422 protein-coding genes, 3 tRNA genes, 1 other RNA gene and 2 pseudogenes (1 of these 428 cut by a window edge) are annotated in these 447,377 nt (G+C 64.4%); 210 read left to right on the top strand and 218 right to left on the bottom strand.

The window, feature by feature from the left end:
- Positions 1-84, top strand: partial view of a hypothetical protein gene (locus C3Y92_RS03565; protein WP_129349561.1) — the end only. It extends 363 nt beyond the left edge of the window; only the last 84 of its 447 coding nucleotides appear in the window; its start codon lies off the left edge, out of view; its stop codon occupies positions 82-84.
- A 556-nt stretch (positions 85-640) separates the two neighbouring features.
- On the opposite strand, the gene C3Y92_RS03560 is transcribed toward C3Y92_RS03565, so the two are convergent.
- Positions 641-1,483 carry a ribonuclease H-like domain-containing protein gene (locus C3Y92_RS03560; protein WP_129349559.1) on the bottom strand — a complete coding sequence of 281 codons (843 nt, stop codon included), beginning with the start codon at positions 1,481-1,483 and terminating at the stop codon, positions 641-643.
- Between the two features lie 134 nt (positions 1,484-1,617).
- Here C3Y92_RS03560 and C3Y92_RS03555 point away from each other — a divergent pair, with 134 nt between their 5' ends.
- A complete protein-coding gene (locus C3Y92_RS03555) occupies positions 1,618-2,604 on the top strand; it encodes an SAM-dependent methyltransferase (RefSeq protein ID WP_235669601.1) in 987 nt (328 codons plus the stop codon).
- Positions 2,605-2,818: 214 nt separating this feature from the next.
- Here the strand turns inward: C3Y92_RS03555 and C3Y92_RS03550 are convergent, their stop codons facing one another.
- The 5 genes from C3Y92_RS03550 to C3Y92_RS03530 form a co-directional block, all read right to left on the bottom strand.
- Complete coding sequence (locus tag C3Y92_RS03550) at positions 2,819-3,205, bottom strand: PspC domain-containing protein (protein WP_129349557.1); 387 nt, start codon at positions 3,203-3,205, stop codon at positions 2,819-2,821.
- A complete protein-coding gene (locus C3Y92_RS03545) occupies positions 3,193-3,447 on the bottom strand; it encodes a hypothetical protein (protein WP_129349556.1) in 255 nt (84 codons plus the stop codon). Before C3Y92_RS03545 ends, C3Y92_RS03550 begins: the two co-directional genes overlap by 13 nt.
- 204 nt (positions 3,448-3,651) lie before the next feature.
- The gene (locus C3Y92_RS03540; RefSeq protein ID WP_129349554.1) at positions 3,652-4,020 is read right to left on the bottom strand and encodes a PspC domain-containing protein; all 369 of its coding nucleotides are present in this window, start codon (positions 4,018-4,020) and stop codon (positions 3,652-3,654) included.
- Entirely contained in the window at positions 4,007-4,258 is a 252-nt protein-coding gene (locus C3Y92_RS03535) for a hypothetical protein (protein ID WP_129349552.1), read from the bottom strand. Before C3Y92_RS03535 ends, C3Y92_RS03540 begins: the two co-directional genes overlap by 14 nt.
- Positions 4,259-4,387: 129 nt before the next feature.
- The gene (locus C3Y92_RS03530) at positions 4,388-5,068 is read right to left on the bottom strand and encodes a PspA/IM30 family protein (RefSeq protein WP_129349550.1); all 681 of its coding nucleotides are present in this window, start codon (positions 5,066-5,068) and stop codon (positions 4,388-4,390) included.
- A 166-nt stretch (positions 5,069-5,234) separates the two neighbouring features.
- Between C3Y92_RS03530 and C3Y92_RS03525 the strand changes: the two genes are divergently transcribed.
- The 6 genes from C3Y92_RS03525 to argB all read left to right on the top strand — a co-directional run bounded on the left by C3Y92_RS03525 (position 5,235) and on the right by argB (position 11,451).
- Positions 5,235-6,356: a sigma 54-interacting transcriptional regulator gene (locus tag C3Y92_RS03525; RefSeq protein WP_129349548.1), complete on the top strand. Its 1,122-nt coding sequence runs from the start codon at positions 5,235-5,237 to the stop codon at positions 6,354-6,356.
- A 9-nt stretch (positions 6,357-6,365) separates the two neighbouring features.
- The gene (locus tag C3Y92_RS03520) at positions 6,366-7,625 is read left to right on the top strand and encodes a M16 family metallopeptidase (protein WP_129349546.1); all 1,260 of its coding nucleotides are present in this window, start codon (positions 6,366-6,368) and stop codon (positions 7,623-7,625) included.
- Positions 7,626-7,723: 98 nt separating this feature from the next.
- On the top strand, positions 7,724-8,293 hold the full coding sequence (locus C3Y92_RS03515; protein ID WP_129349544.1) for a macro domain-containing protein: 570 nt from the start codon (positions 7,724-7,726) through the stop codon (positions 8,291-8,293).
- A gap of 239 nt (positions 8,294-8,532) precedes the next feature.
- On the top strand, positions 8,533-9,078 hold the full coding sequence (gene hslV / locus C3Y92_RS03510) for an ATP-dependent protease subunit HslV (protein WP_015862468.1): 546 nt from the start codon (positions 8,533-8,535) through the stop codon (positions 9,076-9,078).
- Positions 9,079-9,166: 88 nt separating this feature from the next.
- Positions 9,167-10,540, top strand: coding sequence for an ATP-dependent protease ATPase subunit HslU (hslU, locus tag C3Y92_RS03505; protein ID WP_129349542.1), 1,374 nt, complete (start codon positions 9,167-9,169; stop codon positions 10,538-10,540).
- A gap of 17 nt (positions 10,541-10,557) precedes the next feature.
- Entirely contained in the window at positions 10,558-11,451 is an 894-nt protein-coding gene (argB, locus tag C3Y92_RS03500) for an acetylglutamate kinase (RefSeq protein ID WP_129349540.1), read from the top strand.
- A 194-nt stretch (positions 11,452-11,645) separates the two neighbouring features.
- On the opposite strand, the gene C3Y92_RS03495 is transcribed toward argB, so the two are convergent.
- Both C3Y92_RS03495 and pyrR read right to left on the bottom strand, forming a co-directional pair.
- Positions 11,646-12,299 carry a flavodoxin family protein gene (locus C3Y92_RS03495; RefSeq protein ID WP_129349538.1) on the bottom strand — a complete coding sequence of 218 codons (654 nt, stop codon included), beginning with the start codon at positions 12,297-12,299 and terminating at the stop codon, positions 11,646-11,648.
- Between the two features lie 126 nt (positions 12,300-12,425).
- Positions 12,426-12,962 (bottom strand): bifunctional pyr operon transcriptional regulator/uracil phosphoribosyltransferase PyrR, encoded by a 537-nt coding sequence (pyrR, locus tag C3Y92_RS03490; protein WP_268932628.1) that lies wholly within the window; start codon positions 12,960-12,962, stop codon positions 12,426-12,428.
- Between the two features lie 146 nt (positions 12,963-13,108).
- Between pyrR and C3Y92_RS21355 the strand changes: the two genes are divergently transcribed.
- The 6 genes from C3Y92_RS21355 to C3Y92_RS03465 all read left to right on the top strand — a co-directional run bounded on the left by C3Y92_RS21355 (position 13,109) and on the right by C3Y92_RS03465 (position 17,772).
- Entirely contained in the window at positions 13,109-13,429 is a 321-nt protein-coding gene (locus C3Y92_RS21355; RefSeq protein ID WP_232502828.1) for an IscA/HesB family protein, read from the top strand.
- A 235-nt stretch (positions 13,430-13,664) separates the two neighbouring features.
- Positions 13,665-14,003, top strand: a complete 339-nt coding sequence (locus tag C3Y92_RS03485; RefSeq protein WP_129349536.1) for an IscA/HesB family protein — start codon at positions 13,665-13,667, stop codon at positions 14,001-14,003.
- Positions 14,004-14,116: 113 nt separating this feature from the next.
- Positions 14,117-14,452, top strand: coding sequence for a hypothetical protein (locus tag C3Y92_RS03480; protein WP_129349534.1), 336 nt, complete (start codon positions 14,117-14,119; stop codon positions 14,450-14,452).
- Positions 14,453-14,573: 121 nt separating this feature from the next.
- Positions 14,574-14,960: a response regulator transcription factor gene (locus tag C3Y92_RS03475; protein ID WP_015862477.1), complete on the top strand. Its 387-nt coding sequence runs from the start codon at positions 14,574-14,576 to the stop codon at positions 14,958-14,960.
- A gap of 22 nt (positions 14,961-14,982) precedes the next feature.
- Complete coding sequence (locus tag C3Y92_RS03470) at positions 14,983-16,701, top strand: HD domain-containing phosphohydrolase (protein ID WP_129349532.1); 1,719 nt, start codon at positions 14,983-14,985, stop codon at positions 16,699-16,701.
- Between the two features lie 297 nt (positions 16,702-16,998).
- Positions 16,999-17,772 carry a LuxR family transcriptional regulator gene (locus C3Y92_RS03465; protein ID WP_129349530.1) on the top strand — a complete coding sequence of 258 codons (774 nt, stop codon included), beginning with the start codon at positions 16,999-17,001 and terminating at the stop codon, positions 17,770-17,772.
- Here C3Y92_RS03465 and C3Y92_RS03460 read toward each other — a convergent pair.
- A complete protein-coding gene (locus tag C3Y92_RS03460) occupies positions 17,693-18,436 on the bottom strand; it encodes an acyl-homoserine-lactone synthase (protein WP_129349528.1) in 744 nt (247 codons plus the stop codon). The genes C3Y92_RS03465 and C3Y92_RS03460 overlap by 80 nt on opposite strands.
- Before the next feature lie 363 nt (positions 18,437-18,799).
- Between C3Y92_RS03460 and C3Y92_RS03455 the strand changes: the two genes are divergently transcribed.
- Positions 18,800-19,003 carry a hypothetical protein gene (locus C3Y92_RS03455; protein ID WP_129349526.1) on the top strand — a complete coding sequence of 68 codons (204 nt, stop codon included), beginning with the start codon at positions 18,800-18,802 and terminating at the stop codon, positions 19,001-19,003.
- Between the two features lie 636 nt (positions 19,004-19,639).
- Here the strand turns inward: C3Y92_RS03455 and C3Y92_RS21070 are convergent.
- The 4 genes from C3Y92_RS21070 to C3Y92_RS03435 form a co-directional block, all read right to left on the bottom strand.
- A complete protein-coding gene (locus C3Y92_RS21070) occupies positions 19,640-19,810 on the bottom strand; it encodes a hypothetical protein (RefSeq protein ID WP_165352060.1) in 171 nt (56 codons plus the stop codon).
- A 283-nt stretch (positions 19,811-20,093) separates the two neighbouring features.
- Positions 20,094-20,336, bottom strand: a complete 243-nt coding sequence (locus tag C3Y92_RS03450) for a hypothetical protein (protein WP_129349524.1) — start codon at positions 20,334-20,336, stop codon at positions 20,094-20,096.
- Between the two features lie 277 nt (positions 20,337-20,613).
- On the bottom strand, positions 20,614-21,021 hold the full coding sequence (locus C3Y92_RS03440; protein ID WP_129349520.1) for a bacteriohemerythrin: 408 nt from the start codon (positions 21,019-21,021) through the stop codon (positions 20,614-20,616).
- Positions 21,022-21,261: 240 nt separating this feature from the next.
- Positions 21,262-21,337 (bottom strand) — tRNA-Asn (locus C3Y92_RS03435).
- 185 nt (positions 21,338-21,522) lie between these two features.
- Here C3Y92_RS03435 and lysS point away from each other — a divergent pair.
- The 6 genes from lysS to fabZ all read left to right on the top strand — a co-directional run bounded on the left by lysS (position 21,523) and on the right by fabZ (position 28,841).
- Positions 21,523-23,133 (top strand): lysine--tRNA ligase, encoded by a 1,611-nt coding sequence (gene lysS / locus C3Y92_RS03430; protein ID WP_235669600.1) that lies wholly within the window; start codon positions 21,523-21,525, stop codon positions 23,131-23,133.
- Positions 23,130-24,359: a lipoprotein-releasing ABC transporter permease subunit gene (locus C3Y92_RS03425; protein WP_129349518.1), complete on the top strand. Its 1,230-nt coding sequence runs from the start codon at positions 23,130-23,132 to the stop codon at positions 24,357-24,359. Before lysS ends, C3Y92_RS03425 begins: the two co-directional genes overlap by 4 nt.
- Entirely contained in the window at positions 24,352-25,053 is a 702-nt protein-coding gene (locus C3Y92_RS03420) for an ABC transporter ATP-binding protein (RefSeq protein WP_129349516.1), read from the top strand. Before C3Y92_RS03425 ends, C3Y92_RS03420 begins: the two co-directional genes overlap by 8 nt.
- Positions 25,025-27,685, top strand: coding sequence for an outer membrane protein assembly factor BamA (gene bamA / locus C3Y92_RS03415; protein ID WP_129349514.1), 2,661 nt, complete (start codon positions 25,025-25,027; stop codon positions 27,683-27,685). Before C3Y92_RS03420 ends, bamA begins: the two co-directional genes overlap by 29 nt.
- Before the next feature lie 110 nt (positions 27,686-27,795).
- Positions 27,796-28,302, top strand: coding sequence for an OmpH family outer membrane protein (locus tag C3Y92_RS03410; RefSeq protein ID WP_015862486.1), 507 nt, complete (start codon positions 27,796-27,798; stop codon positions 28,300-28,302).
- Between the two features lie 71 nt (positions 28,303-28,373).
- The gene (gene fabZ, locus C3Y92_RS03405; RefSeq protein WP_129349512.1) at positions 28,374-28,841 is read left to right on the top strand and encodes a 3-hydroxyacyl-ACP dehydratase FabZ; all 468 of its coding nucleotides are present in this window, start codon (positions 28,374-28,376) and stop codon (positions 28,839-28,841) included.
- A 233-nt stretch (positions 28,842-29,074) separates the two neighbouring features.
- On the opposite strand, the gene C3Y92_RS03400 is transcribed toward fabZ, so the two are convergent.
- From C3Y92_RS03400 to C3Y92_RS03385, 5 genes are all read right to left on the bottom strand, one after another.
- The gene (locus C3Y92_RS03400; RefSeq protein ID WP_129349510.1) at positions 29,075-29,635 is read right to left on the bottom strand and encodes a hypothetical protein; all 561 of its coding nucleotides are present in this window, start codon (positions 29,633-29,635) and stop codon (positions 29,075-29,077) included.
- Positions 29,636-29,909: 274 nt separating this feature from the next.
- Complete coding sequence (locus C3Y92_RS21790; RefSeq protein ID WP_165352059.1) at positions 29,910-30,146, bottom strand: DUF5320 family protein; 237 nt, start codon at positions 30,144-30,146, stop codon at positions 29,910-29,912.
- Between the two features lie 33 nt (positions 30,147-30,179).
- Positions 30,180-30,890 (bottom strand): DUF134 domain-containing protein, encoded by a 711-nt coding sequence (locus C3Y92_RS03395; RefSeq protein ID WP_129349508.1) that lies wholly within the window; start codon positions 30,888-30,890, stop codon positions 30,180-30,182.
- A 153-nt stretch (positions 30,891-31,043) separates the two neighbouring features.
- Positions 31,044-31,412: a DsrE family protein gene (locus C3Y92_RS03390; RefSeq protein WP_129349506.1), complete on the bottom strand. Its 369-nt coding sequence runs from the start codon at positions 31,410-31,412 to the stop codon at positions 31,044-31,046.
- Between the two features lie 35 nt (positions 31,413-31,447).
- On the bottom strand, positions 31,448-32,215 hold the full coding sequence (locus C3Y92_RS03385; protein WP_129349504.1) for a hypothetical protein: 768 nt from the start codon (positions 32,213-32,215) through the stop codon (positions 31,448-31,450).
- 146 nt (positions 32,216-32,361) lie between these two features.
- On the opposite strand from C3Y92_RS03385, the gene C3Y92_RS03380 reads away from it, so the two are divergent.
- A complete protein-coding gene (locus C3Y92_RS03380; RefSeq protein ID WP_129349502.1) occupies positions 32,362-33,693 on the top strand; it encodes a sigma-54 interaction domain-containing protein in 1,332 nt (443 codons plus the stop codon).
- 299 nt (positions 33,694-33,992) lie between these two features.
- Here the strand turns inward: C3Y92_RS03380 and C3Y92_RS03375 are convergent, their stop codons facing one another.
- Positions 33,993-34,448 carry a hypothetical protein gene (locus C3Y92_RS03375; protein ID WP_129349500.1) on the bottom strand — a complete coding sequence of 152 codons (456 nt, stop codon included), beginning with the start codon at positions 34,446-34,448 and terminating at the stop codon, positions 33,993-33,995.
- A complete protein-coding gene (locus C3Y92_RS03370) occupies positions 34,441-35,406 on the bottom strand; it encodes a 4Fe-4S dicluster domain-containing protein (RefSeq protein ID WP_129349498.1) in 966 nt (321 codons plus the stop codon). Before C3Y92_RS03370 ends, C3Y92_RS03375 begins: the two co-directional genes overlap by 8 nt.
- Positions 35,407-35,557: 151 nt before the next feature.
- Between C3Y92_RS03370 and C3Y92_RS03365 the strand changes: the two genes are divergently transcribed.
- Together C3Y92_RS03365 and C3Y92_RS03360 are read left to right on the top strand one after the other, a co-directional pair.
- Positions 35,558-36,310 (top strand): Crp/Fnr family transcriptional regulator, encoded by a 753-nt coding sequence (locus C3Y92_RS03365; RefSeq protein WP_129349496.1) that lies wholly within the window; start codon positions 35,558-35,560, stop codon positions 36,308-36,310.
- A gap of 89 nt (positions 36,311-36,399) precedes the next feature.
- Positions 36,400-37,014, top strand: coding sequence for a Crp/Fnr family transcriptional regulator (locus C3Y92_RS03360; RefSeq protein ID WP_129349494.1), 615 nt, complete (start codon positions 36,400-36,402; stop codon positions 37,012-37,014).
- Positions 37,015-37,056: 42 nt separating this feature from the next.
- Here the strand turns inward: C3Y92_RS03360 and C3Y92_RS03355 are convergent, their stop codons facing one another.
- The gene (locus tag C3Y92_RS03355) at positions 37,057-38,025 is read right to left on the bottom strand and encodes a hypothetical protein (protein ID WP_235669599.1); all 969 of its coding nucleotides are present in this window, start codon (positions 38,023-38,025) and stop codon (positions 37,057-37,059) included.
- Between the two features lie 613 nt (positions 38,026-38,638).
- Between C3Y92_RS03355 and C3Y92_RS03350 the strand changes: the two genes are divergently transcribed.
- The 11 genes from C3Y92_RS03350 (at position 38,639) to C3Y92_RS03300 (ending at position 51,073) form a co-directional block, all read left to right on the top strand.
- Positions 38,639-39,799, top strand: coding sequence for a sulfite exporter TauE/SafE family protein (locus C3Y92_RS03350; RefSeq protein WP_129349490.1), 1,161 nt, complete (start codon positions 38,639-38,641; stop codon positions 39,797-39,799).
- A gap of 67 nt (positions 39,800-39,866) precedes the next feature.
- On the top strand, positions 39,867-40,382 hold the full coding sequence (locus tag C3Y92_RS03345) for a hypothetical protein (protein WP_129349488.1): 516 nt from the start codon (positions 39,867-39,869) through the stop codon (positions 40,380-40,382).
- A gap of 58 nt (positions 40,383-40,440) precedes the next feature.
- Positions 40,441-41,376 carry a phosphate/phosphite/phosphonate ABC transporter substrate-binding protein gene (locus tag C3Y92_RS03340; RefSeq protein WP_129349486.1) on the top strand — a complete coding sequence of 312 codons (936 nt, stop codon included), beginning with the start codon at positions 40,441-40,443 and terminating at the stop codon, positions 41,374-41,376.
- Entirely contained in the window at positions 41,373-43,424 is a 2,052-nt protein-coding gene (locus C3Y92_RS03335) for a PAS domain S-box protein (RefSeq protein WP_129349484.1), read from the top strand. Before C3Y92_RS03340 ends, C3Y92_RS03335 begins: the two co-directional genes overlap by 4 nt.
- Positions 43,425-43,429: 5 nt before the next feature.
- Positions 43,430-43,792, top strand: a complete 363-nt coding sequence (locus tag C3Y92_RS03330; RefSeq protein ID WP_129349482.1) for a response regulator — start codon at positions 43,430-43,432, stop codon at positions 43,790-43,792.
- A 9-nt stretch (positions 43,793-43,801) separates the two neighbouring features.
- Positions 43,802-46,273 (top strand): PEP/pyruvate-binding domain-containing protein, encoded by a 2,472-nt coding sequence (locus tag C3Y92_RS03325; RefSeq protein WP_129349480.1) that lies wholly within the window; start codon positions 43,802-43,804, stop codon positions 46,271-46,273.
- Positions 46,274-46,425: 152 nt separating this feature from the next.
- Positions 46,426-47,475: a protein-tyrosine phosphatase family protein gene (locus C3Y92_RS03320; RefSeq protein WP_129349478.1), complete on the top strand. Its 1,050-nt coding sequence runs from the start codon at positions 46,426-46,428 to the stop codon at positions 47,473-47,475.
- A gap of 57 nt (positions 47,476-47,532) precedes the next feature.
- The gene (locus C3Y92_RS03315) at positions 47,533-47,907 is read left to right on the top strand and encodes a hypothetical protein (RefSeq protein ID WP_129349476.1); all 375 of its coding nucleotides are present in this window, start codon (positions 47,533-47,535) and stop codon (positions 47,905-47,907) included.
- Positions 47,908-48,172: 265 nt separating this feature from the next.
- Positions 48,173-48,493, top strand: coding sequence for a DsrE family protein (locus C3Y92_RS03310; RefSeq protein ID WP_235669598.1), 321 nt, complete (start codon positions 48,173-48,175; stop codon positions 48,491-48,493).
- Between the two features lie 137 nt (positions 48,494-48,630).
- Positions 48,631-49,815, top strand: coding sequence for an MltA domain-containing protein (locus tag C3Y92_RS03305; RefSeq protein ID WP_235669597.1), 1,185 nt, complete (start codon positions 48,631-48,633; stop codon positions 49,813-49,815).
- 115 nt (positions 49,816-49,930) lie between these two features.
- The gene (locus tag C3Y92_RS03300) at positions 49,931-51,073 is read left to right on the top strand and encodes a PP2C family protein-serine/threonine phosphatase (RefSeq protein ID WP_129349472.1); all 1,143 of its coding nucleotides are present in this window, start codon (positions 49,931-49,933) and stop codon (positions 51,071-51,073) included.
- A gap of 110 nt (positions 51,074-51,183) precedes the next feature.
- Here the strand turns inward: C3Y92_RS03300 and C3Y92_RS03295 are convergent, their stop codons facing one another.
- From C3Y92_RS03295 to C3Y92_RS03280, 4 genes are all read right to left on the bottom strand, one after another.
- Positions 51,184-51,525, bottom strand: coding sequence for an STAS domain-containing protein (locus tag C3Y92_RS03295; RefSeq protein WP_129349470.1), 342 nt, complete (start codon positions 51,523-51,525; stop codon positions 51,184-51,186).
- Between the two features lie 176 nt (positions 51,526-51,701).
- Positions 51,702-52,922 (bottom strand): response regulator, encoded by a 1,221-nt coding sequence (locus C3Y92_RS03290; protein ID WP_129349468.1) that lies wholly within the window; start codon positions 52,920-52,922, stop codon positions 51,702-51,704.
- Entirely contained in the window at positions 52,919-54,886 is a 1,968-nt protein-coding gene (locus C3Y92_RS03285) for a PAS domain S-box protein (protein WP_235669596.1), read from the bottom strand. The genes C3Y92_RS03290 and C3Y92_RS03285 overlap by 4 nt, the downstream gene beginning before the upstream one ends.
- Before the next feature lie 76 nt (positions 54,887-54,962).
- Positions 54,963-55,409 (bottom strand): RrF2 family transcriptional regulator, encoded by a 447-nt coding sequence (locus tag C3Y92_RS03280; protein ID WP_129349464.1) that lies wholly within the window; start codon positions 55,407-55,409, stop codon positions 54,963-54,965.
- 326 nt (positions 55,410-55,735) lie between these two features.
- Here C3Y92_RS03280 and C3Y92_RS03275 point away from each other — a divergent pair, with 326 nt between their 5' ends.
- From C3Y92_RS03275 to C3Y92_RS03260, 4 genes are all read left to right on the top strand, one after another.
- A complete protein-coding gene (locus tag C3Y92_RS03275; protein ID WP_129349462.1) occupies positions 55,736-56,971 on the top strand; it encodes a response regulator in 1,236 nt (411 codons plus the stop codon).
- 173 nt (positions 56,972-57,144) lie between these two features.
- The gene (gene nhaB / locus C3Y92_RS03270) at positions 57,145-58,755 is read left to right on the top strand and encodes a sodium/proton antiporter NhaB (RefSeq protein ID WP_129349460.1); all 1,611 of its coding nucleotides are present in this window, start codon (positions 57,145-57,147) and stop codon (positions 58,753-58,755) included.
- 125 nt (positions 58,756-58,880) lie between these two features.
- Positions 58,881-62,411 (top strand): PAS domain S-box protein, encoded by a 3,531-nt coding sequence (locus tag C3Y92_RS03265; protein ID WP_129349458.1) that lies wholly within the window; start codon positions 58,881-58,883, stop codon positions 62,409-62,411.
- Positions 62,412-62,583: 172 nt separating this feature from the next.
- Positions 62,584-62,916: a hypothetical protein gene (locus C3Y92_RS03260; RefSeq protein WP_165352058.1), complete on the top strand. Its 333-nt coding sequence runs from the start codon at positions 62,584-62,586 to the stop codon at positions 62,914-62,916.
- A 72-nt stretch (positions 62,917-62,988) separates the two neighbouring features.
- Here the strand turns inward: C3Y92_RS03260 and C3Y92_RS03255 are convergent, their stop codons facing one another.
- From C3Y92_RS03255 to C3Y92_RS03240, 4 genes are all read right to left on the bottom strand, one after another.
- Positions 62,989-64,197, bottom strand: coding sequence for a PhoH family protein (locus C3Y92_RS03255; RefSeq protein ID WP_129349456.1), 1,209 nt, complete (start codon positions 64,195-64,197; stop codon positions 62,989-62,991).
- A 270-nt stretch (positions 64,198-64,467) separates the two neighbouring features.
- Positions 64,468-65,346 (bottom strand): phosphate ABC transporter permease PstA, encoded by an 879-nt coding sequence (gene pstA / locus C3Y92_RS03250; protein WP_129349454.1) that lies wholly within the window; start codon positions 65,344-65,346, stop codon positions 64,468-64,470.
- Between the two features lie 18 nt (positions 65,347-65,364).
- Complete coding sequence (gene pstC, locus C3Y92_RS03245) at positions 65,365-66,258, bottom strand: phosphate ABC transporter permease subunit PstC (RefSeq protein WP_129349452.1); 894 nt, start codon at positions 66,256-66,258, stop codon at positions 65,365-65,367.
- 82 nt (positions 66,259-66,340) lie between these two features.
- A complete protein-coding gene (locus C3Y92_RS03240; RefSeq protein ID WP_129349450.1) occupies positions 66,341-67,144 on the bottom strand; it encodes a PstS family phosphate ABC transporter substrate-binding protein in 804 nt (267 codons plus the stop codon).
- Positions 67,145-67,436: 292 nt separating this feature from the next.
- On the opposite strand from C3Y92_RS03240, the gene rpe reads away from it, so the two are divergent.
- From rpe to fcl, 4 genes are all read left to right on the top strand, one after another.
- The gene (rpe, locus tag C3Y92_RS03235; RefSeq protein WP_129349448.1) at positions 67,437-68,111 is read left to right on the top strand and encodes a ribulose-phosphate 3-epimerase; all 675 of its coding nucleotides are present in this window, start codon (positions 67,437-67,439) and stop codon (positions 68,109-68,111) included.
- Between the two features lie 28 nt (positions 68,112-68,139).
- Positions 68,140-70,083, top strand: coding sequence for a PAS domain-containing hybrid sensor histidine kinase/response regulator (locus tag C3Y92_RS03230; protein ID WP_235669595.1), 1,944 nt, complete (start codon positions 68,140-68,142; stop codon positions 70,081-70,083).
- Positions 70,083-70,409: an Hpt domain-containing protein gene (locus C3Y92_RS03225; RefSeq protein ID WP_129349444.1), complete on the top strand. Its 327-nt coding sequence runs from the start codon at positions 70,083-70,085 to the stop codon at positions 70,407-70,409. The genes C3Y92_RS03230 and C3Y92_RS03225 overlap by 1 nt, the downstream gene beginning before the upstream one ends.
- 66 nt (positions 70,410-70,475) lie before the next feature.
- Complete coding sequence (gene fcl, locus C3Y92_RS03220) at positions 70,476-71,432, top strand: GDP-L-fucose synthase (RefSeq protein WP_129349442.1); 957 nt, start codon at positions 70,476-70,478, stop codon at positions 71,430-71,432.
- A gap of 317 nt (positions 71,433-71,749) precedes the next feature.
- On the opposite strand, the gene C3Y92_RS21060 is transcribed toward fcl, so the two are convergent.
- On the bottom strand, positions 71,750-71,899 hold the full coding sequence (locus C3Y92_RS21060; RefSeq protein WP_165352057.1) for a hypothetical protein: 150 nt from the start codon (positions 71,897-71,899) through the stop codon (positions 71,750-71,752).
- 236 nt (positions 71,900-72,135) lie between these two features.
- Between C3Y92_RS21060 and C3Y92_RS03215 the strand changes: the two genes are divergently transcribed.
- Positions 72,136-74,658, top strand: coding sequence for a hybrid sensor histidine kinase/response regulator (locus C3Y92_RS03215; RefSeq protein ID WP_235669594.1), 2,523 nt, complete (start codon positions 72,136-72,138; stop codon positions 74,656-74,658).
- Here C3Y92_RS03215 and C3Y92_RS21350 read toward each other — a convergent pair.
- From C3Y92_RS21350 to C3Y92_RS03200, 3 genes are all read right to left on the bottom strand, one after another.
- Positions 74,655-74,885, bottom strand: a complete 231-nt coding sequence (locus tag C3Y92_RS21350) for a hypothetical protein (protein WP_235669593.1) — start codon at positions 74,883-74,885, stop codon at positions 74,655-74,657. The genes C3Y92_RS03215 and C3Y92_RS21350 overlap by 4 nt on opposite strands.
- A gap of 313 nt (positions 74,886-75,198) precedes the next feature.
- The gene (locus C3Y92_RS03205) at positions 75,199-76,524 is read right to left on the bottom strand and encodes an AAA family ATPase (RefSeq protein WP_129349436.1); all 1,326 of its coding nucleotides are present in this window, start codon (positions 76,522-76,524) and stop codon (positions 75,199-75,201) included.
- A gap of 44 nt (positions 76,525-76,568) precedes the next feature.
- Positions 76,569-78,104, bottom strand: a complete 1,536-nt coding sequence (locus C3Y92_RS03200) for a YifB family Mg chelatase-like AAA ATPase (RefSeq protein WP_129349434.1) — start codon at positions 78,102-78,104, stop codon at positions 76,569-76,571.
- A gap of 147 nt (positions 78,105-78,251) precedes the next feature.
- Here C3Y92_RS03200 and C3Y92_RS03195 point away from each other — a divergent pair, with 147 nt between their 5' ends.
- Positions 78,252-80,204 carry a sensor histidine kinase gene (locus C3Y92_RS03195; RefSeq protein ID WP_129349432.1) on the top strand — a complete coding sequence of 651 codons (1,953 nt, stop codon included), beginning with the start codon at positions 78,252-78,254 and terminating at the stop codon, positions 80,202-80,204.
- 107 nt (positions 80,205-80,311) lie between these two features.
- Here the strand turns inward: C3Y92_RS03195 and C3Y92_RS03190 are convergent, their stop codons facing one another.
- Both C3Y92_RS03190 and C3Y92_RS03185 read right to left on the bottom strand, forming a co-directional pair.
- A complete protein-coding gene (locus C3Y92_RS03190) occupies positions 80,312-81,055 on the bottom strand; it encodes a YceI family protein (protein WP_129349430.1) in 744 nt (247 codons plus the stop codon).
- 13 nt (positions 81,056-81,068) lie between these two features.
- A complete protein-coding gene (locus C3Y92_RS03185; protein WP_129349428.1) occupies positions 81,069-81,707 on the bottom strand; it encodes a nitroreductase family protein in 639 nt (212 codons plus the stop codon).
- 163 nt (positions 81,708-81,870) lie between these two features.
- Here C3Y92_RS03185 and C3Y92_RS03180 point away from each other — a divergent pair, with 163 nt between their 5' ends.
- Both C3Y92_RS03180 and C3Y92_RS03175 read left to right on the top strand, forming a co-directional pair.
- Entirely contained in the window at positions 81,871-83,793 is a 1,923-nt protein-coding gene (locus C3Y92_RS03180) for an aconitate hydratase (protein ID WP_129349426.1), read from the top strand.
- 29 nt (positions 83,794-83,822) lie between these two features.
- The gene (locus tag C3Y92_RS03175) at positions 83,823-85,775 is read left to right on the top strand and encodes a SurA N-terminal domain-containing protein (RefSeq protein WP_129349424.1); all 1,953 of its coding nucleotides are present in this window, start codon (positions 83,823-83,825) and stop codon (positions 85,773-85,775) included.
- A gap of 591 nt (positions 85,776-86,366) precedes the next feature.
- Here C3Y92_RS03175 and C3Y92_RS03170 read toward each other — a convergent pair.
- Positions 86,367-88,520: a LysM peptidoglycan-binding domain-containing protein gene (locus tag C3Y92_RS03170; protein ID WP_129349422.1), complete on the bottom strand. Its 2,154-nt coding sequence runs from the start codon at positions 88,518-88,520 to the stop codon at positions 86,367-86,369.
- Positions 88,521-88,700: 180 nt separating this feature from the next.
- Between C3Y92_RS03170 and C3Y92_RS21755 the strand changes: the two genes are divergently transcribed.
- Positions 88,701-90,089: a TrmH family RNA methyltransferase gene (locus C3Y92_RS21755; protein WP_328591063.1), complete on the top strand. Its 1,389-nt coding sequence runs from the start codon at positions 88,701-88,703 to the stop codon at positions 90,087-90,089.
- A gap of 220 nt (positions 90,090-90,309) precedes the next feature.
- Here the strand turns inward: C3Y92_RS21755 and C3Y92_RS03160 are convergent, their stop codons facing one another.
- The 5 genes from C3Y92_RS03160 to C3Y92_RS03140 all read right to left on the bottom strand — a co-directional run bounded on the left by C3Y92_RS03160 (position 90,310) and on the right by C3Y92_RS03140 (position 96,313).
- On the bottom strand, positions 90,310-91,329 hold the full coding sequence (locus tag C3Y92_RS03160) for an RluA family pseudouridine synthase (protein WP_129349420.1): 1,020 nt from the start codon (positions 91,327-91,329) through the stop codon (positions 90,310-90,312).
- 153 nt (positions 91,330-91,482) lie between these two features.
- On the bottom strand, positions 91,483-92,652 hold the full coding sequence (locus C3Y92_RS03155) for an ABC transporter substrate-binding protein (RefSeq protein WP_129349418.1): 1,170 nt from the start codon (positions 92,650-92,652) through the stop codon (positions 91,483-91,485).
- A 127-nt stretch (positions 92,653-92,779) separates the two neighbouring features.
- On the bottom strand, positions 92,780-93,685 hold the full coding sequence (locus tag C3Y92_RS03150) for a branched-chain amino acid ABC transporter permease (RefSeq protein ID WP_129349416.1): 906 nt from the start codon (positions 93,683-93,685) through the stop codon (positions 92,780-92,782).
- A gap of 4 nt (positions 93,686-93,689) precedes the next feature.
- Positions 93,690-94,556, bottom strand: coding sequence for a branched-chain amino acid ABC transporter permease (locus C3Y92_RS03145; protein ID WP_129349414.1), 867 nt, complete (start codon positions 94,554-94,556; stop codon positions 93,690-93,692).
- Between the two features lie 89 nt (positions 94,557-94,645).
- Entirely contained in the window at positions 94,646-96,313 is a 1,668-nt protein-coding gene (locus tag C3Y92_RS03140) for an FG-GAP repeat domain-containing protein (protein ID WP_129349412.1), read from the bottom strand.
- Between the two features lie 307 nt (positions 96,314-96,620).
- Between C3Y92_RS03140 and C3Y92_RS03135 the strand changes: the two genes are divergently transcribed.
- Positions 96,621-98,162 carry an alpha-L-arabinofuranosidase gene (locus C3Y92_RS03135; RefSeq protein ID WP_235669592.1) on the top strand — a complete coding sequence of 514 codons (1,542 nt, stop codon included), beginning with the start codon at positions 96,621-96,623 and terminating at the stop codon, positions 98,160-98,162.
- Positions 98,163-98,241: 79 nt separating this feature from the next.
- On the opposite strand, the gene C3Y92_RS03130 is transcribed toward C3Y92_RS03135, so the two are convergent.
- Positions 98,242-99,462 carry a methyltransferase domain-containing protein gene (locus tag C3Y92_RS03130; RefSeq protein ID WP_129349408.1) on the bottom strand — a complete coding sequence of 407 codons (1,221 nt, stop codon included), beginning with the start codon at positions 99,460-99,462 and terminating at the stop codon, positions 98,242-98,244.
- Between the two features lie 92 nt (positions 99,463-99,554).
- Between C3Y92_RS03130 and C3Y92_RS03125 the strand changes: the two genes are divergently transcribed.
- Together C3Y92_RS03125 and C3Y92_RS03120 are read left to right on the top strand one after the other, a co-directional pair.
- Entirely contained in the window at positions 99,555-100,127 is a 573-nt protein-coding gene (locus C3Y92_RS03125; protein WP_129349406.1) for a hypothetical protein, read from the top strand.
- 102 nt (positions 100,128-100,229) lie between these two features.
- Positions 100,230-100,538: a hypothetical protein gene (locus C3Y92_RS03120; protein WP_006919412.1), complete on the top strand. Its 309-nt coding sequence runs from the start codon at positions 100,230-100,232 to the stop codon at positions 100,536-100,538.
- 299 nt (positions 100,539-100,837) lie between these two features.
- Here the strand turns inward: C3Y92_RS03120 and C3Y92_RS03115 are convergent, their stop codons facing one another.
- The 3 genes from C3Y92_RS03115 to rfbA all read right to left on the bottom strand — a co-directional run bounded on the left by C3Y92_RS03115 (position 100,838) and on the right by rfbA (position 102,685).
- Positions 100,838-101,299, bottom strand: a complete 462-nt coding sequence (locus tag C3Y92_RS03115) for a hypothetical protein (RefSeq protein ID WP_129349404.1) — start codon at positions 101,297-101,299, stop codon at positions 100,838-100,840.
- A gap of 13 nt (positions 101,300-101,312) precedes the next feature.
- The gene (locus C3Y92_RS03110) at positions 101,313-101,654 is read right to left on the bottom strand and encodes a DsrE family protein (protein WP_129349402.1); all 342 of its coding nucleotides are present in this window, start codon (positions 101,652-101,654) and stop codon (positions 101,313-101,315) included.
- A 161-nt stretch (positions 101,655-101,815) separates the two neighbouring features.
- Positions 101,816-102,685, bottom strand: coding sequence for a glucose-1-phosphate thymidylyltransferase RfbA (gene rfbA, locus C3Y92_RS03105; RefSeq protein ID WP_129349400.1), 870 nt, complete (start codon positions 102,683-102,685; stop codon positions 101,816-101,818).
- A gap of 99 nt (positions 102,686-102,784) precedes the next feature.
- Between rfbA and C3Y92_RS03100 the strand changes: the two genes are divergently transcribed.
- Positions 102,785-103,573 carry a MogA/MoaB family molybdenum cofactor biosynthesis protein gene (locus tag C3Y92_RS03100; RefSeq protein WP_129349398.1) on the top strand — a complete coding sequence of 263 codons (789 nt, stop codon included), beginning with the start codon at positions 102,785-102,787 and terminating at the stop codon, positions 103,571-103,573.
- Between the two features lie 217 nt (positions 103,574-103,790).
- Here C3Y92_RS03100 and C3Y92_RS03095 read toward each other — a convergent pair whose 3' ends face one another.
- Positions 103,791-104,573 (bottom strand): tetratricopeptide repeat protein, encoded by a 783-nt coding sequence (locus C3Y92_RS03095; protein WP_129349396.1) that lies wholly within the window; start codon positions 104,571-104,573, stop codon positions 103,791-103,793.
- Between the two features lie 301 nt (positions 104,574-104,874).
- Between C3Y92_RS03095 and C3Y92_RS03090 the strand changes: the two genes are divergently transcribed.
- Positions 104,875-108,189: a PAS domain S-box protein gene (locus C3Y92_RS03090; RefSeq protein ID WP_235669591.1), complete on the top strand. Its 3,315-nt coding sequence runs from the start codon at positions 104,875-104,877 to the stop codon at positions 108,187-108,189.
- Positions 108,186-109,478: a diguanylate cyclase gene (locus C3Y92_RS03085; protein WP_129349392.1), complete on the top strand. Its 1,293-nt coding sequence runs from the start codon at positions 108,186-108,188 to the stop codon at positions 109,476-109,478. The genes C3Y92_RS03090 and C3Y92_RS03085 overlap by 4 nt, the downstream gene beginning before the upstream one ends.
- 187 nt (positions 109,479-109,665) lie before the next feature.
- On the opposite strand, the gene C3Y92_RS03080 is transcribed toward C3Y92_RS03085, so the two are convergent.
- Positions 109,666-110,379 (bottom strand): methyltransferase domain-containing protein, encoded by a 714-nt coding sequence (locus tag C3Y92_RS03080; RefSeq protein ID WP_129349390.1) that lies wholly within the window; start codon positions 110,377-110,379, stop codon positions 109,666-109,668.
- Positions 110,380-110,581: 202 nt separating this feature from the next.
- On the opposite strand from C3Y92_RS03080, the gene C3Y92_RS03075 reads away from it, so the two are divergent.
- The gene (locus tag C3Y92_RS03075; protein WP_235669590.1) at positions 110,582-112,012 is read left to right on the top strand and encodes an MBOAT family O-acyltransferase; all 1,431 of its coding nucleotides are present in this window, start codon (positions 110,582-110,584) and stop codon (positions 112,010-112,012) included.
- Between the two features lie 203 nt (positions 112,013-112,215).
- The gene (locus C3Y92_RS03070) at positions 112,216-113,400 is read left to right on the top strand and encodes an alginate O-acetyltransferase AlgX-related protein (RefSeq protein WP_129349386.1); all 1,185 of its coding nucleotides are present in this window, start codon (positions 112,216-112,218) and stop codon (positions 113,398-113,400) included.
- A gap of 10 nt (positions 113,401-113,410) precedes the next feature.
- On the opposite strand, the gene corA is transcribed toward C3Y92_RS03070, so the two are convergent.
- The 4 genes from corA to C3Y92_RS03050 form a co-directional block, all read right to left on the bottom strand.
- Entirely contained in the window at positions 113,411-114,511 is a 1,101-nt protein-coding gene (corA, locus tag C3Y92_RS03065) for a magnesium/cobalt transporter CorA (RefSeq protein WP_129349384.1), read from the bottom strand.
- 24 nt (positions 114,512-114,535) lie between these two features.
- Complete coding sequence (cmk, locus tag C3Y92_RS03060) at positions 114,536-115,225, bottom strand: (d)CMP kinase (RefSeq protein WP_129349382.1); 690 nt, start codon at positions 115,223-115,225, stop codon at positions 114,536-114,538.
- A 68-nt stretch (positions 115,226-115,293) separates the two neighbouring features.
- On the bottom strand, positions 115,294-116,403 hold the full coding sequence (gene hisC / locus C3Y92_RS03055) for a histidinol-phosphate transaminase (RefSeq protein WP_129349380.1): 1,110 nt from the start codon (positions 116,401-116,403) through the stop codon (positions 115,294-115,296).
- 243 nt (positions 116,404-116,646) lie between these two features.
- Positions 116,647-117,096: a universal stress protein gene (locus tag C3Y92_RS03050; protein ID WP_015862556.1), complete on the bottom strand. Its 450-nt coding sequence runs from the start codon at positions 117,094-117,096 to the stop codon at positions 116,647-116,649.
- A 281-nt stretch (positions 117,097-117,377) separates the two neighbouring features.
- Between C3Y92_RS03050 and C3Y92_RS03045 the strand changes: the two genes are divergently transcribed.
- Entirely contained in the window at positions 117,378-117,869 is a 492-nt protein-coding gene (locus tag C3Y92_RS03045) for a hypothetical protein (protein WP_129349378.1), read from the top strand.
- 298 nt (positions 117,870-118,167) lie between these two features.
- Here the strand turns inward: C3Y92_RS03045 and thpR are convergent, their stop codons facing one another.
- The gene (gene thpR / locus C3Y92_RS03040; protein ID WP_129349376.1) at positions 118,168-118,728 is read right to left on the bottom strand and encodes an RNA 2',3'-cyclic phosphodiesterase; all 561 of its coding nucleotides are present in this window, start codon (positions 118,726-118,728) and stop codon (positions 118,168-118,170) included.
- A 191-nt stretch (positions 118,729-118,919) separates the two neighbouring features.
- Positions 118,920-121,034: a methyl-accepting chemotaxis protein gene (locus C3Y92_RS03035; RefSeq protein WP_129349374.1), complete on the bottom strand. Its 2,115-nt coding sequence runs from the start codon at positions 121,032-121,034 to the stop codon at positions 118,920-118,922.
- A 655-nt stretch (positions 121,035-121,689) separates the two neighbouring features.
- Between C3Y92_RS03035 and C3Y92_RS03030 the strand changes: the two genes are divergently transcribed.
- A complete protein-coding gene (locus C3Y92_RS03030; protein WP_129349372.1) occupies positions 121,690-123,741 on the top strand; it encodes a cache domain-containing protein in 2,052 nt (683 codons plus the stop codon).
- A 156-nt stretch (positions 123,742-123,897) separates the two neighbouring features.
- Here C3Y92_RS03030 and C3Y92_RS03025 read toward each other — a convergent pair whose 3' ends face one another.
- The 4 genes from C3Y92_RS03025 to C3Y92_RS03010 are packed head-to-tail and all read right to left on the bottom strand — an operon-like array spanning position 123,898 to position 126,805.
- Complete coding sequence (locus C3Y92_RS03025; RefSeq protein WP_129349370.1) at positions 123,898-124,368, bottom strand: metallophosphoesterase family protein; 471 nt, start codon at positions 124,366-124,368, stop codon at positions 123,898-123,900.
- 2 nt (positions 124,369-124,370) lie between these two features.
- A complete protein-coding gene (locus C3Y92_RS03020) occupies positions 124,371-125,006 on the bottom strand; it encodes an HD domain-containing protein (protein ID WP_129349368.1) in 636 nt (211 codons plus the stop codon).
- Between the two features lie 56 nt (positions 125,007-125,062).
- A complete protein-coding gene (argJ, locus tag C3Y92_RS03015; protein ID WP_129349366.1) occupies positions 125,063-126,265 on the bottom strand; it encodes a bifunctional glutamate N-acetyltransferase/amino-acid acetyltransferase ArgJ in 1,203 nt (400 codons plus the stop codon).
- Between the two features lie 54 nt (positions 126,266-126,319).
- Positions 126,320-126,805: an EF-hand domain-containing protein gene (locus tag C3Y92_RS03010; protein WP_129349364.1), complete on the bottom strand. Its 486-nt coding sequence runs from the start codon at positions 126,803-126,805 to the stop codon at positions 126,320-126,322.
- Between the two features lie 122 nt (positions 126,806-126,927).
- Here C3Y92_RS03010 and C3Y92_RS03005 point away from each other — a divergent pair, with 122 nt between their 5' ends.
- On the top strand, positions 126,928-128,031 hold the full coding sequence (locus tag C3Y92_RS03005; RefSeq protein WP_129349362.1) for a tetratricopeptide repeat protein: 1,104 nt from the start codon (positions 126,928-126,930) through the stop codon (positions 128,029-128,031).
- 85 nt (positions 128,032-128,116) lie between these two features.
- The gene (locus C3Y92_RS03000; RefSeq protein ID WP_129349360.1) at positions 128,117-128,425 is read left to right on the top strand and encodes a hypothetical protein; all 309 of its coding nucleotides are present in this window, start codon (positions 128,117-128,119) and stop codon (positions 128,423-128,425) included.
- Between the two features lie 655 nt (positions 128,426-129,080).
- Here the strand turns inward: C3Y92_RS03000 and C3Y92_RS02995 are convergent.
- From C3Y92_RS02995 to C3Y92_RS02985, 3 genes are all read right to left on the bottom strand, one after another.
- Positions 129,081-129,329, bottom strand: a complete 249-nt coding sequence (locus C3Y92_RS02995; RefSeq protein ID WP_129349358.1) for a hypothetical protein — start codon at positions 129,327-129,329, stop codon at positions 129,081-129,083.
- A complete protein-coding gene (locus C3Y92_RS02990) occupies positions 129,326-130,693 on the bottom strand; it encodes an aldehyde dehydrogenase family protein (RefSeq protein ID WP_129349356.1) in 1,368 nt (455 codons plus the stop codon). The genes C3Y92_RS02995 and C3Y92_RS02990 overlap by 4 nt, the downstream gene beginning before the upstream one ends.
- A 209-nt stretch (positions 130,694-130,902) precedes the next feature.
- Positions 130,903-131,655 carry a sulfite exporter TauE/SafE family protein gene (locus C3Y92_RS02985; protein ID WP_129349354.1) on the bottom strand — a complete coding sequence of 251 codons (753 nt, stop codon included), beginning with the start codon at positions 131,653-131,655 and terminating at the stop codon, positions 130,903-130,905.
- A 123-nt stretch (positions 131,656-131,778) separates the two neighbouring features.
- Between C3Y92_RS02985 and C3Y92_RS02980 the strand changes: the two genes are divergently transcribed.
- The gene (locus C3Y92_RS02980; RefSeq protein WP_129349352.1) at positions 131,779-132,702 is read left to right on the top strand and encodes a LysR family transcriptional regulator; all 924 of its coding nucleotides are present in this window, start codon (positions 131,779-131,781) and stop codon (positions 132,700-132,702) included.
- A 44-nt stretch (positions 132,703-132,746) separates the two neighbouring features.
- Here the strand turns inward: C3Y92_RS02980 and C3Y92_RS02975 are convergent, their stop codons facing one another.
- From C3Y92_RS02975 to lepA, 3 genes are all read right to left on the bottom strand, one after another.
- Positions 132,747-133,832, bottom strand: coding sequence for an AbrB family transcriptional regulator (locus tag C3Y92_RS02975; RefSeq protein WP_129349350.1), 1,086 nt, complete (start codon positions 133,830-133,832; stop codon positions 132,747-132,749).
- A 109-nt stretch (positions 133,833-133,941) separates the two neighbouring features.
- A complete protein-coding gene (lepB, locus tag C3Y92_RS02970) occupies positions 133,942-134,541 on the bottom strand; it encodes a signal peptidase I (protein WP_129349348.1) in 600 nt (199 codons plus the stop codon).
- Positions 134,542-134,613: 72 nt separating this feature from the next.
- Positions 134,614-136,416, bottom strand: a complete 1,803-nt coding sequence (gene lepA / locus C3Y92_RS02965; protein ID WP_129349346.1) for a translation elongation factor 4 — start codon at positions 136,414-136,416, stop codon at positions 134,614-134,616.
- 300 nt (positions 136,417-136,716) lie between these two features.
- Here lepA and sat point away from each other — a divergent pair, with 300 nt between their 5' ends.
- Positions 136,717-138,009, top strand: coding sequence for a sulfate adenylyltransferase (sat, locus tag C3Y92_RS02960; RefSeq protein WP_129349344.1), 1,293 nt, complete (start codon positions 136,717-136,719; stop codon positions 138,007-138,009).
- A 134-nt stretch (positions 138,010-138,143) separates the two neighbouring features.
- A complete protein-coding gene (locus tag C3Y92_RS02955) occupies positions 138,144-141,311 on the top strand; it encodes a UvrD-helicase domain-containing protein (protein ID WP_129349343.1) in 3,168 nt (1,055 codons plus the stop codon).
- Positions 141,312-141,314: 3 nt separating this feature from the next.
- Here the strand turns inward: C3Y92_RS02955 and C3Y92_RS21055 are convergent, their stop codons facing one another.
- Entirely contained in the window at positions 141,315-141,458 is a 144-nt protein-coding gene (locus tag C3Y92_RS21055; protein ID WP_165352056.1) for a hypothetical protein, read from the bottom strand.
- A 128-nt stretch (positions 141,459-141,586) separates the two neighbouring features.
- Between C3Y92_RS21055 and cbiR the strand changes: the two genes are divergently transcribed.
- From cbiR to C3Y92_RS02940, 3 genes are read left to right on the top strand one after another with little or no spacing between them, the layout of a single operon-like run.
- Entirely contained in the window at positions 141,587-142,366 is a 780-nt protein-coding gene (gene cbiR, locus C3Y92_RS02950) for a cobamide remodeling phosphodiesterase CbiR (RefSeq protein WP_129349341.1), read from the top strand.
- Positions 142,363-142,881 (top strand): bifunctional adenosylcobinamide kinase/adenosylcobinamide-phosphate guanylyltransferase, encoded by a 519-nt coding sequence (locus C3Y92_RS02945; RefSeq protein WP_129349339.1) that lies wholly within the window; start codon positions 142,363-142,365, stop codon positions 142,879-142,881. Before cbiR ends, C3Y92_RS02945 begins: the two co-directional genes overlap by 4 nt.
- Positions 142,878-143,957, top strand: a complete 1,080-nt coding sequence (locus C3Y92_RS02940; RefSeq protein WP_129349337.1) for a DHH family phosphoesterase — start codon at positions 142,878-142,880, stop codon at positions 143,955-143,957. The genes C3Y92_RS02945 and C3Y92_RS02940 overlap by 4 nt, the downstream gene beginning before the upstream one ends.
- Here the strand turns inward: C3Y92_RS02940 and C3Y92_RS02935 are convergent.
- Complete coding sequence (locus C3Y92_RS02935) at positions 143,897-145,243, bottom strand: protein kinase domain-containing protein (RefSeq protein WP_129349335.1); 1,347 nt, start codon at positions 145,241-145,243, stop codon at positions 143,897-143,899. The genes C3Y92_RS02940 and C3Y92_RS02935 overlap by 61 nt on opposite strands.
- 153 nt (positions 145,244-145,396) lie before the next feature.
- Positions 145,397-146,341 (bottom strand): glycosyltransferase family 2 protein, encoded by a 945-nt coding sequence (locus C3Y92_RS02930; RefSeq protein WP_129349333.1) that lies wholly within the window; start codon positions 146,339-146,341, stop codon positions 145,397-145,399.
- A gap of 373 nt (positions 146,342-146,714) precedes the next feature.
- On the opposite strand from C3Y92_RS02930, the gene C3Y92_RS02925 reads away from it, so the two are divergent.
- From C3Y92_RS02925 to C3Y92_RS02905, 5 genes are all read left to right on the top strand, one after another.
- On the top strand, positions 146,715-146,903 hold the full coding sequence (locus C3Y92_RS02925) for a ferredoxin (RefSeq protein WP_006919264.1): 189 nt from the start codon (positions 146,715-146,717) through the stop codon (positions 146,901-146,903).
- Between the two features lie 137 nt (positions 146,904-147,040).
- Entirely contained in the window at positions 147,041-147,895 is an 855-nt protein-coding gene (locus tag C3Y92_RS02920; RefSeq protein ID WP_129349331.1) for a YkgJ family cysteine cluster protein, read from the top strand.
- 102 nt (positions 147,896-147,997) lie between these two features.
- Positions 147,998-148,357 carry a hypothetical protein gene (locus C3Y92_RS02915; protein ID WP_129349329.1) on the top strand — a complete coding sequence of 120 codons (360 nt, stop codon included), beginning with the start codon at positions 147,998-148,000 and terminating at the stop codon, positions 148,355-148,357.
- Positions 148,358-148,375: 18 nt separating this feature from the next.
- Complete coding sequence (locus C3Y92_RS02910; protein WP_129349327.1) at positions 148,376-149,005, top strand: tetratricopeptide repeat protein; 630 nt, start codon at positions 148,376-148,378, stop codon at positions 149,003-149,005.
- Positions 149,006-149,166: 161 nt separating this feature from the next.
- Complete coding sequence (locus tag C3Y92_RS02905; protein ID WP_129349318.1) at positions 149,167-149,871, top strand: DVU0298 family protein; 705 nt, start codon at positions 149,167-149,169, stop codon at positions 149,869-149,871.
- 143 nt (positions 149,872-150,014) lie between these two features.
- On the opposite strand, the gene C3Y92_RS02900 is transcribed toward C3Y92_RS02905, so the two are convergent.
- Positions 150,015-151,649, bottom strand: coding sequence for a transporter substrate-binding domain-containing protein (locus C3Y92_RS02900; RefSeq protein ID WP_129349316.1), 1,635 nt, complete (start codon positions 151,647-151,649; stop codon positions 150,015-150,017).
- 419 nt (positions 151,650-152,068) lie between these two features.
- Here C3Y92_RS02900 and C3Y92_RS02895 point away from each other — a divergent pair, with 419 nt between their 5' ends.
- Together C3Y92_RS02895 and C3Y92_RS02890 are read left to right on the top strand one after the other, a co-directional pair.
- Positions 152,069-152,413 (top strand): DVU0772 family protein, encoded by a 345-nt coding sequence (locus C3Y92_RS02895; protein ID WP_129349314.1) that lies wholly within the window; start codon positions 152,069-152,071, stop codon positions 152,411-152,413.
- Positions 152,414-152,569: 156 nt separating this feature from the next.
- On the top strand, positions 152,570-153,295 hold the full coding sequence (locus C3Y92_RS02890; RefSeq protein ID WP_129355770.1) for a metallophosphoesterase family protein: 726 nt from the start codon (positions 152,570-152,572) through the stop codon (positions 153,293-153,295).
- Between the two features lie 6 nt (positions 153,296-153,301).
- Here the strand turns inward: C3Y92_RS02890 and C3Y92_RS02885 are convergent, their stop codons facing one another.
- From C3Y92_RS02885 to C3Y92_RS02870, 4 genes are read right to left on the bottom strand one after another with little or no spacing between them, the layout of a single operon-like run.
- A complete protein-coding gene (locus tag C3Y92_RS02885; protein ID WP_129349312.1) occupies positions 153,302-153,748 on the bottom strand; it encodes an NUDIX hydrolase in 447 nt (148 codons plus the stop codon).
- 22 nt (positions 153,749-153,770) lie between these two features.
- On the bottom strand, positions 153,771-155,132 hold the full coding sequence (locus C3Y92_RS02880) for a trypsin-like peptidase domain-containing protein (RefSeq protein ID WP_129349310.1): 1,362 nt from the start codon (positions 155,130-155,132) through the stop codon (positions 153,771-153,773).
- A 38-nt stretch (positions 155,133-155,170) separates the two neighbouring features.
- Positions 155,171-155,602, bottom strand: a complete 432-nt coding sequence (locus C3Y92_RS02875; protein ID WP_129349308.1) for an Hsp20/alpha crystallin family protein — start codon at positions 155,600-155,602, stop codon at positions 155,171-155,173.
- A 38-nt stretch (positions 155,603-155,640) separates the two neighbouring features.
- Complete coding sequence (locus C3Y92_RS02870; protein ID WP_129349306.1) at positions 155,641-155,856, bottom strand: Trm112 family protein; 216 nt, start codon at positions 155,854-155,856, stop codon at positions 155,641-155,643.
- Between the two features lie 99 nt (positions 155,857-155,955).
- Between C3Y92_RS02870 and C3Y92_RS02865 the strand changes: the two genes are divergently transcribed.
- The 5 genes from C3Y92_RS02865 to motA all read left to right on the top strand — a co-directional run bounded on the left by C3Y92_RS02865 (position 155,956) and on the right by motA (position 159,643).
- Positions 155,956-156,858 carry a PHP domain-containing protein gene (locus C3Y92_RS02865; protein ID WP_129349304.1) on the top strand — a complete coding sequence of 301 codons (903 nt, stop codon included), beginning with the start codon at positions 155,956-155,958 and terminating at the stop codon, positions 156,856-156,858.
- A gap of 32 nt (positions 156,859-156,890) precedes the next feature.
- Complete coding sequence (gene rplU, locus C3Y92_RS02860; RefSeq protein WP_006919251.1) at positions 156,891-157,199, top strand: 50S ribosomal protein L21; 309 nt, start codon at positions 156,891-156,893, stop codon at positions 157,197-157,199.
- A gap of 25 nt (positions 157,200-157,224) precedes the next feature.
- The gene (gene rpmA / locus C3Y92_RS02855; RefSeq protein WP_129349302.1) at positions 157,225-157,506 is read left to right on the top strand and encodes a 50S ribosomal protein L27; all 282 of its coding nucleotides are present in this window, start codon (positions 157,225-157,227) and stop codon (positions 157,504-157,506) included.
- A gap of 214 nt (positions 157,507-157,720) precedes the next feature.
- Positions 157,721-158,749 carry a flagellar motor protein MotB gene (locus tag C3Y92_RS02850; protein ID WP_129349300.1) on the top strand — a complete coding sequence of 343 codons (1,029 nt, stop codon included), beginning with the start codon at positions 157,721-157,723 and terminating at the stop codon, positions 158,747-158,749.
- A gap of 27 nt (positions 158,750-158,776) precedes the next feature.
- Complete coding sequence (gene motA / locus C3Y92_RS02845; RefSeq protein ID WP_129349298.1) at positions 158,777-159,643, top strand: flagellar motor stator protein MotA; 867 nt, start codon at positions 158,777-158,779, stop codon at positions 159,641-159,643.
- 88 nt (positions 159,644-159,731) lie between these two features.
- On the opposite strand, the gene C3Y92_RS02840 is transcribed toward motA, so the two are convergent.
- Positions 159,732-160,205 (bottom strand): hypothetical protein, encoded by a 474-nt coding sequence (locus C3Y92_RS02840; RefSeq protein WP_235669589.1) that lies wholly within the window; start codon positions 160,203-160,205, stop codon positions 159,732-159,734.
- Positions 160,206-160,344: 139 nt separating this feature from the next.
- Between C3Y92_RS02840 and C3Y92_RS02835 the strand changes: the two genes are divergently transcribed.
- The 5 genes from C3Y92_RS02835 (at position 160,345) to C3Y92_RS02815 (ending at position 163,149) form a co-directional block, all read left to right on the top strand.
- A complete protein-coding gene (locus C3Y92_RS02835; protein ID WP_129349296.1) occupies positions 160,345-161,157 on the top strand; it encodes a transporter substrate-binding domain-containing protein in 813 nt (270 codons plus the stop codon).
- Between the two features lie 122 nt (positions 161,158-161,279).
- Positions 161,280-161,678 carry a hypothetical protein gene (locus C3Y92_RS02830; RefSeq protein WP_129349294.1) on the top strand — a complete coding sequence of 133 codons (399 nt, stop codon included), beginning with the start codon at positions 161,280-161,282 and terminating at the stop codon, positions 161,676-161,678.
- A gap of 93 nt (positions 161,679-161,771) precedes the next feature.
- Entirely contained in the window at positions 161,772-162,521 is a 750-nt protein-coding gene (locus C3Y92_RS02825; protein WP_129349292.1) for an amino acid ABC transporter permease, read from the top strand.
- A gap of 24 nt (positions 162,522-162,545) precedes the next feature.
- Complete coding sequence (locus C3Y92_RS02820; RefSeq protein ID WP_129349290.1) at positions 162,546-162,806, top strand: glutaredoxin family protein; 261 nt, start codon at positions 162,546-162,548, stop codon at positions 162,804-162,806.
- Between the two features lies 1 nt (position 162,807).
- Complete coding sequence (locus C3Y92_RS02815) at positions 162,808-163,149, top strand: ferredoxin-thioredoxin reductase catalytic domain-containing protein (RefSeq protein ID WP_129349288.1); 342 nt, start codon at positions 162,808-162,810, stop codon at positions 163,147-163,149.
- Between the two features lie 95 nt (positions 163,150-163,244).
- Here the strand turns inward: C3Y92_RS02815 and tmk are convergent, their stop codons facing one another.
- Together tmk and C3Y92_RS02805 are read right to left on the bottom strand one after the other, a co-directional pair.
- Positions 163,245-163,874, bottom strand: coding sequence for a dTMP kinase (gene tmk / locus C3Y92_RS02810; RefSeq protein WP_129349286.1), 630 nt, complete (start codon positions 163,872-163,874; stop codon positions 163,245-163,247).
- Positions 163,850-164,881, bottom strand: a complete 1,032-nt coding sequence (locus tag C3Y92_RS02805) for a 3'-5' exoribonuclease YhaM family protein (protein ID WP_235669588.1) — start codon at positions 164,879-164,881, stop codon at positions 163,850-163,852. The genes tmk and C3Y92_RS02805 overlap by 25 nt, the downstream gene beginning before the upstream one ends.
- Positions 164,882-165,029: 148 nt before the next feature.
- On the opposite strand from C3Y92_RS02805, the gene surE reads away from it, so the two are divergent.
- The gene (surE, locus tag C3Y92_RS02800) at positions 165,030-165,797 is read left to right on the top strand and encodes a 5'/3'-nucleotidase SurE (protein ID WP_129349284.1); all 768 of its coding nucleotides are present in this window, start codon (positions 165,030-165,032) and stop codon (positions 165,795-165,797) included.
- A gap of 150 nt (positions 165,798-165,947) precedes the next feature.
- A complete protein-coding gene (locus C3Y92_RS02795; protein ID WP_129349282.1) occupies positions 165,948-166,913 on the top strand; it encodes a diguanylate cyclase in 966 nt (321 codons plus the stop codon).
- A 143-nt stretch (positions 166,914-167,056) separates the two neighbouring features.
- On the opposite strand, the gene C3Y92_RS02790 is transcribed toward C3Y92_RS02795, so the two are convergent.
- The gene (locus C3Y92_RS02790) at positions 167,057-168,568 is read right to left on the bottom strand and encodes a DUF4405 domain-containing protein (RefSeq protein WP_129349280.1); all 1,512 of its coding nucleotides are present in this window, start codon (positions 168,566-168,568) and stop codon (positions 167,057-167,059) included.
- A 238-nt stretch (positions 168,569-168,806) separates the two neighbouring features.
- On the opposite strand from C3Y92_RS02790, the gene gltX reads away from it, so the two are divergent.
- The 4 genes from gltX to C3Y92_RS02770 all read left to right on the top strand — a co-directional run bounded on the left by gltX (position 168,807) and on the right by C3Y92_RS02770 (position 172,402).
- Positions 168,807-170,201, top strand: coding sequence for a glutamate--tRNA ligase (gene gltX / locus C3Y92_RS02785; RefSeq protein ID WP_129349278.1), 1,395 nt, complete (start codon positions 168,807-168,809; stop codon positions 170,199-170,201).
- A 150-nt stretch (positions 170,202-170,351) separates the two neighbouring features.
- On the top strand, positions 170,352-170,594 hold the full coding sequence (locus C3Y92_RS02780; RefSeq protein WP_129349276.1) for a type II toxin-antitoxin system Phd/YefM family antitoxin: 243 nt from the start codon (positions 170,352-170,354) through the stop codon (positions 170,592-170,594).
- The gene (locus tag C3Y92_RS02775; RefSeq protein ID WP_165352055.1) at positions 170,591-170,986 is read left to right on the top strand and encodes a type II toxin-antitoxin system VapC family toxin; all 396 of its coding nucleotides are present in this window, start codon (positions 170,591-170,593) and stop codon (positions 170,984-170,986) included. The genes C3Y92_RS02780 and C3Y92_RS02775 overlap by 4 nt, the downstream gene beginning before the upstream one ends.
- A gap of 99 nt (positions 170,987-171,085) precedes the next feature.
- Entirely contained in the window at positions 171,086-172,402 is a 1,317-nt protein-coding gene (locus C3Y92_RS02770) for a hemolysin family protein (RefSeq protein ID WP_129349274.1), read from the top strand.
- A 94-nt stretch (positions 172,403-172,496) separates the two neighbouring features.
- Here the strand turns inward: C3Y92_RS02770 and rpmB are convergent, their stop codons facing one another.
- A complete protein-coding gene (rpmB, locus tag C3Y92_RS02765) occupies positions 172,497-172,703 on the bottom strand; it encodes a 50S ribosomal protein L28 (RefSeq protein WP_006917954.1) in 207 nt (68 codons plus the stop codon).
- A gap of 185 nt (positions 172,704-172,888) precedes the next feature.
- Between rpmB and C3Y92_RS02760 the strand changes: the two genes are divergently transcribed.
- The 8 genes from C3Y92_RS02760 (at position 172,889) to glyA (ending at position 179,640) form a co-directional block, all read left to right on the top strand.
- On the top strand, positions 172,889-173,431 hold the full coding sequence (locus tag C3Y92_RS02760) for a YceD family protein (protein WP_129349272.1): 543 nt from the start codon (positions 172,889-172,891) through the stop codon (positions 173,429-173,431).
- A 69-nt stretch (positions 173,432-173,500) separates the two neighbouring features.
- Positions 173,501-173,683 (top strand): 50S ribosomal protein L32, encoded by a 183-nt coding sequence (rpmF, locus tag C3Y92_RS02755; RefSeq protein WP_006917956.1) that lies wholly within the window; start codon positions 173,501-173,503, stop codon positions 173,681-173,683.
- Positions 173,673-174,722 carry a phosphate acyltransferase PlsX gene (gene plsX / locus C3Y92_RS02750; protein WP_129349270.1) on the top strand — a complete coding sequence of 350 codons (1,050 nt, stop codon included), beginning with the start codon at positions 173,673-173,675 and terminating at the stop codon, positions 174,720-174,722. Before rpmF ends, plsX begins: the two co-directional genes overlap by 11 nt.
- 16 nt (positions 174,723-174,738) lie before the next feature.
- Positions 174,739-175,731: a beta-ketoacyl-ACP synthase III gene (locus C3Y92_RS02745; protein ID WP_129349268.1), complete on the top strand. Its 993-nt coding sequence runs from the start codon at positions 174,739-174,741 to the stop codon at positions 175,729-175,731.
- Between the two features lie 263 nt (positions 175,732-175,994).
- The gene (gene fabG / locus C3Y92_RS02740) at positions 175,995-176,723 is read left to right on the top strand and encodes a 3-oxoacyl-[acyl-carrier-protein] reductase (protein ID WP_129349266.1); all 729 of its coding nucleotides are present in this window, start codon (positions 175,995-175,997) and stop codon (positions 176,721-176,723) included.
- Between the two features lie 30 nt (positions 176,724-176,753).
- Positions 176,754-176,990 (top strand): acyl carrier protein, encoded by a 237-nt coding sequence (locus C3Y92_RS02735; RefSeq protein ID WP_006917960.1) that lies wholly within the window; start codon positions 176,754-176,756, stop codon positions 176,988-176,990.
- 72 nt (positions 176,991-177,062) lie between these two features.
- Entirely contained in the window at positions 177,063-178,307 is a 1,245-nt protein-coding gene (gene fabF / locus C3Y92_RS02730) for a beta-ketoacyl-ACP synthase II (protein ID WP_129349264.1), read from the top strand.
- Positions 178,308-178,401: 94 nt separating this feature from the next.
- Entirely contained in the window at positions 178,402-179,640 is a 1,239-nt protein-coding gene (glyA, locus tag C3Y92_RS02725) for a serine hydroxymethyltransferase (RefSeq protein ID WP_129349262.1), read from the top strand.
- A 134-nt stretch (positions 179,641-179,774) separates the two neighbouring features.
- On the opposite strand, the gene C3Y92_RS02720 is transcribed toward glyA, so the two are convergent.
- The 3 genes from C3Y92_RS02720 to C3Y92_RS02710 all read right to left on the bottom strand — a co-directional run bounded on the left by C3Y92_RS02720 (position 179,775) and on the right by C3Y92_RS02710 (position 180,817).
- Positions 179,775-180,101 carry a type II toxin-antitoxin system PemK/MazF family toxin gene (locus tag C3Y92_RS02720; protein WP_129349260.1) on the bottom strand — a complete coding sequence of 109 codons (327 nt, stop codon included), beginning with the start codon at positions 180,099-180,101 and terminating at the stop codon, positions 179,775-179,777.
- Positions 180,098-180,310: an antitoxin MazE family protein gene (locus tag C3Y92_RS02715; RefSeq protein ID WP_129349258.1), complete on the bottom strand. Its 213-nt coding sequence runs from the start codon at positions 180,308-180,310 to the stop codon at positions 180,098-180,100. The genes C3Y92_RS02720 and C3Y92_RS02715 overlap by 4 nt, the downstream gene beginning before the upstream one ends.
- 93 nt (positions 180,311-180,403) lie before the next feature.
- Entirely contained in the window at positions 180,404-180,817 is a 414-nt protein-coding gene (locus tag C3Y92_RS02710) for a winged helix-turn-helix transcriptional regulator (protein WP_129349256.1), read from the bottom strand.
- A gap of 101 nt (positions 180,818-180,918) precedes the next feature.
- On the opposite strand from C3Y92_RS02710, the gene C3Y92_RS02705 reads away from it, so the two are divergent.
- Complete coding sequence (locus tag C3Y92_RS02705; protein ID WP_129349254.1) at positions 180,919-181,773, top strand: SDR family oxidoreductase; 855 nt, start codon at positions 180,919-180,921, stop codon at positions 181,771-181,773.
- A 139-nt stretch (positions 181,774-181,912) separates the two neighbouring features.
- Here the strand turns inward: C3Y92_RS02705 and C3Y92_RS02700 are convergent, their stop codons facing one another.
- The 10 genes from C3Y92_RS02700 to C3Y92_RS02655 form a co-directional block, all read right to left on the bottom strand.
- The gene (locus tag C3Y92_RS02700) at positions 181,913-182,191 is read right to left on the bottom strand and encodes a hypothetical protein (protein WP_235669587.1); all 279 of its coding nucleotides are present in this window, start codon (positions 182,189-182,191) and stop codon (positions 181,913-181,915) included.
- A gap of 264 nt (positions 182,192-182,455) precedes the next feature.
- Positions 182,456-183,541, bottom strand: a complete 1,086-nt coding sequence (locus C3Y92_RS02695; RefSeq protein WP_129349250.1) for a sensor histidine kinase — start codon at positions 183,539-183,541, stop codon at positions 182,456-182,458.
- 81 nt (positions 183,542-183,622) lie between these two features.
- Entirely contained in the window at positions 183,623-184,075 is a 453-nt protein-coding gene (locus C3Y92_RS02690; protein WP_015862628.1) for a response regulator, read from the bottom strand.
- Between the two features lie 12 nt (positions 184,076-184,087).
- Positions 184,088-184,807 carry a hypothetical protein gene (locus C3Y92_RS02685; RefSeq protein ID WP_129349248.1) on the bottom strand — a complete coding sequence of 240 codons (720 nt, stop codon included), beginning with the start codon at positions 184,805-184,807 and terminating at the stop codon, positions 184,088-184,090.
- Positions 184,807-185,190 carry a response regulator gene (locus C3Y92_RS02680; RefSeq protein WP_015862630.1) on the bottom strand — a complete coding sequence of 128 codons (384 nt, stop codon included), beginning with the start codon at positions 185,188-185,190 and terminating at the stop codon, positions 184,807-184,809. The genes C3Y92_RS02685 and C3Y92_RS02680 overlap by 1 nt, the downstream gene beginning before the upstream one ends.
- 5 nt (positions 185,191-185,195) lie before the next feature.
- Positions 185,196-186,908 (bottom strand): sensor histidine kinase, encoded by a 1,713-nt coding sequence (locus C3Y92_RS02675; RefSeq protein ID WP_015862631.1) that lies wholly within the window; start codon positions 186,906-186,908, stop codon positions 185,196-185,198.
- Positions 186,909-186,911: 3 nt separating this feature from the next.
- Entirely contained in the window at positions 186,912-187,262 is a 351-nt protein-coding gene (locus C3Y92_RS02670) for a NifB/NifX family molybdenum-iron cluster-binding protein (protein WP_129349246.1), read from the bottom strand.
- Positions 187,259-188,530 carry a sigma 54-interacting transcriptional regulator gene (locus C3Y92_RS02665; RefSeq protein WP_129349244.1) on the bottom strand — a complete coding sequence of 424 codons (1,272 nt, stop codon included), beginning with the start codon at positions 188,528-188,530 and terminating at the stop codon, positions 187,259-187,261. The genes C3Y92_RS02670 and C3Y92_RS02665 overlap by 4 nt, the downstream gene beginning before the upstream one ends.
- Positions 188,531-188,617: 87 nt before the next feature.
- Entirely contained in the window at positions 188,618-189,037 is a 420-nt protein-coding gene (locus C3Y92_RS02660; RefSeq protein ID WP_129349242.1) for a DUF1634 domain-containing protein, read from the bottom strand.
- A 64-nt stretch (positions 189,038-189,101) separates the two neighbouring features.
- Positions 189,102-190,073, bottom strand: a complete 972-nt coding sequence (locus C3Y92_RS02655; protein WP_129349240.1) for a sulfite exporter TauE/SafE family protein — start codon at positions 190,071-190,073, stop codon at positions 189,102-189,104.
- 302 nt (positions 190,074-190,375) lie between these two features.
- On the opposite strand from C3Y92_RS02655, the gene C3Y92_RS02650 reads away from it, so the two are divergent.
- Complete coding sequence (locus C3Y92_RS02650; protein WP_129349238.1) at positions 190,376-191,413, top strand: sigma-54 interaction domain-containing protein; 1,038 nt, start codon at positions 190,376-190,378, stop codon at positions 191,411-191,413.
- 135 nt (positions 191,414-191,548) lie between these two features.
- Here C3Y92_RS02650 and C3Y92_RS02645 read toward each other — a convergent pair whose 3' ends face one another.
- The gene (locus C3Y92_RS02645; protein WP_165352054.1) at positions 191,549-192,367 is read right to left on the bottom strand and encodes a GNAT family N-acetyltransferase; all 819 of its coding nucleotides are present in this window, start codon (positions 192,365-192,367) and stop codon (positions 191,549-191,551) included.
- A gap of 266 nt (positions 192,368-192,633) precedes the next feature.
- Here C3Y92_RS02645 and C3Y92_RS02640 point away from each other — a divergent pair, with 266 nt between their 5' ends.
- The 8 genes from C3Y92_RS02640 to C3Y92_RS02605 all read left to right on the top strand — a co-directional run bounded on the left by C3Y92_RS02640 (position 192,634) and on the right by C3Y92_RS02605 (position 201,858).
- Positions 192,634-193,569, top strand: a complete 936-nt coding sequence (locus C3Y92_RS02640) for a FecR family protein (protein WP_129349234.1) — start codon at positions 192,634-192,636, stop codon at positions 193,567-193,569.
- Positions 193,570-194,262: 693 nt separating this feature from the next.
- On the top strand, positions 194,263-194,904 hold the full coding sequence (locus C3Y92_RS02635) for a hypothetical protein (RefSeq protein WP_129349232.1): 642 nt from the start codon (positions 194,263-194,265) through the stop codon (positions 194,902-194,904).
- A 56-nt stretch (positions 194,905-194,960) separates the two neighbouring features.
- Positions 194,961-196,364: a hypothetical protein gene (locus C3Y92_RS02630; protein ID WP_235669586.1), complete on the top strand. Its 1,404-nt coding sequence runs from the start codon at positions 194,961-194,963 to the stop codon at positions 196,362-196,364.
- 66 nt (positions 196,365-196,430) lie between these two features.
- Positions 196,431-197,186: a hypothetical protein gene (locus C3Y92_RS02625; protein WP_015862642.1), complete on the top strand. Its 756-nt coding sequence runs from the start codon at positions 196,431-196,433 to the stop codon at positions 197,184-197,186.
- 28 nt (positions 197,187-197,214) lie between these two features.
- On the top strand, positions 197,215-197,856 hold the full coding sequence (locus C3Y92_RS02620; RefSeq protein WP_015862643.1) for a tetratricopeptide repeat protein: 642 nt from the start codon (positions 197,215-197,217) through the stop codon (positions 197,854-197,856).
- 92 nt (positions 197,857-197,948) lie between these two features.
- On the top strand, positions 197,949-198,512 hold the full coding sequence (locus C3Y92_RS02615; protein ID WP_129349228.1) for a hypothetical protein: 564 nt from the start codon (positions 197,949-197,951) through the stop codon (positions 198,510-198,512).
- Between the two features lie 190 nt (positions 198,513-198,702).
- Positions 198,703-199,530, top strand: a complete 828-nt coding sequence (locus C3Y92_RS02610) for a hypothetical protein (protein ID WP_129349226.1) — start codon at positions 198,703-198,705, stop codon at positions 199,528-199,530.
- Between the two features lie 9 nt (positions 199,531-199,539).
- The gene (locus C3Y92_RS02605; RefSeq protein ID WP_129349224.1) at positions 199,540-201,858 is read left to right on the top strand and encodes a CHASE2 domain-containing protein; all 2,319 of its coding nucleotides are present in this window, start codon (positions 199,540-199,542) and stop codon (positions 201,856-201,858) included.
- A gap of 83 nt (positions 201,859-201,941) precedes the next feature.
- On the opposite strand, the gene C3Y92_RS02600 is transcribed toward C3Y92_RS02605, so the two are convergent.
- Entirely contained in the window at positions 201,942-203,978 is a 2,037-nt protein-coding gene (locus C3Y92_RS02600; protein ID WP_235669686.1) for a methyl-accepting chemotaxis protein, read from the bottom strand.
- 339 nt (positions 203,979-204,317) lie between these two features.
- Here C3Y92_RS02600 and C3Y92_RS02595 point away from each other — a divergent pair, with 339 nt between their 5' ends.
- Positions 204,318-205,622: an MFS transporter gene (locus C3Y92_RS02595; RefSeq protein WP_129349220.1), complete on the top strand. Its 1,305-nt coding sequence runs from the start codon at positions 204,318-204,320 to the stop codon at positions 205,620-205,622.
- A gap of 168 nt (positions 205,623-205,790) precedes the next feature.
- Positions 205,791-206,411, top strand: coding sequence for a hypothetical protein (locus C3Y92_RS02590; protein WP_129349218.1), 621 nt, complete (start codon positions 205,791-205,793; stop codon positions 206,409-206,411).
- 66 nt (positions 206,412-206,477) lie between these two features.
- Here C3Y92_RS02590 and C3Y92_RS02585 read toward each other — a convergent pair whose 3' ends face one another.
- Positions 206,478-206,909: a phage regulatory CII family protein gene (locus tag C3Y92_RS02585; RefSeq protein WP_129349216.1), complete on the bottom strand. Its 432-nt coding sequence runs from the start codon at positions 206,907-206,909 to the stop codon at positions 206,478-206,480.
- A 294-nt stretch (positions 206,910-207,203) separates the two neighbouring features.
- Between C3Y92_RS02585 and treS the strand changes: the two genes are divergently transcribed.
- From treS to C3Y92_RS02565, 4 genes are all read left to right on the top strand, one after another.
- Entirely contained in the window at positions 207,204-210,407 is a 3,204-nt protein-coding gene (gene treS, locus C3Y92_RS02580; protein ID WP_129349214.1) for a maltose alpha-D-glucosyltransferase, read from the top strand.
- Positions 210,404-211,240, top strand: coding sequence for a trehalose-phosphatase (gene otsB / locus C3Y92_RS02575; protein ID WP_129349212.1), 837 nt, complete (start codon positions 210,404-210,406; stop codon positions 211,238-211,240). Before treS ends, otsB begins: the two co-directional genes overlap by 4 nt.
- Positions 211,230-212,759: an alpha,alpha-trehalose-phosphate synthase (UDP-forming) gene (locus C3Y92_RS02570; RefSeq protein WP_129349210.1), complete on the top strand. Its 1,530-nt coding sequence runs from the start codon at positions 211,230-211,232 to the stop codon at positions 212,757-212,759. Before otsB ends, C3Y92_RS02570 begins: the two co-directional genes overlap by 11 nt.
- Before the next feature lie 156 nt (positions 212,760-212,915).
- On the top strand, positions 212,916-214,493 hold the full coding sequence (locus C3Y92_RS02565; protein ID WP_129349208.1) for a cation:proton antiporter family protein: 1,578 nt from the start codon (positions 212,916-212,918) through the stop codon (positions 214,491-214,493).
- A gap of 160 nt (positions 214,494-214,653) precedes the next feature.
- On the opposite strand, the gene C3Y92_RS02560 is transcribed toward C3Y92_RS02565, so the two are convergent.
- The 5 genes from C3Y92_RS02560 to C3Y92_RS21345 all read right to left on the bottom strand — a co-directional run bounded on the left by C3Y92_RS02560 (position 214,654) and on the right by C3Y92_RS21345 (position 219,429).
- A complete protein-coding gene (locus C3Y92_RS02560; protein WP_129349206.1) occupies positions 214,654-216,357 on the bottom strand; it encodes a potassium channel family protein in 1,704 nt (567 codons plus the stop codon).
- A 217-nt stretch (positions 216,358-216,574) separates the two neighbouring features.
- On the bottom strand, positions 216,575-217,060 hold the full coding sequence (locus tag C3Y92_RS02555; RefSeq protein ID WP_129349204.1) for a DUF3124 domain-containing protein: 486 nt from the start codon (positions 217,058-217,060) through the stop codon (positions 216,575-216,577).
- Positions 217,061-217,087: 27 nt separating this feature from the next.
- Entirely contained in the window at positions 217,088-218,047 is a 960-nt protein-coding gene (locus C3Y92_RS02550; protein WP_129349202.1) for a YcjF family protein, read from the bottom strand.
- 87 nt (positions 218,048-218,134) lie between these two features.
- A complete protein-coding gene (locus C3Y92_RS02545) occupies positions 218,135-218,389 on the bottom strand; it encodes a hypothetical protein (protein WP_129349200.1) in 255 nt (84 codons plus the stop codon).
- Between the two features lie 449 nt (positions 218,390-218,838).
- A complete protein-coding gene (locus tag C3Y92_RS21345) occupies positions 218,839-219,429 on the bottom strand; it encodes a hypothetical protein (RefSeq protein ID WP_235669585.1) in 591 nt (196 codons plus the stop codon).
- A 225-nt stretch (positions 219,430-219,654) separates the two neighbouring features.
- Here C3Y92_RS21345 and C3Y92_RS02535 point away from each other — a divergent pair, with 225 nt between their 5' ends.
- From C3Y92_RS02535 to C3Y92_RS02525, 3 genes are all read left to right on the top strand, one after another.
- The gene (locus C3Y92_RS02535) at positions 219,655-220,779 is read left to right on the top strand and encodes a tyrosine-type recombinase/integrase (protein WP_235669584.1); all 1,125 of its coding nucleotides are present in this window, start codon (positions 219,655-219,657) and stop codon (positions 220,777-220,779) included.
- A 63-nt stretch (positions 220,780-220,842) separates the two neighbouring features.
- Positions 220,843-221,043 (top strand): hypothetical protein, encoded by a 201-nt coding sequence (locus C3Y92_RS02530; RefSeq protein WP_129349196.1) that lies wholly within the window; start codon positions 220,843-220,845, stop codon positions 221,041-221,043.
- A 5-nt stretch (positions 221,044-221,048) separates the two neighbouring features.
- Entirely contained in the window at positions 221,049-221,303 is a 255-nt protein-coding gene (locus tag C3Y92_RS02525; protein WP_129349194.1) for a type II toxin-antitoxin system RelE family toxin, read from the top strand.
- A 147-nt stretch (positions 221,304-221,450) separates the two neighbouring features.
- Here the strand turns inward: C3Y92_RS02525 and tnpA are convergent, their stop codons facing one another.
- Complete coding sequence (tnpA, locus tag C3Y92_RS02520) at positions 221,451-221,879, bottom strand: IS200/IS605 family transposase (RefSeq protein ID WP_129349192.1); 429 nt, start codon at positions 221,877-221,879, stop codon at positions 221,451-221,453.
- 141 nt (positions 221,880-222,020) lie between these two features.
- Here tnpA and C3Y92_RS02515 point away from each other — a divergent pair, with 141 nt between their 5' ends.
- Positions 222,021-222,497 (top strand): hypothetical protein, encoded by a 477-nt coding sequence (locus C3Y92_RS02515; protein ID WP_129349190.1) that lies wholly within the window; start codon positions 222,021-222,023, stop codon positions 222,495-222,497.
- Between the two features lie 34 nt (positions 222,498-222,531).
- Here C3Y92_RS02515 and C3Y92_RS02510 read toward each other — a convergent pair whose 3' ends face one another.
- Complete coding sequence (locus C3Y92_RS02510; protein ID WP_165352052.1) at positions 222,532-223,596, bottom strand: glycosyltransferase family 4 protein; 1,065 nt, start codon at positions 223,594-223,596, stop codon at positions 222,532-222,534.
- A gap of 46 nt (positions 223,597-223,642) precedes the next feature.
- Between C3Y92_RS02510 and C3Y92_RS02505 the strand changes: the two genes are divergently transcribed.
- Genes C3Y92_RS02505 through C3Y92_RS02495 form a run of 3 tightly spaced genes read left to right on the top strand, consistent with a single transcriptional unit; the run spans position 223,643 to position 226,601 of the window.
- Positions 223,643-224,812: a glycosyltransferase gene (locus C3Y92_RS02505; RefSeq protein WP_165352051.1), complete on the top strand. Its 1,170-nt coding sequence runs from the start codon at positions 223,643-223,645 to the stop codon at positions 224,810-224,812.
- Positions 224,806-225,603 (top strand): class I SAM-dependent methyltransferase, encoded by a 798-nt coding sequence (locus C3Y92_RS02500; protein ID WP_129349184.1) that lies wholly within the window; start codon positions 224,806-224,808, stop codon positions 225,601-225,603. Before C3Y92_RS02505 ends, C3Y92_RS02500 begins: the two co-directional genes overlap by 7 nt.
- Positions 225,600-226,601 carry a GSCFA domain-containing protein gene (locus tag C3Y92_RS02495; protein WP_129349182.1) on the top strand — a complete coding sequence of 334 codons (1,002 nt, stop codon included), beginning with the start codon at positions 225,600-225,602 and terminating at the stop codon, positions 226,599-226,601. Before C3Y92_RS02500 ends, C3Y92_RS02495 begins: the two co-directional genes overlap by 4 nt.
- Here the strand turns inward: C3Y92_RS02495 and C3Y92_RS02490 are convergent.
- Complete coding sequence (locus C3Y92_RS02490) at positions 226,525-228,720, bottom strand: alginate lyase family protein (protein ID WP_129349180.1); 2,196 nt, start codon at positions 228,718-228,720, stop codon at positions 226,525-226,527. The two genes, C3Y92_RS02495 and C3Y92_RS02490, sit on opposite strands and share 77 nt — an antisense overlap.
- A gap of 156 nt (positions 228,721-228,876) precedes the next feature.
- On the opposite strand from C3Y92_RS02490, the gene C3Y92_RS02485 reads away from it, so the two are divergent.
- Positions 228,877-229,464 (top strand): histidine phosphatase family protein, encoded by a 588-nt coding sequence (locus tag C3Y92_RS02485; protein WP_165352050.1) that lies wholly within the window; start codon positions 228,877-228,879, stop codon positions 229,462-229,464.
- Complete coding sequence (locus C3Y92_RS02480) at positions 229,461-230,864, top strand: B12-binding domain-containing radical SAM protein (RefSeq protein WP_165352049.1); 1,404 nt, start codon at positions 229,461-229,463, stop codon at positions 230,862-230,864. Before C3Y92_RS02485 ends, C3Y92_RS02480 begins: the two co-directional genes overlap by 4 nt.
- 66 nt (positions 230,865-230,930) lie before the next feature.
- Here C3Y92_RS02480 and C3Y92_RS02475 read toward each other — a convergent pair whose 3' ends face one another.
- On the bottom strand, positions 230,931-232,148 hold the full coding sequence (locus C3Y92_RS02475) for a glycosyltransferase (RefSeq protein ID WP_165352048.1): 1,218 nt from the start codon (positions 232,146-232,148) through the stop codon (positions 230,931-230,933).
- 99 nt (positions 232,149-232,247) lie between these two features.
- On the opposite strand from C3Y92_RS02475, the gene C3Y92_RS02470 reads away from it, so the two are divergent.
- Positions 232,248-234,926 carry a cyclic nucleotide-binding domain-containing protein gene (locus tag C3Y92_RS02470; RefSeq protein WP_165352047.1) on the top strand — a complete coding sequence of 893 codons (2,679 nt, stop codon included), beginning with the start codon at positions 232,248-232,250 and terminating at the stop codon, positions 234,924-234,926.
- An 869-nt stretch (positions 234,927-235,795) separates the two neighbouring features.
- On the opposite strand, the gene C3Y92_RS02465 is transcribed toward C3Y92_RS02470, so the two are convergent.
- From C3Y92_RS02465 to C3Y92_RS02440, 6 genes are all read right to left on the bottom strand, one after another.
- A complete protein-coding gene (locus C3Y92_RS02465; protein WP_129349172.1) occupies positions 235,796-237,367 on the bottom strand; it encodes an MFS transporter in 1,572 nt (523 codons plus the stop codon).
- A 247-nt stretch (positions 237,368-237,614) separates the two neighbouring features.
- Entirely contained in the window at positions 237,615-239,792 is a 2,178-nt protein-coding gene (gene recD2, locus C3Y92_RS02460) for an SF1B family DNA helicase RecD2 (protein WP_129349170.1), read from the bottom strand.
- A gap of 252 nt (positions 239,793-240,044) precedes the next feature.
- Positions 240,045-241,067, bottom strand: coding sequence for a TerC family protein (locus C3Y92_RS02455; protein ID WP_268932627.1), 1,023 nt, complete (start codon positions 241,065-241,067; stop codon positions 240,045-240,047).
- A 94-nt stretch (positions 241,068-241,161) separates the two neighbouring features.
- Positions 241,162-241,647 carry a hypothetical protein gene (locus C3Y92_RS02450; protein WP_129349168.1) on the bottom strand — a complete coding sequence of 162 codons (486 nt, stop codon included), beginning with the start codon at positions 241,645-241,647 and terminating at the stop codon, positions 241,162-241,164.
- A gap of 162 nt (positions 241,648-241,809) precedes the next feature.
- On the bottom strand, positions 241,810-242,130 hold the full coding sequence (locus C3Y92_RS02445; RefSeq protein WP_129349166.1) for a hypothetical protein: 321 nt from the start codon (positions 242,128-242,130) through the stop codon (positions 241,810-241,812).
- Between the two features lie 77 nt (positions 242,131-242,207).
- The gene (locus C3Y92_RS02440) at positions 242,208-243,233 is read right to left on the bottom strand and encodes a Tim44 domain-containing protein (RefSeq protein ID WP_129349164.1); all 1,026 of its coding nucleotides are present in this window, start codon (positions 243,231-243,233) and stop codon (positions 242,208-242,210) included.
- Between the two features lie 293 nt (positions 243,234-243,526).
- Between C3Y92_RS02440 and C3Y92_RS02435 the strand changes: the two genes are divergently transcribed.
- Complete coding sequence (locus C3Y92_RS02435) at positions 243,527-243,925, top strand: IS66 family transposase (RefSeq protein ID WP_408021675.1); 399 nt, start codon at positions 243,527-243,529, stop codon at positions 243,923-243,925.
- Between the two features lie 138 nt (positions 243,926-244,063).
- On the opposite strand, the gene nhaR is transcribed toward C3Y92_RS02435, so the two are convergent.
- The gene (nhaR, locus tag C3Y92_RS02430) at positions 244,064-244,993 is read right to left on the bottom strand and encodes a transcriptional activator NhaR (protein ID WP_235669583.1); all 930 of its coding nucleotides are present in this window, start codon (positions 244,991-244,993) and stop codon (positions 244,064-244,066) included.
- Between the two features lie 76 nt (positions 244,994-245,069).
- Between nhaR and C3Y92_RS21050 the strand changes: the two genes are divergently transcribed.
- The 8 genes and pseudogenes from C3Y92_RS21050 to C3Y92_RS02390 all read left to right on the top strand — a co-directional run bounded on the left by C3Y92_RS21050 (position 245,070) and on the right by C3Y92_RS02390 (position 254,778).
- On the top strand, positions 245,070-245,219 hold the full coding sequence (locus C3Y92_RS21050; RefSeq protein WP_165352046.1) for a hypothetical protein: 150 nt from the start codon (positions 245,070-245,072) through the stop codon (positions 245,217-245,219).
- 5 nt (positions 245,220-245,224) lie between these two features.
- Positions 245,225-245,740, top strand: coding sequence for a 5-(carboxyamino)imidazole ribonucleotide mutase (gene purE, locus C3Y92_RS02425; RefSeq protein ID WP_129349162.1), 516 nt, complete (start codon positions 245,225-245,227; stop codon positions 245,738-245,740).
- Positions 245,737-246,846, top strand: coding sequence for a 5-(carboxyamino)imidazole ribonucleotide synthase (locus C3Y92_RS02420; RefSeq protein ID WP_235669582.1), 1,110 nt, complete (start codon positions 245,737-245,739; stop codon positions 246,844-246,846). Before purE ends, C3Y92_RS02420 begins: the two co-directional genes overlap by 4 nt.
- A 145-nt stretch (positions 246,847-246,991) precedes the next feature.
- On the top strand, positions 246,992-248,854 hold the full coding sequence (iorA, locus tag C3Y92_RS02415) for an indolepyruvate ferredoxin oxidoreductase subunit alpha (protein ID WP_129349160.1): 1,863 nt from the start codon (positions 246,992-246,994) through the stop codon (positions 248,852-248,854).
- Positions 248,851-249,465, top strand: coding sequence for an indolepyruvate oxidoreductase subunit beta (locus C3Y92_RS02410; protein WP_129349158.1), 615 nt, complete (start codon positions 248,851-248,853; stop codon positions 249,463-249,465). Before iorA ends, C3Y92_RS02410 begins: the two co-directional genes overlap by 4 nt.
- Before the next feature lie 76 nt (positions 249,466-249,541).
- A pseudogene (locus C3Y92_RS21785) lies at positions 249,542-249,958 on the top strand (Sua5/YciO/YrdC/YwlC family protein).
- A gap of 367 nt (positions 249,959-250,325) precedes the next feature.
- A complete protein-coding gene (gene nifJ / locus C3Y92_RS02395; protein WP_129349154.1) occupies positions 250,326-253,850 on the top strand; it encodes a pyruvate:ferredoxin (flavodoxin) oxidoreductase in 3,525 nt (1,174 codons plus the stop codon).
- A gap of 280 nt (positions 253,851-254,130) precedes the next feature.
- On the top strand, positions 254,131-254,778 hold the full coding sequence (locus tag C3Y92_RS02390) for a carbonic anhydrase (RefSeq protein WP_129349152.1): 648 nt from the start codon (positions 254,131-254,133) through the stop codon (positions 254,776-254,778).
- A 186-nt stretch (positions 254,779-254,964) separates the two neighbouring features.
- On the opposite strand, the gene C3Y92_RS02385 is transcribed toward C3Y92_RS02390, so the two are convergent.
- On the bottom strand, positions 254,965-255,165 hold the full coding sequence (locus C3Y92_RS02385) for a hypothetical protein (protein WP_235669581.1): 201 nt from the start codon (positions 255,163-255,165) through the stop codon (positions 254,965-254,967).
- A gap of 315 nt (positions 255,166-255,480) precedes the next feature.
- Between C3Y92_RS02385 and C3Y92_RS02380 the strand changes: the two genes are divergently transcribed.
- The gene (locus C3Y92_RS02380) at positions 255,481-256,383 is read left to right on the top strand and encodes a tyrosine-type recombinase/integrase (protein ID WP_129349150.1); all 903 of its coding nucleotides are present in this window, start codon (positions 255,481-255,483) and stop codon (positions 256,381-256,383) included.
- 78 nt (positions 256,384-256,461) lie between these two features.
- On the opposite strand, the gene C3Y92_RS02375 is transcribed toward C3Y92_RS02380, so the two are convergent.
- Positions 256,462-256,947 (bottom strand): hypothetical protein, encoded by a 486-nt coding sequence (locus tag C3Y92_RS02375; RefSeq protein WP_129349148.1) that lies wholly within the window; start codon positions 256,945-256,947, stop codon positions 256,462-256,464.
- 358 nt (positions 256,948-257,305) lie between these two features.
- Here C3Y92_RS02375 and C3Y92_RS02370 point away from each other — a divergent pair, with 358 nt between their 5' ends.
- The 10 genes from C3Y92_RS02370 (at position 257,306) to C3Y92_RS02325 (ending at position 264,160) form a co-directional block, all read left to right on the top strand.
- Positions 257,306-257,635, top strand: a complete 330-nt coding sequence (locus tag C3Y92_RS02370; protein WP_129349146.1) for a plasmid mobilization protein — start codon at positions 257,306-257,308, stop codon at positions 257,633-257,635.
- 18 nt (positions 257,636-257,653) lie between these two features.
- The gene (traI, locus tag C3Y92_RS02365; protein ID WP_129349144.1) at positions 257,654-259,279 is read left to right on the top strand and encodes a TraI/MobA(P) family conjugative relaxase; all 1,626 of its coding nucleotides are present in this window, start codon (positions 257,654-257,656) and stop codon (positions 259,277-259,279) included.
- A 122-nt stretch (positions 259,280-259,401) separates the two neighbouring features.
- Positions 259,402-260,190 carry a DUF4942 domain-containing protein gene (locus tag C3Y92_RS02360; RefSeq protein WP_129349142.1) on the top strand — a complete coding sequence of 263 codons (789 nt, stop codon included), beginning with the start codon at positions 259,402-259,404 and terminating at the stop codon, positions 260,188-260,190.
- Positions 260,191-260,395: 205 nt separating this feature from the next.
- The gene (locus tag C3Y92_RS02355) at positions 260,396-261,214 is read left to right on the top strand and encodes a hypothetical protein (protein ID WP_129349140.1); all 819 of its coding nucleotides are present in this window, start codon (positions 260,396-260,398) and stop codon (positions 261,212-261,214) included.
- Positions 261,215-261,248: 34 nt separating this feature from the next.
- Complete coding sequence (locus C3Y92_RS02350; protein WP_129349138.1) at positions 261,249-261,803, top strand: recombinase family protein; 555 nt, start codon at positions 261,249-261,251, stop codon at positions 261,801-261,803.
- A 343-nt stretch (positions 261,804-262,146) separates the two neighbouring features.
- Positions 262,147-262,359 carry a hypothetical protein gene (locus tag C3Y92_RS02345; protein WP_129349136.1) on the top strand — a complete coding sequence of 71 codons (213 nt, stop codon included), beginning with the start codon at positions 262,147-262,149 and terminating at the stop codon, positions 262,357-262,359.
- A gap of 13 nt (positions 262,360-262,372) precedes the next feature.
- On the top strand, positions 262,373-263,008 hold the full coding sequence (locus C3Y92_RS02340) for a ParA family protein (protein WP_129349134.1): 636 nt from the start codon (positions 262,373-262,375) through the stop codon (positions 263,006-263,008).
- A gap of 15 nt (positions 263,009-263,023) precedes the next feature.
- Positions 263,024-263,290 carry a hypothetical protein gene (locus C3Y92_RS02335; RefSeq protein WP_129349132.1) on the top strand — a complete coding sequence of 89 codons (267 nt, stop codon included), beginning with the start codon at positions 263,024-263,026 and terminating at the stop codon, positions 263,288-263,290.
- Positions 263,291-263,318: 28 nt separating this feature from the next.
- Positions 263,319-263,564: a hypothetical protein gene (locus tag C3Y92_RS02330; protein WP_129349130.1), complete on the top strand. Its 246-nt coding sequence runs from the start codon at positions 263,319-263,321 to the stop codon at positions 263,562-263,564.
- Positions 263,561-264,160 carry a zeta toxin family protein gene (locus C3Y92_RS02325; protein ID WP_129349128.1) on the top strand — a complete coding sequence of 200 codons (600 nt, stop codon included), beginning with the start codon at positions 263,561-263,563 and terminating at the stop codon, positions 264,158-264,160. Before C3Y92_RS02330 ends, C3Y92_RS02325 begins: the two co-directional genes overlap by 4 nt.
- Before the next feature lie 110 nt (positions 264,161-264,270).
- Here C3Y92_RS02325 and C3Y92_RS21045 read toward each other — a convergent pair whose 3' ends face one another.
- Positions 264,271-264,432, bottom strand: a complete 162-nt coding sequence (locus C3Y92_RS21045; protein ID WP_165352045.1) for a hypothetical protein — start codon at positions 264,430-264,432, stop codon at positions 264,271-264,273.
- A 73-nt stretch (positions 264,433-264,505) separates the two neighbouring features.
- On the opposite strand from C3Y92_RS21045, the gene C3Y92_RS02320 reads away from it, so the two are divergent.
- Positions 264,506-268,111 (top strand): AAA domain-containing protein, encoded by a 3,606-nt coding sequence (locus tag C3Y92_RS02320; protein ID WP_165352044.1) that lies wholly within the window; start codon positions 264,506-264,508, stop codon positions 268,109-268,111.
- Positions 268,112-268,266: 155 nt separating this feature from the next.
- On the opposite strand, the gene C3Y92_RS02315 is transcribed toward C3Y92_RS02320, so the two are convergent.
- The 21 genes from C3Y92_RS02315 to C3Y92_RS02215 form a co-directional block, all read right to left on the bottom strand.
- Positions 268,267-268,689: a MucR family transcriptional regulator gene (locus C3Y92_RS02315; protein ID WP_129349124.1), complete on the bottom strand. Its 423-nt coding sequence runs from the start codon at positions 268,687-268,689 to the stop codon at positions 268,267-268,269.
- A 48-nt stretch (positions 268,690-268,737) separates the two neighbouring features.
- The gene (locus C3Y92_RS02310) at positions 268,738-269,430 is read right to left on the bottom strand and encodes a phage tail protein (RefSeq protein WP_129349122.1); all 693 of its coding nucleotides are present in this window, start codon (positions 269,428-269,430) and stop codon (positions 268,738-268,740) included.
- Positions 269,427-271,436: a type I DNA topoisomerase gene (gene topA, locus C3Y92_RS02305; protein ID WP_129349120.1), complete on the bottom strand. Its 2,010-nt coding sequence runs from the start codon at positions 271,434-271,436 to the stop codon at positions 269,427-269,429. Before topA ends, C3Y92_RS02310 begins: the two co-directional genes overlap by 4 nt.
- An 8-nt stretch (positions 271,437-271,444) precedes the next feature.
- A complete protein-coding gene (locus C3Y92_RS02300; protein ID WP_129349118.1) occupies positions 271,445-272,059 on the bottom strand; it encodes a lytic transglycosylase domain-containing protein in 615 nt (204 codons plus the stop codon).
- Positions 272,056-274,314 carry a zincin-like metallopeptidase domain-containing protein gene (locus C3Y92_RS02295; RefSeq protein WP_129349116.1) on the bottom strand — a complete coding sequence of 753 codons (2,259 nt, stop codon included), beginning with the start codon at positions 274,312-274,314 and terminating at the stop codon, positions 272,056-272,058. Before C3Y92_RS02295 ends, C3Y92_RS02300 begins: the two co-directional genes overlap by 4 nt.
- Positions 274,304-274,486 carry a hypothetical protein gene (locus tag C3Y92_RS02290; protein ID WP_129349114.1) on the bottom strand — a complete coding sequence of 61 codons (183 nt, stop codon included), beginning with the start codon at positions 274,484-274,486 and terminating at the stop codon, positions 274,304-274,306. Before C3Y92_RS02290 ends, C3Y92_RS02295 begins: the two co-directional genes overlap by 11 nt.
- Complete coding sequence (traF, locus tag C3Y92_RS02285; protein ID WP_129349112.1) at positions 274,487-275,023, bottom strand: conjugative transfer signal peptidase TraF; 537 nt, start codon at positions 275,021-275,023, stop codon at positions 274,487-274,489.
- The gene (locus tag C3Y92_RS02280; protein WP_129349110.1) at positions 275,020-277,038 is read right to left on the bottom strand and encodes a type IV secretory system conjugative DNA transfer family protein; all 2,019 of its coding nucleotides are present in this window, start codon (positions 277,036-277,038) and stop codon (positions 275,020-275,022) included. The genes traF and C3Y92_RS02280 overlap by 4 nt, the downstream gene beginning before the upstream one ends.
- The gene (locus tag C3Y92_RS02275; protein WP_207214022.1) at positions 277,028-278,236 is read right to left on the bottom strand and encodes a TrbI/VirB10 family protein; all 1,209 of its coding nucleotides are present in this window, start codon (positions 278,234-278,236) and stop codon (positions 277,028-277,030) included. Before C3Y92_RS02275 ends, C3Y92_RS02280 begins: the two co-directional genes overlap by 11 nt.
- 2 nt (positions 278,237-278,238) lie before the next feature.
- Positions 278,239-279,351, bottom strand: a complete 1,113-nt coding sequence (gene pilV / locus C3Y92_RS02270; RefSeq protein WP_129349106.1) for a shufflon system plasmid conjugative transfer pilus tip adhesin PilV — start codon at positions 279,349-279,351, stop codon at positions 278,239-278,241.
- A 5-nt stretch (positions 279,352-279,356) separates the two neighbouring features.
- Positions 279,357-279,785: a type IV pilus biogenesis protein PilM gene (gene pilM / locus C3Y92_RS02265; RefSeq protein ID WP_129349104.1), complete on the bottom strand. Its 429-nt coding sequence runs from the start codon at positions 279,783-279,785 to the stop codon at positions 279,357-279,359.
- Positions 279,782-280,804 carry an ATPase, T2SS/T4P/T4SS family gene (locus tag C3Y92_RS02260; RefSeq protein WP_129349102.1) on the bottom strand — a complete coding sequence of 341 codons (1,023 nt, stop codon included), beginning with the start codon at positions 280,802-280,804 and terminating at the stop codon, positions 279,782-279,784. The genes pilM and C3Y92_RS02260 overlap by 4 nt, the downstream gene beginning before the upstream one ends.
- 2 nt (positions 280,805-280,806) lie before the next feature.
- Positions 280,807-281,286, bottom strand: a complete 480-nt coding sequence (locus C3Y92_RS02255) for a type 4 pilus major pilin (RefSeq protein WP_129349100.1) — start codon at positions 281,284-281,286, stop codon at positions 280,807-280,809.
- A gap of 1 nt (position 281,287) precedes the next feature.
- Entirely contained in the window at positions 281,288-282,355 is a 1,068-nt protein-coding gene (locus C3Y92_RS02250; protein ID WP_129349098.1) for a type II secretion system F family protein, read from the bottom strand.
- A complete protein-coding gene (locus C3Y92_RS02245) occupies positions 282,355-283,890 on the bottom strand; it encodes an ATPase, T2SS/T4P/T4SS family (RefSeq protein ID WP_129349096.1) in 1,536 nt (511 codons plus the stop codon). The genes C3Y92_RS02250 and C3Y92_RS02245 overlap by 1 nt, the downstream gene beginning before the upstream one ends.
- A gap of 7 nt (positions 283,891-283,897) precedes the next feature.
- Positions 283,898-284,242 carry a type IV pilus biogenesis protein PilP gene (gene pilP, locus C3Y92_RS21040; protein WP_235669685.1) on the bottom strand — a complete coding sequence of 115 codons (345 nt, stop codon included), beginning with the start codon at positions 284,240-284,242 and terminating at the stop codon, positions 283,898-283,900.
- A 283-nt stretch (positions 284,243-284,525) separates the two neighbouring features.
- On the bottom strand, positions 284,526-285,782 hold the full coding sequence (gene pilO2, locus C3Y92_RS02235; protein WP_129349092.1) for a type 4b pilus protein PilO2: 1,257 nt from the start codon (positions 285,780-285,782) through the stop codon (positions 284,526-284,528).
- A gap of 2 nt (positions 285,783-285,784) precedes the next feature.
- Entirely contained in the window at positions 285,785-287,425 is a 1,641-nt protein-coding gene (locus tag C3Y92_RS02230) for a pilus assembly protein (protein ID WP_129349090.1), read from the bottom strand.
- A 1-nt stretch (position 287,426) separates the two neighbouring features.
- Positions 287,427-288,884, bottom strand: a complete 1,458-nt coding sequence (locus C3Y92_RS02225; protein ID WP_129349088.1) for a toxin co-regulated pilus biosynthesis Q family protein — start codon at positions 288,882-288,884, stop codon at positions 287,427-287,429.
- Between the two features lie 8 nt (positions 288,885-288,892).
- Positions 288,893-289,813: a P-type conjugative transfer protein TrbG gene (gene trbG / locus C3Y92_RS02220; RefSeq protein ID WP_235669579.1), complete on the bottom strand. Its 921-nt coding sequence runs from the start codon at positions 289,811-289,813 to the stop codon at positions 288,893-288,895.
- Positions 289,814-289,834: 21 nt separating this feature from the next.
- Complete coding sequence (locus tag C3Y92_RS02215; protein ID WP_129349084.1) at positions 289,835-290,554, bottom strand: type IV secretion system protein; 720 nt, start codon at positions 290,552-290,554, stop codon at positions 289,835-289,837.
- Between the two features lie 128 nt (positions 290,555-290,682).
- On the opposite strand from C3Y92_RS02215, the gene C3Y92_RS02210 reads away from it, so the two are divergent.
- Positions 290,683-290,928 carry a type II toxin-antitoxin system RelE family toxin gene (locus C3Y92_RS02210; RefSeq protein WP_129349082.1) on the top strand — a complete coding sequence of 82 codons (246 nt, stop codon included), beginning with the start codon at positions 290,683-290,685 and terminating at the stop codon, positions 290,926-290,928.
- On the top strand, positions 290,912-291,247 hold the full coding sequence (locus C3Y92_RS02205; protein ID WP_129349080.1) for a helix-turn-helix domain-containing protein: 336 nt from the start codon (positions 290,912-290,914) through the stop codon (positions 291,245-291,247). Before C3Y92_RS02210 ends, C3Y92_RS02205 begins: the two co-directional genes overlap by 17 nt.
- 7 nt (positions 291,248-291,254) lie before the next feature.
- Here C3Y92_RS02205 and C3Y92_RS02200 read toward each other — a convergent pair whose 3' ends face one another.
- Positions 291,255-291,692: a hypothetical protein gene (locus C3Y92_RS02200; protein ID WP_129349078.1), complete on the bottom strand. Its 438-nt coding sequence runs from the start codon at positions 291,690-291,692 to the stop codon at positions 291,255-291,257.
- On the bottom strand, positions 291,692-292,867 hold the full coding sequence (trbL, locus tag C3Y92_RS02195) for a P-type conjugative transfer protein TrbL (protein ID WP_165352041.1): 1,176 nt from the start codon (positions 292,865-292,867) through the stop codon (positions 291,692-291,694). Before trbL ends, C3Y92_RS02200 begins: the two co-directional genes overlap by 1 nt.
- On the opposite strand from trbL, the gene C3Y92_RS02190 reads away from it, so the two are divergent.
- Positions 292,851-293,078 (top strand): hypothetical protein, encoded by a 228-nt coding sequence (locus tag C3Y92_RS02190; protein WP_165352040.1) that lies wholly within the window; start codon positions 292,851-292,853, stop codon positions 293,076-293,078. The genes trbL and C3Y92_RS02190 overlap by 17 nt on opposite strands.
- Here C3Y92_RS02190 and trbJ read toward each other — a convergent pair.
- The 18 genes from trbJ to panC form a co-directional block, all read right to left on the bottom strand.
- Positions 293,075-293,893 (bottom strand): P-type conjugative transfer protein TrbJ, encoded by an 819-nt coding sequence (gene trbJ, locus C3Y92_RS02185; RefSeq protein ID WP_129349072.1) that lies wholly within the window; start codon positions 293,891-293,893, stop codon positions 293,075-293,077. The two genes, C3Y92_RS02190 and trbJ, sit on opposite strands and share 4 nt — an antisense overlap.
- 10 nt (positions 293,894-293,903) lie before the next feature.
- Positions 293,904-296,324, bottom strand: coding sequence for a TraG/VirB4 family ATPase (locus C3Y92_RS02180; protein WP_129349070.1), 2,421 nt, complete (start codon positions 296,322-296,324; stop codon positions 293,904-293,906).
- Positions 296,324-296,602 carry a conjugal transfer protein TrbD gene (trbD, locus tag C3Y92_RS02175; RefSeq protein WP_075353450.1) on the bottom strand — a complete coding sequence of 93 codons (279 nt, stop codon included), beginning with the start codon at positions 296,600-296,602 and terminating at the stop codon, positions 296,324-296,326. The genes C3Y92_RS02180 and trbD overlap by 1 nt, the downstream gene beginning before the upstream one ends.
- 1 nt (position 296,603) lies before the next feature.
- On the bottom strand, positions 296,604-296,918 hold the full coding sequence (locus C3Y92_RS02170; protein WP_129349068.1) for a TrbC/VirB2 family protein: 315 nt from the start codon (positions 296,916-296,918) through the stop codon (positions 296,604-296,606).
- Complete coding sequence (gene trbB, locus C3Y92_RS02165; protein ID WP_328591060.1) at positions 296,911-297,984, bottom strand: P-type conjugative transfer ATPase TrbB; 1,074 nt, start codon at positions 297,982-297,984, stop codon at positions 296,911-296,913. Before trbB ends, C3Y92_RS02170 begins: the two co-directional genes overlap by 8 nt.
- Positions 297,912-298,334 carry a hypothetical protein gene (locus tag C3Y92_RS02160; RefSeq protein WP_129349066.1) on the bottom strand — a complete coding sequence of 141 codons (423 nt, stop codon included), beginning with the start codon at positions 298,332-298,334 and terminating at the stop codon, positions 297,912-297,914. The genes trbB and C3Y92_RS02160 overlap by 73 nt, the downstream gene beginning before the upstream one ends.
- A complete protein-coding gene (locus tag C3Y92_RS02155; RefSeq protein WP_129349064.1) occupies positions 298,334-299,074 on the bottom strand; it encodes a nucleotide-binding protein in 741 nt (246 codons plus the stop codon). The genes C3Y92_RS02160 and C3Y92_RS02155 overlap by 1 nt, the downstream gene beginning before the upstream one ends.
- Before the next feature lie 21 nt (positions 299,075-299,095).
- On the bottom strand, positions 299,096-299,980 hold the full coding sequence (locus tag C3Y92_RS02150; RefSeq protein WP_129349062.1) for a Rha family transcriptional regulator: 885 nt from the start codon (positions 299,978-299,980) through the stop codon (positions 299,096-299,098).
- The gene (locus C3Y92_RS02145; protein WP_129349060.1) at positions 299,981-300,415 is read right to left on the bottom strand and encodes a hypothetical protein; all 435 of its coding nucleotides are present in this window, start codon (positions 300,413-300,415) and stop codon (positions 299,981-299,983) included. It abuts the gene before it with no gap.
- The gene (locus C3Y92_RS02140; protein WP_129349058.1) at positions 300,345-301,448 is read right to left on the bottom strand and encodes a helix-turn-helix domain-containing protein; all 1,104 of its coding nucleotides are present in this window, start codon (positions 301,446-301,448) and stop codon (positions 300,345-300,347) included. The genes C3Y92_RS02145 and C3Y92_RS02140 overlap by 71 nt, the downstream gene beginning before the upstream one ends.
- Positions 301,449-301,668: 220 nt before the next feature.
- Positions 301,669-301,737, bottom strand: an RNA gene (locus C3Y92_RS02135) — hammerhead ribozyme type II.
- A 48-nt stretch (positions 301,738-301,785) separates the two neighbouring features.
- Positions 301,786-302,082, bottom strand: coding sequence for a hypothetical protein (locus tag C3Y92_RS02130; RefSeq protein ID WP_129349056.1), 297 nt, complete (start codon positions 302,080-302,082; stop codon positions 301,786-301,788).
- A 390-nt stretch (positions 302,083-302,472) separates the two neighbouring features.
- A tRNA-Glu gene (locus tag C3Y92_RS02125) sits at positions 302,473-302,550 on the bottom strand.
- A gap of 12 nt (positions 302,551-302,562) precedes the next feature.
- Positions 302,563-302,636: transfer RNA gene (locus tag C3Y92_RS02120), tRNA-Gln, on the bottom strand.
- Between the two features lie 74 nt (positions 302,637-302,710).
- A complete protein-coding gene (locus C3Y92_RS02115) occupies positions 302,711-303,055 on the bottom strand; it encodes a hypothetical protein (protein WP_129349054.1) in 345 nt (114 codons plus the stop codon).
- Positions 303,056-303,096: 41 nt separating this feature from the next.
- Positions 303,097-303,594 carry a DUF721 domain-containing protein gene (locus C3Y92_RS02110; protein WP_129349052.1) on the bottom strand — a complete coding sequence of 166 codons (498 nt, stop codon included), beginning with the start codon at positions 303,592-303,594 and terminating at the stop codon, positions 303,097-303,099.
- 56 nt (positions 303,595-303,650) lie between these two features.
- On the bottom strand, positions 303,651-304,820 hold the full coding sequence (gene metK, locus C3Y92_RS02105; protein WP_015862821.1) for a methionine adenosyltransferase: 1,170 nt from the start codon (positions 304,818-304,820) through the stop codon (positions 303,651-303,653).
- A gap of 136 nt (positions 304,821-304,956) precedes the next feature.
- On the bottom strand, positions 304,957-305,814 hold the full coding sequence (panC, locus tag C3Y92_RS02100; protein WP_129349050.1) for a pantoate--beta-alanine ligase: 858 nt from the start codon (positions 305,812-305,814) through the stop codon (positions 304,957-304,959).
- Between the two features lie 121 nt (positions 305,815-305,935).
- Here panC and C3Y92_RS02095 point away from each other — a divergent pair, with 121 nt between their 5' ends.
- A complete protein-coding gene (locus tag C3Y92_RS02095) occupies positions 305,936-307,171 on the top strand; it encodes a hypothetical protein (RefSeq protein WP_165352039.1) in 1,236 nt (411 codons plus the stop codon).
- 212 nt (positions 307,172-307,383) lie between these two features.
- On the opposite strand, the gene truA is transcribed toward C3Y92_RS02095, so the two are convergent.
- The 6 genes from truA to C3Y92_RS02065 all read right to left on the bottom strand — a co-directional run bounded on the left by truA (position 307,384) and on the right by C3Y92_RS02065 (position 312,102).
- Positions 307,384-308,190: a tRNA pseudouridine(38-40) synthase TruA gene (gene truA / locus C3Y92_RS02090; RefSeq protein ID WP_129349046.1), complete on the bottom strand. Its 807-nt coding sequence runs from the start codon at positions 308,188-308,190 to the stop codon at positions 307,384-307,386.
- Positions 308,191-308,192: 2 nt separating this feature from the next.
- Positions 308,193-308,867 (bottom strand): MotE family protein, encoded by a 675-nt coding sequence (locus tag C3Y92_RS02085; RefSeq protein ID WP_129349044.1) that lies wholly within the window; start codon positions 308,865-308,867, stop codon positions 308,193-308,195.
- A 1-nt stretch (position 308,868) separates the two neighbouring features.
- Positions 308,869-309,312 (bottom strand): flagellar export protein FliJ, encoded by a 444-nt coding sequence (gene fliJ, locus C3Y92_RS02080; RefSeq protein ID WP_129349042.1) that lies wholly within the window; start codon positions 309,310-309,312, stop codon positions 308,869-308,871.
- Positions 309,313-309,371: 59 nt separating this feature from the next.
- A complete protein-coding gene (locus C3Y92_RS02075; protein WP_235669683.1) occupies positions 309,372-310,091 on the bottom strand; it encodes an adenosylcobinamide-GDP ribazoletransferase in 720 nt (239 codons plus the stop codon).
- Positions 310,092-310,093: 2 nt separating this feature from the next.
- On the bottom strand, positions 310,094-310,888 hold the full coding sequence (locus tag C3Y92_RS02070; protein WP_129349038.1) for an SAM hydrolase/SAM-dependent halogenase family protein: 795 nt from the start codon (positions 310,886-310,888) through the stop codon (positions 310,094-310,096).
- Between the two features lie 797 nt (positions 310,889-311,685).
- Positions 311,686-312,102: a hypothetical protein gene (locus C3Y92_RS02065; protein WP_129349036.1), complete on the bottom strand. Its 417-nt coding sequence runs from the start codon at positions 312,100-312,102 to the stop codon at positions 311,686-311,688.
- 247 nt (positions 312,103-312,349) lie between these two features.
- On the opposite strand from C3Y92_RS02065, the gene C3Y92_RS02060 reads away from it, so the two are divergent.
- The 7 genes from C3Y92_RS02060 to C3Y92_RS02030 all read left to right on the top strand — a co-directional run bounded on the left by C3Y92_RS02060 (position 312,350) and on the right by C3Y92_RS02030 (position 316,041).
- Positions 312,350-312,622, top strand: a complete 273-nt coding sequence (locus tag C3Y92_RS02060) for an AtpZ/AtpI family protein (protein ID WP_129349034.1) — start codon at positions 312,350-312,352, stop codon at positions 312,620-312,622.
- Positions 312,597-313,058 carry an ATP synthase subunit I gene (locus tag C3Y92_RS02055; RefSeq protein WP_129349032.1) on the top strand — a complete coding sequence of 154 codons (462 nt, stop codon included), beginning with the start codon at positions 312,597-312,599 and terminating at the stop codon, positions 313,056-313,058. Before C3Y92_RS02060 ends, C3Y92_RS02055 begins: the two co-directional genes overlap by 26 nt.
- 3 nt (positions 313,059-313,061) lie before the next feature.
- On the top strand, positions 313,062-313,778 hold the full coding sequence (gene atpB, locus C3Y92_RS02050) for a F0F1 ATP synthase subunit A (RefSeq protein ID WP_129349030.1): 717 nt from the start codon (positions 313,062-313,064) through the stop codon (positions 313,776-313,778).
- 61 nt (positions 313,779-313,839) lie between these two features.
- Positions 313,840-314,181, top strand: coding sequence for an ATP synthase F0 subunit C (gene atpE / locus C3Y92_RS02045; protein ID WP_006920014.1), 342 nt, complete (start codon positions 313,840-313,842; stop codon positions 314,179-314,181).
- 82 nt (positions 314,182-314,263) lie between these two features.
- Positions 314,264-314,932 carry a redox-sensing transcriptional repressor Rex gene (locus C3Y92_RS02040; protein ID WP_006920013.1) on the top strand — a complete coding sequence of 223 codons (669 nt, stop codon included), beginning with the start codon at positions 314,264-314,266 and terminating at the stop codon, positions 314,930-314,932.
- A gap of 90 nt (positions 314,933-315,022) precedes the next feature.
- Positions 315,023-315,739 carry an AzlC family ABC transporter permease gene (locus tag C3Y92_RS02035; protein ID WP_129349028.1) on the top strand — a complete coding sequence of 239 codons (717 nt, stop codon included), beginning with the start codon at positions 315,023-315,025 and terminating at the stop codon, positions 315,737-315,739.
- Positions 315,715-316,041 carry an AzlD domain-containing protein gene (locus C3Y92_RS02030; RefSeq protein WP_129349026.1) on the top strand — a complete coding sequence of 109 codons (327 nt, stop codon included), beginning with the start codon at positions 315,715-315,717 and terminating at the stop codon, positions 316,039-316,041. The genes C3Y92_RS02035 and C3Y92_RS02030 overlap by 25 nt, the downstream gene beginning before the upstream one ends.
- 75 nt (positions 316,042-316,116) lie before the next feature.
- On the opposite strand, the gene C3Y92_RS02025 is transcribed toward C3Y92_RS02030, so the two are convergent.
- A complete protein-coding gene (locus tag C3Y92_RS02025) occupies positions 316,117-318,609 on the bottom strand; it encodes a sigma 54-interacting transcriptional regulator (protein WP_129349024.1) in 2,493 nt (830 codons plus the stop codon).
- A gap of 221 nt (positions 318,610-318,830) precedes the next feature.
- Here C3Y92_RS02025 and C3Y92_RS02020 point away from each other — a divergent pair, with 221 nt between their 5' ends.
- The 6 genes from C3Y92_RS02020 (at position 318,831) to C3Y92_RS01995 (ending at position 322,450) form a co-directional block, all read left to right on the top strand.
- A complete protein-coding gene (locus C3Y92_RS02020) occupies positions 318,831-319,247 on the top strand; it encodes a universal stress protein (protein WP_129349022.1) in 417 nt (138 codons plus the stop codon).
- A 20-nt stretch (positions 319,248-319,267) separates the two neighbouring features.
- Positions 319,268-319,564: a DVU0150 family protein gene (locus C3Y92_RS02015; RefSeq protein WP_129349020.1), complete on the top strand. Its 297-nt coding sequence runs from the start codon at positions 319,268-319,270 to the stop codon at positions 319,562-319,564.
- 33 nt (positions 319,565-319,597) lie between these two features.
- Positions 319,598-320,653: a sulfite exporter TauE/SafE family protein gene (locus C3Y92_RS02010; protein ID WP_129349018.1), complete on the top strand. Its 1,056-nt coding sequence runs from the start codon at positions 319,598-319,600 to the stop codon at positions 320,651-320,653.
- Between the two features lie 32 nt (positions 320,654-320,685).
- Entirely contained in the window at positions 320,686-321,294 is a 609-nt protein-coding gene (locus C3Y92_RS02005; RefSeq protein ID WP_129349016.1) for a DUF4881 domain-containing protein, read from the top strand.
- Between the two features lie 80 nt (positions 321,295-321,374).
- On the top strand, positions 321,375-321,632 hold the full coding sequence (locus C3Y92_RS02000) for a hypothetical protein (RefSeq protein WP_129349014.1): 258 nt from the start codon (positions 321,375-321,377) through the stop codon (positions 321,630-321,632).
- Positions 321,629-322,450 carry a hypothetical protein gene (locus C3Y92_RS01995; protein ID WP_129349012.1) on the top strand — a complete coding sequence of 274 codons (822 nt, stop codon included), beginning with the start codon at positions 321,629-321,631 and terminating at the stop codon, positions 322,448-322,450. Before C3Y92_RS02000 ends, C3Y92_RS01995 begins: the two co-directional genes overlap by 4 nt.
- Before the next feature lie 80 nt (positions 322,451-322,530).
- Here C3Y92_RS01995 and C3Y92_RS01990 read toward each other — a convergent pair whose 3' ends face one another.
- The 6 genes from C3Y92_RS01990 to C3Y92_RS01965 all read right to left on the bottom strand — a co-directional run bounded on the left by C3Y92_RS01990 (position 322,531) and on the right by C3Y92_RS01965 (position 327,169).
- A complete protein-coding gene (locus C3Y92_RS01990; protein WP_129349010.1) occupies positions 322,531-323,232 on the bottom strand; it encodes a superoxide dismutase in 702 nt (233 codons plus the stop codon).
- Between the two features lie 133 nt (positions 323,233-323,365).
- Positions 323,366-324,145 carry a hypothetical protein gene (locus C3Y92_RS01985; protein WP_129349008.1) on the bottom strand — a complete coding sequence of 260 codons (780 nt, stop codon included), beginning with the start codon at positions 324,143-324,145 and terminating at the stop codon, positions 323,366-323,368.
- Between the two features lie 9 nt (positions 324,146-324,154).
- The gene (locus C3Y92_RS01980) at positions 324,155-324,766 is read right to left on the bottom strand and encodes a hypothetical protein (protein WP_129349006.1); all 612 of its coding nucleotides are present in this window, start codon (positions 324,764-324,766) and stop codon (positions 324,155-324,157) included.
- 13 nt (positions 324,767-324,779) lie between these two features.
- Positions 324,780-325,370, bottom strand: coding sequence for an RNA polymerase sigma factor (locus C3Y92_RS01975; protein ID WP_129349004.1), 591 nt, complete (start codon positions 325,368-325,370; stop codon positions 324,780-324,782).
- 13 nt (positions 325,371-325,383) lie between these two features.
- Positions 325,384-325,884, bottom strand: coding sequence for a periplasmic heavy metal sensor (locus tag C3Y92_RS01970; RefSeq protein WP_129349002.1), 501 nt, complete (start codon positions 325,882-325,884; stop codon positions 325,384-325,386).
- A gap of 232 nt (positions 325,885-326,116) precedes the next feature.
- Positions 326,117-327,169, bottom strand: a complete 1,053-nt coding sequence (locus C3Y92_RS01965) for a class I fructose-bisphosphate aldolase (RefSeq protein WP_129349000.1) — start codon at positions 327,167-327,169, stop codon at positions 326,117-326,119.
- A 222-nt stretch (positions 327,170-327,391) separates the two neighbouring features.
- Here C3Y92_RS01965 and C3Y92_RS01960 point away from each other — a divergent pair, with 222 nt between their 5' ends.
- Together C3Y92_RS01960 and C3Y92_RS01955 are read left to right on the top strand one after the other, a co-directional pair.
- Positions 327,392-327,868: a C40 family peptidase gene (locus C3Y92_RS01960; protein ID WP_129348998.1), complete on the top strand. Its 477-nt coding sequence runs from the start codon at positions 327,392-327,394 to the stop codon at positions 327,866-327,868.
- A 139-nt stretch (positions 327,869-328,007) separates the two neighbouring features.
- Positions 328,008-331,220 carry an ATP-binding protein gene (locus C3Y92_RS01955; RefSeq protein WP_129348996.1) on the top strand — a complete coding sequence of 1,071 codons (3,213 nt, stop codon included), beginning with the start codon at positions 328,008-328,010 and terminating at the stop codon, positions 331,218-331,220.
- A 21-nt stretch (positions 331,221-331,241) separates the two neighbouring features.
- On the opposite strand, the gene C3Y92_RS01950 is transcribed toward C3Y92_RS01955, so the two are convergent.
- Positions 331,242-332,453 (bottom strand): zinc-dependent alcohol dehydrogenase, encoded by a 1,212-nt coding sequence (locus tag C3Y92_RS01950; protein ID WP_129348994.1) that lies wholly within the window; start codon positions 332,451-332,453, stop codon positions 331,242-331,244.
- 154 nt (positions 332,454-332,607) lie between these two features.
- Here C3Y92_RS01950 and C3Y92_RS01945 point away from each other — a divergent pair, with 154 nt between their 5' ends.
- The 3 genes from C3Y92_RS01945 (at position 332,608) to C3Y92_RS01935 (ending at position 334,156) form a co-directional block, all read left to right on the top strand.
- Positions 332,608-333,270 (top strand): CBS and ACT domain-containing protein, encoded by a 663-nt coding sequence (locus C3Y92_RS01945; RefSeq protein WP_129348992.1) that lies wholly within the window; start codon positions 332,608-332,610, stop codon positions 333,268-333,270.
- Between the two features lie 131 nt (positions 333,271-333,401).
- Positions 333,402-333,638, top strand: coding sequence for a hypothetical protein (locus tag C3Y92_RS01940; RefSeq protein WP_129348990.1), 237 nt, complete (start codon positions 333,402-333,404; stop codon positions 333,636-333,638).
- Between the two features lie 155 nt (positions 333,639-333,793).
- Entirely contained in the window at positions 333,794-334,156 is a 363-nt protein-coding gene (locus tag C3Y92_RS01935) for an STAS domain-containing protein (protein WP_129348988.1), read from the top strand.
- A 186-nt stretch (positions 334,157-334,342) separates the two neighbouring features.
- Here C3Y92_RS01935 and C3Y92_RS01930 read toward each other — a convergent pair whose 3' ends face one another.
- A complete protein-coding gene (locus C3Y92_RS01930) occupies positions 334,343-335,086 on the bottom strand; it encodes a hypothetical protein (protein ID WP_129348986.1) in 744 nt (247 codons plus the stop codon).
- Positions 335,087-335,225: 139 nt separating this feature from the next.
- On the opposite strand from C3Y92_RS01930, the gene C3Y92_RS01925 reads away from it, so the two are divergent.
- Positions 335,226-336,245, top strand: a complete 1,020-nt coding sequence (locus tag C3Y92_RS01925) for a sensor domain-containing diguanylate cyclase (protein ID WP_129348984.1) — start codon at positions 335,226-335,228, stop codon at positions 336,243-336,245.
- A 151-nt stretch (positions 336,246-336,396) separates the two neighbouring features.
- Positions 336,397-339,054, top strand: a complete 2,658-nt coding sequence (locus C3Y92_RS01920; RefSeq protein WP_129348982.1) for a PEP/pyruvate-binding domain-containing protein — start codon at positions 336,397-336,399, stop codon at positions 339,052-339,054.
- On the opposite strand, the gene C3Y92_RS01915 is transcribed toward C3Y92_RS01920, so the two are convergent.
- The 8 genes from C3Y92_RS01915 to tmcD all read right to left on the bottom strand — a co-directional run bounded on the left by C3Y92_RS01915 (position 338,984) and on the right by tmcD (position 347,889).
- The gene (locus tag C3Y92_RS01915) at positions 338,984-340,153 is read right to left on the bottom strand and encodes an NAD(P)/FAD-dependent oxidoreductase (protein WP_129348980.1); all 1,170 of its coding nucleotides are present in this window, start codon (positions 340,151-340,153) and stop codon (positions 338,984-338,986) included. The genes C3Y92_RS01920 and C3Y92_RS01915 overlap by 71 nt on opposite strands.
- 111 nt (positions 340,154-340,264) lie before the next feature.
- Entirely contained in the window at positions 340,265-342,502 is a 2,238-nt protein-coding gene (locus tag C3Y92_RS01910; protein WP_129348978.1) for an ATP-binding protein, read from the bottom strand.
- A gap of 210 nt (positions 342,503-342,712) precedes the next feature.
- Positions 342,713-343,120, bottom strand: a complete 408-nt coding sequence (locus C3Y92_RS01905; RefSeq protein WP_129348976.1) for a response regulator — start codon at positions 343,118-343,120, stop codon at positions 342,713-342,715.
- Between the two features lie 96 nt (positions 343,121-343,216).
- Positions 343,217-344,086 (bottom strand): hypothetical protein, encoded by an 870-nt coding sequence (locus tag C3Y92_RS01900; RefSeq protein WP_129348974.1) that lies wholly within the window; start codon positions 344,084-344,086, stop codon positions 343,217-343,219.
- A gap of 116 nt (positions 344,087-344,202) precedes the next feature.
- On the bottom strand, positions 344,203-344,598 hold the full coding sequence (tmcA, locus tag C3Y92_RS01895; protein WP_129348972.1) for an acidic tetraheme cytochrome c3 TmcA: 396 nt from the start codon (positions 344,596-344,598) through the stop codon (positions 344,203-344,205).
- A 23-nt stretch (positions 344,599-344,621) separates the two neighbouring features.
- On the bottom strand, positions 344,622-345,935 hold the full coding sequence (tmcB, locus tag C3Y92_RS01890) for an electron transfer complex ferredoxin TmcB (protein WP_129348970.1): 1,314 nt from the start codon (positions 345,933-345,935) through the stop codon (positions 344,622-344,624).
- 15 nt (positions 345,936-345,950) lie between these two features.
- Positions 345,951-346,610 (bottom strand): TmcC family electron transfer complex membrane anchor subunit, encoded by a 660-nt coding sequence (tmcC, locus tag C3Y92_RS01885; RefSeq protein ID WP_129348968.1) that lies wholly within the window; start codon positions 346,608-346,610, stop codon positions 345,951-345,953.
- A gap of 10 nt (positions 346,611-346,620) precedes the next feature.
- Positions 346,621-347,889 (bottom strand): electron transfer complex subunit TmcD, encoded by a 1,269-nt coding sequence (gene tmcD / locus C3Y92_RS01880; protein WP_129348966.1) that lies wholly within the window; start codon positions 347,887-347,889, stop codon positions 346,621-346,623.
- Positions 347,890-348,077: 188 nt separating this feature from the next.
- Here tmcD and C3Y92_RS01875 point away from each other — a divergent pair, with 188 nt between their 5' ends.
- The 3 genes from C3Y92_RS01875 (at position 348,078) to C3Y92_RS01865 (ending at position 352,124) form a co-directional block, all read left to right on the top strand.
- Positions 348,078-350,345 (top strand): lytic transglycosylase domain-containing protein, encoded by a 2,268-nt coding sequence (locus C3Y92_RS01875; RefSeq protein ID WP_129348964.1) that lies wholly within the window; start codon positions 348,078-348,080, stop codon positions 350,343-350,345.
- Positions 350,346-350,560: 215 nt separating this feature from the next.
- The gene (locus C3Y92_RS01870; RefSeq protein ID WP_129348962.1) at positions 350,561-350,764 is read left to right on the top strand and encodes a DUF397 domain-containing protein; all 204 of its coding nucleotides are present in this window, start codon (positions 350,561-350,563) and stop codon (positions 350,762-350,764) included.
- A gap of 121 nt (positions 350,765-350,885) precedes the next feature.
- Positions 350,886-352,124 (top strand): hypothetical protein, encoded by a 1,239-nt coding sequence (locus C3Y92_RS01865; RefSeq protein ID WP_129348960.1) that lies wholly within the window; start codon positions 350,886-350,888, stop codon positions 352,122-352,124.
- Position 352,125: 1 nt separating this feature from the next.
- Here C3Y92_RS01865 and C3Y92_RS01860 read toward each other — a convergent pair whose 3' ends face one another.
- Positions 352,126-352,593, bottom strand: a complete 468-nt coding sequence (locus tag C3Y92_RS01860; protein WP_129348958.1) for a chemotaxis protein CheW — start codon at positions 352,591-352,593, stop codon at positions 352,126-352,128.
- Positions 352,594-352,909: 316 nt separating this feature from the next.
- On the opposite strand from C3Y92_RS01860, the gene C3Y92_RS21035 reads away from it, so the two are divergent.
- The 3 genes from C3Y92_RS21035 to C3Y92_RS01850 all read left to right on the top strand — a co-directional run bounded on the left by C3Y92_RS21035 (position 352,910) and on the right by C3Y92_RS01850 (position 355,862).
- Positions 352,910-353,080, top strand: a complete 171-nt coding sequence (locus tag C3Y92_RS21035) for a hypothetical protein (protein WP_158304266.1) — start codon at positions 352,910-352,912, stop codon at positions 353,078-353,080.
- Between the two features lie 229 nt (positions 353,081-353,309).
- A complete protein-coding gene (locus tag C3Y92_RS01855; RefSeq protein ID WP_129348956.1) occupies positions 353,310-354,569 on the top strand; it encodes a magnesium transporter MgtE N-terminal domain-containing protein in 1,260 nt (419 codons plus the stop codon).
- A 15-nt stretch (positions 354,570-354,584) separates the two neighbouring features.
- Positions 354,585-355,862 (top strand): Nramp family divalent metal transporter, encoded by a 1,278-nt coding sequence (locus C3Y92_RS01850; protein WP_129348954.1) that lies wholly within the window; start codon positions 354,585-354,587, stop codon positions 355,860-355,862.
- Positions 355,863-355,970: 108 nt separating this feature from the next.
- On the opposite strand, the gene C3Y92_RS01845 is transcribed toward C3Y92_RS01850, so the two are convergent.
- The 3 genes from C3Y92_RS01845 to C3Y92_RS01835 form a co-directional block, all read right to left on the bottom strand.
- Positions 355,971-357,158 (bottom strand): MFS transporter, encoded by a 1,188-nt coding sequence (locus C3Y92_RS01845; protein WP_129348952.1) that lies wholly within the window; start codon positions 357,156-357,158, stop codon positions 355,971-355,973.
- A 447-nt stretch (positions 357,159-357,605) separates the two neighbouring features.
- Positions 357,606-358,730, bottom strand: coding sequence for a linear amide C-N hydrolase (locus tag C3Y92_RS01840; RefSeq protein WP_129348950.1), 1,125 nt, complete (start codon positions 358,728-358,730; stop codon positions 357,606-357,608).
- Between the two features lie 350 nt (positions 358,731-359,080).
- On the bottom strand, positions 359,081-360,400 hold the full coding sequence (locus C3Y92_RS01835; RefSeq protein WP_129348948.1) for an IS1380 family transposase: 1,320 nt from the start codon (positions 360,398-360,400) through the stop codon (positions 359,081-359,083).
- 287 nt (positions 360,401-360,687) lie between these two features.
- Here C3Y92_RS01835 and C3Y92_RS01830 point away from each other — a divergent pair, with 287 nt between their 5' ends.
- The 9 genes from C3Y92_RS01830 to C3Y92_RS01790 all read left to right on the top strand — a co-directional run bounded on the left by C3Y92_RS01830 (position 360,688) and on the right by C3Y92_RS01790 (position 366,238).
- Positions 360,688-361,347, top strand: a complete 660-nt coding sequence (locus C3Y92_RS01830; RefSeq protein ID WP_129348946.1) for a hypothetical protein — start codon at positions 360,688-360,690, stop codon at positions 361,345-361,347.
- Positions 361,328-362,056: a class I SAM-dependent methyltransferase gene (locus C3Y92_RS01825; protein ID WP_129348944.1), complete on the top strand. Its 729-nt coding sequence runs from the start codon at positions 361,328-361,330 to the stop codon at positions 362,054-362,056. Before C3Y92_RS01830 ends, C3Y92_RS01825 begins: the two co-directional genes overlap by 20 nt.
- Entirely contained in the window at positions 362,046-362,342 is a 297-nt protein-coding gene (locus C3Y92_RS01820) for a MazG-like family protein (protein ID WP_129348942.1), read from the top strand. Before C3Y92_RS01825 ends, C3Y92_RS01820 begins: the two co-directional genes overlap by 11 nt.
- Before the next feature lie 185 nt (positions 362,343-362,527).
- Positions 362,528-362,767, top strand: coding sequence for a hypothetical protein (locus C3Y92_RS01815; RefSeq protein ID WP_129348940.1), 240 nt, complete (start codon positions 362,528-362,530; stop codon positions 362,765-362,767).
- Positions 362,764-363,294 carry an acyl-CoA thioesterase gene (locus C3Y92_RS01810; protein WP_129348938.1) on the top strand — a complete coding sequence of 177 codons (531 nt, stop codon included), beginning with the start codon at positions 362,764-362,766 and terminating at the stop codon, positions 363,292-363,294. The genes C3Y92_RS01815 and C3Y92_RS01810 overlap by 4 nt, the downstream gene beginning before the upstream one ends.
- A 13-nt stretch (positions 363,295-363,307) precedes the next feature.
- Positions 363,308-363,607 carry a hypothetical protein gene (locus C3Y92_RS01805; protein WP_006920327.1) on the top strand — a complete coding sequence of 100 codons (300 nt, stop codon included), beginning with the start codon at positions 363,308-363,310 and terminating at the stop codon, positions 363,605-363,607.
- Entirely contained in the window at positions 363,604-363,834 is a 231-nt protein-coding gene (locus tag C3Y92_RS01800) for a MoaD/ThiS family protein (protein ID WP_235669577.1), read from the top strand. The genes C3Y92_RS01805 and C3Y92_RS01800 overlap by 4 nt, the downstream gene beginning before the upstream one ends.
- Before the next feature lie 151 nt (positions 363,835-363,985).
- A complete protein-coding gene (locus tag C3Y92_RS01795; RefSeq protein ID WP_235669576.1) occupies positions 363,986-364,879 on the top strand; it encodes a HesA/MoeB/ThiF family protein in 894 nt (297 codons plus the stop codon).
- A 75-nt stretch (positions 364,880-364,954) separates the two neighbouring features.
- Complete coding sequence (locus tag C3Y92_RS01790; RefSeq protein WP_129348934.1) at positions 364,955-366,238, top strand: histidine kinase; 1,284 nt, start codon at positions 364,955-364,957, stop codon at positions 366,236-366,238.
- A gap of 8 nt (positions 366,239-366,246) precedes the next feature.
- Here the strand turns inward: C3Y92_RS01790 and C3Y92_RS01785 are convergent, their stop codons facing one another.
- On the bottom strand, positions 366,247-367,359 hold the full coding sequence (locus tag C3Y92_RS01785) for a DUF342 domain-containing protein (RefSeq protein ID WP_235669575.1): 1,113 nt from the start codon (positions 367,357-367,359) through the stop codon (positions 366,247-366,249).
- Between the two features lie 249 nt (positions 367,360-367,608).
- Here C3Y92_RS01785 and C3Y92_RS01780 point away from each other — a divergent pair, with 249 nt between their 5' ends.
- From C3Y92_RS01780 to C3Y92_RS01765, 4 genes are all read left to right on the top strand, one after another.
- Positions 367,609-369,657 carry an acyl-CoA dehydrogenase family protein gene (locus C3Y92_RS01780; protein ID WP_129348930.1) on the top strand — a complete coding sequence of 683 codons (2,049 nt, stop codon included), beginning with the start codon at positions 367,609-367,611 and terminating at the stop codon, positions 369,655-369,657.
- 220 nt (positions 369,658-369,877) lie between these two features.
- Entirely contained in the window at positions 369,878-371,734 is a 1,857-nt protein-coding gene (locus C3Y92_RS01775) for a 4Fe-4S ferredoxin (RefSeq protein WP_129348928.1), read from the top strand.
- Positions 371,735-372,011: 277 nt separating this feature from the next.
- Positions 372,012-372,812: an electron transfer flavoprotein subunit beta/FixA family protein gene (locus C3Y92_RS01770; protein ID WP_129348926.1), complete on the top strand. Its 801-nt coding sequence runs from the start codon at positions 372,012-372,014 to the stop codon at positions 372,810-372,812.
- Between the two features lie 10 nt (positions 372,813-372,822).
- Positions 372,823-373,842: an electron transfer flavoprotein subunit alpha/FixB family protein gene (locus C3Y92_RS01765; protein ID WP_129348924.1), complete on the top strand. Its 1,020-nt coding sequence runs from the start codon at positions 372,823-372,825 to the stop codon at positions 373,840-373,842.
- Positions 373,843-374,018: 176 nt separating this feature from the next.
- Here the strand turns inward: C3Y92_RS01765 and asnB (C3Y92_RS01760) are convergent, their stop codons facing one another.
- From asnB (C3Y92_RS01760) to C3Y92_RS01690, 15 genes are all read right to left on the bottom strand, one after another.
- A complete protein-coding gene (gene asnB / locus C3Y92_RS01760) occupies positions 374,019-375,923 on the bottom strand; it encodes an asparagine synthase (glutamine-hydrolyzing) (protein WP_129348922.1) in 1,905 nt (634 codons plus the stop codon).
- A 101-nt stretch (positions 375,924-376,024) separates the two neighbouring features.
- A complete protein-coding gene (locus tag C3Y92_RS01755) occupies positions 376,025-377,272 on the bottom strand; it encodes a glycosyltransferase family 4 protein (RefSeq protein WP_129348920.1) in 1,248 nt (415 codons plus the stop codon).
- The gene (locus C3Y92_RS01750; RefSeq protein ID WP_129348918.1) at positions 377,269-378,147 is read right to left on the bottom strand and encodes a class I SAM-dependent methyltransferase; all 879 of its coding nucleotides are present in this window, start codon (positions 378,145-378,147) and stop codon (positions 377,269-377,271) included. Before C3Y92_RS01750 ends, C3Y92_RS01755 begins: the two co-directional genes overlap by 4 nt.
- Positions 378,137-380,011 carry an asparagine synthase (glutamine-hydrolyzing) gene (asnB, locus tag C3Y92_RS01745; RefSeq protein WP_129348916.1) on the bottom strand — a complete coding sequence of 625 codons (1,875 nt, stop codon included), beginning with the start codon at positions 380,009-380,011 and terminating at the stop codon, positions 378,137-378,139. The genes C3Y92_RS01750 and asnB (C3Y92_RS01745) overlap by 11 nt, the downstream gene beginning before the upstream one ends.
- An 8-nt stretch (positions 380,012-380,019) precedes the next feature.
- The gene (locus C3Y92_RS01740) at positions 380,020-380,973 is read right to left on the bottom strand and encodes a glycosyltransferase family 2 protein (protein ID WP_129348914.1); all 954 of its coding nucleotides are present in this window, start codon (positions 380,971-380,973) and stop codon (positions 380,020-380,022) included.
- 27 nt (positions 380,974-381,000) lie between these two features.
- On the bottom strand, positions 381,001-382,629 hold the full coding sequence (locus tag C3Y92_RS01735; RefSeq protein WP_235669681.1) for a hypothetical protein: 1,629 nt from the start codon (positions 382,627-382,629) through the stop codon (positions 381,001-381,003).
- A gap of 129 nt (positions 382,630-382,758) precedes the next feature.
- A complete protein-coding gene (locus C3Y92_RS01730; protein ID WP_129348909.1) occupies positions 382,759-383,898 on the bottom strand; it encodes a hypothetical protein in 1,140 nt (379 codons plus the stop codon).
- Positions 383,899-383,904: 6 nt separating this feature from the next.
- Positions 383,905-384,843 carry an efflux RND transporter periplasmic adaptor subunit gene (locus tag C3Y92_RS01725; protein ID WP_129348907.1) on the bottom strand — a complete coding sequence of 313 codons (939 nt, stop codon included), beginning with the start codon at positions 384,841-384,843 and terminating at the stop codon, positions 383,905-383,907.
- Positions 384,844-384,943: 100 nt separating this feature from the next.
- The gene (locus C3Y92_RS01720; RefSeq protein ID WP_235669573.1) at positions 384,944-386,533 is read right to left on the bottom strand and encodes a TolC family protein; all 1,590 of its coding nucleotides are present in this window, start codon (positions 386,531-386,533) and stop codon (positions 384,944-384,946) included.
- Positions 386,534-386,628: 95 nt separating this feature from the next.
- The gene (locus C3Y92_RS01715) at positions 386,629-387,333 is read right to left on the bottom strand and encodes an ABC transporter ATP-binding protein (protein ID WP_129348903.1); all 705 of its coding nucleotides are present in this window, start codon (positions 387,331-387,333) and stop codon (positions 386,629-386,631) included.
- Positions 387,326-388,579 (bottom strand): ABC transporter permease, encoded by a 1,254-nt coding sequence (locus tag C3Y92_RS01710; RefSeq protein WP_129348901.1) that lies wholly within the window; start codon positions 388,577-388,579, stop codon positions 387,326-387,328. Before C3Y92_RS01710 ends, C3Y92_RS01715 begins: the two co-directional genes overlap by 8 nt.
- A 45-nt stretch (positions 388,580-388,624) precedes the next feature.
- On the bottom strand, positions 388,625-389,905 hold the full coding sequence (locus C3Y92_RS01705) for an aminotransferase class I/II-fold pyridoxal phosphate-dependent enzyme (protein ID WP_129348899.1): 1,281 nt from the start codon (positions 389,903-389,905) through the stop codon (positions 388,625-388,627).
- 188 nt (positions 389,906-390,093) lie between these two features.
- Positions 390,094-390,588 carry a hypothetical protein gene (locus tag C3Y92_RS01700; RefSeq protein WP_129348897.1) on the bottom strand — a complete coding sequence of 165 codons (495 nt, stop codon included), beginning with the start codon at positions 390,586-390,588 and terminating at the stop codon, positions 390,094-390,096.
- Positions 390,585-391,025, bottom strand: a complete 441-nt coding sequence (locus C3Y92_RS01695) for a hypothetical protein (RefSeq protein ID WP_129348895.1) — start codon at positions 391,023-391,025, stop codon at positions 390,585-390,587. The genes C3Y92_RS01700 and C3Y92_RS01695 overlap by 4 nt, the downstream gene beginning before the upstream one ends.
- Complete coding sequence (locus C3Y92_RS01690; RefSeq protein WP_129348893.1) at positions 391,022-392,680, bottom strand: ArnT family glycosyltransferase; 1,659 nt, start codon at positions 392,678-392,680, stop codon at positions 391,022-391,024. The genes C3Y92_RS01695 and C3Y92_RS01690 overlap by 4 nt, the downstream gene beginning before the upstream one ends.
- A gap of 214 nt (positions 392,681-392,894) precedes the next feature.
- Between C3Y92_RS01690 and C3Y92_RS01685 the strand changes: the two genes are divergently transcribed.
- Entirely contained in the window at positions 392,895-393,707 is an 813-nt protein-coding gene (locus tag C3Y92_RS01685; protein WP_129348891.1) for a glycosyltransferase family 2 protein, read from the top strand.
- Here the strand turns inward: C3Y92_RS01685 and C3Y92_RS01680 are convergent.
- Positions 393,649-394,653: a polysaccharide deacetylase family protein gene (locus C3Y92_RS01680; RefSeq protein WP_129348890.1), complete on the bottom strand. Its 1,005-nt coding sequence runs from the start codon at positions 394,651-394,653 to the stop codon at positions 393,649-393,651. The genes C3Y92_RS01685 and C3Y92_RS01680 overlap by 59 nt on opposite strands.
- A 120-nt stretch (positions 394,654-394,773) precedes the next feature.
- On the opposite strand from C3Y92_RS01680, the gene C3Y92_RS01675 reads away from it, so the two are divergent.
- Positions 394,774-396,093 (top strand): HDOD domain-containing protein, encoded by a 1,320-nt coding sequence (locus C3Y92_RS01675; protein WP_129348888.1) that lies wholly within the window; start codon positions 394,774-394,776, stop codon positions 396,091-396,093.
- 125 nt (positions 396,094-396,218) lie between these two features.
- Here C3Y92_RS01675 and C3Y92_RS01670 read toward each other — a convergent pair whose 3' ends face one another.
- Positions 396,219-396,683, bottom strand: coding sequence for a hypothetical protein (locus C3Y92_RS01670; RefSeq protein ID WP_129348886.1), 465 nt, complete (start codon positions 396,681-396,683; stop codon positions 396,219-396,221).
- A gap of 181 nt (positions 396,684-396,864) precedes the next feature.
- Here C3Y92_RS01670 and C3Y92_RS01665 point away from each other — a divergent pair, with 181 nt between their 5' ends.
- The 5 genes from C3Y92_RS01665 (at position 396,865) to C3Y92_RS01645 (ending at position 402,866) form a co-directional block, all read left to right on the top strand.
- Positions 396,865-398,013, top strand: a complete 1,149-nt coding sequence (locus C3Y92_RS01665) for a PP2C family protein-serine/threonine phosphatase (RefSeq protein WP_129348884.1) — start codon at positions 396,865-396,867, stop codon at positions 398,011-398,013.
- Positions 398,014-398,018: 5 nt separating this feature from the next.
- Positions 398,019-398,798, top strand: a complete 780-nt coding sequence (locus tag C3Y92_RS01660; RefSeq protein ID WP_129348882.1) for an ATP-binding protein — start codon at positions 398,019-398,021, stop codon at positions 398,796-398,798.
- A 16-nt stretch (positions 398,799-398,814) separates the two neighbouring features.
- Positions 398,815-399,978, top strand: coding sequence for an Hpt domain-containing protein (locus tag C3Y92_RS01655; RefSeq protein ID WP_129348880.1), 1,164 nt, complete (start codon positions 398,815-398,817; stop codon positions 399,976-399,978).
- 115 nt (positions 399,979-400,093) lie between these two features.
- A complete protein-coding gene (locus C3Y92_RS01650) occupies positions 400,094-402,247 on the top strand; it encodes a chemotaxis protein CheA (protein ID WP_129348878.1) in 2,154 nt (717 codons plus the stop codon).
- 178 nt (positions 402,248-402,425) lie between these two features.
- Entirely contained in the window at positions 402,426-402,866 is a 441-nt protein-coding gene (locus C3Y92_RS01645; protein ID WP_129348876.1) for a Fur family transcriptional regulator, read from the top strand.
- 80 nt (positions 402,867-402,946) lie between these two features.
- Here the strand turns inward: C3Y92_RS01645 and C3Y92_RS01640 are convergent, their stop codons facing one another.
- Together C3Y92_RS01640 and C3Y92_RS01635 are read right to left on the bottom strand one after the other, a co-directional pair.
- Positions 402,947-404,881, bottom strand: coding sequence for a SulP family inorganic anion transporter (locus C3Y92_RS01640; RefSeq protein ID WP_129348874.1), 1,935 nt, complete (start codon positions 404,879-404,881; stop codon positions 402,947-402,949).
- Between the two features lie 19 nt (positions 404,882-404,900).
- Complete coding sequence (locus C3Y92_RS01635) at positions 404,901-405,863, bottom strand: ROK family protein (protein ID WP_129348872.1); 963 nt, start codon at positions 405,861-405,863, stop codon at positions 404,901-404,903.
- 194 nt (positions 405,864-406,057) lie between these two features.
- Between C3Y92_RS01635 and C3Y92_RS01630 the strand changes: the two genes are divergently transcribed.
- Together C3Y92_RS01630 and C3Y92_RS01625 are read left to right on the top strand one after the other, a co-directional pair.
- Positions 406,058-407,071, top strand: a complete 1,014-nt coding sequence (locus C3Y92_RS01630; protein WP_129348870.1) for a glycosyltransferase — start codon at positions 406,058-406,060, stop codon at positions 407,069-407,071.
- 199 nt (positions 407,072-407,270) lie between these two features.
- Positions 407,271-407,645, top strand: coding sequence for a hypothetical protein (locus C3Y92_RS01625; RefSeq protein ID WP_129348868.1), 375 nt, complete (start codon positions 407,271-407,273; stop codon positions 407,643-407,645).
- 92 nt (positions 407,646-407,737) lie between these two features.
- Here the strand turns inward: C3Y92_RS01625 and C3Y92_RS01620 are convergent, their stop codons facing one another.
- Entirely contained in the window at positions 407,738-408,220 is a 483-nt protein-coding gene (locus C3Y92_RS01620) for a methyltransferase family protein (protein ID WP_129348866.1), read from the bottom strand.
- Between the two features lie 104 nt (positions 408,221-408,324).
- On the opposite strand from C3Y92_RS01620, the gene C3Y92_RS21340 reads away from it, so the two are divergent.
- On the top strand, positions 408,325-408,795 hold the full coding sequence (locus C3Y92_RS21340) for a hypothetical protein (protein ID WP_165352034.1): 471 nt from the start codon (positions 408,325-408,327) through the stop codon (positions 408,793-408,795).
- Positions 408,796-408,813: 18 nt separating this feature from the next.
- Positions 408,814-409,173 (top strand): annotated as a pseudogene (locus C3Y92_RS01615) (DUF169 domain-containing protein); the annotation flags it as partial.
- A 384-nt stretch (positions 409,174-409,557) separates the two neighbouring features.
- Here the strand turns inward: C3Y92_RS01615 and ltrA (C3Y92_RS01610) are convergent.
- From ltrA (C3Y92_RS01610) to C3Y92_RS01595, 4 genes are all read right to left on the bottom strand, one after another.
- On the bottom strand, positions 409,558-410,829 hold the full coding sequence (gene ltrA / locus C3Y92_RS01610) for a group II intron reverse transcriptase/maturase (RefSeq protein ID WP_207213993.1): 1,272 nt from the start codon (positions 410,827-410,829) through the stop codon (positions 409,558-409,560).
- A gap of 586 nt (positions 410,830-411,415) precedes the next feature.
- Positions 411,416-412,687, bottom strand: a complete 1,272-nt coding sequence (gene ltrA / locus C3Y92_RS01605; protein WP_207213993.1) for a group II intron reverse transcriptase/maturase — start codon at positions 412,685-412,687, stop codon at positions 411,416-411,418.
- A 556-nt stretch (positions 412,688-413,243) separates the two neighbouring features.
- On the bottom strand, positions 413,244-414,164 hold the full coding sequence (locus C3Y92_RS01600) for a LysM peptidoglycan-binding domain-containing protein (RefSeq protein ID WP_129348862.1): 921 nt from the start codon (positions 414,162-414,164) through the stop codon (positions 413,244-413,246).
- A 70-nt stretch (positions 414,165-414,234) separates the two neighbouring features.
- Positions 414,235-415,272 carry an OmpA family protein gene (locus tag C3Y92_RS01595; RefSeq protein ID WP_129348860.1) on the bottom strand — a complete coding sequence of 346 codons (1,038 nt, stop codon included), beginning with the start codon at positions 415,270-415,272 and terminating at the stop codon, positions 414,235-414,237.
- 340 nt (positions 415,273-415,612) lie between these two features.
- Between C3Y92_RS01595 and C3Y92_RS01590 the strand changes: the two genes are divergently transcribed.
- Complete coding sequence (locus C3Y92_RS01590; protein WP_129348858.1) at positions 415,613-418,525, top strand: insulinase family protein; 2,913 nt, start codon at positions 415,613-415,615, stop codon at positions 418,523-418,525.
- 86 nt (positions 418,526-418,611) lie between these two features.
- On the opposite strand, the gene C3Y92_RS01585 is transcribed toward C3Y92_RS01590, so the two are convergent.
- Positions 418,612-418,917 (bottom strand): SH3 domain-containing protein, encoded by a 306-nt coding sequence (locus C3Y92_RS01585; protein WP_043602067.1) that lies wholly within the window; start codon positions 418,915-418,917, stop codon positions 418,612-418,614.
- Between the two features lie 103 nt (positions 418,918-419,020).
- Here C3Y92_RS01585 and C3Y92_RS01580 point away from each other — a divergent pair, with 103 nt between their 5' ends.
- The 4 genes from C3Y92_RS01580 to C3Y92_RS01565 all read left to right on the top strand — a co-directional run bounded on the left by C3Y92_RS01580 (position 419,021) and on the right by C3Y92_RS01565 (position 424,048).
- A complete protein-coding gene (locus C3Y92_RS01580) occupies positions 419,021-419,860 on the top strand; it encodes an MBL fold metallo-hydrolase (protein ID WP_129348856.1) in 840 nt (279 codons plus the stop codon).
- A gap of 94 nt (positions 419,861-419,954) precedes the next feature.
- Positions 419,955-421,877, top strand: coding sequence for a 1,4-alpha-glucan branching protein GlgB (glgB, locus tag C3Y92_RS01575; protein WP_129348854.1), 1,923 nt, complete (start codon positions 419,955-419,957; stop codon positions 421,875-421,877).
- A 303-nt stretch (positions 421,878-422,180) separates the two neighbouring features.
- Positions 422,181-423,686, top strand: coding sequence for a 4-alpha-glucanotransferase (gene malQ / locus C3Y92_RS01570; protein WP_129348853.1), 1,506 nt, complete (start codon positions 422,181-422,183; stop codon positions 423,684-423,686).
- A 113-nt stretch (positions 423,687-423,799) separates the two neighbouring features.
- Complete coding sequence (locus C3Y92_RS01565) at positions 423,800-424,048, top strand: hypothetical protein (protein ID WP_129348851.1); 249 nt, start codon at positions 423,800-423,802, stop codon at positions 424,046-424,048.
- 9 nt (positions 424,049-424,057) lie between these two features.
- Here C3Y92_RS01565 and C3Y92_RS01560 read toward each other — a convergent pair whose 3' ends face one another.
- From C3Y92_RS01560 to rimO, 5 genes are all read right to left on the bottom strand, one after another.
- Positions 424,058-424,933 (bottom strand): proline iminopeptidase-family hydrolase, encoded by an 876-nt coding sequence (locus C3Y92_RS01560; protein WP_129348849.1) that lies wholly within the window; start codon positions 424,931-424,933, stop codon positions 424,058-424,060.
- Positions 424,934-425,059: 126 nt separating this feature from the next.
- Positions 425,060-425,935 (bottom strand): fumarylacetoacetate hydrolase family protein, encoded by an 876-nt coding sequence (locus tag C3Y92_RS01555; RefSeq protein WP_129348847.1) that lies wholly within the window; start codon positions 425,933-425,935, stop codon positions 425,060-425,062.
- Positions 425,936-426,092: 157 nt separating this feature from the next.
- Complete coding sequence (gene sppA, locus C3Y92_RS01550; protein ID WP_129348845.1) at positions 426,093-427,031, bottom strand: signal peptide peptidase SppA; 939 nt, start codon at positions 427,029-427,031, stop codon at positions 426,093-426,095.
- Entirely contained in the window at positions 427,018-428,748 is a 1,731-nt protein-coding gene (locus tag C3Y92_RS01545) for a 30S ribosomal protein S1 (RefSeq protein ID WP_129348843.1), read from the bottom strand. The genes sppA and C3Y92_RS01545 overlap by 14 nt, the downstream gene beginning before the upstream one ends.
- Before the next feature lie 96 nt (positions 428,749-428,844).
- Positions 428,845-430,143 (bottom strand): 30S ribosomal protein S12 methylthiotransferase RimO, encoded by a 1,299-nt coding sequence (rimO, locus tag C3Y92_RS01540; protein ID WP_129348841.1) that lies wholly within the window; start codon positions 430,141-430,143, stop codon positions 428,845-428,847.
- Positions 430,144-430,244: 101 nt separating this feature from the next.
- Here rimO and C3Y92_RS01535 point away from each other — a divergent pair, with 101 nt between their 5' ends.
- A complete protein-coding gene (locus tag C3Y92_RS01535) occupies positions 430,245-430,871 on the top strand; it encodes an XTP/dITP diphosphatase (RefSeq protein WP_129348839.1) in 627 nt (208 codons plus the stop codon).
- Between the two features lie 203 nt (positions 430,872-431,074).
- Here C3Y92_RS01535 and C3Y92_RS01530 read toward each other — a convergent pair whose 3' ends face one another.
- Both C3Y92_RS01530 and C3Y92_RS01525 read right to left on the bottom strand, forming a co-directional pair.
- Entirely contained in the window at positions 431,075-431,797 is a 723-nt protein-coding gene (locus tag C3Y92_RS01530; RefSeq protein ID WP_235669572.1) for a YybH family protein, read from the bottom strand.
- 155 nt (positions 431,798-431,952) lie between these two features.
- Positions 431,953-432,615 (bottom strand): HAD family hydrolase, encoded by a 663-nt coding sequence (locus tag C3Y92_RS01525; RefSeq protein WP_129348835.1) that lies wholly within the window; start codon positions 432,613-432,615, stop codon positions 431,953-431,955.
- A 140-nt stretch (positions 432,616-432,755) separates the two neighbouring features.
- On the opposite strand from C3Y92_RS01525, the gene C3Y92_RS01520 reads away from it, so the two are divergent.
- Positions 432,756-433,931 (top strand): geranylgeranyl reductase family protein, encoded by a 1,176-nt coding sequence (locus C3Y92_RS01520; RefSeq protein ID WP_129348833.1) that lies wholly within the window; start codon positions 432,756-432,758, stop codon positions 433,929-433,931.
- 194 nt (positions 433,932-434,125) lie between these two features.
- On the opposite strand, the gene C3Y92_RS01515 is transcribed toward C3Y92_RS01520, so the two are convergent.
- Entirely contained in the window at positions 434,126-435,193 is a 1,068-nt protein-coding gene (locus C3Y92_RS01515; RefSeq protein WP_129348831.1) for an adenine nucleotide alpha hydrolase family protein, read from the bottom strand.
- Positions 435,194-435,372: 179 nt separating this feature from the next.
- On the opposite strand from C3Y92_RS01515, the gene C3Y92_RS01510 reads away from it, so the two are divergent.
- From C3Y92_RS01510 to C3Y92_RS01495, 4 genes are all read left to right on the top strand, one after another.
- Positions 435,373-435,696 carry a hypothetical protein gene (locus tag C3Y92_RS01510; RefSeq protein WP_129348829.1) on the top strand — a complete coding sequence of 108 codons (324 nt, stop codon included), beginning with the start codon at positions 435,373-435,375 and terminating at the stop codon, positions 435,694-435,696.
- Between the two features lie 223 nt (positions 435,697-435,919).
- Positions 435,920-436,987 carry a recombinase RecA gene (recA, locus tag C3Y92_RS01505; protein WP_129348827.1) on the top strand — a complete coding sequence of 356 codons (1,068 nt, stop codon included), beginning with the start codon at positions 435,920-435,922 and terminating at the stop codon, positions 436,985-436,987.
- A 360-nt stretch (positions 436,988-437,347) separates the two neighbouring features.
- Positions 437,348-439,990 carry an alanine--tRNA ligase gene (gene alaS, locus C3Y92_RS01500; RefSeq protein ID WP_129348825.1) on the top strand — a complete coding sequence of 881 codons (2,643 nt, stop codon included), beginning with the start codon at positions 437,348-437,350 and terminating at the stop codon, positions 439,988-439,990.
- A gap of 214 nt (positions 439,991-440,204) precedes the next feature.
- Positions 440,205-440,879 carry a CatA-like O-acetyltransferase gene (locus C3Y92_RS01495; RefSeq protein WP_129348823.1) on the top strand — a complete coding sequence of 225 codons (675 nt, stop codon included), beginning with the start codon at positions 440,205-440,207 and terminating at the stop codon, positions 440,877-440,879.
- 133 nt (positions 440,880-441,012) lie between these two features.
- Here C3Y92_RS01495 and C3Y92_RS01490 read toward each other — a convergent pair whose 3' ends face one another.
- The 5 genes from C3Y92_RS01490 to glmS form a co-directional block, all read right to left on the bottom strand.
- Entirely contained in the window at positions 441,013-441,372 is a 360-nt protein-coding gene (locus C3Y92_RS01490; RefSeq protein ID WP_129348821.1) for a type II toxin-antitoxin system HicB family antitoxin, read from the bottom strand.
- A complete protein-coding gene (locus C3Y92_RS01485) occupies positions 441,372-441,584 on the bottom strand; it encodes a type II toxin-antitoxin system HicA family toxin (protein WP_207214020.1) in 213 nt (70 codons plus the stop codon). The genes C3Y92_RS01490 and C3Y92_RS01485 overlap by 1 nt, the downstream gene beginning before the upstream one ends.
- A 215-nt stretch (positions 441,585-441,799) precedes the next feature.
- A complete protein-coding gene (pyrF, locus tag C3Y92_RS01480; protein ID WP_129348817.1) occupies positions 441,800-442,486 on the bottom strand; it encodes an orotidine-5'-phosphate decarboxylase in 687 nt (228 codons plus the stop codon).
- 17 nt (positions 442,487-442,503) lie between these two features.
- Complete coding sequence (locus C3Y92_RS01475) at positions 442,504-444,414, bottom strand: N-acetylmuramoyl-L-alanine amidase (protein WP_129348815.1); 1,911 nt, start codon at positions 444,412-444,414, stop codon at positions 442,504-442,506.
- Between the two features lie 8 nt (positions 444,415-444,422).
- A complete protein-coding gene (glmS, locus tag C3Y92_RS01470) occupies positions 444,423-446,246 on the bottom strand; it encodes a glutamine--fructose-6-phosphate transaminase (isomerizing) (RefSeq protein WP_129348813.1) in 1,824 nt (607 codons plus the stop codon).
- Positions 446,247-446,848: 602 nt separating this feature from the next.
- Here glmS and C3Y92_RS01465 point away from each other — a divergent pair.
- Positions 446,849-447,343, top strand: a complete 495-nt coding sequence (locus tag C3Y92_RS01465) for an AmiS/UreI family transporter (RefSeq protein ID WP_129348811.1) — start codon at positions 446,849-446,851, stop codon at positions 447,341-447,343.
- Positions 447,344-447,377 lie beyond the last annotated feature (34 nt).

Here is a 447,377-nt window from a genome sequence, read left to right as displayed (position 1 = left end):
TCCATCCTCGACGACATCAAAGCGAAAAACAAAGCCAAGCGCAGCGCGTTTGCCGAGTTTGAGAAGTTTGATAGATTTAAGTAGGTTGCTGGGAGGAGAGTAAGAAAAGATGCCTCCGGCGGCCGGGGGGCTCAGCCCCCCGGACCCCTGACATGGGGGACCGTCGACGGGTGAGGCGTTGGTCGGCGGGCGGTTGGCCCGAGAGAAAATGGGGGCCGGAATTTGGGGTTGTCCCCCGGACGGAAGCCGTCCGGGGGACAACCCCAAATTCCGGCCCCCAACTCGCCAGCGAAAAGGGCTGTTTTGGGCGCGATCAAAGCCTCGCGCCCAAAACAGCCCTTTTCGCATTGCTGGAGCAAGAGCAACAGGATCAGTAGCTTGGGCGAGACATGCTGAGCATCAACTCTCCCGTGCCGGGCAACCCCGGGCGAACCGGGTCGTTGGACTTTCCGGGGCGCAGCCGCCACGCTCCCGCGCCTGTCCCGCCTGCTTGTAGCCCTCCCGCCCGCCACAGACGATCAGGGGGTCCGGGGGGATTATCCCCCCGGCGGGTCACGGGCAGCGCCCGTGCGGGTCCAGGGCAGAGCCCTGGCGGGTCCAGGGCAGAGCCCTGGCGGGTCCAGGGCAGCGCCCTGGCTGGTTATGAACGGTGGTGGTAGCGTTCGTGCCAGACGCGGCGCAGGACGGCGGGGTCGGGGGTATGGGGGTTTTGGCCTGGGCTGGGGATGTCCTGGCCGTAGGCGTCGCCGAAGGGGGTGTCTTCCAGCAGCCTATTGATGGCGTGGGCCAGCAGCACGGGCAGGGCCAGGACGTCGGCGGCATTGTAGGCGAGCAGCGTTTCCAGGACGGCGGGATCGCCGTGGCGGGAGTATTCGCGCCACAGCAGCACGGCCATGTAGCCGTCGGCTCCGGCCAGGTCGCCCCGGTCGATGCCGAAGTGTTCCTCGCTTTTCTTGAGTCCGCCTTTGATGCCGATGCCGCACAGGACGTTTCGCAGGTCGATATGGGCCTTGGGGAGCTTCGCGCCGAGGTGCGAGGCGAGCACCGGGGCGTCGAAGCAGCGGCCGTTGTAGGTGACCAGCACCTTGCTGGCCAGGATGTCGTCGGTGAAGTCGTGGAGGTTTTGGCCGTGGGCGTAGGTGCGGGCGGCGCTTATGCCGTCGTAGAGGGCCACGGCGGTGACTTCGTTTTGGGGCGTGCCGTCGGTTTCGATATCGACGCAGGCCAGGCTGTCCTTGAAGTCGAAGAACAGTCGCCAGGCTTCGGCGGGCGGCAGGCGATGGGCGAACCAGTCGGCGTCGCCGGCGGCCAGGCGGTCTTTTGATTCGAGAAGTTCGTTGCGCCACATGGGGGCCTTGGCCGAGGCCAGGGGCGGGGTGTCGGCGTCGAGAAAGGTGTCCCAGTCGCGGATGCCTGCGGCCCAGAGGCGGCGTTCGGTGGACGGCCCAAGGCCAGGCAGATGCAGGAAGGTATTTTGCAGCACGGCTGGTCGTGTACCTGTTTTGCCGGCCGATCTCAACCAGTTGGGTGAACGGCGACGGCATCAATTCTGCATGGGTTACGCCGACTCGGCGATTTTTTCCGCCGGATTGGACCGCTAATCCAAGGAAGGAACTCATGATGCGACCAAACGACGCCGCTTCCGCCACACCTCGGCGGCAGACGCCGGCCGCGATCCGTCGGGAAACCGTCATCGCCGCCGACGTTTACCGTTCCGGGACGTTGCGCAATGACTTCGAGCGGCTGGCAAGCCCGGCAACGCCCATGGCCGAAGCCGACATTTTGAGCCTTGTGCTCAAGTATTTCCATGCCTGTCTGTATCCCGGCTCCCAGGAGCACCCCATTGCGCTTAAGGAGATCAGCGGACTTTTGGGACAGTTTTACGAGTTGTGGTCCGAGGGATCGCCGGAGAAGGTGTTGCCCCTGGCCGGGGACTACAGCGCCTACCCGCTGCGGATGCTGACGGATTTGCCGCGCACGGCCCATATTTTCCGCTCCATCGCCAACCGGCCGTTGCCGCCGGACATGGTGCACGACCCGTTTTTAGGCCTGGACATCGGCACGGGCAGCGGCATTTTGCTGGCCGCGGCCTGGTTCCAGGCCAGGCGCAACGGGGTGAGGGAGACCCGGCTGTACGGCTTCGAGCTGGATTCGGAAATCAGCGAGCGCACCGACGCCTTGCTGCGCTCCCTGGGCGTGGGGCAGGTGATGGCGGCCGACGCGCGCGATCCGGGCGTGTACGCCATGCTGCCGGACGGACCGGTGGCCTTTGTGGCCAACGAGAACGTGGCCGCGCCCACGGCCCGGCATACGGCCGAACCGTTCAGCCAGATCCATGCCGCGTTGTTCGAGGCCATGTCCCAGCGGCTGAAGCGCACGGTCTTTTTTCCGGAGGCGTTGGTGGTGCGCGACCGGGACGCCGAGTTGGACGTGGTGCTGTCAAAAAACAATCGCTTTCAGATTCCGCGCCATTACCGGTCGCTGCGGCCCCGGCCGCGCTCCATCGTCATCGAGGGACGGCTGACCAAGCTGTGGCAGGTGGGCAAGGATTTCCGGGCGATTATTCCAGAGGCCTGGCAGTCGATCATGCCCGGGCGCTGGTAGCCCGGGAAGACAGGAAACGCTTCGGGCGCGGGGACAGGGTTCCCGCGCCCTTTTTTTGCGGCATCCAAAGGTTTCCAATGCCGCGGACCTGGGCCTGACCGTCTGCGGTTCGTCTTGGCCACGAGCCTCGAAAAGGGGCTTTTTCCCTCGCAAGAAGCTTCCGAGCACCGCGTGAGGCCCTGGAAATACTGTTGTATTTTCCAGGGGCGCGGGGTCAGGGCCGTGACAGGCGGCGGTCGAAGTCGAATTCCCGGGAGGTGATGTGGTCTTCCAGGCGGCGCACCCGCCGCTCCAGGCGCTCGGCCCGGTCGCGCAGCCGGGCCAGGACGGCTTTGCGGTCGGCCTGATAGGCGTTGCAGGCGTCGCTTTCGGCCTCGGAGTCCGGGGGCAGGGCCGGCTCCAGCTTGAGGCAGAAACCGGCGATGACGTAGGCGGCGACCACGGGCCACACGCCGGCGGAAAGGGTCAGCAGGACGACGCCGGCGCGAACGGCGGCCACGGGCACGTCGAGAAAGGCGGCCAGCCCCTTGCACACGCCAAGGACGGCCCCGGTACGCGAGCGGTAAAGCCGCCGCCAGTCGAGTTCGCTTAGGTGTCGCATGAGCCGCGCCCCTTGGCCCGGGCGTCCAGCACCACGGTTTCGAGGGTGTCGACCCGGGATTCCAGGCGCTCCAGGCTGCGGTGGATCTCCTGGAGCAGCCGGACCTCGTCGGCGTCGCCGCCGGGCGCGGCCCGGCCTGCCGGGCGCATGAGGCGCACGCCGATGAGAAACACCACGCCAAGAATCACCAGACCGACCAGGGTCGCCCCGGCCACCACCAGAGAAGAAAGCAGTCCCATCATAAATGCGGCTCCGGGCCGGATCAGGCGAGGTTTTGCGGTTTGCGCCGCATTCATTGGCGGCCGTGATGCCGGCGATTCAAAAAGCTTGGACCAGCGGCCGGGCCACGGCGACACGAGGGGGCATCGCCGGCCATGCCGGGGTCGATTGCAGCCTAGCCCAGGAACCGACCGCCGCACAAGGGCCTTCCAGGCCCGGTTTGCGCCTTATGACCGTCCGAGCCGGCGGTCGAAATCATACTCCCGTGAGGTCACATGGGACTCCAGGCGCGAAAGCCGGGCGTCCAAGTCCTTGAAACGGCGGGACACGTCGGCTGCCGCCCGGCCGAGCCGGCCCGTGTCGATGTCTTCGGCCCCCCCCGTTTCGGGAGCCAGGGGCACGAAGAAGGCCGCGGCGAAGTAGAGAATCGCCGCCGTGAAGCCGGTGGACACGAACAGCACGATCACAAAGGCCCGCACCACCCAGCACGGCAAGCCGAGATAGTCGGCCAGCCCCCGGCACACGCCCAGGGCCAGGCCGTTTCGGGAGCGGTAGAGCTTGCGGCGTCCGGGAAAATCGTCGTTACGGCTTCTCATGTCCGCCTCGTTTGCCGGAAGCTTCCGGCAGCAGGGTTTCCAGGTTGTCCAGGCGTTCTTCCAGGCGGGCCAGACCGGCGCGCACCTCGTCCACCACGGCCATGGCCGCTTCCTCGTCGCGGCCGCGCGTCCGGTCGTCGCGGCGGCGCAACTGGCGCAGCACGAGGATGGCCGCGACCACGAGAAGGATTTTGACCACCAGCGGCACGTGGCCGATATAAACTGTATGTTCCAGCACTGCTTGTCCTTTTGCAACAGCGTATCCGTCTCGGGGCCGCGACGTTTCCCTTTTCTCCAGGTGGGGGGTCTGGGGGCCTCAGGCCCCCAGCCGCCGGAGGCCTCCCCCTCCGTCTCCTCCCTCTCCGCCCTACTGGGCGCGGCGGGATTTGATCTGGGCCAGTTCGCGTTCCACGTCTTCGTCGGCGGCCAGGCGGTCGAAGCGGGCGTCAAGGCTTTGGTCTTCGGTCGGTCGGCGTCGCGAGGCGGTTGTGCCGCTCAGTTCGGCTTCGGCTTCCAGGCGGTCGATGCGGGCTTCGAAGGCCTCGAAGCGTTGCAGGGCTTCGCTGGAGTCGGCGCGGGAGACGTCTTCGCGCATGCGCTTGCGGCCGGTGGCGCGCATATGGCGGGCCAGCAGCGTGCGCTGGCGTTCCTTGGCCGAGGCGAGCTTTTCCTCAAGGGTGGCGATGTCTTCACGGCAGGCTTCGATCAGGCCTTCCACGGCGGCCAGTTCACCGGCCACGACGTTTGCCCGGGCTTCGAGGTCGCGCTTTTCCAGCAGCGCCTCCCGGGCCATATCCTCGCGGCCCTTGTCCACGGCCAGCTCGGCCTTTTCGCCCCAGCGGCCGGCGGCGGCGGCGAGCATGTCGTGTTCGCGGGCGATGCGGGCGGCCTGGGCCATGGTGCGGGCGCAGTCGGCCTTGAGTTCCACCAGTGTTTCTTCCATCTCCTGGATCATGAGGCGGATGAGCTTTTCGGGCTCCTCGGCCTTGTCGAGCATGGCGTTGATGTTGGAGTGGATGATGTCGCGGAAGCGGCTGAAAATACCCATGGCGTTCCTCCTGGCGCGGCTGCGCCGTGATGCCTGCCGTAAAGCAGGGAGCGTGCCAGATATTTCCTGTCGTACTTTCAGGATGTTGACCGAGATGGCGAAATAGGGCCGTTGCAGTTCTCGCCAAACATTGGTATTTTTCGCCACAAAACTGGAGAAAACCGCCATGACGCCCGACGCCCCCTGGCTGGCCGAGGCCCTGGGCCAGTCCGACGCCTTTCTGGCCTGCATGGAGGCCGTGGCCCAGGCCGCCAGCATCGACCGTCCGGCGCTTATCGTCGGCGAACGCGGCACGGGCAAGGAACTGGCCGCCGCCCGGCTGCACTACCATTCCCCGCGTTGGGACCGGGCGTATGTGCCGGTCAATCTGGCCGCCCTGCCCAGAACGCTGATTGAATCCGAGCTGTTCGGCCACGAGGCCGGGGCTTTTACCGGCGCTTCCCGGCGTCGGGTCGGGCGTTTCGAGGCAGCCGACGGGGGCACGCTGTTTCTGGACGAGCTCCACGCCGCGCCCCTGGCCGTCCAAGCCAAGCTGCTGCGGGCCGTGGAATACGGGCATATCGAACGCATCGGATCGAGCCAGCCCGTGGCCGTGGACGTGCGCATCGTGGCCGCCGTCAACGTCGATCCGCGCCGGCTCGTGGCCAAGGGCCGGCTTTTGCCCGATCTCCTGGACCGGCTGGCCTTTTGCGTGCTGGTGATGCCGCCCCTGCGCGAGCGCCATGGCGACATCCCGTATCTGGCCGAACGGTTCGCCGCCCGGTTCGCGGCCCAGCTTGGCCGGCCCGAGCCGCCGGTCTTTTCCCGGGCCGCCATAACCGCTCTTGCCGCCCACCCCTGGCCCGGCAACATCCGCGAACTCAAGACCGTGGTCGAACGCGTCGTGCTGGCTTGCCCCTCCTCACGCATCGACGCCATACAAATAGACCCCTTCGCCGCCCTGTCCCCCGCCCGGGAGGTCCAGGAGGGGGTGCCCCCCTCCTGGCCGCCGGAGGCCTCTTCTATTTTATCCTCCCTTTCCCACCATCCAGGGGGTTCGGGGGGGATGATCCCCCCCGACGGGTCCAGGGCAGCGCCCTGGCCGCCGGAGGCATCCCTATCTTCTCCCCTCCCCAACTTTACCGAAGCCGTGGCGTCCCTGGAAATCGCGCTGCTCGGCCGCGCCTTGGCGCGTTCGGGCGGCAACCAGCGCCGGGCGGCCGGGCTTCTCGGGCTTGGCTATCACCAGTTCCGGGGGCTGTACCGCAAGTATGCCGGCGCTCTTGACGCCGCGTCCAAAGCCCCGTAGCCCCAGGCGATGCGCCAAATCACCGAATCCGACAGCCGCATCCGCGCCGACAGGCTGCCCAACGGCGTCCGTATCGTCACCGAACACATGCCCGTTTCCAAAACCGCCAGTCTCGGCATCTGGATCGAGGCCGGCTCGCGCCACGAGGCCCCGGGCCAGGAAGGCATGGCCCATTTGATGGAGCACATGGCTTTCAAGGGCACGGCCAGGCGCGACGCCCTGACCATCGCCAAGGAACTCGACACGTTGGGCGGGCTTTCCAACGCGTTTACTTCCCGCGAGGCCACCTGTTTCCACGTGCGCGTCATGGACGCCCACTTGGCCCGGGCGTTTGACATTTTAAGCGACATCGTCTTGCGTCCGCTCCTCGACCCCGAGGAGCTGGCCCGGGAGCAGGCCGTCATCCTTCAGGAAATCTCCATGGTGGAGGAGACGCCCGAGGAAAAGATCCACGAGGACTTCTGGGCCGCCGCCTGGGCCGATCCAGGACTGGCCCATCCCATCACCGGCACGCCCCAGTCCGTGGGCGCGGTCACGGCCGAGGCCCTGGCGAAGTGGCGGCGCGCCGCCTACCATCCCGAGGCCATCACCGTGGTCGCCGCCGGGGCGCTTGATCACGACGCCCTGGCCGAAATGGCCGAAGCCGCCTTCGGCTCGCTGCGAAAAGTCCAGACCGCGCCCGCGCCGGCCGCCGGGGCCTACACGCCGCCGCGACTGGCCGCCCGGCGCGACTGGGAACAAAACCACGTCATCCTGTCCTACCCCTCGGTCGGCAACATCAGCGCCGACCGCTTCGCCCATACCCTTTTGGCCACGCTGCTTGGCGGCAACATGTCCTCGCGGCTTTTTCAGGAAGTGCGCGAAAAACGCGGGCTGGCCTATTCCATCTACGCCGGCGTCAACGGCCTGGCCGACGTGGGGCTGCTGGAAATCCAGGCCGCCGTGGACCCGGACCGCACGGCCGAGCTGCTCTCGGTGGTCAACGCCGAACTGGCCGCCGTGGCCGACAGCGCGGTGACGGCCGAGGAACTCGACCACACCCGCGAACATTTGAAGGGCCTACTCTACCTCGGCGCGGAATCCACCGAGAACCGCATGATGCGCCTGGCCCGCAACATCCTGCTGTTCAACCGCTCCATCCCCCTTGAGGAAACCGCCGCCTGCCTCGACGCCGTAACCCCTGACGACATCGCCCGCACCGCCAAGGCGGCCTTTGCGCCGGGCAGCGCCGGATTGGCCGTCATGGGGCCGACCGCCGCCTTGCCCTAAACCCGGCGACGCTTCGAAAACACGCCGGTCTTCTTGCAGCGTTCGGTATCACAACAGGAAACCGCCCGTCCCAAGACCACGCCCCGGAGGTGTTCCCCATGCCCGGACACGCCGCCTACGCCATCGGCCAAGGGAGCCTTCGCCTCATCGAAGGCGACATCACCGTTGACGACGCCGACGCCATCGTCAACGCCGCCAACTCGGCCCTGGCCGGCGGCGGCGGCGTGGACGGGGCCATCCACCGCGCCGCCGGCCCGAAACTGCCCGCCGCCTGCCGCGACATCATCGCCCGCATCGGCAGCCTGCCGGCCGGCGGCGCGGTCATCACCCCCGGCTTCGAGTTGGCCGCGCGCCACATCATCCACACCGTCGGCCCCATCTGGCGCGGCGGCGAGATGGGCGAACCCGAAGCCCTGCGCTCGGCCTACGCCGAGTCCATCAACCGCGCCGTGGAAAACGGCCTCGCCACCATAGCCTTCCCGGCCGTGTCCACCGGCGTCTACGGCTACCCCGTCCACTTGGCCTCGCCCATCGCCCTTGGCGTTATGGCCGAGGCGCTAAGGGGCGGAAGACTGCGGGAAGCACGCATGTACCTGCACGGCCAGGCGGCTTTTGGGGTCTGGCGTTCGGCGGCGGATGCGTTATTTGGCGGGAACGCGGAAGAGTAGGATGCCTCCGGCGGGCGGGGGGCTCAGCCCCCCGGACTCCCGACCTGGGGACGGTCGTGCGGAGGGGGGATGGTCGGCGGGCGGCAGGCCCGAGAGAAGATTTTCGGCTGATACGACCCATAGTTGGTGAAAAGTACACCCCCCCATTGAAAGTTTTTGGGGAGGATGGGGGTCTGGGGGAAGGAACCCTTTTTTTCAAAAAAGGGTTCCTTCCCCCAGCCGCCGGAGGCAAACTCACGATGCAACTACGTGGAACGACGATTGTGGCGGTGCGGACCGAGGCCGGCGTGGCCGTGGCCGGCGACGGCCAAGTGACGTTGGGCCAGGCCATTGCCGTCAAACATACCGCGCGCAAGGTGCGCCGGATGTACAAGGACAAGGTCGTCATCGGCTTTGCCGGGGCCACGGCCGATGCCTTCACCCTTTTTGAGCGTTTCGAGGCCAAGCTGGAGGAATTCGGCGGCAATCTCGTGCGCGCCTCGGTGGAGCTGGCCAAGGATTGGCGCAAAGACAAGTATTTACGGCGTCTGGAGGCCATGATGATCGTGGCCGACGCCGGCAATGTGCTGATTTTGTCCGGCACAGGCGACGTCATCGAGCCGGACGACGGCGTGGCGGCCATTGGTTCCGGCGGCCCCTACGCCATGGCCGCGGCCCGGGCGCTGTTGCGCAACACCGAACTGTCGGCCCGGGAGATCGTGGAAAAATCCATGGCCATCGCCGCCGAAATGTGCGTCTACACCAACGACCAGTTGGTGGTGGAGACGCTGGAAAAGCCTGCGTAATCGCGTATAGTAGAAGAAGAATGGTTTTCGTGACTTACCGGCGAAAGCGCCAAGGCGCTTTTCGCGGACGCCGCACCAAGGAGCACCCATGCACGCCAGCCTGACGCCGCGTGAAATCGTTTCGGAACTCGACAAATACATCATCGGTCAGCGCGACGCCAAGCGCATGGTGGCCATCGCCATGCGCAACCGCTGGCGTCGCCAACAGATCGAGCCGGTCTTGCGCGACGAGATCGCGCCCAAAAACATCATCATGATCGGTCCCACCGGCGTGGGCAAGACCGAGATCGCCCGGCGGCTGGCCCGGCTGGCCGGGTCGCCCTTTTTCAAGGTCGAGGCCACCAAGTTCACCGAGGTCGGCTATGTCGGCCGCGACGTGGAATCCATGGTCCGCGACCTCATGGAAATCGGCGTCAATCTCGTGCGCCAGGAGGAGCTGGAGCGGGTGCGGGTCAAAGCCGAGAAGGCCGCCGAGGAGCGTTTGCTCGATCTGCTGCTGCCCGAATCCCAGCGTCCGTCCCACGGCCCCATCCCCATGCCGGCCGCCATCGAGGCCCCGGCCGAACCGGCCGGCGAACAAGGCCTGACCACCCGCGACAAGCTGCGCAAGCTGTGGCGCGAGGGCAAGCTCGACGACCGCATGGTGCCCGTGGAAGTGTCCATGCCCTCGCCCCAGGTGGAGATCATGTCCATGCCGGGCATGGAAGAGATGGGCAGCCAGTTCAAGGACCTGTTCTCCAAAGCTTTTCCCCAGCGCAAGAAGACCAAGACCATGCGGGTGCGCGAGGCCTACGACGTGCTTCTGCAGGAAGAGTCCGACCGGCTGGTGGACATGGACAAGGTTTCCGAGACGGCCAGGGAACGCGTGGAACAGACCGGCATCATCTTTATCGACGAGATCGACAAGATCTGCGGCCGGCAGGGCGGCGGCCAGGGGCCGGACGTGTCCCGCGAGGGCGTGCAGCGCGACCTCTTGCCCGTGGTCGAAGGCTGCGTGGTCAACACCAAGTACGGCATGGTGAAGACCGACCATATCCTTTTTATTGCCGCCGGCGCGTTCCACTTCTCCAAGCCGTCCGATCTCGTGCCGGAGCTGCAGGGCCGGTTTCCCCTGCGCGTGGAATTGCGGGCGCTGACGGCCGAGGATTTCCACCGCATCCTCACCGAGCCGCAAAACGCGCTCACCGTGCAGTACAAGGCGCTTTTAGCCACCGAGAACGTGACCCTGGAATTCACCGACGAGGCGCTGCGGGAAGTGGCCCAGTTCGCCCAGCGCATCAACGCGGACACCGAGAATATCGGAGCCAGGCGGCTTTACACCATCATGGAAAAGATTCTATCCGACCTGTCCTTTGCCGCCTCGGACCAGGGCGGCCAAACCGTGGTCGTGGACCCGGCCTACGTGCGCGAAAAGCTCGCCGACGTGGCCGAGGACCGGGATTTGTCCCGGTACATTCTCTAATCTCCCAGGGAGCGACAATGAACCGCGAACACGCCAAGGCGCATCTGCTGCTGGAAGCCCTGCCCTACATCCGCAATTTCTACGGCCAGACCGTGGTCATCAAATACGGCGGCCACGCCATGGTCGATGAACAGCTCCAGGAAAGCTTCGCCCTCAACGTCATCCTGCTCAAATACATCGGCATCAATCCCGTCATCGTCCACGGCGGCGGCCCGCAGATTGGCCGGATGCTGAAGCTGCTGAACATCGAAAGCCAGTTCAAGCAGGGCCTTCGCGTCACCGACGACGCCACCATGGACGTGGTCGAGATGGTGCTCGTGGGCAAGGTCAACAAGAACATCGTCAACCTCATCAACCTCAAGGGCGGCTCGGCCGTGGGCCTGTCCGGCAAGGACGGCCGGCTCATCACCGCCCGCAAGCTCGAAATGGTGCTGGAACGCGGCGACGCGCCGCCGGAAATCATCGACCTCGGCAAGGTCGGCGAAGTGACCGGCATCAACACCCAGCTCATCACCACGCTCCTTGCCCAGGGATTCATCCCGGTCATCGCGCCGGTGGGCGTCGACGAAGACGGCGAGACCTACAACATCAACGCCGACACCGTGGCCGGAGCCGTGGCCGCCGCCCTCGGGGCCAAGCGGCTGGTGCTTCTCACCGACGTCTCCGGCGTCCTGGACAAGGACAAGACGCTGATCTCGTCCCTGGACATCAAGGAAGCCTCCCAGGCCATGGCTGAGGGCGTGCTGGTCGGCGGCATGATCCCCAAGGTCAGCTGCTGCATGGAAGCCGTGGACGCAGGCGTGGAAAAAGCCCACATCCTCGACGGCCGCGTCGAGAACTGCATCATCCTGGAACTGTTCACCCGCTCCGGCATCGGCACCGAGATTATTTGCAAGCGGTGCCAGGCTTAGGGGAGAGGAAGAAAAAGAGGCCTCCGGCGGCCGGGGGGGATAATCCCCCCCGGACCCCCTTGATAGGCGAGAGTTAACGGGGGTGACGTTGCACCGTCACCCCCGTTTCGCCTTCAGGAGGGATTCCAAAGGGGTCACCCCTTTGGCCGCCGGAGGCTTCTTCTTCTTATTCCGACCTGTTATAGTCCATCGTCCTACTCTTTAAACCCCGCCGCCAATCTCTCACCCAAAGCAAACGCTTTCGCCAAGTCCTGCGGGAACACGTCCTTGCGGCGTTTGGCCTTGGCTTCGGCGTCCCAGACGGTGCAGAGGTATTTGGAATAGTCGTCGAACTGGTAGGTGTCGTTGACGGTGAGCACTTCGCAGGCGCCGAAGGTACGGCTCATAAATCCTTGAGCCAGGCCGGTCATGTGGCCGTAGTTGCGCTCTTCCATGACCGATTCGGGCACGTTCATGGTATAGACCATGGCCGTGGGGATCTTGCGCGGGAAGATGGCGGCGTAGCCCGGGGTGTAGGTCAGGTAGGGGAACAGCAGCCGTTCGATGAACGAGCGGGTTTCGCCGGTTTCGGCCCCGAAGTAGACGGGCGTGCCGATGACCAGGGCGTCAGCTTCGGCGGCTTCAGCCAGAAGCGGGGTCAGGCCGTCCTTGACGGCGCAGCGGCCGTAGTTCTTGCCGCCGATGCGCTTGCATTCAAAGCAGCTGATGCAGCCCTTGAAGTCGTAGTCGTAGAGATGAACAAGCTTGGTGGCCGCGCCGGCCTTTGATGCGCCGTCAAGGACGCTTTGCAGGACCTGGGCGGTGTTCCATTTCTTGCGCGGGCTGCCGTTAATGGCGAGTATCGTCATGGCGGTTTTCTCCTCAGGAAGATATGACCGCCGGATACGTCTTTTGCGGAAGCGTGGCAATGGCTTCCCGAAACGGTACAGAGGCTCCGCCGGGGTACTGCGTTCCCGAAAAGTGCCCTACTCCATCTACTCCATGAGCAGCACGCCGTCCTCGCCGTCGAGCTCGGCCACGGCCACGTCCACCTGTTCGCCGGGTTCGGTGTGCACGCGCTTGCCCACGTAATCGGCCTGGATGGGCAGTTCGCGGTGGCCGCGTCGGTCGATGAGCACGAGCAGTTCCACGCGCTTGGGGCGGCCGTAGTCGAGCAGCGCTTCCAGGGCGGCCCGGATGGTGCGGCCGGAGAACAGTACGTCGTCAACGAGAATGACGTTTTTTTCGGCCAGGGAGAAGGCGATCTCCGACGGCCCGACTTGGGGCTGCACCTCGCGGGTGGTCCAGTCGTCGCGGTAGAGGTTGATGTCGAGCTTGCCCAGCGGCACGTCGCACTGGCCCCGGGCGTCGATGAGGGCCTTAAGCCGCGTGGCCAGCTCGGCCCCGCGCCGTTGGATGCCGACGATGGCCAGATGGCAGCTCGGATCGTGGCGTTCGATGATTTCGAAAGCGAGGCGCTCCAGGGTGCGGCGCACCTCGCCGGCGGTCATGATTTTTTTGTGCTTGCTCACGCGATACTCCCGTCCGGCTTTGCATCCGTCTAGCCTAAAAGAGGAAACCCTGGCAATCGGCCCGACGGCCCGGCGGCGGCTCCTATTTGACTTTCTGATCGGTCATGCTTAGTTGCATTGAACGAGCTTGTCCTATGGAGGTTCCCATGGTTGAGTTGACGGAATCGGCAAAGACCCAGCTGGATGGGTATTTCGCCGACAAGGAAAAGACCCCGGTCCGTATTTACCTGTCGTCTGGCGGCTGAGCGGGTCCGAGACTGGCGCTGGCTCTGGATGAGCCGCGCGAAGCGGACGAGGTGCTCGACGTTTCCGGATACACCTTTGTCATCGAGAAGGAGCTTTACGAGAAGGCTTCCCCGCTGAAGGTCGACATGACCTACATGGGCTTTTCGGTGACTTCCAGCCTGGAACTGGGCGGCGGCAGCGGCTGCGGCTCGTCCTGTTCCGGCGGTTCCTGCTCGGTCTAACCGCCGAGGTTGATGTGCTTTCCCGGGCCGGCTGGCGACAGCCGGCCTTTTTTATGGGCCTGATGGTTGCGCCAACGCGGGTGACGGCCTTGGCCGCCGGGACACGGCAGCCCTGGCCGCGCCGGCCAAGCCATTACGTTTTTCTTTCGAACAGCCAAAATTCCATCGGCCAGGCGTATTTGACAATGGCCTGGGGCGTGATTACCCGTTAACCATCTCTCGCCTGGAGGTATCCATGGTTTCTTTGAGCGATTCGGCCCGGACCGAACTGGACAACTACTTTGCCGACAAACAAAAAACGCCCATCCGCGTCTATCTCAACAAGGGCGGTTGCTGCGGTCCGTCCCTGACCCTGGCCCTGGACGAGCCCCGGGACAACGACGACGTCTTTGATTTAAACGGTTACACCTTTGTCGTGGACAAGGAACTGGCGGCCATGGCCAGCCCCATCGACATCGACATGACCGACTACGGATTCACCGTGAAATCAAGCCTGCAGCTTGGCGGCGGCTCCTGCGGCTCCGGGGGTTGCGGCGGCGGTTCCGGCGGCTGCGGCGGCGGCTCCTGTTCCTGATCGTCGCGCTCCTCCCCCAAAAAACCGTGTTTGCAGGCCGGCTCCAGCCGGCCTTTTTTCTTCAATTTCCCTGGCCGGTTGACAGCTGTCGTCGCGAAACGTAAGTCACGGTCATGGAGTCTGCCGCCGATTCTCCCATTCGCCTGACCCTGGCCGCCCGCCAGGCCCTGGATGGCCTTTTCCCGGGCGCGTCCCGGCCGCAACTCCGCATCTTTTTGTCTTTCATGCACGCCTCCGGCCCCCGGCTCGACCTTGCCCCGGATTCGGCCACGGACGCCGACGTCGTCGTGGAGGCGGCCGGCCATGCCCTGTGCATGGCCCGGCTGCTGTGCGACCAGGCCGCGCCGGTCACCGTGGACTGCGGTCCGCAAGGTTTCGCCATCCATTCGCGCCTTGATTTTTCCGGGGCAGGCGGCAACTGCGGCGGGGACTGCGGCTCCCATCACTGACGCCTGGCCCGAACCCTTCGCCGTTTTCGGTTTTTTGCGCGCAAATGCCCGTGTGTCCTTGCCTTCGGCTTGGGCATTGACTACCATTCGGGTTGGTTGGCGCCACCCAAAGGAGACGGTCATGCCCGGAACGATTCTCATCGTCGATGATGAGGTCCATATCCGTATGCTCCTGGAGCAGACGCTGGAAGAGCTGGAAGAGGATTATGGCGTGGAGATTCTTTCCGCCCAAAACGGCGAGGAAGGTCTGGGACTCATCAAGTCCCGCAAGCCCGACGTCGTGTTCCTCGACATCATGATGCCCAAGCTCAACGGCTATGAGGTCTGCCAACGCGTCAAGGAAGACCCCGAAGCCACCGGCATCGGCATCGTGCTGCTGACCGCCAAGGGCCAGGAGGTCGACCGCCGCCAAGGCCTGGAACTCGGGGCCAGCCGCTACATGACCAAGCCTTTCGATCCCGACGAAGTGCTCAAGGTGGCCAAGGAACTGCTCGGACTCGACCCCTGAGCGGCCCGGGGAATCTGCCGACATGGTGCCGCTGCGGCGACTGCTCAAAAAAAGGGCCCTGGCCCCCCTGCTCGACCGGGCCAGCCGCATGTTGGGCCCGGGTTGGGCCGCCACGGTCATCGACGCCGCCGATCCCATCCCGGCAAACGTCCATCGGCTCGACCCCCTGCGCCAGGACGGCCTGATCCTGGGCTATCTGGCCTGCACGCCGCCAGGAGGCGCGCCCCCGGACCCGGCCGGCGAGGCCGCCCTGGCCGCAACGGCCCGGTTCGCCGCCGACTGCCTGGAAACCATCATCGACGGCGAGGCCCTGCGCCGGACTCTGGCCGCCGAAACCCTGGTCAAATACCGCGAAGTCTCCCTGCTCCACCGGGCCACCACCGGCTTAAACACCTCCCTGCGGCCCCGCGAAGTCGCCCTGGCGCTTTTGGACGAATGCCGCCGCGGCGAACTGCCGGCCGACTGCGGCATGGTGTTTTTGCGCGAAGCCGCCGACGCCCCTTTCGCGCCGGCCGTGAGCTTTGGCCAGACCATTGCCTGCCGGCTGGACAACATCGCCGCCTCGGCCCTTTTTGCCGCCATCATCGCCAGCCGCAAGGGCGAAATCATAAACGACCTGGCCGCCGACAAACGCTGGGCCGGCGAGGCCGACGTGGCCTCCCTGCTGGTCTATCCCCTTTCGGCTTCGGACAAGTGCGTGGGCATGCTGGTCCTGGCCGGGCCGGCCCCCATGCTGTTCGAGGCCAGCCACCTCCAGCACGTCGGCACCCTGGCCGCCGTGGCCGGCATCGCCCTGGACAACGCCCTGCATTTCAAGTCCGTCCAGACCCTGATCAATTCCCTTATGCAGGCCCTGGCCACGGCCATTGACGCCCGGGACCCCTTCACCTCGGGCCATTCCCAGCGGGTGGCCCGCCTCGGCGTGGCCCTGGCCCGGGCCGTGCACCGCGACGAAGGCGCCTTTGCCGGCGTGGCCTTCACCCCAAGCGACCTTGAGGAACTGCTCTACGCCGGGCTGCTCCACGACGTGGGCAAGATCGGCATCCGCGAGGAAGTGCTCACCAAGGCCACCCGCCTGTCCGCCGGGACCATGGCCGTCATCGGCCAGCGCCTGGCCCTGCTCGGCCAGCTCCAGGGACGAGATTACGGGCCTGAGGCGGAACACCTGGCCCGGATCAACGCCGCCGACGCCGTCACTGACGAAGACCTCGCCCTGCTGGACAGCATCAGCCAGCTGCGCCTGGACACCGCCCACGGGGCCCTGCCCGTGCTCGAACCGGACGAAACCGCCTGCCTGCGCATCGCCCGGGGCAACCTGACCCCCGAGGAACGCAAGGAAATCGAGCGCCATCCCGAGGAAAGCCGGCGCATCCTCCAACACATCCCCTTCCCCGAGAACATGGCCCGACTGCTCGCCATCATCTCCCAGCACCACGAACGTCTGGACGGCTCGGGCTACCCCGACGGCCTGCGCGGCCAGGCCATCTTGCTGCAAAGCCGCATCATCGCCATTGTCGATATCTACGACGCCATCACCATGGCCCGTCATTACAAGCCGGCCCTGTCCCGGCAGCGGGCGCTGTCGATTCTTGGCGACGAGGCCGCCCGGGGCCGCATCGACGGCGAGCTGGTGGCTCTGCTGGCGGCCAACATCGAGGCCGTGGAGCGCGACAGCGCCCGTCTGGAAACCGGCTTCGACCTCGGCGAGCTGCTGTTGGCCCCGTTCCCCGACCTTTCCTGATCCCACCCGCCCGCAAAGGCCACGCGAAAAGCGTTTGCGGCACAGGCTCTCTTCTACAGACTTGTCAACAGACCCAGGTCCGGGTACGCCAAGCTGAAGGCCCTGGCCTCTCCGGGCATCCCACTCCCAGGGCACGCCCGCCCCCGGCAGGCCGCTGCGTTTTGCCGCGCGGTTTGCCTGTCCAATGCGCAAACGCCACGGCTCGACGGCGTGGCCGGCCCATGAACGCCAAGCCTTGCAACAGGGAAACCGTCTCGATCCAACCGGCAACGAAGCTTCAACCACACGGCGCCGCACATGTCTCAAAACGATGGCCCAAGAAAACTGCCGCGACTGTCCAAACTTGACGCGCTTACCCTGCTCGACATCACGGTCAAATGTCTGGAGTGCAGCACGGAAGCCGACTACAAGCAGATATTTGCCCTTTTAAACACCATCGTGCCCTTCGACCAGTCCACTTCGGGCCTGGCCAAGCTGAGCCCGGACGGCGCGGTCGAGTCCTACGAACTGGCCAACATCAACTATCCCGTCGAGTGGCTCCAGACCTACAAAGAAAAGAACTTCAGCGGCATCGACGTCATCGTCAAACGCAACTTCACGTCTTTTACCCCGCAATACTGGGACCAGACCTACAAAGCGCACAAGCCGGCCCGCGAGTTCATCACCCTGGCCTCGGACTTCAACCTGGTCCATGGCTACACTTACGGCGCCAGACCGTTCGGTTTTTGCAAACAGGCCAGCTTGTTTTCCTTTTCCGGAAATTTCAAGAAATATGACCCGATCGTCATTGCCATTTTGCAGACCATCGTCCCCCATCTGCACCTGGCCTCTTCGAGAATCATCGAGTCGCGCCTGATCCAGCACAATCGCAAATTGCTCTCCGGCCGCGAGCGGGAAGTCCTCAGCTGGCTCAAGCACGGCAAAAGCTCCTGGGATATTTCAGCCATACTTCAGATAAGCGAATGTACCGTCAATTATCATATCTACAACATCATAAAGAAACTTGACGTTCAGAATAGGCCACAGGCGGTGGCGGTAGCAACCCACCTCGGTATTCTGGATCCTGATTGAACCAGTCCAGCAGTTCGGGCCGCGAGAGCAGGTTTTTCGCCTCGAATTCCCGCCAGTCCATGATCGCCGCCGCCGCCACCACGCCGTCGGGCATCCGCGTCGGCTCACCGACCAGCACGCAGGGAAAGCCGAACATCTTGAGTAGCCGCAGCACCTTGTATTCGACCACCAGATACAGGTAGCGGACCTTGTTGGGGATGCACCATTGGTAGACCTGTCGATAGAGCATCATAGACACACCTATCGAGCCGATGGATGTCCGCACCTTCGTGCCGCGCTCGTCGAAACTGACGCACAAGCGGGAGACTTCGCGAGTGTCCGGGGCCTTGCGAATGTCGTGGTCCGGCGAGACCAGGGCGCGAAATTCCTTTTCCAGCATGTAGCGATGCTCCGGCGACACCAGGCGCAGGTAAGACAGAATCTTCCGATCCCGAAACACGCCAAAATGCTTGGCCTGGACGTCATAGACATCATGCTCCAGGCCGTCGTCGGCAAGCGGCACCCACCGCAACTCCTTGGCGAACACCTCATGCCGCAACCGATAGGCGGCCTCGACGTCCTGCGTCCGCAACACCCTGGCCGTGACGTCCTGGGCGGCTTCATACGGCAAGCCCAACGAGACGCCGCCGTTCAGACGCTCTCGTGGATTGTATTCGATCTGCATGCGCGACCTCCTTGTTCGCACATGCATATCGAAGCATGAATAACGTATAAACTGTCATTAATGCTAGTTGTTATTGATTTGCTTGTTTATTATAATAAAAAATTTTTGCATTGTTACTAGATAGTTCCGCACTCGTTTAACAGGCCTCCCAACCCCGCCATTTACCCTCAAGCGTTGCAACCGGCTAACAGCCCGGGGCATTTGCAGCGAAATTATGCACATCTGACAGATACTACATTGCTATACAAGATATTAGATACAACGCAACACCCTGTCCCCCTAATTATTTAGAGTAGCCCGCGGATTCGCTTTGGAGCTATCTGTCGATTTGACGGAGCACCCCACTGCGCTTGGAGAATCACCATGGCCAGCCACACCGCCCAAAATGCTTTTATCTCAGTTTTTTACGAACCCATCTACTCGCACAAGGAACAGAAAGCCCTGCTTCGCTACGAACGCGAGGACGGGAGCAAAGGCGTCATCGGCTTGCGGCATGAATCGCTGTCGACCCTGCAAGAAGCCATCAACGCCATTGCCGGCGGCAATGCGTCTGAGGAAAACGCCTAAGCGGGAAACGGTGTTTCCCGCCCCTTCGGCGTAACTGCGGCAGGTTGCGCGGCGGCTGACGTTAGGCTGCCCCATGGCGTTTGTCGTGGCGGGCGTTCGGACATGGTTCCGGCAGCGCTACGGCAGTGCTTGCGGCGTGATGGAGCTGTGCCGTGGGGCAACCGGCCTACGATGTCAGGCAGGCTCCTTCCGCCCGCGCCGGCTCGCCAATGATCCGCACACCGGCCCAGGCAGCGGCCCTGTCCGGCTGTCCTCTGGCGCCGCGCCATCGCCTGGCGATTTCGCGCCGGCGCTTATCCGAACACCCCAGAAAAGGCAGAAACGCCAGACCTGCCGTGATGCTGGCGGCGTCAAAATGAAAAAGGCTTTCTGGGAACCACCCAAAAAGCCTTTTTTGAAAATCGTCCTTCGAAGGAAGGTTGTTTCATCTTTCGCAGGGGTCGCGCCAAATGGCACGCTGAACGCCCGAGACATTTTCAATGAAAATCAAGCTAGTTACACCTACAGCTTGATCCCGCGCCCAGGGCCATTCCTCCTCGATTTGGACAGCATGCAATATCCATCCGGCAACGAACGCCAAGGTGCGGCGAAAATGTGTCCCCGGTCCGGGTCGGCAGGAGCGCCGCACCATGGGCATCACCATTTGGTCTTGTCGAACAACCCGCGTTTGGAAAGTTCCTGGGACTTGTATTTATCAAAGTCAATAAATCCTGGGCCCGTCGCACCATCATTGTTATTGGCGGCTATGGCGAAGATAGCGACCAAGGCAATGAGTCCTACGGCGAGGCTTATAAAGATCCATTCCATGATCCTCAATAACAGGGGCCGGGGTCCATGTCATTAAGCAATATTAGCGAGGCCCGCTGCCCTTCCCTGCTGCGTTCTGGCGAGTTGTCTGGAATAGGCCTTGGGCGGGGTTGGCGTCGATCCCGGGGACGAGAGGGGGGGGGCGATAAGCCGCCGTCAGCGGACGTGGTCTTGATCGCCCCCAATCCGTCCTCCCAGAGGCCGCCAAGCAGCCTACAGCCGAGGTGCGCCCAATCCCAACGCTTCGGGATTTTCTAACAGGAGAGCCCAGCGGCCCTTCGATCTATTTGGTGGCCTCTTGGATGATCTTCATGGCCTCTGCCTTGCGCGACTCCAGGATAAGCAGGAAAACATCCAAGCCCTTTTGCCGGCGGTCCCACCATTCGGGATCGGCAAGGGCGAGAATCGCGTCGGCGACAGTGTCCCGTTTTTCGCGTGGCACGGATCGAAGGCGGGCCATGCACAGGTCCTTTGCCTCGGCCATCTTGTCTGCCAGGGTTGCCCGCTTCGCATCGCCAATTTTCATGAAAGTCCTTTAAGTCTCTCTTGTTTCGAACATCTTTAGCTATGCCCTCGCTGTGACAGTTCGCCTTCCTTGTACCTATCGAAGTCGAACCGGCCGGGCGCACTGCCGGCATCGTGGCATTTGGTCCTCAAGACGAAATCCGCCACCAGGGCAAGAAAGCCCACGGCAAGGCCTGCAGTGATGCTCCATTCCATGAGATGACGGCAGCAGGCGGGGCCGGGCTTGTCATCCTGCCGAGGCATGCCTCCCGACCAGTGCGGTGGGCTGTTGCCGTGGCTCACTTCTGAGCGTCACGAAAAAGGCACTGTCCGAGCATTTTATCTTTGATCGATATGTGGGTCACAAGCCACGACGAAAGCCAATTGAGGATTTCAATATCGAGGACTGATGCATCTTCTCGCGCTTTAAGAGCAAGGGCGTCGAGGGTCGAAACAAACTTCTCGTGCTCGCGCCTATGGTCATCGTAATAGAGAAAATTGTTAATTCGCATCAACACTTCTTCTTCATCGAAGTGAAAGAGAGTATACTTGTACAGATCAAGAAGCAACAGCTTTACGTTTGCCTTGTCTTCACTGCCAACGGCGATGCCGTAAAGTTTTGCAGTCAATTCAAAAAGTCGTTTATGTTGCGTGTCAATCAACTCGTGCCCGATGCAAAGATCGTTGTCCCATTGGATGACCGACATAATTTCTCCATGCCCATGCACTTTGCTCTGTTCAGGGGCAATTTTCATCCGTGCATAGCATGGGAGGGGTTTTGGCGTCCATGGTCTAAAAACGGGAGAGGTGGCGCGAGACGCTCCGAGCAAGGGCAATCTTCACCCCGTTTCATCCTCTGTAATCCGAAAAGGCGGGGAGAGCGCGGGAGAGGATTCGCCGCCCAAAGAAAAAGGGAGCCGGTGGTTAAACCGACTCCCTGAATCTGCTGGCTCCCCGGGACGGACTCGAACCGCCAACCTAGTGGTTAACAGCCACCCGCTCTGCCAATTGAGCTACCGGGGATCGTTGAGGCGAGAAAGGTGTTTATACTTGCCCCGCCGACCCGTCAAGGGGAAATTCTCCCGAAGCGAAAAAACCCTTCGCCGCAGAGCCCAAGGCGCGGCGGGCCGGCCGGCCCATTCTTGACGGGGCACGCTAATTCTCGTAGGCAAATGCGCTTGTCCGGTCGTATCGGCCGGGGCAACGACATGCAGCAACGGAGAACCGCCGTGGGCAGCGACGCGCCACGTAAGAAAGAATACAAGCTCCCGGTCAAGTCCAAGCGGGTGGAGGATTTCCGTCCCCTGCTCGAAAGCCTGGACGCCCGCGACGAACTCAACGAGGTCTTCAAGAACCGCATCGCCAAGGCCGTTCAACTTCTGGACGACGGCGTGGCGCTCTACCCCAACGACTTTGCCAAAGGCGACGACATCGGCCCGGTGGCCGAGGCCCACGAGCCCCTGACCGAGGAAGCCCTGGCCGAACTGGGCCGCATCTTCCGCCTGGCCGGCCGCATCGTGTCCCTGCGTTCCTTTGGCAAGGTGGCCTTTTTCACCATCCAGGACGCCTCGGGCCGCATCCAGGTCTTTGCCGAGCGCGAGACGCTGGGCCAGGAAGCCTACGCGGTCTTCAAGAAATTCGACATCGGCGACATCGTCGGCGTCACGGGCCGGCTGTTTCGCACCAAGACCGGGGAACTGACGCTGCATGCCGACACGCTCTCCCTGGTCACCAAGTCCATGCGGCCCCTGCCCGAGAAGTACCACGGCTTAAAGGACGTGGAGACCCGCTACCGCCAGCGCTACGTGGACCTCATCGTCACCCCGCGCTCGGTGGAGATCTTCAAGGCCCGCACCACCATCATCCGGGAACTGCGCGCCTTCCTCGACTCATCGGGCTTCATGGAAGTGGAAACGCCCATGATGCAGGCCATCCCCGGCGGGGCCACGGCCCGGCCGTTCGTGACGCACCACAACGCCCTGGACATGGGCCTGTACATGCGCATCGCCCCGGAACTGTACCTCAAGCGCCTGCTGGTGGGCGGCTTTGAGAAAGTCTACGAGGTCGGGCGCAACTTCCGCAACGAAGGCGTGTCCACCCGGCACAATCCCGAATTCACCATGTGCGAGTTCTACTGGGCCTATGCCCGGTACACCGACCTCATGGACCTGACCGAGCGGCTGTTTGCCCGCCTGGCCAAGGCCGTCACCGGGTCGGAGACGGTCAGCTACCAGGGTCAGGAGATCAACCTCGCCCCGGGCTGGGCGCGGCTGTCCTTCCACGAGTCCATCGAAAAGGTGGGCGGCATCGATCCCGAGATCATCCGCGACTACGACAAGGCCAAGGCCCTGGTCGAAAAAAGCGGCGAAAAGGTGCTCAAGGGCGACAAGCTCGGCAAGGTCCAGGCCAAGCTCTTCGACATCTTCGTCGAGCCCAAGCTCATCCAACCCCACTTCATCTACCATTACCCCACGGAAATCTCGCCGCTGTCGCGCCGCAACACCGAGAACCCGGAGATCACCGACCGCTTCGAGCTGTTTATCGCCGGGCGCGAAATGGCCAACGCCTTTTCCGAGCTCAACGATCCCGTGGACCAGCGCCAGCGCTTCGAGGATCAGGTGCGCGAGAAAGAGGCCGGCGACGACGAGGCCCACCGCATGGACGAGGACTACGTCCGGGCCCTGGAGTACGGCATGCCGCCGGCGGCCGGCGAAGGCATCGGCATAGACCGTCTGGTCATGCTGCTCACCGATCAGGCGTCCATCCGCGAGGTCATTCTCTTTCCGCTGCTGCGCCCCGAGGGCCAGCCGGGGTCATGAGTTTCGAACTCTTCGTCGCCAGGCGCTACCTGACGGCCCGCCAAAAGCAGGCGTTTATTTCCGTCATCTCGCTCATCTCGGTGCTCGGGGTGGGCCTTGGCGTGGCCTCGCTTATTGTCGTGGTCGGGGTGATGCACGGCTTTTCCACGGAGCTGCGCGACAAGATCCTGGGCATCAACGCCCACATGGTGGCGGCCGTGGCCGGCGGAGCCATGCACGACTACCGCGAGCTCATGGGCAAGGCCGAGGCCGTGCCCGGAGTCCTTGGCGCCACGCCCTTTGTCTATACCGAAGTCATGCTGTCCAGTGCGCGCGGGGTCAAGGGAGTGGTCCTTCGCGGCGTGGACCCGGCTTCGGCCGGCAAGGTGCTGGCCCTGCCCAAGGAAATGATCGTCGGCAGCCTGGACGACCTGGAAATTCCGGGACCGTTTCCGGGCATCGTGCTGGGGCGCGAGCTGGCCGACCGGCTGGGCCTGATCGTCGGCGAGACGGTCAACCTCATGTCCCCGGCCGGCAAGGAAAGCGCCGCCGGATTCTCGCCCAAGGTCAAGACCTTCGTGCTGCGCGGGCTTTTCAAATCCGGCATGTACGAATACGACTCGACCCTGGCCTACGTCACCATCCCGGCCGCCCAGGAACTTCTGGGATTTAAGCGCGACATCGCCACCGGCCTGGAGCTCAAGGTCGCCGACGTGGACGCCGTGGACGCGCTGGCCCCCAAGGTCCGGGCGGCGCTGGGCGGACCGCCGCTTTTCGTGCGCACCTGGATCGACATGAACGGCAACCTGTTCAAGGCGCTGCATCTCGAAAAAACGGCCATGTTCGTGATTCTCGTCATGATCGTGGTGGTGGGCTGCTTTTCCATCATCACCACGCTGATCATGCTCGTCATGGAAAAAACCCGCGACATCGCCATCCTCATGTCCATGGGGGCCACGCCGGCCGCCATCCGCAAGATCTTCATGCTTCAGGGCATCATCATCGGGGTCGTGGGAACCGCCCTGGGCTATGCCCTTGGCCTGGGCGTGGCCCTGGCCCTGGAAAAATACCAGTTCATCAAGATTCCCGGCGACGTCTACCCCATGGACCACTTGCCGGTGCGTCTGGATTGGTCGGACATGGTCATCATCGGCGTCACGGCCCTGGCCCTGTGTTTCCTGGCCACCATGTATCCGGCCCGCCAGGCGGCGCGCCTGAGTCCCGTGGAGGCCCTGCGCCATGACTGAGCCGCTGCTCTACGAACTGCGCCAGCTGCGCAAGGTCTACCAGGGCCCGGCCGAGGAAGTGACGGTGCTCTCGGGTCTCGATTTCGTCATTGCCAAGGGCGATTCGCTGGCGATTTTAGGGTCTTCCGGCTCGGGCAAGTCCACCTTGCTGCATCTTTTGGGGGCCTTGGACCGGCCGACGTCGGGGCAGATCCTGTTTAACGGCCGGGACTTGGCCGGGCTGGGGCCGGTGGAGGCGGCGGCGCTGCGCAACCGGGACATCGGTTTCGTGTTCCAGTTCCACCACCTGCTGCCGGAATTCACCGCCCTGGAAAACGTGGCCATGCCGGCGCTCATTGCCGGCATGGAAAGAAAAGAAGCTTTTGCGCGGGCCAGGGCATCTTTGTCGCTCGTGGGACTTGATGAAAGGGTGGAACACAGGGTAACAACCCTTTCCGGGGGAGAGAGGCAGAGGGCGGCTATCGCCCGTGCTGTCTTGTTGCGGCCATCCGTTCTGTTGGCCGATGAACCCACCGGCAATCTTGACGAAGCCACAGGCGGCCGGGTCGGCGATATGCTCGCCCGCCTCAACGCCGATCTGGGCATGACGTTGGTTGTGGTTACCCACAACCATAACCTGGCCGCTCTCATGGGCCGGAGACTGGAGCTGCAGGGTGGAGAACTCTATGCGCGGAATGAAACGAATCGGTCTTAAAGGGCTTTTGCTCGCCGCACTCTTGTTGGCGGCGGCGGGGCAGGCCCTGGCCCAGTCCGGCAAAGTGCTGGTCGTGCCTTTCGCGGTCAACGCTGCCGACGCCCTGCATTCCGTACAGGGAAGCCTGCCTCCGATTCTGGCTGAAAAGCTCAAGGCCCTGGGCGTCACCGCCCAGGCCGAGGGCGGCAAGGCCGCCCCGGACGCCGCAGCCGCCCGCAAGCTGGCCGGCGCGGCCCGGGCCGAATACGTCGTTTTCGGCAGCATTTCCAAGGTCGGCGAGGGGCTGAGCCTCGACGCCCGGGTGGCCAAGGTCGGGGGTGGGGAGCCCCAGGCCGTGTTCGCCTCGGCGGCGACGGTGATGGGCCTGGACGCCGCGGCCGCCCAGCTGGCCGACAAGATCAAGCCCCTGGTGGCCGTGTCCACGGCTGCGGGCGGCGGCTCGGACCGCATTGTCGAAGTGGACGTCGAAGGCAATTCCATTCTCGACAAGGAAGTGGTCATCCTCAAGGTCAAAAGCCAGGTCAACCAGGCCTATGATCCCAAGACCGTCAACGACGACGTCAAAAAGCTCTTCGACATGGGCTATTTCGACGACGTCCAGGTGCGTCTGGACAACGTGGCCGGCGGCAAGCGCCTGACCTTTGTGGTCAAGGAAAAGCCGCGCATCCAGGCCATCGGCGTCACCGGCAACGGCGACGTGAAAAAAGACGACATCCTGGAAGCCATGAGCACCAAGGCCGGCGGCGTGCTCAACCTCAAGGTCCTGGCCGACGACCTCGGCAAGATCCGCGAGCTCTACAGCAAAAAAGGCTACTACAAGACCGAAGTCACCTACGAGTTGGAACAGACCGATCCCCGCATCGCCCGGCTCAACATCGTGATCAAGGAGCCCAAAAAGCTCTATATCAAGGAAGTCAAGATCGAAGGGGCCAAGCAGATCAGCGCTGGCGATCTCCAGGACGAGCTGGCCACTTCCACCCGCCACTTCTGGTCCTGGGTGACCGGCTCGGGCGTGCTCAAGGAAGAAATGCTGGAGCGCGACGCCGCCGCCCTGGAATCCTATTACGCCAACCGCGGCTTCGTTGACGCCCGGGTCGGCCAGCCCGAGGTCATCTACGGCGACGACGGCATCACCGTCATCTTCCGGGTTGAGGAAGGCGACCGCTACAAGGTCGGTTCCGTGGCCTTCTCCGGCGACCTGCTGTTTGACCAGCCCAAGCTCATGGACCGGGTCAAGCTCGACGAGCTCTCCGGCAAGGGCGAATACTTCAACCGGTCGGTGGTGCGCGACGATTTGAACGCCTTGGCCGAACTCTACGCCGACGACGGTTACGCCTTTGCCGAAGCCGACGTCGACATGCAAAAGCACGCCGACACCAAGACCATCGACATCACCTACATGATCGCCAAGGGCCGCAAGGTCTATGTGCGCCGGGTGACCATCGAGGGCAACGACAAGACCCGCGACAACGTCATCCGCCGCGAGGTCAAGCTGGCCGACGGCGACATGTTCTCGGGCTCCAAGCTGCGCCGCTCCAACGAGCGCCTGGACAAGCTCGAATACTTCGAAAAGATCGACATCGAGACCGTGCCCACCGACAACCCGGGCGAAGTGGACATCAAAGTCAAGGTGAAGGACAAGAACACCGGCTCCATCAGCCTCGGCGCCGGCTATTCCACCTCCGACAGCGTGTTCTTCGGCGGCTCCGTCGAGGAGAAAAACCTCTTCGGCAAGGGCTACCACGCCAAGTTCCAGGGCATGTTCAGCGGCAAGTCCAGCCGCGGCATCCTGTCGTTCACCAACCCCTACGTCTACGACACCAACCTGTCCGTGGGCGCCGACATCTACCAGGTCTACCGCGCCTACGACGACTTCAAGAAATCGACCTCCGGCGCCAAGCTGCGCTTTGCCTACCCCTTGGGCGAATACACGATCCTGTCGTGGGACTACCGCCTGGACCACTACCACATCTACCACACCAACCCCTGGGCTTCGAGCGTCATCACCGAGTCCGCCGGCTGGCACTGGTCGAGTTCGGTCTTCGCCTCCATCGACCGCGACACCGTGGACAGCGCCACCAAGCCCACCAAGGGCACCAAGAACACCCTGTCGCTGGAATACGCCGGCGGCGTGGTCGGCGGCGACGACGCCTTCGTCAAGCCCATGTTCACCTCCAACTTCTTCTACCCGCTGCCCCTGGATCTCGTCTTCCACTGGCGCGGCCAGGCCGGCGTGCTCCTGCCCAACGCCGGCGGCGACATCCCGGTCTACGAACGCTTCTACCTCGGCGGCATCAACAACGTCCGCGGCTACGAGCTGGACAAGATCTCGCCCAAGGACCCCTGGACCGGCGAGCGCATCGGCGGCAAGGCGGAGTTTTTCACCAACTTCGAAACCATCTTCCCCATCAGCAAGTCCAACGGCCTGTTCGGCGTGGCCTTCTTCGACGCCGGCAACTCCTGGCGCGAATACGACCAGGTCTGCTGGGACTTCTACCGGGCCGTGGGCGCCGGCGTGCGCTGGTACTCGCCCCTGGGCCTGATCCGGGTGGAATACGGCTACGGTCTCGACGCCGACAAACACAATCTGCAGCCGTCCCAGATCGGCTTCTCCATGGGACAGACCTTCTAGGCAGTCCGCGACGTGGGCGAAGGCCGGAACACGTTTCCGGCCCTTTCGGAATACAGACCAACGGGGGGCCAACGCCCCCCGCAAACGTGAATGGATCAAGGAGCGAAATAATGGGCGTTATGGTTCGGGTTTTCTTTATCATGGCCGTGTTGGCGATGCCGGTTGCGGCGTTTGCCCAGGGAAAAATCGGCATCATCAACCTCGATGACGCCCTGTCCAACTCCAGCGCCGGCAAATCTGCCCTTGGCAGCCTCAAGTCGAAGTTCGAAGCTCGGGAAAAGTCTTTGGCCGCCCAGGGCGACGAGCTCAAGAAAATGCAGGACGAGCTGCAAAAGAAAAGCGTGGCCCTGTCCCAGGACGCCATGAAGGCCAAGGCCGCCGACTTTGAAGCCAAGGCCCGCAAGTACATGGAAGACCGCAACAAGCTGCAGCAGGAAGAACAGCAGTCCCAGCAGACCGTGCTGCAGCCCCTGCTGACCCGCCTGCAGAAGGTCGTCAGCGATTACGCCGCGAAAAACGGCTTCTCCGTCATCCTGGAGTCCCGTTCCGTGCCCTACTTCGATCCCAAGCTCGACGTCACCGCCGCCATCCAGGCCGAATTCGACAAGAGCAAATAAGGGACCCCATCCAGCCAATCCAGGGCCGGGACGCTGCCGCGTCCCGGCCCTTTTCTCATGAGGAGACCGCCATGGCCGAGACGAACAATACGGTGATCGGCATCACCGAAATCCAGAAGCTGTTGCCCCACCGCTACCCCTTCCTGCTGGTGGATCGGGTGGTGGAGCATGTCCCGGGACAGTCCATCACGGCGATCAAAAACGTCACCATCAACGAACCGTTTTTTCAGGGGCATTTCCCGGGGCTGCCGGTGATGCCCGGGATGCTCATTCTGGAAGCCCTGGCCCAGGCCGGCGGCGTGTTGGTGTCGAAATCCCTGGAAGGCCCCTTGGGCGAGCGCATCTTCATGTTCACGGGCGTGGAAAAAGCCAAGTTCCGCAAGCCGGTCGTGCCGGGCGATCAACTTGTTTTGCGCTGTTTTGACCTCAAGCGCCGCATGACCTTGTGCAAGATGCGGGCGGAAGCTTCCGTGGCCGGCGTCGTGGTGGCCGAAGCCGAACTGAGCGCTGCCGTGGTCGATGGGGCGAATCTGGGCTAGTGGTCTTTGGCTGACGCGCCCAACGGAGCCCTTGCAAGGGACGCTGCTCGACGGAAGATCAAACAATCAAGGGACAAGACCCCCGCGGACAAACGGCCCGGGAGCATCACTCCCGGGCCATTTTGCATTGCTGATTATCGTGGACGCTCACACCCAAACAGCAGGGCTGGAAGTTGAGCGACTGTCACCGTTGCGCCAAAATACACATCCCATGGCCCCGCTCCACAGGCTGGCTAAACAGCCTTGGGGCGATTCATGCCGAGGCTGTTGAGATAATTTCTGGCTTCGACGCAACCCAAAAAGGCTGCCTTTTCAATGTAGGGCAGGGCCAATTGCCCCTTGCCTTGCATCAGCAGGCTCGTACCTACGCCGAAACAAGCCGTGCCATTGGTGTGGTTGTGCCGCAAGACCGCCAGGAATTTGCGGCAGGAAAGCTTGTAGTCGCCGCTCTCAGCCGCTTGGACTGCTTCAAGAATCAGTGAATTTTCCGCATCCGCCGTGTCATCCCGGGCTTTTCGGTTGGCAAGAGCGAGGCATAGGTCATCCAAAGCATAACGTACGGCAAAGCCAACAATAAGGTAGGAAAAAAAAACGATGGTATACGGATTGAATACCGCATCATAATCGTAGACGGAGACGAAGCACATGGCTAATTCGGCAATAACGGGAAGGGCCAGGCCGGCGATAGCCCAGGCTTGCCCTTGGTGCTCATAGATATAGTAGACAGTATAACCATGTATGGCGGCCGCCAATAAGATATTGACCACCAAAGCCAATCTTCTGAAATACTTCACAACGACTCCGATCGGACAAAAAACCTCAACGTTCCTTCCTCGATCCGTCGTTCTTCAAAAGCCGCGCAGGCAACAAAGAGCTACGGGGTAAATTTTCCACAATGATTTCCGTGTTAGCAGACTTTTTCCATGAACGCCAGTCAGGCTTGGTTGCATTCCAACCGCAACTGCGGTGCGGGCAGCCTCACCGGATACAAACAAACCGGCCGGTCGGCATGTGCTCGCAGCACGTGCCGACCGGCCGGTCTGTTGTCCAGGCTCGGGACGCCTGACGTCACTCGGCGGCAGCGTCGCAGCCAGAGCCGCCCAAAGGCTTGATGCCGCCAGCGCAACGTCCGCGCCTATGCCGCAGTCCCTGCCCCTGCCTGCCGGCATTGCCGCCTCGGCAGCCATGCCGGCCATTTCCCTGGTTCGCACGGTCCTGAACCTGTTGCCCGCCGCCGCAATATCCACGTCCGCGCCCTGTACGGCTTCCCTGGCCCAAAGGCCCCGTACCGTCATGACCTGCCATAGGTTTGCTCCTTATCGTAGAGTGATGTTGCTGTTAGGCGTCCATGGCCGCGCCGCAGCCCGGGCAAAACGCGCCAGTGGAAGACGCGCCGCAGGCCGGGCACAGTCGCTCCAGGGACTTCTGCCCAATCGGCTCCTCGCCGGCCGCCGTCTCCGGTGTCGAGGCAAAGGCCGCCGCCTGTCCACGTCCGCGACCGGTTCCACGCCCCTGCCCTTGGCCCAAGCCACGGCCCCGGCCCGGCCCGCCCTGGCCGCCTTGTCCCTGGCCGCCTTGTCCCTGGCCGCCTTGTCCCTGGCCGCCACGTCCGCCCAACCCGCTGCGTCCCTGGCCGCCCCGGCCGCAACGGCCGCCTTGTCCTTGTCCTTGCATGTCCGTGTCCTCCTCGACGGGGCCGTCTACGCCGTAACCGGCCGGTCCCGTCCGTTCGTTTTCAGGGTTGCGCGGGCCATCTCCAGCCAAACGGTAACTGCCGCCCTCGATGCGAAGGGCCAGCCCGCCGACCAGGGCCGTGGCCGCGGCGCGACGCGCCTGGGCCAACACCCGCCCAAATGTATGTCGCGAAACACCCATGGCTTCGGCCGCCGTCTCGGCGCACAGGCCTTCCAGATCGGCCAGGCGCAGGGCTTCCAGCCCTTCCACCGGCAACACCACCTCTTCGGTTTCCCGAAGGGATGCGCCCTGGGGCTTGAAAAACGTGGCCGTCGGCACGGCCGCCACCCGACGATGTTGGCGATGACGGGGCATGTTCGTCTCCTTTGTAATGCTCATATGAGCAAAATAAGCGTTCTTCGCAGCGGGTCAAGGCCTGACGGCCTTAATTTGCTCAATCGCGCAAAAAAAAGGAGCCGGACCAAACCGGCTCCAAAAGACAAGTAACAATCCAAGGTGTTGGCAACGCTAAAAAGACAAGCAGCTCACCCCGTCCTGGACCAGGAGGTCCATGGCCTGACCGCCCGTGCCCAGAACCCACATGGGGTCAAGCTCCTCGGCCGCAAGGCCCCGGGCGTGGCAGCACGGCGTGCAGACGTAAAACGGCAGGCCCTTGGCCTTCTCGCGCAGCCAGCCGGCATGGTCGGCCAGGCTGTCGCCGGTGACGGCCCGCACCCGTTCGGCAATCTCGGGCTTGGCCAGATAAACCGCGTCGTCCACGAGCAACATGCCGGCCAGCGCGCCGCGTTCGGCCGCCAGCTTGGCGAACTGAAAGGCCCTGGTGGCCTTGGATTGCTCGTCGGGTCCGCACGACACCAGGAAAAACACCTTCTGCATGGCAGCTCCTCCTTGAAGCCTCGGATGTTGTCGCCCTACTCCTCGCCCCCAGCGCCCAGATGCGTCAGAAAAGCCGTGAAGTTGCCCGTAAACTCAAACGACCCGACATGGGTGAACACGCTGTGCACATCGGCGAAAATCTCGCCGCCCATGTCGGTCCACCGTTTGCAAAAGGCATAATCCTCAGGCAGATACTCCCGGTTTTCCACATCAATGGCCGTGTCGAAAAAGGCCACGTTGTTGATGTTGTCGTCGTTGGTATGGGAATAATCATAGCCAAGCTCGGGATAATGCGCGGCCATGCGTTCCAGGGTCTCGCGCTTGATCATCATGAAGCCTGTGGCGCCGTACTCCACCGGCAAAAGCCCCGTCACCGGCTCGGGCCGCCCGCCCGGCTTGAGCTTGACCGCATAGTGCATGGACGCGCCGGCCGCCACCCGGGACAGCACCTTGTTGTCGATGCAGCGCAGCTTGTCGATGTCCAGGTACTTGACCGGGTAGATGCCGCAGACCACGTCCTTGTCGGCTTCGAGGTACTTCAGCGGCAGTTCCGGCGAAAAGCCGATGTCCGCGTCGATAAACAGCAAGTGGGTATATTCCTTGAGCCGCAAAAACTCGTTGGCGATCAGGTTGCGCGCCCGGGGAATGAGGCTCTCCTGGGACGGGGTCAACATCCCCGTCTTGATGCCCTGGCTGTCCAGAAAGCCGATGCACGACACCACCGCCCGCAAATACGCCACCGTCACCTGGCCGCTGTAGGCCGGCGTGCCGATCATCAGCATGGGCTTTTTGCCACCCTCCATCGCGTCTCCTCCCCAGGCCGCCCGTCAGGGTCGGCCGCTTTCCCGCTCTATCCGGCCAGGACGAAATAAAGTCAATTGCTTTTAGGCCCTTGGACAGCAACGACGACCTCGGTTACATTCCCTGGACCAGCAACAAGGCGGCAAGCATGGCGCTCCCTCGCGACATTTTATGCGAATCCATCATGGAATCCCTGGCCGACGGCGTCTTCACCGTGGACGCCGACTTCACCATCACGTCGTTTAACCGCGCCGCCGGAGCCATCGCCGGCATCGCCCCCGAGCAGGCCCTGGGGCGCAAATGCTGGGAGGTCTTCCATTCCAGCCTGTGCGACGGGGCCTGCGCCCTGGGCCACTGCATCGACAACGACGACACCCTGCAAAACCAGTCCATCTTCATCGTGCGCCCCGACGGCGTCAAAGTGCCGGTCAGCATCAGCGCCGCGCCCCTGCGCGACGCAGCCGGCCGCATCGTCGGCGGCGTTGAGAGCTTCCGCGACATTTCGGATTTAAGCCGGTTGCGCAAGGAACTCGAAGGCGTGCGCACGGTTGAGGACATCCTCACCAAAAACAAGGCCTTGGCCCACACCCTCGATCTGCTGCCGCCCATCGCCGAATCCGGCGCGGCCGTCCTTGTGCTCGGCGAATCCGGCGTCGGCAAGGAACTCTTCGCCCGGGCCATACACAACCTGAGCCCTGCCGCCAAAGGCCCCTTCGTGGCCGTCAACTGCGGGGCCATCCCCGGCCAATTGCTGGAATCGGAACTCTTCGGCCATGTGCGCGGCGCGTTCACCGACGCCAAGACCGACCGCAAAGGCCGCTTTGCCATGGCCCAGGGCGGCACGCTGTTCCTCGACGAAATCGGCGAGCTGCCCTTGCCCCTGCAAGTCAAGCTCCTGCGCGTGCTCCAGGAACACGCCTACGAACCGCTGGGATCCGACACGTCCACCACCACCAACGCCCGCATCGTCGCCGCCACCAACCGCGACCTCGAAGCCATGATCGCCGAAGGAACCTTCCGGCGCGACCTTTTCTACCGCCTAAGCGTCGCCCGCATGGCCCTGCCGCCCCTGCGCTCCCGGCCCGAAGACATCCCGCTGCTGGCCCACGCCTTTATCGAACGCCAAAACCTCATCGGCCAAAAAGCCGTCACCGGCCTGTCCGACACCGCCACCCGGACGCTTTTGCGCCACGACTACCCCGGCAATGTCCGCGAGCTTCAAAACATCATCGAATACGCCTGCATCCTGTGCTCCGCCGGCCGCATCACTCCCGAACATCTGCCCGACTATCTGCTGCCCAAAGCCAACACTCCCGCCGCGTCTTCCGCCAACGCTCCAACCACCCTGCGGGCCGCCAAATACCACGCCGCCAAGGCCGCGATGGCCCGGCACAACGGCAAAACCATGGCCGCCTGCCGCGAACTCGACATCACCAAGGACACCCTGCGCCGCATCCTGCAAGCCGGCCCCGGCGACTAACCCAGAACGCCGCCCCCTCCCCGCTGACAGCTGGTTGGTTCAAGCGCAGTCCCCATCTCTCCCGTGCCGGGTAGCCCCTGGCGAACCGGGTCGTTGGAATTTCGCGGGCTTCGAGCACCCGGCGACAGCCGGGCGCATCGAAGCCCGCGAAATTCCAACGACCCACGCGGCGCAGCCGCCAAGCGCGTCAGCGCTCAAAGCGCTTCAGGCACCTCCGCTCGCCGCTGCGGCCCCTTCCCTTACCATCCCCATTCGGGGTTTCCAAAGGGGGTCACCCCCTTTGGCCGCCGGAGGCACGCTTACCTCCTGGCAGCCACCGCCCCCTTACGGCCCGCCGCCATGGCGAACACCAGCAGTCCCATGGCCAGCGCCAGATGCAGCCAATCCAAATAGCGCACGTTCATGGGTCCGACCATGGCCCAGGACCCGTTTTGCAGCACTCGCACGACGCCGGTCAGCGCCACCGCGCCGTAAAGCGCCACGCGCCATTTGCCGGCCGTGGTCAGCGTGGGTCGGGCTGCGCCGGCGGCCAGCCACGAGGCGGCGTAGCTGGTCAGGAGAAAAACCAGCGCCGCGCCCAGGGCGAGGTGCAGGGCGGCGGTGATCTGGTAGTTGCCGAGCCAGCCCAGGCCCGGCAGATCGGCGATGTAGTAGCGTGAGAAGATGGGCATTTGGCCCATGCCGGTCAGCGCCAATCCAAGAGCGGCGATAAGGGTCAGGCGTTTTTGCCAGACCGGGAACAACGGCTTAGGCATGATCGTCCTCCTTGGCGGCCTTTCTGGCCCGGTTGGCCACCCGCAGGATGCCGGCGGCGATGCCGGCCAAGGGAGCCAGCAGCACGGCCGTGGCCAGATTTTTCTCTTTGCCCATGACGTCGGCGGCGGCCTGCAAGCCGGGATTGCCCGGGCTGGGTTGCAGGGCGGCGTGGAGTTCTTCGAAGGGAATGGGCGAGACGTAGAGGGTGTTGGTGCCGCCGTTTTCGGTTTCGCCGTAGAGGAAACCGCCGGTCTGGCGGGCCAGGTCATGGGCAGCGGCGATGATTTCACGGCGCGGCCCGATGGTCTGAACATCGTTGGGACAGGCCTCGATGCAGGCGGGCTTGCCGCCGGCGGCCACGCGCCCATGGCAGCGGTCGCACTTGTACATGACGCCGTTGCCGGCAAAGGCCGGCAGGAGGTCGAGGTACAGCCCCACGCCCGTCTGGCGTTGGGGGATATGCCAGGGACAGACGTCGCGGCACTTGGCCCCGCCCAGGCAGATGTTGGCGTCGATGGCCACCGCGCCGTCGTCGTGGCGCACAGCCGAACCCCAGGGGCACAGCTCGGCGCAGGGCGGATGCACGCAGTGCATGCAGCGCCGGGGGATGTTGAGGCTTATGGCCTTGCCGTTTCGCGTCACCGTGACGGTCTGGATGAACAGCCAGTTGTACGGCGTCAGACGGTCGTCGACGTCGCGCTTGTCCGAGAAATCCTCGACCTTGGCGCGCTCCGGGTACATTTTGGGGAACGGCTTTTGGGGATTGGGGTAATCGGCGGCATGGGCGGCGCGGCAGGCGGCCACGCAGGCCCCGCAGCCGATGCATTTGGAGAGGTCGAAAAGCGTGGCCAACTGTTCGCCCGAGGCGGCGGCGGCGTCGCGGGCCAGAAGCGGCGCGGCCACGGGGGCGGCGGCCATGGCCGTGCCCAGGGATTTGAGGAAGGCGCGTCTGTTCATGGGATGGTGCTCCTTTCCGGCGGACCGGACGCCTTGAGGCTTAGCCCATGGACGGAGCCGGGCGCATTGATGTGGATCAACGCGGCGCGATTTTGCGGCTTGACGCGAGCCTGCGCTCACCGCCACTGTGGCGGTTGAACAGGGGAAAATAATGGAGCAGGTCGAGCGGATGGTGTTGTTGCGGTCGCTGCCGTTTTTCGGCGGCATGCCCGAGGAAAGGCTGGCCCGGATGGCAGCCGGGGCCATGGTCTCGCGCCACGGGCCTGGAGAGCTCATCGCCGCCCGATCCGACGCCGGCGAAGCTTTTTATCTGGTGGCCTCGGGCCGGGCCAAGCTCTACCAGATCGGCCCGGACGGCCGGGAGCAGACGCTCTATATTTTAGGTCCCGGCGAACCGTTCTGCCTGTGTTCGCTGGTGGAAGCCGGCGAGTTCCCGGCCTTTGCCGCCGCCCTGGACGACACGCGGGTGCTGGCCTTTCCGGCCCGGACCCTGGCGGCGGCGGCCAGGGAAGACCCGGAAGTGCTTTTTGATCTGCTGCGGCTCATGTGCCGCCGCCTCAAGCAGACCCAGGCCATGGTCGAAGCGTTGGCGCTTTTGCCGCTCACCGGCCGGCTGGCCGGCTTTCTGCTCCACGAAGCGGACCGCTCCCCGGGCACAGGCCCCATCCGCCTGGCCATCAGCCACCGCGAACTGGCCAAGATCGTCGGAGCCACGCCCGAGGCGCTCTCCCGCGCCTTCCGCAGACTGGCCGAGGCGGGCCTGGTCACCGTCAACGGCCGCGACGTGGCCCTCCACGACCGCCCCGCCCTGGCCGCCGAGGCCGGCCGGGCGGAGGTGGAGGAGGAGAAGAATGCCTCCGGCGGCCGGGGGCCTGAGGCCCCCGGACCCCCCAAATGGGATTAAAGGGACGGGCGGCGCGGCGGTGGTGAAGCGAGAGTATGAAGGACTGATTTTTCACGGCGTTGCCGTGACGGCAACAACAAGGACAAAACGTGCAGCGTATTGAGCCGGCCGACGCAGGGGCGCTTTTGGGGCTGATGCGCAAACTGCCCCTGTGGGCGGATTTCGCGGACGAGGACCTCGATCTGCTGTTGCGGGTCGGGGCGGTGCGGCTGGCCCGCTTTGCCTCGGGCGAAGCCATTGTCGAGGAAGGCAATTACGAAAAGACGTTTTTCGTGTTGCTGCGCGGCCAGGTGGCCGTGGTCCGGGCCGGAAAACACGTCGCCGACCTCGATGCGGCCGGTACGATATTTGGCGAGATGAGCTTTGTTCTTGGCAAGGGCCGCACGGCCACGGTGACAGCGCAAACGCCCTGCGACTGCCTGGTGGTGGACATGGGCTATGTGGATTTTCTGCAAAGCCCCGAGCGCGAGGATTTCCTCATCCGCATCTTCCGCCGCCTGGCCGAGGTGGTCCGGCAGCGGCTAGGCTCGGCCAACGCCCGCAAGGCGACGCTCCTCACCGCCATCCGGGAACGGCGCGAGGCCCTGGCCGCCCATATCGCCGTGGAGCGGGCGGCTCTGGCCGGGCTCAAACAGGAGCTGGCCGGCCTGGACACCGCCGACGACGAGGAAGTGCTGCGCCAGCTGCTTGACCGGCGGTTCTAGCCCGCCGTTGCCGCCCCCGACCGGCCCGCGTCATTTATTCGATCAAGCGCGCTTCGAGGCTTTCTTCGACTTCTTGCCGCCCGCGAACGGCGCGTCGGCCAGCATATCCGCCACCGATACCAGACGGCCGGCGGTCTGGACGCCGGCGGGGGCTTGGGGCGCGTCCGGGGAAGCCGGTTCCTGGGTCGCGGCTGCGGCTGCGGGCGACGAGGCAACCGCCCCGCTGAACGCCTGGGCGGCGGCAAGCGGATTATCGCCCTCGGCCGGCTCTGCGACGGCCAAGGCCTCTTCGGCCATGTCCGCATCGGCCTGGGCGGCGGCGGACCGCTTTTGGGCCTCGGCCTCTTTGGCGATGTCCGCGCGAGCCCTGGCCACGAGTCGGGCCAGGGCCGCCGAAACGTCTTCCTCGTCGCCGGCCTCGGTTTCGCCGGCGGTACCGACGCCTGCCGCCGGGGCCGGCGTTTGGGCCGCTTCGGCCGCCTGGGGCGAAGGCGTCTCATCGGCGGCAGCGACGGCAGCCGGTTCCCCGGTCGGCTCGCCGGCCGCGCTTTCGGCCTCCGGCGCAACCGTAACGGCGGCCTTGGCGGCCTTTTTCACTTTGCCGCCCCCGGCCAGGATCTCCAGCGTGTGCTGGGCCGCGGCCAAAAGCGCCGGCACGAACTTGCCCTTGCCCGGATAGGCCATGGCCCCGAGAAAGGCCCGCACCGCCTCGAAATCGGCGCACACATGGGCGTATTCCTGGCGGCCGGCGATGTCCTCGGTTTCGGGGTAGGTGACGATGTAGTAGCAGAAAAACCGGCCGGCCTGGGTGCGGATGACGGCGAAAAGCTCCACCCGCCCGCCTGACGGCGGCATGAGCCCGTCGGGCAGCACGTCGCGGCGATAATACGCCAGCAGCGTTCCCGTGACGGCCACGGCCGACCCGTTGCGGGCCAGCCGGTATTTTTTCTGTTTCCCGACGAGCTTATCGCCGATATCCTTGTCATTTTTGGGACGGAAAAAAGGCAGCATGGGACCAGGCCTCCGCAGGCGACGACATGCCCCGGCGTTGTCGCCGAAGCTGGCCGCATATAGCGCCAAGCCTTGTCCGGGTCAAAGGGTAGCAGACCGTGTTTCGGACCTGTTCGGGCCGCCGTGATTCGGCCTTGCCAGGGCCGACGAAAAGGTGCATGAAGATGGCGACGGGCTCTGGCCCGGCGCCAAGGGCGCGCCGATTCCGGCGACGCCCTTTTTTACGGCCTGACTTTGTGAAAATTATCACAAAGTTTCCTCTCCGGCCGGCCCCCTGCATCGCCCTTTTCGCTCTTCATTGTGAAAAACAGTATAATAGCAGGAGTTTCTTGACATGACGAGGCTGTAATGGTCTATGCTGCGACAAAAGCCTCGCGGCCCGGCAACGGGCCGGCAAGGCTTGGCCCAATGCTGATGCGGCCTTGCCGCGACACGTCCGATGCAGCCCTCCTGAACCGCATGGCGTGTCGCGGCGAAGCCGTCAGCATTCCGGCCAGCGGTGCGGCGGCAGGCTTCGCGTCTCCCCGCCAGCGGCAACAAGGCTTATGCGGCCACCCGGCCGCCGTATTTCACCCCGCGACGCAGTTCGCCGCCAACGACAAGGAGGCCCGACGTGAAAAACTGGAAATGGACCCTGCCTGTGGGGCTTTTGGCCATCGTGGCCATCGCCCTGTGGTTCGAGCCGGCTTTCGCCGACAAACTCTCCGACGCCATCGCCAAAGCCCCCATCGGCGACCAGCCCGGTCAGATTCCGGCCGATCCTAACGCCCCCAAAGGGTTCCTGGGCATTCCCGGCTCCCCGGTGGTCAACCCCATCCTGGCTTTCTGTTGGGCCGTGTGGGTCGGCTGGATCTTCTCCACCGTGGGCGCCTTTGGCGGCGTCATGGCCGGCGTCGGGCACATGAGCGTCTTCGGCTTCGGCGCCTATGCCGGCAGCTTCAAGAAAACCGCGCCGGACCTCGGCAAGATCATCACCGACTCCATCAAGGCCTCCAACCAGTTCCTGGTCGGTCTTTCCGCCGCCATCAGCTCGTTTAACTACCTCAAGATGAAGCGCCTGGTCGTGCCCCTGGCCGTCACCTTGGGCCTGGGTTCGCTCATCGGCGCCTGGCTGGCCCAGGAACTTTCGGCCGGTAAGCTCGATTTCAAGTCCTACCAGGGCTACTTTGGCCTCTTTGTCCTGCTGCTGGGCGGCTGGCTCCTCTACGAGACCACCCCGGCCGGCCAGGCCAAGAAGCAGACCGCCAAAAAGGCCGCCAAGGCCTTTGAGGACGCCGCCAAGAAGCAGGCCTCGGGCGAATCCGTTGACCCCAAAAACGTCGGCCTGCACATCAACCACTTCTCCATCTCCAAGTGCGCCTTTACCTTCTACGGCGTGCCCTTCCAGTTCAACCCGCTGATCCCGTTCCTGGGCGGCATCGTCATCTCGGCCGTGGCCGCCTTCCTCGGCGTCGGCGGCGGCTTCCTGCTGGTGCCCTTCCTCACCAGCGTCACCCAGCTGCCCATGTACCTGGCCGCCGGCACCTCGGCCCTGGCCGTTTTGGTCAGCATGGTCACGAGCATCATCACCCTGCTCATGAAGGGCACCCCCATCGAGTGGCACTTCATCGGCCTGGAAATGCTCGGCATCGCCGTGGGTTCCTTTGTCGGCCCCATGACCTCCAAGTACTTCTCCGACGTGTGGCTCAAGCGCCTGTTCATCGTGCTGTCCGTCTACGTCGGCGTGGGCTACCTGCTGGCCGGCTTCTTCAACTACAAGATTCCGGGCGTGTAGAAATCTCTCGGATTCCCTGGACACGGCTCCCCGTCCCGGCTACCTGGGGCGGGGAGCTTTTTTGCCTATGAACGACTTTTTCCTGCATGCCTTTCTCGCCCTCGACGCCGTCTTGATCGCCCCGTTCCGGCTGGTGGACGACGCCCGGGCCGGCTTTGCCTGCGGAATCCTGGCCACGGCCCTGGGCGCGGCGCTTCTCGGCCGGGCCTGCGCCGCCGCCGTGGACCGGGTCCAGCGGGCCAAGCGCAACCGCCAGGAAGCGGAAATCAAACGCCACCAGGAGCTTTCCATTTCGGCCCTGGCCGTCAAGGACCGCGAAACCTACCTGGCCGCCAACCATCTGGCCCAGGAGGCCTACGGCAACGCCATGGCCCTGGCCGCCGGCCGGGCCGCCGCGCTCATTTGGCCGGCGCTCATGGTCCTGGCCTGGTCCACCTGGCGCTTTTCCGGCGTCCCCCTGCCCCTGGTCGGCGAGTCCGCCGGACCGGCCGTCTTTTTCATCCCCGCCTACCTGGCCGCCCAATGGGGCCTAGGACGCCTCAAACGCGCCCGCGCCGTCCGCCGCGGCCGGACCGGGGCGTAACGACCCGCTTTCCTCCCGGCCCGAACTGACGTATCCTCCCTGCCCGGGAGGGAAATGGATGCGGCGACGCGACGTTTTGCTGGCGGGACTTTGCCTGCCGTTTCTCGCCGCCTGCGGCCGGGACGAGGACGCCGTGCGCGTGGACCTTACCCGTCGCGAGGAGCCCGTGTTGCGCCAGCTCCCCCGGGCCGTCACCTACGCCTACCTCCCGCAGTACGCCCACACCGTCTCCTACGAACGCCACCGTCTGCTGCTCGACTACATCGGCCGGGCCACCGCCGTCCCCCTGCGACAGGTCTTCCCCGACACCTTCGAGGAACACGTGCGCATGGTCGAGCGCGGCGAAATCGACATTTCTTTTTCCAATCCCTTCGCCTACATCCGTATGGCCGCCGCCGGAGCCTGGGCCTTTGCCCGCATCATCGAACCCTCGGGCAAACCCGATTTCAGAAGCCAGATCATCTGCCGCCGCGACAACAAGGCCATCAACACCCTGGCCGACTGCCGGGGCAAGCGCTGGATGGCCGTGGACCAGTCCTCGGCCGGCGGCTACATCTACGCCCTGGGCGAGTTTTTCGACAACGGCATCCGCCGTTCGGACTTCGCCGAGATCACCTTTGCCCCGGGGCCGGGCGGCAAACAGGAAAAAGTCGTGCTGGCCGTTTTCGCCGGAGCCTGCGACATCGGCTCGGTGCGCGACGGCACCCTGGAGATCCTGCGCGGCCGCATCGACCTGAGCCAGATTCGCATCCTGGCCGAAAGCAAGTCCTATCCCGGCTGGGTCTACTGCGCCCGGGCCGGGTTTTCGCCCGAAATCGTCGAGAAGATCGCCCGGGCCATGTTTGCCCTGCGCTACGACCGGCCCGACGACGCCGCCATCCTGTCCGCCGCCGGCATGCGCGGCATCATTCCCGCCGTGGACGCTGACTACGATTCCGTGCGCCGGCTGGCCGAAAAACTCGGCCTCGACGCCCTGCCCGGAGGCGAGGAATGATCCCGCGCCTGTCGGCCCTTAGCTTTCGCACGAAAATCAACTGCGGCATCGTGCTCATCGTCGGGCTCATCGCCATCCCCCTGGCCTACCTCACCTGGCGGGCCGCCGCCGAATCCCTGCAAACCGAAACCCGCAAGCGCGGGTTGGTCCTGTCCGACAACCTGGCCATGCGGGTCTCCGACGCCATGCTCTCCATGGACCTGTTGCGCATGAAGAACATGGTCGATGAGCTCAAAAAGGTCGACGACATCAGCTACGCCTTCATCCTCGACCGCCAGGGCAGCGTCCTGGTCCACACCTTCAGCGGCGGCTTTCCCGTGGAGCTGGCCGAGGTCAACGCCCCGGACGGCCCCAAGCCCCACATCCGGCTCCTGGACACCGGCAGGGAGTTCATCGACGACTTCGCCGCGCCCGTGACCATCGTCGGCACGCCCTTCGGCACGGCCCGCATCGGGCTGTCGCGCACCAAGGCCGAGGCCGCCGCCGACCGACTGGCGCTCATGATCGTCTTTTATTCCGCCGCCGCCATGGTGGCCGCCCTGGCTCCGTCCACGCTGTTCGCCCGGCGCGTCACCGAGCGCATCAACCGTCTCAAGCGCCACGCCGAAGAAGTGGTGCGCGGCAACCTCGACCCCAGGGCCGGCCCGGACGCGGCCCGCTCCTGCTCGGTCATGCTCGACTGCGACAAGACCCGCTGCCCCGCCTACGGCGACAACCGTCGGCGCTGCTGGCTCACCGCCTCCCCGGACCAGCGCGGCGAGGGCCCCGAGTCCTGCCGGGACTGCCCGGTCTACCGTGAGCAGAAAGGCGACGAGATCCAGGATCTGGCCGAAACCTTCGACGTCATGGCCGTGTCGCTGAAAACCCACCTCGACGAACTGCGCCGGGCCGAGCGCGTGCTGTCGCGCCAGGAGCGGCTGCTGCGCACCATCCTCGACGCCACCCCGGACCTCGTCTGCCTGGTTGACGAAAACGCCCGCTATCTGGCCGTCAACCGGGCTTTCGCCAATTTCCTGGGCCTGACCAGCGAAGAAATCGTGGGGACCAGCGACCGCGACGTCTTCCCCGAGGACGAGGGCCAAGCCATGCACGAGGAAAACAGCCGCGTGCTGGCCGCTGGCCGGCCCAGCGACCGCGAGGTGCGCCTGCGCCGGGGCGGCTCGCCGGTCTGGTTCCACGTGGTGCGCGTGCCTGTGGTCGACGGCTCAGGCCGGGTCATCGGGCTTTTGCGCACCGCCCGCGACGTCACCCAGCTCAAGCAGTTCCAGGAGCAGCTCATCCAGTCCCAGAAGATGGAATCCCTGGGCAAACTGGCCGGCGGCGTGGCCCACGAAATAAACACCCCCCTGGGCGTGATTCTCGGCTACTCCCAGCTCCTGCAGGAAGACGTGCCCGGCGGCAGCCAGATCCAGGCCGATTTGCAAACCATCGAGAAGCAGGCCAAGGTCTGCCGCAAGATCGTGGCCGACTTGCTCGGGTTTTCGCGCCAGGCCGAAAGCGCCAAGATCGAAATGTGCTTCAACAATTCCCTCATGGAAGCCATTACGCTTGTGCGCCACGCCCTGTCCCTGGAAAAGGTCGTCATCGCCACCGACCTCGACGAACGCATGCCCATCATCTACGGCGACCCCGAAAAGCTCAAACAGGTCTGGATCAACCTGCTTTCCAACGCCAGCGACGCCCTGGAGGGCCGGGGCGGCACCTTGCTTGTGCGTTCGCGCCTTTTCGCCCACGAGCAAAAAGTCACGGCCTGGTTCGCCGACGACGGCCCGGGCATCAGCCCCGACAACCTCGGGCGCGTCTTCGATCCCTTTTTCACCACCAAGCCCGTGGGCCAGGGCACGGGCCTGGGGCTTTCCGTGTCCTTTGGCATCATCAAGGACCACGGCGGCTCCATCCGGGTCGAAACCCCGGCCCCGGAAGGCTTTTTCGACGCCCTCGACGACCCGGGCAATGATCGCCCCGGCACGGTCTTCGTCATCGACCTGCCCCTTGACCACGAGGAAACCATCGGCGGCGGGCATCCCGCCCACGCTACGGAGGCATAACGTCCATGGCCGACATCATCGTTCTCGACGACGTCATCGACGCCGGCGTCGTCATCAAGCGCATCCTGGAACGCAAGGGCCACCGCGTGGCCGTTTTCACCGAGGAAGAAGACGCCTTGGCCCATGTGGCCAAGAAGCATCCCGACCTGGCCATCCTCGACATGAAGCTCAAAAAACTCAGCGGCGTGGAAGTGCTGGAGGAGATCCGCAAGCGTTCCCCGGAAACCCGGGTCATCATGTTGACCGGCTACCCCACCCTGGAGACCGCCCGGGAATCCGTGCGTCTGGGGGCCTGCGAATACTGCGTCAAGCCCATCGACAAGGACGAACTGGAGCGCAAGGTGGCCGAGGCACTGGCCGCCGGTTAGGGAGAAGGCGTGTTTTCCAAGGAACTTTTCCGCCGTTGGACCTATCAGGTCTTTGCCCCGGGCGTGCTGCTGCGCGAGAAGTACAACGCCTTCCGGGAGCTTTTGCGTTACGACGACGCCTGCCTGGAGCTCATCGCCGCCCTGGAGGACGTCCACTACGGCGGCGCGGCCGTGGACTGGACAAGGGTGGTCCATCTGACCCGGCGGCTGCGCACCTCGGTGGGTGAGCTGGTGGAGCGCCTGGCCCGCCTGGCCCCGGCTCGCCATCTCGATCTGCCCGAATACGCCCGCAAGGTGGATTTCTACGTCCAGATGGCCCTGGACCTGCCGTCCGGCGACATGTCGCCGCCCTTTGTCCTGCCCCTGGCCGAGCTGGCCGGCGACGTGGCCCGGGCCGGCGGCAAGGCCGCCAACCTGGCCCGGGCCGTGGCCGAGGCCCGGGTTCCGGCCCCGGAGGGCTTCGTGGCCACCACCGGGGCCTTCCGCTACCTGCTGGAAGCCTGCGAACTGCGCCCGGCCATCGACCGCATCCTGCGCCGGGTGGACCTGGCCCGGCCGGCCGAGGTGGCCGAGGCCGCCGCCGCCGCCCGGGAGCTCATTATCCGCGCCCGCGTACCCGAGGAAGTGGCCGTGCCCCTGGCCGAGGCGGCCCGGCGGCTGGGGCGCGGCCCGGGCGGCCAGCCCATGCTCTTGGCCCTTCGCAGCTCGGCCGTGGCCGAGGACGGCCGGGCCTCGTTCGCCGGCCAGTACGAGAGCCTGCTTGGCGTGGAGCCGGAAGACGCCGTGGCCGCCTACCTGAAGGTCCTGGCCAGCAAATATACGGCCAAGGCCATCACCTACCGGGTGCTCACCGGCTACGCCGACGAGGAAACGCCCATGGCCGTGCTCATGCTGCCCATGGTGCCGGCCGCCGCCTCGGGCGTGCTCTACACCCGCGACAGCGCCGACCCAGAGGCCCCCATGGCCGTTTACGCCGTGCCCGGCCTGGGCGGGGCTCTGGTCGAAGGCACGGCCAGCCCGGAACGCCTGGCCCTGTCCCACGATCCGCCCCATTTTCTCCTCGACCGCCAGACCCTGGACGCCGAGGTGCTCTCCGAGGAAGCGGCCGGCCGGCTGGCCGCCCTGGCCCTGCGTCTGGAAAAGACCTTTGGCGCGCCCCAGGACGTGGAGTGGGCCATCGACCAGGACGGCGCGCCCTTTATTCTCCAGACCCGGCCCATGGCCGTGGAAGCCCAGGCCGACAGCCTGCCCGAGGCCTCCCCGAGAACCCGGCCGGCCGGCGCGCCAACGCCCCTTTTGTGCAGCGGCATGCGCGCCTCGGGCGGCTGCGCCGCCGGCATGGTCCGGCTCGCCTCAGCTGTCCTGGACATCGACGACATCGCGCCGGGCACGGTGCTTATTACCCACACCCTGCCCACGGTCCTGGCCCGGGCCGTGGACCGGCTGGCCGCCGTGGTCGCCGTTTCGGGCAGCCGGGCCGGCCATTTCGCCTCGGTGGCCCGGGAGTTCGGCCTGCCGGTCATCACCGGCATGGCCGAGGCCTTCGAAGCCCTGCCCGAGGGCCTGGAGGTCACCGTGGACGCCGACGCCGGCTGCGTCTATCCCGGCCGCGTGCCGGCCCTGCTCGACCGGCCGGCCGCGCCCCGGGCAGCCGACGGTTCGCCCGTGGCCGAGCGCCTAGCCCGGCTGATCCCGCTGGTGGCCGGACTGACGCTGACCGACCCTTCCTCGCCGGATTTCGCCCCGGCCAAGGTGCGCTCGCTGCACGACATCGTGCGCTTTGCCCACGAAAAAGCCGTCACCGAGATGTTCTCCCTGGTCGGCGATTCCGGCCGGGGGCTGGCCTCGGCCAGACGGCTGCGCAGCCATCTGCCCCTGACCATGTACGTCCTGGACCTCGGCGGCGGCGTGTTCGAGTCGGCGGCCGGGGACAAGGAAATCCGCCCCGACCAGATCAAGTGCGCCCCCATGTGGGCTCTGTGGTCGGGCCTGGCCGCCGACGACGCCCCCTGGCCGGCCGGACCGCCCATCACCGACGACGAAGCCTTCGACCGCACCAGCGCCGGCATCTTTTTCAACGACTCCAAGCACCTGGCCAGCTACGCCGTCATCTCCGACGCCTATGCCCACGTCATGCTGCGCTTTGGTTACCATTTCACCGTGGTGGACGCCCTGTGCGGCCCGGACGACAGCCAGAACTACGTCAATTTCCGCTTCAAGGGCGGCGGCGCGGGCTTTGACCAGCGCTCCCTGCGCCTGTCCTGCGTGCGCCGGGCCTTGACGCACTTCGGCTTCACCGTGCGGGCCGCCGGCGACTTGCTTGACGCCTCGCTGGCGCGCCTGCCCGAGCACGTGGTCCAAAAACGGCTGGCCATGCTCGGTTGCCTGCTGGCCGCCACCCGGATGCTCGACATGCGCCTGGCCACCGAGGCCGACGCCGACGCCTGGGTGGCCGACTTTCTGGAACGGACTGACAGGTAGCGCGGCAACCCTTAACAAATACGCATGTATTTTTTAAGAAACACAGTGGTTTTCTCGTCTCGCCAGCCAAACGCCACCGGCTCTTGCGAAGACGCGACGCAAGGCCCGTGGCCTCTGACGCGGACACGCCAGACTGACGAAAAGGGTGCTTCATGGCCAACGTTCCCGCCTATCCCCTGACCTGGGTCACCGACCATCTGGCCGTGGGCGGCGCGCCCATGTCCCACGCCCAGCTCGATTCCCTGCGCGCCCAGGGCGTGACCGCCATCCTCAACCTGTGCGCGGAATTCTGCGACCTCCACGAAATCGAGGCCGCCGCCGGCTTCGAGGTGCGCTACCTGCCCATTCCCGACGAATGCGCCCCGGACCTTCCCGCCCTGGAAGACGCCCTGGGCTGGCTCGACGAGGCCGTTTATCTGGGCAAAAAAGTGCTCATCCACTGCCGCCACGGCATCGGCCGCACCGGCACGGTCTTAAACGCCTATCTGCTGCGCCGGGGCCTGGGCCACATGGGCGCGGCCCGGGTGCTGCGGCCGCTGCGGGCCAAGCCGGCCAATTTCAACCAATGGTGGACCATTCGCCGCTACGGCAAGGCGGCCGGCAAGCTCACCGTGCGCGAACCGCGCCTGGAAGCCGGCAAACCCGTGGATCTGGGGCCGTTTCTGGCCGATTACGCCGGGCTGGCCGCCATGGCCCAGGAGGCCGCCGGGGATATCCCGGCCTGCGGCCGCGACAACGACGCCTGCTGCCGCCGGCCGCTGTGGCTGTCGCTGATTGAGGCCGTGGCCCTGGCCCGGACCATCGACGTGGGCCTGACGAGCCAAGTGCGCCAATCCGTCATTGAGGACGCGGCCGGCGCGGCCCGGGAAATGGACGAGCTGACCCAGCGCTACGGCGGCTCCCATGAACTGTGCGTGTCGGGCTGGTCGCGGCGCTGTCCGCTGTCCCGCGACGGCGTCTGTCTCGTGTTCGACTCCCGGCCGGTGGCCTGCCGGATTTTTGGCGCGCCGGCCGTGGCCCAGGCCGCGCTGTGGGACAAGACCCTGGAGCCGGCCCTGGGCGAACTGTCGCGCCAGGTGTTCGTGGCCCTGGCCGGCACGGCCGTGGGCGAGGCCCTGCCCCATTTCGCCCTGCCCGACGTGGCCTCGGGTCGCTACGTCTCGGCGGTCTTCAACTATCTGCTGGCCCTGTCCCGGCGTTGACCCGGGCCGGGCGGGCGGGCTAGAAGACCTGTCCACATCTAGAAAGGAGAACCGCCCATGGCCGAAGACTTCAGAACGCTTCTTATGGAATCGGACCGCCTGGAAGACGGCGACCGCTGGTTCGGCGACATCCAGATCGGCGGCTGGTTCTATTTCTCGGCCCAGGCCGGCCCGTTCCACGCCTCCCGGCCCCAGGTCCTGCACGAAAATCCCATGGCCTACGAATCCTTCGACCTGCGCCTGCAAACCGTCCAGGGCGTCATCAGCTACGGCCGCTACGGGGCCTGGGAAGATCTGAAAACCAAACCCTGGGCCGCCCTTTTCAGCGAGGAACGCCCCACCGTGCTGCACGCCCCGGACGTGCCCGTGGCCACCTGCCAGCAGATCTACGAAGACCTCCTCGCCTACGCCCGCAAGAATCCCGTGCCCTAACTGGGAGGCCTCCGGCGGCTGGGGGCCTGAGGCCCCCAGACCCCCCAACTGGAAGAAAAGGGGAAAGGGGCGTTCAGCGGGAGCGGTCCTCTGTTGGCCGAACGCCAAGCGCTCGTTCACCGTGATTGACGGCACCACCGGCTTCCGCACCCCGTCTGTTGGACAAATCATCGGCCGGCCACGCCCCTCCGGGCGCGGCCGGCCTTTTTCACGGCTTGCTCCTGCCATCGATTTTATCTATCGATTTTGCCAGGAGGCATCAGTCATGCAAATACTTATCGTGCTTTCCAGCCCCGATCCCGAGATCAAATGGAACGCCGTGCGCTTTGGGAATTTCCTGCTTAACGAAGGCGAGGACGTCACCATCTTCTTAAATGGCCCGGCCGTGGACCTGACCGCTGGCGACAGCCCGACCTTCCCCATCGCCGAGCAGGCCAAGCTCTTTGGCTTAAGCGAAGGCGTGCTCGCCGCCTGAGGCAAGTGCCTGGGCCTCCACGGCGTGGAGGCGAAAGCGCCGGTGACCCTGTCCAACATGCCTTTCCTCTACGCGGCCATGAAGGCCGCCGACCGCATCCTCAATTTCTAGCGCCGCGTCCACGAAAAGCGCCGCCGGCGTTTCGCGGGCAACAGGCTGGAACCATTATTGTTCAGGAGCGAGACCATCGCGCCCCGGCGGGCCGGCCCCTTCCCCTGGGCCGCCCGCCGCGTTATATGGAAAAGATGATGTGCCCAACCACGCCCCCCGCCCGCCTGTCGGCCCTGGCCCTGTGTCTTGCCGCCCTGCTCTGTCTGACCGCCTGCGCCGGCGTGGAGGACGTGCCGCCGGCCGCGCCTGCCAGAGGACCGGCCCAGGCCGCGCCGGGAACAGCCCCGGCCGGCGCGCCGCCCCAGATGCGCGCCCCGGTCGCGCCGGCTCCGACCACGCCCTGGAACACCCGCATCAGCCCGGCCAGCCAGCAGATCCCGAGCTTCGCCTCCCTGGCCCCGGCCGTGGACCGCTCCATCGCCTTTGTGGCCCGCAAGCCGGCCGGAAACGTCGCCATCGACCAGCCCGGCGTGCGCCTGACCTGGGGCCAGCTCCACCAGGGACTGACCACCTTCCGCCGCATCCTGCCCGAACTGGACCGAGACCCGTCGGTGCTGTCCAAATACTTCACCTGGGTTCCGCTCTCCACCGATACCCTGCTCACCGGCTACTACGAACCCACCATCGAGGTTTCGCGCACCAAACAAGGCCCCTACGTCTGGGGCATCTACCGCAACCCCGGCGGGGCCGGCAAACACCACAGCCGCGACGCCATCGACTACGCCGGCGCGCTGTCCGGCAAAGGCCTGGAACTGGGCTTTGCCAAGGACCCCATCGCAGTGTTTTTCCTGCATGTCCAAGGCTCGGGCAAGCTGCGCTACATCGAGGACGGCTCCACGGTCTACGCCCTCTACGACGGTAAAAACGCCCACCGCTATGTGGGCGTGGGGCGCGTCATGGTGGAACGAGGCTGCTTCCCCGAAGAAGAGATGAGCATGCAGCGCATCCGCCGCTACCTGGAAGAAAACCCGACCCAGGTGCGCGAATATCTGACCAAGAATCCGAGCTACATCTTTTTCAAGGCCTCCCAGTCCACGCCGGTGGGGGCCATGGGCGTGCCCGTCACCCCCCACGCCAGCGTGGCCGTGGACCCGGGATTCATGCCCTACGGTTCGCTTCTGGCCGTGGACGGCGACCTGCCCGGCTACCCGCCCGGCACAGGCCCCGGCGTCGAACGCTTCACCGGCTTCGTCATGGCCCAGGACACCGGCTGCATGCGGGGCAACCACTTCGACCTCTACCTCGGCCCCGGCGAAAAAGCCGCCCATCAAGCCGGCCTCATGAAGGGCACGGCCAAGGCCTACGTGTTGGTTCCTAAGTAGTTGGAGAGCAGGAGGAAGATGCCTCCGGCGGCCGGAGGCCTGAGGCCCCCGGCCCCCCAAATGGGGGAAGGGGCGTGGTTGGATTGGACGTTTTGGAGCAATAAAAGGCGAAGCCATGACGCAGGTGCTCATCGCCGACGACAACGCGATCTTCCGGGAAGTGCTCAAACGGCATGTGGCCTCGCTGTTCGGCTATGACGTCCTTGAGGCCGCCACGGGCCTGGATGCCGTCGCCCTGGCCGAAACCCGCCATCCCGACCTGATCCTGCTTGATCTGGTTATGCCGGGCCTGGACGGCATCGAGGTCATCCGCCGCATCCGGGCCAATCCGCGCCTGGCCGACGTGCCCATCATTTTCCTGTCCGCCGAGACCGACCGGCGCGTCTGGGCCGAGGCCCTGTCGGCCGGGGCCAACGACTTCATGCCCAAGCCCTATCACCGCTCGGAACTGGCCGCCCGCATCAACCTGCACCTCAAGCTCGCCAGCCTCGGTCAGGAACTGCGTCGCCAAAACGACCTGCTCACCCGGGAACGCTATCTGGCCGGCTGCGTCCAGCGCCAGCTGTTGCCCCGGGATCTCGAATTTCCGGGCCTGGAATCGGCGGCGGTCTATCAGGCCCAGGAACAGGTGGGCGGCGATTTCTACGACGCCTGGGACGACGGCGCGGCCGTGTACGTGCTCATGGCCGACATCTCCGGCCACGGGGCCTCGGCGGCCATGCTCATGGCCGCCTGCAAGGGCTATCTGGTTTCCCTGCGCCAGGCCGGGCTGGGGCCGGTGGAACTGGTGGCTTCGCTTAACGCCATGCTGTGCGACCTGCTGCTGGGCGGCGATCTCGACAACATGTTCATGACCATGGCCCTGTGCCGTATCGACCGGGCCGCCCCGCTTTTGACGGTGGTCTCGGCCGGCCACGTGCCGGTCTATGTCCTGGGGCGCTCGGGGCTGACCGAGCTGCCGTCCCAAGGGCCGGCGCTGGGCATCCTGCCGGACTGCGCCTGGACGCCGCAAACCACGACCTTCGCGCCTGGGGACACGCTGTTTCTCTACACCGACGGCCTAACCGAGCTGCGGTCGCCGGAAGGGGAATTTTTCGGGGAGGAGCGGGTGCTGGGGAAGCTGCGGCCGGGCACGGCCCCGCGCGACCTCATCGGCGAGATCATCGAAACGGCCCTGCCCTTTTGCATGGGCATTCTCCACGACGACCTGGCCATGGTGGCCGTGCGCCGCCTGGCTCCGGGCGACCGCCAAGTCTAATGGGGCGAGAGCCTCAGCCGCCGGTCAAAACCCCTTGGAACCTTTCCCCGGCTGGGGGGTCTGGGGGCCTCAGGCCCCCAGCCGCCGGAGCATCTTCCCGTCTTCCTTCCTCACCGATACTGGGCCAGGCCCTGGCCGGCGTCGGCGAAGACGTCGAAGATCGCGCCGAGGGTAACCACGCGCACGATCTTGGCGACGTGGGGGTGCAGGCCGCACAGTCCCATGCGCCCGTCCTTGGCGGCCACGGCTTTGCGCACCGACACCATGGCGCCGATGGCCTTGCTGTCCATGAAGGCCACCTGGGTCAGGTCCAAGAGCAGATCGACGGCCCCGGCGCGCTCGTAGCGGGACAACAGCGCGTCGCGGAAGTCGTCGCTGACGGTATGGTCCACTTCGGATACGCCGACCGTCGCCACCAGGCAGGTTCCAGACAGTTGCGCGGACAGTTCCATGGCTCCCCCGCCGCCTGGCCGGCTACGGCCGCAGCGTGGTTTCAGGTTTTTGGCAGCGCGCCCCGCAGAAAGGCGCACGTCACACCCCCCTTTCCCCCTTTATTCGGGGGGGCTGGGGGCCTCAGGCCCCCAGCCGCCGGAGGCATCTTCCTCTTTTCTCTTCTCTATACTTCCGCTCAGTCGTCATCCCGGCCGGGCTGGTCCAGGACGGCCTGGCAGGCGGCGCGCCATTCGGTCAGCCGGGCGTCGAGGCCCGAGGCCGTGAGGTAGAGTTCGTCCAGGGGATTGATGGCGTAGTCGGGGCTGAAGATCACCATTTCGTGTTGCAGGCGGTTGGCCACGTGCACGGCGGCCAGGGCCGAAAAGCCGGCCCGGCGGTCGCGGCCCGGCTCGTGGTGCAGGTAGACCGCCCGCACCACCTCGTCCTCCACGCCCCAAAGCCCGAGCAGGTAAGCCCCGACCTCGGCGTGGGAGGCGCCGAAAATGTGGTGTTCCATGTCGAGGATGGTGCCTTCGCCGGCCTGGCAGGCCCGGATGACTTCTTGGTAGCGCTCGGGGAAGTTGGTGGCCATGACGAGCTTGCCGACGTCGTGCAGCAGCCCGGCGATGTAGCAGTGTTCGCGCACGGCGGCCGGGGCGTCCTCGGTTTCGGCGATGGCCCGGGCGAAGCGGGCCGTGCCCAGGCAGTGGCTCCAGAGTTTTTCCAGATCGAAGTCGCGAAAGGCCTCCTTGTCGAAGCGGTCGAAAAGCCCGATGCCCAGCACCAGGGCCTTGACCACTTCCAGGCCCAGCAGATTGACGGCGTGGGCCGGGCTGGAGACGTGGATGCGCAGCCCGAAAAAGGCCGAGTTGACGAGCTTGAGCACGCCGGCCGACATGCCCACGTCCTGGGCGATGAGCCCGGACACCTCGCGCATGGACGGGTCCTCCTTGGAGAGCACGTCCAGGAGCGCGGCATAGAGGCGCGGCACGGTGGGCAGCCGGTCCAGGCGGGCCACCACGTTTTTGACCCGGTCGTCGAGAAAGACTTCGCGAAGCGACAGGCCCCGGGCGATGACGGCCTTGAGTTCGGCCGGCTGACAGGGCTTTTGCAGGAACTGGTGGGCCGGGCGCACGGTCTGCAGGATCATGTCCCGGTCGGAGTGGCCCGACAGCACGATGCGGATGGCCCCGGGGTTGTGGACCTGGGCTTCGCGCAGGAACATGGCCCCATCCATGCCGGGCATGCGCATGTCGGCCACCACCACGTCGTAGGGCTGTTCGGCGATCATGGCCAGCCCGGACGGGCCGTCCGAGGCGAAATCCATCTCCCACTCCCCGCGCATGTCGTGGAACATGCGGCGCAGGGCAGACAGGACGTTGGGCTCGTCGTCAACGAAAAGGATGCGGGTTTTCACGACAATTCCCCTGGCGCGCTTCGGGCGGGCGGCGGCGAGCCGAAGGGCACGCGCACGACAAAGGTGGAGCCCTTGCCCGGCTCGGATTCGAAATCGATGGAACCGCCGTGTTTGGTCACCACGATGTTGTGGGTGATGGCCAATCCTTGGCCCGTGCCCTTGCCCACCTCCTTGGTGGTGAAGAAGGGATCGAAGATCTTTCGGCGGTTCTCGGCCGAAATGCCGATGCCGGAATCGGCCACGGACAGCTTGAAGGCGGCGCCGTCGGCCTCGGTGCGGATGACGATGCGGCCCTTGTCGGTGGTGCCCTTGACCTTTTCCGCCACGGCGTGGGCGGCGTTGACCAGGATGTTGAGGATGACCTGATTGAAATCGCCGGGGTGGCAGTAGACCGGGGGCAGGGTCCGGTCCAGTTCGAGGATCACGTCGCTGGTATACTTCCACTCGTTTTTGGCCACGGTGACGGTGTTTTCCACGGCCGCGTTGAGGTCCACGGCGGTTTTTTCCTCGCCGCCGGGATGGGAGAACTTCTTCATGGCCGAGACGATGGCCGTGACCCGGGCCACGCCTTCCACGGACTGTTCCAGGGCGCGGGGGGCCTCGTCGAGAAGGAAATCCACGTCGGCCTCGACCCGGGCGGCCTCAATGGCGGCCAACGCGGCGGCGGCGCCGCCCCCTTCGGCCAGCCGGCGGGCCACGGCCTCGACCTTGGCCAGGGCTTTGCTCACGCCGTCAAAGGCGGTGGAGAGAAAATGCAGGTTGTCGCCGATGTACTGGGTGGGGGTGTTGATTTCGTGGGCGATGCCGGCGGCCAGTTCGCCGATGGATTCGAGCTTCTGGGCCACGGCCAGCTGGCGTTCCAGGGCCTTGCGTTCGCTGACGTCGAAGACGATCTCGAAAAGCCGCAGATCGCCCCGGCGCTTGGCCGTGACCACGGTCTTGATGACCGGCAGGATGCGGCCGTCGGGGCGGGTGAGGCGCATTTCCTCGTTTAAGATGTTGCGCTCGGCCAGCACCGAGCAGGTAGGCAGGGGCCGGCCTTCGGGATCGGTCCAGACGATGTCGCCGCAGCGTTTGCCGACGAGTTCCTCCCGGGCGCGGCCGCACAGTTCCTCGGCCATGGGATTGACGTCCTCAACCACCTGGGTGCGCGGGTCGATGATGAAGATGCCGGCCCGGATGCCGGCCAGGATGCGGCGCAGCACTTCCTGCTCGTCGCGCAGATCCTTTTCCACCCGCTTGCTGTCGGTGACGTCGGTGGCCACGCCGACGATGCCCTGGGGGATGCCTCCGGCGTCCTCGAACCGGGCCCGGTGGAAGACCAGATGGCGCTCCCGGCCCGAAGCGTCTTCCAGGGCCACCTCGAACTGCTGCACCCCGCCCTGGGCCAGGATCTCCTGGTCGCGCTCGGCCAGATAGTCGCCGACCTCGTCGGAAAAGATCGCCGCGGCCGTCAGCCCCTGGGCGCTTTCGATGGTGACGCCGAGAAAGGCGGCAAAGGCGCGGTTGACGCCGATGTAGTGGCCGGCGGTGTCTTGGACGTAGATGGGATTGACGGCGGCGTCCATGAGGCTTTTGAGCACGGCCAGCCGCTCGCCCACGTCCTCGCCGCATTGGCTGGCGGCCCCGTCCAGGGCCACGGCCAGGACCGGGCGGGACACGGGCAGGGTGAGCAGGGCGGCGGGCCGCAAGTCGGCCAGGGCGGACAAAAAGGCCGCGTCGCCGCCCTCGGCCAGACACACGGCGGCCAGCCCGCGCAAACGCCAGTCGCGCAGGATGCCTTCGGCCGCCTCCAAGCCGCCCGGGGCCGCCGCCAACACCCCGGCCACGGGCCGGGCCGGGGGAGCCTCCAGGGAACCGACGGCATGGCCCAAGGCCGCGAGCTCCCCGGCCAGCCCGTCCGGAACCCGGGTCCCGGCCGCCGCCAGCAGCACGCCCGCGCCGTCGTCGTTTCCGCCGTTCATGCCTCGCATCGCCTCACGGGTTGGGTCTTTGGGACACTTCCCGATACTAGGTCACAACGGCGGCTTCGTTCAAGCGTTATATGGCGACCGGCTCCGCGTTCGCGCCCAGGGCGCAGCCCGTGGCCCCGGCCACCAGATCGGCCAGGGTGATGGAATCGAGTTTTTCATGCATGGCCCGGGCCGCCTCCATCCACACGCCGCGCGTGAGGCAGTCGGCTTGGCGCGGGCAGGGGCCGGCCTCGTCGGCGCACTCGACCAGCGACAGGTCGCCTTCCAGGGCCCGCACGATGGCGCCCACGGAAATGGCGTCCAGGGGCTTGTCGAGTTCGTGGCCGCCGCGCGGCCCGCGCCGGCTGCGCACGAAACCGGCCTCCTTGAGGTCGCGCACGAGTTTCTCCAGGTATTTCACGGACACGCCCTGGCGGGCGGCGATGTCCTTGATGCGCACCGGACCGTTTTGCCCGTGCAGGGCCATGTCGAGGATCATGCGCGTGCCGTAGCGGCTTCGCGTGGTGAGTTTCATGGGGTAAGGCCTCCTGCGGTGTTGCGGCCAAAGCGCCGCAGGCATGGAGCGGCATCCATACGTAGATGGTAGACAAACGGCGCGCAGGCGTCAACGCAAAGGCCATCGGTCGAGACAACGGCTCCCAAAATCGGTCCATGCTCTTGGCCCTCGACGCGCGAACCGCGCAAACGGCCCGGAGCGCTTACTGCCGCCGGTCTTGACAACGCGGACCGCCGGGTGAAGGAATCAGCCCCCGGCGGCCCATGCCGCCCAGGTCCGCTCCCGCAAGCGGGACGCTGTTGTCGTTTGGCCCCCGGCCGCCGGGCGGCCGTCAAGGAGTCGCCATGCCCGTTGTTTCCCTGTTTCACGGCGCGTTTTGCCAGGAAAAAGCCGTGGCCGACGCCCTGGCGGCGGCCGCGAACCTGACCGTCGTCACAGATGATGCCTGCATCCGCCAGGCCGGGGAGCGCTCGGGCCTGGGGCCGGCCGCCGTGGCCCGGGCCTTTGCCGCCAAGGTCTCGGTTTTTGACCGCTTCACCCACGAAACCAACCAGGCTCTGGCCTGGCTGCGTCTGGTTCTGGCCGAACGGCTGGCCGAAAACGACGCGCTGCTTTTGGTCGGCGGCTGCGCCCTGCTGCCGCCGCGCGCCATCGGCCACATCCTGCGGGCCTGCCTGATCGCCGACGCCCCGGCCAGACGCCGTCTGGCCGCCGAGGCCGGCCACGACGCCCAGAGCGCGCGCAAACTTTTGGCCGCAGCCGACGCCGACCGGGTCGCCTTGGCCGCCCGGGCCACGGGGTCGGCCGATCCCTGGGACCCCATGCTCTTCGACATGGTCCTGCCCATGGACAAGCTGCCCCTGGCGGCCGCCGTGGACTGCCTCGTCGGGCATCTGGGCGACGCCGCCGTGCAGCCCACCGAGGCCACCCGGGCCGCCGCGGCCGATTTTCTCCTGGCCGCCAAGGTCCAGACCGCCCTGGCCGCCAAGGGCCACGACGTGCGCGTGGCCGCCCACGACGGGCTGGTGAGCCTCACCATCGAACGCAAGGTGCTGCTGTTGTCGAGCCTGGAGCGGGAGCTGCGGGCCATCGCCGCCGCCGTGCCCGGCGTGGCCGACGTGCTGGTCAAGGTGGGCAAGGGCTTCTACCAGTCCGACATTTATCGGCGGGCGGATTTCGACATGCCGTCCCGGGTGCTGCTGGTGGATGATGAGCGGGATTTCGTCCAGACGCTGTCCGACCGCCTGAGCCTGCGCCAGATCGGGGTCCATGCCGTGTTCGACGGCGAGACGGCTCTGGCCGCCGTGGCCGGGGAGGCCCCGGACGTGCTGGTGCTGGACCTGCGGCTGCCGGGCATAAACGGCCTCGAAGCCCTGCGCCGGGCCAAGGCCGCCCGGCCCGACCTGGAAGTGGTGGTGCTTTCGGGAGCGGCCGGCCCGGCAGAACGCCAGGCCTGCCTGGCCCTTGGCGCCTTCGCCGTGCTGGACAAGCCGGCCGACGTCGATGCCCTGGCCGAGGTTCTGCGCCAGGCTGGGAAGAAGGCCAGAGCCAATCAATCGGCGGCCGCAACCGGGGCGTGAGAAAACAAGTTTCCCGTTCTAACCGCCCCGACTTGAAGGAAAGAAAAAAAATCACGTCGGGGCAGCGTGTTGGCAAAGCTGTCCCCAAGTTCGAGCGCCTTGGACTTGGCGGCGGCCTGGGCTAGGATGCGGCGGTTTTTCCCCGCCACCGCCAACGCCAAGGAGTCTCGCCCATGCCGCGGACATTGCCCCGGGCCCTTCTCGCCAACGTGCTCGGCAACTCGCCGGACTGGTACAAGCTGACCATCCTCGCCTTTTTGGTTGTAAACCCCATCCTGCTGGCTGTAGTCGGCCCCTTTGTGACGGGCTGGCTGCTCATTGGCGAGTTCATCTTCACCCTGGCCATGGCCCTGTCCTGCTATCCGCTGCCGGCCGGGGGCCTGCTGGCCCTGGAGGCCGTGCTCATGGGGCTGACAACGCCCCAGGCCCTCTACAACGAGACGGCCCACAATTTTCCGGTGATCCTGCTTTTGATCTTCATGGTGGCCGGCATCTACTTCATGAAGGATATGCTTCAGTACGTGTTCACCAAGATCCTCATGAAGGTGCGGGGAAAAATCGCCCTGTCGCTGCTTTTTTGCTTCGCCGGGGCCTTTCTCTCGGCCTTCCTCGACGCGCTCACCGTCACCGCCGTCATCATTGCCGTGGCTTACGGCTTTTACGAGGTTTACCACCGCCACGCCTCGGCCGGGAAATGCCGGTTGGGCGAAGACGTCGGCATGGGCGACGCCTGTCGCCGGGATCTGGCCCAGTTTCGCGGCTTTTTACGCAACCTCATGATGCACGGCGCGGTGGGCACGGCCCTTGGCGGCGTGTGCACCCTGGTCGGCGAACCGCAGAATCTGCTTATCGCCCATGAAATGGGCTGGCATTTCGGGGAGTTCTTTCTCAAGGTCGCGCCGGTGTCCATGCCGGTGCTGGTCGTGGGCCTGGCCACCACCGTCCTTGTCGAGCGGTTTTCCCTTTTCGGCTACGGCTTCAAGCTGCCGGCCGAAGTGCGCCGGGTGCTGGCCGCCGAGGACGCCCGGCGCGACGCGGCCATGACCCAGCGCCAGCGGGCCAACCTCTACGTCCAGGGCGCGGCCGCCGTCTATCTCGTGGCCGCCCTGGCCCTGCACCTGGCCGAAGTCGGGGTCATCGGCCTGTCCATCATCATCCTGCTCACCGCCTTTTGCGGCGTCACCGAAGAGCACCGCATCGGCCACGCCTTTGTCGAAGCCCTGCCCTTTACCGCCCTGCTCGTGGTCTTTTTCGCCATCGTGGCCGTCATCCACGACCAGCACCTGTTCGCCCCGGTGACGAACTTCGTGCTGTCGCTTTCCGGCCGCACCCAGACCGCCGCCTACTACCTGGCCAATGGCCTGCTCTCCATGATCAGCGACAACGTGTTCGTGGCCACGGTCTACATCACCGAGACCAAGGCCCATTTCGTGAAGCTCCTGGACGCCGTGCCCGGCCTGGGTCTGTCCGGCTCCGAACTCCTGGCCCGGCTGGCCGATCCGGCCAACAGCCGCGACACGGTGCTGGCCGGACTGCCCGAGGCCGCCCGGCCGGCCGTGATCGCCACCCTGACCCATTTCGACCGGCTGGCCGTGGCCATCAACACCGGCACCAACATCCCCAGCGTGGCCACGCCCAACGGTCAGGCCGCGTTCCTGTTTCTTCTGACCTCGGCCCTGGCCCCGCTGATTCGCCTGTCCTACGGCGAAATGGTCAAGCAAGCCCTGCCCTACACCATCACCATGAGCCTGTCGGGCCTGGCCGCCGTCTGGCTCTTTTTGTAGAGCAAGGCACGTTCGCTCAATCCCTCTTGCCACGCCCTGGCCGCCGGGGCTATGCTCTTCATGCTGCGGGGTCCGGGCCGCCCGGGTCGGACCCCGTTTCACGGCAGTGAGGAGACGTTTTCCGCATGGTCAAGGCCCGCCTCAGGACGGTGATCTGCGCCGCCATCGCCCTTGCGGGCGCGGCCCTGGCCACGCTGCCGGCCGGTCTGCTCATCTACGGGGCCCAAGCCGACCGTTACGCCGCCGAGAAGCGCGCCGAAGCGAGTCTGCTGTTGTCCGAAACCCGGCTCACCCTGGACGCCGCCCTGGCCGGCCGCCTGGTCATCCTGCGCGCCCTGGCCGCCCTGGCCGCCACCCGGCCGGAGGTGGACGAAAAGGATTTTTCCGTCTTTGCCTCGGGATTGGCCGCCGGCCTGCCCGACGTGCGCTCCCTGCAGCTCGCCCGCGACCTCACCGTTTCCCACCTCTACCCGACCATCAACAACGGCGGCATCCTGGGCCTGCGTCTGGCCGACAGCCTGCCCAGGGTCCAGATGCTGGCCCTGCGCCGGGCCATCGACAACAATACCCCGGTCCTCGACGGTCCCGTGCCCCTGCTCCAGGGCGGCACGGGCCTCATTTTGCGCCTGCCGGTCCAACTTCCCGGCGAAAACGGCGGGCCGCCCAGGTTGTGGGGCCTGGCCACGGTCATTCTCGACGCCAAGGAATTTTTCCAGCTGGCCGCGACCCCCGCCTCGGGACTGCGGCTGGCCGTGCGGGCCACCGATGCCGACACCGGAACCGCTCGCCTCTTGGCCGGCGACCAGACCGTCTTTGGCGACGCTCCGGTCCTGGCCCATCTGGACACGCCGGGCGGGACCTGGGAACTGGCCACCATGCCGGCCGGCGGTTGGACCCGGCTGCCCGTGCCGCCGCCGCTTCTGGCAGGCGGCTTCGCCTCGTGGGTCGTGCTGTCGGCGGCGCTGTTTCTGCTTTTGTCCTGGCCGGCCCGGCTGGCCGAGGCGGTGGCCCGGGCCACGGCCGCCCTGGACGCCGCCAAGGAAGACCTGGAGCGCACCGTGGCCGAGCGCACCATGGCCCTGACCACGGCCAACGAGGCCCTGCGCGCCAGTGACGCCCGCTATCAGGCCTTTATCGACGCCACCAGCGGCATGGCCTTTTTCAAGGACGAAAACCTGCGTTATCTGGTGGTCAACCGCAATCTGTGCCAATTCTACGGATTGCCCCCCGAGGCCGTCATCGGCCGCGACGACGCCGCCGTCATGCCGCCGGAGCTGCTCGCCGAATGCCGCCGCTCGGATCTGGCCGCCCAGCAGGGGGCGGCCATGCTCACGGCCTTGGAAACCCTGGGCGACCGGGTGTTCGAGGTGCGCAAGTTTCCCGTGCCCCTGCCCGGCGGGCTGACCGGGGTCGGCGGCTACGTCTACGACGTCACCGACCGCCTGGCCGCCGAAAACGCCCTGCGCCAAAGCGAGAAGGCCCTGCGCGATCTCTACGACAACGCGCCGGTGGGCATCTTCACTTCCCTGCCCACGGGACGCTACCTCACGGTCAATGCCTTCATGGCCCGCATGTACGGCTACGCCGACCCCGAGGACATGCTGCGCCAGGTGAAGGACATCGAAAGCCAGATGTACGTCGACCCCGCCGACCGCCACAGATTGATGGCCTTGCTGGAACAACGCGGCTCCCTGTCCGGCCACGAGACCCGCCGCCGCACCCGGGACGGCCGCGTCATCTGGGTGTCGCTGCACGCCCGGGCCGTGCGCGACGCCGCCGGCAAGACCTTGCGCGTGGAAGGCTTTTGCACCGACGTCACCAGCCGCAATCAGGCCGAGGAGGCCCTGGCCGAGCAGGAAAACACCCTGCGCATCATTTTCGACAACTCGCCCCTGGGACTCGTAGCCTTCGCCCCGAACGGGGCCATCCTCAAATGCAACGCCCGGTTCCTGGAAATCGTCGGCACGACCGAAGATGTGGCCTGCGGAGCCAACGTCCTGTCTCAAATGCCCGAGGCCGCCCGCCAGGCCCTGACCACCGCCCTGGCCGGAACCGCGACCCGGATGGAAGGCTCCTACACCTCGGTCCTGGGCGGGCGCACGCGCGTGCTGCGGGCCATGTTCAACCCGGTGGCCGCCGGCCAGGACCCCACCCCGGTCATCGCCTCGGTGGAAGACGTGACCCTGCAGCACGAACAGGAACGCAGCCTGCGCCTGCTGCGCGCCGCCGTGGAGCAGTCCCCGGCCTCCATCGTCATCACCGACGCCGAGGGCGCCATCGAATACGTCAATCCCTTCTTCACGGCCCTGACCGGCTACAGCGCCGAGGAAGCCCTGGGCAAGACCCCCCGTGTGCTCAGCAGCGGCGTCCACGACCGGGCCTTTTTCCAGGCCATGTGGGACACCCTCCAGACCGGCGGCATCTGGCGCGGGGAGCTGTGCAACCGCAAGCGCAACGGCGAGCTGTACTGGGAAGATTCGTCGATCTCCCCCATCCGCGACGAGCAGGGAGTCGTCACCCACTACGTGGCGGTCAAGGAGGACATCACCGAACAAAAGGCGCGGGAAGAGCGTCTGGCCCGGCTCATGTCCGAGCTGGAGGCCATCTTCAACGCCTCGTCGGTGGGCATCGTGCACCTGGGCCACGAGGGGCGGGTGATCCGGGCCAACGCCCGGTTCGGGGCGCTGTTCGCCCTGGACCCGGCCACCCTGGCCGGCCGCCCCCTGGAAGCCGTCCACGAACACGAACAGCGCCGGGCCGCCCTGCGGCAGGAGATTCTGGCCGCCGTGGCCGCCGGCCAGGAAGCCTCGGTGGAGGAACGCTTCCGCAACCCCGACGGCCGCACGCTGTGGTGCGCCGTTCACGGCCGCCTCATCGATCCGGCCGCCCCCCAAGCCGGCTCCATCTGGATTTTCGACGACATCACCGCGCGAAAGGAACTGGAGAGCGTGCGCGAGGACGTGGAACGCATCATGCGCCACGACCTCAAGGCGCCCCTTGGCAGCATCGTCAACCTGCCCGAACTGGTGGCCGCCCTGGGCGAGGTCAACGAGGAGCAACGCGACATCCTGGCCGAGATCGAACAAGCCGGCCGGTTCATGCTCGAACAGATCGACCTGTCCCTGGACCTCTATAAAATGGAAACCGGGACCTTCCAGCCCGACCTGCAGCGCATTGATCTGGCCCACATCGTGGCCACGGCGGTGGACATGCTCGCCCCCCTGGCCCGGACCCGGGGCGTGCCCGTCGCCTTCCCGCCGGACCAGCCGCCGGTCTTTGCCCTGGGCAATGCGCTGCTCGTCCAGACCACGGCCGGCAACCTGCTCAAAAACGCCCTGGAAGCCGAATCGGCCGGGGCCACGGTTGTGGTGGGCTTTTTCGCCGCCGGCGACCAGGCCGGCTTCGCCATCGCCAACCCCAGCCCCCCACCGGCCGAGATCCTCCCGATCTTTTTTGAGAAATACGCCACGGCCGGCAAAACCAAGGGCAATGGCCTGGGCACCTACTCGGCCCGGCTCATGACCGAATGCCAGGGCGGGACCATCCGCCTCGACGTGTCGGAATCCGCTGGCACCACCGTCAGCGTATCCCTCCCCCGGGAGCACGAAGAGACGCCGCCGGACGACCACGAGACGCTTGGGCCGTATCGTTCCTGACCACCCCGTATGAATTCTGTACGTTCCTAGAACGTGGCGCGCTCCAACGACGCAACGTAACGTCCTAATATAACTCTTTTTTCCCATCCTCGGCCCATGGCCCGCATCTTGCTCAACATCAGGGCAACCGCAACCTCAGCCAGGACCTTGTCCTGGCGCAAAGGAGCACCTGATGAAACGGACCATGGGCATTGTTGCGTTCCTGGCCATGACGCTTCTTGCCGGAAGCGTGTACGCTGGCGGCATGGGAAACGGCAGAGGCTCCGGCATGGGCGGCTGGACCTCGACCGACGCCTCGTCCAGCGTCTGCCCCGGCTACGGCAACGCCGCCTACGGCGAACGCGGCCAGGGCCGGCGCATGGCCGCCTGGAACAACAATCAGGCCGCCCGGGGCCGCCAGGGCATGGGCGGCTGGATGCAGGCCGGACCGGCCAATCAGGGAGGCGGCCAAGGCCGCATGGGCCCGGGCATGGGACAAGGCATGGGACAGAGAATGGGACGCTGATAGCCCCTCACTTCCGCATCATACGCGCCGGCCCGTCCTCCTGGATGGGCCGGCGCGAAGCCGCCAAGGACGCTAGAGCTTGGATCGAAGCACCATATCGGTAATAGGCCCGCGCGAGCGTTCGCCCTTGAGCACGATGTGGGCGTAATTGGGGAACCCCTTGAACTTGCGCACGATCCAGTTGAGCCCGTTGTTGGCCTCGTTGAGATAGGGGTTGTCCACCTGGGAGGTGTCGCCAAGGACCACGCATTTGACGCCTTCGCCCATGCGGGTCAGAAGCGCCCGGACTTCCGAGCGGGCCAGGTTCTGAGCCTCGTCGATGACCACGAAGGCGTTTTCGATGTTCATGCCGCGCACGTAGGCCAGGGGCAGGATCTCGAACTTCTTGGGATTGACCCGCAGCATCTCATCGTTGGGGTTGAGGAAGACCTTGTTGGCCGCCCGGCAACGGTGGAGCTTGACCAGCAGATCGAAGACGTATTTCACGTAGGGTTCCATCTTCTCCGACACGTCGCCGGGCAGGTAGCCCATCTTGGCCCCGATCTCGATGGTGGGCTTTAAGACGAAAATCTTGTCGAACTGCTTTTTCTCCTGCACGGCGTAGAGGGCGGCGGCCAGGGCCAGGAAGGTCTTGCCGTAGCCGGCCTCGCTTTGGATGGAGACGAGGTCGATGTGAGGCGCCATGATGAGTTCCAGAGCCAGGTTCTGGTAGACCGTGCGCGGGCGCACGTTCCAGACGTCGCAGGTGTGGCTGATGACCCGCTCGCCGTCCGGGGCGTGGAGCACGGGTTTGCCCTCGCGCCAACTGAAGCAGTTGGGCACGATGTCCTCGCCCTCTTCCACGAAGCCGGTGTAGCGCTGGGATTCCGACTCGAAGGGCTTGGAGTCGCGCAGCTCCTCGCTTTTGATGCCGCGCAGTTCGGCCTGGAGCTTGAGGATTCGGTCGTTGGTGACCAGCACCGGGTCATCGATGGTGGAGGCCTGGATTTCGTCGAGGATGTGGTTGTCGACGATGTCGGTGAAAGCGGAATGGCTCTTGTCGTTTTGGATGAAGTGGATGTGGTCGCGGTTATCGCTTAAAACGCCGATGACGTTGGCCACGATATGGCGCAGCTTGGGCGTTTTTTTGAGCGCCTCCAGCTCCATGAGCACGTGGTAGGGAATGTGGATGGCGTTTTCCACGCCGTTTCGCAGCTTGAGCACGCATTGCGGATTTTCGATGAGCACGTTGGTGTCCAGGACGTAGTTCTTGCGTCCCGTCGCGTCGCCGCCGTCGGTCATGCGAAGCCTCCCTGGTTCGCCGGGCCGGGCCGGCGTTTGCGGACAAGTCCCGGCCCGGAGTCCCGGGCCAAACAAAAAGCGGCGGGACGCCTTACGCGTCCACGCCGCCTTTTTTCATCTTTTCCGGCTCGTTGCCGTGCCGGTTCGGACCAACCTACCGTCCAAACGCACCCTCCTGCCTCCCCCTTATCCCCTTTCTTCAACTGGGGGGTCCGGGGGCCTCAGGCCCCCGGCCGCCGGAGGCATCTTTTCTTGCTTTCTCTTCGCGTACTACCGCTTCTTTTGCAGCTTGGCCCGGTAGAGGATGGCCCCGAGGTTCATGCCGAGGACCAGAACGATGAGCACCAGCGCCGTGCCGTATTGCAGGGGCCGGGTCTGGTCGATGTCAGTCCCAGCCGTGGCCAGGACGTAGATGTGGTACGGCAGGGCCATGACCGAATCGGTGATGTTTGTGGGCAGGTAGGGCGTGAAAAAGACCGAGGCCGTGAACATGATGGCCGCGGTTTCGCCGGCCACCCGGGAAAGGCCCAGGATCGCGCCGGTGAGCATGCCGGGCATGGCCGCCGGCAGGACCACCAGCCGGATGGTCTGCCACTTGGTGGCCCCAAGGCCCAGCGAGGCTTCGCGGTAGGTCTGGGGCACGGACTTGAGCGCCTCTTCGGCGGTGCCGATGATGACCGGCAACACGAGGATGGACAGGGTCAGGATGCCCGACAAAAGGCTCACGCCCAGGCCGAAGAAGGTGACGAAAAAGGCCAGGCCGAACAGGCCGAAGACCACCGAGGGCACGCCGGCCAGGTTGTTGATGCCCAGGCGGATCAGCCGCAGGGTGCGGCCGGGCCGGGCGTATTCGTTGAGATAGATGGCCGAGGCCACGCCCAGGGGAAAGGCCACGCACATGGTGCCCAGGCTTAAATAGAGGGTGCCCAGGATGCAGGGCAGGATGCCGCCGGCGGTCATGGAGTCGCGGGGCATTTCGGTCAAAAACGACCAGCTGATGGCCGGCAAGCCTTTGACGAGCAAAAAGCCGCAGATAAGCACCAAGGCGGCCATGTTGATGAGCGAGGAGGCCCCGAAAACGCCCCACATGATTTTTTGGGTGCGGTGGCGGCGGGCCAGCCCGGCATGGGTGAGGGCGGTCTGGTTCATGATGTCGCTCCTGGTCGCTTACAGGGTGGCCGCGCCGACCTGCTTGTGCTTTTCGGCCACATGGCTGGCGATGAGATTAAAGGCCAGGGTGAAAAGGAACAGCACGATGCCGATGGCGAAAAGCGCCCGGTAGTGGTCGCCGCGGAAGGACGCCTCGGCCATTTCGGCGGCGATGCTCGACGGCATGGGCCGCACCGGGGAGAAAATCGAGGTGGGGATCATGGCCGCGCCGCCGGCCACCATCAACACGACCATGGTCTCGCCTATGGCCCGGGACATGCCGAGCATGACGGCGGTGGAGATGCCCGACAGCGAGGCCGGCAGTACCACTTTGGCGATGGTCTCGAAGTGGGTGGCCCCCAGGGCCAGGGAGGCTTCCTTGAGTTCCCGGGGCACGGCGTAGATGGCGTCCTCGGACACCGAGCAAATGGTGGGCACGGACATGAACGCCAGCATCATGGCGGCGTTAAAAAGGTTGAGCCCGGTGGCCAGATCAAAGGTTTCCTGGATAAACGGCGCGACCACCACCATGCCGAAAAAGCCGATGACCACGGAAGGCAGGGCGGCCAGCAGCTCCACGATGGGCTTGAAGATGTCGCGGGTGCGGCGGCTGGCGATTTCGGCCAGGTAGATGGCGGTCATGACGCCCAGGGGGATGGCGATGGCCGAGGACAGGGCCGTGACGGCCAGCGAGGCTACGATGAGCGGAAAGATGCCGAACTCATGGGGTTCGGAAGTGGGATACCAGTAGTGGCCGAAAAGGAAGTCCGTCACCGAGACGATCTTGAAGATCGGCAGGCCCTCGATGAAGAGGTAGAGCATAATAAGGGCCAGGGCCACGATGGAGCTTAAGGCCGTGAGGAAAAAGGCGTTGCGGATCAGGTTGTCCTTGGACTGGCGCGACATGGCCATGGCGTCTCTCCCGGGAGCGCGCCCCGGGCCGCTTCAAGCGGCGGCCCGGGGCGCGAAGGGTTCTTCGTGGGGCGGGCGGGGCTTAGTTGATCGAGACGAAGCCGGCTTCCTTGACGAGCTTCTGGCCTTCGGCGCCAAGCAGGAAGTCGATCAAGCCCTTGACCGCGCCGGCGGGCTCGCCGTTGGTGTAGATGTAGAGGTCGCGGGAGACGGGGAACTTCTTGGCCTTGGCGTTTTCGGCCGTGGGCTCGACGCCGTTGACCTTCAGGGCCTTGGTGGAGGCGTCGAGATAGCCTATGCCGATGTAGCCCAGGGCGTTCTTGTTCTTGCTCACGGCCTGAACCACGGCGCCGCTGGAAGCCTGCATGAGGGCGCCCGGGAACACGCGCTCCTTCTTCATGACCAGCTCTTCCCAGCTCTCGTAGGTGCCCGAAGAGGTGTCGCGGGAGATGACGACCACCGGGCCTTCGCCGCCCAGGTCCTTCCAGGAGGTGATCTTGCCCATGTAGAGGTCTTTGAGCTGGTCGGTGGTGATCTCGGTCAGCTTGTTGGCCGGGTTGACCACGGGCACGATGGCGTCGACGGCGCACACGATCTGCTTGGGCGCGATGTTTTTGGTCTTGGCCAGGTCGAGTTCCTTGGGCTGCATGGCGCGGGAGGCCATGGCAACATCGGTGGCGCCGTCGATGAGCGCCTTGATGCCGTTGCCCGAGCCGCCGCCGGAAACCGAGATCTTCACGTCGGGGTGCGCCTTCATGTAGGCCTCGACGACCTTCTGCATGATGGGCAGAACGGTGGTGGAACCGTCGACCTTGATGGTGGTGTCGGCCAGAGCGGTAGAGGCCATCATCAGAAACGCGGCCACGATGCCAATAAGCTTTTTCATGAGAATCCTCCGTAGAAAAGTGATGGTCGCGCAAGGTTGGCGCGAATTGCCCCAGGTGACGTGGTGAAGGTAGGAAGGCTCCGTTACGGTCCGGTGACGCGGGGGACAAGAACGCGTGACGTCGGTTACGCCGTCCGTTTCCGGGCCATTTCCGGCATACGCCTCGGGCGGATTTGTGACAACGGTCCCGAACGGCCCGCCGCCGCCTTGCCTGCCTTGACCCGGGGCGGCCGCCGGTCTATCCATGGGATCAAGACGCCGTGCGCGTCACAATCCTTCAGCCGGAGCCGCCATGACGCCGCCGTTTATTTTGTCGCCCTCGCTTCTGTCCTCGGATTTCGCCCGGCTGGCCGACGAATTGGCCGCCCTGGAAGCGGCCGGATTATCCTGGGTCCACCTTGACGTCATGGACGGGCAGTTCGTGCCCAACATCACGTTCGGGCCGCCGCTTATCGCCGCCATGCGCAAAACGAGCCGGCTGTATTTCGACACCCACCTCATGATTGAGCGGCCCGAACGCTATCTGGCCGAATTCCGGGCGGCCGGCTCGGACCTCATCTGCGTCCATGCCGAGGCCACCGTCCACCTGGAACGGGCCGTGGCCGAGATCGCCCGTCTGGGCGCGGCCCCGGCCGTGGCGCTCAATCCGGCCACGCCGCTTTCGGCCGTGGAATGGCTGCTGCCCCAGTTGGACATGGTACTCATCATGACCGTCAACCCGGGCTTTGGCGGCCAGTCCTTCATCCCCTTCTGCCTGGACAAGATCCGGGCCTTAAGCGCCCTGCGCCGGGAGCGGGGACTTTCCTTCCGCATCCAGGTCGATGGCGGCGTGACCCCGGACAACACGGCCGCCCTGCTGGCCGCCGGAGCCGACGTCCTGGTTTCGGGCTCGGCCTTTTTCGGACACCCCCCCTACAAGGAACGCCTCGATGTCTTTCACGCGGCGGCCGTCTCCAAACCGGCCTAGCCGTCCCAGTCGCCGTCGCGCGGCTTCTTTGTCCGCCGCGCGCCCGGTCCGGGCCGGGCAAAACGGCACGTCCGACAAACGCCTGGCCCGGCTCACCTCCATCATCGCCGCCCTGGACCAGGCCATTGCCTTTGTCGCCCCTTCGGGCGTCATCGCCGAAATAAACGACCGCTATCTGGCCTGGCTTGGCCGCTCCCGAGACGCGGTGCTCGGCGCGAACCTCGAAGTCCTGGGCCTGGAAACCGAAGATTACCAAGCCGCCGCCTTTCTCGATCTCTTCCGCCGGGGCGTGGCTTCCACCCCGGTCTCCTTCGAAAACCGGATCGGCGAGCGTGACGTCACGGTCAAGCTCCAGCCGGTCATCGAGGACGGCGCGTTCGCCGGACTTATCGTCTCGCTCATCGACGTCACGCCGCTGGTCGAGGCGCGCCTTGGCGTGGAACGCGAAAAGCGCTTCCTCGAACAGGTCATCACCATCGCCGGCGCCGCCATCTGCATCGTCAACCGCGACGACGTGGTGGTGACGATCAACGACGAATTCACGGCCATCACCGGCTTTAGCCGCGACCAGGCCCTGGGCCGCCCCCGATCCCAGCTCCTGCGGGAATCGCCGCCGTCGCCCTGCCCGGCCCGCCCCGCCGACGCGGCCGTGCAAAAACGCCAATCCACCATTGCCGCCCGGGGCGGCAAACGCCTCACCATCCTCAAAAACGCCGCTCCCATCCTCGACGCCGGCGGCCGATCCACCGGCGGCATCGAATCCTTCGTGGACGTCTCCGACATCATCCGGGCCCAGGTTCAGGCCGAGGAAGCCAGCCGCATGAAATCGGCCTTCCTGGCCAACATGAGCCATGAAATCCGCACGCCGCTCAATGCCATCATGGGCCTGTCCCAATTGCTGCTCGGGGCCAACCTGCCGCCGCAACAGCGGGAATGCGTCGAAACCATGCGCGCCGCCGGCGAAGGCCTGCTCGTCATCTTAAACGACATCCTGGATTTTTCCCGCATCGAGATGGGGCGTTTAGAAATCCGGCCCGCGCCCATGGACATCGACCGGCTTCTGGAGGAAGTCCGCCGGGTCATGGCCCAGGCCGCCGACCAGCAGGGGCTGACCCTGGCCATCGAACGCGACCCGTCCCTGCCCCGGGTGGTGCTGTGCGATCCGGTGCGCCTGAAGCAGATTTTGCTCAACCTGTTGTCCAACGCCATCAAGTTCACGCCCAGCGGCCGCGTGACCCTTTCGGCCAGGCGCGCCACGGCCAACCTGGGCCACGACGCCCCCCCGCGCGTCACCTTCGCCGTGCGCGACACCGGCCCCGGCATCACTCCCGAGGTCCGGGAACGCATCTTCGAGCCCTTTGTCCAGACCGAGGACGCCGTGGCCCGCAACCCCGGCGGCACGGGCCTGGGGCTGTCCATTTCCAACCGGCTGGTGGAGCTGCTCGGCGGATCGGGCCTGGAACTGGACACGAGTCCCGGGCGCGGCAGCGTCTTCTCCTTCACCCTGTCCCTGCCCGAGCCCCAGGCCGCCCACCCCCGGCCGGACCTGCCCCTGCCCTCGGCCGCCGACTTCGGGGGACTGCGCGCCCTGGTGGCCGAGGACAACCCCTACAACCGCTTTTTGCTGCAAAAAATCCTGCAAAAACTCGGCGTGGGCCAAGCCGACTTCGCCAGCGACGGCCAGGAAGCCGTGCGTCTGGTGCTGGCCGCCCGGGATGCCGACGCGCCCTACCATGTCGTGTTCATGGACGTGCGCATGCCCATCCTCGACGGCCTGGAAGCCTCCCGCCGGCTGCGGGAGCACGGCGTGACGACGCCCATCATCGCCCTGACCGCCCAGGCCACCGAAGACGACGACACCCAGTGCCGCCAGGCCGGGATGAACGCCTATTTCTCCAAGCCCTACCGCATAAACGACCTTGAGGCCGTGTTGGCCGAGATCGCCACCGCGCCCAACCGGACCTGGACATAATGCACGATCCCAGACGCCGTGCCCTGGTTTTCCTGCTTGGGGAACACGAGCTGCTCGCGGCCGAGGCCGAAGAAGCCCTGGCCGTGGCCGGACCGGTCCTGGCCGAAGCCCTGGCCCGCCTGGACCAGGCCGCGGCCGGCCACAACCTCGCCGCCTGCGCCGAGGCCGCCCACGGCCTCAAGGGCAATCTGTTGAATCTCGGCCTGGCCGAGCTGGCCCAGACCGCCGAGCACGCCTGCGCCGCCGCCCGCCAAGGCGAAATTGCCCCGGCCAGACGCGCCGCCGCGACCTTGCGCCAGACGCTGGCCACGCTGCTGCCCGGCTGATCCGGCGACACTTTTCCCGCCCGACGGTCTAGGCAGCCCGGCCCGGTCGTGCTACCTGTCGCGTCCATGAACATGCCCCATGAAGCCGCCGCCGGCCCCATTTTCGTCGCCGGCCACCGGGGCCTTGTCGGCTCCGCCATCGCCAAGGTTCTCGCCGCCAAAGGCCACGACGTCCTCAGCCGCACCCATCGGGAACTCGACCTGACCAGCCAGGCCGAGGTCAGCGCCTTTTTCGCGGCCGCCAAGCCGGCCGCCGTGTTCCTGGCCGCGGCCAAGGTCGGCGGCATCCACGCCAACAGCGCCTATCCGGCCGATTTCATCCGCGACAACCTGCTCATCCAGACCAACGTCATTGACGCGGCCTATAAAAGCGGCGTGAAAAAACTCGTGTTCCTGGGGTCCTCCTGCATCTACCCCAAATTCGCCCCGCAACCCATGCCGGAATCGGCGCTTTTGACCGGCCCCCTGGAAGAAACCAACCAGTGGTACGCCATCGCCAAGATCGCCGGCATCAAGATGTGCCAGGCCTACCGCCGCCAATACGGCTTTGACGCCATAAGCCTCATGCCGACCAATCTTTACGGCCCCGGCGACAACTTCACGCCAGTCAATTCCCACGTCATTCCCGCGCTCATGCGCCGCTTCCACGAAGCCAGGACGCGCGGCGACGCGGCGGTCACGGTCTGGGGCACGGGCAAGGCGCTGCGCGAATTTCTCCATGTACGCGACATGGCCGAGGCGGCCGTAGCCTGTTTCGAGCGCTACGACGACGAGGAGATCATCAACATCGGCACCGGCCAGGAGCTCGCCATCGCCGAGCTGGCCCGGCTCATGGCCAAGGTCACCGGGTTTGCCGGCGACATCGTTTTCGACCCGTCCCGCCCCGACGGCACGCCCCGCAAACTCGTGGACATAAGCCGCCTCAAGGCCCTGGGCTGGACCCCCACCATCAGCCTGGAGACGGGGTTGGCCGAAACCTACCAGTGGTTCCTCGACAACATCGAATCCGCCCGCCTGGATTAACAATCAATTCTCTTCACGCCATCTGATCGTTCTCTCTCTGCTCTCGTGCCGCGCCCGCCAACGCCGCCACCGCCCGACCGACCGCCTCCCATACCAGGGGTCCGGCCCCGGACCCCTGGTATGGGAGAAAGGGTAAAGGGGGGCGCGTTGCCGACGACTGGCAGGGGTTTGGGGAGAGCGAGGGCAGCCAGGATTGCCGTCCGCCCGGACTGTCGTTCCCACGCCCCACAAAAGGGGCGACCGAACGCCAAAAAGGCCGCTTCCCGGGGGGAGCGGCCTTGGAACATCGGGTTGGACCGGCGGTCGCCGGGCGCGGCCTAGTGGTGGTCTTCTTTCATGAACTGGCGGATGCGGATAAACGCGGTGGTGACGATGATGGCCATGTACACGTAGATGGCCGTGACCCCGAAGAAGCCTTGCTCGGTGGAATGGCCCATGTTCGTGATCAGTTCCGAAACCATGCTCATATCCTTACTCCTTCGGGTCGATCGTGAAATTGGTGACGATGTTCATACGCCGTCCCGGGCGTTTTCGTCAACTGTCGCATGGCGTTTGTTCGCCCTTGGGGGCGTTCGCCAATTTGGCGGGATGGCGGCCGGGCCGCTTCCGTTTTTCCCTCGGGCAGTGTAGGCGTTACTTTGGTGAGGTAAGCGTGGAGCAGCCCAGTCCCACCCCCCCTGCAAAGGTTTTTTGGATCGCCCCCATGGCCGGCGCGGCCACGGCGGGGGTGCTTGCCGTGGCCATGGTGCTGGCGGCCGGCTGGTACCGCGAGCACCTGTGGCTGGTCTGGGAGCCCGGCGACTTGCGGCTGTTTTACGCGGTATTGGCGCTTTGCGTCGGGTTGCCGGCGGTTTTGGTGGGGTTTTGCACCGACCGCCAGCTCCGGTTGCGTCAGGCCCTGGCCGGCCGCGAGGCCGAGGCGGCCCGCATCAGCGAAACACTGGCCCGCACCCAACGGGGGCTGGTGGCCCTGGGCGCGGTCAGCCATGAATTGCTCCGGGCCACCGACCGCAGCAGCCTCATCCAGAACATTTGCACCATCCTGGTGGAGCATGCCGGCTACAGTCTGGCCTGGGTGGGCCTGGTCGAACCCGGACCGGACAAACGGGTGCGGGTGGCGGCCTGGGCCGGACAGGACGGCAGCTGGCTTGACGTCCTGGGCCTGCGCTACGACGAATCGATTCAGGGCCAGGGCCCCACGGGCACGGCCATCCGTCTGGGGCAACCGGTCATTGTCGCCGACATGCACGAAGAGGCGTTTTTCCGCGACTGGCCGGCCCGTCCCGAGGCCTTGGGCCGTTATCGCAGCGCCTTTTCCTTTCCCCTGCGCCAGGCCGGTCGCGTGGCCGGGGCGCTGACCATCTTTGAAGTCTCGCGGCGGGATTTCGGCGACGAGGAACTCCGCCTGCTCACCCGCATGGCCGAAGACGCTTCCCACGGCCTGGAGCTGTTGCGCCTGTCCCAAAGCCGGGACCGGACCACGACCCTGTTGCGCCAGGCCTTGCGCATGGGCGCGGCCATGTCGCGCACGGCCCTGGATCTGGCCGGCGGCGGCCAGGACCTGCGCGAGCTGGCGGCCCGGACCCTGCGCCACGCCCTGTGGCTGACCGGCAGTCCCATCGGGGCCATCGGCATGTCCTCCCGGCCCACCGGACGTCTGGACTGGCTGGCCGTGGCCACGGCCGACGGGGCCATCGGCTCGGTGCCGCCCGAGGACTGCACCCTTTTTCCCGATGACGCCGGCCGGTTCGCCGGCCCCTTTGCCGAGGCCATAAACGCCGGCAAGCCGGTAGTGGTCGATCATGCCGCCGATCTCGACGGCTACGGCCCGCCGGATGCGGCGTTTTTGCAGGTGTCGCGGTTTCTGGCCATGCCGCTGCGGCGCGAGCAGCGCGTGGTCGGCGTGCTGCTGTTGGCCGACGCGCCCAGGCCCTACGCCGAACGGGACATTCGCGGCACGGCCCGGCTGGCGGTGCTCTACAGCATGGCGGCGGCCCGGCGGCGCATCGAGAAGGACTTGATCGCGGCCCGGCGGCGGGCCGAGGCGGCCAGCGAGGCCAAGACCCAGTTTCTCGCCAACATCAGCCACGAGCTGCGCACCCCCATCAACGGCATCCTGGGCATGGCCCAGCTGGCCGTGCTGGAGGGCGGCACGGCCGGCCAGGACGAATACTGGCAGACCGTGCGCGACGCCACCGACAAGCTCATCGAAATCGTGGACAATCTGCTGGAGCTGGCCAACGTCGAGTCCGGCTCGCTGTCGCCCATGCTGCGCGAATTCAGCCTGCGCCGGCTGGCGGAATCGCTTCGCGGCTCGTTTTCGGTGCGCTCTGGACTGGCCGGCCTGTCGTTTAGCTTCGACCTCGACGGCGCCTTGCCGGACAAGCTTTTGGGCGACCCGTTCCGGCTGCGCCAGATCCTTTCCAACCTCATCGACAACGCCATCCGCTTCACCCCGTCGGGCAGCGTGACGGTGCGGGTGCGCCGGTTGGAGCCGCTGGCGGCCATGGCCCAGCGCCGGGTGCTGGTGGCGGCGGATTTCAGCGGCCTGTGCCTGGAGTTCGCCATAACCGACACCGGCATCGGCATCCCCTTGGCCAAGCAGGCGGCCATCTTCGAGACGTTCGTCCTGGCTGAGGAGCCGCTGACCAAGCGCTACGGCGGCTCGGGCATGGGACTGTCCATCGCCCGGCGGCTGGCCGAGCTCCTTGGCGGCAGCATCCGGGTGGAGAGCCGGCCGGAATACGGCAGCACGTTCTATCTGGCCGTGCCGCTGTGGCTGGCCAGTCCGCCTGCGGACGACGACGAGGGCGATAGCCGCGAGCCGGTTCGGCTGCCGCGGCTGCGCATCATGGTTGTCGAGGACGAGGCGGTGAACCGCCTGGCCCTGGCGCGCGGGCTGCGCAAGCTCGGCCACGACGTCATCGAGGCGGGCAACGGCGAGGACGCCTTGCGGCGGCTGTCCATGGAGCCGGTGGACGTGGTGGTGATGGACATCCAGATGCCGGTGATGGACGGGCTGACCGCCGTGGCCCACATCCGCAACGGCGAGGTGCCGGGCACGAACCGGCGCTTGCCGGTGGTGGCGCTGACGGCCTACGCCCTGGAAGGCGACCGCGAACGGTTCCTGGCCGCCGGCATGGACGAGTTCGTGACCAAGCCTTGCGACATGGACGTGCTGCTGCGGGCCGTGGCCAAGGTGGTCAAGGACAAGCCGGCGGCCTAGGGGGTCGTTTTCGGGGGCGACGGCGCGTAGTGCTTGAGCAGCCGGCAGTCCTCGCACGGCGCGCCCTGGCGCAGCCAAGCCAGCGGCGTTTCAGCCGCGAATTTCGGATTGACCCAAGCGATGTCGCCCACCGGCGGATGCAGGTGCAGGCAGGTTTTGAGGCTGGCTCGCACCCGGTCGTCGCAGGAAGCCACCCGCTTGTCGGTGCAAAGCGCCGCATCGACCAAGTGAAGGTCTTCGCTAATCCTGCGATAATCAGAGTCCGGACAACCTTCTCCGCCAAATGCAGACCACAACTCTCGGTCTTTGGCTTCAGGCAAGCTCTTCAGACGTCCCGTTCGGACCATCGCAAAAAACCAGCTTTTGCTATAACTCGACGCATGCTTGCGCCATTCGGCGAGCAAATTCTGGTTTGCCGCGAAGTCGATGCGACATTCCCTCAAGGTTTCCAAAAAATTGCGGCACATGCTCGAAACGGGATGCTCCGCCTCGCCAGCCGAATGGGCGATGCAAGCATCCACGACAATGGCACAGAGCGGACTACTTCGCATTGCGGAACAGGCGTTCTTCCACGGCGTCCAGATAGGCTTTTTCCGTCAGCAGCGTGGTGGTGTCGAAGTCTTGGGGCCAATCGCCAAAAGAGCCGTTCTCGTCGAGTTCGGCGCAGGTGACGGTGGTGGAGCCGTCCTCGGGGCTGCGGGAGAACCAGTGGAGCTTGACGATGTTCGGGTCAAGCTCGCCTTTGGCGACCAGGGTTTGCACGCCGCGTATGAGGATGTCGGAGTGAGTTTCGATGACCACCAGCACCCCGCGCTTGCTGGCCTCGGCGATGACGGCGGCGAGCTTGTATTGGGCCAGCGGGTGCAAGTGGATTTCGGGCTGTTCGATGTAGACGATCTGCCCGGGTTCGGCGGCCAAGAGCGCCACCAGCACGGGCAAGGTTTGGGAGACGCCCACGCCCACGTCGGCGATGTTGACAAGATCGGCGTCGGTCGCGCCGGGCAGCCGGCCGACTTTGATTTCGACCTGTGTGGCGTCCAGGGCCGTGGCCGAGACTTTGGACGTCAGGCCGATATGTTCGAGATGGCGGCAGAGGGAATGGAGGTTGTCGGGGTGTTGTTGTTGCCAGTAATTAATAATACTAGCAACATAATTCTCAAAAGTTCCAGAGAACTTCGTGCCAACGCCGGATGTTTTGTATGCTCTTTCAGGGTTGCCTCGAAGCCCAGGAAGATGGATTATATCAGTCACAACATCTTCTAGATCAAACCATCGTAAAGGCAAAAATACTGATCCCGGAGACTTCTTAGAAAAAGGAGAGAGATCAATATACGACATACACCTATCTACAAAAACATACACACCAATCTCATTTGATTGAAAAGCATCTTCTCCCATCTGAAGTTCTTTTCGCAAAAAATTGGCAATACTCTCTCTGTCAATATACTCAGGACCAAAAGTGAGTTCTCCAGAAAGAGTTTTTATAGTGACTCTATAAACATCAAAACTATATGCATTGTTTTCTTTATAACACAGGAAAACAGAGCCGCTATCCGTTGAAAAACTCGTACAAAAAACTCCATCACCAAGCGCACTATCATTTGAAAGTATCTGATTTGAATTTGTAAATCGAACATTCGGCCCATCAAGCAAAAAAACGCCTGGGTCATATGGCGCTTCTATTGTCTGCTTCATAAGCAGCAATGGCTGCATCATACTCGATTTTCCCGAGCTGTTCGCCCCGGCAAGAATTGTCAATGGGGCAAAATGAAGCGTCTGCTCACGAGCAATGGATTTGAACCCCGCCACGGAAATGGCCGTGAGCGGTTCATCCTGTCTTGCGGCTAGATTGAGATCAATAACCATACCCTACCCCTACCTCAAACCCCGCTCCAGGAAAACCCCTCTCCTTACACTGCCCGCTGCCGGTCCAGGCCCCGCAGATTGACCGCTTCGGCCAGGTGCTCCACTCGAAGCCCGGCTTCGCCGTCGAGGTCGGCGATGGTGCGCGCGATGCGCAGCACCCGGGTATGCGACCGGGCCGACAACCCCAGACGCCGCACCGCGCCCTCCATGAAGCCGTGCCCCTCTTCCGACAGCCGGCAATGGACCGAGAGATGCCGCCCGGACAGCCGGCCGTTGACCGTAAAGGGCAACCCGGCGTAGCGCGCCGACTGCACCTCGCGGGCGGCCAGCACCCGCTCCCGCATGGTGGCCGAGGTCGTGGGCGAGGCCTCGGCCCGCAGCTCCTTGTACGGCACCGCCGGCACTTCCACCTGCAAATCGATGCGATCCAAAAGCGGCCCGGACAGCCGCGACCGGTAGCGCCGCACCTCGGCCTCGCCGCAGGTGCAGGCATGGCGCTCGTCGCCCAGATAGCCGCAGGGGCAAGGATTCATGGCACACACCAGCATCACGTCGGCCGGGTAGGACAGCGACACCGCCGCCCGGGCGATGGTCACCTTGCCGTCTTCCAGGGGCTGGCGCAGCACTTCCAGCACCGACTTCTTGAATTCCGGCAGCTCATCCAGAAACAGCACCCCCCGGTGGGCCATGGACACCTCGCCGGGCCGGGGGTAGGAGCCGCCGCCAATGAGCCCGGCGTCGGAAATGGTATGGTGGGGGCTGCGAAACGGGCGCAGGGTCAAAAGCCCCTCGCCGTCCAGGCGACCGGACACCGAATAGATGGTCGTGACCTCCAGGGCCTCCTCGAAGGACAGCGGCGGCAGCACCGTGGGCAGGCGCTTGGCCAGCATGGTCTTGCCCGAGCCGGGCGGGCCGATAAAGAGCAGGTTGTGGCCGCCGGCCGCCGCAATCTCCACCGCCCGCTTGGCATGGTCCTGGCCCTTGACCTCGCTGAAATCCAGCAGCCCCTCCAGGCCGGGCGCGGCCGGGGCAAACGGCTTGGGAGCCACTGGCGACAGGTTCTCCTCGCCAGTGAAAAAATGCAGGGCTTCCAGAAGCGTGGCCGGGGCAAAGACGTCCAGGCCCTCCACCACCGCCGCCTCGGCGGCGTTGGCCGCCGGCGCGATAAGCCCCCGCGCCCCCAGCCGACGGGCCAGGGCGGCCAGGGGCAACACCCCGGGCACGGGCCGCAGTTCGCCGGTCAGCGACAGCTCGCCGGCCATGAAATAGCCGGCCGTGGCCTCCGGGGAAAACGCGCCGGTTGCGGCCAGAAGCGCCATGGCCAGGGGCAGGTCGTAGGCCGAACCTTCCTTGCGCATATCGGCCGGGGCCAGGTTGACCGTGATGCGGGCCGGCGGGAGTTTGAGTCCGGCGTTTCGCAGCGCGGCCAGCACCCGCTCCTTGCTCTCGCGCACCGCGCCCTCGGCCAGGCCGACCATGGAAAACGACGGCATCCCCTGGCGCGACAGATCGACTTCCAGGGACACGGGGTAGGCCTCGACGCCAAGCAGCGCGGCCGTGCGGATAGAGGAAAGGCTCATAAGCGTTGGAAAACCGATACCGCGCCCAGACGTTCCAGGCAAGGTTTTCGCCGGCCCGGGCTTTTCATTTCATACCGGCGATGCTACCCATTTGACCGAGACAGTGAATTGTTCTGTAAGCCACGGGACGACAAACGGCCAACGACAATGAAACTTCCCCGGTACTTCCAGACCCGCTCTGTGGGCGGCGCGGTGCTCATGACGCTGGTATGCGTCAACACGCTGCTGTTGGCCGTCTTCGGCTGCATCGACTATTATGGGGAAAGACAGCGGCTGGAAGACGAATTACGTTACGATCTCCGGGTCGTTGCCGAACAATTGTCGGCCAACATGGCCGAACCCCTGTGGTTCCTGGAGTCTGGCAACCTCGCCCGGCTGTTGGACGCGGCCATGAAAAACGACCGGTTGGCCGCCGTGGTGGTCTATGAAGCGGACGACGGCGATTTTCTGGCCGGGCGCAGCCGCGACCGGGGCTGGCGCAACTCGGCCGTGACGGCCAGGCCGGCCCTGGACAACGTCATCATCGACAGCCGGCCGATCTATTTCGGCGACGCCTTGGTCGGCGCCGTCGAGGTCCAGATGACCCGGCGCTATATGGATGACGCCCTCAAGCAGACGCTTTGGCGTGTGATCCTGCGCATCCTGGCCTTAAACGCCGCCCTGGCCGCCGCCCTGGTCTTGGTGCTGCGCCGCCAGATCATCCGCCCCCTGGCCCGTCTGGAACGCTACGCCGCCGAAGCCGCCCGGCGCGGCGAGACGGCCGTGCGCCCCGAGGGGCTTCGCGGCGAACTCGGCAGCCTGTCCGCCGCCATGCAGGACATGGTCCGCCAACTCACCGCCGCCCAGGACAAGTACCGGGACATCTTTGAAAACGCCACCGAAGGCATCTTCCAGACCACCTTTGACGGCCGGCTCCTGGCCGCCAACGCCGCCCTGGCCCGCATGATCGGCTACGCCACGCCCCAGGAGGCCATGGCCTCGATCACCGATCTTTCCCGGGAGCTGTACCAGGACCCCAATGACCGCGCCCGGCTCCTTGAGCAACTCCTGGCCGAAGGCGCGGTGGCCGGTTTCCAAACGCGGTTCATGCGCCGCGACAAGCAGACCATCTGGGTGCTGGTCAACATCAGGCTGGTGCGCGACGCCGACGGGCAGCCGCTGTATAATGAAGGCACGGTGGTGGACGTCACGGCCCGGGTGCGGGCCGAGCGGCGGTTGGAAATCCTCAATCGCCATCTGCGCGAGGCCGTCAAGGAACGCACCGGACGTCTGGCCGTCAAGGCCGCCGAACTGGAAGCGGCCAACGAGCGTCTGCAAGAGCTCGACCGGCTCAAATCCGGCTTCCTGGCCACGGTCTCCCACGACCTGCGCACCCCGCTGACCTCGATCATGGGCTTCGCCAAGCTCATTTCCAGGGATTTCAACAAATTCTTCGCCCCCTTCGCCCCGGGCCACGAGCGACTGACCCGGCAGGCCGAGCGCATCACCGCCAATCTCGGCATCATCGAAAACGAAGGCGAACGCCTCACGCGGCTTATTAATGACTTCCTCGACCTGTCCAAGATCGAGTCCGGCCGCGCCCAGTGGCGCGACGCCGAAGTGGACGTCTCGGCCGCCCTGTCCCGGGCGGCCAATGCCGTGAGCGCCGATTTCGCGGCCAAGCCCGAGGTGCGCTTCACCATGGCCCTCGAAGGCGGCTTGCCGCCGCTTTTCATCGACCCCGACCGGCTGACCCAGGTGCTGGTGAACCTGCTTGGCAACGCGGCCAAGTTCACCGACCAGGGCGAGGTCAAGCTTGCCGCCTCCGCCGCAGACGGCCTGTTGCGGGTGGTGGTCACGGACACGGGACATGGCATCCCCAGGGAGTCGCTGGAAAAGATCTTCGACAAATTCCATCAAGCGCAACTCGGCGACACCGTGGAGGAACACGGCCGCCGCCAGGGTACGGGCCTGGGGCTGGCCATCTGCCGCCAGATCGTCGAGCACTACAAGGGCCGGGTCTGGGCCGAATCCGAGCTTGGGCGCGGCAGCACGTTTATTTTGGAACTGCCCTTGGCCGGACCGCCAGCCGCCGAGGACGGCCAGGACCAGCCGGCCTGAACCGCCCAGCGCTGCACGCCGCCCCGGTCGTTCCACGGCCGGACAACAAGAAACCGCCGCCGCCCCTGTCCGGGACGGCGGCGGTCGTCGTTTTACGAAGGGACAGGTTACTCGTCGGTCTTGGCCGGCTGGACGCAGCCCGGCCGGGCGGCCAGGGTCTCGCCGGCGATGCGGATGTCCGTGGCGTCCCCCACCGCGCCCATCTTGAAGAACTTGCCCGTGCCCACATGATACTCCAGACGGTTGATGGCGAACTGGGCCTCGTAGCCGGTGACGTCCACGCAGGGCATCATGGGGTGGGGCTTGGTCCCGAGCAGGCGCACCGGAATGGTCACCTCCCTGGTCACGTCCTTGATGGTCAGCTTGCCCGTGACCCGGGCCAGCCGCGTGCCGGCCGAGACAATGCGGCTGCTTTCAAACCGCATTTCCGGGTAAACGGCCGTATCCAGGAAATCCGCCGTGCGCAGATGCTTGTCCCGGGCGGCCACGCCCGTGTCCACGCTGTCGGTCTTGACGGTAAAAGCGACGCGCCCGTCGCCCGGCTTGCGCGGCGGGATGGCGACGACGCCGGACACGGCGTCAAACCGGCCGGCCACCGGGGCCACGATGTGGCGTATCCAGAAGGTGGCCGAGGTGTGGGCGCTGTCCAGGGTCGCGCCGTCCACCACCGGCCCGGCTTCGGGTTTGGCTTCGGGCTTGGCCGGGGCGGCTGGCGCGTCGGTCGGGGCCGGAGCCTCGGCAGCGGCCAGCAACAGGAAGTCGGCGGCCGTGCCGGCCTGGGCCGAGGCAGGCATGGCCGTCAGCGCCAGGACGGCCAGGGCAAAGGCAACGATGGTGCGACAATACGACATGAAAGCGCCTCCTTTAGGTTTCCGGGAGCGTGAAAAGGATATCCTGGGCCGCAAACCGCCACTTGGGCGGGGCCACGGCGACGCCGGGGCGCAGCCGGCCCACGGCCATGATGAGCGGAATCCAAAACTGGTCAGGCACGCCGAAGGCCGCCTTGACCGCGTCGTGATCGAAGCCGTCCATGGGATGGGTGGCATAACCGGCGTCGGCGGCGGCGTACATGAAGGACATGGCGAAAAAGGCCGTGTTCTTGACGGCAAAGGCCAGGGTCTTGTCCGGCGTCGCGCCGTAGAGGCTTTCCGTGGCCCCGGCGAATTCGCCGCGCTGCTCGGGCGTGTAGGCCCCGGACTGCATCAGGTACGAGAACTGGCGCTCGAAGGACGGCGAATACATCTTCCAGGCCTCCCGGTCGGCCAGAAAGAGCAAGATGACCGGGGCTTCGGTGACCTTGGGCTGGTCCCAGGCCAGGGCGCGCAGCTTGGCTTTCTGGGCAGGATCGCGCAGCACGGCCACCCGCCAGGGCTGGAGATTGAAGCTCGACGGCGAGCGGGCGGCGGTTTCCAGCAGCGCGTCCAGGGTATCCTTGGGCACGTCGGCCTTGGTGTCGAAGAAATTGATGGCCCGGCGGGCCGTCATGACGTCTTTAAAATCCATGTCTCCCTCCTTTTTCGGGATGCTGCCTATGTGCGCCGGGAAAGCGCCCGCGTCAAGGCCGCAAGCGGACTGACGCTACCGCGCGCGCCACTTGACTAATGCGGCGGGGGGAGGCATGCAGGGCGGACTTTTCTCTTTTCCCCCAGACAAAAAGGACTCCTCCATGGCCCTCAACGTGACCCAGAAGATCATCAAGGACCACCTTGTTTCCGGCGAGATGATCCCGGGCGGCGAGATCGCGCTGCGCATCGACCAGACGCTGACCCAGGACGCCACCGGCACCATGGCCTATCTCCAGTTCGAGGCCATCGGGCTGCCCCGGGTGCGCACCGAACTGTCCGTGAGCTATGTGGACCACAACACCCTGCAAATGGGTTTCCGCAACCCCGACGACCACGCCTACCTGCGCACCGTGGCCGCCAAGTACGGCATCACCTTCTCCCCGGCCGGCACCGGCATCTGCCACCAGCTGCACCTGGAGAATTTCGCCAAACCGGGCAAGACCCTGGTCGGCTCCGACTCCCACACCCCCACGGCCGGCGGCGTCGGGTCCATGGCCATGGGCGCCGGCGGCCTGTCGGTTGCCCTGGCCATGGCCGGCGAACCCTACGTCATCGCCATGCCCAAGGTGGTCAAGATCCACCTGACCGGCAAACTTCCGGGCTGGGCCACGGGCAAGGACGTCATCCTGCATCTTTTGGGCAAGCTCACCGTCAAGGGCGGCGTGGGCAAGGTCATGGAATACGCCGGGCCTGGCGTGGCCACCCTGTCCGTGCCCGAACGCGCCGTCATCACCAACATGGGCGCGGAACTCGGGGCCACCACCTCGATCTTCCCGTCCGACGAAGTCACCAAGGCCTTTTTCACGGCCATGGGCCGGCCCGAGGACTACGCGCCGCTCACCGCCGACCCCGACGCCGCCTATGACGAAGTGGTGGAGATCGACCTGTCCGCCCTGGAGCCCCTGGCCGCCGCGCCCCACATGCCCGACCGCATGGTGCGCATCGCCGACCTCGACGGCATGAAGGTCGATCAGGTCTGCATCGGCTCGTGCACCAACTCCTCCTACGCCGACCTCAAGGCCGTGGCCCAGATCCTGGCCGGCAAGCGCATTGATCCGACCACGGACCTGCTCATCTCCCCGGGCTCCAAGCAGGTGCTCAAGATGCTGGCCGCCGAGGGCCTCATTGATCCGCTGCTGGACGCCGGCGCGCGCTTGCTCGAGTGTTCCTGCGGTCCGTGCATCGGCATGGGCGGCTCGCCCACTTCGGCCGGCGTCTCGGCCCGCACCTTTAACCGCAACTTCGAAGGCCGCTCCGGCACCCAGGACGGCCAGGTCTATCTGGTCAGCCCGCAAACGGCGGCCATGGCCGCCCTGCGCGGGGCCTTCACCGACCCGGCCACCTGGGGCGAGGCCCCGCAAAAGGCCGAGTTCCCGGCCGAGGTCCCCAGCATCCGCCACCTGTTCCTGACGCCTCCGGCCGACGGCGCGGACGTGGCCATCCAGCGCGGCCCCAACATCGCCCCGCTGCCGCCCTTTGGGGCGCTGCCGGCCACCATCGAGGCTCCCGTGGCCCTCAAGGTCGGCGACGACATCACCACCGACCACATCCTGCCGGCCGGGGCCCAGATCACGGCCCTGCGCTCCAACATCCCGGCCATCAGCGAATACATCTTCAGCCGGGTGGACGCCGACTTCGTGTCGCGCATCAAAAAGCTCGGCAAGGGCGTGATCCTTGGCGGCGAGAACTACGGCCAGGGCTCCAGCCGCGAACACGCCGCCCTTGGCCCCCGCTACCTGGGCGTGGCCGCCGTGGTGGCCAAATCCCTGGCCCGCATCCACCGGGCCAACCTGGTCAACTTCGGCATCCTGCCGCTTCTGCTCGTGGACAAGGCCGACTACGACCGCATCCCGGCCGGAGCCGACATCCGCCTCGAAACCGCCGCCATCGCCCCGGGCCAGCCCTGTCCCATGACCGTGGCCGGCGTGGGCGAAGTCATGGTCGTTAACGACCTGACCGCCAAGGAACTCGACATCATCAAAGCCGGCGGCCTGCTCAACCAGGCGCGCAAGGCCCAAGCTTAACGCGCGGGCCCCCGAGCCAAGGAGAATCCATGCTTGATCCCATGCGGAAATATGCCCAATCCTGGGGCATCAAGATCGTCTTCGGTCTTATCATCATTGTCTTCGTCTTTTGGGGCGTGGGCAATTTCAACGGCGACAGGGCCACGGTCCTGGCCACGGTGAACGACCAGCCGATCCTGATCAAGGACTACGAAAAGCAGTACCAGGAGAATTTACGCCTGGTCAAAAACAAGAATCCCAACGTCACGGACAAGGATTTGCAGGACGGCGGCTTCCGCTGGCAGGTATTCACCAACATGGTGACCACCAAGCTGCTGGAAGACCAGGCCAAGACCCTGGGCATCGCCGTGACCGCCGACGAACTGCGCGCCGAGATCGCCAAGATTCCGGCCTTCCAAAACGAGTCCAAGCAGTTCGACGCCAAGCGCTACGAGAATCTGCTCAAGGCCAACGACGTCAGCCCCGGCGAGTTCGAGGCCGATTTCCGCCAGCAGCTGCTGCTGGAAAAGCTGGCCGCCTTTGTCGGCCTGCCGGCCCAGGTGGCCGAGTCCGAGGCCCGGTCCATCTTCGACTTCATGCGCGAACAGGCCATCATCAAGTACATTCCCTTTGCCGCCGCCGACTTCGCCAAGGGCGTGACCATCTCCGACGAGCAGATCGCCAAGTATTACGAGGCGCGCAAGGACGAGTTCGCCACCCCGGCCCAGGTCAAGATCGACTTTGTGGAATTTACGCCCAAGGCCATGGCCAAGCCGGCCGAGATCAGCGACACCGACATCGAGGCCGACTACAAGGCCAACCAGAAGAAGTACGAGCGCCCCGAACAAGTGCGCGTGCGCCACATCCTCATGATGCTGCCCCCCGACGCTCCCCAGGAAGTGGTGGACGCGGCCGAGAAGCGCCTGAAGGCCATGGCCGACGACGTGCGCAAGGGCAAGGACTTCGCCACGCTCATTCCCAAGGACCCGACCAATTCCGACGGCATCATCGGCGAGGACTGGGCCTGGTTGCCCAAGGGCAGCCTGCCCAAGGAGTTCGCGCCCTTCGAGGAAAAGGCCTTTGCGCTCAAAAAGGATGAAGTCAGCGACCCGGTGCGTACGAGCCTGGGCCTGCACCTCATCCAGGGCGGCGAGAAGCAGGCCTCCGGCCAGCGCGCCCTGGCCGAGGTCAAGGACGAAATCCGGGCCGATCTGGCCGAGCAGCGCGCCGCCGACAAGCTGACCAAGTCCCTGGACGTGATCCAGGAAAAGCTGTCCTCGGGCGAACCCCTGGAGGCCGCCGTGGCCGCCGAGAAGCTGGCCGTCAAGACCTCGGCCTTCTTCGCCAAGGACGCCCCCCCGGCTGAGCTGGGCCTGTCCGAGCCGGCCGTGGAAGCTATCTTCGCCCTCAAGAAAGGCCAGACCGCCGACGCGCCCCTGTCCACCCAGGACGGCTTCGTGGTGGTGCGGGCCGCCGAGGTCAAGGAGCCTGGGTTCGAGCCACTGGACGCCGTCAAGGACGTCATCAAGGGCCGCCTGATCGATGAAGAGGCCCTGAAGCTGGCCAAGGCCAAGGCCGAGGAAACGGCCAAGGCCATGGAGACCGAGGACGGCCTCAAAAAGGTCCTGGCCGACTACAAGGACAAAATCCAGACCTCCGCGCCGTTCACCCGCCAGGGCTTCATCCCCGGCCTTGGCATGTCGCCGGTGCTGGCCCAGACGGCCTTCGAGGCCAAGGGGCCGGGCTGGTTCAAGACGGCCTTTGGCGTGTCCGGGGCCTATGTCGTCGCCGGCCTGGACAAGACCGTGCCGGCCGACCTTTCACTTTGGGACAAGGAAAAGGAACGCTGGCTGGCCACGCTGACCCAATCCAAACAGACCGAGCTCTTCCGCGCCTACCTGCAGACCCTGCAGGAAGCCGCCCGGGTGGAGATCGTCAACGACGCCATCCTGGGGCCGCGTCCGGCCCAGGGCGGCGGCGGCAAGACCGTCCAGCTCCAGTAGCGTCTGTTTCTCTCGACCAGACCGAGGGCGCGTCCGCAAGGACGCGCCCTTTTTTTCGCCATGTCAAGGCACGGCAGTCTCCCCCGCCAAGGGCATTTCCCGCGGCCGGCGTCCGCCTCCTCATTGACTGCCATAGCGAACCCGACGCCAAGAAAACCGCCACGCGCCGGCATTTGCCGGTCGTCAGACAGCTTGCCGCGCGATTTCGGCCTTTTCCATCCTGAGGAAACACGATGGACAAAGGACGCGAACCAGTGGCCAGAGCCAGGAACACGACGTGGGCATGCCGAAAATCAGGCAGGAAAGCGGCAACCGTTGGGAGCCAATCTCGTAAAACCTGGAATGCCCGGACGAGCCGGTGAAGGGATCGGGAAGGCGGCAGGTCGCTGCCGTTTTTGGGCAGGGGGGACGCGGCGGAAGGGCTGTCCTGGGACGGGGCACAGAGGATTTAGGCGCAGAGACATGACCAGGGCAGGGGCAAGGCCATGCGACCGGCGTGCGGCCAAAATGGGGCCGGAATTGGGACAGGGCGCGGACAGGGCGGCCCTGGTCGCCAGGGCCGCCGGAACAGCGAGATGTCGTCGTGGCGGGCTACTGGCTGTGGATGGTCAACTGCGAGCCGGCCTGGAGCGCGCCGCTGCTTTTGATGTTGTTCCAGGCCATGAGCGAGGACGGGTCCACGTTGAATTTCTTGGCGATGCCCCACAGCGTGTCGCCGGGACCGACCTTGTAGTTGACGGATTTGCCGGCGGGCTTGGTTTGTTTTTCGGCGGCCTGCTGTTTGGCGGCAGGTACGGCGGCTGGCGGCGGGGGCGCGGACAGGGCGAAGGCTTTGGAGGCGGCCGGGGCCGGGGCGGGTTGGCCGAAGGTTTTGGCGGCGACGGGTTGGGGCGTGCCTTTGGCGGATGGAGTATGGGGCGCGGCCGCGATCTGGAACGGGGCCGGGGCGGCCGTCTTGCCGGGCAGGGCGAGTTTGTCGCCGGGGCGCAGTCTGTCCTTGCCGCCGTTGGCGGCCATGACCTGTTTGGGATCGAGGCCGTTTGCCCGGGCGATGGCGTGCAGGGTGTCGCCGGCTTTGACGGTGTAGCTGGCCGAGGCCGCAGCCGGGACGGGCTGAGGCAGGGCGGCGGCGAGCTGGACTGCCCCCGGGGCGGCCTTGGCCGCCTTGCCGGGCACGGTGAGGCGCTTGCCCACGAGAAGCTCCTTGGCCGAGCGCATGTTGTTGGCGGCCATGAGTTCCTGGGCCGAAACGCCGTACTTGGCGGCGATGGAGCCGAAGGTCTCGCCCTTGGCCACGGTGTGGGTGGCGCTGGGGGCGGCCTCGGCCAGGGCCGGGGCGGGCTTGCCGCCGGGAGATGCCGGAGCAGGCGCGCCGGGCACCACGATCCAGGAGCCCAGCGTCAGGCGGCCGGCGCGTTTCATTTTGTTGGCGGCGAGCAGGTCCTTGGTGGAGACGCCGTATTTGCGGGCCACGCTGTCCACGGAATCGCCCTTGGAGACGCGGTGTTTGATGGGCTTGGACGAGGCGGCGGCCACGGGTTTGGGGGCGCAGGCGTCGGGGCCTTCGGCCAGGGCGGAGTTGTCGGCTCCCGAGGCGCTAAGGGCAACGCGCACGGGCTGTCCGGGCGGCAGGGTTTCGGGCAGGGAGGCGTTCAGCTGGCGCAGTTCGGCCACGGGCATGCCCGACCGGCGGGCGATGGCCCACCAGGTGTCGCCGGCCTGGGCGGTCAGGGTTTGCGCGCCGGAGGACGGGTAGTTGCCGGGATTTTGCAGGAAGGCCAGGGCGACTTGTTCCTTGGCCACGGGCACGTAGACGTTGACGGTCATGTCCGGCGGGCTGATCTGGCGGCGAAAGCCGGGGTTGTATTCGCGGAACTGTTCCCAGGGCATGTTGCAGGCCTGGGCCAGGGCGGCCAGATCGGTGCCGCCCGGGGCCGGCACTTCCTTGAGGTTGGGGCCGGCTTGCCAGTTGACCTTTTTAAAGCCCAGTGTCTCCAGGTTCTGGAAAATCTTGAGCACGGCCAAAAACTTGGGCACGTAGTGCCGGGTTTCTTCTTTCAACAGCTTGGGGTCTTTGGCGATGTCGAAGAAGTCGCACTGGCCGCTGGCGGCCATGACCCGGGAAATTTTGCCTTCGCCGGCGTTGTAGGCGGCCAGGGCCAGATTCCAGTCGCCGAACATCTGGTAGAGCTTGGTTAGGTACTTGGCGGCGGCCACGGTGGATTTGTAGGGGTCGCGGCGTTCGTCCACCCACCAGTCCACGGTGAGGCCAAAGCGCCGGCCGGTGTAGGGCATGAACTGCCACATGCCGCCGGCCCCGACCGGGGAATAGGCCATGGTGTTGTAGCCGGATTCGATAAACGGCAGGGCAATGAGGTCGGGCGGCAGGTTGTAGCTGGCCAGCACGGCGCGCACATAGGGCAGGTGGGGTTCGGCCCGGCGCAGCCAGGTGTCCATGGAGCCGCGTTTGTCGATGGAGAAGTACTGGAGGAAGACTTGCACTTCCTCGTTTTCCTTCACGTCGAGGTCGAACTGGATGGCCCCGCGCGAGGCCAGGGCCTTTTTCTCCTGTTCGGTGAGCGGTCGGCCACGGTGGAGATTATTGAGAATTTGCGAGGTGTCCCAGAGCTCGGGCTCCAGGTTGGCTTTCATATCGGCGTTGGATTTGTCGTATTGCTTGTCGGCGCAGCCGGCCGACAGCAAAAAGGCAGGCAGGAGAACGAAAAGCAGGAGGTATCGGCCCATGCACCTTACTCCAAAAGGAAAAAAGACCGGCGGGCGGACGCGACCGGCCCTGTATAAGGATCGACGAAGGTCGTAACAATCCAAAAAGACTAACAATTCCAGACTATTTAGTCCAAAGTGGACGAAAATGCAAGGAAAAAAAAGCCTTGTGGTCCCGGCCGGTTTGAGCCATTTTGCGGCATGACCAAAAATGAAACCTCCCGCCGGCCGTCCACAGACCGCCGGTCTTTTGCCGATGTCCTGTCCACCCCCTCCGGGGAACGCGGCCAACGCCGCCCCGCTGCTCTTGCCGGCTCCAAGGGCGGCTCCGGCCGACCCAGCGGACCGCGCCCCGCCGGTCGTCCCGGCCAAGGCGGCCAGGGCGGCCAGGGCGGCCAGGGTCGTCCCCGCCGCGACGACGACCGCTCGGGTTCGGGCGGCCAGGGGCGTCCGCGCCGCGATGACGACCGCTCCCAGGGCGGCCAGGGGCGCCCGCGCCGCAACGACGACCGGCCCGGCCAGGGCGGTCAAGGCGGCCAGGGGCGTCCCCGCCGCGATGATGACCGCTCGGGTTCGGGCGGCCAGGGCCGTCCGCGTCGCGACGACGACCGGTCCGGCCGTCCGTCCGGGCCGCGCGGCCAGGGGCGGCCGCCCCGTTCCGATGACCGCCGCTCCGGCCAGGATCGGCCCCAAGGCCCGGGCAAGCCCCGCTTCGACCGCGACGACGACCGCCGCCCGCCGCGCCAGGACCGGTTCGAAAACGACCGCCGGCCGCCGCGCCCCGAACGCTTCGAGGACGACCGGCCCGCGCCGCGTTCGGTCGCGCCGACGGCCCCGGTCGAACTGCCCGAGGACATCCTGCCCGGCCGCAAACCCGTGCGCGAACTCGTCGAGCAAAGCCCCAAGTCCGTGGACGACGTGCTCCTGCGCCAGGGCCTTCGCGGCGTGGACGTGGACGCCATCGTGCGGGCCTGCGAAGCGGCCGGCGTGCGCTACCGCTTCATGCCCGGCCTGGACATGGACCGCCTCTATCCCGGCAACCACCAGGGCGTCATGGCCCGGTTGGCCGCCGGCCCCCTGGTCAGCCTGGAAGACGTGCTGGCCGCCGGCCTGGACGCGCCGCTGCAAGTGATCCTCGTGCTTGACCGGGTCCAGGACCCGGGCAACGTCGGGGCCCTGGCCCGCACCCTCTACGCCCTGGGCGGCGGCGGCATCCTCGTGCCCAAACACGAAGGCGCGCGCCTGGGACCGGGCGCGGCCAAAGCCTCGGCCGGAACCCTCACCCGGTTGCCCCTGGCCAAGGTCACCAACCTCTCCCAGGCCCTGGATGCGGCCAAGGAGGCCGGCTACACCATCATCGGCGCGGCCGGCGAGGAAGGGGCGCAAAACGTCCACCTGGCGCAGCCGCCGTTCCCCGTGGCCCTGGTGCTGGGCAGCGAAGAAGAAGGCATCCGCCCGGGCATCCGCAAACGCTGCGACGCCCTGTGGCGCATCCCCCAGGCCCGGCCCATCGATTCCCTCAACGTCGCCCAGGCCGGCGCGATCATGCTGGGGCGCATGGCCGCGTTTTTGGGAATGGGAGAGGGGTAAGACGGGGGGAGTGCCTCCGGCGGCCAGGAGAGGCGCTGCCTCTCCTGGACCTCTCCGCTGGGGGCCTGAGGCCCCCAGACCCCCCACATGAGGAAAGGGTTTAAGGGGGCTTACGTCGCTGGGGAGTCGTCCCGGGATTGAGTCAGGAAAGACGGCGGGCGTGCCTAGCCGCGCTGTAACTTTGTGAAATGCCGGCGGCCGTGGCCGCTCGGCGCAGCCGTCAGTCGTCGCCGCACTCGGCCAGAGAGGCGGCGCGGCGCGGGCGTTGGACCGTCCAGGGCGCTTCCCAGTCCGGCGGCACGCAGTACGCTTCCCCGGGCAGGATGATCCGCCAGGCGTGGAGCCGCAGCGGCGTGGGACCGCCGCCGTACTTGGCGTCGCCGACAAGGGGATAGCCCCGGGAGGCCAGCTGGGCGCGAATCTGATGGGTGCGCCCGGTCTCCAGCCGCACTTCGACGAGGCTTGCCGTGGGCGCGCGGCTGATCAGCCGCACCTTGGCCACTGCCTCCTTGCCGTCCTCCCCGGCCGTGACGCGCTCCCGGCCCGGCCCGCCCGACTTGGCCAGGGCGTCGCGCATGGTCACCCACTCGTTTTCCTCGCCAAGTAGCCACTTGCCCCAGACCCAGGCGAAATAGTCCTTGCGCAGGGTGCCGTCCTGCATGGCCTCGTGCAGGGCGCGCAGCCGGCGGTAGGATTTGGCGACAAGCAGCAGCCCGGTGGTGTCGCGGTCCAGACGATGGGCCGGCGTGGGCTTAAACGGCGCATCCGGGGCGTGGGCGTGAAGCAGGGTGGTCAGGGCGAAGGTGTGCCCCGAGCCGGGATGCACGGGCAGGCCGGCCGGCTTGACGACCACGAGCAGTTCGTCGTCTTCGTGCAGGATTTCGAGGGCCGGCATGGCGCGGCCGGCGGTCCGGCGGTCTGTCGGCGGGGACGTCTTGGCCGGCCCGGGTCCGGGCTTTGGCCGGCCGGTCGGCACGGTGGCCAGCTTGGGCGCGCCCAGAGCGCCGACGGCCGGGGCGGCCTCGTCCAGCTCGAAGGGCGGCACACGCACGATCTGCCCCTCGGCCACCCGGTCAAAGGGTTTGCAGCGTTTGCCGTCCAGGCGCACCTGTCCGGTGCGGATGCATTTCTGGAGCGCGGCCAGGGGCAGGCCAGGACCAAGACGCCGGGCCAGATACTGGAGCAGCTTCTGGCCGGCCTCGGCGGCGGTGACGGTGATGTGCTGGACGGGTGTTTTCATGCAAGCGCGCCGCCGACACGACCACGGCGCAATCCTTCCGGCTTAACGCATCTCCCCCTTGGAAAGTTTTTAGGGAGGAGAGCGCGAGAGGAACCCCTTTTTTCAAAAAGGGGTTCCTCTCGCATCTTCACTCTTCGTCTTCTGCTCTTATCCCTAAGGCGCAAGCTTGTAGCGGTTGCTGTCCACGATGAGCATGACCATGGAGTCCGGCCCCAGGCCGTTATGGTCCTGGGAGGACATGGTGTAGACGCCGGAGACGCCGACCACGCGCTCAAGCTTTTCCAGGGCCGCCCGCAGCGCCTCGGGCTCGGCCTTGCCGGCCTTTTCCAGGCCGGCCCGCAGCAGGGTCAGGGCGTCGTAGGCGTAGCCCGAGTGGGTGTTGAGCGGGAACTTCTCCTGGATGCCGTTATCCTTGTAGGCCTTGATGAAGGCCTCGATGACGATTTTCTGCGGGTCTTCGTCGGGCAGGGATTCCGGGGCCATGAGCTTGGTGCCGGGCATGACCGTGCCGCCGGCGGCCTCGCCGGCCAGTTCCAGGTAGGTGGGGCCGGGCTGGCCGTGGCACTGCACCAGAAGCGGCCGTTCGCCAGGCAGGGCGGCGAAGTTCTTGGCGGCAATCGACCCCGCCGGTCCGATGGTCCAGACCACGGCGGCTTGCGGCTTGGCGGCTTGCAGCTTGAAGGCCTGGGCCGAGAAATCCGTGCCCTTGGGATCGAAGGTTTCCTCGGCGATGATCTCGATGCCGTATTTGGCGGCGTTGTCCTTGAGTTCCGTCAGGCCGTCCTGGCCGAAGGCGTCCTTGGAGCTTAACACCGCGATTTTCGAGATGTTCTTGCCCTTGAGGTAGTCATAAATTTTGGCCACGGCCGTGGCCGTGCGCTGGGGAGCCTTGAAGGTCCAGTCGTAGGGGCCGAACTTGCCGCCGGCCACCACGGCGTCGCCGCCCACGGTCATGATGACCGGGACGTGCTTTTCCTCGGTGTACTTTTTGACGGCCAAGCCTTCGCCCGTGGAGGTGGGGCCGATGATGGCCAGCACCTTGTCGCCCTCGACGAGTTGGCGGGCCTGGCGCAGGGCCACGTCCGGGGAGGATTCGGTGTCGTAGGCGACGAGCTTCACGGGCCGGCCGAGGATGCCGCCCATGTCGTTGATCTGTTTGACGGTCATTTCGGCCACGAGCTTGCTCGGGGTGCCGACCACGGCGGCCGGCCCGGATTGGGCGAAAAGTCCGCCGACAACGATGGGTTCGCCGGCGGGCGCGGCGGCGTGGACGGCCGCCGGGCAAAGGAGCAGGGCAGCGACGAGCAGGAGAAATTTGGCCATGGGGAAGCCTCCGGTGCGGTCTGGTCTGGTCGAGAGCGGCAGGGAATTTTTACCGCATCGGGGGCTGTTGTAAATGATTTTTCGGCAAGGTCTGGGCCGGCGGCCCTGTGGGGGGGGGCGAAAAAACTTAGCGCGAGGCGCGCCAGTAGCCGGCGAGCAGCGCCGCGCCCAAAAGCAGCCCGTTGACCAGGGTGCGGGCGTCGCCCAGGACCGACAGCCAGCTCATGGCTGTCTCCAGGACCAGGGCGGCCAGGATGGGCCGCAGGAGATTGCCCGGGCCGCCGATGACGAGAAACAGCAAGGCCTTGAGCGAGAGTTCCAGATGGTACTGCTCGGGGCTGATAAAGCCGGTGTAGTGGCCGTGGATCACCCCGGCGGCGGCCGACAGCCCTCCCCCCAGGCCGAATGACAGGGAGCGCACGGCCGAGCGGTCCACGCCCAGGCTTGACGCCGCCTGGGCATCGCCCCGGCAGGCGGCCAGGGCCCGGCCGAGCCGGCTGTCGCGCAGGGTCAGGAAGACGTAGGAACCCAGGGCCAGCAGGCCGGCGAAGCAAAAAAACGTGGCCTGGTCGCCGGAAAGAGCGCCCAAAAGCGGCAGGGTCAGACGGGCGTTGGCCATGTGGCCGGCCGAACCGCCGGTAACGCTTTCCAGGGTCAGCACGAGGTTGGTGAAAACCAGGGACACGCACAAGGTGGCCATGGCCAGGAAGCCTTCGCCCAGGCGTTCCATGGGGCGGCTTAACATGGCGGCCAAAAGGCCCGTGCCCAGCACCACGGCCGGGACGATAACCAGGGTCGCCTCGGGGAAGCGGTCGTGGAGCAGCACCGAGCCGAACGCCCCCAGGCCGGCGAAGGCGGCCTGGGCCAGGGAGATCTGGCCGCCAAGACCCAGGCAGAAATTGAGCGCCAGGACGTTGACCGCCAAAAACAGGTGCTGGTTGACGGCCAGGAGCTGGAACCCGGGCGTGACCAGGCCGACCACGGCCAGGGCGGCGAAAAACAGGCCAAGGGAGAGATTTCTGGGCACGGTCATGGCGTCAGGGGCGTTCGTCGTGTTCTCGCGGCGCGGCCACGAGGAGGATGGTGATAAGCACGTAAATGGCGGTTTCCTTGAATTCGCCCGAGACGGTCAGCACCATGGCCGCCTCGGCCAACCCCAGGGCAATGCCGCCGGCAAACACCCGGCCCAGGGAGGTGTAGCCGCCGATGGTGGCCGCGGCGAAGCCCTTGAGGCCAAGCCCCAGGCCCATGTCGTAGCGCAGCCCGGTCTGGGGCCCCACGGCCAGGGCGGCCAGGGAGGCCAACGCTCCGGCCAGGGCAAAGGACAGGGCATGGCAAAAGACCGTGTCCACGCCTTGGAGCCTGGCGGCCACGGCGCTTTGGGAAGTGGCCCGAAGCGCCCGGCCCAGGCGCGTGCGGCCCAGAAACAGCCCCAGCACGATCACGGCGGCCACGGCCAGGGTCAGGGCGGTGACAGTGTCGCGGCCGAGAAAAAACAGGCCCAGCCGCAGGTCGGGCAGAGGCAGCAGGCGCGGCGGCATGAGGGGATTTTTGCCCCAGCACAGGATGGCCACGCCCTGGAAGACGAGGCTTGCCGCCACGGTGAGCATGAGTTGGCGCAGGGGCGTGGCCCCCAGGGTCAGCCCCAGGGTGGTGGAGAAAAGCGTGCGTCCCAGGAGAAAGCCGGCCACGGCGGCGGCCAGGAGGGCGGCGGCCGGAGGCAGCTGCATGACGCCGGCCAGGCTCATGATGGTCAATCCGCCCAGGAGCAAAAGCTCTCCCTGGGCGAAGTTGATCAGCCGGCTGGCCGAAAAGATCAGCGAAAAGCCCAGGGCCATGACGCCGTAGACGGCCCCCAGGGCCAGTCCCGAATTGACGATCTGGGCCAGATACAAGGCGAGCAAGGCAACCTCGAAAACCAGGGGTGGACGAAAAAAAACGGGGGAACCGCCGCACAATGCGGTTCCCCCGTCGTGACGTCAAGTGGATAGGGCTATTCGCCGGCTTCCTTGTCGATGCCGAACTCACCCGGCTGGCTCATGCCCGAGGCGTCGAGCTTGTAGGCCAGCACGATGGTGCGACGGGCGTAGACGCCGGCCGCGCCCGGCCAGGTGTTGAGGCACACCACCATTTCCTTCTGGCCGTCGTTGTCGATGTCGGCCAGGGCGTAGCCCGTGACCGTGCCCTTGATGCGGCGGGTCTTCCACAGCAGGTTCATGCCCACGCCGTCCCAGTACAGGGCGTGGATTTCGCCCTGGGAGAAGGTGCGGAAGGTCTCGAAGAACTGGGCGGCCAGGGAGATGTTCTTGCTGACCAGCACTTCGTAGCGGTCGTCCTTGTCGAGGTTGGCCACGATCATGGGCAGCGGGATGTAGTAGTAGGTCCAGAGGTGGTCGGTCTTGGGCTTTTCCATGGGCGCCATGAGCGGGTCGTATTCCAGCCCGATGGCCGAGCCGCAGTACTGCTCCTCGGTGGCGGCGATGCGTTCGCCCTTGGCCGTGTAGACCACGATGCGGTCCTGGTCGTCGTTGATGAGGACCTTGTAGCCGCTTTTTTCCGGCAGATAGGCGAAGTTGAAGGGGTTGGCCTTGGTGGGCAGGGGCAGGCGGGTGGACAGCTGGGGCTGGCCGCCGGCGAAGATGACGTTATGCACGCCGGGAACGAACAGTTCCTTGGTTTCGCCCTTGGAGCCCACGAGCTGGCGGTTGAAGTCCGGGGCCACGGCGGCCACGTTGAGGTAGAGTTTGATGTCTTTGTAGAGTTCCGTCAGCTTGTTGCCTTCCAAGGACAGGATAAACGAGCGCGGTTCCTTGAAGTAGCTGGTGGAGACGATGATCTCGGCCTTGCCGTCGCCATTGATGTCCATGGCGCTGACGTTGAGCAGATTGAGGTTCGGCGAGGTCGCGTACTTGGCGATGGGCATGAGCTGGCGGTCTTTGTAGTTGAAGACCTCCACGGAATTCTGGGCCAGGATGGCCACTTCCTGCTGCCCGTCGCCGTTGAAGTCGGCGATGGCGATGCCGCGCGAGACCAGCGGCATGGACTGGCTGCGCCACACGCCGGCGGTTTCGGTGGGGCCGGCGTAGCGGAAGCTCGGGTTGAGATAGGCCTTCTGGCCGTCGGCCCCGGTCTGGTTGACCACGAAGTCCGAGTTGAGCTGGCTGCCTGGCGCGCCGCCCTGGGAGCCGGAGGCGGCCTGGGACGGGCGCTGGAAAATCTCGTTGTTGAGCGCTTGGGCCGTGCGCTCCATGGCCGGGATCAGGTCGGCGATCTTGGCGGACAGGGACTTGGGCCATTTCTTGCCGTCGCGCCCCACCACCATGATGTCCACGCTGGCCTGTTCGCCGGAGATGGTCACCGAGCCGTAAGCCAGAAAGTCCACGCCGAGTTCGGCGGCGGTCTTTTTCGCCTCGGCCTCCGAGGCCGGAGCCTTGGCCAGCTTGGCGCCGGCCTTGGCCTTGTCCATGGGGGCCAGATGGCCCGGCCAGTTCATCCGGGATTCGAGCATGCTCTGCACGCCCTGGCTCAGATACTGGTACTTCTCGGGGCCGTGCACCGTAAACGGAGCCACGGCAAAGGTCTTGACCTCAGCGGCCAGGGCAGTCGCCGACAGGCACGTCAAGGCCGCGACCAGCAGGACAAGGCGACGAAAAAGCGTCATAAGGTTTCCTCCAGGTCCGCTTGGGACCATGTTGTCCGGGGATGCGGCTGCGGCCGGGACAGGCCGGTACGCCGCGAGGCCTGCAATACTATCATGCCGCTGGCCTTGCAAGGGCTGGCGGCGCTGTTTCCCGGGTCCGGCTTCCGTGCAGTCGCCGCCGGCCGTCTTCGGTTACACCGCTAGGCGTCGTTGGCGAAGGCTTTTGGTTACATGGCTTGGAGCGTCACAAAAATGTCGCGCCAAGCCTCTTGCCTCGGGCCGCGTTGCGGGCTACCCCGGCGTCGCCCCCCGGAGGTTGCCCGTCCCTATGTCCTGTTTCCCGCCTTCCCTTGCCGCCTTTGCGCTCCTGACCCTGCTCCTTTTCGCCCCGGTTCCGACGCCGGCCGCCGACCTGCCGGCTCCGGCCGAGACCGTCACCGTGGCCGCCGACCAGACCCTGCGCACAACCGACCGCCGCCTGCTGGGCATCAATCTCGACTATTTCATCGACCACGACGCCAACCGCCCCCAGGGCGCGCGGCCCTTGGCCAAGGCCCTGGCCGATCTCGGCGTGGGCTCCCTGCGCTACCCCGGCGGAGCCAAGTCCGACGTCACCCTTTGGGCCGCGCCGCCCTACCGCAAACCCCACCCGACCCTGGCCCGCCTGGGGCCCGACGAATGGCCGGCCAGCGACCGCCGCGTCTACAACCTGGCCGAGCATCGCTTTACCACCACGCCGCTGGATTTCGACGCCTTCATGGCCCTTTGCCGCCAGACCGGAGCCGAACCCGTGGTGGTCATCCCCCACGACGCCATGTACAAGCCCCCCGCGCCCGGCTCCGTGGCCCCGGACATGGCCACGCTGCTGCAAAACGCCGTGTCGCTGGTGCGTTACGCCAACATCGAGCGCGGCTACGGCGTCAAATATTTCGAAATCGGCAATGAGTCCTATTTCTACGTCTATGACGGCGGTTCGCGGGCCAAGGACTACGCCCGGAACCTCAACCTGTTCGCCGCCGCCATGAAGGGCGTCGATCCCTCCATTCTCATCGGGGCCAACGGTCCGGTGGGGGCAAACGACGTCGGCAGCCTGGACAACATGATGGGCGACCCCACCGTCTGGTGGCAGGCCGTTTTTGCTCAGGCCGGCCAGAATATCGACTTCGTCTCGGTTCACGAATACCCCTGCTACGAATGGGGCGGCTACGATCCCTACCGCACCCAGGCCGCGCCCATGCTGGGAGTGGGGGAAATCGACAAGGCCGCCCGGGCCTGGGGGCCGCCCGGACTGGCCAACCGGCTGCGCTACCTGCTCACCGAAATCAACTCCGCCGACTGGTCCGGCCACCCGCAAAACCTCGGCTGGAAGCATGAAAATACCCTCGGCCACGCCCTGGTGCTCACCGACATGCTGGCCCAGGCCCTCAGCGACCCCCGGGTCGTCACCGCCCAGATATGGGCCACCCGCTGGCTGAACAACAATCAAGCCCCCGAACTCTGGGACGCCCTGGACAGCCGCAACAACCCCCTGCCCACCGGCACGGCCCTCAAGCTCCTGGCCGAGCGTCTGGGAACCCGCGTCGTGGCCGCAACCGACGCCCCGGGCGTTCGGGCCTTTGCCACCCGCGACGACAAACGCAAGACCCTCTCCGTCTTTCTTATCAATAAAGACACGGCCCGAACCGTCGCCGTGCGCGTCGCCGGAGCCAAGCCCGGCAAGGCCGCCGCCCACGCCGTGTGGAGCGGCGCAGGGCCGGACGACAAAGCGCCGCGCCTGGTCTGGCGCAACGCCGCGCCCGTGGCCGGCAACGAAGTGACCGTGGCCCTGCCGGCGGTGTCGTTGACGATTTTGACGGTGCCGGTGTCGTAGCGGGGAGCTTTGGTACGGGGTTTGACGGGGAGGAAGAGGCCTCCAGCGGCCGGAGGCATGTCCCTTCCCGCGCACGCCTCTAAGGCGCGACGCGCCGGGCCGTGACGGCGTAGAGCGGGTCGCTTTGCTGGTGCAGCGGCCAGAACCGGTCCCGGGCGTCGGCCGGGCGGGGCCAGCCGCGTTCGGCCAGGGTTTCGATCTCGCCGAAGCCCGGCGTGGCTTCGAGCAGCCCGGCCACGAAGCCCAGGCGCTCGAATTCGTGGAGTTCGCTCCACAGCCGCACGGCCTTTTGGGGGAACCAGCGGTTGGAGAAGCTGATGGCGAGCACGCCCCCCGGGGCCAGCACCCGGGCCGTCTCGGCCAATACGGCGGCCGGGGCGGCGAGATATTCCACGGACATGGCGCAGATGACGGCCGTGAAGGCGGCGTCGGGAAACGGCAGGGTCGGGTCGGCGTTGAGGTCGGCCACGACCCGTTCGGCCAGGGCCGGGTTGGCGGCGAGTTCCCCGGCGTTGAGCCCAAGACCGGTGACCGGCCCCAGGGGAAACTCCGGCGGCAGATGGGAGAGATGGGAGGCCATGAGGTCCAGGACCGCGGCGCCGGGCGAAAGGCGCGTGGCGTAGAGGGCGGCCAGGCGTTCCCGGGCCTTGGCGTCGATATGGGGAACCAGGCGCGGGGCGGCGTAAAAGGCCGTGTCCGCCCCTTCGTCGGGCCGCGACAGATCGCCGGGCTCGGCGACAAACCGCACGGCCTGTCCGGTGAGGCCCATTTCGATGCCCGGGCCGTCGAGGAGTTCTTCCAGCCAGACATGCAGCGAGCCGCCGGTTTCGCAGAGCTTTTCGCGCACGTCCAGGACCGTGGCCGTTAGCTGCGCCTCGATGCCGGCCAGGGGGTGGTTGCAGTCGCAGACCAGGGACGCCCCGTCGTCGGCGAGCAGGCGAAACGGGGTGCGGGTGGAGGGGTAGACCCCGGCCAGCCCTTCGAGCACGCCCTGGGGATAAAACCGGCCCGGGACCGGGGGCAGGCGGCGGCCGTCCACCGGACGCGGGGCGAAGCGGCGGCGCTCCAGGGTCAGCAGCTTGGCCGGGTCGCGGGCGGGCAGGTCGCGTCCGGGGACGAGGCTGACTTCGACGGACTGGCCGGTTGTCAGCCCCAGGAGGCGCTGGCCGAGGTCGGCCGGGAAGATGTCGCGCCAGAAGTTGGCTTTGCGCCCGAACTGTCGGACCGTGTGGCGACGGCCGGCGGCTTCGTAGCACAGTTCAAAGAGCAGGTCGGCGTTGCAGTCGCGGTCGATGCGCATGGGTTTTCTCCTTGCAATAGCCCGGAGATAGGCATGGGGGCGGGGCGCGGCAAGGGGTTGCGCCCCGGGCGGCCTTGGGCCATGTTGGGCAGATGCAAATACGCGCTTGGGGGATCGGCCGGCGGCTGGCCTGGGGTCTGTGTCTGGCGGCAAGCCTGGCCGGGGCGTCGCCGGCCCTGGCCGCTTCCCGCATGTCGGTTGGGCCGGCCCCCGGGCCGCGACCGGCCGCGTCCGGGGCGGGAGCGGCCGCCCAGCCATCGGCTCCGGCCCAGGACCCGGGCCGCGAGGTCATGCTGCAAACCATCGGCATGTTGGCCGGCCAGGGGCTGTGGCTTGGCCGCGAGGCCCTGGCCGGGCTGGCCGAGCGGGCGGAAAAGCGGCTCATTGATCGGGAACAGGCCGGGCGTGCCCTGGCCGACATGACCCGCTACATCGACGTGACCCTGGCCGTGTTCAAGGACCGGCTCATGGGACGGCTGGCCCCCGAGGAACGGCGCGACCTGACGCTGCTCATCGGCTACTACGAAACCTTCCGGGAAGCGGCCGCGTCCCTGGCCGCCTATCTCGGCGGCGAAGCCGGCGGCCGGGCGGCCTACGAGGCGGCCATGGAACGCCTTGGCGCGGCCCTCAATCAAATCAGCCTGGGCGGCCGGCCGGCTCCATAAGCCCGTAAATCGCCCATCTTGCCAAGGCCTCTGGAGTGTGCCACAAGCCAGATTCGGAGGCTTGGCCGCGTCTTGCGGCCTGCCCCAAGCCAGGAGATGGTTATGCGAAAACTGCTCTGTCTGTGCCTGCTGGCCGGCTTCATGGCCGCGGCCGTGGTCGCGGCGAGCGAGGCCGAGGCCCGCCCGCCCTGTCCGCCGGGCTACTTCTGGGACGGCCCCCGGGGCTGCATGCCCTACCCCGTGGCCGTGCCGCCCCCGCCGCCGCCGGGCTACTACCCCTACCCCTATCCGTACCCGTACGTGCCGGCCTGCCCGCCGGGCACCTACTGGCGCGGCGGGGCCTGCCGCCCCGTGCCGCCGCCGGCCCCGGGCATCCAGCTCAACCTGCCGCCCATCTACATCGGGCCTTAGGCTCGTGCCGGCGTCCTGCCAGGGACGCCGGCCCCAAGGGCTTTGCCCGAACGACGGCCGTCGGCTGTCCGCCTGTGTCGCGGACGGCCGGCGGCCGTTGCCGTTTGTAGACGTGGAGGGGGAGGAAAAGAGGGAATGCCGGCGGCCAGGGCTTTGCCCTGGACCCACCGGGGGGATGATCCCCCCGGACCCCTCGACGGGAGAAAGGGTTAAGGGGGGCGGCGGGGGCGTTATTGGCAGGGAAGCGGAAAACACTGTCGCTGCCCCTGGCGGGGACTGACCAGCGGCAAAGGGAACTGTCAGGGCGCATCGGCGGCGTCCGGCAGCTCGGCCAGCAGGCGGGTCAGGGGACGGGCGTCGCAGCACAGCTTGTGGACCGGCGGCGGCGGCAGGTCGGCGGCGGCTTGCTGCCGATCCGGGATGCCCGGGCGGCCGGTCAGGCGGCAGCCCAGGCCAAAGGGCGGCAGGTAGTCGAGCAGCTCGGGATGGTTCGCCGGGACGGCCAGACCGGCCAGCCGGGCGCAAGCCGGACAGGCGGTCGCCGGATCGTCCAGTTCCAGGATGAGCCAGCCGTCCGGGTCCCGGGCCAGGGCTTCCAGCAACGCGACGGCCCGGGCCTTTTGGGCCTCGAAAAAATCCATGAAGGCGTCGAGTTGGCCCTCGCCGGCCCCGGCTTCCTCGGCCAGATTCCACACGACCTGACCGCTGAGTTTGCTGAAGAGCTTGTGCTTTTGGAGCATCTGAGCGGGAGTGGCGTGCATGTCGAAGGGCCTTCTAAGGCTTGACGTAGGCAAATCCCTGGCGCTGCAGATCGACCAGCTCCACCACGCCGGCCGGCACGATGCGGCAGCAGGGGCACAGCTCGGCCGGGGCGATGCCGAAATGGGTCAGGGCGTTGTTGCACACCCGCACATCCAACCCTTGTTCGCAAAGCGCCGTCAGTTTGGCGCAGTTGTCGGCGTCCTTGACCATGAGCGTGATGGCCGGACCGTTGACCAGCAGCACGGCGGTGAACTGTTCATCAGCCAAGGCCTTGAGGTAATTGGCGATGTTGCTCAGCGCAATGTTCAGCTCGTCCTGACCCTTATCGAGATGAAACACGATGTCGTAGTGCATGGCGTCCTCGTTGCTCGCTGTCGCGCCGGCCAAAGCCTGGGCGCACGGGATGCGGCGCTAGTGTCGCGTCCACGAAAAGCGCATAAGGCATTTCGTAGGCAACGTAGCTAAACCATGATAGTTTCTAAAAATTACTCTCGCATTTCTTAAGGGACGCTACACTAGGCTTCGTGGATCATGTCCATCAAATACTGGCCGTAGTCGTTTTTGAGCATGTCCTTGGCCAGCCGTTCCACCTGGGCGGCGTCGATGTAGCCCATGCGGTAGGCGATCTCTTCCAGACAGGCCACCAGCACCCCCTGGCGTTCCTGGATGGCCTGGACAAAGCTTGAGGCGTGCAGCAGCGACTCGTGGGTGCCGGTGTCGAGCCAGGCGTAGCCGCGCCCCAAAAATTCCACCTTGAGCTTGCCCCGTTTCAGATAGACGTTGTTGAGATCGGTGATCTCCAACTCGCCCCGCGCCGAAGGCGTCAGGCCCTCGGCCACCGAAACCACGTCGTTGTCGTAGAAATACAACCCGGTCACGGCGTACTTCGACTTGGGCTCCTCGGGCTTTTCCTCGATGCTGATCACCTGCTTGTCGGCGCTGAATTCCACCACGCCGTAGCGCTTGGGGTCGCGCACCTTGTAGCCGAAAACCACGCCGCCCTCGGTGAGTTTGGCGCAGCGCTGCAGCACCGTGGCCAGGCCCTGGCCGTAGAAGATGTTGTCGCCAAGGACCAAACAGACCGAGTCGGAGCCGATGAATTCCTTGCCAAGCAAAAAAGCCTGGGCCAGCCCTTCGGGCTTGGGCTGCACCTTGTAGGAAAACGACATGCCAAGGCTCTGGCCGTCGCCAAGCATCTCCTTGAAACGCGGCAAATCCGTCGGCGTCGAGATGATGAGCACTTCCCGGATGCCGGCCAGCATCAGCACCGACAACGGGTAGTAGATCATGGGCTTGTCATAGATGGGCAAAAGCTGTTTGCTCACCACCCGGGTGATGGGGTAGAGCCGCGTGCCGGACCCGCCGGCCAAGATGATGCCTTTCATCCGGTTTCCTCGCTTGATAAGCCGTCCATGCCGGACGTATCGTTGCCACGCTTTTGACCCAACCACCCAAAAACCGCAAGGCCCGTAAAGGATGCCGCCATGGAAGCCTCCCTCCTCGTTGCCGCTCCCCTGCCCCTCGCCGCCGGCCAGCGCGTCGCCGTCCTTACCGCCGACAATGCGCTGTTCACCCCGCGCCTGGTCGCCGCCGGCCGTCTGCCGCGCCTGGCCGTGGGCATGACCCTGACCCCGCCGGCCGGACCGGCCCTCATGATCGTCGGCGTCGCCTCGGTCCCGGGGCAGGACGAAATCCCGGCCGGCCGGCTCTACACCGCCAAAGCCCTGGAAGCCGGCGTCCTCCCGGCCGGCCAAACCCCCTTTGCCGTCACGAAAAAGGGGCTGGCCCTGGCCTGGGTGACGCTCAGCGACAAGGGCAGCCAGGGGCTGCGGGCCGACGCCGCCGGCCCGGCCATCGCCGAAACCTGCGCCGCCTCCCTGCCCCTCGCCCTGGCCCAGGGGCATCTCATCCCCGACGAACCGGCCGAGCTGCGCGCCCTGCTCCTCGACCTGGCCGTCACCCAGGGCTTTGACCTGATCGTCACCACCGGCGGCACCGGGCTTTCGCCCCGGGACACCACCCCCGAAGCCACCCTGGGCGTCATTGAAAAACGCCTGCCCGGCTTCGAGACGGCCATGCTCCTGGCTTCCCTGGCCAAGACGCCCCACGCCATGCTCTCCCGGGCCACGGCCGGAACCGTGGGCCGGGCCATCGTGATAAACGTGCCGGGCTCGCCCAAGGCCGTGCGCGAAACCCTGGCCGCCGTCATGGCCGCCATCCCCCACGGCCTGGATAAACTGCGCGGCGACCCGTCGGACTGCGGCCAAGGGTGAGAAAAAAGAGGAAGAGGCCTCCGGCGGCCGGAGGCCTGAGGCCCCCGGACCCCCCACATAAAGACTAAGGTTAAAGGGGGATGGGCTGGGGCGGCGAGGGGCGGTCGTGGGTCGGGGCTTGCTGTTGGCGGGCTTGGTCAGGGCCGCCGTCTGGAGACCGCAGCCCCCAAATCCCGAAGAGAAAAATCCCCGGCCGGAGGTTCCGACCGGGGATTCGTTATTGCGGACTGGCCGGCGCGGCCGGAGCGGGCGAGGCGGCCGGGACCGGCGAGCTTGTTGCCTTCTTCGGCCCGGTCGGGGCCACGGGAACGGTTGGGGCTGGCTGCGGCCCGGTAGCGGCCGGCGCGTTGGCGTCCGGTTTTTTCGCCGCCGCCGCCGGGACCGCCGGCTTCTTCGGCGCGGTCCCAGGCGGCGGCACGGCCGGGCGCGCCGACTTGGCGCAGGCCGCCGCCGCCGCCCGGTATTCCTTGAAAGCGTCGCCGAAAGCCGGGTCCTTGACCATGGACAAGCGGTAATAATCCAGGGCCTGGGCGCACTGCCCGGCCTGCATGGCGATGTTGCCCAGATAATAGTAGGTCTGGGGATTGGCCGACTTGAGGTCGGCCGCCCTGCCCAGGGCTTCCCTGGCCTCGGGCCGGCGTCCCTGGCCGTAGCGCAGGATGCCCAGCGCCTCCAGGGGACGCGGATTGCCCGGCTCCAGGGACGACGCCTTGGCCAGGGCCGCTTCGGCCCGCTCGGGCTCGCCCTGTTTGGCCCGACAAAGCCCGAGCAGCAAAAACGTCTCCCCGGACTGGGGCAGCTCCCGGGTCAGGGCTTCCAGCTCCGGCAAGGCCCGGGCGCAATCCCCGGCCAGCACGGTCTGGCGGGCCGCGTCCAGGCGTTGGCCGGCTGTGGGCGCGGGCGCGAGCGGCGGCGGGCTTGGCTGTTTCTGACAGGCCGTCGCAAGCCCCAGGCACAGGGCCAGGCAGGCGACGGTCAGACGGCGGACGTGGCGCGACATGGCTAAACTCCCCTGCGGCGGCCCGCCCCCTGGCGTCCGCCCATTTCCTTGTGCATCAGGCCAATCCTCTGATGATATGCACCGGCCGTTAAACCTGTCAACTTTTCGTGGATTGACTGAAAAGGCCGCCTTGACGCCTATTTCCTACCAACGTAAACCATAAAAGATCGCATCAATCTCGGGAAGTTCAGTCTACGGAGCCAGCCAGCATGTCCAGGTCGTCGCAAAAGGACTCGCGCGGATGCGCTCCAGGTCCCCTGTACAGCCTTCGCCAACCCGTTGCCCAGGCGAGACGGCTTTCATGACCATGACGTCGCCACCGACCGCCTTGCCCCCCGAGCCGGCTTTTCCCCTGCGCGCCGATCTGCTGCTCCTGGCCGCCGTGCTGACCGTGCTGGCCGGCCTGGGCTGGGCAAACCGCCAACTGCTGACGGTGCTGGCCGACCTTTGCTGCGCCGTGGCCGGCATGGCCACGTTTCTGGTCATCTGGAACGCCCGGCGGCAGGTGGAGCAGGGATTTTTCCTGGTTCTCGGCATGGCCTTCCTGGCGGCGGCCGCCCTGGACGGCGCTCGCCTGGCCCTGGCCGCCATGCCGGAACTGTACCTGGGCGATTTCAGCGCCGGTTTGCACGCCGTAAGCCAGCTCACCCTGGCCGCCGGCCTGGCCGGCGGCGCCTGGCTCCCCCGGAAGCGGACGTTGTCCGTAGCGGCGGCCGGAGCCTGTCTGGCCGGGCTCACGGCCAGCCTGACCCTGGCGCTTTTGGCCTTGGGCTACCTCGACGCCTGGGGCCTGTCCAACGCCGCCGAAGCCGGCGGGCGCGAAGTCCTGGCCGCCTTCGCCCATGGGGTGGCGGCAGCGTTTTTTCTGACGGCCGGCGCGGGCATCTGGCGCGACCGCCAGGCCATGCCATCGACGCTGGCCTGGCTGTTGGCGGCGGCCATGACCGCCCTGGCCGCCGCCGGCGCGGCCGAGGCGCTGGGCGGGTGCGACCTCATGGCCGCCCGGCTGCTTCAGGTGCTGGGCTACGGCCTGGGTTGCCAGGCCATCGTGGTGGTCGGCATCAACCGGCCTTCCCAGCTCCTTTTCCAGGAGATCAACCGCCGCGAGCAGGAACTCACCGGCCGCATGGTGCGCCTTGGAGCCCAGGCCCGGGCGATTTTCGATCTCAGCGGCGCGCCTTCCCTGGAAAGCGGCCAATTCGAGCCCTTTGCCGCCGCCCTGCTCCGCCGGGCCATGGCCGTCCTGGGCATCTCCCGGGCCGGCATCTGGCGTTTCACCCCGGCCCACGACCGTCTCGTCTGCCAGATCGGCCAGGGCACGGCCCGGGCCGACGAAGGGCTGGAACTGGTGTGCGCCGCCTACCCGGACTATTTCGCGGCCGTGCTCCACGAGCGGGTCATCGTGGCCGACAATGCCGCCGTGGCCCCGCTGACCCGGGCCTTTCACCAGGGGTATCTCAAAAGCCGCGACATCGGCGCGCTGCTGGACGCGCCGTTTCGGTTCGCCGGCCGCACCACCGGGGTGTTGTGCCTGGAACATCTGAACCAGCCCCGCCGCTGGTCCGACGACGAAATTGCCTTTGCCGGCTCGCTCTCCGACATGCTGAGCCTGGCCCTGGAAAGCGCCGAACGCCGCCGGGCCGCCCGGGAACTGGCCGAAAGCGAACAGCGCCTGCGAACGCTGCTCGACGCCATGCCCGATCCGGTCTGCTTCAAGGACGCCGCCGGCCGCTGGATCGTGGCCAACCAGGCCCAGATCGAGGCCTACAGCCTGGCCGGGCTGGAGTGGCAGGGGCGCACAGACCAGGAATTGGCCGCGATTCCGGGCCTTGACCCCGACGTTTTTGCCACCGGGGCAGAAACCGACGCCCGGGCCTGGGCCAGCCGTTCGGTGACGGTCTACGGCTTTTCCATGGCCGCCGCGGCCGGCAACATGCGCCATTTCGACGTGACCAAGGCCCCGCTTTTTCACGTTGACGGCACGCCCCGGGGACTGGTCGCCCTGTCCCGGGACATCACCGCCTACCGCGACGCCCTGGCCCGGCTGCGCGAGACCAACGCCGAACTGGAAGCCATCTACAACGAAACCTCCGATGGCCTGATCATCGCCGACGCCGCCGCCCGGACCATGGTGCGGGTCAATGCCGCCGCCTGCCGCATGTTCGGCTACACCGCCCCGGAAATGGCCGGCCTGGAACCCTGCGCGCTGCATCCGCCAGAAGAGCGCGAGGCGGCCCGGCGGCGCTTTGCCGCCATCGCCGCCGGCAGCCGCCAGCTTCAGGAAAACGTCCCCTGCCTGCGACGCAGCGGCGAGGTCTTCCACGCCGACATCTCGGCCCAGCCCGTCACCTACGGCGGGCGCTCGGCCATCCTGGCCTTTTTCCGCGACATCTCCGAGCGCCGGGCCGGCGAGGAACGCCTGCGCCTGTCCGAAGACCGTTTTCGCAAAGTCTTCAACAGCACCTACGACGCCATCTTCCTCCACGATCAGGACGGGGCCGTCATCGACGTCAACGACAAGGCCCTGGAGCTTTTCGACCTGCGCCGCGACGAACTGCCGGCCCTTCGCATCGATCGCGACCTGTCCGCGCCGGAAATGCCCCAACCCTGGCTGACCGCCGCCTGGCGCGAGGCCCTGGCCGGGGCGGAACGCTTTTTCGAATGGAAGGCCAGGCGTCCCCACGACGACAGCCTCATCGACGTCGAGATCTACCTGCGCCGCATCCTGGTCGGGTCCGGCCACCAGATCCTGGCCAATATCCGCGACGTCACCGAGAGAAAGCGCGTCACCGCCGCCCTGGCCGCCCGCCAGGAGGAGATCTCGGCGCTCAACCGCGACCTGGCCCGGCGCGTGCGCGAGGAAACCGAGAAAAACCGGCAAAAGGACATCCTGCTCTTAAACCGCACCCGCCTGGCCGCCATGGGCGAAATGATCGGCAACATCGCCCACCAGTGGCGGCAACCCTTAAACGCCCTGAGCATCCTTTTGGCCAACCTGCGCTTCGAATACGAATCCGTGTGCCAGGACACCGCCGCCCTGGACGCCGCCCATCGCCAAGCCTACGACATCCTGCGCCGCATGTCGGCCACCATCGACGACTTCCGCAACTTCTTCAAACCCGCCCGGGATCCCGAACCATTCCGGGTGGTCGCGGCCATCAGCGACGCCTTGCTCCTTATCGACGCAAGCCTCGCCCAGCACGGCATCCAGGTCCGTTTCACCGCCCGACACGACCCGGTGGTCCACGGCCCGCGCGGCGAGTTCGCCCAGGTCATCCTCAATCTCCTGGGCAACGCCAAGGACGCCATCCTGGCCCGAAAGCCCGTCCGGGGACGCATCGACATCCGGGTCATGCAGCGCCTGGGCCGGGCCGTGGTGGCCGTGGCCGACAACGGCGGCGGCATTGCCTCGGACATTCTCGACCGGATCTTCGACCCTTATTACACCACCAAGGACAGCCAGGACGGCACCGGCCTTGGCCTGTACATGTCGCGCATCATCGTCGCCGACCACCTGGGCGGCGTGTTGACCGTGGACAACCGGACCGAAGGCGCCCGGTTCGTGGCCGCCCTGCCGCTCTCTCCCACCAGCCCCCGTTTCGGAGACGCCCCATGACCCAACGCAAGATTTTGCCTCAGGGCCTTCGCGGCCTGCGTTCCCTGCACATCCTCGTGGCGGAGGACGACCGGTTCGCCCGGGAGCAGCTGAGCCTTTTGCTGTCGCGCTTCGCCGGCCGCGTCACCACCGCCGCCGACGGCATGGAGGGCCTTGACGCCTTCAAATACGACCGCCCCGACATCGTCATCACCGACATCAACATGCCCCGGCTTTCCGGCCTGGACATGGCCCAGGCCATCAAGGCCATGGACCCGTCCGTGCCCGTCATCCTGGTCACGGCCCACAGCGACGCCCAATTCTTCCTGCGCTCCATCGATATCGGCATCGACGGCTACGTGATCAAACCCCTGGACGCCGACAGTCTGCTCACCCTGCTCGCCAAACAGGCCGCCGTCCTGCTCGAAGCCCGGGCCGCCGAGGCCCGGGCCGGCATGTTCCGCTTCATCCTGGACATCAACCCCAACTTCATCCTGACCCTTGGCGGCGAAAGCCTGGACTACGTCAACCGCACCTTCCTCGATTTCCTGGGCGCGACCGACCTGGCCGCCCTGCGCGGCGGCCGCCACGCCGGGCGCGTGCTGGAACTCGACGGCCGGGCCTTTGATCCGGCCGATCTGGCCTGGACCAAGCTCCTGGACCAGCGCGAAGGCCGCACCCACCAGGCCGTCTTCGCCCCGCCCCCGGCCAGCGGAGAGCGCGAACGCACGTTTCTGGTCTCGGCCGTGGGCTTCCCCGAACTCGACCGCACCATCATCACCTTCACCGACATCACGCCCCTGGCCGAGGAACGGCGCATCCTGCGCATCCGGGCGGCCACCGACGCGCTGACCGGCATCGCCAACCGGGCCGGCCTGGCCGAGGCCCTGGAGCGGGAATTCCACCGCAGCCAGCGCCACGGCGTGTCCTTAAGCATCATCATCTTCGACATCGACCACTTTAAAAACGTCAACGACGTCTACGGCCACCCGGCCGGCGACGCCGTGCTGGCCGAGCTGACCCGGCTTGTGGCGACCCACGTGCGCGACCACGACACCTTCGGCCGCTACGGCGGCGAGGAATTCCTCATCATCGCCCCAGGAACCGACGTCGCCGAAGCGGCCAAGCTGGCCGAGCGCCTACGCGGCGACGTGGCCCGCCATGGCTTTCCGGCCGTGGGGAGCCTGACCTGCAGCTTCGGCGTCGCCGTCGCCGGCCCGGACGACACGCCCGACAGCCTCGTCGCCCGGGCCGACACGGCCCTGTACGACGCCAAACAAAGCGGCCGCGACCGCGTCGTGGCACGCTAAAGAATACCCGCAAGCGCCTCCCCCTCCAGCCACGCCCGCCGCGCCTGCCTCACCCGCTTGTCGCCCCACCGCCCGCCACAGACGGCCAGGGGGTCCGGGGGGATTATCCCCCCGGCGGGTGCAGGGCAGCGTCCTGCCGGGTCGCGGGCAGCGCCCGCGCGGGTGCAGGGCAGCGCCCTGCCGGGGATCAGTCGGGAATTTTGGTGAACAGCAAAGCGGCCTTGAAGCGGCGCTGGGTGGGCGAGACGGCGAAGGAGCCGTTTGGCAGGCAGGCGAGGGACCACCGGGGCCCGAGTTCGTGGGCCACGAATTCGGCCAGATAGAAGGCGTCGTCATGGACGAAGCCGGGGTAGAGGCTTTCGAGGGTTTCCCGGGAAACGGGGAGATCGTCCAGGGCGTAGACCGGGCGCAGGGTGAAAAAGATCTCGCGGCTGGCCCAGTTCCTGGCGGCGGCGACCACGGCCTTGACCCGGCCTTTGGCGATGATCTGGCGGCCGATGAAGTCGATGAGCATGGCCAGATCGCAGGGGGTCTCGGGGACGACGCGCAGGAAATCGCAGGCCGTAAACGCGACGTCCGGGGCGTCGTGGAGCCTGGCGATGGCGCTGGCCACCCGGATGACGTCGGGGTCGATGTCCAGGCCCAAGGTTTTGCGTGCGCCCCGGCGTTTGGCCAGGAAGGCGAAGTAGCCGAGATTGCAGCCGAGGTCGGCCACGGTTTTGCCGTTCAGGTCGAGGTTGCCGATGTAGGCGTCGAGTTCGGGAATTTCGCGGCCGTCGCCGGCGGCGGCGATGCGTGTTCCATCGGGTCCCAGCACGGGCCGCCAGATGCTGGCGGGCTCGAGTTCGGCAAGCAGGCGGCGGATGTCGTCGATGGTCGGCTGGCGATTTTGGGAGGACATGGCGCTTGGTAGCTGGAAAATGCCGGTCTGCCAAGGCCGGGAGTTGTCAAAGCGCAAGTCCTTGAGTAAGACCGATCACCCGCGAGAGACGCCGGGCAAGGCCTCCCGACAAAAGGCCTCCAGGTCGGCGCGCGCCCAGGCGCGGCGTCGGGCAACCCCTACCCCCCCACCCAAACGTATGGTATTTAGCTCCGCATCCTTTTTGTTCTATTTCCTGCCCATCGTCTTGGCCCTGTATTTTGCCAGCGTACGGTGGCCGCATCTGCGCAACTGGGTGCTTTTGGCAGCCAGCCTGTTTTTCTACACCTGGGGCGAGGGCGAATACGTCGTCGTCATGCTGCTGTCCATCGTGGCCAACTACCTGTTTGGCATCTGGATCTACAAGGCCCACGAGCGCAGCAACGCCAAGGTGGAGATGGGCGTGGCCATCGCGTTCAATCTGCTGTTGCTCATCATTTTCAAATATACGAATTTCCTCGTCGCCAACATGAATCTGGTGCTTGGCGGCATCGGGCTGCCGACCATGACGGTGGGGCAGGTGCATCTGCCCATCGGCATCTCCTTTTTCACCTTCCACTGCATTTCCTACCTCATGGACATCTACCGCCGGCAGACGCCGCCCCAGATGTCGCTGCCGTGCACGGCCCTGTACATCTCGCTTTTCCCGCAGCTCGTGGCCGGCCCCATCATCCGCTACAAGGACATCGCGGCCCAGCTGCTGCACCGCACCGTGGGCATCGAACGCTTCTCCAAGGGCATCAACCGCTTCATTATCGGCCTTGGCAAGAAAGTGCTCATCGCCAATGTGGTGGCCCTGCCGGCGGACAAGATTTTCGCCATCCCGGCCGAGCATCTGACCACACCCGTGGCCTGGCTTGGCATCGTGTGCTACACCTTGCAGATCTATTTCGACTTTTCGGGATATTCGGACATGGCCATCGGCCTTGGCCACATGTTCGGCTTCAAATTCATGGAGAACTTCAACTACCCCTACATCTCCAAGTCGATCCAGGAATTCTGGCGTCGCTGGCATATCTCGCTGTCCACCTGGTTTCGCGACTACCTGTACATTCCGCTGGGCGGCAACCGGGACGGCCAGGCCAAGATGTACCGCAATCTGGTGGCCATCTTCTTTCTGTGCGGCCTGTGGCACGGGGCCAGCTGGAATTTCGTCATCTGGGGCCTTTTTCACGGCTTTTTCTCGGTGCTGGAGCGCTTCCCCCTGGGCAAGCGCCTGACCCAGGGCAACGCGGTCATCGCCCATGCCTACACCATGGTTGTGGTCATGGTGGCCTGGGTGTTCTTCCGGGCCGAAACCCTGCCTCAGGCCCTGTCTTTCATCCAGGCCATGGCTGGTTTTGCCCAAGGATCGGGCGTCGTGTGGCACCTGGGGCTGTTCCTCAACCCCAAGGTGGTCATCGTGTTGTGTCTGGCCGTGATCGGCGTCACGCCCATCGTGCCCTGGGTGTTGCGGTGGCGGGAGGAGCGCCTGGCGGCGCGGCCGGCCGGAGCGGCGGTCAACCTGGGCCTGGAGGCCCTGGCCAGCCTGATCGTGTTGCCGGCGGTGTTTGTGCTGTGCGCCATGTCCCTGGCCAGCGGCACCCACAACCCGTTCATCTACTTCCAGTTCTAACAGCGCCTTCCGAAAGCCATGATGTTTTTGCGCGCAACAACCCCCTGGGACCATCTTTGTCCGCAAGAGACAAGATGGTCCCTGGCCAATGCCGCACGAGATCGGGACAACGTGAACTTACAGCTTTCATTGAGGAACCGCGGCCTACTGGGCGTACGCCGGGAGTTTTTGGCCATGCCTGGACCAGAGGATGCAACAACGGCATGACAACGGCCCAGATTTCAAGCCGCTGGCGCAAGGCCACGGCCACGGCGACGGCGCTCATTTTTCTTGTGTTCATTACCCTGCCGGCCCTGGACGGCGTTTTTCATATCGCCCCGCCGGTGGATCTCATGGAAAACGACCCGACCCCGCTGCCGGAAATTTCCTTCTCCGAGCTCTTTAAGGCCTTCAACGTGCTGCAGCGGGGATTTCTGGACAAGACCTACGGGTTTCGCAAGAACCTCGTGCGCCTGCAAAATCTCCTCGATCTGGACATCCTGCAAGCGAGTTCCCATTACCACACCGTGATCCGGGGCAAGGACAACTGGCTTTTCCTGGCCCAGGAGAATCCCGAACTCAACGTGGTGGAAGACTACCGGGCCAGCCGGCTGTACAGCCCGGGCGACCTGGCCCGCTGGGTGGACGTCTACCGCGGGCGCCAGGACTGGCTGGCCGCCCGGGGCATCCACTATCTGCTGGTGGTGGCGCCCAACAAGCACACGGTCTATCCCGAGCATCTGCCGGCCCAGTTTAATAAGACAAGCCCCCGGGATCGCACCGACCAGCTCGTGGACGCCCTGGCGTCGGCCGGCGTCAATATCCTGGATCTGCGACCGGCCATGCGCACGGTCAAGGAAAAGGCCCTGGCCTACTACCGCACCGACACCCACTGGACGACCTACGGCGCGTTCGCCGGCTATATCGAGATCATGCTGCGTCTGGCCCGGTGGCGGCCGGAATTCGCGCCCACCATCCGGGGCGATTACGAGATCAACATCACCCCGGGCCTGACCGGCGGTCTGGCCAGCATGCTGGCCTTAAGCGACCGTTTCCCAGAGGAGCGGGTGACCTTTGTATCCAAAACCCCGCGCAAAGCCGTGGAAGTGCCCAATCCCCAGGTTCCCAAGGCGCTTTTCCAGCCCACGGTGACCATGAGCACCGGCGACCCCTCGCTGCCTTCGGCCGTGGTCTTTCGCGACTCGTTCGCCCACGAGCTCATGCCTTTTCTGTCCGAGCACTTCCGCCAGGCGGTCTACGTCTGGCCCTACCCTTCCACGCCGCGCGAGATGCGGGTCTTTGACAAGGCCGTGGTTGAGGCCGAAAAGCCCGACCTCGTCATCGACGAATTCGTGGAGCGCTACTTCACGGAGTTTCCGCCCTCGCCGAAGCTGCCGCCGGCCGAATAAGGGGACGGCCCTAACGGCCCTCCCCCGACGAGGCCCCGGCCAGCCAGTGCTTGCGGTAGAAATAGGCCGTCATGCCGAGCACGGTCAGGCCCATCAGCCCCATCAGGGCGTAAACGCCCCATTCCTCGGCCTTAAACGGCAGGTTGTCGAAGTTCATGCCGTAAAAGCCGACCAGGAAGTTAAGCGGCAAAAAGATCGTGGCCACCAGGGTCAGATACTGGCCCACGGCGTTCATGCGCAGCTCGGCCTTGGTCATGGACAGCCCCACCATCTCCGAGAGCATCTCGCGCAAGGTCTCCACGGCGTCGAGGACCTGGTAGACGTCCTGCTGGATGTCGTTCCACAGGACCGCCGAAGCCGGATCGGAAGCGATGGCCTCGTCCTTGACGAAGCGGCCAAGGACTTCACGCAAGGGCCACAAGGACCGGTGCAGGAACAGCACCTCGCGCTTCTGGTGATAGATGCGGGCCAGGACGTTGTCGCCCGAGCCGGACAACAGTTCCTGCTCGAACCCCTCGATCTCTTCGGCCAGCTGCCCAAGCGTCAGGATGTATTCGTCGAGGATGGCCGAAACCAGGGCATGGGTCAGATGGGGCTGGCCCCGTTTGGCCAGTTTGCCGCCGCCTTTTTCCAGGCGCAAGGCCACGTCGTCCCAAAGATTGGTCTCGCGTTCCTGAAAGGTGAGGACAAAGCCCTCGCCGGCGGCCAGACTCACCTGCTCGGCCAGGACCCGATGCTCGGCCTTGTCGTAGGCCAAAAGGCGCAGCAGGATGAAGATGTGCTCGTCATAGTCCTCGATGACCGGCCGGCGTCCGGTGTCCAGGATGTCCTCGACCAGCAGGGCGTGGAGGCAAAAGCGCCGGGCCACGGCCCGCACCAGGTCGGGGTCGTGGACGCCGACGACCCGCACCCAGGAGACGCAGCCCTCGGGCAGGACCGGTTCGCCTTCGCCCTCGTCCAGGCCGTCGTAGCGGCGGATGGTCACCCCGTCGCCGCCCAGGGCGTAGACCATGACGTAGGGCGTAAAGGCCGGCTGTTCCGGAAACGGGGATTTGGCCTCGGGCGCGAACCCCTTGCCCTGGCGCAGGCGTTTCTTGAACCGGTCGAGCATGGCTTCTCCTTGGGGGACGGCGGGTTACGGCGCGACGGCCCGGGCGGCGGCGGTCACGGCGGCCAGAACCTCGTCTTCCGTCAGGCCGGAGGTGTCGATGACCACGGCGTCGGCGGCGGCGGCCAGGGGCGACTCGGCCCGGGTGCGGTCCTGATGGTCGCGGGCTTCGATGGCGGCCAGGATTTCCCCATAGTCGGCCGGAGCGCCCAGGGCTTCGAGCTGGCGCACCCGGCGGGCGGCCCGGACCTCGGCGGCGGCGTCCAGGAAAATCTTGCAGGCCGCCTGGGGAAACACGGCCGTGCCCATGTCCCGGCCTTCGGCCAAAAGGTCGGCGCGGCGGCCCAGGGACTGTTGCACGGCCCGCAGGCCGGCGCGCACCACGGGCAGGGCGGCCAGCTTGGAGGCCATGGCCCCCACGGTCTCGGTGCGGGCGGCCTCGGGCAGGGGCGCGCCATCGATAAGCAGTTGCGTGTCGGCTCCGCAGCCGGCCAGGTCAAAGGCCATGGCCCCAAGGGCCCCTTCGATGGCGCGCTCCGGCAGTTCGTGGCCGCCCGGCCCCAGGCGCAGGGCCAGGGCCCGGAACATGGCCCCGGTGTCGAGATAGGGCAGGCCCAGGGCTCCGGCCGCCCGGCGCGACACGCTGGTCTTGCCGGCCCCGGCCGGGCCGTCGATGGTGATGATGCGCCGCGCGGCGGCGTGGTCGGCTGTGTTCATGGAGGTCCGTGGAGAACCGATGTCGCCATCGGTTGCTTGGCAAATCAGGTCTGGGGATGCAACGCCTTCTAGAAGCCGCTGCCGACAATGTCTTTCATGGCCGCCAGGAAGGCCTCGTTTTCCTCGTCGTTGCCGATGCTGACGCGCAGCATGTGGGGCAGGCCGTAGCTTCTCAGCGCCCGGGCGATGATGCCGCGTTTGAGCAGCCCCTCGAAGACGTCGGCGGCCGGCAGCGGCGGCGTGAACATGAGGAAATTGGCCTGGGATGGGAACACCTTGCAGCCCAGGGCGGCCAGCTTTTCGGCCAAAAGCGCCCGGCCCCGGCCCACGGCCTCCAGGCTCGCGGCCACGAAATCCACGTCTTCCAGGGCGGCCAGGCCGGCGGCCTCGGCCAGGAGGTTGACGCTAAAGGGCAGACGCACCCGCAGCAGATAGTTGGCGATGTCCGGCGGCAGCACGCCAAAGCCCAGGCGCAGGCCGGCCAGGCCGTAGAGCTTGGAAAAGGTGCGCAGCACCACCACGTTGTCGGTCTCGTTAAACCGGGCCATGGTGGAATAGACGGCCTCGGGCTCGGCGAATTCGGCGTAGGCCTCGTCCACCACGAGAAGCGCCCGTTTGGGGATGGCCCGGGATAGGGCCAGGACGTCGTCGGCCGGCACGGCGTAGCCCGAGGGGTTGTCGGGGTTGGTCAAAAACACCAGGGCGGTGTCGTCGTCGCAGGCTGCGGCCAGGGCGTCCAGGTCAAAGGCGAAATCGTCGCCGAGCCTAGCCTGGCGCAGGGTCACGCCGCAAAGCCGCGTCTGCTGGACGTAGATGGAAAAGCACGGATCAAACGCCACCACGTTGTCCCGGCCCGGGCGGCAGGTGACGCGCACGAGCAGGTCGATGATCTCATCCGACCCGTTGCCGGCCACGACGCACTGGCGCGGCACGCCGTGGCGGGCGGCCAGGGCGGCGGTCAAGGCCGGATTGCCGGCCCGGGGGTAGCGAAAGACGGTGTCGGCCTTGCGGGCCAGCACCCGCTTGACCAGGGGCGAAGCGCCCAGCGGGTTTTCGTTGCTGGCCAGCTTGATGACCCGGGACAGGCCGTATTTTTCCTTGATCTCTTCCATGGAAAGGCCGGGGGCGTAGGGCGTGAAACCGCGCACTTCTTCCCGGACCCGGTCGCTGGGCTGCATGGGGCTGCTCCAAAAAATGTCTGCCCGGCGGCGGGCAGGCGGCAAGGTGACGGGGACGGCCGCGACGCGGCCGTCCCCGAAGGGGGCTCCCGATTGCACTGCCGACGTGCCGCCGGAAGGCATGCTCTCACGACAATATCTCACCTATCTGGGGGGTCCGGGGGCCTCAGGCCCCCGGCCGCCGGCATCTTTTCTCTTCTCTCATCCCCCCCCAGCAAGCACCATGGCCCCAACCGTAGAGCCTTAGGCTTCCTCGCGGGGCTTGACGGTCAGCACCGGGCAGCGGGCCGACTTGACCACCTTCTCGGCCACGGAGCCGAAGATGATGCGGTCGATGCCGGTGCGGCCGTGGGTGCCCATGACGATGAGATCGGCCTGCTGCTCCTCGGCGGCGGCCAGGATTTCCTCGGCCGGATAACCGGCCAGGACCAGGCCCTTGGCCGGCAGGCCGGCGAAATGCTCGGCCACGAAGGCGTCCATGGTCTGCCCGGCCGAGGAGACGACGTCGCCGACGAAGCTGTCCAGGGCCGCCTGGGGCACGTTGAAGCCGACGTATTCGGCCAGGGACGGGGCAATGTAGACGCACACGAGCCTTGCACCGGTGGCCTTGGCCAGGGTGGCGGCATATTCAGCCACCCTGGGGGAGCCTTCAGAGAAATCCACGGCGCACACGATAGTGTTGACGCTGGCCATAGGGCGCTCCTTTTTTCCGGGCGTGGGCCATTCCCGCGCTCAAGTTCAGGCCGGATCGGCCGAAAAGACCGGCACGATCCGTCTTGCGCCAGGATGCCAAAGTGGCCGCCAATAGACAAGGCGTTTGCGGTGTCTTATGAAATGGGGGCGGGCGGAGCGAAGAGGCAAAAAATGCCGCCCGTAAAATTTACTTTGACTGAAAATCCGATGCGTTAGCCAAAAAGACCTGTCTGGCAAGTTTTTTGCTTGTAACTGGCAAACGTCAACGGGGGGGAAGGCCGATGAAGATCCAGACCGACCAACTGACCGCCCTGCGGCAGACCACGGAACAGTCCACGGGGACCCGGGAGAGTTCGGACGCCTTCGCCGCCATCCTGGCCAAGGAAACCGGCTCGGCCGGCGGGACGCAGTCCACGGGACTGGCTGCGCCGCCGCTGTCGAGCCTGGCCGGAATCGACCTCGCCAGCCTTCAGGGCGTCGAAGAAACCGACGCCGTGGCGGACATCACCGAACAAGAGCGCGCGGTTATGAACAACATGGACACCTTGCTGGCCAAGTGGGAGGATTACGCCGACACGCTGGCCGCCCACAGCGGCGGCGATTCCCTCAAGCAGGCGTACGGCGTCCTGGAAAACATCGAAAACGGCGTCCGGCGGCTCAAGGAAGATCTGCCCGACGGCCTAAGCCCCGGCCTCGGTTCCCTGGTCAACGAAATGGAAGTCATGACCGTTACCGAGAAGTTCAAATTCAATCGGGGCGACTACCTCGTGTAGCCGTTCCGGTCCGGACGCGCCCGGCGTCCGAAGGACTGTTCCGAAACCGCCCGCGGCGTCCCGCGCGGGCGGTTTTTTTGTGCGGTCTGCTGCCCCAGGTGAGGGACCGTCTGATTCCTGGTCAGAGCGAAAGACAACAAGCGAGGACAAAGATCACGACGAGGGCGGCTTATGCCTATTATCAAACATAACGACAGTTATGTTTGTTAAATAGACAATCATGGCGACACGCCTTTTGCCATGTCGTTTCGCTTGAGCAACAGCATTGGAAGAGAGGCCGGCCGTCGGACAGAACTGCTCAGGATTGGCCGGGAAAGCGGGCCAACGCGACATAGCGCGGCCCCTGGGGACCAAGGGTCGATTCGTAGAGCGTCAACGCCTCCACCATCGCCGGCGGCCAGACGGTTTCGCCCAGCACGGCCAGCATGCCCCGGACATCGCCCCCGCGCGAAGGGTCGCGCAGCCGCCCCAGGGTCAGATGGGCGGCAAAAGGCCGGGCCTCGGCGGCAAAGCCGATCCGGGCCAGGGTCGCGTCCACGGCGGCGGCCAGGGCCCGGCAAGGGCCGGCCCCTTCGGCCAGCCCGGCCCAGACCACCCGTGGCCGGGCCGGGGACGGGAAAAAACCGCCGCCAGCCACCACCAGGGGAAACGGCGCAAAGGCGACGCCGCCCAGGGCCAGGGTGATGTCCGGCAGCCGGGCGGCATCGGTCTCGCCCAGGAACTTGAGCGTCAGATGGGCATTGTCCGGCCGGGTCCAAGTGGCCGGCCCCAAGGCCAGCGGCCGCAGGCGGGCGACGAGTCCGGCAACAACGGCCTGATGGGCTTCAGGCAAACCGATGCCGACAAAAAGCCGGGCCATACGCCCTCCTCCCCGGCTGTCGCGGCCGTCCCCGCCAAGGCCGGCGGCCGAAGGCCACAAGCCCCCGGCCGCCGGCAGCGCGCCGTTTGTTCCCAGGCCGCGTCCACGAAAACGGGCACCCGTTTCGTGGACAACAGGCCCGACCTGCACGCTTTTTACAACAAGTTCCCGTATGGCGTCAGGAACGCCGTCTAGGCCGGCAGTTGCCGGGCCGCCGCACTTTGGGACTCCAGGGAATCGATGAGTTCCTTAAGCACCACGGCCTGTTCGGCCAGCTCGGCCACGGCCCGGGCCGCCTCGCGCATGGCCCCCACCGTTTCGGAAGCGATGCCGTTTATTTCCTCGATGTGCCGGTTGATCTCCTCGGTGGCCGAGGACTGCTCTTCGGCCGCCGTGGCGATGGCCCGCACCTGGTCCGAGGACTGGGCGAACTGGTCGAGCATGGCGGCCAGGGCCTTGGCCGCCTCGTCGGCCCGGCCAAGGGACTGCTCGGTGATCTGGCGCGCCTTGTCCATGCCCGAAAGCGTGCCGCCCACGCCCCGCTGGATGCCGGCCACGGCCTCGCCCACTTCCTTGGTGGCGGTCATGGTCTTTTCGGCCAGCTTTCGCACCTCGTCGGCCACCACGGCAAAGCCGCGTCCGGCGTCGCCGGCCCGGGCCGCCTCGATGGCGGCGTTAAGGGCCAGGAGGTTGGTCTGGTCGGCGATGTCCTCGATGGTCTGGGCGATGGAGCCGATGCCGTCGGCCTTGCGGCTCAAATCCGACACCGAATCGTAGACTTCCTGAAAGCCCGTGCTGATGCCGTGGACGTCGGCCTTGACCTGCTCCATCTTCCGGCCGCCATCCGAGGCCGCCGTCTTGGACTGTTCGGCCAGTCGGGCCGTGATTTCGGCGTTGCGGGCGATCTCCAGCACCGAAGCGGTCATTTCCTCCACGGCCGTGGCCGTTTCGTTGATGCGCCCGGACTGGTGCTCGGCCCCGGAGGTCGATTCGCCGATCTGGGCCGACAGCTCGGCCGAGGCGGCGGACACGATGCCGACCACGCCCTTGAGGCTCTCGGCGGCGTGCAGCATGCCTTCCACCCGGGCGGCTTCGGCCCGGGCCGTGGCGTCCTCGGCCCGCTTGGCGGCTTCCTCGGCTTGCCGGGCTTTTTGCTCGGCCTCGGCGGTCTTGGCCTGAATCTCGGCCATGTTGGCCGAGAGGGTGGCCGAGGTCTGGTTAAGGGCCTCGTAGACCTGGCCCACCTCGTCGCGCCGGGTCACCGTGAGCCGGGTCGCGTAATTGCCCTGGGCGATTTCCTTGAGATGGCCGATCATGCGCCCCAGCGCCCGGAAGATGGCGCTGTTGAGGAAAAAGAGCAGCAGGCCGCAGATGATCGCCAGGATCAGGACGAAACCCGCTGCCGACTTCCACATGAGGCTCTTCATGGGGCCGACGAGTTCCTCGTACTCCACGAAAGTCAAAAACTTCCAGCCAAGGCCCGGGGCCGTGGACGTCTGGACCAGAAAGCGCTTGCCGCCCATGTCGAGGAGCTGGTGGCCGTCGGGCGCGGCAAAGGCTTTTTCCATGGCCGGCACGCCGATCTCAGCGAGCTTCTTGAAATTGCGCTTATCGTCGCTGGGGTCGGAAATGACCACGCCGTCGCCCTGGACAAAGACCACGTAGCCGGTTTTGGCGATGCGGATGTCCTTGACGATCTTGGTCAGCACCCCAAGGGAGATGTCGACGCCCACGGCCCCGACGAGCTTGCCCTTGTCCGAAACCACCTTGGTGACGCTGACCACGGCCTCGCCGGTGGTGGACATGTAGGCCTTGGAAATAATGGTCCGATCCGGCGTCTGCATGGCCTCCTGATACCAGGGCCGCTTGCGCGGATCGTAGCCGGCCGGCATCTCGCCGGCCACGCTGGAAACGAAGCCGCCGTCGGCGGAACCGAAAAACACTTCCACATAGGCCGGATGGGTGGCCTGGACCCGGGCGAAAAGGGCCGTGATGTCCTGGCCCAGGCGGTCGTCGGGCCGGGGCACGGATTTGGTCTTGACCGTGGTGGCGGCGTAGGAGGTCAGCGTGGCGTCGGATTGCGGCAGCAAGGGGTCGCCGGCCAGGAACGTCACGTTTTGCTTGGACTGCTCCATGAAAATGCTCATGGCGTTTTCCAGCTGCCCGATCTCCTTGCGAATGGACGCGACGTGCAGGGCCACCGTGTCGTCATAGATCGTATTGAAAATGATTCCCAACACAATGGTTGTGGGGATGGAAATGACCAGAACCAGCTGCAACATAATCTTGAATTTTATGGACCGCATACTCCCACCCCTTGTTCCGACTCAGGTTCCGATCGATCGCCTTGACGCCTTTTCCGCTTCTCCGCTACTGCATTACCGACAATACGTCGCCTACCGAGGGCGCAGACATTCAACAAGGCTTATATCAACATATACCTTGTGACGATTCCGTTGCAATTCAAAAATCGGCGCTCACAACATCCGTGCGCCAGACGGAAAATAAACGCCGCAACGCCTCCGCATCCTCCGTCCGACGGCGAGGACGCAGTGCGTTTTGTTGTGCAAGCATAACTGCTGCAACCGCAACAGATCACTTTAGGGCAGCCGCCAAGGGCTTCCACCGCAGACGTTGACTTTCTTGTCGAGAGGTGGTTTTTAGGCCCCGTCGAGGGTAAAAAAGCCATTTTTTCGGTTGCGGGAGCGGCAAACGAGGCTTTTTTAACACCCCGACCCCTTCCTCTGCGTATTGCGTACCTCAAATTCGGACGGTTCTCAACGCAGCTTTCCATGGCGCGTCGGCCGTCGCAAATACGGTTTTTTCACAAAACCGGAATTCACTTGTCAGGCTCGTTCCTGCCCGGACATGGTTGTATCGTGCCGGGCCGGACAGCCTCCGTCGCCCGCCCGAAGACGTTTGGGCCGGCGGGTGACGGTCACCGCGCCCAGGGAGGTTGTCATGGACAGGGAACTCGTTACGCGCCACGAACAGACCCTGCTTCGGGCCATGGCCTCGGTCGGCGACTGCCAAAACGTGCTGGGACGCCTCGACCGCCAGTGGACCCGGGCCACCTTGACCGGCAAGATCAATTGCAGCCGCATCGCCCAGACCCTTATCGACTTCATCATCACCACCCAGGACAATTTTGCCGCCTTGCAAAAAAATCTGGTGGACACCTTGGTGCTGGAAAACACCCAAAAGGTGGTCCTGGAAATCGCGGCCGTGGCCCAGGTGGCCATCGACATCCTCAAGCGAAACCTCTTTGAGCGCACCGCCGACGTCGGGTTTCTGGCCACCGACGACGACCTCGTGCGTTTCCTTCTGGCCGGCGACTTCTCCCGCGACGCCGTCGCAATCATCGAGGAGCGCCTGCTCGAATACCGCAACAAATACACCGTCTACTGGGAGATCGTGGTCATGGACGCGGACGGCGTCGTGCGCGCCCACCTCGATCGGGACAATCCCCTGACCCGCAGCGCCGACCCCTTGTTGGCCGAGGCCATGGGCTGCCGGGAGTACGTGGAAACCTACCGGGAAACCGACCTGGCCCCGGGGCGCGGCGAGGTGCTGGCCTATTCCCAGGCCATCCGCCAGCCCGACACCGGCGCGCCCTTGGGCGTGCTCACGCTTCTTTTCGACTTCGCCGGCGAGATGGCCGGCATCTTCGAGAGCTTGAAGCGCTCCTCCGACGACATGATCATCGAAATCCTGGGCGGCGACGGCCGGTCCATCGCCACCAGCGACCCGGTTCGCGCCCCGGCCGGCCGGGCCTATCCCCTGGCCCTTGGCGACGATTTCCACATGACCCAGCTCGGCGGCGAACCCTATCTGGCCAAAACCCTGCCCACCAAGGGCTACCAGGGCTTTTTCGGCCTGCCCTGGTACGGCCACGTGCAAAAGCGGGTGGCCACGGCCTTTCGCAACGGCGTGAACGGCCACCGGTTCGACGAGGCGGCCATCCGCCAAAACGCCATCTTCTCCGGCCGGCTGGTGCAGGTGGAGGAGGCTTCGGAAAACGTCCTGTCCGACCTGGAACTGGTGGTGCAAAACGGCGAGATCATGGCCGCGAAAAAATCCGTCCAGGCCGATCCGTCCGAGCGCGTTGAGGCCCAAGCCCTGCCCCATGTCTTAAACGAGGTCAAAAAGATCGGCGACCAGGTGCAGCACGTCTTCCAGGAATCCACCGGCGGGCTGTTAAAGCTCGTCACGGCCTCGCGCCTGCACGACGTGCAGTTCCTGGCCGCCCTGGCCATCGACATCATGGACCGCAACCTCTACGAGCGGGCCAACGACTGCCGCTGGTGGGCGCTGACCTCGGATTTCCGCCGCTTCCTCGACAAGCCCCGCCTGGCCGAGGCCGACCGAGGGCGGATGCGCGAGATCCTGGCCTACATCAACAGCCTCTACACCGTGTACACCAACCTCTTCGTCTACGACCGCGAGGGCCGGATACTGGCCTGTTCCAACCCCGACGAGCACCGCCAGGAAGGCCGCGTCGTCTCGGCCCGCTACGTGGCCGAAACGCTCGCCATCGCCGATTCCCAGCTCTACCGCGTCTCGGATTTCGAGGCCACCGACCTCTACGAAGCCGACGGCCAGCCCCGCTCGACCTACATCTACAGCGCCCCCATCACCTCGCTGACCAGCCCCGGCGCGACCATCGGCGGCATCGGCATCGTCTTTGACAGCGAACCGCAGTTTCTGTCGATGTTAAACGACTGCCTGCCCCGTGACGGCTCGGGCAGCATTCTGCAAGGGTCGGAGGGGATGTTCGTGGAGCCCGGCGGGCGCATCGTGGCCTCGACCAACCCGGAGCACGCCCCGGGCGAGGTGGTCGATCTGGCCGGGGTGTTCTGCGATCTGGCCTGCGGCCAGCTGGCCTCCCATTTGGCGGCCGAGGGCGACCGGCTCTACGCCGTGGGCTGCGCCCATGCCTGCGGCTACCGCGAGTACAAACGCGGCGACGGCTACGTCAACGACCTGCTGGCCGTCATCAAAGTGCGGATATAATGCCTGCTACAAAACATAACGACAGTTATGCCTTGCAAATATACAATTGCATAACTATTTAGTTTGCTTGGAATAAACCGGCAAGTTCGGTCAAACAACGAAACGGCGGGGCGTCCGGCAACGGACGCCCCGCCGTTTGGCGTTGCGGCAGCGGGGCTACAACGACACGAATTCCACCCGAACCCCGCCATCGTCAAAATCCACCAAAGCCAGCGAGCCGCCAGGGGTCAGCGCGCCGGGATTTATCAGGCGCGTGTCGCCGTAGCGCGTATCCTCGGCGGCGTGGGAATGGCCGAAGAAGATGACGTCGAAGCGGCCGGCCAGGGCCTCGGCGATGCGGGCCGAGAGGCCCGGGCGCGGCCCCCAGCCGTGGACCGCCGCCACGCGCACGCCTTCCAGCGCCAGCTCGACCAGGGGCGGCGGGTCGCCGCCCAAGGCAAAGCCGTCGCAGTTGCCGGCAACCGAGATATGCCCCGGATGCTGGATGAGGTAGCTCCACAGGGATTGGCCGGTGTGGTCGCCGCAGTGAATCACGTAATCGGCCGGGGCGAGATACGCGGCATAGACGGCCTCGAAAAAGGCGTTTGGCCGCGACAGGTGGCTGTCGGAGATGACGGCGGCGCGCATGGTCAGTCCTTGGGGCCGTGGCCGTTCTTGCGGCTCCACCATTGCCGGTTGGGGCCGTTGAACCACCATTCGGCGTGATCGGTCTCGGCCAACGTCTTGGCCAGGGCGCGGCCGGCGTCGGTGCGCAGCCGGGCCATGGCTGCCTCAATCCAGGCGGCGGCATAGCGGTTGCCCAGGTCGAGTTCTTCCTTCAAATTGGCGATGAGGTCGATCTGGTCGGCGTCCTGGGCAAGTTGCGCTTCCAGGGTCTGGGCCGCTTCCAGCTCGTCATGCAGCGGCATGACCGTGGCGGTGAGTCCCGTGCCGGCCAGGGCGTCGGCCAGGGCGCGCCGGGAATCGCAGGCGTTATAGAGCTTGTTGACGTAATTGAAGTCGCCGGTGCGGGCCTCGTGCAGGTCATGGAACAGGCACATGGCCATGGTGCGGTAGGGGTCGGCCCCGGCCTGGCCGGCCAGCATGAAGCCGATCATGGCCGTGCGGCAGCTGTGCTCGGCCACGTTTTCCGAGCCGGTGCCGAGAAACTGGTAGCCGGTGCGCGGGGTCTTGCGCAGCATCCCGGCCTCGAAGACCAGGTCGGCCAGGCGCGTGGCCCGCTCCCGGTCGCTCATGTCCACTGTGGCGTGGTCGTCCGTCGTCATGGGCGCTTCTCGTGAAACGCCCGCCCCGCCTTGGCGCGGGGCGGGCGGCAAGGCGGCTACGTGCGGTAGTCGGCGTTGATCTTGATGTAGTCGTAGGTCAGGTCCGAAGCCAACAGCAGATAGCGGCCCGGGCCGGCCCCCAGTTCGATGTCCACGGGAATCTCGCCCCGGCGCATGTGGGGAGCAAGCAGGGCGTCGAGGTCGTCGGCCACGGGCATGCCGTTTTCAAAGACCGGCACCCCGCCGATGCGCACGGCCACGTCGTCGGGATCAAACACCGCGCCCGAACGGCCGATGGCGCAGACGATGCGCCCCCAGTTGGCGTCGCGGCCGAAAAAGGCGGTCTTGACCAGGGGCGAATTGCCCACGGCCCGGGCGGCCAGTTCGGCCTCGGCCGGGGAGGCCGCGCCCGTGACTTTGATGCGCAGCACCTTGGTGCCGCCCTCGGCGTCCTGCACGAGCATGGCCGCCAACGTCTGGCAGACCTCGGCCATGACGGCGAGCAGGGCCTGCCGGCCCTCGGCCGAGTCGATGACCACTTCCGACGCGCCGTTGGCCAGCCCCAGGACGCAGTCGTTGGTGGAGGTGTCGCCGTCCACGGTGACGCTATTAAAGCTGCGGTCGGCGGCGGCGGCCACGGCTTCCTGCCACCACAGCGAACCGACCTTGGCGTCGCACAAAAGCACCCCGATCATGGTGGCCATGTTGGGGGCGATCATGCCGGCCCCCTTGGCCATGCCGAGCACGCGCACCTCACCGGCCTCGGTGGTGAGCGTCCCCCAGGCGATCTTGGGGAAGCTGTCCGTGGTCATGATGGCCTTGGCCGCGGCCATGGCCGGGGTCTGGCCGAGATTTTCGGCCAGGGTGGGGACCACGGCCTTCCATTTGTCCATTTTGAGCCGCGCCCCGATGACGCCGGTGGAGGCCGGCAGGATCTCTTCCGGCGAGAGGTCCGTGGCCTTGGCCACCAGGGACAGGGTCTCGCGGCAGTCGGCGATGCCGGCCGCGCCGGTGCAGGCGTTGGCCTGACCGGCGTTAATAAGGATGGCCCGGGCATGGCCGCCGGAGGCGGCCAGCTGGGCCTTGGCCACGGTGACCGGCGCGGCCTGGAAGAGGTTTTGGGTAAAAACACCGGCGGCGGCGGCCGGGGACTCGCTGACGATCAGCGCCAGGTCGTCGCGGCCGGTGGTGTACTTGAAGGCGGCCGAGGCCGTGGCAAAGGAAAATCCCTTGGGAACGGGAATCACGGGCGATGGCATGGCGGCGCTCCTTGGGTGGTTTAATGATGATAAGGGGAGACGGCAGGCGGCCGGTCAGGGCGCGGGTCGGGCCGTGGCAGTCCGGGAGGGGCTTGGCGCGGCCATTTCCTCGCGGCTGATGACGCCGTCGTTGTTGCGGTCCAGGCGGCGGAACTCGCGTTCCTGAAAATTTCGCCATTCCTCCAGGGTAATGCGGCCGTTGCCGTCGGCGTCGATGGCCGAGAGGGCGGCCGGACTGGCCGGGACAGCGGCCGGAGCCTGTGGCGCGACCGGAGCCGGGGCGGCGGTCGGGGACGCCGTGGGCGGCGGCCCGGCCGGCCGGGCCACCGGCGCGGCCAGGGGACGTTCGGCCAGGGGCGGCGCGCCCGCGGCCGACGGCTGCGACGCGGCCGGTCCGGCCGCGCCTTGGGCCGGCGGAAAATCCGGCGACGGATAGGACGTGGCCACGGGCTGACGCGGCGCTTCCTGGCGCGCGCAGCCCGCCCCGGCCAGGGCGGCGGCCAGGACGAGCCCGGCGACGGCAAAAAGCTTTTGCGGCATGGCAATCCTCATGCGGCCCGGCCCATGAGGCGGGGCAACGCGGTTTCGTCCTCTACACCAAACCGCCCCGGCCGGCCATACCCGGTCTTGACAGGCAGCCGAGGCTTTGCCAAGCCCCGCACATGCGCTTTCTGCCCACGCTGGCCCTGGCGGCCGCCCTGAGCCTTGCCCCGGCAGGCCTGGGCGCGTTTACGGGAAACGACCGGCTGTTTCTGGGAACCGAGGCCCTCATACGCGGCCGCTACGAACTGGCGGCCCAGACCTTTGCCGCCATCCTGGCCGCCGATCCCGACAATCCCTACGCCCGCACCCGGCTGGCCCTGGCCCTGGCCGGAGGCGGCGACGTCCGGGCCGCCCGGGCCGAACTGGAAAAGGCCCTGGCCGCCCGGGCCGACGACCTGTTCGCCCTGTGGAGCCTGGGCAACCTCGACCTGCTGGCCGGCCGGCCCGAAGCAGCCCAGGGACGGTTCACGGCCATGATCCAGGCCGATCCCGGCAATCTGCGCGGCCGGCTGGGGCTGGCCCTTTGCGCCTTGCAGGCCGGACGCACGGCCGAGGGACTGGCCGCCCTGGCCCAGGTGCAGCAGGCCGAATCGGCCGACGTCCTGGTGCGGGTGCTTTGCGGACTGGTCTATTGGCACCTCGATGCCCCGGCCAACGCCCGGCTGGAGCTGGAGGCGGCCCTGGAGCTGGAACCGCGCAACACGGCCGCCCTGGAACTTCTGGGGCTGGTCTACCGCCGCCAGGGCAAGGCCGATCTGGCCGCCAGCGCCTGGGGGCAGGCCCTTGGCCTGGACCCAGGCGCGGCCGGAGCGCGGTTTTTCCTGTCGCGCCTGGCCGAGGACGAAGGCCTGGCCGCCGCCCTGGCGGATAAGCCGGCCGAGGCCAAGCGGGCCTACGAACGCGCCCTGTCCATTGATCCCGGCAACGCCGCCGCGGCCAAGGCCCTGGGCCTGGGCGTGGCCCAGCCGGCCAGGCCGGCCGGAAGCGAGGCGCCCGGCCGGCGACCAGGAGCGGACAAAGCGGCCCGCCCCACCAGCGACGACGGCCACCGGCCCGGAACGGCAACGCCGTCTGGCGATGCCCCGCCGCCAACGCCGGCTTCCGAACCCGCGCCGCCGGCCAAACCCAAGCCCGCCAAACGGCCGGCCAAGCCGGCTCCCCCGATCGAGTCCGCGCAACCGGCGGCGTCAATTCCGGCGACCACGACGCCAGCGATCCCTTGAGGGACGCCGCCCGGTCCTCCCCCGTTTGGTTGACGCGCCTGCCCGTTTGGGCCAAGCTCGGCCCACTGCAACAAGGAGAGACCGGATGATTCGCTTGTTTTCGGCTGTTATCCTCATGCTGTTGACGGCTTTGCCGGCGGCGGCCCAATCGTTTGCTCCCAAAAACTATCCCGACTGCGCCATGCTCTACGCCAAAAAAGCCCTCTCCCAGGACGGCGGCATGATCATGCGCCGGGCCTGCAAATGCCGCTACCAGGACCCCAAGGCGTCGGAGTGCAAGGACTTCACCCAGGCCGCCCTGGACTGCATCATCGCCAACACCGGCGCGGCCGAGCGCGACGAACAGGCCTGGGGCGTGGAACGCGCCTGCCGCAACAAGTTCCCGGCCAAATAGCCGCTCTGCCCCGGCCCACAAAAAAACGCCGCCCCAAGCCGGGACGGCGTTTTTTGTTGCCCAAGCCGCCCAACGACTCGGCCCCAAAAATGAGAGCGGCTCCAGGTCGCCATCCCGGAGCCGCTCTCAGAAATGTCCTTTTCGGAGGAAGGATGATTCTCTATTAGCAACAGCCGTGCCAACGCCTAAACAAAATCATCTTCTCCAATAAAATCAGTCTATGCGAAAAATTCATCCCGGCAGTTCAGCCCGCAACAGGCCGTTTTGGGGCTCTGATCGGTGCAAAAACTTTTACCCCGGCCGCCAAGCCCCGGATAAACGGGCCAGGAATTTGTACCCGGCCGACCAGTTGTCAAAAAACTATGTAAAATCGGGATATTATCCAAGACTCTTTCGGCTTCTGAAGGCAAGTGGCGGCCCAGAGACGGCCATGGCCGGGGCCGCGCCTCATGGGGCGGTACAAATCCTTGTCCCGGTCCCCTCTCCGCCCTTTGCCCTTTCCGGGCGAGGGCCGGCGGTGGAGTCCGGGGCGGCCGCGCCGATCCGGCCTACGGCGAAGCCCGGACGTGCTGCCGCCACAACACGCCGCTTTGCCGGCTTTGGCTTCTTGACTGGTGTTTGAAAGCCCGGACCCGGCTGCCGCGACAACGCGCCGCTACTGGGGCATGAGCAGGCGGTTCTTCTTGCGCCGGGCGATCTCCCACTCGGTGTCGAGCATGAGCTTTTCCTGCTTGGCCGCGAAAATCTCCTGGGCATGGCTCACGCCGGCCTTGTGGTCCTCGGCGGCCATGAAATCCCGGGCGCGCTTTTCCGCCGCCGCCTTGCGCTCCAGCAACTCGGCCATCTCGGCCTCAATGGCCGCCACCTGGGCCTCGATGTCCTGGGGGACAACCTCTTCGCTCATGAATCCTCCACCACGATGGTCTTGATGTTGGCAAATTCCAAAAGCCCGTGCCGGGCCAATTCCCGGCCGTAGCCCGAACGCTTGATCCCGCCAAAGGGCAGCCGGAAATCCGAACGCGGCACGGCGTTGACCGTGGCCATGCCCACCTCCAGCCGCCGGGCCAGGGCCAGCCCCCGGGCCACGTCGGCCGTCCAGACGCTGCCGGCCAGGCCGTAGGGCGAGGCATTGGCCAGAGCCAGGGCGTCCTCGGCGTCATCGGCCGCGATCAGGGCCGCCACAGGGCCGAAAAGTTCCTCGTCAAAGGCCGGCATCCCCGGCCGCACGTCGGCCAAAAGTGTTGGCGCGTAGAAATAGCCCGGCCGGTCCAGACGATGGCCGCCGGCCACCAGCCGCGCCCCGGCGGCCAAGCTCTCGCGCACCTGCCGGTCGAGATTTTCCAGCAAATCCAGCCGGGCCAGGGGACCGACCGTGGCCGCCGGGTCGTCCGGGTCGCCCGCCCGGTGGGCGGCGAGGCGCTCGGCCAGCCGCCGGGTGAACGCGTCATAGAGCGGGCGCTCGACTATGAAACGCTTGGCCGCGATGCAGGCCTGGCCGCACACCCGCATCCGGGCCGTCTCGGCCGCCGAACAGCAGTCGTCCAGCCCGGCGTCGGCCAGGACAATAAACGCGTCGGCCCCGCCCAGCTCCATCACAGCCTTTTTCACCGCCGCCCCGGCCAAGGCCCCCACGGCCGCGCCGGCCGCCGCCGAGCCGGTGAGCGTCACCCCGGCCACGGCCGGATGGGCAATGGCCTGGCCCACCAGCCCCTCGGGCAGGCGCAGCACCCGCACCAGATCGGCCGGGAAACCAGCCTCGGGGAAAAGCGCCTCCAGGGCCAGGGCCGAGCCCATGACGTTGGGCGCGGGCTTGATGGCCGCCGCGTTGCCCACGGCCAAAAGCGGAGCCACGGCCCGGATCGCCTGCCAATAGGGGAAATTCCAGGGCATGACGGCCAGGATCGTGCCCAGCGGGTCATAGACGATGAAGCGCCGCCCGGTCTCGGACGGCACGGCCTCGTCGGCCAGCCAGCGCGGAGCCATCTTGGCGTAGAACCGGCAGGCCCGGGCGCAGCGCCGCACCTCGGCCTCGGCCTCGGGCATGAGCTTGCCCATCTCCCGACTGGCCAGCCGGGCCAGCTTCGGAACCCGGGCCTCGAAAAGATCGGCCAGACGCAAAAGCGCCCGACAACGCTGGGCCAACGGCACGTCGCGCCACAGCTGCCAGGCGGCCCGGCCGGCGTCAAGAATCGCGGCCATGGCGGCGGCGTCATGGGCCTCATGGGAGGCAAAAGGCTGGCTGGTGGCCGGATTTATGCTGACGAACATGGATGTTGGACTACACGGCCGAAACGGCCAAAGGGTTACGCGATTACAGGCGGCCTTCAGGCAAGCCAAAGGCGCGTACCCTAGCGGTTTTGCCCAGCCAAGCCAAGGGGGGAAGGAAGAGTGCCTCCGGCGGCCGGGGGCCTGAGGCCCCCGGACCCCCCACATGGGTAAAAGTGAATGGAGGGAGGGGCCAGGAGGGCGTAAGTATGTCAACGGCCGAGGAGGCCGGCAAGGCCCTGGGCCAGGAGCGTGACGGCGTTGAAGGCCAGAATGGCCAGGATGATGCGGCGGAAAGCCGCCTCGCTTACCCGGCCGCACAGCTTCATGCCGGCAAAAATGCCGGCGGCCAAGGCCGGCAAGGCCAACCCGGTGCGGCCAAGCACCGCCCCGGTCACCAGCCCCGCCCCGGCCTGGGAGGCCACCACGCCGCAGCCGGCCAGGAAGAAATAGGACACCAGCGTGGCCCGCAAGGCGTCGCGGGGAAGCCCCAGCCGGCTCATCCAGGCCACGATGGGCGGACCGTTGATGCCGATGGCCCCACCCATGCCGCCGGCCACCAGTCCGGCCAGCACGCCCCAGCCCCGGCCCCGGCCGGCCGTGGACGCCTGCGCCCCGGGCCGGCCCTGCATGATCACGAAGACGAGAATCGCCGCAGCCAACACAAGCTTCAGCCAATCGCCGGAAACGACCCGCAAAATGTACGCCCCAAACGGCATGGCCGGCAGGGACGAGGCGATGAGCAGCAGGAGCAGGCCGCGCCGCACATGACCGAGTAGCCGGACGATCATGACGAGGTTGAGCATCACGGCCAGGGTGGTGCACACCGGCACCGCCACCTTGAGGTCCAGGACAAGGGCCAGAAGTGGCAAGGCCACCAGGGTCGAGCCGAAGCCGGCCAAACCCTGGGTGAAACCGCCGGCAAAGGCGGCCAGCCACAAGAGCGCAAGGTGAGACAAGGCCATGATCCGTTTCCGCTCCTGTTCACGACTGGAGCCGTGTTGCAAATTCCCAAACGTTGCCCGCCAGCCTAATCCGGTCTATTTCTCCTGGCAAACGCCTATTTCGGCACGCGAGGTTGCAAAAACATGCACATGCTCGACCCCTGGCAGCTCAAGGCCTTTCTGGCTGCGGCCTCGGCCGGGTCCCTGCGCCGGGCGGCCGAAGAGCTATCCCTGTCGCCTTCGGCCATAACAGCCCGCATCAAGGCCCTGGAACAGGCTGTGGGCGTGCCGCTTTTTTCGCGCACCGGCAACCGGGTCGGCCTGACCGAGCACGGCCGGCGGCTTGTCGGCTACGCCAGACGGCTGCTGGACCTCGAAGCCGAGGCCCGGCAGCGGCTGGCGGACGGCGGCGAGGACGGACCGCAGCTCACGGTGCGGCTGTCGGAAAGCCTGGGGCTGGCCGTGCTGCCGGCCGTCCTGGCCGCGTTTCGGGCGCGCCATCCCGGGGTGCGGTTGATCCTGGCCCAGCGTTCGGCGGCCGGATTGGCCCGGGACCTGCGCCACGGGGTGGTGGATTGCGGCGTCATCCTCGGCCAGCCCTACGCCGCCGAGGGCATCGCGGCCACGGTCATTCACCGTGAACCGCTGGTCGCCATCATGCCGCCGTGGGGCGGGCTGGCCGGCCGGGAAGCCCTCGGGCCGGCCGATCTGCACGGGCGCGCCCTGCTCGTCACGCGCCAGGTCTGGGGACTTCGGGAACGGCTGGAGCAGGGATTGGACCGGGCCGGGGCCGTGCCGGCCTCGGTGACGGAATGCGGCAGTCTGGCGCTTGTGGCGCGCTGCGTGGCCGCCGGGCTGGGGGTGGGGCTGGCTCCGAGGCTGGCGGCGGCGGCCTTGTCGCCCGGCGGCGAACTGGCGCTTGTTCCCTGGGCCGAGCCGGGGTTCACGGCGGCGGTGACGGTGATGCGGCTGGCCGGCCGCGATCCCGGTCCGGCCGAAACGGCCTTTCTCGATTGCCTCGGCGCGGCCATCGCCGCAGCTTCCCCCAAAACACCACCGCCCCCTTAATCCCTGTCCCCTTAACCTTTTCCCATATGGGGGGGCCGGGGGCCTCAGGCCCCCGGCCGCCGGAGGCACTCTTCCCTCTTCGCCTTCTCCCCCCGCGCCTCGGCGCGGCCGGCCAGAAATCTGGCCATTGGCGGGGCCAGGAGCACCACCAGGAAGAAGCGCATGGTCTGCATGGTCATGACCACAGCGAAGTCCACGCCCGGCGAGCTGGCGGCGATGACGGCCACGGAGTCCATGCCGCCGGGGCTGGCGGCCAGGTAGGCGGTGAGCGGGTCCATGCCGGTGGTCTTGGCCAGCAGCCAGGAGAGCGCGCCGCAAAAGGCGATCAGCGTCAGGATGCCGGCGAGGATGGCCGGCACGGCCCGGGCGGCGTAGAGGGCGACCTTCTTGGTGAACCCCAGGCCCACCCGCCAGCCGATGGCGGCGTAGGCGGCGGCGAGAAGCCAGGGCGGCAGGTCGATTTCGACGAGTCCGGTCAAGCGCAGGGCCGCGCCCAGGAACATGGGGACGAGCATGGCTCCGCCGGACAGGCGCGTGCCAAGGCCGGTGAGCGCGCCAAGGCCGATGAGTCCCAGGGCCGGGGCGACGCCGGCGGTCAGCGGCGGCAGCCAGACCATGGCCTGGTGCTGCGGGGCGCTGCCGCCGGCCGCCCGGGCGACCACGGTGGCGGCCAGGGCCACGCACAGCACGCGCAGGTATTGCATGAAGGCGACAAGGCGGGCGTCGGCGCCGCAGGCGTCGGCCATGACGACCATGGCGGCGGCCCCGCCCGGGGAGGCGCCCCAGATGGCCGTGGTTCCGGGCATGACGCGCAGCCGGCACAGGACGAGCCCCATGGCGGCGCTGGCCACGATGCCGGCCAGGATGACCAGGGAAAACAGATGCCAGTGGGCCAGGAATTCGGGCAGCACGGCCGGCGAGGCGGCCCGGGCGATGAGGCAGCCGACGACGGCCTGGGCCAGGACGAAGGGGGTGTCGGGCAGGCGGATGGACGCGCCGCCAAGGGCCACGGCGATGCCGGCGACCATGGGGCCGAGCAGCAGCGCGGCCGGCAGCTCCAGGGCGGCGAAGCCGGCGGCCAGCAAAACGGTCAAGGCCAGCAGCCCAAGCCACTGGCCCTTTTTTCTCATGGATTGCGTCCCAGGCGTGTTGCCCAAGGTCACCCCTCCCCCCTTTTCCCCATGTGGGGGGTCCGGGGGCCTCAGGCCCCCGGCCGCCGGAGGCATTCTTATTCTCGTACTACTTCACCATACGGCCAATGCGGTCGAAGCGGATTTCGGAGGGGCCGTCCCAGGACCAGTAGATGACCCAGGCCTTGCCGCGGATTTTTTCCTTGTCGACAAAGCCCCAGAAGCGGGAGTCGTAGGATTCGTCGCGGTTGTCGCCAAGGACGAAGTATTTGCCGGCCGGCACGGTGATGGGGCCGAAGTTGTCGCGGCGTTGCTGGGCGTTCGGGTCGGTGTGCTTGATGTAGGGCTCGACGAGTTTTTCGCCGTTGCGGTAAAGCGCCTTGTCCTTCATTTCCACCACGTCGCCGGGCACGCCGATGATGCGTTTGATGAAGTCCTTGGAGGTGTCTTCGGGGAACTCGAAGACGATGACGTCGCCGCGTTGCGGGTCTTCCAGCGGCATGATCACCTTGTCGGTGAAGGGGATGCGGGTGCCGTAGAGGAATTTGTTGACGAGCAGGTGGTCGCCGATGAGCAGGGTGTCGAGCATGGAGCCCGACGGGATCTTGAAGGCCTGGACCACGAAGGTGCGGATGACGAAGGCCAGGATCAGGGCGACAGCCAGGGCTTCCAGGTATTCCAAGAGCACTTTTTGCCATCTCGGATTCATGGGCGCGGTTCCTTTTTGGTGGTGTTGGGGCGCGTCGCGAGGGCGCGCGCGGAAAAGGCGGACGGGCCGGGACTAGTCGTCCCCGGCCCGCAGCGCGGCGAGAAAGGCTTCCTGGGGCAGTTCGACGTTGCCCATGCGCTTCATGCGCTTCTTGCCTTCTTTCTGTTTTTCCAAGAGTTTGCGTTTGCGGGTGATGTCGCCGCCGTAGCATTTGGCGATGACGTTCTTGCCGACCGGGGCGTTGCGCTCGCGGGCGATGATCTTGGTGCCGATGGCGGCCTGGATGATGACCTCGAAGAGCTGGCGGGGGATGACCCGCTTGAGCCGAAGGGCCAGGGCCCGGCCGTAATGGTAGGCGTTTTCGCGGTGGACGATGACGGCCAGGGCGTCCACGGGATCGCCGTTGATCATGATGTCGAGCTTGACCAGGTCGGAGGCCCGATAGTCCACGATTTCGTAGTCGAGGGAAGCGTAGCCGCGGGTGGCGGATTTGAGGCGGTCGAAGAAATCGTAGACGATCTCGGCAAAGGGCAGTTCGTAGGTGATGATGACGCGGGTGGCGGTCAGATAGCGCACGTCTTTTTGGATGCCGCGCTTTTCCTCGCACAGCTTGAAGACCCCGCCCACGTACTCGTTGGGGGTGTGGATCTCCAGGCGGGCGAAGGGTTCGTAGAGGGCGGCGATTTCCTGGGTCTTGGGCAGCTTGCTCGGGTTGTCCACGGGGATGACCGTGCCGGAGAGCGTCTCGACCTTGTAGACGACGGATGGGGCGGTGGCGATGAGGTTGGCCCCGAACTCGCGCTCGAGCCGTTCCTGGATGATCTCCATGTGGAGCAGCCCCAGAAATCCGCAGCGGAAGCCAAAGCCCAGGGCCTGGGAGGTCTCGGGCTCGTAGGTGAAGGCGGCGTCGTTTAGGCGCAGCTTTTCCAGTGCGCCCTTCAAGACTTCGTACTCGGCGGCGTCCACGGGGTAGAGGCCGCAGAACACCATGGGCTTGACCTCTTTGAATCCCGGCAGCGCCTCGGTGGCGGGATTTTCGGCCAGGGTCACGGTGTCGCCCACCCGGGCGTCGGTCAGCGTCTTGATGTTGGCGCACAAAAATCCGGCCTCGCCCGGACCAAAGGACGGGATGTCGACCGGGCCGGGGGAAAACGCGCCCAGGCGGATGACCTCGAAGTCGGCCCCGGTGGACATCATGCGGATGCGCTGGCCCAGGCGGACGGAGCCTTCCATGACGCGAAAAAGCACCACCACGCCCTGGTAGGAGTCGTACCAGGAATCGACGACGAGCGCCCGAAACGGCGCGTCGGCCTGGCCCTTGGGCGGCGGGATGCGAGCGATGATCTGTTCGAGCACGGCCCCGACGTTGACCCCGGTCTTGGCCGAGACGGACACGGCGTCGGCGCAGGGGATGCCGATGGCCTCCTCGATGTCCTTTTTGACGGCCTCGGGGTCGGCGCTGGGCAGATCGATTTTATTAAGGACCGGGATGATTTCCAGGTCGTTGTCCAGGGCGAGGAACACGTTGGCCAGCGTCTGGGCCTCGACGCCCTGGGTGGCGTCGACGACGAGCAGCGCGCCTTCGCAGGCGGCCAGGCTGCGGGAGACCTCGTAGGAGAAATCGACGTGGCCCGGGGTGTCGATGAGGTTTAAAATGTAGTCCTTGCCGTCGGCCGCTTTATAAGGAATGCGGACGGTCTGGGCCTTGATGGTGATGCCGCGTTCGCGCTCGAGGTCCATGCGGTCGAGGTATTGCTCGCGCATTTCCCGAGCGGTGATGACGCCGGTGATTTCGAGGATGCGGTCGGCCAGGGTGGATTTCCCATGGTCGATGTGGGCAATGATGCTGAAATTTCGGATGCGGGACGTGTCCATGCGGGGGGTGCCTTTGAGAGAAGCGCGCGATTGATCGAACCGCGTCATAATGGAAGCCGTGTCCAAGGTCAATGCGGCGCGGGAAACGCGTCCCGGGAACGGCCCGGGCCGGACAAAAAATCCGCCTGCCGGCGAGTGGCAGTGGGACATTTTCGTGGCCTTTGACACATTTTTCACTTGGTATTCCCTGGGGGCTGGTGTATGAAGGAACCCACTCATGGGGACAACCGGTTCCGGAAAATCGCCGGCCCCCGTTGAAACGCGGAAACTTTAACAAAATCACCGGTAAGGAGGCTTTACATGTCCAAATTGGTTCCGCCGCATGGAGGCAAAGGCCTGGTCATCCGTCTGATGGAAGGCGCTGCCAAGGAAGCCGAACTGAAGAAGGCCGCCGGCCTCAAGAAAGTGCAGATCACCGCCCAGGAAAAGGGCGACCTGATCATGATCGGCATCGGCGGCTTCTCGCCGCTGGAAGGCTTCATGACCAAGGCCGACTGGAAGAGCTCCGTTGAGAAGATGACCCTGGCCGACGGCACCTTCTGGCCCGTCCCGGTCGTCCTGGCGGTGACCAAGGAAGAAGCCGCCGGCATCAAAGAGGGCGAGGAAATCACCCTCGAGCGCAACGGCGAAATCTACGCCACCATGAAGGTCACCGAGAAGTACGAGCTGACCGAAGCCGACAAGAAGTGGGAATCCGAGCTGGTCTACAAGGGCGCCGGCGACGACTCCGCCGACGACAAGTTCTGGAAGATCGCTCTTGACGACCATCCGGGCGTCAAGATGGTCATGGAGCGCAAGGACGTTTGCCTGGCCGGCCCGGTCAACGTGCTGTCCGAAGGCGAATACCCGACCAAGTACAAGGGCGTTTACCTGCGTCCGGCCGAAACCCGCGCCATGTTCGACGAGCGCGGATGGGCCACCGTCGCCGCTCTGCAGCTGCGCAACCCCATGCACCGCTCCCACGAGTACCTGTGCAAGATCGCCATCGAAGTTTGCGACGGCGTCATCATCCACTCGCTGATCGGCAACCTGAAGCCCGGCGACATCCCGGCCGAAGTCCGCGTGAAGTGCATTGACACCCTGTGCAAGTACTACTTCGTGGAGAAAAACGTCATCCAGGGCGGCTACCCCCTGGACATGCGTTACGCCGGTCCCCGCGAAGGCCTGCTCCACGCCACCTTCCGCCAGAACTACGGCGTCAACAAGATGATCATCGGCCGTGACCACGCCGGCGTCGGCGACTTCTACGGCATGTTTGAAGCCCAGGAAATCTTCGACCGCATCCCCTACGCCGACGGCAAGGGTGCCAAGCCCGGCCAGGCGCTGCTGTGCGAGCCCCTGAAGATCGACTGGACCTTCTACTGCTACAAGTGCGACGGCATGGCCTCCCTGCGCACCTGCCCCCACACCAAGGAAGACCGCGTCATCCTGTCCGGCACCAAGCTGCGCAAGATGCTGTCCGAGGGCGGCGAGATCCCCGACCACTTCGGCCGTGACGAAGTCCTCGTGATCCTGCGCGAGTACTACGAAGGTCTGACCGAGAAGGTCGAGATCAAGATGCACGGCGCTGCTTCCGGCGACTCCGCCAAATAAGCAGTCCGCGCAATCGATCCGATTGCTCCGGGGGGACGCGCAAGCGTCCCCCCGTTTTTTTATGGCGCGCGACATTCCTGTTTCCGCCCCCGCCGCCCCTTGCCGCAGGCCGCTGATCCTTGTACCTTTGCCCCATGTCCTTTCTCGCCGATCTGCACATCCACTCCCGCCATTCCCGGGCCACCAGCAAAGGCCTCACCCCCCGCTGCCTGGCCGCCTGGGGCGAAGTCAAAGGCCTGGATGTGGTCGCCACCGGCGACTTCACCCACCCCGGCTGGCTGGAGGAATTAAAAGCGTCACTCACCCCCGGCGACGACGGGCTGCTGCATCTCACCGACCCGGCCGGGCTGTCCAAGGAAATCCCCTGGCTGCCCGAGACGCGCTTTGCCGGCTCGACAAGGTTTCTGCTCTCGGCCGAGATCAGCTCCATCTACAAACGCGGCGGCAAGGTCCGCAAAGTCCACAACCTGCTCTACGCGCCAAGCTTCGAGGCGGCCGAACGCTTAAACGCCAAGCTGGCCAAGGTCGGCAACCTGACCTCCGACGGCCGGCCCATCCTGGGCCTGGACAGCCGCCATCTGCTGGAACTGACGCTGGAAACCGACCCTTTGTGTTTCCTCGTGCCAGCCCATATCTGGACGCCCTGGTTTTCGCTTTTCGGCTCCAAGTCCGGCTTCGATTCCATCGAGGAATGCTTCGGCTCGCTGTCGCGGGAAATATTTGCCATGGAAACGGGCCTGTCCTCGGACCCGGACATGAACTGGACGCTCTCGGCCCTGGACCGCATCCGGCTCATCTCCAACTCCGACGCCCATTCCGGCGAAAAGCTCGGCCGGGAATGCAATCTCTTCACCGGCCCGGCCTCCTACACCGGCATCTTCGACGCGCTGCGGGGCAAGGCCGGCGAGACGGCCTTTGCCGGCACGGTGGAATTTTTCCCCGAGGAAGGCAAATACCACCTCGACGGCCACCGCGACTGCGGCGTGGCCCTGGAGCCGGCCCAGGCCAAGGCCCTGGGCTGCCTGTGCCCCAAGTGCGGCAAGCCGCTGACCCTGGGCGTGCTGCACCGCGTCCTGGAGCTGGCCGACCGGGAAACGCCGGTGCGCCCGGACGGCGCGCCGGGCTTCACTTCGCTTATACCCCTGGACGAAGTGGCCGGCGAGGTGCTGGGCGTGGGACCCAAGACCGGCAAGGTCAAAAATCTCCTGACCACCCTTTTCGCCCGCTTCGGCACGGAAATCGCCGTCCTTCGCGACGCGCCCGTGGAAGACCTGCGCCGGGTCCACCCGGCCCTGGGCGAGGCCGTGCGCCGGATGCGCCAGGGACAGGTGTCGCGCCAGGCCGGCTACGACGGCCAGTACGGCCGCATCACCGTGTTTTCCGACGAGGAGCGCCGGGAGCTCAAGGCCGGCCGCTTCCGGGCCGGCGCGCCCATGGCCCGGCCGGCCGCCCGTGAGGCCGACGCCGCCGGCCCCGACGGCGACGCCCCGGCCGAACCTCCCCCTGCCCCGTCCCTGGCCCGCGCCGCCGCCCCCGCCGCGCCGCTGCCGCGCGGCCTTACCCCGGACCAAAAACGCGCTGCCGAAACCGCCGCCCGCCACGTGCTGACCGTGGCCGGCCCGGGCACCGGCAAGACCCACACGCTTTTAGCCCGCATCCGCGAACTGCTGGCCCACGGCGTGGCCGCCGACAAGATCCTGGCCGTCACCTTCACCCGCCGGGCCGCCGCCCAACTGCGCGAACGACTCGCCCGCGACGACGCCGGCGGCGACATCCCCCGGGCCGACACCCTCCACGCCCTGGCCCTGGCCGCCCTGGCCGAGACTGGCGGCAGCGAACCCGTGGTGCTCTCGGAAGATTCCGCCCGGCGGCTTTTCGACCTGGCCAATCCCGAACTGCCCCGGTCCCGGGCCAAGAGCGCCTGGCAGGAACTGTCGCTGGCCCGGGAGAAAATGGCCCCGCCCGTGCTCACGCCCCAGGGCATGGCCGGCCCGGGCCTCTACGCCGCCCGCTACGCCGAGGCCAAGCGCCAGGCGAGGCTGTCCGATTTCACCGATCTGCTGGAAGGCTGGCTGGCCGCCATCGCCTCGGGCCGCTCGCGTCCGGCCTGGACCCATGTGCTGGTGGACGAGGTCCAGGACCTCACCCCCTTGCAACTGGCGCTTATCGCCGCTGTGTGCGGCCGCGACCGGGCCAGCCTTTTCGCCATCGGCGACCCGGACCAGTCCATCTACGGTTTTCGCGGCGCAACCGGCGGGGTGCGGCAGGCCCTGCGGGACTTTTGGCCCGACCTCACGGAGATCGCGCTATCCGACAACTTCCGCTCGGCCGCGCCCTTGCTGACCCTCTCCGCCGGGGTGTTCCGGGGCCGCGCGGCCCTGGCCTCCCGGGCCGGACCGGAGGTGCAGGCCCATTGCCGCATTGAGCTTTACGAAGCGCCCACGGCGGCGGCCGAGGCGGACTGGGTGGCCCAGCGCCTGTCCGGGCTCGTCGGCGGCTCGTCCCTGACCCAAAGTCGCGACTTTTCGGCCAAACACCTCTCCCCGGGCGACATCGCCGTGCTGGTGCGCTTTTCCGGGCTCATCGGCCCCCTGCGCCAGGCCCTGTCCCGGGTGGGGCTGCCGGTGTCCGTGCCCGAGGCCGAGGCCTTTTTCAACGAACCCCGGGTGCGCCTGCTGCTCGCCGCCGCCGGCCTGCCCTATGGCATCCCGGCTCCGGAAACGGCCGGCACGCCGCCGGAGATTCCCGAGCGGCTGCTGGATAAAGGCCCGGCCGGACTGGCCGCTTTTTTGGAAGGCATCCCGCCCTTTGACCCGCTGTTCTGGCAAGCAGCCCCGTTTCGCGAGCTGTGCCGGGCCTACGAGGCCCACGGCGGCTGGCAGGGGCTTTTGGCTTACGTGGCCGCCCAAAACGAACTGGAGCTGGTGGGGGCAAGGGCCGAGAAGGTGCGGATCATGTCCATCCACGCGGCCAAGGGGCTGGAATTCGGGGCGGTGTTCCTGCCGGCCCTGGAAGACGGGCTTTTGCCCTTTGCCGGCTCGGATTTTTTAAGCGGCAAGCCCGGCCATCCGGCCGGACGCATGGACGAAGACGAAGAACGGCGGCTCTTTTACGTGGGGCTGACCCGGGCCAAGAGCCGGCTCTACCTGTCCCACGCCCTGCGCCGGGAACTTTACGGCCGCAAGCTCAGGCTCAAGCGGTCGCGGTTCCTGGACGCCCTGCCCCTGGGCGGGGTGCGCCAACTGGCCCTGCGGGCCCACACCGTGCGGGAAGCCAAACAGCTTGGACTTTTCGGGAAGTAAGGCCTACCAGATGTGTCGCCACAGCAGGCGCTCGTAGGCCCGGGTGAAACGGTGGGCCGCCGGCGCCTTGACGCCCAAGTCCTTGAGCCTGCAGTAGACATGCAGCGGGTTGAAAAAATGCTGCACAAAATCACGAAGTTGTCGCATACTACACTCACTTCGGGAACCTGGCCGGACAGGCAGGGAAGCCTCGTTCCGGCAACCCGCATTCCATACTCCGGGCGAACAAAACCCTCAAGCCTTAACCTGTAACTTTTATATCCTAGAATTTCCAAATGTTCGCAAAAAGCAAGTCTCCTTTTTCCTGGCGCATCGCCGCGCCGAGCTGCGTGTGGCCCGAAACCGCCCTGGTCAATTGCCGCCGCCTGGCCCGCACCGTGCCCGAGGTCGGCCTGTATCTGCTGGAGCTCCACGCCTGTCTGGCCTATGGTCCGCAGGACCTCCCCCAGAAGCCCTACGGCCTTGTCTACCACCTCCACCTGCCCCTGGACCTGCCCTGGAGCTTGGGCGGCGAAACCGCTTTTGCCGTCATGGAGCGGCTGCTGGCCATGACCGCCCACCTGTCGCCCTGGGCCTACGTGCTCCATCCGCCCACCGACCCGGCCAAGCTGGCCGATTTCGTCGCGGCCTACGTCGCCGCCGGCTTTGATCCGGCCGCCTTGCTCCTGGAGAACACCGACGCCGTGTCCCCGACCGAAACCCTGGCCCTGGCCAAGGCCAACGGCTGCGGCCTGTGCCTGGACCTGGGCCACATGCTGGCCATGGGCCACGAGCTGCCCAAGGACGACCCGGAACTGGCCACGCGCGCCCGGATGCTCCACATCTATTCGCCCTTTGGCCCCGAAGGGCCGCCCAAGGGCCGCAGCCACCTGCACCGCACGCTGACCTGCCTGTCCCCTGAAGGCCGCGACGAGCTGGTCTGGATGTTCGGCAATCTTTCGCCCCAGACCGTGGTGCTGGAAATCTTCGCGCCCATGCATCTGGTCGAAGGGCTGGCCTGCGTCGAAGCCATCGCCTCGGGCGTGACCCCTCCAACCTGCGGCGGCGCGGCGTGATACAACTCGTGTTGGGCGGCGTGCGCTCGGGAAAATCGGCCCTGGGCGAACGGCTTTTGGCCCAGGGCCCGGCCCCGCGCCGGGTGGTGGTCACGGGCAAGGCCCTGGACGTCGCTTTCCGGGAACGCATCCTGGCCCACAAGCGCGCCCGCGACCCGGGTCTGGCCGTCATCGAGGCCGGGGCCGAGGCCATGGACGTCCTGGCCCGGGAAGCGGCCCACGGCGGCACGGTGTTGCTGGACAGCCTGGACTTTTGGCTTTTTGCCTGTCATGGCGAAGATGCGGACCCCAGTGATCAACTGGCCCGGGGCCTGGCCCCCTACGCCGACGCAGGCGGCCCGCAACTTGTCGTGGTCAGCAGCGAGACGGGCCTTGGCCCCATCGCCGCCGACCCGGCCACGCGCCGGTTTGTCGATGCCCTGGGCGCGCTCAACCAGGCCGTGGCCGCCGCCGCCCATGACGTGCGTCTGGTCGCCGCAGGACTCTCCATCCAGCTCAAGGGAAACGCCGCATGAGCCCATTTCGCAAGATGTCCCAGGCAGGAGCCGACCTCAATCAGGCCATCGGCCGGGGCGATCGCTGGCTGATCCTTATTAACGCCGACCCCGACGCCCTGGCTTCGGCCATGGCCCTGCGGCGCATCATGGCCTACCGGGCCGAGACCGTGGGCATCGCCCACGTCAACGAGGTCAAGCGGCCCGACAACCTGGCCATGATGCGTTTTTTGCGCATCCCCTCAGTCCCCTTTGCCCCGGGCCTGTGCGCCGCCTACAACCGCTTCGCCATGGTGGATTCCCAGCCCCACCACCATCCCGCTTTCGCCGGGCGGCACTATTCCATCGTCATCGACCACCATCCCCTTTTGTCCGACCACCCCTGCGACGCCGAGTATTGCGACATCCGGCCGGACTACGGCTCGGTGAGCTCGATCATGGCCGAATATCTGCGGGGACTGCGCATCCGGCCGGGCAAGCTCCTGGCCACGGCGCTGGTTTACGGCATCAAGACCGACACCCAGAGCTTCGAGCGCCACTTCATCGAAGCCGACGTGCGGGCCTTTAGCGCGCTGACCAAGCACGCCGACATGGTGCTTGTGCGCAAGATCATCTCCAGCGAATACCATCGCCGCTGGCTGAAATTTTTCTCCAAGGCGTTTCGCAAGATGCGCTTCGTGGGCGTGCGCGGGCTTTTCGTCTACATGGACGTCCTGGAGAGTCCGGACATCCTGGTCATGCTGGCGGATTTCTTCACCCGGGTCCACGGCCTGTCGTGGAACATGCTGGCGGCGGTGGTCAAGGGCACGGTGGTGGTGGTCTTTCGCGGCGACGGCATCGGCCGCAACATGGGCCACATGGCGGCCAAACTTTTCGGCGACATCGGCTCAGCCGGCGGCCACCGGGGCGCGGCCCGGGCCGAGATTCCGCTGGATAAGCTCGGCGGCAAGCCGGTGGAGGAATTCCTCTACAAGCGCCTCACCGGCCATCGGCTGCCGACCAAGGAGCAGTGCCCGGTGGAGTTTCCGGCTCCGGCTCAAAGCCCCCGCACGGCCCGGACCGCCGCCGGACAGCAGAAGTCCGCCTTGGCCAAGTAGCCCAGCTCCACGTCGGCCACCCAGGCCGAAACATAGTTGGCCCGATCAGCGCTCCAGACCCGGCGCACGGGCTGGGACAGCGCCGCCGGCTGGCAATAGCCCTCGCCCACGGGTTCTGGGGACAACAGCGTCATGAGCTCGGGGACGGTGGGCAGCCGCCAGTCGGCAAAGCCGCCGAATCGGGCGGCGTTGAGCCCCTCCACATAGGCCGCCGCCGCCGGCCAGGTCAGGGCGTAGGGCGCGGCCTGGCGCGCCCAGCAAAGCCCCGTGGCCCCGTCCAGCACCATCCCGCTTCCCGTGTCCGCAAGCCGCCCCGGCCAGTAGGCCAGGGGCCGCCAGAGTTCGTCCAGGCCGAAGGCGGCCCGGGCCGCCCGGGCATCGACCATGGCCGGCTCGCTACGGGGCGCGGCCGCGCCGTCCGGCACGCAGCGCGGACACAGCGACTCCGGCGCGGCGGCGCACACCCCGTCCATGCGCCGCCGCCAGGCGGCCAAAGCCGCGTCCAGGGCCTCGGCCATGGACCGGGCGTCGGCAAAGCGGCCGGCCGGGTTCTCGGCCAGGGCGCAGGCCAATAGTCCGTCGAAATCGTCGCCCAGCTCCGGCACGCGCCGCGAGGCGGCCCACTCGCCCCATTCGGGCAGGCAACCGGTGAGCATCCGAAAAAGCGTCACGCCCACGGCGTAGAGGTCGGCGCGGGCGTCGGCCCGTTCGGGATCGTCCTCCTGCTCCGGGGCGGCATAGTACGGCGAGCCGACCTTGACGTTGGACGGACCGCCGAACGCCTCGCCGCGCACCTTGGATAGCCCAAGGTCGGTGATTTTGAGCACGTCGCCTTCGCTGACCAGCAGGTTGAAAGGCTTGACGTCGCGGTGGACGATGCCGGCGTAGTGCAGCCGGGCCAGGCCTTCCAGGAGCTGGGCGGCATAACAGCAGGCCCGGGGCACGGGCAGGCGGCGGCTTTTGGCCTCCACCCGGTAGGTTTCGCCGATGATGGAGCCCAGGGATTCGCCGTAATATTCCATGACGAAAAAGGGCCACGGCCCGGATTCGTCATAGTCGAAGACGTCAACGAGGTTTTTGTGGCGCAGCCCGCCAAGCAGGGCCGCCTCGTCGCGGAAAAGCCGCCGCACCCGCGCCTCGCCCCACAGGCCCAGGGTCAGTTCGTTGGGGCGCAGGAGCTTGAGCGCCGCCATGCGGCCGATGACCGGCATGGAGGCCCGAAACACCGCGCCCATGCCGCCGCGTCCGAGAACCCCGTGAATCGCGTACTTCCCGATAGACCGCATCCGTCCCGCCCTTGGTGGTCGTGCAAACGACAAAACGCGCCCGACGCCGGGACCATTCCCGCGCCGCGCGCGTTTGCAAACCATACTGTTTCAAGGCTTGTCCGGCAACTCCTGCCGGTGAAAACCGCTTTCCCTCCCCGGGCCGAGGCCAGATCAGCCGCCCACCTTGAGGAGCTTAAGCTCGCCGGGCACGACCGGCCAGCGGCGGCGCGGCGCGACCACCGGCGCGTCGGGCAGGCCCTGCATGAACCGCCACACCCGCTCAAGCGGCATGTGAGAGCGCAGGTAGTCCTCGCACTTGGAGAAGCTGTAGTGATGGGCCAGGCTGCGTCCCAGGACGGCCACCTTCATGTGGCCGGCGGCAAGGGCCAGGTTAAGGGCCTTTTCGTCGGTGGTGGTCTGGCCGGCCACCTTGGTGGTGGGGAAGGGCAGCACCAGCCGCATCATACGCTGGTCAAAAATCACGCAGTTGATGGTGAGGTAGCCCACGTAGGCATACTTGGGCGGCGCGTCGCGCAGGTAGACCTCGGCCAGATTCTCGTGGACGAGCTTTTCCCACATCCAGCGGTGGTAGACCCAGTTTTCCTCGATGGGCGGTCCGACGAACATGTGGCGTTCGGAGGGGTAGGACAGGCGCAGGAAGCGGTTGAGGACGTGGCGCCCGGGCGGGCTTATGGGCACAAGCGGCATGACCAGCGGCACGTCAGGACGTTCGGCGTGGTCGAGGTAGCCGTCGATGAGGTGTTCGAGCCAGTGCGGGGTGACGAACAGGTCTTCGTCGATCTTGATGATGACGTCGTCGATGTGGGCGGCGTAGATCTCGTTTTGGGCCTCCAGCACGGCCGGAACCAGGCCGCGCGGCCCGCGCTCCAGGAGCACGGCGTTGGCGTGGCGGGCCACGAAGCCCTTGGCCATGGCCAAGTGCTCCGGGGTCAAGGCGTTGGCCACGATGTAAATGCGCTTGAACCGGGAACAGTCGGTGTAGCGCTCCAGACAACGGATGCAGACGAGGAAGCAATCGAGCCTGTGCGAGGTGAGCAGCACCAGAACCGGCTGGATATCGCCGCGTCGCGGTCGAAGATAGGTTAGCTTGCCCATGGCCTTCCCTGGCTTTCAGGCATCCCTGCGTCAAAAGGTTAAACTTCGGCTTCATCACGCTTTTCGGCATTTCCCAACAGGAACTTTAGCCCTTTTTTAATAAAAAAACCCTCTTATTTTCAGCATGATACCAAGACGAATCCAGGGCGTGCCGGTTACGCCCCACGACAGAACTCCGGCAGGAGTCCCCAAAATACAGAAAAAAAAGTTCCGGCAGCCCCGCTGCCGGGACCGGCCGGTTCGCGCCGCCTTGACACGGGACGGACGCGACGGTAAGCCTGCCTGATCCTTCTGGTTCGTTTCTGCCATGTCTGACTAACCCTTCGTCATGACAACAAATTTTTTTCATACGAAGTGGGAAGCGGAGGTGTTTATGGGATATCGCGTCATTGTTGACACGCAAAAATGCATTGGCGACGGCGAATGCGTGGACGTGTGTCCGGTGGAAGTTTATGAGATGCGCGACGGCAAGGCCGTGGCCGTCAACATGGAAGAATGCCTGGGCTGCGAATCCTGCGTCGAGGTGTGCGACCAGAAAGCCATCATCGTCGAAGAGCAGTAGCAAAGCATAGCAATATCAACCGGCAACGGGAGCGGGCGAAAGTCCCGCTCCCGTTGCCGTCTTGAGCCCGGGCCGCCCGACCCTCCGCCGGACACCAGGGCGGGGGCGGTGCTGGCCCAGGCCGCCGGAGTCCGCCGATGCAGTTGGATTTTTCCCCCGCCTTTGCCCGCTATGAAGCCATTGCCGCCGAAGCCGACGCCGCCTTCGCCAAGGTCGCGTCCCTGTGCCCGGACATGGTCAGCTGCGGCGAAGGGTGCAGCGATTGCTGCCATGCCCTGTTCGACCTGACCTTTATCGAGGCCCTGTACCTCAACCGCAAATTCAACGAAGCCTTTCCGCCCGGCCCGGCCCGCGACGCCGTGCTGGAGCGGGCCAACGCCGCCGACCGCGACGCCGCCAAGCTCAAGCGCAAGGCCTTCCGGGCCGACGAACAGGGCGTGTCCACCCGCGAGATCCTCGAAAGCATCGCCCGCGAGCGCATCCGCTGCCCGCTTCTGGGCGACGACGACCGTTGCATCCTCTACAAAAGCCGCCCCCTCACCTGCCGGCTCTACGGCGTGCCCCTGGAGATTTCCGGCGAGGCCCGCACCTGCGGCAATACCGGCTTCGCCCCGGGCGGCCGCTATCCCACGGTCAAGATCGAAAAGCTCCAGGACAAGCTCGTGGCCCTGTCCCAGGAACTGGTGGCCTCCATCCCCACCAAGCTGCCGCTGATGGCCGAAATGCTCGTGCCGGTGTCCTTTGCCCTGGTCACGGATTTCGACGACGAGTTCCTGGGCCTTTTGACCGAGGAAGAAATGGTCAAGCTGCACGAGCAGGAAGCCAAGTGGGCGGCCGCGGCCGATCCCTTCGCCCCGGCCGGCGGCCCGGCCGGCTCGGCCTGTGGCTCCTGCGGCGAACAGGCCGGCTCGCCCGCCTGTTCCTCCTGCACCGGGGGCACGTCCTGGGTCCTGCCCGGCCCGGACGGCGAGTCCGGCGGCAAGGCGGATTAGCGTCGCGCCCACGGGGCGCGCCTCCGGCATCTTGCCGGCAACACGCCACAACTATGACTTTTCTTGAAAATACGTTCGTATTTTAAGAAACGAGAGAGACGCATGGCCCACAGTCCCGAAGAGCTGGCCGAACTCAAGCGCGCCATCTACGACAAGGTCAAACCCCGTCGCCGCAAGTTCATCGACAAGATCGGCTACGACAACTGGGACCCCTTCCAGGAACCCATGGACCCGCTGGACCTGCGCGAGGACGCCTCGCGCCGCACCAGCCAGCAGCTCGTGGCCGAATTTTTGACCACCGTGCCCGGGGCCTCGGAAGAGTTCGCCAAAGGGGCCTGGGAGCTGTGCGTCGGGGTCATGTCCGGCTCCGAACGCCACCGGGGCATGTACAGCTTTTGCAAATGGTACAAGGAACTGCTGGTCCGCGAAGGCCTTGACGCCGAGCTGGGGCCAACCAAATAACGCCGAGAAGGATCATCCATGGATTACACCGCCCGCACTCCCGACGAATTCATCGACGAGCTTAAAAAACGCCTGTCCCAGAACCCCGGCTGCGGCGTGTCCCACTACAACCTGGGCACGGCCTACGTGGCCAAGGGACGCCTGATCGAGGCCGAGGCGGAATTCCACCAGGCCGTGGAGTGTTCGCCGAGCCTGGCCGAGGGCTATGTGCAGCTCGGCGGCCTGGCCATGAACAAGGGCGACCTCGACGGCTGTCTGGAATGGAACGAAAAGGCCTGCCGGGCCCGGCCCCTTTTCGCCGTGCCCTACGGCAACATCGGCTTTGTCCATCTCCAGCGCGGCGACATCGAAAAGGCCGAAAAGGCCCTGCGCCGGGCGATTAAGATCGACGAGAAGTACGTCCAGGCCCTGGCCACCCTGGGCAGCGCCCTTTTTATGCAGGGCAAGCTGGACGCGGCCGAGAACTTCAGCCAGAAGGCCCTGGCCATCGAACCCCAGTTCGGGCCGGCCATCAACAATCTGGCCCTGGTGGCCATGGAGCGCGGCGATTTCGCCAAGGCCCAGGAGCTGGTCGCCCAGGCCCGGGCCACCGGCTTCGAGCCCCATCCCGACATGGTGCGCGAGATCGAAGCCGCCCTGAAGGCCTAACGCCGCGCCCTTGAAAGCTGCCGTGGCCGTGTTGCACGAACAGGCCATGGTTTCGGTGAGTTGACAGCAAAACGCCGCCCGCTTCCGGCGACGATTCGACACGGGTCACTTGCCGCCTCGCCGACGCCATGGCGTCGGCGAGGCGTTTTTGGAGCGCCGCCATGCCCTCCCGCCGCCGCCTCATGACCGACGTTCGCGAGGCTCTTGCGTTGCCGACCGCCGAGGCCGCCCTGGCCGCCCTGGCCCCCATCGCGCCCATCAACCGCCAGGGACCGCTTTTTTCCCTGCTCCTCAGTCCCGAGGCCGTCATCGGCTGGCGGGCCGTGGTGGCCTTTGGCGCGTCCATGGCCGACATGGCCGCCACGCGCCTGGAAGACGCCCGGGAGGTTTGGCGCAACCTCATGTGGCGGGTCAACGAGGAGTCGGGCAACATCGCCTGGGGCATCCCCCAGTGCATGGGCGAAACGCTCGCCCGCACGCCGACGCTTGCCGCCGACTACCACCGCATTCTTATTTCCTACGTCCAGGACATGGAGGGCGACTGCACCTTCATCGACCACGCGCCCTTGCGCCTGGGGGCCTGGTGGGCCATCGCCCGGCTGGCCCAGGCCGCGCCCCAGCTGGCCGCCCGGGCCTTGCCGGAACTGACCGCCGCTCTGGACGACTGCTCCCCCGAAGCCCGGGGGCTGGCCGCCCTGGCCATCGAGCGTATCAAGCCCTCTCCCGCCAAGACCTTGCTGGCCGCCCTGTCCCGGGCCGCCGCCGATCCGGCTACGTTCACGCGCTTTGACGGCTGGGATCTCGTGCCCGACACCGTGGCCGCCCGGGGCCAGGCCGCCCTGGCCGCCTGCCGGCTGTGCGGCTAGTTTCGGGTCCGCGCAAAGCGCCCATGGCGCCTTGCGGACAAGAAACTAAAATCATTAATTTTTCAAAAAATACTATCGTATTTTTTAAGGGATGCGGCGGCTAGGGTCGCACGCCTGGAAGCGTCCGGGGGCGTTTTCCGCCCTCAACGCGCCGCTGTAAGGCCCGGCAGCAAGACCCGCACCGTGACCTGATCGGGTTCGCCGAGGTCCAGGACCGCGTCGCCGCCGTGGGCCCGGGCGATGAGCCGGGCCGAATAGGTTCCAAGGCCGGTCCCGAAGGTCTTGCCCCGGGTGACGTATTTCTCGAAAAACGTGTCCACGATGTCCGGCGGCACTTGGCCTTGGTTGCGCACGGCGACCGTCCCGTCGGGAAGCCGGATGTCGATCGCGACTTCCCCGCCTTGGGGCGAGGCCTCAGCCGCGTTTTTGAGCAGATTCTCGAACAGGTTGCCCAGCAGATTGGCGTCCCCCCGGGCCAGGGCGCGGTCCACGGCCCCGGCCGGCCGCCCGTCCAGGGACACGGCAAAGGCAAGTCCCTTGAGGGCGAAAAGCTTGTCCAGATTGACCCGCGCCGCCCGGATGATCCCGAGCACGTCGCAATCGGCCTTGGCGACGTGATAGGTTCCTTTCTCCATCCGGGCCAGATCGCCGGCCAGGCGAATGGTGGCCAACATGCGCCGGCCGGAGGTGGCGGCATGGCGCAAGAGCTCCCGTTGCTGGGGCGTCAGGTTTTCCTCGGTTTCCAGCAGCTCCGGAATGCCGATGATCCCGGACAGGGGCGTGACCAGATCGTGGCGGATGATCTGCTCCACGTCCTCGCGCATCCGCTCAAGCTCCTCCCGGCGCTCGATCTCCCGGCGCAGCGCCGTGTTGAGCCGCTTGACCTTGATCGCCCATACCCCGCCCAGGGCGGCCAAGGCCAGGACCGCGCCCAGCACCTTGGCCAAGGCTCCGTAATCCGTCACGGTCTGGACGTTGATGGACACGTGCCGGTTCTCGATGGCCGCCCGCTCGGCCGTGGTAATGGTGTCGATGCCCTTGTTGAGGATATCGACCAGCGTCCGGTCGTCGCCGACAACGCCCAGGCCCAGGTTGTTGGCATAGTACGGGAGCTGGCCGGCGATTTTGAGATTGAACAGCCCGCGCTTCTTGATGGTGTAGGCGGCGACGATGAGCGAGCGCATGGTCATGTCCGCCTGGCGGTCGGACACCATGGCGATGGCCTCGTCCTCGCTGGCCGTGGTGAGGATGTTGAGGTTGGGGTAGTCTCGGCGGATCAGTTCTTCCATGGCCGTGCCCGAGGGAAAGACGATGGTCTCGCCGTCTAGCCGGCCCGGGTCGGCGATGAAGGCATGCTCCTCGCGGGTGATAAAGACGTTGACGTCGCTTAAAAGCGGTCGGGTGAACAGCAGCCACTGCTCGCGTTGGGGCGTCCGGTTGAGGAAGCTGAGCGCCCGGCAGCGGCCCTGGCGCGCCGCTTCAAGGCTTTCGTCCCAGGAGGCGGTGGGCACAAGCGTAAAGCGCAGGCCAGTGCGTTCGGCCACAAGCCCGAGCAGGTCGGCGGCGATGCCGACGTGGCGGCCGGCGGCGTCGATGGTCTCAAACGGCGGCCAGTCCGGGTCCACGCACAGGGTGACCACACCCCGTTCAGCCACGTAGCGGGCTTCGGGCGGCGAGAGTTCCACGGCCAGGACCGCCGCCGGAGCCAGAACCATCCAAGCCAGACACAGCCCCCCAAGGAGCCGGGCCAGAACCGTTGCCCACGGCCGCGGCCGCAACGCCGTCCGGCCGGCCTCTCCACCCAACGCCCCACGCCTCGCCGCCAGCCCCTTGCCCGCCCTCGGTCTCGGATGCGTCACGCCTCACCCTCCCCCGACGCGGCAGTCCCGCTTCGGTCCGCCAGTTCGCCGTTGCCGCGATCTCGCCAGCCCCCCTTGGCGGACAGCCAACGCCTGTCCCCTCCAGCCCAAGGCCGAACAAATGCGGACTCAATCGCCATACGCCGGCACGATAGACCGATTGGCGCTGCCCTGAAAGCAAGATTTTTCATAAATAAATTCCAATAAATATGATTTATCGGCGGTTCTTCTTCCAGCTTTTTGCCATTTCCTGCTTGACCAGAGGACAAAATGGATTAGATTTGTCTCATATCGGTTGCAGACAACGAAACGCGAAACCCGCGCCATGGAGGATACGCATGCAGACGCAGCACGACCTGTCCGGCCTTGTCATCGATTGGGACATGACCCCGGAAGACGCCGTGACCTTGTATCTCGAATGGGGAAACAACTCCTGGCATGCCCAGCATAAGCCCGTAACCTCGAAGAACGATTTTTCCACGTATTTCGTGATCAACACCTGGACCGGTGAACCCAAGCTGTCGCTGGTGCGGCGCAACTCCGAGGACTGCGTGGAACTGGCCTCGTTTGAGATCCCCGAGGATCTGGCCGAGGATTTCATGGCCGAGGTGGGATTTAATAAGGGCGTCTACGCCCCCACCGGCGCCATCAAGCAGTGGCTGCAAAACAAGTATTTCAACTAAGGCACACAAATCTCCCAAACGTCTCCTCCGCATAACCCCCCGCATCATCCCTCCAAGTACATGACGCGCTCCCGGGTGGATAGGCCCCGGGGGCGCGTCCGTCTTTTTGGCGGGGCTGCCCTTGCCGGCCGCCCGGCGACGTGCCACACTTTGCCCATGTTTCTGGCCCTGCTCGCCGACATCCACGGCAATCTCGAAGCCCTGACCGCCGTCCTGGCCGACCTGGACGCCCGCCGCCCCGGCATCGCCGTCAGCCTGGGCGACAACATCGGCTACGGCCCCGATCCCGAGGGCGTGCTGGAGATATTGGCGGCTCGCGCCATCCCCAGCGTACGCGGCAACCACGAATGGGCGGCCGTGGACCCGTCCCGGCGGCGGGGACTCAACGACCAGGCCCGGGAAGCGCTCACGCGCACGTGTGAACTCCTCTCCCCGGCCGCCCTGGCCCGCATCGCCAACTACCCGGCCTCCATGACCGTGGCCGGCTGCCGGCTGGTCCACGGGCTGCCACCCAACGACACCACGAGCTATCTGTTCGAGGCCGGCGAGACGACCCTGCGCCGGGCCTTTTTGCGCACGCCCGAGCGCGTGTCCTTCGTCGGCCACACCCACATGCTGGAGGGCGCGAGCCTGCGCGGCCGCGAGGTGGACCGTTTCGAGCTGTCGGTGGGGGACAATCCGCTGGAGGCGGCCGCGCGCCATATCGTCAACGTGGGGTCGGTGGGCCAGCCGCGCGACGGTGACAACCGGGCCAAGTACGGGCTCTACGACACCGAGTCGGGCGTGCTGGAAATCCGGGCCGTGGCCTACGATGTCGAGGCCACGGCCCGCAAGATCATTGAGCGGGGATTGCCGGAGCGCTATGCCCGGCGGCTGCGCTGAAAGGCGCTAACGCGCCTGGGCGGCGAGCAGCGTGCGGACCAGTGGCAGGACGGCATCCCGCGTGAGCGGAGCCAGGGGCAAGTCGCCCAGGGCAAAGGGGTCCACCCAGACGGCCTCCTCGATCTCGGCCCGGGGGGCCAGCGCCCCGCCTGCGGACACATGATAAACCTCGGCTTCCACCAGACAGCCGGATTCGTTGGCCGCCGGGGCCGTGAACCGACCCATGTGCCGCGATGCCTCCATATCGAATGTCAGATCAAGTTCCTCGCGCAACTCCCGGCGCAGCGCGGCCGTCGGAGCCTCGCCGGCCTCGATTTTCCCCCCGGCCTGCATAAAGGCCGTGGTTCCGCGTTTGCGGACGAGCAGCGTGCGCTGGGCGGCGTCCAGAATGACCGCCGCCGCGATGCGGATGACCGGGCAGTCCGGCGAGGCGTTTTCCGTCGCGTTATCCATGTGTTCGCTCCTGAGCGCCGGGCTATTCCACGCCCATCTTGGCGTAATAGCCCCGGCCGCCCCGCTCGATCATGACGAGGATGGTGCGGTTTAAGCGATTGACGTAAACCGCCCGGGTGAAATCGGCCTGGCTGCCGAGCTTTTCGCCGCCGATCTGCACCAGCACGTCGCCCGGGGCCAGGCCCAGGCGGGCCGCCGGCGACCCCGGGCGCACGCTGGACACGCTCACTGCGCGGCCAAACGACACGCTGATGCCCCAACGCGACGCAGCCAGCCCGGCCGCCTCGCGCTCGCCAAAGGCGGCCGGCGCGACCGAAATCTTCTGCTCCTGCTCGCCCCGGCGCACCGTCAGCGTCAGGGCCTCGCCCACGGTGGAGGTGGCCAGCGCCCCCCGGTACTGCCCCTTGTCGTCGAGTTCCGCCCCGCCCACGGCCAGGATCAGGTCCCCGGGCTTGATGCCGGCCTTGTCGGCCGGCGAACCCTGGGCCACTTCGGTCACCAGCATCCCCTTGGGACGCCGCAAGCCAAAGTACCTCGCCGCCCGGACGTCCACGTCCTGGCCGGAAAGCCCGAGCCAGGCCGGGGTCACCCGGCCGCCTTCGACGAGTTGGGCCACCACCCGCCGGGCCTTGTTGATGGGAATGGCGAACCCGATGCCCTCGGCCCCGGCCTGGATGGCCATGTCGATGCCGATGACCTCGCCGGCCAGATTGACCAGCGGGCCGCCGCTGTTGCCGGGATTGATGGCCGCGTCGGTCTGGATGAGGTCGGCGTAGGCTCCGCCTTCGTGCTTGAGCGAGCGTCCCACGGCCGAGACCACGCCCGTGGTCACGGTGTGGGCGTAGCCAAAGGGATTGCCGATGGCGATGACCGTCTCGCCGATCATGATGTCGCCGGAATCGCCCATGGCCGCCTGGGGCAGGTTGCCGCCGCCGGACAGGCGCAACACAGCCACGTCAAAGTCGGCGTCCGCGCCGACCAGGGCGGCGTCGAGCTCCCGGCCGTCCTGGAGCCGGGCCTTGATGACGGCCCCGCCGGCAATGACGTGGGCGTTTGTCAGCACCAGCCCCGCCTTGCCGTCGATGATCACGCCCGAGCCCAGGCTCTCCTGGGTCTCCTGGCGCGGCACGCCGCCCGGTCCCATGAACTGGCGGAAGAATTCCTCATCGAAAAATGGCCCCATGTTCGGCCGGCGCTGGACGGTCTTGGCCGCCGTGATGTTGACCACGGCCGGAGCCACGGCGGCCACGGCCGTGACCACGGGCGTGATGCGGGCCGCTTTATTGGAAGCGGCCCGGGCGCTGACCGACGGCGCGGCCAGCGCCAGAAAACAGGCGAGAAGCAAAAGGGAAAAAGACTTCGTGCACGGGACGAGGCGACCCATGGCAAGCCTCCTTGGCGGAGCGGTTTGGCGGTCTGGCGTCAGCTGATGGGGATGCGGCGGCGCAGGCGTTCGGGGCCGAGCTTGGGCAGGCGCACGTCGAGCAGCCCGTCCTTCATCACGGCCGTCACGTCGGCCCGGGACACCCCTTTGGGCAGTTCAAAAACCCGGGCAAAGGGGCCGTAGGAACGTTCCAGGGCGTGGTAGACCTCGCCCCGGCAGTCTTTCTCGAAGCGGCGCAGGCCCTGGATGACCAATTCCCGGCCGCGCACCTCCACGGCCACGTCCTCCCGGGCCACGCCTGGAAGCTCCAAGGTGACGCGGAAGGCGTCCTCGGTCTCGACCAGATCGGCGGCAGGCTGCCAGACCGGGGCGCAGTCACGGCTGCCCTGGGCGATCTGGTCCAGGCCGCATTCGGTGCGGCCCTCGATCTCGGCCAGGGCCATCCACGGGGTCCAGTGCAGTTTGGCCATAGCGCTCCCTGTCCGGGGAGGAGGTCCCCGGAACGTGGTTACTTGGCGGCGTCGTCCTTGGCCGAACGCTTGCCGGCGTCCCAGTCGGCCTTGGCCACGGCTTCTTCCACCAACATGATGGGGATGTCGTCGCGAACCGGAAACACGATGTCGCAGGTCGGGCAGAAAAGGCCGGCCTCGTTGTCCACAACGGTAAGCGGCCCCTTGCATTTGGGGCAGGCCAGGATGGTCAGCAGATCGGGATGGATGCTCACAGGCGGTCTCCTTGTGCAAACGTGCCCTGGTTCATAGCCAAATCGCGTCCCCGGCGCAATGGAGGTTCACAAGGCCAGCCAACCGGGCTAGGGTCTTCCATGGCGTTTATTGATCTGCATACCCACACCACCGCTTCCGACGGCACGGCCGCTCCCGCCGAGCTGGTGGCCATGGCCGCGTCCAAGGGGCTGGCCGCCGTGGCCATAACCGATCACGACACCCTGGCCGGGCTGCCCGAAGCCCGGGCCGCCGGAGCCGAGCACGGCGTGGAGGTCATCGCCGGAGTCGAGCTGTCCGTGGCCGACGAACGCGGCAGCATCCATCTGGTCGGGCTTTTTCTGCCCGACGCCCCCGGCCCCCTGGCCAAGCGCCTGGACTGGCTGCGGGAGCGCCGCCACGACCGCAACAAGCGCATCCTCGAAAAGCTCGCCGCCCTGGGCGTGCCTCTTCAATATGCGTCCGTCACGGCCCTGGCGCAAGGGGCGGTGGGTCGGCCGCACATCGCCCAGGCCCTTTTGGCCATGGGCGCGGTGACCAGTTTCAAGGAAGCTTTCACCCGTTTTCTGGGCGCTTACGGCAAGGCCTATGTGCCCAAGGACAAATTGCCGCTGCCCGAAGCCATCGAACTCATCCACGCCGAAGGCGGACTGGCCGTGCTGGCCCATCCGTATCTGCTGGGGCTTTCCGGCCCGGCCCTGGCCGAGACCGTGGCCCGCTACCGCGAGGCGGGCCTGGACGCCATCGAGGCCTTTTACACCGAACACTCCCAATATCAGACGCTGGAATACCTGGCCCTGGCCCGCAAGCTGGGACTGGCCGTGTCTGGCGGCTCGGACTACCACGGCGCGGCCAAGCCCGGGGTGGAGCTCGGGCGCGGGCGGGGGAGCCTGCGCATCGACATTGCCGTATTGGACGTTTTGCGAGCCCGACGGGAGCGGCTTTTGGCCACCGGGTCGTCGCTGCCGCAAAAAGGACTTGACGACGCGGCGGCGCAGCGGTAAAGGGACCGTCTTCCCCATCGGAGGTCGATATTATGTACGCAATCGTTATGGCTGGCGGCAAGCAGTATAAGGTCCAGGAAGGGGCCACCATCACCGTGGATCTTTTGGCTGCCGAGGCCGGCTCGGAATACGTGCTGGACAAGGTGCTCATGATCGGCGGCGGCGAAGCCAAGATCGGCGCGCCTTACGTCGCCGGCGCGGCCGTCACCTGCCAGGTGGCCGGGCACGTCAAGGGCAAGAAGATCGTGGTTTTCCACAAGCGTCGCCGCAAGGATTCGCACAAGAAGCAGGGCCATCGCCAGGGCTACACCCAGCTCAAGGTGACGGGCATCCAGGCCTAGCCTCATATTTTGAAGGAGTCGCGACATGGCACATAAAAAAGCAGGCGGCAGCTCCAGAAACGGCCGCGACAGCGCCGGTCAACGGCGTGGCGTCAAGCGTTTCGGCGGCCAGTCGGTTCTGGCCGGCAACATCCTGGTGCGCCAGCTCGGCACCAAGTTCCACCCCGGCACGGGCGTGGGCATGGGCCGGGACTACACGCTGTTTGCGCTGATCGACGGTGTGGTGAAGTTCGAGAAGTACACCCGCAACAACAAGGTCAAGACCCGCATCCACGTGCTGCCGGTCGAGACCGCCGCGGCCGCCTAGGCGTTCGCAGCAACCAAGCTTTCCAGGGCGGAGGGATTGTTCCCTTCGCCCTTTTTGGCGTTTTCGGGAGCCCCGCCCTTCGCGCGCCGACTCGCCCCCCCCTTTCCGCAAAGCCCGGTTGCCCTTTCCCCCGCTCCTGCGTAACAAACGGCCCTAGACAACCGTCCCCTAACGGTTTTGCCCGCGCGGCCGATAGGATGGCGACGGAGGGGTCATGGCCGAGGCCGAACACAAAAAAAACATCATCTTCAAGAAGGTCAAAAAGATCTCGGCCGGCGCCCATGGCGGCTCGTGGAAAGTCGCCTATGCCGACTTGGTCACGGCCATGATGGCGTTTTTCCTGCTCATGTGGCTTTTAAGCAGCGCGCCGCAGGAAAAAAAGGAAGAGATCGCCCAGTATTTCAACGAGTTCAGCTTGTTCAACAACCCCGGCCCATCGGCCACCCTGCTCGACGTCGGCGGCGTGGGGCCGCCGGCTGCCGTGGTCGGCACCGGCGAGGAACGCCCTGACGTGGCCATCGACCGGGGCGGCAAGGAACCCACCGGCGGCCAGGGACAAAATGCCGGCGACATGGCCGGCGGCAAGCACGAAGCGCCCAAGACCAAGGCCGAGGCCGACGCCCTGGCCAAGAGTGAAGCACAGGCTGAAGCGCAGGCGACCGCCCTTGAAAATCAGATCGAACAGGCCTTGGAAAAGGTCTTGCCGGAACTGGCCGGGCAGGTGTCCGTCACCCACGACCGGGACAAGGTGCGCGTCGAGATCATGGACAAGGCTGATCGGCCGCTCTACGATCTCGGCGGCGTGGCCTTACTACCCGACGCCCAGCGCATCCTGACCGCCGTCACCGACGTCATCCGCAAGGAAGGCGTCAAGGTGGCCATCGAGGGCCACACCGACGCCTACCGCTATTCCGGGGCCTATTCCAACTGGGATCTGTCGGCCGGCCGAGCCCTGGCCGCCCGGCGCTTCATGGTCGGCGCGGGGCTTAACCCCGACGCCGTGGCCGAAGTCACGGGCTATTCCGACACCAGGCCCTACGTGGCCGGCAACCCCTACGACCCGAAAAACCGGCGCATCAGTCTGCTGCTGTTCCGCCCGCCCAGGGAAGGCGAACGCGGCGCGGGCGGCGCAGGCGCCGCCGCACCGGCCAAGCCCGCCCCGCCGCGCACGCCGGACGTGGGCGAAGTGCTGGAAAAAAAGATCAACACCATCTACGACAAGTCCACCGAGGGCCAGTTCTAACGGCCGGGCACAAAACAGGATCAACCTATGTTCGTCATACTCGGCACCATCATCCTTCTTGTCTGTGTTACTACCGGATTTGTCTTGGCAAAGGGCAACTTCGATCTGATCCTTGCGGCGCTCCCTCTGGAAATGCTCATGATCGGCGGCGGCGCGCTGGGAGCCTTCGTCATCAGCTCCCCCAAAGATATCCTCTCCCACACCATGAAAAGTGTGTTCACCATTTTTGGCGGCATGGTGACGAGCAAGGCCTACTACACCACCCTGCTCGTCACTCTGTCCGGGCTGTACATGAAAATCCGCCGCGAAGGCCTGGTCGCCATTGAAAAGGACGTGGAAAGACCGGCGGAAAGTCCAATTTTCAGCGAATTTGCCAAAAACAAGAAAAACCACGAAGTGCTGCTTTTCATCTGCGACACCATGCGGATTTTCTCCACGGTCAACATCGAAGCCCATGAGTTCGACAACATCATGGAAGCCGATATCGAATCCACAGTACACGAACTGCTCATCCCCTCCCACGGAGTCAGCAAAATCGCCGACGCGCTGCCGGCCCTGGGCATCGTGGCCTGCGTTTTGGGCGTCGTCATCACCATGGGCAAACTCAACGAACCGCCCGAGGTGCTGGGCTACAGCATCGGCAAGGCTTTGGTCGGCACGTTCCTGGGCGTTTTGCTGGCTTATGGTTTCGCCTCCCCTATAGCCACCAACCTGGAGTATCGGGCCAAAGAGATCGAGCATATTTTGCTTGTGGCCAAAGCGTCGCTGGGGTCGTTCGTCGGCGGCAACCCGCCGCCCGTGGCCCTGGAAGCCGGCCGCCGGGCCATCCCCATCCACTACCGCCCGACCTTCGAGCAGCTCGAGGAAGCCATCAAGGCCAGCAAGGGCAAGTAGCCCGGGTCCTTTCCGAAAACTAAAACGGGCCGGCAACGCTGCACGCGCGTTGCCGGCCCGTTTTCTTGGCGTCTGGGCTCCCGCTCCCTCACGATCCCTTGGGCAAGGCCAGGGCCGCGCAGGGCAGCACCGTTGCCCGGGCCACCAGATCGGCGATGACGCCGATGTCCAGCGGCGTCGATTGCCAGGCTCCCGAGGCGGCGTAGCCCCGGGCCTCGGCGTAGGCAAAGTCCACCTGCCCGGCCGGGGTCACCGTCAGCCCGAGGACGAGAAACCCCCGGGCCGCCGTTTCCTGGCCGGCCGGCGGCGCGGGACAGGCCCCGGCCAGGCGCGGCACGGCGTATTCCGCCGTCAGCCGCACCTCCGTTGCGCCGCCTGGGCCGTCAAAGGACTCCCAGGTGGTGGCCGCGATGCCCGGCGACAGGGCCAGGAGTTGGGACAGGGTGCGCCCGCCCGGCCCGTCGGGCCGCCAATTGCGGGCTTCCGTCTCGGCCCTGGGCGCGAAACAGCCGGCCAAGGTCGCCGCCATCGCCAAAGTCAGCCACAGCATCCGTCCAGGCATGTCCCTTCCTCCTTGCCCCTTGTTCCGGGCCGTCTTACTCTTGTCCCGCCAACAGGTTTCTTTTCGCCGTTTTTCTGCTAGGCATTCCTGTATGGCGGGCTTCCCGCCCAAGCCCAACCCTTTACCCCGGAGAAACGCCATGATCCGCTTCATACGCGTCGTGTGCCTTGCCTTCGTGGCCCTGACCATGTGCTGCGGCACAGCCCTGGCCATAACCCCCTACGACATCTACGAAGGCAGCGCCCTGCGCCAGATCGTCAAGCGCGGCAAACTCGTCGTCGGCATGGAACTCAAATTCTGGCCCTTCGAGTACGTGGACGAGAAGGGCAAGCCCGTGGGCTTTGACGTGGACATCGCCAGAACCCTGGCCGAACGCCTGGGCGTGGAACTCGAAATCAAGGACATGGAGTGGACCGGGCTTATCCCGGCGCTCACCTCGGGCAAGATCGACCTGATCATTTCCGGCATCACCGGCACCCTGGAGCGGGCCAAGACCATCACCTTCTCCTCGCCCTATTTCACCACCGGCCTGTGCATCCTGGCAAGCGTCCAGAAAGCTCCGGACCTGGCCGACGCCGCCGGCCTGGACAAGCCCGGGCGGGTCATCGCCGTCAAGACCGGCACCACCGCCGACATCGTGGCCGCCAAGCGGTTCCCCAAGGCCACCATCAACCGCTACCAGGAAGAGACCGCCTGCGCCGCCGACGTGGCCGCCGGCCGGGCCGACGCCTTCATCTACGACCAGATTTCCATCGCCAAGCACCACAAACAGCATCCCGAGACCACCAAGGCCCTGCTCACGCCCTTTACCTACGAGCCGTTCTGCATCGCCATGCAAAAAGGCGACTTCGACCTGTGGCAGTATGTCGAGATGTATATCGCCTCCATCAAGGCCGACGGCACCCTTGAGACCTTGCGCGCCAAGCATTTCAAGGACATCCTCGGCAAATGACGCCGCGCCGCCCCAACCCTGCCGGCCCTGTCCCGCCTGTGCGCGGCGACAGGGCCGGCGTGCTCCCCAGCATCCGGGCTGTCCCGACCGGACGCCCCAACCGCCGCCTGTCTGGAGACGCCATGCCCCTTGTTCGCCGCTTCCTGACCGCCCTGCTGCTGCTGGGCCTGCTCGCCGCCCGGCCGCTGCCGGCGGCAGCCGACACCGAACAGGTGTTCGCCCACCTCTTCGTCGTGCCGGCCGCCCTGGCCGACGGCTCAAGCGCCCTGGCCGCCGCCGCCGCCCTGGAGGCCTGGCTGGCCGAAACCTACGGCGGCTTCACCCGCCTGGGGGGCGGAGTCGGCGGCTGGAAAAACGAAACCGGCCAGGTCGAGACCGAGGCCAACGCCGTCTATCTGACCACGGCCCCGCGCGACGTGTCCAAGGACATCGCCGCCCGGCTGGCCGGGGATTTCGGCGTGCGCGTGCCTTACGTGCTGGTGTTGCCGGCCGGGGCGTTCACGGCCCCCAAGGGCCGATGATCGGACGGCCATTGAAGACCTCCCGCCGCCCCCTGCGACCCGGTGGACACCTGCCCGCCGCTGCCCCGCGCCTTTTCCCGGAGTGTTGCTGACATGGCCCGTCTTGCCGTGCGTTTCGCCATCCTGGCCGTTCTGGCCGGCCTGTCCTGGCTGGTGCTGTCGCGTCTGCGCTACCATTGGGACTGGTCGGCGGTCTGGGCCTACCGGTCGATCTTCGTCGACGGTCTGGGCCTGACCCTGGCCGTGTCCGTGGTGGCCATCACCCTTGGCCTGTGCTTCGGGCTGCTTTCGGGCTTGGCCTCGGTGTCGGGCAACCTCGTGCTTTCGGAGTTGGCCGCCCTGTATGTGGGAGCCTTTCGCGGCACGCCGCTTCTGGTCCAGATCCTTATTTTCTACTTCTGCGTCGGCGTGGTGGTGCGGGTGGACAGCCCCTTTGTCATCGGCACGTTCACCCTGTCGCTTTTCTCCGGGGCCTATATCTCGGAGATGGTGCGGGCCGGGGTGGAGTCCGTGGACCATGGGCAATGGGAAGCGGCCATGTCCTCGGGCATGACCCGGGGCCAGGCCCTGCTTTACGTCGTGCTGCCCCAGGCGGCCCGGCGCATCGTGGCTCCGGTGACCGGCCAGTTCGTGTCGTGCATCAAGGATTCCTCGCTGCTGTCGGTCATCAGCCTGCGCGAGCTGACCAAGGCGGCCGAGGTCATAAACGCCTCAACCTACCGCACCTTCGAGACCTATCTGCCCCTGGCCTTGCTCTATCTGCTGCTGACCTGGCCCCTTTCGCACTTGACCCGGCGGCTGGAAAGGGGAATAGGGAACGGAATGCGAGAAACGCCGCGCTAACGCCGCCAGATCAAGGAGTTTGCCATGTCTGCCGACATCAAGGTCTATGCCCTGAGCACCTGCGTGCACTGCAAGCACGCCAAGGAATTCCTTGAGGAGAAGCACATCCCCTACGACTGCGTCCACGTTGACTTCCTGAGCGGGGAGGAACGGACCAAGATCATGGACATCGTGCGCAAGCTCAACCCCGCCCTGTCCTTCCCCACCATCGTCATCGGCGACAAGGTCATCGTGGGATTCCGGCGCGACGAGCTGCTCACCATGCTGGAAAGCTGCGGCAAATAGCATGGACGCCAAGGAACTTTTCGAAAAGCTCGCGCCCTTGCAAGCGGCCAAGGGGTTTCACTTCAACCCCGACACGGCCATGGTCCTCGACCTCATGGCCGGGCTTTTGACCAACAAGGAACGCTACGGCTACATGGCCTGTCCGTGCCGGCTGGCTTCGGGGAAGTTCGAGCTGGACCGCGACGTGGTGTGTCCGTGCGAGTACCGCGCCCCGGACGTGACCGAATACGGGGCCTGTTTCTGCGGTCTGTACGTGTCCGAGGCGGTGCGCGACGGCAGGCAGCCGCTGCCCGTGGTCCCGGAGCGCCGGCCGGTGGAAAAGACCCTGGCCGCCCTGGGCTAGGGACCCCCACGATAAAGCCCCCTTCTCCCTTTTGGGGGGGCCGGGGGCATCAGGCCCCGGCCGCCGGAGCCATCTTCTCTTTTCTTCCCTCTTCTCTACAGCAGCTTACCCACCACGCCCCAGACCGCCTCGGCCACGGCGTCCGGGGAAGGCGCGGCGTCGATGACGGCAAATCGCGCCGGCTCGGCGGCGGCCAGGGCGCGATAGCCCGCCCGCACCCGCTGGTGGAACTCCAGGCGCTCGGCCTCGAAGCGGCCTTCGGCTTCGGCCGTGCCGGCGGCGGCGTTACGCGAGGTGGCCCGGGTCAGGCCAATGGCCGGATCGAGATCAAGCAGCACGGTCAGGTCCGGGACGACGCCGGCGGCGGCCACGGCATTGAGATTTTGCAGCAAGGCGACGTCGAGTCCCCGGCCGTAGCCCTGGTAGGCCACGGTGGAGTCGGTGTAGCGGTCGCACACCACCACCTGTCCGGCGGCCAGGGCCGGCCGGATCACCTCGGCCACGTGCTGGGCCCGGTCGGCCAGATAGAGGAACAGCTCGGCCCGATCATCAAGGCCGGCGGTCTTTTGGGAGAGCAAAATGGCCCGCAGGGTCTGGCCCAGGGAGCAGCCGCCGGGCTGGCGAGTGCGGCAAACGGTCCGGCCGGCCGCTTCCAGGGCGGCGCAAAGCCGCGTCATCTGGGTGGACTTGCCCGAGCCTTCTACGCCTTCAAAGGTAACAAACACTGGTGGACGTCCTTTTCCTTGGGCTTGGCCGGCCGGGGCGCTTCCGGGCGCGGCGCGCGCGGCGGGTTGTAGAGGTAGCGCTCCAGGGTGCGCACATAGGGCGACCAGCCCCCGGCCTCTTCCTCGTCGCCGAAGACCCCGAAAATCTGGTTCATCTTGGCGTCGATGTTGTCGGCGAAATGCAGGGCAAAGGCCTCGGCGGTCTTGGGCCGACGCGGCGAACCGAACTCGTATTCGCCGTGGTGGGCCAAAAGGATGTGCTTGAAATGCAGGGCCAGTTCCGGCTCCACGCCGCTTTTTTTGAGGATCGGCTCAAGTAGTTCCATGGCGATGACGATGTGGCCCAAAAGCCGTCCGGCGTCGGTGTAGTCCCGGCCCGGGCCGGAGGTCAGCTCCCAGGCCTTGCCCAGGTCGTGGCAGACGGCGGCGGCGAGAAGCGTGTCGCGGTCCAGGGCCGGATAGCGGTCACAGATGGAAAGGGCCAGCCGGGCCACGGCCAGGGTGTGCTCCAGCAGGCCGCCCCGGTAGGAATGGTGGACGCTCTTGGCCCCGGGGGCCTCGATGAGGCGCTCCCGGAATTCGGCATGGCCGAGCACCTTGGCCGTGAACTTGCGCCAGGGCGCGTGGGCGATCTCGGCCCGGCACAGTTCCATGAGCTTTTCCAGCAGCACCTCGGGCGGCTCGGCGCTGGTGGGCACAAAAAGCGAGAGGTCCGGGACGTCGTCCTCGGGAGAGAGCACGGCCAGCCGCTCGATGTTGACTTGCGGCCGGTCGCGGTAGGCCCCGACCTGGCCTTCCACCCGCACGAACTGGCCCGGGGCCAGATCGGCATAGAGGCTGGCGGCCGGACTCCAGATCTTGGCCTCGATCTGGCCGGTGACGTCTTCCAAGACAAGCGTCCAGAACGGCCCGTTTTTCGCTTGGCCCAGCCGCGCGCCGCCGAGGCAGAACACCTCGGCCACGCCCTGGCCGGCGACAAGATCCTTGACGAAGATGTTTTTTTCCATGTGGGTAGGCGCGCGCCGGGTCATCGCGGGCATTGTCGCCCGGTTGGGGCATCTTGGCCGGCGACGTTGCCCGGCCGGCCGGCGGTTGTCAACCGCCGCCGCCTTGGGCATAGTGCCTCGGCCGGAAATCCCGCCGGCAGGAGGCCTCATGCGCATTCTGCTCACCAATGACGACGGCATCCAGGCCGTCGGCATCCGCCATCTCTATAAAGGGCTTATCGACGCCGGCCACGACGTGCTGGTGGCCGCGCCCATTTCCGAACAATCGGCCGTGGGCCACGCCATCACCATCGCTTCGCCGCTGCGGGTCAAGGAATTCGTGGAAAACGGCTTTCGGGGCCTTGGCGTGTCCGGCACCCCGGCCGACTGCGTCAAGCTCGCGCTCACCACGCTCATGCAGGACAAGCCCGACCTCGTGGTCTCGGGCATCAACGCCGGAGCCAACGTCGGCGTGGACATCCTCTATTCCGGCACGGTCTCGGCCGCCACCGAAGGGGCGCTCATGGGCTATCCGGCCGTGGCCGTCTCGGCCGACGACTTCGCCCCGGTCGATCTGCGGGAGCAAGGGGCCTACGTGGCCGACTTCATCGCCGGCCGGCCCTGGGAGGCGCTCGCCCCGCGCACCGTGCTCAACCTCAATTTCCCCAAGCGCCCCATCGCCGAAACCCTGCCCCTGGCCCTGTGCCCGCCCACCCAGGCCGTGTACAACGACTGGTACGTCACCAGGCAAGACCCGCGCGGCCGCGACTACCACTGGCTCACCGGCGTCATCCCCCCCGAGGCGCTCACCCCGGACAGCGACCGGGCGCTTCTCACCAAGGGCCACATCACCCTGACGCCGCTGCGTTTTGAACTGGCCGACGCAGCCTCCATGGAAATCCTGGCCGCCCGACTGGGCGTGCAAGCCCATGGTTGACGGTTGCATTTTTCCGCCAATCCGGCATATCAGCATCGTAAGAAATAACGTCCCAGACGCGGGCCACACTTGATCAGCAGCACCGACCACACCGCCGTCGTCTTCGGGCACACTGCGCCACGCAAAGCGCACCGCCTTTCCGGAACCGGCATGAACATCCTCATCGTCGATGACTCCGACTCCTCACGGCTGCTGCTGTCCACCATCCTCAAGGGAGCCGGATACGTCGATCCCCTGTGCGCCGGTTCGGCCGGCGAAGCGCTCACCCTGCTCGACGAGCGCTGCCAGCGCGGCGAAGCCCCGGACATCGACCTCATCCTCATGGACGTGGTGATGCCCGACATGGACGGCATCGACGCCACGCGCCTGATCAAAGCCGACCCCAGGCTGCGCGACATCCCCATCATCATCGTCACGGTCAAGGACGAAGCGGCCAGCCTGGAGCGCGCCTTCGAGGCCGGGGCCATGGACTTTTTGGCCAAGCCCGTCAACAGCATGGAACTGCGCGCCCGGGTGCGCTCGGCCCTTCGCCTCAAGGAGGAGATGGACCAGCGCAAGGCCCGCGAGCGCGAACTCGAAGCGCTCACCCGCAAATTCGAACAGCTCTCCAACCAGGACGGGCTGACCGGCGTGCCCAACCGCCGCTGCTTCGAGGACGCCTTCCGCAAGGAATGGCTGCGCTCGCGCCGCGACGGCACGCCGCTTTCGGCGCTGATGATCGACATCGACTGTTTCAAGCTCTACAACGACACCTACGGACACCTGCAAGGCGACCTGTGCCTGCGCCGGGTGGCCGAAGCCATCGTCGAAGCCCTCAAGCGCCCCGGCGACTTCGCCGCCCGCTACGGCGGCGAGGAATTCGTGGCCTTGCTGCCCGGCACCGATCTGGCCGGAGCCCTGTCCATCGCCGGCATCATCCGGGGCAACGTCCGGGCCGCCAACATCGAACACGCCAGCTCCCCCGTCGCTGACATCGTCACCGTCAGCATCGGCATCTCCGGCGTGGTCCCCAACATGGACCTGGAACCCGAAACCCTGCTCGCCGCCTCGGACGCCGCCCTCTACCAAGCCAAATCCGCCGGCCGCAACCGCGTCGAAGTGCGGCCGCCGTTGTAAGTAAGTAAGTAAGTAAGTAAGAAAGAGAAGAATGCCTCCGGCGGCCGGGGGCCTGAGGCCCCCGGACCCCCCATATGGGCCCAATGCGAAACGGCCGTCCCGAAGGGGACGGCCGTTTCGCGTTGCGCCGGGGTGAGCGCCAGCTAGGGCGTCGTCACCAGCCGCATGATGTCAGCCGGAGTGCGGTTGTTTTCCAGCGCCAGCTCCTCGAAACTCATGTCGCCAAAGGCCGTGATGCGATGCCGGCCCAGACGCTGCACGGCCACGGACAGCGGAATGTCGTATTCCCGGCAAAAGCTTTGCAGCATCATCTTTTCCAGGCCCGGCGGCGGCGTCACGGGTGCGGCCGGGGCGGCATGGGCCGGCGGTTGGGCCGGGGCGTAGCCGGGCTGGCTCCCCGGGGCCGACGGCGCATAGCCCGGCGTTGCAGGCGCATGCCCCGGCGTCGCCGTCGCGCCGCTCGGAGGCATCGGCGCATAGCCCGGCGGCTGGTAGCCCGGCGTTGCAGGCGCATGGCCCGTGGCCGGCGGCTGGTAGCCCGGAGCGGCCAACGGCGGAGAGCCGGCGGCAGGCGGTTGCTGAGTCGGCGCGTAGCCGGGAACCGGCTGGCCCGACGGCTGGGCTGTCGCGGCCGGCTGGGGCTGATAGACCGGTTGCGGCGACACAGGGGCCTGGCCCGGCTGGCCCGCTTGGGCCGGCGCGGCCGGAGCCGCCTGGACAGCCGGCTGGGCCGGAGCAGCGGCCGATGGCGCGGCGGCCGGAGCCGCCGGCGCGGACGCGGCCGGCTCAGCCGGGGTCGCCACTTCCACGGCCACCGAAGCAGGGGCTTTTTCGGCGCGCAGCGCATCGTAGACGGCAATGGGCAACACGTTGCTGGCCTTGGCGATCTCGGCCAGGGTCCAGGCCGGCTGGGCCTTGAACCCGGACGTGGACAACCGGCCCAGCACCTGGGCCAGATCCAGGCCGTATTCCTCGCAGATGTCCGACAGCTTGCGCCGCCCCAGCCCCGGCGGCGGCTCCTTGGGCAGGCCGGTGATGGTGGTCGTGCCGCCCGACGGCTCCATGACCATCTTGAGCGCCTCGAACACGCCGCCCGGAGCCACCCGGTTTTGCCGGGCGATCTCGGCCAGGGTCAGGTCGCCGCTGTCGGCCTTGATGTTTTTCAGCCGCAACAGCGCCAGCGCCTTTTCCGTGTCCATGCCCATGCGCCGGGCGAAATCGGCCAGGGTCGAGCGCTCGGCCAGGGCATAAGGCGGCTCGCCGTACGTCTCGGCGGCCCGTTCCTGGAGATGGTCGCCCAGTCGCGCCAGTTGAGCCATGGGCGGCGCGCCGGCCAGGGCGGCGGCGAACAGGCCGACCACGACGATCAGACCGGCAAAAAAAGGCTTGGTGAAAACGATCACCATGCCGTCGTCGTCGCGCAGGTGGTCGAGGAAGGCGTCCACATGCAGCATGGCGTGGACCAGGCCGGCGGCGACCACCAGCACACCCATGGCCAGGTGCGCCCCTTCCCAGGCCTGGCGCGACAGGCCAAGAAAGCCCCAGTCCGCCCAGGAGGCCACCCGGGCCGGCGGCGCGGTGAACATCACCAGCCCCGAGACCAGGACGAAAAACAGGCCAAAGAACAAAACCAGGGTGACGGTTTTTTTGAGCATTCAGAAACTCCGTGGCCCGGCCGTGAGCCGGTCCCGTCGTGTTGCCGGCCATCTAGCACGGCTTGGCCGCTTTGCCCATCCCTGCCGCGCCGACCTCCCGGCCGCCCTTCTGTTGACGGGACCTTGCGCATACGCTACCTCCCGGCCCACCCGGCAACAGCTCACGCCTGGCCCGGGTCCCCAAGACACCACGCCACACGCCGGCCGGGGCCTCCCCGCCCGGGCGTTCGGAGCCCCCATGAGCACCATCGTCACCCGCTTCGCCCCAAGCCCCACCGGCTACCTGCATATCGGCGGCGCGCGCACGGCCATCTTCAACTGGCTCTTGGCCCGCCACTTCGGCGGCACCTTTCTTTTGCGCATCGAGGACACCGATCTCCAGCGCTCCCAGTCCGACATGACCCAATCGATCCTGGACGCCATGGAGTGGCTGGGCCTGGACCACGACGGCGAGATCACCTACCAGAGCCAGCGCTTCGACCTCTATAACGAGCACATCGACAAGATGCTGGAGACCGGCCACGCCTACTGGTGCTCGTGCTCGCCCGAGGAAGTCGAGGCCATGCGCGAACAGGCTCGGCAAAAGGGGCTTAAGCCCAAGTATTCCGGCCGCTGCCGCGAAGCCGGCCTTGGCCCCGGCCCGGGCCGGGTGGTGCGGCTCAAGGCGCCGGTCACCGGGGCCACCCTGGTTGACGACATGGTCAAGGGTCCGGTGTCCATCGACAACGCCGAACTCGACGACATGGTGCTGCGCCGGGGCGACGGCTCGCCCACCTACAACCTGGCCGTGGTGGTGGACGACGCCACCATGGGCGTCACCCACATCATCCGGGGCGACGATCATCTCAACAACACCCCGCGCCAGATCCTCATCTACAAGGCCCTGGGCTTCGATCTGCCCCGCTTCGGCCACGTGCCCATGATCCTCGGGCCGGACAAGAAAAAGCTCTCCAAGCGCCACGGGGCCACGGCCGTCATGGAATACGAGGTCGAGGGCTTTTTGCCCGAGGCCATGTTAAACGGTCTGGTGCGCCTGGGCTGGGCCCACGGCGACCAGGAGATCTTTTCCCGCGAGGAGCTGGTATCGCTTTTCACCGCCGACAACCTCGGCTCCTCGGCCGCCGTCTTCGACAAGGCCAAGCTGTTGTGGCTCAACGCCCATTATATCAAGGAAAGCCCGGCCTCGCGCCTGGCCGTGCTGTTAAACGCCTTCCTGGAGCGCCGGGGCTTTGACAACCTCGACCTGGACTATCTGGCCCGCATCGTTCCCCTGCTCCAGCCCCGGGCCCAGACCATGGCCGAGATGGCCGAGAAGGCCGAATGCTTCGTCGTGGCCGACGAGGCGCTTTCCTACGACATGGCGGCGGTCAAGAAATTCTTCACCGACGAGGTGCGGGGCCATCTGGCCCATCTGCGCGAACTGTTGGCCGGGCTGTGCTGCTTCAACCATGCCTCCATGGAAGCGGCGGTGGCCGGCTATCTGGAAGAGCGCGAACTGAAGTTCAAGCTGGTGGCCCAGCCCCTGCGCGTGGCCGTCACCGGCGTCACGGCCAGCCCCGGCCTGTTCGAGACCATCGAGGTGCTGGGCCGCGAGCGCGCCCTGGCCCGCCTGGACCGGGCGCTGTCGCTGTAGGCTGCGGCTAATCCGACCATGTAAAGCCCCTGCCGCGCCCCCGCGCGGCAGGGGCTTTTTTCTGGCGTCCCGGGGAAAGGCGCGGCGGCCGGTCTTGACTCCACCTGGGGATGTACATAGCTAAGATGGGTGTACGCCAAGGAGCCGGCCATGATCGTCACCGCCACCGAACTGCGCAAAAACCTTTTCACCATCTTCGATCAGGTGTCCCAGGGCGAAACCGTGCTGGTCACGCGCGGCGGCCGGCCCGTGGCCCGGGTCTGCCCGGCCGGCGAGGGCCCCCCCCAGGCCCCGGCCGATTGGCGCGCCGCCATGACCCGCCGGCCGCGCCTGACCGCGCCGGCCGAGGAAGCCTTCGCCCCCATGGACGACCTGTGGGCGGACAAGGCGTGAAGCGCTATCTCCTGGACACCCACGCCTTGGTGTTCTGGAGCCTGGGCGAAGGCCTGTCGCCGCGTTTCGCCACCCGCCTCGACCGGCTGTGCCGGGCGGGACGGCTGGCCGTGTCGGCGGTGTCCTTTTGGGAAACGGCGCTTCTGGCCCAAAAGGGGCGCATCGAACTGCCCGACGTGGCCGGATGGAAAGACGAACTGGTGCGCGCCTCGGGCCTGGCCGTCCTGACCCCGGACGCCGACGTGATGATCGCCTCGGCCCTGCTCCCGCCCCTGCACAAGGACCCCATGGACCGCCTCATCGTGGCCCATGCCCTGGCCAAGGGCGCGGTGCTGGTCAGCCGCGACGCCCTGGTGCGCCGCTACCCCGTCCCCACCCTCTGGCTGGACTGAGCCTCGCCCATGTCCACCGCGCCATTGCCTCGCGCCGCCGCGCGGGGTAGGCTCGTCATACCCGCCCCATCCGGGCAATCCCTCCCCTTTGGAGTCCCCATGTCTTCCGTTGCCTTCGAACTCGCGGCCGTTTTGGCCCTTATCCTGGCCAACGGCTTTTTCGCCATGGCCGAGATGGCCCTGGTCGCCTCGCGCAAGGCCCGGCTGGACGCCCTGGCCGAGGCCGGCAGCCGCCGGGCCAAGGCCTGCCTGCTCCTTCTGGCCCAGCCCGAGGCCTTTCTCTCCACCGTGCAAATCGGCATCACCCTGGCCGGAGTGCTGGGCAGCGCCTACGGCGGCGCGACCCTGGCCCCGGCCCTGGCCACGGCCCTGGCCGCCATACCGATGCTTGCCCCCTACGCCGAAACCCTGTCCCTGGCCTGCGTGGTGGTCCCCATCGCCTTTTTGACCCTCATTCTCGGCGAACTCGTGCCCAAGCGCCTGGCCCTGACCCGGCCCGAAACCCTGGCCCTGGCCGCCGCGCCGGTCATGAACGGCCTGCTCGTCCTGTGCCGCCCGGCGGTCTGGCTGCTCGGAGTCGCCACCCGGGGCGTGCTGCGCTTGCTCGGCCTTGGCGGCGAGGCCGGGCCGTCGGTGACCGAAGAGGACATCCGGGGGCTGCTTCTGGAAGGCCGCCGCCACGGCGTCATCGAGGACGCCGAACACGACATCATGGAGCGCCTGCTGCGTCTGGCCGACCGGCCGCTGGGCGTCATCATGACCCACCGTTCCCGGGCCGACTGGCTGGACGTCGCCCAGGACGAGGAAGCGCTTTTGGACAAGCTCCTGACCAGCCCCCACACCCGCTTTCCGGTCTGCCGGGGCGATTTTTCCGACGTGCTCGGGGTGGTGCGGGCCAAGGACGTGCTGGCCGGACGCATCCGCGACGGCCGGCTTGACGTGGCCGGCCACACGGCCCCGGCCCACTTCCTGCCTGAAACCATGCGGGGGCTGGACCTCTTGGCCGCTTTTCGCGACACCCCGGGACTCAAGCTTGCTTTGGTGGTGGACGAATACGGCGACGTGGTGGGGGTGGTGGCGGCGGCGGACGTGTTCGCCGACATGGTGGGGGAGCTGGCCGGCGTGGGCGGGCCGGCCGAGGCGGCCATCGCCCGGCGCGCCGACGGCTCGCTGCTGGTGGACGCGGCCACGCCCATGGACGAGGTGGCGGCGGCGTTGGGTTTGCCGCGCCCCTGGCCCGAGGAGTTTTCCTCAGGCACCCTGGCCGGCTTCGTGCTGGAGCACCTGGGCCACATCCCGGCCATGGGTGAAAGTTTCAGCGCCCACGAAGCCGTCTTCGAGGTGGTGGACATGGACGGCCGGCGCATCGACCGGGTGCTGGTCGTGCCGCCGTCCGAGGAAGAGGAAGGGGCCTAGCGCAACCGCCAGCCGGCATGGGAAGCGCCACGCAAAAAAAGGGCGATCCGCCCGGCGGACCGCCCTTGAAAAAAGGCAGGGGTCGGCGAAAGCCCTAGGCGTGCTTGGCCACGGGCTTGACCACCGCGCCGGAACGCAGGCAGCGGGTGCACACGGTGACGGTCTTCACCTCGCCCGAGGGCAGCTGGGCGCGCACGCTGACGAGATTGGGCTCGAAACGGCGCTTGCTTTTGTTGTTGGCGTGGCTGACGTTGTTGCCGGACTGGGGCTTTTTGCCGCAATGATCGCAAATCTTGGCCATGATGGGTTCCTCCGGAAATCGATTCGCGCGGCGGCGCGACCCCTTTTGGGGCCTAGGCCAAGGCGCGTTTTTTCACAGTGACGCAAAGAATTTTGTGAGGTACATGGGAAGGAAGACCTTGGCAAGCTTTTTCTTGACAAGACGACGGCCAGGGACTAGCACACTCTTCTTCGCGAGGGAAACTCATGTCCGAATTATGGCTCGATATCACCGACGTCCCGGCAAGTGGCCGGGAATTTTCATTTTCCGACCAGAGCCTGTGGACCGGCCCCATCGCGGAATTCGCCCTGCCCTACCGTCTGGACCTCCCGGGAACCGGCCTTGCCGCCACGTTCACCGTGACGCCCCAGGGTCGGGGCGTGCTCGTGGCCGGAACGCTGTCCGGCAAGACGGTCACCCCGTGCGACCGCTGCGCCGAGGACGTGACCCTGGACGTCGCCACGCGCTTCGACCTGTTCGAGGACGCGCCCCTTGAGGGCGAGAAATCCCTCGAACCGGGGCTTCTGCGCCGCCGGGGCAAGGTGCTGGAACTCGACGCCGGCAGCTTGCTGTGGGAACAGTTCCTGCTGTCCCTGCCGGTCAAGCCCCTTTGCGACGAAAACTGCCAGGGGCTTTGTCCCAGCTGCGGCAAACGCCTGGCCGACGGCCCCTGCGGCTGCCAGGCCGAAACCGGCGATCCCAGGCTCGCCGTGCTGCGCAATTTGAAGGTTCCGCGCGGCTCCAACTAGGCAATGTCGCCTGGTTGTCGCGCGTTTTTGACCTGATATGACCAAAATAAAGGATGCGAGGTAATCGCCATGGCCGTCCCCAATAGAAAAATCTCCAAGTCCCGCAAAGGTATGCGCCGCGCCCACGACCACGTTCCGGTTCCGTCCGTGGTGCTGTGCTCCTGCGGCGAGCCGACCCTGCCCCACCGCATCTGCCCGAGCTGCGGCACCTACCGCGGCCGCCAGATGCTGCGGAAGGACGATGCCGAATAACAAGCCGCGTATCGCCGTGGACGCCATGGGCGGGGACTTCGGTCCCCGCATGGTCGTCCCCGGCGCGCTGCACGCCGCCAAGGCCGGCCAGGCGGAAGTCATTCTCGTCGGCGACCAGGACGCCATCGCGGCGGAACTGTCGCGTCGCGACGTGAAAGGGCTTCCGATTTCCGTGGTCCACGCCTCCCAGGTGGTGGAGATGGACGAAAAACCTTCCGAGGCCATGCGCCGCAAGAAGGACTCCTCCATCCAGGTGGCCTGCAACCTCGTGCGCGACGGCGCGGCCGACGGTCTCATCTCCGCCGGCCATTCCGGCGCGACCCTGGCCTGCGCCATGTTCACCATCGGCCGGGTGCCCGGCGTGGAACGGCCGGCCATCGCCACGTTTCTGCCGTCTGAACGCTCCCACACCGTCATCGCCGACGTGGGGGCCAACGTGGACTGCAAGCCCTTCCACCTGCTCCAGTTCGGCGTCATGGCCTCGGTTCTGGCCAAGACCATGCTCGGCCGGGAAAACCCGGTGGTGGCGCTTTTGTCCAACGGCGAGGAAAAGGGCAAGGGCAACCAGCTGGCCAAGGAGACCTTTGATCTCCTGCGGGCCAGTTCGCTCAATTTCGTCGGCAACATCGAGGGCCGCGACCTGTTTGCCGGCAACGTGGACGTCGTCGTGTGCGACGGATTCGTCGGCAACGTGGTCATCAAGGAAGCCGAAGGCTTGGCCTCGTCCATGGGACGGGTGCTCAAGGGCGAGCTGCGCCGGGGCTTTTTCGGCCAGATCGGCACCATGCTGGCCCTAAACGCCCTCAAACGCTTCGCCCGGCTCATGGACTACACCGAATACGGCGGCGCGCCGCTCATGGGCCTTAAGGGCAGCTGCCTCATCTGCCACGGCGCTTCCAACGCCAAGGCCATGGCCAGCGCCGTGCGCATGGCCGCCCGGTTCGTGGCCATGGAAGCCAACTCCCACCTCTCCGAGGCCGTGGCCGCCAACATCGACCTGACCGGTCCCCGCCGCCAGGCCGCCAACGAACAACGCTGAGACGGTTCCCCCCACCATGACGCATACCGCCCGCATCCGAGGCATGGGTTATTACGCGCCCGAAAAGGTGCTTACCAACGCCGACCTTGAAAAAATCGTCGAGACCTCCGACGAGTGGATCACCACCCGCACCGGCATCAAGGAACGCCACATCGCCGCCCCCGGCGAGACGGTCAGCGACATGGGGGCCAAGGCCGCCCAGGCCGCCCTGGCCGACGCCGGCATGGACGCCAATGAGCTCACCCACATTTTTCTCTACACCGTCACCCCGGACTTCTACACCCCCTCCGCCGCCTGCCTGATGCAGGAAAAGCTCGGTATAAGGGGCAAGGTGGCCCAGGACGTCAACGCCGCCTGCTGCGGCTACATCTACGGACTGGAGATGGCCCGGGCGGTCATCGCCCTGCGCCCCGAGTCCAAGGTGCTGGTGGCCGCCGCCGAGGTGCTGACCTCGCGCACCAACTGGGCCGACCGGCGCACCTGCGTGCTTTTCGGCGACGCCGCCGCCGCCTGCGTGGTCACGGCCGACGCCCCGCCCCTGGGCAAGGCCGCCGTGATCGACGCCCTGCTGTCCAGCGACGGGTCGCTGGGACATCTGCTCACCATCAAGGGCGGCGGATCGGGCCATCCCTACAAGCTCGGCGACGCCATTGACGAAGATTTCTTCCTGCAGATGAACGGCCCCGAGGTCTTCAAGCACGCCGTGCGCTCCATGGCGAACGTCGGCCGGGACCTCATGGCCGCCCACGGCCTGACCCGCGACGACATCGACCTTTTTATTCCGCACCAGGCCAACCTGCGCATCATGGAAGCCGTGGCCAAAAAGCTCCAGTTCGGGCCGGAACAGGTCATGTCCACCGTGGCCCGCTTCGGCAACACCTCGGCCTCCACCATCGGCATCGCCCTGGTCGAAGCCAGGCAGGCCGGACGCATCCCGGTCGGCGGTAAGGTGCTGCTCGGCGCGTTTGGCGGCGGCTTCACCTGGGGAGCGGCCCTGCTCCAGTTCTAACCAGGCGGCCCGACACGACGTTTTGGCGTCGCGCCGGAACAAGCACGCCGGGAAACGGCCGGCCGCCGAGGCCGGCCGCTCGATAGCCGCGCCAGCCCCGGGCAACGGCGCGCAAAGGCATTTGCCCAGGCCGGGCGTTTCGGCTACGTTGCGCCCTGTCTGCAGCGGCCCGGCTCGGGCCGGCCGGGACGTCACGCCCCGGAACTCTCGCAACCATCGCGTCGCGCGCCCGCTGGCTTTTGGCGCGCCAAGGAGCACCGTCCATGTCCACGGCTCTCGTCACCGGAGGTTCCCGAGGCATCGGCGCGGCCGTGGCCAAGCGCCTGGCCGCCGACGGCTTTGACGTCGTCATCACCTATGTGAGCAAACCCGAGGCCGCCGCCGCCGTGGTCGCGGACATCGCCGCCGCCGGAGGCAAGGCTTCGGCCCTGGCCCTGGACACCGGCGACGCCGCCGCCGTGACCGCCTTTTTCGCTGAACATTTCAAAGGCGTCGATCTCCATGTGCTGGTCAACAATGCCGGCATCACCCGCGACGGCCTGATCATGCGCATGAAGGACGAGGATTTCGCCGACGTCATCCGCGTCAACCTTGTCGGCGCGTTCACCTGCCTGCGCGAGGCGGCCAAGATCATGATCAAGCGCCGGGCCGGACGCATCATCAACATCACCTCGGTGGTGGGCCAATCCGGCAACGCCAGCCAGGCCAACTACGCCTCGGCCAAGGCCGGGCTCATCGGCCTGACCAAGGCCGCCGCCCTGGAGCTTGCCGCCCGCAACATCACGGTCAACGCCGTGGCCCCGGGCTTTGTGGAAACCGACATGACCGCTGTTTTGCCGGACGCCGTCAAGACGTCCTTTGCCGAACGCATCCCCTTAAAGCGCGCCTGCGCCCCCGGGGAAATCGCCGCTGCCGTCAGCTACCTGGCCAGCGACGACGCCGGATACGTCACCGGCCAGGTGCTCGGCATAAACGGCGGCATGTACATGTAACAAAAAATACGGCCTTGCTTGGAGGAAACCATGTCTGTCGCTGAAAAAGTCAAAGAGATCATCGTGGATCAGCTCGGCGTCGATGCCGCTGAAGTCAACCCGGACGCCAAGTTCGTGGACGACCTGGGCGCCGACTCCCTGGATCTGACCGAGCTTATCATGGCCATGGAAGAGGAGTTCGGCGTCGAGATCTCCGACGAGGACGCCCAGCAGATCCAGAAAGTCCAGGACGCCATCTCCTTTATCGAAAAGAAAAAGGGCGAGTAAGCCCCAAACGCCCAGTCGGGCCGGGGCGGGACACGCGTTGTCCGCCCGCCCCGGTTCGCGGACGGATGCGCCATGACCTTAAATCGGGTAGTCGTCACCGGCCTTTCGGCCATCACCCCCATCGGCAATGACCTGGCCACGAGCTGGGCCAATCTTGTCGCCGGCGTCTCGGGCGCGGCCCCCATCACGCGCTTTGACGCCTCGGCCTTTGACACGCGTTTTGGCTGCGAAGTCAAAAACTTCGACGAAAAGCCGTATATCGCGGCCAAGCTGGCCAAGCGCCTGGACCGTTTCACCATTTACGCCCTGTCCGCCGCCATGATGCTCATGGAGGACGCGGGCTGGAAGATCCCCGCCGATGAAGCGGAGCTCGTCTCCGTCATCGTCGGCTGCGGCATGGGCGGCATCGAGACCCTCGAAGCCACCCACTCCAAGCTCCTGGAACAGGGGCCGTCGCGCATTTCGCCCTTTTTCATCCCGACCATGATCGCCAACATGGCCGCCGGCCAGATCTCCATCGCCACCGGCGCGCGCGGCTCCAACGTCTGCACCACCTCGGCCTGCGCCTCGGGACTGCACGGCATCGGCTACGCCTATTCCGACATCAAGCTCGGACGGGCCGTGGCCGCCATCTGCGGCGGCGTCGAATCCACCATCACGCCCCTGGCCGTGGGCGGATTCAACGCCCTCAAGGCCCTGTCCACCCGCAACGACGATCCCACCAAGGCCTCGCGTCCCTTCGACGCCGGCCGCGACGGCTTCGTCATCGGCGAGGGCTGCGGCCTGCTGCTGCTGGAATCCCTGGAGCATGCCCAGGCTCGCGGGGCGCGCATCCTGGCCGAAGTGGCCGGGTTTGGCGCGTCAGGCGACGCCTACCACATGACCGCCCCGCCCGAGGACGGCTCCGGCATGGCGCTCGCCATGAAGGCCGCCCTGCGCGAGGCCGGCATGGCCCCGACCGAAATCGCCCACATCAATGCCCATGGCACCTCCACGTCGCTCAACGACGCCTGCGAGACCACGGCCATCAAGTCGTTGATGGGCGACCACGCCTACAAGGTGCCCATCACCTCCAACAAGTCCATGATCGGGCATTGCCTGGGCGCGGCCGGCGGCATCGAGTCGGTCGTCAGCGTCAAGACCATCGTGGAGGGCGTCATCCCGCCCACCATCAATTACGAGACGGCCGATCCGGCCTGCGACCTGGACTGCACGCCCAACGTGGCGCGCAAGCAGGCCGTGGCCAACGTGTTGTGCAATTCCTTCGGGTTTGGCGGCACCAACGCCAGCCTGCTCTTCAAGGCCTTCGCCCAATAGCCCCGGACCGGGCCGGCCCGGTCCCAGTAGCCGCCGACGGGGGGACGCTCGCACGCCGGGCCTCCCCCCGAACGCGTTCAAAGGAGGACGCTCCATGGAAGAACTGCTCATCGCCGACCCCGAAGTCGGCCGGGCCGTGTGCCTGGAAATCGACCGCCAGACCGGCAAGCTCGAAATGATCGCCTCGGAGAACTTCGTCTCCGTGGCCGTGCGCCAGGCCCAGGGCAGCGTGCTCACCCACAAGTACGCCGAAGGCTACCCGGGCAAGCGCTACTACGGCGGCTGCGAATACGTGGACATCGCCGAGGATCTGGCCCGGGACCGGGCCAAGACGCTGTTTGGGGCCGAGTACGCCAACGTCCAGCCCCATTCCGGCTCCCAGGCCAACATGGCCGTCTATTTCGCGGCCATGCAGCCCGGCGACACCCTGCTCGGCATGGACCTGTCCCACGGCGGGCACCTCACCCACGGCTCGCCCGTGAACTTTTCCGGCAAGCTCTTCAACATCGTGTTCTACCACGTGAAGAAGGAAACCGGCACCATCGACTACGACGAGGTCGAGCGTCTGGCCAAGGAGCACAAGCCCAAGGTCATCGTGGCCGGGGCCAGCGCCTATCCGCGCATCATCGACTTCGCCCGCTTCCGGGCCATCGCCGACGAGGTCGGGGCCAAGCTCGTGGTGGACATGGCCCACATCGCCGGCCTGGTCGCCGCCGGCTGCCATCCCTCGCCCATTCCCCACGCCCACTACACCACCTCGACCACCCACAAGACCCTGCGCGGCCCGCGCGGCGGCCTGATCCTGTCCAGCGAGGACAACGGGAAGACGCTCAATTCCCAGATCTTCCCCGGCATCCAGGGCGGCCCGCTCATGCACGTCATCGCGGCCAAGGCCGTGGCCTTTGGCGAGGCCCTGAAGCCCTCGTTCAAGCTCTACCAGCAGCAGGTGGTGAAGAACTGCCAGGCCCTGGCCAAGGGGCTTATCGCCCACGGCTTCGATCTGGTGTCCGGCGGCACGGACAACCACCTCGTGCTGGTCGATCTGACCAACAAGGACGTCACCGGCAAGGACGCCGAACACGCCCTGGATCTGGCCGGCATCACGGTCAACAAGAACACCGTGCCCTTCGAGACCCGCTCGCCCTTTGTCACCTCGGGCGTGCGCATCGGCACGGCGGCCCTGACCACGCGCGGCTTCACCGAAGCCGACATGGAAAAAGTCGTGACCTGGATCGACGCGGCCATCAAGGCCGTGGGCAACGAGACGCGCCTGGACGAAATCCGCAAGGAAGTCGAGCCGTTCGCCAAGAGCTTCCCGCTTTTCGCCTATTAGCGTTACGCGCTTCAAGCGGCCTTGGGCCGCAAAAAACGCCGGGAGGGCTGCCTTCCCGGCGTTTTTCTTTTGAGGGATGCCTCCGGCGGCCGGGGGGATGATCCCCCCGGACCCCTGCAACGGGAAAAAGGGCCTCAGGCGATCCCCAATAAGACTGAAAGCGCCCGGGTGATTTCCAGCATCAGCCCGTCATCCAGGCGGCCAAAGGGCGCGCCAACCTTGTCGCGCGGCACGGTATGGGCCTTGTCGATCATGACTTGGGAGGGTTTGCGCAGTCCGTTCGCCGCGTTTGCGGCAACGTCAAAACGCAGCAAGGGCGCGCCGTCCACCCGGTGGCTGGTAATGGGCAACAGCGTCACCGAAGCGTGTTCGGCAAACAGATCGGACTGGATGACCAGGGCCGGGCGCGGCTTCCCGTAGTCGCCGGCCAGGGAAACGGTCACCACGTCGCCGCGTTTCATTCCCACCCTTCGATGGTCGCGGCGGCCTGGGCGGCAAAATCCAGATGCTCCGCTTCGTGGGGATCACTGCTCACAAGCTGGGACTGCCGCCGGCACTCGGCGGCGAAACCGGGCCGGCGCGTGTCGGGAACCCATATCTGCAGCGGCCGCAGTCCCTGCTCGCGCAGTCTGGCTCTGTACCGCTCCTGCTTGGTGGTTGAGGCTTGCATGGCGTGGCTCCTTTTGGGAAAAGGTAACATGCGACCCGACAAAGTCAACCTGGGGCGGGGGCGCCGGGGCAACGCGGCGGCCGGTGGCGAAGTTCAGCTCGCCACTGCCTCACCATGCTGTTTGCGGCTCGCCAATACGCGGTCCAGATTGGTCTCGATCCAGTCCTTGAGGGCAGCCACTCGCTGCGCGACTTCATGGCCCATGGGGGTGAGGCTGTACTCCACGAACGGGGGCACCACGGGGTAAGACACGCGCCGAACAAAACCATCCTCCACCAAGGCCTTGAGGCTCTGCGCCAACATCTTCTCGCTGACTCCGCCCATTCTGCGCCGCAGTTCGCTGAACCGGTGCGTCCCGTCGAGCAACGATACCAGGATGAGCACGCCCCACCGACTGCTCACATGGGTGAGAATTTCCCTGGAAGGGCATGGCGTTGCAAAGACGTCCCCCCTAAGCGGCCGAGCGCTTTGGGCCTCCGTGCCGAGGGGAAATGGCAGGGTTTTCATGATGTTCCTTACTTACTTTTTTGTGTGTACTTCCTTCTCTGCAGCAACGTGTATAGAGGGTTTGCATCGTGATTTGCAACACCAACGCCTGGAGAAATACCATGATCGCCATTACTGGAGCCACCGGCCAACTCGGCCGCCTCGTCATCTCGATATTGTTGGAGTCCGTGCCCGCAAACGAACTCGTCGCCGTGGTGCGAACCCCGGACAAAGCGGTTGATCTGGCCGCCCTTGGCGTGCAGGTGCGCCGAGGCGACTACACCCTGCCCGACACCCTTGCGGACGCCTTGGCGGGAGTGGACAAGCTTTTGCTCATTTCCTCCAGCGAGATCGGGCAGCGTGTGGCGCAACACGCCAACGCCATCGCTGCAGCCAAGTCCGCAGGGGTGCAGCTGCTGGCCTACACCAGCATTCTCCATGCGGACTCGACGCCTCTGGGGCTTGGCGACGAACATCGCCAGACCGAAGCCCTCCTTGCCCAGTCCGGCCTGCCGTTCGTGCTGCTGCGCAATGGTTGGTACACGGAGAATTATGCTGCAAGCATCCCGGCCGCCCTGCAATACGGCGTGCTGCTGGGCTGCGCCAGCGAGGGACGCATCGCGTCCGCCGCAAGGGCTGATTACGGCGCTGCCGCGGCAGCCGTGCTGCTCTCGCAAGGACAGGCTGGCAAGATCTACGAACTGGCCGGCGATGCCTCGTACACGCTTAGCGACTTTGCGGCGGAAATCGCCAAGCAGTCCGGCAAGCCCGTGGCCTATCAGGACATGCCCCCTGCTGACTTCGCTGCCGCCCTTAAACATGCCGGCCTGCCCGAAGGGTTGGCCGATCTGCTGGCCGATTCCGACGCGGGCGCGTCCCGGGGAGGCCTTTTCGACGACAGCCGCACCCTGTCCACGCTCATAGGCCGTCCAACCACGCCCATGGCCGAAGTGATCAGGAAGGCTCTGGCGGTCTAACCGGCCCAAATCCGACACACCGCCGGGAGTTGTCTCCGGTGGTTGAGGGATTGCGCAGCGGTCCCCAAACACCAAACGCCGCCGCGCCGTGGGAGGACTCACCACGGCGCGGCGGCGCAAGCGTTTATCGGCGCGAAAACTACTTCGTCCAGGGGCTGCCGAAACCCGTGCCGTTTTGGGGCATGGGCATGGTGCCGTCGCCATAGCCCAGGCCCAGGCCAAGCCCCAGGCCCGTAGCTCCCTGCCCCGGGCCGCCCGCGCCGCCAAGGCAGGTGCCGCAGGCCAGGCCGCCGAGACCGGGCGCGTCGGCCTCGCCGTCCATCCACCAGGAACCGGTCCCGTCGCCTAAAGCCGCCATGGCCTGCCCACCGCAGAAGAGCGCCGCCGCCAGAAACAATCCTGCCGCAACCGTTTTCATCGTGTCCTCCAGGGAGTCGGAATGGCAACCCTCTAGCATACGCCGAGCCAATGCCGGTTCTCCTGCGATGCCAGGATGATGCATTTTCAGGCGGTTGCGGCCTGGATAGAAACCATACAGATTTGCCTGGCTGGCCGGCAGTTTTGTTTACACTGTATACCGAAAAGCCAGATAGCCTAGCGCAACACTCGGAATTGAAAAGAAAAAAAGCGAGAAAGCGAGATAAAAACGGCCAGGCCGACACCGCGTGCCGCCGCTGGCGGGTCAGGCCAGGGGAAACCGGGCGATGAAGCGGCAGCCGCCCTGGACGGGATGTTCGTAGGCGATGTCGCCGCCCAGGCTGCGGGCCACGCCGCGCGCGGCGGCCAGCCCCAGGCCGCTGTGGGCCTTGGAGTCGCGGGTGGAGAAAAACGGCTCGAAAATGCGTGGGGCGATGGCCTCGTCAATGCCCGGGCCGTCGTCGCTGACCGTGAGAACGAACTCCCCGCCCACGACCACGGCTTCCACCCGCACCGTGCCCGGGCCGCCGGCCATGGCGTCCAGGGCGTTGTCCACCAGGGCCGAGCAGACGAGGTCAAAGGCGGCCGGGGCAAAGCGCACGAGCAGATCGGCCGGCACGGCGTTGTCCCCGCCAAGGCCCAGGGAGGCCATGCGGCCGGTGCGGTCGTCGAACACGGCCTGGGCCGCGCTTTTGACCGGCAGCTCGATGGGACGCGGATCGAAGCGGCCGCCGCACTTGAGCAGGTCAAGCATCACGGCCTTGATACGCGCGCCCTGGGCCGTGATCTGGCGGGCCGACTGGCGGATCTCGGCCGCCGTGCCGGTCGCCTCGGGCGGCAGATCGTCGCACAGGTCGTCGATCCAGCCGGCCAGGGTGGTCATGATGTTGACCGGGTTGTTGATCTCGTGGGCCGCGCCCTCGGCCACCCGGCCCAGGCCGGCCAGACGCTCCACCTCGATAACCCGGACCGCCTCGGCCCGGTCGAGCTTGCGGCCGTAGGCCCGATGCAAGGCGGCCACAAGCTCGTCAAAGGCGATGCTCTTGGACAGGTAGTCGGCCGCGCCAAGCTTCATGCCGGCAACAGCCGACTCCACCCCGGCCTGGCCGGTGAGCATGAGGGCCTCGCCGGCAAACCCGGCCTGCTTGAGGTCGGCCAGGACTTCGACGCCGCTTTTGCCGGGCAGATTGACGTCAAGCAGCACCAGATCCGGCGGGGACGCGGCAGCCGTCGTCAGGGCCTCGTCCCCGTCGGCGGCGACGGCGACAGTGAAGTCGCGGCCCGAGAGCCGCTGCGCCAGAAGCGAGGCGTACAGCGGCTCGTCGTCAACGAGCAGGACCGATATCGGCATGCGCCCCTCCCGCGCCAAGGCCCGCTCCCGCCCGGCCCGACCGCGCCGGACGGCGGTCGGGCGGCAGGCGTCCCGGCCCGGTTAGTCCTTGTCCTCGTCCAGAATCTGCTGGGCTTCCTCGAACGCGCCGGCCTGGGCGAAGGTGGCCGCCACCATGGCGTCTTCCATCTTCTCGCGGTAGGCCTTTTTCACGGTGCCCAGCAGTTCGTCGATCTCGACGGGCTTTTTGTGGTAGTGGAAGGCGCCGAGCTTCTTGGCTTCCTCTTCGGTGGCGTCGGTGCCGTGGCCGGTGAGGATGATGATGCGCACGTCGGGCTTGGCCGCCCGGACCTTGCGCAGCACTTCCATGCCGTCGATGCCGGGCATGCGCAGGTCGAGCACCACGACGTCGGGTTCGTCCGAGGCCACGGCCTCCAGGGCTTCCTCGCCGGAGTAGACCACCCGGGACGGCACGTCGCGCATTTTCAGGCGCTCGGACAGGGTGTTGACGAAGTTTTCCTCGTCGTCAACCAGCAGCAGCTTGATCTTTTTCATGGCAGTCTCCTGTTATGAGGCCCCGTCCGCTTGGGGCGGGCACGAAGCCGGTTGTGTCGTGGGCGATTCCCGAAAAACCAGGGTCAATGTCTTGCCGGGCGCGACATCGGCCTCGGCGGCCCCGGCGGCCCGGGCGGCGTAGAGCCCGGCGGCCAGGGCCTCGTCGGGGAATTCCCCGTCCCCGGGGGTCAGGGTCACGGCCAGGGCGTCCCCGTCCGCCCGGCAGGACAGACAAATTTTCCCGCCCATGGGCAGATGGGGCAGGCAGGCCAGCAGCGTCTCCAGGACCGGCCCCAGGTAGTCCGCCCGGCGCAGGGGCGGCCAGCTAGGGGCGGCCTCGGCGCAGGGCGCGACCTCGGCCGTGATCTTGCGCCGCTTGAGCAGCCGCTCGGCCAGGGCCATAAGCGCCGCCAGGGCCTCGGGCGGGGCGGCGGCGCGTCCCTGGCCGTCCAGGCTGTGGGCGGCCAGGGCCAGGGCTTCGGTCAGCCCCACGGCCCGGGCCAGCTGGCCGCGCAGCATGGCGGTCAGCTCCACGAAACGCTCGCGGTAGGCAAACCCGCCCTTGATGCCAAAGGTGCGGCGCGTGGTCTTGGCGTCAGCGGCCAGGCAGTCGTCCATGAGGCCCAGGGCCTGATTGAACGTGGCAAAGACGTTCATGAGGTCATGGCAGGCGGCGGCCGTGACCGTGCCGAGAAACCGGCCGTCGGCGCTTGGGGCCTTGGACGCGTCCATTACGCCTTGCCTCCGATGGCGGCGGCCTCGGCGATCTTGCCTAAAAGCGCGTCGAGTTCCAGGGGCTTGAGCAGGTAATCGAAGGCCCCGAGCTTCATGCCTTCCATGCCGTCGCGGGTGCCGGCCTGGCCGGTCAAAAGGATCACCTGGATCTCCGGGTTGGTGGCCTTGATGTGGCGCAGGATGTCCAGGCCCTTGAGTCCCGGCATCATGACGTCCATGACCACCACGTCGGGTTTGTCGGCGGCGATTTCCTTGAGCGCCTCTTCGCCGGAATAGACGCAGCGCACGGTCAGTCCGCGCAGTTCCATGCGTTCGGCCAGGGTGGCGGTAAATTCCCGTTCATCGTCCACAAGCAGTATATTGACGTCTTCCATGCGCATGATGGCTAGGCCTCGTGTTTGGGATGTTTGGGAAAACGCAGGGTGAACGCGGTCCCTTTGTCCAGCTCGCTCTCCACGCCGATCTCGCCGCCCAGGCGCTTGACGATGCCGTAGGTGATGGACAGGCCAAGACCGGTGCCCTTGGTCTTTTTGGTGGTGAAAAACGGCTCGAAGATGCAGGCCATGGTGTCCTTGCTCATGCCGCAGCCGTTGTCGCGGACAATGACGCTGACCCCTTCGGCGTCGCCTCTGGTGTGGATCTCGATGTGTCCGCCGTCGGGCACGGCGGCCAGGGCGTTATTTAAGATATTGAGAAACACCTGCTGGAGCTGCCCCCGGTCGGACACGATGCCCGTCACCTCGGGATCAAGATCGAGATGCAGGTCAATCTTGCGGTGCAGGGCCTCCTGGTTGAGAAAGCCGCTGGTCTCGGTGATCACGTCGTTGATGTTGATCTCTTCCAGGGTCACGTCCAGGCGGCGGGCGAAGCCCAGCATGCGCCGGGTGATGTCGCGGCAGCGCATGACGGTCTTGAGCACGGAATCAATCAGGAGCAGGTAGCGCTCCTTGTCCGGGAAATCGTCGCGAAGCCCGATGAGGTCGCGCATGAGTCCGGTCTTTTCGTTGATGACGGCCAGGGGATTGTTGATCTCGTGGGCCACGCCGGCGGCCAGCCGGCCGATGCTGGAGAGCTTTTGGCTGTGCTCCACCTGGCGCAGCGCCAGTTCCCGGGCCTCCTCGGCCTCGCGCATCCGGCGCAGGAGCTGGTCGGTGATCTTGTAGGAGGCCAGAAACACAGCCAGCACCCCGGCCCCGAAAATAAAGACCAGATCGCCGCGCACGGTGTACCAGGTGCGCAGCATCTGGGCCTTGGGCTTGATGGCGGCCAGGACGAAGTCGCTGTCCGGGAAGTAGGCGTAGGCGAAAAAGACGTCGTTGCCCTCGCCGTCCTGCTGCTGGAGCACGGTGGCTTCCGAGGCCGGCGGCGGCATGGGCAGGGAGAATTGGTCCAGGACCTTGCCGAAACGCTGGGAATCGGTCTGGAGGATGCCGGCGCGGTTTAAGAGAAAAGCGTCGGACCCCGGCTCCAGGCCCATGGAGCTGATGATCTTGTCGAACTGGTGGGTGTCGAGCGTGGCGCGCACGATAAACGACTCGCCCGAGTCCAGGCTGTGGCGCACGGCCACGATGACGTGGGGGAACTTGCGGAAGCCCATGAAGACGTCCGAAATATAGCGCCCCTTGATGCGCACCTGATTGAACCAGGTCTGCTCGGCGTAGTTGTGGCCCTTGAGGTTGTAGGGGCCGACGTAGTTGACCAGCTCGCCCTTGTCGTTGATCAGCCCAATGTCCACGAAGCCGACGTACTCGGTCTGCAGGATCTTGAGGATGCGGGCCAGGTCCTTCTCGTCGGCCAACTCCTTGAAGGAATAGGCCTGGGCAATGAATCCCACGGCCGAGGTGCGCTCGGCCAGAAAGAGTTCGAAGGAATTCTTGGACTTGTTGACGATGACCCGCAGCGGATTTTGAATCTCCCGGGACAGGGCCTTTTGGTACTCGTGGTAGTTGAGCCAGGCCATGATGGCCAGGGGGATGGCGGCGGTCAGGAGCATCAGCGCCGTGATCTTGCGGCGAAGGGTGCGGTACATGCCCGGGGGTACCACGGCGTCGGAGCCGCCCAGGCCCGAAAGCTGGCGTTTGATGGCGTCGCCGAACATGGCCTAGCCCTCCTTCCCGGGGAAAAGGATGTCGCCCGAGGCCAGACGCCCCGCGGCCAGGCGGGCCAGGGCCGGCTCGATCTCGCCGGCCACGTTGTCGATGACGTCAACGCGCTTGTAACGCAGGTAGTGGTAGTATTCCTCTTCCACGGCCCCGGCCACCACGGTGTCGATGCCGTGGGCCAGGACGTAGTCGCACAGGTCCTCGGGGGACTGGCGGGCGAAAATGATTTCCGAGCGCGACCGCACGGTCCCGTCCTCGGCGATGTCGCAGACCAGGGCCTCGGCGGTGCGGTCGAACCGCCAGGCCACTTCGTTGCCGCGAATGGCGATGAGCGCGCGATGTCCGGTCATGATCCGCTCCCTTTGCCGGCCGGGTCTTTCCTGGCCCGGGCCGGTTTTTTCGGCGCGTCCGGAGCCGGTCCCCGGCCAGGGGGAACGGCGGCGGCGGCGACAGGCGCGACAGGCACGTAGACCGGCAGGTTGGCCGGCACGATGAGCGGCGATTTGGCGGTCATGACCGCATATTCGACGATGTTGCGCAGTTCGCGGACATTGCCGGGATAGGGATACTCGGCCAGCACGCTCATGGCTTCCGGGGAAAAGCCCCGGACGTTTTTCTTGAAGCGCTCGGCGAAGCGCTCGGCGAAATAGGCCAGAAGGAAGGGCAGGTCCTCGCCGCGCTGCCGCAGGGGCGGCAGGTCCAGGCGCATGGCGCTTAAATGGTTGTAAAAGCCCGGGTCGAGCAGGCCCTTGTCGGCCAGCTCGTCGGGATTGCGCTGGGTGGCGAAAAGCAGGCGCACGTCGATGGGCTGGGGAGTCGTGGCTCCAAGAGGCACGACGGCCCCGGTCTCCAGGAAGGCGGCCAGCTTTTTTTGCAAGGACAACGGCGCGTCGGACAGCTCGGGGAAGAAGATGCTGCCCCCGGCCGCCTCGGCGAAACGGCCGCGAATCTCCTCCAGCCCGGCCCCTTCCTGGGCGGCCCGGCCGAAAAGCTCGGCTTCCAGCAGATCGGCCGGCATGAACCCGAGGTTCATGCGCAAAAACGGCCGTTTGGCCCGCAGCGACGTTTCGTGGACGCACTCGGCGATAAGGTCCTTGCCGGTGCCGGTCTCGCCGACGAGGAGCACGGGCCGGTCTAAACGGGCGAACTCCGGCAACGTGGCCAGGATGTGCTCCATGGCCGCGCTCTTGCCGATCAGCGCCCCTTTTCCGGATTTCCGCGTCGCCATGCCGTCCGCTCCCTGCTCGACCAGCTCTTCCACGAAGTCCATGCGGTACAGGATGTTGCCATCCCGGTCGGGCACGCATCTGGTGTGCAGCCGCACCGGTATCCTTCGCCGTCCCCGGTTGACGATGTCGGTTATAAGCGACTGCTCGCAGCCGCCCTGGCGCAGGTGGGGGCAATCCCTTCCGCAGGTGGCCGTGCGCAGCACGTGCCGGCAGGGAAGCCCCCGAGCCTCGTCCAGCGTGAAACCCGTCAACCGTTGCAGCAGGAGGTTTACGTGCACCACCTTGCCGTCCCCGTCGTACACCGCCGCCCCCATGGGCAGGGCGTCGAGGAGCCCCGGCAGGTCAACCATCCCTGCGGCAATCAGATTCGCCTTGTCCGTCGCTGTCACGCTCCCTCCTCCATGCCGCGGCGATCCGCGCCCGTGATGCCTTCACTTGTAGTCGAACCGCCGGGCGCATGGAAGGGAGTTTGCCGCCTAGTGCCCGCCGCTGCCCACCACGCCGGAGGCGGCCACGGCCAGGACCAGGATCTCCAGGATGGCGATGACGGCGAAGATCGGCTCCTTTTTCTTGAAGTAGGCGCCGACCAGGGGAATGTAGCACAGGATGGTCATGCCGGCCAAAAGCACGATGCCGGCGAAGTTGATGAAGTCGCCCTTGACGATGAGCTTGAACCAGCCCCAGCCCGTGGGCACGTTGCCCTGGGTCAGATAGGCCTTGACCGGCTGGGACCACAGCTGGGTCACGGTGTCCAGGGGCACGTGGGGCGTGAGCACGCCCAGCACGTACAGCAGGTAGGTGGCGGCCATCAGGGCCAGGGAACCCCAGCAGCCGTAGAAAAGCATGTTGGAATAGACGATCTGTTCGGGAGGCGTCTGCGTCGTGTCAGTGGTCATTTTCCTTCTCCGTATCTCGCGTGTGCGTGTCGGTAACGGTCGATTCAAGGCGAGGCGCGGCCGATCAGCCGATGCCCAGGCCCTTTAAAAGCGCCTTGGCTCCGGCAAAAAGCAGCACGCCGATGACCATGTAGCGGATGAACTTGGGCTTGGCCTTGGCGAGCAGGCGCACGCCGACAAAGGAGCCGAACATGAGGCCGACGATGGAGGGAATGGCCATCAGCGGAATGACGCAGCCCTGGTTCAGGTAGACCCAGGCGGCCGAGGTGTCGGTGATGGAGAGCAGGAACTTGGAGGTGCCCACGGCGACCTTGAGCGGCACGCCCATCATGAGGTTGAGCACCGGGACGTTGGCCCAGCCCGCGCCCAGGCCGAACATGCCGGCCATGACGCCGATGATGATGAACATCAAAAGGCCCGGCAGGGTGCGGTGGGTCTTCCAGGCGTATTCCTTGCCCGAGGAGGCGTCGAAGTAGACGCCGTTCATGCCCAGCGCAATGCCCACGGCGTCGGGATTTTTCACTTCAGGCACGGCCACGTTCTTCGACTTGAGGATGAGGATGGCGATGAACAAAATGGTGGTGCCCAGGGCGATCTGCACGACGTTGGTCGGCAGGGCCAGGCCGATCATGGCGCCGACGATGGCGCAGGTGGAGGCGATAAGCGCCACCGGCAAGGCCAGGCGCAGCGAGGCCAGATTACGTTTGAGCAGACCCGGTCCGGCGGCCAGGGCCCCGGCCAGGGCCACCATCAGGCCCGCGCCGCGCACGAAGTCGAGGTGGAAGGGGAAAAAGCCGCTGACCAGCGGCACGTAGAGCACGCCGCCGCCAACGCCGGCCAGCACCGCGATGATGCCCAGGATAAAGCAGAAAAACAGCAGGATGAGCGGCCACATCCACCACGGCCCGGACGCGCCGGCCTGGTTGAGGGCGTCGGCCACGACCGCGTCGTTCTGGGCCGCCAGGGCGTAGACCGCGACGAGCAGGGCGGCCGCGAGGACCGGCAGGCCCGCTTTGAAGAAAATTTGCCGTTTCATGATCCTCTCGTTCTCCTTTTCCGGGTGAAGTGGTGTCGCCGCGCCGTCGGCTCCTGGACGGTCCGTGGCCAGGGTCCGCCGTTGCCTGGCGAACCGTTTGTTGCCCGTTGCTTATCAAGGATTGTGCCTTTTCGGATTTGCAATAAAATCAAGATATTAATGATTCTCCAGCGGCAACAAACGGCAAACATTCGCCGCCAGGCGGCAAATTTTTGCCGTTGTCATTTTTCGGCCATTAGCGCATTCTCCGGCCGTCCCCCTGCTCCACCCTGATGGCAACGTTCTGACGGCGGCAAGAAAACATGATCGATTCCAGCATGTTACTTGGCGGCAAATTTTTGCCGCTCGACGCCGACGATCCCGTCGCCGCCGGCCAGCCCTTGCCCGAGGCCGAATTCCTCTTTTGTTCCGCCGAAATGCAGGCCGTCTACGACCTCGCCACCCAGATCGCCCCGTCCGACGCCTGCGTGCTCATCTCCGGCGAAACCGGCACCGGCAAGGAACTGCTGGCCCAGTGCATCCACAACCTCAGCCGGCGGCGCAAAAAACCCTTTGTTCCGGTCAACTGCGGGGTGCTCAAGGGAGAACTGTTCGCCGACAAGTTCTTTGGCCACGAAGCCGGCGCGTTCACCGGCGCGGCCAAGGCCCAGCGCGGCATCTTCGAAATGGCCGGCGACGGAACGCTGTTTCTTGACGAGGTGGGAGAGATACCCGGCATCAACCAGGTGGATTTCCTGCGGGTGCTCGAGGAACGGGCCTTTCGGCGGCTTGGCGGCGAAAAACAGATCCGGTTCGCCGCCCGCATTGTGGCCGCCACCAACCGCGCCCTGCCCGAAATGGTGCGCCAGGGCACGTTCCGGGCCGATCTGTACTACCGCTTAAACGTCGTGCCCCTGGTCCTGCCGCCGCTGCGGCAACGCAGCGGCGACATCGCCTATCTGGCCGAATATTTCCTGTCCATCTACCGCCAACGCTACCACAAGCCCGGCCTGCGCTTCACCGAGGCGGCGCTCACCGAACTGACCGCCCACGACTGGCCCGGCAACGTGCGCGAACTCAAAAACCTCATCGAGCGTCTGGCGCTTTTGTGCCGGGAAGGGGCCATCGACGCGGCCGATCTGCCCGAGGACATGCGCCTTGGCGGCGAGGTCGCGCCGCGCGGCGCCCACACCGACGCCCCCGTCACCCTGGAAGAAGCCGTGCGCCAGGCCAAGACCCAGGCCATCCTGCGAGCCTTTGCCGCAAGCGGCGGCGACAAGGCCCGCACCGCCGAAATCCTCGACATCAGCCCCCGCACCCTGCGCCATTTGGTGCGCGAACTGGGCATTCGGCGGGATTAGGGAAAGGGAAAGGGAAAGACGAAGACGAAGACGAAGAGTGCCTCCGGCGGCTGGGGGCCTGAGGCCCCCAGACCCCCCGAAAGGGGAAAGTATTTAAGGGGGATTTTGGTTCTCTGGTCGGCTGGGAAGTCCCGATTAGAGTTGACGGGAAACACCATTGCCCCGGCGGCCGGGGGGGCAAAGGGCGAAGGACAGGACGGCGTGGCGGGAGACAAAGCCGTTGGCCTCCAAGGCCCGGCGCGAAGCGACGTTGTCCGCCGCGCAGCCGCAGCAAGGCCGCCAGCCCTCCCGCAGACACCAGTCCTTGAGATCGGCCAAAATCCGCCGGGCATAGCCCCGACGCCGTAAGGACGAAGGGACCCACATGCCCAGGTCGCGCCAGTCCCTGTCGGGGCGCACCCGGATCAGATAGCCGCAGCCGACCAGCCGGCCGGCCTCATGGTAAAGATGCAGCATGCCGTTGGCCAACATGTGGCGCAGCTGTTCCTCGGATTCGTACAACGCGTCGGTGTGGGCCAGCAGCCCGTCGTAATCGCCCGGGCCGGCGGCCCGCCGCACGAGCCCCCCTGCCCCGCCGGCCGGCGTCGGCAGAAAATCCCGGAAACAATAACCGGCCACGGTTGCCGTCAGCCCCTTGTCCAGACAGCAGCGCAGGCACAGGCCGTCGAAGGAATGCAGCCAGACCTGTTTGATGCCGGCCCGGGCCGCGACGACGTCGAAAATCGCCTGGGCGTCGGGGACGAAACGGTCGTCCAGATGAAATTCGACCAGCATGCCGTCGGCGGCGACGATGCAATGGCCGGCCGTTTCCCCGCCGGCCTCCAGGCGATACGGCCGGCCGTCCCTGGCCAGCCATTCCAGATGCAGTTCGACGGGATAGGGCAGCCGGTCGATGAAGTTCGCCCGGCTTTGGGCGACGGCTTCCTGTGTCGTCGGCGTCATGGCGTAGTCCATGGCTTCTCCTTGGCAGACCGTGAGCCTGGGGCGTCGGTCGCCCCGCGCTCCTGCCAAAGCCTGCCCGGGGAACGCGGCGCGAGGCCCAAGGCTCCGGCTGGCACGTCCGGCCCGGCGCGTCAACCCCGGCCAGGCCGGCCAGCCCGCCTTCCTTGTCATTTCGAAAGTTTTGGTGTGAAAAGTGCTCAATGTCTGACCAGTGGCCCGGGTTCCCGTCCACGTCGCCCAAGACCGGCCCGGCCGACGCCCTTACAAGGATGCCCGACATGACCCGTACCCGCGCGATCCTCCCGGCCCTGGCCGTTCTTGGCTGCCTGCTCTTACCCTCGGCCCTCGCCCGGGCCGACGACGCTCCGGCGGCCCCTGCCCCCCAGACTCCAGCCGCAGCGCCCACGGCCCAGACGCCGACCGCTCCGGCCGCTCCGGCTCCCGCCGCTGCACCGGCCAATACCCCGGCCGATGCACCAGCCGCTCCGACCTCTCCGGCCTCGGCCGACGCGCCGGCTGGCGACGCCCCGGCCGCGCCGCCCGCCGCCGACGCCGGCCCGCCCAAGGCCGGCGAACTCACCGAGGCCAAAGGGCAAGTCCGGGCCAAGCGCGGGGCCGACCCCGAACGCACCCTGGTCCAGGGCAACCCCGTCTACGCCGAGGACGACCTGGCCACCGGCCCCGAGGACAAGGGCCGCGTCACCTTCGCCGACGGCTCAAGCCTGGACATCGGCCCGGACAGCCGAGTGCTCCTGGCCGACTTCGTGTACGATCCGGCCAATCTCGACGCCTCAAAGCAAGCCATCCGCATGGCCAAGGGCATGTTCCGCTACGTCTCGGGCAAGGTCGTGCAAAACGATCCGGCCCGCCTGCGCCTGGAATCGCCGCTCGCCGTCATCGGCATCCGGGGCACCACCCTGGACCACAAGATCGTCACCGAAATAAAAACCGTCAAAGGCGTGAAAACCGAGACGGTCAAGGATGAACTCCACGCCCTGCGCGCCACCAAGCAAAGCCAGGTGGTGGTGGACCAGCATGGCCTCAAAACGGTGCTGACCAAGCCCGACCAGGCCGTATTCCTGCGCCCCCAACTCCCGGGCTCGGTGCGGGCGCTCACCGACCAGGAAAAAGCGGAATTCGCCACCATCCCGCCCACCCCCGCGCCCTTCGACCCCCGCCCCGGCCGAGGCGGCTTCGTCGGCGGCGGGAGTTGACGGGGGAGAGAAAAAGGAGAGCCTCCGGCGGCCGGGGGCCTGAGGCCCCCGGACCCCCCAAATGGGGATTAGGGGAGAGCAGACGAACAGGCCGGGGTGGATGTTGCGGCCCGCTTGCGGCGCAATCTTCAGGAACGTGCGCGCCAGCCTCACGCAATGCCCCGACCACGCACCATAAATTCTCCATCACACCGCCTTTTGTTGACCGCAATGGTCCGATGCTTTGCACACAGCAAGTTTCCATATACACTCTCCCGACATTCTCCGGGCCAGGAGACGCGCCGATCTGCGGCGCAGTATTGCTGCCGGCCGGCGCAGTCGCCATGCTGCGTCCATGCTGCGGCCCGCTCCGGCCGGACGACAGCCGCGCCATGACGGACCAAGGGGCTCGTCTGGCGGCGCTGGGCACTGACGCAGCGGCCGGGCAACGATTTCAGGAAATGTCGGCAGTCTTCTCTCCTGTCCGATAACGGCATTTCCAACAGTGCAAGGCCGCGCGCCGCGAGGCGAAACGGCCCCAGGCCCGACCAGGGCCGGCCTGAAGCGGGCGCGCGGCAAGGCCGCGGCAAATGCGTCGTCCCCCTGGCCTTGGCGGCATATCTTGTGCTATCGGTTCCACAGGCGGATACTTGGACCAAAGCGGATTTTTCCCGCCAAACCCCAACGCGGCCCTCCGCGCAAAGGGACTTCACCATGCGCCGACTGCTCGTTCTCGCCTTCGCGTTCCTTGTGCTCGCTCCTGACGTTCCGGCCCGGGCCTTCTCCTTTTCCGAGGAGGAGTCCAAAGGGTCCCAGGCTACGGCCGCCAAACGGGCCGCCGTCAGCGCCGCCTTGTCCGCCCCCTGCCGATCAAGCATCAAGGGCAAGCGCATCGCCCTGCTTTTGGCCGAGCGCACCGGCGGCAAGCTGGCCCTGGGCGGCTCGGGCGTGCTCTTTGACGCCGTCAACCAGCAGCTCCAGCAGCTGGGCCTGAGCACCATCACCCAGGGCCAGATCAACGCCCAGATCGCCGCCGCCGAACGCCTGGCCATTTTGAACAACGACCCCGACGCCGCCCTGGCCGCCTCGGGCCGCATCGGCGCGGATTTCTTCATCCGGGGCGTCATCAGCGGCCGGGCCGGCAAGAACCTCATGGTCAACGCCAACGAAGTGGCCGTCACCATCATGATGACCCTGACCGACGCCCGGGGCCGGGTGCTCTCCAGCCAGAAGATGTCGGCCGAATCCTGGGCCGGCCAGGACGTGGTCGGCGCGGCCCTGTCCGTCATCGAGGACGAGGGGGCCGTGGCCGTGGCCAACCTCTACCGCGATTTTTGCGCCCAGGCCGGCAAGTAGCGCCCGTTTCCCAGGCCATGCCGTCGCGACGCCAACCCCAACCCACGGGACGCCCCATGAAACGCTTTTCCCTCCTCGTGATCCTGGCCCTGGCCTTGTGCCTGGGCCTGGCCCTGCCGGCCGCCGCCAAAACCAAGGACGCGCCGGCCGCCCCCAAACCCGAGGCCCCGGGACCGGAAAAAACCATCATCGTCACGGCCGAGGGTCTGGCCGACCCGGCCGGCGAGGCCTATGCCCGGGACAAGGGCCTGCTCCTGGACGCCCTGCGGGCCGACGCCAAAAACCAGATCCTCGAAAAGGCCGTGGGGGCCTATGTCGAATCCTCCACCCTGGTCGAGAACTACGCCGTGATAAAAGACCGGATATTCTCCCGCTCCCAGGGCATCATCAAAAAGATCATCAAGGAATCCGACCCCTGGGTCGGCGAGGACGGGTTCGCCCATCTGCTCATGAAGGCCGAGGTCTATGTGGGCGGCGTGGAAGACGCGCTCAAGGAAATGAGCCGCGACGAGCGCATGGCGGCGCTGAAGGAACAGGGCAATCCGCGCATCTCGGCCACGGTTTTCGTGCGCGACGCCGCCCGAGGCCCGGACGTGGTGGCCGAGCGCTCGCCGGTGGCCGAAAACATCATCAAGGAACGCATCAAGAGCTTCGGCTACCGCATCTGGTCCGACGACGGCCGCCCGTCCGACGGCAAGGGGGCCAAGGCCGCCGATTTCGCCATCTCCGGCGAAGCCAAGTTCAAGACCGTCAGCGCCAAGCTGCCGGCCTCGGGGCTGACCGTCACCAAGTACGTGCTCACCTCGCTCACCATCAAGTGCGTGGACAACCACACCGGCGAGGAAATCTACTACAACAGCAAGGTGCCCCAGAAGCAGAGCTGGGCCGACGAGGATCAGGCTTTGGAAGAAGTCGGCCGCATCATCGGCGGCGAATTTTCCAAGGAGTTCTTCGCCGACCATTTGCAGGCCCCGGCCAAGACCTACCAGATCCAGATCGCCGGGCTGCCGAGCTATGACGCCGGCCAGCTGGTCAAAAAGGAATTTATCGGCCTGCGCCCGGTGCTCAACGTGGATTTCCGGGAATTCGACAAGTCGAGCACGTCGCTTTTCGAGGTGGAATTCGTCGGCACGCGCGGCAACTTCGGCGAGTTCCTGCAAAAGGCCATCCTGGCCCCGCTCAACCAGAAGATGGGCCAGGGGGCGTTTAGCCTGGAATCGGCCCACGGCGACGTGGTGAAGCTGGCCTTTGCCTCGCAGCTTACCGCCCCGGCCGTCATGGAGCGCCTGGGACAGGCCGTGCCGGCCTCCCTGGTCCAGGCTCCGCCCGAGCGGCTGCGCGAGCTGGTCAAGTCCGAGGAAACGGCCAAGAAGGTGGCCGAGGTGGTCCCCGACGCGTCCAAGATCCTCTCCGGCGACCAGGCCCCGGCCAAGCCGCTGGATGCGGTCAAAAATTTCTAACCGGTGCGCGCTGTTCCGGCAAACCGACTGGCGTCCCCAACCCCCAACCCCACACGGAGGAGCATCATGCGGTTTTCTGTTCTCGGCGTTTTGGCCCTTTTGGCGACGGTTGGCCTCACCGGCTGCGTCACCGGCGGCTCGGCCTCGAAACAGGCCAACGAGGCAGCCGACCAGGCCATGTACCAGCCCATCACCTACAGCGACAAACCCGGTCCCATGCTGGTGGTCATCCCCGGCGAGATCAAAAGCGCCAACGCCACCTACACCCAGAAAGTGACCAGCAACAACATCGCCGACTACGCCGAATTGGAGCTTGGCAAGGCCCATTACGTGGTGCTTGAGCGCTCCGACCTGGGCCCCATGCTCAAGGAAATCGAGGTCGCGGCCAACCTCGGCGACGCCACGCAACTGAAAAAATTCAAGAAAGGCAAGTTCAAGGCCACCAACTGGCTGGTGCGCTTCGACATCCTCAAGGCCGAACCCGTCTCGGAAGTGAAAAAGAGCTTCGACGGCCGCTGGATCGGGGCCATCGCCGGCTCGGCCATCGGCGGCGCGGGCGGTTATGCCGCCGACGCCACGGCCAGCTCCATCCACGCCAACGAAGCCGCCGCCGTGTGGATTGTCGGCCTGCGCTACAAGATCCTCGACGCCAACACCGGCGAGCAAAAGGCCACCGGCTACATCGAAGACAAAATGGAAATCAACTCCAAGGGCGGCGGGGCGCTTGGCGTGTCCCAGTCCGAAACCCGCGTCATGACCCTGGACACCATGTCCCAGCGCCTGGTCCAAAAGGCCGTGGCCGACATGGACAAGCTCAAGTAGCCAACGCCCGAACCCAAGGAGAGCCGTCATGGCCAAACATCTCATGACCGTCCTGGCCGCCGCCGTGCTGCTTATGGGCCTGGCCGCCTGCCAGCCCCAGCAGACCGTGGTGGTGGCCGCGCCCCAGGCTTCGGCCCAGGATTACTACGACGCCGGCGTGCGGGCCTTCACCATGGGCGACTACAACAACGCCGCCGCCCAGTTCGACGCCGCCGTGCGCATGGCCCCGGGCATGGCCGACGCCTACTGGTATCTTGGCCAGAGCTATGTCCGCCTGGGCCAGACCGGCCGGGCCGACGCCGCCTACCGGGCCGGGCTGGCCGTGGCCCCGGGCTATGCCCGCCTGCACGAAGGCCTGGGCATCCTGAGCTACGACACCGGCAATCAGCTGGTCGCCCGCCAGGAACTGGCCCAGGCCGCGGCCCTGGGCTCCACCAACCCCCAGGCCTACTTCTACCTCGGCAACCTGGCCCTGCTTGACGGCGACTGCCCGGCCGCCAAGGCCCATTACCAGCGCGCCCTGGCCCTGGACCCGAGCTACGCCCTGGCCCGCCAAGGGCTGGCCGACGCCCAGAGCCGCTGCCGGCCAAAGGCCGCGCCCGCGCCCAGGCCCAAGGTGGAAAAGAGCTTCACCGGCGGCGGCCGGGCCATTGACCCGTCCGACTTCTAACATCGCGCCTTCCCCAAAAGAACAACCCGTCGCGTCCGGCCCTGGGCCGGACGCGACGCCAACCAGCCTTCGCCAACGGCAAGGAGTGTCCCATGCCTTCGCGCTTTGGCCCGAGCCTCGCCGGCCTGCTCATGGCCGCCATGGCGATCCTGGCGGCCATGCCGGCCCAGGCCGGCAACGACGTCCTCATGGAAGCCTGGAAGGCCCGGCGGCAGGAACTTTCCCAAAAAATCGCCGATCATCTGGTCAGCCAGCAGCGCCTGCCCCAGAACGGGACCGTGCGCTACACCGCCCGGGTCAAACCCGATCCGGCCGCGCCCGGCGGACTGCTTCTGGCCGTGGACGAGGTCAACGTGGTTGCGGCCGGCCCGGCGGCCGGCAAGCGGCTGGAAGGCCCGGCCGCCAGCCAGGCCATGGACGCCGCCTTCGCCCCCCGCGACCCGGGCCTGTCGGTGCGGCTGCAAACCCTCGACGTGCCCATGGGCGCCACGGTCCAGGGCACGCTGACCGTCAAGGACGGCAAGCTCGTCCCCCCGGCCGAAGGCGGGCCGGCCGTTGACCCGGGCGCGGCCGCCAAGGCCGGACAACAGCCCGCCGCGCCCGCCGAGGAAGAACCATCGCTCATGGACAAAATCCTGAAGGCCCTGGGCTGGTGAGCCGGCGCGGCCGTCCGCCGCGCCCAACGACAAACAGGCATGTCTCTTGCTTTCGTACCGGCAAGGAGACGGTCCGGCCGGCGCAAGCGCCGCCAGCCGGCAACCCGCCGGGAGGCGCTCCCGCCGGGCCGGGCAAGGACGCCCGGTCCGGGAACGCCCCGGCCGTCCCGCACACGACAAGGAGTCCGCCATGCGAAAGACCCTCTTTTTCCTTCCCGTCCTTATCCTGCTCATGGCCGGCCTGGCCCTGGCCGCCGGCAACCGGCAGCTCATGTCCGAGAAAATGGCCACCCAGGACCTCAAGCGCAAACTCATGGAGTCGGTCATCGGCTTCAAGGTCAAAAGCGAAGGGAAATTCGGCCTCACCGAAGAACCCAGCCTGCGCGAGGACACCAAGGCCGCGGCCGTCATCAAGGGCATCATCGTGGACAAGATGATCTACGACAAGGAAAAGGACATCGCCTTGGCCTTTGGCCACATCGAGCTTGGGACCATCATCAACGTTCTTGGCGAACTGCACCGCTTTAAAAACGTGCGCGTGGAAAACTTCGGCTTCGGCACCACCTCCGAGGCGGCCCGGCCGGCGCTGATGGCCTTGCGCGCCGCCCAGATCAACGCCTACGACGAACTGGCCCAGGTCATGATCGGCGAAAAGATCTACAGCGCCAGCACCGCCGAAAACTTCGTGCTCACCAAGGACGTCAACCGCTCCAAGGTCTGCGCCGCCATCTTCGGGGCCTATATCCCCGACATCGATCTGCGCAGCCCCAACCGGGGCTGGGGCTGGGACGAAAGCGGCAACGCCTTCGTCAAGCTGGAGATCGACGCCAGAAAGGTCCACGACATCCTCGGCAACCTCCTCGTCTACAAGGGCCAGAACATCATCGAGGTCACCGGCCGGGGCTCGCCCGTGGACGATCTGGCCGACCCGCCCGCCGGCAGCATGATCCGCAACTCCGGCTCCAAGAGCAAGGCCATGTCCCTGGACGTGCCCCTGGGCCAGACCCCGGCCCAATAGGCCGAGCCCATGGCGAAACCACACGGCGGCATGGCCTTGGCATCCCTGGCCGCCAGACCCCTGGGCTTCGTTGCCGGGGTCTGGCGCGCCCTGGGTTCCCGGGCCGAGCTGCTCCTGGCCGGTCTGGCCGTGACCGCCGCCGTCATCGGCCTGTACCTGGCCCGGCCGGTCTGGCTGGAATTCCAGGACGGCAAGCTTTACGACGCCATGCTCACCCGGGAGCGGCCGACGGTGCGAAGCGGCGTGCCGGTGGTCGTGGACATCGACGAGGCGAGCCTGGCCGAGCACGGCCAATGGCCCTGGCCGCGCTACCGGGTGGCCTTGCTGCTGGGGCGGCTGCGCAACGCCGGCATCGCCGCCGTGGGCCTGGACATCGTCTTCGCCGAACCCGACCGGGCCAGCCCCAGCGCCGTCATCGGCCAGTTGCGCCGCGACCTGCGCCTGGACGCGGCCGTCACCGGCCTGCCCGACGCCCTCAGCGACTACGACCGGGTGCTGGCCGACATGCTGCGCTCGGGGCCGTTCGTCCTGGGCTACTACCAGGACTTCGGCCAGCCCGGGCATGCCGGCGGCCCGGCCGGCCAGGCCTCCGAAGGGGCCTGCCCCCTGCCGCCGGCCCGGCTGTCCATGGCCAAGACCCCGGACGCCATGCCGCTTGACGCCTGTCTGCCGGAATCGCGGCGCATGGTCTGTCCGCTGCCCGTGCTGGCCAAGGCCGCCCCGGCCGCCGGCTTCATCAACACCTTGCCCGACCGCGACAACATCGTGCGCCGCAGTCCCCTGGTGCTGGAGCACCTGGGCCGGCTGACACCGAGTCTGGCCCTGGCCACCGTCATGGAGGCCTACGGCATCAAAAACGCCGTGCTGCGGGTCACCTCGGGCGGCATCGAATCCCTGGCCCTGGGAAGCGACACCCTGGGCCGGCGGGTCATCCCCCTGGACGCCGGCGGCCGGGTGCTGGTTAATTACCGGGGGCCGGGCGGCACGTTTCCCCACGTCAGCGCCGCCGACGTTTTGGCCGGGCGCGTCGATCCCGGCGAGATCAAGGGCCGCATCGCCTTTGTCGGGGCCTCGGCCGCCGCCCTGCGCGATCTGCGGGCCACGCCCATGGACCGGGCCATGCCCGGGGTCGAGGTCCACGCCACCATCGCCGACATGATCGTTTCCGGCGACTTCCTGTCCCAGCCGGACTGGGCCGTGGCCGTGGAACTCTCCGCCACGGCGGTCATGGGGCTTTTATCGGCCGCCCTGTTGGCCTATGCCCCGGCCGCCACGCTTCTGATCCCCTTTGCCGCCCTGGGGGCCGGCGGCTGGTACGGCGCGGCGGAACTGCTTGGCCGCACCGGCCTGTACGTCTCGCCGCTGTTTCCCCTGCTGGTCCTGGTCCTCAATTTCACCCTGCTCACCTTTCTCAAGTTCTGGCGCGAGGAACGGCAGAAGCGTTTCCTACACGGGGCCTTTTCGCGCTACGTGGCCCCGGCCGTGGTGGCCCGCATCATGGCCCGGCCCAAGGACCTGCGCCTGACCGGCGAGGAACGCGACGTCACGGTGCTGTTCTCCGACGTGCGCGGCTTCACCTCCTTGTCCGAGCGCCTGACCCCGACCCAGGTTTCGGAACTGCTCAACCGCTATTTCACGCCGCTTACCCGCATCATCATGGAACGCCTGGGCACCATGGACAAGTTCATCGGCGATGCGCTCATGGCCTTTTGGAACGCACCCGTCGCCGTGCCCGACCACCCGGCCCAGGCCGTGGCCGCCGCCCTGGAGATGGGGCAACGCCTGGACGCCCTCAACGTCGCCTTTGCCCGCGACTACGGCCTCACCATCGCCGCCGGCGTGGGCCTGCACCGAGGAAAGGCCCGGGTCGGCAACTTCGGCTCCGAGGATCTTTTCGACTACACCGTCATCGGCGACGCCGTGAACCTGGCCTCGCGCCTGGAAGGGCTGACCAAATACTACGACGTGCGGGTGCTGGTTTCCGGGGAGATTCGCCAAGAAGCCCAGGACGCGCCGGGCCTGGCCGGGATCGCGGCCTTCGTGGCCGTGGACCGGGTGCGGGTCAAGGGCAGGGACGAGGCCGTGGACCTTTTTGCCGTCTTCTCCGCCGCCGAAGCCGACAGCCGCCGAGAGGAACTGGCCGCCTTCGGCGCGGCCCGGGACCTGTACGCCGCCGGCCGGTTCGCCGAGGCGGCCGAGGCCTTCACGGCCCTGGCCGGGCAGTACGCGTGGAAGGCGTTTGGCGTGTTTGCCGAACGCTGCGCCGCCCTGGCCGAGGACCCGCCGCCGGACGGCTGGGACGGCGTTTTTGCCCACACCTCGAAGTAAGTTTCGGGCAACAGGCCACGAAAACGCCCCCCGACGGCCAGTCGTCGGGGGGCGTTTATTTGCCGGGCAAGGTCCGGGGCGGTTTAGCGCGTCCGCCCCGGAAGCGCCTTACGGCCCGACGCGCCGGACGGCAGGGCCTTGGCCGCGCCGCCCTGCATGTCGTCGATAAGGCCACGCAGCATCCTTGTCTGGTCGGCCAGCCCGGACAGTTCGCCGTCGGAGCGCTCCAGGGCCATGGCCGTCTCGCCGGCGATGCGGCTGATGTCCGCCACGCTGCGGTTGATTTCCTCGGCGGTGGCCGACTGCTGTTCGGCGGCCGTGGCGATGGAGCGGACCTGATCGGTGGTTTCGCCGACCAAGGCCACGATGGCGGCCAGAGCCTGGCCGGACTGGCCGGCCAGGGTCGTGGCTTCGTCAATACGCCGTCCGGCCTGCTCGACATTGTCCACGTTCTTGCGCGTGCCCTGCTGGATGCCGGCGATGGCTTCGCCCACTTCCTTGGTGGCGTGCATGGTCTTTTCGGCCAGCTTGCGGACCTCGTCGGCCACCACGGCGAAGCCGCGCCCGGCCTCGCCGGCCCGGGCCGCTTCAATGGCGGCGTTAAGCGCCAGCAGGTTTGTCTGGTCGGCGATGTCGGAGATGACGTCCAGCACCTGGCCGATGCCCTGGGCCTGCTGCCCCAGGCGGGTCATGTCGTCCTTGAGTTCCAGGGCCTTGGCCTGGACTTCCTTGATCCCGCCAATGACCTGATCCACGATGCGCGAACCCTCGTCGGCCTTGCCCCGGGCGTTTTCGGCCGTGGTCGCGGCCTGGCCGGCGCTTCTGGCCACTTCGATGACCGTGGCGTTCATCTCCTCCATGGCCGTGGCCGTCTCGCCTACCCGGGCCGACTGTTCCTGGGAGCCCTGGCTCGACTGGGCGATCTGCCCGGACACGGCTTCGGCGGCGGCGGTGATGGCCGCAACGATGTCTTCGAGCTGGGCGGCGGCCTGGAGCATGCCTTCTTCCCGGGCGGCTTCGGCGGCTTGTCTGGCCTTGTCGGCCTCGGCCGTGGCCTCCCGGGCCTTGTCCGAGGCGGCCACGGCCTGCCGCCCCTGGTCCTCGGCCTCGCCGATCTTGATCTTCAGCGTGGCCACCATGCGGCTCATGGCTCGTTGCAGTCCGCCGATCTCGTCGGTCCGGTCGGTATCCAGCCGGGTGTCCAGATCGCCGTCGGCAATGCGGCCGGCCGCGCCGACAAGCGCCCCCAGGGGCTTAAGCACGGTGAGTGAGAGAATAATCCCCAAACCGGCCAGGATCAGCACGGCCTGGCCGGCGGAAAGGCCCAGGATGAGCAGGCCCAGCTCACGGGCGCCGCCAAAGGCCACGGCCTTGTTGATGGTCATGCCCACAACCCAGCCAGTGGCGAGGCTTTTCTCGAAAAGCACCAGCTTGTCCACGCCAAGGGAAACCGTGTCCAGCAGGCCCTTTTGCATGGAGGCCATGCGCGACCCATAATCCGCTTCCGTAAACACGTTGTATTTGCCGACGAGCTTGGCCTCGGGATGGGCGAGGACCAGGCCGTCCGGGGCCAGGATGAAGCCATAGCTGGCCGGCGTGTCCAGGGGCTTGAGAAACTGCTCGGTAAAACGCCCGATCCTCACGCCCGAGGAGATCACCCCCACGACGCGGCCGCCTTGGCGCACCGGCGAGGAAATGACGAAGACCGCTTCGCCCGAGTCCTTGCTGAAAAGCGGCTTGGAAAGGAAGACTTGGCCGGCCATGGCCTTTTGAAAATACTCCCGGCCGGACAAATCCGCCCCGGCCAGATTCTTATTGGTGGTGAGGACGACGATCCCCTTTTCATTCAACAACAAGATGCTGTCAAAAGCCGGATGGCGCGAAGCAGCGTCCGCCAACAGATCAAACGCTTCTTGCGTCGCAGTCTTCGGAGCGTCTGCCTCGAGCGCAGTCAAGGCCAATTTTGTTTTTGAAAGTGTAATAATTTCATTTTTTGCGCCATCTACCCACAGATCAACAGCCGAAGACAGGCCATTGACCGTCACTTGTGCTTTTTCCAACGCAATAGTTGTCAAGGAATCCGTACTTCGCTGATAGGTTATCCATGTCGTGACGGACATCCCCAGCAGGATCAACAAAAACGCGGGAAGTATGAACTTGAATTTCAGACTCATAGCACACCTTTTGTCTGGAATTTTATCGACGTCCCACGGACGTGCCAGGCCGGCGATTGACCTGATAATAAGCAGCGAAACAAATTATTACAAGACGCAAAAACCCAAGCACAAATCGTTTAGGACCACACCGCAGGCCAGCACTTTTCCCGCTGCCTGTCCAGCCCGTTTGTGCCGGCCCGTCGGGTTCGGTTGACCAGACCGCCGGGACGGGACAAGGTGCCGCCAAAACGGCCGGGCTGTTTGCCTGGCCGCCGTTTCGCATCCCCCGCCAAGGAGGCCGCCATGTCCGACCCCCTGCTCACCGTCGCCGTGGCCAAGGCCCGCTGGCGGTTGTTGCCCTTTCTGGGGCTGCTCTACGTGGTCTCCTACCTCGACCGCATCAACGTGAGCTTCGCCGCCCTGACCATGAACGCCGACCTCGGCCTGTCCCAGGCCGCCTACGGCCTTGGGGCCGGCATCTTCTTCGTGGGCTACGTGCTGTTCGAAGTGCCCAGCAACCTCATCCTGGCCCGAATCGGGGCGCGGGTCTGGCTGGCCCGCATCATGGTGAGCTGGGGCCTGGCCACCGTGGCCCTGGCCGCCGCCTCCGGCCCGACGAGCTTTATTGTCCTGCGCTTTGTCCTGGGCGTGGCCGAGGCCGGGTTTTTCCCGGGCATCATCTATTATCTGACGGGCTGGTTCCCCCTGACCCACCGGGCCAGGGCCGTGGCCCTGTTCATGACCGCCACCCCCCTGGCCGGGCTGATCGGCAGCCCGCTTTCCGGCTGGATCATGAGCCTGCATCAAACCTACGGCCTGGCCGGCTGGCAATGGCTGTTCCTGCTGGAGGGCCTGCCGGCCGTGGTCCTTGGCGTGGTCCTCTACCGCCGGCTGCCCGAGACGCCGGGGCAAGCCGCCTGGCTGCGGCCCGAGGAAGCGGCCGCCCTGACGGCGGCCATCGAGGCCGAACGCCGGGAGATCGCCGCCCTGCATCCCGCCCGCCTGCGACAAGGACTGTTGAGCCGCCCGGTGTGGCTGGCCGGGTTCGTCTATTTCTGCGTGGTGGTGGCCATGTACGGCCTGGTCATGTGGCTACCCCAGATCCTGGCCGAGGCGTTGCCGGACGGGCCGGACCGGACCATGCACGTCAGCCTGCTCGTCATGGTGGCCTACGCCTTCGCCATGGTCGGCATGACGGCCATCGGGGCCAGCTCGGACCGGCTGGGCGAACGGCGCTGGCATGTGCTGGGATCGCTGGGGCTGTGTCTTGGCGGCATGGCCGTCATGGCCTGGGCCGAAGGGCTGGCCGGCTCCCTGGCCGGGGCGTCGTTGGCGGCCATGGGCATTTGGGGGGCGCTGGCCCCGTTTTGGGGCCTGACCACGGCCTTCCTCACCGGCCAGGCCGCCGCCGCCGGCATCGCGGTCATCAATTCCCTGGGCAATGTCGGCGGCTTTGCCGGGCCGTCCGTCATGGGCTTCGTCAAGGCCCGCACCGGGGGCTTTGGCGAGGCCTTCGTCTGCATCGCCGGGCTGATGCTCCTGGCCGCCGTCGCCACCTGGTTCCTGGGCCGCCCGAGGCGGACTGGCAATGGGCCACCGAGCACGTGACGCAGGGAGTCGAATTGCGCCATCCGCCGCAAGATAAAGGGTCCAAGAACCGACGGCGCGCCAATCGGACTGCGGCACGGCTTTGGCGCAGCGAATAATATGGCGAACCGTCTTGCGCTGGTCGCCTGGGTAACGATACGGTGGCCCACGACACGGCAAGGAGGGGATATGCGCGGTTGGATCGTCCTGATGGTTCTGGCGATGTGCATTCTGGCGGGGTCCGAAGCCTTGGCCGGCAAGGCCGACGGATTTTCGGGAACGGCGTTCGGCACGCCTTTGACGTCGCTTCCGGCGTTCATGATTCTCAAATCCGACGGCGACGCGACCTATGCCGTCAATCTTCAGGAAGGCTACCGCATCGGCGGCAAGTCGCCGGTGGTCGTTTACGGTTTCGCCGGCGGCCGGCTGTTCGCCGCTTACGTGCGCCTGGACGGCCTGACCAGCCGCGACGCCATGGCCAAGGAGCTTTCGGCCCGCCACGGCAAGCCCTCCGTCTCCACCGAGGGCGGCGTGGAAACCCTGCGCTGGCGCGCCGGCAAGACCAAGATCAAGCTCAAGTCCAATCCGGCGGCCGGCTCGCTCAAGCTCGGCTATTATTCCACCGAGCAGGCCGGCCCGGCGGCCCGGCTCCTGGAAGCCGACAGCCTGGACATCGACGCCCTGGCCCGGCTCTACGACAAGGACAAGATGACCAAGGCCGTCTCCGTGCCGGGCAGGCCCGCGCCCAAGGGCTATTCGCCCTACGACGACGGCGTGTCCCAGTCGCCCGGCCGCGCGCCCGGGCAGTAGGAGCTTCCCGACGCGCGATGACAAAGCCCTCGGTCCGACGGCCGGGGGCTTTGTCGTGGCTCCGCCCTAGCTCTCCTCGCCCGTCTTCTTGCGGCGGTAAGCCAAAAAATCCTCCTGCACCTGGCCGATGACCCGTTCGCGCAGCTCGGCCACCCGCTCCAGGGGCTCCTCGTCCCGGATGGCCCGGTGGTAGCGGGTCATGGCGTCGTAGGAATCAAGCAGCTCCTCATGCAGCGTGGCCCTCCCCGGGGCGGCGTTTTCCAGGGCCGCCACCCGGCAACCCATGCGCGCGGCCAGATAGCGCAGGGGCAGCACCGAATCGCAGGCCTGCATGAGCGGCAATAGCTGCTCCACGCCGAATTTGGCCCCCTTGTCGTTGCCGCTGAGTTCCCGCATGAAGGTGGAATAAGGCTTGCCAAGCTCCCTGGCCAGGGCCTTGGCCGGCCTGTCCGACTCCCGCACCATCTGGGCGATGACCTCGGTGATGCCGTGAGGCATGAGATTTTTTCCTCCCCAATATCATGGCGGCCTCACGCGCGCCGTCTTATGGTCCAAGCTGCCATTCCCGGCGCGCCGATGTTTCAAGGCAGCCGCCTTGCCCGGACCTCCACTGTCGTCCAATTTCCGGCGAAGGACAACCTTCCGCCCCGGCGCGCCCGCCCCGGCCTGACCCGACACGGCCGGCCGGGGCGTTTCGCCAACCGCGCCCGCGCCTGCCCGGACAACCCGCCGCCAGCAAAGGACGGCCGACGACGGCGCAGCGGCAGGCGGCGCAGACCCGCAAGGAACCGCATGTGGTATAAGGAAACTCTTGTCTATGAACTGCACGTCCGCTCGTTCGCCGACGGCGACGGCGACGGCGTGGGCGATTTCGCCGGACTCATCGACCGCCTCGACTATCTGGAACGCCTGGGCGTGGGCGCGCTGTGGCTGCAGCCCTTTTACCCCTCGCCGCTGCGCGACGACGGCTACGACATCGCCGATTATTGCGGCATCAATCCGGCCTACGGCGACCTGCGCGACTTCCGGCGCTTCCTGCGCCAGGCCCACAAACGCGGCCTTCGTGTCATCACCGAACTGGTCCTCAACCACACCTCGGACCAGCACCCCTGGTTCCAGCGCGCCCGGCAAGCCAAGCCCGGCTCCCCGGCCCGGGACTTCTACGTCTGGAGCGACACGCCCGAGAAGTACCGCCAGGCCCGCATCATTTTCAAGGATTTCGAGAATGCCAACTGGGCCTTCGATCCCGTGGCCAAGGCCTACTACTGGCACCGCTTCTACGCCCACCAGCCAGACCTCAACTACGACAATCCGGCCGTGCGCCAGGCCATGCTCAAGGTGGTGGACTTTTGGCTCACCATGGGCGTGGACGGCCTGCGCCTGGACGCCGTGCCCTACCTCTTCGAGCGCCCCGGCACCAACTGCGAAAACCTCCCCGAAACCCACGCCTTTCTCAAGGAACTGCGCGCCCATGTGGACGAGCGCTTTCCCGGCCGGATGCTCCTGGCCGAGGCCAACCAGTGGCCCGAGGACGCCGTGGCCTATTTCGGCGACGGCGACGAATGCCACATGGCCTTCCATTTCCCGGTCATGCCGCGCATCTTCATGGCCCTGTGGTCCGAGGACCGCTATCCGGTCATCGACATCATGGAGCAGACCCCGGCCATCCCGGAAAACTGCCAGTGGGCGCTGTTTTTGCGCAACCACGACGAACTGACCCTGGAGATGGTCAGCGACGAGGAACGCGACGCCATGTACCGGGCCTATGCCCGCGACGCCCAGGCCCGCATCAATCTGGGCATCCGCCGCCGGCTGGCTCCGCTGATGCAAAACGACCGCCGCCGCATGGAGCTCATAAACATCCTGCTGCTGTCCTTTCCCGGCACGCCCATCCTCTACTACGGCGACGAGATCGGCATGGGCGACAACTACCACCTCGGCGACCGCAACGGCGTGCGCACGCCCATGCAGTGGAGTCCGGACCGCAACGCCGGCTTTTCCCGGGCCAATCCCCAGAGCCTGTTTCTGCCCGTGGTCAGCGACCCGGAATACCATTTCGAGCGGGTCAACGTGGAGACCCAGGAGCGCAACCCGTCCTCGTTTCTGTGGTGGACCCGGCGGCTTCTGGCCGCCTACAAGGCCGAGCCGGCCCTGGGCCGCGGCGATCTGCGCTTTGTGGCCGGCGAAAACACCAAGGTCCTGGCCCTGCTGCGCCGCCACGGCGAACACCGGCTGCTGGCCGTCATCAACCTCTCCCGCCAGGCCCAGGCCACCGAACTCGACCTGGCCGAACTGGCCGGGTTCACCCCGGTGGACGTCTTCGGCCAGACCCGCTTCCCCGTCATCGGCCGCGCGCCCTATGTCCTGACCATGGGCGGCCACGACTATTTCTGGTTCCGCCTGGAGCCCGAACCCGACGCCGACGCGGCCGCGCCCGCCGGCCCGGCCTGTCTGGGAGGCGAAGCGGCCCGGGAGATCCGCGACCAGGAAACCCTGTCCGTGCCCGGCGGGGACGTGTTGCCCCCGGCCCTGGCCGGCCTGACCGCCCGGCTGGTCGGCGCGGCCGTGGCCGAGGCCAGGGCCGTGGACGAACTGGTGCTGCACGCCCCGGGCCGGACCGTGAGCCTGCTTTTGGCCGAGGTCCGCCAGGGCCAGGCCGAGCCGGCCGCCGCCTTCCTCCTGGCCGCCAGGGCCATGGAGGCCGCCCCTTCGGCCGCCGAGGCCGGGGACGAGGCCGTGCTGGCCGAGCTGGAGTGCCCGGACGGACCGGCCCGGCTCCTGCGCGGCCTGTACGATCCGGCCTCGGTGGCCGCCCTGGCCGCCTTCATGGCCGCCGGCAAGGCCCGCCGGGGAATCGCCGGGAGTTTCGCCGGCCAGGGCCATGCCCCCAAGGCCCGGCGCGCTCCCATGGCCCAGGCCACCACCATCCGCCCCATCACCCGAAAGCCCCAGTCCATGACCTTTTCCCTGGACAACGCGGTCTTTCTCAAGGTGTTCCTGCGCCCCGAGGAAGGCGTCAACCCCGAGCTGGAACTGCCCCTGGCCCTGGCCCGGCAGGGCTTTGACGCCGCCCCGAGAATCCTGGCCTGCCTCACGCACCAGCGCCAGCGCGGCCAGCCCATGACCCTGGCCGTGGCCAGCGCCTACGCGGCCGGGGCCGTCACCGGCGAAGCCTTTGTCCAGGAAGCCCTGGAACGTTTTTGCGGCCAAGCCCTGGCCGCCGCCGCCCCGGCCCCGCCCCCGGCCCAGGCCATGGACGGCTATCCCCAGGAGTTCTTCCGCCAGGCCGGCGGGCTGGCCGCCCGGCTTCACCTGGCCCTGGCCCGGGTCCCGGGCCGGGACTTCGCCCCGGAACCCTTTACCCGGCTGTACCTGCGCTCCATCTATCAGGCCATGCGCAACCAGTTGCACCGGGCCAACCTGGCCGTGGAAACCGCACGGACCAAGGGCGGAGACAGCCCCCCGCGCCATCTGCCCAGACGCCTGCTGCTCGGCCGCCTGGCCGCCCTGCGAAGCCTTGCGCCGCAGGGCGCGCGCATCCGCATCCACGGCGACTTCCAGCTGGAAAACATCCTGCGGGCCGGTCAGGAGCTTGTGCTCACCGACTTTGACGGCGACGTGCGCCTGCCCCTGGGCGAGCGACGCATCAAGCGCTCGCCCCTACGCGACGTGGCCAGCCTGCTCCTGTCCGCCGCCGTGGCCGCCCGGCGTGTCCAGGCCCGCCACACCGCCGAAAATCCGAGCCAGGCCCGGCTGTTGGAAGCCTGGATCGAAGCCTGGCTGGCCGACGCCTGCCGGACCGTCCTGGCCGCCTATCTGGACGCCGCCAACGAGGCGCCCTTCCTGCCGGCCTCGGCCGAGGTCCGAACAACGCTCCTGGCAGCCTTCGTCATCGACCAGGGGCTTCGGACCATCCAGCGGGCCATGGAGTCCAGCCGGGCGGACGACGTGCCCCTGGTCCTGGCCGCCCTGGGCAGCCTGGGGGAACTGGCGTGAGGTCGGGCCGCAACCTGCCCGGCCTGGACGCCCTCCTGGCCGATCCGGCCCTGGCCGCCGTTCTCAGCGGCCGGCGTGACGGGCTGCTGCTGCTGGACTACGACGGCACGTTGGCCCCGTTCACGCCGCGCCGGGACGAAGCCCGGCCCTACCCGGGCGTGGTCGAGATCCTGGCCCGGCTGCCCGAGGCCGGCTCGGGCCGGTTCGCCGTCGTCACCGGACGGCCGGCCGCGACGGCGGCCGCCTTCCTGGCCCCGGCCCGGCCCTCGACAGTCTGGGGCTGCCACGGAGCCCAGCGGCTCGGGCCCGGCCAACCCGTCACCCAACCGGCCACAGCCCCGGCAACGCAGGCCGCCCTGGTCCGGGCCATGGCCCTGGCCCTGCCAGTGGCCGGCCGGGAGGCGCTGGAGTCCAAGCCCGCCGGCCTGGCCCTGCACTGGCGGGGCCTTCCCGCCGCCGCCCGCCAGGCCTTGGCAGAACGCATCGGCCCGGCCTGGGCCGAGCTGGCCCAAATAACGGGCCTGGCCCTGCACCCCTTCGACGGCGGCCTGGAGCTGCGCCTGCCGGGCTTTCACAAGGGCCTGGCCGTGGAGGCCCTGACCCGGGAAAATCCCCAAACGGTCCTGGTCTACGTCGGCGACGACCTCACCGACGAGGACGCTTTCCAGGCCCTTGGCCCAAACGATGCGGGCGTGCTGGCCGGCCGCCCCGACCGGCCAAGCGCCGCGCGCTACGCCCTCACCCCGCCCGAGGAACTGCTCCGGTTCCTTTCCGCCTGGGCCGACGCGGCCGCGAGCAGACAACCGCAACCCGGGAGATCCCATGCCCAATGACAAAAAACGCCGGTTCATCGTGCTGTCCAACCGTCTGCCCATCGCCGTCGGGCGCGGCCCGGACGGTGAACTCACGGCCAGCCAGGGCGCCGGCGGGCTGGTGACGGCCCTGGCCCCGGTCTTGGGCAACCGGGGCGGGGCCTGGATCGGCTGGCCGGGAACCAGCGAGAAGGGCGTGACCGCCCTGTGCCGAAACTTTTCCCGCCAGGCCGGCTATTTTCTGCGTCCGGTCTCCCTGACCGAGGCCGAGGTGGAAGGGTTTTACCGAGGCTTTTCCAATGAAATCCTCTGGCCGCTGTTCCACGAATTCCAGATGCCCTGCAACTTCCTGCCCGCCTACTGGGAAGCCTACCGCACGGCCAACGCCACCTTCGCCAAGGCGGCGGCGGCCGCCGCCACCGACGACGACCTGGTCTGGGTCCACGACTACCACCTCATGCTCGTGGCCCGCCTGCTCAAGGCCAAGGGCCGCTCCCCGCGCCTGGGCTTTTTCCTGCACATCCCCTTTCCGCCGGCCGACATCTTCCTCAAGATTCCCTGGCGGCGCGAGCTCGTCGACGCCCTGCTCGACTTCGACCTCATCGGCTTCCAGACCCTGCGCGACCGGCGCAACTTCTTCGACGTCGTCAAGCGCCTGCACCCAAGTGCGATGCGCAAGGGACGCGGAGAGATCGTCACCCTGACCCTGGCCGGCGAAACCACCCGGCTGGGCGTTTTCCCCATCAGCATCGACTTCGCCGCCTTTGCCGACCGAGCCCGCGACCCAGGCGTGCGGCAAACGGCCAAGGACATCCGCCAGGCCTTTGACAATCGCTTCCTGCTGTTTGGGGCCGATCGGCTCGACTACACCAAGGGCGTGCCCCAACGCCTGGACGCCTTGCAAACGGCGCTCACCAGCTACCCGGAACTGCGCGGCAAGGTCTGCCTGATCCAGGTGCTGGTCCCCAGCCGCGAGGAAGTGCCCCAGTACCGGGCCATGAAGGAGGACATCGAACGGATGGTGGGCGAGATCAACGGCCGCTGGTCCCGGCCGGGCTGGGCTCCGGTGCATTTCGTCTACCGCAACCTGCCCCACGACGAACTGATCGCCTATTACGCGGCCAGCGACATGGCCCTGGTCACGCCGCTTCGCGACGGCATGAACCTGGTGGCCAAGGAATACGCCGCCTGCAACGTGGCCGAGACCGGCATCCTGTGCCTGAGCGAATTCGCCGGCGCGGCCATGGAGCTGCACCGCCACGCGGTCATGGTCAATCCCTTCGACGTCGTGGGCGTGGCCGAGGCCATCCGCGACGGCGCGGCCATGGCCCCGGGCCAACGGCGACGGCGGATGCGGGCCATTCGGGCCATCATCCGCCGCCACGACATCTTCCAATGGGTGGACGCCTTTCTGGACGCGGCCTTTTCCACCCACTTGGGCGACTTTCCCCGCCAGAGCGCGGGGGCCTGGGCCGACCCCGAGGCCGACCCCGAGGCCGGCCAGGGACCGCCCTGGGACACGCCGGACCGCGTCGCCTGATCCCGAGGCCGACCAGGCCCTAGCGTCCCCGGGGCTTGATCTTTCCTTTCAAAAAAGAAAGAAAAGGCCTCTTTCGCTATGGCGCGCCTCACCGCCGGGGCCGGCCCGGCCCCGCCGCACGCGCCGCCGTAACCGCAACACACGGGGACGTCTCGGATGCTGGTCATTCTCGTAAGCTTCGCCTTTGCCTTCGGCATGGTCCTGTCCCGGGTCGGCCTGCCGCCCATGGTCGGGTTCCTGGCCGCCGGATTCGCCTACAACTTCCTGGGCCTGACCCGCCCGCCCGGACTCGATGTGGCCGCCGACCTCGGCATCACCTTGCTGCTTTTTTCCATCGGCCTCAAACTCGACGTCCGGGGACTGCTCAAGCCCATCATCTGGGCCAGCTCCACCGCCCAGATGCTCCTGTCCACGGGCTTCACCTTCGCCATGCTCCTGGCCGTCAAGCAGCTCGGCGTCAGCCCGCTTTTCGCCCTGGACTGGCCCATCCTGCTCATGCTCGGCTTTGCCCTGTCGTTTTCAAGCACCGTCTTCGCGGTCAAGGCCCTGGAAGAAAAAGGCGACATGTCGGCCTTCTACGGCGTGGTGACCATCGGCATCCTCATCATGCAGGACCTTTTTGCCGTGCTCTACCTGGCCATCTCGGAAGGCAAGATCCCGTCGGTCTGGGCCGTGGCCGTGCTGGCCCTGCCTTTTTTACGGCCGGCCTTTTTCTGGCTCATGGACAAGTCCGGCCGGGGCGAACTCTTCATCCTGTGCGGCCTGTTCTACGCCCTGGGCGTGGGCGCGGAAGGCTTCAACCTCGTCCACCTCAAACCCGACCTCGGCGCGCTGGTCATGGGCGTTTTGGTGGCCGGCCATCCCCGGGCCTCGGAACTGTCCAAGGCGCTGTTCGGCTTCAAGGAACTCATGCTGGTGGGCTTTTTCCTGTCCGTGGGCATGAAGGGCCTGCCAAACGGCGAAATGCTGGCCGCCGCCCTGTTCCTGTGCCTGCTGCTGCCCTTTAAGACCGGCATCTACCATCTGGTCGTCAGCCGCTTCGGCCTGCGGCCGCGCACCAGCCTGTTTACCGCCCTGACCCTGACCAACTATTCGGAATTCGGCCTCATCGTCGCGGCCATCGCCGCCCGCGGCGGCGCGCTGTCCCCGGACTGGCTCCTGGTCATCGCCATGGCCGTGAGCCTGAGCTTTCTTATCGGCGCGCCCCTTAGCGCCCGGTCCGAGGCCGTCTACCGGGCCATGGTCGGCTGGCTGCGCCGCTTCGAACCCCGAAAACCCCATCCCCACGAAGTCGCCATCGACCTCGGCGCCACCCGGGCCGTCATCCTCGGCATGGGCCGCATCGGCATGGGGGCCTACGACGAATTGCACAAAACCTACGGCGATTCGCTCCTGGGCGTGGAACACGTGCCGGCCCGGGCCGACCGCAACCGGGGACAAGGGCGCAACGTCATCGTGGGCGACGCCTGCGACACCGAATTCTGGCTCAAGCTGCGCAACGGCCACGCCTGCGAAATGGTCATCCTGGCCATGCCCAACCACCACGGCAACATGTTCGCCGCCCGCCAACTGCGAAACCTGGGCTTCACCGGCCACGTGGCCGCCGTGGCCCGCTACCCCGAGGAAGTCGAGGAACTGGCCTCCCTTGGGGTGTGCGCCGTATTTAACATGTACGAACGCGCCGGAGCCGGCCTGGCCCGCCACGCCATGGAAGCCTGCACCCTGCCGGGGTGAGGTGAGGTGAGATGAAAAGAGGGGAGGCCTCCGGCGGCTGGGGGCCTGAGGCCCCCAGACCCCCCAGTTGGGGAAAAGGGTAAAGGGGGGGGCGACGGGGATTGGCGTTTGGCCGGTCGGGAAGCTCGGAAGCGTGGGGGCGGAGGACGGGGAACGCCCGTCAGGAGACGGCGGGCCGGGACGGGAAACGCTCCAGGAAACGCTGTTCGGCGGCCGCGTTGCCAATGAGTACGAGCCGTGTCCCGGCCTGAAGCGGCCGGTCCGGGTCGGGATTGACCTCCAGCCCCTCCCCGGCGCTCACCGCCGCCACGTTGCAGCCGGTGAGCGACCGGATGCGGCTTTCGGCCAGGCTCTTGCCCACCAGCTCGGCCGGCACGGCCATGCGAAACATGTTGAGGCCCTCGTTTAACATGAGCACCTTGTCGGGATTGAGCAGATTGATCACCGTGTTGGCCACCAGCGACGCATAGGAAATGACCAGATCGGCCCCGGCCGCGTGGAGCACGCCGATGTTGCGGTCCAGGGTGGCCCGGCTGATGATCTGGATGTCCGGCCGCAGCTTGCGGCAGTAGATGGCCAGATAGATGTTCATGTCGTCGTTGTGGGTGGTGATGAAAACCGTCGGGGCCTGGCGGATGCCGGCCTTGACCAGCACGTCGAGGTCGGCGGCGTTGCCGGCCACCACCCGGTACGACTCCATGAGCTTGCCGGGATTTTTCTCCACGATGCGGTAATCGATCCCCCGGCGGCGCAACTGTCCGGCCGCCGCCCGGCCCACCCGGCCGCCGCCAAGGATCACCGCCGGCGCGTCGCTTGGCGGCGCTTCCCCGGCGAAATCCCGAAACGTCTCGATCTGCCCTTCGGTGCCGGCCAGCATCAACACGACGCCAGGCGGCAACGCCTGGTCCGGGTCCGGCAGCTCGAACCGGCCGCGCTCCCACACCCCGACCACGTTGACCCCGGCCACGGACCGCAGGGCGCACTCCCGAAGCGTGCGGCCCTCCAGGCGTGAGCCCATGACCGGCCACTCGGCCACTACGATCTCGCCTATGCGGCCGATGATCCCGGACTGCATGTCCCCGCCCCTGGCCCGCCGGGCCAGGGCCTCGCCCAGCAGATGGGTGAAATGAAACACCTGGGTGCTGCCGGCCAGCTTCAGGATGTCCAGGGACTCTTCCTGGTCGGCCTTGCTGACAATGGGCGTGGCCGGGCTGACCTCGCGCACGGTGAAGGCCACGTTGGCGTTACGCATGTCGTTGTCCAGGGCCACGACCATGGCCGCGCCGTCCACCCGCAGCCGGCGGTAGGTGTCCGCGTCGTCGTAGTCGCCCACGGCCACGGCGTAGCCCTGGTCATAGAGGTCGGTGGCCGCCTTGGAGTCCGAGCGCAAAAGCAGGCAGGCGTAGCCGTACTGGCGGGCTTTCTTGTTGAGATTAAGCGCCGCCGGGTCGTCGCCGACCACGATGACGTGGTCGCTCGTGCCCACCGGCAGCTCTCGCGGGGCCAGGGCCCGGGCCTGGGCCTCCAGCCAGGGAGCGTAGAAGAACTGGATGAAGGTGAACGGCAGCATGACCAGCAAAAAGATGATGCCGGTCAACAGCACGATGATGGAAAACAGTCGCCCCAGGTCGCTGGTGAAGGTGATGTCGCCAAAGCCCAGGGTCGACATGACGGTGAGCGTCCAATAAAAGCCCGTGACCCAGGAATATTCCTGGCCGTCGCGCTGCATGATCCAGTGGAACACCACGGAATACAGCACCACCATGGCCACGAGCGTCAGGACAAAATTGACCAGGAACCGCAGGTTGCGGCGCGAGGAGCTGTTTTGCAGCAGGTAGCCGACCTGGGCGGCGAGAAACTTCATGGGGCGTCCCCGCGTTGACGTTCCTGAAAGGACGCCTCCGGCGGCCAGGGCTTTGCCCTGGACCCACCCGGGGGATGATCCCCCCGGACCCCAACCATGGGAAAAGAGGGCACAGGGCCTGGGCCAATGTTATGGCCCATCATGACAGGCGGTGGCCCTTGACAAAAGCCGCCACTACCCCAGCGGCCAACGGGCTGCGCCTTTTGGGAAGACGCCACTAGCGCTCAATCTTGAGGGGAACGGCCTGGGAAGTGAAGGAAATGCCCTGCTGACCGCCGCTGCCGATCATGACCGCTTCCACGTGGGGCGCGGTCACGGGCGTGCGCGCGGTCCAGGAGACCAGGAACTTGGCCCCGGCCCCGCCGTGCTTCTCGGATTCGGCCACGGTCAGGCGCATGGAGCCGAAAGGCTCAATGGTTTTGGGGGCATCGATGTAGCGGTTGAGCAGAGTCCCGTCGGAATCGTAGAAATCCGCCGCCGTCAGGGTCATGGGCTCGGTGAGGCTGGTGTTGCGCACGCTCACCGTGATGGCCAGAAGAAACGGCCTGGCCCGGTCGCCGATGTAGATGTGGGAGTAGACGGGCAGGAAATAGGTGCCCCCGCGCAACAACTCCGAACCGGCCAGGGCTGGCCGGCAAAAAGCCGTCAGCACGGCGCAAAACGCCAGCGCCCGGAAAATGCTGTGCCACGACAAACGACCCATGATGCGCCCTCCCAGTTCCCGGCCGGCCTACTGTCCCCGCACCAGGGCGGCGATTTGATTGACGTCCACGGTCCGGGACTTCTCCCGGATGGCCTCGGCGTAGCTCGATTGCATGGTTTTGCCCTGCTCCAAAAGCGAGGCGAACATCTGGCGCAGCTGCTCCATGTCCATGGAGCGGCCGCCGGCATAGTACAGCTTGGCCGCCTGGCCCAGGGCGTAGGTGGTGGCAAAGGAAAAGGCCGCGCCCGTGGCCGCGCTGCCCACGCCGCCGAAGAAGTCGCCCCCCGCGACCTTAAACAGGCCGCCCAGAAGCTTTCGCCCGATCTGCTCCACGAACTGCCCGGTCAACCCCACGCCCAGGGCGGCCGCGAAATCCTTGATGTGGCCGCGATCCAGCTCGAAGCCATAGGTCTTGCCCACGGCGTAGACCATCTTGAGCTGCAGCGGCAGGATGGCCATGGAAGCCAGGGACTGGGGCAAAATCTCCAGCGCGCCGTTTAAGATGGCATAATTGAGGATGGTCTTGTCCAGGGCCTGGGCGTCCACGGCCGGGGCGTTGGCCGGGCCGGCCGGGGCTGCCGTGGCCGCCGGATCCGGTCCGGCTTCCAGGGGCGCGTCGGCCACTTCCGCCGCCGCGTGGGCAAACTCCCGGGACGCGGCGACGTCCAGGGCCAGGGCGGCCCGCAGGCGTTCCAGAAAATCCCCTTCGGCCGGGCTTTGCGCGCCGTCGGCGTCGCACACGCACACGGCCATTTCATAGGCCAACTGGCGGACCTGCGGGTCGGCCAGCGCCGAGGCCGCCGTCTCCAGGGAGGCGCGGCCGAGCAGCACGTCCTGATACAGCCCGGACAACTCCTGGGCGGCCTCGGCCGACAGACCTTCGGCGATGCTCCGGATCTGCTCACGCTCCGTGGCGTCGTTGCCGCCGTCGGCAAAGGCGGCCATCAGACAAAGCGTCAAAATCGCCCGTTGTTCCTGGCTGGTCATGGTCCGGCCTCCCGGATCTTCCTGCCCGAGGCTGCCATGGGCTGCCGCAGGCAGGCATTCCGTCTGGTTTGGGCGTCCCGCGGACGCCTATTTGAACTTGATGACCAGGCCGTCGGCCCCCAGGTCGAGGGAAACGCCCTTGGTGACGGTACGCAGCTTGATGACGACGCCATTGCCGTTTTGCAGCCAGTGCACGCCCTGGCCGAATTCCAGGTTCACCCGGCCCGACGGGGCCGGGGCGGCCTGTGCAGGCATTGAGGCCGAGAGGGCCATTTCCGGGACAGCCAACAGCAGACACAGACCCAGCAGGGCGGCGCGAAGCAGGGAAGGTTTCATACGCATCGGCAAAGCTCCCTTGCGGTCCGGCGTTGTCGCGAAGCTGCCAGGAAGGATACCCGAACCCGGAAACTTGGCAAGAGCCGTAGGCCGCACGGCGCAAGCCTCATGGGAGTCGCCGCCGTCCTCCGGCGACGGTGCAACGCGCTTCAGGACTGCCCGTTTGGACCGGCCGGCCGGCCAGGACGCCTGGCACGGCGCGCGCCCGAACGCCGTCAGGCGCGTGGGGCGATCACCGCGGCGGCGAACCTTGGTCCCGGCCCTTGGACTTTCCCCTGCCGAACCATCTGGCCAGGATATAGGAGCCGTAACCCGCGACTCCCGATGCGCCCATGGCCACTCAGGGACTGCAGCTGCCCGTCCCTACCCCGACCACGCCCAGGTAGACCAGGACCGCGCCGCCGACCAGCCAGGCAAAAACGGTGGTGAGAACTTTTTTCATACCGTGAAGTCCATCACTCCACTTCAAACCCTTCATCCGCGTCATCGTCCTTGGAAGCGGATTCCACATCCTCAAGAATGTCTTCTATCGCGGCGGCCGCCTCATCCAGCCGGGAGCCGAACTCGTCAAAATCGTCGCTGCCTTCGGTTTCCAGATCGTCATACACTTCGCGCAAGAAGTTCGCGGCCTTTTCCAGCTTCTTCAAATGGGCTTTTTTCATCGTAAAAGCTCCTGCGTTATTGTGAATTCCCGGGCCACTCCAGCGGTGGCGACAAGCTCTGGCGGCAGGGAGTTCACCCCTCGCCAACCGGCCACGCCAGCCTGCGGCAATCCCTGGGCTGCCACTCCTTAACACCATGAAATTGATGAAAATTATATCAAGCCGCTCCACAAGAACAGACTTTGTCGCCCTTGGCGTTATATCCTCAATAGCGCGTCCAGCAGGCTGAATCCACGGGAATTTTACACGGCCGCCGGTGGAATAGTGAACAATCCATCCTTTTGTGAGTCCACAACTAAAAAGGGTTATCCCGAAGGATAACCCTTGAATGAGCTTGGCGTCCCCAAGGGGATTTGAACCACTATTACCGGCGTGAAAGGCCATGAATATGCCTTCCTCTCAATTTCTTCCGATTTTTCCTACCTCATAAATATCCTGATATAGCTGGTTTTTCTTTCCCCTTGACTTCTCCCTATTCCCCTATAATTTTGCCTTGCATGTTGGGAATAGCGTTGGGAGCGATTTTTAGGGGGGAGGTTGCCGGCCATGCCAGCCAAGAAACGCTTCAAGACCGACTATCCGGGCGTCTACTTCATCGAAGGGCAAGCCGTGGCTTCGGGCAAGCCCGAACGCATTTTCTACGTCATGTATCGCCGCGACGGGCGTCTCATCGAGGAGAAGGTGGGCCGCCAGTTTCAGGACAACATGACCGCCGCCAAAGCTGCGCGGATCAGGGCGGAGCGCATCGAGGGCCGGTCCCCATCGAATAACGCCCGCCGTGAAGCTGAGGAAGCCGCCAAGCAAGCCGAGGCTGGCCGGTGGACCTTGGCGAAGCTGTGGGCCGAGTATTCTTCCCACAAAACGCCAGGGGCGGCGCTGACCACGGATCGGAGCCGATTCGAGAAATACCTTAAGCCCGCCTTCGGGGAGAAAGAGCCGGCCGAAGTCCTGACCTTGGACCTGGACCGCCTGCGCTCCCGCCTGCTCAAGCAAGGCAAGTCGCCGCAAACCGTCAAGCACGTCCTGGCTCTGTTCAAGCGACTGGTGCGCTTCGGCGTTAAAAAGGGCCTGTGCGACTCCCCGGCCCCGCGCCGGCAGACGATATCCATGCCCAGAGTCGACAACGAGACCACAGAAGACCTGGATGCTGACGAATTGGCCCGGCTGGTCCAGGCCATCAAAGACGAACCCAACATCCAGGCCGCAAACTTCATGCGGCTCGCCATGTTCACCGGCATGCGGCGCGGAGAGCTTTTCAAGCTCGAGTGGCGCGACATCGACTTCGAACGTGGCTTCATCCACATCCGCCACCCCAAGGGCGGCAAGAGCCAGAAAATCCCTCTCAACGATGCAGCTAGGGCCGTTCTTGCCTCCCATCCCCATGTGGCGGATTCGCCCTACGTATTTCCCGGCCAGGGCGGCAAGCAGCGTGTAACCATCCAGGTGGCATCCAACCGCATCAAAGCCCGCGCCGGGCTCCCTGCCGACTTCCGGCCCCTGCATGGTCTACGACACCTGTTCGCGTCGACCCTGGCCTCAAGCGGCGAGGTTGACATGCTGACGCTACAAAAGCTCCTGACCCACAAATCGCCCAACATGACGAAGCGGTATAGCCATCTGCGTGATGACGCCCTCAAACAGGCATCCGAGGTGGCCGGCAATCTTTTGGGGAACGTTGGCACGCCTGGGGACTCCACGGGGCGCAAGGTGGTTTCCCTGGGAAAAGAGCGGTGATAAACCGTGTCACGAGACCGCCCGCCGATCACCCGCGTGGTTGCAGGCAAGGAAGGTGAGTGCATGAGCATCCAATACCAGACAGACGAGCAGGGCAACCGTGTCGCCGTGGTCATCCCCTTGGCGGAATGGGAAGCCATTCAAGCTGAACTGCTCGGGGACGCGCAATTAACGTCCAAGGATAAAGCAGAGCGCCGCGAAGCCTACGATGCGCTTGCCCGGGGCGAGGCCTTGGACCTCGGCAAGGCCATGGCCGATTGGTAGCCGGCATGGGACGTGAGCTGGTCATCAGCAAGAAGGCCAACGCCTTCATCCTGTCTATGCCCGAGGCGCAAAGGAGGAAAATCAAGGAGGCCGTGTCCCGGCTTTTGGCCTCTGACTTCGATGGGCTAGACATCAAGCGGCTGCAACCGCATCCTCATGATTTTCGGCTTCGAGTAGGTGGGGTGCGCATTCTCTTCCCCTCAGAACCTGAGCGCCTTTTCATCTTCAAGGCTGGACTCCGGGGAGATGTTTACAAGTAGCACAGATCATCTTTTTTATCTATTGAGAACCATAGCGACAATCGGTTTGTGCATATAAAGTCAGCTACCCCCGGCAAAGCCGGGGGCATGCAAGGCAGTTAACCGCTCAAAGCGGTGAGAACTGGAGCCGCCTGAAGGCGGCAACCGCTACATCAATTTGAGCTGATCGAGTCTACGGTCTTCATGCTCTTGCTTTCTGATGTACTCACGAACAAGAGCCTCATCCAGGCCGACGGTTGAAACGAAGTAGCCTCGCGCCCAAAAGTTCTGTCCCACGAAGTTCCTTCGTCGCCCCATAAAACTTCTTGCTATGTGAATCGCACTTTTCCCTTTGACGAAACCAACAACAGAAGCGACTGCATATTTTGGAGGGATGGAGATGAGCATGTGCACGTGGTCAGGCATAAGGTGCCCCTCGACCACCCTACTCTCCTTCTGCCGGGCCAGTTCCCTCAAAACTTCACCCATATGCACGCGTAGTTGGCCATACAGAACCTTTTTGCGGCACTTTGGGATCCAAACCACGTGGTACTTGCAGTCCCATACCGAGTGGCTTAGGCTTTCGTAGTCGTTCACAGGAAGCCTCCGTCTGTTTGAACTTTGAGCGGTTCAAGCGATGGAGGCTTCCGATTCCCGGAACTGTCAAACTTTGTGAGTCCCCCGGCAGAGCCGGGGGTTTACTCGTTATTATTATATTGCTTTTACAAAGCGTCATACATGGCAACAAGAAAAATCATCGCCTGGGATTTTCTAAGCAAAGAGGGCAGACACGATGCCGCAGAAAGCTTGGCACTCCAGGATCATTACCTAGACAAAATTGCAGATATAATAGCTTCAGGAAAAAATATTTCACCAAAACTTATCGCAACTTCCCTAAGAAATCTGATCGAAACGAACATACCCACTGAAATATTAGAGTATGCAGCAGATTTACTTGAAGGGAAAAGACGACGAGGAAGACCCGTAACAGGGGCTAGCTTGAGTCATACTGAAGCAATTATCGGCTTCACTCAGTCTGACTTCGAAGAGCTAATCAGCCAAGGCTACAACGCAGCAGATGCAATGAGAAAAATGGCTCGCGATATGTTGCCAATGAATGACCCTTCTGAGGATGAAATAGACAAAATGGCCAACCGCATCTCGAAATGGGTTTACCCCCGAAAGCGAAAATCGCGAGGGAGGTTACCCAAATAGCAAGTGACGCTCGGAAGGAGAGAGAGGGGCACACTCACGAAGCTCCGACCGCCATTCGGCAAAAAGACAACAGTGCGACGGCCAATCCGTCCCAGGAATAACGAGAAGCAGTATCGGTCATGACCAAAGCGCGGTGAGCCTCGTAATCCGCCGCAAGAATTGCCCCGGCCTTAGCCGCCAGATCATGACCGTCGCCGTAGCGGAACACGGCTCCGAAGCCGTGTCGGCAAAAAATCCGGGAGTTGGTCAGGCGCGCCTCACCAAGCACCGGCAGCCCTCCACGCAGGTAGGCCACGACCTTGGAAAGGTCATTGTCAAAGACGTCCGGACCGGCGGCGAGGGCCAGCCCGATACGAGCATGGCGTACATAGTCCCATGTTGCCCGTTCCTCCATTTCGCCGTGGATCGCGACCAACGGCGACACCGGGATGGTCCGCCCACCGTAGAGATCAGTCTTGTTTCGGCCCACAAAGTGCACGACAGCCTGCTCCCGCAGGCGTTCAGCCGCCTCGGACAACATGGAGGCCATACGTCTGGATGCCAGGGAGCCGAGAAACAGCACCGGCGGAAGCTCAGGGGCAAAAGGGTTCGGTCCCAGCGGCGGCAGTGACGCAGGGCACCCCGTGGGGATCATAGCCACACGCTGTCTGTCGCCATAGCGTTGCCGCCAGCGCCGTACATTGAAGGCATTGTTGGTAACGACGCCCCAGGCCCGCTCCCGGGCGATGGATTGGGCAACCAACAGCCGTTCTCGAAAGGGCGCGTCCCGCTGCGGCAACGTCTCATCCACCACGCGCACGAACCGGCACACCAGGGGACCGTCGTAGCTGCCAAGCAATTCCAGGGAAAAATGGTAGCATGTTTTGAGGACATCAAAGCGTCCCGCCTCAGCCAAAACAGCCAAAGGCAGCACCGGGACCGGCCCCAACCGACCTCCTTCACGGGCAACCGGGGCTACAACGGCGACGTTCGCACCGAGGCGCGCCAGCCCCAGGGACAGGCCCCTCAAGCGCACCAAATCTATGCCTACGGGCGCAGCCAAGGGATTTTTGTGGAACAACAGCCCGATGCGCAAGTCGGAACGCGCTTTTCTGTCCATGCTGCCGATGATAGGATCAGCCTCAACCGGTATCAAGGACAATGCTATGCCGCCCAAAATCTGCCTCGTCACCCCTGAGTATCCGCCCTTGCGTTGGGGCGGCCTGGCCCGCACGGCCCTTCGGGTCTCTGAGCATCTGGCCGGGCTTGGCGCGACCGTGCATGTGTTCCACCACAGGACCGTGGACGGTCTGCCGCCTCTTTTGGACGAGAACCGCACGACCGAGTATCACGGTGACATCGTGGTGCACGAGGTCACCGTGGGTCGCGAAACGTTTCCACAGGGCCGTGCGCTGTGGGACTGCCCTCACACCCTGACCCTGCAAATGCTCTTCGAGAGCCTGGAAATGCTCCATCGGGAGGAAGGTTTCGACGCATTCCTGTCCTTTTTTCTCTATCCGACAGGCTTTGTCGCTGGGCTTTTGGCCAAGCGGGAAGGACGGCCCCATGTGGCCTGCGCCGTGGGCAACGACGTAAAAAAATACGTCTTTAGCCCGGAGAAGACGGCGGCCTGCCGCAGCGCCCTGGAAAACCCCGACCGGCTTGTCTTTCTGGCCGAGGATCTCCTGGCTCTGGCCGACGCCCTGGTCCCGATCCGCGACAAATCCCGCGTCATATATAACTCCGTGGTCCAAGGAGCGGCACGCTGGCCCGGCCCCCGAAAGCAAGGGCCATTTTCCGTGCGCGCGGCCGGCATTTTCAAGCATGCCAAGGGACTACCGTATCTCATCAAAGCCATTGCCGCGCTGCGCCGAACCGGGGAGATCGTTCTGGACCTCGCCGGCGAAACCCGGCCCGAGGAAATCCCCCTTCGCGACGCCCTCATCGACCGTTACGGACTGGCCGACGTGGTGCGGCCGCACGGCGTCGTGCCCCACGAAGCCATGCCCGAGTGGCTGGCTCAGGGCGACGTCTTTGTCCTGCCCTCAGTGTCCGAAGGCTGTCCCAATGTGCTTATGGAGGCCATGGCCGTTGGCCTGCCCTGCGTGGCCACCCGGGTGGGTGCGACAACGACACTTGTGGAGGATGGCGTGTCCGGCCTGCTGGTCGACTGGGGGGAAGCCGGACAACTGGAAACGGCCCTGGGCCGTTTGCGGGCCGACCCCGGACTGGCCGCCGCTCTTGGTGGTCAGGCGGCCCGGCGCATGGCCCTTTTTTCTCCCGAGCGTGAACGTCAGGAATGGGAGGCTGTCATGCGTGAGGTCGTCGTGTGGTAGCCCACAACCCTTGCGATCCCGGCCAGGGCTATCCGCCGCAACACTGGCTGCGCCAGCAGGACCCGGAAACGGTGCTGGCGGCCGGGGCCGCCCAACAGGCGCTGACCTACAGCCGGATCAAAAACGAACACCTGTTTGCGCTGCTGGGCGACCTCGCCGGCGCAAAGGTGCTCGATTTCGGCTGCGGTGCCGGTTTTTTCGCCGTGGAGGCGGCCAAACGGGGCGCGACCCTGGCCCTGGGCCTGGACGCACTGCCCGAGGCCGCAGCCGCCGCCACCCTGCTGGCCAGGCGTGGCGGCCTGGCCGAACGCACGGCGTTCGTCGCCGCCGACGAGCCCGCCCTTTCCCCTGACGCCCGGTTTTCCGCCATCTGCCTGCGCGACGTGCTCGAGCACGTCGCCGACGATCAGGGTCTGCTCGACGCTGTGGCCAGGCATCTGGCCCCGGGCGGCCGGCTGGTCCTGGCCACCCAGAACAGTTGGTCGCTCAATTTCGTGCTGGAAGGCGGCTGGCGGCGGCTGATTCTGGGGCAACGGGACTGGATGGGCTGGGACGCCACCCATCGGCGCTTTTATTCCCCGCGAAGCCTGGCCCGGCTGCTGCGCCGGGCGGGTCTGACGCCCTACGCCTGGCGCGGCGCGTATATCCTGCCCCACAAGCTGCCCCTGCCTCCGGGCTCGAGACGGGCCTTCCGGCGCATTGAGGCCCTCGCCGCCCTGGACCGCCCCCTGGGCCGCCTTTTTCCGTCGAACCGGCTCGGCTGGAGCCTCATGGTCGGAGCCAGGCGATGACCGCCAAGACCGGCCAATGCGACGTCCATCCCCTGCGCCGTTTCCATTCCTGGCAGGTCTGGCCCGGCTCCTACGACAACCCTCCGGCCGGCCGCTATCCCCTGGCCGCCGGTTCCCGGCCGGACATTGACGCGACAACGCCCATCGCCGGCATCGGCTCGTGCCTTATCCGGGAATTCAAGACCCGGCTGCTGGCCCGGGGCTGGAACTTCCTTCAGGAAGAGGCCGGCAACCCGGCCGCCAGACATGCCAGCGCCGCCTGGGAACGCCTGTACAACCTCTTCTCCGTGCGTCAGGTATTGGAATACGCCCTGACCGACGCCGTCCCACAGCCGCGCTGGTGGATATCCCCGCAAACCGGCATGATCCAGGACCCTTACCGACGCATTGTCCTGTACGACGACATGGAGGCGGCGGAAGCGGACTTCGCCCGGCATCGCCGCTGCGCCCGCCGGGTGCTGACCACGGCGAAAGCGTTGGTCCTCAGCCTTGATTACACCGAAATCTGGGAGGATACGGAAACCGGAGCGGTGCTGTGCCTGCCGTCCGGGCCGTATGTGATCGAGGGCGGCGACATGGGCCGCTACCGGCATCGGACCACGGGCGTGGCCGAGAACATCGCCGCTCTGAAGGGCGTGCTGGCCCTGCTGCGCGCCGCCAATCCAGACTGCCGGCTCGTGCTGGTCCTGTCGCCCATCCAGCAATGGGCCACCTTCCGGGAGGATGCCGACGTCTTTGCCGCCAGTTGCCACGCCAAGGCCGTGCTGCGTGTGGCGGCCGAGGAGTTTGCGGCCCGCCATGCCGGCGTTTTGTATTTCCCGGCCTACGAGCTGGCCATGCTCCAGCGCCCGGCCCGGGGGTTGCCGGTGTTTGCCGCCGGCCGGGAGAACTTCCACGTCTGCCAGGAAGCACTGGATGCGGTCATAGACGCGTTTTTCGCGTGGTGCGGCGGGGAGGCGACCGGCGCAGGGTCCAGGGATCTGCCGCAAGAAGGCTGATGGTCCCGTCGAGATGGATAACGCGCAGCCCCTCCTGGTCCAGACGGGCCTCTCCAGCCGGCAGGAGCGCCCACCACAGACAGCACGGCCCGTCGGGCCGGCAGACATATTCCAGATGGGGGGCGACAACGTCCCGACCGGCCCAGGAAACCCAGCCGCCCGTCGGCCCCGGCCGCCCCTGACGCAGGCGGGCTGAAACGCCTATCCCGCCCAAAAACGGCACAAAGCGGAACCCCTCTCCCCGGGCGATCAGACTGCGCCGCCCCAGCCGCAACCAGCCCGGGGCGAACTGCCAATGGACCCGCACCTCCCCGGCAACGACTCCCGAAAGCACGTCGCGCACCACCACGATTCCCGTTTCCAACAGACAGACGTCACGGCGATGGACCAGCCCCTCGCCCCGGCGCGCGGCCGAGGCCACGAGCAGACCCTCCGCTTGGGCAAGCGACAGCCCTTCTGCCCGTCCCAGGGAGACGTCGGTCAGTAGACAGGAATGGGCCGCCGCCAAACGACAGGCTTCTGTCCTTGGCGATGGCGCGTAGCGGCTGATGCCGGGATCGACCAGCACGGGGCGGCCGGCCAGACAGGCCTCCACGGCCATGTCGTCTTCGTGGGCATGGGCAGGCGGCCTGGGGCCGGCCTTGAGCAGGGCGAAATCCCTCCCCCGGCGCAACACGGCGAAGCCGGCGTCGGGAAGCAAAACCGGCCCGACCGGGACGCGCGCCGCCGTCCCCCCCGGCAGTTCCCGCCCCAGGCCCAGCAAAGGCCTGGCATCCCGGTCGACGCTGCCCGAATCATTGAGGGACGGCAGACTCCGGTCTGGCCGGGCCAGGGCTGCCAGGACACCCAACCAGCGCACGATGTCCCGGTCCGAAAAGCCGGGAAAGCGATGCCCGGCTTCCCGGGTGGCCAGCCAGACCTCCAAGCAGGCCTGAAGGCAAATGCCGTGATACAGCGGCGAGCGTTCCCCATGGACGCCGTCGTCCAGAAACTGGCTCCCGGCCTCGCACCCCAGACGGGCAAGCCCCTCCTCCACCCAGGCGTCGGCCTCGCAAAAATCCGGAAAGGCCAGCCCGGCCAGGGCCAGGGCCGCCGCCTCCACCAGCCGCCAGTTGCCCGGATGGCCCCGATGGTCGCGCAGGTGCCGGGCCTGCTCCCAGACCGAGCGCAGGATCAGGCTTTTCGCCGCCGGGGCAAAGGCCGGCCGGTTCCAGACCGCAGCCAGGGCGTAAATCCATTCCCGCAGCCGCCAGGCCACGGACAGGGTCTCGAAGGACGGCCCGGCCCCTCCGTCCGAGTCCAGGGGCACGGGATGGCGCACAATCCAGTCAGACAGGATGGCCCCAACCTGGCCGGAACGGTCCCCCCCAGCCTGCAGGAGCGGGCGTAGAAAATGATGGCGGTGCAGGAAATGCCGCCATTCCAGTTCGCCTTGCGGATCGGCCTCCCAGTCCGGCGGCAGGCCGGGGGCCTGCCCCATTATCTGGCCGCGCCCCACCGCCCCTGGCCTTTCCAGCGGGTAAGGGAACACCGGGGGCGGGACGGCGAGAATGGCCGGAGAAACGGCGTAGGCCGGAAACGCCCGACAGCTCAGGGCCTCGGCCACAGGCCGGTCAAGCACCTGGACCAAACCAGCCTCGGTCAGCCTGGGTCCAACCACGCCGTTGCGCCTGACGGCCTCCAGTCCAATAACGGCGGCGGCCAGCACAGGCGGTCCGTCCTGGCCGCGTTCCCGTCGAAAGACCGCCTTGATGGCCGTGACCCGACGCCATCCCCCGATCTGGCCATACGAGCCAAAGCCGCTCCAGGGAAAGAAAATGCGCCTGGGTTCGTCGGGCAGCAACTGCTCCCGCCCGCCGGTGACCGAAAATGGCTGGCCCTCCCCGGCATGAACTAGGCGCAAGCCCACCGCGAGCGGCTGCTTGGTGCGGTTGACGGCCGTGAGCGCCAGCCCGTCCCAGGCCGACAAGTCGCATTCATGGTGGGCCAGCGGCAGGGCAAGACACAGTGGATGCACTCCGGCGGCCTCAAGGGGCAAGATCTGGAGCGACACCAGCGTGTCCGTGGCGAAAAACCGGTCTCCCCGGAACAATTCGGGCGGCAGTTCGGGGTTGTGCATGGCAACCAGGGCTCCCTGCCCGGTACGCTTCAGACTGCCGACAGTCGCGGATTGACCTGCCGGCGCAGCCTGCCTAGAAAGAGGCTCGGTTTTTGGCGGCAACGCCGCCGACGGCGATCAACCGGCCGGCAGCGCCCGGGCCGGCAGGCGGGAACCATGATCCTGTACCTTTTGCGCCACGCGGCGACCCAGGCCAACCGCGACGGGCTCGTCCTCGGGTCCTCGGACCCGCCGGCCCTGCCAGACGCCCTGGCCGCCCTGGCGACGGCCTGCCGTCCCCTGGCCGGGCGGGGCATCCGCCGCATCTTTGCCTCCCCCCTGCGCCGGGCAACGGCCTCGGCGGCCGTCCTGGCCCGGGAGGTCGGCGCTCCCTGGGAAATCCTCCCGGGGTTGGCCGAACTGTCCGCCGGCATCTTCGAGGGCCGCCCCAGACACGACGTCTGCCCCCCGGACCGGCCGCTGCGCCGGGACTGGACCGACCGCCCGGCCGGCGGCGAATCCCTGGCCGACGCCGAGGCGCGCGTGGAACAGGCGCTCACGGCCATACGTCCGTCCCTGGACCGGGGACCGGCGGCCGTGGTCGGCCACGCCGTGGTCAACCGAGTGCTGCTGCAGCTTCTTTACGGCTGGCCGCGTCGGGAACTGCTGGCGTTCACCCAGCCTCACGGAGTCGTGGCCGAGATTGCCGCAACGGGCGTGGTCTGGCTCGATCCCGCGCCCCCAGGGCCGGGAGGACGGCCGTGAGACCGCTTCGCCTGCTCCTCGTCGAACCTCCCTTCTACTGTCTGTACAAAAACGGCTACGGGCTGTGCAAGGCACCCCTGGGGCTGGCCTCACTGGCCGCCTACGCCCTGGCCCACGCCGACGTGGACGTGCTGCTCCACAACGCCGATTTCCACCCCGCCCCGGAACCCTTCGCCATCCCTTACCTAGCCGGACCGGGCTACGCCGCCTACCGCCAGGCGCTTGTCGCCAAGGATCACCCGGCCTTTTCAGCGGTGGACCAGACCGTGGCCGCCTTTGCCCCGGACGTGGTCGGCATCACGGTGCGCACCCCGCTTCTAGCTTCGGCCCGCATCGTCGCCGACCGGGTCCGACGCCTCGCACCCGAGGCCGTCATCCTGGCCGGGGGGCCGCATCCCAGCATCGCAGGCGAGGGGTTCCTCGCCCACCCCGAATTCGACGCGGCCGTCATCGGCGAAGGCGAGGCCACCCTGGCCGCCTGCCTCAACGGTCTGTCCCAGGGGTGTTTGCCGGCAGACGTGCCGGGGCTGGCGACGCGTCGCGACGGGGCGACGGCGCGCGCCGCCATCAGGCCTCCCTTGGTGGACCTAGACGCCCTGCCTTTTCCCGGCAGCCTCGCCCCCGGGCGCTGGGTCCGGGGCGAGATCTATCCAGCCAGGGCCTTTGGCCACGTGTTCACCTCGCGGGGTTGTCCGCGCCGCTGCGCCTATTGTTCCTCGGCCGGGGTCTGGGGGTACCGGGTGCGCTGCCGCAGCATCCCCAACATCTTGGAAGAACTGTCCCTGCTCGCCGGCCGGGGCGTCAGCCACGTCCATTTCGACGACGACACCTTCGGCCCGACGCCGGACCGAATTATCACCCTGTGCCGGGAATTGGAAAAAGCCCGACTGGGCCTTACGTTCGGCTGCGAAACCCATGTGTCGCTTATAAACGGGCGCACCGTCGCGGCCCTGGCCGGGGCAGGCTTTTCCACCGTCCAGTTGGGCCTGGAAAGCGGCGACGACGCCATGCTGTCCCGGGTGGGCAAGGGATTCACCGTGGCCCAGGCCCGGCTGGCGGCGACGCGCGTCAAGGACGCCGGCCTGCGTCTGGAAGCGTTTTTCATGGTCGGCTTTCCCGACGAAACCGAGGAAAGCCTCGCCGCCACGCGCCGTCTCATGGAGACCCTGCCCTGCGACAAGCGTATCTACAGCATCTTCACGCCCTATCCCGGGACGCGGCTCTACGCCCGGTGTCTGGAGCAAGGGACCATCGGCCCGGATTTCGATCCCTCCCGGCACAACCACCAAAGCCCGGAAAACGCCTTCTGCCCGGCCATCGCCCCGGAGCGGTTCCGCCGGCTGGCCGGAGAGATTGAGGCGCTGTGCGCGGTAAACAATGCCGCCACCCGCCCGGCCTGAAACTGCCCTGGCAAGGCTGCCGGAACACCCGGACAGGCAAGAAGTCGCTCCGGCCAAGAAAAACGGTCAGGGTTCTCTTGCCAGACGCCGCAGATCGGCCACGATGCGCCGCCCCACTGCGAAACGGTCGAACCGAACTGTCGCCGACCGGACCGGCCGCGCCAGCAGGTCGATCAGCATCGCAGCTGGATCGCCGTCCAGGCAGGCCTGCTCCGTCAGAACCACCGCCTGCCGTCCAGACAGGATGCCGGCCCGTCGCTCCTGCTCCCGACTGGGATGGCTCTCCGGGATGACCAGGGCCGGCTTGCCGGTCACCAGCAGTTCGTTGACCGTGTTGTAGCCCGCCCGGCAGACCACCACAGCGGCGGCGGCCATGATCTCCTCCAGACAGGGGATAAACGGCGTGAACCTGACACGGGCCGCGCACGGCAGGGCCTTGATGGCGGCGACCTGTTCCGGCGGCAGGTAAGGGTCCAGCACGACCAAAGTTTCGCCGGCCAGGGCGGCGGGCACACGATCCAGGGCCGCCAACAGGCGGGCGTGCAGTTCCAGGATGCGGCCATGGCGGCCCAGGCTTAACAGCAGCAGCGGCCGGCCCAGGCACAGTTCGGCGACGCGCTTGTCGCCGTTGAGTTCCTCGGCGTTGCGTGCGGCGATGCGGCCAAGATAGTTGATCCTGGGCTCCAGTGCCGCCACGTCGCCGAAAAACTCCCGGTTGACGTCCGCCACGGCCCTTTCCTCCAGCACGTAAAAGGCGTCATACAGTCCGGTGACCGCCGCCTCTGGCGGCAGTCCGGGATAGCTGGCGGCCGGAGCCAGGAGCATGGGCGCGCCGCAGTGGATGCCCCGGGACAAATGGACCAGGACATGGCCGTCCGGGGTCAGACGCCGGGCCCTGGCCAAAAGGGGGGCAGCCTCTCCCCGCAGACCGGCCAGGGCGTGTTCGACCATGACCACGTCCGGGGCAAAGGCGTCGAGACACTCCCTGATGAGCCGCCCGCGCCAGGCAAAGACGGCGTCACGGTCCAGAGTGTGCAGATAACGCGGCCGAAACGGCTGGCCGGGCCCGTCGAGATCGTGGCGCACTCCGGGCAGTTTGATAGTCTCGATGCCCTCGCCAAGAAAGATCGACGGAGCTGAGCCGCCGCTTAACACGAGGAAGTCCGTCGAGGGCAGCAGGGCACGCATGCCGTCAATGACGGCCATGACGCGCACGGCATGGCCAAGACCGATGGAATTGTGCGTGTAGACAAGCACGCGGCGCAAGTCCGTGACCTGGGACATTATCGCTCCGACTGCATTGCAAAAAGACCCCTCTTGCGGCATCCTGCCACAAGAATATGGAATAGTTTCAGCGCCAAACGGCTTGGCCCAGGGCGAACCATGCGCAGGTTTCTCGAAAAACGTCTCGGCGTATACCCCACGGAGAGCGCATCGTTTCTTAAAGCGGCTGGCCTCTTTCTGTCCGTTTTCTTTTTTTTCGCCATCTTTCGCAATTACGTCGACGCCTCGTTCCTCAAGCGATACGGGCCGGACAGCCTGCCGCTCATGCTGTGCGCCAGCGGAGCCCTAGCCATTGGCCTGTTTTCCTTCTGCCGTCGCCTAAGCCTGCGGTTCTCGGACAGGACACTGCTAGGCATTTTTTTTCTCCTCGCCGGTCTGCTGCAAGTCCTGTTCTATGTCCTGGCCCAACGCGGCCTGGAGCTGGTCTACCCGCTGCTTTACCAGTTGCTCTCCCTCATGGACGCCTTTCTGCTCGTCTATTTGTGGAATCTCATGCAGTATATCTTCGACGCGCGCCAGGGGAAACGGCTTTTTCGCCTGCTTATGGCGGCCCAGGTGCTCGGCAGTACCCTTGGCAGCCTGGTCTGCTCGCCGCTGACCGACATGCTTGGAATCGACGCGTTGCTGCTCGTGGCCGCTGCGGCCAACGGCGCTCTGGCCCTGGTCATGGCCCTGCCCGGACACGGTGCGGCGTCGCGTGGGGCGCTTTCCAACCGAGCCGAGAAAGGCGACGCCCGTTTCGCGTTAGTCGAAGTGGCCGCGGCCCTCGGGCGCTATCCCATCTTTCGCTTTCTGTGCGTCTGCGCCATCTTGCCCAACCTCATCCTGCCGATTCTCACCTACCAATTCGGCACGGTAACCGCCGCCGCCTTTGCCGATGAACAAGCTCTCCTGGGCTTTCTCGGCTGGTTCCGGGCTGGTCTTACTGGCTGCGTCTTTTTGTGCATCACGGTTTTCGGGCGCGGCTACGACGCGGTGTCCATCCGGGCCATCGCCCTGGCCGCGCCGCTCAACTACGCCGTCGCCTTCGGGGCCATGGCCGCTTTTTTCAGCCTTCCGGCAGCGGCCTATGCCCAGTTTTCCAGCATCTTTCTGCAACGCTCGGCTCTTGGCCCCCTGACCAAACAACTCTTCAGCCTCTTGCCCCGGGACATCGCCGCCTGGAGCCAAGTCTTTATCCGAGGCTCCCTCACCCAAAGCGCCAGCATGTTCGGGGCGCTCCTGCTGCTCGCCCTCAAGCAGGAGATTTCCCCTCGGGGCTTGTCGTATCTGGCGTTAGCCCTGGCCCTGGCCTGGATCAACGAGACTTTCCGGTTCCGCAGGCGTTACCACGCCGGCCTGCGCCAAGTTATTGCCCAGGACAGTCTCGATTTCGACCGCTTCGTCAACGTCGCCTCCGGGCAGACCGAAACGGCCTCCCCCCATGGTCCGTCCATGGAACCCCAAGATTATCCCGAGGAAATGCTGGCTCGGCTGGCCGAACTGGACCTGCCGGAGCTTGATCCGGACACGGCCCAAGGCCTTCTGGAATCGCCGGATGCGGCGACGCGGGCCGAGGCGGCGGCCTCCTTCGCACTGAGCCGGGATATGCTGGCCGTGGGCCGTTTGACGGAACTTCTGGATGATGTGGAGGCCGTGCGTCGGGCCGCCGTAGACACCTTGGCGCGCTATGGCCCGGACATCTCGCCGATCCTCGAGCAGGCCCTCCTGGCCACTGCCTCGCAACGAGCCCAGGAGGGCTTGCTGGAGGCCATGCGCCTGGGGCACATGGGACAAGCGGACATGACGCCGTTTGTCTGCCGGCGATTGCAGGAAGCGTATGAAGCCATTATCGCCGCGCGGGCCCTCGAAGCCATCCCCCAGGCGATGACAGCTGAACTGCTGCGGATGGCCCTTCGCGAAAAACGCCGCGAGCAGCTCTACCTGGCCTTTATGGCCCTGTGGGTGGTCCAGCCGGACATGCGCCTGGTCTTTGCATCCCTTGGCGCAGGCAAATCCGACGCTGCCGCCGAATATCTCGAAAATGTCCTGGATCCGGTGTTGGCCGACCGTCTGGTTCCCCTCGTGGATACCCTGCCCGAAGAGGAAGTCATCCAGCGGGGAAGACGCGCCCTGCCACTGATGCGCGGGCAGTCGCCGGAGCGCGTCCTCCATGCGCTCAGCGCATCCGATGATCCCTGTCTCCGGCTACTGGCCTTCTGCGTCATCGGCGAGCACGCCGCCAACCCGGCCTTTCTGTCGACGACTTCAGCCGGGCTCGCCTGCGCCGATGCTGACGTGCGCCAAGCCGCATTGTATGCCCGGCAACGCATAACCGCCAAGGAGGCGTCCATGCCGCCTGTCATCATGCTCATGCAAACCCTCGGCCGCTATCCGATTTTCAGTGGTCTGGGGCTCAAGGAACTCCGTGCTGTTGCCTCGATCTCCGAACACACGGTCTTTTCCGCCGGGACGGTCATTGCCAAGGCCGGGGAAACCTTCGCGGGCATCCATCTTGTGACCAGCGGCGTCATCGTTGCACACGACGCCGCTGGCCAGAAGCGGACAGAAATCGCTTCTGGCGGAATGTTCGGAGTGTTGGACGTTTTTTTGGACCTCCCCGGTTCGCTGGACTATCTGGCGCAAAGCGATGTGGAAGTCTATGTGATCAACGCCGCCGTTTTTTTAGAAATCATGAAGTTACACCCCCTGATAGGCGTCAATTTGTGTCGGTATTTTTCTGAGAGGTTATACGCACTGGACACAGAGTCACTCGACAGAGCACATAATCAATTGTAATTACTTCAACGCCTTAACAAGAAAAACAAACAACTACCCGAAAAGGCGAAAAACTCGTGATCGCCTTAATCCCGATTAAGGCGACCATGCGGTAATCCTCAAAATCCGCTCTACCATGGCTAACTCCCCCGCTGCACCCCACCGCAGCGAGTACCCCAAGGAGGACTAGCCATGCAGACCCCCAATCTCCTCGACGCACGCCAAGCTGCCCAGTTCCTGGGCCTTAGCGTGCGCACCCTCCAAGCCCGACGTTTCCAGTCAAAGCAGCCCCCATTTTTCAGATCGGCAAGGTCGATCCGCTTGGCCCTCAGAGGAGCAGATGGCGCAGCTGTTCCCCGCGCTCGCGGGGATGATCCGGCCGACGCACACGGTCCGCCCCTTGCCCGATGGAATCCTTCCAAGGTGAGAATGCGACTATCTCCTGAAAGAGGCCCGCCAGTTCTTCACAACAACGCCGCGTCGGAATATTTCCCGCTATTTTCCGGCTTCATTATCGAACGTTTAAACAACCCTCGTCAAGCTCGGCCAATCCAGGTGAAGGCCGGTGCCAGGGTCCAGGCTCTATGAGCAATGTTCATCATGGCTTCCAAGCAAGTAGAGGGCTCGGGCAGAGCTCACCGCTGTCCAGCACCACGATCATTCGCTCCCAGATGCGAATGTTGTCGTCGATGAATTGTTGGCCAAATACGGCAGCCACATCCCGTCCCACCCGCCCTCCTTCTCGAACCGCGAATCGTGACGTTGGAGAATATCCGCGAGGCCTATTCTAAAGATCCGGTCTTGTTGCATGTCGTAGGCGACCAAATCAAACGCGGAGCAGCAACCCCAGTCCGTCCGGACAAGGGCAATCAGCGCCCCTTGGCGGCAACTCACTCCTGATCCTGAACTGAGCCAGCAAGTGGATTTTCCTCTGGGCACCTGCGGCGGCCGATGATCAGCAGAGCCATGATCGCCCCAACCAGGGCAATGCTTCCAAGCACCGTCATGCTCATGGCGATTGTTGAGGCTTGCGCTGAAACCATGGCGTTTTCCACCATTGCGGCTGAATTGGAGGGAAGCGACTTGAGGATGGCTGCGGCGGCTGCATCATTCCCGTCTTTGATGGCTTGCGCATATTCCAGGCCCTGCTGGAGATACGGCTTTCCAGCCAACACTGCCCCCACCTTGGCCAAGCAGTGAGACCCCATGATCGATGTGACCAGGGCGGCACCTAGCGCGGCCGGTACGTTGAATGTCATCTGAAGAAGACCCGAGCCCATGCCTGCCTGTTCGGGCTTGAGTGTACGCATCCCGGCCGCATTGCAGGCTGGCAAGGCGATTCCGACGCCTGCTCCCATCAGCGCCAAGGGGATGATGAGTTCGCCCAGGGTTGTCTCCGGACAGAAGGTGCCCATCCAGAACAACGCGACGGCCTGCATGGCCAGTGCAGCCACAATGGGAATTCCCGGTCCGATGTGGTCAATAAGGCGACCTGCGGGCGGTTCAAGCACCATGCAAGCTCCGGTCGTGATGACGATGACCCAACTGGCCATCACTGGGGAATAACCAAGAACTTCGATGAAAAACAGTGATCCCACGACGGTCAGCATCGGGATATAGACGAAACCAACGGCGCTTTCGGCAAAAAAAGCGCCGGAAAAAAGACGCTCACGCCACAGGGAAAAATCGATGAGGGGACAATCGGTGCGGGTCTCGACAACGCCGAACAAGGCGAGCAGCACAACGCCGACCGCCAGAGTCCCCCAGGTGTTAGGAGTACCCCAGCCGTTGCTGGCGTTTTGCAATCCATAGGTAACCAAGGTGATGCCAAGGCCGCCGAGGACGAGACCGATGATGTCATAGCGGCCGGAAGACAGTACGCTGCAATAGTTCCTTGTAGCCGCCAGAGTGACGAGGATGACTGCGGTAGTCAGTGGCACGGCGAGCCAGAAGACCCAGCGCCAACTCAGCAGGTCGAGCATGTAGCCCGCGAATATCGGACCGACCAGCAGTCCGAACCCGTGTGCAAATCCCCATACGCCGACAGCGAATCCACATCGGGAAGCGGAAAATGCGTTTACCACGATGGACAGGGTGGCCGGTGCTGAAATACCGATGCCGATGCCTTGCACAGTGCGCCCGGACACCATGAGCAAGCCGCTCGTGGCCACGGCGGACAGGATAAGGCCGCCGCCGAAAACCATATAGCCGATCACAATCATGCGGACTTCGCCTACGAGGTCGCCGAGGCGACCGCCAGCGATCAGCGCCGTGCCGAAGGCAAGGCTGTATGAAGTGATCGTCCAGGCCTGCATCGACAGGGACAGGTCGAGATCGTCTTTGATTGTAGGCAAGGCGGGACCAATCACCGTGCTGAACATCTGGGCGATGAGCGCGCCAAAGCCCATGGCTGCCAGAATCCCCCAGGCGCTGGCGTTGGCCCTGCTATTCGTTTCACTCATTGGCAGTTCCCTTCATCATAAAAAAGAACTATTTTATTGAATTCCTCTCTCATTGTGACAGCACATCGATTATCATAAAGCAAAAGCAGTGTCTCAACGCCATTGTAACTCTTCGCCATGGATCAAGTATTTCCTTGCCAACCATGTAGGACTTATAGATAGGCGCGTGTCGGCGGCCGCCCTATGGCGCGAAAAACAGACCTGCAACAAATTAAATTTTTACAACGATCCACACTAGGCCAATCATTCAGTTTAACCTACTAGCTAAATATGTATGGCGAGAAATCGTCTTGTTGTTTCTGACAGCAATTCCTAGAGCTTTCTTAGTACCCACGATGACAACGAGCTTCTTCCCACGAGTAACCCCAGTATACAGCAAATTTCGTTGAAGCATCACATAGTGCTGAATTAGGACAGGGATCACAATCGCTGGGTACTCCGAACCTTGGGACTTATGGATCGAAACGCCGTACGCCAGAACAAGCTCATCAAGTCCAGAGAAATCGTACACGATAGACCTGCCGTCAATGTCGACGGTGAGTTCCTGCTCTTCCTCATCAATCCCAATGATTCTGCCAAGATCCCCGTTGAAAACCTCCCGATCATAGTCATTTTTGATCTGCATGACCTTGTCCCCGACCCGATAAGTGCGCCCGCCACGAACCACCTCCGCGCCATTGGGATTCAAAGCGGCCTGGAGTGCCAAATTCAAGTTGGTTGTCCCAACAACCCCTCGGTTCATCGGCGTCAGCACCTGGACCTGATTGATGGGGTCGAGCCCAAACCGCGTCGGGATTCGCTCTCGAACCAGTTGGATGATCCTCTGCAAAGCCCTTTCCGGCTCTTCTTCCTCGACAAAGTAAAAGTCGTCAGCTTCTTTCCTAGGCCGGGTGTCAGGCATCACGCCCTTGTTGATCCTGTGAGCGTTGACAATGATGGAGGACTCCTGAGCCTGCCGGAAAATTTCGTTCAACTCCACGACCGGGATGGCTCCAGAGGCGATCACGTCCTTGAGCACATTTCCCGCCCCTACCGAGGGCAACTGGTCCACGTCGCCAACCAAAATGAGAGTGGCCGGCCTTGGAATCGCCTTGAGCAGGTGGTGCATTAGGATCAGGTCAATCATGGACGCCTCGTCCACGACAATCAACTCGCAATCGAGCGGATGATCCTCGTTCTTCTGGAACCCGCCTTTCTGCATGGAATACTCAAGCAGCCTGTGGAGCGTTTTCGCTTCATGCCCTGTGGCCTCCGACATACGCTTCGCCGCCCGGCCAGTCGGGGCGGCCAACAAGATATGATGGGTGATCGCTGAGAAGATTTTCAGGATGGCTCGGATAATTGTCGTTTTGCCCGTCCCCGGTCCGCCAGTAATGACCAGGACCTTGCTCGTGGCGGCGGCCTTGACCGCTTCCACCTGCTTTGCGGCCAGGGTCATGGACAGCTTTTCCTGGACCCACTCTACGGCCTTCTCATCGTCAATGGCACGGACACCCTTGGCAGCGGTCTGTAGAGCTTTTAGCCTGGCCGCCACCTGCTTCTCGGAAAGGTTGAACTTGGCAAGGTAGACAGCCTCTACCGGGCCACTAGGCTGGTCCAGCGTTTCGACGACGATCTTCTGCTCCCTTGCAAGCCGGCCAAGGGCATCCATCAAAACTCCTGGCTCCACTTCCAGAATCTCGATGGCCTTTTCGATCAAGGGGTCTTGGGGATAAAAGACATGCCCTTCATCCGAAAGCTGGTGAAGGACATACAGGATGCCGGCCTCGGCCCGTAATGGCGAATTATTATCGAAGCCGAGCTTCTGCGCGATTTTGTCTGCGGTGACGAAGCCGATGCCGAAAATGTCGTGAGCCAGTCGGTAAGGATTATCCTGAACCACGGCAATGGATTCGTTTTTGTACTGCTTGTAGATTTTCGTCGCGTATCCGGAACTGACCCCGTGGGTCTGGAGGAACAGCATGACAGACCGAATTTCTTTCTGCTCTTCCCAGGCCTGGCCAATCATCCCAACACGTTTGGAGCCGATGCCCGGCACCTCGATAAGCTTCTGGATGTCTGCTTCAATGACGTCCAGGGTGGCCTCTCCGAACAGCTTGACGATGCGCTTGGCCATAACCGGGCCGATGCCCTTGATGAGACCAGATCCGAGGTACTTCTCAATTCCGTGGACGGAGGCAGGGGTAGTCGTCTTATAATATGCAAGTTTGAACTGCTCGCCGAACTTGGGGTGATTGGACCACTCCCCCTTCATCTTGATGATCTCACCCGGAGTGGGGCACAAAATATTGCCTACGACGGTCACGAGTTCACGACGGCCATACACCTTGACCTTAGCAATGGTGTAGCCACTCTCTTCGCTGGTAAAAGTGACCCTCTCTATTTGGCCACTCAGATCAGAAAATTCTTTACGCGTTTCACTCATCAGCCTTTACCTGGTTGCAAGCGGCTGCTACAGCATCAGTCTGCACCGGGGTGGTTCGCCTCCTCTATTTTTTGGTACGTCTCGAGGCAAGCCCAATGAGACCCGCGGAGCGCGGATGCTTCGGACGTAAACAGGGTGTTCTTTCCGGGTGTTCCGTGGCCCCCTTGGTTAAGCGTTTCTCGGATAGATTGCGTTATTCACCTTGTGTTGGCGTTTCCATGCTTTCCGGCAACAACTCGCAGCATGGGGCGGTCAGAACTCCCCGGCCCCTTTCTTCTCGCGGGACGAGGGTTCGGCTTTGGGTGGGCTGCCCGGTACCCACCAGCGGGCTGCCTCGTTCAGTTGCTCCTTGGTTGGCTCGGCGCGTGTCTTGAACATCGAAAAGACCATGGACGCGGCGATGATCCCGGATGTAATCAGCAGCGCCATCTCGGTGGGCACGATCTTCTCACCAAACCATGCGTTGACGATCATCTTTCCGCCTACGACCACGAGCACAAGCGACAGGCCGTACTTGAGATAGTGAAAGCGGTGGATGATGCCCACCAGGGCGAAGTAAAGCGCCCTAAGGCCTAGGATGGCGAATACGTTTGACGTGTAAACGATGAATGGGTCGGTGGTGATGGCGAAGATAGCCGGTATGGAATCCAGGGCGAAGACCACGTCGGTGAATTCGATGAGCACTAGAACGATGAGAAGAGGCGTGATGTAGAGTGCGCCATCGCGCCGGACAATGAATTTACTGCCTTCAAAGCCCTCTGTCACCCTGAAGTGGCGGCGCATGAACCGATTGATGCGGTTTTCGTCTAGGTTGGGCTCCTGTCCCACCGTGACCAGCATCTTGATTCCCGTGAACACGAGGAATGCTCCGAAGACGTAAATGATCCAGTGAAAACTCTCGATGATCGCCGCACCGGCCAGGATGAGCGAGGCACGCATGACGAGCGCTCCCAAGATGCCCCAAAAAAGGACCTTGTGCTGGCAGTCGCGGGGTACGGAAAAGTGCAGGAAGACAAGGACGAACACGAAGATATTGTCAATGGAAAGGCTTTTCTCGATGAGGTAGCCCGTTATATACTCGGCTCCAGCCTGCGGGCCGAGAAAATGATAAACTCCAGCACCGAAGGCCAGGGCCAGCACAACATAGCCCAGACTAAGCAGCAGGGCCTCGCGTACGCCGATCTCGCGCCCCTTGCGGTGGAGAACCCCAAGGTCAAGGGCTAAAAGAACCAGGACCAGCAGGTTGAAGCCAATCCACATCCACGCGGCTTCCAATTGTTGCCTCCTGTTTATTTACGAGCAGCTTGTTTGTGTAATTATAGCGTTTGCTCCGCAGAGTCACGCCTTGGCGGACCAATAGAAGCAATTTTTAGAGCTTTTTATTTTGCATACCCACCTCTCCAAACAAACTGCCCAACTGCTCGCGGACGAACAACAAAACATATTCCATTGCCGCATCAAACATCATCCGTGCTTCATACATGTACACACTGTTCCTGCTTGGAAATCCATCCAGACTGTCTCCCTCGCGAAGGGCAACGCCTGTTGACCACACATTGTAAATCATCAACTTACCTCCGGACAAGTAGCATATGGAATTCTTTTCAATATTTCCAGTGTGCTCATTTTCTATGCAAATAACAAGCTCCTTGAGTCCAGCTCTTCCATCTTCTGCAATACGAGCTATTCCAATCATCTTGTTGCCAACATAAACACCCTCTGGCACGCTCGTCAGTTTTTCGTTGAAAACAACAACAAACTTGGTGCATTCCTTGCTTTGCGCAGCCCTTGCAAAAAACAAATCACCAAGCATTGCCATCATCACAAACAGACCAACATAACGAAGAGCGTTCATCAAGCCTCTCCATGTGACTACACACAAGCCACAAAATTACAATTACCGGATAAAGCCTTCAGTGCCCCTTGGAGGCCAATTGGCGAAGACTTGTGGTCAACGACACGATAAAACCGGATAGCCAAGACAGGCAGGACCGCTATTTCCGATCCTGCCTGGCGGTCATAAAAGTCTGGCCACACCCTCCAAACGTCCGATGCGCTCCTTCAGCGACGGATGCGTGTTGAAGAGCGAGTCGAATCTGGAGGCGCTGAAAGGGTTGACGATGAAGAGGTGGACCGGGGCGTCATGCGGGGCCACTCCCTGTGCATTGTACATGGACAGGACGATTCTATCCGAAAACCAGTAGCTGCCCACATTCATTGCCAAAACAAGCGCTATCGCAATAAAGAGGCCCTCCTTGCCGCCCACCATCTGCTCTATGAGGAGTATCAGGCCGGTGAGCAGGCCGAGCAGAAGAACAGTCTTGAATCGACTGGTCATGGTCTCTTTTCTTGATCCCAGTGGTTAGGTTCGCCATCCGCCCAGGGCCAACGTTGGCTTCGGCCGGATGGCGGGGTTTACATGGCAAGTTGCTGGATGCCCTCAAGGGTCCATTCGGAATTGGGAGCTGACTCATCCCTGCGGATGTGCCAGACTTCGCGCACCTGCGTAGAACGGGAATCGGTCTGGTCCTCGCGAAGCAGTACATCATACAGAACCGATATCACGGTCTGTGTTCCCTGCGTGCCAGCCTCTACCACCCGAGCTTCGACCATGAGGATGTCGGTCTTGCCGGGCGTCGGGTCTTCCTTTGCCTGCCTGGATATCTCGGCAAACACCTCGGGACTGGTGAAGCCACGGATGTCTTCCAGGTCGCGTCGGTCCCAGGATGCCTGGAGCCTGACATACAGGGCCTTTGCCCCAGCCAGGAATTCGACCTCGTCAAGACCGGCGGGCATGACGGGGGGCGCGACATCCGCCGTGCCGATCGCTCCACCAGGCGTCGAGCGCACGGAGGCCCAGCCGTCGGTTCTCCCTTCTGTGTCATGGCCGCCTGCCGGAGCGTGGGCGTAGGCAAACCTGTCTCCCCCCGCAGGCGCGGCCTGCACCATCTGGGCCTCCTGCCCAGACTGGGCAGCCCTCCGTGAACGGATGAACCTGAAGATCATGAATCCGGCAACGCCGAGCAGGAGGATCTCCAGAATGCCGAAGCCTCCGCCGGCACCGCCGAACAGGAGCGAACCGAGCATGCCGCCAATCAGCAGGCCGCCAAACATGCCTCCGAGCCCGCCGAACTTGGACATGAATCCTCCAGGTGCGGCCTGTTGGTTGGGCGTGGCCTGGCGTTGCATGTTCGTGTTCGGGGGCGTCGGCTTGTCATAGCTCTTGGAGTAGGAATCCTTGCTGCCAAACGAGCTGCCCCCGCCCATCCTTTTGGCCTCGGCAAGATCGATCGACATGAGGAGAACGGCGAGCACGACGAGAGGGGCGCAAAGCCAGGGCATCATGCCCGTAGGAGGACGGGCGTCAAGAACGACGGCTGTCTTGCGTAAGCCGGAAACGTTCAACACAGGAAGTGGAGAAAAAAACAGACTTTTTCGCATGAAACCTCCGGGTTGCCAGGTTTGGCCGGAGGTCCTAAAAAAAAACCTCCAGCATGATTTCTCATGCTGAAGGTCTCGCTCATCGGTTGGGACCGACGGCAAGGCCAAGCGCCGGGTTATCGACGCCAGTACTGTTGACCTTGCCCGGAAGAGCTACTCCCCTTCAGATATTTTTTTAATTACGGATTGCCCGGACAATGTCAAGGTGGATTCCGGCTAGTGCAGATTGCGTTATTTAGTGTTTGTCATTTCCTTAAAGTCCGTATTACCCTTGAAATAGCGAATACGCTGAAATTCCGCGAGCCTTCCCCGACCAAGCCGAAAAGCAGCAACTCAATCCGGAGCAGATTGAGTTCCTGCGAGCCGAAAAATCCAGGCTAATCCTGGACAAGCTCAAGGCCTCGCTCGATGCTCGCGTCGCTGCCATCCCGCCCAAGAGTCTGGTCGACAAGGCCATCGACTATGCCCTCAAACAGTGGAACCGCCTGGTCGCTTACCTGAAAGACGGCCGACTGCGCCCGGACAACAACTTGGTCGAGAACGCCATCTGCTCCTTTGCCGTGAGCCGCAAAAACTGGCTATTCTCAGGCCATCCACGCGGAGCCGACGCCTCGGCCACCATTTACTCCCTCATCGAGACCGCCAAGGCCAACGGCCTGGAGCCGCTGCGCTATCTCCACTTCCCTCTTTGAAAAGCTGCCACTGGCCAAGCCCCAGGACGCTTTCCGGACCCTGCACACCAGCATCTCGATTCAAAGACCATCTCGTCTTAGCCGGCAAACCCTCATAGCCCGTAGACGGACGCCGTGAAGGTGGGGCCGCCTTTGCGCTTACGGAGAAAACAGAGCAGTTCGTGCCGCCTCGAGAACGACACATACTGCTGGGTGACTGATCCGCCGCTCGGTACTAATAAGCCAAAACGCCTCGCGCACCGAATCTACACGGCCGACTTCGCGCACCCCATAGCGCGTAGAAATTTCTCTTGAGAGGATGGCGGGGGCAGGAAAGAAACCGCCGTTAGCCTGGGCAAAGGCCTTCATCAGGGCGCTGTCGTCAAATTCCCCCTTTACCTGCGGAGCTATGCGCGTCTCGCCTAGCCAGCGTTCAATCTCGCTTCGGATCGCCGCGTTTGGACCTGGCAACAGTAGAGGAGCACCGTTGAGACATTCAGGAAAGACTGCACATTTATCTGCCAACCCGGAAGCGGCGTAGAAGGCTATCGGACTATCCCCCAATCTGTGGCTATGCCCGCGTATGGCTATGCCCGGAGGCATGGGGCGGTCGGCGACTACCATGTCCAGACGGTGCAAGGCTAATTCCGTGAGCAACCAGTCTATCTGTCCCTCACGGCAGATGAGCCTCAAAGGCTCTGGCATTGCGCCAATTGGTGCCAGCAACCGAAATGCTAGCGACTTGGGCACAACATTAGACATGCCGACACGAAAGGCAGGCAGGGCGCGGTTACCGTGGGCACGCAAAGCCGTTGCCATCTCGTCGCCGAGGGAAAAGATTTCATCGGCGTAGGCAAGGGCGACGCGCCCGGCTTCCGTCAGTTGAAGACCGCGCCCTGCGGGACGGAACAGGCCCGCACCCAAGTCCTCTTCGAGCAACTTGATCTGAGCGCTCACGGTCTGCGGTGTCAGATGCAGCTGTTTTGCGGCGTGGGCCACGCTGCCCGCGTGGGATACAGCCCAGAAATAGCGTAGGTGCTTCAGATTCATGCCGTCCGAACTCTTCGAAAAAAACGAACCGAATGTCAACAACAATCTACTTTTTCAAAAGAGTAGAGAGGGCTAAACAACAAGCTTGGTGACTTTACAAAGAGAGGAAAGACGAATGCACCACGACAGAGGTGGACATGCTTTAAGCCTGACCAAAGCCGCCACTGACATCATTTTGATGCGCAAGCATGCTCAACATGGCGAAGAGGTTGCCATGATATTGCTTGAAACAGATGTTGCCGTGCTGTGGCCTGAGAGACTCTAACCTGTATGCCAGAAGAAAACCGCGATGCCCGCGTGCTTGTTGGCGTGATCATGGGGTCCGCTTCGGACTGGAATACCATGCAGCACTGTGTGGAGACGCTGAAGAAACTGCTTATTCCTTACGAGGTGAGGGTGGTTTCGGCCCACCGCACGCCAGACTTGCTCTTCAGCTACGCAGCAGATGCTGAGGCGCGAGGATTGGAGGTTATCATCGCTGGGGCTGGGGGGGCGGCCCATCTGCCGGGAATGGTTGCGGCAAAGACTGTGCTGCCGGTGCTGGGCGTGCCAGTCCAGTCAAAGGCGCTTAACGGACTAGATTCTTTGTTGTCCATCGTGCAGATGCCTGCCGGCGTGCCGGTGGGCACTTTCGCCATCGGGAAGCCGGGTGCGATCAACGCGGCACTGTTCGCCGCAGGGATGCTGGGCGGCCAGCATCCAGAGTTTCGAGCGGCGCTAAAAAAGTATCGTAACCAGCAGGCTGAGGCAATCCTCGCATGTCCTGACCCGCAGGAGCAAGAGTGAAGACCATCGGTGTCGTTGGCGCTGGGCAGCTAGCGCGTATGCTAGCGCTTGCGGGTTTCCCGCTCGGACTGCGTTTTGTGTTTCTTGATCCAGAGCAGGAGGCTTGTGCTGCGCCCCTTGGCGAACACATCCTTGGCCGTTTCGATGACCACGAGCAGCTTTCGCGTTTCGCGGAGCGTGCGCATGTGGTTACCTACGAGTTTGAAAACGTGCCCGATGAGAGCATCAAACTCTTGGCAAAATGCGCACCGGCATTTCCCAACACAGCATCATTGGTTTCAGCCCGTGACCGGTTAAAGGAAAAACGTCTTTTCCAACAACTTGACATCCCCACCCCTCCATTCGCGGTAGTGAACTCTCGGGCCGATTTGGATCAGTCTGTGGCGAGCATTGGCTTTCCAGCGATATTGAAGACTCGCACCCTTGGCTACGATGGCAAAGGCCAGGCCATCGTGCGTAGTCCTGAAGATTTAGATTTCGCCTGGGCACGTTTGGGGGGCGCTCCACTTATCCTGGAAAAATTTCTACAATTTCAGCGCGAAGTGTCCGTTCTTGGTGTGCGGGGGCGCACCGGGAAAATGGCCTTTTATCCGCTTACAGAAAACGTTCATCACAAAGGCATATTGCGCGCTTCACGCAGCTGTCCTGGCGACCAGCTTGAGACGCAGGCGCAAGGATATGTCCAGCTTTTACTCGACCATCTGGGCTACGTGGGTGTGCTGGCGTTAGAATTCTTCCAGAATGGCGACACACTGCTCGCTAACGAGATGGCGCCAAGAGTTCACAACTCAGGACACTGGACGATTGAGGGAGCGGAGACAAGTCAATTCGAGAATCACTTGCGCGCGATCCTGGGGTTGCCCTTGGGTGGCACTGCGGCTGTGGGCCATTCCGCGATGATCAACATCATTGGCGAGTTGCCAGAACTCGCCCAGGTGCTGGCGATCCCAGGTGCACACATACATCTCTACGAGAAGACACCTCGCCCAGGACGCAAACTCGGGCATGTGACAGTGCAAGGGAGCAATGAGCAGGAGTTCGAGGCCGGAGTTGAAAGGCTGCTACGCGTGGTTTGCTGGCGCGATATGACAGAGGACACCTCATGATACGGCCAAGCGTGCAAAAGAATGGCCGAAGGAGAACAACTCACGATTGGTTTCAAAGATAATGCAACTACGGATTGCTACGCGCATCAGAACGCTCGGCTTAAAGCAGAAACAGTCGAACCAACGCCATAAGGAGATTTGAACAATGGCCCAACCTCTGACCAGCGGCGTGGCTGGCGACATTCACCTCTTGCTCGGCAACGAGGCCATTGTGCGTGGTGCCATCGAAGCTGGCGTTGAGGTCGTGACGTGCTACCCCGGCACACCGTCTAGCGAAGTCCCCGACACATTCTTTCATCTCTCTAAAGGCGGCAACTTCAGCTTCGAATACTCGATCAACGAAAAAGTCGCTCTGGAGGTCGGCGGAGGCGCAACCCTCGGGGGCGCACTGACCCTGACGACAATGAAGCACGTTGGCGTCAACGTTGCTGCCGACCCGCTCATGACCTTGGCCTACATTGGCACACCCGGCGGCCTTGTGCTGCTTTCGGCCGATGACCCTGGCTGCCATTCCAGCCAGAACGAACAGGACAATCGGATTTATGCCCGTTTAGCCGGACTGCCGGTATTCGAGCCGGCCTCGGCCCAGGAGGCCAAGGAGATGACCCGGCAAGCCCTGCTGCTTTCGCGCCAGTGGGAGCAACCGGTAATGTTGAGAACTACCACACGCCTCAACCACCTGCGCGGCCCGGTGCAGTTCGGCGAAGTCCGCAAACCAACTCCTGCGGGCGAACCGGTGAAAAACCCGAACCGTTTTGTCCCCATCCCGGCTGTGGCCCGCGCGCGCCATGCCCAACTCTTGAAGAAGTTCGAGGAGATCGGAACTTGGGCCGAGACGACGCCCTTCAACAATGTCTCCGGGAAGGGCGAGATTGGTGTGGCCGTTTCGGGCATTTCTCGCACCTATCTTGCCGATGCTCTTATGGAATTTGGCATCGATGGCAATGTCCGCGTGCTCTCTCTGGGCTTTTCCAATCCGCTACCCAACAAGACATGCACAGATTTCCTCAACTCGGTGAAACGCCTTCTGGTCATTGAAGAGGGCGAGCCGGTGTTGGAAAATGAACTGCGCGTATTGGCCCAGAGGGCGAGCTTGGAGATTGAGATTCTGGGCAAGGGCTTTGCGGGTCTCACGAGGCTCGGGGAATACGACACCCGGATCGTGGGCAAGGCCCTGGCCAAGATTGCAGATATTAATCCACCACCCGCGTCCACCTGCTCCATTCTGCCCGAGACCTTGTCCGCATTGCCCAAACGTCCACCAAACCTTTGTGCGGGCTGCCCACACCGGGCCACCTACTACACCGTGCGTCAAGTCTTCAGGGATACGGTCTTCTACTCCTCAGACATTGGCTGCTACACACTGGGCATACTGCCGCCTCTGGCCATGGCCGACTTCCTCCTCGACATGGGCTCGAGCGTCAGCGCGGGATGCGGCTTTGCTCGCGCCTCAGGCAAGACCGTGGTGGCCTTCATCGGTGACTCAACCTTCTTCCACTCCGGCATCACCGGCGTGATCAACGCTGTCTTCAACAATCACGACCTGCTGCTCGTGGTCTTGGACAACGGCACCACGGCCATGACCGGCGGCCAACCGCATCCGGGTGTGGAGGTTCATGCGCAGGGGCCCAACCCGGTCCAAGTCTCGATAGAGGGTCTGCTTGCGGCTTCAGGCGTCACCGAGGTGCGCACGGTCAATCCAATGAACCTGAAAGCCACGCGAGCCGCCTTAGATGAACTCAAGGAGATGACGGGCGTGCGTGCGCTCATCGCACGTGCACCGTGCATCATCCACGCTCGCCGCATTCTTAAGACCAAGTCGGATCAGGTCGCATATGTCCCGACGACCACAAATTCCATACGCGCCTGCCTGGAAACCCTGTCCTGCCCAGCTTTCACAGTGGGTCAGGACAGTGCCATTGCCATCGACGAGACAGCCTGCACTGGGTGTATGGTATGCCTACAGGTCTCCAAAGACATCAAGGCCCACAAACGGAGGAACAAATGATCCGGACCACGCGTATCCGCGTCTTTCTGACTGGCGTGGGGGGCCAAGGCACGCTCACGGCCACCAAAGTTCTTGCCCAGGCAGCCCTGGACGAGGGACTGGACGTGACGGCCGGGGAGGTCCACGGCATGGCTCAGCGCGGCGGTGTGGTAGAGTCCACGGTGCTTATCGGCGGCTACCAAAGCCCTCGCATCGCACACGGCGAGGCCCATTTGCTCCTCGGTTTCGAACCTCTGGAGACACTGCGCGCCCTGCCTTACCTCGCACCTGGGGGCATTGTCGTCTCCTCTTCCGAGGCCATCATGCCCATGAGCGTTGCTCGCGGCAAAGAGAGCATGCCCCCGTTCGAGGACATCGAGGCTCTGGCGCGGGCCTGTGCCGAGGCCGTTCATTTTGTCCCGGCCATATCCCTTGGTGTGCAAGCAGGTGCGTCTCAAGCCGCTAACATGATTCTGCTTGGCGCGCTCTGCGCCGTGGGCCGGATGCCCTTCGGTCTGAGCCGGCTGGCCGAGACCATCAAGACAACCATGGCTCCGAGGCTGCATGATGTCAACATTAAGGCCATCCAACTTGGCGCACAGGCTGTTTGCGTAGATAATTCAGATAAGTGACTCCGTACAGCCGCTAGCTGCCCCACAAAACAAAAGCGTATGCCGTGCTGCACAGGCAATCAATTAGGTGAGGTGCATGATTTATCCAACAGAAACCGTATACGCTTTGATTGCATTTGTTCTCGACGAAAACGCGGTCAAGCAGGTCTTCTATCTGCAGCAAAGATCGACGCAAAAGCGGTAGCCAATTACCATTGAAACCATGGAACAGATATTGATGCTAACGCGCTGATCATCAAAAGAGTTTACACGCCTAGTCCGGTGTTTTTGGCCAGGACCACTATCAACACCGGTCCCAGTGGACCGTAATACTCCTCCATTGCCATGCAATAAGAACAAATTTACCACGGTGAGACTTAGCGCAAATCCGACTGAAAGAGCTCTTTATTTGAAGTCCAACAAGCCGCTTGTCGAAAACAGTACAAATTTGTCTGGAAATCTAGCAATAGCGCATCCTGAAAGTATTGATTCGACGCTCGTCGGAAAAGTGTAGGGAATAGTAAAAGAAAAGCCATGACCCAGAGGATGCGCGGCCTCGACAATCGTCCGTATTCGCAAGTGGATGGAGATTGAGCTTATACGAGAAGGCGCTGTAGGAATTCGTGCGCTAAAAATGAAGGTTCTCATGTTTTTAAACAGCAGATGGGCCATGCTTGCTAATGGCGTTGCTCCGAGAACGGCTCAAAATTGTTGCGAACAAAACAGCGCGCGCATTTTTTATCTGCTATCACGAACACAGGTGGAGAATTATGCTTTGTAAACCACTCTCTTTTGTGGACAACTAGCCACCTCCCATTCGAATTTCAACAGCCTTTTGACACCACAACAAGACAATTTTGTGACCGCCAAAGGAGTGCACAATGGTGAAGAAGCAGATGACCGTCGACGGCAACACAGCAACCGCCTATGTGGCCTATGCACTCAGCGAGGTCGCAGCGATCTACCCCATCACCCCTTCCTCGACCATGAGCGAGGCCTGCGATGAATGGGCGGCCCAGGGCCGCAAGAATGCCTGGGGCCAAACCATGAGCATTCGCGAGATGCAGTCCGAGGCGGGCGCGGCGGGCGCGGTGCATGGATCGTTGGCCTCCGGGGCGCTGACCTCGACCTTCACCGCATCGCAGGGGCTTTTGCTCATGATCCCGAATATGTACAAGATCTCTGGCGAACTGCTGCCCGCTGTGTTCCACGTCTCGGCCCGCGCATTGGCCACTCATGCCCTGTCCATCTTTGGCGACCACCAAGACATCTATGCCGTCCGACAAACGGGCTTCGCCATGCTCGCTTCTGGATCTGTCCAGGAGGCCCACGATATGGCCCTGGTGGCGCACCTCGCGGCCATAGAGTCTTCGGTGCCCTTCCTGCACTTCTTTGACGGCTTCCGTACTTCGCACGAGATCCAGAAAATCGAGGTTGAGAGCTACGAGGACATCAAGCACCTGGTGAACACCGACGCTTTGGCGAGCTTCCGCGCCCAGGCCATGAACCCCGAGCACCCACACATTCGCGGCACGGCTCAGAACCCGGACATTTACTTCCAGGGCCGTGAGGCTGCGAACGCTTGGCATGACAAGGTGCCAGGCATCGTCTCCGCCTATATGAAGAGAATCGGACGGCTCACCGGTCGCACCTACAAACTTTTCGACTATGTGGGTGCGACCGACGCGGAACGCGTCATTGTCTGCATGGGCAGCGGCTGCGAGACCATTGAGGAGGTAATCAACCACCTTCTGGCCAAGGGCGAGAAAGTCGGCCTGATCAAGGTCCGTCTCTACCGTCCCTTCGACGCGACAGCCCTTTTTAATGCGCTGCCAAAGACCGCCAAAACGGTCACGGTGCTCGACCGCACCAAGGAGCCCGGTGCCACAGGCGATCCTCTCTATGTTGACGTTTGCGCCTCGGCCCTGGAACAGGGCTTTGGCTCGGTGCGCTTTCTGGGGGGCCGCTACGGGCTGGGTTCCAAGGAGTTCACCCCGGCCATGGTCATGGCCATATTCGACAACATGGCCTTATACGTGCCCAAGAACCATTTCGTGGTGGGCATTGCGGACGATGTGACCGACACCTCCCTGCCCGTGGCTGACGCCTTCCCGGACACCACGCCGGTCGGCACCATCCAGTGCAAGTTTTGGGGCCTCGGGGCTGACGGCACTGTGGGCGCGAACAAGGAAGCCATCAAGATCATCGGCGAAGCCACAGACCTCTTCGTGCAAGCCTACTTCGCCTATGACTCTAAGAAGTCTGGCGGCATCACCATCTCGCACCTCAGGTTCGGCGCCTCGCCCATCAAGTCGACGTATCTGGTAAACGCCGCCGACTACGTGGCCTGCCACAACCCCGCTTACGTCAATCTGTACGACCTGATCGACGACGCCAAGACTGGCGGCACCTTCGTGCTTAACGCTCCCTGGTCCCTGGCTGAACTTAATGAACAGCTTCCCGGAGCGTTGAAGCGCAAAATCGCCTCCAAGAAGCTCAATTTCTACACCATCGACGCGGTTAAAATCGCGCAGGAAGTTGGTCTAGGCGGCCGCATCAACATGATCATGCAGACCGTCTTCTTCAAGCTATCTGGAGTGATTCCCTTCGAGCAGGCCGTGACCATGCTCAAGACCTCCATCAAAAAAGCTTACGGTACCAAGGGCGAAAAGGTCGTGGCCATGAACGTGGCTGCGGTGGGCAAGGCGATCGAGTTCATTGTCTCGGTGGATTACCCCTCTTCCTGGGCATCGGCCCCGGAAGCCCCGGTTGTCTCATCGGATGAGCCTGCGTTTGTTACCACAGTGCAGCGTCCTATGTTGGCCCAGAAAGGCGACAAGCTGCCGGTCTCGGCCTTCACTCCGGGCGGTTATTTCCCCACCGCCACATCCCAGTACGAAAAGCGCGGCGTGGCCATCATGGTTCCGGAATGGATCAAGAAGAACTGCATCCAGTGCAACCAGTGCTCCTTCGTCTGCCCGCACTCAGCCCTGCTGCCGGTGCTTGCCACCGATACTGAGTTGGTTTCCGCCTCGGAGGCCTTTGAGACCCTCGAGGCCAAGGGCAAGGAGCTTAAGGGTCTCCGCTTCCGCATGCAGGTCGACACACTCGACTGCATGGGCTGCGGCAACTGTGCCGACATCTGCCCGGCCAAGGACAAGGCTTTGGTCATGAAGTCTCTGGCCTCACAAACTTCGGACCAGATCCCCAACTACGACTTTGCATTGAGCATTCCGCTCAAAGACAACCTCCTTGCCCGCACCACCGTCAAGGGGAGTCAGTTCCAGAAGTCGCTCATGGAGTTCTCCGGTGCCTGCTCCGGCTGTGGTGAGACGCCCTATGTGCGTGTTCTGACACAGCTCTTCGGCGAGCGCATGATCGTAGCCAACGCCACGGGTTGCTCCTCCATCTGGGGGGCCTCGGCCCCATCCACACCATATTGCGTGAACAAGAACGGCCACGGCCCGGCCTGGGGCAACTCTCTGTTCGAGGACGCGGCGGAGTTCGGCTATGGCATCGCCGTGGGCATGCGCCAGCGCCGCGAGAGGTTGTCTGACCTATTGGAAGAGGCCTTGGACAAGAGTGTTGCCCCCGACGCGGCAGAGGCCATGAGGGCTTGGCTCGCGGGTAAGGACGACACATACATCTCTAAGGCTGCCGGGGACAAAGTCAGGTCAGTCCTGCCAAGATACGCAGGCAATGCCCTCGCGGCAGAGATTCTTTCCTTGGCCGACCTCTTTGAAAAGAAGTCACATTGGATCTTCGGCGGCGACGGTTGGGCCTACGACATCGGCTACGGCGGTCTGGACCATGTGTTGGCTTCGGGCGAGGACATCAATATCCTGGTCATGGACACCGAGGTTTACTCCAACACTGGCGGCCAGTCGTCCAAGGCGACCCCGACTGGCGCGGTGGCCAAACTTTCAGCCTCAGGCAAGCAGGTACGCAAGAAGGACTTGGCCCGCATGGCCATGACCTATGGCTACGTCTACGTCGCTGCTGTGGGCATGGGCGCGGACAAAAAACAGTTGCTCAAAGCCTTCACCGAAGCTGAAAGCTACAAAGGGCCGTCCCTAATAATTGCCTACGCGCCATGCATCAACCAGGGCCTAAAGAAGGGCATGGGCAAGACCCAGGAGGAAACCAAGATTGCCGTAGAAACCGGCTACTGGCCGCTTTTCCGCTATGATCCGCGCCGTGGGCTAGCGGGAGAGAACCCGCTGGTCTTGGACTCCAAGGCCCCTAACGGCCAGATTCAAGCGTTCCTGGCAGGTGAAAACAGATTCGCTGTCCTGACCAAGACCGAGCCTGAGAAAGCCAGGCTTCTGCATGAATCCGCAGAACGCGAAGTCAACGAACGTTGGCGCATCCTCACTCAGATGGCTGAGCAGAATCTCTATGGCTGAGGCACGGACGCACGTTAGCCGCAGTGCGCACTGTCCCAAGCTGTAGGACAATCCCTCAGGGAAGAAGGTGGGGGCTGAGCGGTTCGCAAAATGGAGCGCTGGCTGGGCGGACCTAGGCCAGTCATGGAAGTCTTAACCACGGTCCACCGTGGAGGGTGGACCGTGGTCGAAATAGTTCAGCTAGTCCAGGAGCTGTTGCAGCCAGACATGAACGTTGGTCACGTACATCGTGCGAAAGCACGGCATCTCGCCCAGACTGCTGTTTCGCTGGAGGAAACTCATGAGTGACATCGCCAGGTTTATTTTCGGATTCAAGCGGTTCCAGAAAGAATACTTCTGCGCTGACTCCAAGGTTTTCGAGGGCCTCAGGGTAGAACAGAAGCCGCGCGCCCTGCTTATTGGCTGCTCAGACTCCCGCGTGGATCCTTCACTGCTCACCGATTGTGCTCCCGGTGAACTCTTTGTTGTGCGCAATGTCGCCAATCTGGTGCCCCCCTGTGATAACGATGGCGGTCACCACGGCGTCAGCGCGGCAGTGGAATTCGCCGTGCGCTCGCTTGAGGTGGAGCACATCATCGTGCTCGGGCATTGTAACTGCGGCGGCATCAAAGCCTTGCTGCGCGAAGGTGATAGGGGACGCAACAGCGGATTCATCGACTCCTGGGTGAACATCGCGGCCAAGGCTCGTGAACTAGTTTTGAATGACCTGGCAGGGCATGAACCACAAGTGCAGGAGCGTGCCTGCGAACAGGGGGCCATCCTCATCTCACTTGACAACCTGCTGAGCTTTCCCTGGGTGCGCGAGCGCGTGGAAGCAGGGAAATTGTATCTACACGGCTGGTACTTCGATTTTGAGTCCGGTGAACTATTCAGCTACCTGCCGGAAACAAAAGCCTTCGAGCTTTTGGTTCCTCGTTGCCTGGAGTAGCCCCCATTTAAGCCAGGCGACCCTGCAAGCAATTACTCCACTGGGCAGAGTGGGAAATCCAAAAATCAAACCCCGCGCTTTTTCGCACCAACCCTCAAAAATCAGGCCTCAAGTGGTAAACAAGCCCTTCTTTGCCCTGCCCTATCAGCAAGCCCCACTCCTTTCCAGAATGGGGCTTTTCCTAACTCAGTTGACCATCCCCAGGATCATCCCACCGACCCGCTGCAGCCGATAGCCACTCTCCGCCGTTAGCCGAGGGTACTGGGCCGCCTTGGTGTAGGCGCTAATCACATGGAACATGGTCTCGCCCTGCTCCTGCGGCCACGCCCACTCAACAGCTTCAACCTCGGGCTTTCCCAATTGAAACTGGCGGTTAAATGACTTCATGGTCGCGACAGGCTCCCGCACTTCCGACTCCAGGGAGAACTGGAGCCCAAGCAAACTGCCAGAGATTCGCCCCCCCCAAAACGAGCCCCCTGAAGGTAAGGCGAAATTGGTCAAACTTGTGGGGGATAGCGTGGGGGAAGAAAAAGGGCCTACAGCCGTTTTAGCTGTAAGCCCTTGAATTAGCTTGGCGTCCCCAAGGGGATTTGAACCCCTGTTACCGGCGTGAAAGGCCGATTCGTCAAGATAACCCCTTTTAATTCTTCGCTTTTTTCGCCATACAGTCCTTCTCCAAACGTTTTTTCAAGGAGAGGTTTAATGGCGACCATTTCTGATGCGTGGGACTTGTATTCCAAACTGATTTTGGCCTCAACGTCAAGTCGGTCAATTCTTACTGAAACTGGAAGATGGCAAAAACATATCGTCAAATACTTTGGGCCAGAGTTCAAAGTCGCAGAAATAACAAACAAAAAAATTCTACTTTTCCGAACGAACCTTATCAAAAAAGGACTTAGTCCTCAAACTGTAGCCCACTGTCTATCACTATTACGCCGTGTACTCCATCGCGCACAGCAGTGGGACATTTTTACTGGCAAGTTACCTAGTTTTGACATGCCAAAGTTTGACAACAAGAGAGTTCGCTTCTTGACAAAAACTGAAGCCAACCTTCTTCTTCAAGAACTCTCTCTTAAATCTCCACTATGGCACGACATCAGTTTGTTGGCTCTCCATACGGGGCTGAGAGCTGGAGAAATATTCGATTTGCGACCAAGCCATTTCGATAGAAACAATTCGGCATTATATATTTTCGACACGAAATCGAATAACCGAACAGTCCCCTTAAACGCTGCTTCTCTAGCAGTGTTAGAACGAAACTGTCGCAGCAGCGATTTCATTTTCAAAGAGCGCGAGCAGCCGATATACCAAGTAAGTCGAATCTTCAGAGATGCAGTTGCTTTTTGTGGCCTAAATATAAAAATCAAAGATCGCCGTCAAAAAGTTGTATTCCACACACTACGCCATACTTTCGCAAGCTGGCTGGTGCAATCTGGAACCCCACTGGTCGTAGTAGGCCAGCTCCTAGGTCACAAAACTCTTCAAATCACAATGCGCTACGCGCATCTAGCCCCATCCCAGGGGGCATCTGCGGTAAAAATCCTAGAACAGTTTTCGAGTTATGTCAACGTAGATACCCAAATCCCAAAGCAGCCCAAAACATAGCCTGAAAGCCCCCTCCTGCTTGACCCCAGGCGGAGGGGCTCCGCTCTCTCCTGCAAAATCAGCCAGAACGCCCAGCAATTACTCCCATTGCTTCGCTTTATCCTGAATATAACGACGAAACTCTTTGTCGCTAATACGACCTTCACGTCGCAAAAGACGCATAGAGTTTTCTTCATCAACACTTTCATGCACTTTGGCAAGAACGACAAACAATCTCCAAGGCCAAGCATTCAATCGACGCGTAATGAAAGTCATCACGACAGATACCCCAAAAAGGACATAGCCACCACGTCCGAACAACGGCCATCCATAGAGATTAACGCCACAATACTCCCCAAGAAGAAGCGCGACAATCCATATAATGGTCACAAAGAAAGAAAAAAGCATAAATCTCGGACTCTCAAAACCAAACCCAACAAATATGAAAACCAACCCCACGCAAATCACCAAAGCTATATCAACATATACCATCCCAAGTCTTGAAATAAGGTAGAGAATGGTGCCAACAATTAGAAACTTAAAGACTGACCCGACCGCCGAAAAGAGATTAATCACAAACAGCACTGGGCACCTCCCGCGTCCTGAAATTCTTCACCTTGGCGTAAAATATCCTTGAGCCATTCCCCACCCTGCTGGCGACCTACAACGAGTGCATTATGTCACTGTATGTCACTATATGTCAACTGTTTTCTCCTGTAAAACCATGCTATTGGCCATGATATACCGAAAAATATCGCTTGGTGTTATGTCACTATAGCAGCAAGTTTTGTCAACGTATGGAAATTTTCGTACCTTGACATTAAATCATCAAAGAATGACAGAGGCAGCGGAGGCAGGACAGGTAAGGTACAAGTACCTTACGTCCTGCCCTGCGGGGCTAGCTTATTCGCCTATCGGCTCAACGCTAACAGCCAAAGCCAAAATGCCATCAAACAAACCTGTCCTCTGGACCTACGTAACCGCCGATGAGCATGCCGAGATTCAGGCAAATGCCAAACGCGCTGGACTATCGTGCTCAACCTACATGAAACGCGTTTGCCTGGGGTTGCCGACGCCCAGCCTTGAGAAGCAGCAATGCCGAATTGAACTGCTCAAGATTAACGCTGACCTCGGCCGGCTGGGAGGTCTTTTCAAGCTGTGTCTGTCCGAGAAAGAAACCCCTCTCCAGACATTGCACCCTCAGGTGCGCCGCGTGCTTCGAGAGATCGAGGCAAGGCAGCTCGAAATGAAAACACTCATTTCGAAAATCTGATCAAACCACATCAAATCTATGATTAGTCGGCGAATATCACGGAAGGTTGAAAACGACGATTATCGACGGCTGGCCCGGTATATTCGGGCTGCCGACCATGAAGATGAGAAATCTCTCATGAGCTGGTGCGCTGGATGTTGGGCCGACGACGACTTCGAGTTGGCCATCCGCGAAGTCGCCGACACCCAGGCGCTCAACACCAGGACCACCCGGGAGAAAACCTACCATCTCATTGTGAGCTTCCGGCCCGAGGATGAGGCCAAGCTCACGCCGGAGATGCTCAAGGAAATCGAACTGGAGTTCGCCAAGGCCTTGGGGTTCGAGGAGCACCAACGGCATTGCGGGGTCCACAAAAACACCAACAACCTGCACATGCACGTGGCCTACAACATGATCCACCCGGAGAAGCTGTCTCGGCATGAGCCCTTCCGTGATTACCACCTCCGGGATCGCGTTTGTCGTGAGCTGGAAAGACGTTTTGGCCTGGCCATCGACAATGGCCGTTCCGTGGAGAGCACGGAGCCGAAGCTGACACCAGTAGCGGCCACAGTTGAGGCCCAGACGGGTCAGCAATCCTTTGATGGCTATGTCAAGGAGCGGCGGGGGCCAATCCTTGAAGCCCTGGGGCAGTCCGCCGGATGGCAGCAGGTACATGCCGCCTTCGCTCGGTACGGCCTTGAGATCAGGCCGCACGGCAATGGCCTGGTCATCAAGGACCGCAACGGCAAACATGCCATCAAAGCCAGCTCGCTGGACCGATCATTGTCCATGGGGAACCTGGTCCGCCGATTTGGGGCCTACGCCCCGCCTGGCCAGGCGAAAGAACACTATCCCGAAGACGAGCGGTTCACAGCTAAGCCGGTACACCGTGAACCCAATCGAGGTGCCCTCTATGCAGAATATCAAGCCGGGATCATCACTCGAAAGGCGGCCCTGGAGGACCTCAACACTCGTACTCAGGCTGAGCTTGAATCCATCCGGATCAGGTGGGACAAAGAACGCCAAGAAATTTCCCGCGAGTTTTTTGGACGCCACAGGCTTGTGCTGCTCAAAGTCGCGCGCCTTCATGAAGAGAAAAACCGGCTCCAGGTCCGAAAACGGATCAATGCCGAACGAGAGAAGGTCAGACAGGTCACGCCCTACAGGAGCTGGACAGATTTTTTGAGGTGGAAAGCTGGTCAGGGCAACGAAACGGCCCTGGCCATCCTTCGGTCAAAGGCTCAGCTGGTCGAACCGGAGAGCGCCCCGCCTCGCCGTGGCCAGCGGGAGGACATCCAGGAGAAATGGCTCAATGAGCAATTGAAAATAGCGACTTCTGCCGGAGTGAATTCGCCAACTCGACGAGGTCTGCTGGCCGTTGCCAAGGCCGGCGAACTTGCCGAACTAGAGACCTCGACCCAAGATAAAAGACGACTGTTCTCAGGTTTTACAAGCTCGATTGACACCAAGGGAACAGTATTCCTCAACCTGGCCAGCGGCGGAACGATCCGCGACACAGGAAGACAGATCATTTTTTCGAACGATGATGCTACCCGCGAGGCAGCGTTACTATACGCAAAGGCCAAATGGGGAAAGAACATTAGGGTAATTGGTAACGCGGTAAGCCTCCCTGCAAAAACTCAAACCATAGATATCACTCGTTAACATTTACGGTTTCTGCTTTTCGTGCTTTTTGGCTTGCGTGCTTTTGACTGCTAGCCTATAGTGCTTTCGTTCGAACACGAAAACACGCCTAATTAAAAAGACGAAAACAGAGGATTGAGCCCATGTCCGAACTTATGCCGCGTCAAACACTTCAGGCTCTGTCCAACTGCCACGCGACCGTGGCCGCCCTGGTTGAGGATGCCTTCCGCAAGCTCGGAGAGGCAAAGCGGCTGATGAACGTATCCCTCGGGCAAAGCCATGACAGCCTTTTCCATGATCGGATTAGTGATTATTGGCTGGCTGAGCCAGACAAACCCACAAGCGCCATGCGCGATTCCTTGACCACGATCCAAGAGAACTTCTGGCGCTACACGCTTCAGCAAACCGGCGTCCGGGACATGATGGGACCTGAGGACAGGGAGCGTATGGACAAGATGTTTAGGGATCACACTACCCCTGATTTCACCGAAGACAACCTATTGGCCACGCTCCGAGGTTTGTACGAAAGCCGCGACGAAATCACCCGGGCCTGCATAGAAAGCTGTTATCGGCGGCTACGGCCATGTCGTTGGGATCGGCAGCACAAGACCAACAGCCCGTGGCGAGTGGGACCGAAGGTCATCATCGAGCGTGTTTTTGGCATCTATAGCTGGATCGACCGGACGGAACTCCTATCCGACCTAGATCATGTGTTCCACATGCTCGACGGCAAGGGGTTCCCGAAATATCCAGGCGACCTCCAGACAAGGGCGAGGATGGCAGCCCGCGAAAAGCAAACATCCTTTGAAACCCCATACTTCAAATGTCGGGCGTATTTCAAAACAGGAACCCTTCATGTCACATTTAAGCGGCTTGAATTAGTCGCTGAATTCAACAAAAAAGGGGCTAACGGATCAAATTCAATTCCATAGCATTTTGTGGCTACTTTGATCGCGTCAAAAAGGGTTGCGGAGATTTTGAAGTGTGCAGATGGTTTTGATACGTTTTTGACGCGTTCGCAACCTTCGCCCGGGCGAGGTCGGGAGATAGCGCAAAAACGGTCGTTTTAGACACAGGCACAAGGGAGCTAAAATCTCCCTAAGGAACCGAAGGGCAGACAACTAAGGAGAACAAGACGTGAGACCAATTTTGTCGAAAAAGCTCAGCTTGCTTGCTTTAAATTGGGTTACGTATGACGGAACTGACAAAACTTTGCCAGGAGTCTCAGGCTCGTACATTTTTAAAGTTTGCGTTGCTGGATGTGACAATTGCGACGATCGTCAAAAAATATTTTCTTTGCAAGTAGTATGGATTTTAAAAGACGAAGGTTTCGCAGATGGTTTCACGCCAAATGTTGGAGACAAATGGATTGAAATTCCATCAATAGATCAATGCAATGCTTTTCAAGAATTAATTCACAGGTACAAAACCATCACAGATTTAATTTGTCCCCGTGATCTTGGTCCAGAAATTTGTGTGCGTGGAGAGCACCCAAATTGCCCTTCTGATGACGACAGAAACAAAACCTATTTTGAATGTTGGAATATATATTTTAAAGCTCAAAGAGAACCATCTGTTCCCCTAACAAACAACAATGTCAGAGAAATTTTCAAATGCCATCAATGTGGCCGTTGCTGCATTAAACTTGGTGGCGCTGCAGAAGCAAGCTGTCGTGATGAAGATTGGAATAGATGGAAAAAGGAAAAAAGACACGACATTCTTTCTCGCATAGAAACAATAAAAATTCAGGGACATACTTTTGCACGCGACATGTGGTTCAAACTAACAAAGGATGGTCGCAGAGGAGAAATGGTGAGTCGTTGTCCGTGGATTCGTAAGCGAGGAGAAAAATATATATGTCGCATTCACAATACTAAACCCGGGCATTGTCGTGACTTTATACCTTCACCTGGGTTAGCTAAAAAAATTGGCTGCCCAGGATGGGACAACGACTAGACATTGTTCAATCAAAACAAGGTAAGGGCCTTTGATGATTCTCGGTTATGCACGAGTCTCCACTAGCAAACAAGAATTGGAATCCCAAATACAGCGCCTAAAAGATACTGGCGCTGATAAAATCTTTTCTGATGTCATAAGCGGAAAGCGCTTTGACCGTCCCGGCCTTTCTGAAATGATGTCCTTCGCGCGCGAGGGTGACACCCTTTGTGTGGTGCGCCTAGACCGCCTCGGACGCTCCATGAAAGAACTCCTAGAGATCATGGACCGCCTCAAAGCGCGCCAGGTGGAATTCCGCTCTTTGGAAGAGCAATTGGACACCACCACAGCGGCGGGCTTCCTGATCTTTCACGTCTTCGCCGCATTGACCGACTTTGAGCGCCGCCTCATAGCTGAACGCACTCGGGACGGTCTGGCCGTGGCCATGGCCAAGGGCCATATGCCGGGCCGGCCCAAGATCGAAACCACCAAGATCACGCAAGCGCAACTCCTCATTGCCGGCGGCTCTTCCAAGGCTTCGGCGGCCAGGACTGTGGGTATCAGCCTCTCCTCTCTATCTCGCCATCTCAAGAGTGTCGCATCCGAATAAATGGGGCCGGGGAGAAGGCACGTAAGCCCCCGGCTGAGGTAGATAATCACCTGCCCGCATATTTTAGTCCTCCGCATCACTCAGGCCCTAGGCTCCCGCTTATTTTACCAATTGGCATCCGGCTAAAATAAAAGAGTCAGCGGATTACCTTGTTGGGGAGACAGGCTTCAGCCGGTTCACCTTACTCCGCCGGCCCAAACAGGCTTATATCCTCGTTCGTCGGGCCGGCTAGAACGCTGGCAATACCTGAATTCTATTTTTCGTCCTTTCGTGCTTGCGTTCTTTTTTTCTTCGTGCAATAGTGTTTTCGTGCTTGAACGAAAGCACCCCCCCGGAGGCAGACATGACCGAATACAACATAATGGTCAGCACGAACGGCGAAACGGCAAAGTTAGGCTATGCCGGGTATAAGTCCCTGGCAGCGGCCAAACGCATGGCTAAGAGCGTAGCGCCCTGGCAACCAAACCGCGATCCGCACCTTGAGGCTTGGGTGGAGGACGACGAGGGCAAGAGGGTGTCCAAGGTCTACTCGACCGAAGCTGGAACCAGACCTTAAGAGGGACGAGACCATGAAAACCATAGTTCTTGCTAGCCAGAAAGGTGGCGCGGGAAAAACCACCCTGGCCGCACACCTGGCAGTGATGGCGGAGCGGGCTGGAGACGGCCCATGCGTCCTGATCGACACAGACCCGCAGGCGAGCCTTGCGGCTTGGTGGAATGGGCGCGAAGAGACCGCGCCTGCCTTCGCACCCACAGCCTTGAAAGAACTTTCGGGCAAGTTGGAGGCATTGGCCAAGGCCAAGTTCAGGTTTGCAATCATTGATACCCCCCCGGCCATCACCGAGGCGATACGAGCGGTGGTCTCCTTGGCGGATTTCGTCTTGATCCCGACCAGGCCGAGCCCCCACGATCTACGCGCCGTGGGAAGCACTGTTGAACTGGCTTCTGGCTCAGGCCGTCAGTTCGCTTTTGCGCTGACCCAGGCCAAAGCTAACTCTCGCCTAACTGTTCAGGCCATGGCCGCCTTGTCAGAGCATGGCGTGGTGGCACCTTCAATCATCCATGACCGGGTGGACTTCGCCTCATCCATGATCGACGGGAGGACGGTCATGGAAATCGATCAACGAGGACGGTCAGCTTCGGAGATTGGTGAGTTATGGACTTTCGTGAAAACACGAATTAATGGGAACAAGAAAACACGATAGCAAGGGAATTACGCAATGAGCACGAAGAAAAGGACCGCCGCTTTGTCCTCCGGGTTAGTGGCCGTCAAAGGTCAGGCCGTGGTCGACCCCGACGCGCCTGCAAGAAACCTTGAGAATGAGCCCACAGACGCAGCTTCCAAGGCTTCGTCTTCTCCATTAAACTTCAAAGTGGATGAAGCGTTTCGCCGACGCTTCCGCCTGCGCGCGGCCGGGGCAGATTTGAAGCTCAATGAGCTCCTACGCCAAGCCTTGGACGCGTGGGAAGAAAAGCACTTAAAATGATAGAACGAAAACCAGAAAAGGACCCAACATGAATGCGTTGCAAGAGACCAGGGATGAAGACCTGGATGCACTTTGGCGCTCCATCGGGCGACTGGATGTCAACCCCGGAGCCGAGGCCGCGAAGGAACATTTGACGGCTGGAAGGCCGGTCTATGGGTATGAGGATGGCTTGGCGTCGGATGAAGTGCTCAAGGAATATCCGGACGGGCACAAGGAAGTCGTGCGGTTCGAGCGGGGAACTCGCAAGGAGATCTTCGTGAGGAGGTGGGAGTGACCCCTCGGCCGCAACTGTGGGTCATCGCAGGGCCAAACGGTTCAGGCAAGAGCACCTTAACGGCAAAGCACAAGCTCCATGAACGTATGCCCGTGATCAACCCGGATGAGATCGCCAAAGAACTGCCGGATCACAGTCCAGTCAAAGCAGGCAAGATGGCCATCCTGGAGCAGGAGCGCCTGCTGGCCCAGGGAAGTACCTTTGCCCTGGAGACCACACTTTCCGGAAAGCGGGAGCTGGAACTCATGCGCCGCGCGCGGGAAGCCGGGTACAAGGCGAACCTGGTTTTCATTGCCACAGCAGGACCAAAGATCAATATCGGCCGTGTGATCGAGCGCTTGGCCAATGGTGGCCATGACGTACCCGATGAGGATGTCGAGCGGCGGTACCAACGCGCCCTGGAGAAACTTCCAGAAGCCATCAAAAATGCGGATAGAAGTTTTGTGTTGGATAACTCTCGATCGAGCCAAGGCATGCGCTTGCTCTTCTCCCGAGGGCACACCAGGGTGAAGTATGTTTCCCGAAATATGCCTGAATGGGCGAGAACAAGTTTAGAAAAATATGTGAAAGAGCACAATATGGATATGGGTTTATAGCAGTTAGATCACCATCACACACTGCACTCGCCGTCTGACACGGCTCACCGCAGTTTCCCGGGGGTCCGTGTCTCGCACGTCCATCCTCCCACCGCAGTGGGGACAGTGCGTCAACAGGCCAGCACGGATTTCACCCCGAAGAACCTCCTCTCCGCCTTGAGCTTGACCCGGGAGTCCTCCCTCACCACCGAACCATTGAACTCGTGGCACTCTTCGCGCTCATCAAAGCCGGTTACCCGCAGGAAAGGCGACAGACCCAAAATTTGACACATATGCCTCGATTATTGGAAAAGCGAACGCGGCAAGCCAAGCATGTCGCCCCCATCTCTCGGAAAGGAGTGCAAAGTGACCGAAAAGTCGACGGGAAATGCCACCACTCGTGATTGGCTAGCCTATTACCGCGCCTCCCTTGCCGATGGCGACCTGATCGGCCTTGATTCGAAAAAAATGGACTCGGCCATCCCCTATGAAGATTTTAAGGAAGGCCGGATGAACCAGCAGGCGACCGACGCCGTCTTCGCCGCCTTGCCGAGGCAGGACCAGGACAAGCAATTCGTCGAGCTGATCTTCGCGCCGTTTCGCGCCGCGCTCAATGCAAGCCATGGCGTCGCTTCTGGCGCGGCGGACCGCGTCGTGCTGGTCGTTTATGTGCCGGCGGTCCTTGCCCGAGACGGCGCGCTGATGCCGGCAAGGCGGCTCACACCATGGATGCCGAGGGAACACCTCGACCCCACCCCACGTCCGACCGTCCTCGGCTCCCTGGAAGCCTACGATTCGTTTTTAACCGACAGCCAATGCGATCCGGCCGAAATGACCTGGGCGGCCCTGCTCGGCTACGCCGCGAAAATGGTGCAGGCGGTGATAGGGGAAAAAATCGAATCAGACATGAAGATCACCATTTCCGGCAACCCTTACCACATCGACGGCAAGGCCCGCTTTGCCACGGCTACTATGTTAAAAGGTGCCGGGGCAAACATCCTGCGCCTTTACGACGCGCTCCTGTCCACGGATAAAAAAGCCGACCCCTTGCCAGAACTGCTGACTCGCATTTTGCCTTCCGAGCCGGCAAACCATACCGGCCCTCTTTCCCTGAGTGGGGAACTGGACGCCGCCCTGGCCCACGTCGGCCAGATGACTGCGAGATTTCCCCTGTCCCCATCTCAACGCCGTACCCTGCACCACTTCTTTGTTGCCCAGGAAGAAGGATCGGTCCTGGCGGTCAATGGCCCTCCCGGCACAGGGAAGACCACACTACTCCAATCCGTCATCGCATCCATGGTAGTGCATTGGGCATTAAACCAAGCCAGCCATCCTCCGGTGATCGTCGCGGCTTCGACCAATAACCAGGCCGTGACCAACATCATAGAATCCTTTGCAACGACAGCCGACGCAACCGATCCCTTGTCCATGCGTTGGCTTCCCGAAATAAATTCCTTCGGCCTCTACTGTCCATCCGAATCACGACTCACCCGCGACGAATCCATAAAAAGATTCCAATGCTGCGCGACGGCGCGGGACGGATCGGTCATAGGCTTTCCCAGTCAAATCGAGACTCCCGAATACCAAGCGCGTGCCGAAAAGGCCTTTCTTGAAAATTGGCTCACCTGCGCCGAAGCCCAAGGTGGTCTCTTCCCGGACATGCCGACAATCCCTGCGGCCAAGGCCGCGATCCACGTGGCTCTGAGAACTCTGGCAAACGAATCCCTTTTCGATCCCGTAGCCAGGCTGTGCGACCTATCCATGCGCGTCGACGCTATGCGCGAGCGACTCCTCCAGCGCGAGCGGCTCCAGTCGGCCCAAGAAGAAGCCGGCCGACTCTACGAAGAAAAAACGAGCCAGGCCGAGGCAGCCAAGAACGCCTTGGAAAACGCCGAGGCCGTGGCCGCTGCGTTTAAACGGCATGTCTTGTCCCTGCCATTTTGGCTGGCCCTGCTGACCTTTCTCCCCCCGGTCAAAAAAAACCTTGCCCTGCGCAACGGCGTGTTTCTTGAGCCGTATGGTCAGGCAGTCAAGGACTTGCCAATTAAATCATATGCCGAGTCCTATGGGATCATCGCCGCCCTCGATGCCCGCGTCGCCACGGCCAGGGAACGCAGTGAGCAAGCCGGAACCGAAGCCATGTCGGCCAAGGCCTCCCTGGGCCGGATCACCGAGGATCTGGTGAGCCTCGATTCCGATATCGAATCCGTCATTGAGGATCTGGTCAAATTCGATCCCCAGCCTATTTCCAGGCCGCTGACCGCCGAGACCGCGCCCATCCTGCATACCGAGACTGTCTATGCAGCGCTGGAAGCCTTGGACACAAAAGTCCGTGGCAGGCTCTGGTGGCTGGCCGTGCACTACTTCGAGGCGTGTTGGCTGATCGAGCGCCGCGAGGACCTCGAATCCGGCTACAAGGAATCCCAGGCCCCGAACAAGCAAGTCCGGCGCTGGCGGCGCTACGCCAAGTTGACCCCCTGCATCGTGACCACGCTCCACATGGCACCGCGTGTCTTTTCCGGCTACGCCGGCAAGTACGAGCCGCTTTACGAAGCCATTGACCTCCTGATCCTGGACGAATCCGGTCAGGTCGCGCCCCAGGTGGCCATCCCGGCCTTCGCCCTGGGCAAGCGGGCCTTGATCGTCGGCGACACGTACCAGATCGAGCCGGTCTGGGCCGTGCCCGAGGGCGTCGACGCGGCCAACCTGATCGCGTTCGGCATTCTGAAAGAGCCTAAAAACGGGGGCAAGCTGGCCCATCTCCCCGAGGAAACCGGCCTGCGGCCCTTTTCAGCCTCCTGCGGCAACCTGATGGCCCTGGCCCAGCTTGCCACACCCTACGCCCTACCCGGTTTCGCCGAGCCCGGCATGCACCTGACCGAACACAGGCGCTGCGCCACCCCGATCATTGAATACTGCAAGGCCCTCGTTTATCCCAATCTCCAGCCGCTCACTCCGAGCCGCGAAGCGCCCTTGCCGCACTTTGGCTACGCCCACATTGCCGGCGCGTCGCAAAAGCTCGGCGGCAGCAGGGCCAATTTCACCGAGGCCGAAACCCTGGCGGAATGGCTCTCCCGCCGCGCGCCGGAGCTGACCGCCCACTACGGCCGTCCCTTGGGCGACATCGTGGCCGTGGTCACGCCGTTTGCAGGGCAAGTCGCGACAATCCGCGAGTCCTTGGAGAAATACGAGATTGAGGGCGTGACCGTGGGCACAGTTCATTGTCTGCAAGGCGCGGAACGCTCCGTGGTCATCTTTTCGCCTACAGTCACCTCGGCCGATCCTGGTCCTTATTTCTTCGACCGAGGCCCAAATATGCTCAACGTCGCGGTCAGCCGGGCCAAGGATTCCTTCCTCGTGTTCGGCGACATGACCGCCTTCGACCCGTCTATCCCGAGCCGTCCTTCAGGACTGCTCGCCAATTTCCTTTTCTCCCTGCACCCGGCCGAGATCGTGGACGTGACGCCCCCAAGGCGAGCCTTCAGTGTGGAAACCGAGGTCAGGACGTTGACCTGCAAAGACGAGCACGTAGCGGAACTGGCCGAGGCCTTCCGCATCGCTACCAGTTCCATCATCATCGTCTCTCCGTTTTTGGCGGTTGCCGCCCTGCAAGCCGACTCCATCACAAGCCAGATAAGCCAAGTAGTGGCTCAAAACGTTGCCGTAGATGTGTTTACTGATCCCGAATTCAACAAGGATTCGAAAAACAGTAGAAAATTCGAGAGTTACCTTGAAGCTGTGCGTATGCTTCGCGATGCCGGTGCGACGGTGACCGAATGCGACCGCATCCACAGCAAGACGCTCATGGTCGACACCATCCGGCTTGTCGAAGGATCTTTCAACTGGCTCTCGGCGTGCCGTGACGATTCCTGGGCCAGACACGAACGCTCAATCGTCTACACAGCGGCTAACTTGTCCGATGCGAGAAAGAGATTAATGGACACATTGAAAGTTTATACAATAAGGTATTAGCAGTCGAATCATCTTCAAGCAGAGCTTTTGGGAACACGTGCACCACAGGTACCCGGGGATATCCCGCACGTCTTGAAGAAATTGAAAAGGCGGCTCCGCTGGAACCGCCTCACTTACCTTCAATCCTTGCGAGATGTCCCCGACTGCCCGGAGTCTCACGCTCCTTCCATTTTCGCCTTTAACCCGCGTCGTTCCCACAGCTTCATATCTTTCATTTTGGCTCGGCGCTCCCGGACCAAGGACTTGCAGACAAGAGACTGTGTCTTTTTATAGCCGTGCTTGGCGCGATATTCTTCAGCGCTGAGGTTGTGGGAAGCTAAATGCTTCTTCGTGATAACTTTGAAAGATCTACCGCATTCCAAGCAAACGATGGAGGCTTCCCTGACAGCTTTTTTGGGATCAAGGACAGGACCGCCGGCAACTTCGCTATCCTGACATTGGCAATCGTCGGCCATGGCCAGAATGCCGTCAGCGATAGACTTGACCATGGACAGGATTTCGTCCTCGGACATGGACCTGGCTCCAGCTTGAGCTTTCACAATATCCAGAGCCGCTGCCACTGCTTCACTTTTATCCACGACATCCCCCCTGACGGCCACGTTAGCCGAAGTTATAATTACCAATTGTTACGGAACAGCACGTATGAGATATCTAACTCTGGTATGAACAGGCGCTGTTTCTGATCCCCCGGCATAGGTTCCGGTTTGACTTGATACATACGCAGTACCAGTTAAAGAGCCGCTATTCAGTGAACCTGAAACGCTCCCTCCGCTTGTCGATCCATTAGACCAACCCATATTGGGAGATTGAGTTTGTCCCAGATTGGGCACACCATCGACCCACGTAAGAACAGTTTGTGATCCAGTTACAGCCTGATAAGAATAGCTCTGCGGCGATGCTGATCCGGAAAGACCTGTTGAGTTCAAATTCCCACTGACAGGAGCATTTTGCCCTGGCACGTAGACCGTGTGGCTTCTGATCGAATCGGATACCTTAGTGCCAACTAGGCTTAGCGTTGTTGTTCCTCGTAAAAATTGATCGCCATAATTCGGCACGTTCGTTCCGACGGCGGCCCTAAGGCGATCATACTGGCTGCCAGAAGGTACTGCCTGGCCATTACACTCCAACCACCTGCTGGCATCGGGCGGGAATGACGTCGATGGCCACGGGATGACGGTTCCAACCGGAATAGTCCCCGTGCTGGTTATTGTAATCAAAGTTGGATTAAAGCTCAATCCATCAGCAGCGATGCTGTACTGGCCGTGGCCTACAGAAAGGACAAGGGCCAGTAAGAAGATGATGCGCCGGATAAGGGTCATGCTTTGCCTCCTTTCCTCTTGGCGTCAAAAGCAGGCTGACCGCCGGCATCAGGAAAGGACTCCTTGCATTTCGGAAATTCCGAGCATCCCCAGAAATCGTAGCCTCCGGCCCCTTCCTTTATGCGGTGGATCAAGGGCTTTTTGCATTTCGGACACTGGAAGCTGCTCACAGGAGCCTTTTGCCGGGTTTCCAGGCGTTCTCCAGGCTTGCCGCCGGCATTGGCGAATGTCGCAGAGCAATCCGGATAACCCGAGCACCCCCAGAAATCGTAGCCACGGTCATTCTTGCCCGCTGGCTTGGTGATCCGGCGCAAAGGCTTACCGCAGGCCGGACAAGCATGGGAAGTGAGGGACACGAAGCCTTTAAGCTCTGCTTCAAGGCTCGTGTGAAATTGGCGCATGACCTCAACATAAGGAACTTTTCCCTCCGCTAGGGCATCAAGGCTTTCTTCCATGCCCTGGGTATAGGAATAGTCCAGAAAGCCGAAGTGACCGCGAAGCGCATCGACCACGACCTCGCCGGCATCCGTTGGCACCAGGTTACGTTTTTCCAGGCGCACGTACTCCCTGGCCATGATGTTCTCTAGGATGGCAGCATAGGTGGACGGCCGCCCGATACCCCGCTCCTCCAGTGCCTTGACCAGGGACGCTTCGGTATACCGTGCCGGTGGTTTGGTTTTATGTACCGTAACCAGGCCGGCTCCCACCGCCAGTTGACTGCCCGCCTGGAGGCGCGGCACAGGGTTCTCTTTTTCCTGCTCCTCGCCCTCGGCATCGTCTTGTTTTATGACGATCTTCCAGCCGGGTCTGCTCAGGGTTCGGCCTTTGGCCTCAAAAATAGGCCCGCGATCCGAGATGACGTTACCCGCTAGCTGCACGGTCCGGACGTCAAAAACAGCGTCATCTAGCTGGCTGGCCAAGGTGCGCCGGCGGATCAGCGCGTAGAGGGCCTGCTCGCCCTCGGTCTCTCCAGCCTCTTCTGCCTCGATGTGGGTGGGACGAATGGCCTCATGGGCCTCCTGCGCGCCTTCCTTGCTCTTCCACCGCCGGCTTTTAGCCACCACCGGCCAGTCCCGGCTGCGGCAATACTCCTGGATGGCAGCCACGGCCTCATCGCTGAGGTTGGGCGAGTCCGTCCGCATATAGGTGATATGCCCGGCCTCATAGAGCCGTTGCGCGAGGCCCATCGTTTCCTTCGGGGAGATCTTCAGAGCCGCTGAAGCCGCCTGCTGGAGCGTCGACGTGGTGAACGGCGCTGGCGGCGCGGACCGGCTTTCCGTCTCCTCGCAACTCAGGACAGTCACCTTGCGGGTCTCAGTGGCCACCCTCGTGGCCAGTTCCTTGTCCAGCAAGTAGCTTCGACCTGGTTCCAGCCAATCCTTCACCAACCAGGTGGCCACCCAGCCGGGGGTGATGTTTTCGACCTGGTCAAAAATGAGATTGACCCCGTAATGCGTCGTGACCGTAAAAGCTCGGATTTCGCGCTCACGATCCACGACCAGGCGCAGAGCCGGACTCTGAACGCGCCCCGCCGACTTTTTGCCGCCCACGACCCGCGAAAGAGGGCCTGAGACCTTGTAGCCCACCAACCGATCTAAAACACGACGACCTTCCTGGGCGGCCACAAGATGCATATCCAGGCCACGCGGGCTAGCCAGAGCCTTTTTGACCGCCTGTTCTGTAATTTCGGCGTAGGTGACACGCTGAGGGTCTTTGAGCCGCAAGGCGTCGGCCAGATGCCACGCAATTGCTTCCCCCTCCCGGTCGGGGTCCGTGGCCAGGTACACGGCCTGGGCATCTTGAACAGCCTTGGCCAGCTTGGCGATGACGCCTTTCCCCCGTTCGGTGGGCAGGTAGCGCGGGCGGTAGGACGTCTCGTTGACGCCGATGTCATCCCTGGGCAGATCGCGCACGTGGCCGACGCTGGCCATGACCTGCCATCCCTCACCCAGGAAACCTTGTATTTTTTTGATCTTGCCAGGGGATTCAACAATCAAAAGGTTCATGTACTACCTCACTTTTCGTTGCTGGCCACTTCTCGACGTTTGACGACCATTGGCGATGCTGCCGGCGACACCGTCTGTCGCGGACTCGAAGAGGAAGACGACATCATCGCAGGAGCTTTGCTGCCGAGTCTGGCCAGGACAGCGGCGGCGTAGGCCCGCCCGCGTTCAGGATTTCGTTCCAGGGGGGTGTGATAGGTGGCCACGGCCTCCCAGGTCAGGCCATAGCGCTTGATGGCCTGGGCCAGTATCCAGACGCCCACCTGGACGTTGCCGCGAGGCTCGAACACCAGCTCCAGGGGCAGTCGGTAGCGTCGAAGCCACTGCGCATTGATTTGCATGAGACCGATGTCGAAGGAGAGCCCGGCGGCAAGCGCGGCCCGGGCCACCGCCAAGGCCTCTTCCTTCGACGCGTGAAGGACCGGCCGGCCGGCAATGTTCATGGCCCATGGACGGCCGCCGCTTTCATGGCCAGCGATAGCCAAGGCCAACGGCTTCGGCACGCCGTAGCGTTCGCAAGGACCATCGAAGAGGTTGACCAGGTCAACGGTGGATTGCGCTCGGGCAGGGGAGGCCGCGGCAAGGAGCACGATCAGGGCCATGCAGACCTGGCGGATCGTGTTCATCGGGTCATCTCGCAGCTCAGTTCACGGCCAAGATGCTGGTCGTGGCCCCGAGTCATCCCTCGGGCCTTGGACACTTGTGCGGCCACTTCCTTGAGCCCCCGAGAAAGATGGAGATCGTTGAAGTCCTTTAAGCCAACAGCCATTTCCTCTTTGTTAAAGACAGGGACGACGACATTCCCACCAATGCCCTGGGCGGCCTGCTTGGCCTTCTCGACCCCGACGTTGCTGTTGGGGTTTCGATAGTCGTTATCCGCGCAGATCGTGATTTTGGCAGCGGGATACTTTTCACGTAGCGCCTGGGCAACCGGCTCCAAATTGCCGGCGTCAAACGCCACGGCCACTGGCTTCTCTGTGGCCATATGCACGCTGGCACCTGTGGCGTAGCCTTCGGTCAACAAGATTTCCCCTTGATCGAGCTTCCGCTCAGGATCGATCAAGTGGAAGCAGCCTTTTTTCTGCCCCCCAGGCTGGAACCGCTTGCTGCCGTCCGGATGGATTTCCTGGACATTGCGCAGTTCCCCGTCCGCATTGCAGAGGGGGACGAGCAATAACTCGCCTGCCCGTGCGTCGTCAGTCCAGGATTCTTTGATTCCAAGCGGGAGGACCCTCTTTTTCAGGAGATACGGGTGCTCGGCGGAGGCGAGAGAGCGTTCGGCAAAGGCTTGGGTGCACTGCTGGGCTACTCGGTTCTGTTCATTGAGCCGTTCACGCTCCCGGCGCTGACCGCGTTCAGCCGCTTCCAATTTGAGAGCCGCCTTCTGTTCATCGGTCAGGGTGTGGCCATGAGCTTTCCACGTGGTTTTTTCGCCGGTCACGTAGTTCTGGTACCAGCCGGCGGGATGGCCATCGAGGAAACCTTGGTAAGCACCATCCAGAGCGTTCGGTCGACCGGCGATTGGGACCCGGTGAATCTTCCCATCCATGATAGGCGCGCCCTGAAGCTCCAGGCCGGCTGCGCGCAAGGCCTGGGCGAACTCTTCCTTGGGGTCCATGGTTTGGGCCGGGCTCGGCTCTTTGGACGGCAGCCAGGTGCCGAGCTTGGTCATGTCCGCGCCCTCGGGCGCGTACCAGAGCTTGGCTTTGCCATCCCACTTGGCTCCGGCCGCTTTCGCCCGTTCCTTTTCGCGAAACGGCACGGCCAGGAAGGTTTTTTCCTTGGCGGGAGCGGGGGGCGCTTTTTCCACGCCCTCGTCACGCAGATAGGCGGCAAATGCGTCGTTGCTAAGCCCCAAAAAATCCTGGAGAGACTTGCCGGTCTCATTTTCATGCCAAAAATGAACCCGGGCATCGAGGTCCTCTTTCTTTTCGGCCGGGGAGCTGGCGACGGCTTTGTCTTGGGCCATCATCTCCTGGGACTGTTCCTGCTTTTGTTCCATGTTGAGCACGTGCTGTTTGATCTTCTCCGCGTCGCGGCAGGCGCGGACGATTTCATAGGGGTCCTTTTCGAGAACGGAGACCCACGAGTCCACGTAGGCCAGATGCTGCCCGGGATCGTGGCCGATGCCTAAATCCTGACCGAGCATCCAAGAGGCGATTTCAGCCCGCAACTCCTCGCGGGCATAAGGCTCGGAACCGAAGGGACCGAACTCCCGGTCCAACCGGGAAGGATGGCCGGTCCAATGGCCAAGTTCGTGGAGCGCCGTGACGTAGTAGCCATCAGCCGAGGGGAAATGGTCTTTGGGGGGCAGGCAGATTTCATCCGAGCGCAGGCTGTAATACGCCCGGTTGCGCTGATTGTGTTTGATGGTCGCGCCCGAGTTTTCGAGGATCGTCTCCGCCTTTTGATTCGGGTCCCAAGCCAGGCTGACCGTGGACGGGTCCAAAGGCGGGATGTTACCCTCCAACTGGCTGACGTGAAAAACCGAAGAGAAGCGCACAATCGGGCGGCTTAACTCCACCTTTTCCATGACCTGGTTGCCCTCGCCGTCCAGCTTCGGCTTCCCGTCATCGTCCCGGGCCGGCTCCTCCTTGGAGAACTGCCAATAGACGATGGTCTGGGCTTTTTCGCCCTTCCGGACCCGGCAATCCAGGGAGTTGGCCTGCTTCAACGACATCCAGCGCGGGTCCTCGTACCCTTTGCGGGAGAGCATCACCCGATTGATGCCGCTGTAGACCGTGCCCGAGACGGGATTCAGCGGCGCGTGCAGTTCCCCGGGCTGCCAAGGTTTTTGCCAAGAAGCCGTGCCATTTTTAAGGTCCTCGATGAGCTGTGCGGCAAATTCTTCGTGAAAGGGTTTGCGGTCTTTATGCGCCACGGCCGCCCTCCTCACCCTCTTGAACGTCCAGATCATCGAGGCCGATGGCCTTTTCCTCAAACGCGCCCAGGAAATCCGCCACCTCGGGATCGGCCGGGATGCCAAGGCTGGGATTTTCCGAGGCCTGGACGTCCACTGCCCGAGCCGCCGCTTTTAGTGCTTCTCGTTCCATTCATTTTTCTCCTGTGTCGAAGAGTTGAACCGGCTTCACCAGTTGAAGCGAAGTGAGGGGGACCAGGCCAAAGTATCGGCCGTCAAAACCGCCTGGATGCCCAGATGACAGGATCAGGGCCATGCCCTGGGGAATCCGGCCAGAGCGAAGTGCGATTGGCGGCAGCGGCCTGCCGGAGCTGTCTTGCGAATGCGCCTGGCTCTCAGGCTGGAGCCGGCCGTTAATCCAGATGCCGTCCGGGGCCAGGCCCACCTCGTCACCTGGGAGCCCCGCTACGACCTTGAGCAATGGTTGCAGTCCACCCGGACATGATCCGGGCCGCAGGTAACCCCGCTCCAGAGCCAAAGGCGTGAAGGTTGTGTCTTCCAGGCAGAAGCTGACGAGGGCGCCGTGCTCGATCACCACAGCCTGGCCAGGGACAAGCTGATAGACCCCCCTGGGCATCGAGGCGGTGGCGTTGAACCGAAACCCGCCCTCGAAAAAAAGGACTCCCGCGCACCCCATGATGCACACGAGAAAGACGACGCTGGGCCTCATGCTTGAGCCCCCTGCGCTTTTTTGAGGTAGGCAGCGTAGCCACTTTGCTTCTCAAGGGCGGTTGTGGCCTTAGGATTGGCTTTAAGGTTGGAGCTGGTGGCCGCACCGAGGGAGTCGGATTGGACTGGAGCCGGTATTTTGACCCGTTCGGAAAATGCCGGGTCTCGAAAATACAGGATTTGATGGCCGTAGATTGGAGACTGGCCGGCCACGAAAATGAGCATGTCGCCGGGCTTTTTGGCTTTCTCGCCCGTTTTCGTGAGGCCCGGCAGGCGCATACATTCGTCTGGCGTCAGAAGCGGCCGAGCGGTCTCGGAGATGCTGACCGAGGCGTTTTTCAAGTGCCCACTGCGAGAGCCTGACAAGGAGGTCCTTTCGGTCACGACCGTCGTCTTGCCTGTCATTTCCGAGAGTTCTTTGGCCGTCTCCAGGGTATTCGGCGCGTAGGCGATCCGGACGTGACAGTTGCCCTTGATGCCATTTTCCTTGCCGTAGGTCTCATTGAGTTGCTCGATGTTTTGAATAACGAGCAGATAGTTGATGCCGTATCCAGCGGCATAGGCGATGGATTTGTTAATGACTTCCATCTTGCCGATGGAAGTGAACTCATCCATGAGCATGAGCAAACGGCGAGGCGGCTTCTTTTGCTCGCCGTTCTCGAAATCCATGCGTTCGCAAATACGGCTGATGATGATGTTGAGGATCAGCCGGAGCAGTGGCCGCACTCGGTTCACATCCGTGGGGCTCACAACGAGATAAAGACTCACCGGCTTTTCATGATGAAGAAGATCGCGCACCCGAAAGTCCGAGCGGGCCGTGTTCATGGCCACCACTGGATCGCGGTAAAGCGCCAGGTTGGAAACGGCCGTGCCCACGACGCCCGAGCACTCGTTGGCGCTCTTGTTGAGCATCTCCCGGGCCGAGGAGGCGATAAACGTATGAATGTCCTGGCCGCCTATGGCTCCCGAGGGAAAGCATTCCGCGACCAGGGCCGCATGATCAGTTTTGAGCATCTCCTCAAAGAGCTCCTCAATCGTGCGGTCCTTGTCGGCAAGCATGTTGCCCAGATCGCTGAGGGTGGCCGTCCTTTTTGCCTTGTGGCGCACCGTCACCAAGCAATGGAGCAGCGCGCCGGCAATGAAGGCAAAACCCGCTTTGGCCCAATAGTCTTGGAGCCCCTTGCCCTCGGGGTCCACGATCATGGTGGCGATGTTTTGCACGTCCGGGATGGCCTTGAGCGTATCCAGCCGCACCTCATCCAGGGGGTTGAAGCAGGTGCCGAGCCTGTCATCGCCAAGGCTGGCATCTGACGGATCAAAGCGCAGGACCTTGTGCCCCTGGGACCGCCGCCACCCCGCAGTCAGCGCCCAGTTCTCACCTTTGATGTCCAAGTTGACCGTTGAATCGGGGTAGGAAAGCAACGTCGGCAGGATGACGCCCACGCCTTTGCCGGACCTGGTTGGCGCATAGAGGAGCACGTGCTCGGGGCCATCATGGCGCAGATAGCGTTGCGTCTGCGCGCGACGACCCCGGAGCCATTGCCTGACGGCCTGCCACCCATGGAATTTCTTGAGCCAACCGCCGACATAGATGCCTTGACCGCCGCAAAGCCCCATCTCCTTGATCTCATCCTCCGAGGCCCAGTGGGCGGAGCCATGAATATCGGACGTGTCTTTGGGTTTACGCATGGACAGCAGAGCAAATCCCAGGATCAGAAATTGGGGGACGATAAAGAGCATCTGCCCATGGAACTCGGCCCGGCGCACGGCCTCGTATTCGTCGCTCCACTGGTGCCACGAAAGGATCGACCAGGGCGCGTACCAGACCATGCCGAAGGCCGAGCCCCAGGGGGTGCCCAGAGATTGATGGTTGCCAAAGAAGGCCGCCACCCGCTGGGTTGCCAAGGACAAGCTGACCCCGGCCAAGAGCACCATGAAAAGGAGGTAGCCCCATCGCAAAAGCTTACGGCGCGTCTTGATGCCGCCCAGGCCGTGCTGAATGATCTCACTGCTCACGATACGGCTCCTTGAAGACCAGGTCCTTGGTCACGATGACGTTGAACCGGTAGCCAGGCCGGATTTCCAGCGTCGGCTTGATGTTCATGTTTTTTTCGAGAAGCTTGGAGGTAGTTTGGCCGAACTGCGTGGCCAGGGCCGAGGCCATTTCCTGCTGGAGCGTCGGCGTCGAGGAACTGTTTGTGGAATTGGAGCTATTGGATGTCGGGGTCATGCTGTCCACGGCCCAAGAAGTGGTCCCGGTGATGAGCGACATGAGCAGCGCGCCGCCAAAAGTTCGGAAATAGTGATTGTTCACCTCATCGTTGAAGCCCGAATAGCCGGCGCTGTCAGTGCCGGGCATGGACTCCAGGGTGATGGCCGAGCCATCAGGAAAGATGATGCGGTTCCAGGCCACGAGCACGCGGGACTGGCCATAGATGATCCGGGAGTCATAGACCCCGTAGAGTCTGGCTCCTTGCGGGATGAGCAGGAATTGGCCATTGGCCGTGTCGAAGACATTCTGGCTGACCTGAGCGATGATTTGGCCGGGCAAATCCGAATTGATGCCACCGATCATCACCGCTGGGATCACGGCACCGGTTTTGACCTCAAACCGCTGTCCCGCCATCCGGGTGTTGGGGGAAATCCACTGTTTATCGGTCTTCTTCGCCCGATCAAAAAAGGCCTCCTTGTCCTTGTCCGCCGCCGGGTTGTAGTCCCCCTCCCGGGGCGCTCCCGCGAGCCGCTCAAGCCGGTCAAGAGGGTCACCGGTCGACTCTCTTTCGGGCTTCAGCGGATTGTTCTCACCCTGGAGCCCGATCTTCGCCGTCTCGTCCTTGACCTTGCGAATGACAAGCGGCGACGAAAGCGCGGTCATGGCGGCTTGATGCCGCTGCCTGCGCAATTCTTCCAATTCGCGTTTATATTCCGGCGGCTCGTTGCTGGTGACCACCTGGACGATGGGCTGGGGCGGTGTTGTCGGCGTTGGCGGCGGTGGAGGCGTCGCCATGCCCATGCCGCCGGCATCACTTATGAGGGGCTTGTCATCCCGAACGACTATTGCCGGCTTTTCTTTCACATCCTTCTTAGCCTTGCTGGTAAACTCCACAGAGTAGACAAGAATGCCAAGCAATATGGCTCCGACGACAATAGAAAGATAGAGCGGCCACTTCCGCATCCTTTGGGTTTCGATATATTCATTGGGATCATTGAGCATGATCAACTTCCTTTGGCGCAGGTTGTACAGACCATGATGCGGCCGTAGTCCGATGCGGGATTGACCCAACCCAAGGTGTCGTCCGTGGTCAAAAGCCGCAAATGCACCTGCCATTGGGTCGGACTGGCGTTGACCGCCCAAGCCTGAAACGATGTGATGGGAGGAGCGGCGGCCCCGGCGGCTGCGATTGTCGGAGCCACGAAGATTTGCGGAGTGGTATCGGTTCCCGGCGGACAGGACGGCTTGTCAATAAGGTCCCCGTCCTTGGCCAGGGTCGCGTTTTTAAAAAGCGTGCTGTTGCCGGTATCGGCCATCATTTCCATTTTGCCGTTCCGGCAAAGGTAAAGACCCTGTGCGTTATCCAAAAATAACCTGCCTTCAGCGGCGGTATCGCAGGTTTCGCTATCTAACGTTCGTGCGGTGAACTGGACCTCATAGAGGTTTCGGATTGCGTGATCCGTCATATCCAGTTCCGTTTGCATCTGGTTGAGTTCCGGGTGGCCCGGGACGGCCACCCGGTAGAGGAAATCCTGACCGAGGCTTGAGCTGTCGAACGTGCTGAGCGCCCCAAGATGGCCAGGCCCTGGGGATGTGATCCCGACGCTGGCCAGGTTAAGTGTCCACCCGCCGAAGGCTCCGCGCAGTGAACTGGATGGCTGGTCCGGAATAACGCCCGTGGGGACAAAGCCGCCGGCTCCTCCCGCCATGGCCGCCGCCGAGGGAACGACCGAGGTGGCAAACCGTACATCCTTGGAATCCTGCCCGCGCCCGCCCGTGGTCAGAACCACGGCCTGAAGGGTATTGGCTGACGGCTGCCGAAAGGTGATTTGATAGGTCTGGCCCCAGACGTTGTGGCCCAGAAAGCCGGCGTCCAAAAACCCTTCCGTGACCAGCGGGTCGGTCCCGATCGCCGGCCCGCTGGAGGCCGAGGTCTGCGTCAAAAGGTCTGTCTGGTGCTTGCGGACATAGGCGGCCGCAGCCTTGGAAACCGCGAGCAGTTGGTCGGCTGCCTGCCTTTTTTCCAACTCGATTGAGCCCAGCTCCCACAGGTTCAAGAGGACCGGAAGCATGATGAAAAGGACGAGCAGCGCCCCGATGGTTTCGATGAGTTTCATGGTAATTACTCCACGCTGACCACGCTCACGATGTTGCCCTCGGAAACGAAGGCAGGGACCGGGGTGACGCCGCCGTAACTGGGGACAAGCTGGCCAGCCGCCGCGCGGCCGATGGCGTAGCTTCCCCAGTATAAATCCCGGACAACCGCTATTTCCTCAGGCGACGCTTCTCCCCAGACGTAGAGGCAGCCCGCCTCGATGCGAGCATGCCAGGGACGCAGCATGACCCAGCCCGTGGGAAGGTCCAGGGAAGCCGTTGCAATATCCCCTGGCGTTTTGTGGTCCTTAAACACATACCGATGCACTTCATTGCGGTAGACAGCGAAGTTGTGGGCTATCGCCTCAGTCCGCTGCACGTCCTGGGAATCCATGCTCCCAAAGCGCAGCATAGCCAGGAGTCCCAGAAGGATCATGAGAACAGCCAGCGCTTTCATATAGCATTGAGTCCGTGATCTGCGATCCGGTTCCGCAGTTCGCGCATGTCGTCATGCAAAGAAGTGAATTGTCGCTCTCGCAATTTCGCCCTGATGCCTTTCACGCGCATGGCGCTTTCGGCATTTTGGGAGGTCGAGAAGGGCAACAGGAGGTATTGAGAGATTTTCTGCCATTTGGAGTCACCTTCGAGGTCCTGGAGGATGATCGCCAAGAGGGAATTCGCTAGGTTCTCGCAGGCGTTGGCACCGTCGAATTCCTGAGCCCAGTTGATGAGGCGATCCAAGGCGGCGATGACATCGAGGCCATGGATCGTGGCCACCACAAGCTGCTGCTTCGAGCCCAAAGCCACGCGCAGAGCTTCCAAAGCGGCATATTTCGTTAGAATTTCCCCGATAAAGATGACATTTGGTGATGCGTAGCGGTGCGCCCGTTTTATCTGTTCCGGGAGTTCATGCTCTCCTTGAATTTCCGTTTGAAAACAGTAGCCATGCTCCCCCCAGTTCCCCCCTAAGGGCAGTTCGGCGGGATTCTCGAACGTGACGCCATGGCCGCCGTGGCGGCTGAGACGACCAGCGACCAGGGCACTGGCCGTCGTCGTTTTACCGGAGGCCTGCGCGCCGGCCACCAAAACAAGCCCCTGACGCTGCTCTTCTAAAAGCAGCCATTCGCAAAGGTACGGTGGCAAGCCTAATTGCGTCAGATCGGGGACTCGCTCAGCCAAACGGCGCAAGAACCAGGTTCGCCCCGCGTCCACGTCTTGGATGTCAGCTACCCGGTAATGGACGCCGCCATGGAAGAACCGAATCGTTCCGGATTCCGTGCGGAGTCCGGTTGCGGGATCAATCTGACGTTTGGCCAACACGGCGTCGGCCAAACGATTGGGCAAATCCTTTACTTCGTCCTCGCAATCTTTCGGCAAGGGTACGAGTTGCTGCCCTGTTTCAGGGCAGCCTTTGAGACGAGCAGTCCCATCCGGCAAGATGATGAGGTCCGAATACGTCAACTGCGAAAGCGGCATGGCTATCTCGCGGTAAAGAGAATGGTATTGTTTTCTTCGCAGTAGGAAACAATATCCGAGACCACTGTGCTCGAAAGGCGATCCACGGCATGGCCGTTCACATCCACACCAAGCCAGGCATCTGTCTGAAACTTGGCCAGCTTGGTACACTCTTCCTGGGGAATAGTGGTGAGTTCGATAGAAAAAGCCGCTTCAGCCGTCATCGGGGCCAAGGTGATGTCGCCACCGAAAGCGTTTTTGAGAGATTCCCCCTTGATAAAAGACTTGGGCACCACTCCGGCTTTGAGGGCCAAGCTGTTGTCCAATCCGCTATAGTCGGCGGCTCCGGAAAACATGTGCTGTATCTGCATGCGCAGGGTGACGAGATTTTGTTCAGTCTCCCCGAGCTTCGACGAAGAAAACGCCGCGTTGAGTCCCAAGGCGGCCCCGGCCAGGATGATGAGCCCCACGAGAATGGCTCCAAGAGTTTCAAGAAGCGTCATGTCAATATCCTCCAGTCGGTAAGAGTTGAGACTGCAAAGAACCTATCGCCATTGCCAGAACTGAAACTAAAGCCGTAATCAGGACGATGCCCATTAAGTTCATGAGCCTAGATTGCCGCTTTACCAGCTCCACCCCATCGTGCATCCATTCGGTTGCAAGCTCGTGTATGCGACGGTGAAAGCTAGGCAAGACGGCATAGACGCGAAGATCATCAATCAATTCCTGGTCCGGAAAGTCCATGCCGCAATCATACATCGACTCACCCAAGTTCTTACCGGTACCATTTTCAATGGAGATGGCGAGGATGCGCTCTCGCAGATAAGGGCTGATGTTTTCGGAATTGATCATGCTCTCCATGATATGTGAGAGCTGGATGCCGGAACGCATCATGGTCGAAAGGGTGTAGAGCCAGACAGAGCCCACGGTCAGGCGGTAGATCGACCAGGGGGGCAGGTTTTCGACATAGAGCCGAAGCCGGCCGGTCCAAACGGGCAGGGTCAAAAGCGCCGTTGCAATGACGCCGAGAAGAACCAACAACGTGACGGCCCCAGCCGAAGAGGCCACAAACGAGGTCATTTTGTAGAAGGCGGCCGCCGCGCCGTGCCATTTGGCGGGATCGGACAGCATGGCGAATTTGGGCATCACCATGATGGAGACGACGCCCAGAAGCAGCATACAGACACCGAAGAGAAAGACCGGATAAGCCAGCGCGCTCACCACGGCCCCTACAATCTTCTGGCGAGCGGCTAAGAGGCCAGCCGCCAGTTCCAACCCCTCGGGCAAACGCCCCGAGCGCTGGCCGCTGGAAATGAGCATGACTTCTTCCGGCGTGGCGAAATCAGACAGACTCGTACCCAGATTGTGGCCCAGGCCCAGGTATTCCAGCACCCTGGAGTAAACCAATGCCGTGGGGGACCGGCGCATCGTTGCCCGGAGCTGCATCTGCCGCAGGCTCTGATCCAGGCTCATGCCGTGCCGGGCCTGGGCCGCAAGCTTTTTCCAGGTCCGTTGGCGGAGCGTGCTGCCGAAGGCCAGCCGCGCCAACACTTCTGCCAGATAACCTCGCATCAGCGTCCCCCGCTCACGAAAACCTGGTTGAAGTTGAGGGGGACGCCGAGGCGCTCTTCCGCGAGATAGGGATCGACCATGCCCTCTTTAATGAGTTCCACAGCATGATCGACGTAGCTGCGGCCTCCTTTTTCCTTGACCCAGTACTCATGGGCGCGGGGAATATTGCCTTCACGCAAATACCCGAGCATTTCCTGATCCGTGGCCACGATTTCAGCTGCAACCGTTTGTCCGCTCAGGCCGCGCATCCGGCACTTCTCACAGCCATCGCCCCGAACAAAGACGGATTCACGGTCATCCAGGACACGCCGCAAGCGGCCGGCAACGTCCTCGGGCAAGTACTGCTGCCGCTGCTCGGGTTTGAGGTCCATCAGCCGAATTTTACAGTCCGGGCACAGCATGGGCAGGAGCCGTTGGTATTCGAGGCCAGCCAAGACGTTATGGTCGCAAATCTGCTCAAGGGGATTGCGGTAATGGGTAGCCAAGATGCTGACCAAACGGGCAATGATGCCCATGGCGTTATTGGCATGGATCGTGGCGAAGACGCCATGGCCAGTGAGCGCTGCGTCAATGGCCGCTACGGCCGCTTCGGCGTACCTGATCTCACCGATCATGAGCACGTCCGGATCGCTTCGCATGGCTCCCGCGATGGCGTCACAATACGCGCTAGACCGATTGTCCCGGTCGTTGCTGGAGATGAGGACCTGGCGCACCCCCTTGAGGGGATACTCGGGTGGGTCCTCAATGCTGAAATAGGCTTTCTCGGGATTGCGCTCCGTCATGGACTCCATGACGTGCTTGAGGAAGGTCGATTTCCCGTGCCCTGTTGGCCCGGAAATGATCGTCAGCCCGGTGCGCCTGGTCAGAAACTGGGCGGTATCACATTGGGAAGATGTGAAGCCGAGCGCCGTCATACGCTCTTGCAGGGAGCCCTTGGCTAAAGTCGCATCATAGAGAAGCCGCAGGGACATGGAGGTGCCCACGCCGGATTCCGCCTGGGCGCATTCGATGGGTTCGGAATGCACACGCACGGAATGGACGCTCGGCGGCAGGTAGTTGCGCTGGGCGATCCGCCCGTCCTGCCGTTCGGTCGGGGAAAAGCAGGAGTCGGCCGACTGGGAGAGCTTTTGATAGATGCAGGCGATCAACCGCTTGCCCAGTTCGGCATTGAGCTGGGTATGGTCCGTCAGCATCCCCAGGCAGCGGAACCGGATAATGGTATAGAGACCGAAATCCATAAGATGGATGTCGGACGCTCCGGTTTCGTAGGCATCTTTAATGAGGTCGATGGCATACTGTTGGACCTCATTTTCTGCATGCCCCGTCCTGGACGCTTGTGCCTGATAGGTGTTGTCAAATTCTTCCGGCTTATGGAATTCATAGGTCAGAATTCCGCGACGCCGCAGGCTTCCATAGAAATCAACGATTTGAAGGTTATTTTTGAGTTCTGCCGAGATATGGAGGACGCCGTTAACGAGGGCCACGCGCCCTCGCAAAGCCTCTGGGATGTCGTCAATAACGCTAATTGCTTCCATAATGAGCCTACTCGAAAGCCAGTGCAGTTGATGTATTTCCGCGCCGCACCAAAACCCCGTTGCGGCTGACGGAGGCGATGACGCCGCCGCCGAACTTATCCCCGGGACGGACTGTCACCAGGCTGCCGGCGCTGGAACGGATCGTGGCGCTGGCATGGCCATCCACGCCTTGGATTGAGACGACAACCGGAGCCGCCTCATTCGGTTTGGCCGCCACGGGCTTGGGAAGCTCCGGCAACAACATCTGGGGTTGGGGCGCGGGAGCGACCTGTTTCGGAAGCAGCTTTTCCTTTTCCTGGGCAATGGCCACCTGCAACTTGATCTCTTCCAGATCACCCCGCAGCGAAGTCATTTTTCCCAAGTTTCCCGCCTTCGGGACCGTGTCCGCATCGACCGTAAAAGGGGGGACTTCGGAGGCCTGGGCCTCCTTTGGAGCTGAAGCCGGCGCAGAACCTTTGTGCTTCGCAGGAGCTGGGGCCGAAACCGAGGCCACATCTTTGGTTTGCGATTTCGGCGGGACTTTAGGCGCGGGTGGGAGCCTTGCCTCTTGCCATCCCCAAAGGACCCAGGCCCCGGCGAGCACCAGCACGAGGGCCGCCGTCCCGCACCCGAGTATCCACAGAACTCTTTTGCGATTACTTTGCTGCGACATAAACAGCCCCTTTGATGACCCAAACGTTTTTGTCTAGAGTGATCGTCTCCAGCATGATTCCAGGAATCTTCCAAAAGATTTCAGATAACGCCGCATCATTAAGTATTGCGGCGGGAACATCGCTTAGTTCCCACTGACATCGCGCCCAAGGTGCGGTTACTTCAACATTTTCAACTTTCTTCTTCTCTGGGGAATTGTAGACAAGGCGTAAGCGAGACCCCATGAGCTGCGTTCCCTGATACAAAAGCCGCGTGCATTCCTCGCGGGAAAGGAGCGGTTCGGCAGAACGCTGCACGCGAGGCCCCGGGACCGGGATGCGGGAAATAGCCTTTTGCGGGGTCTCAATCCGAGCGGAAAAGGGCAAATGCACATAATCCGCCCCGGGTTTGTGTCCCCAGGTGACGACCACGGCCCCCCCGTCAAAGACAGCACGATCAAGGACCCACCCCGAGGCGGCAATGGGAAGAGTAAAAAGGGCCTTCACGCCGCGTGAAACGCTTTCTTGAAGCTCCGGAGCAGTGGTCCAGGGCTGGGGGAAATAACGTTCCGGATGTTCCATCAGCTCTTTTCTGCGCTGCTCCTTGTTTACCATGGCGACCCGGGCCGCTTCCACGGCTCGCTTGCCCGCTTGGTGGGCCAAGAAAATCTTGACCCCATAGCCGCAAAACAGCAGCACAGCCGCCAACCCTCCCAGGACAGCCAGCATCCGCCGCTGCTCCGGGACGGGCTGTAGAGGTTGCAGATAGCCATTGCGGCTTCGCAGGCGGCTGAAAGGGCCAGCACTGATTAGGGGGGTGAGCCAATGCAGACTTTCGTCCACGGTTTCGCAGGTGACGATTTCCTCGAAACCGCTGTCGAGGAGGCCTTGCAGGGACTTGATCCACTCCTCGGCTTCGGCGCGGGTCGGGAAGACCTGGTCCCCCATGCCCACAATCAAGGACTGAGATATGGCGAACACCCACCAGAATTCGCCGTTCTCATCCGCAAGGCAAAAAAGGCCCAGGAACGAAGGCGACGTCACGCGCACCGCCGCCGCCAAGGCGCGAACTCCGAGCCAATCGCGGACCGCGCCGCCGCTGGCGGCAAATCCGTACTGACGTTGACGGTACGCCACCATGTCCAGGGCCTTGTCCAGCTTCCCAGCCGCCCGCCGCAGGTCGGGAGCGGTCTGCTTGGCGTTGCCCATGAACCATTGGAGACCAACCGCCCAGCGGCGTTTATTGATGACAACGCGGCGCATGGTTACACTTCCGCCGATTCCACTTCGATGGTGATAACCAACAATGTCCGGCCATAGTTTCCGCTATGAGATGTCTTGGTTATTCCTATGGCGTTGCTGGTGTCGGTGGATTCTTTTTCAAATCCGCAGAGGACGAGTGTTTGTCCCATCTTCATGGCTGATCGTTGGGATAGGGCTCGTGTAGATGTCTGCGGCAACTCGACAGTCACATCGGAAGTCGTCAGCTCTTTCATCTCGTCAAGAGATGAAATATTTATGTTGTATTGCAGTATGACGCGTCGTTTATCCAGGATGTGCGGAATGACTGTCATCGCAAATCCAGTAGTCACCTCGCCTGGGGTGATTTCCGTGGTCTGGCTGTAATCGGAAGTTGATTTGCCCACTCCAGCCAAGTAGGCATGGCGTTCGATGGCCAGGACTGGCACGGGCTGGTTGCTCATCACCAAACCACCGGCAGAAGTGACTTGTGTTGCTTTTCCCCACTGGCGCAAAGCCTTGAGCACAGCCGAAGAGTCCTTGAGCCTCCCGGAAACTATGGTCGCCGTGGCCGTGTTGATGGTCCCGACACCGCTTATGCTGCCGGCAGAAAGGGCCACGTCAGAGACGTCGGCATTTTGAAAAAGCGTCTGAATGTTGAATCCGATCTCGGCGTCATCCGTCACTTTAAGCGACCAGACCCGGACTGTCAGAGCCACTTGTCTGGAAATGCGGGTATTGAGTTCATCCACGTAGGTGCCCACCCGCCGAACGCTCTCCGGGGTGTCGCGGACGGTGATCGTGCCGGCGGCTTGGTTGACGACCACCACTCCCTTGGGAGTAAGCAGGGCCTTCACCGCCTTTTCCGTGTCCGCCCACACGTCGAAAGTCAGGGTGGTGCCCGATGTCTGCGATGTCTGCGAGCTGGTGTCCTCGCGGGAGACCGGTTGGCTCACCAGTGAACTGCTTATGCCGGTGGACGCGTTTTCCTTGGATTTGTTCGTGAGCTTGTTTTCGTAGCTCACCTTGCCGGGTGCCCCCATGATGGTGAAAGTGCGCACCAACAAGTGGGCAAAGGTGACGCTGTTATTTTTCTCGTCGAAATCCCAACCGTACCCTGATAGCGCAGCCACATGGTCAAGCAGGCCGCGCAAGGTGCCCTCATAGGAAACGCTCAGGACCTTGCCATCGCTAAGGCCGAGTCCGGATAGAGCGAGACCGTTGCGGCCTCCTCCGCCTCCCCGCAGCAAAGCTTCCAGGTCCATATTCACACCCTGTTCGCCAACCGGCGTGGAAGGAGCGGCAGCCTGGGGAGCGGCTGGGGCATGCCCAGTCTCGGGCTGCGCTGCTTTCTTCGCGTCCTCATCCGCAGCGACCTGAACAGGTAGCGACGACAGCTCGCTTATGGCCGACGCAATGCTGGCCAGAGTGCCCTTGCGCCGCAGCATCACCTGCTTGCTTAAGATCGGATTGGTTGAGGAACGGAGAGGAGAAATTTTCGCGCCCAGATAAGGCGTCTCCAACACTTCCACGGTGCGCGAACGGCTTTGCTCTCGGAACTTTTCCCCTTGGCGTTCGATGGGGTCCACTTGGCGGTTTGTTTTAGCGCAGCCGCCACAAGCGAGGACGAGAACGAAAAGAAGAAAAATATATTTCGTTGTAAACATCCTAATCCTCCGCAACTTCGAGGACATTGTTGCCCCGGTAGAGCGTTACCCGCAGGGCATGACCACTACGATGCAGGCCTGCGAAAAGCTGTTTGATGGCTGTCTCGAAATCCCCTTCGAAGTCGGCCCGGGCCTCTAAGTCGAAGTCATGCTGAGCTTTCCAGATCAGCTGATAATGAGCGCGCATGGCCCAGTGTCCGAGCTGGGAATGGAGGCTCCCAGGGGAGACGTTCCAACCTGGCTCGGGAGGAGTCGGCGGCGATGGAGGTGGACTCGCTGGCGTTTCCGCTACAGGCGCTGCCGATCCCGGACCTGAGGACTGCGGTTCAGTGACTTGAGTCGTTGTGCGATCAGGGACGGACGGTGCTGGGGGCGAGAGAGGGGCCGGTCCAGGGAGTGGAGTCGGCTGCTGAGGCGTCGCAGCCGCCGCAGTCGCCGGGGCTGCCTGTGGTGCCACAGGCGAATAGGCGGCCACTTCAATGAGCCGCGAGACTGGAGATGAGGCCGCAGGGGGCACAGCAGGCAAGGAATCCGCCGGGACTTTGAAGGAGGTCTTCGCAGGGATGGAAGCAGCCTCTGGCTGCTTGATCGCAACCGCCGGCAGAATCGTCGCCGCCCTCGGCGTGTCCTTCGTCGCCTGGCTCGGCGTGAACTTTGTCTGGCGAACTTCAGAAGAGGAATCGGCCCGGGCCGCCTCCGGCAACGGCATGATCCCGGCCCAAGACTCATGGGGCTCCTGGAGCAGCACACGCCGTCCGGCGGGAATGATCGCGTCTGGAGCCACGTTGTTAAGGCGGCAGAACTTGTCCACGGAAATCCGGTTGCGCTTGGCGATCTTGGCCGCTGAGCTTGTGACACGCACTGAAATGCCGTTGCGTTCGCGAGAAGTCGCTCCCTTACGTTCCAGCTTGGACGGCATTTCTGGTGTCGGCTGAGGAGTTGTCGCAACCGCAGGGGGCAGATCGTTTAACGGATGGGGCTCTGGAGCCGAAGCCGAGTTCGAAAGAGCGCTTTCGGGGAGAGAATTTTCTCCCTTGGTCTGCCGGGGTTCACCGGTCAAAGCGTGCAAAGTCCCGAAGGCAACACCATCAGAAGTCTGGACACGCAGATAGCAGGTGGGAGGCGTCTCTTCTCGGATGACATCCAGGGTGTACGCGACACGCACGCCGGAAGCGCCTGGGGCGGCAATGGGAAAACCCTGCCCCCGCAAGGCGGTTTCCAGGTCTTGGCCGAAGGTGGAATCAGTTTTGATCAGCGTCAGGGTGGTCCGGGCCGGCGGATAGCGGTGGGCCATCTCCTCAGCTGCCGAGGCGGCCAGGGCCTGGGCATCACCGGGATAATCGACGCTTACGCCATCATAAGCTGTCATGCCGCCGGTATCGACGCGCGATCCGCGCATAGTGGCACACCCGGGGAGAAGAAGGATCAGGACAACAAGAAGTGAGAAGGTGCTTCGCATCTCCAACCTCACTTCGCTTTCCGGATGGTGACGCGTTGTTGTTTGCTGCCCACGCCGGAGATCAGCTTTGCCTCGGGAAAGACCCCATCTACGAGCAGGGTCAAGTTTTTCATCCGGAAGTTGGCCAAGGTGTCCTGGCCGCCGTTTCGGACCAGGACCACCGGGGCATCACTGGATTGGACCGCCGCCGGCAACTTGATGAACATTTGTCGGCCGTCGTCGAAAACCTGCAACGGCTTCCAAGGGGCGTCACCGCTGACCTCGTACCCGAAGTTCAATTGACTCAGGTCCTTGGTCTGTCCATCGACCTCAGCCGTTTTGAATTCCTTTTCCTTGGCGCTCTGGACCTCCTTTTCACGAAGTCGGGCGGTGCTGTCGCCGGGGTAGAGGAAGGCTACCTGCGGGGTATGCCCTGTTTGCTGGCTTTTTAAGGTGAGGTGATAGGCGCGGCGATCCGTGGTGATCACCGCGCTGGTGGAGAGCCCCGCGTCCACGGGTTTGATGAGAATGTGCGCCGTGTTGCCGGATTTGGCGATTTCCAGCATCCAGCGGGCTGAGTCGCCAACAACCACTTCATTGACGGACTCGCCCGGCTGAAGTTCCACGTCGCAAATCTGGAGCGGCGCGCCGATCACCGTGGGCGAGGAAGCGCCAAAGGTGTACATGACCTTCCCATTGGCCTGGATCGGGGCCGGGGTCGCACCTTCCCAGTCCTTGGCCATTTGGACGGCCTTCCGGTCCCTAGGGCTCAGAGGGATATTGGGACTGACATACTCCAAAGGAGGTAAGGAAATATTTGGTTTCGAACTCTTCTCGCCTTTTGTGCCCATCCCCTCCATTTTGTAGTCTTCAGGAATCCATCCCTTGGGTTTTTCCTCAGCGCTGGCCTGCGAGCCGAGGAGCACGGTGAAAATCAGCACCGTGTACATCAATTTTCTCATTGCAGCATCCTACTTCCTGGAGGTTGAAGGGGCAGGCTCCATGACTGTGGAGCTGGACATGGCCGTCACGTAGACGCCGCCAGGGTTACGAATAATTTGAGCATCAGATGAAGGTGGCTGGATTTGTATAGTCAAGGTCGCTTGATACGTTTCACTCGCAATTTGTACTCCAGAATGATTCCGCGTTATTTCATCCCATTCAACGCGCCATGAATCCGTACTCACTTGGGAAGGAACGCTTTTGATATAGACTTGAACCAACTTATCCTTGGCACGCTCATAGGGATTGTTTGTTTCGTACCATTGTCTCATTTGTCCTTTAGCAGCTCCAGTAACTACGTAGGACAGGCGTTCAAGCATTCGTTTTTGCAAATCTAGATCGGCGGTCACGCTGCGCCAGTTGATGACGAAATCCGAAAGAGTCGCCTGAATGACCCGCGTTGGGGTGACCGATGCGTCCGACGCGCGTTCAACGGCCGTGATCCGGCCCAGCTTGTCCACCTCAACAATGTAGGGAACCACTTTATGCTGGCTGGCTTGGATGACATTGCCGGCGACAGCCACGGCAGCAATAACAAGGCAGCCGAAAGCAGCCATGCGCCATTGGCGAGCCCGCTGGATGTAGCTACCGTAGCGCTCAAGCCACTCTTCGCGCCCGGAAACATAAGGTTCTCCAACACTGACGCCCCTACCGGGGGCATCGCTTCTGGATTTCGGTTTATGCTGCATTCGGCTATTCTCCCTTGCGGTTTTTCGTGTTTTCTTGCTTTCACTCTTTCATCTGAAAGCCATCTCGTCTTGCAATATATTGATGGTTTTTACTTGACATTAAACCATCCTTTATTTACATTTGACTTATGAACACGGTCGAAATCACCCCGAAGGCCTTCAAGCAAATGCGGAACTTCCCCAAGTCAGACCGAGCCGCCATCCTGAAAGCCTTCAAGGAACTCGCGCACTGGCCGAACTGCCGTAACGTGAAGCACCTCACGCAGCTTGACGGCTACCGTCTGCGAATCGGCGATTACCGGGCCTTTTTCACCGTGGACGGCAACTACATCGAGATCACGGAGGTCAAGCGACGCAATGAGCACACCTATTAAGCACCAGGTGATCGAGCACGGCGGACAACCCCTGTTCGTCATTGTGCCGTACGAGGAGTACCAGGAGCTGACTGGCCAGAAGGAAAAGCGCGCCAACATCCCCGTGGAAGTCGCGGAGATCGCGCTGATGGAGGAGAAGAGCCTAGTCCGGGCATGGCGTGAACACCTGGGCATGACGCAAGAACAGATGGCGGCCAAAATTGGCGTCACGCGGGCATCCTTCGCCCAAATGGAGGCCTTTGGCGCTAAACCCCGCCGGGCCACCCTGGCCAAGATCGCGGCGGCCTTGGGGGTCAAGGTGGAGCAACTTGAGGACTGACGCAGGCTCATGCGTCGTCTCCCTCATTATTGGAGCTGCCGGTGTCAGGGCCAACACTGGCAGCAGTCCTCTTTGCGTCTTCATCTCTGCCGATAAATTGCCGGCCAATACTTTCAACATGAAGCATCAACCTACGGTACCTTTGAAAAGAGTTTTTTGTTTTAATTAATTGACCCATGAATGATCTATGAAAATGCACACCGCAACACAGGGACTCGAAGTTTGACAACGTGACATACTTTTCAATTACTTCAATCGCTATTATGGCCAATTCCTCTTGAGCCTTTTTTTCAAGAAATGAATGCAAACGACATGTTAACTTTCCTGGCAATTTTGTTCGCGTACAACCAAAATAGCTCTCTGTTCTTTTTGCACAACAAAAAGAACAAGACACCAAATGGCCACGATCTATTTCATACAGGTGATAGTTTTCAGCCTTTATCATCATTCTTCCCCTTTATCTTTACTGGGGTCACTGCTCATCTTGTTCATCTTCATTTCCTTGAGTCGCCTGCCTGCGTTGGCATTCATGGAAGTGAAGTGGCCTGCGCGCCTTCGATCAAACCGGGCGTCCATGTGAGACCCCCAGAGAGCATCTTTGAACGCGCCAGCCTTACCGAATGCGCCTGAGGCACCCGACATACCGGCGGTTTGTGCGGCTTTCTTCACCGCCTGGCTTGCTCCCCACGTACCAGCGGCCCCGCCAATGGCTCCGCCCACAGCGGCAGCCGCGCCGCCGGCTAATGCCGCTCCAGCTTGGCTTAGGGCTGACCCGCTACTTACGTTGGAACCATTAATGACACCGGCAATGGCGTCAGGAAGACTCTTGACCAAGGCAAACAGCACGACTGATACACCAATAATAATGATTATATCTTCAAAGTTTGCTTCTGACATAGCCATGTCTTGAATGAATTGCAACCCAAGTCCAAGAACAAGTTGCATAACAAAAAGTTTGAACGCGACGGAAAGGACATAGCGCATAACATTTATTGCGTACTCTTTTAGAAAACTTGCACCACCAAGACCAAGCAAAATCATAGCAGCGTTCATTACAATTGCTGCTTCACATTTTATAAGTACGACTTGAGCGGTAATAAGTGCAAAAGCGATCATCACAACTAAAGCAGCAATTACATAGCCAACTGATTCGCCAGGGCTAAAAACACTGAGCTTTTTAAAAATAGTTGTTGCCATTTTATAACCCACCTCAAGCGGCTTATCTATTTGCAAATTACTTGGCCCAAGTTCTCCAGCGATGTTCCTCAACCCAGTAATTATATTCCCAGACCATTCTTGATAGTAATTAATTACAGCAAGAACAAACCCACAAAACACTAGAGTCATAACAAATTGGCCAAGAACTTCTCCAAGTTGATGCCTATTAAGAACGGCCTTGACACCAAACATTGCTATCGTTAATGTCGTGCAAAGCTTGAACAAGCCCAAAGCATACTGCTGAAGAGCTTTTCCCCATGCATTAGATTTCTCTGTGAATGCGGAAACTATTTTGCCAACAGTATCAACCGAAACTCCAGATTGTGCGAACGCATCACAAGCGAACACAATCAACAAAGCAATAACTGCAATGGAGGAGATTTTGATGAAGCCCTTTACCATAATGACCCTCATTCTTGTCTTAGCCCTCAGTTCTTTTGCCCTTCAAGGCTGTGGAGAATCAGAACAAGCCAAACTGGAAAAAGAACGAACGCAGCTCGAAATCGAGAAACTGAAACGCGAAGCTGAAGAACAAGCATCTCGTAAAAAATCCCACGATGAATTTCTTAAGACGGACAAAATCAAAGACTACAAGGCCAATGTTCAATTTTAAAAATCAGTTTTTGATGTATAGTTTCCAATTTTATCAGTGGACAAAACTCCTTTCCATGCTTCTTCTTCTATCTGTTGATTCTTCTCGTCCTTCATGGTTTTCTGGACGCTGGCCTGAACAGAGATAGACAGAAGAGAGCGGAGCTTTTGCGCTTCCTGGAGTTGCATCGTCGCAAGCTGATTCCCGGCCTCAAGCGCCTTCATTTGTCCGTCTGGCGTCGTCAAAAGGTCATTGAGCTGGCTCTCCAGCTCAGTGGCCTTTTGTTCGAGGTCTTGGATTTGCATTCCGGACTCTTGAAAAGCTGCCTGTTGTGAACGATCCACTTCATCAGACCACTTTTTGCGCATCTCATCGAAGGTGCCGGCAGCCGATTCCATCGTCTCCCTGGTGGACTTGGCCAGGTCCCGAATAGTGCCTGTGCCGGCATACGTGCTGCTAAAAATCTGGCTCAGCGCAGAGGCGTCACCTCTTTGCAGGTTCAATGATTGCGACAGCGACGACAGTTTTTGAAATGTCCCAAGTATCTTCGTCCTGAGTTTATCTGGGAGACTGACGGTGTTTTTGACCATGTTTTCCAACTGATCTATATTCTTTTGAACTAGCTCAATTTGTTGCTCAGTTTGCTTAATGGCCTCTGTAACTTGCTTGTATACCTGTTGCAGTTTTTCAAGATTGGTCACTCGCTCAAGCGACTGTGTAAAAGTATCGCTACAGTTTGTGCAATGCACAACATACTGAGCGTTTGACGAATTTGAAAAAACAAACACCATTAAAAATGAACAGACAAACGCACTGGATAAAGACGAAATTTTCATAACAGGCTCCTTATGCGGCACGTCTTTGGTTTTGCTCTGCAACCCACACCCGAGGCCAATCGGCGCCGTATTGTATCTTAAGTTCTTTTATCCTTGAGATGTTTTCCTTATCACTAATACCTACGAAAGCGAGTTCAGTTGTTTGTAAAGCTAATTGTATTAATCTTCTTCCGTATGGCGTAACAACGTAATAATCACGCTTTGGCGTAGCCGAAGCGATGATTTCTATTTGTTTGTTGTTAAGGCCCATCTGCTGGTACAATTCAGACTGTACTTCCTGGCGCGCCGTAATGTTCGGCAAAAAGACCTTTGTCTGGCAGGATTCCACCAAAACATCCAGTATCCCGGAGTTTTTAGCGTCCGAGAGACTTTGCGTGGCCATCACCACGGCGCAGTTGGCCTTTCGCAAGACCTTGAGCCATTCACGGATTTTGGCGCGGAAGACGGGATGCCCGAGCATGAGCCAGGCCTCATCCAGGACCAGCAGAACTGGCTGGCCGGTGAGGGCTTTCTCAATCCGGTGGAAGAGGTAGAGCAGCACAGGGATCAGGTTCTTGTCGCCCAGGTTCATGAGGTCCTCGATCTCGAAAACCATGAAGGGCGAAAGGCCAAGCTGATCGGCCTCGGCATCAAGCAGGTAGCCCATGGCTCCGGCCCGGGTGTAGTGCTGGAGCCCCTCCTTCAGGCGTTGATCCTGGAGCAGGTTCACGAAATCGGTGAGGCTGCGCATCCCGACCGGGCTGGTGCGCAGCAGGCTCATGGCCTTGTGGATTTCGTTGCGGTCCCGGGGAGTGACCGGGGCTCCCTGGAGCTCCAGGAGAGTGCCCACCCACTCTTCGGCCCAGGCCAGTTCGGCGGGATCGTCTATGCGCTGCAATGGGGCAAACGACAGCGCGTCACTGCCGCCGACATCGTAGTGGGTGCCGCCCACGGCTTCGCAGAGGGCGAACATAGACATGCCCTTATCAAAGGCGAAAACCTGGGCCTGGTCATACCGCCGGAACTGCGCCGCGATCAGCGCCAACAAGGTGGACTTGCCGGCACCGATGGGGCCGAAAATCAAGGTGTGCCCGACATCTCTCACATGCAGGTTGAACCAGAACGGCGTGGAACCGTCCGTCGTGCACACCATGAGGGCCGGAGATTCGGCCGGATAAAACGGACATGGGCAATTCCGCTCACCCGCCCAGATGCTGGAGAGAGGAAGCAGATCGGCAAGGTTCAAGGTGTTGATGAGGGGCCTGCGGAGGTTAGCGAACCAGTTGCCGGGGTGCGTGCCGAGCCAGGCGTCCAAGGCGTTGATGGTTTCGATTCGGCAGCCGAAGCCAAGCGTGAGGATCGCCCGGCGGAGTTCGCGAGCCCAGTCCTGCAAGATGACCTGGTCCTCATGGAGCAGCACAATGCAGGCGCTTAAAAATCCGGCCCCGACATAACCGCCTTGGACCTCCATGAGTGCATCGCCAGCGTCATTGACCATGTTGGACGCGTCCATATTCGGGCGCGCGTTGGGCAAGTTGAAATATTTGTCCACAAACCGAAAAACGTTTTGCTCCCATCCCTTGCGGTACGATGTGATCTCTTTTTGGGCATCCAGCTGATCCAGACAGATGAACCGGGAAGAAAACCGATACTGTAGCTGCAAGCCGTCCAGGACTGAAAGCATGGCCGGCCAACTCTCCTGAGGCAGGCCGTCAATGCTGATGACCGCGATGTGCTGGTCGCCGATCCGGGGCGTCAAACCGCCAATCAGCTCCTCACAGCCGAGAAGAGCGTCCAGGTACATGGGCGTATCCGGAACCTGGACGGGCTGCTCGATGCCCGTCAGGCACAGCTGGAGATGAGACAGCAGCTCGCTGTAGCGCGCCGAGGAGCCGCTTTCGTCCGCTTCGGCATAGTCCGCGAGTCGTTTCAGGTGCAGGACCGCCGAAAGGGCATCCTCGAACTCAAGCAGGGTATTCTGAAAGAGTTCCAGGCTGCGTTCCAAAGCGGTGGAACTGCCGCCGCCGGTCTTGGCGGCGGCAGTCATCTTTTCAGCGCCGAAATTCGGCTTGAAGCTCAGGATGACGACGGTCTTTGTGCGATAGCAGACGCCGCCGCTGAAAAAGTCGCGGCGCTCGTCATCAATGAGCTGCGAGACGGGGTCTGGAAAGTGGCTGTCTTCGGGCCGGGAGTAGGCATGATGAATGCTGCGCACCGCATCCACATGCAGCATCCATCCGGAGCCCAGAAGTTTTACCGCGTTGTTGAACTGGGCGGAAACAAAGGCTAATTCGTCGGCGGTACTGGATGCTGTGTCCTGCCCATGCGCGACAAATCCCGCCAGAAACGTCCCGTCTTTGCAAAGCACGATGCCCGGGGCAATGAGGGCCGCATAGGGCAGCAGGTCCGAGACGCCACGTGCGCGGGAGCGGAACTTGCGCAGATTGAGCATCAGTTTCTCCTCCAAATGCTGGCTTTGGCAGGGTAGTAGAGTTGTTGTTTGATATGGCGCATCCAGACCTTGCTCATGATCGGGTCAGCCTTGGCCATCCTCCTGGCCACCAGGAGCCCCCCACCGTAGAACAGCACCGCCGCAAGCCCCGAAATCCAGGTCATGCCGCCGACGCCGACAAGCATGGCAAACAGGCAGATGCACAGCGCGATTTCCCGTTCAGCACCCATCACGTGATTATGACGATGCAAAGACTGATGGATAGGGAGCGTCCTCATGTTAGATTATCGCGCCACTGAAGGAGAACACAGACTCAACAATGTTCGTTGCGAAGGCGATGAAAGAAATGCCGAAAACGACGGACAGAAGGAGTTTAAAGCCGCCGGAGATGTCCTCCTTATTGAAAATGTAAACCGCGCCACAGATAGCCATGGCGGTAATGGAAATCCATTTTCCGGCGGAACCAGTAATCGTCTGAACGACCTTTTCCAGAGGCGACGAGAATTCCGAAATTCCGCCGGAAGCCAGGGCATCCGAACAGGTCATCAAAACAACAGCCGCAGCCAAAACGAAACAAACATCCTTCTTACGCATTGCAATCTCCTTTGATATATTCTTGATACCACTTACCTTGATTCACGCTAATATTGCTCTTTAAAACGTATTCAAGATGATATGCATGGTTCGCAGAATCATAACCATGAACGAAAGCGACTTCTGAAATTTGCCGCCCCTCGGGTGTCTTGCGAATAAAGACAATCACGTTGATGGCTCGGCTGATCAGCCGGTGCATCGGAGCGGTAAGGCGTTCGGCGACCAGGTCTTCCAGGCGGCCGAGGGCGTCTAAGGCACTGTCGGCGTGCAGCGTGGCGATGCCACCCGGATGGCCGGTATTCCAGGCCTTGAGGAGATCGAGCGCCGCGCCGTCGCGCACCTCGCCCACGAGAATTCGGTCGGGCCGATAGCGCATGGTGACCTTGGTCAGGCGCTGCATGTCCATGGTGTCCGAGGTCCGGAACATCACCCGGTTTGGACTGGACACCTGGAGTTCGCAGGTGTCCTCCATGGCAACAATTCGGTCATCAGGGCACAGGCGAGAGAGCGCCTCGATCATGGCATTAACGAGGGTGGTTTTCCCGGAGCCAGTCCCGCCAACCACAAGGATGTTGCACTTGCGCAGGATCGCCTGATGCAAAAACGGCAGGAGGTTCGGGGACAGGATTCCCTTGTCGACATAGTCTTCGAGGGTGAAAACCGTGCTGGGCTTTTTGCGGATCGTAAACGACGGCCCAGGGACGATGGGGAAGTCGGTCCCTTCGAAGCGGCTCCCGTCGATAGGGAACTCGCCCTCTACCACGGGCTGCTCCCGGGTAATGGTTGTCCCGAGGGAGGACGCGACAAGGGAGACAACCTGGCGACCCTGCTCAGGCGAAAGGTTTCCCACTTGGCGCATGGGTTCCCCAAAGCGTTCAAGCCACAGGAGGCCGCACGGATTGAGCATGATTTCCAGGACGTCGGGAGCCTGGAGAGCGTCGTAGACCATGCTGCCCATGGCTTGCTCCAGGCTGCGGATCAGGCGGGGGTCACTCATCGTAAAGCCCCCAAGACAAAAACAGCCACGTTGAGCAGCGCCGAAATGGCTGTGATCGCTGCCAGCCATTTCATGTTCCCCTGGCACACGTTCACCGCCGCCAGATGCTTCCGGCAGGTCTCCTGGATGACGCCGACGCCAGAGGCGGCCTCCGCCGCCACCCGGGCCACTTCCAGGTATTCGTGCGCTTGATCCACGAGGAAGGCGGTCAGGGCCTCGTTGTGGCGGTCGAGCAGCTTGTCGTATTCGCCTAAAAAAGCGTTGTTGATGGTCACCAGCATGAGCATGGGGTCGTCATCGCTCATGGTGGTTTTGTGCGCCTGGATCAGCAGGGTCCGCACCTGCTCGATGCTCAGGCCGATGCCATCCGGCATTGCCTGGGCCGGGGCCTCATCGTGGGCCTCTGATTCGGGAGCCATTACGCCGCCACCCCCAGGAGGAGGTTGGCCCGGTCCATGATGGCCACCACGTCATCCCAGTACTTGCTGAGCCGACGCCGGACCATGATGGGCTGCGAGGAATTAATGGCTGCGTCGAAGGACAGACGCCGGGCCAAGTGGTCGGAGAGGTCTTTGCCAAAGGTAGCCGTGTTGCGGTGGGGCAGCTCGATCACCGAATGGAAGCTGTTGCCGTACTCCTTGAACACTTTGAAGTCGTAGAAGGTCAGGCCATCCAGGGCGATCTCGCCATCCTTGGGATTGAGCCAGACAGCCAAGTGGGCCTCGGGGAAGTATTTGGCCAGAGCAGCCAGGCCGTTGACCGTGTCCATGATCCCTTGGCCACCTGTCACCACGGAATGCAGCATGACGGTGTGCCCCTCGGCCTGAAGCAGATTGATGGCCTCGTTTTCGAGGAGGTAGGAGCAAAGGGGAATGAAGCTCGATGCGCCGTTGTCGATGACGAGATGGGCGTCCTCAGGCAGCCCCAGGGCGGTTTCCATCAAGCTGTCGAACATGCGCGGATCAACGTTGTTCTCTCGCAAGATGGGCAAGATGCTGACATCGAATTCTTTGTAGCCGGCAAGCGTGTTGTTGACGGGATCGGTGTCGATGGCATCGACCGCGCAACCCTTCAGTTTTAGATACTGCACGAGCAGGCTGGCGATGAATGATTTTCCAACACCGCCTTTTCCTTGCAAAACAAAATGAATTGTCGCCATTGAAAAGCCTCCTAGAAAAAACTAAATCTTATAAACCTTGTCACTCAAATTACAAAAAACATGACGGAATATGCCAAGCAGTGCCGCATTAAAAGCTTTATCAAGGGAATGCTGCTTTATTTCACTAAACGACTTAATATTACACTTTGTGCATATGAATGATACGATGTTTACACTACTCTCACCTAAACACTTTTCCCAGAATAATAAAATTCCATTAAATGCATCTTGCTGTTCTTTAGTTAACTCAACACCAGATTTATTTCTTATTTTGAACAATGAGCACCAGATAAAATTATAAATGTACACAGTGTCTTCTTCTTGTATTTCTTGCAAATTATTGACCTGAAGGACTGTGCATAGTTGCTTTACAGCTTCATCAAATTCTAGATTGTCAATTTTACACCAATAATTTAACCATCCAATAATGCCTTTAAGCTTTTCACCATCAATCGATTCCCATTGCTTGAATTGAAACTGTTGCTTATTATCTTCGTTAGCTGCATCTAATTCTTGTTGAGTATTGCTTTTTAATTGATGGAGAATCTTCTTTTCCATGGCGTTAAACGCTTCGATATAACGAATTTTCCAGGCCAATGCTTTGGAGCCAGTAAACCCCATGATGACGAGCGCAAAGGCATCACGAGTCAGGTCAAAAGCAGGCAGGGTCCGGACCCCACCATTAGGTTGAGCGACCTCAACGGATGTCTCCGCAAAATTGCGGGCACAAAAATCTTCAGGCAACCCCCCAGAAATATTCCTGATCGCCTTCAAAACATCGTCATGCCGTTTGCGGAAATGTTCGGCCACCTTCAGGCTGGAAACGACAGGCATCCCGTCCACGAGGGCAATCTCAACCTCACCCTTGTCCCGAGAGCTTTTTCCCGTCCTGACGTCTGTGGCCATCTAGTCATCATCCCCTGTTATATTGTTTGACGGAATTGCAAATGTTTGCACATTGGTCTTCACGACAGCATTTCTTGGGCCTTGTATTTCTTTTTTAGGAAGGATTACCTCTTCAGTGTTCCTTGGAGATTCTATTTCAGTCTTCTCAGAAGACTCTTCAACAAGCACTGATGTATCTCGTGTTTTTGAAGGCCGAGATATATTAGCACGTGATTTAGGAATCAAATCATACAGCGCTCTCAAAAAAGTTCTGTATGAATACGATTCGCCAATCAATTTATTTGATATTAGCCCATAATAAATCGCTTCAGCATTAAACTGATCGTCAAGCCATTTCTCTATGATCGCTCTGTTTGCAATAACATCAATACGTGCAACACCACGACGCCGCACATATTTCTTGGGATTTTGAATTTTGCCTTTGCTGGAAGACATGAAGCCACCTGCTAAAGTTGTTTGTTGCCGCGCGCGCGATTTGCAAAAGAGTTTCCTGGGCAGGCAACTGACCCTGGGAATACAGATACCGCCACGTGCCTCGCACGTGGGAAAGCTGGGCTTCGGTCAGTTCCCCTGGCCAGACACCCAAAACGGCATCGAGCTGCTGCCAAACTCCAGCAGGGACAGGCGAACAGGCTGCGTTCGAGGTGGCTGCCTCGCCTTTTCCTCCTTGGAGTCCAACAGTCTTTGACCCGATCTTGGCCGAGGCTGATTCGTCAGGAGTGGAGAGGACTTTCGATTCGGAAAGAGCCGGTTGAACCGGGGCTGCATCTTCCCAGCGTCGCCCCTTGAGCCAAGTCACCAGAAAGGGGACAAATCCGCGTTTCCACCTGGGATTTTGAGCCATGTGCGCCCTGACGGAAGCCAGGATGCTTTCGAGGGTGGGCAAGCTGCGCAGTCGCCACAAGCGCATCCACCAACGCAGAGCCGCCTTGCGGGCTTCCTGAACGGGCCAGACGGCCCACACGCGATCAAAGGCCGCAATCGCCTCCGGCTTCCAGGCAGGGGAGCGAGCGGATCGCGCCCCCTCTCCCCCCCGTTGGGGGGTAAGGGGGGTATTCTTTTCTTCTTTCTTAAATACGGGCGCAATATTTTCGCCATGGCCCCCTGAAGATTTTTCAGGGGTGGCGGGCGTGGAGGAGACGCGGGCCGCGCGGCTCTCCAGCTCGCAAAGGACCAACGGATGCGGCAGCAGTTGATAGGTATTGGTCTCGCCGTCGTGCCCGCTGAGGATGGCGATAAAGCCTAACCGTACCAGTTCTTTCAGGTACTTCTGGATTGTGCGGATGCTGACGCCGAGGCGTTCCGCTAAATACTTTTGCGACGGCCAGCAGTGATCCGACTTCCCTGAAACCTGGGCCAGCACGCCATACGTGCATCTGGCTCCCAAGGAGATCTCTTGCTTTTCGAGTTTTTCAAAAAAACTTGGAACAACGAGTCCATTTGCCAGAATAATTCCACAAACTTCCATGATTTCGGTGCCTTAAACAAGGCCCGAAAAAGGCAATAACCAAGCAGCGCAACCTTGACGGTGCTTCATCACTTAGGATAAGAGTATTGCCATTCGGTGCCTTTGCGGCCCGGTGGCAACACCGGCTGCCTTTGAAACCCGTTGGTTGCAGCCAACGGGTTTCGCCTTTTTCGGCCTACTGGTTTACGTCAACGGCAGTTCTCCGTGGACAAGGTTGACCGAGCGGCTGGCTCATCAGGGCCGGGACACCACGCCCGACCGACCGCCCCTGCACGGGGAGGTTTCGCCTTGTGAAGGTTCCACGAGAGAAAGCCACAGGCTCCAGCAGCCAGGCTCATCATCTTTTCCTCTTGCTGCGAAATCCCTTGGTCTTTCTCGGGCTTTGACGGTCCTTAGGGCGAGAAGCGCCCGAGCCAATGGGAAGCAGGATAAAGGTGACCCGGCCATCAAGATGCCAAGTCACCGAGATCAATTTCTTGTCCTCCAGCTCGCGAAGGTGAGCCTTCAACCCCTGGACGGACTGTCCACACTCCCGGGCAAGGCTTTCCACGGTGCTGGTGTAGGGCTTGGCATTGGTCAGAATCCAAGCGTTGTGCTCATCAATGCTGCGGGTATGCGCCAAGCTGGCCACCATACGGCCTCCTGAAGGCCTTTCTGGGATCATGGAATCCCGGAGCGGCCTTTGCATGGTTTGCTTTTTGGATGATTGAACGAGGGGAGCCATGTTAGCGTGGCTGACGCCCGCACATGGCGCGCCGATGGACGCGCCGAGATCGGCTGGGACTCGGCCGAAGCAAGACAAGGCGGAAATGCTCTCCGCGAGCTTGCCGGACGACTCGGCCCAAATCCCGGCCGTCCCGCCCTTGCGGGACGGCCATAGCGAGGGGTGGGGTTCAACAACAAGAAAACCCGTGGTGTGCAGCAGCACAGCCACGGGCCGGAGGGACATGTCGAAAGAGCGGGAAGAAAAAAGGAAAGGCGTCAAGACCCCGCTATCGCGGGAGCTTGACGCCTTGAATTTGCTTGGCGTCCCCAAGGGGATTTGAACCCCTGTTACCGGCGTGAAAGGCCGATGTCCTGGACCAGGCTAGACGATGGGGACGTTTCGTTTTCTTGGCTGGGGGACTAGGATTCGAACCTAGGTTGGTGGAGTCAGAGTCCACAGTCCTGCCGCTAGACGATCCCCCAGCAGCCAAGAAGCAGTGTTTTACTCCGGTCCCAGCTCCCCGTCAAGAACTTTTTTCAAACTTTCTCGACGAACCCTAGGCCTTGGCCAGACGACGGGTGCGCTTTTTGAGCTTGTTGATCTGACGGCGCAGAATCTCCTTCTGCTTACGGGAACCGTCCCCAGCAACCTCGGTGCGAGCCGTACGCAGCGAACGCATCTTGCTCTTCATCGACAGAATCTTCGTCTTGTACGGAGAAACTTTCGGTCCGTCCTCGCCGCCAATGCCCAGAACTTCCTTGATCTGCACCAGAAGTTCGTCCTTGCCCAGGCCAGAAGCGCCGGTCACCTGCGGGATCTGCTTGAGCACCAGCTCGCGCAGTTCCTTGGCCGTCATCTTGTCCAGGGGCTTCTTCAGATCAAGCTGCAACCCTTCGCTCATGTTCGCCTCCAAAAAAATGATATCTCGCCTTGTCGGTTCGCCTAGCCCCGCTTCGCGCGGCGCGCCTTGCGTCGCCCGCCCGAATCGGAACCCGGACCGGATTCAAAGTACGCCACATACTTGGCGTAACAGCGTCCGACCGGCGAGTTCGGATCAAGCTTCCCTACAAGCCCGCCCAGCCCTTCGGGCCGTACCTCGGCGGGCGTGGAAAAACGCGGCGGGATCGCCCGCAACGCATCCAAAGGAACCCGGCCTCCTAGCAGATCGAACCGCACCTTGTCAAAGGCTTCGTGGCCCAAAGCCGCATTGACCAGCGATAAAATCTCCGGAGCCGCGAAAACCATCTCCTGCAGCGCCACCGGATCGTCCGCGCCCAGGTACAGGTCTCGCCGCTTATGCCCCAGGGGACGCAGCAATTCCGCCGTCTCCGGCCCCACGATCTCGGCCCAGCGCCGGCAGACCTCGACAAAATTACGCCGGGCCGACGCTTCCTGGGCGGCCATGTACCGCTCCACGCTCTCGGACAACCGGCGCAGCATTTCGCCTTCTCCAAAAAACGCGGGCCGCCGAAAGACGGCCCGCGCCGGGATGGTCGCTAGATCTTCAGCGCCGTGCGCAGATCGGCCGCGGCGTCGGTCACTTCCCAGGTGAACCCGGCCTGCTCACGGCCGAAGTGGCCGTAGCAGGACGTCGGCTTGTAGATGGGCCGTTTGAGGTCCAGGCGCTTGGAGATGTAGTAGGGGCGCAGGTCGAAGACCTCGCGCACGGCCTTGGTCAGGGCCTCGTCCGGAATGTCGCTGGAGCCCATGGAGGTCACCAGCACCGACAGCGGCTCGGCCACGCCGATGCAATAGGCGATCTGAACCTCGCAACGCTTGCAAGCGCCGCTGGCCACCATGTTTTTCGCCACATACCGGGCCATGTAGGCGCCCGAGCGGTCCACCTTGGAGGGATCCTTGCCCGAGAACGCGCCGCCGCCATGGTTGCCCATGCCGCCGTAGGTGTCCTGGATGATCTTGCGCCCGGTCAGGCCGCAGTCGCCCATGGGGCCGCCGATGACGAACCGGCCGGTGGTGTTGATGTAGATCTTGGTGTTCTTGTCCACCAGCGACTCGGGCAGGGTGTGGAAGATGACTTCTTTTTTCACCGCGTCGCACAGGTCGGCGTGGGAGATGTTCTCGGCGTGCTGGCTGGCCACCACCACGTTGTCGATGCGCACGGGTTTGCCGTCGACGTATTCCACGGCCACCTGGGTCTTGCCGTCGGGGCGCAGGAAATCAAGCACCCCGGACTTGCGCACCTCGGTCAACCGGCGCGACAGCTTGTGCGCCCAGTAGATGGGCGCGGGCATCAGCGTCTCGGTCTCGTCGCAGGCAAAGCCGAACATCATGCCCTGGTCGCCGGCGCCCTGGTCCTCGGGCTTGGTGCGCGACACGCCCTGGGCGATGTCCACGGACTGCTTGTCCACCGAGGAGATGACGGCGCAGGTTTCCCAGTCAAAGCCCATGGTGGAACTGTTGTAGCCGATTTCCTTGACCGTCTCGCGCACGATGGACGGGAAGTCGGCGTAGGCCTTGGTGGTGATCTCGCCGGCGATGAAAGCCAGACCGGTGGTGACCAGAGTTTCGCAGGCCACGTGGGCGTCGGGATCCTGGGCCAGGATGGCGTCGAGAATGCCGTCGGAAATCTGGTCGGCGACCTTGTCCGGATGGCCCTCAGTCACGGATTCCGAGCTGAAAAGATACCGGCCCTTGGCGTTGATCATACGGGATATCCTCCTTGAGCCGGCCGCCTCTATGCTGGCGACGTCAGCTCCAATGCAATATGTCTACTTCGTTGGAAACTGAAATTCGAGTCCCTACCCCTGGAAACGCAAAAAAGCAACCCGGTACGCCATGACGTTAACGCGGCAAATCCGTGGCCAAACGGTTGTCGATGAGCCGCACGGCGCTAAACCGCACCGCCGCCGCAAAAAGCGCCGACCGATCAATGGCTTCCACCGCCTCCAGGCTGTCCGGATCGACGCAGGACAGATAGTCGATCTCCCCCAGCGGTACATGGGCCGCATAGTGCGCCCGCACCGCGTCCAGGATGCGGCCGGCCTCAGCCTCGCCGGCCCGGACCATGGCTTCGGCCAGGGCCAGGCCGGCATTGATGCCCGGGGCCTGCTCCCGTTCTTCAGGTGTCAGCCGCACGTTGCGCGAAGACAGGGCCAGCCCGTCGGCCTCGCGTACGATGGGGCCGCCCACGATCTCCACGCCAAAGCCCAAGTCCGCGTTCATGCGCCGGAGAATCGCCAATTGCTGCCAGTCCTTTTGCCCAAAGACCGCCACTGTTGGGCGCACCAGCAAAAAAAGCTTGGCCACCACCGTGCACACGCCCCGAAAATGGGTCGGCCGCGACGCGCCGCACAGATGCCGGGCCAGGGTCGGCACTTCCACCCACGTGGCCGCCGCCGGCTCGTACATGGCTTCGGGACTGGGCGCAAAAAGCACGTCCACCCCGGCCGCCTCGGCCAAGGCGGCGTCACGCTTCAGATCGCGCGGATAGGCGTCGAGGTCTTCGCCCGGCCCGAACTGGGTGGGGTTGACGAAAACGCTGGCCACCACCGTCTCGGCCCGCTGCCGGGCCAGACGCATGAGGCTTTCGTGGCCGGCGTGCAGATAGCCCATGGTGGGCACGAAGCCGACGCTGCGGCCCTGGCGCGTCCACTGTCCGGCAAGCTCCCGTAGGGCCGAGGGTTCCTTGATGATCTCCACGGCAAGCCTCCTTTGACTTCCGCGCGACAACTAATACCGGACCGGGAAACTGTAAAGCCAACCATGACAAATGCCCTGGCCCCGGGTATGCTCGACCCATCCCATCGCCAAGGAGTCCCGCATGTTCCATCGCCGCCTGCTCGCCGCCGCCCTCGTCGCGGCCACGACCTGCCTTTGGCCCCTGGCCGCGACAGCCGCCAAACCGACCCCGGCCGAGGCCACGGAAAATCCCCCCACCCTGTCCGCCGCCGCCCTGCTCCCCGATCCCGTGCTGGTCGGCCCCAACCACAGCGTGGACGACAAGGTGGTCAACGACGGCTACATCAACACCTATATCATCCACACGCCCAAATCCGGCGACCTGCGCGTGGAATCCACGGCCAAGCTCTACGCCACCATCCAGGAACTCAACGCCGCCGCCGCCATGGACCAGGTCAACGCCGGGGCCGAAATCGGCAAATCCGTGGCCAAGTCCGCCGCCGGAGCCGTCACCGGGGCCTTCAACCTCATCGTCCACCCAGCCGACAGTCTGTCCAACGTCGGCAAATCCTTCTCCCGGGCCACCACCAAAAGCGACCGTCCCACCGGCGATGACGGGACCGTGGGCGAACTGCTCGGCTACAACCGGGCCAAGCGCGAATACGCCAAGGCCTTTGCCGTCAATCCCTACTCCGACAACCCGGTGCTCCAAAAATCCCTCAAGCGGCTGGCCGGAGCCGGCTTCTTCGGCTCGTTTGCCGCCTCGGCCGCCATCCCCGGCGGCGCGGCGCTGACGTTTATCAACAACGCCAACCTCATCCCCCAAAGCGCCGTGGACGTCTCCATCCCGCCCGAGGATCTCTTTGCCTCCAACCGCGAACGCCTCAAAGCCATGGGCGTTTCCCCGGAACAGGCGGAACTCTTCGTGGAAAACCCCAACTTCGACCCCATCCTGCAGACCCGCTTCGTGCTGGCCCTGGACCGCATGACCAACGTCGCCGGCCGGCCGGCCTTCGTGAAGTTCGCGCTATTCACCAACAACGCCGATCTGGCCTTTTTCCGCACCCGCATGGCCGAACTGTACGCCAACTTAAGCGCAACCACCGACCCCATCAAAAGCTTCATCACCGCCGGCAAGTTCGTTCTGGCCGAGACCCAAAACGGCGGCATCCTGGCCGCCTTCCCCCTGGACTACCTGGCCTGGACCCCGGGTGTGGCCGATATCGCCGCCATCCTCGGCGACGCCGCCACAGCCAAGGGCGCCAAGATCAAAAAGCTCGTCATCGCCGGCGAAGTCAGCCCCATGGCCGCCAAAGCCCTCAAAAAAGGCGGCTGGACCTTGGTCCAACTCCGCGAAGGCCTGCGCGCTTCGCGGTAAGGGCGAGAGAGAAGAGAAGAGAAGAAAAGAGGAAGAGTGCTCCGGCGGCCAAAGGGGCTGAGCCCCTTTGGAAACCCCAGCAGGGACAAGGGGGGCCGAAGCGGCCGGAGGGAATAGTTGATGCGCGTCGAACGGGCCGTGACGAGGAATCGTCACGACCCGTTACGTTTTGTGTCGTGCCTTTTAAACGATGCGGCGGAAGCCGTGGGGATTCAGGGCGTTGACCCGGCCGGTTCGGCAGGCTTGTCACCCAGGCCGGGCGCGCCATATTCCACCGCGTGCAGGCAAAGCCCCTGGGCAGGGGCCGTGCCCGGCGCGCGCCGCCGGTCGCCGGCCGCAAGCAAGGCCGCGACGTCCTCGGGCGTCGCCTTGCCCCGCCCCACGGCCACCAGCGCGCCCATGAGGTTGCGCACCATCTGCTTGAGAAATCCCTCGCCGTGAAACCGCCAGACCGTCTCGTCCGGGCCGGTCCCGGCCAGACGCGACACGTCCCAGACCCGGCGCACCGTGGAATGAACGTCGGTGCCGGCGTTCTGGAAGGCGGCGAAATCGTGCTCGCCGACAAACAGCCCGGCGCAGGCCTCCATGGCCGCCACGTCAAGGGCTCCGTAGCGCCCCACGTCCCAGACGTAGGGCCGCCGCCAGGGCAGCACATGCCCTGGCCGCGTCCACAGCGTATAGCGGTATTCCTTGCCCGTGGCGTCAAAGCGGGAATGAAAATCCGGGGCGACCAGCCGCGCCTCGGTCACGGCCACGTCCTTGGGCAGAAGCGCCGTGAGCGCCTTGCCCCAGGGCAGCCCGGCCCGATGTTCGGGCACGTCGACATGGGCCACCTGGGCCAGGGCGTGGACCCCGGAGTCGGTGCGCCCGGCCCCGTGGACCCGCACGGCCCGGCCGCACAGCGTGGCCAACGCCTCTTCCAGACACCCCTGGACCGTGCGTCCTCCGCCGGCCGCCTGGATCTGCCAGCCGGCGAAATCCGTGCCGTCGTAGGCCAGGGTCAGCCGCAGTCGCGCCATGCCTACTCGGCCTGGGGCGGCAGCTGCATGGAAGTGAGCATTTCCGTCAGCCCGGCCGCCTTCTTGGCTTCCATGTTGTTGAGCACGTCGCCGGCCTGGCGTCCGCGCATGCCTGCCAGAATTTTGACCGCGATGGCGTTGTCCAGGGTCTCCAGCACCTTGGCCGCCTGCTTGGCGTTCATGTTGGAATAGACGTCGATCAAGTGCTTCAGCTTCTGGTCCTTAACGCCCTTGGCTTCCTCAAGCATGGCCTTGAGGTTCGTTTCCATGTCCTTGAGCTTGGTCATGCGATTGTTCAGTTCCGCCTCAAGGGTCTTGAGCGACTGTTCGCGCTGGTCCAGCTCGTCCTGGCGCTTGAGCAGGGCGTTGACGTCGGGCGAGCCGGGCGTGGGTGCCGGCGGCGTGGGGCTGGGCGGCACGGTGGCCGGCGGCAGCGGATTTTGCTGGGCTAGGACCGGAGCCGGGCCGGCCAGGGGGCCGGGCAAGGGCGCGACAGGCAGGCGCGGGGCCGTGACCACGGGCGCGGGCGGGTCGGGCAGGAGCATGTCCAGGCCCATGAACACGAGGATGCCGAGCTTGATCGCGGCCAGCATCACGAACACGCCGAGCACCTTGGTGGCCCGGGGGGCGATGCGGCCGGCCAGCCGTTCGCAGGCGGCCACGAACTTCTCGCCCATGTCAGTAAACCGGCGGCTGGTAGCGGATGGACGCCATGTCGTCGTTTTCGTTCTGCTCGGCGAGCTTTTCTTGCTGGGCATGGCGTTCCGCCTTATTGGACTTGAGTTTTTCCAAAAGTTTCTTGTCTTTGGACCGCGTCACCAGGGTGCGGCGGCAGCGTTCTCGGACCTCTTCCAGCTCGGCCAGCTTCACCTGCCCGGTCTGGATGTCGGCCACCAGCCGTTTGCGGTAGGCCTGCCAGAGCCACAGCTCCTCGGGCGTCACCACGGCCTTTTGCGACATGGACGCCTCGCGGGCGTTTTTCTCATTGATGATGCGGTCGATTTCGCGCTGCTTGGCCGTGCAGGCGGCGCTGGCCTTGCCAAGCTCCATCTTGGCCCGCTCTTCCAACTGGCCCCGGATGTCGAGCACACGCTCAAGGTTGAATCGAAAAGGCTTGGCCACATCGCACCTGCCGGGATTTTGTCAGTCTGGCCGCCTACTTTGCAAGACACGGGCCATTCTTAGAGCAATCCTCCGGCCAGGGCGCACAGTTCCCCGGCCACAATGGCCGCGCCCAAAAAATCGCCGTTGATGCCGCCCTGCTCCCGGGCAAGCGCGGTCAGCCGCCACAGCACCACCCCGCATAGCGCCGCGCCCCAGGCCGCCGCCCAAAGCCCGCCGGCCGCCCAAAGCGCGGCCAGCCCGAAAGCGATGCAACAAACCGTGACCCGGTTCGTCGCGCCCGGCAGGCACAGCGATCCCAGGCCCGGCCGGCCCAGATCCCGGCAGCAGCCCATGAGCGCCACGGCCAGCCCTCGCCCGGCCACCGGCGCGGCGGCCAGGAGCCAGACCTTGCCCGCGCCCAAAAGCTCGGCCCCCAAAGCCGTCTGGCCAACCAGAGCCACGGCGATGGCCATGCCGCCAAAGGCCCCGATGCGGCTATCTTTCATAATGGCGAAAAACCGCTCGCCCCGGGTGAAGCTGCCCCAGGCGTCGGCCACGTCGGCGAACCCATCAAGATGCAGACCGCGCGTCAACGCCAGATTGCCCACGGCATAAGCAAACGCCCCGGCCAAAGGATGGCCGCCGAAAAACCCCAGCGCCAAGGGCACGGCCAAAACCAGCCCCAGCGTCGCGCCCACCAGCGGAAAACACGGCACGCAGGCAGCCATGTCCGGGTCGCGCACCGCCGGCCCCAGCCGGGTCAGAAATCCCAAGGCCGCCAGATAATGCCGCCACATGCTCACGCGCCGCCCTCCGGCAACCAGAATTCCAGAAAATCGCCCCGCGACAGCCCAAGGGCCGCCGCTGCCGAGCCGTCCCGCACCGCCAGCTCCAGATAGCCCTGGCTGCCGGCCAGAAATCCCACCGCGCCCGACGAAAGCTCGCCATACGTCGCCGCCCGGACCAGCTCCCGGCCCACGGGCGCGATCAGCCGGGCCAGGCGGAAGTCCCCGAACCGCTCCACGTCGCAGCTCGTGACCACATTGCCGAAAACATCGACGGACAATACCCGGGATGAAACCGCCTCGCCCCGCCGCTCGGCCGAAAGCCCCGGCAGCGCGACCAACCCCTCCCGAGGCAACAGCGGCCCAAGCTGCTCGACGGCGTCGCCCGCCGCCAGCCGGGCCGCCAACGGCGCGAACACGTCGCGCCCGTGAAACGTGGCGCTGGCCGGAGCCAGATGCGGCGTGGCGTCAAACGCGCGCACGGTCTCGGCCCGGGCCAAGGCCAAAGTCAAAAGCCCGTTGTCCGGGGCCAGCACAAAGCGCCCGTCCAGCTCCGCCGCGATGATCCGCCGGGCCGTGCCCACGCCCGGATCAACCACCGCCGCCACAACCGATCCCGGCGGCAGCCACGGCAACGTCGCGGCCAGAAAAAACGACGCCTGGGCCACGTCGCCCATGGCCACGCCATGGCTCACGTCAAGCAGCGTCGCCCACGGCGCGGCGCAGGCCAGCACCGCCTTCATCTGGCCCACATACGGGTCGGACAACCCGAAATCCGTCAACAACGCAATAAGCGGCGCTCGCTGCATGGCGCGTCTCCTTGGCCGGGGCGCTTCCCCAGTCGTACGGGCGCTGCCCGACCCCGCTGGGACGCTGTCCCAGACCCTGCCAGGGCTTTGCCCTGGACCCACCGGGCGCTGCCCGGACCCGCACGGGCGCTGCCCGTGACCCGCCGGGGGGCTCAGCCCCCCGGACCCCCGACCTGGGGCGGCGGACGGCGAGGGCGATTCGGACCGCGAGGGCCCCAAGATTGGGGTCGGGATTGGGGCCGATGCTGCCGCCGCTGGCGCGGCTGGCTCATCGGCCCCAATCCCGACCCCAACCAGCCGGCGACGCCCCAAAGCCGGCGTCGCATGTGTAGAGGAAGAACTTTTGGGAAGCAACGGCGGCGAAATAAAGACTCGCGAGAAACGGGGGCCGGTTTGCTGCCGGGACGCCGCTAAGGCAACCCCATGCCTTTCCCGGGCGAACCGGGGCGTCGGAATGGGCTGTCGCCGAACTCCCGGCGCAAGCCGGGTGTATCGGCGGCCCATTCCGACGCCCCATGCGGCGCAGCCGCCCAGCGCGCCAGCGCCTCTTTTCCCCGCGCGCACCGCGCCACTCGGCCCGTTTGCGACTCCTCCCAGACGGCCGGGGGCCAAAAACATCCTGGCAGGCGCGTTTTCTGCACCCGTTTGTGGTGCCCCCGCCCGCCACAGACAGCTAGGGGGTCCGGGGGGATTATCCCCCCGGCGGGTGCAGGGTGGAACCCTGCCGGGTCACGGGCAGCGCCCGTGCGGGTCCAGGGCAGCGCCCTGGCAGCGCCCTGACAGCGCTCTGGCGTTATTTATTGTCTATTGCCGGTGCCGCAGCCGGAGCGCACGGACTGGCAGTAGGCGATGCAGGCTTTGTCGCCGCGGCATTTGGCGACGCAGGATTGGTATTGTTTGGCGCAGTATTCCGGGGTTTCGGGCGCGCCGTTGCCCAGGGAGTTGAGCATTTGCTGGGTGACTTGGATGGTGGGCAGGTTGGGTTGGACGGCGACGCCGTTTTGGACTTGCATGACGGCGCCGCAGGTCAGGTAGCATTGGGGCACGGCGGCGTTGCACACGACGCTGGGGTCGTGGCTGGTTCCGTAGGGCATGACGATGGCGGCGACGGGCATGCCGTCGGGTTTGACGCAGTAGAACTGGGTTTGGGCGTTTGCCGTGGCGGCGACGAGCAGCAGGCCGACGAGGAAGGCGGGGACGAAAAGACGTTTCATGGCGATACCTCCTTGCGGGGACGGTTCTCCGCTATCCGTGGGGTACAACAACTTCTGGCTGTTGTCATGAATTTCGGGTAGGGGATTACGCGTTGCGGGCGGAGTCGGCGCTCGTTCAAAAATGGGCAAGCCCCGTTGACTTTTGGCGGGCGACCATGCTAGGCCGTCGGGACTTGTGAACTTGTGCACGAGCGCCGGCCAGCGGGCCGCGGGGAGTGTCGCCTGTCGCAAGGCAGGAGCCTTTGAAATGCTTGGCAAGTTGATCAAGGACAAGGCGGTTCGGGAGTCCATCGCTTCGGCATCGGTGGTGGGTCTCAATCTGGTGTCGGCCACCTTTGTGGGGCTGCTCCTCGGCTGGTGGTTGGACCGCTGGCTTGGAACCAAGCCTTGGCTTTTGCTGACGTTTTTGATTCTGGGCATTGCCGCCGGATTCAAGAACATGGTGCTTGAGGTTCGAAAGATTCAGAAGGCAGACGCCGAGGAACACCAAGAGCATGGGCAAGATGATGCAAAACCTTAGGGATGGGCTGGATCGCTGGTTGTACCGGCGTGGCTACGTGCATCCCGAGGTGCGCGAGCTGGTGCGCAACCAGCTTGTGTTGACGGCGCTTGTCTGCGTCGTCTGTCTGCCTTTTGCCGGGGTTTCGGTGGCGGCTTGGTCGTTCGCGGCCGGCACGGCCATCATCACGGCCAATTTCTGTTCCCTGGCCAAGTTCGGCCAGCGGATCACCGGTTTTGGGAACAAGCGCGAGGCCATAGCGGCGGTGCTGGCCCGGTTTTACTTCCGGCTGGCTCTTACCGGCCTTGTGCTTTTCGGTTTGATCGTCTGGTTTGGGGCTACGCCGTTGCCGCTTCTGGCCGGCATCGCCACGGTGGTGGTCAATTTCATCGTCTGGGGCGTCGCGCGCCACGCCGGCTCCAAGACGCACCAAACGCTTACGGGAAAGGAGGCATAGGACATGGCTGGTGGGTTGCCGCATCCGGTTCTGCTCGTCGACGAGGCCGCGAAGGCAGTCGGGCTGTATAAGCTCAACGACGTCTTCCACGCCCAGGTCATCGATTCCAACGTGATTTACGCCTGGTTTGCCATGGTCCTGCTCATCATCCTGGGCACGCTGGCCACACGCAAGCTGGCCATGGTTCCCAGCGGACTGCAGAACTTCTTTGAAGTCGTGGTCGGCGGCCTTGAGTCCTTCGTCGTCGAAAACATCGGCGAGAAAGGCCGCAAGGTCTATCCGTTCCTGTGCGCCCTGTTCCTGTTCATCATCACCGGCAACCTCATCGGTCTGGTGCCGGGCCTCGATTCCCCGACCAACAACGTGAACACCAACGCCGCCATGGCCTTGACCGTGTTCGCCTACTACAATTTCTGGGGCATCCGCATGTGGGGCGCCGGCTACATCAAGCACTTCATGGGACCGTTCTGGTGGCTGGTTCCCCTGATGCTGCCCATCGAAATCATCTCGCACTTGGCCCGGCCGCTTTCGCTCACGCTGCGTCTTTTCGGCAACATCCGCGGCGAGGAAATCGTTCTGGTCCTGCTTTTCGCCCTGGCTCCGGTGGTCGGCACCTTCCCGATGTACTTCCTGTTCTCGCTGGCCGACTGCATCCAGGCCTTCGTGTTCTTCATGCTGGCCATGATCTACCTCAAGGGATCGCTGGACCACGCGCACTAGGATTGGGGGAAATGGTCCTTAGGACCGTAACTTTAAACACCTGTTTTTCAGGAGGATCGACATGCGTAAGGCTTTCATGACCATCTTCTCGACCGCTGCCCTGCTCGCCCTTGCTTCCGTGGCCTTCGCCGCCGACACCGCCGGCGCCATGGGCGCCATCGGCACCATCTCCTGGGCCACCGCCATCGGCATGGGCCTGGCCGCCGCCGGCTGCGGTCTTGGTCAGGGTCTGGGCCTGAAGGCCGCCTGCGAAGGCACCGCTCGCAACCCCGAGGCCGGCGGCAAAATCACCGTCACCCTGATCCTCGGCATGGCCTTCATCGAATCCCTGGCCATTTACGCCCTGGTCGTCTGCCTGATCCTGCTCTTCGCCCACCCCTTCGCGAAGATCATCACCGGCTAATGACGGTTTGACCGAAAGGAGGCCGGGAGCCCCGGCCTCCTTTTTTTTTCCCAGCAACCTGCACGCGCAAACGAGTGACGCCTTGAAAAGCGAACACATCCCCAAGGCCACGATCAAACGGCTGGCCATGTACGTGCAAGTGCTCGAGACCCTCAAGCGCGAAGGCTCGCAAGTCGTCTCCTCCGAGCTTCTCGCCCGCACCTGCTCCGTCAATCCGTCCCAGATCCGCAAAGACCTCGCCTACTTCGGCGAATTCGGCGTCCGCGGCGTCGGTTACCACGTCCAGGATCTCATCTACTCCATCAAGCACTCCCTGGGCGTTGATCGCGTTTGGAAGTGCGCCCTGGTCGGCGTCGGCAATCTGGGCAAGGCGCTGCTGCGCCATCAGGACTTCAAATTTCGCGGTTTCGACATCGTCGGGGCTTTCGATTGCGACCCCTTCAAGATCGGCGAGGAAATCTCCGGCCTGGAAGTGGTCTGCACCCGCCGCCTCAAGGATGCGGTCAAGGAACTGGGCATTGAGATCGGGCTTATCACCACCCCGGTCAACCGAGCCCAGCGCGCCACGAATTTCCTCATCGAAGCCGGCGTCAAGGGCATCATCAACTACTCCCCGGCCATGCTCACCGTGCCGCCCGACGTGTACGTGGAATACGTCGATTTCTTCCACCATTTCTATTCCGTGGCCTTTTCCATCACCCTCGACCGCCATCAGGACCGCATGGGCGGCGACGGCGACGAAGACGACTAGCCGCCGCGCTCCCGTGGCTCAGGCGGCTTGAAATTCCCGGCTTCGGCCGGGTTTCTTTTTTGCCAAAGGCTCCAATCCCAGCCCAATACCATGCAACACCAGCCACCGCACATCCCCGGCCAGAGCGTTTTCAAGACCGCCGTATCCCTGACCTTGCCCATCGCCATTGGCTACGTGCCCGTGGGCATGGCCTACGGCGTGCTGGCCGGCAGGGCGGGGTTGTCGGCGGTAAACGTCCTGCTCATGTCCGTGCTGGTCTATGCCGGCTCGGCCCAGCTCGTGGCCGTGGGACTTTTTGCGTCCGGCGCGGCGTTGGCCTCCATCGTGGCCACGACCTTTGCCGTCAATTTGCGCCACGTGCTGTTTGCCGCCGCCATGTCGCCGTTGCTTGGCGGCTGGCGCAAGCGGGAGCTGGCCGCCTTTGCCTTTGAACTCACCGACGAGAGCTTTGCCCTCCACGCCGCCCGTTTCGGGCGCGGTGACCGGGACAAGGGACTCACCCTGACCATCAACGTCCTGGCCCAGGCCTCCTGGGTCGGCGGCACGGCCCTTGGCCTGCTTGTCGGCGACGTCATGGGCGACGGCCGGGCCTTTGCCCTGGATTTCGCCTTGCCGGGCATGTTTCTGGCCTTGCTGGCCGGCCAGTTGGCCGGCCCGTCCCAGGTGGCGGCGGCCGTGGCCGGAGCCGGACTGTCCCTTGGCGCGGCCGCCCTGGGCATCACCGGTTACGGGGCGCTGGCGGCCGGGCTTGCCGGCGCGGCTTGCGGCTATGGAGTGGAACAATGGATGACGCGAAAGCCTGCCTGACCATCGTGGCCATGGCCGGGGTGACCTACCTCACCCGAAGCGCCCCGCTGCTGGCCTTGGCCGGCCGGACGCTGGCTCCCTGGGCGATCCGGCTTCTGGCCCATGTGCCGGCGGCGGTGCTGGCCGCCCTGGTCGCGCCGGCCTTGCTGCGCCCGGACGGCCGGTTCGACATAGGCCTTGGCAACGTCGTCTTGTGGGCAGGGCTGGCGGCGTTTGCCCTGGCCTTGCGCACGCGGGGATTTTTTGGCCCAGTGGCCCTGGGCATGGGCATCGTGGCGGCGGCGCGCTTTTTTCTCGGCTAACGACGCCTCGCCTTTCTTCGCGCTCACCGACCATTGAAGGTTCGCTATCCGTGTTCTGACGGTGCACTCCGAGGGCTAGGCCTGGAAAACCGACTCGCGATGGCCGACAAGGCGGTAGCGGGTGGACGGGCCTTTGCCTTCCTTGACCACAATGCCTCGGGAAACAAGATCCTGGAGATCGTGCTGGGCGGTGCGTTGGGGCACGTCGCTGCCGCCAGCGTCCTGGTAGTCCTTGCGCGAGAAATTCGGCCGCTCAAGAAGTTCGCGCAGGGCCTTGCGCTGGCGTTGGGACAGGGGGGCATCAAGAATGTGGGGTTCCTGGGACGTTTCGGCCTGGGGCGCCAATGCCCCCTGAGCCGGGAGTTCGCCGGGCATGGCGTCCTCGAAATGGATGTCCTCGGCCAGGATGAGTTCCCGCTCGGCCAGAGCCGCCGCCCGGATGATGCAGTTCTTGAGTTCCCGGACATTGCCCGGCCAGGCATGGTGCAGGAGTTTATCCAGGGCCCCGCGCGACAGCGACAGCTCGCCCTTGCCCATGCGCCGGCTGGCGAGCTTCAGGAAGTAGCCGGCCAGAACCGGGATGTCATCCTGACGGTCGCGCAAGGCCGGCGTGTTCACAGCCAGCACTTGAAGTCTGTAGAATAGATCTTCACGGAATTCGCCCGAGGCCACCAGATCCTTGAGATTGACATTGGTGGCGGCGATGACCCGGGCGTCGAAAGCCTGTTCCTCGTCACTGCCAAGGGGGCTGATGCGCCGCACCGACAAGGCGCGAAGCAGGGCCTGCTGGACGCGGGGCGAGGCGTTGCCGATCTCATCGAGGAGCAAGGTACCGCCGTCGGCAGCCAGAAACGCGCCCTTGCGGTCGCTCTTGGCCTCGGAGAAGGCCCCTTTGACATGCCCGAACAGGGCGTCCATGAGCAGGTTTTCATCCAGCGCGCCGCAGTTGATGGAGATAAAGGGCATGTCCTTGCGGCGGCTCAGGCGGTGGATGGCCTCGGCGGTCAGCTCCTTGCCGGTGCCGGTTTCGCCGATAATGAGCACGTCGGCATCGGTTACGGCAATTTTTTGTATGCGGGAGAGCAAGTTCTCCATGGCCGGGCTGTGTCCGACCAGATCTTCCAGTGCGACATCCCGCGAAACCTGGCGCGATGCTGGCGCGACCAGCTGGACGCGTTCCCGATCGCGCACCGAGCGCAATCGCTCATCGCGCACCTTGATTTCCATCTCCTTGGACAGCAAGGCGGCCACCAGACGATTGATGGCGCGCTTGAGGGTGGCCGTGTCCAGGTCGCTGTCAGGCAGGTCGATCTCGTGGAGCCGGCCTTCCAGGCGCATGGACCGGACTTCGTCAGCCAGACGCAGGATGGGCTTGGTGATGACCCGGGCCAGGATGATGATGCCGCCGGCCATGGCCAGGACCGCGCCCAGGGTGGTGACGAAAAGGATGTTGAACTGACCGAACTCGGCCGCCTGGGGGAGCAGACTGCGGTCGATGTAGACAAGGCCGCCCACGATCTCGGCGTCTTCCCCGCCCAGCCCCCGGAAACGCACTGGGGCGTAGCCGATGAAGTCGTCGCTGCTGGCGATCTTGGATGATCCGAAATCGGCCTCGCCGCGTTCGAGTCCCGAGTGGCCCTGCTGCACGGCCGTCACCATACGCCAGAAGGTTTCGTGGCGAGGGCCGGGACGAAACGCGCCGTCGTAGCCGGGTTTGCCGTGATCGCCGGACAACCCGGCCTTGACCGTCTCCACGGACAGCTCCCGCACCGGGTCGTCGATGGTATCGGACTGGAAAAGGATCCACCCCCGTTCGTCGCAAAAAAAACTCAGTCGATTCTCGGCCGTGCGGTTAAATCCCGCCAGGGGCGAGCGCGGCGAGTTGTACAGGGAGAGGATGTTGCGTAACTGCCTGACGTCAATGGACAAGACCAGGAAGCCGACGACCCGTCCAGTCTCTTCGACCACCGGCGAGGTCAGCCGCAGCAAGGCCAGATCGCGCTGGCGGGGTTTGCTGCCAAAACCCGTGGGCGGATAATAGACCTCCACCAATTCCGACAAGGACACCTGGCCGCGCTTGAGATCGATGGCCTTGCGCGAAACCACCAGCGGGCTGTTCTTGGCCTGCTGAATCACCTCGGGGGGAACCTCCTCCACCCGTTCCCCGCTTTTAATAAACACATACTGGTTGTCCGGCCCGTCGCCGACATAAGCGGCCTCGGCATAGAGCTGGCCCCGGGCGGCGGCCGAGGCTTCCATGAAGTGGCGCAGCCGTTCCCGGGTCATGGCACGATAGCTCAAGGCCACGATGTCTTCTCGGCACCCCTCCAGCAGGGTCTCGATTTCGTGGGCCTGGGCCAGGGTCATGGTCAGGGTCGTGCGGCCCAGGGCCATGTCGATATAGCGGTTGGAAAAGACGTTGAGCACCAGCCCCGTGGCGGCCAGGACCACCACCACGGGGGGGATGAGGAAGACCAGCAGTTTCTTGCGGATGCTCCAGTCGGACAGACCTTTGAGGTAGGCCTCCGAGGGACCGGCGCCGCTAGGGCGGCGAAACAGGCTCAGCATGAGACCTCCTGACCAACCGGAGACGTTGCGCGTTTTGCGCGATCAGCAATTTCTTGCGCTATGAATACGCAAAAAAAGCGCAGACTCGTCAAGCGCTTTTTTTCACGAAAAACTTTTATCTATAAATTTCGTCTAGATAAACACGCCGGCACACCCCTTGCTTTAACCAGCGCGAAAACAACGCGGCCAAGGTCGCCCTAAACAGGCAAGGAGGTGTTCCCATGAAAATGCTCGTCGCTCTCGATCAGTCCCCCTACGCAGTGACCGTCCTGGAAAAAGCCATAGCCCTGGCCAAGCTTGAAGGAGCCACGCTGTCCATCATGACCGTGGCCGAAGATTTCATGGACCTCGGCGATTACCTCGACGTCAACTCCATCACCGACAAAGTGTTCGCCACCACCAAGGCCGCTGCCCAGGATTACGGCAAGGTCGCCAAGGACGCTGGCGTTGATGCAGAGGTCATCGTGGAACAGGGCGTCTCGCCGGCCGATCTCATCATCGCCCATGCCAAGAACAAGGGCATCGACATGATCATCATGGGCCACCAGGGAAGAAAGGGCTTGTCGCATTACCTGATCGGTTCGGTCGCCACCAAGGTCGTGCGCCACGCGCCGTGTTCGGTACTCATCGTCCGCTAACTTTTTGGAGGGGAAACAGCATGTTCACGAAAGGCAAGGCTTTACTGGCAATGTTCGTCACCGGCCTGCTTCTGGCTCCGACCATGGCCTTTGCCGCCGGCAGCGGCGGCGCGCCCATCGTCATGGTGGCCGACACCCGCAAGCTGACCGGCATCATGGCCTGGTGGGCCAATCTCTACAACGAGTCCCACCTCTACTTCACCATCCTGACCGTCATTCTCATTCCGGTCATCGGCGTGATCTTCGGCGTGTTGGCCGACATCATCATGCACTTCATCGGGATCGACCTGAAGTCCCGCGACCTGGCCGAACACTAAACCGAAACGCCTGACAGACAGAAGGAGAACACCATGGAATGGCTTTATATCCTGATGCCCATCGCGGGCGTGAAAATCTTCTGGCCCGGCCTTATCATCCTCGGCATCGGCGTCGGCGTCATCGGCGGCTTCTTCGGCATGGGCGGCGCCTGGATGGTCACCCCGGGGCTCAACATCCTCGGCTTCCCCATGGCGTTTGCCATCGGCACCGACATTGCCCACATGGCCGGCAAATCGCTCATTTCCACCATGCGCCACGGCAAGTTCGGCAACGTCGATTATAAGCTCGGCATCATCATGCTGGTCGGCACCGTGGTCGGCTTCGAAGTCGGCGCGCAAATGATCATGTGGCTGGAGCGCATCGGCAAGGTCGACATGGTCGTGCGCTGGATCTACCTCGGCCTGCTGGGCTTCATCACCTGGATGGTCTTCACCGACATCGCCCGCCGCAAGGCCAAGGACAAGGCCGCCATCGCCGCCGGCCAGGAAGTGGACAAGAACGCCACGGGCCTTGAGTGGCACAAGACCCTGCACAAGATCAAGATTCCCCCCATGGTCCACCTCGACGTGGCCGGCATCTACTGCTCCGCCTGGCTGCCCATCGCCGTCAGCTTCTTCACCGGCTGGCTGGCCGGCATCCTGGGCATCGGCGGCGGGCTTATCCGCATGCCCGCCCTGATCTACCTCGTTGGCTGCCCGACCCACGTGGCCGTCGGCACCGACCTCTTCGAAGTCGCCATCTCCGGCCTCTACGGCGCCGCCTCCTACACCTACAAGGGCCGCACCGAACTCGTGGCCGCCATCATCATGCTCGTCGGCGCGGCCATGGGCGCCCAGGTCGGCGCGGTGGCCACCAAGTACATCAAGGGCTACGGCATCCGCATCGCCTTCGGCCTGGCCGTCATCGGCTGCGCCATCTCGGTCTTCTTGAAGCTTCTCCCCGTGTACGTGCCCTCCATTAGCCAGATCTGCGACATCATCGCCACCTACATGATCCTTGGCTTGGTCTCGGCGCTGGCCCTCTACATTACCATCAAGATGATCCAGGGAGCCAAGAACGAAATCGCCATGAAGAAGGCCAAGGCCTAGACCGCGCAACCGCCAAAGGAAAGGAGAACGCCATGCGAAACATGCTCAAGAATATGCTGCTGGCCGCCCTGCCCGTCGTCTTCCTGGCCGGCTGCGTGGATTACGGCAAGGTTGACCAGGGCCGCACCGTGGCCGTGGACAAGGACAAAAAGACCGTCACCTTCATCCGCGACAAGGCTAATGACTGGCAAAAGCCCGATTACACCTATCTGCCGGCCCTGACCTACGCCTTCCCCACCGATCCGGCGGAAATGGGCGAGATCCCCAAGGCCGGCCTGCGCATGAAGCTGGACACCGAAAAGGCCCAGGTCGTGCTGTACGATCCCAAGAAGCAGAACTTCGAGACCATCCCCATCCAGATCGTGGACAAGCAGGAAGGCATCGACGGCAGCCATCCGCTGGTGTACGACGCCGCCACCGGCAAGGCCAAGCAGTTCCCGGCCCTGGACAAGGACAAGAAGACCGTGTCCATCTACTCCGGCCGCCAGAAGCTGCTCGTCACCTTCCTCGTGCCCGAACAGTACGAGTCCCTGCCCGCCGCCGCCTGGGATTCCGGCGACGAAGTGCGGGTCTACTACAAGGAAGACGGCAAGGCCCTGCGTCTGATGAACGTCACCAAGACCAACATCTTCAAGAAGTAACGCAGCGTAACCCCACACCCCGCCCACGCCTCCCCGGCCCGGCCCTCCCCGGGCCGGGGAGGCCCTTCAAAGGAGCCGCCATGTTCTTCCGCAACGACGACGAAAGCCGCGCCCCGGAACTCAACAGCCGCCAGCGCGCCGCCGTCATCCTCATGGATGTGGCCATACTTGCCGAAGTCACCCTTTCCGTTTACCTTGCCTCCAAGCAACCGGACGAATTCACGCCGGTGTTCATGAAGGCGTTTTTCTCCATGTTTCTCCCGACCCTGGCCCTTGGCATCTACGCCATCCGTCGCTACCGCGACCGCCCCGTCCCTGACGCCGGAGTCCAGGCGTGAACGAGCGCGGCCTTGTGCGCCTGCGTGCGGCGCTGGGCTGGCTGGCCGCCGGCCTGTGCCTGTCCGCCGCCGTGGCCCTGGCCGACAGCTTTGTGTCCAGTGTGCGCACCGGCCCGAACACCTTTTCGGTTCCGGCCGGCGGCACGGAAAGCCTTTCCGGGCCGCTGCCCGTGGAAGCCAAGGACGCCGGCGACATGGCCGTGTCCATCGACCGCCCGGGCGTTTCGCTGACCATCACCACCCAGACCCAGGGCTTCTGGATGGGCAACCGCATGTGGCAGGGGACTCTGACCGCCGCCCCGGACGCGGCCCCGGGCATGGCCACCGTTGTTCTGCGCGGTCCCGGGGGCGACGCCGCCTCGCCGCCCCAGCCCTTTTTCATCCACCTCTTCAGCGACGAAGCCGCCCTCAAGGCCGCCTCCCAGTCCCACTTCGTGCGTCTGGCCGGCCTGTCCCCCATGGCCGCCGCCGGCTACCTGCTGGCCGCCGCCTGTCTGGTCGGCTGCGGCGTCTACCTCGCCTCCCGCCGCCTGGAAGCCATCTGGACCAGCCAGGGCAAGGCCGTGGTCTACATGACCAAGAAAACGCCTGACGGCCTGCTGATTTCCTTTGCCCTGGGCTCGGAGCAGGGCCTGGCCACCGGCTGCGCCGTGGATGTTCACGACGAGTCGGGCCTGCCCGTGGCCAAGGCTTCGGTGGTGCGCTGCTCCGCTGCCGACGCCGCCGCCCTGGTGGTGGGCCAGGACAAGGTGACCCTGGGCAACATCGTGAGCCTGGCCGCCGCCCCGGCCAAGACCGCCGACGCCCCCCCCGCCTAAGACCCGCCTAAAAAAAGGGACCACGGCCGAAGCCGCGATCCCCGCATGCGTTCTTGCGCCCGTTTCCGGGCCCTGGCCGGCTAGCCCAGGTTCTGCGACGCGAACTCCCAGTTGACGAGCTTTTCCAGCACGCCCTTGACGTAGTCCGCCCGGCGGTTCTGGTAGTCCAGATAGTAGGCGTGCTCCCAGACGTCGATGACCCACAGGGGCTTTAAGCCCTCTTGCAAGGGGTTGTCGGCGTTGCCGGTCTTGACCACGGACAGTTTGCCGGCGGGGTCGGCCACGAGCCAAGCCCAGCCGCTGGCGAACTGGGTCACGGCCGCCTCGGCCAGAGCCTTGTTCAGGGCTTCCTGGCCACCAAAAGAGGCGTCAATGGCCTTTTGCAGCTTGGCCGAGGGCTTGCCGCCGGCGGCCGACAGCCCGTTCCAGTAAAACACGTGGTTCCAGGCCTGGGCCGCGTTGCGAAATAGGCCCACCAGCTTCTGGTCCTTGGCCGCTTCCAGGAAGACCTTTTCCAGGGGTTGACCGGCCAGGGGCGTATCGGCCACGAGTTTGTTGGCATTGTCGAAATAGCCCAGGGTGTGCTTGCCGTAGTGGAAGCTCACGGTCCTGGCCGAAATGACCGGCTCCAGGGCGTTTTCGGCGTAGGGCAGCTTGGGGGCCTCGAAGGCGGCGGCAGCGGCCGACGACGGACGCAGCATCCCTCCGGCCATAAAAAAAAGTCCCGTGCCGGCCACCAGACGCAGGGCCTGGCGACGGGAAACGGTCAACGGACTCGGCATGGCGCATCCTCCTTGCGCGGGGCGACTGACGGACACCCGGCGCGTTGGCGGTTGGGCGGGCCGGCGCGAGCCGGCCCGCCTGGGGATTGCGCCCCTTATGCCACACAATACGGAAGAGGGGAACGGGGAAAGACTATTTGGCCGTCGCGTCGCCGTCTGGGGGCGGCGTCTGGCCCTGGGGATCGGCCGCCGGGGGCGAGTCGCCGGGGCCGGCCTTGCCAGCCGGATCGACGGCCTTGTCAGCCCCGGTCTTGTCCCCCGGCCTGACTGCGCCGTCCGGGCGAGGCTTCTTCTCCGGCCAGGCGTCCCGACGGGGCGGCGGGCCAAATCCCGGCCCCGGGCCGCCCGGTCGCGGCGGGCCGAAACCGTCCGGCGGCGGCATTGGGCCAAAACCGTCCGGCGGCGGTGGGGGCGGCGGCAGGTCCCACTCCGGATCGAACAGGTCCGGCGGCGGCGGCGGACCGCGATGGGAGCCAAAGTCGTCAGGCGGCGGTGGACCAAAACCGTCCGGCGGCGGCGGCGGGCCAAAACGGTCCAGGACCTTGCGCCGAGCCTCCAACCGGGCTATGACGCCCACGAATTTTTCTCGTTGTTCCGGGGTAAGCAGGGCTTTGGTCAGCTCCTGGCTCGTTTCGATGAGTTCCCGCATGCGCGGCTCCTGCTCGCGGCGCAGGGCAATGATCTGCCGGGTCGTGTCCATGATGATGGGCCGCAGCTTGTCCTGCTGCTCCTGGCTGAGATCGAGGTCGCTGGTCAGGCGGCGCAAGGCCATGGCGGCGAAATGGCGCGGATCGCCGTGCATGAGGGCCAGGGGGCCGCGTTCTCCGAGCAGCCGGGAGCCGACGACGCCCACCACCGCGCCCGAGGCAAAAAGCACGACGCCGGCAATAATCTTGACGAATTTCGGATGCATGCCCAAGCCTTACACGCCCAGAAGCGACACGACGACCTGGCCGCTGGGATCATAAAAAAGCAGCCGCCCCAGCTCGTCTTCCAGGCCGGAACCAAAGGCCAGGGCAAAAAGCACCGTGGCCGCGGCCAAAAAACCCGCGCCGGCGGCCATGCGCCACAGCACCCGGGCCTCCTCGGCCTCGGGAGCGGCGTCCTCGGCCCGGATGGCGGCCACCACCGAATCGGCCAAGCCGGCGTCGATGGGCGGCGTCTGGCGGCCGGCATGGGCGGCGCGCAACACGCTTTCCACTCGGTCGAGGCGCTCCTGGCGGCTCGCCGGAGCAACGGGCTTGCCAGTCTCCCCGGCCTTGACGGAAGCCAGGACGGCGTCGGCCAAACCAGGTTCGGCGGCAGGCGTCTGGCGGCCGGCATGGGCCGCGCGCAACACGTTCTCCAACCGGTCGAGGCGCTTGTCGGCCTCGGCGGCCAGGGGAGCGGCAGCGGGCGGCGCGGCCTTGACGGCGGCCAGCACCGAGGCGGCCAGGGCCGCGCCCTGGGCCGTGTCCGGGGCCTGACGGCGGGCGTGAGCCGCCCGAAGCGCCGCCTCCAGGCGGTCAATGCGCCGGGAATCGTTTCCGTCCATGGCTACCTCCTCCTTACACGCCGATCACGTCGCCGAGCAGTTCGCGAAGCTTCTTGCGGGCCCGAAACGCCCGGACCTTCACGTTGGGAACGCTTAAGCCCAACATCTCGGCCGCCTCGGCCACCGGCCGCTCTTCCAGGTGGGTCAGCGTCACCACCATGCGGTCCGTGGCCGACAGCTTGTCCAGGGCCCAGCGCAGCAGTTCCTCGGCCTCGCGCCGGGAAGCCGTTTCCTCGGCCGCCTCGCCCGTGGCCAGGGCCGAGACCTCTTCGGCATAGGCCCGGCACTCGTCGGACAGATCCGACTCCGGCCGTTCCTTGATCCGGTACTGGGCCCGCCAGAAATCGTGGCAGGTGCGCACCGCCACCTTGGCCAGCCAGTGGCCAAGGGGGCTTTCGCCCCGGTAGCCGCCAAGGGACTTGTAGGCCCGCACGAACACCTCATGGGTCAGCTCGCCCACCCGGTCCCGGGGCGCGTGCCCGGAAACGATCCCGGACACGCGCCCCTGGTACTTGGTCACGATGGCGGCATAGGCGTCCACCTCGCCGGCCCGGATCGCTTTGAGCGTCCGGGCATCCTCGATGTCCAACACCGCCTCGCCCATAATGCCCCGAGAGTTAGCTGTTGGCGCCGGCGTGGGAATCAATCCACTCGTTGACCAGCTCATGGCCGGCATGAAAGCGCTCCTTGGCATCGCGCGGCGGGCGCGGCGGCAGGGTTTCCTCCCACAGCTTGCGCTGCTGCGGGGTCAAAAGGACCAGCACCGAGGCTTCGACCTTGCCCCGCAGCACGGCCATGTCCTCGGCGGCCGCGGCCACGGCCCGGCTGGCCTGGCGCACCCGCTCCTCGTTGCCGGGTTCGGTGCGCATGACCAGGCCCATGGCGTCGAAAGCCTCGCGCATGGCGGCCATGCCGGCGTCGAAGGCCTGGCGGTTGTTTTTAAAGACCACGGCCACGTCATGCTTCTGGGCGTCGGTGAGCTTAAGCGACAGCAGCCGGTCAAGCAATCCTTCGGGTCCGGGGCCGCCGGGACCGCCCGGTCCGGGGCCGGCGGCCACGGCAAAGGCCGAGCCGACCAGGATGGCCAGGGTGAGCAGTCCGTAACAAAGCTTCTTCATGGGATGACCTCCCGCGTGGGATGGGACGGCGGGGCCGTCCGTTTGCGCGATTGGTCGGGGGGAGCGTCCGGCTGGTTACAGATTCGGGGCGACCCCGGCGGCCCGCCCAAAACGCGGCGGGCATTTCCGGCTCATGCCGCGTCCTCCAGAAACGTCCACGCTTTTGGCCGGCAACGGGCCGGGCGCGGTTTTCCAACAAACCCCCGCCCGGCCCGCGAAACGGACGCGGCCCTTAGGCGATGGTGACCTCGGGGCACAGGTAGACGTCCTGGATGGCGTTTAACAGTTTGACGCCCTCGGCCATGGGCCGCTGGAAGGCCTTGCGGCCGGAAATGAGCCCCATGCCGCCGGCCCGCTTGTTGATGACGGCCGTGGACACGGCCTCGGCGAAATCCGCCGCGCCCGACGCGCCGCCGGAATTGATCAGCCCGATGCGGCCCATGAAGCAGTTGGCCACCTGATAGCGGGTGAGGTCGATGGGATGGTCGGTGGTCAGTTCGCTGTAGACCCGCTTGTCGGTCTTGCCAAAGCCCACGGCCGTGTAGCCGCCGTTGTTGGTGGGCTGCTTCTGCTTGACGATGTCCGCGCCCATGGTGGCGGCCAGGTGGTTGGCCTGGCCGGTGAGGTCAGCCGAGGTGTGGTAGTCCACGCCGTTTTTCACGAAAGCGGGATTGCGCAGATAGGCCCAGAGGATGGCGGCCATGCCCAGTTCGTGGGCCCGGGCAAAGGCTTCAGAGATCTCCTGGATCTGGCGGCGGCATTCGGGCGAGCCGAAATAGACGGTGGCTCCCACGGCCGCCGCGCCCATGTCGTAGGCCTGCTCCACCGAGGCAAAAAGGGTCTGGTCGTGGATGGCCGGCAGGGAGAGCAGCTCGTTGTGGTTGATCTTGAGAATAAAGGGAATCTTGTGGGCGTATTTGCGGGCCACGGACCCCAGCACGCCCAGGGTCGAGGCCACGGCGTTGCAGCCGGCCTCGATGGCCAGTTTGACGATGTTTTCCGGGTCGAAATAAATGGGGTTTGGGGCGAACGAGGCCGCGGCCGAATGTTCGATGCCCTGGTCCACGGGCAGGATGGACAGGTAGCCGGTCCCGGCCAGGCGGCCGTGGCCGTACATGGCGGCCATGGACCGGATGACCGGCACGGGTCGGTCGGTGGCCGTGAAAATCGTATCCAGGTAGTCCGGGCCGGGCAGATGCAAAGATTCCTTGGGAATAGTCCGGCAAACGTGGGCAAGCAGGCTCTCGGCCGAGTCGCCGAGGTATCCGGTGATGGCTTGGATCATACGGGCCGCCTCCTTTGGCAGGTTACGGGCAACACTAGGGCAAACGCCGCCTTGTTCACAACCCCAAAACGCCTTTTTTCCCTGCCCGGGCCGGGCGTCGGGGGCAAGGCGGCCAGGCGACGAACCGGCGGCGGCCGACCGGCGACCGGCGACAGGCCAAGGCGCAGCCTGAGCCTGGGGCGGCACGGGATTTGCTAATTTCCGGGACGGAGGTCCGGGACCATGTTCGTTGTTTGTCGTCTCGCCCTGCTGGCCTGTCTGGTCCTTTTCCTTGGCGGCTGCGCCTTTTCCGTGGCCGACCGGGCTCCCATCGCGCCGCCGCCGGCCACGGGCACGGTGCTGGAGACCGCCCGGGAGCTCATCGGCACGCCCTACCGCCCGGCCGGGGAAAACCCCGGCGAAGGCTTTGATTGTTCGGGCTTCGTCAAATGGGTCTACGCCCGCCACGGCATCCGCCTGCCCCGGCGCACCCAGGACCAGCTCATGGCCGGCCGGCCGGTGCGCAAAGAAGAGCTTCGGGCCGGGGATCTCGTCTTTTTCGCCCCTTCCGGAGCGCTGTCGAGCCTGCATGTGGGCATTTTCGACGGCCACGGCGGCTTCATCCACAGCCCCTCCCGGGGCGGCCGGGTGCGCCAGGAGACGATCTGGGCGCCGTACTGGAAATCCAGTTATTACGCGGCAAACAGGGTAACACAGTAACGACCTGGACAAACCGGGAAAGCCTTTGACAGCTTTTCCGGTTTGTCTTTAAGAAAGCTAGAAATTCATACTGTAGGCCGCCACGGCGCGCCCGGTCCGCCGCCAGGCTCCCGGGTTTCGGGCCGGCGGCGGGAACCCCATGCGCCGCGCATCCTTGCGACTCAAACTCAACGCAGCCATCCTGCTCGCTTTTCTGGCCGCCGCCGCCGCCTTTGGCGGCGTGCTGCACCTGTCCATCCAGGACCGCCTGGAGGCCGCCCGCACCCGCACCCGCACCCTGCTCGGGGTGCTGGCCGCCCACCGCCTGGAAGCCCTGGCCCCGCTGCTCCAGACCGCCCAGGCCATAAGCGCCGCCCAGGTCATTTTGGACCGCATGGTTCAGGTGGACGGCGTCATCGAAGCCAGCCTGTTTTCCGCCGCCGGCGTCCTTCTGGCCGACGCCGGCACGGGCGCGCCCGCCCCTCTGGCGGCCGAAACCGGCGTCGGCCTGCCCGAGACCCGGGTCTTTAGCGTCACCGCCGAAAACGACCGACTGCTCGCCACCCTCATCGAACCGATCCACGGCGAGGGCGAGATCGCCGGTTTCCTGCGCCTGCGCTATGCCCTCAAAGACAGCGCCCTGGCCGGCGGACGGGTTTGGACCATTTTCGGCCTGGCCGTGGCCGGGGCCTACGTTTTCCTGGCCCTGGTCTTAAACGCCATGCTCCACCTGTTCGTGCTGCGACCGGTCAACACCCTGCGCCAGGCCCTGGAAGCCGTGGAAGCCGGCGATCTGGACCAGACCGTGCCCGTGGCCGGAGCCGACGCCCTGGCCCGGCTGGGCGCGGCGTTTAACGCCATGTCGGCCCGGCTGCGGGAGACCTCGCGCTGGCTGGGCGAGTCCCGGGCCGAGGTGGAAGAACACCGGCTTTTGCTGGCCCGCCGGGTGGAGGAGCGCACGGCCGAACTGGCCCGGACCAACGCCCGCCTGACCACGGAAATTACGGCCCGCACCCGGGCCGAGGACAGCCTGTCGCGCCATCTGGCCCTGTACCGGGCCATCCTCGAATCCACGGCCGAGGCCGTGCTGTGCGTGTCGGCCAACCCGGACCGCGAGGTGCTGGTCTGCAACCGCCGCTTCCTCAATCTCTGGGATCTGCCCGAGGATTGGGCGCAACGCCTTGAGCCGATGGACCGTTTCAAGCCGTTCATGGAGAAGCTGGCCGAGCCGGACGCCGTGGCCAGCGGCTTTCGCGCCCTCATGCTCGACGGCATGTCCATGGCCGAGACCTGCCACGCCACCCGCGACGGCCGCTTCATCGAACGCCGCAGCGGCCCCATCCTCCGGGACGGCGTCTACATCGGCCGGGTATTTTCCTATGTCGATGTCACCGACCGCCTGCGCACCGAGGCCGAACTGCGCCAGACCCTGGCCCAGCGCGACGCCTTGCTCGGCAATACCCAGATCGGCCTGGCCACCACGGAAAACACCGTCTGCACCGACATCAACGCCCAAGGGGCGGCGCTGCTCGGCTATGCCCGCGAGGCCTTCCTCGGCCAGTCCCTGGCTGTGCTCATCCCCGACGCCGCCGTCTACCAGAGCTTGGCCGAGCTATGCGACCACGACTTCATCACCCAGGGCTTCACCCGCCGGGAATGCCAAGTGCAGCGCGGCGACGGCGAAACCATCTGGCTGCGCCTGCACGGCAAATCCGTGCGGCCCGAAGACCCCACCACCTCCGTGGTCTGGGCCTTCGACGACATCACCGAGGAAAAACGCCGCCAGCAACACCTGGAACAGGCCCGCGACCAGGCCGAGGAAGCCTCCCGAGCCAAGGGGGCCTTCCTGGCCGTCATGAGCCACGAGATCCGCACCCCCTTAAACGCCGTCATCGGGCTGTCCGACGCCCTCCTGGACGGCCAAGCCGCCCCGGAACAGATCGACCATCTGCGCGCCATCCGGGAATCCGCCGACCATCTGCTCGGCGTGGTCAACGACATTCTCGACTTTTCCAAGATCGAGGCCGGCAAGCTCGTCCTTGAACGCCGCCACTTCGATCCGCGCGCCCTGGTGGCCGAGGCCGTCCGGGCCGTGGAACTGACCGCCAGCCAGAAAGGCCTGGCCTTAAGCGCGACAGTGGCCTCGGACGTGCCCCCGGCCCTACGCGGCGACCCCGGCCGGCTGCGCCAGATCCTGCTCAATCTCCTGGGCAACGCCGTCAAATTTACCGCCGCCGGGTCGGTTACCGTCACGGTGGAGACCGTGCCGGCCGACCAGACCCCGGCCGAACGGATCGGGCTGGCCGTGGCCGTGACCGACACCGGCATCGGCCTGGACCCGACCCGGGCCTCGGAACTCTTCGAGCGCTTCACCCAGGGGCCGGGCAACGCCGCCCGCCGCTTCGGCGGCACGGGCCTGGGGCTGGCCATTTCCAAGGAACTGGTGGAACGCATGGGCGGCCATATCGGCGTCACCAGCCGCCAGGGAGCCGGCAGCCGCTTCGCCTTCACCGTCTTTTTTCTGCCAGGCAACGCCGCCGCCGTGCCGCCCGCGCCCCTGGAGAGCGCCAACGACAAGGCCGCACCAGGGCCCCTGCGCATCCTGCTGGTGGAAGACAACGCCCTCAACGCCGCCGTCACCCGGCTGCACATGGGCCGCATGGGCCATGACCTCACCGTGGCCGAATCGGCCCGGGAAGCCTTCGCCTGTCTGGCCAAGGAACGCTTCGACGCCGTGCTCATGGACATCGAGATGCCGGAGATCGACGGCATCGAGGCCACCAGCGCCATCCGGGCCGGCGCGCCCCTGGGGACGCCGGTCCTGGACCCCACCGTGCCCATCATCGCCGTCACCGCCCACGCCTTGGAAGATGTGCGCCAGCAATGCCTGGAAGCCGGCATGGACGGATTCGTGACCAAACCCGTCAACTACCGCGCCCTGGAAGCCACCCTGGACGCCCTGCGCCGCGCCCCCCCCCGACTCCCGGCCCATATGCCCTCTACGCCGGCCTGCCCGGCTCCATCGGAGTCGGAACTCTTCGCCCCGGGCCAGGCCAAGGACAACATGGGGCTTACCTGGCCGCAATTCCAGGGGCTTTTGCGTACGAGCTTTAAGGAGGCGAACCGGCGGCTGGACGATGTCCGCCAGGCCATGACGGCCGGCCACTGGGACAAAGCCTCCCTGGCCGCCCATACCTTCAAGGCCACGGCCGCCACGGTCGGAGCGTTTGCCGCCCGCAACGCGGCCAAGACCCTGGAAAACGCCCTGCGGGACGGACGGCGGCAGGAAGCCGACAGCCTCCTTGACGACCTCGACGAACTCTGGACCAAGACCCGGCAGGCCCTGGACGGCTGGCGCTGCCCGCCGGAGTAACGGCGGCGTTGCCGCCCGGACTCAACGCAGGTCGAAGGCCACCTTGACGCTGCCCGAGGCGCGTTTGTCAAAAGCCGCGCCAAAGGCCTCGCGCCAGCGGACCAGTGGGAACAGATGGCTCAGCAGCCCGGCCGTGGGGTAGGCCCCCGAGGCCAAGAGCTCCAGGGCCAGGGCGTAGGTGCGCACCCGCTCCCCGCCCCGGCGGGGGTCCGGCCCGGTGGCGCAGCCTGACGAGCCGGCCACGGTCAGTTCCCGAAACCACAGGCTCGACACGTCCACGCCGGTGAGGGTCGCTCCGGCCCCCACCATGACGTAGCGCCCGCCCGCCGCCAGGGCGACCAGGGCGTCGGCAAAGGTGCGCGAACCACCCACGCAGTCGAAAACCATGTCCGCCCCGCCCTCAATGTTGCCGCCGCCCAAGGTCGTCGGCAGATAGCGCGCGCCCAGGGCCTCGGCCAGCTCCAGGCGGGTGCGGGCGGCGATGACCTCGTCGGCCCCGCCGGCCCGGGCCAGCTCGGCCTGCCTGCCGTGGCGCGCCGCCACGAGCACCCGGAAATCGCCGCCCAGGGCCTTTAAGCAACGCACCACGTGCTGCCCGACGATGCCCGCGCCAATGACCAGCACCGTGGCCCCGTCGGCCGGATAATGGTCCAGCACCGGCTGGAGCGCCGAGGCCAGGGAGTCGGTCAGCACCGCCTCCTCGTCGCCAAGCCCCTCCGGCACGGCCAGGATGCGCGAGGGGTGGGCCGCCGTGCGCGTGGCCATGGCCCCGCCGGCCCGGCGGGTGAACCCCAGAAACGACCCCGGCGGCAGTTCGCCGTCCAAAAACCGCTCGCAACGGTTGTAGCGCCCCTCCCGGCAGCTGCGGCAGGGCGGCAGGTTTCGCGTCTGGCAGGGCAGCCCCGGCTCCACCACCACCCGCGCCCCGGCGGACAGACCCAGCCCGGGCGCGTCCTCGGCCAAGGTCGCCACCATCTCGTGACCCAAAATGAAGGGCAAACTGGCGTAAGGCTCAAGCAGCGGCGACTCGGCCCCGCGCAACAGCCCCAGATCGGAACCGCAGATGCCGCACAGCCGGGGAACCAGCGCCAGCCAGCCTTTTGGCGGGTCAAAGGGCACGGTTTCCAGGGAAAGCGGGGCCAGGGAAGGAAAAAAACGCCGGGGAGCCAGTCTGGCGGCGGCGGCGCAGGCCAGATAGCGCCAGACGCTGCGACGATAAAGGAGGGCCTGCATGGATATTTTCCTTTTTGGGCTGCCTGGAATGGCTTGAAATAATGGCGGAAACACGTATAGCTGAAACCAAGTGTCCCGACGCCGACGCGCCGCGCGACCTCCGGGCCTTATACCACAAACGGCCCGCCCTCAAGGGACCGTCAAGGAGACGCACATGCTGATTAAGGATTGGATGAGCAAGACCCCGGTCACGGCCAAGGCGACCACCTCCATCATGAAGGCCGCCAAGCTCATGAAGGAAAACGGTTTCGGCCGGCTGCCCGTGGTCGACGACGACGGCCGCCTCGTCGGCATCGTCACCGACCGCGACGTCAAGGAGGCCTCGCCCTCCAAGGCCACCACCCTGGACATGCACGAGCTGTACTACCTGCTGTCCGAAATCAAGGTCGGCGACATCATGACCAAGACGGTCATCAGCGTCAGCCCCGACGACACCGTGGAAAAGGCCGCCGTGCTCATGCTGCGCCACAACGTCGGCGGCATGCCCGTGGTCGACGCCAAGGGCCTGGTCGTCGGCGTCATCACCGACAGCGACATCTTCAAGGTTCTCGTCAGCATCACCGGCGTGTTAAGCGGCGGCCTCCAGCTCGCCTTCGAACTGCCCAACGTCGCCGGCAGCCTCAAGACCATCCTCGACGACCTCAAGGCCCACGACGTGCGCATCTTGAGCATCCTCACCAACTACGACGACGATGCCCCGGAAACCCGCAAGGTCTACATCCGCGTGCGCCCCATGGACGACGCCAAGGCCCAGGAGGTGGTCGCGCGCCTCAAGGCCAACCACAACCTGCTCTACTGGGCCAAGGACGTCATGTAAGCCCCCGTGCCTTCAGCCTGAGCCAGCCGGTCCCGCCGCCGTCGCCCCATGGTTGACGGCGGCGGGATCATGCTTATTGTGCCCATGGGTTACGGCAATCGCCGGGCCACGCCGCCAAGGAGCGCCACCACATGCTTGAAGACCGCTATTGCCCCCACTGCCAAGCCAAACTCCAATCCTGGATCGGCCCCCCGGAATCCGGCTGGGGCGAAATACTCGTGTGCAACAACAACGAATGCACCTTTTTCCGCAACTCCAATTGCGACATCCGCCACAAGGACGAGGACAACAGCCTCGGCTGCCGCTATGCCGAAGACCCGGACAACGGCTACCAGTCCTTCAACCTGCTGGCGTGGTACAAGTTCTAAGCCGACCGCCGGCCCGGCCGGCGGTCCCCCCTCCCCCTTCTCCCAGGTGAACACTCTTTCATGATCCGGCCTTTCCCCTTGCGCGCCGCGCCGGCTTGCGGCTATCCTGCCCCATCGACGCGGCCGATACGGCCAGCCACGGACACACCCAGATCATGAGCCGCATAGCCATCACCAACCGCCACGGCGTCCTGTGGGCCCGCTCCGACGGGCCTCTGGGCAACCCCGCCGCCCTGGAACTCGAAACCGCTGTTCTCGAAACCGCCACCATCGGCCGCTACGCCGTCAGCGTCCTGGACCTGACCCAGACGCCCAGCATCGACAGCAGCGGCGTGGGCGCGCTGGTGCGGCTGCAAACCGCCCTGGCCACCAAAGGCCGCCGCCTCATCCTGGCCAACCCAACCCCCGCCGTGGCCGACGAACTGCGGCTGCGCGACCTGCACGCTTTTTTCCAGATCGCCTACGACCTGCACCCCGACATGGACCAGGAAGAACTGCTCCTGGCCAGCGACCTCTAAAGGCGAAGAGTGTCTCCGGCGGCCAAAGGGGCTGAGCCCCTTTGGAAACCCCACATGGTGCTCCCGCTCTCTCGGGCCTGCCGCCCGCCGACGTCCTTCCCAACCGACCGACCGTCCCCGCCCATGTCGGGGGTCCGGGGGGCTGAGCCCCCGGCCGCCAAGGCACTCTTTACCCTTCCCTTCTCCTCACCCCAACGCCGCATCCGCCGCTTTGGGGTCGCTTTGGCGCACGGCGTCGGCCAGGGCCGTCAGACGTTCCTCAACCTCTTCGACCGGCGGCGGCGTGGGCAGGTGGGGCACGTCAAAGGTGGCGGGGTCGAGGGGTTTGTAGGCGAGGTCGTCGTTTAGGCTGCACAGGTCGCCGACGCTGCCGCAGGCGCTTTCCTGGTCCAGGCGGCCGGGGTCGAGGGACCGGGAGAAGCGCAGCATGTCGGAGGGGCACTGGCTGGCGTTGACGGCCTGGACTTCGTCGTTGATGCTTTCGGCGACGCTGTGGAGGAGCTCGTAGCCTGGAGCGGCCATTTTGCGGCCGGGCTGGCGGGGGTCGGAGACGTAGCCGCCGTCGTTGTAGGTTTCGACGGCGTTTCGCATGACGGCGTAGGCGCGCCGCACGGCCTTGCGGTAGCGGCCAGCGGCGGTCAGGGCCAGGGGTTTGGCGCTGGTCGGGAATTGGCAGGCCGGGGCGAGGGTCGCGGCGTCGATGCCCAGGCTTTGCAAGAACGCGTCGGCTTCGGAGCGGCACAAAAGCAGCCGGCGCAGGTTCTGGACGGCATCGACGGCGGGTGTGGCCCGACGTTTAACGCGTTCGAGCAGGGAGGCGAAGTTTTCCAGGCGTTCGTCGAGGCGGCAGCGGCGGGAAAAGAAGTTGTCCGCCATTTCGCTGAGCACTTCGTTTTTGAGATCGTCGGCGTAATCGGACCCGATGGCCATGGTGGACACTCCGGGGATGCAGGTTTCCCTTTGTCTGCTGGTACGCCTTGGGGAGTGGCTTGGCAAGGGACGGCGGGCGGCGCGGTGACAGCGGCATGTTTTTGGGCTAGCGTCGTGTGGCCCAGCCTGGAGGTGCGCCATGGTGGACGACGGAGCGGAGTTGCGGACCGAGGTCGCGGTCTTGCGGCGTCGCGTGGCCGATCTGGAAGCCGAGCGGGACCGGTTGCAGGAAACGGAGCGGGTGCTGCGCCAGGGCGAGGAACGCTATCGCCGGCTCCTCGAATCGGTGACGGACTATGTCTATACGGTGACGGTGCAAGGCGGCCGAGCTGTGGCCACGGACCACGGCCCCAACTGCGAGGCGGTCACCGGCTACACGGCCGACGAGTACCGAGCCAACCCCATGCTGTGGCTGGACATGGCTCCGCCCGAGGACCGGCCCTTGGTGCTGGAAAACGCGGCCCGACTGCTGGCCGGCGAGGACACCGGGCCTTTCGAGCACCGCATCCTCCACAAGGACGGCACGGTGCGCCATGTGCGCAACACGCCGGTGCTGCGTTTCGACGCCGCCGGCAGGCTTGTGGCTTATGACGGCATCATCAACGACATCACCGAGCGCAAGCGGGCCGAGGAGCTTTTCACGCGGCTTTCGCTCCATGACGGCCTGACCGGGTTGCCGGGCCGGGCGCTCTACATGGACCGGCTGCGCCAAGCCATCGGCCAGGCCGAAAGGCGCGGGGAGCGGGTGGCGGTCTATTTCATCGATCTGGACCGGTTCAAGGACGTCAACGACGTGCACGGTCACGAGGTGGGCGATATGGTGTTGGCCATGGCGGCCAAGCGCATCGCCGGCTGCGTACGGCGTTCGGACACGGTGGCGCGCCTTGGCGGCGACGAGTTCGTGGCCGTGACCCCGGGCATCGGCGAACCGGACAACGCGTCGGCCATCGCCGCCAAAATGGTGTCGGCCCTGGCCGAACCGTTCGAGGCGCGGGGCGCGGTGTGTCGGTTGGGCGGCAGCGTCGGCGTGGCCTTTTACCCGGACGACGCGACGCGCGGCGGCGAGCTGTTGCGGCTGGCCGACGCAGCCATGTACGCGGCCAAAAAAGCCGGCCGCAACGGCTGGCGCATGGCCGGGGATGTGGGGGCGGGAGCATAAGGGCGGACCGGCAGCGTCTTGACGCTCCCAGGGAGAGGCGGCGGAAAGCCAGGGCGCGCCTTCGGTTGCATTGCCTTCCTTGTATCGAAGCGATACAAGGGACGACGGCAAAAAACCGAAACCCGGACCGGTTCCGGCCATCGGGGGCGACGTGTTCGGCAAACTCGCGCGCGCGGTCAAGGGGCTTTTCTGCGACACCCAGTCGGAGACGCCCCAGGGCCTGACCGAAGAGCAGATCCAGACCGAGTTCAAGAAGCGCTACCACCATTTCAAGCTGCTGCTCACGGCCAACAAAAAGGCCCTGGAGCTCATGACCGAAATGGAAGAGGCCTTAAACGGCCGGCGCACCTTCGGCATGGCCTTTATCCGCGCCCATTCCACCGGCGTGTCCGTCAACGTCTACAAGATCATTGAGCACTTAAACGCCATCGCGCCCGGCCGGTACGCCGAGCTGTATAACCGCATCAAGGACATCCAGCGCCGCATTGGCGAATGCCTGGCCAGCTCGTGCACCCTGGAGACCGCGCCCGATCTGGTCATCCCCCTGGATCAGGCCGGCCGCGATCAGGCCGATCTGGTGGGCGGCAAGATGGCCGGGCTGGGCGAAATCGTGCGCCGCACCGGCCTGCCCGTGCCGCCGGGGTTTGCCGTCACCGCCCGGGCCTACCACCGCCTCATCGAACACAACGACCTCAAGGACGAAATCTACCGCCTGCTCCAGACCGCCGGCCCCGACGACCAGCGCAATCTGCTCATTTTAAGCTCCCAGATCCGCAACAAGATCACCGAGGCCGAGCTGCCTTCCGACGTGTCCAAGGCCATCCTGGGGGCCTACGAGACGCTTTGCCGCACCCTGGGGCGCGAGGCGTCGGTGTCGCTTCGCAGCTCGGCCCTGGGCGAGGACGAGGCCGGCCAGACCTTCGCCGGCCAGTTTTCTTCCAAGCTCAACGTCGGCCCCGAGGACATCCTCCAGTCCTACAAGGAGATCATCGCCAGCAAGTACAGTCCCCAAGCCATGACCTACCGCCTCAACCGGGGCATCCCCGACGAGGACGTGGCCATGTGCGTGGGGGTGATGGCCATGGTGGACGCCGTGGCCGGCGGGGTCATCTATTCCCGCAATCCCCTGGACATCCGCGACGACTCCATCCACATCCACAGCGCCTTTGGCCTGCCCAAGTCCGTGGTGGACGGATCGGTCGGCACCGACGAATTCGTCTTTGAGCGCGAGCGCCCGCCCCGGCTCACGGCCCGCCACATCCGGGAAAAGGACCAGGCCTTCCTGTGCCTGCCCGGCGAAGGCGTGTGCCGCACGGAGACCTCGGGCGAACGGGCGCTTATGCCAAGCATCACCGACGAACAGGCCCTGGCCCTGGCCGAGGCCACCGTCACCCTGGAGGCCATGTACGGCGCGCCGGTGGACGTGGAGTGGGCCATCGACGCTGCGGGGAGCCTTGCCTTCCTGCAATGCCGGGAGCTGGTGCAGCTGCCGAGCCAGACCGGGGGAGGAAGCGACCGCGTGCACGGCACGCCGCTGCTCTCCGGCGGCGTCACGGCCAGCCCCGGGGCGGGCTTCGGCCCGGTCTTCGTGGTGCGCCGCGAGGCCGATCTCTTGCAATTTCCACGCGGGGCGGTGCTGGTGGCCGTGGAAGCCCCGCCGCGCTACGCCTCCATCATCGACCGGGCAGCGGCCATCGTCACGGAAAAGGGCGGCGCGGCCGGCCATCTGGCCAACGTGGCCCGGGAATTTCGCGTGCCGTCCATCATGGGCCTGGCCGGGGCCACACACCGCCTGGCCCCGGGGACCGAGGTCACCGTGGACGCCGACGGCCGGGCCGTCTATCCGGGCCGGCTGGAGGAACTGCTGGCCGAGGCCGAAGCCCAGCGCCAGCCCGCGCCCGAGCGCATCACCCCCATGCACGCCATCCTGCGCCGGGTCATGGATCAGATTACGCCGCTGTCGCTCATTGACCCCAACGCCCCGGAATTCGCTCCGGAAAACTGCAAGACGCTCCACGACGTGACCCGCTTTTGCCACGAGAAATCCGTCACCGAGATGTTCAATTTCGGGCAGGAATTCCACTTCTCCAAGCGGGCGGCCAAGCAGCTCAAGTACAAGGGCACGGCCATGAAGTGGTGGTTTATCAACCTCGACGACGGCTTTGTCGGCGAGGTGCCCGGCAAGTACGTCAAGCTGGAGGAAATCTGCTCTATTCCGGTGGGGGCCTTGTGGGACGGCATCATCGCCATCCCCTGGCAGGGGCCGCCGCCGGTGGACGGACGGGGGCTCATGTCCATCATCGTCCAGGCCTCCACCAACCCGCACCTGGAGGCCGCCTCCCATTCGTCCTTCGCCGAGCGCAACTATTTCATGGTTTCCCGCAATTACATGTGTTTAAGCTCCCGCTTCGGGTTCCACTTCTGCACTGTGGAGACGCTCGTTGGCGACCGGCCGTCGGAAAACTACGTGAGCTTCCAGTTCAAGGGCGGCGCGGCCGAGTATTCCCGGCGGCGGCGGCGGGCGCAGTTCGTGGGCGAGATCTTGGAGCTTCAGGGCTTTGTGGTGGAGGTCAACGAAGACGCGTCGTTCGCCCGCATCAACGGCGGGCCGGAAGACGAGATGCTGCGGGGGCTGACCGTCATCGGCTACATGCTCATGCACACCCGCCAGCTCGACATGATCATGCACAACGAGCCGCTGGTGCAAAGCTACAAGCAAAAAATCCTCGACGATCTGGTCAAGGTGGTGGGCCACCCCCTGCATGCGCCGCCGCCCTGCCCGGCTCCGGCAGCGGAAACGACCGCATAAACCGCCGGTCGATCCGATCCTTGAGGACCATGGCCCAGCGCCCCTGGGCCACAAGCCTCCCCTTGCGCAAGATCGCCCTCCCGTCGCCGCAGTTGAGCAGGGAGAGATAGTCCCGGCCGTCGCGGCAAAAGGGGATCAATTCCCGGCCGGTCAGATAGGCCAGCAGATTGGCGGCCAGGACCGGCCCCTGGCGCACGGCATAGACCCCGGCCCGGGGCAACGGACACGGGGTGAAATCGATGCAGTCCCCGCCGCCGAAGAGTTCCGGGTAGAGCGGATGGTGGAGCCGGCGGGTGACGGCAAGCCCGCCGTCCGGTCCGCCGGCAGTCAGGCCGGCAGCCGCGAACAGCCCGGGCGGGCGCGTGCCCGTGGCGGCCAGGACCACGTCGCAGGCCCAGGACGTGCCGTCGGCAAAAACGGCCTGCCCCGCCTTGAGGGCCTGCACCCGTGCGAGAATTATCCGCCCGCCCCGCCGCTGGATCGAGGCCTCGGCCAGGCGCGCGGCCCGGGCCGGCCAGCCCGGCAGCAGACCGCGCGGCGCGGCCACGGCCAGATCCTCGCCGGGCAGGCCGCACTGGCGCAACAATTCCAGCAGGCACGCCGCCACCTCGAAGCCGGCCGGCCCGCCGCCGGCCACCAGCACCCGCACGCGTTCGCCCTCGACCGCCCGGGCCTGGATGTCCTGGCGCGCCAGCAGCAAATTCTCAATGGGTTTGACCGGGTACGCCACGGGCGCGGGGCTGCCGTCGGCGGCAAAATCCGGCAGCACCCGGCTGCCCAGGCCAAAGCTCGCCGCGTCGTAGTCCAGGCGGCCTCCGTCGGCCAGGAGCAGCCGCCGGGCGGCCGGTTCCACGGCCACGGCCAGGCCGCGCCTGAAGACGCCGCCGCCGGCCTGGCACAGGGCAGCCACGGGAAAGGTCAGGTCGGCCAGGCCGTAGCGGCCAGTCAGCAGTCCCGGCCCCATACCGGAATAAGCCAGGGTCGGCCCCGGGGCCAGGCACACCACCTCGACTCCGGCGGCCACGAATTCGGGCAGCCGGGCCAACACGGGCAAATGGGCGTGGCCGCAGCCAGCCAGGATGAGGCGTTTTCGGGTCATGCCCCCTTGTACCCCAAGGCGGCAGGAGAGGAAATGGCCGGCCCCAAAAAAAGCGCTCAACGCTTCGGCGTCGGGCGCTTTCACGAGCAAACGGCCAAGAACCGGCGGGCGTCATCCTTCCCCGGCAATCTGGCTCCAGGGCAGCCGGAAGGGCAGGAGCAGCCACATGGTCGTCCCCTGCTCCGGCCGGCTTTCCACCGCGATTTCGCCGCCCATGGCCCGGGCCAGCCGGCAGGCGAAGGCCAGGCCGAGGCCGGCTCCCTGGAACTGCCGCGTATAGCTGGTTTCTCCTTGGAAAAACGGCTCGAAGATGCTGTCCAGACAGTCTTCCTCCATGCCGATGCCGGAATCGGCCACGGCAAAGACGACGCTGCGCCCCCTTGCCGTATCCCGTGGCGCACTAAACACCGTGACCTGGACAAAACCCTCCAGGGTGAACTTCAAGGCGTTTTCGACGAGGCAGCCGAGGATCTTGGCCACCTTGCCCTCGTCGCCGAGGAGGTGGGCGGGAACGGCGGGATCAAGCTCCACGTCGAACTGGAGTCCCTTGGCTATGGCCAGTTCGACATGGGCGTCCTTGACCTTGTTGAGCAGGCCGACGACGGAAAAGAACTTATTCTCAAGCTGCGGCCCGTTGGCTTCCAAAGTCGTATAATCGAGGATGGCGGTCAGGAGCTTGGACAACCTCGTGCAGGCGAATTTGGCGTTCTCGATATACAGCCGTTGCTCCTCATCAAGGTCCGTGGACTGCATCAGGAGCAACATGCCGTTCACCCCGTTGATGGGCGTGCGGATCTCGTGGCTCATGTTGTCCAGAAAGATCGACTTGGCCCTGTTGGCGGCTTCCGCCGCCTGGATGGCGTGGCGCAACGCTTCTTCCTCGCGCTTGCGCTGGGTGATGTCGATCCAGCTGGATCGGACCATGGGCACGTCGTTTTTTGAGGGAAAACGAACGAGGCGTACTTCGCAGACCAGATGTTGCCCCTGGGCGTTGACGAGCCAGCGCTCGACAATAATGTCTTCGCCAGCCAGGGCCCTGCTCCAGTTTTCCCGGATGGACTCGGCCACAGGCTTCCCGTCGGGCTGCCTGGGGGCGTAGAATCGGTGCACCCCATGGCGGCGCAGTTCCTGCTCGGTGCAACCAAACAGCGCCTCGGCCCTGGCGTTGACCAGAACAATGGCTTCCCGATCCACATCGGCCACAACGATAGCTTCCGGGGCCTGCTCGACCAGGGTCCGGAAACGCGCTTCGGTTTCCCGCAGGGCCAGGATGCCCTCTTCCATGGCCTGGGCCATGGCGTCAAAAGCTTCGCCCACCAGGCCAATGTCGCCGTCCTTGGCGCGCAGGCCGGTCCTTGCGGCCAACAGCCCGTCCTTGAAGGCCACGGCGGCTTCATAGATCTTGGAGCAATGCAGCGCGATCTTCATCTTGAGCAACACCAGCGAGGCGATAAACGAGAAGGCGATGACAAACACGCCGAGCACGATCCAGAGCTTGAGGGCGTCGAGGGAACGCTGGCGGGCGACTTCCGTGGGCACGCCGATGGCGATGAACAGATAGGGCTTGGTCGTCGTGCCCAGCGTCACGCCCTGGATGCTGTAGATCCTGTCGATGCCGTCAATGGCTCGGGACGAGAACACGTGCCGGTTGCCCAAAAAGGCGTCTCGCAGCACGGCGTTGACCGAGCCGACCTGACGCGGCTCGCCTCGGTCGTTGCTGGCAAGCAGCGTCCGAAAGGCATGGTCAAGCAGGATGATGCTCGAATCCTCGGGGAGCTTGGCCTGGGAAAAATAGCCGGCATAGTTGGAGAGCCGTACCACGGCGATCAGGATGGCGACGATGTTTCCCTGGCTGTCGGTGACGGGATAGGAAAAGGGCAGCACCGGCTCGAAGGTCAGCCGGCTGATGATGTATTCTCCAATGGCGAAACCCTTGGTCGCCAAAACATCGATCACATGCTTGCGGTCGGCGAGGGAGACGCCGCCAGCCGGGATCGGCGCCGCCGAGGCAAAAACCGCCCCATCGGGATAGACGGCGTGAAAATTGGCGTAATCATTGTAGACGGACTTGATGTTGCGAAACGTCTCCGACATAGCCCGGGCGTCCAGGCGCTTGAACTCCTCGGTGTTGGCCAGGGTGGAGAGCAGGATCTTGGCGTTCTGGGTGAGTTTTTCCTGAATGACGATGAGGCCGGACACGGCCCGGGTCGTTTCCAGCTCAATGGCGCTGCGCTCCCGGCCGTACTCGCTCCAGGCGACATAGGCAATGACGGCGACGAACGGCGAGGCGCAGACAAAAAATGCGACAACAAATATCTTGTAAAGCTGGATGCTGCTGTGCTTGTCCATAGTTGATGCCCCGCAAGACCTTGCCAGATACGGTTGGCGTAGTGTCGCAACAGGATGCAAGCACGGTCCGCGACAGCAGGCGTATAAGGACGCATGTGGCGATGGGCGGCAACGCGAGAAGGATTCCGCTACACTATTTGAGAAACGGCGGAAAAAGTCAACACCCGGACCGCGACCGGCGCCGGGTGTCGGGAGGGCTTACGACGGGAATCAGGCCTCGGCGGGCAGACAGCCCAGGCGGCGCAGTTCGGCCAGGATGGAGCCTTCGTCCACGGGCTTTTGCAGAAACGAGGTGGCCCCGCCCAGATACATGGCGTTGTGGGTGTCCTCGCCGTCCTCCAGCACCGAAGTGATGACGATCTTGGCGCAGGCCTCGGGGGCGAGGCCGCAGTCCTTTTCGATCTCGCGGATTTCCTTGAGCGCCCGAGGTCCGTCGATGACCGGCATGAGCAAATCCATGAAGACCAGTCCGTAGGGATCGCCGGCTTCCAGGGCCTTCTGGAAGGCCATGACCGCGTCCTCGCCGTTCACGGCGGCGTCGCACCGGGCGTAAGGATGCAGGATGTATTCGAGAAAGCTTCGGCTGTAAAAATCGTCATCGACAATAAGCGCCCTCATGATGCCTCCGGTGGGTGCGTGCGCGGCCTGGGTTGGGGGAGGGACGGCTTGTTTTTCTATCGGGGCCGCGCCGTGGCTGTCAAGGCGATCTAAGGGCTAGTCGTTTTTAAGGATCGTCGCATAGTTTCCGGCGCAGTGGCAATCGGCGTCATAGCGGCGCACGTAATCCAGGCGGCTGCGCAGGCAGGCCAGCTGGCCGTCGCGAAATACGGCCCAGACCTTGCCGTAGCCGGCGCACAGATAGCTCTCCGGCCCGATGACGGCCTGTTTGAGGGCGGCGGGGTTGCCCATGAGTTCCTTGACCTGGGCGATGGACATGCCCGGAGCCAGGCTGCGTTCGGCAAAGGCGGCGTCGCGGCGCATGTCATCAGCCATCTCCCGGGCGGCGAAGGCGCGATCAGCGGCGAAAGGCACGGCGGCCATGCGGGCTTCGGCCGCCTGGCGGTCGCGTACGGCGGTTTCGGCCAGGGCGGCGGTCCGCAGTTCGGGGCTGGCGGCCAGGGCGGCCAGGCGTTCGGGCAACGCGCCCGGAATGGTCTCGGCCCGCAGGGTCAGACGCACGGCCACGCCGTCACGGCCGGGACGGATTTCCTCGCCGGAGACCACGGGCCGCAGCAGACTGTCGGCCAGGGCGCGCAGATCCTGGCCCTGGAGGCCGGACCGGACCACCTCGGGGTCATGGCTGAACTGAGCCACGGCCGTGTCCAGGAGCTTGCCCCGGGTCTGGGCCGTGCAGAGGCGACGGGCCTCGGCTTGCTCAATATGGGGGCCGTAGAAGCAGGCGATGGTGGCCGTGACGGCCCGGACGTCGGAAACCTGACGCCGCAAGTCCGGGCCGGCCGGGGCCTGGGTCCCCACGGCAGGCGCGGCCGGCTGCGGCTCGCCTCCGGGCTGGGCCGGAGCTGGAGCGGCAAGACCAGTCAAAACGAACGCTACGGCCAGCGCAACGGACAAGCATTTGGGCATGGCGCACCCCCTGGATTGTCGCAATGTAGCAAGATCGATTCCAGGCGTCAGGTCGCAAAAAGGGCGCTCCCGGTTTCCCGGTCGCGCCCTGGGCAGAGGCAAGGGAGGGGACCTTGCTATTTGGCGGCCGGCTTGTGGCAGTCGCCGCAGGTGACCGGCCCCTTTTTCTGGGTCAGGTGGCAGTCCATGCACTGGCGATGATAGGCCCGCTCCAGGGGCGTCTTGCCGGGCTGGGCGGCCACGGTGTGGCAGTCCGCGCAGGGAATGCCGGCGGTGTCGGAGGCCTGATCGCGCTTGCCGTCCTTTTCGCCGTGGTGGCAGGCGGTGCAATCGGCCAGACCGGCCTTTTCGTTGTGGGCGTCGTGGGCAAAGGCCGCGGGCGGCCGGGTCAGCTTTTTAAACGCCTCGGTGGGCACATGGGTCATGTCCTGCTGGGCCGCCGCCGGAGCCGCCGCCAGGAACAGGACAGCCAGGGCCGACAGGACCAGAGGAGTAAACGGCAGTCGTTTCATGTCGGTGTCTCCTGCGCCCCGGGTCACTCGGGCTTCTCCATGAGTTCGTAGATGAGGTCGCCCAGGAACTTGGTGTGCATATTGAGGTCGAACTTGCTGATGATGTCGTCGAGGCCGCCGTGGCAGTTGTGGCACGGCGCTATGCACCAGTGGACGCCGGTGGCCTTGAGCTGTTCGGCCTTGATGGAGTTGCCGACGATGCGGACATTCTTGAAGGGAGGCCCGCAGTTGATGACGCCGCCGCCGGCGCAGCAGCAGTAGTTGTGCTCGCGGTTGGGGGTCATCTCGACGACGTTGTCGCACAGGAAGTGGACCACCTCGCGCAGCTTGTCCATGAGCCCCCGGCCGCGAATGACGTTGCAGGGGTCGTGGATGGTGACAGGCTCGGCAAACTTGTGGGTGAGCTTGATGCGCCCTTGCTGGATGAGTTCCCAGAAGAACTCCACCGAGTGGACCACCGGCACCGGATGCCATTTCCAGCCCAGCCACCGGTTGGCCACGTCGTACACGGCGCGGAAGGCATGGCCGCACTCGCCCATGACGATACGCTTGACCCGAAGCCGCTGGGCGGTCTCGTAGTGGGCGCGCTCCACCCGGGCCATGATCTCGGAATCGCCGGTGAACATGGCCATGTTGGAGTTGTCCCAACCCGGGGTGGCCGGCATGGTCCAGGACACGCCGGCGGCGTGGAAGATGGCCGCGGCCTGGTAGATGAGCTGGGTGCGGAATTTCGGTTCCGGCGCGATGACCGAGTACATGAAGTCCGCGCCCTCGACGTCGAGCGGTATGCGCAGGCCGGGGAATTCCTCGCGGGATTCCTCTTCCTGCCACTGCAGGGTGTCGGGCCATTCGTCGTCTTTGACCCACATCTGGTTGAGGGTGGCCGAGTGGCTGTGGGCGGTGTCCTGGATGTACTGGGGGGTGACGCCGAGCTTGTGGCACAGGCGGCGCACCACGCTGATGATGTAGCCGGTGTCGATGCCCAGCGGACAGTAATGGATGCAGCGGCGACAGAGGTTGCACTCGGTGTAGGCCACCTGGGCGCACTGGTAGATCACTTCGGGATCGACCTTGCCATCGGCGTCGAACAGCCGCCACATGGTCTGGCTGACCTTGGCCACCGGGGTGTAGCTCGGGTCCTTGTGCGACATGTAGTAATGGCAGGCCTTGGCGCACATGCCGCAGCGCACGCAGGTCTCCATGTAGGTCTTCATGCGCGCGCCGCATTCGCCGGCCACGAGCTCTTTAAAGACCTTCTGTATTTTCTCCGGGGTCAGGCGGCCGACGCCGCGACGCAGACCCTCGTCCTCGATGAGACGATCGGCAATGGTTTTCATGACGTCCTCCGGCGTTTACCAGTCCTTGGCGAATCTGACGGACCCGAATTCCGAGGCGATGTAGCCGCGGCTGAAAAATCCGAACAGCATGTGGGACAGCCTCGTGAACGGGATGGCGACCAGCATGGCCTCGCCGCACAGGACGTGCAGGGTGGTCATGAAGAGATTGTCGCCGATGCGGTGATAGGCCAGGACGCCGGTGAGAAAGGTCGCGCCGACCAGGGCCAGCACCAGCCAGTCGTGGGTGCGGGTGACAAAGCGCACTTCCGGCACGGTCAGCCGACGCCACAGGAAGTAGGCGCAGGCCAGGACCACGATGATGGAGAGCGTGTCGGCCACGCCGTCCGGCAGGGCCGGCCACGACAAGCCGTGGAAGGTGTCCAAGAGCACGATGTGGCCCATGAGAAACAAGGGAACCACGAACAGGCAGATGTGGAAAAGAAAGGTGACGATGGTCACCCCGGGATTTTCCCGCCAGCCCAGCGCCCCAAAGGGGGTGACCCAGTGGATAAGCGAGCGGATGGCGTGGGGCCAGCTGATGTAGGCCACGAAGGCGGCGTCTTTTTTGAGCGCCAAGGCCCGCATGGACAGGAGCCGGTAGATCGAACCCAGGATGAACACGGCAAAAGCCAGCCAGGCCAGGGGGCCGACGGCGAGATCGTACAGCGCGTGCATGGCGAACCTCCTAACCGGTAAACGCCGTGACCGGAGCCACGATGCGGTGGCATTTGCCGCCGGCCAGGGCGCGGATGAGCACCAGTTTGCCGTCGGGCGAAAAGGCCGGGGCGTAGCACTTGTCAAAGCTTTGGGGATAGGCCTTGCCGTCAACGACGATGGTCTGGCGGCCGGCCTTTTCCACGGCCAGGGCCAGATGGGCGCCGTCGGCGCTCCAGACCGGCGCGTAGGCCATGTCGTAGCGGCCGTCCCAGACCTTGCCGTCGCACAGGACCGCGAAGTTGGTGTTGTGGTCGCTGGCCAGGGCGGCGAAACGCGCGCCGGCCGGGCTGGGGGTCAGGTCCGTGACCACCGGGAAGGTCGCGCCCCAGGGCGTGCCGTCCACGGCCACGGTGAATTCGCCGAAGCGCACGCAGGCAATGGCCGCCAGCTTCGATCCGTCCGGGGAAAACGCCTGCTGCCACAACTGGCCGAACCGGGGTTCCCAGGCCATGGCGTCGTCAATGGCCATGCCCCAGGCCCCGGCCTTGCGCACCGGCGCGGCCACCGCGCCCGTGGCCGGATTGAAAGCCGGCCCCCAGGCGCAGGCATAGGAGCCGGCCCAGGCCTTGCCGTTGACGGCGACGGAATAGTCGTACAGGGAACGACGGATGGTGGCGGCGACGTTTTTTCCGGCCGGGTCGAAGACCGGATTCCAGCAGTTGACGAAAATCGAATCCCAGGCCTCGCCGTTGACCGCCACGCTGAAGATGCCTTCCTGGAAGGTCACGACATCGGCCTGGGCCAGGGATTTCACCTGCACCACGGCGGCCGAGGCGTTGCCGGCCTTGGCAAAAACGGGCTGGTTGGCGTTTTCGTACAGCGTCTCCCAGGGCGTGCCGTCGATGGAGAAGCCGTATTCGCCGTCCTGCTGGATGCAGGCGGCGATAATGTCGCCCGAGGCGGAAAACATGGTGTTCCAGACGTATCCGTACTGCTCTTCCCAGGCCGCGTCGTCCACGGCCAGGGTCCAGTCGCCGTCGGCCTGGACGAGCACCGTCAGGCGGCCGTCGGGCGAAAAACGCGGATACCAGGCTTTGTCGAACGTGGTTTCCCAGGCTTCCCCATTGACCGCCATGGTGAACGCCGGCCCTTCCAGGGCGGCCACCATGGCCACGCGTTCGCCGTCCGGCGACACATGGGGTTCCTCCAACCATTCGTATTCACGGGAGCACTGCCGCAGATCGTCGGCGACGACGCGGGCGCCCGGCGTGAAATCCCAGGACTGCGCGAAGGACATATCGACCTCCTTGACGGGTGGAAGCAAAACAGGGGACGCGTCCGGGATCGCGACGCCCTGGCAACGCAAGCGGACCTTGTGAACAAAGGGACGTTAGTCACGATTTGCCGACGAAGTCAAGGGGGGTTTATTTTTTACAGATGCAGTAAACACGCGGGATATGACGCGATACGGTAGGAAATTACGCCATGAAACAACCGGAAATACCACGATTCTCCGATCGATTTGGTGCGGTCATCATTATTTTGTTCCTGGCCCTGGCCGGCCCGGCCCAGGCCGCCAAGCCCGTTGCCCAGACGGACAAGGCCCGGGCGGCCGAACCCTGGTCGCCGCCGCCGCGCCCCGAGGATGCGCCGCTGCCGCGTTCGGCCCGCCTGGGCGCGGATGAGGACGGGACGCCGGCCGGGCGGACGGTCAAGACGCCGGGCGGCATCACCGAATCCCTGCGCGAGATCGCCCTGGGGGTAAACGAGGTGCTCTCCGGCGACCATCGCCAGGGCGCGGCCCGGCTGGCGGCCGCCCTGCCCCAGGCCGGGGATCAGGCCGACGTGGCCGCCTATTACCAGGGCCTGGGCCTGTATCTGGCCGGCGACGCGCCGGCCGCCCTGGCCGCCCTGGACGGGCTGCGCGCCCGGGCCTCCCAGTCGTTTCTGGGCCGCGACGCGCTCTACATCGCCATGGAAAGCGCCGCCCGGGCCGGCCGGCCCGAGCGGACCCTGGCCCTGGCCGAGGCCTGGCTCACCGATCCCGAACCGTCCCTGGCCCCGGCCGTGTGGCTGCAGGCGGCGGCGGCGGCGACTGCCCTCGGCCAGCGGCGCAAGGCCGAGGATTTCCTGCGCCATCTCATCCTCGATTTCCCGACCTCCCAGTCGGCCAAGGCCGGGCTGGCCCTGGCCGAAAAGCTCGCCGCCACGCCCGATCCGGCCGGCGGCGCGGCCGGCTTCGATCCGTCCGCCCCGGACACGGTGCTCTTGCGGGCCGAGGCCTTGGTGGAAAAAGGCGGAGCCGAGGCCGCCCTGGCGCTAATCCCCGAGGCCGCGCCCCCGGGCTGGACCCCGGCCCAGGCCGCCCGAGGCGCGTACGTGCGCGGCAAGGCCCTTTTTCGCCAGCGAAAGCCGCAAGCCGCCTACGAGGCCTTTGCCCAGGCCGTGGCCGCCGATCCGTCGTCCTCCCTGGCCTATTGGGCGCGCTACCATCAGGCGCGTTGCCTGTGGCGGTCGCTTAGGGCCGAAGACGCCGAGCGCGGCGTGGCACTGTTGCGCGAGGTGCTGGCCGCGCCCGGGCGCGACGATCCGCTGAAGGAAGTCGCCGCCCGCCATCTGGCCCTGATGCTGGCCGAGCGGGGGCGTTTCGCCGAGGCTTCCGATGCGGCCGGGCAGCTCAAGGGCCTGGCCGTGCCGCCCGAGGCCGCCGCCCAGGGCGCGGCGCTGGGGGCCATCCTGCGCTACGTCACCGGCGACATGGCCGGGGCCGAGGCCGAGCTGGCCGCCTTTGCCGGGCGCTTCCCGGACGACGACTGGGCCGACGGCGCGCGTTACTGGCGCGGCAAGGCGCTCACCAATCTGGGGCGCGGCCAGGAAGCGGCCGGGCTGTGGATGGAGGTGGCGGCCGGACGCCCCAACACCTATTACGGCGGCCGAGCGGCCGCCGCCCTGGCCAGCCTTGGCGAGGTCAAGGGGCAGGTCGTGGCCTCGCCGCCGGGCAAGTCGCCGCGTTGCCCGGACGCGTCCGAGCCGCCTTCGCCGGCCGTGTCCGCCGCCCTGGCCAAGGCCTATGCCCTGGCCGACGCCGGCTTGCCGGCCCTGGCCGAGATGGCGCTGGAATTTTCGGCCAAGGCCGCGCCGGACCGGGCCGATCTGGCCATGGCCCACATCCGGGCGGCCATGGACGGCGGGCGGCGCACGGCCGCCATGCGCACGGCCTGGCGCACCTTTGGCGGCTGTCTGCTGCGCGGCACGCCGGCCGAACTCATGCCCCTTCGCGACGCGCTCTACCCCAGGGCCTACGCTGGCGAGGTGGTGACGGCGCTAAACGGCTCGGGCATCGACCCGGACGTGATCTATTCGCTCATCCGCCAGGAGAGTTTTTTCGATCCCAAGGCCGTGTCCGGGGCCGGGGCGGTAGGGCTTATGCAGCTCATGCCCGAGACGGCCAAGGCCGTGGGCAAGAAGATCGGCATCCGACCCGAGCGGGCGGATTTGTTCAATCCGGTGGTCAACATCCGGTTAGGGGTGGCGTTTTTCCGGGAGCGCCTGGCCCGCGAGGGGTCGCTGGCGGCGGCGCTGGCGTCCTACAACGCCGGCGAGAACCGTGTGGCGGTCTGGAACACCGGCTTTGGCGGCCTGGGCGAGGAGCTGTTCGTGGAACTGATTCCTTTTACGGAAACCCGGGACTATGTGCGGCGGATCACGACGAACGCGATGGTGTATGAGCGGTTGTATTTGGGGAAGAATTGAATATTTGGTCGGAGAGATGCCGGAGGAAAAAGGACGTTTGGCGACGATACAAACATAATTATATTTAATTATTCAAGTGCCTTAAAGCACAAAGCAAGGAAAAGAAAGGTGTAGAAGTTGCCACTAGGCTATTTATTTAGCGAATTTATTTGACAAGGCGAAAAATATAGATCAACATAATTTTATTCGCAACGCCAAAACAAAAGGAGCTTGCAATGCAAAAGACGTTAAAATCTCACGGCAAAACCTTCAAAATCAGTAGTTTTAGTGGATCTGGTCACAATTGTGTCGGGGTCTCAATAAATAACGACATGATTTCTGTAATCAATACTAACACCAAAGACAGTATCATTGATTTCACAAAAGATGAATGGTCTGCTTTTATAGCCGGAGTAAAAAATTCCGAATTTGATTTATAATTACTAAAAGGGGAGTTCGTTGCGGGCTCCCCTTTTTTGAATATTTTCTTCGGAATCATAGTTGACAAACCATAAAACAACAAGGCTTGCCTCCTGACATAGCACTTGCTACACGCAATATATGAATTTCTTTGAATTATTTACCGTAACCTGGACACTCATTGACCCTATTCTTTCCCTCGGGTTAAACGACAAACCTCAATGGATATCATACACCTTCCTATTCTTTTTATTTATCACACCGCCCATTGCAATATACATAAATCGTCAGAAAAAACAACAATACTACTCCGAGGAGGAAATTCCCACAAAAATAACGAAGACAATAATCCGAGCGAATAAATATCTGCAAACAAAAAATTTTAATTCTGACGGCCAAAGAATGAGGCATCTTCCATCTTTGATGGAAACCTGCACCGTAATAGGGGCTATTTTGCTTTCAGCACAGACGACAAAGAAAAAATACCCCATTGAGCCAAGACTAATTCGATGGATATTTAACGAACTAAAATGTCAATTCAAAAACAATAACAGCGTCGAGTTTTTTGATTGTAGTGGTTGCCATTTTGTCAAAGGATGCAACATTAAATACTTCGACTATTTGTCTCACTTTTATTATGCCAAGAATACGTTTGTATTTGACTTGCTAATTGAGGAATTCAGCTTTTTGACTGATTATTTATTTTTAAATATTCTAGAAACTGAACAACACATAGGGTGGCCACGTTGCAATGGCCTAAAAGATATTGATCCATATGCTACATCCACTCTTCTCACACTACTATCTATTTTTAACACTAAACACAAAGCAATTCCATCTATTCTTGAATCTCTTTCACAAATGCAAATATTATCCGGCCCTCAAAGGGGGACTTGGCCAAGTGCAAGATCATTCTACATGTCAAATCATCCTTGTTTTCAGAGCTTTCCCTTGATAACAACACATCGATGCATTGAAGCATTCTCTGTATATCAGGGTGGGGCATTTTTTTCAAAAAAATATACAAATTGCATAGAAATAGCTGCAGATTTCTTAACTAACACCCCTCTTCAAGAGCAACCCGTAAACTATGAATTCAACATGGGGATCAGGAGCGGCGAAGTCTTGAGAGGATCAGGCCACGTTGTTCAAGGACTAATCAAAGCAAATCGCAAAAACAAATACCTTTTCGATCTTACTAACTATATAATATCCGCACAATATAAAGACGGAAGTTTCCACGGAAGATCAAACGAACTTACTGCAGACAGAAAAATGGCTGAATATACAGATCTAACTGCTTTCTTAACAAGAACATTATGCTTGCAACATCAATACTTATCCAAATCCCCCCCCCTTTTCACGCCGCCTCAAAAATAGCCTACTCCCCGCCCCCGGCAGCCAACTCTTCCAACGAAAACAGCCGGTCGGCGTCGAGTAAAATCGTAAACGCGCCGTCCACCTGGGCCAAGCCCCGCACAAAACGCGTGGGCACCGACAACCCCATGTCCGGCGGCGGGGCCACGTCGGCGTCGGCGACTTCCACCACCTCATGCACGGCGTCGGCCAGGGCGGCCACGGCCAGGGTGTCGCCGTCGTAGTCGCGCTCCAGGATAATCAGGCAGGTGGGCTTGTGGCACTCGGCGTCGAGTTCGAGCTTTTGGCTCAAATCCACCACCGTGGCCGCGTTGCCGCGCAGGTTCACCACCCCGCGCAGATGGCCCGGGGCCAGGGGCACGAAGGTCACGGGCGGCACGTCGAGCACTTCGGAAATGAGCAGCGACGGCAAGGCAAGGCGTTCGCCGCACAGGCTGAAGGTGAGGTATTGGCGGACGGCGTCATCGGCCATGGCGTGCCTCCGGGAGAGTCGATATTTAGCCCAGCATACGGCCTTGGCCCGCGCCCGGCAACCGTCCGGTTTCCTTGGCCCGAGCCAAGTGCCCAGCGAAGGCGTTGACAAGCCCGCGCCCCGGGCATACACCACCGACCAAAGTATGGAACCTTTTGAGGAAACAATGGACGATCCCAGCAGTAGTCGCTTTTTCACGCATCACGACCCGCTTTTCGCTTTGCGATAACGCTTCCTGCCGCCTCCTCGTCGCGCCCTGGCCAATCCCTGGCCCGCGACGACCCCGCCGGCAGGCGGCGGCACAAGGAGGCGCCTGATGAACACGCCCTTCATCGGCTTTCGCCACATCGCCTTTCGGCACTCCCTTGGCAGGTTCGGCATCCGGTCGGCCACGGCCGCGCTTTTTCCTGTTTCCAGACGCCGTTGCGCCGTCGCCACGGGCACGGCCCAGGACCCTCCCCCAGCCATCCCCCGGCCCGCGTCGTAGCGCCGCGTCCCGGACTCCGTTGCCGTCTCCGGCATGAGCCTCCTCAATAGGCCCCGAAGACCAGCGTAGCGGACGTCCCCGGGACAACGCCCGAGGGCCACGGCGCGCCGCCAGCCGGCGCACCCCGTTTTCCGGCTTTTTTTCGCGCACCGCGCTGCCCGCCAAACTCCGGGCAGCGGCGCAAACCTCGACGGGCGGCCAACGCCGCCGTTTCGGGGAGGGCTTTCCCATGAGCGAACTCTACGTCAGCGCCGTGCTCGGCCGCCCGGTCATCGATCCGTCCGGCGCGCAGCTCGGCCGACTCGACGACCTTGGCCTGATTCCCGGCGACACCCTGCCGTCCGTGTCCGGCCTTTTCATCCAGCAGGGCGGCAAACGCCGGTTCCTGCCCTGGCGCTGCGTCAACCTCTTCACCCCGGTCATCGTCTCGGCCGATCCCAGCGTGCTCGTCGACGCGACCAACATGCCCGACGAAGCCGCCGACATCCGACTGCGCCGCGACATCCTCGACCGGCAGATCGTGGACGTGGACGGAGCCAAGGTGGTGCGCGTCAACGACCTGAAGCTGCGTTCGCGCGGGGCCGGGCTTTTTATCGAAGCCGTCGATGTGGGCGTGCGCGGCATGGCCCGGCGGCTGGGGCAGCTGCGCTTCTGGAACTGGCTGGCCGGCCTTTTCGGCGCGGCCCTGCCCTCGCGCGAAATCGACTGGCGCTTCGTGGCCCAGCTCGACCCCAACGCCGACAAGCTGACGCTCACCGTGGCCCGCGAGCGCCTGACCGACATGCACCCGGCCGACATCGCCGAGATCCTGGCCCAGCTGCCCCACAAGGAAGCCGGCACGGTCATCGGCGCACTGGACCCCGAAACCGTGGGCGAGGCCATCGGCGAACTCGATCCCGAAGTGGGCGGACGCGTTATCAGCCAGCTCGACAGCGAAGTGGCTTCCGACATCCTGGAGGAAATGGAACCCGACGAGGCCGCCGACCTCCTGGGCGATCTGCCCGAGGAAAAGGCCCGGGAACTGCTTGGCCTCATGGACGCCGAAGACGCCGAGATGGTCCAGGAACTCCTGGAGCACGAGGAAGACACGGCGGGCGGGCTGATGAACAACATGTTCGCCGCCGTGCCCCCGGCCATGACCGCCGAGGAAGCGTTGGCCTACCTGCGGCTGGTCGGCGCGGAAATCGAAAATATCTATTACGTCTACGTGATCCGGGGCGACGACACGCCGCTTGGCGTGGTAACGCTCAAGCGCCTGCTGCTGTCGCCGCCGAAAATGGCCGTGGCCGAGATCATGACCGTGGGGCTCAAGGCCGTGGGCGTGGCCGATACGCCGGAAAAGGTGATGGAAGTCATCTCCAAGTACAATCTGCTGGCCGTGCCGGTGCTGGAAGACGGCCACATGGTCGGCATCGTGCCGGCCGACGCCGTCATCGAATTGTTCCTGCCCGACTCCATCACCAAAAAGCCGCGCTTCGCCGCCCACTAGTCCCAGAGGTCGCCAATGCCGTTTTTCTCCAAGCTTTCGCGCAAAAATATCCTGCTCTTTTTCGCCCTGCTCGGCCCGGGCATCATCACCGCCAACGTGGACAACGACGCCGGCGGCATCACCACCTACACCCTGGCCGGGGCGCAGTTCGGCTATTCGCTCTTGTGGATGCTCATCCCCACGGCCGTCTCCCTGGTGGTGGTCCAGGAAATGTGCGCCCGCATGGGCGCGGTGACCGGCAAGGGCCTGTCCGACCTCATCCGCGAGTCGTTTGGGCTGCGCACCACCTTTTACATCATGGTGGCGCTGTTTCTCACCAACCTCGGCAACACCATCTCGGAATTCGCCGGCATCGCCGCCGGCATGGAACTCTTCGGCGTCAGCCGGTTCGTGTCCGTGCCCCTGGCCGCCCTGCTCGTGTGGCTGCTCATCGTCAAAGGCTCCTACCGCATCGTCGAACGGGTGTTTCTCGTGGTCTGCGTCATCTATCTGGTCTATCCCCTGGCCGCCTTCTCGGCCGACGTGGCCTGGGGCGAGGTGGCCAAGGCCTGCGTCACCCCGTCGTTTCAGGCAAGCGGCAGCTACGTGGCCATGATGATCGCGCTCATCGGCACCACCATCGCGCCCTGGATGCAGTTCTACCAGCAAGCCGCCGTGGTGGAAAAAGGCATCACCGCCGACAAATACGGCTACACCCGCGTCGACGTCGTCGTCGGCTGCCTGCTGGCCGTCATCGTGGCCCTGTTCATCGTGGTCGCCTGCGCCGCCTCCATCCACAAGCAAGGCCTTACCGTCGAAACCGCCGCCGACGCGGCCATGGCCTTAAAGCCCCTCGTCGGCGAATACGCCTCGTGGCTCTTCGCCGTGGGCCTCATTAACGCCTCGCTTTTCGCCGCCGGCATCCTGCCGCTGTCCACCGCCTACTACATCTGCGAAGCCATGGGCTGGGAACTCGGCATCGATAAGGACTTCCGCAAGGCCCCGGAATTCTTTTGGCTCTTTACCATTAGCATCGTCATCGGCGCGGCCACCATCCTCATCCCGGGTATGCCGCTTTTAGACGTCATGTACGTCTCCCAGGTCATAAACGGCGTCATGCTGCCCTTCGTGCTCATCCTCATGCTGCTTCTGGTCAACAACCGCCGGCTCATGGGCGACTACGTCAACGGCCCGATATTCAACGCCGTGGCCTGGGTCACCGTGGTCGCCGTCATCGGCCTGACCCTGGTCATGACCATGGACACCGTACGCCCCGGCGCGGTGGACGCGCTGGTGAAGCTGGTGGCGAACTAGTTTAGATAAAAGACAAAAGATGCCTCCGGCGGCCGGGGGCCTGAGGCCCCCGGACCCCCCATATGGGGAAAAAAGGGGCTTTTTTTGGGAAATGGATTGGGGGAGTGGTCAGGAAGCGGATGTGCCAGAAGCGGAACGGCCCAGGCCGGCGCTCATGACCAGGCCGATCAGACAGGCCCCGGCCCCGACCAAGAGAAATCCGTCGTAGCCCCAGACCGCCACGGCCGCGCCGCCAAGGATCGGCCCCACGAAACTCCCGCCCTGCAGCGACAGCATCATGAGATTGGCGTTAAGCCCCCGAAATTCCGGCTCGGACAACTCGTACATGTAGGCATTGAGCGACGGCGACCCCACCCCCATGCCGCAACCCAGCAGCACCGCCGCCAGATAGGTCATGGGTTGGGAATGGGCCGCGTAAAGCAGCAAAAACGTGCCGCCCGTCACCGCATAGCAAAACCGGATGAGCCACAGCTTCGGGGCCACGTCGAACACGCGGTTGGCAAAAAGCCGCAGCAGCAACATGCAGCCCGTCTGTATGGAAAAAAAGACGCCCGCCCCAACCAGCCCCCGGGCCGCGAAAAGACTCTTGGCCAAAAAAAAGATCGACGCGAAGCTCAAATAATACATGGCGTTGACGGCCAACAGCTGAGCCACAGGCCCCTTGGTCGCATTGCGGGCCATGGCCGAAAGCGTCGGCCGCTCGGCCGGGGGCAGCCGGCGCTTTTTCACCTGTCGCCCCAAAACCGCCAGCACGATAAGCGCCGGAGCCAGGGCCATGGCCACCAGGGCGTAGCCATGCGGGTAATCCATATGCGCCGGCGACAGCCAATCGAAAATCGGCGGCACCACGGAATACGGCAGCAGCATGGCGATAGAATACACGCCAAAGGCCTGGCCGCTGCGGCTTGGCGGAATGGTCGCCACAAGCAGCGTCATGGCCCCGGCCGACACCAAGGCCACGCCCAGGCCGTTGGCCAAACGCACGGCCAAAAGCGCCCCGGGCGACACGGCGTACAAATAGGCCACGCCGCAGCCCAGCAGCACGACAACGCCCGCCGCCGCCGCCTTGGCCGCGTTTTGCGTGGTCAGAAACGGGCTGACCGTCAGATAAGCGGCCATGGTGGCCAGCGACGACGCGCCAATAAGCAACCCGCGCCAGGCCTGCGGCACCCCAAGGGTCTCAAAATAGACATACAGACTGTAAAAAACCGAAATATTGCAATACGCCAGAAAAATGAGCACGCACAGGCTGGCGAACTCGAAGGAATACAGACGCGGCTTGTCAGAGACGGACATACGAGGAACCAGACCGGAAAAAAGTTGCAAAAAGAAACGAATCCGCCCGATACCCGCCCGGCTAGGGTGGCGTCAAGGGAAGGTGGAACGGAGGCCTCCGGCGGCTGGGGGCCTGAGGCCCCCAGACCCCACATAACAACAATTGTAAGGGTGTACGCGACCTTCTCCAAAAATGCGAAACGGGCCGATTTTCACGCGAGGTTTTGATCGCGTGAAAATCGGCCCGTTTCGCTGGCGAGGTGGGTGCTGGAATTTCCGGGATTTCCCCGGGTGGCTTCCGCCCGGGGAAATCCCGGAAATTCCAGCACCCCTCTTCTCTCGGGCCTGCCGCCCACCGACCATCCCCCCACCCGACCGACCGCGCCCCAATCCAGGGGTCCGGGGGGCTGAGCCCCCGGCCGCCGGAGGCATCTTCTCATCATTCCAGCATGTTACCAAACTCCACCCCTACAGTCCCGGCTTGGCGGCGCTGGTGGCGTCGATGTAGGTCGGCGGCCCGCTAATGGCGATGGAGGTCGGCTTGCCGGCGGCGGCGGCTAGGGCGGCTTTGAGGTCGACGTAGCGCCAGTTCTTGTCGGCGTAGGTCTGCCAGTAGTAGCGGCCCCGGGCGGCGTCGGCCACGGCGGTCCATTCGGTGACGTCGTAGATGGGCTTGCCGTCTTCGACGCCGCGCACCGCGCCCTTGGGGATGTCCACGTTGCCGATGATGGTCATGGCCAGGGACACGGCGGCTTCGGCGTTGGGGGCGGGCAGGGCCGACTGGGTGAGCGCGGTCATGCGCACGAAGCGGCTGGGCGGGGTGAAGTCGCCGGGCAGGCCGAGCATGCCCGAGCCTTGGCCGGTCTGGCGCACCACGTAGCCCTTGAGGTCCAGCGCCGGCACGTTGGTGGCCGAGAGATTGACGGTGTTGCTTAAGTACGTGAGCATCCAGTCGAAATCCGGGGAGTTGGTGAGGACGCTCAAGGGGTTGTCGTGGATGCGCAGCTCGCCGCCCACATATTCGACGACGGCGGACGCGCCGGTGGCATCGTGGATGGTGTAGTGCAGCGGCAAAGCGCCGATGGCCGCGCCGTCGAGGCTGGCCGGGCCTTGGCAGACGCGGATCTTGGCGATTTCGCGTTTGGCTTCAGCCACGGTGGCGCATTGGGAGAGCAGCCAGTCGCCGACCTGGAACTGGGCGATGGTGCTGCCGGCCTTGGCCGATGAATAGGGCTGGTAGCCGGCGTAGCCCGGGAAGAGCAGCATGCCGATCATGAGGCCTTTTTCGTTGAGGCCGTCGCAGACGATGTTGGTGCCAAAGGCGTTCATGCCGACGAAGCCGTATTTGGCGCGAAAGCGCAGCCCCTTGGCCGCGCCGTCCGGGGTCAGCCCGACAAAGGCCGAGCCGGCGGGGAAGATGGCGACCTTGGAGGCGAGGTCCTGGCCGTATTCCATGGTGCGGGCGTAGACGACGGAGCCGTCGGCCGCCTTGAGGCGGAAACTGGTGCAGGCGTCGGCCTGGGGCGCGGGGGCGAAAATGGCCAGAGACAGGGCGAAGCCGGCGAGACGGGCGAGACGTGGAAATCGCGGCATGGCGGGATTCCTTTTGCCCGGGGGCGGTGACGGGTTGAAGGGTCTGCCGCCATGGTTAGCGCCAAATGGGGGTTTGGGGAAGGGAAAGGGCAGTTGACAAGAAGTTTATGTCTTCCGCTTCTAAAGCTGGAAAGTTCATTAAAATAACCTGAATCCGTAGGCATGCAGCCCCAAATCTCTCTATGCCACCGACGAGGTGCTTTTTGATGCTCCTTTCAGCCCTTTCTGCTCAGCCCCAGCCGAGTATGGGATGCTTTTTTCCTGATTTCAGCTTTGGAGCAGAGGTCAGGGTGGATTTGAGCGACTTTCGGGCACACCTCTCCCGGGTACGGAAGTTACTCCGCGTATTTTTAGGCTTGCGCCAACCGTCTCTGCATGCCGACAAGCGCTTCGCCGAAGCCGCCGTTGGACACCACCTTCACGACAACTCGCCGCGCATGCCGGACGAACCGTCCGCCCAAGTACATCATCCCCTGCATAATGGTGCGCAAACGGCGGCGCGTTGCCCTCTTCAGCCCAATGACCCCGGAGTCGAGAAGCGACTCGCCCAGCACGCGCAGCATGTTGTTTACCAGGACCCCGAGCTGGAAGAACAACTCGTTGACGCTGAATTTTCCGGACGGAAGGCGCTCCAGGTCGAGTTCGCTTTTCAGCTCCGCGAAATACTGCTCGCACGTACCCCGGTCTCGGTACAACCGCAGGATGTCGGCATCGGACACCTTCTCGAGGTTCGTCCAGACACTGAAGACTTTGTACTCTGGCAAGAGCAGGGTCTGCCCTTTCTTGCTGGTCCTCTCGGTCATCTCATACACCAGCCGGACCTCTCCGATTTCTTCACGTTCCCGGCGGGTGCTTCCCGTGTAAACAGTCTTGCCGGGCCTGGGAGAATGAACTTGTCCTTCGTGCATGGCCAGGTTGATCAAAATCTCTGGTTTTTCTCGGCGCAGATTGTGGCGAGTGATGAAACTGTCCCCGGCCTTGAGCCGCGCCGCCATGAGTGCCCCATCATCGAAGGCTGCGTCGTCCACCCAGAGCAGGCGGGCATTGGTCAGCTTGCGCACCCGCGAGCGGACCCCGGCATGGAAGTCCAAGGCCCCTTCATGCAGGGGGTGATGGCTCCCTGGACAAAGCTTGGCTCCAACAATCAGGCCGCCTTCAAGGAACGAGCAGACCGGGGCGTAGCCGAGAATCCCGGTGTAGCCCTTGGCGACGCCCTCCTTCTTGGTGTCGCTGTTGTCAAGGATGGTGGAGTCGGTGTCGATCCGCACGCCAACAAAGTGAGGTACGGTGACGATCCGGGGCTTGAAATCCAGCTTGCGCAGCATGCGCACAGAGCACATGGGCATGGCTTCGTGGACGTTCCGATCAAGGCTCATGGCCTCGAAACGCTGACGCAGAGTGGCTTCCGACGGCACACGACCAACCCCCAGGGCTGTCACGAAGAACTCGCTATTCTTGAATTGCCGCACGTGGTCGAAACCCACCTTGCCTATTCCAATGAGACCGCCAAGGCTCCGCAGGATGTCCTTCTCAGCAACCTGATAGTTCGGGGACTCCCGTTTGGCGCAGGTGGAGTCGATGTCGCTGATGCGCATGAGTTCGCCCATGGCTACAAGCCCGGCATTGCCGGCGATCGGTTCTTCGGTGATCTCAAGGGTCAGCTTTCCCATGTGGCGCACCTCGCGGGTGAAAGACGTCTGCCTAGACCTGCGAAGTCAACATGCTAAAATATTACATCTTTTTCAACAACAAACTGTACCGGCAAAGTAAGTTGAACTGAAGCTGTTTACGGATCGAGGAAATAACTTAAAAACTATTTTTTTCGGAATATTGGCAAGATAGCCCCAGTGGGGCCGCAAAGGGATAACATGGCCCTTTATTTATACTCAGATATGACATATAAACACAGACATCGATAGTTACCTCCAATGTTAGAAGCATACGCCCAGGTGAATTGATGCAAACATATATTCATCGTGTCTTAAATTTCTTTTTTGCGACAATTGTCACAACTACAGCTCTATCTATTTGCGGAATAGTCTATATTTGGTTTTTTCGCAGCAATTACAGTCAAGACCTTCCATATCTATCATCATTAGTTTCTATAACTGTCGTCGAAATAGTAGCAATTGTCATTGCATACGCGAAAAAAGGAATACAGTATTTACCCAGAGTTGAAATACAAAAATCTGAAGCCGACACCTTAGTTTTTCTACACAATTTTATTTCCCGAGGAAGCAGCGTATCTATCGTCAGCAATCGCATTTCGTGGATTACTCGGTCAGATAAATTATTAAAATCAATAACACAATTATCAAGCACAAATGTCCAGATAGAAATATTCATCACAACAAATGAAGACATAGTTACCCTAGCAAAACTAAAGAATGCTGGAGTCAATGTCTACGTTGCAGACGACGGAATTCCGCCTGAGGCGAGATTTACTTTGATAAACGGAAATCGACGCGGCGCAGAAGAACTAGCGATTGCACGAGGCACGCATCCCAATCATGAAATTACAATATTCGACAACAACTCTGGCCCGCAAATCATTGCTCTTGCAAAAGATATTTTAAGGATTACAAAGGAAAAATCTCATGACGCATGCGTGGAATAAAGCCGCTGCAATTAGGAAGAGCCAAATTGAAAACGGTTGCGACATAACCTTCTGTGATATATTTTTACCATATTATGAAAACTTAACCGAAAGACTTTCACCCGTTTCATTACTGGAAATTGGGTGTGGAACAGGGCATCTACTGAAACGAATCGCACACCACGCCGATCACGCTTTTGGGATCGAGCCTTCGCAAGGCATGTTTGAAGTTGCAAAAGCAACCCTAGAAGAAATAAACATAGACCTTGTCAATTGCACCATAGAAAATTACAATTATCCAAGGAAATTTGATTTAATCATCTCCCACCTATGTGCGCAGTGCGTAGGAAACATCAAACACTGGTTTGACTCCATACGTAAAACAATCAATAAATCTGGCTTATTTGTCTTCTCTATTCCGCACCCTTGTTTTTACAACGAATACAAATCTATATTCATGCCTCAAGAATATGAATACGCAAAAGAACTTGATACAGTTTTTGATTTAACAATATCACTAGACAATTTAAACGTAATTAAAAATATACCATATTTCCATAGACCGATAAGCACGTACATCAATCAATTAACTCTGTCCGGCTTTTCAGTGAAACACATAGACGAGGTCATTCCAAACAATTCTGTGCAAAAAAAATATGGAGTTCCTTGGAAAACTCCAAGATATATGGCCATTCATGCCACTACCGGGGAGATATTCAATGGATCTTGAAGAAATTTTGGCACAAGTCAACAGCTTGGCCATTAAAAACAAATGGTACGAAAAAGATTCCAGCAGACCACAAACCCCTCGAAACCTTGCTATATCAATTTCTTTGGAAGCATCAGAATTATTAGAATGCTTTCAATGGTCAGAAACTGCTAACAACGAATGCGTTGGCGACGAAATCGCTGACGTAATAATTTACTGCGTTCAACTTTCAAATGTTTTAAAAATGGACATTTCCAGCATAATTCAAAAAAAAATAAAGGCTAATAGCCAGAGAATTTGGAAATAGCAGACAAAAATAACTATGGCACCACCCTTTGTAAATATCTAAATACTCAGACTCAAAACGATACTTGCATCTACTTGTCTTCACTTATCTCATAGATCTGGTCGCCCCCTCTCCATTGACCCCGCCCCCCCGGGAACGCTAAGGCTTTCCCATCCGACGCCCACACGGCCCCAAGGAGGCCCCCCATGTTTCGCCGATTCACCCTTGCCGCCGCCCTGGCCCTGGCAACCACAGCCCTGGGCTGCGGTTCCATCGTGCCCCACGCCGACAATGTGCCCCAGGAGGCCGTGGACCGGGACTATTCCGAGTGTGAAAACAAAGCCTACGTCTCCACCGCCTTCGTCAAGGCCGGCGACGACGCCGAGGCCAAACAGCAGGCCATCATCGACGAATGCATGAAGGAAAAGGGGTACACCGCCAAATGAGCGCGCCTGAAAAACGTTCCCTGGACCCCAAGCCCGTCTCGGCCAGCCATGTGGTCATGCCCCAGCGGATGCTTCCTTCCGACGCCAACCCGGCCGGCAACGTCCACGGCGGCGTCATCCTCAAATACATCGACACCGCCGGCGGCATCTGCGCCATACGCCACGCCCGCTCGGCCGTGGTCACCGCCTCCATCGACCGCATGGATTTCTTAAAACCCGCCTATATCGGCGAGGTCGTCACCTTCCTGGCCAGCGTCAACCTCGTGGGCGCGACCTCCATGGAAGTGGGCGTGCGGGTGGAGTGCGAAAACCCCATCACCGGCGAGACCCGCCACGCCGGCTCGGCCTATCTGACCTATGTGGCCCTGGACGCCGAACGCCGCCCCCAGGCCGTGCCGCCGCTTATTTTAGAATCCGACGCCGACCGCCGCCGCAACCGCGAAGCCGCCGCCCGCCGCGAGGCCAGGCTTCAGGAACGCCGCCGGGAACGCGATTCCCAACTGCAACACCAGTCCGAAAATTCCTAAGCGAGGTGCCCGCGTGGCCGAGACCATTGACGACTTGACCGTCAACTACGAAGAAGACGGCGTTATGCTCACCAAGGAGCTGGACAAGGTGATCCTGACCCGAGGGGCCTGGACCACCATCATTTTCCGCTTCGTCCAGTGGGACCCCAAGAAAGACGCCTACAGCCCGGACCGCTACGCCATCCGCCGCTACAAGAAATCCGGCGACACCTACCGCGTGCAGTCCAAGTTCGCCATCTCCAGCCGCGATCAAGCCACCAAGATCGTCCAGGCCCTCAATAAATGGATCGAAGCTCCGGAGGGCGAAGCGTGAGCGACACCGTCACCGTCCGCGCCTTGGCGACGTTGGCCCCCTATGCCCCTCCCGGCGGCGTGGCCTCCATCGGCCCCGGCGAAACCGTTGGTGAACTGGCCGACCGGCTCGGCATCGAACCCGAAGCCCTGGGGTCGGTGCTGGTCAACGAAGCCCCGGCGAGCCTCGACACCGTGCTGGCCCCGGGCAGCGTCGTGTCCTTTGTGCCGCCCATCACCGGCGGCTGAATCGCACCCCTTGGAATCGCGGCAACGCCACGCCGGGGATGACGCCATTTTGCGTTTGTGAAGTTTGGCAGGGGGGCCGCGAGAACGCCCGGCCCCCCTGAGCATCCCCGGGCCGGTTCGTCCGTAGCCGCCCCGCCCGCCGGAGGTCGTTATGGCCCACGACATGCCTTCCCGCCCGATGACCGCCGCTGCCCCCGCCGACCCGGCCCTGGCCGCGGCCCTGGAGGCCGCCGCACGGGACGGAACCTATCCCGATGGCCGGCCCGGCCGTTTCCTCGATGTCCCGGCCGTGGCCGAACTGGCCGCGCGCTTCGCCCTGGCTCCCAGGCTGGTGGAGATCGCCGCCCTGGAAGCCGGCTTGACCCCCCTGCGCTACGCCCGCAACCTCCATGCTTTTTCCCTGGCCGAACAGGCCCGGCTGTTGGCCTCCAAGGCCGCCCTGGTGGGCCTGGGAGGGCTTGGCGGCGGCATCGTGGAAAATCTCGTGCGGGCCGGGGTGGGCATCATCGAAGCGGCCGACGGCGACGTGTTCGAGGAAAGCAACCTCAATCGCCAGCTGCTCTCGCGCCTGGACGCCGTGGGCCGGCCCAAGGCGGCCCTCGCCGCCGAGCGGGCGGCGGCCGTCAATGCCTCGGTGGAATTTCGCGCCCAGGCCACCTTTCTGGACCGGGCCGGCATGGACGCGCTGCTTAGCGGCGCGGCGGTGGCCGTGGACGCCCTGGGCGGCCTTAAGGACCGGCCGGCGCTGACCGCCGCCGCCGCCGCGCGCGGCATTCCGCTGGTGACCGGGGCCGTGGCCGGCTACACCGGCCTGGTGGCCACGGTGCTGCCCGGCGGCCCGTCGCCGGCCGATCTTTTCGGCGGCGGCGGCTCGGGCACGGCGGCCGAAGACGTGCTGGGCTGTCCGTCGCCGGCGGTCATGGCCGTGGCCGCCCTGCAATCGGCCGAGGCCATACGCCTGCTGGCCGGCCGGCCAGGGGCGCTGTGCGGCAAGGTGCTTATCGCCGATCTTGAGACCATGCGCTTCGACGTCGTCTCCTTGTGACGGCCGGATGACAGACGGCGCGGCCCGCGCTATGCTGTAGCCATCCGACCCCGTGCCCGCGCCCAAGGAAGCGACATGACCCTCAAAGCCGACTGCTGCCCCATTGCCACGCCGCTTCTGCTGACGGCAAGCGACCCTCGCGAACATCTGCTCAACATCATCGGCTCCGCCCCGGAAGCCGTGCGCCGGGCCGTATGCGATCTGCTGTTGTCCATCAAGACGTCCCTGGACGTGCTGCCGCTCACGCCGCAGCTCGACGATACGGACCGGCCGGTGACGGACTGGGAATCCCTGCTTGGCGTGCTGACCGCCATCCGCCTGGAGCTTGACCGGCTCAAGGTCACCAAGATCGAGGGCCTGCGCAAGGCCAACCCCGGCCTGGTCCAGCTGGAGCACCGCTTCGGCCTGGCCAAGAAGGCCCATGAAAAAGCCAAGCTCATGCTCGAGATCTTCTACGAGCTGATTAACGCCGGCCAGGACTTTCAGACCGCCGATGAAATCCTGGAGCAAAGCGCCGAGGTGCTGCTCAAGGAACTCAAGGCCGACCTCTACGTTTGCCGCCTGCGCGACGAGTCCGGCCACTGGGTCAACATCGCGGCCAACACCCACACCGGCCGGGCCACGCCTATCTTCGTCAAGTTCATGGAAGAGGCCCTGCCCCACCATCCGGTCATGCGCTCGGTGGCCAATCCGCGAATGCTTTTTGTGCGCTCCAACAACCTGCTTGGCCCGGAGCGCGGCGGCGAGTCCATCGACTGCGTGCCCTATCTCGAAGGTTACCGCTGCCGGCTGTCGTTTTTCCTGCGCGGCCCGGATGAAAAGGCCTTTGGCCTGATCATGCTCTATTCCAAGAAGGCCAACTATTTCGACCGCTACGAGACCGACTTTTTGGCCGACTGCGCCCGCATCGTGTCCCTGACGGTGGGCCGCCAGCTGGAAGTGGGCCGCGACGCCCTGGCCAAGGCGGCCGGCGGCATGGCCCACGTGGGCAACAACGTGCTGGCCATCATGAAAAACGGGGCCGAGCTGATCTTGGAAGATTACGAAGACTTTCTCGACCACGAAGACGAGATCGGCACGACCCTTATCAGCGAGGCCATGCAGCTGGTGCCCGGCCCCTGGCCGCTGCACGCCGAGGCCGCCATGCGGCATCTCATCGGACTGACCATTGAGCGCATGGAAGTCGAAAAAAAGATGCAGTACGTGAATTTGATCGTGGAGAACGTCAACCGTCTCAAGGGGGCCATCGCCAATCTGCTCAAGGCCGTGGAAAACCCCATCCTCATGCCCTACATCGGCGGCGAGGAAGTGCTCGACCTCGAACCCGAGGACAACCCGGACTACGACCAGACGTCGTAGGGGCGCGCCTATTTGCGCAGCGCCGGATGCTCCACCACGATCTCGCCGTCCTGGTAGCGGACCACGGCGTCGCGGGTGTCCTCGGGGATGACGGCATGGGCCTCGCCGATGGAGACTTCCACATTGGCCCCGATACGGCCCGGCACGATGACCCGGCAGCTGGAAAAACGCCTCGTGGCCGCCGGACTCTCCCACAAACGCTTGAGCTGGCGGCGGAAGGCCTCGATGCGTTGCTCGCCCTGGGCCAGCGCATCGGCGCAGTCCTTGGCGGCTTCCCCGCCTCGCCCCAGATCCACGCGGCAGGCCTCGACGTCGAGCAGGGCCTGGCGCAGGCCGGCCTTGATGTGCTGGTCCTTGTGGATGCGCTCGGGGTCGTAGCCGAGCAGGATGCGCGTCTGGCTCTGGCCGCCGCCGCCGAGCTGCTCGCCCACGTAGACCGCCTCGCCGCAGTAGGCTTCGCCCCCGGCCAGCCGGCCCTTGACCGCCAGCTTTTCCCCGGCGAAAAGCCGGCAATGCATGGCCGAACCGTCGATGAGGATGTTTTGGGCGGCGTGGAGCACGGCGTTTTCGCAAAACCTGGCCCGCAGGCTGCGCCCGGCCCGCAGGGTGGCCTTGCCGCCGCCCTGGATGCCGCCGTTGCAGGTGACGTTGCCCATGGCCCGCACCCGGGCGGCCAGCACCAGCCCGGTCACCGTGATGTGGCGGCCCATGACCGTGAATCCGGAACGAATGTCGCCGCCGATGATGACGTCGCCCAGGGCCACGATGTTGCCGGTGTGGAAATCAATGTCGCGGCCGATGGCCAGGGTCTCGCGCACGGTGATGCGGCCGTCGATGCGGGCCACATGGCCGTTGACGGCGGCCAGCAGTCGCAGCGGGTTGTCCGGGTCGACCTTGCAGCCCTCGCCGTGGGGAAAGGCCGTGTTTTCCGAAACTATTCCCCCGTCCGGCGCGTCCTCGCCCGGAGCCAGGGGCGTCCATTCGGCCAGGAGCTGGCCGGCGGCGACGTTTTGCACGTAGCCCAGGTCGAACTGGTCCACGCTGCCGTCCTCCCGGTTCTTCGGGCGCAGCCGGCGCTGTTCGAAGTCCGGGTCGAAATGGTGCGTCAGCACATACCGCATGGCCGCCCGTCGGAGTCGGAGGTTGCGGGGACACGCCCCCTGCCTGGATTCGTACCGGACCGCGACCATTTGCACAAGTCCGGCCGGACAGGAAACCGCCGCGATGCCGGCCTGTTCGACGCCCCAGGGCAGCCGGCTTCGCCGCGCGCCCCGGATTGACGCGTGGAGCCGAATATTTTAGCTTCCCCTACTTTATAATCAGCGCACACTTGCGCTCCCGCGCCAGCAACCACGAACCAGGCGAGACCTATGGAAACCCTACGCACTCTCCCGGGCGACGATGTCCGGCAAATCATGTGGCGCTACGCCGACCGCTTCGATCTCCAGATGGCCGTGCAGTCGGCCCGTTCCGTGGCCCGGGGCGTCGTGGCCCGCATGGTGGCCGACGGCGTGCGCCATTCCCATGAATGGACCGAGCAGAAGGACTCGTTGCTCAAGACTTTTGACGAAGCCGGCATCACCGCCGTTTTCCTTGATCCCCACCAGGGCGGCTTCATCGAAGGGCCGAAAAACATGGCCCTGTCCCTGGTCGCCTTCGAACTTTCCTGGGTCGACGCCGGCGCGGCCACCTGCTCCCTGGCCAACAACCTGGCCCTGTCGCCCATCCACGAGCGCGGCACCACCGAACAGCGCGACCACTACATGACCCTGTGCGCCCCGGCCCCGGATCGCGCCCCCTGGCGCGGCGCGTTCGCGCTGACCGAACCCATCCCCTACGTCGGCGTGGACACCGGAGTCCTCACCGGCAAGGTGCGCGTCGATTCCTGGGAAGACGGCCAGGAGCCCATCCTGCACGTGGAAAAGCGCGGCCGCTTCATCACCGGCATGGACTTCGCCAACTACGCCACCGCCGCCGTGGACACCGCTGATGCGCGCATCAAATCCTCCTGCATCATCATCCTGGAAGAGACCGACCCGGGCCTGTTCGACCGCGGCGCGCCTACGCTGAAGATGGTGCACCAGCTGTCCTCCACCCGCGACCCGGTCTTCAACCTCAAGGTGCCGGCCAGCCGCATCGTCGGCGGCTACACCGTGAAAGACGGCTGCATCGTCCCCAACTATTCCCACTCCGAGGTCATCGCCGCCGTGTTCCACCGCACCCGCGTGCCGGTGGCGCTCATGACCACGGCCAAGCTGCTCTCGGCCGTGGAGCCGGTCATCCGCTACCAGCGGGGCCGATTCCGGGGCGGCGACGCCTGCGAGGCCGGTTCGGCGAAATTCGAACTCGGCCTGCAGCAGAAGCAGGACGCCGTCATCCGTCTGGCCGAAGTCTGGGCCGCCGGCGAGGCCGGGGCTTCCCTGGGGTTCGCCACGGCGCGGCTTTTCGACCAGCTCGATCCCACGGAAAAGGCCAAGGACGCGGCCCTGGCCGCCAAGGGCGTGTCCGGGGCGCGCGGCCAGATGACGGCGCTCAAAAAGGTCCAGCCCGAGGCCATCGAATACGTCAATCTGCTGTTTGCCCCCGAAGCCGGGCGCGACGCCGCCCGTTTCGAGGCCCTGGACGCCGATCCGGTGGTCAAGTACCAGGCGCTGGAAGCCGAAGCCGGCGTGCTCTGCCCGGCCTGCAAGCTGTGGAACACCGGCCACGGCGCCACGGTCATGCGCGAGGCCGTGGCCATGATGGGCGGCTACGGCATCACCGAGGACTGCCCCGGGTTCTTGTTCCACAAATGGAACGACAGCCAGCTCGAAGCCACCTACGAAGGCCCCGAATGCGTCCAGCGCCGTCAGATGGGCATCACCATGGCCAGCGACATCTTCCTGGCCTACGTGGACAACTACATCGCCGAGATGAACCGCGTGGCCGCTTCCCATCCCGAGACCGGCGCGGCCTCGGTGGCCGCCGGCCTGACGCTGTGGAAGCACACCCTCGACTTCCTGTCCGCCAACAAGGACGCCGACGGCAAAAAGCTCTACCACAGCAACCGGCAAGCCGTGACTTTCCCCCTGGCCGACGCCCTGTGTCCGCTGATCGCCACGCGCCTGCAGATCCTCGACGTGCTGGAGCTGGCCGCCAAGGGGCCGGAAAATCCGGTGGTGGCCGAGGGCCTGGAAGGCTACGTCGCCTTCTTTAGCGATCTGGCCCGCATCCAGGCGGCCAAGGCCGCCGGCGAGGCCGCCAAGGTCTGCGCGTCCCTGATCTACGGCTATGCCCCGGCCGGAGCCGATCTGACCGCCTTCGCCGGCCTGCGCGCCGCCGCGGACGCGTCCCTGGCCGGCTGCGGCGCGGCCCGCGAACGGGCCGGACAAGCGCTCACCCAGGTCATGATCCCGGAAGCGCTTGATTATCCGATGTAACAAAACGCGGGGGCTTGCCCCCGCTCCCCCGCCGGGGGGAGGCAATCCCCCCGGTCCCCCTTGACGGGGGAACGTTGCGGCAACACGGCATGACGCCATAAAACCCCCTTGAAAAGTTTTTGGGGAAGGTGGGGGTCTGGGGGAGGAAACCCCTTTTTTCAAAAAGGGGTTTCCTCCCCCAGCTCTTCGCCTCCTCCTCCCACCCAGCACGGAGGCGCGTATGGATGAGCGGCAGGTCATGGAAACGGACATTGTCTGCGTCGGCTTCGGGCCGGCCATGGGCGGGTTTCTGACCACGCTCGCCCGGGGCATCGTCAACGAGGACGGCTCCCCGGTCATGGAAAGCGACCTCATGCCCGGCATGCCGCCCCAGGTCATCTGCTACGAGCGCGCCGACGACATCGGCGTGGGCGTCTCGGGCGTGGTCTCCAAGGCCCGGGCCATCCGCGAAACCCTGCCCGACCTCGATCCGGCCTGCCTGCCCATGTGCGCGCCCATCACCGAGGAAAAGGTCGTCTACCTCCTCGATCCCCACGGAGCCAGCCGCCGGCCGCTGCCCATGAAAGCCGCCGACGCTGCGTTTAAGCTTCTGGGCGGCCGCTTCCCGGGCTGCACCTACAAGGATTTCTCCTGGGAACTGCCGTACATCCCGCCGTTTCTCAACAAACACGGCGGCCTGACCTTCTCCATCGGCCAGTTCAACCAGTGGGTCGGCAACAACGTCATGGCGACCGGCGCGGCCCAGATATGGCCGTCCTCGCCCGGGGCCGCGCCCATCATCGAACACCGCAAGGTCGTGGGCGTGCGCCTGGCCGACCAGGGCGTGGACAAGGCCGGCAAGCCCGACGCCGCCTACATGCCCGGCATGGATGTGCGGGCCAAGCTGACCGTGGTCGGCGACGGCCCGGTGGGTCCCGTGGGCCGCGCCATCGACGACGCCCGGGGACTGCCCATCGGCCACCACCAGCGCGACTACGCCGTGGGCATGAAGGTCGTGGTGGACCTGCCCGGCCATTGCCCCCTGAGGCCCGGCACGGTCATCCACACCATCGGTTACCCCGAACCCGAGATTTTCGGCTTCCTCTACGTCCTGCCCGACCGCAAGGCCTCGCTGGGCATCTTCGTGCCCAGCTGGTTCGACAACCCCGTGCGCACCGCCTACCGCTACCTCCAGCACTGGATGCAGCATCCCTATCTCTGGAAATACCTCAAAGGCGGCACGCTCACTTCCTTCGGGGCCAAGACGCTCCAAGAGTGCGGCCAGAACGGCGAACCCTACCTCGTCGGCGACGGCTACGCCCGCATCGGCGAAGGCTCCGGCACCACCAACGTGCTCACCGGATCCGGCGTGGACGAGGCCTGGGCCTCGGGCGTCATGCTCGGCGAAGCCGTGGTGCAGCTCCTGGAGCAGGGTCTGCCGTTCACGAACGAGAACCTCGAAAAGACCTACGTGGCCCGCCGCCGCGCCTCCTGGTTGGAGGCCGAAGCCAAGCAGGCCCGCCGCTCCCGCGAGGCCTTTGCCTCGGGCTTCATTCCGGGCGTCGTCGGCATGGCGATTTCCGGCCTGACCAAGGGCGCGCTGTGCTGGCCGGCCGACTCCGAGCCGGTCCACAAGCGCATCCCGTCCATCGAGGAATACTACCGGGGCCGCGTCTCCTGCGAGGAGATCGCGCGCATCCGCAAGGACTGCACCGCCAAGGGCCTGGCCCTGCACGACGCGCTCATGGACCGCGTGGGCTGGCCGGCCATCGAATACGACGGCAAGCTGCTCATCTCCCACCAGGACGCGCTGCTTATCGGCGGCAAGGTGCAGGCCGCCCCGGGCTACGCCGACCACGTCACCTTCGAGGACCACGACACCTGCCGGGCCTGCCGCGAAAAGACCTGCATCGAAGCCTGCTCCGGCCAGGCCATCACCACCAACCCCGACGACGGCGTGCCGCTTTTTGACCGCGAAAAATGCCTGCACTGCGGCGCCTGCCTGTGGAACTGCTCCAAACCGTCCAAGACCGACCCCGAGCGCACCAACGTCCGCTTCGCCGCCGGCGCCGGCGGCCTGCACTCGGCCGAGAATTAAGCAGGGCGCTGCCCTGCACCCGCGCGGGCGCTGCCCGCGACCCGCCAGGGCTCTGCCCTGGACCCGCCGGGGGGGATAATCCCCCCCGGCCCCCCTTGGCGGGGGCAGCCCAGGGACGGGATGGCGTCCCTGCGCTGCCCCCGATAAGGGAATTAGCGGCAACTAATTTAGACTATTGAGAGTTTTTTGGGAGGGAGGGGGTCCGGGGTAGGGAACCCTTTTTTGCAAAAAAGGGTTCCCTACCCCGGTTCCTCCGGCCCCCCGACAAGGAGCGCTTATGTTTCATATCGTCGTATGCGGCGGCATCGTGCCTGATCCGCTGCAGACGCTGGAGCCGGTCAAGGGACCGGCCGGCTGGGGACTCAAAAACGAACTCATGCTGCCTTCGGTGCTGGACCCCTGGGCCTCCCACGCCCTGTACGAGGCGGCCCATCTGGCCAAGACCGTCGCCGGCAGCAAGGTCTGGCTGGTGTCGCTGGGTCCCAAGGCCAAGCTGCAGCAGCTCATGATGACCGTGGCCCAAAAGGCCCCCTTCGAGCTGGTGGTGGCCGACGGCCCGGCCAGCGGATTCACCGACTCCTTTGAGGTGGCCGAGGCCCTGCACGCCGTCATTGCCGGCATTGCCGGCCTGGACGCCTCCAAGCTGCTGGTGTTCGGCGGCTGGCAGTCGGCCTCCCGCGGCTCGGGCTCGACCCTGCAGATCCTGGGCGAAAAGCTCGGCATCGCCGACCATTTCCAGGGCGTGGACAAGCTCACCGTGGGCGCCGACGGCAGCCTGGAGATCATGGAGCGCGTCGAAGGCGGCGCGTACCAGATTTCCACCTGCTCCGGCGCGCCGGCCGTGCTCGGCTGGGCCACGGGCGAACTGCCCGAGCCGCCCAACAATCCGCAGGTGGGCATGGCCAACATGCGCCTTGTCATGCCGGCCCTGCAAAAGGCCAAGCCGGCCGCTGTCAAGGCCGACGCCATCGACTACCAGTCCGTGACCCTGCCGGCCCAGAAGCGCGAAACCCGCGTGGTCAAGGACACGCCCGTCGACGTCATTGCCCAGGAAATCGTCGACTGGCTGAAAAACTAAGGAGGCCGCCATGGAAACCATTCTCTTCATCTCTCCCGTGGCTGCTGACGGCTCCCTGCCCAAAGCCTCCCTGGAAGCCCTGACCGCCGCCAAGACCCTGGCCGAAGGCCTGGGCGCGCCCCTGGCCGTGGGCCTTTTCGGGGCCGACGTCGCCCCGGCCGCAGCGGCCGCGGCCGCCTGCGGACAGGTCTATGCCGTGACCGGCGAAGCCTTTGCCCCGGCCCGCTACGCCACCGACGCCGCCGCCATGGAAGCCCTGGCCAAGGCCGCCGGCGCGACCATCATCGTGGCCGCCGACGACTCCCGGGTCTCCCGCGCCCTGCCGGGCGTGGCCGCGCGCCTGGGCGGACGCATCGACGCCCATGTCACGGCCGTGGCCGCCAAGGACGGCAAGGCCGTGGCCACGCGCGGCTTCTACCGCCAGCGCATGACCGCCGAGCTGACCCGCACAGCCCGCCCGTGGTGCCTCACCGTCTCGGCCGGCTGCTACGCCGCCTACGACGGCGCGCCCGGCCAGGCCGCCGTCACCGCCGTGGACGTCGCCGTCATCCCGGCCATGACCCGCACCACGGTCAAAGCCATCGTCGCCCCCTCGGCCGACGAGCAGACCATCCGCCCCGACGCCACGACGCTGTTCGTTGCCGGCGCCGGCTGGACCAAGAAGCAGGCCGACGGCGCGCCCCACACGGCCGAGGCCGGCCAGCTGATTCTCGGGTTCCTGGGCGCGTCCAAGGCGTCCCTTGGCAGCAGCAAGTCGCTGGTGGACATGGGCGGCGAAGGCGAGGCCGTGCTGCCGTTCCTGACGCATCTGCATCAGGTCGGCCAGACCGGCTCCACCCCGCGCCACCAAAAGGGATTGGCCACCTGCTGCCACGGCGAAGAGCCCCATGTCGTCGGCTGGCGCTTCATCACCGAACGGCGGGCCGTCAACCTCGACGCCGCCTGCGGCTGGGCCCAGGGCAAGGCCGACGTGCTCTATGTGGCCGACGCCTTTGCCGTCATGAAGAAAGTCAACGAGTTGCTCGGCTAAGCTGGCTCTGCCCCCAAATGACAACGCCGGGAGCGGGAGACCGCTTCCGGCGTTTTTATGCCCAGGCCTGCCGGCCTTCCGCTTCCAACTTGCCCCTTTACCCCTTTTCCTATTTGGGGGGGTCCGGGGGCCTCAGGCCCCCGGCCGCCGGAGGCCTCTTCCTCTTCTGTCTCTTCCTAAAAAAACCGTCGCAGCCACAGTTCCAGCATGACCAGGGCGAAGAGGCGTTTGCCGTGGTCGGCCTGGCCGGCGGCGTGGGCGGCCAGCAGCGCTTCCACGGCTTCGGGCCGGGCAATTTCCCGGCAAACCTTGCCGCCGATGAGCAGGTCGTGGGCAAAGGCCTTTAGCGGCCCCCGGAACCAGCCGGCCACGGGCAGGCCGAAGCCGCGCTTGGACTGGTTGGCGATGCCGGGCGGCAACAGGTCGGCGAAGGCTCGGCGCAGCAGGTATTTGCCGGTCAGCCCCCGCAGCTTGAGGCGTGTGGGCAGATGGGCGGCGAAGGCGGCCAGTTCGCTGTCGAGCAGCGGCGAGCGGCCTTCCAGGCCGCTCGCCATGGCCATGCGGTCGGCTTTGACCAGCAGATCGCCGGGCAGGTAGATGTTGGCGTCGGCGAAAAGCGAGGCGTCCAGCGGCGCATCGGCCTTGGACGCGGCGGCGGTATAGATGTAAAGGGCCACGGAATCGGCCGGGCCGGCGGCCTTGGCGAATTCCGGGCGCACAAGGGCCAGCCGGTCGGCCGGGGAGAAATAGGATCCCCAGCGCACGAGGCTGGCGGCGCGCGGGATAGCCGTGGCCTGGGCCAGACGTTTGATGCCGGCGCGCCAGTCGGCCTCCACGGGCACGTCGCCCTTGGCCGGCAGCAGCCCGGCCAGCCAGGGGACCAGCCGGCGCGTGACGATATGCGGCAGTCGGGCGTAGGCGTCGGCCAGGGGATCGAGCCAGTAGCGCTGGTAGCCGGCGAACATTTCGTCGCCGCCGTCGCCGTTTAGGGCCACGGTGACGTGTTGGCGCGTGAGCCTGCACAGGTGCCAGGAGGCCAGGGCCGAGGGATCGGCAAAGGGCATGTCCGTGGCCGCGACCACGGCTTCCATGGCCCCTCGCGCCTCGTCGAAGCCGACCACGAATTCGGTGTGGCGAGTGGCGAAGCGTTCGGCCACGGCCCGGGCTTTGGGCGTTTCGCTGAAGGCTTCCTCGGCGAAACCGATGGAAAAGGTGCGCACGGGCTGATCAACCAAGCCGGCCATGACGGCGGTGACGATGGCCGAGTCCACGCCGCCGGACAGATGCGCCCCCAGCGGCACGTCGGCGACCAGACGCAGCCGCACGGCCTCGGTGACGCGGCTACGAAGCTCGGCGGCCAGATCGTCCACGGAGCCGGCAAGCTTGGGCTGGTAGTCCAGGTGGAAAAACCGCTCGATATGAGGTCGACCGCCACGCCACAGCAGGGTATGGCCGGCAGGCAGGCTGGCCACGCCCACAAAACCGCTGGACGGCTCGGGCACATGCTGCAGGGTCAGGTAGTGGGCCACGGCCTCGGGGTCAAGGCGTCGGGCCACGGCCGGATGGGCCAGCACGGCCTTGGGCTCGGAGCCAAAAGCCAGGCCGCCGGGCACGGCGGCGTAATACAGCGGTTTTTTGCCGAAGGGATCGCGGGCCAGGAACAGTTCCCGGCGCGGCGCGTCCCAGATGGCCAGGGCGAACATGCCGCGAAGCTTCGCGGCGCAGGCCGGGCCGAGTTCTTCGTACAGGTGGACGATGACTTCGGTGTCGCTGCGGCTGGCAAACACGTGGCCCTTGGCTTCGAGTTCCCGGCGCAGCTCCTGAAAATTGTAGATCTCGCCGTTAAAGACGATGGCAAGCGTGCGGTCTTCGTTGAAAAGCGGCTGGTCGCCGGTGACGAGGTCGATGATGGCCAGCCGGCGATGGGCCAGTCCCGCGCCGCCGCCCTGGGGAAAGGCGTCGAGGTAGTCGCCCTGGCCGTCCGGGCCGCGATGGGCCAGGACGCCGTTCATGGCCCCAAGCACCTGTCCGAGGTTTTCCGGGCCGCCCTGGTCGGTGAGAAAACCGCAAATGCCGCACATACGCTCCCCCTCCCCGACCTTGTTGCGACGCCGTGCCTCAAACGAGGCCGAGCGGAATACTCTACACGGATAGAGTGAATATTATGGGAACATGACCCACGTTATGTCTCGGCGGCATCCGACCCGCACAGCGCGGCGTAGCGCTCGGCCACCGAGCGCCAGGAATATTCCCGGCACACGCGCTCCCGGCCGGCCGCGCCCAGCCGCCGGCGTAGAGCCGCGTCGGCCAGCAAGCCGGCCAAGGCCCCGGCCAGGGCGTCCGGATCGTCCGGCGGCACGAGCAACCCCGTCTCGCCGTCGGCCACCACTTCCTCGTTGCCCGAAATGCGCGTGGCGATAACAGGCAGGCCGGCGGCCATGGCTTCCAGCACAGCGTTGGGCATGCCTTCATCGCGCGAGGGAAAAACGAACAGATCGGCCCGGCGCAGCAGTTCCGGCATGGCCTCGCGCCCGGCCCAGCCGGCAAAACGCAGGCGCGATAACACGCCCAGGGCCGCGGCCTGCTCGGTCAGCGCGCCGCGAAGCGGCCCGTCGCCGACAATGGTTAATTCGTAGTCGACCCCGGCCGGAAGCCGGGCCAGAGCCGTAAGCAGCACGTCCAGACCCTTTTGGTGGACCACCCGGCCAACGAACACCAGCCGGACCGGGCCGCTCTCCTCCAGGCTCTCGGCCGGCGTGAAGCGCGCCGTGTCCACGCCGTTGGGGATCATGCGGATGGGCGTTTGCCCGGCGCTTTGCCGGGCCAGGGCGGCCAAACCCTGGCTGTTGGCCACCACATGGGCGGCCCCGCGCCACAGAAAGCGGATCAGCGGCCCGGTGGCCTTGTGGTAGCCGGCCAGATCGTAGGGCTGAAAGCCCGGCACGTCGCCGCCGCGAAGGGACACGATGTACGGCACGCCGCAAAGCTGCTTCAAAAGCCAGGCGGCCGGGCCGCAAGGGATGCCGAAAAAGGCGATGCAGGCGTCAGCCTGAAAATCCCACTGCCCGAGCGGCAAGGCCAGGCCGGCGCTTGCCAGAAAAGTCAACATCTCCAAGGGCGAACAATGGTCGGCATGACGCCGCACGGCCGGCAGCCGCACCAGCTCGTAGCCGTCCACCATCTGCCGCCGGGACAGGCCGCCATAAACGGCCGTGACCACCCGCACCCGATGCCCCAGCCCGGCCAGCTCCCGGGCCATGTTGGCCGTGGCGTTGCCCGCCCCGCCGCCTATGGGCGGATATTCGTAGTTGAGGAGAAGGAGATGGAGGATGCGAGAGGAAAACCCTTTTTGGAAAAAAGGGTTTCCCTCTCGCGCTCTCCCTTCCCCAAAACTTTCAACGGGGGGGAGATCGTTCACAGGCGATGTCATCGGGCGACCGCCCCGTATGGGGGGGTCCGGGGGGCCTCAGGCCCCCCGGCGGAGGGGTCCAGGGGAGGCAGCGCCTCCCCTGGCCGCCGGAGGCAGCACAGCGTCGCTGTAACAATACTGAGCACGGCCGGGTCGCGGTCGGCGAAATCGGGGTGCAGGCGGTCGGCCACGGCGGCGAAGGCGTCTTCGTCGCGGGCGTAGTCGAGCACCGAGACGTCGAAGCCGGCCCGGGTCAGGGCGGCGGCATGGTCGTCGTAGCGCCAGCGCGGCAGATCGCCGGGATCAAGAAACCGGTTCCAGACCTTTTGGGAGAAAAGGAGGAAATGGAAAGGATATTTGAAAAAGTGATCGCGGTAATCGACCCGGTGGAGCATGACGCCGCCCGGGGCCAGGATGCGGGCCAGTTCGGCGCAAAGGGCCGGCAAGTTCCGGACATGTTCCAGGACCGAGTTGGACAGGACCACGTCCACGGAGCCGTCGGGGATGTCGGTCAGGGTGTCGCTGCGGCGCACGGTGTGGAATTTCACCTGGGGATGGGCCAGGACTTGGTGTTGCAGGTGTTTGGCGTCCAGCCCCACGTCGTGGCGGGCGTAGGGCTCCTGGCAGACCACCGAGGCCGCGCCCAGGCCGGCCAGGGCGTAGCCCACGCCGTTGGTCGCGCCGCAGCCGATCTCGACCAGGCGCTTGCCCGGGATGGCCACGCCCAGCCGGGCCAGGTCCTCGGCGTAGGCCCGGGCCACGGCCATCGGGTCGATGACGCCCTGGTTTACGCGGTAGTACGGCAGACGCGGCCCCCAGGTGGCCAGACGCTTTTCCGTGAAGAAAAACCGGCGCAAAACGCGCAGGGTCACGTATTCGAGGCTGTCAAAACGCAAGGCGGCCTCCTCCCAGGTCCATGTGGCGCAGCACCCAGAGATTCCAGAGAAAAAGCCTATGGTCGGCCCGGCCGGCCCGGTGGGCGGCGATATGCTGCTCGATGGCGGCGGCGGCCAGCGACGCTTCCACGGGCGCGGGTTCGCCCAAGGGCAGCCGCCCCTGGGCCAGCCAGCGGCCGATGGGCACGCCAAAGCCCTGTTTCTTCCGGTAGATGATGTCCCGGGGCAGGACCGTCTCCAGGGCTTTTTTCAGGATGTACTTGGTGATCCCCCGGCGAAACTTCAGGCCGGCCGGCAGGGCGCGCACGTAGTCCACCAGTTCGATGTCGAGGAACGGGGCCCGGGCTTCCAGGGAGAACATCATGCCGGCCCGGTCGGTTTTGACCAAGATGTCGTCCTGGAGATAGAGGCGCGTGTAGAATTCCAGAGTCCGGTCCACGAGGTTGGTCGAGGCGCAGCCGTCGTAAACCTCGATGGCCTCGCTGTAGACGTCCTCAACGTCGATAGGGCCGCCAAAGAGGTCGGCCAATCCGTCCGGGCCAAGGGGGCCGAGCCAGACCGGGTTCCAGAGTCTGGGCGGCTGGGCCAGGCCGCCCAGAAACCGGTTGAGCTTAAAGGTCAGGGCCATGTAACCGTGGGCCACGGGCAGGCGCGCGGCGAGAAGCGCCAGGGCGGCGTGGACCGGGCGCGGGACCACGGCGCTGAAAGCCTTGGCGGCGGCCAGGGCGCGAAACGGATCGTAGCCGGCGAACAGTTCGTCGGCCCCGTCGCCGCCCAGGGCCACGGTGACGTGCCGGCGGGTCTCGCGGCACAACAGGGCCGTGGGAATCAGCGACACGTCGCCCATGGGTTCATCCAGACGGCCGACGATTTCGGGCATAAGCGCCAGGGCGGCGTCCAGGGTAAATCTCGCCTCGTGGCGGGCCACGCCGATGGCCTCGGCCGCCTGGCGGCTTTTGGCCGATTCGTCGAAGGCCGGATCGTCGAAGCCGATGGAAAAGGCGCGCACATCCGGGGCATGACGGGCGGCCAGGGCGGTGATGGCCGAGGAATCCACCCCGCCGGAGAGAAAAATGCCCAGGGGCACGTCGGCCATGAGCCGGCGGGCCACGGCGGCGTCCAGGAGTTCAAGGACGCGCCCGGCCACCTTGGCCTCGGGCACGGCGGACAGTGCCGGGTCGGGCTCGACTTGGAAGGTCCACCAACGCTTCGGCTCCGGGCGCGGATCGGCGACGTCCAGGAGCAGGTTGCAGCCGCCGGGGAGCTTGTGCGTACCGGCGTACAAGGCGTTTGGCCCGGGGATGAAGCCGTAGGCGAAATATTTCTGCAAGCTTCGCCGGGAAATGGACCGATCAGCCAGGGCCGGATGGGCCGCAAGGCTCCCCAGCTCCGAGGAAAAGGCGAAAAAGCCCGGCTTGGCGGCATAGAAAAAAGGTTTCTTGCCGAACCGGTCCCGGGAGCAGAAAAGCGTTCCCCGGTCCTGGTCGTAGAGGACAAAGGCCCACATGCCGTTTAAGCGCTGGGGCAGCCCTTCCCCCCACTCGCGCCAGCCGTGGAGCAGAATTTCCGTGTCGCTGTGGTCGGAGACAAAGCGGTAGCCCCGGCCGGCCAGTTCCCGGCGCAGTTCCAGGTGATTATAGATCTCGCCGTTGTAGGTGACCACCAGCCGCCCGTCGGCGGTGGCCATGGGCTGGGCTCCGCCTTCGAGGTCAATGATGGCCAGACGGCGGTGGGCCAGGTGGACGGCCCGGGCCTCGTCAATAAAGCGGCCTTCGCCGTCCGGCCCGCGCCGGGCCAGGGCGGCGTTCATGGCGGCCAGGGCCGGCGCGCCGCCCGGGCCGGCAAATCCGCAAATGCCGCACACGCTTGAGCCTAGTCCTTGCAGTTTCGGGTGCAGTCCACGATGTAGGTCGGCTTGTCCTGGGACTCGTGGTAGGTGCGCATGAGAATCTCGGCAATAAGGCCCATGAAGACGGCGACGATGCCGATGAGCATGAACATGACCACGGCCAGAGGCAGCGGCGTTTCGATGAAGCTCTTGTTCAAAAAGATCTTGCAGTAGAGCATGAACACGAAAAAGAGCATGGACAGGGCGATGCTGGCCAGCCCGAAACCGCCGAAGAGATACATGGGCTTTTGGGCATACTTGTCCAGGAACTTCACGGTCATGAGATCCAAAATGACCTTGAGCGTGCGTTCGATGCCGTACTTGGACGCGCCGTGGATGCGGGGATGGTGGGTGACGCTCACTTCCGTCACCCGAGCGCCCTGCCAGGCGGCGTGGATGGGGATGAAGCGGTGCATCTCGCCGTAGAGTTTCACGCCCTTGATGATGTCGCGGCGATAGGCCTTGAGCGAACAGCCGTAATCGTGGAGACGGACGCCGGAAATAAACGAAATGAGCGCGTTGGCCATGCGGCTTGGCAGGTTGCGCTTGATGGGATTGTCCTTGCGGTCCTTGCGCCAGCCCGAGACGACGTCAAAGCCCTCGTCGAGCTTGGCCAAAAGCTTCGGGATATCGGCCGGATCGTTTTGCAGATCACCGTCCATGGGAATGAGGATGTCGCCCCGGGCGGCGTCGATGCCGGCCATCATGGCCGGAGTCTGGCCGAAGTTACGGCGCAGATGCACCACGCGCACGACCTCGTCCCGCACGGCCACGGCGTCGATCCGGGCGCGCGTGTCGTCGGTGGAGCCGTCGTTGACCAGGATGACTTCGTAGGGGTGGCCCAGAGAACCAAGGACGGCGTCGAGCTTGGCGTAGAGCGGCTCGATGTTGTCCTCTTCATTGTAGAGCGGGATGATGATGGAAAGCATGTCCGGCATGGGGTCCGCCGTTTGGTCGTTACAGGCTTATTCGGGCGAAGCTTGGCCCCGGGGCGCATCGGGCTGGCGACGCAGATCGATCAGCCGTACGCCGGGCTCGGGGCTGGTATAGGGAAATTCAGCCCCGTCGAGAAGGGCGAATTTACCGGAGGCGGCGGCCAGTTCCCGGATGCGGTCGTCAAAGGGCGCAAAAAGCGGCCCTTTTTCCATGGCCTTGGGCGCGTAGTCCCCTTCGCGAACGACCATGTGCGTGACGCCGTAGACCCGGGCGAACTCGCGCACGGTGTCGGAGTCCTTGGCGTAGTAGGCTTCCAGCTGATGCCCCAGGCGCGGGGTCATGATCTTCCAGGCCCCCACGCTCCAGGGATGGGCCAGCTCGAAGCTGGCCACGACGTTGCGCCGGCCAAAGGTCAGGACATTGTCCAGGTCCTTGGGGTTGCCGGCCACAAGCGCGTCCTTGGGCAAGGCGGCCACGGCGCTGCAAAGCGGCGCGTCGGCCCGGTAGTCGTACAGGCCCACGCCGGATAGCCGCCAACAGCCGAAACAGACGGCCAACGCCAAGAGCGCCGGGCCGCCAAAACGTCGCGCCAGCAGGCCGCCGAAAAACCAGCGCAGGCAAAGCGCCAGCCCCAGGGCGTAGAGCAGATTGATGGAGTAGGAGATGTAGCGGTCGGGCACGAACAGCACCAGGGCAATGGCCCGGGCCAGGGCATACAGCCCCAGCGATCCAGCCAGGAGCATGGCCGCCGGGCGATAAAGGGGTATGTAGTCGCGCCAGGGGGCCCGGCGCGCCCCGATCCAGAGCATGGGGGCCAGCACGGCCAGGGTGGCGATGCCCGGGAAAAGCCCCCACTCCAGGAACAGCCCGATGCTTTCAAAGGGCCAGTAAACCAGATCGAGAAAGGGGTTGGGCAGCGGGAACAGGTCCAATCTGCCGTTTGGGCCGAATACCGGGTCTCCGGCCAGGGCGGCCCGGCCGACCAACGGGCCGTAACCCTTGGCGGCCAGGGCCTGGTTCATGCCCAAAACGGCGGCGGCGGCGGCGGCCAGCACCAGCCCATGGACGGGCCGGGCCGGAAACGGCGCGGCCGGGCGGTCCGTGAGCCGGGCCATGACGGCGTCCAGGCAGGCGCAACCGGCGCACAGCATGGCGATGTAGGGGATGGTCGCGGCCTGCAGCAGCAGAACCCAGGCCATGCCCCGGCCCGAGCGGCGCAGCCAGGCCCAGAAAAAAAGGGCCAAAAGCGGCCCGGCAAAGGCCCGGGACAGCCCGCCGGAGATGTTTTTGAGAAAATACGGCATCGCCCAGGCCATGGCGGCGCAAAACCAGCCGAGCATCGGCCCTTCCAGGGTCGCGCCGATGCCGAAAAGGCTTGCGGCCAAAAGAACGAAAAGCCCGCCGGTCAGCAGCTTGGAGAAGAGGATCGGATCGCAGCCAAAGCCCTTGGCAGCGGCGAAATACAGGGCCTTGACCCCGGCCGGGACGTAGGCGGCGGCGTAATCGGACAGAAAATCCGATGGGTACAATCCTGGATCAAGCCACCGGGCCATCCAGAAAAGCTGCTGGCGCACATCGTCGTTAACGACGTAGGGCGAGGCCAGCCCCAGCCGGTGGGCCACGGCGAACACCAGGGCCGACAGCAGGCACACGGCCATCCAGTCCAAGGGACGCACCGGCCGGTGCGAGCTTCCGCCCAGGAAATCGTTATTATGAAGCTGCGAGCAACACACGAAACGCACTAGGGTTCTTAAAAAACACCAGGGTATTTTTCAAGAAAGGCCATACTAGAGGGCACGGTCATAGAGGCGGAACACCTTGTAGCGTTCGCCGCCGAAATCCTGAAGCGTCTTGTTCCATTGTTCCAGGGATTCGGGAATGAGCGAGCAGTCGCAGTATTCCATCTTGGGGTGGTTGACCAGAAAATTGATGATGATGTTGAGGATGATGGCGTGGTGCAGGCGCTTCCACTGGTGAGCGCGGGACACGCCCATGATGATGGCCCGGCAGTGGGTCAGCGGTTTGACCCGGCAATCCCAAAGCAGCTGGAGCTTTTGCCACCAGCCGAACTTGCCGTTAAATTTTTTGACCGACCGGTTCATGTCCGGCGACACCACGGCAAAGGCGGCGATGTCGTCGCCGTCGAGGATCATGGTCTCCAGGTCCGGCCGCACCAGGGGCTGCAGCGTGACGAAGATGTCCTCGTACTGCTTGTCGGTCAGCGGCACATGGCCCCAGTTCTTGCTCCAGATGTCGTTGAAAAGCTCTTTGATCTGGGGGCCGCGTTTGGCGAATTCCTTGCGTTCGATGGGCTTTATCTCGCACTTTTGTCTGGTGAGGATGGAATCGCGCAGCCGTTTGAGCTTCTCGACGTCCATGCCCGGCTTCTCGGAAATACGGTAGGCATACCAATCGTAGGTCTTTTCAAAGCCCCAACCCTTGACCAATTCTTCGTAGTACGGCGGATTGTGGGTCTGCATCATGGACGGCGGCGAATCAAAGCCGTCCACCAAAAGCCCGACCTCGTCGTAGATGCCAAAGGACAGCGGCCCGTGGATGCGGGTCTTGCCGTGGCCTCGCACCCAGGCCGCAGCGGCCTCAAACAGGGCGTCGGCGGTTTCCTGGCGGTTTTCGCATTCAAAAAAGCCGAAAAACCCGGTGTCCTTGTCGTGGTGCTGTTCGTAGAGACCGTTTAGATGGGCCGAAATGCGGCCCACGATCTTGCCGTCGCGGCGGGCCAGGAAGTATTCGGCCTGGCCGAATTCAAAAAACGGTCCTTTGTCACGGTTCAGGAAATCACGCTGCATGGGGATAAGCGGCGGCACCCACAAGGGATCGTCGCGGTAGATTTCCCAGGGATAGCGGATGAACGCGTCAAGCTCGGCCGGCCCGGCCACCGGCTCGACCACAAGGGAGGGGCTAGTCATGGGCGTCTACTTGCCGGGCTGGATGGTGATCTGGGCCTTGAGGCCTTCCTTGAGCTCGGCATCCGGGTTGGGGATGGTCAGTTCGATCTCGTAGTAGGAAGGCTGCTGCAAGGCGGCCGGCATGGGCGCCCAGGGGATGCGCGACACCGAGGCAGTGAACTTCTTGCCCGGAATGGAATCGAAGGTGACCACGGCAGGCACGCCTTCCTTGAGCTTCTGGGCTTCGATCTCGTGGACCTGGGCCCGGATGATCATGGGATTGAGCAGACCCACCTGAAACAGTTCCGCTTCCTTGGCCAGCTTGACCCCGGCGCGCAGCTCGGGGTTCATCCACATGACGTAGCCATCGACCGGAGCCTTGATGATGCCGTCCTTGGGCACCTTGCCGATGCCCACGCCCTTGCCGAAGCGGTCTTCGGCCAGCTCGACTCGGTCGGTGAGGAGATCCCGGGCCAGGGAAAGCTGCTCCAAAACGGCCGATTTCTCCTTGCGAACCACCTCAACTTCCTTGGCGTTCATGGAGATGGCCTGTTGGGAGGTCATGTTGCGCTGGCTCATGGCCTCCAGTTCGCGCCCCTTGGCCGAAAGGCGGTCGATCTCTTTGTCGGCCACGGCCAACTTGTGTTCGAGTTCCTTGATGTTGGCCGGCGAGAGCTTGGTTTTCTCGTCCATGCGCGTTTCCAAGGGGATCTCGTAGGAAGCCAGCACGTCGCCGCGTTTGACATGCTGCCCGATCTGTCCGGAAAGGGACAGGATCTTGGCGTTAAACGGCAAGAAGACCGAGAGTTTGACCGGACTGTAGAGCTTGCCGGAAAAGGAGATGTCGGCAGGGCGGAAGGAGGAGCGCTCCGGGCTTTCGGCCGGCGCGGCCGGAGTCTGGGCAAAAGCGACCGTGGCGGAAAAGATCGATATCCCAGCCGCCAGCAGCACGGCGCGACGTATCATGCGCATGTATTCCTTGCAGTAAGGTTCAGGCGGACCCTTTGCACAGAGTCCGCCGGCAGTGTGTCATGCAATCCTTGAGGGGAATGCCTATCCTCAACGCCTAGAGGCTGTCGATCATGGTCGCGTTGATGTAGCGATCCTGGAAGTCGCCGGAGATGGAACGGACCTCCAGCATGGCGGAATCACGGTCGTACTGTTTGACCAGCATGTTCTGCTTGCTGTCGAGATAATCGCCCATGGCCTTGACGATGGCGTCGTATTCGGCCTGGCCGGAATCGAACCGGAACTGGGCCTGCTGCACGGTGAGCTTTTGCAGCTCCAGGGACGATTCGGCGAACTTCACTTCCGAGGTGGCGGCGCGCAGCTTGGCCAGGGCCTGCTGGAAGGTGCTCATGAGGGTAAACTCCTGATTGCGGCCTTCCACGCTCAGCTGGGTCATCTTCTTGTACTGGCGGCTGACGTCACGTCCCTTGGTCCACCAGTCGAAGGGGAAATTGAGCGTCAGGTTGGGATACATGAACGGCAAGGTCGATGTGTCGTCCTTGTAGCTCGTGTTGTTGAGGGTGGACACCGAAGTGAAGCCAAACGAGAAGGTCGGCAGGAAATGGATGTAAGACAGGGCGATGTTCTTTTTCTGAAGCGCCTTCTCGTACTCGTGGATGCGCAGGGCGAAGGAGTGCTTCTTGAGCTTCTCGTCGGTGACGCCGGCCGGGTTGAAGTCTTCCAGCACCTGGCGGGGAGCGTCCTTGAGGGACAGTTCGATCTTCTGGACAAAGGGAATGCCCATGATGAACTTCATTTCGTCAAGGAGCACCGACTTGGTGGTGCGCATCTTCTCGGCTTCGGTGCGGGCCATGTTGATCTTGGTCTCGGCGATGCGCACGTCGAGCTGGGCGCCCTGGCCCAGGCCGGCCCGGGTCTTGACGTATTCCAGGTTCTTCTGGGCCAGCTCTTCCTTTTCCTTGGCCATGCCGATCATGGTCTCGACCATGCCGAGCTGGAGGTAGGTGACGCCCAAGCGCTTAAGCCCGCCGTCGATGACCTTGAGGTGGGAGAGCACGGCGATGTTGGCCATTTCCTTCTTGGCCTGGACGTCAAAGGCGGTCAACAGCGGGTTCCAGGCTCCGGTGGAAAAGCTCAGGTCGTATTTCTTGCGGTTGCGGTTGGAGGAGTTGCCGGCATAGACGGCGTTGGAGGCGGTGATGGCGTTGGACAGGTTCTGTGTGGGGTTCGAGGAGGCGTTCTCGAACACCGAGGCATACGCCGTGTTGGCGACGGTGTTCTTGTACTCCGGCAGACGCATGTAAAACGTCGTGCTCATGACGATGGTGGGGATGTACTGCGAGTAGGCGTCCCCCACGTCAAGGCGCTTGGATTCGATCTCGATGGCGCTTTTGGTCAAAAGCGGCGACTGGGCCAGGGCCACGCGCACGCACTCGTCAAAATCGGCGGGCGAACGCAAGGTCGTGGACCCCAGGGCCAAGGCCCCGGCGGCCTTGGAAAAACTCGGCGCGGGATCATCGGAGGCGGGATCGGCGGGCTGAGACGCCGCCTTGGCGACCGGAGCCGGCGTCGGCGCGGGCTGGGTCGTCGCCCCCTTGGCCTTGTCCTTGGTGTAGCGGTCCCCGGGAGCGGCCATGGCCGGCATGGCCAGACACAGCCCCAAAAGACAGGCAAGGGCCACGGTCACAAGCCGTTTCCCCCCAAAAGGCGCGTTCCCCCCGGACGCCGCCATCCCCAGCCAACAGGTCAGTTTCCTGGCCATGCGCTCCTCCCCGTCGAGCGTTACCCGTTTAGATAGCCGTCCGTCAGGACGCATTTTCTCGTGCAATGTTCCGCGGTCATGGCATCGTGGGTGACCACGACCATGGCCGTTCTCGCTTCTTCCGTGATCTTTGTAAAATACTCCAGTACACGGAGGCTGTTTTCCCGGTCAAGCTGTCCGGTGGGCTCGTCGGCCAAAATAAATTCCGGCTCGTTGACCAGGGCCCGGGCGATGGACACGCGCTGGCGCTCGCCGCCGGACAGTCGGTTGGACGGCTGGTGGACCCGGTGGTCGAGGTTGACCATGCCAAGGGCCTCGCGAATCCGGTCGGGCCGCTCCCGGCGGGGCACGCCGGCATAGATCAGCGGCAACTCCAGGTTTTCGTACACCGTGGAGTTTTCAAGCAGGTCACAAGTCTGAAAAACGAACCCGAGCATCTCCCGGCGAAAAATGGCCTGCTGGTCGCGGCTAAGGGACAGGACGTCCACGCCGGCCACCTGATAGTCGCCGGTGCTTGGCGGCTGGAACAGTCCCAGCACAAACAGCAGCGTGGACTTGCCCGAGCCCGAAGGCCCCATGACCGCCACCATCTCGCCCCGGCGCACATGGAGATTGACGTCTTTTAAGACAGTGATCTGCCCGGCCGCCGTGACGTAGTTTTTCGTCAGGTGGTTGATGTCGATGACAAGGGCGTTGTCGTCGTTGATGTCGTAGCGGTTACTCATAGCGCATGGCGTCCACGACCTGCATCCGGCTGGCCCGGATGGAGGGATAAAGGCCCGCGCCGACGCCGAGAATCGCGGCGAATCCCAGGCCCATGAGCAGACAGAAAACAAAAAGCCCCTCGGGCGGACGCGAACCCAGCATCCGGCTCATGTATTCGATGCCCACGCGGCCAAGAATCACGCCGAACACCGACGAGGACAAGGTGACGCACAGGGCCTCGAACAGGAACTGGTAGAGGATGTCGGAATCCAGCGCGCCCATGGCCTTTTTCAGCCCGATTTCCCGGGTCCGGCTGGTGACCGTGGCCATCATGATGTTCCAGATGCCAAATCCGCCCAGGATCATGGTGGCGACGATGGAGCTGTAGATGAAAAGCTCCACCCACCAGAAAATGCGCTGCACCTGTTTGAGCGGCTCCCAGGCCACGTTGACCCGAAGCCCTCGGTCGATCTGGTTGGCCTTGACCACGCCGGGCACGGCCTTGGACACCGAACTGACGTCGTCCCAGGTGGCGCAGCGCACGTAGGCGCTGTAGGGCTGGGAGATGCCGACCACCCGGGCCTTGGCCGTGGTGATGGGCAAAAAGACGAAAAGCGCCCGGTCGCCGGCCCGCACGCCGCCGAGGATGCCGACAACGGTGTAGAGATTGTCGTCGATGGACAACGTCTGGCCGATACCCGCGTCCTCGCTGCCGAAAATCTGCCGGGCCAGGTCGGCGCCGACCACGCACACCCGCGCCCCTTCCTCGATGTCGCGCTGGTCGAACAGCCGGCCGGCCTTGGCGTTAAACGAGAAGACCTTCCAGTAGTTGGCTTCGCAGCCGACCAGATTGAAGCCGAAAAGCCGGTCGTGCCAAGTCGTTACCGCGCTGGTCTTGAGCGCCACGGTGGTGATGTCGAGCACCCCCGGAATGCGGGCGATGGCCTCAAGGGTGCGGTCGCGAAACCATTCCTGGCGTTCGAGGTTTTGGGGCTCGAACATGACGTTGATGATGGTCGCGCCGCCAAGCAGGTCGAGGTCGTTGTTGAAGTTCTTTTTGAGGTCATTGCCCATGGTGATGATGACGATGAAACCCGCCATGCCCAGGGCGATGGAGGCCAGGACGCCGATGTACCGGCGGCGCTTGCGCAGGACCTCGCGCACGCTGACGCGCACGAGGTCGAAGTAGCGCATGGGACCGGCGCCGCGCCGACGGATGCGGTCGAGCTCGGCGACGGTGATTTTTTTGCGTTTGCCTATGGCCATACCGAATAGTTCCGCTGCGGACCCGAGGAGTTTCGCCTGGCCGCCCTACAGGTAGGACAGCTTGCCCCGGGGCGCGTCGCCCTCTTCCTCGCCGGCGGCCGACTGCGGGTCTTCTTCCAAGTCGCACTCCCGGATGCGGAATTCCTTGGCCAGTTTTTCCAGCACGGACAGCACGACATCGAGCTGACGGTCCTGGTGGGTGCTCATGTAGGCGGTGCGAATGAGCGCCTGGCCCCGGGGCACGGCCGGATACACGGCCGGCAGGGCGAAGATCCCGGCCTCGAACAGGGCGCGCGAGAAGAAAAAGGCCTTTTCGTCCGAGCCGATGATGATGGGAATGATGGGCGAGGACGAGTTGCCGATGCGAAGCCCGATGTCGCGGTAAGCATGGCGCATCCGCACCGTGACCTCGTGGAGCCGGTCCACGCGTTCAGGCTCCTTGGCCAGGATGTCCAGACAGGTGAGCACGGCCACGGTGTTGGCGGCCGGCAGGGCGGCGGAGAATATCTGGGTGCGCGATTGGTAGCGCAGGTAGCGCAGCATGTCTTCGTCGTCGGAGGCGATAAACCCGCCGATGGAGGCCATGGACTTGCTGAACGTGCCCATGATGAAATCGACCTTGTCCGTGATGCGGAAATGGTCGGCGCTGCCGCGGCCGCCGCGGCCGAACACGCCCAGGCCATGGGCGTCGTCGAGATAGAAGACCACGTCGGGGTGGGCGTCCTTGATGGCGGCGATCTCGTCCAAGGGAGCCAGTTCGCCGGACATGCTGAACACGCCCTCGGTAACGAGGAACACGTCGCCGTCGGGGCGGGCGGCCTTGGCGTCCTCCACGCGCTTTAAGGCGTGGGCGGCGTCGTTGTGGGCAAAGGTGGCCAGGCGGGCCTTGGTGTTTTTGACGCCCTCGAAGATGCTGGCGTGGTTTTCCCGGTCGCACAGCACGGTGTCGGCCGGGGTGATGAGTACGCCCAAAGCGCCCAGGTTGGCGCTAAAGCCGGTGACGTGGACCACCACATGGCGCTTGCCCACGAAATCGGCCAGACGCTCTTCGAGGTGGTGGTGGAGCACCATGTTGCCGCTTAAAAAGCGCGAGCCGCCGGGGCCGGTGCCCCAGTGATAGACGGCCTGGGCCGAGGCATCCATGACCCGGGGGTCGTGGCTCAGGCCCAGGTAGTCGTTGGAGCCGATCATGATGAGGCGCTTGCCGCCAACCTCGACCTCGGTGCCCCAGGTCTGGGCGATGGGGCGGAAATACGGATTGATGCCCTGGGCTGAAATCTGGGAATGCAGGGCATTGAAGTGCTCGCAGCGTTGGCGCAGTCTCATGGCGTTCGTTGATTCCTCGCGTGGTTAGGAAACGGCGGCGTCGGATACGGCTGGATTCGCCGGCCGCCGGGGCGGCCGAAGGGCCTCGCCGGTCCCGAAGAATAGTCGGGAACAACGGCCAATACGCCAAAGGCGAGGCCTTTGCAAGCCTGGCCGACCTTGGGTTGCCCCGGAAAATTAACACGTGTTCACTTGGCCGCGGCCAGGGCCTCGCGGACCCGGGAGGCGAGTTGGCCCAAGAGCTTGCCGGCGGCCAGTTTGGCCCGGCCGAGCTGGCCCGGGTTTACGCGGGTGAAGTAGATTTCGTCGTCCGGGGCGGCCAGTTCGAGGGAATAGTTGCGCAGCCACTGGCCGCGTTTCTTGCTCCACTCCAGATAGACCCAGTAAAAGGCCGTGGACCCGTCGGCGGCGCGGCAACGGGCCGCGCCCCAGGCGTAGGCCTCGCCGCCGCGCTGCACTTCCCGGTACTTGAGGAAATCGAAATCCTCGAAACCCAGGCCGTCAGCGGCGGTCATGCCCTGGGCGGCGATTGCCATGGCCTGGCGGTAGCCGTCCTTGGGGATGCCGGACAGGCCCAGGGCCGGATAGTGCCAGGCCCCGAACCAGACAAGCAGCCCCACTCCGGCCAGGACCGCGCCGGCAATGCCCCACAACCCGAAGCGCAAAACGCGTCTGGCGCTCACGGCTGGACCTCCCCGGCCGGCGGGCAGGACCAGCCCATGCGCCAGCCGGCGGCTTCCAGACGTCTGGCCCGCTCCAGTTTTTCAGCGGCACGCAGCTCGTCGTCCACGGCCCTGGCCCGGGTGGCCACATTCTTGCGAATGGCCCGCACCAGGGAGTCTTCGGACACCAGGGACCCGGGGGCCGGCTTGTAGACCCCGGAGCGCAGCTCGTCCAGGCGGACCTTGACCGCCTTGTCCGTGGCTTCCAGCACGTCGCGGTGGCGTTCCTTCATGATGGCCGTGTTCTCGCCGTCGTTGACCAGGCCGTTGTAGAAGGACTGGCGGGCAAAAAGCGTGGCGCCCTCGGGAGTCTTGAGAAAGCCCTTGTAGAGGGTGCCGCCCAGGGCGACCAGGAGCAGGAGGCGAATCAAATTGTCGCGGGAAAGGCGTACGTTCATGACGCCCCCTCCCGCCGCCGCCAGATTTCGAGGTCCTTTTGGGGCGGTTCCACGGCGATGAAGTAATGATGGTTGGGGTCGTCGGTGCGGTTGCCGAAGGTCTCGTCCGGGAAAGGCACGGGGACGCGCTCGTAGTCGCGTTCGTAGTCGAGGCTGTCGGTGAATTCCCGGGTCCCGAACAGGAATCGGTCGCGGTTGACACGCACCACCCGCCGGCGCAGCACCCAGTCGGGTTTGACCCCCTCGGGGACGGGGCCTTGCAGGCCGCCCAGCACCCGCACCCCGGACAGGGCGAATTGCAGGGGCAGGTCGCCGTATTCGGCCACGATGGTCTGGCCGGGTTTGGCGTTGGCCGTAAAAAATCCCACGATGGCGGCGTTGACGTCGGGATAGCCGCAGACCAGTTCGGTGACGAACAGCTTCAGCGGAAAATTGTTGGAGGTGAGCATCCGGAAATCGTTTTGCCAGGGCCGGTTGACGATCTTGAGCCGCTCCATGGGATAGACGGCCAGCCAGTTGGTGGCGGCCAGCAGGAAAAAGAGCAGCACCGCCGAGAGCCTGGAGAAACCCCACAGCCGGCGCACGCAAAAGGCCAGCAAAAAGGCGCACAGCGGCAGCAGGTGGGCGATGTAGCGGAAAAACCGCTGGGGAACCAGGCCTAGAAACAGCAGGCTGAACACGATGAGCACGGCCGAAAACAGCGCGAACCGCTCGGCCGGATCGGCCGGACGCTCCCCCCGGGTCGCGAACCGCCGCCAGCGCCAGACCAGATAGACCGACACCGGCAAGGGCAGGCAGAACATGCATAGGTCGGCGAAATAGAGCATGAGGTTTTCGGGCACGAGCAGCACGTCGAACAGGCCGCTTTGGCTGCCGATGCGGTAGAGCAGGATGCCCGGAACCATGACCAGGGCGATGGTGGCGGCCATGAGCCAGCCCAGGCGCTTCCAGTGGAACTTCTCGGGATAGACCAGGAAGGCGGCGGCCAGGGCCGTTGGGGCGAAGCTCAAAAAAAGCAGGTAGTTGGCATGGAACAAAAGGGCCATGCCGGCGAACATGGCCAGAAGCGGCAGGGTTTTGCGCTGCCAGTCGGACAGGAAGGCATCCAGGGTCCACAGGACGAACAGCGTGCCCGGAGCGTAGTAGCGGGCCTGCCGGCCGATGAGCAGAAAGGGCACGCAGGTGGTCAGGAGGATGGCGGCCAAAAGGGCCAGGTCGCGGTCGCCGAAGTGGCGGCGCGTGAGGCGGTACAGCCAGTAGACGGCGACCAGGGCGGCCAAGGCGAAGGGCACGCGGCCGGCGGCGGCGTCAAGGCCGCCCACGGCAAAGCCGGCGGCTTGCAGATAAATCTGCATCCAGGGCGACCAGCGCCAGAGATAGCCCCCGACCTTGTCGAACTCCCGCTCTTCCTCCTGGGAGACGACGTTGAGGCCGTCAAAGGAATAAGGCAGGCCGTTGACCAGGACATTTTTGGCCAGACAGGCGGTCTCGGCCTCGTCCTGCCAAAAGGGGCGCTGGCCCAGATTGTAAAAAAGGAGAAAGGCGGCCAGGACCAGCACGGCGGCCAGTCCCCAATCCAAACGGAAGCCGGCCGCCCCGGAAGCGGCGGGCGGCGCGGCCGGGACCGGCCCGGCGGACGTCGAGGTATGCGTCATGGCCCGCTCTCGGTACTGAAGGCGAGGTTGGATGTAAAGCCTCGACCAGGGACGCGCCGGCCTGTCCGTCGGCCCGGCGGCGGCGATACGGGCCGCAATGGTTGACAGCACCCCCGTTTTCAGGATTAGTTCCGCGTTTGGCCGCGAACTCTCCCTTGCGCGGCGCATTCCGCCGGCCCGCCCGCGATCCGGCGACCCCCTGGAGCGAACGCCCATGATGAACGGAAAAAAAGTGGTGGTGGTCATGCCCGCCTACAACGCGGCCTCCACCCTGGAACGCACCTATGCCGAAGTCCCCAAGGACATCGTGGACGAGGTCATCCTCGTCGACGACTGCAGCCGGGACGACACCATCAAGCAGGCCCAGCGCCTGGGACTGCGCTGCTTCCGCCATGAGCGCAACTGGGGCTACGGCCGCAACCAGAAGACCTGCTACGCCGAGGCCTTAAAGACCGGCGCGGACGTGGTCATCATGGTGCACCCCGACTACCAGTATACGCCCAAAATCATCCCGGCCATGGCCAACCTGTGCACCTGCGGCGAATACGACGTGGCCATCGCCTCGCGCATTCTCGGCGGCACGGCCCTGCGCGGCGGCATGCCGGTCTACAAGTACGTGGCCAACCGCTTCCTGACCCTGTCCCAGAACCTGCTCATGTCGGCCAAGCTGTCGGAGTACCACACCGGCTACCGGGCCTTCACCCGCGAGGTGCTGGAAGCCCTGCCGCTGTGGGAAAATTCCGACGACTTCGTCTTCGACAACCAGATGCTGGCCCAGTCCGTGTACTTCGGCTTCCGCATCGGCGAAGTGTCCTGCCCCACCAAGTACTTCGACGAAGCCTCGTCCATCAATTTCCGCCGCAGCTGCACCTACGGCATCGGCGTCCTGCAGACGTCCATGCAGTTCCGGCTGCAAAAGCTCGGCTACAAGCAGTATTCGATCTTCGACAAGAACGGCCGTGGGTTGTCTAACGCCAATCCGCAGTACTATTCGGACGAGACGCCGGGCGACACGCCGGCCAGCTAAATTCCGGCCCGGCCAGCCCTTCCAGGGTTGTCCCCCGCACGTCAAAGGTCCGCCGCAGCCAGCCGGCAAAGCGGCGGACCTTGGCGATAAACCCGTCCACCGCCCCTTTGTCCGGGAAATGCGGACTCGCCCCCGGCAACAGCTCCGAGGAATGCCAGAAAAGCGTCAGCGCCCGCCCGCCCCGCCAGGCGTGGGCCAGGGCGGCCAGCCGCATGGTGGCCTCGGGCATCCATACCGGGTTGACCCCGAGCGTCAGGGTTTTCATGAAACCGCCAAGCACGGCGTCGCGCCGGGACGGGCAGGCCTCGGCCAGCATCTTGGCCAGTCGCGGCGTGCCCGGAACCAGCGGCAGCTGGGTGGTGGGCGCTTCGAGCAGACGCGGCCCTTGCGGCCCCTGAAGGGACAGCCAGTAGGGATCGGCCGGAGCCAGGAAATGGTCCGGCCCGCCCGGCACGTGGCGCAAGGGGGCCACGCTGGAGTCCACCGTGAAGCCGACCTCGGGCAGCACGGCCATGGCCCGACGAAAGAGGTTCCAGCGCCCCATGCGGAAAGATCGGGCCGGGCGGCCGGCAAAATCGGCCACGGCGGCCTGAAGATTGTGGAGTTTGTCCCTAAAGACCGCCACAGGCATGACCGAAGTGCTCACAGGTTCCGGCCAGGGCATGTCCGGGAAAGGCGGCGTGTTCCAGGGGTGCAGGTGGGCGCCGAGCTCCCCGCCGACCCGGGACAGGACCCCGGCCAGCACCTCAAGGCTCGGGCCGTGACGCAGCACCGGGTAGTCGCACAGAAGCGTCAGCGGCAGCCCGAACTCGGCCGGCAAAAATTCCAGGCGGCGAAGCTGCGGGATGTTGGACAGTCCGGCCCCTTCCCGGGGATAGCTCCCGGAAAACAGGCCCTCTTCCTCCACATCCAGGCTCACCACCACGGCCAGCGGTTTTTTCCCCACGACGTCCCTCCGGGGCGCGCCGGCCAGGCGATGCCCAGGCACGGCTTTTGCTTACGTTCAATGTCGCTACGAGGCCGACACATGGCTTGACATGCCTCGCCCAGGACTATTTTTATCCCTATGGCCTTACAAACTTCTCCGCCCGACTCCGGCCCGTCTCCCGCCCGCCGCATCTCCCTGGCCGCCCTTGAACCGGGCATGGTCCTGGAAGAGGACGTGGCGCGCGACGACGGGGTTCTGCTCGTGCCGCGCGGCACGGTGCTGACCGAGCGCCTCATCAGTCTGCTCCACGCCTGGCCGGTGCGCCACCAGACGACCTGCGTCCTGGCCGACGGCCAGGGCACAGGCCCACAGCCGCCCTGCCAGCCCCAGGCCGAGTCCCTGGACCTAACGGCGGCAGCCGCCGCCCTGGAGCCGCGCTTCGTCCACTGCGATCTGGAAGAACCGGGCCAGGCGGCGCTTTTTACCCAGTCCCTGCCCCGGGCGGCCCGGCTGCTGCGGGCCAGGGGACCGCATGGCCTGGACCTGCCCGGCCCCGTGGCCCCCGAAGCCCTGCCGCCGGCCCCCACGTCCCCGCCGCCGGGACCCATGGCCATCATCGAGGCCGATCCCAAGCTCACCTCGCTGCCCGACGTCTTCGTGCGCATCAGCGAGGCCCTAAACGATCCCAACAGCACGGCCAAGGAAGCGGCCGAGGCCATCGGCAAGGACACCAGCCTGTCGGCCAAGCTGCTGCAACTTGTCAACAGCGCTTTTTACGGCTTTCCGGTAAAAGTCGACACCCTGTCCCGGGCCGTCACCATCGTGGGCAGCCGCCAGCTCACTACCCTGGCCCTGGGCATCTCGGTCATCGGCCTGTTCAAGGACCTGCCCGAAGGGCTGGTCAACATGCGCGATTTCTGGAAGCACAGCATCGGCTGCGGCGTCATCGCCTCCAACCTGGCCCAGGCCGGGACCAACGGCACAGGCGAAACGGTGGAGGTGGAACGGCTGTTCGTGGCCGGCCTGCTCCACGACGTGGGCCGGCTGGTGCTTTACCGCAACCTGCCCCGGCACACCGCCCACGTGCTGGCCATGGCCCGCGACGAAGGCATCCTGCTGCGCCAGGCCGAGCGGGCCATGCTGGGCTTTGACCACGCCACCCTGGGCGGCATGTTGCTGCGTCGCTGGCGTTTCCCGGAAAACCTGGAACAGGCCGTGCGCGGCCATCACGGCGGCCAGGTTCCCATGGGCCGGACGCTGCCGGCCATGATCCATCTGGCCGACGCGGCGGTCGGTTCCCTGTGCATCGGCTCCAGCGGCGAGGTTTACGCGCCGCCGCTGTCCCCGGCGGCCTGGACCACCGTCGGGCTGACGCCCGAGGCCCTGGGGCAAGCCCTGACCGTGGCCGAGGGGCAGGCGGCCGAGATCATCTCGCTGTTTCTGGCCGAAGAAGCCTAGGGCCGGAGCTTTCCGAGAATTCGCCGCCTCCCGGCATGGGGCAGCCCCCGCACGCACGACAAGGCCGGCTCCACGGAAACGGAAGCCGGCCGGACTTTTTCCATAAATGCTAGACTGGTGACCGCTTAGACGATGGTGGATTTGCCATCGCGCAGCTTACCGACCAAAAAGCCGATGGCAATGCCGAGGATGCAGCTGCCAATGCAGCTGACGCCGAAGATGGCCACCAGATCATTGACGTCGCCGATGATCTTGCGGCCAAAAAGGATGTGGAAAAAACCGTAACAGATCCAGATGATCATGCCGGCGTGGAAGCCGAAAAACAGCCCGTCCATCATCCGGTCGTGGACCTCGACGGACTCGATGTACTTGTAGCAGATGATCTGGGCCACCACGCCAAACAGGGTGATGGACCCGAACGAGGCCAGAAGCTGGATGGCCATGGCCACCATGGTGGCGTGCCAGGGGTCGCCCTTGCGCAGGGAGACGATGATCCCGGGCATGAGGCCAAGCAGCCACAAGCCGATGATGCCAAGCCCCTGATGGTGTCGCAAGGCCTTTTTCCAGATCGCATCCAAACGCTCTCGCATGGTCCGCCTCGTGTAAAAACGGCCGCTCGGGCCGGCCTGCCCCGCCGGATCGGGCGGGGGACAAACAAAAAGCACGCCGGCCGCGTTGTCAAGCGGCGTGGAAAACGTCATACTGGCTGCAAGCGTGGGAAGCAATGCGTTTTGCGCAAACCGGTCCGCCCTCCCCCGCACCTGGACAACCATGGAAAACGCTCCCAAAGGCGTACGGGCCGACGCCCGGCCGCCGCGCATCCTCATCGTCGACGACGAGACGATCAACGTCGAAACCCTGGCCTGGATGCTGCGGGAAGCCGGGTTCACGCCGCTACGCGCCTCGTCCGGGCCGGCCGGACGGCGCATCGCCGCCGACGAGCAGCCCGAACTCATCATCCTCGACATCATGATGCCCGGCGAATCCGGTTTTGAAACCTGCGCCAAGCTCACCGCCGACCCGGCCACCACCGACATCCCCATCATCTTCATCTCCGGCCTCGACGACGTGGAAAACAAGGTCCGAGGGCTCAAGCTCGGGGCCGTGGACTACATCACCAAGCCGTTTGCCCGGGAGGAAGTCCTGGCCCGGGTCAAGATCCACATCCGCCTGCGCCAGGGCCTGCGCGCGCTTCTGGCCGAACAGGCGGCCAAACTGGCCCAGATCCGCGACGCCCAGCAGGCCATCCTCGTGTGCCCGGACGACATCCCCGAAGCCCGCTTCGCCGTGCGCTACCTGCCGGCCCTGGAAGCCGGCGGCGACTTCTACGACGTCTTCCCCTGGAGCGAGACGGTCATGGTCTATTTCGTGGCCGACATCTCGGGCCACGACCTGGGCGCGTCCTTTGTCACCTCTTCGCTCAAGGCCCTGGTGCGCCAAAACGCCAACCCGCTCTACACGCCCGTCGAAACGCTTAAAAACATGAACAGCGTGCTGACGACGTTTTTGCGCGACGGGATGCACCTGACCGCCAGCCTGATCTTTTTAAACCGCGCCCGCTCCCGCCTGACCCTGGTCAGCGCCGGCCATCCCGCCGCCATCAAGGTCGGCGCGGACGGCACGGTCGAAACCCTGGCCTGCGAAGGCGACGTGCTGGGCGTTTTTGAATCCATCCAGTGCGGCCAGATCGAGTGCGCGGTCTCCCCCGGCGACCGGCTCTACCTCTACACCGACGGCCTCATCGAACGCTTTGGCCCAACCGCCCGGGGCCGGGAGCAGGGCTTTGCCGCCCTGCTGGACGCCTGCCAGGCCCAGGCCGCCACGCCCCTGGCCGAAGCCGTGGAAGCCATCAGCGCCGCGTTGCAGCCCCAAGCCGGCCCGGTCCAGGACGACGTGGTCCTCATGGGCATCGAGGTCTGACGGCCATGTTCGAGGCGCATTCTTCCCCTGACAGCCGCTGCCTGCGCTTTTCCGCCACCCTGGCCATGCTCGACCGGGCCGTGGACGAAGCCGTGGCCTTCCTGGCCTCCCGGCAGGCCCAGGGCAGCCTTTTCGACGTCAAGCTGCTGTTGCGCGAGGCCCTTTTAAACGCCGTGCTCCACGGCAGCCGGGGCGACCCCCTGCGCCAGGTGACCCTGACCCTGGGCTGCGCCGAAGGCCGGCTCACCGCCGTGGTCGCTGATCAGGGGCCGGGCTTTGACTGGCGCGCCGCAGCCGAGGCTCCGCCCCCGCCCGACGCCGAAAGCGGCCGGGGACTGACCATCATGACCCTTTACGCCGACGACGTGCGCTATAACGCCGCCGGCAACCAGGTGACCCTCGTCAAGGCCGTGCCGGGCCTGACGGGTCCCGCATCCGCCCCGGAACGTCCCGGGGACGACACCGACCGGAGCCCTGCCATGTATGACATCCGCACCATAGACGGCCGCACCATCCTCACCCCGGCCGGCGACATCGTGGCCTCGGCCGCCGACGGGCTGCGAAACGCCGTCAAGGACCTGATGCCGACCCTCGACGGCCCCTTTGCCATGGATCTCTCCAAGGTGGAGCTCATCGATTCCGTGGGCATCGGCCTACTCATCGCCGTCCACAACTCCCTGTCCAAGAAGGGCGGCCGGCTGGCCCTGGACCACGTCAGCCCGGATCTGGCGGCGCTACTTCGCACCATGCGCCTGGACAAGCATTTCTCCATCCAACCGGCCTGATCGCCAAGGAACCGCCATGGACCAGCTGGACGACGAGATCCTGGTCATGTTCATTGAGGACTCCCGGGAGCATCTCGGGAACATCGAGACGGCGCTCATGGACATGGAGCGCCACGGGGCCGACATCGACGAGGAGCTGGTCAACACGGTGTTCCGGGCCGCCCATTCCATCAAGGGCGGGGCCGGGTTTTTAAACCTGGCCAACATCCGGGAGCTGGCCCACCGCCTGGAAAACCTCCTGCACATGATCCGCGGCCGCGAACTGACCCCGGACACCCGGATCATCAACCAGCTCCTGACCGGCTTCGACCGTCTGCTGGCCCTGGTGGAGCGCGGCCCCCAAAGCGACGCCGAGGACATCGGCGAACTGCTGGCCGCCCTGTCCGGGGTGGCCGAGGAGCACTTCACCACCGAGCAACGCGCCCAGGCGGCGGCCAAGGCCGTCATCGCCCTGCCCGGCGGCGCGGGCGCCTTCACGGCCGACGAACTGAGCCTGCGCCAGGCGGTCAGCGGCGGCAAAAACCTCTATCTCGTGGAGTACGACCTCATCCACGATGTCCAGGCCCGGGGCAAAACGCCGCTTGACGTCATCACCACCATGGAGTCGAGCGGGCTTATCGTCGATTGCCGCATGGAACTTTCCGCCGTGGGCGACCTCGACGCGCCGCCGGTCAACCGCATCCCCTTTTACGTGCTCTACGCCAGCATCGTCGAACCCGACATCGTGGGCTACCTGTTCGCCCTGGACGTCAGCCGCATCCACCCCGTGGACCTCGACGCCCTGCTGCCGCCGGCCGCCGCCGCCCCGGACGCCCCCGCCCTGACCCAGCCCCGGGAATTTGGCCCCTGGCTGCTGACCGACGCCCAGCAGGCCGCCGAGGTGCGACTGGCCCCGGGCCAGCTCCCGGAGGCCGCCGCCGCCCGGGAGGCCTTGCTTGCCGCCCTGGCCACCGGGCGCGACACGCTGCTCGTGTGGCCCCAGGCCCCGGCCTGCGATCTGGCCCTGCTGCAAGTCCTCATCGCCGCCGTGCGCGGTTTCGCCGCCCGGGGCCAGGCCCTGGCCCATGGCGACGCCCCGCCTCCGGCCCTGGCCGAAGCCGTCCGCCGGGCCGGCCTTGGCCCCAAGGATCTGGCCGACGCCGGACTGCCCGGCGAGCTGTTCGCCGCGTCGTTTCAGTAACGACTACACGCCCGGCATGTTCGCCCATGACGCCGGCATGGCCGTATAACACGCGCTTGACTGCCTTCGCCGCCCCGGGCGCGCAGGAAACAAGGCAGGCCCAACGGAGGAACGGATGGCTTTCGACGCCGAGACCCGCGCCCTGTTTCAAGAAGAAGTGGCCGAAAACCTCGCCGAACTCGACGGGGCGCTGCTGGAACTGGAAAAAAATCCCCGCGACCACGATCTGGTCGACCGGATATTTCGGGCCGTGCATACCCTCAAAGGGGCCTGCGACATGTTCGGCCTGGTCCAGGTGGTGGCCCTGGCCCATGACCTGGAATCGCTTTTCGACCATGTCCGGGGCGGCTGGCGGCGGGTGAGCAAGGAACTCCTCGACGCCGCCTTTGCCGCCAAGGACCGCTTCGCCGCCATGCTGGCCGAAGGGGCCGACCCCGAGGCCGAAGCCGACCCGGACCTGGCCGAACGCCTCAAGGAGCTTCTTCGCACCACGGACATGCCCGACGAGGAACCGGCCGGGCCGGCCACGGCAGCTGCCGACAACGGCCAGGACGACGCCGAACTGGCCGCTGTCCTGGCCGGCATTCTGCCGGAAGCCCCCCAGGCCCCCCATGTCTGGGACATCGTCTTCGCCCCCTCCGACCCCGGCCATCTTTCCCGCAGCGACCCCCTGGCCCTGCTCGACGAGCTGCGAAGCCTTGGGCAGGCGGAGGCACGCTGCGATGTCTGCGCCGTCCCGGACCTGGAAGCCCTCGACCCGGCCGACTGCCGGATGCGGTTCTTCCTGCGCCTGACCACCGGGCCTGACGCCAACGCCAACGCCAACGCCCTGCGCGACGTATTCCTGTTCCTGGACAACCCCGGCGACGTGACCATCACCCCGGCCGAGGGCGACGCCCCCATGGATTTGCCGGTTCCGGCCGCGCCTCGCCCCTCGGCCCAGGCCCCGCAGCCGGCCGCATCGCCCCAGCCCGCCGCGGCCGTGGCTGCCGCGCCGCCGGCCCCGGCCGCGCCCCAGGCGGCTTCGGCCCCGAAATCCGAGACCGCTGCCGCGCCGCAAACCGCGCCCAGCGCCGAGGCCAAGGCCACGCCCCAGACGGCCAAGAAAGAAGCCATGCAGAGCCTGCGGGTGGACGCCGGCAAGCTCGACGATCTGGTCAATCTCGTCGGCGAACTGGTCATCGCCCAGGCCCGGCTCACCCAGCTGGCCGGGAGCCTGGGCCAGCCGGCGCTGACCAGCGTGGCCGAGGAGATCGAACGGCTGTCCAACGAGCTGCGCGACAATACGCTGGGCATCCGCATGTTGCCCATCGGCACGACGTTTAGCCGGTTCCGGCGGCTGGTGCGCGACCTGTCCTCGGAGATGCGCAAATCCATCGAACTGGTCACCGAGGGCGGCGAGACGGAGTTGGACAAGACCGTCATCGAGCAGCTCAACGATCCGCTGGTGCATCTGCTGCGCAACAGCATCGACCACGGCATCGAATCCCCCGAGGACCGGCTGGCCGCCGGCAAGCCCGAGGCCGGAACCATCATCCTGTCGGCCGAACACGCCGGCGGCGAAGTGGTGCTGACCATCATCGACGACGGCAAGGGGATGCAGGCCGAACGCATCCGGGCCAAGGCCGTGGAAAAGGGGCTTATTCCCCCGGACGCGCGCCTAACCGACGGCGAATGCTTCAACCTGATTTTCCTGCCGGGCTTTTCCACGGCGGACAAGGTCACCAGCATCTCGGGCCGGGGCGTGGGCATGGACGTGGTCAAACGCTCCATGGACGCGCTGCGCGGCAAGATCGACGTGCAAAGCGAACCGGGCAAGGGCACGCGCATCACCATCCGGTTGCCGCTGACCCTGGCCATCATCGACGGGCTGCAGATCAAGGCCGGCCAGGACCAGTACATCATTCCGCTGTCCCTGGTGGAAGAATGCGTGGAACTCTCGCGCGACGGCGGCGACGGGACCGGGCGCGGCCGCACCATCCAGCTGCGCGGCGAAATCGTGCCCTATATCCGGCTGCGCGAGGCTTTTGAAATGGAAGGCCTGCCCCCGGCCATCGAGCAGGTGGTGGTGACGCGCTTCGAGGGCGAGCGGGCCGGCATAGCCGTGGACCAAGTACTTGGCCAGCAGCAAACGGTCATCAAGAGCCTTGGCAACTACATCGGCTCGGTGTCCGGCATCTCCGGCGCGACGATCAACGGCGACGGCACCATGTCGCTGATTCTCGACGTGCCGTCGCTTGTGGCTTCCGTGAAGCGGGCGCCAGCCTGAGGCCGTTTCGCAGCCGGGCCGCCGGCACGTTGCGGCGCGCTGCGCCGCCGGACCGGGAACCATCGCTCCCGACGTCCCCCAAGGGCGCGAGGAGGACGCCAAAGGCGCGCGCCGCATTGACCACGCGCCCCCGGGCCGCTACACTCGGCCAAATTGACAGGATGAGGACCAACGCCACATGCAACAAGATCCGTATGCCCTCTTCGCCGACTTCGTGGCCCGCAAAAAACTCAAGATGACGCCCCAACGGCGGCAGATTCTCGACGTTTTTCTGGCCGAGGAAGGGCACCTCACCTCCGAGGAACTCTACCAGAAGGTCAAGGCCGACTATCCCGGCATCGGCCAGGCCACGGTCTACCGCACGCTCAAGCTCCTGGCCGACTCCGGCTTGGCCAAGGGCGTGGAGTTCGGCGACGGGGCCATGCGCTACGAGATCCTCTACGGCCAGACCCACCACGACCACCTCATCTGCGAGGCCTGCGGCGTCAACGTCGAAGTGGTGGACCCGGCCATTGAACAGCTTCAGGAAGAAGTGGCCCGCCGCCACGGCTTCACCCTGACCGCCCACAAGCTCTACCTCTACGGCCTGTGCCCGGAGTGCCGCAAAAAACGGGCCTAGCCCGGATTCTCGCCAAACGAAAACAGCGCGGCGGCCCTGCCTGGGGCCGCCGTTTTTTTGCGTCGCCAAGGCGCGGCCGCTCAGACCTCTTCCGGCGCGTCGTCGTTCTCGTCCGCGTCGTCGTCCCCGGCCAGGGCCGGACCGTCGCCAAGCTCGGCCAGCCCGGCCGCAGTCAACCCCTCGGCCCAGCCCCCGGGACGGCCGGCGCATTCGGCAAAAACCCGGCTGGGGCAGCAGGCGCAGCGTTCGGGGTCAAGCCGGGCCACGATGCCGCCGATGGCCGATTCCTTGTCGCGAAAGACATTTTCCGCCCCGATGCGGGCCAGGCAGCCCCCGCGCGTCAAGAGTTCCATGACCTCGCCCTTGAGCGAACAAAAAAAGATCTCCCGGCCCGAGAGCTTCATGGCCCCGGCCTCGTGGAACAGCATGTGGCAGCCGCCGGCGTCGATGAAGTTGATGCCCGAGCCGATGATGAGGATGTGGCACTGCTCGGGGCTTTTCTCCACAATGCGATGCAGTTCCTCGGCGATGTGGTTGACGGCCCCGAAAAAGATGGAGCCGTCCAGGCGCAGGATCTTGAGCTGCGGGCATTCGGCCAGCTTCTTGCGGCGCACATTGACCAGGGCCCGGCGGGGCGAGGCAGGGTCCGGGGCCAGGGTGATGAAGTGGGGATGGCTGGTGCGGCGCAGATAGAGCAGAAGCGACAGCATGACCCCGGCGTAAATGGCGAATTCCAATCCGACGAACAGCGTGGACAAAAACGTGGCCGCCAGCACCCCGGCCTCGGACCGGTCGGTGTGCAGGATGTGGCGGATGGCCTTGACGTTGACCAGCCCGGCCGCCACCAGCACGATGACCCCGGCCATGGCCGCGATGGGCAGATACGCCGTGGCCGGCGCGACCAGGAGCACGACCAGGGCCAGGAGCACGGCCGAAAACACGGCGGCCAGCGGCGTTTTCCCCCCGGCGTCGTAGTTGACGCCCGTGCGGGTGAACGACCCCGACGAGGCGTAGCCCGAAAAAAAACCACCGGCGATATTGGCCAGCCCCTGACCGATGAACTCCTGGCTGTTGTCGATATGCTGCTGCGAACGCACGGCCACGGCCCGGGCGATGGACACGGCCTCGGCCAGCCCGAGCATGGCCACGGCCAAAGCGCCCGGGAACAGCACCCGGAAGGTGTCGAGGTCGATTTCCGGCAGGGACAGCGGCGGCAGGCTGGCCGGCAGCGCGCCCACCAGCTTGGCTCCATGCCCGGCCCCGTCCAAAACATGGCACAGGAGGCTGCCGGCGATAAGTGACAGGAGCAGGGCCGGGCAGCGCGGCCACAGCCGCCGCAGCACCAGGGCAACGAGCAGCGTGGTTCCGGCAATCAGGGCCACGTGGCCGTTGACGGCCGGCAGTTGGCGGAAAAAGGCCAGCCAGGTTTCGAGAAAGGAGCCGCCGCGCGGCAGGGTGACGCCGAAAAAATGCCCCAGCTGGCTGGTGGCGATGAGGATGGCCGCGCCGGCGGTAAAGCCCGTGACCACCGAATGGGACACAAAATTGACCACCCCGCCCAGGCGGGCCAGACCCAGGCCGAACTGGACCAGGCCGGCCAGGACGGTCAGCGCCAGCACGAGCCGGATGTAGTCCGGCGAGCCGGGCGGAGCGAGCTGGCTGACGTTGGCGAAAACGACCAGGGAAATGGCCGTGGTGGGGCCGGAGATGAGGTGCCAGGACGAGCCGAAAAGCGCGGCCACGATGACCGGGACCATGGCGGCGTAGAGGCCGTACTGGGGCGGCAGCCCGGCGATGGCGGCAAAGGCCACGCCCTGGGGCAACACGATGACCGCGCCGGTCAGCCCGGCCCACAGATCGGCCGAAAGCGTGCGCCGGCCCACCCGGGGCCACCAGGAAAGAAAGGGAAAAAGGCGCGGCATAAGCCGCAGCAGCGGCTCGAAGCGCGACGGTCGGCGGGGCAGTTCGCAGTGTTCCACAGGGCTTCTCCGGGAGAGGCGTATGGTAGCGACCATACCCGGGAAGCGGTAGGGGTCAAGGCTTGGAGCGCGTTTTGCCCTCCCTGCCGTCGGACGCGATAACGGCCAAACACCACGCCCCGGCCACCCCGGCAAGCGCCCCCAAGTCCGGCGGCACGATGTACTCGGCCATCCGGGCCGTCAGCCGCTCGTCGGGCAGATAGCCGCCCAAGGTCGCCACGAACCGCTCCCGGACCTTGGCGAAAAAGCCTTCCTCGCCGAGCCGGCCGCCCTTGGGCACGCTGCCGCCGAGGATGACGCGGCGCGGCGACAAGGCGTAGGTGACGGTCGCCAAGGCCTCGGCCACGTAGGCCGCCTCATGCTCCCAGGCCGGATGGTCGGCGGGCAGGTCCTCGGCCGCCGTCCCTGTCCGGGCCGCCATGGCCGGACCGCTGCAAAGCCCCTCCCAGCAGTCGCCGTGGAACGGACAGACCCCGGGAAACGCGTCCCCGGCCAGCCGCCGCAAGCCCATGTGGCCCATTTCCGGGTGGGTCAGCCCATGGAGCAACCGGCCGCCGGCCATGCCGCCCACGCCGATACCCGTGCCGATGGTGACGTAGAGGAAATCGTCCAGCCCCCTGGCCGCGCCCCATTCCCGCTCGCCCAGGGCCGCGCCGTTGACGTCGGTGTCGAACCCGACGGGCCGGCCCGGGAAAGCCCGGCCGAGCGCGCCCACAAGATCAAAGCCGCTCCAGCCCGGTTTGGGCGTGGTCATGACCCGGCCGTAATCGGGCAGGGCCTTGTCCAGGCAGACCGGGCCGAAGGAGGCCACGCCCAGGGCGGCAAGCGGCGCGCCGCCCTGGGCCTCGCGGGCCTTGAGCCAGCCAGCCACGGCGGCCAGGGTCGCGACGGGATCGTCGCCCGTGGGAAAAACGGCCCGGTTCTCCGGCCGCCGGATATCGTCAAGGCCAGTCCCGACGGCGCAGACAAACTTCGTCCCCCCGGCCTCGACGGCTCCCCAAAAAGCCTTCTCGCGCATGACTCGAAAATCCCTTGCCCTCTGTCGAATTCAATTTCCTTATACCAGGGCACATCGACCGACAAGGGCGGCACTACAAGGCCTGCAAGCCCGAGGCCCGAAGCCATTGGTTTTTCCCCTTGCCTTGGCTATCGTGACGTCCCGGCCCCATGGCCGCCAAGCGGCAAAGCGCCGCGACCTCCCGGAGAAGCCCTATGCTGACCATGGCCTGCGTCGGATCGACCAATTTCCTCGGCTGTCTGCCCAAGGACGCCTTTGCCGTCGTGGCTGTCGCGCAAAATGCCCTCAAGTGCCGCACCTGGGAAGGCATCCGGGCCGTATGCGGCCGGTCGCCCGACATCGTGGCCTACTTCGACTACAGCGCGCCGCCTCCCCTGCCCGGAGTGGAGCATTTCCCCTGCCTCACCGTCTTTGGCTGCGTGGACAGCCACATCCACCATTGGTATCCGACCTATGCCCAGGCTTTTGACCTGTGCACGGTGAGCCTGCGCGACCATCTGCCGGCCTTTCAGGAAAATCTGTCCCCGGACCGGGCCATCTGGCTGCCGCCCGCGGCCGAGGCCATGGTCGCCGAGGCCATGCCCCGGGAGGAAGACAAGGACATCGACCTGTTGTTCGTGGGCAAAGTCGATGCCGATCTGACCCCTGGCCGGGCGGCCCTGCTTGGGCAGCTCGCCGCCCTGTTCCCGGGCCTCGTCGTCACCCGGGGAAACTGGCGGGAACTGTTCCCCCGGGCGCGCCTCGTGCTCAATATCGCCGAACACGGCGACCTCAATTTCCGGGTCTTCGAGGCGCTCTCGGTCGGCTCCTGCCTGCTTACGCCCGAGGTCGGGCACGGCCTGACCGAGCTGTTTAACCCGGGCGAGCACCTTTTCACCTATCCCCCGGGCGACCTGGACAGGCTGGCCGCCCTGGTCCGGGAACTGCTGCCCGACCCGGCCAGGCGCGAGCGCGTGGCCCGGCAAGGCCTGGAAGCCCTGCGCGCCCGCCACGGCCCGGCGGCCCGGGCCGAGCGGTTCGCCGGCTTTGTCACGGCCCAGCCGGCCGAGGCCCTGGTCCGCCGACGGCTGGAGGCATCCCGGGAACTCCCCGCCTCCCTGCGGCTGCTCTATCTCCACTGGGCCGAAGCCCTGCCCGGCGACCCGCGCGCCGCGCTCTATCTGGAAGCGGCCAAGGGCCGCCTGCCCGCCGGGAGCCACGGCCTATAGCCGGGCGTGAAGCGGGGCCGGCGGCCAAACTGGCATCCCCCGCCCCTGTCTTGCCCGCGCCCCTTGCCACGACGAGTAAAGCGCCTTACAGTTACGTCACCTTTCTCCATGGACGGAGCCGGTCCCCGAAGCACGGGGCCGCGAGGGCAGGCACGCTCGTGTCCCCGTCGCGTGGCGTTTTTGCGCCCGGAGTCCGCCCATGGCCGCCATTGCCGCCGCATCGCCCATAGGGGCCTACCAGCGCGAGGCGTCTCGTTTGACGCCGGCCGCGCCGCGCGTGCCCGGCAAGGTCATCAGCCGCGAGGCCGGACTGTCGTTTGGCCCCTTTTCCCTGCGCTACTCGGCCACGGACTACGAATTCGACCTCTCGGGCGCCTCTCCCCAGGCCAGCAGCTTCGCCGACGCCCTGGACGCCGCCGCGGCCAGCGCGCTTTTGGCCGAAACGCCGGCCCTGGGCCAAACGCCCCCGCCCAACGCCTACACCCGCCGTCAAGCCCTGGCCGGTTACGCCACAGCCGCCGCCGTCACGCCCCAGACCGCCTCCGGCCCGACCATGCTGTCGCTGCGGGTCTGACATCACCCTGCCGACACGCCCCGTCACGAGAATTCCCGGCCTGCCCTGCGTCCACGCTGCCGCCTCGGGCGCGCCGGAGCAGGGCGTGGTCGTCACCCCGCCTGGGGTAGTCCCCAACGCCTCAACTTCGGCACAATGCCGCCCACGCGGCGGCAATACTGCCGGTACTGCTCGCCGAAACGCGACAACAACCAGACTTCTTCATGGGGAATGCACAACCAGTAGAACACCCCCGCCACCACCGGCGTCAAAAGGGCCAAAAGCGTGCCCTGCATGAGCGCCAGCCCGGGCACGATGCACCAGATCCAGGCGGCGTAAAGCGGATGGCGCACCACGGCGAAAATGCCGCGCGTGGCGAGTTGTCCGGCGTCGATGGCCTTGTACACCGAAAACGTGCCCAGAGCGTACACCACAAAGCCCAGGGCGAGAAGCACCCCGCCCACGGCCAGAGCCAGGCGTTCGGGGATCAGGCGGTCGCAAAAAGATTCGATCAGGATGGCGTCGTAAACGATGGCAAGCAAACCGTAGCAGATAGTGGCGCGGTAGAGCATGGTTCCCATTCCCCAACGATTCATGGCCTCACCTCCGGGGGGTCATGATTTGCTTGCACCGAAATTCTCATCGCCTGTCAAGGGGGTCTTGACAGCCCCGGGCTTCCTCGGCCACCAAATAAACAGCCGTGACCATCCAAGTCGTACGCCTGCTCGCCGCCGCGCCCCTGCCCATGACCGTGGCCGTCGCCCTGGGGCTTTTTTCCGCCTTGTGGCTGGGGCTTTTCTGCACGGCCTCCATCAGGGCCGCCCTGGCCATGGCCGGCGCTTCAGCCGGCGGAGCCGTGCTTTCGGTCTGCGACGCCCTGTCCCGCCTGGCCGAGGCCCGTCGGGTGCGCCACATCCTGGCCCGGCGTGGATTTGATCCCCGGGTTTTCGACGCCATGGCTCGCTCGCGCTGCCAGCGCGACGCCGCCCTGCACGCCGCACGCCAGGCCGGCTGCATCGACAAGGCCAAAGCCCACTACCGCTCCCGTGGCTTTGCCTGGTACCATCTGCTGCCCCAGGGGACCACCAACGCCCCCTGGCGGCTGCTCGCCCCCCGGTTTCTCAAGGGAAGCTTCCTGGCCTTTCGCCGCCTGCGCCGGCCGCATCCCTGAGCGGCCCCGGCCTCGGCCCGCCGTTTTTTCACCGAGATCGCCCCGCGCCCGGCTCCGGCCAAATACTGCGTCTTCAAACCCGTCAATCGCTTCGCCGCAAGCGAGACGCCCGAGACCGTCACCTTCTTCGCCCGGGGGGAGGTGCTGACCGGCCTGGCCAATCTGGCCGCCTTTGTTACCGACAATTTCGAGGTCACGGCCGCGCCCTTCGGCGCTGGCTGCAGCTTCATGACCACCTGGCCGCTGCACTACCTGACCAAGGGCCGGCCCCGGGCCGTGCTCGGCTGCGGCGACCCCTCAGCGCGGAAATTCCTGAAGCCCGACGAAATGACCTTCACCGTGCCCATGCCGCTCTACGAACAACTCCTTACCCGCTAGCCCGAAGCGTTCCTGGCCACCAAGACCTGGGCCGGCGTCCAGAAAAAAAACGCCCGCAGCCGCGAGGTTTGGAAGAAAAAGGGATAAGGAGAACAGGGCGTTAGGCATCCGGGGGCCTGGGCCTCCGGACGCCCGAATGGAGGAAAGGTTTAAAGGAGAGGCTAGGGGATGATTGACGGACCGGTAGGAAGGTTAGGAGTCTTTCCTGGTTTTCCGTGGGGGAACCGCCTGGCCCCTGGCCCTTGAGCAGCCTGGTGGAAGGCGTCTTGGATCGGCCGTCGCGCCTTCCCAGCGCCATCGGGATAGGGGGGAGCCTTGCGGCTCCCCTCCTCCCACACCACCGTGCATACGGGTCCGTACACGGCGGTTCGGCAGGTTAAGCGTTCACCTGGCACCTAGGGTTGGCAGTCCGAGTGAGGCAAAATAGCTGTTGGGCAGAGCGATGCTCAGGGCCGGGCTTCGGCTGATATGCCAAGGTCCGAGAGGACTTCCGGCCGTTTGAGCGGCAAGGTCTTTACCTACGCCCCTTGACCTCAGTTCAGCAAACCGCTTCCGCCCCCGTTTCCACTGCCGCCACAACACGCATCGCAAGCGACGCCTGAGCCATGAGTCCAGGCCTTTGAGCACTGATTTCGCCTGGCAGAATCCAAAGTACCCGATCCAGCCGCGCAGGTAGACCGATAGACGTTCCACCGTCGTTTCGATACTCCGTCCCGTACCGGACAGTTCACGGATTCTGCCTTTGAACCGCTTGATCGCCTGCGGCGCTATCCGCCGTCGCGGCTCACTTCCGGCCGTAAAGCTGACTCCGAGAAACTTCCGCCGGGCTGGCCTGTCCACCGCACTTTTCCCTGCGTTCACCTTGAGCTTGAGGCGCTTTTCCAGAAAACGGCTGATGCTGTGCATTGTCCGCTCTCCGGCCCGCCTACTGCGCACATAGATATTGCAATCATCCGCGTAGCGCACAAAGCGGTGGCCGCGTCTCTCAAGTTCCCGGTCCAAGACGTCGAGCACGATGTTCGACAACAGCGGTGAAAGGGGACCGCCTTGCGGCGTCCCTTCGTCCGTCGGGCCTACGAGCCCTCTCTCCATCACCCCCGCGTTCAGGAACGCACGGATGAGCCGGAGCATGCGTTTGTCTTCCAGCCGCTTGGCCAAAAGCCCCATCAGGATGTCGTGGTTGACCCGGTCGAAGAACTTCTCCAGGTCGATGTCCACCACGAAGCGCAAGCCCCGAGCGATGTGCTCCTGGGCCTGGCGCACCGCCTGATGGGCCGAGCGCCGGGGCCGGAAGCCGTAGCTGTGCTCGGAGAAGGAGGGATCCAACAGGCGCTGCAAAACCTGCATCACCGCCTGTTGCACGAATCGGTCGAGTACGGTGGGAATGCCGAGCTTGCGTTTGCCGCCATCCGGCTTGGGAATCTCCACCCGGTTCACCGGGCTGGGCCGGTACGCGCCCGTGAGAAGCCGTTGCCTGATGTCCGGCCAGTGCTCCTTGAGGTAGTCCGTAAGCTGATCCACGGTCATGCCGTCGATCCCCGCACTGCCCTTGTTGCCCTTGACTCGCTTGAGCGCCTCCCGGAGGTTTGCCCTCTCGCAGACCGCTTCCATCAAGTGCCTGGTTGACGCCGGGCTTTCGGTTTCCTGTGCCGCCATGGACGTTTCGGTCCCTCCAACAGGCATCCTCGGGGCTTCACCCCTGCTTTCACCCGCCAAGGCCGGTCTACCGGTATTCCGCCGCAAAACGCCATGAGACATAGGGCCTACTTACCGCTCCTTGCCGTTTGGCCCTTCGGCTTGCGCCTACTATGGCCTCTGCTGACTTCCGCGCCACGATCAGGCGGCATTGCTGCCGCCTCAGTCTCGATTCCGGGACATGGCGCGGACCTCCCGAGGTAAGCACGTCCGCCTTCCCCGCACACCCGCCGGATATACAGCCATGGGCCTTGATGGATAGGGACTTCGCGATCTCATGCCCGCTCGTCCGCCCATGACTGCCTCGTATCCGGTTCTTGTTCATCGGGTCGCGGTTTTGCTCCAGGCTTCCTTCAGACCCCGCCTCACGACGACGCCCTTGCCCTTCGCTAATCCTTCGCCTCCATCAGGCTGGATAGAGGACTTGCACCTCCAAGCTGACGCGCATGCTCGGCACACATCGGGATAGGGGGGAGCCTTGCGGCTCCCCTCCTCCCACACCACCGTGCATACGGGTCCGTACACGGCGGTTCGGCAGGTTAAGCGTTCACCTGGCACCTAGGGTTGGCAGTCCGAGTGAGGCAAAATAGCTGTTGGGCAGAGCGATGCTCAGGGCCGGGCTTCGGCTGATATGCCAAGGTCCGAGAGGACTTCCGGCCGTTTGAGCGGCAAGGTCTTTACCTACGCCCCTTGACCTCAGTTCAGCAAACCGCTTCCGCCCCCGTTTCCACTGCCGCCACAACACGCATCGCAAGCGACGCCTGAGCCATGAGTCCAGGCCTTTGAGCACTGATTTCGCCTGGCAGAATCCAAAGTACCCGATCCAGCCGCGCAGGTAGACCGATAGACGTTCCACCGTCGTTTCGATACTCCGTCCCGTACCGGACAGTTCACGGATTCTGCCTTTGAACCGCTTGATCGCCTGCGGCGCTATCCGCCGTCGCGGCTCACTTCCGGCCGTAAAGCTGACTCCGAGAAACTTCCGCCGGGCTGGCCTGTCCACCGCACTTTTCCCTGCGTTCACCTTGAGCTTGAGGCGCTTTTCCAGAAAACGGCTGATGCTGTGCATTGTCCGCTCTCCGGCTCGCCTACTGCGCACGTAGATATTGCAATCATCCGCGTAGCGCACAAAGCGGTGGCCGCGTCTCTCAAGTTCCCGGTCCAAGACGTCGAGCACGATGTTCGACAACAGCGGCGAAAGGGGACCGCCTTGCGGCGTCCCTTCGTCCGTCGGGCCTACGAGCCCTCTCTCCATCACCCCCGCGTTCAGGAACGCACGGATGAGCCGGAGCATGCGTTTGTCTTCCAGCCGCTTGGCCAAAAGCCCCATCAGGATGTCGTGGTTGACCCGGTCGAAGAACTTCTCCAGGTCGATGTCCACCACGAAGCGCAAGCCCCGAGCGATGTGCTCCTGGGCCTGGCGCACCGCCTGATGGGCCGAGCGCCGGGGCCGGAAGCCGTAGCTGTGCTCGGAGAAGGAGGGATCCAACAGGCGCTGCAAAACCTGCATCACCGCCTGTTGCACGAATCGGTCGAGTACGGTGGGAATGCCGAGCTTGCGTTTGCCGCCATCCGGCTTGGGAATCTCCACCCGGTTCACCGGGCTGGGCCGGTACGCGCCCGTGAGAAGCCGTTGCCTGATGTCCGGCCAGTGCTCCTTGAGGTAGTCCGTAAGCTGATCCACGGTCATGCCGTCGATCCCCGCACTGCCCTTGTTGCCCTTGACTCGCTTGAGCGCCTCCCGGAGGTTTGCCCTCTCGCAGACCGCTTCCATCAAGTGCCTGGTTGACGCCGGGCTTTCGGTTTCCTGTGCCGCCATGGACGTTTCGGTCCCTCCAACAGGCATCCTCGGGGCTTCACCCCTGCTTTCACCCGCCAAGGCCGGTCTACCGGTATTCCGCCGCAAAACGCCATGAGACATAGGGCCTACTTACCGCTCCTTGCCGTTTGGCCCTTCGGCTTGCGCCTACTATGGCCTCTGCTGACTTCCGCGCCACGATCAGGCGGCATTGCTGCCGCCTCAGTCTCGATTCCGGGACATGGCGCGGACCTCCCGAGGTAAGCACGTCCGCCTTCCCCGCACACCCGCCGGATATACAGCCATGGGCCTTGATGGATAGGGACTTCGCGATCTCATGCCCGCTCGTCCGCCCATGACTGCCTCGTATCCGGTTCTTGTTCATCGGGTCGCGGTTTTGCTCCAGGCTTCCTTCAGACCCCGCCTCACGACGACGCCCTTGCCCTTCGCTAATCCTTCGCCTCCATCAGGCTGGATAGAGGACTTGCACCTCCAAGCTGACGCGCATGCTCGGCACACATGAAAAAGCCCCCCGAAGCGTTGCTTCGGGGGGCGAAATCGTTTCCTGGCCGTCTTGTTAGCGCCAGGCCTTGGTCTTGCCGGAGTAGCTGAAGATCTCGCGGATGGCTTCGTCCTTCTCGGTCCAGGGACCGCGCAAGGCGGCCTCCTTGGTCGGTCCGACGCTGGTGTAGACCCGCTGCATGTAGGTGATGTGGCCGACGTAGGGCGTGTGGTCGTACTCCACGCGCTTGACCTCGGCGCCCAGGGATTCGCGGATGATGATGCGGTAGGTGGCCTCCCACTGGCTGCCGACCTGCTTGATCTTCTTGTTGGCCATGGTGCCGACGCCCAGGCGGTCCAGCTCGTCCACCCACTTCTGGGCATAACGCCAGAATTCGTCACGGATGGGCTGGGGCACGTCGGTGGCGTTGCCAATCACGCCGGTCTTGCCAAATGACGCCCGCATCTTGTCGGTGAGCTCCACCGTCGGGGCCGGGACAGGGGCCGGTTCCGCGCCCTTCTTGCCTTTCTTGCCCTTGACGGGCTTTTCCTCGACCACGCCCGGGTCCAGGGCTTCCTTGCCGCCGGCCTTGCGGGCCGTGGCGTCGGGCTTTTCCGCCACCACCGGAGCCGGCGCAACGGCCACAGGGGCCGGAGCCGCAACGGCAGGCTTGGTCTCGGCCTTGGCCGGCACGGCGGCCACAGGGGCCGGCGCGGCGGTCTTGCCGGGAATGGTCAGGGTTTGTCCGGCCTTGAGCTTTTTGGCGTCGGCCAGATTGTTGGCGGCGAGTAACGCCTTGCCGTCCACGCCGAACTTCTTGGCGATGACGGCCACGGTGTCGCCCTTTTCGACCTTGTAGGTCAGGGGCTTTGGCGTATCGACCGCGACAGTCGGAGCCGGGCCGTCGGCGGGATAGACGTGCAGGCCGGCAAAGGCGGCGGAGGCGGCAAAAAGAAGGAGAGCGAGGGCGGCGAGGGTGCTTCGAACGGTGGGCATGGGGTGTTCTCCGATCAAAAAGCCAGACGCCCCTGGCGGGGCGTCTGGCCGGCGAGACGTGGAAGTCTCACTACATGGACTTGAACTTGATCACGCAGCGACGGTTCAGAGCGCGGCCCTGAGCGGTCTTGTTGGTGGCCACCGGATCGGACTCGCCGAAGCTGATGGTCTCGATGCGGGAGGCGTCGATGCCCTTCTTCACGAAGAAGGCCTTGACCGAGTCGGCGCGGCGCTGGCCGAGCTTCATGTTGTACTGCTCGGAGCCGATGGAGTCGGTGTGGCCCTCGAGGATGACCTTCATGCCGGTCTTGGACTTGATGATGGCGGTGCCTTCTTCAAGGACGGGCACGAATTCGGGCTTGATGTTGTACTTGTCGAAGTCGAAGTAGATGCTGCGGAAGACGACGATTTCGTCTTCGATCCACTCGTACAGGGCGCACTCGAGGAACTTCTCGCGGGCGGCCTCGTTGCGGAGCAGCTCTTCGCCGAGCTCGATGCAGTTGCACTTGCCCAGGGCGGCGATGGCCTTGAGGACCTGCTGGCCGTGCTTGTTGTCGGACAGGTCGACAACGTAGAAGCACAGGTTGTCGCCGTACTTGGCCTTCAGGGACTGGGCCACGGCCACGGGATCGACGCCGCAGTTGGAGTCGCCGTCGGAGAAGATGAACACGCCGGTCTTGCCGCTCAGGGTCGAGACGGGCAGCTTGTCCAGATCTTCCAGGCCCTTGCCCATGGGGGTCATGCGGCCGTAAACGGTGTAGTCGGTGTTGATCTTTTCAACAGCGGCAGCCATGGTGGCCTGCTTGTACGGGGCCATCGCAGCGTACTCCTTGTACGGAGCGAAGGTGTACAGACCGGCCTTGTAGCCCAGTTCGGGGGTCATCTTGTTCAGTTCACGGGCCAGGGACTTGGCCATCATGATCTTGGAGACGCCGCCAAACTGCACATAACGCTGTCCCTTATAGGAAAACGCCATGGAGCTGGAATGGTCGATGAAGTAAATGAAGTTGTCGACCTTCGGGACCTGCTTCTTGGCCATGGCCGGACCGCTGAATCCCAGCAGCAGGGCGACCAGAGCCACCAACACGACTTGCAGTTTCTTGTTCATAACTCCCTCCTCGGAGTAGTGAATGAGATTCACCCTTGCCTAAAAAAAACCACCCTCATTAGCCTGAAACGGGATTTTCCCGCCCGCGGGCGGAAGAACCCCAAGCCCCCTGTCGTGTCGTAACCTCTTGAAATGACGACCTTCCAGGGTGCTTCCCTCTGTTCTCCGGTTTAACATATAGTTCTTTTTGCCAGGCAGCGCAAGTGGATGCGCCCCCATTCCTCAGCCTCGGGCCGCCTTGCGCCAGGCCCTTGGGCTGCCTATAGCATATTTCTTCTGAATGTGTACAAAAAACCTGGCCGGCCATGACCGCCGGCCAAACGACAACGCAGGAGCGCTGATGTCCAAGCACTACGGTTTTTCCGTCCTTCGCGACGAAATCGTTGAAGAATACGCCGCCAGGGCCATCCTCTACCGCCACGACCGCACCGGAGCCGAACTCCTTTCCCTGATTTCCGACGACGAAAACAAGGTTTTCGGCGCGGCTTTCCGCACCCCGCCCGCCTGCTCCACCGGCGTGCCCCATATCCTGGAACACTCGGTCCTGTGCGGATCGCAAAAATACCCCGTCAAGGAACCCTTTGTCGAACTCCTCAAAGGGTCGCTCAACACCTTTCTCAACGCCTTCACCTACCCCGACAAGACCTGCTACCCGGTGGCCTCCACCAACCTGCGCGACTTCTATAATCTGGTTGACGTCTATCTCGACGCCGTGTTTTTTCCCCGCATCCCCCGGGCCGTCTTCCTCCAGGAAGGCTGGCATTTTGAATGGAATGACGGCGGCGAGCTGATCCGCAGCGGCGTGGTCTTCAATGAAATGAAGGGCGTCTACTCCTCGCCCGATTCCGTGCTCGGCGAATTCTGCCAGCGCACCCTGTTTCCCGACACTACCTACGGCGTGGACTCCGGCGGCGACCCCAAGGTGATCCCGACGCTGACCTTTGATGCTTTCAAGAATTTCCACGAGACCTACTACCATCCCGGCAACGGCCGTTTCTTCTTTGCCGGCAACGACGATCCCGATGAGCGCCTGCGCCTGCTTGGGGCCTACCTCGACCGCTTCGAGGCCCGGCCGGCTGCCTCGTCCGTGGCCCGGCAGCAGCCCTTTGCCGCGCCGAAAAAAATCGAGATGCCCTACGCCGCCGCCCCGGGCCAGGCCGGGCGCGCCTTTGTTGCCTGCAACTGGCTGCTGCCCGACGTGGCCGACCAGGATCTGGTCATGGTTTTCGACGTGCTGGAGCATGTGCTCATCGGCCTGCCCACCTCGCCCCTGCGCAAGGCGCTCCTCGACAGCGGCCTGGGCGAGGACTTGACCGGCGGCGGACTGGAGAGCGAACTGCGCCAGATGTTTTTCTCGGTGGGCTTAAAGGGCGTGGCTCCCGAGGCCACGGGGCAGGTGGAGACGCTCATCCTCGAAACCCTGACCCAGCTGGCTGCCGAGGGCCTGCCGGCCGACGCCGTGGAAGCCGGGGTCAACGCCCTGGAATTTTCCCTGCGCGAAAACAACACCGGCTCGTTCCCGCGCGGACTGTCCTTGTGGCTGCGCTCCCTGACCACCTGGCTGCACGACGGCGACCCCTTGTCCCCGTTGCGTTTTTCCGGTCCCCTGGGCCGGCTCAAGGCCCGACTGGCCGCCGGCGAGCAGGTTCTCGAAGACGCCATGCGCCTGTGGTTGCTGGATAATCCCCACCGCGTGACCTTGACGCTCACCCCGGACACCGAGCTGGACGCCCGGCGCGCCGCCGAGGAGAAAGCCGAGCTGGCCGCCGTGGCCGCCGCCCTGGACGAGGCCGCCAAGGCCGCCATCGCCGCGGATCTCGACATCCTGCGTCAGTTCCAGGACACCCCGGACACGCCCGAGGATCTGGCCCGCATCCCGTCCCTGGCCCTGGCCGATCTGCCCCGCGACGAAACGCCCATCCCCGAGCGCGCCGCCCAAGCCGGCCAGGCCGAACTGTTGCTCCATCCCATAGAAACGGCCGGCATCGCCTACGTCGATCTGGCCTTCCCCTTAGCCGGCCTGCCCGACCGCCTTGTTCCGCTGGTTCCGCTGTTTGGCCGGGCGCTTTTGGAACTGGGCACGCCGCGTTTCGACGCCGTGACCCTGACCCGGCGCATCGCGGCCAAGACCGGCGGCATCACCCGCGAGGCCATGGTGGCCGGGGTGGTGGACGCCGGCCCGGACGCCGTGGCGGCCAAACTTGTGCTGCGGGCCAAGGCGACCCTGGACAAGATGCCCGATCTCTATGAAATCCTGGGTGAAATCCTCACCCAAACCGATTTCGGCAACCGCGAACGGTTTGTCCAGATGGCCACCGAGGCTCGTTCGCGCCTGGAGCGCCGGCTGGCTCCGGCCGGTCATGCCACGGCCGGCTCGCGCCTGCGCGCCCGCTACACCCTGGCCGGGGCCACGGCCGAACGCCTGCGCGGCGTGTCCCAGTTGCTGTATCTGCGCGAACTCGCCACGCGCCTGGAAGCCGACTACGACGGCGTGCGGGCCGACCTGGAAACCCTGCGCGATCTCGTCCTGACCCAGGCCGGAACCCTGGCCGGGCTGACCGTGTCCGAGGCGGCCATGGCCTCCCAGGAAACGGCCCTGGCCGATTTCCTCACCGGCCTGCCCGGGGCCGCCCCCGCGCCCCAGGCCTGGTCCCGCCCCGGCCTGCCCGCCGCCGAAGGCCTGGCCATCCCGGCCCAGGTCCACTACGTCGGCCTGGGACTGGACCTGACCACCACCGGCTGGAGCTTTGACGGCGCGGATCTGGTGGCCAGCCGCTACCTGCGCATGGCCTATCTCTGGGACCGGGTGCGGGTGCGCGGCGGGGCTTATGGCGCGTTTTGCTCCCTGGACCGCATCGCCGGCCAGGCCGTGTTCGTGTCCTACCGCGACCCCAACACCGAGGCCACCATCGAGGCCTTCCGCAAGGCCGGCCGCTATCTGATGGACACGAGCTTCTCGGAAGAAGAGATGACCCGGGCCGTCATCGGGGCCATCGGCGACATCGACGCCCACATGCTGCCCGACGCCAAGGGCCATGTCGCCCTGGCCAGGCGGCTGACCGGCGACACGGCCGAACGGCGGGCGAAGCTTCGCGCCGAAGTGCTGGCCGCCGGCCCGGCCCGGTTTAGGGCTTACGGCGAGGCCCTGGACGCGGCCGCCGCCAACGCGGCTGTGGTGGTCCTGGGGCCGTCGGCCTCCCTGGACGCCCTGGCCGCGTCCGTGCCCGGCCTGGCCCGCCTCGACGTTCTCTAGTTCTGGAAGCTGTCGCGCCTCCCATAACGCAAAAGCGCCGGACGGCCCCCTCGGCCGTCCGGCGCTTTTTTGCAGCATGGGCGCGTTTAGCGCGGCAAGGCCAGATAGCGGGCGTACATCCAGCCCGTGGCCCCGCTGTCGACCAGGGTCACGCGGGCCCAGCCGTTGGCGTCGTATTCCCACACCCGCACGGCCTGGCCCCGGTAGGCCACGGTGCGCACGTCGCAGGAGGTGGACGGACACGCCCGGATATACACGGATTCGACGGCGGTCACCCGGACGTAGCCGGCCGGCGGCGGCGGCGGCGGCACGCCGATTGACACGCTGCAGCCGCCGATGGCGGCGGCGAGCAGGAGCAGCAGGGTCAAAGCTGGCAGCAGGCGCTTGTTCATGGTCTCCCCCTTGAAAGCCTTTTTGGGATCAAATATGCCTGCCTACGGTCTGACTGTCCAGGTATTCCTTGACTTTTGTTCGCCCCAGGGCACAAACTGCACCATGGAAGTAACCGTCCTGGTGGACAACAACACCCTCATCGACTGCTACCTGCTGGCTGAACCCGGGCTGTCCCTCCATCTGCGCGACGGCGACACGCAGGTGCTCTTCGACTGCGGCTATTCCGACGTGTTGCGCCGCAACGCGGCCACGCTGGGCCTTGATCTGGCCGACCTGGACCAGGTGGTGCTCTCCCACGGCCACAACGACCACACCTGGGGGATCGTGCCCCTCATGGCCTGTCTGGCCGAGCACGCCGCCAACGCCGGCAGGACGCATCGGCCAAGGCTCACCGCCCATCCCCAGGCGCTGACCCCGCGCCGCCTGGAGCACGGCGAACCCATCGGTTCGCTCCTTGGCTACGACGCCCTGGCCCAGTGTTTTGACTTGGTCCTTTCGCGCGAGCCGGTCCCCATCACCGACAGACTGCTCTTTCTCGGTGAAATTCCACGCCTTTTTCCCTTCGAAAACGTCGCCCCCATCGGGCAGCGCCTGGAGCCGGACGGCCCCGTGCCCGACGACCTGCCCGACGACACCGCCCTGGCTTACCACGGCGACGACGGTCTGGTGGTCATCACCGGCTGTTCCCACGCCGGCATCTGCAACATCGTGGAGCACGCCCGCCGGGCCACCGGACAGCGCCGGGTGGCCGCCGTGGTGGGCGGCCTGCACCTGCGCAAGCCCGACCCGGCCCGCTTCGAGGCCACGGCCGACTATTTCCGCCGCATCGGTCTGGCCGCCATTTACCCCGGCCATTGCACGTCGCTTGCCGCCAAGATCGCCCTGTCCCGCACCCTGCCCGTCCACGAAGTTGGCTGCGGCCTGCGCCTGACCTTCTCCTGATCGTCCTCGCGCCGCCCGCGCCTGGCGCGTTGCCCCGCGCCCGCCTTTCGCTTATCACCCCCGCACGGCCCCAGGGCCGTCCAAGGAGCTTTTCATGCGGGAGCATAGCCCCATCCGCCACGATGTTTCACGCCTGACCGAGGAAGACATCTACCTCTTCAAACAGGGCAACCACTTCGATCTGCCCGACAAGCTCGGCTCGGCCATGATGGAAGTCGAAGGCCAGCCCGGCGTCCACTTCGCCGTCTGGGCTCCCAACGCCCGCACCGTCTCGGTCATCGGCGACTTCAACGACTGGGACCCCGACAGCCACCCCATGGCCGTGCGCCACGACGCCTCGGGCGTCCACGAATGCTTCATCCCCGGCGTGCCCAAGGGCACGCGCTACAAATACCACATCGCTTCCCAGGTCGGCGGCTACAAGGCCGACAAGGCCGACCCCTTCGCCTTCTACTGGGAGACCTCGCCCCATACCGCCTCCATCGTCTGGGACCTCGACTACCAGTGGAACGACGCCGCCTGGATGGAAAACCGCCGCGACAAAAACGGGTTTGCCTCGCCCATCTCCATCTACGAACTGCACCTGGGCTCGTTTCGCCGCGTCCACCAGGACCGCTACCGCTCCCTGTCCTACCGGGAGCTGGCCGATCACCTGACCGACCACGTGCTGCGGGCCGGGTTCACCCACGTGGAGTTCCTGCCGGTCATGGAACACCCCTTTTTCGGCTCCTGGGGCTATCAGACCCTGGGCTACTTCGCCCCCACCAGCCGCTACGGCACGCCCCAGGACTTCATGGCCCTTATCGACCGGCTCCACCAAAACGGCGTCGGCGTGGTGCTGGACTGGGTGCCCTCCCATTTCCCGGCCGACGGCCACGGCCTGTCCTATTTCGACGGCACCCACCTCTTCGAGCACGCCGATCCACGCCGGGGCTACCACCCGGACTGGAACTGCTACATCTTCAACACCGGCCGCTACGAGGTGCGCGCGTTTCTCATCTCCAGCGCGCTTTTCTGGCTGGGTCGCTACCATGCCGACGCCCTGCGCGTGGACGCCGTGGCCTCCATGCTCTACCTCGACTACTCCCGCCGCGACGGCGAATGGATTCCCAACATCCACGGCGGTCGGGAAAACCTCGACAACATTGATTTCCTGCGTCGCCTCAACGAAATGACCTACGCCCGCTTCCCGGACACCGAGGCCATTGCCGAGGAATCCACTTCCTGGCCCATGGTCTCGCGCCCGCCCTACCTCGGCGGCCTGGGCTTCGGCATGAAGTGGAACATGGGCTGGATGCACGATGTGTTGCGCTACTTTGCCCGCGACCCGATCTTCCGCAAATACCACCACGGGGAACTCACCTTCGGCATCTGGTACGCCTTTACCGAAAACTTCGTCCTGGCCCTGTCCCACGACGAGGTCGTCTACGGCAAAGGCAGCCTCATCCGCAAAATGCCCGGCGACGACTGGCGACGGTTCGCCAACCTGCGCCTGCTCTACGGCTTCATGTTCGGCCATCCGGGCAAGAAGCTGCTGTTTATGGGCAGCGAATTCGCCCAGTGGCAGGAATGGAACCACGACGCCGAACTGCAATGGGAGCTGCTCGACTCGCCGCCGCACCAGGGCATTTTACAATGGGTGGCCGACTTAAACGCCGTCTACCGGTCAGAACCGGCCCTGCATCAGCGCGATTTCAAGGCCGAAGGCTTCGAGTGGGTCGATTTCCGCGACGCCGAGGCCAGCGTGCTGGCCTTTTTGCGGCGCGGCAAGGACCCGGACGACATGGTGCTGGTGGTGCTCAACTTCACGCCCGTGCCGCGTGAGTTCTACCGGGTCGGCGTGCCCAGGCCCGGCATGTGGCGGGAGCTGCTCAACAGCGACGCCCGCCCCTACGGCGGCTCGGGCCTGGGCAACGCCGGCGCGGTCATGGCCGAAGCCGTCGAGAGCTTTGACCGCTCCTATTCGCTGACGCTGACCCTGCCGCCCCTTGGCGCAGTGTTCTTGCGGCCGGCCTAATTGCAGGGCTCTGCCCTGCACCCGCACGGGCGCTGCCCGTGACCCGGCAGGGCGCTGCCCTGCACCCGCCGGGGGGATTATCCCCCCGGACCCCCTGGCCGTCTGTGGCGGGCGGGGGATCCACAAGCAGGCGGAGTGGGGTGTGTGCCCTGTTGGCCCCCTTGCCCCTGCCACCCTTCCGTGGCATCCCTATCCAGAGAAAAGTTTTTGGGGAAGGGGGGGGCGTGGGGGGAGGAAACCCCTTTTTTCAAAAAGGGGTTTCCTCCCCCCACATTCCTCCCTTCCACCCCGCAAGGAGCTTCCATGCTGCGCAGAGCCAGCGGCGTGCTCATGCACGTCACCTCGCTTCCCTCCCGGTTCGGCATCGGCGATTTCGGCCCCGGCGCGCGGCGCTTTGCCCGCTTCTTGCGCCAGGCTTCCCAGTCCTATTGGCAGATATTGCCCCTGTCGCCGACGTCGACCTTTATCGGCAACTCGCCCTACAGCAGCGACTCGGCCTTTGCCGTAAGTCCGCTGCTCATAAGTCCCGAAGCCATGGTCGAGGACGGCTGGCTGGACGCGGCGGCTCTGGAGGCGGCCGTAGTGGACGGCGATCCGGCCGTGGCGGATTTCGAGCAGGCGCAGGCCAAAAAAGAAGCGCTTTGTCGCGCGGCTTTTGCCGCCGGCCGCCAGCGGCTGGCCTGTGACGCCGCCTATGTCGTCTTTTGCCGCGAGGCGACCGGCTGGCTGGACGATTACGCCCTGTTCCGGGCGGCCAAGCGTGAGCAGCATGAGGCCGGGTTTGCCTCGTGGCCGGCCGGACTGCGCGACCGCGAGCCGGCGGCCGTGGACGCGCTGAAGATTCGCATGGCCGAGGAGATCGACTACGTGCGGTTCGTGCAGTACCTGGCCCACAGCCAGTGGAAGGCCCTGCGGGCGCAGCTGCGCCAGGCCGACATCCAGGTCATCGGCGACATGCCCATCTACGTCACCGAGGACAGCGCCGACGTCTGGGCCAATCCGGAGCTGTTCAAGCTCGGCCCGGACAAGCGGCCGGTCTGGGTGGCCGGAGTGCCGCCGGATTATTTCAGCGCCACCGGCCAGCGCTGGGGCAATCCGGTCTACGACTGGCCGGCCCACGAGGCCGAGGGCTTCGCTTGGTGGCTACGGCGCATGGAGCGGACGCTGGAACTCTACGACATCGTGCGCCTGGACCACTTCCGGGGATTTGAGGCCTACTGGGAGATCGCGGCCAGCGAAGAGACGGCCGTCAACGGAACCTGGGTCAAGGCCCCGGGACACGCGCTTTTCAAGACCCTGACCCGGCGTTTTCCGGCCCTGCCCATCATCGCCGAGGACCTTGGCGTCATCACCGCCGAAGTGCGCGAACTCATGGCCGCCTTCAGCTTCCCCGGCATGCGCGTGCTCCAGTTCGCCTTCGGTCCGGGCATCGCCGAAAACCGCGACGCGCCCCACAACTACGAACGCAACCACGTGGCCTACACCGGCACCCACGACAACAACACGACGCTCGGCTGGGCGCGCGGCGAATCCGGCGGCGAGGCCCTGGAATCGCTCTACGCCTACCTCGGCCGGCGCGTGCCCCACGAGGAGGTGCCCTGGGAACTGCTGCGGCTAATCATGCAAAGCGCCGCCTCCAAGGTCATCGCGCCCATGCAGGATATCCTGTGCCTGGGCGAAGGCGCGCGCATGAACATGCCGTCCGTGGCCAAGGGCAACTGGTCCTGGCGCGCCGTGGACGACCACTTCGACGCTGCCATTGCCGCGCGGCTGAGGGGGATGACCGAGATATTTGGTCGGAATCATTGAGGGAAGAAGAGGAGATGCCTCCGGCGGCCGGGGGCCTTAGTCCCCCGGACCCCCAACCGGGTTACAAGGGCCGGTGGCGCTAGGGGCGAACCGTTTAGGGACGGGAGGCTGGCATGACGAAATCCTATCTGCTCTTCAAGTGCGGGACGACGGGGCGCACGCCGCTGGCGACCTTTACCGCCGACAACGTGGACGAAGCCCGGGAAGCGCCCACCTGGCTTAAGCGCAAGCACCCGGACATGGCCGCGCTGCGGCTGGCCGAGGGTGAATTTTTCGAGATCATCGAAAAAGACGTCTGCGACCCGGCCGATTGGGACGCGGCGGTCAATGCCATGGCCGCCTCCCAGTCGGTCGGCGGGTAAGCCCCGACCCTAAGCGAGAAACGCCTCGACGGTTTCCAGGTAGCGCGCCGGCTGCTCCAGGTGGTGGCTGTGGCTGGCGTCTTCAATGACGGTCAGCCGCGCGCCCGGGATGCGGGCGGCGAAGTCCGCCGTGGTCTCGGGCGTGGCTTCGTCGTAGCGGCCGCAGGTGAAAAGCGTCGGCACGGTGATCGTCCCCAGCTCAGGCGTGGCATCGTAGCCGGCCAGGTTCCCGGTCAGAGTAAATTCGCTTGGCCCCCACATGTGCAGGTAGCAGGGCAGGCTCATTCCCTCGATGGCCCGCGTGAGGCATTCCGGCCAGGGATCGAGGCGGCAGACGTGTTTGGCGTAAAACACGCCCACGGCCGCCTGATAGGCGTCGCTGTCGTAATCGCCGGCCGCTTCGGCGGCGGCCACGGCGTCTTGCACCCCTTGGGGCATGGCGGTGAGATGCGCCCGCTGATCGGCGGCGAACCGGGCGGCGCTCAGGCACGGCCCGGAGAGCACAAGCCGGGTAACCCCTTCCTGGCCGCGCCGCAGCAGATATTCCACGCACAAAAGCGCGCCAAAGGATTGCCCCAAAAGCGCCAGCTGCGTAAGCCCCAAGGCCCGGCGCACGGCGTCGAGTTCTTCGACGTAACGCGGCAGGGCAAAAAGCGACAGGTCGTCTGGCCGGTCGGATCGGCCGCAGCCGAGCTGGTCGTAGAAAACCACCGGCCGGGCGTTGGCCAGGGCTTCCAGAGGCTCCAGATAGTCGTGGGGCAGGCCCGGGCCGCCATGGACGACAAGAAGCGGCGTGCCGGGCGCGTCCTGGCCGACGATACGGTAGAACACCCGGCCGCCGGGAACATCGATCAGCCCCACGGAAGCACGGTCTTGGGTCAACATCAAACGCCTCCTTTGCAAAAGCATAGCACTTCCACCGACGCCATCTCACTGTCACCGGTGCCCAAATGATCGGACCAGGGAGCGTTCGGCCCGGTCCCAGGCGGCCTCATCCCTTCTTGCCGTTTCCTACTCGCCGAGGGCATCGCCCACGGGATTGCGCAGTACGCCGTAGCCTTCGAGTTCTATCTCGCAGACATCGCCGGGCTTGAGATAGCGCGGCGGTTTGCGGGCAAAGCCCACGCCCGACGGAGTGCCGGTGACGATGACGTCGCCGGGATTGAGCGTCATGGCCTCGGACAGGGCGGCGATAAGGGCCGGCACGGGGAACAGCATGTCCGAGGTGGCGGCTTCCTGGACCAGTTCGCCGTTGACGCGGGTGCACAAAAGCAGGCCGTTTGCTCCGGGCGGCAGTTCGTCGGGGGTGCACAGTTCCGGGCCGAACGCGCCGGTGGCGTCGAAATTTTTGCCGAGAAACCACTGGGAGGTGCGGAACTGGTAGTCACGCACGGAACCTTCGTTAAAAAGCGCATAGCCGCCCACGTGGGCCAGGGCCTGGCTTTTGGGGATCAGGCGGCCGGGCTTGCCGATGATGACGGCCAGTTCGCCCTCGAAATCGAGTTTGGTCGAGACAGCCGGCCGCAGGAGCGGTTCGTTGTGGGCGATCAGGGTCGAGGCCAGGCGGGCGAAAAAGGTCGGGTGATCGGGCAGGTTGCGCGGACTGATTTCCACGGCATGGTCCACGTAGTTGAGGCCTACGCAGACAATTTTGCCGGGGCGCGGCACGACGGGCAGCAGTTTGACCGACGAAAAGCGCATCTGGGCCGCCGTAGGCGCATTTTGAGCGGCCTTCCGTACGGCGTCGAACGCGTCCTGGCCGCCGGCCAGGAAGGCGATCATGTCGCTCGGGAGGCTGTCGTCAACCTGGGAAAGGTCGATGAGCACATCGCCCAGGCGTACGCCCAGGCGAGGTCCGTCGTTTTGGGCGAAGGAAACGAGACGCATGGGCACTCCTTGGTTGCTACGATGACAACCCTAGGAGCACAGGCGCTTTATCGTCAAGACGCCAAAGCGCAGGGGCCATGACGGTTTTCTCATGCACGCGAGGAGGTAAAGGCAGGACGAAGGGAAACCGAAGGCGGCGAGACTGCCGGTGCGGGAATCAACGAAGTTCGGGCAGGCTTTGGCGACCTTCCAGGGCGTCGGCCAGGGCGGCAAGCGCGGCCGCGCCGCGCGGATCGACCAGGGGCAGGGAGGAGGACAGCTTCTCGAAAAAGCTGTTCTTTTTCTTGGGCCCCTTGAAAAGCGGCACCTCGCCCTTGAGGCCGAGCTCTTTTTTAAGGTAGCCCACGGCCTCTTCCTGGCCGCCGAGGTCGTCCACAAGGCCAATGGCCTGGGCGCGCGCGCCGGTCATGGCCCGACCGTCAGCGATGAGCGCGATGGCCTCAGGGGAGAGCTTGCGCTCCTTGGCCACATCGCCGCTGAACTGGGCGTTGAGGTCGTTTATCAGGCCTTCGAGGTAGGCGCGTTGCTCGTCGGAGAGCTGCTTGAAGGGGCTGCCGGCATCCTTGAGCTTGCCGGTGGTCAGCGAGTCCATGCTCAGTCCCAGCTTTTGCATGAGCTCCCGGGCGTTGGCCAGCTGGGTGATGACGCCGATGCTGCCGGTGATGGAGCCGGGGTTGGAAAAGATGCGGTCAGCCGCGCAGGCGGCGTAATACCCGCCCGAGGCGGCCACGGCGGAAAAGGAGGCCACGACGGGCTTTTTGGCTCGCAGGCGCTTGACGGCCATGTACATTTCCTGGGACGGTCCAAAGGCTCCGCCAGGGGAATTGATGCGTAAAATGACGCCCTTGACGGTATCGTCCTCGCGCAGTTTGCGGATAAAGGCCACGACCTCTTCGGCGTCGTTTATCGGGCCTTCGACGCGCACCACGCCGATGCGGGCCTCGGCCAGCCCGAGCAGGGATTCGCCCTCCTCGTCGTGGCCGAAAACGCCAAACGCGGCCGCGATCCCGAAAACCAGGATCACGGCCGCGACGGCAATCAGGCATCCGAACAGGGCCGGACGCCTGACAGAGAGCGGTTGATTAGCGCTGGGCATCCTCTTCCAGTTTCTGGCGCAGGAGCTCGCCCAGATTGCTTCCGGTGTCGGAAGGACCGGCGGTGCGGAATTCCTTGGCCTTTTTCTTGTCCTCTTCGTCCTTGATGGACTTGATGGACAGGCCCAGGCGGCGCTCGTCGGCGGAGACGTGGATGACCTTGGCTTCGATCTCGTCGCCTTCCTTGTAGATCTCGGCAGGCGTCTTGACCTTCTTGCGGCTGATCTCGGAAACGTGGACCAAGCCTTCGATGCCTTCTTCCACTTCCACGAACAGGCCGAAGTCGGTGATGTTGGTTACCGTGCCCTTGACCATGGCGCCGACCGGGTAGGTGTCGGGCACGCGGGTCCAGGGATCTTCGGAGAGCTGCTTGATGCCCAGGGTGAACTTCTCGTTCTCTTTGTCGACGGTGAGGACCTTGGCCATGACGATGTCGCCGCTCTTGAACATCTCGCCGGGGTGGCGGACCTTTTTGGTCCAGGAGATGTCGGAGACGTGGATCAGGCCGTCAATGCCGTCCTCGATGCCGATGAAGATGCCGAACTCGGTGATGTTTTTGACCGAACCCTCAAGGATGGTGCCCTCGGGGTACTTCTCGGCCACGATATCCCACGGATTCGGGCGAACCTGCTTCATGCCGAGCGAAATGCGCTTCTTGTCCGGATCAACGGACAGCACGACCACTTCGACTTCGTCGCCGACGTGGACCATCTGGCTCGGGTGGCGCAGCTTGCGGGTCCAGGACATCTCGGAGATGTGGACCAGCCCTTCGACGCCGGGCTCCAGCTCGACAAACGCGCCGTAGTCGACCAGGTTGGTGACCTTACCGGACATGCGGGTGTCTTCGGGGTACTTGCCGGCGATGTTTTCCCAGGGATCGGCGATGAGCTGCTTCATGCCAAGCGACACTTTCTGCTTGTCCTGGTCGAAGGAAAGGACCTTCAGTTCCAGCTCGTCGCCCAGATGCACCAGCTCTTTGGGATGCTTGATGCGCTTCCAGGACATGTCGGTGATGTGCATGAGGCCGTCGAGGCCGCCGAGGTCGACGAAAACGCCGTACTCGGTGATGTTCTTGACCCGACCGGTGACGGTCTGGCCCTCTTCGAGGGTCTTGAGGAGGTCTTTGCGCATGGAATCCCGGCGCTCTTCCAGGAGCACGCGGCGGGAAACGATGACGTTGCTGCGGCGGCGGTTGATCTTGAGCACGCGGAATTCGAATTCCTGGCCGACCAGGGCGTCCATGTCGGGCACGGGGCGCAGGTCGACGTGGGAACCGGGCAGGAAGGCTTCGACGCCGCCGAGATCGACGGTGTAGCCACCCTTGATGCGGCGCACGATCTTACCGCTGATGACGTCATCTTTTTCCTGGATTTCCTCGAGCTTATCAAAAAGCTGCATCCTCTTGGCCCGCTCGCGGGACATGATGATGGTGCCTTCGGATTCGTTCTTGGAGACGACGTAGACGTCGATCTGGTCGCCGACTTTGACTTCCATTTCCCCCAGCGGGTCCAGGAATTCGCCGACCGGAATCTGGCCCTCGGACTTGAAGTTGACGTCCACGAGGACGTGCTCCTTGCCGATGCGGACCACGACGCCCTGAGTGATGGAACCTTCTTCCAGGTCGCCGAAATCCTCATTGAGGTAATTTTCCAGCGCGGCCTCGAAGTTGACTTCCATTTCCGAGTTAAGGTTGTTTTTCATTTCCGTGGTTTTGTCCATGAGTTGACCTCCAACGCGATCTATCCCTTCGAAAAGGATTTCGGGTCATAGCAGAAACCCCTCGAACACACAACAAAAAAGGCCCCGCCCGACCCGTCAGGCCAGCCCTACGAGATCATAGTCCTTTGCTTCCTCGATGGTCGCCGTAACCATGTTGCCCGGCGCGACGCCCGGGCCGCTGACATACGTCACCCCGTCGATCTCCGGGGCCTGGAACCAGGTGCGCCCCACATGCAGCCCCGGCCATTCGGGATGGACGCTGTCCACCAGCACTTCCGTGTCCCGGCCGACCCACTCTTCCAGCAAATCGGCGCTGATCTCGCGCTGGGCGGCCATGACCGCCTCCACCCGCCGGGCCTTGACGTCGCTGCGCACCTGTCCGGCCATGGCCGCCGCCGGGGTGCCGTCCTCGCGGTGGTAGGGGAAGACGCCGACATGGTTGAGCCTGGCTTCGTTGACAAAGCGCAGCAGCGTCTCGAAATGTTCTTTCTTTTCGCCGGGAAGCCCCACGATAAACGTCGAGCGCAGGGCGGCGTCCGGGAAATGGCGGCGCACCCGGGCCACCACCGTCTCGGCCGAGGCCGCCTTGGGACGGCCCATGGCGGCCAGCATGTCCGGGTGGATGTGCTGGAACGGGATGTCGAAATACGGCACGAAGGGCCGGCCGGCCCCGGCCAGGAAAGCCAGCAGATCGTCCGTCACCCCGGACGGATAGAGATAAAGCAGGCGCAGCCACTTGAGCCCCGAAAGCGGCAGGAGCTTGCCCAGCAGCGCCTTGAGGCCCTCTTTCATGCCCAGATCGCGGCCGTAGGCGGCCACGTCCTGGGCCACCACAACGAGCTCCGACGCGCCCTTGTCCAGAAGCCGCCGGGACTCCTCCACCAGGGCGTCCAGGGGCTTGCTCACAAGCGGCCCGCGAATCGACGGAATGGTGCAATAGCGGCAGGCATGGTCACAGCCTTCGGCGATTTTGAGGTAGGCATAGGACGGCGGGGTGCTGGCCAGACGGCCGGTGGGCGCGGCCGATTCAGCCGACAGCGCCTTGGCCAGCCGGCCCGGGATGAGGTCCAGCTCCGAGGGCAGGCCCCAGATGTCAACCTCGGGCAGGCCCTCGCGCAGTTCCTGGCCAAAGCGCGAGGGCAGGCAGCCGAGCACGGCCAGCACCGGGCGCGGCGACAGCTCCCGGATGGCCTCGGAGGCTTCCAGGATGGCGGCCACGGACTCCTCAACCGCCGGGGCAATAAACGAGCAGGTGTTGACCACGACCAGATCGGCCGCCTCGGGCGTGGCTGCGGGCGTCGTGGCAAAGGGCAGGCCGCCCAGCACGTTTTCGGTGTCCACCCGGTTTTTGGGGCAGCCAAGGCTTATGGTGTGGACGCGATATATCTTGGACATGGGTTTCGTTCCATCCTTGCAGGCAATGTGGGGCCGGGCTACCATGGCTTGTCCCGGATGGCAAAAGCCGGCCGGGGCGGCAAAAAGCTGTAGGAGTCCCGATGGATACCCAGACGAAGCAAGACGGCCTCAAGGTCGTGCTGGCCACCCGCAACGCCGGGAAGATCAAGGAATTAAACGCTCTGCTGGCCGGACTTGGCGTCACCGTGGTCGGACTCGGGGAATTCCCGGAAATCGGCGAAATCCCCGAAACCGGGACGACGTTTCTGGAAAACGCCCGTATCAAGGCCTGGGCCGTGGCCAAGGCCACGGGGCTGGTGAGCCTGGCCGACGATTCCGGCCTGTGCGTGGACGCCCTGTCCGGCGCGCCGGGCGTCTATTCGGCCCGCTACGCCGGCGAAAACGCCACCGACGCCGCCAACAACGACAAGTTGCTGACCGTCATGGCCCATGTGCCCGAGGGCGACCGCACCTGCCGGTTCGTCTCGGTGGTGGTGGCGGCCGATCCCGACGGCCGGGAACTCACGGCCGAAGGCTCCTGGGAAGGCCGGGTGGCCTTCGCGCCCGCCGGCGACGGCGGCTTCGGCTACGATCCGCTCTTTTTCGACGCCCTTGCCGGCAAAACCGCCGCCGAACTCACGCCCACCGAAAAAAACGCCCGCAGCCATCGCGGCCAGGCGTTGGCGAAATTGGTGGAGAAATGGGAAGATTGGCGGGGAAAAGAATAAGAATAAGATGAAGATGCCTCCGGCGGCCGGGAGGGGCTAAGCCCCTCCCGGACCCTCCCTATCTGGGGATGCGTTTTTCGGTTCGGGCGAAAGCCCGAACCGAAAAACGCATCCCCAAACAGAAAGGAGACCGGCGAAAGCACCGCTGGGCGCAGACCATGTCGGGGGTCCGGGGGGCTGAGCCCCCGGCCGCCGGAGGCCTCCTAAAAAAATGGCTTCGGCGAGTCTTCCACTAGCGGCCCGTCATGGGGCGGTTTTTCCTGGGCTGGCGGCGGGGTTGGCTGGGGCGCGGGCGTGGCGGCGGGCTGTTTGGCGGCGGGCTTTGGCGGTTCGCCCTGGATGACGATCTTTTCCTTGCGCACGGGCTTTTTGGCCGGGGCCTTGGCCGGCTGGGTCTGGGGCGGCGCCTTGAAGCTCGGGCCGACCGGTTCGCCGTGGAACTCCCGGATGCGCCACAGGTAGTTGTCGTCGCGCGACAGGCCGAAATAACAGCTCATCACAGCCTGTTTGGCTTGGCCGTTTTCGTTCCAGCGCAGGTCGGCCACGGCCCGCACGCTGGCCCGCTCGCCCTTGACCTGGATGTTCATGGGTTCGCGCCACTGCATGGCGAGTCCCATGCGGCGCTGTTCGGCCAGGGAGGCGGGAAGCTGGCGCTCCAGTTCGCCGCTCCCCCGGATGGGGCGCACGTCCTTGCCCAGAAGCGGCACGTAGCGGGCGTCTTCGGTGAAAAGGCGCAGCATGGCCCCGGCGTCGCCGCTTGCGGCCATATCCGGGAAGCGGACGATGAATTCGTGAATGTTTTTCGCATCGGCCGAGGCGAACCCCGACGGCTTGCCCGGCTCGGCCTTGGTTTTTTTACCGCCGCAACCGGCCAGCAGACACAGGGCCGCCACAAGCGCGAAGCACAACGCCGCCATCTTCGGCATACGCCTCTTCCTCTCGACCACACGCGCGCCGTGGACCATACGCCATCCCTCCACAACGCCCCCGCCGACCGCCACCCCAAGTGGGATTCCAAAGGGCTCAGCCCTTTGGCCGCCGGAGGCATTCTTTTCTTCTCTTTTCTTCTCTATCGCTTCCATCACCCCATCAACTTCGCCACCAACTCCCCCACGTCGGCCGCCAGATAATCCGGCCCGTGGCGGGCCAGTTCGTCGCGGCTGGCGTGGCCGCTGGCCACTGCGGCGGTGCGCGTGCCGGCGGCCTTGCCCACGGCCAGGTCCATGGGATGGTCGCCGACCATGAGCGACCGGGCCGGCGAAGCGCCCAGGGCCTGGAGCGCGGCCAGCAGATGCCCGGGATCGGGTTTGACGCGCGGCGTGTCGTCGCGGGCCAGGAGCACACCGGCGAAATCGTGCAAATCGGGAAAGACCGTCAACACGGCCCGGCGGCAGTTGCGGGTGATGACGCCGACCTTGACGCCGCGCCCGGCCAGGGCGGCAAGGGCGGCCCGGGTTTCGGGGAAAAGGCCGGCCCGGGCGGCTCCGTCGGTTTCCATGGCTTCGATGCCCTGGGCGGCCTGGGCGGCGAAGCGCCGGGACGCTTCGGGATTGGTCCGGGCGATGGCGGCGGTGAGCTTCGCGGCGTATTCCAGGGCCGGCAGGCCGTTGGCCGGCGGCACGTCGGGCAAAAACGCGGCCGCCTGCCGAGCCACGAGCTGTTTCATGGCCGTGAAATCCAGGACCAACTCGGCCAGGGTGCCGTCGAAGTCGAACACGGCGGCATCGAAAATGGTGTTGGGCATGAGGATTTTGCCTTGCCGGCGGATTGCCCGCCGGGCGTGTCGCGGGTATGCTCCGCCCGGTTTTACGCCCGGGCGGCGTCCCTTGGCAACCCGGCGGCGGGATTGCCGGGCGCGCCCCAACCTTTTGCCTGCGATCCACCATGACTCCTACACACGACGTCGTCATCGTCGGCGCGGGGCCGGCCGGCTCCACCGCCGCCCATGTGCTGGCTTCCCGGGGCGCAAGCGTCCTGGTCCTCGACAAGGCCGAATTTCCCCGGGACAAGCTGTGCGCCGGGCTGCTGACATGGAAGGCCGTGGACGTGCTGGAGCGCGTTTTCGGCGACGCGCCCGAGGGCCTGCTCGCCTCGGGCGTGTTCAACGCTGCCCCGGCCGGCTACTGCATCCGCTTCCGCGACCACATCATCGCCCAGGGCGAGATGTTTTATCCGTTTCATCTGACCAAGCGGCGGGTGTTCGACAAGCATTTGGCCGACCGGGCGATCAAGGCCGGGGCCGACGTGCGCCTGGGCCTGGCCGTCTCCCGTGTCGATCCGGCCACGGGCACGGTGCAAACGGCCGACGGGCGGGAGTTTCGCGGCCGGTTTGTGCTGGGCTGCGACGGCGTGGCCAGCGTGGTCCGGCGGGCTTGTCCTTTTGACGGGGCCAACTGGAAGGCCGGCATGGGCGGGGCGCTGGAATTTTACATCGACCGCGACGATCCGCGTCTGGCCGCGCCGGCCCATGCCGATCTGCGGGCCGAGCATCCCACGGTCTACGCCGGATTCTTGCGGGCGGGCTACGGCTGGGTGTTTCCCCATGCCGACCGGCTGGCCATCGGCATCGGCGGCCATAGCGCCCGGCATGGCCGGGAGTTTCGGGCCAAGTTCCGGGAGTTCGTGAGCTTTCTGGGGCTGCCGCCCGAGCTGGCCGACGCGGCCAAGGGGCATGGGCTGCCGTACGGCAACTACATCGAAAAGCCGTGGCATGGCCGGGTGATGCTGGCCGGCGACGCGGCGGGGCTTGTCGAAACGCTTTTTGGCGAGGGCATCTACTACGCCCTGCGCAGCGGCGAGCTGGCCGCCGAAGCGGCCCTGGCGGCGCTGACCCGGCAGGCCGATCCCCACGCCCTCTACGCCAAGGGGCTTGACCGCGACATTTTGCCGGAGCTGGTCTGGTCGCGCAAACTGCGCCGGGTGCTCTACGCCAGCCAGTCCTGGGGTTTCATGCCGCTTTTGTGTTTCGTGCGCGGCGGCGGCAAGCTCCTCGCCGAGATGGTGCACGGCATCCGGTCCTACCGTTTCCTGCTGCGCCGCGCCAAAGGCCCGGCCATCTAACCACCGCCCGCCGACGCCGTTCCATCAGACCGCATTCCCCCTATCGGGAGGGTCCGGGAGGGGCTGAGCCCCTCCCGGCCGCCGGAGCCGTACCGCCCCCCCTTTACCCCTTTTCTATATGGGGGGTCCGGGGGCCTCAGGCCCCCGGCCGCCGGAGGCATTTTCATCTTCTTTTGTCTTATCTTCTCCGCGAATTACCCGTCGCCACGCCCGTCGCCGCAGATGGTGAAGCGCAGGCGTTTTTTCTCTTTCACTTCTTCCCAGGTCGGCTCCTGCCAGGGGATGGCGGTCTGGCGCGACGGCCTGACGATGACGTGGCCGCCCGCGTAGCCGGCCACGTCCACGCGCACCGGGCCGTCGCTGTTGCGGGCCTTGGGGTTGAAGGAGGCCAGGAAGGCGGCGGCGGCGGCCACGGCCCCGTCGTCCCAGACCGCGCCGGGCAGTTTGCGGGCCACGCCCAGGGGACCGGGCAGGTCGCGCACCTTGAAGAGCAGATCGTCGGGGCCGGCCTCGCGCTCCAGGGCCGTGTTGTCGGCCTGGTTGCGGCCAATGGCCAGCCAGTGGTCGCCGGCCCAGAACTGGCGACCGATGTTGGCCAGATCGAAGTCGGTGGGCCGGGGCGTGGTGCTGTGCATAAAAAGCGGGAAAAACCGTTTGGCCGAGGGCTGCTCGGTGAGCAGGCAGCCGCCGGCCGGGGTGGGGATTTCGGTCAGCCCGAAGTGTTCGGCCAGGGCCATCTGGTCCTTGCGGCCGCGACCGTTCATGGAAAAGAGTTTTTCGCGGTCGACCAGGCCGCTTTTTTCGGCGTCGGATTCGGGCAGGCGTTTGGCGCACAGCGGCCGCAGCAGAATGCCCTTGGCGCCGGAATCGCGAATGATGATGTTGAGCGCGTCGATGCGTTGGGACATGGGGCGCTGGCCCACCACCTCGCCGGAGATGATGAAGCTCGCGCCGTAGTCGGCGAGCATGGCCTTGGCCCGGCGCAGCATGAGGATCTTGCAGTCCACGCAGGGATTGAGGAACTTGCCCAGGCCGTGGACCGGGCCGGCCGAGAGCATGGCGACGTACTCTTCGGCAACGTCCACCGGGATGATGTCCAAGCCGTAGATGGCGCGCCAGTGGTCGATTTTGTGGGGCTTGCCGAAAAAAGGGCTGACGAAATGCAGGCACAGGACGTCGAGGCCTTGGGCAACGATGGTCTTGGCGGCCAGTATGCTGTCGAGGCCCCCGGAGAAAAGGGCCAGGGCGTGGTAGGATTTCATGGGGCGTAGCTAAAGCCTCGCCGGAAGGAAGGCAAGGGGCGCGGCGGCGGGGGTGAGCGCGCCGATTTCCTGCAATCGCCTTCGAGCCGAAACATTGGCGGGCTAGATGCAGCATCGAGCGGGGTGCGAACCACGCATCCCGGAAATGGCAGGCTCACGCCGCCAACGGGAGACACGCCATGCTTGACCCCGTCTATTTCTCCGACACCGCCGAAAACCTCGGGTCGCTTCGGGCCACCCATCGGGACCAGGAAAAAAACCTCCACTATCTCCGTGAATTACTCGAAGAGATCAAGCTGCGGTTTGTCCGGCTCGACAACGGACTGGCCGATTTCCAGACCATTGTCGCCAGCCTGGGCCGGGATAAAGCCGAACTGGCCGGAAGCCGCCGCACCGTTCGCGCAGCCCGGCCGCCGCGCCTGCCGTTGCCGCCGCGTCGTCCCGAGATCGCGGCCGCCCTGGCTGGGCAATCCTCGCGCCACATCCCTTCAGCAGTGCGATAGCATTTAACAACACGGCATTGGCGCGTTCCCCGGGAAACAGGATGCCTGCTTCTCGAGAACGCGGCTTTTGATCCGCCGCCAGCGCTCCCGGCTCATTGTCCCGGCCGGGCACGCCGCCGCTCCCTTGCCCCCTGCCGCCCGCGCCGCCTTGGTTGCCGGGCGGCAGGCTTTTTGCTACTAGGTCGCTCTTACGCCCAAACACCAATGCCAGGAGCATGGCAACATGGCTAAAAAGCCCGCCTTGAGCCCCCAAGAGTTCCGCAGCGAAGCCCTCGCCACCGCGCTCACCACCATCGAGCGCAAACACGGCCAGGGCGCCGTCATGCGCCTGGAAGATTCCGCCCATGTGAAAATCCCGGCCATCCCCACCGGCTCCATCGGCCTCGATCTGGCCCTGGGCATCGGCGGCATCCCCAAGGGCCGCATCACCGAAATTTACGGCCCGGAATCCTCGGGCAAGACCACGCTGGCCCTGCATATCATCGCCGAATCCCAAAAACTCGGCGGCACCGCCGCCTTCATCGACGCCGAACACGCCCTCGACGTCAACTACGCCCGCCGCCTGGGCGTCAACACCCCGGAACTGCTCATCTCCCAGCCCGACTTCGGCGAACAGGCCCTGGACATCGCCGATCTCCTCGTGCGCTCCAGCGCCGTGGACGTGGTCGTCATCGACTCCGTGGCCGCGCTGATCCCCCAGGCCGAACTCGAAGGCGAAATGGGCGAAACGCAGGTCGGCGGACAGGCCCGGCTCATGTCCCATGCCATGCGCAAACTCACCGGCACCATCCACAAGTCGCAGACCTCGGTCATCTTCATCAACCAGATCCGCATGAAGATCGGCATGACCGGCTACGGCAGCCCGGAAACCACCACCGGCGGCAACGCGCTCAAATTCTACGCCAGCGTGCGCCTGGACATCCGCCGTATCCAGACGCTCAAGGACAAGGAAGAAACCTACGGCAGCCGCTGCCGGGTCAAGGTCGTCAAGAACAAGGTCGCGCCGCCCTTCCGCGAGGCGCTGTTCGATATCCTCTACGGCACCGGCGTGTCCCGCGAAGGCGAGCTCATCGACATGGGCGTCGAAGCCGGCATCGTGGACAAGTCCGGGGCCTGGTTCGCGTTTGGCTCCGAACGCCTGGGCCAGGGCCGCGACAACGTGCGGGCCTTCCTGCAGGAACACACCGACATCCGCGACCAGATCGAAGGCAAACTGCGCGAACACCTCGGCTTCGCCGAATACGTGCCGCCGCCTTCGCCCGAAGTGATGGAAGAAGAAGACGGGATGTAGAGGAAGAGACGAGAAGACAAGACAAGAGAAGAGTGCCTCCGGCGGCCGGGGGCCTGAGGCCCCCGGACCCCCCAAATGGGTAAAGGGGGCGGGCGTTGCGGCGTTGGCGGCCGGACACGTTAAAGGCTGGTCGGGTCTGAAGGCCGGTTGGTTCTAAAGCCGGTCGATTACCAACGGCGGGCGCGCACATATTTCACCCCTTTGCGGGGGTTCGGGGGGATCATCCCCCCGATGGGGAGGGTCCGGGAGGGGCAAAGCCCCTCCTGGCTCTTCGTCTTGCAGCTGACAACAAAGCTATCGAGGAAGATGCGGGGGATGTTGTCCTTTGGTCTTCCATCCCCATGCGGAGGCATATACAACATGATGACGGCAACCGAGATTCGCGCCAAGTTTCTGGAATATTTCGCGTCCAAGGGCCATCAGGTCGTGGCGTCCTCGCCGCTGGTGCCGCGCGAAGACCCCACGCTGCTTTTCACCAACGCCGGCATGGTGCAGTTCAAGAAGGTGTTCCTGGGCCAGGACAAGCCGGGCTACTCCCGCGCCACCACCTCCCAGAAGTGCCTGCGCGTGGGCGGCAAGCACAACGACCTGGAAAACGTCGGCCGCACCGCCCGCCACCACACCTTTTTCGAGATGCTCGGCAACTTCTCCTTTGGCGACTATTTCAAGGAAGACGCCATCACGTTCGCCTGGGAATTTCTCACCGAAGTGATTGGCCTCGACAAATCGCGCCTCTACGCCACGGTCTACCTCGACGACGACGAGGCCCACGGGCTGTGGAAAAAGATCGCCGGCCTGTCCGACGAGCGCATCTTCCGCCTGGGCGAGAAGGACAACTTCTGGTCCATGGGCGACACCGGCCCCTGCGGCCCCTGCTCGGAAATCATGTACGACCGGGGCGAGGAAGTGGGCTGCGGTCCGAACTGCGGCATCGGGACCTGCGACTGCGACCGCTACCTCGAAATCTGGAACCTCGTGTTCATGCAGTTCGACCAGATCGAGCCCGGCAACCGCGTGGCCCTGCCCCGGCCGAGCATCGACACCGGCATGGGCCTGGAACGCATCGCGGCCGTCGTCCAGGGCGTGCACTCCAATTTCGACATCGACCTGTTCCAGACCATCATCAGCTCGGCCGCCCGGATCGCCGGGGTGACCTACGGCGACAACGACGAGCACGACACCGCCCTGCGCGTCATCGGCGACCACAGCCGCTCGGTGGCTTTCCTGCTGGCCGACGGCGTCATGCCCTCCAACGAGGGCCGGGGCTACGTGCTGCGCCGCCTGATCCGCCGGGCCTTGCGGTTCGGGAAGCTCATCGGCCTGTCCGATCCCTTCCTCTACAAGACCGCCGGCGTGGTGGTGGACGTCATGGGACCGGCCTACCCCGAACTGGTCGCCAGCCGCGAATTCATGGAACGCGTGGTGCGCGAGGAAGAAGAACGCTTCGGCGTCACCCTCGACAAGGGCCTGGCCATCCTGGCCGAGGAACTCGACCGCATGGCTGCGGCCGGCGAAACCGTCATCACCGGCGAATTCGCCTTCAAGCTCTACGACACCTACGGATTCCCGCTGGACATCGTCAACGACGTGGCCGGCAAGCGCGGCATGGCCGCCGACGAGGACGGGTATCGGGTCTGCATGGCCGAACAGAAGGCCCGGGCCAAGAAAGCCTGGAAGGGTTCGGGCGAGACCGACCCGGCCGTGCTGTTCCTGGAGCTGCTCGAATCCGGCATGAAGTCCCGTTTCACGGGCTACACCGAACTGACCGCCAAAAGCCGCGTCAACGCGCTCATTTCGGCCGAAGGCCAAGCTGTTGAGCGCCTCATTGCCGGCGAGACCGGCTACATGGTCTCGGCCGTGACCCCCTTCTACGGCGAATCCGGCGGCCAGGCCGGCGACCTGGGCACGGTGACGACGCTGACCGGCGACGTGGCCGTGCTGGGCACGCTCAAAGCCGGCCCGGAGCTGACCGCCCACCACATCCAAGTCCAAAAAGGCGAGATCCTGCTCGATCAGGAAGCCGAGCTGGCCGTGGACGCCGCCACCCGCGCCGCCACCGCCCGCAACCATACCTGCACCCACCTGCTCCACAAGGCGCTGAAAAACGTCCTTGGCGGCCACGTCAACCAGGCCGGTTCGCTGGTCACCCCGGACCGCCTGCGCTTCGACTTCTCCCACGTCTCGGCCATGACCGCCGAGGAACTGGCCAAGGTCGAGGACGAGGTCAACGCCGCCATCCTGCTGGACGCACCGGTTGTTGTCGAGGAACTCGGCATCGAAGCCGCCCGGGCCAAGGGGGCCACCGCCCTTTTCGGCGAGAAATACGGCGACGTGGTGCGCGTGGTCGAAGTGCCGGGCGTGTCCATGGAACTGTGCGGCGGCACCCACATCGGCGCCACCGGCCAGGCCGGCAGCTTCTACATTCTCTCGGAGTCCGGCGTCGCGGCCGGCACCCGCCGCATTGAGGCGGTCACGGGCGTAAACGCCCTGCGCCATGTGCGCGAGATGCGCGGCGAACTCGATGACGCGCTCAAAACCGTCAAGGCCAAGCCGGGCGAACTCGGCGCGCGCGTCAAAAAGCTGCTGGATGAGATCAAGGCCCTGGGCAAGGACAAGGAACAGCTGGCCGCCAAACTGGCCTCGGGCCAGGGCCGCGACCTCATGGCCGGCCTTGAGGAGATCGGCGGCGTCAAAGTCCTGTGCGCCCGGGTGGACGCCCCCAGCGTCAAGGCCATGCGCGAGGCCATGGACGATCTGCGCAGCAAACTGCCCTCCGGCGTCGTGGCCATCGCCTCGGAGCAGGAAGGCGGCAAGGTGAGCCTGATCGTGGCCGTCAGCAAGGACCTGCACGACCGCTTCACCGCCCCGACGCTCATCAAGGACGCCGCGGCGGCGGTCGGCGGCTCCGGCGGCGGCCGTCCCGACATGGCCCAGGCCGGCGGCACGAACCCGGCCGGCATCGACGAAGCCTTGGCCAAGGTCAAGGCGGCGATCGCGGGGTAGGTGAGGGAGAGAAAGAGAGATAAGAGGAAAGAATGCCTCCGGCGGCCAAAGGGGCTGAGCCCCTTTGGAAACCCCACCGGGGGAAGTGGATAGTTTGAGGCCAGTTGGCCAAAAAAGGCGGCTTCGCAAGGGGCCGCCTTTTCGTTTTGGCTGATTCGTGGCAGCGTTATCGCCGGATACGCAACGCAATTCCCAGACGACTGGATGGTGTCCCATGAAACTGATCGATCTGAACACCTGGCCCCGCCGCGAGCATTTCGCCTTTTTCCAGTCCCGGCGAAATCCTTGCTTGGCGGTCACCGCGCCGATCTCCGTCGAGAAGTTGCTGCGCTTTCGCCAGCAATGCGGCGAAGGCAAGCCGCGCCTGTCGGACTGCGTCTATTACGCCATCATGCGCAGCGCCAACGCCGTGCCGGAGCTGCGCCAGCGGTTGGTGGACTTGCGCCCCGTGGAATTCGCCCGCGTGGACGCCGCCTTCACCTACCAACCCAAGGGCCGCGACCTGCACGCCAACTGCGTCGCCGCCTACGACGCATCCTTCGCGCGCTTCCGCCAGACCATGGAGGCGTCCCGCCAGGCGGCCGACGCCGCCCCGACCCTGACGCCCGCCGGCGGCGAAAGCCAGGGGCTCGTCTATATGACCAATCTGCCAGGCGTAGCCTTCACGGCCGTCTCCAATCCCTGGGACGATCCCTGGCGCGACTCCGTGCCGCGCGTGGCCTTCGGCAAGATCGACCCGGACCGGATGACCATGCCCGTGGCCCTGGAAGCCCTGCACAGCTTCGTGGACGGCCGCCATGTGGGGGAGTTTTTCGGGGGGATTGAGGCGGTGCTGGCCGAGCCTGAGAGGGTGTTTGGAGGAGAAGCCTCCGGCGGCCAAAGGGGGTGACCCCCTTTGGAAACCCCGAATGGGGAAGGACGGTGGTGAGTTATTGCGATCTACTTGAGGATGGTGCGGGGCCGGAAAGGCCCCGGAAAAAGGCGGCTCCCTGACGGGGCCGCCTTTTGTATGGGCGACGAGCCTATTGCCCCCCGGCCTGCCGGCGGCCGAGGCCTTCGGCCAGCAGCGCCACGGCCAGGGTGTTCATGCTGACTCCCTCCACGGCGGCCTGCCGGGCCAACCGGGCATGAAGGCTCTTGGGCACGCGGGTGCGAAACTCGCCGGTCTTGTTCGGCCCCTGCCCCGGTTCGGGCACGGCGTCGCCCCATTTTCGGGCAGCATCGATCCAGGCCTTTTCAGCGTCCGCGCCGTTGGCAATGGCTTCTTCGACAGTCGCGCCATCGGACATGCAGCCGGGCAGATCAGGAAAAATGATGAGGTAGCCCGGGCCGTCGTCTTCATCAAGCAATGTTATTTCAAAAGGATAACGAGGAGTTTCCATCAGCTGGCTCCTTTGGTCACGGCATCGACAAGGGCCAGGAAGCGGCGGATGTAAATGGGCAGGATGGGGCGATGGGCCGGCACGCTCAGATGGCTGGCCCCAGGGTGGCGAAAGACACAGTGGCTCGTGCCGCTGTGATCCCAATCAATGCCCAACCGATCAGCCACGGCCTTGAGGTCATCAATACGCCAATCACGTGGATTCTGGCGCATCTTGGCCAATGTCCTGTCAGCCGAAGTCATGGATAGATGGTATCGCAGGCGGGACCAAAGTCAATAAGGAAAGCCAATACAAACAAGCTCTCGCTATCGCAGTCAGCAAGCCGCTCCCCACCCCCTTGAAAAGTTTTTGGGGAAGGAGAGGGGGGCGCGGGGGGAGAGGGAACCCCTTTTTTCAAAAAGGGGTTCCCTCTCCCCCCGCACTCGCGCTAGCCAATCTCCGCCAAAATCTCCCGCGCCGCCGCCGCCGGGTCGGGGGCTTTGGTGATGGGGCGGCCGATGATGATGTGGGTCGCGCCGGCGACGATGGCGGCTTTGGGCGTGGCCGTGCGGGTCTGGTCGTCGGCCACGCTGTCCAGCGGCCGGATGCCCGGCGTGGCGATGATGGGCTTGCCCCCGAGCGCCTTGCGCAAAAACGCCGTCTCCAGGGGCGAGCAGACGATGCCGTCGGCTCCGGCGGCCAAGGACGTCTCGGCCCGCAGCCGCACCAGATCGGCAAGCGTGCCGGCAAAGCCCGACTGCTCCAACTCTTCCGGCCCCAGGCTCGTCAGCACCGTGACGGCCAGGATCTTCGTCTTTCCCTTGGCCTTGGCGGCGGCGGCCACCACCTGCGGATAGCCGTGCACCGTGGCCAGGGCGATGTCGTGGTTGGCCAGCTGGGCCGTGGCCAGGGCCACGGTCTGGGGGATGTCGTGAAATTTGAGGTCGAGCATGACCTCATGGCCGCGCTTGACCAGCGCGTCGCACACGGCAAAGCCGGCGTCGAGGAAAAGCTGCAGCCCGACCTTGAAGAAATTGACCTGGGGCGACAGGCGGTCGGCCAGCTCCAGAGCCTGGGCTGCGGTGGGGACGTCCAGAGCGACGATGAGGCGACGGTCGGCGGATGGTGCGGTCATGGGGCTCACGCGGTGGATTAGAGGTTGGCGTAGCGTTCCAGGCGTTTTTTATAGGCCAGGATGCCCTCGGTCATGCCCTGGGCCAGGGCGCGCAGATAGGCGTCGGAACCCAGGCGCTGGGCGTCGGCGGGATTGGTGACGTAGCCCAGCTCCACCAGCACGGCCGGCATGTTGGCCCCGATGAGCACGAAAAACGGCGCTTCGTGGGGGCCCCGGTCGCGGGTGGGATAGTCGCCGCGCACGGCGGCGATGGAGCGTTTTTGCACGAATTTCGCCAGGTCGCGGGACTCGGCGGTCTTGGCCGAGAGCATGAGGTCGGTGAGGATGGCTTGCAGGTCGCTGATTTTCTTCTGGGAAGCGGCGTTTTCCCGGGCGGCCACACGGACGGCTTCCTGGGTGGTGGCGAGGTTTAAGGAATAGGTTTCCATGCCGGCCGAGGATTTGTCGGTGTGGGAGTTGCAGTGGACGGAGACAAAGAGGTCGGCCCCCTTGGAATTGGCCAGCTCGGTGCGTGTTTCCAGGGGGATGAAGACATCAGTGGTGCGCGTATAGATGACGCTCAAGCCCTTTTTCTGGAGCGCCTCGCCCAGAAACTTGGCGAACCGCAGGTTCACGTCCTTTTCGGTCAGCCCGGACAGCCCCTGGGCCCCGGGGTCCTTGCCGCCGTGGCCGGGGTCGATCATGACCGTGCGCAGGGTCAGGCCGAACTGTTCGATGAGGCTGCCGGCGTTTTTGCGGGCCTGTTCGGGCGGCCGCAGGTTGGCGGCCGGGGCCGAGGGCAGAGGCGGCGGCGTTGCCGGAGCCTTGCCCTCCCGGGCGGCGGTCTGGACCGGCGTTTCCTTGGCCGGCGGCGGCGCGGCCTTGGCCGGGGTCTCGGCCCGGGTCGGCTCGGGCGCGGCGCGGCCCTTGTCGCCGGCCACGTCCAGGACCACCCGGAAGGGGCCGGTTTCGGAGCGAATTTCGTAGCCGGAAAGGCTCTCCAGCTCCAACACCACGCGCACGGTTTCCGGCGTGAAATAGCCGGCCCGCACCCGGGACACCGGACCTTTCTTGTAACGCTTCTCCGAAGCCAGCCTGGGGCCGGTGCGGGCGTTGTCGAGGTCGATGTAGAGGCGTTTGACGGCCCCGCCGTCGGAACGCTTCTGATCGAGGATCTGGTAGCGGTAGGCGGTCTCCCGAGTCAGCGTCAGGGTGATCCGGCTGCCGCCCGGCGTCTCCTCGACCTCGGCTTTGTTGAGAAAGGCGGGCTTGGCCGGCGTGGCCAGCTCGGCGGCCGGCTTGGCCGGGGTCGGCACAGCGGCGGGTTTGGCGGTCGGAGCCTCGGCGGACTTGGCCGGCTCGGCCGGTTTGGCGGCCGGCGCGTCGCCGAAGGCGGCCAGAAATTTCCGGGCCTGAGCGGCCATGTCGCCCTTGGGATATTTGCGGACCAGGGTCTCCAGGTCGGCCTTGGCCTCCAGGGGACGCTTGAGGTTCTCGGCCAGGATCACGGCCCGGCGCAACAGCGCGTCATCGGCCCAGGCATGGGTGGGGAAGGACTGGGCGAGCCGGCCGTAGAGGCTGGCGGCGGCTTCGAAATCGGCGTCCAGGACCGACCGCTTGGCCAGCTCGGCATTGGTCCAGGCCTGATAATACAATGCCTTGGCCCCTTGACCCGTGTTGCCGCCGGCCTTGGCCAGGGCAGCGAAATCAGCGTCGAGTTCCTTCCACAGGTCGCGCCGGCCGGCCGAGGCCGGGTCCTTGCGCAGAGCATCGAAACGCCCCACGGCCTTGTCGTAGGCACTCTCCGGGACCTGGCCGGCGGCCTTGGCCCGGGTCTTGGCCGCCAGGGCCTCCCCGGCCTGTCCCGGAGCCAGGGACAGCCCCAGGACAAGCGCCAGGACGACGCCAAGGACCGTCCAGGCCCGGATCGAAACGCTCGTGCCCGCCACGCCGCCGCCTATTCCACGGTGACGCTCTTGGCGAGGTTTCTGGGCTGGTCCACGTCCTTGCCGAGGTAATCGGCCATTTCGTAGGCAAAAAGCTGGAGCGCCGGCAGCATGAAGAAGGTGGCCAAGGGGCCCCAGCCGGCCGGGACTTCCCAGGGATGGTCCACTTCGAGGTCGGCGCCCGGATGGGTGAGCGCCACGATCTTGCCGCCCCGGGCCTGGACTTCCTGGAGGTTGGACTTGACCTTGGGATAGAGCGCGTCCACCGGGGCCAGGGCAAAGGACGGGAACTTGGGATCGATAAGGGCGATGGGGCCGTGCTTCATCTCGCCAGCGGCATAGCCCTCGGCGTGGATGTAGGAGATTTCCTTAAGCTTGAGCGCCCCTTCCAGGGCCATGGGGTAGTACAGCCCCCGGCCGAGATAAAGGAAGCTGCGCGCTTCGCTATAGACCCGGCACAAGGCCTTGGCCCGGTCGCGCATACCGGGCAGGGCGGCGTCGAGCTCGGCCGGCAAGGCTTCCAGGGCCGGCAGGCATTTGGCCGCCACCTCGGCCGGCAGCACGCCGCGCTTGCGGCCCCAGACCAGGGCCATGAGCGTGAGCAGCGTCAACTGGGAACACATGGCCTTGGTGGAGGCCACGGAAATTTCCGGTCCGGCCTGGGTGTAGAGCACCACGTCGGCCTCGCGGGCGACGCTGGAACCCACCACGTTGCACAGCCCGATGACCTTGGCCCCGCGCGCCTTGGCCAGCTGGATGCCGGCCAGGGTGTCGGCGGTCTCGCCGGACTGGCTGATGGCGACCACGGTGTCGCCAGGTCCCAGGATGGGGTCGCGGTAGCGCAGCTCCGAGGCGATCTCCACCCGGGTCGGGATGCCGGCCCACTGCTCCATGAGGTACATGCCCCACAGGCCGGCGTGGTAGGAGGTGCCGCAGGCCACGATGAAAAGCCGCTCCGGGGCCGGCAGGGGTTCGAGCTCCGGCAGCCAAGCCGATCCCGTTTCCCGGTCGATCCGTCCGGTCAGGCAATCGGCGACAACGCGCGGCTGCTCGAAAATCTCCTTGAGCATGAAATGCTTGTAGCCGCCCTTTTGGGCCGCGGCCACGTCCCAGGAGATGTGGCGCACGTCCTTTTCCTTGGGAGCCAGGGTGGCCGCGTCCATGACCTGCCAGGAGCCGGCGTCGATGCGCACCATCTCGCCGTCGTCGAGAAAAACCACCTCGCGGGTGTAGGGCAGAAAGGCCGGAATGTCCGAGGCCAGGAAGTTCTCGCCCACGCCCACGCCCAGGACCAGGGGCGAATGCTTGCGCGCGGCGTAAAGCATCCCCGGATTGTCCCGGCTGACCACGACCACGGCGTAGGAGCCTTCAACCCGGGCCAGAGCGGCGGAGAGCGCCCCGGCCAGGGAGCCTTTTTCCTTGAAATACAGGCCCAAAAGCTGGGCCAGCACCTCGGTGTCGGTCTCGGACACGCAGCGGATGCCGGACTCGGCCAGCTCTTTTTTGATCTCTTGATAGTTCTCGATGATGCCGTTGTGGACCAGGGCGATGGCCCGGGAGGCGTCGAGGTGGGGATGGGCGTTTTTCTCGGTGGGCAGCCCGTGGGTGGCCCAGCGGGTGTGGCCCACGCCCGAGGTGGCCAGGTAGACGTTTTGGGCGGCGAGCTTGGTTTCCAGATTGCCGAGCTTGCCCTCGGCCTTGACGGACACGAGGTCCCTGCCCTGCAAAAACGCCACCCCGGCGGAGTCGTAGCCCCGGTATTCCAGGCGTTTGAGACCTTCGATGATGACCGGGACGGCCGGCCGGTGTCCACAATATCCGATGATGCCGCACATAATAGGCTCTCCTGGCGCGCCGGGCGCAAGCTGGAACGGCGGCCGGGACCGGCCGCCCTGGCCGACCGCGAAACCTCGCCGTGCTGTGGCGTATCTAGCCCGGCTTGGCCCGTGTTGCAACCGCGCGCGGCCAAGCCGGCCGGAAAATGCGAACGAGTCAAAGTGACCCGCCGCGTCTGGCCGGGAAATTTTGACCCGCTTACCCCTTCCCAAAGGACAAAATGTCGTCAAGGCGACAACCTGCCGACATCACTTACCAAATCGTAACAATTCCAGCCCTGGCGCGTCTGCGCCCCCCGGCCGACTGTGTGCAGGAGTCCCACAAGCCCGGCGTTGCGCTTGTCATGAATTCTTAAGACACTAGAATGCCTACAGTTTTACAAGGGGCCGATACTTGCTATGCCCCGGCAACCCACAGCCATCGGGGAGACGCACGGTTTCCCCATGCCGTCGCATGACCATGCGGTCTTTGCCGCTGTCCGGCCGTGGGTTCCGGCGTGCCCGCCTCCCCTGGACCAGGAGGCGCGGCCTTGGCGTAAACGGTTTATTCGGCGGGAGGTTTCAAGCGGGGTTTTACACACAACGTAACGGAGGGGGTTTCGATGACGCTGGCTATCTTGATCGCCATTTCCTTGATGTGGCTGCCCGTGGCTTTGTTGTTTCTCGGCTACGGCGAAGCCAAGGGCACGGGGGCCATCTGCGCCTTTGTCGGCATTTGCGTGGTGCTTGGGGCATTTATCAACGCCATCCAAAACGACGCTTTCACGGCCGGGCTGCTTTTTGCCCATGGCCTGCTCTACTGCGTGGTGGCCTATGCGCTGCTGGCCGGCCTGGACAACCTGCGCTCCGTGGGCAACGTGAGCCTCACCGTCGCCATCATCTCCTTTATCTACATGCTACTGTACTACCACGTGAAAGGCAGCGGCTATTTCACCCTGGCCTGCGCCGGCTACACCGTGCTCACCCTCGAAGTGTGGCTGAACGCCTACAACAAGCTCTCGGCCAAGGTTCTTGCCTGGTCGCTCATCCTCTGGGTTCCGGTGGGGCTGTACATCCCCGCCTTCCTGTTGCTCTCGGGCAAGCCGCTGCCTTTCTAGCCTCGCGGCCCAGGGCCCGGATCGCTTCGCCGCG

Source organism: Solidesulfovibrio carbinolicus (assembly GCF_004135975.1).
Taxonomy (GTDB): domain Bacteria; phylum Desulfobacterota; class Desulfovibrionia; order Desulfovibrionales; family Desulfovibrionaceae; genus Solidesulfovibrio; species Solidesulfovibrio carbinolicus.
The sequence above is the reverse complement of the archived record's forward strand: the minus strand, read 5'-3'. Positions and strand labels throughout refer to the sequence as shown.

What these genes read in the sequence shown, in the direction of transcription:
- C3Y92_RS02490 (WP_129349180.1), bottom strand. Translation starts at nt 228,720, where the DNA reads ATGCACAACCCCGAACTGCCGCCCGAATTGTTCCGGGGAGACCGGTTT.
- C3Y92_RS03010 (WP_129349364.1), bottom strand. Translation starts at nt 126,805, where the DNA reads ATGCCGCAAAAGCTTTTTGCCGTCGCCGGGCTCGTCCTGGCCGCCGCC.
- C3Y92_RS03425 (WP_129349518.1), top strand. Translation starts at nt 23,130, where the DNA reads ATGAGTTTCGAACTCTTCGTCGCCAGGCGCTACCTGACGGCCCGCCAA.
- C3Y92_RS01635 (WP_129348872.1), bottom strand. Translation starts at nt 405,863, where the DNA reads ATGCGCGAGAAGGCTTTTTGGGGAGCCGTCGAGGCCGGGGGGACGAAG.
- C3Y92_RS03355 (WP_235669599.1), bottom strand. Translation starts at nt 38,025, where the DNA reads ATGCTGCCTTTTTTCCGTCCCAAAAATGACAAGGATATCGGCGATAAG.
- C3Y92_RS02670 (WP_129349246.1), bottom strand. Translation starts at nt 187,262, where the DNA reads ATGACCGGACATCGCGCGCTCATCGCCATTCGCGGCAACGAAGTGGCC.
- C3Y92_RS02600 (WP_235669686.1), bottom strand. Translation starts at nt 203,978, where the DNA reads ATGTCCGTCACGACATGGATAACCTATCAGCGAAGTACGGATTCCTTG.
- C3Y92_RS02865 (WP_129349304.1), top strand. Translation starts at nt 155,956, where the DNA reads ATGGCGTTTATTGATCTGCATACCCACACCACCGCTTCCGACGGCACG.
- C3Y92_RS02150 (WP_129349062.1), bottom strand. Translation starts at nt 299,980, where the DNA reads ATGGCCACAGACGTCAGGACGGGAAAAAGCTCTCGGGACAAGGGTGAG.
- C3Y92_RS02770 (WP_129349274.1), top strand. Translation starts at nt 171,086, where the DNA reads ATGTCTTCCGTTGCCTTCGAACTCGCGGCCGTTTTGGCCCTTATCCTG.
- C3Y92_RS01865 (WP_129348960.1), top strand. Translation starts at nt 350,886, where the DNA reads ATGAATTTCTTTGAATTATTTACCGTAACCTGGACACTCATTGACCCT.
- C3Y92_RS02690 (WP_015862628.1), bottom strand. Translation starts at nt 184,075, where the DNA reads ATGAAAAAGATCAAGCTGCTGCTGGTTGACGACGAGGAAAACTTCGTC.
- C3Y92_RS03395 (WP_129349508.1), bottom strand. Translation starts at nt 30,890, where the DNA reads ATGCCCCGTCATCGCCAACATCGTCGGGTGGCGGCCGTGCCGACGGCC.
- C3Y92_RS03440 (WP_129349520.1), bottom strand. Translation starts at nt 21,021, where the DNA reads ATGTCGGTCATCCAATGGGACAACGATCTTTGCATCGGGCACGAGTTG.
- pilO2 (WP_129349092.1), bottom strand. Translation starts at nt 285,782, where the DNA reads ATGCGCCGCGTTGTCATCAATAAACGCCGCTGGGCGGTTGGTCTCCAA.
- C3Y92_RS02625 (WP_015862642.1), top strand. Translation starts at nt 196,431, where the DNA reads ATGCGGTTTTCTGTTCTCGGCGTTTTGGCCCTTTTGGCGACGGTTGGC.
- C3Y92_RS03050 (WP_015862556.1), bottom strand. Translation starts at nt 117,096, where the DNA reads ATGGCCAGCGTCAACACTATCGTGTGCGCCGTGGATTTCTCTGAAGGC.
- C3Y92_RS02820 (WP_129349290.1), top strand. Translation starts at nt 162,546, where the DNA reads ATGTCTGCCGACATCAAGGTCTATGCCCTGAGCACCTGCGTGCACTGC.
- C3Y92_RS01730 (WP_129348909.1), bottom strand. Translation starts at nt 383,898, where the DNA reads ATGACTAGCCCCTCCCTTGTGGTCGAGCCGGTGGCCGGGCCGGCCGAG.
- C3Y92_RS03545 (WP_129349556.1), bottom strand. Translation starts at nt 3,447, where the DNA reads ATGATGGGACTGCTTTCTTCTCTGGTGGTGGCCGGGGCGACCCTGGTC.
- C3Y92_RS03480 (WP_129349534.1), top strand. Translation starts at nt 14,117, where the DNA reads ATGGAGTCTGCCGCCGATTCTCCCATTCGCCTGACCCTGGCCGCCCGC.
- C3Y92_RS02925 (WP_006919264.1), top strand. Translation starts at nt 146,715, where the DNA reads ATGGGATATCGCGTCATTGTTGACACGCAAAAATGCATTGGCGACGGC.
- C3Y92_RS21050 (WP_165352046.1), top strand. Translation starts at nt 245,070, where the DNA reads ATGCACCACGACAGAGGTGGACATGCTTTAAGCCTGACCAAAGCCGCC.
- C3Y92_RS03205 (WP_129349436.1), bottom strand. Translation starts at nt 76,524, where the DNA reads ATGGTTATTGATCTCAATCTAGCCGCAAGACAGGATGAACCGCTCACG.
- C3Y92_RS02510 (WP_165352052.1), bottom strand. Translation starts at nt 223,596, where the DNA reads ATGGACAGAAAAGCGCGTTCCGACTTGCGCATCGGGCTGTTGTTCCAC.
- atpB (WP_129349030.1), top strand. Translation starts at nt 313,062, where the DNA reads ATGGCTGGTGGGTTGCCGCATCCGGTTCTGCTCGTCGACGAGGCCGCG.
- C3Y92_RS02595 (WP_129349220.1), top strand. Translation starts at nt 204,318, where the DNA reads ATGTCCGACCCCCTGCTCACCGTCGCCGTGGCCAAGGCCCGCTGGCGG.
- C3Y92_RS02130 (WP_129349056.1), bottom strand. Translation starts at nt 302,082, where the DNA reads ATGGTGGCCAGCTTGGCGCATACCCGCAGCATTGATGAGCACAACGCT.
- corA (WP_129349384.1), bottom strand. Translation starts at nt 114,511, where the DNA reads ATGCTCGACCGGTTCAAGAAACGCCTGCGCCAGGGCAAGGGGTTCGCG.
- C3Y92_RS01580 (WP_129348856.1), top strand. Translation starts at nt 419,021, where the DNA reads ATGGAAGTAACCGTCCTGGTGGACAACAACACCCTCATCGACTGCTAC.
- C3Y92_RS01755 (WP_129348920.1), bottom strand. Translation starts at nt 377,272, where the DNA reads ATGACATCGCCTGTGAACGATCTCCCCCCCGTTGAAAGTTTTGGGGAA.
- C3Y92_RS03410 (WP_015862486.1), top strand. Translation starts at nt 27,796, where the DNA reads ATGGGCGTTATGGTTCGGGTTTTCTTTATCATGGCCGTGTTGGCGATG.
- C3Y92_RS02475 (WP_165352048.1), bottom strand. Translation starts at nt 232,148, where the DNA reads ATGTCCCAGGTCACGGACTTGCGCCGCGTGCTTGTCTACACGCACAAT.
- pyrF (WP_129348817.1), bottom strand. Translation starts at nt 442,486, where the DNA reads ATGACCGCACCATCCGCCGACCGTCGCCTCATCGTCGCTCTGGACGTC.
- C3Y92_RS02655 (WP_129349240.1), bottom strand. Translation starts at nt 190,073, where the DNA reads ATGAAACGGCAAATTTTCTTCAAAGCGGGCCTGCCGGTCCTCGCGGCC.
- C3Y92_RS02840 (WP_235669589.1), bottom strand. Translation starts at nt 160,205, where the DNA reads ATGCCTGGACGGATGCTGTGGCTGACTTTGGCGATGGCGGCGACCTTG.
- C3Y92_RS02485 (WP_165352050.1), top strand. Translation starts at nt 228,877, where the DNA reads ATGATCCTGTACCTTTTGCGCCACGCGGCGACCCAGGCCAACCGCGAC.
- C3Y92_RS01740 (WP_129348914.1), bottom strand. Translation starts at nt 380,973, where the DNA reads ATGCCGGACATGCTTTCCATCATCATCCCGCTCTACAATGAAGAGGAC.
- C3Y92_RS02025 (WP_129349024.1), bottom strand. Translation starts at nt 318,609, where the DNA reads ATGCTGAGCCTGTTTCGCCGCCCTAGCGGCGCCGGTCCCTCGGAGGCC.
- gltX (WP_129349278.1), top strand. Translation starts at nt 168,807, where the DNA reads ATGAGCACCATCGTCACCCGCTTCGCCCCAAGCCCCACCGGCTACCTG.
- C3Y92_RS02550 (WP_129349202.1), bottom strand. Translation starts at nt 218,047, where the DNA reads ATGACCAGCCAGGAACAACGGGCGATTTTGACGCTTTGTCTGATGGCC.
- C3Y92_RS03520 (WP_129349546.1), top strand. Translation starts at nt 6,366, where the DNA reads ATGCGCCAAATCACCGAATCCGACAGCCGCATCCGCGCCGACAGGCTG.
- C3Y92_RS02710 (WP_129349256.1), bottom strand. Translation starts at nt 180,817, where the DNA reads ATGAAAACCCTGCCATTTCCCCTCGGCACGGAGGCCCAAAGCGCTCGG.
- C3Y92_RS02920 (WP_129349331.1), top strand. Translation starts at nt 147,041, where the DNA reads ATGCAGTTGGATTTTTCCCCCGCCTTTGCCCGCTATGAAGCCATTGCC.
- C3Y92_RS02940 (WP_129349337.1), top strand. Translation starts at nt 142,878, where the DNA reads ATGAGCCCATTTCGCAAGATGTCCCAGGCAGGAGCCGACCTCAATCAG.
- C3Y92_RS02615 (WP_129349228.1), top strand. Translation starts at nt 197,949, where the DNA reads ATGCCTTCGCGCTTTGGCCCGAGCCTCGCCGGCCTGCTCATGGCCGCC.
- C3Y92_RS01655 (WP_129348880.1), top strand. Translation starts at nt 398,815, where the DNA reads ATGGACCAGCTGGACGACGAGATCCTGGTCATGTTCATTGAGGACTCC.
- C3Y92_RS01560 (WP_129348849.1), bottom strand. Translation starts at nt 424,933, where the DNA reads ATGTTGACCCAAGACCGTGCTTCCGTGGGGCTGATCGATGTTCCCGGC.
- rpmA (WP_129349302.1), top strand. Translation starts at nt 157,225, where the DNA reads ATGGCACATAAAAAAGCAGGCGGCAGCTCCAGAAACGGCCGCGACAGC.
- C3Y92_RS03240 (WP_129349450.1), bottom strand. Translation starts at nt 67,144, where the DNA reads ATGAAAAAGCTTATTGGCATCGTGGCCGCGTTTCTGATGATGGCCTCT.
- recD2 (WP_129349170.1), bottom strand. Translation starts at nt 239,792, where the DNA reads ATGAGTGAAACGCGTAAAGAATTTTCTGATCTGAGTGGCCAAATAGAG.
- C3Y92_RS01790 (WP_129348934.1), top strand. Translation starts at nt 364,955, where the DNA reads ATGACCCTCAAAGCCGACTGCTGCCCCATTGCCACGCCGCTTCTGCTG.
- C3Y92_RS01830 (WP_129348946.1), top strand. Translation starts at nt 360,688, where the DNA reads ATGCAAACATATATTCATCGTGTCTTAAATTTCTTTTTTGCGACAATT.
- C3Y92_RS01820 (WP_129348942.1), top strand. Translation starts at nt 362,046, where the DNA reads ATGGATCTTGAAGAAATTTTGGCACAAGTCAACAGCTTGGCCATTAAA.
- C3Y92_RS03025 (WP_129349370.1), bottom strand. Translation starts at nt 124,368, where the DNA reads ATGCGCGCCGCCGTCATCTCCGACAGCCACCTGTCGCGGCCAAACGCC.
- C3Y92_RS02470 (WP_165352047.1), top strand. Translation starts at nt 232,248, where the DNA reads ATGCGCAGGTTTCTCGAAAAACGTCTCGGCGTATACCCCACGGAGAGC.
- C3Y92_RS03550 (WP_129349557.1), bottom strand. Translation starts at nt 3,205, where the DNA reads ATGCGACACCTAAGCGAACTCGACTGGCGGCGGCTTTACCGCTCGCGT.
- C3Y92_RS03095 (WP_129349396.1), bottom strand. Translation starts at nt 104,573, where the DNA reads ATGTCGCGCCACGTCCGCCGTCTGACCGTCGCCTGCCTGGCCCTGTGC.
- C3Y92_RS01940 (WP_129348990.1), top strand. Translation starts at nt 333,402, where the DNA reads ATGCTTGAAGACCGCTATTGCCCCCACTGCCAAGCCAAACTCCAATCC.
- C3Y92_RS01930 (WP_129348986.1), bottom strand. Translation starts at nt 335,086, where the DNA reads ATGGCCATCGGGTCCGATTACGCCGACGATCTCAAAAACGAAGTGCTC.
- C3Y92_RS01775 (WP_129348928.1), top strand. Translation starts at nt 369,878, where the DNA reads ATGGATGAGCGGCAGGTCATGGAAACGGACATTGTCTGCGTCGGCTTC.
- C3Y92_RS03280 (WP_129349464.1), bottom strand. Translation starts at nt 55,409, where the DNA reads ATGAAACTCACCACGCGAAGCCGCTACGGCACGCGCATGATCCTCGAC.
- C3Y92_RS02605 (WP_129349224.1), top strand. Translation starts at nt 199,540, where the DNA reads ATGGCGAAACCACACGGCGGCATGGCCTTGGCATCCCTGGCCGCCAGA.
- C3Y92_RS02935 (WP_129349335.1), bottom strand. Translation starts at nt 145,243, where the DNA reads ATGCGGTCTATCGGGAAGTACGCGATTCACGGGGTTCTCGGACGCGGC.
- C3Y92_RS01525 (WP_129348835.1), bottom strand. Translation starts at nt 432,615, where the DNA reads ATGCCCAACACCATTTTCGATGCCGCCGTGTTCGACTTCGACGGCACC.
- C3Y92_RS01985 (WP_129349008.1), bottom strand. Translation starts at nt 324,145, where the DNA reads ATGCATCCGAAATTCGTCAAGATTATTGCCGGCGTCGTGCTTTTTGCC.
- C3Y92_RS03215 (WP_235669594.1), top strand. Translation starts at nt 72,136, where the DNA reads ATGGCCGGCGCGGCCACGGCGGGGGTGCTTGCCGTGGCCATGGTGCTG.
- C3Y92_RS01695 (WP_129348895.1), bottom strand. Translation starts at nt 391,025, where the DNA reads ATGAACGTACGCCTTTCCCGCGACAATTTGATTCGCCTCCTGCTCCTG.
- C3Y92_RS02620 (WP_015862643.1), top strand. Translation starts at nt 197,215, where the DNA reads ATGGCCAAACATCTCATGACCGTCCTGGCCGCCGCCGTGCTGCTTATG.
- pstC (WP_129349452.1), bottom strand. Translation starts at nt 66,258, where the DNA reads ATGGCCATGTCGCGCCAGTCCAAGGACAACCTGATCCGCAACGCCTTT.
- truA (WP_129349046.1), bottom strand. Translation starts at nt 308,190, where the DNA reads ATGGCGCGACTGCGGCTGACCCTGGCCTACGACGGCACGGATTTCGCC.
- C3Y92_RS02335 (WP_129349132.1), top strand. Translation starts at nt 263,024, where the DNA reads ATGAGCACGAAGAAAAGGACCGCCGCTTTGTCCTCCGGGTTAGTGGCC.
- C3Y92_RS02300 (WP_129349118.1), bottom strand. Translation starts at nt 272,059, where the DNA reads ATGAACACGATCCGCCAGGTCTGCATGGCCCTGATCGTGCTCCTTGCC.
- C3Y92_RS02030 (WP_129349026.1), top strand. Translation starts at nt 315,715, where the DNA reads ATGGATGACGCGAAAGCCTGCCTGACCATCGTGGCCATGGCCGGGGTG.
- bamA (WP_129349514.1), top strand. Translation starts at nt 25,025, where the DNA reads ATGCGCGGAATGAAACGAATCGGTCTTAAAGGGCTTTTGCTCGCCGCA.
- C3Y92_RS02340 (WP_129349134.1), top strand. Translation starts at nt 262,373, where the DNA reads ATGAAAACCATAGTTCTTGCTAGCCAGAAAGGTGGCGCGGGAAAAACC.
- C3Y92_RS01710 (WP_129348901.1), bottom strand. Translation starts at nt 388,579, where the DNA reads ATGGCCATAGGCAAACGCAAAAAAATCACCGTCGCCGAGCTCGACCGC.
- C3Y92_RS02060 (WP_129349034.1), top strand. Translation starts at nt 312,350, where the DNA reads ATGCTTGGCAAGTTGATCAAGGACAAGGCGGTTCGGGAGTCCATCGCT.
- C3Y92_RS02110 (WP_129349052.1), bottom strand. Translation starts at nt 303,594, where the DNA reads ATGCTGCGCCGGTTGTCCGAGAGCGTGGAGCGGTACATGGCCGCCCAG.
- pstA (WP_129349454.1), bottom strand. Translation starts at nt 65,346, where the DNA reads ATGAACCAGACCGCCCTCACCCATGCCGGGCTGGCCCGCCGCCACCGC.
- C3Y92_RS01715 (WP_129348903.1), bottom strand. Translation starts at nt 387,333, where the DNA reads ATGAGTAACCGCTACGACATCAACGACGACAACGCCCTTGTCATCGAC.
- C3Y92_RS01665 (WP_129348884.1), top strand. Translation starts at nt 396,865, where the DNA reads ATGGAAAACGCTCCCAAAGGCGTACGGGCCGACGCCCGGCCGCCGCGC.
- C3Y92_RS02895 (WP_129349314.1), top strand. Translation starts at nt 152,069, where the DNA reads ATGCAGACGCAGCACGACCTGTCCGGCCTTGTCATCGATTGGGACATG.
- trbL (WP_165352041.1), bottom strand. Translation starts at nt 292,867, where the DNA reads ATGGTAAAGGGCTTCATCAAAATCTCCTCCATTGCAGTTATTGCTTTG.
- ltrA (WP_207213993.1), bottom strand. Translation starts at nt 410,829, where the DNA reads ATGGCGGCACAGGAAACCGAAAGCCCGGCGTCAACCAGGCACTTGATG.
- nifJ (WP_129349154.1), top strand. Translation starts at nt 250,326, where the DNA reads ATGGTGAAGAAGCAGATGACCGTCGACGGCAACACAGCAACCGCCTAT.
- C3Y92_RS01735 (WP_235669681.1), bottom strand. Translation starts at nt 382,629, where the DNA reads ATGGCCGTGTGCCTGCTGTCGGCCCTGGTGTTCGCCGTGGCCCACCGG.
- C3Y92_RS02515 (WP_129349190.1), top strand. Translation starts at nt 222,021, where the DNA reads ATGGCAACAAGAAAAATCATCGCCTGGGATTTTCTAAGCAAAGAGGGC.
- C3Y92_RS01620 (WP_129348866.1), bottom strand. Translation starts at nt 408,220, where the DNA reads ATGAATCGTTGGGGAATGGGAACCATGCTCTACCGCGCCACTATCTGC.
- pilP (WP_235669685.1), bottom strand. Translation starts at nt 284,242, where the DNA reads ATGACTTCGCTGCGGGGTGATCTGGAAGAGATCAAGTTGCAGGTGGCC.
- C3Y92_RS03000 (WP_129349360.1), top strand. Translation starts at nt 128,117, where the DNA reads ATGATTCGCTTGTTTTCGGCTGTTATCCTCATGCTGTTGACGGCTTTG.
- C3Y92_RS01935 (WP_129348988.1), top strand. Translation starts at nt 333,794, where the DNA reads ATGAGCCGCATAGCCATCACCAACCGCCACGGCGTCCTGTGGGCCCGC.
- fcl (WP_129349442.1), top strand. Translation starts at nt 70,476, where the DNA reads ATGAACATGCCCCATGAAGCCGCCGCCGGCCCCATTTTCGTCGCCGGC.
- C3Y92_RS01520 (WP_129348833.1), top strand. Translation starts at nt 432,756, where the DNA reads ATGACTCCTACACACGACGTCGTCATCGTCGGCGCGGGGCCGGCCGGC.
- C3Y92_RS02675 (WP_015862631.1), bottom strand. Translation starts at nt 186,908, where the DNA reads ATGTTCGGCGACGCCATCAAACGCCAGCTTTCGGGCCTGGGCGGCTCC.
- rplU (WP_006919251.1), top strand. Translation starts at nt 156,891, where the DNA reads ATGTACGCAATCGTTATGGCTGGCGGCAAGCAGTATAAGGTCCAGGAA.
- C3Y92_RS01535 (WP_129348839.1), top strand. Translation starts at nt 430,245, where the DNA reads ATGGATACCCAGACGAAGCAAGACGGCCTCAAGGTCGTGCTGGCCACC.
- rpmB (WP_006917954.1), bottom strand. Translation starts at nt 172,703, where the DNA reads ATGGCCAAGATTTGCGATCATTGCGGCAAAAAGCCCCAGTCCGGCAAC.
- C3Y92_RS01980 (WP_129349006.1), bottom strand. Translation starts at nt 324,766, where the DNA reads ATGGACGGAAACGATTCCCGGCGCATTGACCGCCTGGAGGCGGCGCTT.
- C3Y92_RS02830 (WP_129349294.1), top strand. Translation starts at nt 161,280, where the DNA reads ATGCCCCTTGTTCGCCGCTTCCTGACCGCCCTGCTGCTGCTGGGCCTG.
- C3Y92_RS02290 (WP_129349114.1), bottom strand. Translation starts at nt 274,486, where the DNA reads ATGGAACGAGAAGCACTAAAAGCGGCGGCTCGGGCAGTGGACGTCCAG.
- C3Y92_RS01555 (WP_129348847.1), bottom strand. Translation starts at nt 425,935, where the DNA reads ATGCGTCTCGTTTCCTTCGCCCAAAACGACGGACCTCGCCTGGGCGTA.
- C3Y92_RS01705 (WP_129348899.1), bottom strand. Translation starts at nt 389,905, where the DNA reads ATGAGACTGCGCCAACGCTGCGAGCACTTCAATGCCCTGCATTCCCAG.
- pilV (WP_129349106.1), bottom strand. Translation starts at nt 279,351, where the DNA reads ATGAAACTCATCGAAACCATCGGGGCGCTGCTCGTCCTTTTCATCATG.
- C3Y92_RS01990 (WP_129349010.1), bottom strand. Translation starts at nt 323,232, where the DNA reads ATGCCGAGTCCGTTGACCGTTTCCCGTCGCCAGGCCCTGCGTCTGGTG.
- C3Y92_RS02545 (WP_129349200.1), bottom strand. Translation starts at nt 218,389, where the DNA reads ATGCGTATGAAACCTTCCCTGCTTCGCGCCGCCCTGCTGGGTCTGTGT.
- C3Y92_RS03455 (WP_129349526.1), top strand. Translation starts at nt 18,800, where the DNA reads ATGGCCAGCCACACCGCCCAAAATGCTTTTATCTCAGTTTTTTACGAA.
- tmcB (WP_129348970.1), bottom strand. Translation starts at nt 345,935, where the DNA reads ATGAAAACCATTGCCGATCGTCTCATCGAGGACGAGGGTCTGCGTCGC.
- rpe (WP_129349448.1), top strand. Translation starts at nt 67,437, where the DNA reads ATGACGCCGCCGTTTATTTTGTCGCCCTCGCTTCTGTCCTCGGATTTC.
- C3Y92_RS03320 (WP_129349478.1), top strand. Translation starts at nt 46,426, where the DNA reads ATGGCCAACGTTCCCGCCTATCCCCTGACCTGGGTCACCGACCATCTG.
- C3Y92_RS01815 (WP_129348940.1), top strand. Translation starts at nt 362,528, where the DNA reads ATGTTTCGCCGATTCACCCTTGCCGCCGCCCTGGCCCTGGCAACCACA.
- C3Y92_RS02075 (WP_235669683.1), bottom strand. Translation starts at nt 310,091, where the DNA reads ATGTGGCGGCATTATCTGGCGGCCTTGGGATTTCTGACCCGGCTGGGG.
- fabG (WP_129349266.1), top strand. Translation starts at nt 175,995, where the DNA reads ATGTCCACGGCTCTCGTCACCGGAGGTTCCCGAGGCATCGGCGCGGCC.
- C3Y92_RS02645 (WP_165352054.1), bottom strand. Translation starts at nt 192,367, where the DNA reads ATGGACTACGCCATGACGCCGACGACACAGGAAGCCGTCGCCCAAAGC.
- C3Y92_RS02230 (WP_129349090.1), bottom strand. Translation starts at nt 287,425, where the DNA reads ATGTTTACAACGAAATATATTTTTCTTCTTTTCGTTCTCGTCCTCGCT.
- C3Y92_RS02390 (WP_129349152.1), top strand. Translation starts at nt 254,131, where the DNA reads ATGAGTGACATCGCCAGGTTTATTTTCGGATTCAAGCGGTTCCAGAAA.
- C3Y92_RS01565 (WP_129348851.1), top strand. Translation starts at nt 423,800, where the DNA reads ATGACGAAATCCTATCTGCTCTTCAAGTGCGGGACGACGGGGCGCACG.
- C3Y92_RS02385 (WP_235669581.1), bottom strand. Translation starts at nt 255,165, where the DNA reads ATGAAGTCATTTAACCGCCAGTTTCAATTGGGAAAGCCCGAGGTTGAA.
- C3Y92_RS21790 (WP_165352059.1), bottom strand. Translation starts at nt 30,146, where the DNA reads ATGGCAGGTCATGACGGTACGGGGCCTTTGGGCCAGGGAAGCCGTACA.
- C3Y92_RS03470 (WP_129349532.1), top strand. Translation starts at nt 14,983, where the DNA reads ATGGTGCCGCTGCGGCGACTGCTCAAAAAAAGGGCCCTGGCCCCCCTG.
- C3Y92_RS01795 (WP_235669576.1), top strand. Translation starts at nt 363,986, where the DNA reads ATGGCCCACGACATGCCTTCCCGCCCGATGACCGCCGCTGCCCCCGCC.
- C3Y92_RS02260 (WP_129349102.1), bottom strand. Translation starts at nt 280,804, where the DNA reads ATGCCGCTTTCGCAGTTGACGTATTCGGACCTCATCATCTTGCCGGAT.
- sat (WP_129349344.1), top strand. Translation starts at nt 136,717, where the DNA reads ATGTCCAAATTGGTTCCGCCGCATGGAGGCAAAGGCCTGGTCATCCGT.
- alaS (WP_129348825.1), top strand. Translation starts at nt 437,348, where the DNA reads ATGATGACGGCAACCGAGATTCGCGCCAAGTTTCTGGAATATTTCGCG.
- C3Y92_RS03460 (WP_129349528.1), bottom strand. Translation starts at nt 18,436, where the DNA reads ATGCAGATCGAATACAATCCACGAGAGCGTCTGAACGGCGGCGTCTCG.
- C3Y92_RS02370 (WP_129349146.1), top strand. Translation starts at nt 257,306, where the DNA reads ATGCCATCAAACAAACCTGTCCTCTGGACCTACGTAACCGCCGATGAG.
- C3Y92_RS01905 (WP_129348976.1), bottom strand. Translation starts at nt 343,120, where the DNA reads ATGAGGGCGCTTATTGTCGATGACGATTTTTACAGCCGAAGCTTTCTC.
- C3Y92_RS03335 (WP_129349484.1), top strand. Translation starts at nt 41,373, where the DNA reads ATGATCCCGCGCCTGTCGGCCCTTAGCTTTCGCACGAAAATCAACTGC.
- C3Y92_RS21055 (WP_165352056.1), bottom strand. Translation starts at nt 141,458, where the DNA reads ATGCGACAACTTCGTGATTTTGTGCAGCATTTTTTCAACCCGCTGCAT.
- C3Y92_RS02140 (WP_129349058.1), bottom strand. Translation starts at nt 301,448, where the DNA reads ATGGAAGTTTGTGGAATTATTCTGGCAAATGGACTCGTTGTTCCAAGT.
- C3Y92_RS03045 (WP_129349378.1), top strand. Translation starts at nt 117,378, where the DNA reads ATGAAGATCCAGACCGACCAACTGACCGCCCTGCGGCAGACCACGGAA.
- C3Y92_RS02410 (WP_129349158.1), top strand. Translation starts at nt 248,851, where the DNA reads ATGATCCGGACCACGCGTATCCGCGTCTTTCTGACTGGCGTGGGGGGC.
- C3Y92_RS02955 (WP_129349343.1), top strand. Translation starts at nt 138,144, where the DNA reads ATGTCCTTTCTCGCCGATCTGCACATCCACTCCCGCCATTCCCGGGCC.
- C3Y92_RS03275 (WP_129349462.1), top strand. Translation starts at nt 55,736, where the DNA reads ATGCCCGTTGTTTCCCTGTTTCACGGCGCGTTTTGCCAGGAAAAAGCC.
- C3Y92_RS02570 (WP_129349210.1), top strand. Translation starts at nt 211,230, where the DNA reads ATGCCCAATGACAAAAAACGCCGGTTCATCGTGCTGTCCAACCGTCTG.
- C3Y92_RS02815 (WP_129349288.1), top strand. Translation starts at nt 162,808, where the DNA reads ATGGACGCCAAGGAACTTTTCGAAAAGCTCGCGCCCTTGCAAGCGGCC.
- C3Y92_RS03380 (WP_129349502.1), top strand. Translation starts at nt 32,362, where the DNA reads ATGGCGCTCCCTCGCGACATTTTATGCGAATCCATCATGGAATCCCTG.
- C3Y92_RS03485 (WP_129349536.1), top strand. Translation starts at nt 13,665, where the DNA reads ATGGTTTCTTTGAGCGATTCGGCCCGGACCGAACTGGACAACTACTTT.
- C3Y92_RS02975 (WP_129349350.1), bottom strand. Translation starts at nt 133,832, where the DNA reads ATGAGAAAAAAGGGCCAGTGGCTTGGGCTGCTGGCCTTGACCGTTTTG.
- C3Y92_RS03450 (WP_129349524.1), bottom strand. Translation starts at nt 20,336, where the DNA reads ATGAAAATTGGCGATGCGAAGCGGGCAACCCTGGCAGACAAGATGGCC.
- C3Y92_RS03555 (WP_235669601.1), top strand. Translation starts at nt 1,618, where the DNA reads ATGATGCGACCAAACGACGCCGCTTCCGCCACACCTCGGCGGCAGACG.
- fabZ (WP_129349512.1), top strand. Translation starts at nt 28,374, where the DNA reads ATGGCCGAGACGAACAATACGGTGATCGGCATCACCGAAATCCAGAAG.
- tmcA (WP_129348972.1), bottom strand. Translation starts at nt 344,598, where the DNA reads ATGAAACGACTGCCGTTTACTCCTCTGGTCCTGTCGGCCCTGGCTGTC.
- C3Y92_RS03375 (WP_129349500.1), bottom strand. Translation starts at nt 34,448, where the DNA reads ATGCCTAAGCCGTTGTTCCCGGTCTGGCAAAAACGCCTGACCCTTATC.
- C3Y92_RS02705 (WP_129349254.1), top strand. Translation starts at nt 180,919, where the DNA reads ATGATCGCCATTACTGGAGCCACCGGCCAACTCGGCCGCCTCGTCATC.
- C3Y92_RS01875 (WP_129348964.1), top strand. Translation starts at nt 348,078, where the DNA reads ATGAAACAACCGGAAATACCACGATTCTCCGATCGATTTGGTGCGGTC.
- purE (WP_129349162.1), top strand. Translation starts at nt 245,225, where the DNA reads ATGCCAGAAGAAAACCGCGATGCCCGCGTGCTTGTTGGCGTGATCATG.
- C3Y92_RS01675 (WP_129348888.1), top strand. Translation starts at nt 394,774, where the DNA reads ATGGCCTTACAAACTTCTCCGCCCGACTCCGGCCCGTCTCCCGCCCGC.
- C3Y92_RS02015 (WP_129349020.1), top strand. Translation starts at nt 319,268, where the DNA reads ATGTTCACGAAAGGCAAGGCTTTACTGGCAATGTTCGTCACCGGCCTG.
- C3Y92_RS21345 (WP_235669585.1), bottom strand. Translation starts at nt 219,429, where the DNA reads ATGGCCTTTCACGCCGGTAATAGTGGTTCAAATCCCCTTGGGGACGCC.
- C3Y92_RS01785 (WP_235669575.1), bottom strand. Translation starts at nt 367,359, where the DNA reads ATGCGGTATGTGCTGACGCACCATTTCGACCCGGACTTCGAACAGCGC.
- traF (WP_129349112.1), bottom strand. Translation starts at nt 275,023, where the DNA reads ATGAGGCCCAGCGTCGTCTTTCTCGTGTGCATCATGGGGTGCGCGGGA.
- C3Y92_RS02000 (WP_129349014.1), top strand. Translation starts at nt 321,375, where the DNA reads ATGTTCTTCCGCAACGACGACGAAAGCCGCGCCCCGGAACTCAACAGC.
- C3Y92_RS02980 (WP_129349352.1), top strand. Translation starts at nt 131,779, where the DNA reads ATGCACATGCTCGACCCCTGGCAGCTCAAGGCCTTTCTGGCTGCGGCC.
- C3Y92_RS02450 (WP_129349168.1), bottom strand. Translation starts at nt 241,647, where the DNA reads ATGAACGCTCTTCGTTATGTTGGTCTGTTTGTGATGATGGCAATGCTT.
- asnB (WP_129348922.1), bottom strand. Translation starts at nt 375,923, where the DNA reads ATGTGCGGCATTTGCGGTTTTCTCACCGACCAGGGCGGCCCGGAAAAC.
- tmcC (WP_129348968.1), bottom strand. Translation starts at nt 346,610, where the DNA reads ATGCACGCGCTGTACGATCTCGCCGTCGGCCCCCTGGCCTGGCTGGCT.
- C3Y92_RS03345 (WP_129349488.1), top strand. Translation starts at nt 39,867, where the DNA reads ATGAACGACTTTTTCCTGCATGCCTTTCTCGCCCTCGACGCCGTCTTG.
- C3Y92_RS02790 (WP_129349280.1), bottom strand. Translation starts at nt 168,568, where the DNA reads ATGCTCAAAAAAACCGTCACCCTGGTTTTGTTCTTTGGCCTGTTTTTC.
- C3Y92_RS03530 (WP_129349550.1), bottom strand. Translation starts at nt 5,068, where the DNA reads ATGGGTATTTTCAGCCGCTTCCGCGACATCATCCACTCCAACATCAAC.
- C3Y92_RS01780 (WP_129348930.1), top strand. Translation starts at nt 367,609, where the DNA reads ATGGAAACCCTACGCACTCTCCCGGGCGACGATGTCCGGCAAATCATG.
- sppA (WP_129348845.1), bottom strand. Translation starts at nt 427,031, where the DNA reads ATGCCCAGCGCTAATCAACCGCTCTCTGTCAGGCGTCCGGCCCTGTTC.
- C3Y92_RS03120 (WP_006919412.1), top strand. Translation starts at nt 100,230, where the DNA reads ATGCGAAAACTGCTCTGTCTGTGCCTGCTGGCCGGCTTCATGGCCGCG.
- C3Y92_RS02070 (WP_129349038.1), bottom strand. Translation starts at nt 310,888, where the DNA reads ATGCAGCGAGCGCCGCTTATTGCGTTGTTGACGGATTTCGGGTTGTCC.
- C3Y92_RS02020 (WP_129349022.1), top strand. Translation starts at nt 318,831, where the DNA reads ATGAAAATGCTCGTCGCTCTCGATCAGTCCCCCTACGCAGTGACCGTC.
- C3Y92_RS01765 (WP_129348924.1), top strand. Translation starts at nt 372,823, where the DNA reads ATGGAAACCATTCTCTTCATCTCTCCCGTGGCTGCTGACGGCTCCCTG.
- C3Y92_RS03260 (WP_165352058.1), top strand. Translation starts at nt 62,584, where the DNA reads ATGAAACGGACCATGGGCATTGTTGCGTTCCTGGCCATGACGCTTCTT.
- C3Y92_RS01725 (WP_129348907.1), bottom strand. Translation starts at nt 384,843, where the DNA reads ATGATACGTCGCGCCGTGCTGCTGGCGGCTGGGATATCGATCTTTTCC.
- C3Y92_RS02095 (WP_165352039.1), top strand. Translation starts at nt 305,936, where the DNA reads ATGTTCCATCGCCGCCTGCTCGCCGCCGCCCTCGTCGCGGCCACGACC.
- C3Y92_RS01845 (WP_129348952.1), bottom strand. Translation starts at nt 357,158, where the DNA reads ATGTCCGTCTCTGACAAGCCGCGTCTGTATTCCTTCGAGTTCGCCAGC.
- C3Y92_RS03110 (WP_129349402.1), bottom strand. Translation starts at nt 101,654, where the DNA reads ATGCACTACGACATCGTGTTTCATCTCGATAAGGGTCAGGACGAGCTG.
- C3Y92_RS01970 (WP_129349002.1), bottom strand. Translation starts at nt 325,884, where the DNA reads ATGAAGAAGCTTTGTTACGGACTGCTCACCCTGGCCATCCTGGTCGGC.
- C3Y92_RS03090 (WP_235669591.1), top strand. Translation starts at nt 104,875, where the DNA reads ATGACCATGACGTCGCCACCGACCGCCTTGCCCCCCGAGCCGGCTTTT.
- C3Y92_RS01810 (WP_129348938.1), top strand. Translation starts at nt 362,764, where the DNA reads ATGAGCGCGCCTGAAAAACGTTCCCTGGACCCCAAGCCCGTCTCGGCC.
- C3Y92_RS01645 (WP_129348876.1), top strand. Translation starts at nt 402,426, where the DNA reads ATGCAACAAGATCCGTATGCCCTCTTCGCCGACTTCGTGGCCCGCAAA.
- C3Y92_RS02990 (WP_129349356.1), bottom strand. Translation starts at nt 130,693, where the DNA reads ATGTTCGTCAGCATAAATCCGGCCACCAGCCAGCCTTTTGCCTCCCAT.
- C3Y92_RS01600 (WP_129348862.1), bottom strand. Translation starts at nt 414,164, where the DNA reads ATGCCCACCGTTCGAAGCACCCTCGCCGCCCTCGCTCTCCTTCTTTTT.
- C3Y92_RS03385 (WP_129349504.1), bottom strand. Translation starts at nt 32,215, where the DNA reads ATGGAGGGTGGCAAAAAGCCCATGCTGATGATCGGCACGCCGGCCTAC.
- C3Y92_RS02715 (WP_129349258.1), bottom strand. Translation starts at nt 180,310, where the DNA reads ATGCAAGCCTCAACCACCAAGCAGGAGCGGTACAGAGCCAGACTGCGC.
- C3Y92_RS02630 (WP_235669586.1), top strand. Translation starts at nt 194,961, where the DNA reads ATGAAACGCTTTTCCCTCCTCGTGATCCTGGCCCTGGCCTTGTGCCTG.
- malQ (WP_129348853.1), top strand. Translation starts at nt 422,181, where the DNA reads ATGCTGCGCAGAGCCAGCGGCGTGCTCATGCACGTCACCTCGCTTCCC.
- C3Y92_RS03085 (WP_129349392.1), top strand. Translation starts at nt 108,186, where the DNA reads ATGACCCAACGCAAGATTTTGCCTCAGGGCCTTCGCGGCCTGCGTTCC.
- C3Y92_RS03070 (WP_129349386.1), top strand. Translation starts at nt 112,216, where the DNA reads ATGACAACGGCCCAGATTTCAAGCCGCTGGCGCAAGGCCACGGCCACG.
- C3Y92_RS03125 (WP_129349406.1), top strand. Translation starts at nt 99,555, where the DNA reads ATGCAAATACGCGCTTGGGGGATCGGCCGGCGGCTGGCCTGGGGTCTG.
- C3Y92_RS03370 (WP_129349498.1), bottom strand. Translation starts at nt 35,406, where the DNA reads ATGAACAGACGCGCCTTCCTCAAATCCCTGGGCACGGCCATGGCCGCC.
- C3Y92_RS03340 (WP_129349486.1), top strand. Translation starts at nt 40,441, where the DNA reads ATGCGGCGACGCGACGTTTTGCTGGCGGGACTTTGCCTGCCGTTTCTC.
- C3Y92_RS02985 (WP_129349354.1), bottom strand. Translation starts at nt 131,655, where the DNA reads ATGGCCTTGTCTCACCTTGCGCTCTTGTGGCTGGCCGCCTTTGCCGGC.
- C3Y92_RS01595 (WP_129348860.1), bottom strand. Translation starts at nt 415,272, where the DNA reads ATGAACAAGAAACTGCAAGTCGTGTTGGTGGCTCTGGTCGCCCTGCTG.
- C3Y92_RS01650 (WP_129348878.1), top strand. Translation starts at nt 400,094, where the DNA reads ATGGCTTTCGACGCCGAGACCCGCGCCCTGTTTCAAGAAGAAGTGGCC.
- C3Y92_RS01770 (WP_129348926.1), top strand. Translation starts at nt 372,012, where the DNA reads ATGTTTCATATCGTCGTATGCGGCGGCATCGTGCCTGATCCGCTGCAG.
- C3Y92_RS01850 (WP_129348954.1), top strand. Translation starts at nt 354,585, where the DNA reads ATGCCGTTTTTCTCCAAGCTTTCGCGCAAAAATATCCTGCTCTTTTTC.
- C3Y92_RS01835 (WP_129348948.1), bottom strand. Translation starts at nt 360,400, where the DNA reads ATGGGAAAGCTGACCCTTGAGATCACCGAAGAACCGATCGCCGGCAAT.
- C3Y92_RS03195 (WP_129349432.1), top strand. Translation starts at nt 78,252, where the DNA reads ATGAAACTTCCCCGGTACTTCCAGACCCGCTCTGTGGGCGGCGCGGTG.
- thpR (WP_129349376.1), bottom strand. Translation starts at nt 118,728, where the DNA reads ATGGCCCGGCTTTTTGTCGGCATCGGTTTGCCTGAAGCCCATCAGGCC.
- C3Y92_RS01840 (WP_129348950.1), bottom strand. Translation starts at nt 358,730, where the DNA reads ATGCCGCGATTTCCACGTCTCGCCCGTCTCGCCGGCTTCGCCCTGTCT.
- C3Y92_RS01915 (WP_129348980.1), bottom strand. Translation starts at nt 340,153, where the DNA reads ATGACCCGAAAACGCCTCATCCTGGCTGGCTGCGGCCACGCCCATTTG.
- C3Y92_RS03100 (WP_129349398.1), top strand. Translation starts at nt 102,785, where the DNA reads ATGGAAGCCTCCCTCCTCGTTGCCGCTCCCCTGCCCCTCGCCGCCGGC.
- C3Y92_RS02890 (WP_129355770.1), top strand. Translation starts at nt 152,570, where the DNA reads ATGTTTCTGGCCCTGCTCGCCGACATCCACGGCAATCTCGAAGCCCTG.
- C3Y92_RS01870 (WP_129348962.1), top strand. Translation starts at nt 350,561, where the DNA reads ATGCAAAAGACGTTAAAATCTCACGGCAAAACCTTCAAAATCAGTAGT.
- C3Y92_RS21755 (WP_328591063.1), top strand. Translation starts at nt 88,701, where the DNA reads ATGACCAAAAATGAAACCTCCCGCCGGCCGTCCACAGACCGCCGGTCT.
- iorA (WP_129349160.1), top strand. Translation starts at nt 246,992, where the DNA reads ATGGCCCAACCTCTGACCAGCGGCGTGGCTGGCGACATTCACCTCTTG.
- C3Y92_RS02180 (WP_129349070.1), bottom strand. Translation starts at nt 296,324, where the DNA reads ATGCTCAATCTGCGCAAGTTCCGCTCCCGCGCACGTGGCGTCTCGGAC.
- C3Y92_RS03315 (WP_129349476.1), top strand. Translation starts at nt 47,533, where the DNA reads ATGGCCGAAGACTTCAGAACGCTTCTTATGGAATCGGACCGCCTGGAA.
- trbJ (WP_129349072.1), bottom strand. Translation starts at nt 293,893, where the DNA reads ATGAAAATTTCGTCTTTATCCAGTGCGTTTGTCTGTTCATTTTTAATG.
- C3Y92_RS02245 (WP_129349096.1), bottom strand. Translation starts at nt 283,890, where the DNA reads ATGGAAGCAATTAGCGTTATTGACGACATCCCAGAGGCTTTGCGAGGG.
- C3Y92_RS01660 (WP_129348882.1), top strand. Translation starts at nt 398,019, where the DNA reads ATGTTCGAGGCGCATTCTTCCCCTGACAGCCGCTGCCTGCGCTTTTCC.
- C3Y92_RS02995 (WP_129349358.1), bottom strand. Translation starts at nt 129,329, where the DNA reads ATGAGCGAAGAGGTTGTCCCCCAGGACATCGAGGCCCAGGTGGCGGCC.
- C3Y92_RS02345 (WP_129349136.1), top strand. Translation starts at nt 262,147, where the DNA reads ATGACCGAATACAACATAATGGTCAGCACGAACGGCGAAACGGCAAAG.
- C3Y92_RS02330 (WP_129349130.1), top strand. Translation starts at nt 263,319, where the DNA reads ATGAATGCGTTGCAAGAGACCAGGGATGAAGACCTGGATGCACTTTGG.
- C3Y92_RS03525 (WP_129349548.1), top strand. Translation starts at nt 5,235, where the DNA reads ATGACGCCCGACGCCCCCTGGCTGGCCGAGGCCCTGGGCCAGTCCGAC.
- C3Y92_RS03420 (WP_129349516.1), top strand. Translation starts at nt 24,352, where the DNA reads ATGACTGAGCCGCTGCTCTACGAACTGCGCCAGCTGCGCAAGGTCTAC.
- C3Y92_RS01530 (WP_235669572.1), bottom strand. Translation starts at nt 431,797, where the DNA reads ATGCCGAAGATGGCGGCGTTGTGCTTCGCGCTTGTGGCGGCCCTGTGT.
- C3Y92_RS02380 (WP_129349150.1), top strand. Translation starts at nt 255,481, where the DNA reads ATGGCGACCATTTCTGATGCGTGGGACTTGTATTCCAAACTGATTTTG.
- lepA (WP_129349346.1), bottom strand. Translation starts at nt 136,416, where the DNA reads ATGGACACGTCCCGCATCCGAAATTTCAGCATCATTGCCCACATCGAC.
- recA (WP_129348827.1), top strand. Translation starts at nt 435,920, where the DNA reads ATGGCTAAAAAGCCCGCCTTGAGCCCCCAAGAGTTCCGCAGCGAAGCC.
- C3Y92_RS02745 (WP_129349268.1), top strand. Translation starts at nt 174,739, where the DNA reads ATGACGCATACCGCCCGCATCCGAGGCATGGGTTATTACGCGCCCGAA.
- C3Y92_RS02780 (WP_129349276.1), top strand. Translation starts at nt 170,352, where the DNA reads ATGATCGTCACCGCCACCGAACTGCGCAAAAACCTTTTCACCATCTTC.
- surE (WP_129349284.1), top strand. Translation starts at nt 165,030, where the DNA reads ATGCGCATTCTGCTCACCAATGACGACGGCATCCAGGCCGTCGGCATC.
- plsX (WP_129349270.1), top strand. Translation starts at nt 173,673, where the DNA reads ATGCCGAATAACAAGCCGCGTATCGCCGTGGACGCCATGGGCGGGGAC.
- C3Y92_RS03495 (WP_129349538.1), bottom strand. Translation starts at nt 12,299, where the DNA reads ATGACGATACTCGCCATTAACGGCAGCCCGCGCAAGAAATGGAACACC.
- C3Y92_RS02885 (WP_129349312.1), bottom strand. Translation starts at nt 153,748, where the DNA reads ATGGATAACGCGACGGAAAACGCCTCGCCGGACTGCCCGGTCATCCGC.
- C3Y92_RS03150 (WP_129349416.1), bottom strand. Translation starts at nt 93,685, where the DNA reads ATGACCGTGCCCAGAAATCTCTCCCTTGGCCTGTTTTTCGCCGCCCTG.
- C3Y92_RS03255 (WP_129349456.1), bottom strand. Translation starts at nt 64,197, where the DNA reads ATGACCGACGGCGGCGACGCGACGGGACGCAAGAACTACGTCCTGGAC.
- C3Y92_RS02055 (WP_129349032.1), top strand. Translation starts at nt 312,597, where the DNA reads ATGGGCAAGATGATGCAAAACCTTAGGGATGGGCTGGATCGCTGGTTG.
- atpE (WP_006920014.1), top strand. Translation starts at nt 313,840, where the DNA reads ATGCGTAAGGCTTTCATGACCATCTTCTCGACCGCTGCCCTGCTCGCC.
- topA (WP_129349120.1), bottom strand. Translation starts at nt 271,436, where the DNA reads ATGAACCTTTTGATTGTTGAATCCCCTGGCAAGATCAAAAAAATACAA.
- C3Y92_RS02350 (WP_129349138.1), top strand. Translation starts at nt 261,249, where the DNA reads ATGATTCTCGGTTATGCACGAGTCTCCACTAGCAAACAAGAATTGGAA.
- C3Y92_RS02190 (WP_165352040.1), top strand. Translation starts at nt 292,851, where the DNA reads ATGAAGCCCTTTACCATAATGACCCTCATTCTTGTCTTAGCCCTCAGT.
- C3Y92_RS03225 (WP_129349444.1), top strand. Translation starts at nt 70,083, where the DNA reads ATGCACGATCCCAGACGCCGTGCCCTGGTTTTCCTGCTTGGGGAACAC.
- C3Y92_RS02200 (WP_129349078.1), bottom strand. Translation starts at nt 291,692, where the DNA reads ATGATAAAGGCTGAAAACTATCACCTGTATGAAATAGATCGTGGCCAT.
- C3Y92_RS01825 (WP_129348944.1), top strand. Translation starts at nt 361,328, where the DNA reads ATGACGCATGCGTGGAATAAAGCCGCTGCAATTAGGAAGAGCCAAATT.
- C3Y92_RS02880 (WP_129349310.1), bottom strand. Translation starts at nt 155,132, where the DNA reads ATGGGTCGCCTCGTCCCGTGCACGAAGTCTTTTTCCCTTTTGCTTCTC.
- C3Y92_RS03170 (WP_129349422.1), bottom strand. Translation starts at nt 88,520, where the DNA reads ATGGGCCGATACCTCCTGCTTTTCGTTCTCCTGCCTGCCTTTTTGCTG.
- C3Y92_RS02035 (WP_129349028.1), top strand. Translation starts at nt 315,023, where the DNA reads ATGCAACACCAGCCACCGCACATCCCCGGCCAGAGCGTTTTCAAGACC.
- C3Y92_RS03185 (WP_129349428.1), bottom strand. Translation starts at nt 81,707, where the DNA reads ATGGATTTTAAAGACGTCATGACGGCCCGCCGGGCCATCAATTTCTTC.
- C3Y92_RS01640 (WP_129348874.1), bottom strand. Translation starts at nt 404,881, where the DNA reads ATGGTCGCTACCATACGCCTCTCCCGGAGAAGCCCTGTGGAACACTGC.
- C3Y92_RS02155 (WP_129349064.1), bottom strand. Translation starts at nt 299,074, where the DNA reads ATGGCGACAATTCATTTTGTTTTGCAAGGAAAAGGCGGTGTTGGAAAA.
- C3Y92_RS02795 (WP_129349282.1), top strand. Translation starts at nt 165,948, where the DNA reads ATGAACATCCTCATCGTCGATGACTCCGACTCCTCACGGCTGCTGCTG.
- lysS (WP_235669600.1), top strand. Translation starts at nt 21,523, where the DNA reads ATGCAGCAACGGAGAACCGCCGTGGGCAGCGACGCGCCACGTAAGAAA.
- C3Y92_RS02680 (WP_015862630.1), bottom strand. Translation starts at nt 185,190, where the DNA reads ATGCGCATGGAAGACGTCAATATACTGCTTGTGGACGATGAACGGGAA.
- C3Y92_RS02560 (WP_129349206.1), bottom strand. Translation starts at nt 216,357, where the DNA reads ATGAAGTTTCTCGCCGCCCAGGTCGGCTACCTGCTGCAAAACAGCTCC.
- C3Y92_RS03300 (WP_129349472.1), top strand. Translation starts at nt 49,931, where the DNA reads ATGACGCAGGTGCTCATCGCCGACGACAACGCGATCTTCCGGGAAGTG.
- C3Y92_RS01490 (WP_129348821.1), bottom strand. Translation starts at nt 441,372, where the DNA reads ATGGAAACTCCTCGTTATCCTTTTGAAATAACATTGCTTGATGAAGAC.
- C3Y92_RS02585 (WP_129349216.1), bottom strand. Translation starts at nt 206,909, where the DNA reads ATGCCTCACGGCATCACCGAGGTCATCGCCCAGATGGTGCGGGAGTCG.
- C3Y92_RS03285 (WP_235669596.1), bottom strand. Translation starts at nt 54,886, where the DNA reads ATGAACGGCGGAAACGACGACGGCGCGGGCGTGCTGCTGGCGGCGGCC.
- C3Y92_RS02835 (WP_129349296.1), top strand. Translation starts at nt 160,345, where the DNA reads ATGATCCGCTTCATACGCGTCGTGTGCCTTGCCTTCGTGGCCCTGACC.
- hisC (WP_129349380.1), bottom strand. Translation starts at nt 116,403, where the DNA reads ATGCAGCCCAGCGACCGGGTCCGGGAAGAAGTGCGCGGTTTCACGCCC.
- C3Y92_RS02930 (WP_129349333.1), bottom strand. Translation starts at nt 146,341, where the DNA reads ATGGGCAAGCTAACCTATCTTCGACCGCGACGCGGCGATATCCAGCCG.
- C3Y92_RS01855 (WP_129348956.1), top strand. Translation starts at nt 353,310, where the DNA reads ATGAGCGAACTCTACGTCAGCGCCGTGCTCGGCCGCCCGGTCATCGAT.
- C3Y92_RS03305 (WP_235669597.1), top strand. Translation starts at nt 48,631, where the DNA reads ATGTGCCCAACCACGCCCCCCGCCCGCCTGTCGGCCCTGGCCCTGTGT.
- C3Y92_RS03155 (WP_129349418.1), bottom strand. Translation starts at nt 92,652, where the DNA reads ATGGCCAAATTTCTCCTGCTCGTCGCTGCCCTGCTCCTTTGCCCGGCG.
- C3Y92_RS21060 (WP_165352057.1), bottom strand. Translation starts at nt 71,899, where the DNA reads ATGAGCATGGTTTCGGAACTGATCACGAACATGGGCCATTCCACCGAG.
- C3Y92_RS02205 (WP_129349080.1), top strand. Translation starts at nt 290,912, where the DNA reads ATGAGCACACCTATTAAGCACCAGGTGATCGAGCACGGCGGACAACCC.
- C3Y92_RS02505 (WP_165352051.1), top strand. Translation starts at nt 223,643, where the DNA reads ATGCCGCCCAAAATCTGCCTCGTCACCCCTGAGTATCCGCCCTTGCGT.
- C3Y92_RS02065 (WP_129349036.1), bottom strand. Translation starts at nt 312,102, where the DNA reads ATGAAACGTCTTTTCGTCCCCGCCTTCCTCGTCGGCCTGCTGCTCGTC.
- C3Y92_RS01955 (WP_129348996.1), top strand. Translation starts at nt 328,008, where the DNA reads ATGCGCCGCGCATCCTTGCGACTCAAACTCAACGCAGCCATCCTGCTC.
- C3Y92_RS21070 (WP_165352060.1), bottom strand. Translation starts at nt 19,810, where the DNA reads ATGGAATGGATCTTTATAAGCCTCGCCGTAGGACTCATTGCCTTGGTC.
- C3Y92_RS02440 (WP_129349164.1), bottom strand. Translation starts at nt 243,233, where the DNA reads ATGCGAAAAAGTCTGTTTTTTTCTCCACTTCCTGTGTTGAACGTTTCC.
- argB (WP_129349540.1), top strand. Translation starts at nt 10,558, where the DNA reads ATGAACCGCGAACACGCCAAGGCGCATCTGCTGCTGGAAGCCCTGCCC.
- C3Y92_RS02735 (WP_006917960.1), top strand. Translation starts at nt 176,754, where the DNA reads ATGTCTGTCGCTGAAAAAGTCAAAGAGATCATCGTGGATCAGCTCGGC.
- C3Y92_RS02720 (WP_129349260.1), bottom strand. Translation starts at nt 180,101, where the DNA reads ATGAAACGCGGCGACGTGGTGACCGTTTCCCTGGCCGGCGACTACGGG.
- C3Y92_RS01900 (WP_129348974.1), bottom strand. Translation starts at nt 344,086, where the DNA reads ATGCCCAAATGCTTGTCCGTTGCGCTGGCCGTAGCGTTCGTTTTGACT.
- C3Y92_RS02555 (WP_129349204.1), bottom strand. Translation starts at nt 217,060, where the DNA reads ATGGGTCGTTTGTCGTGGCACAGCATTTTCCGGGCGCTGGCGTTTTGC.
- C3Y92_RS02590 (WP_129349218.1), top strand. Translation starts at nt 205,791, where the DNA reads ATGCGCGGTTGGATCGTCCTGATGGTTCTGGCGATGTGCATTCTGGCG.
- C3Y92_RS02905 (WP_129349318.1), top strand. Translation starts at nt 149,167, where the DNA reads ATGCCCTCCCGCCGCCGCCTCATGACCGACGTTCGCGAGGCTCTTGCG.
- nhaB (WP_129349460.1), top strand. Translation starts at nt 57,145, where the DNA reads ATGCCGCGGACATTGCCCCGGGCCCTTCTCGCCAACGTGCTCGGCAAC.
- C3Y92_RS03365 (WP_129349496.1), top strand. Translation starts at nt 35,558, where the DNA reads ATGGAGCAGGTCGAGCGGATGGTGTTGTTGCGGTCGCTGCCGTTTTTC.
- metK (WP_015862821.1), bottom strand. Translation starts at nt 304,820, where the DNA reads ATGATCAACGCCAAGGGCCGGTATCTTTTCAGCTCGGAATCCGTGACT.
- C3Y92_RS02660 (WP_129349242.1), bottom strand. Translation starts at nt 189,037, where the DNA reads ATGACCACTGACACGACGCAGACGCCTCCCGAACAGATCGTCTATTCC.
- C3Y92_RS03160 (WP_129349420.1), bottom strand. Translation starts at nt 91,329, where the DNA reads ATGAAAACACCCGTCCAGCACATCACCGTCACCGCCGCCGAGGCCGGC.
- C3Y92_RS02250 (WP_129349098.1), bottom strand. Translation starts at nt 282,355, where the DNA reads ATGCGAGGTTATCTGGCAGAAGTGTTGGCGCGGCTGGCCTTCGGCAGC.
- C3Y92_RS02085 (WP_129349044.1), bottom strand. Translation starts at nt 308,867, where the DNA reads ATGGGCGAGAAGTTCGTGGCCGCCTGCGAACGGCTGGCCGGCCGCATC.
- C3Y92_RS03180 (WP_129349426.1), top strand. Translation starts at nt 81,871, where the DNA reads ATGGCCCTCAACGTGACCCAGAAGATCATCAAGGACCACCTTGTTTCC.
- pilM (WP_129349104.1), bottom strand. Translation starts at nt 279,785, where the DNA reads ATGAAAGCGCTGGCTGTTCTCATGATCCTTCTGGGACTCCTGGCTATG.
- C3Y92_RS02640 (WP_129349234.1), top strand. Translation starts at nt 192,634, where the DNA reads ATGACCCGTACCCGCGCGATCCTCCCGGCCCTGGCCGTTCTTGGCTGC.
- C3Y92_RS01515 (WP_129348831.1), bottom strand. Translation starts at nt 435,193, where the DNA reads ATGAAATCCTACCACGCCCTGGCCCTTTTCTCCGGGGGCCTCGACAGC.
- C3Y92_RS02445 (WP_129349166.1), bottom strand. Translation starts at nt 242,130, where the DNA reads ATGACCAGTCGATTCAAGACTGTTCTTCTGCTCGGCCTGCTCACCGGC.
- C3Y92_RS02495 (WP_129349182.1), top strand. Translation starts at nt 225,600, where the DNA reads ATGACCGCCAAGACCGGCCAATGCGACGTCCATCCCCTGCGCCGTTTC.
- C3Y92_RS01690 (WP_129348893.1), bottom strand. Translation starts at nt 392,680, where the DNA reads ATGACGCATACCTCGACGTCCGCCGGGCCGGTCCCGGCCGCGCCGCCC.
- fabF (WP_129349264.1), top strand. Translation starts at nt 177,063, where the DNA reads ATGACCTTAAATCGGGTAGTCGTCACCGGCCTTTCGGCCATCACCCCC.
- C3Y92_RS02850 (WP_129349300.1), top strand. Translation starts at nt 157,721, where the DNA reads ATGGCCGAGGCCGAACACAAAAAAAACATCATCTTCAAGAAGGTCAAA.
- C3Y92_RS01585 (WP_043602067.1), bottom strand. Translation starts at nt 418,917, where the DNA reads ATGAACAAGCGCCTGCTGCCAGCTTTGACCCTGCTGCTCCTGCTCGCC.
- C3Y92_RS01495 (WP_129348823.1), top strand. Translation starts at nt 440,205, where the DNA reads ATGAAACTGATCGATCTGAACACCTGGCCCCGCCGCGAGCATTTCGCC.
- C3Y92_RS03115 (WP_129349404.1), bottom strand. Translation starts at nt 101,299, where the DNA reads ATGCACGCCACTCCCGCTCAGATGCTCCAAAAGCACAAGCTCTTCAGC.
- C3Y92_RS02915 (WP_129349329.1), top strand. Translation starts at nt 147,998, where the DNA reads ATGGCCCACAGTCCCGAAGAGCTGGCCGAACTCAAGCGCGCCATCTAC.
- C3Y92_RS03475 (WP_015862477.1), top strand. Translation starts at nt 14,574, where the DNA reads ATGCCCGGAACGATTCTCATCGTCGATGATGAGGTCCATATCCGTATG.
- C3Y92_RS01910 (WP_129348978.1), bottom strand. Translation starts at nt 342,502, where the DNA reads ATGGACAAGCACAGCAGCATCCAGCTTTACAAGATATTTGTTGTCGCA.
- motA (WP_129349298.1), top strand. Translation starts at nt 158,777, where the DNA reads ATGTTCGTCATACTCGGCACCATCATCCTTCTTGTCTGTGTTACTACC.
- C3Y92_RS03190 (WP_129349430.1), bottom strand. Translation starts at nt 81,055, where the DNA reads ATGTCGTATTGTCGCACCATCGTTGCCTTTGCCCTGGCCGTCCTGGCG.
- C3Y92_RS03140 (WP_129349412.1), bottom strand. Translation starts at nt 96,313, where the DNA reads ATGACGCTTTTTCGTCGCCTTGTCCTGCTGGTCGCGGCCTTGACGTGC.
- C3Y92_RS02525 (WP_129349194.1), top strand. Translation starts at nt 221,049, where the DNA reads ATGGGACGTGAGCTGGTCATCAGCAAGAAGGCCAACGCCTTCATCCTG.
- C3Y92_RS02685 (WP_129349248.1), bottom strand. Translation starts at nt 184,807, where the DNA reads ATGGACGCGTCCAAGGCCCCAAGCGCCGACGGCCGGTTTCTCGGCACG.
- C3Y92_RS02210 (WP_129349082.1), top strand. Translation starts at nt 290,683, where the DNA reads ATGAACACGGTCGAAATCACCCCGAAGGCCTTCAAGCAAATGCGGAAC.
- C3Y92_RS02565 (WP_129349208.1), top strand. Translation starts at nt 212,916, where the DNA reads ATGCTGGTCATTCTCGTAAGCTTCGCCTTTGCCTTCGGCATGGTCCTG.
- argJ (WP_129349366.1), bottom strand. Translation starts at nt 126,265, where the DNA reads ATGCCATCGCCCGTGATTCCCGTTCCCAAGGGATTTTCCTTTGCCACG.
- C3Y92_RS02695 (WP_129349250.1), bottom strand. Translation starts at nt 183,541, where the DNA reads ATGCCGATATCGGTCCTGCTCGTTGACGACGAGCCGCTGTACGCCTCG.
- C3Y92_RS03175 (WP_129349424.1), top strand. Translation starts at nt 83,823, where the DNA reads ATGCTTGATCCCATGCGGAAATATGCCCAATCCTGGGGCATCAAGATC.
- C3Y92_RS03330 (WP_129349482.1), top strand. Translation starts at nt 43,430, where the DNA reads ATGGCCGACATCATCGTTCTCGACGACGTCATCGACGCCGGCGTCGTC.
- C3Y92_RS02160 (WP_129349066.1), bottom strand. Translation starts at nt 298,334, where the DNA reads ATGGCTCCCGAATCAGAGGCCCACGATGAGGCCCCGGCCCAGGCAATG.
- C3Y92_RS02115 (WP_129349054.1), bottom strand. Translation starts at nt 303,055, where the DNA reads ATGAGCGAAGGGTTGCAGCTTGATCTGAAGAAGCCCCTGGACAAGATG.
- hslU (WP_129349542.1), top strand. Translation starts at nt 9,167, where the DNA reads ATGCACGCCAGCCTGACGCCGCGTGAAATCGTTTCGGAACTCGACAAA.
- C3Y92_RS01625 (WP_129348868.1), top strand. Translation starts at nt 407,271, where the DNA reads ATGGCCGCCATTGCCGCCGCATCGCCCATAGGGGCCTACCAGCGCGAG.
- trbG (WP_235669579.1), bottom strand. Translation starts at nt 289,813, where the DNA reads ATGTACACGGTGCTGATTTTCACCGTGCTCCTCGGCTCGCAGGCCAGC.
- trbD (WP_075353450.1), bottom strand. Translation starts at nt 296,602, where the DNA reads ATGAGGACGCTCCCTATCCATCAGTCTTTGCATCGTCATAATCACGTG.
- C3Y92_RS03020 (WP_129349368.1), bottom strand. Translation starts at nt 125,006, where the DNA reads ATGACGACGGACGACCACGCCACAGTGGACATGAGCGACCGGGAGCGG.
- rimO (WP_129348841.1), bottom strand. Translation starts at nt 430,143, where the DNA reads ATGTCCAAGATATATCGCGTCCACACCATAAGCCTTGGCTGCCCCAAA.
- C3Y92_RS02875 (WP_129349308.1), bottom strand. Translation starts at nt 155,602, where the DNA reads ATGGCCAAACTGCACTGGACCCCGTGGATGGCCCTGGCCGAGATCGAG.
- C3Y92_RS03005 (WP_129349362.1), top strand. Translation starts at nt 126,928, where the DNA reads ATGCGCTTTCTGCCCACGCTGGCCCTGGCGGCCGCCCTGAGCCTTGCC.
- C3Y92_RS02910 (WP_129349327.1), top strand. Translation starts at nt 148,376, where the DNA reads ATGGATTACACCGCCCGCACTCCCGACGAATTCATCGACGAGCTTAAA.
- C3Y92_RS02825 (WP_129349292.1), top strand. Translation starts at nt 161,772, where the DNA reads ATGGCCCGTCTTGCCGTGCGTTTCGCCATCCTGGCCGTTCTGGCCGGC.
- C3Y92_RS02360 (WP_129349142.1), top strand. Translation starts at nt 259,402, where the DNA reads ATGTCCGAACTTATGCCGCGTCAAACACTTCAGGCTCTGTCCAACTGC.
- ltrA (WP_207213993.1), bottom strand. Translation starts at nt 412,687, where the DNA reads ATGGCGGCACAGGAAACCGAAAGCCCGGCGTCAACCAGGCACTTGATG.
- C3Y92_RS03080 (WP_129349390.1), bottom strand. Translation starts at nt 110,379, where the DNA reads ATGTCCTCCCAAAATCGCCAGCCGACCATCGACGACATCCGCCGCCTG.
- C3Y92_RS03130 (WP_129349408.1), bottom strand. Translation starts at nt 99,462, where the DNA reads ATGCGCATCGACCGCGACTGCAACGCCGACCTGCTCTTTGAACTGTGC.
- C3Y92_RS01975 (WP_129349004.1), bottom strand. Translation starts at nt 325,370, where the DNA reads ATGGGCGAGGCGGTGTTGGACATCGAGGATGCCCGGACGCTCAAAGCG.
- C3Y92_RS01510 (WP_129348829.1), top strand. Translation starts at nt 435,373, where the DNA reads ATGCTTGACCCCGTCTATTTCTCCGACACCGCCGAAAACCTCGGGTCG.
- C3Y92_RS01545 (WP_129348843.1), bottom strand. Translation starts at nt 428,748, where the DNA reads ATGGACAAAACCACGGAAATGAAAAACAACCTTAACTCGGAAATGGAA.
- C3Y92_RS01630 (WP_129348870.1), top strand. Translation starts at nt 406,058, where the DNA reads ATGCTGACCATGGCCTGCGTCGGATCGACCAATTTCCTCGGCTGTCTG.
- C3Y92_RS03035 (WP_129349374.1), bottom strand. Translation starts at nt 121,034, where the DNA reads ATGCGGTCCATAAAATTCAAGATTATGTTGCAGCTGGTTCTGGTCATT.
- C3Y92_RS02215 (WP_129349084.1), bottom strand. Translation starts at nt 290,554, where the DNA reads ATGCAGCATAAACCGAAATCCAGAAGCGATGCCCCCGGTAGGGGCGTC.
- C3Y92_RS03200 (WP_129349434.1), bottom strand. Translation starts at nt 78,104, where the DNA reads ATGAGCCTTTCCTCTATCCGCACGGCCGCGCTGCTTGGCGTCGAGGCC.
- C3Y92_RS03135 (WP_235669592.1), top strand. Translation starts at nt 96,621, where the DNA reads ATGTCCTGTTTCCCGCCTTCCCTTGCCGCCTTTGCGCTCCTGACCCTG.
- traI (WP_129349144.1), top strand. Translation starts at nt 257,654, where the DNA reads ATGATTAGTCGGCGAATATCACGGAAGGTTGAAAACGACGATTATCGA.
- treS (WP_129349214.1), top strand. Translation starts at nt 207,204, where the DNA reads ATGTGGTATAAGGAAACTCTTGTCTATGAACTGCACGTCCGCTCGTTC.
- C3Y92_RS02145 (WP_129349060.1), bottom strand. Translation starts at nt 300,415, where the DNA reads ATGTCTTCCAGCAAAGGCAAAATTCAAAATCCCAAGAAATATGTGCGG.
- C3Y92_RS03265 (WP_129349458.1), top strand. Translation starts at nt 58,881, where the DNA reads ATGGTCAAGGCCCGCCTCAGGACGGTGATCTGCGCCGCCATCGCCCTT.
- cmk (WP_129349382.1), bottom strand. Translation starts at nt 115,225, where the DNA reads ATGAACACAGCCGACCACGCCGCCGCGCGGCGCATCATCACCATCGAC.
- C3Y92_RS02650 (WP_129349238.1), top strand. Translation starts at nt 190,376, where the DNA reads ATGATCGATTCCAGCATGTTACTTGGCGGCAAATTTTTGCCGCTCGAC.
- C3Y92_RS01590 (WP_129348858.1), top strand. Translation starts at nt 415,613, where the DNA reads ATGTCCAAGCACTACGGTTTTTCCGTCCTTCGCGACGAAATCGTTGAA.
- tmcD (WP_129348966.1), bottom strand. Translation starts at nt 347,889, where the DNA reads ATGTCCTTCGCGCAGTCCTGGGATTTCACGCCGGGCGCCCGCGTCGTC.
- lepB (WP_129349348.1), bottom strand. Translation starts at nt 134,541, where the DNA reads ATGAATCCGAGATGGCAAAAAGTGCTCTTGGAATACCTGGAAGCCCTG.
- C3Y92_RS03030 (WP_129349372.1), top strand. Translation starts at nt 121,690, where the DNA reads ATGGACAGGGAACTCGTTACGCGCCACGAACAGACCCTGCTTCGGGCC.
- rpmF (WP_006917956.1), top strand. Translation starts at nt 173,501, where the DNA reads ATGGCCGTCCCCAATAGAAAAATCTCCAAGTCCCGCAAAGGTATGCGC.
- C3Y92_RS01960 (WP_129348998.1), top strand. Translation starts at nt 327,392, where the DNA reads ATGTTCGTTGTTTGTCGTCTCGCCCTGCTGGCCTGTCTGGTCCTTTTC.
- hslV (WP_015862468.1), top strand. Translation starts at nt 8,533, where the DNA reads ATGCAACTACGTGGAACGACGATTGTGGCGGTGCGGACCGAGGCCGGC.
- C3Y92_RS02010 (WP_129349018.1), top strand. Translation starts at nt 319,598, where the DNA reads ATGGAATGGCTTTATATCCTGATGCCCATCGCGGGCGTGAAAATCTTC.
- C3Y92_RS02610 (WP_129349226.1), top strand. Translation starts at nt 198,703, where the DNA reads ATGCGAAAGACCCTCTTTTTCCTTCCCGTCCTTATCCTGCTCATGGCC.
- C3Y92_RS02530 (WP_129349196.1), top strand. Translation starts at nt 220,843, where the DNA reads ATGAGCATCCAATACCAGACAGACGAGCAGGGCAACCGTGTCGCCGTG.
- C3Y92_RS01860 (WP_129348958.1), bottom strand. Translation starts at nt 352,593, where the DNA reads ATGGCCGATGACGCCGTCCGCCAATACCTCACCTTCAGCCTGTGCGGC.
- C3Y92_RS02225 (WP_129349088.1), bottom strand. Translation starts at nt 288,884, where the DNA reads ATGCGAAGCACCTTCTCACTTCTTGTTGTCCTGATCCTTCTTCTCCCC.
- C3Y92_RS01950 (WP_129348994.1), bottom strand. Translation starts at nt 332,453, where the DNA reads ATGCAGGCCCTCCTTTATCGTCGCAGCGTCTGGCGCTATCTGGCCTGC.
- glmS (WP_129348813.1), bottom strand. Translation starts at nt 446,246, where the DNA reads ATGTGCGGCATCATCGGATATTGTGGACACCGGCCGGCCGTCCCGGTC.
- glyA (WP_129349262.1), top strand. Translation starts at nt 178,402, where the DNA reads ATGGAAGAACTGCTCATCGCCGACCCCGAAGTCGGCCGGGCCGTGTGC.
- C3Y92_RS02760 (WP_129349272.1), top strand. Translation starts at nt 172,889, where the DNA reads ATGTCCGAATTATGGCTCGATATCACCGACGTCCCGGCAAGTGGCCGG.
- C3Y92_RS02170 (WP_129349068.1), bottom strand. Translation starts at nt 296,918, where the DNA reads ATGCGTAAGAAGGATGTTTGTTTCGTTTTGGCTGCGGCTGTTGTTTTG.
- C3Y92_RS02805 (WP_235669588.1), bottom strand. Translation starts at nt 164,881, where the DNA reads ATGGAAAAAAACATCTTCGTCAAGGATCTTGTCGCCGGCCAGGGCGTG.
- C3Y92_RS02465 (WP_129349172.1), bottom strand. Translation starts at nt 237,367, where the DNA reads ATGAGTGAAACGAATAGCAGGGCCAACGCCAGCGCCTGGGGGATTCTG.
- C3Y92_RS02005 (WP_129349016.1), top strand. Translation starts at nt 320,686, where the DNA reads ATGCGAAACATGCTCAAGAATATGCTGCTGGCCGCCCTGCCCGTCGTC.
- trbB (WP_328591060.1), bottom strand. Translation starts at nt 297,984, where the DNA reads ATGGCTGGCAGCGATCACAGCCATTTCGGCGCTGCTCAACGTGGCTGT.
- C3Y92_RS01965 (WP_129349000.1), bottom strand. Translation starts at nt 327,169, where the DNA reads ATGATCCAAGCCATCACCGGATACCTCGGCGACTCGGCCGAGAGCCTG.
- C3Y92_RS03465 (WP_129349530.1), top strand. Translation starts at nt 16,999, where the DNA reads ATGTCTCAAAACGATGGCCCAAGAAAACTGCCGCGACTGTCCAAACTT.
- C3Y92_RS03390 (WP_129349506.1), bottom strand. Translation starts at nt 31,412, where the DNA reads ATGCAGAAGGTGTTTTTCCTGGTGTCGTGCGGACCCGACGAGCAATCC.
- C3Y92_RS02700 (WP_235669587.1), bottom strand. Translation starts at nt 182,191, where the DNA reads ATGAAAACGGTTGCGGCAGGATTGTTTCTGGCGGCGGCGCTCTTCTGC.
- C3Y92_RS03295 (WP_129349470.1), bottom strand. Translation starts at nt 51,525, where the DNA reads ATGGAACTGTCCGCGCAACTGTCTGGAACCTGCCTGGTGGCGACGGTC.
- C3Y92_RS01685 (WP_129348891.1), top strand. Translation starts at nt 392,895, where the DNA reads ATGATGAACGGAAAAAAAGTGGTGGTGGTCATGCCCGCCTACAACGCG.
- C3Y92_RS01670 (WP_129348886.1), bottom strand. Translation starts at nt 396,683, where the DNA reads ATGCGAGAGCGTTTGGATGCGATCTGGAAAAAGGCCTTGCGACACCAT.
- C3Y92_RS02255 (WP_129349100.1), bottom strand. Translation starts at nt 281,286, where the DNA reads ATGACGCTTCTTGAAACTCTTGGAGCCATTCTCGTGGGGCTCATCATC.
- C3Y92_RS01925 (WP_129348984.1), top strand. Translation starts at nt 335,226, where the DNA reads ATGGTGGACGACGGAGCGGAGTTGCGGACCGAGGTCGCGGTCTTGCGG.
- C3Y92_RS02635 (WP_129349232.1), top strand. Translation starts at nt 194,263, where the DNA reads ATGCGCCGACTGCTCGTTCTCGCCTTCGCGTTCCTTGTGCTCGCTCCT.
- C3Y92_RS02310 (WP_129349122.1), bottom strand. Translation starts at nt 269,430, where the DNA reads ATGACCCTTATCCGGCGCATCATCTTCTTACTGGCCCTTGTCCTTTCT.
- C3Y92_RS01485 (WP_207214020.1), bottom strand. Translation starts at nt 441,584, where the DNA reads ATGCGCCAGAATCCACGTGATTGGCGTATTGATGACCTCAAGGCCGTG.
- C3Y92_RS03515 (WP_129349544.1), top strand. Translation starts at nt 7,724, where the DNA reads ATGCCCGGACACGCCGCCTACGCCATCGGCCAAGGGAGCCTTCGCCTC.
- C3Y92_RS03540 (WP_129349554.1), bottom strand. Translation starts at nt 4,020, where the DNA reads ATGAGAAGCCGTAACGACGATTTTCCCGGACGCCGCAAGCTCTACCGC.
- cbiR (WP_129349341.1), top strand. Translation starts at nt 141,587, where the DNA reads ATGTTCGCAAAAAGCAAGTCTCCTTTTTCCTGGCGCATCGCCGCGCCG.
- C3Y92_RS01465 (WP_129348811.1), top strand. Translation starts at nt 446,849, where the DNA reads ATGACGCTGGCTATCTTGATCGCCATTTCCTTGATGTGGCTGCCCGTG.
- C3Y92_RS01945 (WP_129348992.1), top strand. Translation starts at nt 332,608, where the DNA reads ATGCTGATTAAGGATTGGATGAGCAAGACCCCGGTCACGGCCAAGGCG.
- rfbA (WP_129349400.1), bottom strand. Translation starts at nt 102,685, where the DNA reads ATGAAAGGCATCATCTTGGCCGGCGGGTCCGGCACGCGGCTCTACCCC.
- C3Y92_RS21035 (WP_158304266.1), top strand. Translation starts at nt 352,910, where the DNA reads ATGAACACGCCCTTCATCGGCTTTCGCCACATCGCCTTTCGGCACTCC.
- C3Y92_RS02275 (WP_207214022.1), bottom strand. Translation starts at nt 278,236, where the DNA reads ATGCTCAATGATCCCAATGAATATATCGAAACCCAAAGGATGCGGAAG.
- glgB (WP_129348854.1), top strand. Translation starts at nt 419,955, where the DNA reads ATGCGGGAGCATAGCCCCATCCGCCACGATGTTTCACGCCTGACCGAG.
- C3Y92_RS21045 (WP_165352045.1), bottom strand. Translation starts at nt 264,432, where the DNA reads ATGTGTCAAATTTTGGGTCTGTCGCCTTTCCTGCGGGTAACCGGCTTT.